The sequence below is a fragment of the Pseudonocardia sp. CA-142604 genome (assembly GCF_050948475.1).
Lineage (GTDB): Bacteria > Actinomycetota > Actinomycetes > Mycobacteriales > Pseudonocardiaceae > Pseudonocardia > Pseudonocardia alaniniphila.
This window is the reverse complement of record NZ_CP192045.1, coordinates 7,264,902-7,726,274: the sequence shown is the minus strand read 5'-3', so window position 1 is coordinate 7,726,274 and position 461,373 is coordinate 7,264,902. Positions and strand designations below refer to the sequence as shown.

Sequence of the window (461,373 nt, the reverse complement as noted above, 5' to 3'; positions counted from 1 at the left end):
TCTGGCTGTAGGGGCTGATCACCTCGGCCACCGTGCGGTGGGCGTCGACGTGGTCGGGTCCGTCCTGTGCGTCGTCCTCGGTCACGAAGATCGCGGTGGATCCCCAGTACTTGGAGTGCGAGACCGTGTCGACGACCTTGCCGACGGCCCAGTCGTTGTCGGCGACGTAGGCCCTCGGCGTCGGGGAGCCGGTCTTCGTCCCGGCGTTGTGGTCGTTACCCAGGCGGAGCAACTCGACGGTCGGCAGGCTGTTGTTCGCGACGTACCTGTCGAACTCCTTCTTCCACTCGGTGTAGCGGGGGCTGAGGCAATGCGCCGACGGCACCGCCCGGAAGGTCCCGGGCGAGTCGGGGCAGCTGAGGTCCCACCCCCGGTAGTTCGGGTCGGTGTGGGCGGCGAGAACGGGGTCGGTCGCCTTCGACCTCCCGTCCTTCAGCGTGTCGACGTAGTAGCCGTAGTTGCGGAACGACACGTGATTCTCGGCCAACCGGTCCCAGATATAGGCCTTCGCCGGGTCGCGGTTCGGTGCGATGGCCGGGTCGGAGCTCTCCGACGGGTAGGGCGCGTTGCGATCGGAGTAGTTGCCCGGCCAGACCTGCTCGGAGTACGGGTTGGAGTTCGCCGCCACCGTCCAGTTCCAGCCCTGGGCGCTGACCTCGGCGTCGGCGTAGAAGTTGTCGAAGTCGCCGAACGTCTTCTCCAGGTTGCGGGAGTTGGGGGCGGACTCGTCGCCGAACAGGTCGAGCGAGGGGTCGCCGTTGCCCTTGCCCAGGCTGCCGAACTCCTGATCGTAGGTCCGGTTCTCCCGCACGATGAAGATCACGTGCTTGATCGGGGTCTGCTCGCCCGGGTGCCGCGGGATGATGCTCATCCCCCGGTCACCACCGCGCACCGCGGCGCCGTCGGCGAACCCGTCGTTGTTCCGCACCTGCTGCGTCCAGGTCTGCAGCTGAGCCGGGTCCGGCGTGGTGATGGCGGAGAGCGTGCCCACCATCATCGAGCCGCTGTACTGGTTCGCCGGAAGAAAGGTGGAGTAGGGGTTGGGGTGCCCCGGCCCGTTGTTCGGTCCGGCACCCAGCCCTTTCGCGTTGGTGACGAGCATCTGGTTCCCGTGCATCACGATCGACGTGGGGTACCAGCCGGTCGGGATCAACCCGTTGACCGCGCCGGTACCGGTGTCGACCGCGGCCACGTCGTTGTTGCCCGCGTTGGCGACGTAGAGCGTGTGGCCGTCCTGCGAGAGCGCGAGCGCGTCCGGGTTGCTGCCGACGGGCGCGTCGGGGTAGGGCGCGAGGTCGATCGTGCGGGTCACCTTGTCCGACGCGGCGTCGATGACACTGACCTCGTCGGAGTCGCCGTTCGCCACGTAGAGGGTGGAGCCGTCGGCCGAGGCGATGATCTTGTTGGGGTGGGTGCCGACCTTGATGCTCCGCTGCGCCACCGGCATCGCGCCCGACACGTCCACCACAGCCACGTCGTTGCCGCCCTGGCTGGTGACGTAGGCGGTGCGGCCGTCCTTGGAGAGCGCCACGCCGTAGGGCCGGTGCCCGGCCGCGATCGTGTGCACGGCTCCCGTGCCCACGTCGATCACGCTGACGGCGTCGGCCTGCTGGTCGGCGACGACGAGCCGAGCTCCGTCGGGCGTGACGGCGATGCCGGCGGGGAACGGGTTGATCTTCGCGCCCTTCGGGGTGCTGGTGGGCAGCGCGAACGACCCGTTGGCGGCGAGGCCGTGGTCGCCGACGGCGTAGCTGCGCACGAGGTTGTTGCCACCGCCGCTCGCGTAGAGCGTGTGGCCGTCGGGGCTGAATGCGAGGCCCGTGTACAGGGCCGCGGGGTCGGGGTAGTCCAGGGTCTGGCTGACATCACGGGTGCTCGTGTCGATCAGTTGCAGCGACTGGACGCCCTGGCCGTCGTTGCTGACGACGAGATGGCTGCCGTCCGGGGACAGTGCCTCGCCCAGCGGTAGGTCACCGAGGTCCGTCTGCTGTCCCGCCGGCGTGACGGTGAAACCGATGGGCGTGAGCGTGGGCCCGCTCGGGTCGGGACCAGGCTGCGGCGGCGTGGCTGCAGCAGCCGTGCCGCCGATGGTCAGCGTGGCCGCCAGGACGGCCGCCGCAGTGATCGATCGATGTCTGCACCGCATAACCGTGTGCCTCCTTCTCGGCCTGAGGTCGGCCGTACTCCGAGGTGGACGCTAGGAGCGGGCGATGGCCTGCTCCGCGCGTTGCGGTGAACGAGACGTGGATGGGGCGACACCGCACGATCGGGCTCGGGCATCAGGGACGTGGTGCCCCTAGTGACCTTGCGCGAGATCTCCGGGTAAGCCGTTCTGTACCGACAAACTTTCTTGTCTTGACAGATGAACTTGTCGGTGCGAGAGTTTCCGCATGTTCGACATCGCAGTGATCGAGGACCCGGCCGCGGCCGAGGCGTCGCTGGACCCCATGCGGTCCCGGCTCCTCGCCGCGCTCGCCGAGCCGGCCTCGGCGACGATGCTCGCGGCCCGGGTCGGCATGGCCCGGCAGAAGGTCAACTACCACCTCCGGGCGCTCGAACAGCACGGCCTGATCGAGCTGGTCGAGGAACGCCGCAAGGGCAACGTCACCGAGCGGGTCATGCGGGCCACCGCGGCGTCGTACGTGATCTCGCCGGTCGCTCTCGCCGCCGTCAGTCCCGATCCGGCCGGGACGCCGGACCGGTTGTCGGCGCGGTGGCTACTGGCGGTCGCCGCCCGGCTCGTCCAGGACGTCGGTGAGCTGATCACCGGCGCGGAGCGGGCCAGGAAGCGGGTGGCGACGTTCGCCGTCGACGTCCACGTCCGCTTCGCCTCGGCGAGCGACCGGGCCGCCTTCGCCGAGGAGCTGGCGGCCACCGTCAACGGCCTGGTCGGCAAGTACCACGACGAACGCGCCCCCGGCGGTCGTGACCACCGGGTAGTGCTCGCCCTGCACCCCAGCGTCAACCCCCGTACCGGCACCACCGCATCCGAGGAGTCCTGACATGACCACCACGACCGTCCCCGCCCTCGACCAGGCACTCCCGATCACGGAGACCGGACCCACCACGGCCACGAGCGTCCGGCGCCGGCAGCGCGCCAAGGCGGTGGGCGTCGCGGTGGCGGCGAGTGGCGTGCTCTACCTCGGCGCTCGGGCAGCCGGCACGGATTTCGTGCTCACCGACCCCGGGGCGACCGTGTCGCACCCGCTGATCCTGCCGGAGATCATCGTCTTCGCTCTCGTCTTCGCGCTCCTCGGCTGGGGCACCCTCGCACTGCTCGAGCGCGTGACCCGCCACGCGAAGATCATCTGGAGCCTGCTCGCCGCAACGGTGCTCGCGGCATCCTTCATCCCGGTCTTCCTCGAGCAGGCCACAGTGGACACCCGGATCATGCTCTGCCTCATCCACGTCGCCGTCGCGGTCGCACTGCTGCCGATGCTCCGGCACCGCCGCGCCCGCTGACCCCGCTCGACACCCCGGCTCGACAACACAGCTCGGCCTGCTCGACCACTCCATCCGGATCACCACCCCGAGAGAGGTTCACCATGGGACACAAGTTTGAGCTCACCAAGGAAATCGAGATGTCGGCCCGCCCGGAGCAGATCTGGGACGCCATCGCCACCGGTCCGGGTATCGACTCCTGGTTCATGGGTCGCAGCGAGGTCGAGCCCGGCGAAGGCGGGCGCACCCGGTTCGCCATGGCCGGCCACGTCGCGGAGTCGACGGTGACGGCATGGGAGCCAGGCAAGCGGTTCGCGCACCGGAGCGAACCAGGGCCGGACGGCACCTTCATGGCACTGGAGTACCTCATCGAGGGGCGTGACCAGGGCGCCACCGTGCTGCGGATGGTGCAGAGCGGCGTCCTCGGGGACGACTGGGAGACCGAGTACGAGGCCATGGGCCTCGGATGGGACATGTACCTGGCCACGCTGGCGGCGTACGTGACGCACTTCCCCGGCCGTACCGGCACTCCCGTCTCGGCGTTCCGGCCGGGTGCCGGCGACCCGGACCAGGTCTGGGCGGCCGTTGCCGGCGCGTTCGGTCTCACCGGCCCCATCACCGAGGGCGAGCGGGCCCGGCTCGAGCTACCCGGGCTGCCGCCGATCGACGGCGTGGTGGACCTCGCCGGCCTGCCGACGTACTTCGGTGTGCGCACCGCGGACGCCCTCTACCGGTTCCTGCACTCCGGTACCGACCGCGGCAACGCGCTGGTGGTCGGGCACCACATCTTCGCGTCCGACTCGGATCCCGACCGGACGGACCAGGCCTGGCAGGAGTGGCTCACCCGCCTTCCGATCGCCTGACCAGGCGGCCTCGCGCCGAGGAGCGACCGGCCCACCCAGCCCCCTGTGGCGCGGGTGGGCCGTTCGCCGTTCCGCTCCTAGGGGTGGTTCATCTCCTGCATGTTCTGCGACGGCTTCACCGCGGTGTACGGCGTGAGGTCCGGCTTCGAGATGAAGGCGTTGACCATCGGCGTCGCCGCGGCGTCGTACTGGGTGAGCGGCGGCAGTCCGAGGATGAGCTCGATCGTCCGCAGCATCGAGACGGTGCTGTAGAAGGTGGAGTCGACCCTGCCCGTGTGGCTGTAGGGGCTGATCACCTGGGCTACCGTGCGATGGCCGTCGACGTGGTCGCCGCCGCTGTTGGAGTCCACCTCGGTCACGAAGATCGCGGTGGAGGACCAGTAGTCCGAGTGCGACACGGCGTCGACGATCTGGCCCAGCGCCCAGTCGTTGTCGGCGACGTAGGCCGCCGGCGTCGGCGAGCCCGGCTTCGGCCCGGCGTTGCGGTCGTTGGGCAGCCTGATCAGCTCCGCTGCCGGCAGGTTGTTGTCGGTGACGTAGCCGTCGAACTCCTTCTTCCACTCCGCGAAGCGCGCGTTGCCGCAGTGCACGCCCCCCGCCGGGGCGAAGCTCCCGGGGGAGTCGGGGCAGGCGAGGTCGAACCCGCGGTAGCTGTGGTCGGTGTTCGCGTCCAGCACCGGATCGGCGGCCTTCGACGACCCGTCCGGCTGGATGTTGGTGAACACGCCGTAGTTGCGGAACGGCACATGATGGTCGGCCATCTGGTCCCAGATGTAGGCGTGTGCGGGATCGCGGTTCGGCGCAGTGGCCGGGTCGGTGCCCTCCGCGGGAAGGGGCCCGGTGCGGCCGGAGCTCACGGCAGGCCAGGTCTGCTCGGAGTAGTCGTTGGAGTTCCCCGCGACGGCCCAGTTCCACCCCTGCGCCCCGACCTCACCGGGGGAGTAGAAGTTGTCGAAGTCGCCGAACGTCCGGGCCAGCCTGCGTGAGTTCGGTGTGGACTCGTTGCCGAACACGTTGAGCGCCGCGTCGCCGTTGCCCCTGCCCAGGCTGCCGAGCTCCTCGTCGTAGCTCTGGCCCTCACGCACCACGTAGATCACGTGCTTGATCGGGCTCTGCACGCCCGGCTTCAACGGGACGACACCCGAGTCCCGGACCTTCGCACCCTTGTTCGTGCCCTCGGACGGAGTGCTCATGCTCTCGGGCCGGGGATTCGGGTCGGGGAACCCGTCGTTGTCCCGCACCTGCTGGGTGAAGTCCTGCAGATGCCCGGTCGGCACGGGGACGCGCGTGAGCGTGCCCACCATCATCGAGGTGACGTCCTGGCTGAGCACCTCCATGTCGGGGCGGTTCGGGTTCGGGTGACCGGCCAGGTCGTTGGGTCCGGCGCCGAGGCCCTTCGCGTTCGTGATGAACAGCTGGGTCCCGGTCCACGCCAGCGAGGTGGGGTGCCACGAGGTGGGGATCATGCCGTTGAAGTGACCCGACCTGACGTCGATGAAGGCGACGGCGTTGTTGCCCGAGTTGGCGACGTAGAGCGTGCGACCGTCCTCGGAGAGCGCGACGGCGTCGGGGTTGCTGCCGATCGGGGCGTCCGGGTAGGGGGAGACACTGATCGTGCGGGTCGTCTTCTCCGTGGTGGTGTCCACCACGCTGAGCTCGTCGGAGTCGCCGTTGGCCACGTAGAGGGTGGAGCCGTCGGCCCGCGCGATGAGCCGGTTCGGGTGAGTGCCGACCGGAATCGACCCGCGTTGCACGGGCTCCGGCCGGCTCAGGTCCACCACCGACAGTTCGTTCCCGCCCTGGTCGGTGATGTAGGCGGTGTGGCCGTCGTGCGAGACCACCACGCCGAAGGGCCGGTGGCCGATCGGGGCCGAGTGCACCGCGCCGGAGGCGAGTTCGACCACGCTGACGGCGTCGGCCTGCTGGTCGGCGACCACGAGCCGGGAGCCGTCCGGGGTGACGGCCAGGCCCGCCGGGAACGGGTCGATCGGCTGGCCCGTCGGGCCGGTGGTCGGAAGGGGAATCGATCTCCTCTCCGTCAGCCCGGTCGCGCGAACGCTGTAGGCGCGGATCAGGTTGTTGCCGCCGCCGCTCGCGTAGAGCGTGAGGCCGTCCGGGCTGAACGCGAGTCCCGCGTAGAGGGACGCGGGAGCTGGGTACTGCAGTGTCTGTGTGACGTCCCCCGTGCTCGTGTCGATCAGCTGGAGCGACTGGACACCCGCACCGGCATTGCTGACGACCAGCCGGCTGCCATCAGGAGCCATCGCAGAGTCGATCGGCATTCCGGCCAGGTTCGTCTGCTTCCCCGCAGGACCGATCCCCTGGCCGATCGGCGAAAATGAGTTGGCGTCGTTGACCTGTCCACCTTGGCCGGGCCCGGCCTGTGGTGGAGGAGTCTGTTGTGGCTGCGCCGCGGCCGTGCTAGCGAAGCCCAACATGGCCACAAGGGCCACTCCGGTCACGATCCATCGTCTACCCCCCTGGTTCATATGCCTCTCCTTCTCGGCCGGATGGGCCGGCCGCGTCCACGTCGGACGCTAAGAGGGGGTGGTGGATCTGCTTGCTTATTCAGATGAACACAAGGTTGACAGCAGGGAACCAGGCGATCGGTCTCGGGCATCGAGGACGTAAACAGCTGGCACCTTGCGTGGCGCGAGCGGCTGGTGCACCATTAACCGAACGAACATTCGGTTGGAGGGAAGTCGGATGGACGCGCTCGAGGCCCGGTTCGAGGAGACGATCGCCGCCGACCAGCGGATCGAGCCACGTGACTGGATGCCGGAGGCGTACCGCCGCACGCTGATCCGGCAGATCGCGCAGCACGCGCACTCGGAGATCATCGGCATGCAGCCGGAGGGCAACTGGATCCTGCGTGCCCCTTCTCTCCGCCGCAAGGCGATCCTGCTGGCGAAGGTGCAGGACGAGGCCGGGCACGGCATGTACCTCTACGCGGCGGCGGAAACCCTCGGCGTCGACCGCGAGGAGCTCACCGAGAAGCTGATCGAGTCGAAGCAGAGGTACTCCTCGATCTTCAACTACCCCGCGCTGAGCTTCGCCGACATCGGTGTGATCGGCTGGCTCGTCGACGGCGCCGCGATCTGCAACCAGGTGCCGCTGTGCCGCTGCTCCTACGGCCCCTACGCGCGGGCGATGATCCGGATCTGCAAGGAGGAGTCGTTCCACCAGCGGCAGGGCTACGAGCTGCTGCTCGCGATGGTGCACGGCACCGACACCCAGCGCGAGATGGTGCAGGAATCGACCAACCGCTGGTGGTGGCCGTCCCTGATGATGTTCGGGCCTCCCGACGGCGACTCGCCGAACACGCAGCAGTCGATGGCGTGGGGGATCAAACGCCACACCAACGACGAGCTGCGCCAGCGGTTCGTCGACATGACGGTGCCGCAGGCCGCCGCCCTCGGCATCACGCTGCCCGACCCCGATCTCCGGTGGAACGAGGAGCGCCAGGCGCACGACTACACCCAGCCGGACTGGGACGAGTTCAAGGCCGTTCTGTCCGGCTCCGGGCCGTGCAACGCGCAGCGGCTGGCGCACCGGCGCCGGGCCCACGAGAACGGCGCCTGGGTGCGCGAGGCCGCCGGGGCCTATGCCGAGAAGCAGGCGGCACGGGCCGCGCGGACGGAGGCTGTGGCATGAGCGAGTCGTCGGTGCAGCGCGAGCGTGCGAGCGAATCAGGGACGCCGCGCGATTTCACGGCGGAGGGCGGCCACGGTGCCGTCCCGACGAGCGGCGTCGAGACCGGGTCGGGCGAGCGGAAGCGGCGCAGCTGGCCGCTCTACGAGGTGTTCGTCCGCGGCAAGCGCGGCCTCAACCACGTGCACGTCGGCTCCCTGCACGCGCCGGACAGCGAGATGGCCCTGCGCAACGCCCGCGACCTCTACACCCGTCGCAACGAGGGCGTGAGCATCTGGGTGGTGCGGGCCGAGGACATCGCCGCGTCCAGCCCCGATGAGAAGGACCCGTTCTTCGCCCCGGCGGGCGACAAGATCTACCGGCACCCCACCTTCTACGCGATTCCCGAGGAGGTGCCGCACCTGTGACCGCGCACTCGCACACCGAGGAACAGGACGCGACCAACGCTTACCAGTCACTCGCTGAGACCGTGGGCCATGACGACCCGCGCTGGGCGTTCGGGTCGGGCGTCGAGGACGTGCAAGGCGAGATCGACTCGCCCGTGCCCGACGGCGTCGACGCCGGTGACCTCGCCCAGTACTGCCTCATGCTCGGTGACGACGCCCTGATCTGCAGCCACCGCATCTCCGAGTGGGTCAGCAACGCGCCCGAACTGGAGGAGGAGGTGGCGCTCGCCAACATCGCGCTCGACCTGCTCGGCCAGGCCCGCGTCCTGCTCGCCAGGGCCGGGCACGTCGAACACGGCGGGCGCGACGAGGACGCACTCGCCTACCTGCGTACCGAGGCGGAGTTCCGCAACGTCGCTCTGGCGGAGCTGGGCGACGAGCTGGACTTCGCCCGGGCGATCGCGCGGCTCCTGCTGTTCTCCACCTGGCGGCTCGCCTTGCTGCAGCGACTGCTCGACTCGCGCGACCCCGTGCTCGCGGCCGTGGCGGGCAAGGGCGTCAAGGAGGTGGCCTACCACCGTGACCACGCCGCCCGCTGGACGGTGCGTCTCGGCGACGGCACCGCGGAGTCGCACCGGCGGATGCAGGACGCCCTGGAGATCGTGTGGCCGCACGTGGAGGAGCTCTTCCGCACGTCCGACGTCGAACGGCGGCTGGTCGAGGCCGGCGTCGCGGTCGACCCGGAGCAGCTGCGGCCCGAGGTCGACGCCGTGCTCGACGAGGTGCTCGCGGCTGCCACGCTGACGCGCCCCCAGCGCCCCGCGATCGGCACCATCGGTGGTCGTGGCGGGCGCCAGGGCCTGCACACCGAACAGCTCGGGCACGTGCTCGCGCAGATGCAGAGCCTCGCGCGTCAGCACCCGGGGGCGACGTGGTGACGGAGACGGTGCACGGGAGCGAGGGCGCCGACGTCCGGGCCCGGGCGGCCGCCGCCACCGTGACGGATCCGGAGATGCCGATGCTCACGCTGGACGACCTCGGCGTGATCCGGCGCATGGACGTCGAGGGCGACGCGGTCACGGTGACGATCACGCCGACCTACTCGGGCTGCCCGGCGCTGGAGATCATGAGCGACGACCTGCGCGCCGCTCTCGCCGAGGCGGGGTTCGCCCGTGTCGAGGTGCGCACCGCGCTCGCCCCGCCGTGGAGCACGGACTGGATCTCCGACGAGGGGCGGCGCAAGCTCGCCGAGCACGGCATCGCTCCGCCGGGCCGGGTCGGTCCGCGCAGGTCCGGGCCGGTGCCGCTCACGCTCACCGCGCCGGCGCCGCTGGTCCGTTGCCCGCGCTGCGGAGCACCGGCCACCGAGGAGATCTCCCGGTTCGGCCCCACGGCGTGCACGTCCCTTCGCCGGTGCCCCGCCTGCCGGGAGCCGTTCGAGCACATGAAGGAGCTCTGAGCCGTGTCGGCCACCGAGATCGCGATCCCGGATCGCGCCGACGACGTCGTGGCGCCCGCCGCGGGCGGTTTCCGGCGCCTGCGTGTGGCCGCCGTCGAGCGGCTGTGCTCCGACGCCGTGGCCGTGACGTTCGAGGTGCCGGAGGATCTGCGCGACACCTACGCGTTCCGCCCGGGCCAGTACCTGACGCTGCGCACATTCGTCGACCAGCCCGGGGGGCGGCGGGAGGAGCGCCGGTCCTACTCGATCTGCGCCCCGGCCGGTGGTCCGCCGCGGGTCGGGGTGCGGCGGGTGGCCAGTGGGCTCTTCTCCGAGTGGCTGGTCGACCGGGTGCAACTCGGCGACGAGATCGAGGTCGCCCCGCCGGCCGGCTCGTTCACGCCTGACCTGGAGCCGGACACCCACCACGGCCTGATCGCCGCAGGCTCGGGAATCACTCCCGTGCTGTCGATCGCGGCGTCGGTGCTGGGCGCCCACGCCGACACCCGCGTCACGCTGCTCTACGGGAACCGCCGCACCGACACGGTGATGTTCACCGAGGAGCTCGCCGACCTCAAGAACGCCTACGGCCCGCGGCTGCAACTCGTGCACGTGCTCTCCCGCGAGCCGATGGCGGCCGAGATCTTCTCCGGACGTCTCGACGCCGCGCGGCTGCGCCTGCTCCTGGGGGCGCTCGTCGACACCGAGGACGTCGACCAGTGGTGGCTCTGCGGCCCGATCGGGATGACGAGCGACGCGCAGCAGGTGCTCGTGGAGCTGGGGGTGGCGAAGCAGCGGGTGCACCGCGAGCTGTTCTACGTCGACGAGCCGCCACCGGAGCCGGTGCGGGACGGGCCGGTGGAGACCGGGGCGACCAGCGACGTCACCGTCGTCCTCGACGGACGCTCGACCACCCTGACCCTTCCGCGGCGCGAGTCCATCCTGGACGCGGCGCAGAGTGTGCGCGGCGACCTGCCGTTCGCGTGCAAGGGCGGGGTCTGCGGCACCTGCCGGGCGCGGGTCACCGAAGGCGAGGTGACCATGCGGCGCAACTTCGCCCTGGAGGACGACGAGGTGGCGGCGGGTTTCGTCCTCACCTGCCAGTCCCGCCCGGCCACCCCCACGGTGACGGTCGACTACGACAGCTGACCTTCGATGTCGCGGTCGGCACTACCTGCGGCGCGGACCGTTCACGAGGCCTTCCGTCCCTTCGCGGGGTTGGTTCCCGCCGCCTTCGCCACGGCCCGCTCCAGCTCGGCGCGGTTCATCGACGAGCGGCCCCGGACGTCGAGGTCGCGCGCCATCGCCGTCAGATCGGCCTTGCTGAGCTCGGAGAGGTCGCCGTCCGGCTCGGCCTTGCCTGCCTTCTTGCGGGCCGTGGTCGCCGCCTTCTTCCGGCGGCCGGCGTGCTCGTCCTTCCGGCCACCGCGGGCCTCGGCCACGCTGGCTTCCAGCGCGGCGATCAGGTCGGACATCGCCGTCGGCTCGGGCGGCTCCGACTCGGTGACGATCTCGCGGCCGCGGCGTTTGTCCTCGATCAGCTTCTCGACGCGCTCGGTGTAGGTGTCGCGGAAGTCCTCGGGGCGCCACGGCCCGCTCATCGACTCGATCAGCGACGTGGCCATCTCCAGCTCCTTGCCCTTCGCCTGCGACTTTCCCGGCAGGTCGTCCAGGTCGGCCGGGTCGCGGATCTCGTCGGCGAAGAACAGGGTCTCCAGCGCCAGCACACCCTCGTCGGCACGGACGGCCGTGAGGTACTCCTTGCCGCGCATGACGAACGTGGCGATCCCCGCCCGGTTGGTGCGGGCCATCGCGTCGCGCAGCAGGGCGTAGGGGCGGCCGTACTGCTCGTCGGCCGGGGCGAGCCAGTAGGTCTTCTGGAAGAAGATGGGGTCGATCTCGTCCAGGTCGACGAACGTGACGATCTCGAGCGTGCGGGAGCGGCCCGGAGCGATCTCCGCCAGCTCATCGGGCTCGACGATCACGTGGTCGCCGCCGCCGACCTCCTTGCCCTTGACGATGTCGGAGTACTCCACCTCCTTGCCGGTCCGCTCGTTGATCCGTTGATTGCGGACGCGGTCGGCGGTGCCGCGCTGGAACTGGTGGAAGTGGATCGTGTGGTCCTCGGTCGCGCTGAACAGACCGACCGGTATCGACACCAGCCCGAAGTTGATGGACCCCGTCCAGATCGCTCGTGCCATCCTCGCCTCCCGTCGTCCCCCGGCCGAGTACCCGATCAGCACCGCCTTAGTGCTGGTCGAGCCTGCGTTCCAGGTCCCGCACCCGCCGCTGTGCTTCGCGTGCCGCGCGGTCGGCCGCATCGACGTCCCGCTCGGCCGAGCGGGCTCGCGTGCGCGTGTCGCGCTCGGCCTTCTCCGCGGTCTCGATGCGGCTGCGCAGCTCGTGCAGCGTCCCGGCCGCGTCGTTCGCGGCGCGTTCGGCGTCGGTGCGCTCGCGCTCCGCCTTCTCACGGGCGGCGTCGGCGTCCGCGGCCGTGGAACGCGCCTGTTCGAGGTCGCGGCGCAGTCGCTCTTCCCGGTCCGGGCCGGTGTCACGGTCCTGCCGCGACGCCGGGGGCGTCGTCGTTCCCAGGAGGCCACCGGCCTCGGCGGGATCGAGCGCGGAGGTGAGCCTGCCGCCCGCGACGGCCTCCGCGGCGGCGCTGCTGTTCACCGCGGCGGTGAACGTGTCCTCCAGTTCGCGGGTGACTGCGTCACTCGCCGGGTTGCCTGCCGACCGGGCCAGCGCCCTCGCCTGCTCGACGAGCCCGTGCACCACCTCGTGGCGTTGCTGCGACAGCCTGCGCAGCGCCTCGCCCTCCAACTGGTCCTGCGCCGCGCGCAGCCCGTCCCCGAGGTCCACCAGCGCCCTGACCTCGTCGGGATGCTCGCGGGACAGCAGGTTGGCCAACCACGCCGCGGTCGACGGGCGGCGAAGGGCCTTGATCTGTTCGGCGAGCTTCTTGTCGCCGCTCTGCCGGGCGCGCTTCGCGGCGGTGTTTCGCGCAGCCGTGAACTCGTCGCGAGGCAGCGCGTAGAGCTCGTCGGCCACCGGGTCGAGGTCCGCAGCCATGCCCGGGAATGCCCCGCCTGCCCGCGGGCGAATCCGCGGAACGTCAGCTCGGTAGCCGGACCAGGCCCGCGGCGCCGTCCACCGTCACCTGCTGGCCGGTCCTGATCCTGGTGGTCGCGTCTGCGACCCCCACGACGGCGGGGATGCCGTACTCGCGTGCGACGACGGCTCCGTGCGAGTTCGGTCCGCCCATCTCCATGACCAGGCCGCCAGCGGTGAGGAAGAGCGGCGTCCAGCCCGGGTCGGTCGACGGCACGACGAGGATCTCGCCCGGCTCCAGGTGGGCGCCGACCGGGTCGAGCACCACCCGCGCAGGGGCGGTCACGGTGCCGGCCGAGGCAGGGGTGCCGGTCAGGGCGCCCTCGGCGTCGCCGGGCCGGGAGAGCGTCTCGGGCTCGGTCCCGTCGGACAGGAGCACCCGCGGTACGTGCCGACGGCGCAGCTCCCGGTCGTACTCCTCGCGGCGCTCGGCGACGGTGGCGCGGTGGTCGGCCCCCGCGAGCGCGGAGCGCGCCTCGGCGAGGTCGAGGAAGTACACGTCGGCCGGGTCGCTGAGCAGTCCACGTGCCGCGAGCAGTTCGCCCACGACCCGGAACTCCGCCCGCGCAAGCGCCAGCAGCCGGATCACGAAGTCCTTGTGCGTCTCGCGCATCCCGACGAGCTGGCGCACCCGCCGCAGCGCAACCCGGACCGCGAACGCCCGGACACGGGAGCGGCGGCGGACCCGGTCGACCGTCACGGCGACGGCGGCTTCGGCGGCCAGCGCACCGCGGGCGAACATGGCGTCCGGGGCGAGCTCGGGGTCGTCGAGACGCAGGTAGTTGGCCAGCACACCCAGAACGTGGGACGGATCGTCGGACCAGCGGGGCATGCCGAGGTCGATCTCGGCCACGGCGCGGTGCCCGTGTCGGGCCAGAAAGGCCTTGAGGCCCTGCTGCAGTGCGGGTGGCAGCGCGCCGTCGTGGTAACGGTCCGCCAGCTCGGCAGCCGGTGTGCCGCGCAGCGCCTCGGCGGCGCCTGCGTTGCCGCGCAGCCGCGTGGCCAGGGCCCAGAGTTCGAGGTCCATCTCCGTGGTGGTGTTGTGGGGCAGCGAGCGCAGCACCTCGTGCGAGGCCGCCGCGTCGAGATCGTCGCCTGCCAGCTTCCGCGCCACCGCGAGCATCGCCAGCCCTGAGACGAACACCGGCGCGACCCTCGGCATGATCGGGAAGAGCTGGGTCAGCACCCGCTGCACGTGGTTCAGCCGCTGTTCCGGGGCGGCGTCCGCCGGAAGCGCAGTGAGTGTGCGCAGCCGGCGGCCGATCCGGTCGACCCGCTGCCGCGCCGCGGCCGGGCGCAGCAGGGACAGGGCGAGGAGCGCCGGCACCCGGTGATGCACCAGCACCTTGGCCACCCGCCGGACGAACGGCCACCGTGACGTCGTGCGCACGGCGAGCGCGGGCTCGTCGAACAGCGCTCGGAGCACCACGGCCGAACGCGCCTCCATGACGTCGAACACCCGGGGGAGGATCGCCCGGCCGACCGCGCTGCGGACGCCCGGCGTGATGTCGGCGAACGCCCGCCCACCTGCCGTGACGAACGCGGGGGGCCCCGCGACCGGGTCGGCGATCGGCACGCCGAACGCGGCCGCGGGAACGGACGTGATCACCCGGAATGCCGACAGACCCATCGGGGTGATCGGCCGCGTCAGCCCCTGAGCGAGGCTGGCACAGAGGTACACGCGCAGGCCCTCGCCGGTCGGCTGGGGGATCGGGTGCAGCGTGGTGATCGGCCGCGACTGGGTGAGCCACAGGGCGCCGTCACCGTCGATGGCCCACTCGATGTCCTGCGGGGCGCGGTAGTAGGCCTCGACGCGCCGCCCGAGCGTGACGAGAGACGTGATCTGCGCATCCGTCAGGCTCGACCGGGCCGCTCCGTCGGCCCTGCTGACCTGCTCGGTGCCGCCCCCTGCCAGCGGCCGCACCTCGACGGCCTTGTCGCCCAGCCGGTGCTCGACGATCCGCCCCTCGCCCTCGACGACGATGTGGTCCGGGTTCACGGCACCCGACACCACCGCCTCGCCGAGACCAGGGCTCGCGTCGATCACGGTGTGGGTTCGCGTACCCGTCACGGGGTCGGCGGTGAAGAGCACGCCGGCGACCTGCGCGTCGACCATCCGCTGTACGACGACGGCGAGCCGCACCACACAGTGATCGATCCCCGCGTCGGCGCGGTAGCTCACCGCCCGATCGGTCCAGAGCGAGGCCCAGCAGCGGTGGACGGCGTCGAGCACGGCGTCGACCCCGACGACGTTGAGGAAGGTGTCCTGCTGCCCGGCGAAGCTCGCGGACGGCAGATCCTCCGCGGTGGCCGACGACCGGACCGCGACCGGGACCTTCTCACCGAGGGCCAGGTAGGCGCGGCACACGGCATCGGCGACACGTGCCGGCACGGGCGTCGCCAGCAGTGCGGCTCGGGCCCGCTCGCCGAGCCGCGCGTCTCCGTCGAGCTCGCTCTCCAGCCCGGCAGCGGCCGCCACCTGCGAATACGCCTCGGTGGTGACGACGAAGCCCGGCGGCACCGGGAACCCCGTGCGGATCAGCTCGCCCAGGTTCGCGGCCTTGCCCCCTGCTCTGGAGAGCTCCCGCGAGCCGAGATGGTGCAGGTCGACGACGAGCTCGTTCACGGCCATACCGGACGATAACGCCGAATTTCCGTGAACTCAACAGCTGTTGAATAATGTGCTACTGATCGTGATCATTGATCGATTCGCCATGAGCGGAGCGTGATCGGATCTGATGCACGAGTGGCCGCTGGCGCGCGCTGTGAGGTGGGTGTCAGATTGCGCGATGCCCGAACGAGTGCGTCACGAGCGCAGCCGATCCGAACGCGTCAACCACGACCCGTCATCCACCGATCCCGCCCCGGTCGTCGTCGGAACCGGGCCGGTCAGCCCGGACGAGATCCTCGCCGTGGCCCGGAAAGGGGCCGGTGTCGTTCTCTCCGCGGATGCGGAACGCACGATCGCCGAGAGCCGCGAGGTCATCGAGGCGCTCGCAAGCGATGTGCGGCCGCACTACGGGGTGTCGACGGGGTTCGGCGCCTTGGCCACCCGGCACATCCCGGCGGAACTCCGGGGGCAGTTGCAGCGCAGTCTCGTGCGGTCGCACGCCGCCGGCTCGGGGCCGGAGGTCGAGCGGGAGGTTGTGCGCGCGTTGATGTTGCTGCGCCTGTCCACGCTCGCGACCGGCCGGACCGGGGTGCGTCTCGAGACCGCGCGCGTGTACGCGGCGATGTTGTCGGCGGGGATCACGCCGGTGGTGCGGGAGTTCGGGTCGCTGGGATGTTCGGGCGACCTCGCGCCGCTGGCGCACTGCGCGTTGGCGGCGATGGGGGAGGGCGAGGTCCGAGACGCGGCGGGGGAGTTGCAGCCGGCCGAGCAGGCGCTGGCGGCGGCGGGGATCACGCCCGTGGTTCTGCACGAGAAGGAAGGGCTGGCGCTGATCAACGGCACCGACGGGATGCTGGGGATGCTGGTGCTGGCGTGTGCGGATCTGCGGCGGCTGTTGCGCACGGCGGACGTCGTGGCGGGGATGAGTGTCGAGGCGTTGCTCGGCACGGATGCGGTGTTCGCGCCGGACCTGCAGGCGTTGCGTCCCCATCCGGGGCAGGCGGAGTCGGCAGCCAACATGCGGGTGGTGCTCGCAGGGTCGGCGGTGATGGCGAGCCATCGGACCCCGGACTGCACGCGCGTACAGGACGCGTACTCCCTGCGCTGCGCACCCCAGGTGCACGGCGCCGCCCGCGACACCCTCGCTCACGCCGAGTCGGTGGCCGGTCGAGAGCTCTCGTCGGCCATCGACAACCCGGTGGTCACGGAGGACAAGCGCGTGGAGAGCAACGGCAACTTCCACGGTGCCCCGCTGGGCTACGTCCTGGACTTCCTGGCGATCGCGGTGGCGGATGTGGCGTCGATGAGTGAGCGACGCACGGACCGCTTTCTCGACGTCGCCCGCAACCAGGGTCTGCCCGCGTTCCTCGCGGACGACCCGGGCGTCGACTCCGGGCACATGATCGCCCAGTACGCCCAGGCGTCGATCGTGGCGGAGCTGAAGCGGCTCGCCGTCCCGGCCTCGGTCGACTCGATCCCGACCAGCGCGATGCAGGAGGACCACGTCTCGATGGGGTGGACGGCCGCCCGGAAGCTGCGCCGTGCACTCGACGGGCTGACGCGGGTGCTCGGGGTCGAACTGCTCACCGCCGCCCGTGCGCTGGACCTGCGGGCGCCGTTGGATCCCGCTCCGGCCACGGCCGCCGTGCGCGACCGGCTACGGGCCGAGGTGCCGGGTCCCGGCCCGGACCGGTGGCTGGCCCCCGAGATGGACGCGGCCGCGGATCTCGTGAGTACGGGAAGCGCCCTCGGCGCCGCGGAAGCGGTGACCGGCCCGTTGCGCTGATGCGCGGCCGGAATCGTCGCAGGCAGGGCAGACTCTCTGCGGTGGCGGACGAGGTGGACGGCGAGGGCGCGAACCCTCCGCATGTGACGCAACCGGCGTGGAAGCGACGGACGCGCGGGGAGCACCGATGGCCCGCAGCGGCAGCGGTGGTGGTGGCGATCGTGCTGCAACTGATGCTGCCCAACCCGGTGGTGCCGCAGGCCCGCTACGTCCTCCCGGTGCTCGAGGTCGTGCTGCTCGTCGGGCTGGTCGCGGTCAACCCCTTCCGCGTCGACGGCGAGTCAGCCGCGCTGCGAATCGGCGGCCTCGTCCTGACCGGGCTCGTCGTGCTCGCGAATGCGTGGTCGGTGGTGCTGCTGGTCGGGGAACTGGTGGCCGGCCGGCCCGAGACGCCGGCGCAGCTGCTCATCGGGGGCGGCGGGATCTGGCTGATCAACGTGCTGGCGTTCGCGCTCGTCTACTGGGAGCTCGACCGGGGTGGTCCGGCGGCGCGGGCGAACGCCGCACGTGATCTCCCCGACTTCCTGTTCGTGCAGATGCAGAACCCCGACTTCGCGCCGCGCGACTGGGAGCCTGCGTTCGTCGACTACCTGTATCTGTCCTTCACCAACGCGACGGCCTTCAGCCCCACCGACGTGATGCCGCTCTCGCGGTGGGCGAAGATGACGATGACGGTGCAGGCGGCCGTCGCTCTGCTCGTGGTGGTGCTCGTCGTCGCCCGGGCGATCAATGCCCTGTCCTGACCTCGCGGCGTAGCAGCATGTACTCGCGGACCACCATGATGATGATCAGGATGTCCACGGCTGCCAGCAGCGGCAGCACCACGGAGCCCGTGCGCACGGCCCGGTACAGCTCGTAGGCCACGAACACGCTGAGCACGACCGCCGCCACCGGGTAGGCGGGCATCCACCGTCGTAGCAGCGCCACCACCAGCCCGAGCTTCACCACGCCGTGCAGCCCGAGGTAGAGGATCACGAACGTGCGGTTGCCGGAAGCGAACTCCGCCGTGCCCGCCACCAGGTGGCGCGCGAGGAAGCCGTCGGGTGAGCCCACCAGATCGCGGCTGATCACGTCGGCCACCAGGTGGTTCACCAGTGTGGCGGGCACGAGCAGCAGCACGATCGCGCCGATCAGCTCGATTGCGCCGTCCAGGCCCTTGATGAACATCGCGAGGCGGAACAGCCGCTCGGTGCGGCGCGCCGCCGGGACGTCAGCCACGGCGGTGCACCGGCGTGCCCGTGATCACCTGCTCGAAGATCTGCATGGTTCGCCTCGCTCGCTCGGGGTCGACGCGGAGTAGCGCCGGTTCCAGCGTAGGTCGCACCCGTGCACGCGCTCGGTACCCGCTGGTCAGTACCTACACGGGCCGGCCTGCCGCTGTCGTTCAGAGCGACTTCGCGACCTCGACCAGCTGGTCCAGCGCCATTCCCCAGCCCTCGACGAACCCCATGTCCTCGTGGGACTTCTTCGCCGAGGCGTCGGCGTGGATCGCCGTGGCGATGTACTTCGTGCCACTGCCGGCGGGCTCCATGCTGATCACCGCGGTGAACGGGAAGCCGCCCTCGACGATCACCGGACGGAACCCGGGGCCCAGGCCCGAGGTGAAGACCAGCCTGGAACCCTCCTCGACCACGAGGATGCAGCCGCTGCTGGGGTACTCGTCGCCCTCCGGCGAGCGCATGGTGGTGTCGAACCTGCCACCTGGCTGTAGGTCGATCTCGCAGGCGGTGGTCGTCCAGGGCTTGGGGGCGAACCACTGCTTGAGCAGTTCGGGGGTGGTCCAGGCCTTCCAGACCAGCTCGGGCGCGACGTCAACGGTGCGCTCCAGCACGAGGTCGAGCTCCGGGTTCGGGGTGTAGGTCGTCATTTCTGCTGCTCCTTGAGGTGGTGGAGAAACGAGTCGAGCTGGTCGAGGCGCTGGGTCCACAGGGCGCGCTGGGCAGCGAGCCAGGTGCCGATGTCCTCGAGCGGCTGGGGCGCGAGCCGATAGGTCCGCACGCGTCCCTTCTTGTCCGACGTCACCAGGCCCGAGCGCTCGAGAACGTTCAGGTGCTGAGTGAACGACGGCAGTGCCATGTCGAAGGGACGAGCCAGATCGCTGGTCGTCGCGGGGCCCTGGCTGAGGCGCTCGACGACCCGGCGGCGGGTGGGGTCGGACAACGCGTGGAAGACGCCGTTCAGATCTGTGTCAGCCACGCCCTCCCCACCATCTCGTCGCTTAGGCATGTACCTAAGTATGTGGGCGCACGTCACTTAGGTCAACCCCTAAGTAACGGGAAGGTCCGACTACCGCCGGCCGACCGTTCCGATTTCGCGCAGCGGTCCCTGCAAGGTCTCGACGACGCTGGGGTCAGTGACCCGTAGCTCCGTCAGCAGGGCTTCCGTCGCTGCGCGGAGGGCCCGGGCGAGTTCGGCTGTGTCGAGGCTCCGAACGAATGCCTCGCCGATCGGACCGGTGACCTCCGGTGGTAACGCGTCCGCGCCCTTGGCGTACGAGGTGGGAAGCCCCAGGCGGTGACAGGCAAGGGTGATGGTGTGGTCGCGGACGGCACTGATCCAGTGCTCGGCCTGCCAGGGGGCGCCACGTTCGATGGCGATCCGGGCGTGCAGGACGTGATGCCAGGTCAGGCCGATGAGATGACCTGGATCGACGGATGGCACCGCTCGCCGCTCTGCCGGAGTGCCGAAAACAACCTGGAAACCGCCGTCGCCGACCGGACCGAAGTCACCGATCGGGGTGAACCCCAGATCGATCTCCAGCGGCCCGTCGAGGAGGAACGCGCGATAGATCTGCGTGCCCGGCCTGAGATCGAAGTGGTGGATCGCGCCGAGTTCGCGATAGAGGAACGAGCTCCAGTCGCCGAGCACCGCCTCCACCTCGACACCATCGGCAACCCCGACGAACAGGTCGATGTCCGACCAGCGGTCTTCTCGGCCGCTCGCCGCTGACCCGGTGATCGCGGCACCGACGATCCGCTCGTCGTCGCGGGCTCGCTCGAGTAGTTGCGTCCTTACCCGCTCGCGCCGATCCACCTCGAACATGAGCGAAGATCGTAGGGGGATCTCCCGGGGTGATCGGTTCTGACGCAGGCGCTCACTCCCGATGGGTGTCGAGCGTTCCGACGGCGGCAGTCCGTCGCGTCAGCGGCATAGACCCTGCTCGACCCGCAGCGTTCACACGCCCTGCTCGTCTACACCGCGGTGCCGGGCAGCGAGAGCTACGACAAGCTGCAACTGCTCTCCCGCAGCTACTTCCGCACGCGGAAGCGGAGCATCGTAACGGGACCCGACTGCGTGTTGCTGAACGGTTCCAGGTCGATCCTGCCGAGGCCCGAGGTCGAGAAACGCACGCCGTCGCCGAGCAGCACCGGCACGACATACACCAGAACCTCGTCGACGAGCCCTCGCTTCAGGCACTGACCGGCCATGTCGGCACCGAGGATCTCCAGGTTCTTCCCGCGTGCGGCGGCGCGCGCCGTGGCGACGGCCTCCCCGAGATCGCAGGTGAGGAATGTGACCCCGTGCTCCGGCTCGTCCGGCGGCCGGTGCGTCAGGACGAACACCGGTCCCCCGTCGTAGTCGGCGTCCTCGGCGGGCATCCGCTTGGCGACCTCGTGGGTGCCCCGGCCGACGAGCATGGCGCCGGTGGCCTGCATGACTTCGGGAAACAGATCCGCTTTCAGGTACTCGAAGATCCAGTCCATCTCGTTGTCGGGGCCGGCGATGAAGCCGTCCAACGACATCGCCCTGTTCACGACGACCTTGCCCATGCCGGCATCCGTATCGCTCATGCCGGTGGCGACCTGGCGCAGGTCACGAACTCATCGGTGCCGGCGGAAATCAGCGCGGCAGTCGGCCGGCGGTCCGAACGCGGACTTCCGCACCCGCCGACTGGTCCCCACCCGGGCGCCCTCACGCATCGACACCAGGCAAGTCACCCGGGCAGGGGCCCGTCATCCTCCGGCAGCAGGAGGTTGAGCGCGGCGCGGGTCGGCTGCGCCGTCCAGCCGTGGGGCCGATTGCCCCTGGATCTGGCTTCTCGCCCGCCGGGGTGTTGATCATCATTTCGGGGCCCGCGGCAGGGCATGACCCGGCTCCCGCCCCCCAACCGATGATCATGCAGAACCCGCTGCGCCCGACCTGTCGGAAATCGGCGGCGACCGGTCGCCCGCAGGGGATACCGAGCCGGTAGTCGCCGTTCAGCATGGGACGTGGTCGGGAACACGTGATCATCATTTCGGGCCCTGCTGCAGGGCGTGGCCCGGTTTCCGACCCCGAACCGGTGATCATGAGGACAAAGAGTCGGCCGTGGCGGCACAGCTCGCGGTCGTCGCTGGACAGTTGCCGAGCAGCCACTCGCAGGATCTCGGCCCCGTGGGCGCCGAGCGCGGGGGCGGATAGACGCGGTACTGGGAAGATGAGGGGCCGCGCTGCAGAGAGGCCCGCACGAGGAGGTCATGATGTCGGACGTTTCCAACGTGGTAGGCCGTGTGCCGCTCGTACTGGACGAGGACGAAGCACTCGAACTGCTGGCCTACCTCGTCACAGCCGCGCGGACCCAGGTCGACGAGGCCGCCGAATACGGCCCGATGCGCCTGCTGACGGCTGCCCGGCGCCTGGGAGCGGCGATCGCTCCGCGCGCGTCGGAGTCGACCGCGCAGTTCGTCACGGGGCCGCTGGTTGCAGCACCCGAGCTGGCCGTGCCGCGCGACGGACGGGACGAGTACGCCACCCGGCTCGACGAGCTGTGCCGCGCCCTCGGGGCGCACCTCACCGGCCACTTCGCCGGGCAGCCGGGAGCCGCGCCGTGACCGGGCAGGAGGACGCCGTGCTGGCCGCCATCCGCAGCCGCCGGGTGGTTCGGGCGATGAGCGGCGAACCGGTCGCCCGCAAGGACCTCGAGACGGTCCTGGACGCGGGCCGCTGGGCGCCGACCGCGGGCAACCGGCACCTGCAGCGTTTCGTGGCCACGGACGATCCCGCGACCCTGCGTGTGCTGCGCATGGTGTCGCCGGGCATGATCCAGCGGCCCGCGGCCGCGATCACGATCTGCACCGACCGCCGGCTGGCCGCGGAGTACGGCTTCCCGCCGGGCGCGGCGGGTCTGCACGTCGACGTCGGGACCGCCATGGCGACGCTCCTGCTCGCCGCACACGCGATCGGCCTCGGCGCAGGCCCGGTGAGCTCCTTCAGCCGAGCTGCGGTGGGCGAGGTGCTGGGGCTGCCGCAGGGTTGGGTGCCCGAGGTCGTCGTCTGCGTCGGCCATCCCGCCCCCGGTGGGCCGCCGCCGATGCGCCCGCAACCCCGCCTGACCTGGCGCGACCTGACCACCTGGGTGCCACCCGAGGATGGAGCGTGACCAGGTCCGCCGCCGGAGCCGGCAACACTGGAGCGTGCTGTGGGCTCACACATCGCCGGCCACTACCAGCGGTAATGCGCTCCGTTGGAGTTCTCCAGCAGCCCGATATGTGTTCTGTAGTTCAGAATGCTGAAGAGTAGGAAGAACGCTCCCGATAGCGTCCAGGACCACCGCATGACGAACCGGGCGGCAGTCATCTCGCTTCTCGGTGTGGCGAGACAGCCGGCGGCCACCAGGAGGTATGCCACGCCGAACGCGGGATTCTCCCAGCCGGGAAATCTGCTCGTGAGCGGCTCACCCGCCGGAGCATCGCCGACGAGATCGTAGGAGAATATCGCTGAGGCGATCGAAATCAGCATCAGGCCGATCGCGAAGACGATCCACATTACCGGCCGGAAGCGTTCGATCGTTGCGAGATCGAAGGCGGTGTCGCCTCGACGTAGCAACGAAGCCGCGCCGACAAGGGCCAGAAACCCGAGCATCACCGACGGCTCGAAGAATGCGATGTTGATCGGCGGCTTGATCGTGAGTGGCCACGTCAGGACACCTGCGACGCTGAACACGGTGAGCGGTGCACCGGTGACGAGAAGTGCAATCGAGTGTCCAGGGAAGACGACGCGCGGATACCGGCGAACAGCGTCCGCGACGATCAGGAGCACCAACCCGGCGCAGAAGCCCACGAGCGTGTTGTAGATTGTCATAAGCCTGTCCCTGAAGTCTGGAAGCGGTGGCAAGCGTTTGTCATGTCTCGCGGCAACTGCCGCGCGCCCGTCCACCTTCGGAGAGATGCCGCGCCTCGGTCTGCATGGCCAAGCGAGACCGTCGGATCCTTGTCGAGCTTTGCAACGCCACCTGCTGACGGGAGTCGGGACCTGTTCGAGAGATCGCCGGCATGAAGAATTCTCGTCGGAAATATCTCCCAATTCCTCGTCGGAGAACCCGAGGATCTGCACGGCTCGAGGCTAACCGTGCGGCAGTGCATGTCGCAAATTTCCCGCGCGCAGAATTGCTGCGAGATTGTCAATACCACTCGGGGGTCATCAGCGGCGAATCTCGTCGGCATCCCGGATCGTCATCTGGCCGACGGAGCGGCTCGACGCCGTCCGCCGGGCGCCGCATCGGAGAGGCCGATCTAGCCCTGGCCAGGGATCGGGCGATCACCAGGCGCTGGATCTGGTTGGTGCCTTCGAAGATCTGCATGATCTTGAGGTGGCTTGGCTCACGCCCTGATCGAAGACAGCCGGATGCACGCTGAGCTGCGCATCAAGAGTCGAGGTCGCCCGCCGCTCCACCGCCTTGGGTTCAGCTCGACCGGAGTGAGCCGTCGAGGCGCGCGCTGGTGGCAACGGAACAGATATAAGACTGGGCTAATGTAGGCGATGTCGCTACAGTGCCTCTTCCACGAGGAACCTGGAGCACTCCGCCATGAAGCTCACCGTCTCGATCGAGATCGCCCTGCCGCGGGAGAGGGTGGCCCAGCTGCTCGCCGACTCCGCACACCTGCCGAAGTGGCTGCGCGGCATGGTGCTGCATGAGCCGGTGAACGGCATGCACGGGCAGGTCGGTACCGAATCGCGCGTCGTGATGCAGATGGGGCAGCAGAAGATGGAGTGCACCGAGACCATCACGCGCCGGGAACCGGCGAACCTGCACGGGATCCCGAGCGACAGCGTCGTTCACTTCGACCGCGAAATCGTCGCCAAGGGCATGTGGAACGGCGTGCGAGACCGACTGACTGAAGCCGGTCCGGAGGCGACCCTCTGGGCGCAAGAGAACGAATACCGGTTCAGCAGCTTGCCGATGCGACTGGTAGGGCCTTTCATGCGCGGTGCCTTCCGTAAGCAGTTGCAACAGCACATGCAGGACTTCAAGGCGTTCGCCGAGCAGGGAACGGACGTCCGCGAAGCGAAGGGCTGACCGCCTTCTGGGAGCTGATTCGCACTCTTCCCCCGTCGCCGCCGTCCTGCTCTCGCAGGGCGTATCGATCAAGGAACTTGCCGACTACCTCGGGCACGCCGATCCCGGCTTCACGCTTCGCACCGACACGCACCTCGTGCCGTCCAGCTACCAGCGCGCCGGGTCGCCGTTGACGGTGTCTTCGTCCCGACCACCGGCGAGAGCCCAGACGGCCTGACGGTGGCCTGATCATGGAACCAGCGGGGGAGGGTCAGAGCGGCAGGATCAATGATCTAGCCCCTGACCAGGGAGCGGGCGATCACCAGGCGCTGGATCTGGTTGGTGCCCTCGAAGATCTGCATGATCTTCGCCTCGCGCATGTAGCGCTCGACGGGGAAGTCGCGGGTGTAGCCGTAGCCGCCCAGGACCTGCACCGCGTCGGTGGCGACCTTCATGGCGGCGTCGGTGGCGACGAGCTTGGCGACGCTCGCCTGCCGGCTGTAGTCACGGCCTGCGTCACGGCGGCGGGCGGCGTCGAGGTAGGTGGCGCGGGCGGAGTCGACGGCGGCTGCCATGTCGGCGAGCACGAAGCCGAGGCCCTGGTGGTCGATGATCTTCTTGCCGAACGTGGTGCGCTCGTTGGCGTACGCCACGGCGGTGTCGAGGGCGGCGCGGGCGAGTCCGGTGGCGACGGCGGCGATGCCGAGCCGTCCCGAGTCGAGGGCCGCGAAAGCGATCTGCAGGCCCTGGCCCTCCTTCCCGATAAGCCGCTCGGGTTCGAGCACCGCGCCGTCCCAGTGCGCGGTCGTGGTGGGGATGGCGTGCAGGCCCATCTTCTCCTCGGGCCTGCCGAAGGAGAGACCGTCGGCCGTGCCGGGTGCGAGGAAGCACGACACGCCGCGTGGGCCCTCCGACGTGCGGGCGAAGAGCGCGTAGAAGTCGGCCTTGCCGCCGTGGGTGATCCACGCCTTGGTGCCGGTGATCCGGTAGCCGTTCTCCACCTTCTGGGCGCGGCAGGTGAGGGCGGCGGCGTCGGAACCCGCCTGCGGCTCCGACAGGCTGTAGCCGCCGATCAGCTCACCGGCGAGCATCCGCGGCAACCAGCCTTCCTGCTGCTCGGGTGAGCCGAAGGTGGCCAGCGGGAAGCACGAGAGCCCGTGCACGCTCACCGCGACGGCGACCGCTGCCCACCGCGCGCCGAGCTCCTCGAGGACCTGGAGATAGACCTCGTAGGGCTGGCCGCCGCCGCCCATCTCCTCGGGATAGGGCAGTCCCAGGAGCCCGGCCTGGCCCAGCGTCGCGAAGAGGCCGTCCGGATAGGTCTCGGCACGCTCGTGCTGTTCGACGCGGGTGGCGAGCTCCTTGTCGGCGAGCTCGCAGGTCAGTGCGAGCAGGTCCTCGGCCTCCTGGGTGGGAAGCAGCCGGTCGACGGCCATCGGGACTCCTAACGGTACTGAGATAGATACGTCAGTACCGTTTAGGATAGCCGCCATGTCGACCCCCGTCAGGCGTGGTGCGGCCCGCCGTGAGCAGCTTTTCGACGCGCTCGAGGAGCTGTTGCTGGCCGAGGGCTTCGCGCACTTCACCCTCGACGACCTCGCCGCGCGGCTGCACTGCTCGAAGCGCACCCTGTACGCGCTCGCGGGCAGCAAGGAGCAGTTGGTGCGTGCGGCGGTCGTGCACTTCTTCCGGGGTGCCACCGAGCGCGTCGAGGCCGCCCTGGCCGCGCAGAGCGACCCGCGCCGTCGTGTGGGCACCTACCTCGGCGCCGTCGCCACGGAACTGGCGCCGGCGTCGCCCCGCTTCGTCGAGGACGTCGCCGCTTTCCCACCCGCCGCGGAGGTGTACGCGCGCAACACCCGAGCCGCCGCCCGGCGCGTGCAACAACTGGTCGACGAGGGGGTGGAGGCGGGGGTCTTCCGTGACGTGCACACCGGGTTCGTGGCGGACGTCGTGACGTCGGTGATGGTGCGTATCCAGCAGCGGCAGGTGGCCGCAGCGACCGGACTGGACGACGCGGAGGCTTACGCGCGCCTCGCCGAACTCCTGCTGCACGGGCTCGGCGTCCCCTGACGAGCGGCACATCCGCCCTGGCCTACCGAGCGACCGTGCCGCTCGTCAGGGGGCTCAGGAGCGGACGAGCCGGGCGATCGCGTCGGACGCCTCACGCACCTTCTGGTCGGCCTCCTCGCCGCCCGTGGCCGCGGCCTGGACGACGCAGGTGGCGAGGTGCTCGTCGAGCAGCTCGAGCGAGAACGCCTGAAGGGCCTTCGTGGCGGCGGCGACCTGGGTGAGGACGTCGATGCAGTACTTGTCCTCCTCGACCATCCTCTGCAGGCCGCGGATCTGCCCCTCGATGCGGCGGAGCCGCTTGAGGTAGGCGTCCTTGTCGCTGCTGTAGCTGGCCATGCCGCCGAGGCTACACCCCCAGGGGGTACTCGGACCAGGAGGCGCAGTGGCGAGCCCGCGGCCGCGGAGCCCCCCTCGGTTCCGCGGCCGTCGAGCCGGCCCGATACAGTTCGTACCGCAATTGACCCCGCCCGTCACGGTTGTCGGGGGTCGCAAGATGAGACAGTCCCTCGGCTGGGGGAGTCGCCGGCCAGGGGTCAGACGAGGAACCTGTAGGCCGTGGTGCCCGGCGCCACCAGCTGAATCTTCAGCGGGCTCGCCTCCATCCGCTTCCACAGCGGCTCGTACCCGTCGCGGTCGGACAGCTCGATCCCGCAGAGCGCTGCGCCGGTCTCGCGATTGTCGCGCTTGACGTACTCGAACAGCACGATGTCGTCGTCGGGACCGAGTACCTCGTCGAGGAAGCGGCGCAGCGCGCCCGGCTCCTGCGGGAACTCGACGAGGAAGTAGTGCTTGAGCCCGCGGTGCACCAGCGAGCGTTCCACCACCTCGGCGTAGCGGCTCACGTCGTTGTTCCCGCCCGACAGCAGACACACGACTGTGTCGTCGTGGCGGACGTCGAGCCCGTCGAGGGCGGCCGTGGCCAGCGCGCCCGCGGGTTCGGCGATGATGCCGTCGACCTGGTAGAGGTCGAGCATCTCGGTGCAGACGCGTCCTTCGGGGACGCTCCTCAGCTCGGCTCCGCAGTCGCGCACCAGCGGGAAGCTCACGTCGCCGACCCGGCGCACCGCGGCGCCGTCGACGAACGAGTCCAACTCGGGCAGCACGGTGGGGGCGCCGGCAGCCAGTGCGGCGGCCATGCTCGCGGCGCCTGCCGGCTCCACACCGACGATCCGGACCTCCGGGTGGTGCGCGGCGAACCAGCCGCCCACTCCGGCGAGCAGCCCGCCGCCGCCGACCGGCACCACGACGACGTCGGGTGCGCGCCCGAGCTGAGCGACGATCTCGATGCCGACCGTGCCCTGACCGGCGATGGTGCGCGGGTCGTCGAATGCGGGCACGACGGTGGCGCCGGTGCGGACGGCGTAGTCGGAGGCCGCCGCGGCCGCCTCGTCGTACGTGTCGCCGCCGACGACGAGCTCGACGGCGTCGCCGCCGAGCGCCGCGATCCGCTCGCGCTTCTGCCGCGGCGTGGTGCTCGGGACGTGCACCCGACCGTGGATCCCGAGCTGCCGGCAGGCATACGCCACGCCCTGGCCGTGGTTGCCCGCGCTGGCACAGACGGCGCCGGCAGCGCGCTCATCGGCATCGAGCTGGGCCAGGAGGTTGTACGCACCGCGCAGCTTGTACGAGCGTCCGACCTGGAGGTCTTCACGCTTCAACCACACCTGGGCGCCAATGGCGGTGGTCAGGCGTTCGTTGTGCAGCAGCGGGGTCTGACGGGCGACGCCGGTGAGCCTGGTGGCCGCGGCGTCGACGTCGGCGGCGGAGAACACCTGGTCAATCCTCCCCCTGTGGCGCGTCACACGTGTCAGGAGGGTCGGCTCGCCGCTCTCAGAGGTGAGTGCGGGGCCGCGGCGGGAGCCCTGCCGCGCCGTAGCAGGCGTCGATGAGCTCGGCCGTGGCCACGGCGTCGTCGGCGTCGGTGGACACCGGCTCGCCCCCGCGCAGGTGACCGGCGAAGGCCTCCAACTGGTAGGCGTAGGACGGGCGGCGGCCCAGCTCCTCGACGCGTTCGGCGCCGCCGGCCGTCACGGTCACGCGGTCGTCGCGGTGGGGCAGCACGAAGTTGGCGGCGCTCACCTCGCCGCGGCTGCCGATGATCCGGGCGGTCATGCGGAGGTCCGCCGCCGTCATCGAGCAACGGACGGTGCCCGTGGCTCCGCCGGGGAAGTCGAGATCCGCATCGAGCCACTCGTCCACGCCGGTGTTGCCGGCGCGCTCGCCCGCCCGGGCGGCCACCACCCGGGGTTCGCCGCCCGCCAACGGCGCCAAGGCCCGGTGCATGTGCAGCCCGTAGCAGCCGACGTCCATCGTCGCGCCGCCTGCCAGCGGGAACGACCACCGCAGGTCCCCCGCAGGGGGCGGCGGGATCATCATGTCGATCTCGACACGGCGCAGGTCGCCGATCTCCCCGGACGCGAGCACGTCGAGCAGTCGCCGTGCCACCGGGTGGTACAGGTAGTGGAAGCCCTCCATGACGACCACTCCCGCGCGGGCGGCGGCGTCGCGGACCTCGCGGGCCTCCGCGGCGTCACTGGCCGAGGGCTTCTCGGTGAGCACGTGCTTGCCCGCCGCGATCGCCGCGAGGTTCCACGGCCCGTGCAGCCCGTTGGCCAGCGGGTTGTAGATCGCCTCCACCTCGGGGTCGGCGACCACGTCGGCATACGAGTCGAGCACCCGCTCGACGTCGTGCTCGGTCGCGAAGGCCTTCGCCCTGGCCTGGTCGCGCGCGGCGACCGCCACCAGCCGGGCGCCGGTGAGACGGGCGGGTTCGACGATCGCGGCGGCGGCGATGCGTGCGGCGCCCAGGACGCCGATCCGGAGAGGTTCCACGTCCTTGATCCTGCCTCGACGTCGGGTTCACCTCGCCACGGACCCGCGGCTGATGTCGTCGCCGCGATATCCGGTATCTCTTCCGGATTTCGCACCGACGACCGATAACGGCCCTTTGCGTCGCTGTTCGGAAAATGTGGAGGACTGTTTTCTCTGCGCTTCGTCGCGTTATGGTTGCCGCCGCAATCCCGGCGGGGGGAAGAATGCGGGTTCTGCTGACGAGTCTTCCGGTCTACTCCCATCTGGTGCCGATGATGGTTCCGGTGGCACAGGCGCTTCGGGCGGCGGGGCACGAGGTGGCGGTCGCCACCGGTGCCGCGATGGCACCGCACCTCGAGCGGGCCGGGCTGCCGCACCTGGCGCTGCCGCGGATGCGCACGATGGAGGACCTGCGTCGCATCTCGTTGCAGCCCGATGGCACGCCGACGCGCGAGGCCGCCGCGCAGGGGCCTGGCGAGGCGGTCGGCCGGATGTTCGCCGGCGCCACCGCTGTGCGCGCGGCGAGCGACATGCTGGAGGTGGCGCCGGCATTCGGGCCGGATCTCGTGGTGCGGGAGTGCGGGGAGTTCGGCGGTCATCTGCTCGCCGAGACGCTCGGACTGCCCTGCGCAACCCTGGACATCGGGCCGCTGGGGCCGGTAGCCGATCCGGGCCTGCTCCCCGCGCTGAACGAGGCGCGGGCTGCGGTCGGCCTTCCTGCGCTCGACGACGTATCCGCACTGACCCGCGAGCCCTGGTTCAGCTGGATGCCCGGGTCGTGGTATCCGGACACGTCGCACGGCGCCCCCCGCTGCTATCGCGCGCCCGCCCCGCAAACGGACGAGGCGCTCGATCCGGCGATCGTGAGCCTCCCGTCGGACCGCCCGTTCGTGCTGGCCGCCCTGGGTTCCGTCAGCTCCGCGACGCTGACCCCCGAGGCGTCGCCGCTGCCCCGCATCGTCGACGCCCTCGCCACTCTGCCCTGCACGGCGGTGGTCGCTCTGGGATCGGGCGTGGATCCGTCCGCGTGGACCGGGTCGCGGCCCCCCAATGTGCATTTGACGTCGTTCGTGCAGCAGTCGCTGCTCCTGCCCGCCTGCGATCTCTTCCTGAGCCACGTCGGCGCCAACGGTGTTCGCGAGGCGTTGGCCGCCGGGGTTCCGATAGTGGCGATGCCGCTGTTCGCGGAGCAGCCGCTCAATGCGCAGCGGCTGGCTGACCTCGGCCTCGGTGTATCCGTCGACAAGAACTCCGATGCGACGACGGTGGCGGCGGCCTGCCGGAAGGTTCTGGAGGATCCCGCGTTCCGGCTGAGCGCCCATGGCTTTCAGCGCAAGATCCTCGGGCTCCCCGGCATCGACCGGATGGTGGCGGATCTGGCCGCCATGGTCGCCTGAGGGCCCCGTGCGCAACCGGAATCGGGTGCCCCCGGGCACTGAGACGGGGGCGGCACCCGGTTCTGCCGGTGACTCAGTGGATGTGCTCGCGCCAGTCCGCGGGCACGCGTTCGGCCGGGCCGGGCACGCTCTGGTCGAGCGGGCGGTGCTCCGGGTGGGCGAGCTCGGGACCGTCGAGCATCTCCTTGCTCCGGTAGTCCCAGTACCAGGACTCGCCGGGCTCGAAGGTGCGGACGTACGGGTGCCCGGTGGCGCGGAAGTGTGCGGTGGCGTGCTGGGCGGGCGAGGTGTCGCAACACCCGACGTGGCCGCACTGTGCGCATCGCCGCAGGTGTACCCACCAGCCCCCGACCTCGTCGCACTCGGCGCAGCCCGTGCCGCTCGGTGCGATGGCGGGATCGATTCCGTTCTGTGCGGACATGCGCATCTCCTTCTTATGGCTGACGTGCCCATCATGGCCGGGTGGAGGGTTCCGGTGGGGACCCGACCCGGGTACCGTCCCAATTGATCAAAGCTTTGATCGAAAGGGAGGCGTCAATGGCGACGAAACCATTCGCATCGTCCGCGGACCTGTCGGCGAAGGAGCAGACCCTCGAGGTGCTCGCCGACGGCGTATACGCGCTGACCGCTCAGGGCGACCCCAATATCGGCGCCATCGAGGGGGAGGACTTCCTCGTCTGCTTCGAGGCACTCGCCACCCCCGTCGCGGCGCGGAAATGGTTGGCCCGGCTACGCGAGCACACCGACAAGCCAGTGCGCTACCTCGTGCTGAGCCACTATCACGCCGTGCGCGTGCTCGGCGCCTCCGCGTTCGACGCCGAGATCATCGTGGCTCACGAGAAGACCAGGGCGCTGGTCGCGGAGCGGGGCAAGGAGGACTGGGAGAGCGAGTTCGCGCGGATGCCGCGCCTCGCCGACGGCGCCGACTCCGTGCCCGGGCTGACCTGGCCCACCCTCACGTTCTCCGACCGGATGACGATCGACCTCGGCGGCGAGCGGGGCGACCTGGTGCTGCAGTACTGCGGTCGTGGGCACACCGAGGGCGACATCGTGGCCTGGCTGCCGCGGCACCGGATCCTGTTCGCCGGCGACCTCGTGGAGGCCGAGGCGGCCCTCTACACCGGCGACGCGTTCCACCGCGAGTGGTCGACCACCACGCTCGACCGGGTCGCGGCCCTCGGGGCGGAGATGCTGGTCGGCGGGCGCGGGGGCGTGAGCCGCGGGACGTCCGCAGTCGGATCGGCCATCGACCAGACGCGGTACTTCCTGCAGGTGCTGATCCGCGAGGTCACCGGCGTGCAGCGGCGCGGCGGCACCCTCAAGGACGCGTTCGAGCGCAGCCACAACGCGCTCGTCGACCAGTACGGGCACTGGCCGATCTTCGAGCACTGCCTCCCGTTCGACGTCTCCCGTCTGTGGGACGAGCTGTCCGGCGTGGAACGCCCGATCATCTGGACGGCCGAGCGGGACCGAGAGGTCTGGGACCAGCTCCAGTCATGAACGGGCGGGCGGGCGGCGATGTGGTGGTCGTCGGGAACGGGCCGGTCGGTCAGACCGCCGCGTTGCTGCTCGCTCGCTGGGGCGTGCGCACGGTGGTGCTGGACCAGCGGCCCGCCCGCGACCACGTCGGCTCGAAGTCGATCTGCCAGCAGCGCGACGTCCTCGACATCTGGGACGCCGTCGGCGCCGGGGCGCGGATCGCGGCCGAGGGCGTCACGTGGACCACCGCGCGGACGTTCCACCGCGGCGCGGAGTTGTTCAGCCACACCTTCGTCGACGCGGGCCGCTCGCCGTTCCCGCCATTCGTGAACATCTCGCAGTCGCGCACCGAGGAGATCCTCGACGAGTGCGTCGCCGCGCAGCCGCTGATCGAGGTGCGGTGGGGGCAGCGGGTCGTCGCGCTCCGGCAGGATGCCGGCGGGGCCGAGCTGACCTGCGACGACGGCACGCGCGTGGACGCATCGTTCGTCGTGCTGGCGGCCGGGGCGCGCTGCGACGAGCTGCGCGATCTGCTCGGCGTCACATTCGACGGGCATTCCTTCGACGACCGCTTCCTCATCTGCGACATCCGCACCGACCTGCCCGAGCGGGCGAGCGAGCGGCACTTCCACTTCGACCCGGAGTGGAATCCCGGCCGTCAGGTGCTCGTGCATCCCTGCCCGGACTCGACGTTCCGCATCGACTGGCAGGTGCCCGCGGAGTTCGACCTCGACGCCGAGGTGAGCTCGGGCGCCCTGGATCGGCGGATCCGCGCGGTGATCGGGGACCGTCCCTACGAGGTGGTGTGGCAGTCGGTGTACCGCTTCCACTCCCGCTGCGTCGATCGGATGCGCGTCGGGCGCGTTCTGCTCGCCGGCGACGCCGCGCACCTGGTGTCCCCGTTCGGGGCCCGGGGCCTCAACTCGGGGGTGCCCGACGCCGAGAACGCGGCCTGGAAGATCGCGTTCGTCCTGCGGGGCTGGGCGCCGGAGGAACTGCTGGAGAGCTACCACCAGGAGCGCCACGCCGCCGCACGGGAGAACCTCGCCGTCACCACCGCGACGATGGACTTCCTCGTGCCGCGCACCCCCGAGCAGGCAGAGCACCGCCGCGACGTGCTCTCCCGCTCCGCTGCGGATCCGACCGCTCACGCGCTCGTCGACTCGGGACGGCTCGCGGAGGCGTTCTGGTACGCCGACTCACCGCTGACGACGCCCAGTTCCGCCCGTCCGTTCGCCGGGCGTCCGGCGCGCGGGACCGCACCGGCTCCGGGCCCTGGAATCCTGGTCCCCGACGGCGTATGGGACGGCTCGCACCGCTTCCGGACGCTCGCCCGCAACGGGTTCCTGCTGCTCACGATGCCCGGCGCCGACGTGGCGGCGGCGCGTGAGGCCGCACAGAGTGTGTCGGCGCCGGTGCGTGTGCTGGAACTCGCAGCCGGGGACCCGACGGGTGTACTGACCGGGGCACTGGACGCGCGGCCCGGAGAGGTCTGGGTGGTGCGGCCCGACGCGCACGTCGCCGCTGTGCTGGAGCGACCGTCGTCGGCCACCATCGTGGATGCACTGCACCGCGCGCTGGCGATTGTCATGGACCGGGAGGAGAACGAACATGGCGTACTACCGACGGTCCGGTGAGGTGCCGCCCAAGCGGCACACGCAGTTCCGGACGCCCGACGGCGGGCTCTACTACGAGGAGCTGATGGGGGAGGAGGGCTTCTCGTCGGACTCCTCGTTGCTCTACCACCGCAGCATTCCCTCGGCGATCGTCGACGCGAGCCCGTGGGAGCTCCTGGGCGTCGACACCACGCCGAACCACCCGCTGGTTCCACGGCACCTGAAGCTGCACGACCTGTTTCCGGGCGAGGACTGGAAGGCGGTGGACGCCGTGATCGGGCGGCGTCTCGTGCTCGGCAACGCCGACGTGCGGATCTCGTACGTCGTCGCGGGGGAGTCGTCGCCGCTGTACCGCAACGCGCTCGGCGACGAGTGCGTGTACGTCGAGTCCGGGGCGGCCACCATCGAGACGGTGTTCGGGGTCCTGGACGTGCGGCAGGGCGACTACGTGATCCTTCCGCGGTCCACCACGCACCGCTGGGTGCCCGTCGGCTCCGGGCCGCTGCGCCTCTACGTCATCGAGGCGAACTCGCACATCGCCCCGCCCAAGCGTTACCTGACGCGCTTCGGTCAGCTGCTGGAGACCGCGCCGTACTGCGAGCGCGACCTGCACGGCCCGGGCGAGCCGCTGATCGTCGAGGGCACGGACGTCGAGGTGCTGGTGAAGCACCGGGGCAGCCGGGGGATCACGGGCACGCGGTACGTCTACCCGACCCACCCCTTCGACGTGGTCGGCTGGGACGGGTGCCTGTACCCGTACACGTTCAACGTCTCCGACTTCGAGCCGATCACGGGCCGGGTGCACCAGCCGCCGCCCGTACACCAGGTGTTCGAGGGCGACGGGTTCGTGATCTGCAACTTCGTGCCGCGAAAGGTGGACTACCACCCGTTGTCGATACCCGTGCCGTACTACCACTCCAATGTGGACTCCGACGAGGTCATGTTCTACTGCGGCGGGAGCTACGAGGCCCGCAAGGGTTCGGGCATCGGGCAGGGCTCGATCTCGCTGCACCCCGGCGGCCACAGCCACGGCCCGCAGCCCGGGGCGTACGAGCGCAGCATCGGAGTGCAGGAGGTCGACGAGCTCGCCGTCATGGTCGACACGTTCCGGCCGTTCGAGCTCGGTGAGGGCGGATGGGCGTCCGAGGACCCGGGCTATCCCTGGACGTGGTCGGGACGGGGACCAGGCGCGTGATCGAACTACCCGGGAGCACGCTCTTCGGCGCGGCGAACCTCCCCTACGGCGTGTTCTCCGTGCCCAGAGACCCCCGCAGGCGCGTCGGCGTCGCGATCGGTGACCACGTGCTCGACGTCGTCCCCTTGGCGGAGTCGGGCGGGGCCACCGAGCTGGTGTCGCTGCTCGCGGCCCCCACGCTCAACCCGCTGCTGGCCGCTGGGCGTCGCACGTGGACGGAGCTGCGCGAGCGTCTCGTGGAGTGGGTCCACGGACCCGCGGACGCGGTACGGCCCCATCTGCTGGCGGCCGACGACGTGCAGCTGCACCTGCCCGTCGACGTCGGGGACTACGTCGACTTCTACTCCAGCGAGCACCACGCCAGGAACGTCGGACGGATCTTCCGGCCCGGCTCCGAACCGCTCTCGCCGAACTGGAAGCACCTCCCCATCGGCTACCACGGGCGCACCGGGACGATCGTGGTGTCCGGCACCGACATCGTCAGGCCGAAGGGGCAGCGCCGGGGCGACGACGGACCGGAGTTCGGGCCCTCGACGCGGCTCGACATCGAGGCCGAGGTCGGGTTCGTCGTGGGCACCGGCACGCGGGTCGGCGAGTCGGTCGCGGTGGGCGACTTCGCCGAGCACGTGTTCGGGATGTTCCTGCTCAACGACTGGTCAGCGCGTGACATCCAGTCGTGGGAGTCCACGCCGCTCGGGCCGTTCCTCGGCAAGTCGTTCGCCACGTCCGTCTCGCCGTGGGTGGTGCCGCTGGACGCACTGGAGGCCGCCCGTGTCGCGCCGCCGCCGCGTGACCCACCGTTGCTGCCCTACCTGCGCGACGTCGACGAGCGGGGGCTGGATCTGGAGCTGGAGGTGGCGCTCAACGGCCATGTGGTCTCCCGCCCGCCGTTCGCCACCATGTACTGGACTGCCGCGCAACAGCTCGCGCACCTGACTGTCAACGGGGCCTCGCTGCGTCCGGGGGACGTCTTCGCGAGCGGCACCGTGTCCGGGCCGGAGAAGGAGCAGCGGGGCTCGCTGCTGGAGCTGAGCTGGGGAGGGTCCGAGCCGATCACGCTGGCCGACGAGAGCACTCGCACGTTCCTCGAGGACGGGGACGAGGTCGCGATCACCGGCACCGCGCCCGGCACGGCAGGCACCCGCATCGGCCTGGGCGAGGTCCGCGGCCGCATCCTCCCCTCCCGCTGACGCGGCGAGCCGTCAGGTCAGGAGGGTTCGGGCCGTCTGTTTCCAGAGGGGGAGATGGGGGTCGGTGCTCGGGTCGCGGTGTTCCAGTGCGTAGGCGAGCCCGACCCCGCGCATGCTCGTGAACAGCAGGTCGCGAACCTCCGGATAGCGCGGGTGGGCGACGAGCTCCGGTCCGTAGAACCGGTCGAGCCCGCCCTTGATGGCCGCGCCGATCTCCCGCTCGTGGACGAGGAGCGCGGCGCGCAACTCCTTGTTGGTGCGCGCCGCCGTCCACAGCTCCACGGCCGCCCAGAAATGCGGTTCGGAGAAGGCCTCCCACATCAGTTCGATGGCGCGGTCCAGCCGTTCGGCGCCGGTCAGTCCGCCCGCGAGGCTCTTGATCCGTTCGCCGTTGCGCCGCAGCCGCTGAGTGGACAGGTGCTGGGACGCCGCGACGAGCAACTGCTCGCGTGACGGGAAGTGGTGCAGCAGCCGGCCGCGGGACACTCCGGCCCGGGCCTGGATCTGCAGGGTGGTCGCACCGGCATATCCGGATTCGACGAGGCAGGCGACCGCCGCGTCGAGGATCTGGGCGCGGCTGGCCGCCGTGCGCTCGTCGCGACGCCCGCGCGGCGCGGGCGACGAAGCATCGGCGGAGGCGCTCATGGTCCGCGAGGATATGTCTCGCGCCGGATGACGTGTGCGCGAGCACCGTATTCGGTATACGTCGGACGTTCCGGCGCACGGCGCCAGCGGGTGTCAGGTCGGGGGCGGGCCGCTCGTCGTGCCGATTCGCAGCGACACCGGCAGCGTCAGGTCCGGCGGCCGTCGCCCCTCGACGAGCTCCATCGCGGCCTCGGCGGCGGCGCGGCCCTTCTCGTCGGTCGGCTGCACCACCGTGGTGAGGCGGGTGACACCCAGCCAGGGCAGGTCGGCACCATCGAACCCCACGACGCTGACGTCCTCCGGCACCCGCAGACCCAGCTCCTTCGCGGCCTGCAGCACGCCGGCGGCGAGCACGTCGCTCTGCGCGATCACGGCGGTGGGGCGCCGGTGCGCCGGAACGTCCAGCAGCACGCGCCCCGCCGCGGCCCCCTCGTCGACGGCGTTGCTGGCCGTCTCGAACGCGGGCACCGGTCCGAAGACGTCCTCCACGCCCTCCAGCCGGTGCCGCACGTCGCGATAGTGGGCCCGGGCCCGGCGGGCGGCGTCGACGGGGCCGCAACGGCCGTCGAGGCGAAGGGGCATCGAAAGTATCTCGACCCGGCGGTGGCCGATCTCGTGCAGGTGCCGGGCGAGGTCACGGGTGCCGCGGCGGTCGTCGATGTCGATGAGAACGACGCCCTCCATCTCCGGGCCCTCGACGACGACGAGTGGCACGCCCCGGGCCCGCAGCCGATCGAGCGCGGGATCGTCCTCGAGCCCACAGGTGGCGAAGATCGCGGCGTCGAGCGGGATGCGGCCGATCTGCTCGATGGAGGGGCGCCCTGCGTCGCCTGCGAGCAGTAGCAGCCCGACGCCGTGCGAGCCGAGCACACCGGTGATCCCGTCCAGCAGTTGGACGGCCACGGGGTCGCGGAAGGCGTACAGCAGTCGCTCGCCGACGAACGCGCCGATGACCCCGCTGCGGCCGCGGCGCAGCGAGGCGGCCAGCGGGTCGGGCCCGGCGTAGCCGAGTTCGGCCGCGGCGCTCAGCACCCGCTCCCGGGTGCCGGACGTCACCCGTGGGCTGCCGGAGAACGCCAGCGACGCGGTGGAGGGCGAGACGCCGGCGCGCGCCGCGACGGATGCGAGCGTCGGGCGGGTGGACACCCTCGAACGGTAACGGGGCCACTCGATTACAGGTTGAACCCGCCCGGGTGACCCGCGTACGGTGTCGTCGATCGAATCGATTCGACAAGGAGTGCATGTGACGACGACCGGGGCCCCGCCCGCCGCCGCCGAGGTCCTTCGTGCCCGTACCGCCGTCGTCGTCGCGTTCGCCGCGAACGGGCTCGCGTTCGCGTCGTTCATCTCCCGCACGCCCGCGATCCGGGACGTGCTGGGGCTGACGGCGGGGCAGTTGGGCCTGCTCCTGCTGTGCCTGTCCGCCGGTGCCGTCGCGGGGTTGCCGCTTTCGGGACCGATCGTCCACCGGCTCGGTCCGGGTCGCGCGGTGCTCGCGGGAGCCCTGTCGGAATGTCTCGGACTGGCCCTGCTGGTCGTCGGGCTGTTCACCGGGTCGGTCGCTCCGGCGGCGATCGGGCTCGTGTTCGCCGGGTTGGGCACGGGGGTTTGGGACGTCGCGATGAACGTCGAGGGTGCCGACGTCGAGCGCAGGCTCGGTCGCTCGCTCATGCCCCGGCTGCACGCAGCGTTCAGCCTCGGCACCGTCACCGGTGCCGGCCTGGGAGCCGCATCGGCCGCGCTTGGCGTGCCCGTCGCGGTGCAGATCATGGTCATCGTCGCGCTGCTGCCGGCGGTGGTCACCGTCGCCACCCGGCGGTTCCTGCCCGGCCAGGTGGCCACCGCGGAGGAGAAGGCCGCGGGTGCGGGGGTCCTCGCCGCGTGGCGTGAGCCGCGCACGCTCCTCGTCGGGCTGCTGGTGCTCGGGTTCGCCTTCACGGAGGGCTCGGCCAACGACTGGATCGCCATCGCGTTCGTCGACGGCTACGGCTCCGGCGAAGCGGTCGGGGCCGTAGCCTTCGGGTTCTTCGTCAGCGCGATGACGATCGGGCGGCTGGTCGGCGGATCCGCGCTCGAACGGTTCGGGCGAGTCGCCGTGCTTCGCGCGACCGCCGCGATCGCACTCGCCGGCCTTCTTCTCGTGGCGCTCGGCGGCTCCACGCCCGTCGCCCTCTGCGGGGCCCTGCTCTGGGGGATCGGCGCCTCGCTCGGCTTCCCCGTCGGGATGAGCGCGGCTGCGGACGACCCGGCCCGCGCGGCCGCGCGTGTCTCCGTGGTGAGCTCGATCGGCTACACGGCGTTCCTGGCCGGGCCGCCGTTGATCGGCCTGCTGGCCGAGCACGCCGGCATCCTGCGCGCCCTGTTCGTGGTGCTGGGCGCTCTGGTTCTGGGCTTGCTGGCCTCGGGTGCCAGCCGCCCGCTGCCCCTAACAGAGTCCAGCAGCGCCCGCTGACCGGGAACCTGACCGAACCGCCAGGTTACGGTCATTTTTCACAGCCTTCCGGGCCTTGACGTTGCCGGTTTGGCAGCGAACTCTGTTGCGCGTCGTGCACCACGTTTCGCACAGCGCTTCGGGAGACTCCCCATGATCCACGTCTGCCCGCTCACCGATCTTCCGCGCGGAAGTGCCCGCCGCCTCCCGCTCGACCCGCCGGTCTCGGTGTTCCACACCAGCGACGGCGAGCTCTACGCGATCGATGACACCTGCACCCACCAGGATGCCTCGCTCGCCGACGGTTGGCTCGAGGGTTGCGAAGTCGAGTGCCCGTTACATGCGGCGATATTCGATCTGCGCACCGGAGAACCCGACGGTCTCCTCGCTCGCGAACCGGTCCGCACCCACCGAGTCGTCATCGAGAACGACGCCGTGTACGTCGTCCTCGCCGGGTCCGACGAGCTAGAAGCCGCGTCGTGAGCGCCTCCCCCCGAGTGGTCGTCATCGGGGCAGGCGTCGTCGGCGCCGCGGTCGCCGACGAGCTCACCGCGCGCGGCTGGACCGACGTCACCGTGCTCGACCAGGGCACACTCCCGCTGCCGGGCGGGTCGTCATCGCACGCTCCGGGCCTGGTGTTCCAGACCAACCCGTCGAAGACCATGGCCGGCTTCGCCCGCTACACGGTCGAGAAGCTCTCCGCGCTGGCCGGGCCGGACGGATCGTGGTGCTTCAACGCCGTCGGCGGCCTGGAGGTCGCCACCACGCCCGAGCGGCTGGCCGAGCTGCGCCGCCGGCACGGTTTCGCCACGAGCTGGGGCATCGAGTCGCGGCTCGTCGGCCCGGACGAGTGCGCAGCCATGCACCCGCTCGTCGACGCCGGCCGGGTGCTCGGCGGGTTCCACACCCCCACGGATGGTCTGGCCAAGGCGCCGCGGGCGGTGGCTGCTCAGCTCGCCCGCGCCACCGAACGCGGTGCCCGGGTGCTCGGCAACCACCGGGTGCTCGACGTGCTGTCGGAGAAGGGTCGCGTCACCGGCGTGCGCACCGATCGCGGCGACGTCCCCGCCGATCTCGTGGTCTCCGCCACCGGGTTCTGGGGGCCGAAGACCGGTGCGCTGGTGGACCTCACGATCCCGCTGCTGCCGATGGCCCACCAGTACGTGACGACCACACCCGTCGCCGCGCTGGCCGGACGGAACACGGAAGCCGCCGAGGCGAGCGCGCCGATCCTGCGTCACCAGGATCGCGATCTGTACTTCCGTGAGCACGTCGACCGCGTCGGCATCGGCTCCTACGCCCACCGCCCGATGCCGGTGGACCTCGACGCGCTGCCTGCGGAAGGCATGCCGAGCGTACTGAGCTTCACACCCGAGGACTTCACGCCGTCCTGGGCCGACGCACGCGAGCTGCTGCCCGCGCTGCGTGACGCCGAGATCGACACCGGCTTCAACGGCATCTTCTCCTTCACCCCCGACGGGATGCCGCTCATCGGCGAGCACCCGGGACTGGCCGGCTTCTGGGTGGCCGAGGCGGTCTGGGTCACCCACTCCTGCGGCGTCGGGCAGGCGCTCGCGCGCTGGCTCGTGGACGGAGAGCCGGGCGTCGACCTGCACGAATGTGACCTCAACCGGTTCGAGGAGGCACAGCTCGCGCCGTCCTACGTCAGCACCCGCAGCGCGCAGAACTTCGTGGAGGTCTACGACATCCTGCATCCACTGGAGCCGCCGGCACAGCCGCGGCCGTTGCGGGTGAGCCCGTTCCACGCCCGGCAGGTGGAGCTCGGGGCCGTGTTCCTGGAAGCCGCGGGCTGGGAGCGGCCCCATTGGTTCGAGGCCAACGCCGGCCTGCCGGAGGTTGCCCGCATCCCGGAGCGCGGCGCGTGGGCGTCGCGGTTCTGGTCGCCGATCGCGGGGGCCGAAGCGCTCGTCACGCGCGACCGCGTGGCGATGTACGACATGACCTCGCTCAAGCGGCTCGAGGTCAGCGGCGCTGGTGCGCTGGATCTGCTGCAGCGGCTGACCACCAACAACCTCGACAAGAAGCCGGGCGCCGTGACGTACACGCTCCTGCTGGAACCCTCCGGCGGCGTGCGCAGCGACCTCACCGTCGCGCGGCTGGGCGAGCAGCGGTTCCAGGTCGGCGCCAACGGCAACCTGGATCTCGACCGGCTCACCCGCGAGGCGGGCGACGACGTCGTCATCCGCGACATGACCGGCGCCACCTGCTGCATCGGGCTGTGGGGACCGCGAGCCCGGGACGTGCTGGCGTCGGTCACCTCCGATGACGTCTCGCACGCCGGGTTCGGCTACTTCCGGGCCCGCAGCATCCACGTGGACGCCGTGCCCGTCACCGCGATGCGGCTCTCGTACGTCGGCGAGCTTGGCTGGGAGCTCTACACGAGCGCCGAGCTCGGGTTGCGGCTGTGGGACGTGCTGTGGGAGGCCGGGCAACGCCACGGCGTGATCGCGGCGGGCCGCAGCGCGTTCAACTCGCTGCGGCTGGAGAAGGGCTACCGCAGCGCCGGCACCGACATGACCACCGAGCACGACCCGTACGAGGCCGGGCTGGGCTTCGCGGTGCGCCCTGGCGACTACGTCGGCAGCTCCGCGATCGCGGGGCGCGAGACTCCCGCCCGGCGGCTCGTACCGCTCCTGCTCGACGACCCTGCGCACGTCGTCATGGGCAAGGAGCCGGTGTGGCATGCCGGCACGCCCGCCGGGTACGTCACCAGTGCGGCCTACGGCTACACGATCGACGCGAGCATCGCCTACGCGTGGTTGCCGGCGGCCGCCGCCGAGCCCGGCACTCCGGTGCACGTGGAGTACTTCGGCGAGCGACTACCGGCGGTGGTGGCCGCCGAGCCCCTCTTCGACCCCGAGATGAAACGGATCCGTTCATGACCAGCTACGACGTGATCGTGGTCGGGCTCGGCGGGATGGGCTCGGCCGCGGTCCGGCACCTCGCCGCCCGGGGCAAGCGCGTGCTCGGGCTGGAGCGGTTCACTCCCGCCCACGACCGGGGCTCGAGCCACGGGGGCTCGCGGATCATCCGGCAGTCCTACTTCGAGGACCCCGCGTACGTCCCGCTGCTGCTGCGGGCCTACGAGCTGTGGGTCGAGGCCGAGAAGGAGGCCGACGCCGACCTGCTCACCCTCACCGGCGGCCTCTACCTGGGGCCGCCGGACAGCACGACGTTCGCCGGCAGTCTCCGGGCGGCGCAGGAGTGGGACCTGCCGCACGAGGTGCTGGAGCCCGACGCCGTGCGGGCCCGCTTCCCGACGTTCGCCCCGGCCGCCGACGAGCTGGCCGTGTTCGAGGAGCGTGCGGGCTTCGTCCGTCCCGAGGCGGCCGTGGCCGCACACCTGGAGCTCGCTGCCCGAGACGGCGCCGACCTACGGTTCGGCCGGCAGGTGCTCTCCTGGGACGCGACGAGCGACGGCGTGTGCGTCCGCACCGCCGAGGACGAGCACCGCGCGGAACGCCTTGTGATCTCACCAGGAGCCTGGGCGCCCACGGTGCTCGCCGACCTCGGCCTGCCGCTGCGCGTCGAACGCCAGGTGCAGTACTGGTTCGCCCCGCCCGGGGGCGTCGAGCCCTTCGCCGGCAACCCCGTCTACGTGGCAGAACAAGCCGGGGGTGCGCAGATCTACGGCTTCCCCGCGATGGACGGCCCGGACGGCGGCGTGAAGGTCGCGTTCTTCCGCCGCGGCCGCGACACCGACCCGGACGCACTCGACCGCGTGGTCACCGACGCCGAGGTGCAGGAGATGCGTGCCCGCGTCGGCGACACCCTGCCCGGGCTCGTCGGACCGGTGCTGCGGACCGTGCCGTGCATGTACACCACCACGCCCGACGAGCACTTCGTGATCGCCACCCACCCCGAGCACGCCAACGTCACCGTGGCCTGCGGGTTCTCGGGGCACGGTTTCAAGTTCGTGCCGGTCGTCGGGGAGATCCTCGCCGACCTCGCCACCACCGGGGCCACGGCCCACCCGATCGCCCTCTTCGACCCGCGGAGGTTCCCATGACCGTCTCCACGACTCACGGTCCGCCGCCCACCACGCAGCCGTCGCTCATCCCCACGCTTCCCGGCTCGGCCTATACCGACCCGTCGGTCTTCGCCGCCGAGCAGGAGCGGATCTTCGAACGCCGCTGGACGTGCGTCGCGTACGCGGCCGACCTCGCCACCCCCGGCGCGTTCCGCACCGTGACGGTGGGCCGGGAGAGCGTCGTGCTCGTCCGGGGCCGCGACGGTGCGGTGCGCGCGTTCCTCAACGTCTGCCGCCACCGCGGCGCCCGGCTGTGCACGGAGGAGTCCGGGCAGCTGCGCCGCAACCTGCAGTGCCCGTATCACGCGTGGACCTACGACCTCGCAGGCAAGCTCGTCGCGGCGCCGAACCTGACGTCCATGCCCGACGTCGACCGCGACGAGTACGGGCTGCTGGCCGTGCACCTGCGGGAGTGGCTGGGCTACGTGTGGATCTGCCTGGCCCCCGAGCCGCCGTCGTTCGAGGCCGACGTGCTGGGCGAGGTCGTCACCCGGCTCGGAGACATCACGGCGATCGACAGCTACGGCGTCGAGCACCTGGCGCTGGGCAGGCGGATCACCTACGACGTCGCGGCCAACTGGAAGCTGATCGTCGAGAACTTCATGGAGTGCTACCACTGCGCGACGATCCACCCGGAGCTCACGGAGGTGCTGCCGGAGTTCGCCGACGGGTACGCGGCGCAGTACTACGTGGGCCACGGCGCCGAGTTCGGCTCGGAGATCTCCGGGTTCACGGTCGACGGGAGCGCGGGCGCCGAGCGGCTCCCGGGCGTCACCCCCGACCAGGACCGCCGCTACTACGCGATCACGATCAAGCCGCAGGTCTTCGTCAACCTGGTGCCCGACCACGTGATCGTGCTCCGCATGACCCCGCTCGCCGCCGACCGCACGGTGGTGGAGTGCGACTGGCTGTTCGCCCCGGACGTGGTGGCGAGCGGGCGTGACCTCGGCCCGTCGGTGGAGCTGTTCCACCGCGTCAACGCCCAGGACTTCGCCGCCTGCGAGCGCACGCAGCCGGGGATGAGCAGCCGCGCCTACCGGAAGGGCGGCGTGCTCGTGCCCAGCGAGCACCACATCGGACAGTTCCATACATGGGTGACCGACCAGCTGGCGTGAGCCCGGCTGGTTCGAGGTGCTCGCGGCACGGAAGGGTAACCGCGTGCGACACGAGGAACGGCAACGTCACCGGTCGTCGTTCGGTGCAGCGGCCGTCGCCTACGCCGAGCACCGCCCGGACTACGCGCAGGACGCGGTGCGGTGGGCGCTGGGGCCTGCGCCGGGCCCGCGCGTGCTGGACCTCGGCGCCGGCACCGGCAAGCTCACCGCCACCCTGGTGGCGCTGGGCGTCGAGGTCATCGCGGTCGAGCCCGACCCCGCGATGCTCACCGAGCTGCGCCACGCGCTGCCTGATGTCCGTGCCCTGCAGGGGAGTGCGGAGGCGATACCGCTGCCGGACGCGTCCGTCGATGCCGTGCTGGCCGGGCACGCCCTGCACTGGTTCGACATGGCCGTCGCCGGGCCTGAGATCGCCAGGGTCCTCAGACCCGGCGGCATCCTGGCCGGCCTGTGGAACGTCGTCGACAACCGGGTCGACTGGGTTTCCGCACTCGAGCGGGTCAGCGGGAGCGCGGCCATCGGCCCGCGTGACACGCTCAGCACCTGGCGCGCCGAGACAGCGGACGCGCACCTTCCCGGCCCTGGCGTGAGCGCCCGGTTCGGCTCGCCGGAGCAGGCCGAGTTCCCGCACGGGCAGCGCCGCACCGTCGACTCCCTCGTCGCGGCCCTCGCGACGAGGGCGGGGGTGCTGGTCATGCCGGAGCAGGAACGAGAGGCCACGCTCGGGCGGATCCGCGCTTTCCTCGCGAGCCGACCGGAGACCGCCGGCGGCGAGTTCACCCTCCCGATGCTGACCGGCGTGCTGCGCGTCCGGCCGCTGTGAAGTCGATAGTCGTAAGGAGCTGACGACGCCGCTGCCCCGCGACCGACTCCACGAGGTGACCGGGCGGATGGCGGCAGATCGTCGCGATGAGGACGGTAGCGGTGTGCTGCTGTACCTGATCGTGCAGTTCGTCGCGTTCGGCGGCGGTCCTCCGCGCTGCTCGACCGGGCTCCCGCCGCCGTCGGCGCAGCGGGCTGGTCCGACGGCGCTCGGGTCGATCGGGCGGCCCTCGCCGCGACCCGGGCTACGCCGACCAGGCCCACCTCACCCGTGACTTCGCTGCCGTCTTCAGGGAGCCGTCCCCGCTAGCGCTTCGGGAGGGTCGCCGTCAGCGAGTACAGGCGGGTGATCTGGACGGGGTTCTCATTGTCGTCGCTGACCAGCAGCAACCGCAGGCGTCCGCCGCCCTCGTGCCGGGTGACGGCGATCCCCTCGATGTTGTCCAGCAGCGGGTTGGGCTGCGGCTGCTTGGCGGTGGCGCCGAGGGTCGGGCACTTCCCGATGTCCGCCAGCAGCGTCTTGCCGATCAGATGGATGTCCGTCTGCGGCGTGAGGTTCTCGACCTTGCCGACGTCGGTGGCTCCGCGCGGGTCGGCGAGGTAGAGACGGACCGTGTTGCCGACGCCCTCGGTGAAGCCCCGCTCCAGCACGAGCAGCCTGCCGTCGCCGGTCGCGGCGATGTCGGAGATGCCGAGGCCGGGGTCGCCGCGGTAGGCGTACTGGGCGCCGAGCGTGAAGTTCGCCTTCGGGTTCGGGCGGGTCCAGGTCTGGAAGCGGTGGAGGTCGGGCTCGTCACCGCTGAGCGGGCCCTCCATCGAGGCGATCAGGGTGCGGTCACCGGGCTGCATGGTCAGGCCCTCGAACGTCAGGTTCGTGGTGGCGCGCCCGGCGGGCGCCACGCGGAGGGCGTCCGGGACGGGGAGGCTGCCGGCGATGAGATGCCCGTCGCGGTCGTAGCGGCGGATGGACGGCTCGACCTCGGACGTGATGAGCCGGGTGCCGTCGGCATCCACGACGATGGCCTCGGAGTCGAGCGGCTTGCCGTTCTCGTCCGCCAGGGGCACCACCTTGGTGGGCTTCTTCGTGCGCCCGTCGAGGTTGAACAGCGACGAGCGGTCGCCGAGCGCGAGGATGCTGCCGTCCGTGTCGACCGTGAGCGCGGAGAAGTTCCCGACGAAGGTGTTGTCGAACGTGGTCTTGTTCAGCGCGTCGGAGAACGAGTTGATGGTCACCGACGGCGAGCACGCGTGGCTGCCGCCTGCCGCTTCGACGTCGGCCCGCGCCGGTGCGGCCGGTCCCGCGACGGTGACGAGGGCGACCACAGCGGGCACAGCGGCGAGGACGAATGCTGATCGCAAGCGCACGACGACACGCTAGGGGACGATCACCCCCCGTGACGTCCGGCTGTGATCCATGCCGCGCAGAGGCGTGTGCGTGAGATCGACTTCAGCGCTGGGATCTCGCTGGGAAACAGCACTGACGTCCAGTTCACAGCCGTTTTTCTGATACGGCCACGGGCGCCGCCTGTTGTTCGCGATGCTCTCTCCGTGTCGAGCGTTCCGTCGCCCGGTGCCCACACACCGTGGTGGCCCACCGTCTTCCGCGGGTCGGTCGCCGTGCGGGCCGGGCTCGTGACGAAGGCCGAGCTACGCGGCCGCACGTATGTCCGCGTCTTCCCCGACGTCTACGCGGCCGCCTCTGCACACCCGCTGGACCCATTGCTTCGTGCCCGCGCCGCCTTCCTGCTCGCCGGGGGCCGTGGAGTGGTGTCCGGGTACTCGGCGGCCGAGATGCTCGGTGCCTCGTGCGGCCCGCAAGGTGCACCGGTGGAGCTGACGGTGCCCGGAAGTGACGCGCGCTCGCACCCCGGCCTGCTGCTGCATCGTGACCACCTGGCCCGTGACGAGGTGCAGCGGTGCGCGGGGGTGCTCGTCACGACGTCGCTGCGGACCGCGTACGACCTGGCACGGTGGCAGGACCCCGTGGAGGCGGTGGTCGCCATCGACACATTGGCGAACCGCGGCCGGTTCGCACCAGAGGAGGTCCTGCGGCTCGCCGCCCGTTATCCGCGGGCCCGTGGCCGCACCGGCCTGCCACGTGCCGTCGGGCTGTCGGACGCGCGCGCCGGCTCGCCCATGGAGTCGCGACTGCGTCTCGTGCTGGTGCTGCGCGGACTGCCCGCACCCGAGGTGCAGTACCCGGTGCTCGACGATCGCCGCCGCAGGGCGGTGTGGCTCGACATGGCGTACCCGGAGCACCGAATCGGCATCGAGTACGAGGGCGCGGACCATGGCAGCCGGGACGGAGTTCTGCGCGACGTGAGCCGGTACACGGCGCTGGTGGACCGGGGTTGGCGGATGTACCGCTTCAGCAAGTACGAGGTGTACGGCGAACCCGACGAGATCGCCGCGAAGATCCGGCGGGCGCTCGACCGGGCATGAGATCGACATCAGCGCTGGTCTCGCGCCGAGAGACAGCCCTGGTGTTCAGCTCACGGCTTGAACCAGCCCATCCTCCTGCTCATCTCCGATGCCGCTGTTCGGAGGGGCGTGGCCAGCTCCTTCAGGCGGGTGGTGTCCATGCGGTAGGCGGGGCCGCTCACGGTCAGCGCTGCGATCACCTGGCCCGCGCGGTCGCACACCGGTGCCGCCGCGGCGTTGAGACCGATCTCGTACTCCTCGACGGCCACGGCGAGTCCGGTTTCGCGCACCTGCGCGAGCTCGGCGTCGAGCATGCTGAGGGAGGTGATCGTGTTCGGGGTGACCGCCTCCATCCCCGCCTCGGCGAGCAGTTCGGCCCTGCGCTCCGGGTCGAGGTGGGCGAGAAGCACCTTCCCGCTCGAGGTGCAGTGCAGCGGCGTGAGCCGGCCGATCCAGTTGTGGGTGGCCACAGTGGACGGGCCCATCGCCTGGTCGATGTTGACGACCCAGTGTGACTGGAGCACGGCGATGTTGATCGTCTCGCCCAGGTCGGCGGCCAGTTGCTCGTACACCGGGCGGCCCTGGCGGGTGACCTCGAGGCGGTCGGAGACGGCCCCTGCCAGCGGGATCAGTCCGAACCCGAGGCGGTATTTGCCACGGTCGGTGGCCTGCTCCACGAGGCCATGGCCTTCGAGGGCGCCGAGTAGCCGGAACGCCGTGGACTTGTGGACGTCGATCTCCGCTGCCACCTCGCTGACGCCCGCCTCGCCCAGCCGAGCCAGTATTTCCAGGACGCTTATCGCGCGGTCCACGGACTGGATCCCGCCGTCTCGACCCCCTGTGTTGCTCATAGCGAAACTATATGCACCAAAACGGGCACACCGCTTGACGTGAGGGCACTTCTGAGGACGATCTACGCGTGCTCAGCCATTTCGTTAACGGATCATGGATCCCCGGCTCCGGTGGGACCGCCGAGGTGATCAACCCGTTCGACGCAAGCGTGCTCGAGACGGTCGTCCAGGCCGGGCCTGACGACGTCGACCGGGCGGTGCTTGCGGCGCGGGTCGCGTTCGACACCGGGCCATGGCGACGCACCCCGGCGACGGAGCGCGCGGCGTTGCTGCGCCGGGTCGCCGACCTGCTCGTGCGGGACAAGGAGAAGATCGCCCGCACCGAGACCCTCGACACCGGTAAGACGCTGGTGGAGAGCCGGATCGACGTCGACGACGTGACCGCGGTGTTCCGCTACTACGCCGACCTCGCCGACAAGGACGTGGGGCGGATCGTCGACTCCGGGCAGGCTCACGTCGTCAGCCGGGTGGTCCACGAGCCGATCGGCGTGTGCGCGCTCATCACGCCCTGGAACTACCCGCTGCTGCAGCTGTCGTGGAAGGTCGCTCCCGCGATCGTCGCGGGGAACACGATGGTGATCAAGCCCAGCGAGGTGACGCCGCTGACGAGCGTGATGCTCGTGCGGCTGTTCGAAGAAGCGGGCGTTCCGCAGGGCGTGGTGAACATCGTGCTGGGGGACGGCCTCAGCGTCGGGGCCCCGCTCACGGAGCATCCGGCCGTCGACATGGTCAGCTTCACCGGGGGCCTCGCCACCGGCCAGGCGATCATCCGCGCGTCCGCTGCCACGGTGAAGCGCGTGGCCGTCGAGCTCGGTGGAAAGAATCCGAACATCGTCTTCGCCGACACCGACTTCGAGACGGCTGTCGACTACGCGATCACTGCGGTGTTCCTGCACTCGGGCCAGGTCTGCTCGGCGGGTGCCCGGCTCATCGTGCAGGACGAGATGCACGACGACCTCGTCGCCGAGATCGGGCGGCGGGCCGAGCGGATCCGGTTGGGCAACGGCCTCGACGAGGGGAGCGAGGTCGGTCCGCTGGTGTCGGCGGCACACCGCGCCAAGATCGAGGACTACGTCGCGTCGGCGCAGGCCGAAGGGGCGCGACTGGTCGCGGGCGGGTGTCGGCCGGAGGAGCCCGAGTTGCAGAAGGGGTTCTTCTACCGGCCCACGGTGTTCGCCGACGTGCATCGCGAGATGCGCGTGGTCCGCGAGGAGACGTTCGGTCCCATCCTCACCGTGGAGCGCTTCTCCTCCGAGGACGAGGCCGTCGCGCTGGGCAACGACACCGATTTCGGCCTCGCCGGTGCGGTGTGGACCGCCGACATGGGCCGGGCCGAGCGGGTGGCGGGGGCACTGCGGCACGGCACGGTGTGGATCAACGACTACCACCCGTACATCCCAGGGGCGGAGTGGGGTGGTTTCAAGCGGTCCGGCAACGGTCGCGAACTCGGTCCGACGGGGCTGGCCGAGTACCAGGAACACAAGCACATCTGGCACAACACCGCACCAAAGCCGATGCGGTGGTTCTCAGGATGAATACAGGAGGTCCGCGGTGAGCGCTCCCCAGGACGACGGGCTCGCCGATTTCGGCTACAGCCAGTCGCTCGACCGCAGCATCGGAAAGTTTGCCAGCTTCGCAGCCGGAATCAGCTACATCTCGATCCTGACGGGCACGTTCCAGCTGTTCTACTTCGGGTTCGCATTCGGCGGCCCCGCCTATTGGTGGTCGTGGCCGCTCGTGTTCTTCGGCCAGGTCATGGTGGCGCTCTGTTTCGCGGAGCTGGCCGCGCGCTATCCCGTTGCGGGGTCGGTCTACAACTGGTCGAAACGCCTCGCAGGCCCCGCGACATCCTGGCTGGCCGGCTGGATGATGTTCATGGCCTCGGTCGTCACGATCTCGGCGGTCGCTCTCGGCTACCAGACCACGCTTCCGCAGATCTGGAGCGGATTCCAACTCGTCGGCGACGGCAGCGGCACCACATTCGCGGTTTCCGCCGTGATCTGGGGCGTGGTCCTCGTCGCGTTCACGACCACGGTGAACGCCATCGGCGTCCGGCTGATGGCCCGGATCAACAGCGTCGGTGTGTTCATCGAGCTGATCGCCGCGGTGATCCTGGTGGTCCTGCTCGGCATCAACATCGTCAACCCGCCCACGGTGCTCTTCGACACCCAGGGCCTCGGCGAGGGTACGAATCTCGGTTACTTCGGGGCGTTCCTCATCGCCACGCTCGCCAGCGCCTACGTCATGTACGGCTTCGACACCGCCAGTTCGTTGGGTGAGGAGACCGTCGACCCCCGGCGTACGGCGCCCTCGGCGATCCTGCGTGCCGTGATCGCGTCGTTCATCATCGGCGGGCTGATCCTGCTGTTCGCCATCCTCGCCGCGCCCGACCTCGCCGACCCGGCGATCGGGGAGAACGGCCTGCAGTACATCGTGCTCTCCGTGCTCGGTGGCCCGGTCGGCAGCGTCCTGCTGGTGGCGGTGATCATCGCGATCACGGTCTGCGCGCTCGCGGTGCACACCGCGGCGATCCGGCTGATGTTCGCCATGGCCCGCGACAACGCGCTCCCCGGCGCCGCGCGGCTCGCCCACCTCGACCCGAAGCGGCGGACCCCGCTCGTGCCGGCGGTGCTGATCGGTGTGGCCGCGGTGCTGATCCTCGTGGTCAACATCGGCTCGCGGGAGATCTTCACGGCGGTCACCAGCGTCGCGATCATCATGATCTACATCGCGTACCTGCTGGTCACGGCGCCGATGCTCGGCAAGCGTCTCCGTGGCGAGTGGCCGGGGCCCGGCGCGGGCAAGGACGGCTACTTCTCGCTCGGGCGCTGGGGCCTGCCGGTCAACATCATCGCCGTGGTGTGGGGAGCGGTGATGGCCGTGAACCTCGCCTGGCCCCGCACGGAGGTCTACGGCGAGGGTCTGCTGGCCTGGAGCGCGTTCATCTTCATCGGCGCGGTCGTCGTGGTGGGGCTGGGCTGGTTCCTGCTGCGCGGCCGGCACCAGGTCGGCACCCTGCCCGAGCACCTCGCGAAGCAGCTCGACGTCGATCCGACGGTGGCGAAGGACTCCCAGTCGTTCCCGGAGGGGAGCCAGGCGTGACTGATGTGTTCGACTACGTTGTCGTCGGCGGCGGGTCGTCGGGCTGTGCCCTCGCCGCGCGGCTGTCGGAGGACCCGAGCGTCACGGTGTGCCTCCTCGAAGCCGGACCGTCCGATGTGGACGACCCGGCGATCCTGAAGCTCACCGACTGGATGGCGCTGCTGGACTCCGGCTACGACTGGGACTACCTGGTCGAACCCCAGGAGCGCGGCAACAGCTTCCTGCGGCACGCGCGCGCGAAGGTGCTCGGCGGCTGCTCGTCGCACAACTCGTGCATCGCGTTCTGGACGCCGCGCGAGGACCTCGACGAGTGGGCGTTCATGGGCTGCGACGGCTGGAGCGCCGACGAGTGCTGGCCGTTGATCGAGCGGCTGGAGACCAACGACGGGCCGTGGTCCGGGCACGGCCGGTCGGGCCCGGTCACGATCATGCAGGTGGAGCCGGACGACCCGTGCGGCGTGGCGGTGCTGGAGGCCGCCGAGGCCGTCGGGCTCCCGACCGTCCGGTTCAACGAGGGCACCACGGTCTGCGAGGGCGCGGGGTTCTTCCAGATCAACCAGGAGCCCGACGGCACGCGTGCCTCGTCGTCGCGGGCGTACCTGCACCCGATCATGGGTTCGCGTCGCAATCTCGAGATCCGCACGGGCGCCTGGGCGTCGCGAGTGCTGTTCGACTCACGGCGCGCGACCGGAGTGGAGTACCAGCAGGACATCGGTCCCGGCAGGCGCACGGTCGCCGCGCGCCGCGAGGTGGTGCTGTCGGCCGGGTCGATCGACACTCCGAAGCTGCTGATGCTCTCCGGGATCGGTCCGGCCGAGCACCTGCGCGAGTTCGGCATCGACGTGCTCGTGGACGCGCCGGGTGTGGGGTCCAACCTGGACGACCACGTCGAGGGCCTCGTGATGTGGGAGGCGTCGCGGCCGATGGTCACCCGCTCCACGCAGTGGTGGGAGATCGGGCTGTTCACGCGCACGGAGCCCGGACTGGACCGGCCGGACCTGATGATGCACTACGGCTCCGTGCCGTTCGACCTCAACACCGTGCGCTGGGGTTACCCGACCACGGACAACGGTTTCTGCTTGACCCCGAACGTGACCCGGGGACGGTCGCGGGGCACGGTGCGGCTGCGCACCCGTGACTTCCGTGACCGGCCCAAGGTCGATCCGCGCTACTTCACCGACCCCGAGGGCCACGACATGGCCGTGATGCTCGCCGGTCTGAAGCTCGCGCGGCGGATCGGGGAGCAGCAGCCGCTCAAGGAGTGGGTGGGCCGGGAGCTCGCGCCCGGCCCGGACGTGGTGACCGACGACGAGTTGGTGGACTACGTCACGAAGACCCACAACACCGTCTACCACCCGGCGTGCACCGCGAAGATGGGGCCGGCGTCCGACCCGATGGCCGTGGTCGACCCTCAACTACGGGTGCGCGGGGTGGAGGGGCTGCGGATCGCGGACGCGTCGATCCTGCCGTTCCTGCCGGCGATCAACCCCAACATCACCTGCATGATGATCGGGGAGAAGGCGAGTGACCTGCTGCTGCGGTGATTGACGTCGGAGTGTGGCGGTGATCGTGTGGACGGCATGGCAGAAAAGCCGAACTGGGCCGAAGTGAATCCGCCGGTCATCGCCACATTCCGGGCGAACCATGGGCAGGTGGGCGGCCCTTTCGTGGCTTCGCCCATCCTGCTGTTGCACACGGTCGGGGCACGGACCGGTCAATCTCGGATCAACCCCCTGACCTACCTCCCCGACGGCGACCGGTTCGTCGTGTTCGCGAGCGACCAGGGCGCTTCCCGCCATCCGGACTGGTTCCACAACGTCGTCGCCGGCCCGACGGTGCAGGTGGAGGTCGGCGACCGGATCCTCGCCGCCATCGCCACTGTGGCGGACGAGCCGGAACGCAGCGAGCTCTACGCGCGCCAGGTTGCGGCGTTGCCCCGGTTCGGGGAGTACCAGGAGAGGACCAGCCGCACGATCCCGGTCGTGATCCTCACCCCGTCCGAGCCGGGCGCAGGCGCGCGAGCTACTGGAAGCTGACGAACACCGGGGACTGCGGCCCGATCGCCATCGTCTGGGCGGCGGTGAACATGGGGCTGTCCTCGTCGTAGAAGTTCTTCCAGCCCCAGCGGATACCGGACGGCGCGGCCTGGTGCAGCGTGCGCCATGTCGCGAACTTGAGGTCCGGCGTGCCGAAGCCGTCGGCGTGCAGCACGAGCGACAGTTCGTCGCGCGATGTGTCGAGCCGCTCCCGCCCGTTGATCATCATGAGCCGGAACTGGTGCACCATCAGCAGCTTCTGCGGGAGCACCCGATCCCGGGTGAGGTCGGCGAGCCACGTCACCACGGAGTTGACCTCGTCGATGCCGACCGAGCCGATCTGCACGCGGTGGAGCTGTTGCGGGCCGAGCCGCCACTCGGGATCCAGAGCCAGCCCGACATGGGGCTGGGCGAGCAGTTCCTCGTAGCGCTTGGCCTGGGTGAGGAAGTCGGTGCGACCCGGTTGCAGGTCCAGCATCACGTAGACGCCCGCGTCACGCGCCGCGTCGACCCACGGACGTAGTTCGTCGACCGAGGACTCGGCCGAATAGTTGCCGTCCGCGCCCGGCACGGAGTCGGCGACCGTGGCGATGATCTCGAAGGCCGGGACGACCGGTTCTCCCACGAGCGGCTGGTACTCGGCCGCGAGTTCCCGGGCCCGCCGTATCGATCCCGCGATGTCCTGCTCCCCGAGCACGCCGAGAGCCGGTGCACCGGGATGACCGTAGAGGGCCACCATGCGCCGTCCCGGGAACGCCACCTGGCCGCCGCCGGGAAGCATCACGCCGGTAGCGGCCACGGCCAGCCGTTGCTCGAGCACCTGGGGTGTGCCGAACCCGGAGCCGAGGGCGACGACGTGGTCCGGACGCCGGAGATGTTCGGAGGCGAGCCGTGGGTCGCCCCCCGGCAGGACGGCCAGATCGGCCCCGGAGGCACGGGCCGTGGTGACCGCCGCTAGCTGGGCAGTGGGGTCGAGCGCCAGCACCAGCACGGACGGACGGCGCGGCGGTGCGACAACTGGGGACAGCGCGGCTTCGTCGGTGACGATCCTGGCCGCAACCTCCGCCGCGGTTGCCCAGCGCACGGCCTCCTCGCCCACGGCGAGCACGGTCGTGGTGCCGAGCCTGGTCAGCTCGGCGCGCACGTCGGGGGAGTCCTCGTCGGTGGGGGTCAGCAACAGAGGCGCGCCGATCCGCTCCGCCATGGGGCCTGCCGCAGCCGGCCCGGCCGGATCCGCGGCCGTGGTGAGCACCGCGACGGGCGCGCTGGCGAAGAGTGCGGCGCTGGTGGCGACGGCCAGCGCCGCCGGACCGTCGGTGCTGAGCACGGTGGTGGCCCCGGCGGGCACCGCGACGCGAGCGGTCAGTGGAGCCAGCGGGACGACAGGGGTGCAGGCGAGGGCCAACAGACAGGCCATGAGGACTCCAGCGGAACACGTCGCCCGCCGGGCGCGGCGGAACGACAAAGGCCCCGACTCGCGATGCTCTGCCCGTACCTCCACTCTCACGCACAGTAGTTCAGTGCGCGCCGAGCGCCAGGTCCGTGAGGACTCCCGTATGGGGGACATCGGGCAGGTACTCGCCGATTATCGGGCGACTCATGGGCGGTCAGCGGGCGACTCGCGTGGGTGTGGCGGGCGGCTGTGCGAGCTCGTCGGGCTCCATCCCGGCGCCGTGGTCGAACTCGTCGTCGAAACCCCGCTCACCGAGAGCCCCGCGGGCGGTGGCCGTGATCCGGTCGACGTCGCCGCGCTCGGCGTCGGGCAGGGGTGCCCCGACCGACTCCCGTGCCGCCGCGGCGGCGCCGAGCAGCCGGGCGGCCCGCACGTGCTCGCCGACCAGAGCGAGGGCTCCGGCCAGGCCTTCCATGGCCAGTGCGATGGCCCGCGGATCACCGACCCGGCGCGCCATGGCGAAGCCGTCGAGATGCAGCTTGGTGGCTGCGGCCGCATCGCCGCGCAGCTCCGCGACGAAGCCGAGCTCGGCGAGGATCAGGGCGTTGCCCGGATCGACGACCGCTCCGCCGTTCCAGGTGAGCAGGGTGTGGAGGTGCTCCTCGGCGGCGTCGAGATCGCCCACGCGGCGCGCGCAGAGCGCGAGCCCGGTGGCGGCGTACATGCGGCCCGGGACGAAGGCGTGCTCCATGGCCGTGCGCAGCGCCTGCTCGTGGAGCTGCGTCGCCTCCGCGAACCGCCCCTCGAGCAGGGCGACCCGGCCGAGCCACGACAGCTGGTAGGACACCTCGGCCCACAGGCCGAGTTCCTCCGCCATCCGCAACCCCTCGCGGTGCTGGCGGGTGGCCCGTTCGTAGTCGCCCGCGATCGAGGCGAGCGTGCCGACGGCGTAGGACGCCTGCACCTGACCCCAGCGGTCGCCGACCTCGTGGAACAACGCGGCCGCCCGCGCGGCGGCGCGGCCGGCGCCCGCGAGATCCCCCGCGGTCATCAGCTGGCTCATCTGGTCGACGAGAGCGGCGGCGACGCCCCAGCGATCGCCGAGAGCACGGAAGGTGCGCAGGGCGACCGCGGTGAAATGCTCGCCACGGGCGTGGCCCACGGTGGCGAGGGCGTATCCGAGGAACCACTGCATCCGCGCGCGCAGCGCCGCGGGCTCGATTGCCGCGATGTCGAGCGCCAGCCCGGTGTCGAGCTCCGGCGGGGCCTCGATCCGATCGCCGTCGAGCACGCCGAGGCCCGCATCCCAGGCTGACGCGACGGCCCGCACGGTGGCGGGCGCGGCACCCGGCACGGACAGCGCGCGGCCCAGCGACCGGCGGGCCTCACCGACCCGGCCGCGGAGGAACCAGTACCACGAGAGCGCTCCGGCCAGGCGCAACGCGGACTCGGCGCCCTCGGGCTGCTGGCACATGTGCTCGAACGCAGCCCGCATGTTGGCGGCCTCCGCGTCGAGCCGTTGGAGCCAGAGCCCCTGTTCGGGGCCGCGCAGGAGCGGTTCGGCGTGCTCGGCGACGCCGAGGTAGTGGCGGGCGTGCAGCCCACGCAGTTCCTCGGCCTCTCCCGCATCGGCCACCCGCTCGAGGCAGTAGGCGGCGACCGACTCGAGCAGCCGGAACCGCGGTTCGCCGGCAGCGCCGGTGTGGGCGACGACCAGCGAACGGTCGACCAGCCGACTGAGCAGGTGGACGACGTCCCCGGGCGCCACCCCGGGGCCTGCGCACACCGCCTCGGCGGCGCCCAAGCCGCAGCCCTCGGCGTGGACGGCGAGGCGGCGCAGCACGATCTGCTCCGGTGCGGTGAGCAGCTCCCAGCTCCAGTCGATCATCGCGCGCAGCGTCTGTTGCCGGGCCGGCGCACCGCGGGCTCCGGTGGACAACAGCCCGAACCGGTCGTCGAGTCGGGCGAGCAGCTCGTGGACCCCGAGGGCCCGCACCCGGGTGGCTGCCAGCTCCAGAGCCAGCGGGATGCCGTCGAGTCGCCGGCAGATCGCGGCGACGGCGGGCGCGGCGGCCGCGTCGAGGGTGAAGCCCGGCGCTGCCGCTGCCGCGCGGGCGACGAACAGCTGCACCGCGGACGCCTCCTGCACCGCGTGGAGGCTGTGTTCGGCGCCGCGCTCGGGCAGCGTGAGCGGCGGGACGGGCCGGAGCACCTCGCCGGTGAGGCCGAGGGGCTCCCGGCTGGTGGTGAGGATCCGCAGGCCGGGCGCGAGGCGGAGCAGCCGCTGGGCCAGCGCCGCGACCTGCTCGACCACCTGCTCGCAGTTGTCCAGCACGAGCAGGACCTCCCGCTCGCGCAACGCCTCGCCGAGCCGGTCGACGAGGCGGGTGGGCGCACCGGCCGAGACGGGGCCCTGGTCGTCGCGGACGCCGAGCGCGGCCGCCACCACTTCCACCAGCCGCTCTTCGGCCGGCTCTGACTGCTCGGGGTGCACCTGGCGGTCGATGCCGGCGAGCTCGACCAGCCACGTGCCGTCGGGTAGATCGGACACGAGCTGCCGGGCCGTCTCCACGGCGAGGCTCGTCTTCCCGACGCCGCCCGGCCCGGTGAGCGTGACCAACCGGGCGCTGCGGAGCAGCGTGCGGACCTCCTCCACCGCCGCCGCCCGGCCGACCAGCTCGGTGATCGGGGCAGGCAGGTTGGTGGTGGGGCGCATCGCGGCGGGGGAGCGGCGGGATCCCAGATCCTGCGCGAGGATCGCCTGCTGCAGCGCCATGAGCTCGGGGCCGGGTTCGAGCCCGAGCTCCTCGACCAACCGTGCGCGCAGCTCGGCGTAGCTCGCCAGCGCCTCACGCGGGAGCCCGGCCTGGTGGAGCGCGCGGATCTGCGCCGCGCGCAGCCGCTCCCGCAGTGGATGCCGGGCGACGAGCTCCTCGAGTTCGCCGATCAGCGCACCGTCGGGGGGACCGGGGGCCGCGAGCAGCGCCTCGGCCCGCTCCTCGGACGCGACCAGCCGTTCCTCCTCCAGGCCACGGACGGCCGGGGCGGCGAACGGTTCGCCTGCGACGTCGGCCAGGGCGGGACCCCGCCACAACGCCAGGGCGTCGGACAGCATCGCCGCCCGCGCGCCGGGGTGGTCGGTGGCGCGGGCCCGGGCGGTGAACGCACGGAACTCCTGGACGTCGACGGCGCACACCTCGGTGCGCAGCCGGTATCCCGCCGGCTCGTGGACGACGAGCTGCCGGCCGCCCGGCTCGGCGTTCTCCAACGCGCTGCGCAGCTGCGACACCTTCGTCTGCAGCGTGTTGCGGGGGTTGCCGGGCAGCTGCCCGCCCCACAGATCGTCAAGCAGCCGATCGACGGACACCGGCCGCCCGTCGTGGACGAGCAGATCGGCCAGCAGAGCACGGACCTTCAGCTCGGGGACCCGCACGGGGGTGCCCTGCGACGTCCACACGGCCAGTGGACCGAGCACCCCGAAACGCACGAGTCGACGGTAACCGCTCCGACCGACGGAATCGGACACGAGCCGTGCGCAGACCCCCAGCGAACCGTGCGCGGCCGCCCGCAGGCTGGCCCGTGACAGATGCAGATCCACGGACTTCCGGAAGGACTCGATGAAGAACACCGACAAGGCGGTGACGGTGCTCGGCCTCGGCGCCATGGGCAGCGCGCTGGCCAGGGCGTTCGTTGCCGCCGGCCACCCGACCACGGTGTGGAACCGCGCCCCGGAGAAGGCCGCGGCGCTCGTCGCTGCGGGTGCGGTGCGCGCCGATACGGCCACCGCGGCCGTCGCGGCGAGCCCGCTGGTGGTGGTCTGCCTGGGTGACCACCGCTCCGTGCACGAGGTGCTCGATCCGGTGGGCGACGCGCTTGCCGGACGGGTCCTGGTCAACCTCACGACCGGCACCCCCGAACAGGCCCGCGAGCTGGACGCCTGGGCCAGTGAGCGGGGCGCCGAGCACCTGGACGGCGGGATCATGGCCGTCCCGCCGATGATCGGAACGCCCGCGGCGTTCGTGCTCTACAGCGGACCGCTGAGCACGTTCGACGCCCACCGCGCGACGCTGGACGTGCTCGGCGACAGCCGGTTCGTCGGCGAGGACCCCGGGCTCGCCTCGCTGCACGACCTCGCCTTGCTCAGCGGCATGTACGGGATGTTCGAGGGCGCGCTGCAGGCCTTCGCGCTCGTCCGCTCGGCGGGTGGCTCGGCAAAGGACTTCGCACCGGCGCTCCGCGAATGGCTGCGCAACATGAGCGAGTTCGTGACCGGTTCGGCGGAGCAGATCGACACGCGCGACTACGCCACGGGCGTGGTCGCCACGCTCGCCATGCAGGCGGCCGGCTACGGCCACCTCGTCGACGTCGCGAAGGCGCAGGGAGTCAGCACCGAACTGATCACCCCACTGGCCGCGCTCATGGACCGCAGGGTCGCCGACGGGCACGGCCAGGACGGCATCGCAAGTGTGATCGAAGCGCTGGTCGAGCCGGGAGCGGCCACCGGCGTCACGGGAGGGAACCGATGAGTGAGAACAGCGCTACCCCACTGACGATGATCGGCCTGGGCCCGATGGGTCAGGCGATGGTGCGGCGGTTCCTGGCCGCCGGGCACCCGACGACGGTGTGGAACCGCACGGCGGCGAGAGCCGACGACGTCGTGGCCGAGGGTGCGATGCGGGCGGCCACGGTGGCGGATGCAGTGGCCGCCAACCGGCTGGTGCTGCTGAGCCTGACCGACTACGCCGCCATGTATGACGTGCTGAAGCCGGCAGAGGCCGAGCTCGCGGGCCGCCTCATCGTGAACCTGAGCTCCGACACCCCCGAACGGACGCGGGAAGCCGCCGCGTGGCTGGCCGAGCGCGGAGCCGAACTGCTCGTCGGCGGGATCATGGTGCCGGCGGAGATGGTCGGCACCGATGCGGCGTACGTCTTCTACAGCGGCCGGCAGTCCACATTCGACGCTCACGAGCCCACGCTGCGCGTGATCGGCCGGGCCGACTACCGCGGCGCGGACCCAGCGCTGGCGCAGCTCTACTACCAGGCCCAGCTGTCGCTCTTCCTGACGTCGCTGGCGGCGTACCTGCACGCCACAGCGCTGGTCGGCTCGGCCGGAGTGTCGGCGGCGGAGTTCCTTCCCTACGCGGTGGACAACGTCAGCGGTCTTGCGTACTTCCTCGACGAGGCCTCCCGCGAGATCGACAGCGGGCGGTACCCGGGCGACGCTGCCAACGTGACGATGATGGGCGCGACGGCCGACCACGTCGTGGGGTCGAGCCTGAGCGCCGGCATCGACTCGGGCCTTCCGGCCGCGGTCAAGTCGCTCTACGACCGCGCCGTCGCCGCGGGCCACGGCCGCGACTCATGGACGAGCCTGATCGAGGTGGTCAGGAAGGGGTAGCCGCGCCGGCGCCGGTGATCTCGGCGACGACGCTCCGGGTGACCGGAGCGCCGTCGGGCGCGGCCCGCAGCACCGGCCCGGCGATGGCGTCGAGCTCCAGCACCGCTCCGGCCATCGCGTCCTTGAGCATCGAGGACAGCATGGTCGCGGGAAGCGAGGAGAGCCGCTGCCGGACCGTGTCCGGGTCGATGTGGGCCCCGCCTCGAGCCGCCGCGGCCGCTGTCTCGGTGACCAGCGCGTCGAGCACGTCCGCGCGGGCCTCCCGGGCGGGCCCGATCGCCTCCCGCGTGCTCGTGGTGATCAGCGCGAGCGGACACAGGAAGGAGAGCTTGCGCCACAGCAGGGTGGCCTCGTCGGGCGCCGACACGTCGACATCGAGGCCCGCCTTCTGCAGCACCGCGGCTGCATCGGGCCCGGTATCGGGGCGGTCGGCGGCGACCGCGTAGTCGTTGAACGGCGACAGGTGCTCGATCACACCGGGGGCCACCCGGGTCGCCTCCACCGCCACGGTCATGGGGGTGACGGCGGCGCCGCCGAACACGGCGCGCAGCAGCGGAACGTGGTCGATCCCGTTGAGCAGCGGCACCACAGTGGCCCCGGACACCAGCGACGGGGGGACCCGGGCCAGCGCACCGAGCAGGTCGGGGGCCTTGACCGTGACGAAGAGGAGGTCGACCGGCTCGGTCAGCCAGGGCCGAGCCGGCACCGACGCATGACGGTCGCCATAGCGGCCGCTCCGCAGGCTGAGCCCGGAGGAGTTGATCGCGGTGCTGGTGCGGTCGGTGGCAAGCACCGTGACGGTGCGCCCCGCGTCGGCCAGGAGTACCCCGAGCATCCCGCCCACGGCGCCGGCTCCGAGGATCGCGATGCGCTGCGGGTGATCCGTCACGGAGTCCTCCTCTGCACCGCCGGCGCGGCCGTGTTGCGTCAGTCTGCGGGCTTGAGCGGGTCGTGCCCGATGGACATGAGCTTATGCCGCCAGGCGGCCTGACCGGCTGTGGGCTCGAGGTCGTCGCGGCGCTGCTCGTGCACCCGCTCGACGACCCGCCGCATGACGTGCGCGTCCTGATCGGTGATGTCGTGGCGACGTTTGCCGAGGATTGCCAGCACATCGTGCCCGGTAGGCGTGCCGGTCCGGTCCGGAAACTGCTCGGCGTCCTCGCCCGCGTCGCGGGTGCGCAGCCAGTCGCCCAGCTCACGTGAGGTCATGTTCACAACACGGTGGAACTCGTTCCACAGCTCGTCGTCGACATCTGCCATGCATCCGGCCTACCCGGATCGGCCGCGCGCAACGCGTGCCTGATCAACTCCGCCTGCGGCGGGGCCGGGCCGCGGCCCCATCCTCCAGCTTGTCCTGCACTTCCTGCGCGACCGAGCATGCGTCGGCGGCCTCGACGCCGGTGCGGGTGGCGACGCGTTCCAGCAGGTGGCGCAGCACGCCACGCTCCGCGGGATCGAGCGGCTCGAGAACCTCTTCCTCCACGGCCGCGAGCCGGCGTTCGAGCTCGCACAGGCGCTCTGTTCCCGTCTCGGTGAGCACGATGCGGCGGGCGCGACGGTCGGCAGGGTCGGGTTTGCGCTCGACCAGCCCCGCGCTCTCCAGGTCGTCGAGCAGGTAGGTCATCACGGTGCGGTCCAGACCGAGGTGCTGGGCCAGCGCGAGCTGGCTGCCCGGCTCACCACGCCCCGCCGCGGAGAGCACCTGGTAGCCCCGCGGCCCACCCGGCACGTCGTCGACCGCTTCGTGCGCCGCCTTCAGGTACGACCTCATCACGGCGCCCAGCGCCCAGCCGAGATCCGAGTCGACGGTCGGCGGTGTGCTCACGGTCTCATCCTACCTGGGGGAATACGAAGTCAGAGAAGTTCGGTTGACACGATCGTCTAGATAGCAGACGATCTGTGTCGCAGAGATGCTGCATGACAGAAGGAGTTCCGATGACGTTTTTCCGCCTCGACGCGAGCATTCGTCACGAGGGATCGGTGAGCCGCGAGGTGGCCGACACCGTGCAGCGCGCGTGGGTCGAGCGCCACCCGCACGACACGGTGGTCCGCCGCGATCTCACGGCACCGCTGCTGTCTCCCGAGGTGTGGCTGCAGGCGGCCACCGCCGGGTTCGTGCCCGAGGAGGACCGCACCCCCGAGCAGCGCGCCGCCCGAACCCTGGCCTCGCTTCTCGCCGACGAACTGCTCTCGGCCGACGCCGCGGTGATCTCGGCGCCGCTCTACAACTACGGCGTGCCGCAGCACCTCAAGAACTACATCGACCTGCTGCTCACCGACCAGCGCTTCATGGCGACGCCGCTGGCGGGGACGCCGGTGACACTCGTTGTCGCGCGCGGCGGCGGCTACGGCCCGGGCACCCCGCGTGAGGGCTGGGACCACGCCACCCCGTACCTGGTGCGGATCTTCGGTGAGTTCTTCGGCGCCGACCTCACGGTCGTCTCGGCCGAGCTGACCCATGCCGACGTCAACCCGGCGATGGCCGAGCTGCGTGGCGCCGCCGCCGCATCCAGGGCGGAGGCGCTGGAGCTCGCCCAGCTCACCGGACGGGCGCACGCCGACCAGGTGGCCGCCAAGCGGGCGGAGAAGCAGCTGGAGGGCGTGGCCTGAGGCCACGTGCGGTGCGGTCCGGTCGGCGTTGCCCGGGCCGCCGCCCGCCCCTCAGACGAAAGCCCCCATGCCCGTCAGTGCACGCCCGACGATCAAGGTGTTGATCTCCCGGGTGCCTTCGTAGGAGTAGAGGGCCTCGGCGTCGTTGAACACCTTGGCAATCCCGTAGTCGAGCACGATCCCGTTGCCGCCGAAGAGCTCCCTGGCGCGGGCGACGCTCTCCCGCAGCCGCGTGGTGCAGAACTGTTTCGCGAGCGCGGCCTGCTCGTCGCGGAAGATCCCCTGGTCCTGCAGCTGCGCCACCCGCACCGCCATGCCCAGCGACGCCGTCAGGTTGCCGATGATCGTGGCCAGGTGCTCCTGGACCAGCTGGAACTTCGCGATCGGGCGGCCGAACTGCTCGCGGGAGACGGCGTAGTCCCTGGCCAGCTCGTAGGTGTTCATCATCGCCCCGACCGCGCTCCAGGCCACACCACCACGGGTGGCCCGCAGCACGCGGGCGGTGTCGCGGAAGGAGTTCGCGCGGGCCAGCCGGTTCTCCTCCGGCACCCGGCAGTCGGTGAGTTCGATGTCCGCGTTCTGCACCGTGCGCAGGGCGAGCTTCCGCTCGATCTTGCGGGCGACGAAGCCCGGGGTTCCCTTCTCGACCACGAAGCCCTTGACCTCGCCGTCGCCCTCGTCGCGGGCCCAGACGATGTTCAGGTCGGCGAACGTGGCATTGCCTATCCAGCGTTTGGCGCCGTTGAGGACCCATGTGCCGCCATCGCGGCGAGCGGTGGTGTGCACGCCGCCTGCCACGTCGGAGCCGTGGTCCGGCTCGGTGAGGCCGAAGGACCCGATCGCCTCCATCCTGCGCATCGGCGGCAACCATCGGTCTCGCTGCTCCTCGGAGCCGCACTCGTCGATCGTGCCCATGGCGAGTCCGGTGTGGACACCGAGGAAGGTGGCCATCGACGCGTCGGCTCGAGCGAACTCCGCCGCGATGAACGACGTGCACAGCTTGCTGCGCGCCGGGCGGCCGGGGAAGTCGATGCCGAGCCCGGCGATGTCGAGCGCCGCGATCTCCGGCACCAGGTGGTGCGGGAACTCCGCCCGCTCCCACTGGTCGAGGGCGATCGGCGCGACGTGCTCGGCGAGGAAGCCGCGCACCTTGTCGAGCAGATCGCGGTCCGCAGGCTCCAGCAGGTCGGCGTAGCCGTAGAAGTCACCGGGCAGTGCGGCCGGCTCCTCGCCGTTGCGGGTCATGGGGACTCCTCTTTGGTCGTCACGATGTGACCTCGGCGATCCGCTGCGCGGAGCAGCCGAGCTCCTCCGGCGCCGAGCCGGGGCGTGCCCCGCTGCGGCGGTGAGACCGGGCAGGTGGCCGGGTAGATCATGGTTACCGGGGTACCCGCATTGCGACCACTCCACGACCGAGAGGACGTCATGGTCGCCTTCGGCTACTCCTTACTGTGCGAGCAGCGCGGGCCGCGTGAGCTCGTCGCCGATGCCGTCGCCGCCGAGGACGCCGGCTTCGACTTCGAAGTGATCAGCGACCACTACTTCCCGTGGCTCGACTCGCAGGCCCACGCGCCCAACGCCTGGCCGGTGCTCGGAGCGGTGGCGGCGGCCACCGAACGTGTGCCGTTGATGACCTATGTGACCTGCCCGATCATGCGCTACCACCCGGCCGTCGTGGCGCACAATGCGGCCACCGTGGCCCTGCTGGCAGGCGGGGAGCGCTTCGTCCTCGGCCTGGGCGCGGGCGAGAACCTCAACGAGCACGTCATCGGCCAGGGCTGGCCCCCGGTGAACGTGCGGCACGAGATGCTCGGGGAGGCCGTCGAGATCATCGGGGAGCTGTTCACGGGCGACTACGTCAACCGGAGCGGCACCTACTACCGGGTCGACTCGGCGAAGCTCTGGGACGTCCCGGACGAGGGCGTCCCGATCGCGGTCGCGGTCTCCGGACGGCAGTCGATCGAGTCGTTCGCTCCGGTGGCGGACGCGATGGTGGCGGTCGAACCGCGCCCGGACCTGGTGCAGCACTTCGACGAGGCCGCGGGCATGACACTGCCCAAGATCGGTCAGCAGCCGATCTGCTGGGGCACCGACCCCGACGAGGCGGTCGCGCGAGCCCACGACCAGTTCCGCTGGTTCGCCGGCGGCTGGAAGGTCAACGCCGAGCTGCCCGGCCCCGCGGCCTTCGCCTCCGCCACCCGGTTCGTACGGCAGGAAGACGTGGCCGAGGGGCTCACCTGCGGCCCGGACGTGGCGGCCCACGTCGAAGCGGTACGGCCGTTCGTCGCCGCAGGGTTCACACACGTCGCGCTCGTGCAGGTGGGCGGTGAAACGCAGCCGGACTTCCTCACCTTCGCCGAGCGCGAACTGCTTCCCGCACTCCACGAGGAGTACGGCAAGCCCGGCGACGCCCGGATCAAGGTGCGCTGAGCCCGCGACCGCACCCGGCACACCTGTCCGGACCTATCGCGCCGGAGCGGCGCCGGGTGAACAAGGGTGGCCCGAGCTGGGGCCCGGCCGCGACCCGCGGGCCGAGCTGCGGGCCGAGTGGGTTGCGGCCGTGGGGCCGGGCTGAGCCGCGGGCGGGCCACGCCGTCGGCGGGGCCGGGCTGGCGGGACCGAGCCGCGAGGGGCCAGGCAGTCGGGATGAGCCGCAGGCCGGGCCGGAGCCGCGGGGGCTGAGCCGGGCGGGCGGACGAACGAGCGGCCCGTTCGTTCATATCTATCGCGTGGTCGTGCCGTTCGTTGGAGCGTGGGCCGGGGCGGGCCGTTCATGATCAGCGTTTGGGGCCGGGGAGCCGTGCTATCGCCGGTTGCGGGGTCCGATCTGGTGATCTTGGGTTCCATGATCAGCGTTTCGGGCCCGGTAGCCGTCTAGGGCGTGTTCTGTAAGGGTCGTGAGCTGCGGTAGATGATCATGCTCGGGTGGTAGGCCGTGGGGAGCTGACTGACAAGGCGTGGGCGCGGATCGAGCCGTTGCTGCCACCGGTCACGGGCCGGGGTCGGCGATGGCGTGATCACCGGCAGGTGATCAACGCGATCCTGTGGAAGCTGCGGACCGGGGCGCCGTGGCGGGACCTGCCCGAACGCTACGGCCCCTGGAAGACCGCCCACGAACGGCTGCGGATCTGGACCGCGGACGGCACCTGGGAACGCATCCTCGACGAAGTGATCGTCAAAGACGACTCGGTCGGCAACGTGGAGTGGACCTTCAGCATCGACTCCAGCTCCGTACGGGCCCACCAGCATTCCGCTGGAGCCCGTAAAAAAGGGGATGCGCCACCGACTGGGTCGAGCACCTCGCCATCGACGGCGAAGCCCTCGGACGATCCCGAGGCGGACTGACCAGCAAAATCCACCTCGCCGTCGACGGTCGCGGCCTGCCGATGTCGGTGATCCTCACTCCGGGACAGGCCGGGGACAACCCACAACTGCTCCCGCTGCTCGACCACGTCACGGTCGGACGGGACGGACCCGGCCGACCACGGACCCGGCCTGATCGGGTGCTGGCCGACAAGGCTTACTCCCACCCCTCGACCCGCGCCGCGCTGCGCCAGCGTGGGATCGCATTCACCAGCCCTGAGCGCAGCGACCAAATCCGGCGCCGCCGCGCCAAGGGCTCCCACGGTGGTCGCCCACCCGCGTTCGACCAGGCCATCTACACAGGCCGCAACGTGGTCGAGCGCTGCTTCAACCGACTCAAGCAATTTCGCGCACTCGCCACCCGCTACGCCAAACGCGCCGCCTACTACCGCACCGAGATCATCATCGCCGCCATCGTGTTATGGCTGCGCACCGACTTGCAGGACACGCCCTAATCGGCGGTCGCGGGGCCCGATCTGATGATCATGAGTCCGCGGGGCGGGCATGCCGGTGCGTGAGCGGCCCGCTCGTCCGGATCTATCTCGCGGATGGGCCACTCGTCGGAGCCGGAGCGGGGTGGCTGCCCTCCTTGCCCGAGGTTCGCTTTCATGATCAGCGTTTGGGGTCGGGGAGTCGTGTCATCGGTTGTGGGGCCCGGTCTGGTGATCATGGCTTCGCGGGCCGGGCCGGGCCGGGCCGGGCCGGGGCGGGTCGGTGGGCGTGCGGCCCGCTCGTCCACACCTATCGAGCGCGCCGCTCGTTCAAGCCCCGATTCGCTGTTCGCCGGCGCCCGGCGGAGCTCCGACTGGGCGGGGGCAGCCCCAGGCTGGACGATCGGCGCGCTCGTCCAGACCTCGTGCGGATGCGCCGCTCGTTCAACTCGGATTCGGGTGCTCTCTCCTGGGTGGAGCTCCGGTTGAGCACTGGGGCAGCCCAGGGGCGGACGATCGGCGCGCTCGCCCAGGCCTACGCGAGAACGCGCCGATCTCTCGCCCCCGCGTGCCCCCTCCAGGTGTATGAGCGGCGCGTTCGTCCCGGACCTACCGGGGCCGAAGTGCCGCTCGTCCAGCTCACCGCCGTGCGTAGCTCTCCTTCGGGAGGTTGTAGGCCAGGTCCACCGCCGTCTCCAGCGCCTCGTCCAGGCCTAGACGGTGTTCGGCCACCAGACGGGCGAGGTGGCCGGCGTCCACCCGACGGGCCAGGTCGTGGCGGGCGGGGATGGAGAGGAACGCGCGCGTGTCGTCGACGAAGCCCGTGGTGTTGTAGAAGCCCGCGGTGTCCGTGACGGCCTCGCGGAATCGGCGCATGCCGTCCGGCGTGTCGAGGAACCACCACGGAGCGCCGAGCCGCATCGCCGGGTAGACGCCGGCGAGTGGGGCGAGTTCGCGTGAGTAGGTGGTCTCGTCCACTGTGAACACCACGAGTCGGAAGCGGGGGTCGCGCCCGAACGACTCCAGCAGCGGGCGCAGTGCGCGGGTGAACTCGGTGGCTACCGGGATGTCGAAGCCCTGGTCCGGACCGTGGAGGGCGTGCACGGCCGGGTCGTGGTCGCGCAGCACGCCGGGATGCACCTGCATCACCAGCCCGTCCTCGCAGCTCATCCGGGCCATCTCGTGCAGCATGTGGCCGGCGAACGCGGTGGCGTCGGCCGGCTCGACGTGGCCGGCCCGCGCCGCGGAGTACACCCGGGCGGCCTCGGTGGCGGACAGCGGGGTGGTGTCGGTGCCGAGGTGCCCGTGGTCGGTGGCCATCGCCCCCGCCTCGACGAACGCGCGGCGGCGCGCGCGGAGCGCGTCGGTGAATCCGGTGTAGGAGCCCGTGTCGATGCCGGTCAGCTCGGCCAGCTGGTCGACGTCGGCGGTCCACGTCGGGCGGTCGAGGTGCAGGAGGGCGTCGGGGCGGAAGGTCGGCACCACCTTGTCTCCCCATCCCTGCTCGCGCAGGACGGCGTGGTCCGGCAGCGTCGAGAGCGGGGAGTCGGTGGTGGCCAGCACCTCGATGCCGAACCGCTCGAACAGGGCCCGCGGCCGGAACTCGGGCTTGGCGAGGCGCTCGGCGATGTGCTCGTACAGCTCGTCGGCGGTGTCCTCGCCGGGCTGCACCGTCACCTCGAAGATCTCGTGCAGCTCGTGCTCCAGCCAGTACCGCGTCGGCGTACCCCGGAAGAGATGCCATCCCGCGCAGAAGCGCCGCCAGATCACACGTGGGTCGGTCTCGACGGGACCGTCGCCGGCGGCGACGCCGAGATCGCGCAGCTCGGCCCCCTGCGACACGAGCATGCGCAGCAGGTAGTGGTCGGGCACGACGAACAGGCCGGCCGGGTCGGGGAAGGACCGGTCCTGCGCCAGCACGCCGGCGTCGACGTGCCCGTGCATGCAGACCAGCGGGAGATCACGCGTGGCGTGGTAGACCTCCCGCGCCACGGATCGCGTCGCGGGGTCGGCGGGAAGGGCTCGGTCGTCATCGAGCAGCAGGGGACGCATCTAGCCTCCAATCGGTCTGAAAAGGATTGCAATACACAGCATCGATTGGCAAGCGCCGCCACGGGCAAAGTGGGCCTTGACGTGGGGCAACAAACGGTTTCACACTCTCACGGCGATTCACCCTGTGAGACGACCTGATGACGGAGGGACGCTGTTGGCCCCCACCATCCGTGATGTCGCCTCGGCCGCGGGCGTCTCGCAGTCCACGGTCTCGCGCGCCCTCTCGATGCCGGAGCTGGTGAATCCGGCGACCCGGGCACGGGTGCTGGAAGCGGCCGGCCGACTCGGCTACCAGCCGAACCGCGCGGCCCGCGGGCTGATCACCGGTCGCACCGGCAACCTCGGCCTCATCGTTCCCGATCTGTCCAACCCCTTCTTCTCGTCCGTGGTCAAGGGCGTGCAGGCGGCGGCCCGAGGGGCCGACTACTCGCTGTTCATCGCCGACACCGACGAGGAGGCGAGCGCCGAGGTCGAGCTGCTGCGGGCGCTCAACCGACAGGTCGACGGCATCGTCCTCTGCTCGCCCCGTTCCCCCGACGACGATCTTGCCCGCGCCGGCGTGGACAGCTCGGTCGTCCTCATGAACCGGCGCATCGAGGGGCGCCCGAGCGTCACCGTCGACAACGCGGACGGGATGCGGCAGGCGGTGGAGCACCTGTCCGCGCTCGGCCATCGGCGGATCGCCTACGTCGCCGGGCCGCGAACGTCCTGGTCGAACAGCCAGCGGGAGCGGGGACTGCACCAGAGCGCGGAGGACACCGGCAGCGATCTCGTGCACCTCGGCCATTTCCCGCCGCGGTTCGAGGGTGGTGTCGCCGCTGCCGATCTGGCACTGGCGTCCGGAGCGACAGCGGTGATCGCCTACAACGACGTGGTGGCGCTGGGGCTGCTGAGCCGGCTGGGCGCGCGTCAGGTGTCGGTGCCCGACGAGATCAGCGTGCTGGGCTGCGACGACATCAGCATGTCGGCGATGACCCACCCGGCCCTCACCACCGTCTCCATTCCCAAGTGGGAGGCGGGCCGGGCCGCCGTCGTCCTGCTGCTCTCGCTGCTCGCCGAGGGCACCGCCGAATCGCCGGCTCCTGATCGAGAGCTCTCCGCCCAGCTCATCGTGCGCGCCACCACCGGTGTCGCCCCCGCCACCAGCCGTCCTGTACCGGGCGGCCACTCCATGAAGGGACCGACCGGATGACGATGCAATGGCGCACCGCTCTGACTGCGGGCGGGGTCTGCGCACTCCTGCTCATGACGGCCTGCGGCGCGCCGGGAGGGCCACCTGCGGCCGAGGTGCCTGCGGGGGAGGTGCCGGCCCGTCCGAGCGCGCCGGTGACCCTGAACGTGCTGGACGTGGCCGGCAACCTCCAGCTGACCCAGGGGATGATCGACGAGTTCGTGGCGCAGAACCCGGACGTCGTCTCGCGCGTCACGTACGAGAAGGCGGCCGCGCCGGAGATGGCGGGCAAGATCAAGGCCCAGCAGGACGCCGGGCGCATCAACATCGACCTCGTGCTCACCGGCACCGACGGGCTTTCCGCGGGCGCCGAGCAGGGCCTGTTCACGCCCCTGCTGCCGCAGTTCGCGGATCGGCTGACGGGGATGAAGGACTACCTCGAGCCCGCCGCCGCGATGCAGGAGTTGGCCGCCGACCAGGGCGTGGTCATCACCTACTACCCGTCAGGCCCGCTGCTGGAGTACGCCCCCGACCGCGTGCCCGACCCGCCGAACACCGCCGACGAGTTGCTCGCCTACGCGGCGGCGCACCCGGGCAAGGTCGGCTACGCGCGCCCGTCCAACTCCGGGCCCGGACGCACCTTCCTGATGGGGCTGCCCTACATCCTCGGCGACTCCGACCCCAAGGACCCGGTGAACGGCTGGGCGAAGACGTGGGCCTACCTGGCCGAGCTGAACAAGCACATCGAGTCCTACCCGTCGGGCACGGCGGACACGATGAAGAACCTGGCCAACGGCACCTACGACATCATCGTCAGCACCACTGGATGGGACATCAACCCGCGCGCGCTGGGCACCGTGCCCGCCGACTACAAGGTCACCACGCTCGACGGCTTCACCTGGGTGACCGACGCCCACTACGCGGCGATCCCGAAGGGTGTCTCGGCCGACAAGCAGTCGGCGGTGCTCGCGCTGCTCGCGTTCATGCTCACCCCGCAGCAGCAGGCGAAGGCCTACGACACCGGCTACTTCTACCCCGGCCCGGCGATCAAGGGCGTCACGCTCGACATGGCACCGCAGCAGAGCCGCGACGTGATCGCCCAGTTCGGCCGTCCCGAGTACGAGGCTCTGATCCGCGATCACCCCACCGCCACCCCGCTGGCCACGAAGGACATGGTCGCCGCGTTCGACCGCTGGGACCGCGAGATCGGCGGTGGCAGCCGGTGAGCGAAGGTTCGTTCACCGAACTTCGGCTCGATGGTGTGGGACGCCGGTTCGCAGGCAAGGACGCCCTGGTCGACCTCGACCTGACGATCAGAGCGGGCGAGTTCATCGCGCTGCTCGGCCCGTCCGGCTGCGGGAAGTCGACGGCGCTGAACTGCCTGGCGGGCCTGCTCCCCCTCACCACCGGGAGCATCTGGCAACGGGGGCCGGAGGGGGAGCGGCGGATCGACACGCTGCCTCCGGAGAAGCGCGGGTTCGGCATGGTGTTCCAGAGCTACGCGCTCTTCCCGCACATGTCGGTGCGCCGCAACGTCGCCTTCGGGCTGCAGATGCGGCGGCTGCCCCGTGCCGAGGTCGTGCGCCGCACCGCCGAGGCGATCAGCCTCGTCCAGCTCGACGAGCACGCGGGCAAGCTGCCCGGCCAGCTCTCCGGCGGCCAGCAACAACGCGTGGCGATCGCCCGCGCGGTGGTGCTGGAGCCCTCGCTCGTGCTGATGGACGAACCGCTGTCCAACCTGGACGCCAAGCTACGGCTGGAGATGCGGTCGGAGATCCGCAGGCTGCACCAGTCGCTGGGGCTCACCACGGTCTACGTCACGCACGACCAGGAGGAGGCGCTCTCGCTCGCCGACCGGCTCGTGGTGCTCCGCGAGGGGCGGGTGCAGCAGATCGGTACGTCCGAGGAGCTGCACACCCGGCCGGCGAACTGGCACGTCGCCGACTTCATGGGCTTCCGCAACATCATGGAGGTCGACGTCACGCACGTGAGTGGCGCGGAGGTCGCGGTGCAGGCGGGCGAGCTGCGCCTGCGCGGCACGGCGACGGCCGACGTGGCGGTCGGGGACCGAGTGGCGGCAGCAGTCCGTCCCGAAGACGTGTTGGTGAGCGCGGCAGATGGACCGGACGGGACACCGGCCATCGTGGAGGTGGTGGGCTACCAGGGGCGCGAGCTCGCCGTGGAGGTCCGCACGTCCGACGGCCGGGCGCTGCACCTGCGCACCGAGCAGCGACTGGCGCCGGGCGACGCCGTCACCCTGACCATCGACCCCCAGCGGCTGCTCATCTACCCGCTCACAGCGGGTGAGCACGTCCCGGAGCCGCTCGTGGCCGCGGTGCCGTCGTGAAGGTGCCGTCGTGAGCCTCATCGCCGAACGCGCAGCCGGGCAGGAGCGCCGGGAGCAGGACCCCGGGCTGCGCCACCGCCTGGCCGAGCGAGGGATCGACCGGCACCTGCTCCTGCTCCTGCCGGCGGTGCTGTTCGTGGTGCTGCTGTTCCTCTACCCGTTCTTCTACGGCCTGCAGCTGTCCTTCGCGCCGGAGGAGGGCGGCCCGCTCGCCAGCTACCAGGCGTTCTTCTCCGACGCCTACCAGAGCGGCACGATCTGGAACACACTCCGGCTGGCGCTGCCCGCAGCGCTGCTCAACGTGCTGGCGTCCGTGCCGATCGCCTACCGGATGCGGGGCAGCTTCCGCGGGAAGCGGCTGCTGACGATCGTGCTCGTCGTCCCGATCACGCTCGGCACGGTGCTCACGGCACAGGGCCTGTTGAACTACCTCGGCCCGGCCGGCTGGTTCAACAAGATCCTGATGTCGCTGGGACTGATCGACGACCCCGTGCGGCTGGTGAACAACTACTGGGGCGTCTTCTTCTCCCTGGTGATCACCGGGTTCCCGTTCGCGTTCCTGCTGATCCTGTCCTACCTGTCCGGGATCGACCCGACGCTGGAGCGGGCGGCGGCCACGCTGGGGGCCGACTGGCGCCAGCGCTTCCGCTACATCACGCTGCCGCTGCTCGCCCCCGGCCTCGCCACCACGTTCTGCCTGGCCTTCGTGCTCGCGTTCAGCGTGTTCCCGTCGGCGGTGCTCGTGGGCAACCCGGCGGGGGAGACGCGCGTGCTCGCCCTCGCCGCGTACCAGGCCGCCTACGAGCAGTACGACTACTCGCTGGCCTCGGCCATCGCGATGGTGATGGGGGCGGTCGAGCTGATCGTCATCGGTGTCGTCCTGCTGTGGCGCTCGCGGCTCTACACCGGCTCGACGGGAGGCAAGGGCTGATGGCCGACACCACCTCGGCGCGCCCGCGGCGCCGGCTCGTCGCGAGTCCGGCGGGCTGGCTGATCTGGGGCGCCGTCGCGTTCTTCCTCGTGAACCTCGCCGGGGTGATCGGCGCCGTCCTCGTGAGCTCGTTCGGCACCCAGTGGTTCGGCACGTGGCTGCCGAGCGGTTTCACCACGGGCTGGTACAGCACGGCGTGGCGGGAGTTCGGGCTCCTCCAGGTCGTCGGCGTCACCCTGCAGGTGTCGCTGCTCGTGGTGGTGATCTCGGTGCTGATCGGGGTGCCCGCCGCATACGTGCTGGCCAGGCGCACGTTCCCGGGCAAAAGGATCGTCTACTTCGCGTTCCTGCTGCCGATCCTCATGCCGCCGATCACCTACGGCATCCCCCTCGCGACCGTGCTCTACAAGTTCGGCTTCGCGGGAAACGCCTCGGGTGTGGTGCTCGCCAACCTGGTGCCGTCGGTGCCGTTCGTGATCCTCACGATGACGCCGTTCATCGAGCAGATCAACCCGAGCATCGAGTCGGCGGCGCGGATGTGCGGCGCCGGCACGCGCGCGCTGTTCGTCCGCGTGCTCGGCCCGCTGCTCGTACCGGGCATGCTCGCGGCGGCCATCCTGGTGCTGGTGCGCACCGTGGGCATGTTCGAGCTGACGTTCCTCACCGCCGGCCCCGATTCGCAGACGCTGGTGGTCGCGCTCTACTACTCGATGTCGGCGGCCGGGATCCGGGCGCAGCAGTCCGTCGACGCGATGGCCGTGATCTACACGTCGACGATGCTCGTGCTGCTCGTCGTCGCGCTGCGGTTCGTCAACCCGACACAGCTGGTCGCCCGGGTCAAGGAGACACCGGAACCGTGACGACGGACGTGCCCCGCATCTCCGGGGCGACCCTGGGCCGGATCGCCCCCGGCGTGCACATCGGCACCCGGCGCCCCGACGCCGCGGTCGGCATCGTGCACCTCGGCATCGGCGCGTTCCACCGGGCACACCAGGCCGTCTACACCGAGGAGGCGATGGCGGCCGAGGGCGTCGGGCACTGGGGGATCTGTGGGGTGACGCAGCGCTCGCGCGCCGTCGTCGACCAGCTCGGCCCGCAGGACGGGTTCTACGGCGTGCTCGAGGGAAGCGACGACGGCGTCTCGGTCCGTGTGGTCGGCTCGGTGCTCGAGGTGGTGCCGGCGGGCGAGCAGCCGGAGCTGGTGCAGTCGCGGATCGCGGACGAGGCCGTCCGCGTCGTCACCCTGACCGTCACGGAGAAGGGCTATCGCCGCGACCCCAGCGGCAGCCTCGCCCTGCGGGACGCGGGGGTGCAGGCCGACCTGGCCGGCACCGGCGCACCGGTCACGGCGATCGGCCGGCTCGTGCGCGGCCTGCAGGAACGCAATCGGCGGCACGGTGCAGCGATCACCGTGCTGTCGTGCGACAACCTCGTGGGCAACGGAGAGGTCGTCCGCGGGCTCGTGGCGGACTTCTGTGCCGCGCTGCCCTCTGCAGAGGGCGAGCCGCTGCGGGAGTGGGTGGCCTCGTCGGTGTCGTTCCCGAGCAGCATGGTCGACCGGATCGTGCCCGCCACCACCGACGACGACCGCGCACAGGCCCGTCAACTGCTCGGCGTGCGCGACGACGGGCTGGTGGTGGCCGAGCCGTTCCGCCAGTGGGTGATCGAGGACGACTTCGCCGGGCCCGTGCCCGCGTGGCACCGGGCAGGCGCCATCCTGACCGCCGACGTGGCGCCGTACGAGGCGGTGAAGCTGCGCCTGCTCAACGCCACCCACTCGCTGCTGGCCTACACCGGCGCGCTCGCCGGGTACACGACGATCGCCGAGGCCATGCGCGACGACAGGCTCTCCGCGGCGGCCACGGCGCTGATGGCGCAGGACGCGTTGCCCACGCTCACCCGTCCCGACGACCTCGACCTGGCCGACTACCAGCAGTCGGTGCTCGCCCGCTTCGCCAACCCGGTGCTGCGCCACCGCACCACGCAGGTGGCGATGGACGGCTCCCAGAAGCTGCCCGTCCGGCTCCTGGGCACGGTCCGCGACCGCCTGCGCGCCGGCGCCGAACCGCGCTGGGCGGCGCTGGCCGTGGCGGCGTGGATGGTCTATGTCGCCAGGGAGCGCGACGCCCTCGGCAGGCCGCTGCCGCTGGACGACCCGCTGGCCGACCGGCTGCGGACCGCCGCCGCAGGGCCCGAGAGTGGGCTCGTCGAGCGGATGCTCGCCGTGCAGGAGGTCTTCGACCCGGAGCTGCGCGACTCCACGGTGTTCCGGGGCCTGATCGCCGAGGGTGTGAAGGAGCTGCTGGTCACCCGGTGAACAGCGGCGGCAGCTCGCGGGCCGCCGCCGCGAGACTCGGCCCGTACCACGTGAGCAACCGCCCGCTGACCAGCACCGCAGGCACATCCGGGAACGCCTCGGGGCCGTCGTCGGCCGTGAAGAGGTACGGCTCGTCGGGCAGCACCACGAGGTCGTGCTCCGGGAGGGCGGTGGGGTCGAAGCGCGGGTAGCGCTCCTCGTGCCCGGCCAGCACGTTGTCGACGCCGAGGCGGGCGAGCACGGCGCCCGTGAACGTGTCGCGCCCGACCGCCATCCACGGTTTCCGCCAGATGGGCACCACCGCCCGGCGCCGTCGCTCCGGCTCGGGGAGCGCGGCCCACGCGGCCTGCGCATCGTCGAGCCAGGCGGGCCGGTCGAGCCCGCACGCGGCCAGCATCCGCGCCAAGGACGTGAATGCGTCGTCGACCGTGCGGATGTCGGTGACGTACACGGCGACGCCCGCCGCGCGCAGGGCGTCGAGATCGGGGAGGCGGTTCTCCTCCTGGTTGGCGACCACGAGATCGGGCGCCAGGTCGACGATCGCGGCGACGTCCGGGTTCTTGGTGCCCTTGACGCGGGTGACGTCGAGATCGGCGGGGTGGGTGCACCAGTCGGTGGCGCCGACCAGCAGGCCGGGCGCCGTCTCCGCCACCGCCTCGGTGAGCGACGGCACGATCGACACGACCCGGCGGACGTGAGCAGGAACGGGCACGGTGCGGCCCTCGTCGTCGACCACCACGGATCGACCCTAACCGCGTGGCGGCCGGGGGAGGTGAACGAGCGGGATTCTCGTCTGATGGGTCGGGGTGGGCGGCCGTTCGCTCGTGAAGCCGCCCGGTCCGGGCTTGATGATCATCGGTTGGGGCCTGGTAACCGCTGGTGGCACGGCTGCGGGTCCCCAATCGCTGATCATGAGGTCGGCCGGGGTGCCCGCCAGGCCCGCGGGCTCGTGATCTGAACGAGCGTGACTGCTGTCCGGTGGGTCGGGGCGCGCGGGCGGCTCGTTCGACTGCCCGGCCGGTCCCGGGGTTTCGTGATCATTGGTTGGGGCCCTGTAGCCGCTGATAGCACCGTTCCCGGTCCCCAATTGCTGATCAGTCAGGGTGCTCGCCGGGCTGGCCGTCCAGCTGGCTCGGGAGTTGGACGGGCGGGACTTTCGCGCGATAGGTCCGGGTGGGCGGGCCGCTCGGTTCGCGGCCTGGCGGGTCCGGCGGTTTCATGATCACCAGCTGGGGATCTGGAACTGCTGCTGGCACGGCTGGGCGTCCCCAATCGTTGATCATGACTTCCGGCAGGGAATCACCTGGCTGGCCGTCCAGCCGGCTCGGGGGTTGGACGGGCGGGACTTTCGCGCGATAGGTCTGGGTGAGCGGGCCGCTCGTTCCGGTGGTCGGCGGGTCCGCGGTTTCATGATCACCGGTTGGGGGTCGGGAACTGCTGCTGGCACGGCTGCGGGTCCCCAATTGCTGATCATGCGGTCGGCCGGGGTGCCCGCCAGGCCCGCGGGCTCGGGAGTTGGACGAGCGGGATTCCCGTCCGATGAGTCGGGGTGGGCGGTCGTTCGTGGAGCCGCCCGGTCCGCGGCTTCATGATCATCGGTTGGGGCCCTGTAACCGGTGGTGGCACGGCTGCGGGTCCCCAATTGCTGATCATGCGGTCGGGTGGGGTGCCCGCCGGGCTGGCCAGCCTGGTGGCTCGTGAGTTGGACGAATGGCACTTTCACGCGGTAGGTCGGGGGAGACAGGCCGCTCGTTTCGTGGCCTGGCGGGTCCGGCGGTTTCATGATCACCGGTTGGGGGTCTGGAACTGCTGATGGCACGGCTGGGCGTTCCCAATCGCTGATCATGAGGTCCCGGGTGAGCCTGCGACGCCGACGCCGACGCCGACGCCGACGCCGTCCCGGTCGGGAGGTGGGCGAGCCGCGCTCTCGTTCGATGGGTGCGGATCAACGTGTCGCTCATCCACCCCGCTCGGGAAGTGCGTGCCCGGGAGGTCCGGATGTCCGTCCTGGGTTAGCTTGGCTGCCACTGCTCCCGCAGACCCCGGAGGTCCCCATGATCGGTGCCCGCCGCGCGCGAGGGCGTGCCGCATGACCCGCCCCGCTCCGGAGCCGGCCGCCGCCCGGGTGTTGGACGCGGCCACGGGCCACGTCGGGCCCATCGACGCTTCGCGCACCCCGCGCTTCGCCGGTCCGGCCACTTTCGCGCTGTTGCCGCGCCTCGGCGAGGTGACCCGCGCCGACGTCGCCGTGCTCGGGGTCCCGTTCGACTCCGGTGTGAGCTACCGGCCCGGGGCTCGGTTCGGGCCGGCGCACGTCCGGGAGAGCTCGCGGTTGCTGCGGCCCTACAACCCGGCCACCGGTCTGGCGCCGTTCGCCGTCCAGCAGGTGGCCGACGCCGGTGACCTCGCCGTCAACCCGTTCGACATCGCCGAGGCGATCACCGCGATCGAGCGCGGGGCGGACGCGCTTCTCGGCACGGGTACGCGGCTGCTGACGATCGGGGGCGACCACACCATCGCGCTGCCGCTGCTGCGCTCGGTCGCGCGCCGCCACGGCCCCGTCGCGCTGGTGCACTTCGATGCCCACCTCGACACGTGGGACACCTACTTCGGCGCCCCCTACACGCACGGCACCCCGTTCCGGCGGGCGGCGGAGGAGGGGCTGCTCGACGCGGAGGCCTGTCTGCACGTCGGGATCCGCGGTCCTGTCTACGGTGCCGTCGATCTCGACGCCGACGCGCGGCTGGGCTTCGCCACGGTGACGTGCCCCGACATCGAGGCCGAGGGCATTCGCGGCGTGCTGGAGCGGATCCGGGCGAGGGTCGGCGACCGGCCCGTGTACGTCTCGGTGGACATCGACGTGCTCGATCCCGCACACGCTCCCGGCACCGGCACGCCCGAGGCCGGTGGGATGACCAGTCGCGAACTGCTGGCGGCGCTGCGCGTGTTCGGCGGGCTGAACCTCGTGGGGGCCGACATCGTCGAGGTGGCGCCCGCCTACGACCACGCGCAGCTCACGGGGATCGCCGCGGCGCACGTCGGCTACGAACTGTTGTGCGCGATGGGCGAGCGCGCGGCGGTGGCGCCGTGACCTCCACGCTCCCCGAGCCTGGCCGAGCCGCCACGGGTGAACCCGGCGGGCGCACGGAGGTCGAGTTGCGTCGTGAGCTCGCCGCCGTCTACCGGCTCGTGGCCCATTTCGGGATGACCGACCTGATCTTCACCCACATCTCGCTGCGCATACCGGGGCCCGAGCACCACTTCCTGATCAACCCCTACGGGCTGTTCTTCGAGGAGATCACGGCGTCGTCGCTGGTGAAGGTCGACCTGGACGGCCGTCAGGTGTCGCCGACGCCCTACCAGGTCAACCCGGCGGGGTTCGTGATCCACAGTGCCGTGCACTCCGCGCGTCCGGATGCGATGTGCGTGCTGCACACCCACACCAAGGCGGGGGTCGGCGTGGCTGCCCAGGCCGGCGGCCTGCTCCCGATCAGCCAGCACGCCCTGGAGTTCTACGAGCGGGTCGGCTACCACGACTACGAGGGTGTCGCCCTCAACCGCGACGAGCAGCGCAGGCTCGTCGCCGACCTCGGCCCGCACCCTGCGCTGATCCTGCGCAACCACGGGCTGCTGACGGTGGGGAGCACCGCGGGTAAGGCCCTGCTGCGGATGCTCAACCTCGAGCGGGCGTGCCAGATCCAGATCGCGGCACAGGCCGGTGGGGAGCTCGTGGTGCCTCCGCCTGACGTGTGTGAGCACACCGCCCGCCAGCTCGAGGGCACCGCACAGGATGATCTGGCCGACGAGGACGCCGATGAGCTGGCGTGGGGGGCGCTGCTGCGCCTCGCTCACCGGATCGCACCGGACCACACCGACTGATCTCACACACCCGAAGGGAACTGATCAGGCCATCAATCGGTTGCTCCGGCTGTGGCGGAACATCCCCTGGACAACTCCGTATGGGCGGCGATCACCGGACCGCAGGCAGACCTCGCCGAACGTCGGGGACGGACGGCGCGGTACCGACCGGACGTGGCACGGTTCGCGGCGCTTCCCAGCGAGCCCGACGCCGACGACTGGGCCGACCTCGCCCTCCTCGTCGGTCCGGGGGAGAAGTTGGTGATCAGCGGGGCGCCGCGCACTCCTCCGGAGGGCTGGGAGTACCGAGGGGGCGAGGGCGTGCAGATGGTCGGCACCGCGGTCGAGGTGGGGCCGAATCCCGAGGCCGTGCAGCTGGGCGCCGCCGACGTGCCCGAGATGGTCGACCTCGTGGCCCGCACCCAGCCGGGCCCGTTCGAACCCAACACCCGCCTGATGGGCACCTACCTGGGCATTCGCATCGACGGTGCGCTCGTCGCGATGGCCGGGGAGCGGTTCCGGCCGCCGGGCTGGTCGGAGATCAGCGCGGTCTGCACGGACCCGGACTACCGGGGCCGGGGCCTCGCGTCGCGCCTGATCAGGGCGGTCGGGGCGGTGATCCGGGAGCGCGGTGACGTGCCGTATCTGCACGCGGCGGGCACCAACGCCACGGCGATCCGGCTCTACGAGCACATGGGCTTCACGCTGCGCAGGCACGTCGTGTTCGCCATGCTCCGCACGCCGGTGCACCTCGGGGCAGACGTCACATCGATGACGTGACGGGCCGACGTCAGGCCCACAGCTTCTGCGCGGCAGGCGCGACCACGTCGTCATAGCCCGCGCCGCCGCTGGTCAGCCCACTGGCACGGGTGAACTCGACGAGGTTGCTGACGGCCTCCCGCGAGATCGCCTGCTCGTAGAAGTCGACGTCACGCGCGACCACCTCGGCGATCAGCTCGGCCTCCATCGCCGGAAACAGGGCCCGGCCGACGCCGGTGGCCAGCCCGGGATCGGCGCGCAGCTCCGACTGCGCCCGAGCGATGCCGCGCATGGCAGCCGCGGTGGCCTCCGGCTCGTCACGGATCGTGCGCCTTGTCGCCATGAGCGCCGGGAAGGTGAACTGCGCTGCCTGGCTCGCGTCCCGGCGTGCGTCGACGACCACGCGGCCGACCCCACGCCGTACGGCCACCTCGGCGCCCATTCCGTTGGCCCAGAAAGCGTCGATCCGACCGTCGGCCAGCGCCTGGGCAGCGGTGACACCGAAGGAGACGTTGCCGGCGTCGGCCCCACGGACAGGTTCGATGGTGACGCCCGCGGCGGCGATGTCGAGCCCTTCGGCCGCCAGCAACCGGCGCAGGCCCAGGTCAGGCCCCGGTGCGGCGCCGATCCGGACGTTCGCGAGTCGGGTCAGCGTGGTCCGCTCGACATCGAGGTCGGGCCGCACGACCAGGAACCAGTACATGTTGCGGGCCAGCGCGCCCAGCAGCTGGACGTCCTGCCAGCCCGGGTCGGCGTAGACGGGCGCGTGCGCGGAGCCTGCCAGGAAGTCGATCGCCCCGTCACGTAGCGCGGCCACGGCGTCAGTGACCGGGAACAGCAGGTCGAGCTCGACGTCGAGCCCCTCCTCTCGCATGAATCCCAGCTCGACCGCGGCAATCGCGGGAAAGTAGGAATTGGACACGAGATCGGGTACGGCAAGGCGCATAAGGGTCTTCCTGGCTCGGTCCATGACGGATCTCCAGCATATGTGGCCGACGTTTCCGTCGATGCCGGTTCTGTAGGGATAACGGCGAAAAGCGGGAATGTTCGGAATCAGGTCCCGATCAGAGGGCGGTGTCGCAGGAAGGTCTCCAGCGCCTGCACCGGTGGGGTGAGTCGACGGTCACGCACCCGCACGAGGCCGATCGTCCGCGTGGTCCGCGGCGTGGTGACCGGCAGCTCGACCACCTCTGGCGTGGCCGGGTGCACGGACATCGGGAGAAGTCCCACCCCGAGCCCGGCCCCGACGAGCCCGCGCAGCGTCTCGGCGTCGCCGCTCTCGAAGGCCACGCGCGGGACGAACCCGGCCTCGCGGCACCACGCATCCACGGTGCCGCGCATGCCGAGGCCCCTCTGGAAGCCGATGAACGGCTCGCGGGCCGCCTCGGCGAGCGCGACGCCCTCGCGGCGCGTGGCGAGGGGATGGTCGGCCGGCACCGCGAGCCGCAGTTCCTCCTCGTCGAGCGGCTCGGCGAGGAGCCCCGGCTCGTCCGGCAGGGGGGAGGTGAGGGCGAGATCGGCGTCTCCGGAACGCAGCCGCTCCAGCAGCAGTGGGTGAGGGCCCTGCACCAGGGTGAAGCGCACGTCCGGGTGGGTGGCGCGGAAGTCGCGCAGCAGCCGTGGGACGGCCGCCACTCCGAGGGTGGTCAGGAACGCCAGGCCGATCCGGCCGTGCAGCTCGTCGGCGTCGCCGTGAATCTCGCGGCCGGCCGCCGTGAGCTCGCCCAGCGCTCGTTCGGCATGGCGCAGCAGCGTGCGTCCCTCTCGTGTGAGCCGCACCGTCCGGCCTGATCGCACGAACAGCCCGACCCCGAGATCGGCCTCCAGCCGCGCGATGCTGCGGCTGAGCGTCGACTGCGGGACGCCGATCTCCTCCGCGGCGTGCGTCATGTGTTCGGCCCGTGCGACGGCGACGAACTGGGCGAGACGGGGTGCGACTGCGAGTGCCCACGGTCCATCCATAACTGCATTATGGCTCTCCCGAACATGCATTGGACGCATGAGATCGGGCGGCCTAGCTTAGATAGCGATGGCAACGACTTCCTCTCCCCCTTCGTCCCCGGCCACCTCCGCGGTCCCACAGGTCCCCGGTCGCGGTAGCGGACACGAGCGCGGCACCCCGGGCTACCGCCGGCTGGGTGCGGCGATGTGGTGCGCGGGCCTCGCCACGTTCGTGCTGGTCTACTGCGTGCAGGGGCTGCTACCGACGCTCGCGTCCGAGTTCGGGTTGTCCTCGTCGACGTCCAGCCTGGCCCTCTCCGCCACGACGGGGGCCCTCGCCATCGCCGTCGTCCCGCTCTCCACACTGGCCGAGTCGTGGGGCCGGGTACGAGTGATGACGATCGCGCTGGCGACCACCGCCGTGTTGGGCGTGCTCGCACCTCTGGCTCCGAACTTCCCCGCCCTCGTCGGAATTCGCGCGCTGCAGGGCGTGGCGATCGCCGCGCTCCCGGCTCTCGCGATGTCCCACATGACGCGCGAAGTGGCCCCGCGATGGCTCGGCAGCGCCATCGGGCTCATGATCGCGGGCAACACCCTCGGCGGCCTGTCCGGACGGCTGATCGCCGGTGCCGTGGCCGACGTGGCGGGCTGGCGGATCGGCCTCGGTGTGATCGGCGTGGTGTCGATCATCTGCACCGTGGCGTTCCGGCTGGTGCTCCCGCCCGCCGTCGCCGAGGCGCCGCCCCGGGTGCGGTTCCGCGAGCTGACTCCGCTGACCTTCGTGCACCTGCGCGACCCCGGCCTGCTGTGCCTGTTCGGCGTCGGGTTCCTGGTCATGGGCGCGTTCGTGACCGTCTACAACTACCTGGGTTTCCGGCTGCTCGCCGCGCCGTTCGACCTGCCCGCCCAGCTCGTCGGCCTGATCTTCCTCGGCTACATCGCGGGCACATGGGCCTCGACGACGGCCGGCCGCCTCGGCGACCGGCTCGGGCGCCGCAAGGTGATGTGGGGTGCGACGCTCGTCGGCGTGCTCGGTGCCTGGGTGACCGTGCCGGACAACCTGTTCGCCGTGCTGGCCGGGCTCCTGCTCGTCACCGTCGGGTTCTTCGGCGCCCACTCGCTGGCGAGCAGTTGGGTCGGCAGGCGCGCGACGCTCCTGCCGGGGGGATCTCCCGGCATGGCGTCCTCGCTGTACCTGTGCGCCTACTACCTGGGCAGCAGCATCGGCGGAGCCGTCGGGGGCATCGCGTACGACGACGCGGGCTGGTTCGGGGTGGCGGTCTACGTCAGCGGGCTGCTGGTGGCGGCGCTGGGGCTGGCACTGTGGCTGCGCAGGCTCCCGTCCCCACAGGCCGTCGCCCCGGCCGCCGTCGCCCCGGATCCGGGTGTGATCCGGGGCGCGGCCGGTGACGTGGTTACCGGCTGATCGAGTCGAGGAACCCGAGCAGCGCGCGGTTGACCTGGTCGGGTTCCTCCTGCTGCACCCAGTGACCGGCACCGTCGATGATGACGCTGCCGCGGTGGTCGGCCAGCCATTCGTCCTGCTGGGCGGGCGGCCTCATCACCAGCACCGGGTCGAGCGCACCACTGATGAAGAAGCTGGGCATCGCGACGCGCGCGCCCGTGAGCTGCGGGGTGAGCTCCCAGTTGCGGTCGAAGTTGCGGTACCAGTTCAGGCCGCCGGTGAAGCCCGTGCGGCGGAACTCCTGCACGTAGTGCTCCAGCTCGGCAGGCTGCAGCCAGCTCGGCAGCTCCTGCGGTTCCGGGAGGCGGTCGAGGAAGCCGCGGCCGTCGTTGTCGTTGCGCAGGATCCCGTCGGCTTCGTTGTCGGTGCGCAGGCCGGCGAGCAGCCGCCGCATCGTGCGGGCGGGATCGGCGCCGAGCTCGGCGTCGGCGACGCCGGGCTCCTGGAAGTAGAGGATGTAGAAGAACGACTCGCCGAATGCGGCCCGCCAGAGCTCCGTGGGCGGCCGATGAGATCGCGGCACGAACGGCACGCTCATCCCGCACACCCCTGCAACGCGGTCGGGGTGCAGCAGCGCGGTCTGCCAGACGACCATCGAACCCCAGTCGTGGCCCACGAACACGGCCTTCTCCTCGCCGAGCTCGTCGAGCAGGGCGATGAGATCACCGCTGAGATGCAGGATGTCGTACTGATCGACGCCCTCCGGGGCCGACGTCCGGCCGTATCCCCGCTGGTCAGGGGCGATCGCCCGGTAGCCGGCCGAGGCGACCGCGGGGATCTGGTGGCGCCAGGAGTAGGCGAGCTCCGGGAACCCGTGGGAGAAGATCACCGGCATCCCGGTGCCTTCGTCCACGACGTGCATCTCGATGCCGTTGACGGCGACGGTGCGCTCGGGCATGGCGCGGACTCCTTGCTGAGCATCGTGGCAACGGGCGCTGCCGGATCAAGGGTTGATAAGCGTTGCCGCAACACGATCAGATCATGAGAGCAGCGCGACTCTTCGCCGCGCTCGGCAGATCACTGATGATCGCGACCACAGGAGGCCGGGTTGACCCCCGCAGCACGCGCACTAGCAGGAGCCCTCGAGCCTGTGACCGGACAGGTGTACTTCGCACCGGAGTGTCACGAGGCCTACGCCGCGCTCGGATTCAGCGGTAGCCCGGCAACGAACAAGGGCGTTGCCGCACCCGATGGGCCCGCGTACTTCTGCAGCCGTGGATCGCTGCTGGGCCAGGTGCCGGGTGAGGTGGTGGCCGCTGCGTTCGGGGTGTTCAACCCCGACGTCGTGGTCAAGGCCGTGGGGTACGGATGGACGCTCACCGACTCCGCCACGATCTCCGATGCGCGCACGCGCGGTGCCACGGCGCAGCTCGTCCGGATCCTGGGGGAGCGCCCCGACCGCATCGACGAGGCGCGGCCCCTGCTCGACCGGGCCGTCGAGCCGCTGCGTCCCGAGGGCAGGCCGCTGTTCAGCGGGCTCCGGTCCGTGGGCCTGCCCGGTGATCCGGTCGGCGACGTCTGGCGCCTCGGCGACATGCTGCGTGAGTACCGCGGCGACGCGCACATCGCGTCCTGGACGGCAGCGGGCTTCGACGCCACGGAGATCGGCCTGCTCAGCGAGGCGTACTGGGGGATGCCGATGCGCACCTACGTCCGTTCGCGGGCGTGGACCGACGAGCAGCTCGACGCAGCGTACGAGCGGCTGGCGAGCCGCGGTCTCGTGGCCGACGGGGCACTGACCGAGGAGGGCCGCGCCCAGCGCGAGGCGGTCGAGGAGGCCACCGACCGGCAGTGCCGCCCGATCGTCGACGCCCTCGGTGACGATCTCCCGACCCTCGTGGAGATCCTCCGGCCCTGGGGAAAGGCGGTGCGCGACGCCTACGGCTACCCGGGGAGGGGCATGCACGACATGGCGGATGCGGCCAAGCGCTGACGTCGTCCCCAGGGACATCGGACCGGGCTCCCCACCCCCCGGATGGGGAGCGCGGTCACTCCGCACGGCCTGCCCCGCGCTGCGCCAGGTAGTTCTCGCGCAGCACGAACTTCTGGATCTTGCCGGAGGTGGTCTGCGGGAAGCTCTCGACGAACTGCCACACCCGCGGCGCCTTGTACCGGGCGAGGTGGCGCCGGCTGAACTCGGCCAACTCCTCGACGCTCAGGCAGGTGCCCGGGACGGGCCGCACGAAAGCGGCCACCGTCTCGCCCATCTCCGGGTCGGGTAGCCCGACCACCGCGACGTCGGCGACCTGGGGATGGGTGAAGAGGAGATCCTCGATCTCGCGGGGATAGATGTTCTCCCCGCCGCGGATGATCATGTCTTTCAGCCGGCCCTCGATGCGGAGGTAGCCGAGGTCGTCCATGCTCCCGAGATCGCCGGTGTGCAGCCAGCCGTCGGGATCCACGGCGGCGGCGGTGGCCTCCGGGGCGTCGAAGTAGCCCTTCATCACGCCGTAGCCGCGGGCGCACACCTCACCCACCTCGCCGAGGGGCACCGTGGCCCCGCTCCCCGGCTCGCTGATGCGCACCTCCCAGTGCGGGAGCGCGCAGCCGACCGTAATAATCCAGTTCGGGTTCGGGTCGTCGGGCAGGGTGTGGGTGATGTAGGGCGAGGCCTCGGTCTGGCCGAACCCGATCGAGACCGCGAGGCCCAACTCGCGTTGCGCCCGCCGTACCAGCTCCGGAGGGACCGGTGCGCCCCCGAGCGAGGCGAGACGCCAGCTCGACACGTCCCGCGGCCGTGCCGACTGCTCGTCGAGCATGCGGATCAGCATGGTCGGCACGTTCACCGTGAGCGTGCCGCGCTCGGACTCGAAGGCGTCCAGCATCAGCGAGGCGTCGAACCCGGGTGGCAGCACGTGGGTGCCGCCGGTCTGCAACGCCCCGAGTGTGGCGAGCCCGCAGCCTGCGGTGTGGAACATCGGCATCGGGTTGACCCAGACGTCGTCCGGCCCTGCGCCTTTCGCCATCGCGGTGTACCGGGCGACGTTGAGCAGGCCGCGGTGGGTGAGCTCCGCGCCCTTCGGGACGCCCGTGGTGCCGGAGGTGTACTGGATCTGGGCGGTGTCGCCCGGCTCCACGGACGGCAGCTCGCGGGACGGGTCGCCCGAGGCCAGGAAGTCGTCCCAGCCGGAGAGCGCGACGACGTCGCGCAGCGCGGGAAGCTCGGGGCGCGCCTCGTCGACGACCGGCACGAGGTCCCGCCCGCGGTAGGTGTCCTGGACGATCGCTCCGCTGCAGCGGGACTGGCCGAGCACATGCGTCAGCTCGTCCACCTGGAACGCCGGGTTGACCGTCACGAGGGTGAGGCCCGCGTAGGCGGCCCCCATCTCCAGGAGCACCCACTCCGGGAGGTTCGCCGCCCAGACGGCGACGTGCTCGCCCGGCCGGAAGCGCTCCAGCAACGCCCGTGCCACGCGCAGCGCGTCGAGGCGGAGCTCGTCGAAGGTCCACCGGCGCTGCGCGCCGCCCGGCCCGAACTCCACCAGTGCCGTCCGGGGTCCCCAGGCCGCGGCAGCGAGATCCAGCGCGCCGCCGACGGTCACCTCCTGGAGTGGATCGTCAACGGCGCCCTGCGCGAAGGACAGCCCCGACGACAATCCGGTTCCGCTCATGTCGGTTGACTCCTCCACAGCGCCATTCATCGGGACGGCCCCCGGCCCGGCTATAACAAGCGTTATAGCACGCGGTCGGCGGAGTGTGGCCGCGAGAACGAGTGTGAAAAGTGGGCGATTCGCGCGAAGCAGGAAAATCGTCGAAGGGTACCCAAGGGAAGCGGTGCCTCGAGAGGTGGCGAATCGCGGCGATTTGCCATTTTCTCCCCCGCGGGTCGCCTCTGGGTGGCTCGCACGATATCGCGGGCAACTCACGCGAACGTGGCAGCATCTCGGATCAACACCAGTGCCTTCTGAGGTGCCACGGATGCCTCGCCGGCGCCCACGCTCCGCGATTGATCAGCTGAGCGTTTTCTCAGTCCGCTCCGATTTCAGCTTTCCTACCAGCGGTTTCTTCTCGATGTTGGGGGCGGGAGGTCCAGCAGCTCACCCGAATATGTGATGTCGGCCCCTGCCGGGTGCGGTGACCGTGGCGGGTGTGATTAAACCGACATGAGTTCGGAGATGCCCATGAACACGCAGAAGTCATCGCTGGTATCTGGAACGGATGTGGCGGAGCCCGGTCGCGAGTTGCTGCGCGATCCGCTGCGTAACCACGGCACGGCTTTCACAGCGCGGGAGCGGGATGAGCTCGGTCTCGTGGGGCTGTTGCCGCCGGCCGCGCTGACCTTGGATCAACAGGCGGCGCGCGCGTACGAGCAATATCGGCGCCAGCCCGACGGACTGGCCCGCAACTCGTTCATGGAAGCCCTGCGGGATCGCAACGAGACCTTGTACTACAAGCTCCTGGTGGATCACCTGGTCGAGATGCTTCCTGTGGTCTACGACCCGGTGATCGCTCAGGCGGTGGAGCAGTACAGCCACGAGTTCCAGCGGCCGCGTGGTGTGTATCTGTCGGTGGACGACCCGGGCGCGGTGGAGACGGCGTTCACCAACTACGGGTTGGCCGCCGACGACGTGGACCTGCTGGTGGCCACGGATGCCGGCGCGATCCTGGGGATCGGCGACTGGGGCACGAACGGGGTGGCGATCGCCCAGGGCAAGTTGGCGATCTACGCGGCGGCCGCGGGCATCGACCCGTCCCGCGTGATCCCGGTGATGATGGACGCCGGCACGGACAACGAGGCATTGCTGAACGACCCGCTGTACGTGGGCGTGCGGCACGCGCGGACCACCGGGGCCGCGTACGACGCGCTGGTGGATGCGTACGTGACCGCGGCGTCGCGGCGGTTCCCGAACGCCTTGCTGCATTTCGAGGACTTCGGGGCGAGCAACGCTCATCGGATCCTGAACCGGTACTCGCAGAAGGCGTGCGTGTTCAACGACGACATCCAGGGCACCGGGGCGATCACGCTGGCGGCGGTACTGGCCGGCATCCGGGTGGCGAGGACGTCGATGAGCGAGCAGCGCGTCGTGGTGTTCGGGGCGGGCACGGCGGGGGTGGGGATCGCCGACCAGATCCGTGACGCGATGGTCCGGGCCGGAGCCGACCAGGAGAAGGCCACCCGCCAGGTGTGGTTGGTGGACCAGCAGGGTCTGCTGCTGGATTGCATGTCGGACCTGCGGGACTTCCAGGTGCCCTACGCGCGGCCTGCCGCCGAGGCGTCGGGGTGGGAGCGCGACGGGGACGGGCGGATCGATCTGGCGACCACGGTCGCCCGGGTGCATCCGACGATCCTGGTGGGCACCTCGAAGCAGGGAGGTGCGTTCACCGAGCAGGTGGTGCGGGAGATGGCCGCGCACGTCGAGCGGCCGCTGGTCTTCCCGCTGTCCAACCCGACCGAGAAGATCGAGGCCCACCCCGCCGACGTGCTGCGCTGGACCGACGGGCGGGCGCTGGTGGGCACCGGCACCCCGTGGGATCCGGTCGAGGTGGAGGGGATCACCTATCGGATCGGGCAGGCCAACAACGCGTTGCTGTACCCGGGTCTCGGGCTGGGCACCGTCGCGGCGCGGGCTGCGCACGTCACCCCCGGGATGATCATCGCTGCCGCGGAGGCGGTGGCCGGGCTGGTGGACACCGGCACGCCCGGTGCTGCTCTGCTGCCGGATGTGGCCGACCTGCGGGCGACCTCCGCGACGGTGGCAGTGGCGGTGGCCCGTCGGGCGCAGGAGGAGGGCGAGGCTCGCGCCGAGCTCGGCAACCTGGTTCAAGACGTACAGGACGCGATGTGGCAGCCGGTCTATCCGCGGACGGTGGCGTGATGGGTGTGCCGATCGGGACCGGGCGGAGCAGCGGCACGCGGGTCGAGAGCGACTCGATGGGGGAGATCGAGGTGCCCGCCGAGCACTACTGGGGCGCGCAGACCCAGCGTTCGTTGATCCACTTCTCCATCGGCGACGACCGGATGCCGGTGCGCGTGTACCACGCCTACGGGTATGTGAAGAAGGCCGCCGCGCTGGTCAACCAGGCCTCCGGCCGGCTGGACCAGCACCGGGCCGAGGCGGTGGTGCAGGCGGCGGACGAGGTCCTGGCCGGGGACCTGGACAGCGAGTTCCCGCTGTATGTGTGGCAGACGGGGTCGGGCACCCAGTCGAACATGAACGTCAACGAGGTGCTGGCCAACCGGGCCAGCCAGTTGCTGGGCGGTGAGCTGGGAACGAAGTCCCCGGTGCATCCCAACGATCACGTGAACATGGGCCAGTCGTCGAACGACACGTTCCCGACCGCGATGCACATCGCCACCGTGCTGGAGGTGACCGGATACCTGTTCCCGCGGGTGGATGCGCTCGTGGAGGCGATCGAGGAGGGGGCGGTCCGCTGGGTGGACGTGGTGAAGATCGGCCGTACCCACCTGCAGGACGCCACGCCGCTGACAGTCGGGCAGGAGTGGTCGGGCTGGGCCACCCAGCTACGCGACGCGCGCGAGCGCCTGAGGCAGGCGCTGGCAGGGTGCTACCAGTTGGCGGCAGGGGGCACGGCCGTCGGCACGGGCCTGAACGCCCCACGCGGGTTCGGCGAGCAGATCGCCGCCGAGATCGCCGAGCTGACCGGGCAGCCGTTCGCCACCGCACCCAACAAGTTCGCCGCTCAGGGATCACTGGATGCCATGGTGGCGGTGAGCGCAGGGCTGCGCGGACTGGCCGTGGCCCTGATGAAGATCGCCAACGACATGCGCTGGCTGGCCTCGGGGCCGCGGGCGGGGTTGCACGAGCTGGTCCTGCCGGCCAACGAGCCCGGTTCCTCGATCATGCCCGGCAAGGTCAACCCGACCCAGCAGGAAGCCATGGTGATGGTCTGCCTGCAGGTGATGGGGGAGGACTCGATCGTGGCCGCGGCCGGGGCGCAGGGCAACTTCGAGCTCAACGCCATGCGCCCGATCATCGTCAACAACGTCCTGCACTCGGCCCGGATCCTCGCCGATGCGAGCGACAAGCTCCGTCGCTACAGCGTCGCCGGCACCGATCTCGACCGCGAACGCATCAGCGAGCTGGTCGGACGCTCGCTGATGCTGGTCACCTCGCTGAGCCCGACGATCGGCTACGACCAGGCGTCGAAGATCGCGCACAAGGCCGACCACGACGGTTCGAGCCTCCGCGACGCGGCCCTCGCCCTCGGCGTGGCCGCGGAGGACTACGACCGCATCGTCGATCCCGCGCGGATGGTCGGCGACCCGCACGCCGATCTCACGATGCCCGGTGAGCGGTAGCGGGGAACCCGTCCGGCACGGCCGAACATCGGCGCGCAGAACTCCCGCAGGTGGGGTTACTTCTGCAGGCCGCGCATCGTGGCGTCGATGGCCGTGGCGTAGCGGGCGGTGAGGTCGGATCGGGGGGCGTTGTCGGTCAGTTCGAGCATCACCAGGCCGTGGCCGCACGCCCAGAGCGCGTGGGCTGCGGACTCGGCGTCGGTGACGAGCGGGCTCTGCTCCCCCCACCGGCGCACGACCTCGATGAACCGGGCGTAGTTCTCGCGTCCGCGGGCGCGGGCCTCACCCGAGGGGCGCGGGAACCCGGGGTCGCGGCGGCCGAACATCACCTGGAAGTAGCCGGGGTGGGCAAGAGCGACTTCCCGGTAGGCCAGGCAGGTGTTGCGGACGTCCGCCTCCGGGTCGTCGGTGAACTGCCGGCGGCGCTGGGCGTCGCTCAACCGCTTGTGTCCCTCGTCGTACAGCGCTTCGAGCAGCCCCGGCTTGCCTTCGAAGTAGTGGTAGACGGCCATCGTCGAGCAGCCGGCAGCGGCGGCGATCCGCCGCACCACCAGCCCGGTGGGGCCCTCCGCGGCGAACAGGGCAGCCGCTGCGTCGAGGGTGGCCGCACGGAGGTCGGGCGCGTGGCGGGGCGCCCGTCCCTGGTCCTGCGGCGTAGTAGACATTATTCGAACCTATCCCGATCAGGCGCTGGTCACATGTTGCGCCGGTACTGTCCGCCGACCTCGAAGAAGGCGTCGGTGAGCTGGCCGAGGCTGCAGACGCGGGCGGCCTTCATCAGCTCGTCGAACACGTTGCCGTCGCCGGTGGCCACGTCCTGCAGCCGCCGGATCGCGTCGGGCGCCTCGCCGGTGTGGCGGGCCTTGAAGTCGGCGAGCCGGTCGAGCTGGCTCTTCTTCTCCGCCTCGGTAGCGCGGGCGAGCTCGATCTCGACGGGGGTGGTGGAGCCGTCGCGCAGGAACGTGTTGACCCCGACGATCGGCAGCGTGCCGTCGTGCTTGCGCTGCTCGTACAGCAACGACTCGTCCTGGATACGCCCCCGCTGGTAGCCGGTCTCCATTGCACCGAGCACGCCGCCGCGCTCGGAGATCCGGTCGAACTCCGCGAGAACGGCCTCCTCGACGAGGTCGGTGAGCTCGTCGATGATGAACGAACCCTGCAGTGGGTTCTCGTTCATCGACAGGCCCCACTCGCGGTTGATGATCAGCTGGATCGCCATCGCCCGCCGCACCGACGACTCGGTGGGCGTGGTGACCGCCTCGTCGAACGCGTTGGTGTGCAGCGAGTTCGCGTTGTCATAGAGCGCGCACAACGCCTGCAGCGTGGTGCGGATGTCGTTGAAGTCCATCTCCTGCGCGTGCAGCGACCGGCCCGATGTCTGCACGTGGTACTTGAGTTTCTGCGACCGCTCGTTCGCGCCGTAGCGGTCGCGCATCGCGACCGCCCAGATCCGCCGTGCCACCCGGCCGATCACCGAGTACTCGGCGTCCATTCCGTTGGAGAAGAAGAAGGACAGGTTCGGGGCGAAGTCGTCGACGTCCATCCCGCGGCCGAGGTAGCTCTCGACGAAGGTGAAGCCGTTGGCCAGCGTGAACGCGAGCTGGCTGATGGGGTTGGCCCCGGCCTCGGCGATGTGGTAGCCGGAGATGGACACCGAGTAGAAGTTCCGCACCTTCTGCTGGATGAACCATTCCTGGATGTCGGCCATCATCCGCAGCGAGAACTCGGTGGAGAAGATGCAGGTGTTCTGCCCCTGATCCTCCTTGAGGATGTCGGCCTGCACCGTTCCGCGCACGTTCTGCAGCGCGAATGCCGTGAGCTCCGTGTGCTCCTGTTCCGACGGCTCGCGACCGTGCTCCGCGCGGAACTTCTCGACCTGCTGATCGATCGCGGTGTTGAGATAGAAGGCGAGAATCGTGGGTGCCGGACCGTTGATCGTCATCGACACCGACGTGGTCGGCGACGTCAGGTCGAACCCGTCGTAGAGCGCCTTCATGTCGTCGAACGTCGCGATCGAGACGCCGGACGTGCCGACCTTGCCGTAGACGTCGGGGCGGGTGTCGGGCTCGCGTCCGTAGAGCGTGACGGAGTCGAACGCGGTGGACAGGCGCTTGGCAGGCGAGTCGGCGGACAGGAGCTTGAAGCGCCGGTTGGTGCGGAACGCGTCGCCCTCGCCGGCGAACATGCGTGCCGGGTCCTCGCCCTCGCGCTTGAACGCGAACACCCCGGCGGTGAAGGGGAACCTCCCCGGCAGGTTCTCCCGGCGCAGGAAGCGCAGCAGTTCCGCGTCCTCGGTGTAGTGGGGCAGCGCCACCCGGCGCACCCGGTTGCCCGAGAGCGTCTCGCGGGTGAGCTGCGTGCGCAGCGCCTTGTCGCGGACCCGGACCACCATCTCGTCGCCCGAGTAGGCTTCTACGACCTCGGGCCACGTGTCGATCAGGTGCGCCGCCTCCGGCGGGAGCGCCTTCTCCGCCTGCTCCAGCAGCTCGGGAAGTGCCCCTTGCTCGGCCCCAGCGGCCTGCAGGGCTGCGTGGGCGGTGCGCAGATGGTGGCGCTGCCGTGCCGCGTCCACGGCGGCCTCGGTGGCCGAGTGGTAGGCCCGGACGGTCTCGGCGATCTCGGACAGGTAGCGCGTGCGGTTCGACGGGATGATCGCTGCGTGCTCGGAGGAGGTACGCCGTGCGGTGCGCGGGAGCCTGCCCTCGCCGGTCACCAGCCCGTTCTCCCTGAGCAGGGCGACGACGTGCTGGTAGAGCGCGGTGACGCCCTCGTCGTTGAAGGTGGCGGCACTCGTGCCGAAGACGGGCATGTCCTCCCACGACGCGCCGAAGGCCTCGCGGTTGCGCACGAGCTGGCGACCCACGTCCCGGCGGGCGTCCTCGGCCCCGCGCCGCTCGAACTTGTTGATCGCGACGACGTCGGCGAAGTCCAGCATGTCGATCTTCTCGAGCTGTGACGCGGCTCCGAACTCCGGCGTCATCACGTACAGCGAGCGGTCCACGAACGGCACGATGCCCGCATCGCCCTGTCCGATGCCGGGCGTCTCGACGATCACCAGGTCGAACCCGGCCGCGCGCAGCACCGCGATCATGTCGCCGAGGTGTTCGGGAAGTGAGCTGTCGGCGCCGCGGGTGGCCATCGAGCGGAAGAAGACCCGGTCACCGCTGAGGGCGTTCATCCGGATCCGGTCGCCGAGCAGTGCACCCCCGCCCCGGCGGCGGGTCGGGTCGACGGCGAGCACGGCGATGCGGAGCTTGTCCTCCTGGTCGAGCCGGAACCGGCGCACCAGCTCGTCGGTGAGGCTCGACTTGCCCGACCCACCGGTGCCGGTGACACCCAGCACCGGGACCGCGCGGCGGGGCTCCAGGTCGAGCCCGGACGGCAGCCGTCCCGCCTCGGCGAGAGTGAGCGCGCGGGCGAGCGTGGCGTGCTCGCCTGCGAACAGGCCGTCGAACGACTGCGGAGGCCGGCTCGCGAGGTCGACGTCACACTCGCGGATCATCACGTTGATCATCCCGGGCAGGCCGAGCTGCTGGCCGTCGTCGGGGGAGAAGATGCGGGCCACGCCGCGCTCGTGGAGCAACTCGATCTCGGCCGGCACGATCACGCCGCCGCCCCCGCCGTAGACCTTCACGTGCCCGGCTCCGCGCTCGCGGAGCAGCTCGACCAGGTAGGAGAAGTACTCGACGTGCCCACCCTGGTACGAGCTGACCGCCACGCCCTGGGCGTCCTCCTGGATCACCGCGGTGACGACCTCGTCGACCGAGCGGTTGTGGCCCAGGTGGATCACCTCGGCGCCCTGGCGCTGCAGGATCCGCCGCATGATGTTGATCGCGGCGTCGTGCCCGTCGAACAGGCTGGCCGCGGTGACGAACCGAACCGGGTTGGCGGGCACGTGCAGCTCGGCCATGGCGCTCCTCCTTGCAGGACCAGATACTTGGGCATCCTACTATCGGAAGTGCAAGCTATGGCGTGTACGGCTGCGACGTCACCCGGAGAGGCGCTCGGCTCCGCCGAGGGGGTGGGGGCGAGATGAGCGGTCGTCCGCCCCGGAAAACACCGATGCCGGCACGACGGACGTGCCGGCATCGGAGGGGAGGAGAGTGTCAGGCCACCCGGCGAGCAGGCTTGATCTCGACGGTTGGCAGTTCGATCTCGACGGTCGGAGGGTCCTGCGCCGGGGGCTCGACGACCGCGCCGCTGACAGCGGCGGGACCACGTAGCCGACGGACCACCACAGGACCCACGGCGCCGAGCGCCACCAGCGCCACTCCGGACGCCGCGATGGAGGTTGCCGCAGCCTCCGGGGCGATCATGACCAGCACAAAGGCGGCCGCCGGCCACCACATCAGTGCCCGCAGCGGGGCGGGGACAGTCCATTCCCGTGCGTCGCGCGCCATAGTCGAGTTCCTACCCGATCCGGCTACCGGTCATGCGTCCGGCCCCCTTCGCGTACTCCACGTCACGGTCGTGCCCCCGATCGTGGGGACTACCGTCACCGATGTGCAGTACGCCGACTCCCTGATCGATCAGAACCGCCTGCTCGGCGAACTCGTGGCCGCTGCCGATCTGGCCCACGCCGTGCCCACCTGCCCGGGGTGGGACCTGCACAAACTTCTGGCCCACGTCGGCCGCGGCGACCGGTGGGGCGCCATGATCGTGCGGGAGCGGGCCGAAGATCGCCTCGACATGCGCGCGGTGCCCGACGGGAAGCCGCCTGCCGACGTGAGCGGCGCCGTCGCGTGGATCACCGAGAGTGCACGGCTGCTGGTCGACGCCGTGGCGGACACCGGTGCCGACGTCCCGGTCTGGACGTTCATCGGCCCGAAGCCTGCGGCGTGGTGGCTCCGGCGCAGGCTGCACGAGTCCGTCGTTCACCGCGCGGACGTCGCACTGGCCCTGGGCGTTCCGTTCGCCGTCGAGCCCGAGATGGCGGCGGACGGCGTATCGGAGTGGCTGGACATGCTGGTCGCGCGCCTGGCGGGCGACGGACGGGCGCTCCCCGCGGGCGCCACGTTGCACCTGCACGCCACGGACGACGGGCTGGGTGTGAACGGGGAGTGGATGGTCCGTGGCAGTGAGTCAGGGATCACATGGGAGCACGGTCACGGCAAGGGCGACGCCGCCGTCCGCGGTAGCGCCGCCGACCTCCTGCTGGCGATGACGCGCCGGATCGACGCGGACGCGTCGGGTCTTCAGGTGCTCGGCGACGAGTCGGTCTGGGCCACCTGGCTGGAGCACACCCCGTTTTGAGAGGCGTGAACCCTCGCGGGTGCCGGGCCGTGTGTGGAGCGGATCAGCTGGCTGATCATCCGTAGCGGGGCCGTCAGCGGCGGCCCCCGGCCCCCACCGGAGGAATCGTGCCCGTCATCACCGTGAGCCCTGCCGTCTTCTCGGCCGTCCAGATCATCGGCCCGATCTTCTTCGCAATCCTCATCGGGCTCATCGTCACTGCCATCGCTCGAAGCGTCGTGAAAAGCACCCGGCGGGTCCGGACCGGCCGGATGATCATCAGCGCCATCATCGGTGCCTACGTCGTCGGCTACCTCGGGGACCTCATCGGGATGCAGAACATCGGGCTGCTCTTCGACATCCTCGGGGCCGTGCTGGCGATCGCGGGGCTGACCGTCCGCCGTCGCGGGTTCGTCCGTTTCTGATCATGCGGACGTCCGTGACGTCACGCTCAGGGCAGGTCCTCCTGGAGCAGGTCCATCAACAGCCCGTCGTGCCACCCGCCGTCGGCGGACTTCTCGTAGGCCCGCATCACGCCCACCCGCCGGAAACCCGCGCGCTCGCAGCTTCGGATGGCCCGCGCGTTGTCCGCCGCGGGGTCGATCACCACGCGATGGTGGTCGCGGTGCCGGAAGAGGAACCGGGCCATGGCGCGCATGGCGTCGCAGCCCAGACCCTGGTTCTGGTGGTCGGGGTGCAGCGCGAGGTCGATCGCCGCGTACCGGTGGTCGGGGTCGAGCTCCTCGCGGTAGATGATCAGTCCGGTGGTCTCGCCCGCCAGTTCGATCGCGTAACTGTGGGGGCCGAGCAGCTCCCGTCGCACCCGCTCCAGGTCGTAGCCGCCCCACCACTTCTCGATCTCCGGGTGTCCGAGGATCTCCAGGAAGATCGGGACGTGGGCGGCCGTGGCCGGCCGTAGTACGACAGTCTGACCGGCGATCGCCGATAGCCGCCGCGCGCTCGCCGCACTTGTCTGCTCTGTCATGTGGTCAGCTCCAGTCGCGCCAGCTCGTTGAGTGTGGCCGCTGTGCGCGGCTGTTCGAAAAGCACCGAGGCTCTGTCGCCGTCGATGTCGAGGGTGGCGATCGTGTTGCCGAAGAACGGCCCCGTCACCCGCTCCCACGACACGCCTTTCGGCGGAGCTCCCGACCGCGCCGCCCAGCGGCCGGCCAGGACGCCGACCGCGCGCGACCAGCCGAGCCGGAACCCGGGCTTGATCATCCAGCTCATCCTGTTGTGCACCGGGGAGCACGTGAGCTGGTGGACCGAAGCCCGGCCGCCCGACGGGAGGTGGGCGCGGGCCGCGTAGCTGTGGTGCACGTCCCCGGACACCACGCTCACCGTGAGCGGCCCGCCCGCCGCTGCCCGGTCGATCATGGCGGTCAGCCGGTCGAACGACTTGCGGAAGGCGGCCCAGTGCTCCAGATCGCCGGCCTGCCGGATCCACTCGCCGAGGCGCCCCCGCCGGCCGGGCCGGGCGGCGGCGATCTCGTTGACGGTCTCGAGCTCCCCGATGGCGTGCGGAAGCAGCCAGGGGACCGAGGTGCCGATCACGAGGTGCTCCACCCGGCCGGGCGCCTCGACCTGCTCCTCGACCCAGGAGAACTCGTTCTCGCCCAGCATCAGGTGCTCCCCGCCCTCGAGGATGCGCCCGTTGCGTGAGTCGATCATCACCAGCCGGCTGCGGCCGAGGTCCCAGCGGAAGCTGAACCGCAGCCCCTTCGAGCCGTCGATCTCGGCGTCGGCGCGGTCGGCGAGCTCCACGAGCAGCGGCCAGGTGTCGCCGTCGTAGTTGCTGATCTTCTGGTAGTCGGGATCGGACGCGAGAGCGTCGGGCGAGAGGTTGCCGATGTGCTGGTAGATCCAGTACGAGGCGAGCGCGGAGCGGATGCGGTCGCGCCACCAGGAGGTGGCGCCCATCTCTGCGCGCCAGGCGGCCGAGGTGTTCCAGTCATCGCGCACGTCGTGGTCGTCAAAGATCATCGCGGTTGGCACGGTGGACATCAGCCACCGGGCCTCCGGGTCCGACCACGAGTCCTGGTAGAGCCCGACGTACTCGTCGAAGCCGACGATCTCGTCGTCGGGCCAGTCCGGGCGACGATCGCGCCGCCCGGCGATGCGGCGCCGGTTCCGCGGTGTCAGCTCGTCGGCGTACACCTGGTCGCCGAGCAGCAGCAGCGCGTCGGGCCACTCCTCCGGTGGACGCCGGATCATCCGGGCCGCATAGGCATCGAGCGCGTCGATGCCCAGGCTCGCGGCGAGCGCGGGGTCGGTCACCTTCGCGTACCGGCAGGACCCGAAGATGATCCGGTTGCCGCGTTCGGACCGTGGGCCCCGGGTGCGTATCACGCTCGGGGGGAACGGGCTGGTGGTCGGCGGCCACACCCGCTCACCGTCGATCTCCACCTCGTAGGGCGTGCGGCTGTCGGGGGTGAGTCCGGTGACGGGGACGAGCGCGTAGTGGTTGCCTGCCACCTCGAACGTGCGTGCCGCACAGCCCAGCACCGAGACAGTGGCGGCGGCCCGGGTCTGCACCCAGACCGACGCGGACGTCTCGTCGACGTGACGCAGGACCGGACCGAGGACGAGTGACACGCGGCTCACCCTAGGAGACGGATCAGGCGTGCTCCAGAGCGAGCAGCGCGGCCCCGATCTTCCCGGCGTCGGCGCCGAAGGTCGCCGGAAGCACGGGGGCGATGCCGCGCGCGGTGGGCGCATAGGCGTACTCACGTGCGGTCGTGCGCGCCGGGGCGAGGAGCAGTTCCCCGGTCTCGACGAGGCCACCCCCGACGACCACCGCATCGACCTCGAAGATGTTGGCCAGCGACGCGATGCCGACCCCGAGCCACCGGCCGAGCCGGGCGAAGACGGCCTTCGCGGTCTCGTCGCCCTGCTGGACGGCCTTCACGACGGTGTGCCCCGTGACCTCGCCGTCCTCGGCGCCGAGCCGGGCGATCAGCCCGTCCGGGTCGTCGGCCGCGGCGTCCCGCGCCATCCGTGTGAGCGCGGTGCCGGACGCGTAGGCCTCGAAGCAGCCGTGGTTGCCGCAGCCGCACCGCGGGCCGTCGGGGTTGAGGATGATGTGGCCGAGCTCGGCGCCGAGCCCGGTGGGGCCCCGGTAGATCTGCCCGTCGAGCACGAGTCCGCCGCCGATGCCGGTGCCGACTGTGATCAACACCATGTTGGGGTAGGGCTCGCCGAGGCGCGCCTCGGCGAGTGCGGCGACGTTGGCGTCGTTGTCGACGATGACGGGCAGGGTGGTGGCCTTCTCCAGCTGTTCGCGCACCGGCCAGTCCCGGTAGGCGTTGTTCGGTGCCCAGAGCATCACCCCGGCAGGCCACTCGACGATCCCGGCCGCGCCGACGCCGATGGTCAGGACGTCGTGGTCGCCACGGAAGCGGTCGATCATCGACAGCAGGACCTCGGTGACGGCCTCACCGCTGGATTCCGCGGGTGTCGGCTCGACGTGCTCGGCCACCACGGTGCCGTGTTCGTCGACCACCGCTCCTGCGATCTTCGTGCCGCCGATGTCGAGTCCGATGGCCAGCCTCGTGTCCTTCACCTGCGCATGATGGCATCCGAAGGTGACCGGCAGCGTTTGATCCGGCCCTCTCCGGGGAACGGTTGGGCATGCTCCTTCGACGTGTTGCCCGACCTATGCTCGCCTCGCTGTTCATCTACAGCGGCATCCAGGTCCTCCGGGCTCCCGAGGGCCCTGCTCAGGCGGCGAAGCCGGTGCTCGACGCGGTTGCCCCTGCCGTCGACAAGGCCGTCGAGATGGCGCCCATCCAGGAGCGCCCCGACGACGTACTGCTGGTGCAGATCGACGCCGCGGTCAAAGTCGTCGCCGGCACGATGCTGGCGATCGGCAAGTTCCCGCGCCTGTCCGCAGCGGCCCTCGCCGCGACGCTGATCCCCACGACAGCGGCGGGTCACCGCTTCTGGGAGGAGACCGACGAGGAGAAGAAGCAGGATCAGATCATCCACTTCCTGAAGAACGCGGGTCTCCTCGGTGGGCTGCTGATCGCCGCGGCCGACACTCACGGCAAGCCCTCGCTGGGCTGGCGTGGACGCAAGGCCGCGAAACTGGCCGCGGCGCAGGCTGCGGCGCTCTCCGGTAGCGCCGCGGGCGTCTCCGGCAAGGTCTCGGGTGCGGCCCACGAGGTGACCGGCAAGCTCTCGGGCACGGCCTCCGACGCCTCGGGCACGGTCGCCGGGCTCGCCGCCGGGCTGGCCGGGCTCGCGCCAGGTGCCGGAGCCGTCGTCTCGGCCCGGACCTCCCACGCCGGCTCCGGTTTGGGCTCACGCGCCACCGACCTGTCCGCCGACTGGGCCAAGCGCGCAGCAAAGGCCAGGAAGAGGGCCGAGAAGCGTGGGGCGAAGCTGCAGAAGACCGCCGAGAAGCGGAGCGCCGACCTGCAGAAGCGGGCCGCCAAGCGCACGGCGGAGCTGCAGAAGGCTGCTGAGAAGAAGGTGGCGGCTCTCGAGGTGACCGGCGCCGCCGTTCTCGACCAGGCGGCCAAGCTCGGCCACGACGTCGCCGCCCGGGCCACCGCGCTGGGCAGTGAGGCTGCGCACCAGGCCGGGGGCGTGGCGAAGGACGCAAAGAAGCGGGCCGCCGCGCTCACGCACTGACCGGCCCGGGTGCGCGCATCGGCCCGGCTCCCTCGGGAGCCGGGCCGATGTCATGTGCGGATCCGGCCGCTCCTAGGCGAGCTCCTCGAGGCGGAAGCCCACCTTGAGCGTCACCTGGAAGTGCTTGATCTCCCCGTCCTCGAGGTGCCCCCGGATCTCGACCGTCTCGAACCAGTCGAGGTTGCGCAGGGTGCGCGCCGAGCGCTTGATGGCCGTGCGGATGGCGTCGTCGACGCTCTCCGCGGACGTCCCGACGATCTCGGTGACGTGGTAGACGTTGTCACCCACTGTTGAACTCCTCCCGTCGCTCCGCCTCGTGCCAGCGGAAACCGTTCAATCGCAGGGGCCCGCGATCGTCGGGGGGTTGCCAGGGGTTCCCCCTCCACCCTCTTCCCGGAGGGAGCGGCCGACGAAACCTCTACCTCGTTCGGCCGAGTGCTCGGGCGGAGATCAGGGAGCTGCGCGGACGGTCAGCTGTCGAGGAAGGCGAGCAGATCCGCGTTGAACGCCTGCTCGTAGGCGCCGGTGAGGCCGTGCGGGGCGCCCGAGTAGACCTTGAGGGTGGCGTCCTTGATCAACTTCGAGGACTTCTCCGCGGAGGCGACGATGGGCACGATCTGGTCGTCGTCCCCGTGGGCGACGAGCGTCGGGACGTCGATGGCGCCGAGGTCGGCGGTGAAGTCGGTCTCCGAGAAGGCCTTGATGCAGTCCAGCGCAGCCTTGATCCCGACCTGCATGCTCAACAGCCAGAACGCGTCGCGGGCGCCCTGCGAGACCGTGGCACCGGGCCGGTTCGCGCCGTAGAACGGCTCGGACAGGTCCTTGTAGAACTGCGACCGATCGGCTGCGACGCCGGCGCGGATGGCGTCGAAGGCCTCGATCGGGAGCCCCTCGGGGTTCTCGTCCGTCTTGAGCATGAGCGGCGGCACCGCTCCGAGCAGCACGGCCTGCGCCACCCGGCTCGTGCCGTGCCGTCCGAGGTAGCGGGTGACCTCGCCGCCGCCCGTGGAGTGGCCCACGAGCGTGGCGTCGTGCAGATCGAGGGCCTCGATGAGCTCGCCGAGGTCGTCGGCGTAGTGGTCCATGTCGTGGCCGTCCCAGGTCTGCGTCGAACGCCCATGGCCGCGCCGGTCATGGGCGATGGCGCGGTAGCCGGCGGATGCCACCAGGTTCAGCTGGTTGTCCCAGGCGTCGGAGTTGAGCGGCCAGCCGTGGCTGAAGACGATCGGCCGGCCGGAACCCCAGTCCTTGTAGAAGATGTCGACTCCGGCCTTGGTGGTGAATACACCCATGATGTCTCCTTCGCTCATTGTCATGACGAGTTCGGGGGAATAGCCCTGTCCGGAAATGTCCGGATCCGTGGCTCGTCTCGTCGCCCGGGGGAGAACGTAATCACGTCCCCGGTCAATCGATGTGCTGCGCGTGCACAATTCTGGGACGACAGCGAAGCGCCCGGAGCGGGCCCGAGCAGCGTGTGGTGAGCGGATGGCACTTCTCCTGGACACCGCGTCGATGCCGGTCCAGGAGCGTGCCGATGCTGTACGGCACACGATGAGCTCGGCGCTGTTCCCGGCGCGGGTCGAGCTCGCCGGGCGGGTCGCAGACGTGAGCGTCCGCATCGAGGGCTGGCAGCTCGGGCCGGGCGCACGGCTCGTGCACGTGAAGGCGTCCGGGCACCGGCTGACGCGCGTGTCCCGGCACGTCCGGGTCAGTGCCCCGGAACAGATCTCGCTGTCGGTCCAGCTGGGTGGCTGCAGCGCCACCCGCACCCTGGCCGACCGGCACGTCACCAACGAACCCGGCGAGCTGCGGCTGGTGGACCTGACCTCCCCCTTCGACCACGTCGCCGAGGGAGAAGGGGTGGCCGCCGCCCTGTACATCGACAACGAGCGGATCGGTCTCTCCGTCGACGTCGTCCGGGACGCGGCGCCGCTCCTGGCGAGGAGCCCGCTCTACGACCTCGTCCGCCGGCACCTGCAGCAGGTCCGTGCCGTCGCCGGTCAGGTCGAGGGCTGCGAGGCGGGAGCGATGCTCGGCGCCGGGACGGTCGAGCTCGTCCGTGCACTGATCGTGTCCGCTGCGGCCGAGCCGACCCTGCGCCCGGCGTCGACCGAGTCGCTGTATGCCCGGATCACCAGCTACATGTCCTCGTACCTGGGCGATGCGGACCTCAGCCCGGCCCGCATCGCCGCCGAACACAACATCTCCGTGCGCTACCTGCACCTGCTGTTCGCCCAGCAGGGGCTGACGGTCCGCACGTGGCTGGTCCGGGAGCGCCTCGAAGGAGCCCGCCGGACCCTGGCCACCCGCTCCGGCCACCGGGCGTCGATCGCGGCCGTCGGGCGGATGTGGGGATTCTCCGACGCCGGCCATTTCGCCCGCAGGTTCCGGGCCGCCTACGGCATGAGCCCGACCGAGTGGCGGCAGCTGCATCGCGGCGCTGCGGTGCTGGGCGAGGCGACCTCGGCGTGACGGGTCAGCTCACGTCGAGCACGGCCTTGCCCGCGATCCGGCGGGCGAAGAGAGCCTCCGCTGCGCTCGCGACGTCCTTCCAGTCCCCGCGCCGCCCGATCTGCGGGTCGAGCCGGCCCTCGGCGAGCATCGCGACGAGGACGGCGAGGTCGCCGGCCAGCTGCCCGCCCATCATGAACGACTGCAGGCTGCGCAGCTCCCCGACGGTCGCATACGGCTCGAACACGGTGGGCTCGCCGGAGGTGGCACCGATGGACTGCACCGACCCGCCCACGGCGAGCAGGCCGAACGCGTGGGCGAGCTGAGGACCACCGACGTTGTCGAGCACGCCGTGCAGCCCCGGCTCGACCCCCTCCAGCCCGACGACGACCTCGGCCGCCCCCAACTCGGCCAGGCCCTCGCCGCGCGCCGCGCTGCCGACCGAGGCGGTTACGTGCGCCCCGGCCGCCGCTCCCAGCTGCACCGCGAACCGCCCCACCCCACCGGACGCCCCGGTGACGAGCACCCGCTGCCCCGCCACGAAACCCAGCCTGCGCAGCGCCCGCAACGCCGTGACCCCGGCGACCGGAAGCGCCGACGCCGCTGCGAGGTCCACCTCGTCGGGCACGACCGCCAACTCGGCGACCGGGACGGCCCGCAGCTGCGCCCACGCACCCGAGGGTCCGAACGTCACGACCCGACTGCCCGAGGGCGGCCCGGAACCGTCGGCCGCGGGGGTGCGCACCACGCCCGCGGCGTCCCACCCCGACACGTGACCCGCCGGTTGGTTCGTGACGCCGCGCAGCTCGCCGTGGTTCAGCGAGATCGCGCGCACCTCGACGAGCACCTCGTCGGCCGCCGGGACGGGGTCTGCGGTCTCGCCGAGCCGCAGCCCGGCCGGGGCGTCGTGGTCCACCAGCAGAGCGAGCACGGTCAACTCCTTCCGTGGCGGTCCTGCGACCGCCTCCTCGGCCGCCAACCGCAGCGCCGCGAGGGTTGTTCCCTATCGGAAGCGATGGACGCACTCGCGGACGCTCACATAGTGTGAATGCCGGTTCTAGAACCAATGGGGGGAATCGATGGTGGCGGAACTCGGCTTCGACCCCGAGGCCCTGCGCGCCAGGTACCGCGCCGAGCGCGACCGGCGCCTGCGGCCGGACGGCAACGACCAGTACCGCGAGCCGGAGGGCACGCTCGCCCATTACCTCGACGACCCGTACGTCGAGCCCGGTTTCTCCCGCGAGCCCCTGACCGACGAGGTCGAGGTCGTCGTCGTGGGAGGCGGCTTCGGTGGCCTGCTGGTGGCCGCCCGGCTCCGCGAGGCGGGCATCGACGACGTCCGGCTGATCGAGAAGGGCGGCGACGTCGGCGGCACCTGGTACTGGAACCGGTACCCGGGCGCGGCCTGCGACGTCGAGTCCTACATCTACCTCCCGCTGCTCGAGGAGACCGGCTACATGCCGGTCGAGAAGTACTCGAAGGGCCCGGAGATCCTCGCCTACAGCCGCAGGATCGCCGAGAAGTTCGACCTCTACTCGCGTGCGTGCCTGCAGACCGAGGTCACGGAGTTGCGCTGGGACGACGACACGGCGCGATGGATCGTCTCGACCGACCGGGGCGACCGCATGCGGGCCCGCTTCGTCATCACCGCCGGCGGTCCGCTGCACCGTCCGAAGCTGCCCGGCGTTCCCGGCATCGAGACGTTCGGCGGCCACAGCTTCCACACCAGCCGCTGGGACTACGCCTACACCGGCCGCGCCGAGGACGGCCTGCCCGGACTCGCTGGCAAGCGCGTCGGGATCATCGGCACCGGGGCCACCGCGGTGCAGTGCGTGCCGCACCTCGGCGCGGCGGCGGAGCACCTCTACGTCTTCCAGCGCACGCCCTCGTCCATCGACGTCCGCGCGAACCGGCCCACCGACGCCGAGTGGGCGCAGAGCCTGCAGCCCGGCTGGCAGCGCGAGCGGATGGAGAACTTCAACACGCTCGTGTCGGGCGGAGAGGCCGACGCCGACCTCGTCGGCGACGGCTGGACCGACATCATCCGCAACCTGTCCGTGGTCGCGCGGGCGCGGCAGGCGGCGTCCGACGACACCGCCAACCCCGCCGACATCGTGCAGCTCGCCGACTTCCGCAAGATGGAACAGATCCGGGCCCGGGTCGACGAGATCGTGCAGGACCCGGCCACGGCGGCCGCGCTCAAGCCGTACTACAACCAGCTCTGCAAGCGGCCCTGCTTCCACGACGAGTACCTCGACACGTTCAACCGACCCAACGTCATTCTCGTGGACACCGAGGGCCGTGGGGTCGAGCGGATCACCGAGCGCGGTGTGGTCGTCGACGGCCGCGAGTACGAGCTCGACTGCCTGATCTATGCCACCGGCTTCGAGGTCGGCACCGGCTACACCCGGCGAGCGGGGTTCGAGATCCACGGCCGGGACGGCACGACGCTCACCGACAAGTGGAAGGACGGCGCCGCCACCTTCCACGGGATGCACAGCCGTGGCTTCCCGAACTGCTTCATCGTCAGCAACACCCAGACCGGGTTCACCGTGAACTTCCCGCACATGCTTGCCGAGCAGGCGCAGCACATCGCCTACATCGTGCGGCACTGCGCCGACCAGGGCGTCGCCACCGTGGAGGCGTCGGCGGCGGCCGAGACGGAATGGGTGGACACGATCGTGGCCCTCAGCGAGCGGCGCCGGGCCTGGCTCGAGGAATGCACGCCCGGCTACTACAACAACGAGGGCATGCCGTCTCCGCAGGCCGCGCGCAACGCCCCGTACGGGGCCGGCTCACCCGCGTTCTTCGAGATGCTGTCGACGTGGCGCGCGGAGGGTGGGCTGGCCGGTCTCGAACTGCGCTGACAGGCGCGTTCAGGGATCGGGGATGAACGTCGTGGACAGGATGCGCCGCGTCCTGCCCGGCGCATCCCGGTGTTCCACGAACGGCTCGAACGCCTCGGTCAGGCGCGCCTGAAACTGTTCGAATTCCTCGTCGGACAGCCAGAGCGCGGCCTGCCGGAAGCCGACCCCGTCCCGGACCGGGTCCGGATCGTCCCGGTCGAGGTACCGGTCGAAGTCCGCGGCCAGCCCGGCGATGAAGACGGTGAACATCGTTCGTAGCCGGTCGCGGTCGAGGGTGGCGTTGTCGGAGTCTGCCGCGGCGGTGTTGAGCTCGTAGGTCCGTTCGACCGCGCCCCGGACCCGGCGTTCCTCCACGACGAGCAGCACGCCGGCCTTCACCAACACGCCGACGTGGCGATACAGCGTGGTCGTGGGGACCTCGGGCAACAGCTCGGCGAGCTGCCCGGTCGTCAGCGACCGCCCGATCAGGGCCTGGACCACGCGCCACCGCACCGGCTGGTGCAGCAGGTCCGCGAGGGACGTCTCCTGGGACAACCTCGACCACCGTTTCCATATCTGGTATCAATGCTGTTAGTGGGAACAGTCTAGAAGGGGGGACGGGATGGCAACGGTCCATGTCGGCGAGCACGCGGTCACGGTCACGCTCTCGACGGTCGAGAAGCTGTTCTGCGGGGGGCGGACCCGGCTCGTGGTGCCGCTGGGCGAGGTACGCAGAGCAGAGCGGGTGGAGCTGCCGACTCGCGCGGCAGTCACGGGAGTGGCACGGTCGGGCCTGGTGGTGAGCGGGATCCTCAAGCTGGGTCGCTGGGGTATCGGAACTCCGACCAGCCGGTTCGTGAGCGTCCGCCGTTGGGTGCCCGCGCTGCGCCTCGTCGTGGGTGACAGGTTCCGGGAGCAGCTGGGCTATCACGAGATTCTGATCAGCACGCCGGACGTCGACCAGCTCGTCGAGTCCCTTGCAGTGCTGCGATGACGGGTGCCCGGTACGCGAGACCGTCACGGCGGGTGGTGTATCGAGCCGGACTCGCCGCGATGGCGATCATCGCGTTGCTGCTCGGGTACGTGGTCGTCGTGGGAGTCCTGCGGTCGCGCCCACTGACCCTGCCGGCTCCGAGCGGGCCCTTCCCCGTGGGGCGGGCGATCGTCACGGTCGCTGCAGGCAGCGCCACCCCTGACGAGCCGCGCCGGGCGGCGTGGGTCTGGTATCCCGCCCGACCCGGCTCCGCCGACGAGGCACCTCGTGTCGACTACGTTCCCGACGGATGGTCGGGGCCGGGCACGTTGCCGCCGACGGTCGGGCTGGGGTGGCTGCTCCAGGACGTCGGCGCCGTCACCTCCTGGGCGCGCCGCGACGCCCCTCCCGCGCCCGGCCCGGCGCCCGTCGTCGTCCTCGCTCCCGGGTTCGAGACCGCACCATGGATGTACACCACTCTCGGCGAGGAACTCGCCAGCCATGGACGCGTCGTCGCGCTGCTGGTCCCGCCGACGACTCCCGCGCGCGTGGTTGACGGCATACCGCGCACCTCCCCGACGGCGCCCGCAACGCCCACGGGCGCCGAGGTCGACACGCTGATCGGCCGGCAGGCCGCGGACATGACCGCGCTGCTCAACGCGTTCACCTCGGCCGACCCACCCGTACCTGTCACCGTCGACGCCCGGCGCACCGTCTTCGCCGGGCACTCCCTCGGTGGTGGCGCCGCCGTGCGTGCCTGCGAACTCGAACCGCGCTGCGTCGGATCGATCAACATGGACGGCCCGCAACCGGACCGGGCACCGACCAAGCCGGAACTGCTGCTCGGCTCCGACCGCAGCTGCGCGGCCGTCACACCGTGCGCCGAGGACGGCGCGCCGCGCGCCTACACCGACTGGCTGGTCCAACGGCGCGTCGGCTCACCACCGACATCCACGGCCACCATCACCGGCGCCGGGCACAACGCGTTCGGCGACGCCGGCCACTACTTCGTCGCCCCACCCGTCGGCGCTGCGGCCGGCGTCGGCGACATCCCTGCTCACCGCATGCACGTCGTCCTGACCAGGACTCTCGATACGACCATCGACGAGCTGCTCCACAACGGACCAATCGGACACGCGGAACCGGGCTCCGCAACCGACCTGCCGGAACTCGTCCGCCTGCCGGATTGAGAACCGGTAACCCCGTACTGACACTCGCAGGGTTGCTGGTGACAGGGTGGGTGAATGACCGAGCGGACCGCTGCGGCTCGACCCCGGGTCGGGGAGTTGCTGCGGAGTCTGGACGAGGCGCCTCCCACGGAGCTGGTGGACGTCTGCTCGACATGGCTGACCAGGCACCTGGCGGCCCGGGCGTGCGTCCTGTTGCTGGCCGACTACGCCGAGGCCACCCTGGAGCCGGTCGCCAACGGGCCCGTCGCCGCGGCCGTCCGTCCGCAGGACCTGATCGACAGCGCCGCGGGGGAGGCCTACCGCGAACAGCGCCAGGTCACGGCAGTCGTGGATCATCCCGCCCAGGCAGCTGCGGCCGGGGCCGTGGCGGGCGGTGAGGGAAAGCCCGCGCTGGTCGTCTACCTCCCGGTGTCGGTGCGTGCCGAGCGGCTCGGGGTCCTCGCCGTCACGTTTCCCGGCGACAGCCTGGACCCGGACGTGGCACCGGTCCTCGAGGACGTGACGCGGGTGCTGGGGCACGTGCTCACCGGTGCGCGCCGCTACACCGACCGGTTCGAGATGCTGAGGCGCCGCCGGGAACTGGGGCTGGCAGCCGAGATCCAGTGGGAGCTGCTGCCCAGCCTCGCGTTCGAGCTTCCCGCCTTCTCGATCGCGGGCACGGTGGAGCCGGCGTACGAGATCGGCGGCGACAACTTCGACTACGCGATCAGCGCCCACCGATTGACGGTGGGCGTGAGCGACGCCGCCGGCCACGGACTGCGGGCCGCCCTGCTGGCCAGCCTGTCGTGCACCGCGATGCGCAACGCCCGCCGCGCGCGGTCCACGATCGCGGAGCAGGCCGAGTCGGCCAACCAGCACCTGGTGGACCAGTTCCCCGGCGCCGACTTCGTCACCGGGCTCCTCCTCGACCTCGACGTGGACGCCGGAGTCGGGACGATCATCAACGCGGGCCACCCACCGCCGTTGCTGCTGCGTGACGGGGCGGTCAGCGAGCTGGTTCTTCCCGCCGCGCTACCGCTGGGACTGGTCGTGCCGGCTCACTACCCGCTGCACCCGATCCGGCTGCAGCCCGGTGACCGGCTGCTGCTGTTCACCGACGGCATCACGGAGGCACATCAGCGTGGTGAGCCGGCGTTCGGGTACCGCCGTCTGGCCGCCCTGCTCGCCGAGCACCGGGACCTTCCGCCCGCCGAACTCGTCCGGCACATCACCCGGGCCGTCACCGAGTCCTGCCACGGCAAGCTGAACGACGACGCCACCGCGGTCTGCCTCGACTGGCACCCGCCCCGAAACGGACTTCTCTAGTTTCCGCGCCGCTTCTTGCGGGTGGAGTGGCTCCACATCGCCCAGACCACTGCCGTCGCAACGATCCACAGGACGGCACCACCCACCGACCCGGCCGCGAGCATGAGACCGACGAGCAGCAGCGCGATCACGATCGCGACGATCGTGCCGAACCGGATGGTGCGCCCACGGAGGTGCGACTGGCGAGCCTGGAACTCGCTGACGAACTCGGGGTCATCGGCGAGGAGCCGGCGCTCGACCTCCCGCAGCGTCTCCCGCTCGTGGTCTTCCAGCATGGCCCACCTCCTCGAGGCGGCTCCCTGACCGGCGCTTCCTGGCCGCCGACGACGACAGTATTATCGTAACACGATATAGTTGATCGATGGCTGACCATGAAAGCGGAGGAGCGTGGCGCCCTGACGCCGCGCCCGCGGCCGACGAGTCAGCCGGCCAGGCGGCGCCCCTGACGAAGCAGGACTTCGAGGCGCTGGCGCGGTTCCGTTTCGGGATCCGCCGCTACCTGCGCTTCAGCGAGGAAGTGGTGCGCGACCACGGCCTCACCCCGCAGCAGTACCAGCTGCTGCTGACGCTGAAGGGCTTCCCCGGGCGTGAGTGGGCCACGGTGCGCGAGCTCGCCGACCGGTTCCAGCTGCGCCACCACAGCGTGGTCGAGCTGGTCAACCGCGCCCAGGGCGACGGCCTCGTGGAGCGGGAGGCGCATCCTGCCGACGGGCGGGCGGTTCGCGTCGTGCTCACCCCCATCGGCCAGCAGATCCTCGCCCGGCTCAGCACCCTGCACCGCGACGAGCTCCGCCGGATGGAGGGCGCACTCGTTCTGCCGGCGTGGCACGACGGGCCGGACGGCAACGCGGGCCCACCGGCCCAGGGGTGACGCGGCCGGCCGTACACCCCCTGGCAGCCCCGGCGCGCCGCGCTGCCTGATCCCGGTTCTCCGTACGAACGGCTCTCGTCCGATAGGTCTGGGCGGCCCGCTCGTACTGGTGGGGCACCGTCCAAGATCGCCACGAGATCCGGTTCTGCGCCCTCGCAAGGTCTGAAACCCAGATCTCGGAACAATCAACGCGCCCGTTCGAGCGATCGGCACTCTCGTCCACTATGTCGGATCGATCGGGTCGCTCGTGCGGGTGCCCTACGCGTCGTCGAGCCAGCTGTAGGCGGTCTGGCGCGAGATCCCGAGGGCGCGGGCCATCGCGAGCACTTCGAGCCCCTGACGCTTGCCCGCCCCGAGCAACTCCCGTTGCCGGGCCCGCAGTTCCTCGATCTGCTCGGCGACCTCGCGCATCTCCGCCAGCACGGCCTCGGCGTCCGGCCCCGCTCCCGCCCGGGATCGCCCGGCGCCAGGGCGGGGGAACCGCCGGACCTCGTCGGGGTCCCAGCGCCGCCTGCCCCGCTCGTCGTTGCCCGGGAGCGGCTGTGGCGCCTGCCCGCGCGAGACGTAACCCGCCCAGGTCGTGGTCTTCACGCCCCAGGCCTGCGCGCACTCATCGCTCGTCCAGGTCTCGTTGCTGATGACGGTCCTATTCCTTGGGTCGGAGGAGCAAAGATCCTCGGTATCGCCGAGTCGCGCAGCGCCCCGATGCCGTGACTGTCCCGAGGAAGAAGCTTGCCCCGGGCAGCATGCCGAAGCAGGGGCGACCCGGGGCCTACGCCGGCACGCTAGCAGGACCCTGTTGTGTCGAGGGGCGACCGGACGCCCGGCCCCTCGCGCTGCCGCCTTCCACGGTCGACGTGACGGGCGGCTGGGGCTCCGCGTCGTCTCCGCGAGGGGATCTCAGGCCAGCTCGCCCGCCACGTAGGGGACCGTCTGCGGTCCTTCGGGCAGCACGCACAACCGGGCCGAGGACCCCGCCTCGCGCAGCGCCTTCTCGACCGTGCCGGGGATGTCGTCGGTCTGTTCGAGGTGGGCGGCGGCGAGGTCGGCGTCGGAGAGGTACGAGGTGTGCATGACCACGCGGGAGTCGGCCTGGATCCGCGCCTGGATCTGGATCTGCCACTGGTCGGGCACCGTGTGGTCGCGGCCGGCGATCTCGGCCAGCATCTCCTCCGGCGACGCCCCCGAGGTCAGCGACGTGCGATAGGAGCCGTGGTCGGGGAAGCCGTCGCGGCACTCCGCGGCGCAGACGATCATGCCGCCCTTCCTGACCACCTTGTAGGCGGCCGACATCCCCTTGACCGACTGGTACAGGTTCTGGTCGAGGGGATAGCCCGAGCCGGTGGTGATCACCACGTCGAACCGGTCGTCCACCGGCTGCATCGCCACGTCCTTCGCGAACGCGGTGGCGGCCTCGTGCATCGGGAGGATGTCGCCCCCGAACGCCTCGACGATCGCCTGGTCGGCGTTGAGCACCACGTCGAGCGCGAACGTCACGCCGGTGGCCTCCGCGATCGTGCGCACGTCGTCGTGCACGGGGTTGCCGTGGGTGATTCCCCAGGTGGCGCGCGGGTCGCCGATGCGGGCGGCGTCGTGCAGCACGAGCACCGTCTCCAGCGCCGCGAGCCCCGGCGCCACGAGCTTCGGACCGCCCGAGAACCCCGCGAAGAAGTGCGGCTCGACGAACCCCGTGGTGATCCGGACGTCCGCCTCGCACCACTCCCGGTTGAGCCACACCGGCACGTCGCGCCCGAAGGTGCCGCGCCACACCATGGTGTCCTTGGCGCGCGAGTCGTGGTTGACGATCCGCACGGAGTCGACGACCTCGTCACCGAACATCGCCCGCAACTCGGCCTCGGTGTTCGCACGGTGGGTGCCGGTGGCGACGAGGACGACCACGTCGTCGAGGTCGACGATCCCGTCCAGCTCGTCGAGGATCGCAGGGATCATCAGCTCTCGGGGCTGCGGGCGCGTGATGTCGCACGCGGAGATCGCCACGGTCTGGCCGCGGGAGACGCGCTCCCGCAGCGGCGGCCCGGCCACCGGCCGGCGCAGCGCGGCCCGAAGGGTCTCCCTCGGGTCGGCCGCCGCCTGCCGGTGGCTCGGGGTGACGACGGTCGCCCCGTCGGGCAGCTCCAGCCAGAGACCGCTCTCGCCGTACGCGACTCGGGTTTGCATGGATCCCATTCTCCATCGGATGGATGTGCAGTCACCCGTTGGTGAACTGTGTCGCGCGGCCGCGGGCTCCGGCTCGTCCGCTGCGCGGTGCTGTCACCAGATGCGTACCCGCAGGTCCGGGGGCGTGTACAGGGCGTCGGACTCCTGCACGTCGAACGCCTCGTGGAACGCGTCGAGGTTGGTGACCACGGCGTTGCAGCGCAGGTTCGGCGGCGAGTGGGGGTCGATGGCCAGCCGGCGCACCGCCTCGGCCTCCCGAGTGACCGCCCGCCATACCTGCGCCCAGCCGATCAGCACGCGCTGTAGGCCCGTGAGGCCGTCCAGCACCGGCGGCTCCGATCCGTCCGTCGCGATCTTGTAGGCCTTGATCGCGATGGTCAGTCCGCCGAGGTCGCCGATGTTCTCACCGACCGTGAGGGCGCCGTTGACCTTGTGGTCGGGCAGCCCGGCCGGAGACAGGTCGCCGTACTGCTTGATCAGGGCGTCGGCGCGGCGCTCGAACTCCGTGCGGTCGGAGGGCTCCCACCAGTCCGTCATGTTGCCGTCGCCGTCGTACTTCGAGCCCTGGTCGTCGAAGCCGTGGCCGATCTCGTGCCCGATCACCGCGCCGATCCCGCCGTAGTTCGCGGCGTCGTCGGCATCGGGGTCGAAGAACGGCGGCTGGAGGATCGCCGCGGGGAAGACGATCTCGTTCATCCGCGGGTTGTAGTAGGCGTTGACCGTCTGCGGCGTCATGAACCACTCGTTGCGGTCCACCGGCTTGCCGATCTTCGCGAGCTCGTCGTCGGTGCGCCACGCACCGGCGCGCCGGACGTTGCCGAGCAGGTCGTCGGCCGCGATCTCGAGGGCGGAGTAGTCCTTCCACTCGTCCGGGTAGCCGATCTTCGGCGTGAACCGCTCCAGCTTCTCCAGCGCCCGCTGACGGGTCTCCGGGCTCATCCAGTCGAGCTGGCTGATGCTCTGCCGGTAGGCCTCCACGAGGTTTGCGACGAGCGTGACCATCCGCTCCTTCGCCGATGCCGGGAAGTGCCGCTCGACGTAGAGCCGGCCCACGGCCTCCCCGAGCGCGCCCTCCACCAGCCCGACCCCGCGCTTCCACCGCTCCCGCAGCTCGGGCGTGCCCGAGAGGGTGCGGCCGTAGAAACCGAAGTCCTCCTCGACGACGGCCTCGTTGAGGTGGTCGGCACCGGCAGAGGCGGTGCGGATGGCGAGCCAGGCCTGCCACTGCGAAAGCGGGCGCTCCGACCACAGCTTCGCGGCGGCAGCGAGGAAGCTCGGCTGACGCACCACGACCTCGTCGAACGCGCCCGCAGGCGCACCGAGGGCTTCGAGCCACGGGTCCCAGTCGAACCCGGGTGCGTGCTCGCGCAGCGCTCCGAGCGTCATGAGCGTGTAGGTCTTCTCGGCGTCGCGGTTGGTGACGCGGTCCCACGAGACGGCCGCGAGCGCCGTCTCCAGCTCCATCACCGTGGCCGCGAGCCCTTCCGGCTCGGGCAACCCGACCAGCTCGGCGAGCCGCGCCAGGTGCTCGAGGTACTTGGCGCGGATCTCTGCGTAGGCGTCCTCGCGGTAGTACGCCTCGTCGGGGAGCCCGAGACCGGACTGCGAGAGGTGCACGAGGTAGCGCGTCGAGTCCTTGGCGTCGGTGCTGACGAACGCGCCGAACAGCGAGCTGAGCCCCTCCCGCTGGCGGCGGCCGAGCACAGCGGCGAGCGCCGCCTTGTCGGTGGCGGCGGCCACCTCGTCGAGCAGCGGGCGCACCGGCTCGGTGCCCGCTGCCTCGATGCGCTCGACGTCCATGAACGAGCTGTACAGATCGGCGATCTTCCGCGCGTCGTCGCCTCTCTGCGACCCCGCGTCCTCGACGATCGCCCGCACGTCCTCCTCGGCGCGGTCACGCAGCGCGTAGAACGCACCGTCCTGCGACCGGTCGGCCGGGATCTCGTGCGTGCGCAGCCACTGGCCGTTGACGTGCTGGAACAGGTCGTCCTGGGGGCGGATCGCTGTGTCGACCCACTGGAGGTCGAGCCCGGTGCGCGCCGGTTGCGTCGAAGTGCTCACACCACATCATTGCCTTTGATGGCGCCCGAGCGCCGCAATCTGCGCCGACGCGGGGCGACGAAGGTGCACTGATTCATCATCGGGGATGAATCAGTGCACGTTGATCATCGGCGATCAGATGCACTGCGTGAGGTTGACCGGATTGCCGTCCGGGTCCTGCACGTGCGCCACCCGCTGCCCCCACGACATGTCGTTCGGCGGCCCGAGCACCTTGCCCCCGAACGTCTCGACCCGATCCAGCAGCTTGTCGACGTTCTCGACGTCGATGCTCAGCAGCAGACGCTGCGGGGCCGACGTGTCGACCTTGGTGTCCGAGACGAACCCGAGATGGGAATCGCCGATCCGGAGACCGAGGAAGAAGACGGGCCCCTCCTCGGGGAAGCGCTCGGCCTCCTCGGCCCCGAACACCTCGGTGTAGAAGCGCACGAGGCGTTCGACGTCACGCGTGATGATCATGGGCGAGATCGTGCTCAAGAGTCCTCCTGAAGGTGGGGTTCGAGGATCCGACCACCCAGCCCCCCAAAACTCATCGCAGCGCCGGGATCAAGTGGTCCTCGCAGAGGCTGTGGACTCCTCGCACACGTTGGGGCCCCTGCGAGGACGACGCTCTCTCTGCGAAGACGTCGGCGGCCGCTGGGCGCGCGAGGAGCTTGCGCCGTTCAGCGCTCTCCCCTCGCATAGGTGTTCTTGTTCAGGGTCGATGCGCTAGAACGATCACATGGCGCTCGCGTACGTCATCGGCACCTTCGACACGAAGGGCGCGGAGCTGCACTATGCCGCGGAGCGGGTTCGGGCAGCCGGCGCCGAGGTCGTCACCGTCGACGTGTCGACGCAGCGGCGGGGCACCGCGGCAGACGTCTCCGCCGAGGATGTTGCGGCACATCACCTCGGCGGCGTCGACGCGGTCTTCACCGGCGACCGGGGCACCGCCGTCACCGCCATGGCCGAGGCACTGCAACGGTTCGTCGCCTCCCGCACCGACGTGGCCGGCGTTCTCGGCCTGGGCGGATCCGGCGGCACCGCACTGATCACGCCGGCGATGCAGGCGCTCCCGGTCGGCGTCGGGAAGATCATGGTGTCCACGGTCGCGTCGGGGAACGTCGCGCCCTATGTGGACGCATCCGACATCGCGATGTGGTACTCGGTCACCGACGTCGCCGGCCTCAACCGCATCTCGCGCCGGGTGATCGGCAACGCCGCGCACGCGCTCGCCGGCCTCGTCCTCAACGAGATCCCCGACGCGGAGGACCGGCCCGCCGTCGGGTTGACGATGTTCGGCGTCACCACCCCCTGCGTCACCGCCGTGATCGAGCGGCTCGGCGACGCCGTCGACCCGCTGGTCTTCCACGCCACCGGCACCGGCGGGCGGGCGATGGAGAAGCTCGTGGACGACGGGCTCGTCAGCTCCGTCCTCGACATCAGCACCACGGAGGTGTGCGATCTCCTCGTGGGCGGCGCGATGGCGGCGACGGACGATCGGCTCGGCGCGATCGCCCGCACCCACGTCCCGTACGTCGGATCGTGCGGGGCCCTCGACATGGTCAACTTCGGCGCCCCCTCGACCGTCCCCGAGCAGTTCGCCGACCGCTCTTTCTACGAGCACAACCCGCAGGTCACGCTCATGCGCACCACGCGCGAGGAGTGCGTCGAGATCGGCCGGTTCCTGGCCCGCAAGCTCAACGCGTGCGACGGCCCGGTGCGGTTCCTGCTGCCCACGGCCGGGGTCTCCGCGCTCGACGCCCCCGGGCAGGCGTTCTGGGACCCGGAAGCCGACGAGGCGCTCTTCGCCACGATCGAGGCAGAGGTGAAGCAGACGGACCAGCGGCGCGTGGTGCGCCTGCCACACCACGTCAACGACCCCGAGTTCGCCGCCGCGATCGTCAGCTCGTGGCAGGAGGTGCAGCGGTGAGGCGCTTCGTCCGCGCGGAGCTCGTCGAGAAGTTCCAGGAAATGGCCCGACGGGGCGAGCCGATCATCGGCGGCGGCGCGGGCACGGGCCTCTCGGCGAAGTGCGAGGAGGCCGGCGGCATCGACCTCATCGTCATCTACAACTCCGGCCGCTACCGCATGGCAGGCCGCGGCTCCCTCGCGGGCCTGCTCGCGTACGGCAATGCCAACGAGATCGTGGTCGAGATGGCGGCGGAGGTGCTGCCGGTCCTCGAGCACACCCCGGTGCTCGCGGGCGTCAACGGCACCGACCCGTTCATGATCACCGACCGTTTCCTGCGCGAGCTCACCGACCTGGGCTTCGCCGGGATCCAGAACTTTCCGACCGTCGGGCTGATCGACGGGGTGTTCCGCGCGAACCTCGAAGAGACGGGGATGGGCTACGGCCTGGAAGTGGACCTCGTCGCCGCCGCCCGCGCCGCCGACCTCCTGACCACGCCCTACGTCTTCTCCGCCGACGATGCGCGCGCGATGACCCGAGCGGGCGCGGACATCATCGTCTGCCACATGGGCCTGACCACGGGCGGCTCGATCGGCGCGGAGACGGCGAAGTCGCTGGACGACTGCGTGGCGCTGATCGACGAGTGGGCCGCCGCCGCGCGCGAGGTGCGCGACGACGTGCTCGTGCTCTGCCACGGCGGCCCGATCGCGATGCCCGACGACGCCGCCCACGTCCTCGAACGCACGAAGCACTGCCACGGCTTCTACGGGGCGTCATCGATGGAACGGCTACCGACCGAAAAGGCCCTCACCGAACAGACCCGCGCCTTCAAGACCCGTCTAACCAAATAGGAGACCCGCATGCCCCGCCCGTACGCCAGTGGTGTCGTAGCTGCCCCCGTCGAGGAGGTCTGGGCTCTGATCCGTGACTTCAACGGGATGACCAGCTGGCACTCCGGCATCGAGAAGAGCTCCCTGGACTCCGGCGCATCCGGCACCGAGGTGGGCGCCGTCCGTCGCCTCGTCCTGGGTGGCGGGGGAGTGGTCGTCGAGCGACTCGTGACCCTCGACGACACCGACCACACCTTCACCTACCAGATCGTCGAAAGCCCCTTCGCGGTGCGCCGCTACATCTCGACCGTGCGCCTTGCGCCCGTCACCGACACCGGACACACCTTCGCGGAGTGGTGGTCGGAGTTCGACGCCGAGGCGGCGGACGAGGAGGGGCTGACCAAGACCTTCGCCGGCGCCGTGTACGCGGGTGGGATCAAGGCGTTGCAGGAGCGGTTCACGGGCTGAGCAGCGGGTCCGGACGGCGCTGGGTTGGCGCCGTCCGGATGCCGTCTAGGTTCCCGCCGTGGATGTCGCCGACGTAGCGGTGCTGGCTGAGCTCGTGCGGGAGCACTACGCGGCCGACCGTCTCGATACGGGAGTCACCGAGCCGACGGTTGTCGAGCACGACGACGGGTCGCGGTCGGTGGTGCTCCCCAGGGATCACATGTTCGAGCCCTACCGCAGTTTTCGCCTGATCGACGCGGCCGCGGTCGGAAGCACGCTCGTCATCACGTTCACGTGGGACGACGGTGCAGACGACGGCACGGTCTTCCTCATGCCGCTCGACACCCGCGAAGTCGACCTGGACACGTCCGACAACATCGCCGTGACCACATTCCTGTCCCACCATCTCGAATTCACCCTCGGCGGGCCACGGGAGAGTTGGGAAAGAGCGCGCACCACACCATTCGGGCCGCGCTTCTCCGTCGTCAGGCCATACGGTCAGGGTTATTCGTGATCGCGCTGATCACCGGGTTCGAGGATTCGCACGTCCCCGTCAACGCCCAGCTCCGCGTCGAAGCCGGTTGAGCACCAGGCCGGATCGGCAGCGCCGGTCATCGCAGCGGAGAGCCCCGCGAACAGGGCCTGGGTGCGAGCGTTCTCCGCAGCCCGGTCCGTGATCAAGTGCGGGAGCATGCCGGCGTCCCACGCGGAGATCGTGAGCGGAGTGCTCGAGAGCCGCGCGAGCACGGTGCGGAGGCGGTCGAGATCGCGGGCGCGTTCCGCAAGGTCGGCTTCGACGGCCTGGCGTAGGTGGTGCAACGGCGAACCGGGGTTCCGGAACTGAGCTTCGGCAGCGACGAGTACGAGCCGGCGGCTGTCGAGGTGGTTTGCGAGATGGGCGGTGCGGACGGCATCGGTGAAACCGTCCCAGCCGATCTTGCCGACTTCGCCGAGCTCCTTACGCAGCACGGATCCGGGCACCTCCGTCCGCTTCTGTCTTTCCAGGACCCGCTCCCATCCGGCGATCAGGACGGATGACAAGTTGCGGATGTCCTGGACGTGGCTCATCGCAGCGCCGAGCCCGACGCTCTCGGGGATGGCGGCACGGTCGAGCAGCGCCGCGTGAGCCTGCCGGATCGTCTGCTCAGCGGTCTGGAGACGGGCATCCGACTCCAGGCGCAGCCGCGCGTCGACGCGCTCCACCGTGGTGAGGATGGCTGTCAGCTTGCGATCCTGCTCGGCCGCGGCTGCCATCTCGGTGAGGATCGTGACGGCCATCAGCCCGAGCATCGGGCCGAGCGCGGCGGTGCGCAGTCCCGCAGGCCCCGGGATGAGCCGGGCCTGACCATCGATGCGATGGGCGCCGTTCCCGGAGCGCACGACGCCGCGGAAGCCGCCGCCGACGGCGGGCATGAGGTCCCCTGCGTTGAAGCCGGGAGGGAACTCCACGCGGAAGAGCTGTGTCGCCCCTCGGCCGCCGCCGAGCATGGGGGCAACGGCTTGAAGGTGCCGGCTCAGGGCACTCGTCGGCCCGAGCGGCATACGCCAGGTCTTCCGTGTCGACTGTGGTTGGTCGGAGTAGCGGATCGTGATGCCCTCGCCCCGGGCCACCGTCTCCCACGGATTGTCGCCGTGCTGTGGCTCGCGACGGCTGTCGAGTGGGAGGACCACGCAGAGAGGAGCGATCACCTTCTGGTTATACCGCCCAAATCGGTGTGTAACGGGCGCCCGTCGGTGAGATGCGCTCGCGATCGCCCGCCGGTAGGGAGCTTGTTGATCGCTTGATCGGGTCTGGCATGGTCTTCCTCCCGCGACACGAGCGCGCGGTCGAGGAGGACCAGGTTGAACGAGACGATCGGTGCTGACCATGCCGTCACGGAGCGCATGCACTCTGATCTGCTGGCTCTCGCCAGATGGCGACTCATCCGAGGCCGCGGGGACGAGCCGGTGCTCCACGTGGAGATCGAGGACGGCAGCCCGGAGGAGACTCAGGAAGCGGCCGCCCGTCTGAACACGGTCACCGCTCGGGACCTGCTCCCCGAGATCGAGATCTCTGATCCCGTGGACGAGCTGGCGGCCGTCATCGCAGGCCTCGACGAGCGGCAGAGCAGCCTGCTCCGCGATCGGCACCTGGCTGACAAGCCGGTGACCCTCGACGAACTGGGCGCTCGGTACGGCGTCACCCGCGAGCGGATCCGACAGATCGAGAAGAAGCTCAAAGATCACCTGGCCACCGCCTTCGGCCCAGACACGAGCGTCAGCGCGTTCCTGGCCGCCATGCGCGTCGAGATCCAGCCGATTGCTCCATTGGAGCGACTCCGCGAGCGGATGCCCGAACTCGACCGCGCCGTGCCCGGTACGGACAAGCCGCTGTGGTTCGTGCTCGACAAGCTCGACGACGCCTTCGAGGTCGTCGACGGGTGGGCGGCAGCGCCCGACATCCGCTCGGCGAAGGCCCGCACGCTGACCACGCTCGACGACCTGGTCGACGACCACGGCGTGGTCGAGTTGACTGCCGTCGCCGCCGTGCTGACCCTGCCCGCCCCGGAGCTCGAGGCGTGGCTGAGCTGGTGCGGCGTGGCTCTCGCCGACGGTTGGGCCCTGACCCGGACTCGGTCCATGGACGACCACGCGGCCGCAGTCCTCGCGATCGCGGGTGAACCGCTCGGGCTCGAGGAGATCGCCTCCCGAACCGGGCGTGACCTCAACATCCGGAGCCTTGCCAACCGCCTCAACGAGGACGATCGGTTCGTCCGAACCGACAAGGCGGCCTGGGCGCTGGCCGGCTGGGGACACGAGCAGTACAGCGGGATCCGGGCCGAGATCGCGCGGGTTCTGCAGAAGGCTGGGGGAGAGATCGAGTTGCAGACGCTCGTCGATGACCTCTGCGCTCGCTTCGACGTCTCCCCGAACAGCGTGCAGACCTACGCGTCGAGTGGCGAGTACGAGCTGCGCGCAGGCGTAGTGCGACGCCGCGCGACTCGTGCCCTTCCGCGGAAGCGGCCCGAGGACACGAAGCGGCTGTACCGCATCGGGAAGACGTGGTGCTTCCGTGTGGTCGTCAACCACGACCATCTGCGGGGTGCCGGGCTGTCGGTGCCGAACGGCGTCGCGACCGTGGCCGGTTGCGTCCCGGGCGAGACGATCACCCTCGAGTCCCGCCTCGGGCCGCAGGCCGTGCGGTGGACCGGAACGCAGCCCGGCCTCGCGACCATCCGGCGGTTCCTGGAGGATCTCGGCTCGGCTGAAGGCGACACCGTGTTCCTCCGCTTCGGGCCGAACAGCGACTTCGACGTCCTCCCGACCCCGGCGCCCGGCAGCGATCCGATCAGTGGGGTGCTCCGGCTCGTCGGCGCCGGGGCAGTGGATGGAGATGCCACTCCGATCCTCGCCGAGGCGGCCGGCCTGGACGGCGGGGCCAAGCCGCGACGGATTCTCAGCGCGTTCCGGCGGCGTGGTGATGAGGAGATCGTCGCGCTTCTCGAGGAGGCCTGGGTGCGGGTGCCGGCCGGAGGTTGATCAGGCCGCCGCAGCGCTCGCCCGCCGCGTAAGGCCGGGGAGGAGTTGCGGCTGGGGGTCCACGTCGCATGCGGAGATAAGGCCCGGAGAGGCAGCGGTCACTGCCTGCACCGGGCCGGACCCGGCGGATCCGCGAGTCCGACCTGCCAACACGTGAGGCGAGTCGGTTCGCTTGTCAGCTCCCTATCACTCGGCCTTCTGCGGTACCTGATTGAGGAACCATGCGTGAGCTTCGATCGCCGCTTTCAAAGCCTCGTCACCGACGAGCTGCGCCAGCGAGAACGATGGGCGAAGTTCCAGGCGGGACGGCGGGATGTCAACGCCGGGAATGCGGTTGATCCGCTGTCGGAACTCATCTCGAACCGCGGTGTCGTCGAACGGCGGCCGGTTCAGGAGGTGCTTGAAGACAACTTCGACGGTCCCCGATGTGGGCTTGACGGACCATGGCCAGTACTCCTCGCCGCTGCTCGCGCGTACAAGCGGGAAGCCGCTGACCTGCGCACCGCCGCCCCAGGCGAAGTAGCCGCCTCGCGACCGCCAGTCGTCGAGGAGCTGACGCACGGCCTCCTGTGAGGCAGAGGGTTGGTTGGCGGCAAGCTGCACCCAGAAGCGATGCTCGTCGCCGGCGTCCGCTTCCTCGGGGATGTCCACGCCTATCAAGGTGGCCAGATCGCCGGGCGAAAGTCGTTGCGACGCGTCCGCGCGGCCCCTGCCGTCGAAGCGGACGCCCTCCGCAGCCAGCGCGTCTTGCGCCGTCTCGGTGCGCCCTGGCTCAGTCCACTTGAACTCGGAGGAGATCGAACCGTCAGCGCGAAGAACCCGCCAGGCGTTGAGGACAGGGTTAGTGGCCAGGTAGTTGCCGAGAGGCTTGGGGTGGATCCCGGCAACTGCAGAGAGATTGCCGTAGGAAGTCCAGGTGCCTGCGGGGAGCGCTGCGCAGATACGGCGCACCAACTGCCACTGGTCTTGCGGCGCAGCTACACGTGTGCTCCGTGGGCCCGGCCACACCTGTGCCGCCCTTGCCGCGAGTGCGGCACTTCGGGCCTCAATCTGCTGGAGCCCCCAGCTGGGTTGCTCTGCGACTTCGCATGACATGGAGAACTTGCTCTTCGCGAGAAGTTCACGCTTCTCCGGAAAGGGCTTGTTGCTCAGGTCGGGGTTGTAGCCGGTGAGCGTGAGGTTGCCCAGGCGATGGACGATCCGCTGATGTAGGTCGGCCGGCGTTTCGCCGGGTTCCACGTCCGGCTCGAGGAGATCCAGCCATTCGGGGGTTGGCGTCTGGGGAAGGACGTGCTCGATCTGGACCTTGGTCTCGTCCCAGTCCACGAGCTCCTTGTGGCCGTAGCTTTCTTCGAGCCGGCGCAGAACGAAGAGCCGCTGGCTGCCCTTGCCCGTCCAGTAGAAGTTGAGCTGCGCGATGCTCTCAGTCAGCTGATCGTCGTCGGGCCAGTAGCGACGTGGCTGGGACAGGAAGTCGCGAAGCGCGTCGGCAGCATCGACGGCGTCGGCTATGGCGAGCGCGGCCTGGGCAAGAGCCCGGTTGATACCGGCGGCCGTGCGGCCACAGAGCATCCTGCGCACCAAGTACGACTCGAGGTACAGCAACGCTGACGTCGTCTCGCCTGGTGCGGAGCGACCGCCCTCACGGCGATCGAGAAGCACCATGAGAATGGGATTGACTGCCTCGGTGCCCCAGGCGGCGAGTCTGCTCAAACCTTGAGCGATCTCGCGATTGGCGGGCTCGTCGAGCGACGCCGGTCGGAGAATGGCATGGAGGTGCCGAGCCCGACGGGCGAGCTCGACGATCTCGGCCTCGACAGCCGCCTCGTCGTGGGCGATCTCGCGAAACCGCTTCTGCTGCCCTTGATAGGTGTCGCCACGGCGGAGCTCGGGCTGGCCGCGAAGCACAAGGTCGAGGTACGCGAGGGTTTCGATGTTGTCCGCCCCGAGGAGCTCCTGCATAGGCGCCCAGACCTTCTGGTAGACCTTCGCAGCACGGGTGGGTAGCAGCATGAACAGGTGGTTGCGCAGAAGATCGCCGAGGCTGAGCGACATCCCCGTGTTGTTGAGCGATTCGAAGATCCGGTGGACGTTGTCATCGCGCTCGGCGGTGATGGACACCAGGTCGAGCCGGTTGGCGATGGCCTGCTCGATGCGCCGGATGTCGTGTGGGTCGTCGGGGTCGTCCACCGCGACGAGCTGCTCCCGGAAGAAGCGATAGGCCGCCGCGATGTTGCCTCCGCTGGGCTTGTGGGTGTTTTCGATGCAGGCGGCGAACGCGGGGCGGTCGGTCTGGGTGGGTAACAGCTTCAGGTGGTCGTCACCGGACTGGTACTCGTTGACCAGCCACTGCCGGTGGACGCGGTCGGCATCTCTCGGGCTCTCGTTCCGGATGTGGTCGCGCAGCGCGGCGAACGCGAGCAACAGGGTGGTCAGGCGCTGCTGCCCATCGACGACGAGCCAGCGATTCACGCCCCCGGCGATCGTCCCCGGCGCCGGGGCGAGCACGAGCGAGCCAATGAAGTGGCCAGGGCTCGCTGTTCCGTCTCGAAGTGCGTCTGCCTGGGCGACGATGTCGCTCCAGAGACGATCGAGCTGCTCGCGCTTCCACGCATACGTGCGCTGGTACAGCGGAATCAGGTACTGCTTCTCGCCCTCAAGAATTGGCTTGAGGGTCATCTCCTTGGCCTGCACGTACTCGATCTCCTGCTTCGGGGAGGGGAAACGGTAGGTCGGGGGCGGAGGGCAGCCGGTGTCCGGTGCAGTCCGCACCCCGCGTGCCTCCCCGGCCTCCTGATCCACTGCTAGATCTGGCTCCGGTGGCCTGGCGTTACGTCCGGCTGGTCCGCCTTGCTCAGCCGGTGAGCGAGACGCGCACGCTGTCGGAGAACATCGAGTCGTTCAGCTCGATAGCGGCCGGTGCCACGCCCTTCGGAAGGTCGAACACGACCACGCCGTTCACGCTGTTGCCAGGGTTGATGTTGTTCAGGAACGACTCGCTGTCCGGCACGGACATCACCGCCGCGCCGCTGTCGGCGTCGAACTCGCGGCCCTGCGCGTCGATCAGCTTCTGAGTCGATCCATTGAACAGCTGCGCCTCGTCGCCGATGTTGGTGACCGTCACCCGTACGAGCGTGTACGCGCCCTGCGGCTCCGAGGCCAGAATTCCCTTGCCGAGCTGCTCGACTCCGGTCTCGACCTTCGTCACCACGAAGGCGAAGGAGCCGTCCCGCACCTCGTCGCCGATGCCGGCGGTGACGGTCTGGGCCGGCACCGGTCGGGCGGGGCCGATCCCATTGGCGGGTGCGGAGGCGGCGGTGGGCTGGCGTGCGCCGTCCGAGACAGCGGCGCCGAATGCCGAGGCGTAGACGATGCAGATCAGCAAACCGACCGCGGAGCAGACGATGCCTGCGATCGCGAGGCCCTTATTGGTCGCGCGGCCCTGTCGAGCACGGGAGATACCGACACCGGCGAGCACCAGCCCGAGAAGGACCATCGGCCACGCGATGATGCCGATCACCGGGATGAAGGAGAAGAGCAGGCCGAGTAAACCGACCACGAAACCGGCCGTGCCAAGGCCGTTCTGCGGGGCGGGAGCGGGCGGCGGGTAGCCGGGGCCGGGCTGGGGGTAGTGGGAGGCGTACTCGTTCATGACAATGCCTTTCGTTCAGGAGTGCCGTGTCTTGCTTCGTGCTTGCGGCGTGCTCAGACGTGGTTCGCGAGGTGGGTGCACAGCCGGCGCGCTTCGCGGAGCCAGCCGCGTACCTCCGCGGCAGTGGGAGCGAGTTCGTAGTGGTGGTGGTGAGCCGCGCGGCTCAACGTGTTCCAGAGCTCGGTGACGCGGTGCTGGGTGTCGCTGTCGACAACGACGCCGAGCGCGAGCAACTGGGAGCGCCTGCTGCGGGTCATTCCCGTTGGGGAGCGCCGTGCCCAGAGGGCGTCGAGCTCGTGCTCGATGGCCAGCCGGATGAGCCAGACGCCCCATCGCGGCCACGTTCCGCCGGGCGAGCGGCCCTCGAGCAGGTTGTCGGTCTGGTCCAGGCGGACCTGGGCGGCGACGTTCACCGCAGCACCCACTCCGCTAGAGCTCGCGTGTTGCTCACCAGCGCTGCGAGGTCCCCGGTGTAGGTCCGATGCGCGCCTTCCTTGCAGGCCTGCAGCGTGTCGCCGGCCCAGCGCCCGACGCGGTTGAGGCGGGGAAGCAGGTCGCCGCCGCGGTCCGGGTCGTCGAACACCGCCAAGGTCACCTTGTCGTGTGTCTTGCGTGCCTTCTCCAACCCACGTTCGACATCGGCGTGCGCATCGCCGCGACCGAGCCGGACCCTCCGTACCTTGGCGTGCGCGGCGGCCTCCAGCGCTCCGCGGCAGCAGTTGGCGACGATCTCCCGGCGCAGCACGTCGGGCATGTCGTCGTCCTTGATCACAGCGTCGGCGTCCGACAGGTAGCGCTCGATCGGATCGGAGTTGCTGACGACCTGGACCTGGGATCGCTCGCGGCGTTGCACCTCGTAGACGCGCGCCGGGTCGGGCAGCCGGCGGACCGCGTCGGCCAGCCGGTCGTCGTGGCTGAACACGACGACCTGCCGCGTCTTCGCGATTCCAGACAGGACGCGGGCGAGGCCGTCCACCTTCGCCGGGTCCATCGCCTGGACCGGGTCGTCAATCAAGAGGAAGCGGAACGGGCTCTCGTCCCGGGTGGCCCGGGGCAGGAACAGCGAGAGGCCCATCGCGTGTAGCTCGCCCTGGCTCATCACGCTCAGCGCGGCCGTGTCGGTACCGTCGACGGTCACGTCCAGGAGGACCTTGCGTTGGTTGCCGCTCCCAGCCAGCGTGATCCCGCCGAGATCGACGTTGCTCTCCTGCCGCAGCTGCCGCCAGATCTGCTGTGACTTAGCGGCGAAGGGCTTCATCCGCTCGTTGCTCAGGTTGGACGCGGCGGCCTTCAGCCACGTCTCCGCCTTCCGGAGATCGGCGATCTTCGTGCCCTCACCGGCGACCGTCACAGCGTCGTCGTGCCAGGCCCACAGGCGGGACGACACGGGCCTCCAGGTCTCGTCGAGTCGTGCGAGTTCGTCCTTCGCGGCGGCCTGCGTGGTCGCGAGGGCGGTGACGAGGTCTGCGTGTGCGAGGAACAGGGCCTCCGGCAGGTCCTTTGGATCGGTGCGGCCGGAGTTGTCCCACTCGGACCATGCGGCCAGCGCTGGGCCGGTGTCCACCCCGGCCGGAGCCCTCCGCAGGGCCGCGGGCACGGCAGTGACGAGCCGGCGCGCCGACTCGACGGCCTCGTGCTGCTCGTCCAAGGCAGCCCGTAGATTCGCCGCCTCGCCTCGCAACCGCTCGACCTCGGCGGTGGTCCGCTCGCGCCAGGCTGCGTCGAGAGCGCCGGTCTGACAGACGGGGCAGCGCTCGTCACCGTGTGCGGTGTGGTGGTCGAGCGCGGCCTGGAGCAAGGTCAGGACCGCGTTGGCCGATCCCGCGTCCGTCGTGCTCGCGGTGGCGAGGTGCCGCGTAGCGTCCCGAATCCGGTCGCCGGCGGCCGTTGCCTCGTCCGCGCTCGGAACCGTGATCGCTGCGAGGGCGCGCAGGACGCCGATCGCTTCCTCATCGGCGTCGTTGCCGAGGATCAGATCGCTGAGGGCGTCGAGATCCGGCTTCGTCGCCTCGAGCAGCTCCTCGGCGCGGCGGGCTCGCTCGTCGTTGACGGAGGCGAGCTCTGTGAGGAGGGCCTGCTTCGACTCCTTCAGAGCCTTGGCGCGGGCGTCGAGCGGAGTCCGCGCCGCCTTCAAGCGATCCCGCGCGTCATCGAGCAGACCGAGGCCGAGCAGGCTGTGAAGCATTTCGTGCAGCTCGGTCGGGCGCTTGTCGACCAGCGCACCGAGCTCTCCGTAGGACATGAACGGGCGGTAGAGCGTGATTCCTGGGAGCCATCCGCGGGCCATGGGCTCGCGCTTTTCCGGATACCGCTGGATGGTCCACGTGTCCTCGCGGAGGTCTTGTCCGTCGTCCCAGCTCATCCGGACCTTCGTCGGGCCGGTCTGGTCTGCGGCGACGAGCTCGACCTCGATCTCGGTCGGACCCTCCGCGTGGAGGTTCCGCCAGCCCTGGACCCAGACCGCTTTGTTGGTCTGCTTTCGGCTCCACCGTGAGTTGTCGCCGGTGAGCACGAGCTCGGCAGCCTCGGCGAAGCTGGACTTGCCCGAACCGTTACGGCCCGTGACCACCGTGAGGCCGGGGCCGGGCTGGAGATCGAGTGTGGCGGCGGGCCCAACTCCCCGGAATCCCTGAGCCCGGATCGAGCGCAGGTAGATCCCCTGCGGCCCGTCCGGTCGAGTCGGGCGGGTGCCGCCGCAGGCGGTCAGGAGGGGTGCGCCGCCCAGCACGGCGTGCACTGCCTCGTCGCTCTCGACGGCTGCGACGACGAGGTCAGCAGCACGTCCATTGAGTGTCGGATCGGCCACGACCTGTTCGAACAGCACCTCGTGCAACCCGGTGCTGGTGTCATCCATGTCATGCCCCTCTCGCCGATCCGACCCGTCAATAGGACCAGTATCTGTTAGCTCTGTCAACAGAGCAAATCTTGATGACTACGTCAACGGGCAGGGTTGCTGGCGCGACCACCACGGCAGCAGGGTCAGCGGGTGCTGCTGCGGGCGCCGGAGGTTGGCGTTGCAGTAGCTGGAATATCCGCACCTGGAGAGGTGGCGCTGACGGGTCCCGGTGGTCGAGTTGGCGCGTGTGGCTGCCGCGGCCCGCTGGATCTGGCGTGCGGGGTGCGGCTCGCCGTTGCGCCGCGTCTGGTGTGTCCGTGCTCCGGCGGCGACTGGGGCCTCGGCGGACGAGTCGATGCAGGGGTGTCGACGGGGGCGCCCGGTGCGAGGTCACCCGTCTTGTTGACGAGGTCAACGCGTTTCTCCATGCGGGCTGACCACATGACGTGTACGTTGGGCCGATGAGTGCCGATAGCCGCGCCACGGCCGACACCCTCATGACGGCTGTGGAGATCGCCAGACTTGCCGAGGTGACCCGAGCCGCTGTCTCCAACTGGCGCCGGCGGTACCCGGACTTTCCCGCGCCTGCCGGCGGCACGGACCGAAACCCGTTGTTCGCCCTTTCCGAGGTCGATGCTTGGCTCACCCGACATGACAAGAGGAATGAGCTCTCGTCGGAGGTGATGGTCTGGCAGGCGTTACGCGCTGAGTATGGCGATGACGTCATCCGCGGTCTTGCTGATGTCTCCGACCTGCTCATCACGGGCTCTTCCGATGAGCTTGATCCCGGTCTCCGGTCGCAATTCCTGGATCTGGCCAAGCAGAGCACCCCGGCCGGGGTGGTCGAGGGGCTCGCCGAACGCCTCCTCGGCTCACCGGGCCGGGCGGGCTCGGAGCAGATATCGACATATCAACTCGTTCGAGCAGTGCGCAATTTCGCTGGTTCAGTAGCAGGAACCGTGTTCGACCCCGCATGCGGGATCGGGTCCCTGCTCCTCGCGTTCCGGGACGATCCCGAGGTCACGCTGGCAGGGCAAGAGATCAGTTCGTCCGCGGCGCGGCTTGCGTCGGCCCGCGCGAAGCTGGCGGATCTGCATGACGTCACGACCAAGGTGGGCGACTCGCTGCGGAACGATCAATGGCCGGAGCTTCGTGCGGCGCTCGTGGTGTGCAACCCCCCCGTCAATGTGACCGACTGGGGTCGCGACGACCTCCTCCTCGACGCCCGTTGGGAGTTTGGCGTCCCGACCCGCGCGGAAGGCGAGCTGGCGTGGCTGCAGCACTGCTATAGCCACGTGGCGCCGGGTGGTCGGGCGATCGTGGTGATGCCGGCATCCGTCGCCTACCGGAAAGCGGGCCGCAGGATCCGGGCCGAGCTGGTACGGCGGGGTGTTCTCACGCAGGTCGTCGCGCTGCCTGCCGGTATGGCTGCGTCTCACCCGCAGGCCGTGCATCTGTGGCTTCTGGCCCGCCCGGCGGCCCTGGAGCCCATCGGCGGTGCGGTCCGGATGGTGGATCTGACGGGCAACGACGTGGAGGGGCCGTTCGAACCGGTCCCGAATCAAGTGGTGGACGTGCCGCTGATCGACCTGCTCGACGACGAGGTCGACCTGACTCCAGCACGCCACGTGAGTGCGTCCTCCACTGATCATCTGGCCGAATACACGGCGGTCTGCGAGGCCACGCTGAGCAGGCTCAAGGAGGTGCGGTGCCTGCTACCGCACCTCACCGCAGGTCCGGGGGCGCTCGACGGTGCCACGGTCCGAGTCGGCGAGCTGGCCCGAGCCGGACTCGTCGAGATCACCGACGAGTCCGTGGCCTCCACGAGCGACCAGCTCGACACCGACTATCTGCGGGGATTCCTGCGTAGCTCGGCGAACGTCAGGCGTGCTACCAGCGCCAGCGGTAGCTTCCGCACGGATGTCCGAGGCTCGCGTATTCCTCAGATGGGCATCAACGACCAGCGACGGTACGGTGCCGCGTTCCGCGCACTGGACGATTTGGAGCGGCATCTGGTGGACCTGGCAAAGCTGGGTGAGCGTGCGGTGTCGCTGGCGCGGGACGGCCTCACCCAAGGCGCCCTTCGACCCGACCGGGAGCATTTCGAGTAGGGGCAGGGAGGAACGGACTGGGCGTTCCACTCCAGGAGACGGCGAGGGCCTCACGAGCTCGTGTGCACGCGACGAACAGCAGGCAGCGCTCCTTGAGCATGTCGCTCTCGTGCTGTTGGCGGTCGACTTCCGCGGGCGTGATCTCCTTCGCGAACGGCACGGCGCGTGCGGTGACGCCGGTGACCGCGACACAACGGAACTCCAGGCCCTTCATGAGGTGCATGCTCGCCAGACGCACCCCGTCGACGTTCGGGCCGGGACGGTCCTTCACGCGCACCGCCGGGATGCCCCCGGCCGCGAGCCGGTCGTGCACCTTGTCGAGCAGGATGTTGAACCGGCTGCACACGGCGATCTCGCTGGGGAGGATGCCTTGGCCGACCCAGCCCTGCACGCGTTCGACGATTGCCGTGATCTCTGCGTGTTCGTTTGCGTGGCCCGAGGCGTGCGGCCGCGTCCCGTGCAGCAGCGAGCGGTAGCCGCTCAGGGTGTCGGGTCCGTTGCCGCCCAGCTCCTCGACGAGCGACCCGTCGAGAACCCCGGTCGACCACCCGAGGATCTCGGCGGTACTGCGGTAGTTGATGCGCAACCGGCTGCTGCGGCCCGTGACGGAGATACCGAGTGAGCGCAGCGACACCCGGGAGTCGTAGATCCGCTGGTGGGGGTCGCCGGTGATGAACAGGTCGTCCGAGCCCTCTACGACGGCGGTGCGCACCACCCGCCACTGGGCCGGATGCAGGTCCTGGGCTTCGTCGACGACGACGTGGTTGACGCGGTGCTCAGCGGCCCCCGCGCCGAGCAGTTCCGCCGCTCGCGCGCAGACCTGCAGGTGCGTCGTCCGTCCCGCGGCGCGCAGCTCGGCCGAGAAGTCCTCGACGGCCAGCCAGAGCTGTTCGCGCTGCCGCCCGCGCAACGCCGACCCTCGGCCGCGCCGCTCGACTCCCAGGTAGTTCTCCTTGTTGGTTAGCTGCTGGGCGAGGATGACGTGCCGGTACTCCTGCATCATGAACTGCTCGGGCCAGGGCAGGTTGTGCCGGCGGCAGACCCGCCGCCATAGCTGCAGCTCGTCGGTGTCGGTGATCGGGGACAGTGGGCGGCCGATCGCTTCGCGCACGACCCGGTTCGCGAACGCGTCGATGGTGGTGACCTGCACGCGGGCCAGCTGGTCCTCGTCGTCGAGCAGCAGCGCCAGGTTCTCACGCAGCATCCCGGCGAGCGCGGTCGTGAACGTGGTGAGCAGCACCCGGCTGTCGCGGGAGCGGGACAGCAGGTGCTTGACCCGGTGCAGGGCAACGACGGTCTTGCCGGTGCCCGGACCACCGCTCACCTGGGCCGGCCCGTGGTATGAGACCCGGTAGGCGACGCGGCGCTGCGACGGGTGCAGGAACACCCGCCACGCTGCGAACGGCTTGTCGAGGATGTCGGCGAGCTCGTCGGGGCTCGTGACGAGCGTGATCCGGGTCGTCGTGTTGAGGATGGCCATCTCGAGGCTGTCGCTGCCAGCGGAGTCGGCGGCTGCGGGCCGGCGCTCGGTCACGACGTCGCGGTAGACCTCCTCGGGCGAGAAGCCCTCGGCGAGGTACTGCAGCACCTCGAACTGGTCCTCCGGCAGTAGGCTCGCGAATGCCTCCAGCTGGGCCTTGTCACTGATCGCCCGGGCGGCGCGCAACACCTGGTCGTCGACGCCGAGGTCGCGCAGCACGGTGTCGGAGAAGGAGGCGAACAGCAGCGACGACGCGTGCGCCGCGGCCTCCTCCAGCGGGGGCGTGAGCTGTTCGATCGCGACGACGTTGCGCACCTCCAGCCCGCGAGTGGCCGTGTTGACGGTGTAGAGCCGCTTGGCTGCGAAGTCGTAGGCGTCGTCGTGGGGCACGACCCGGATAAGCAGGAAGACGTCGCTTCCGTCGTCGGGGGCGAGGACGACCCCGCGCCAGAAGTCGGTGATGCGGATGGTCCGCATCCGTGCGTCACGCGCCTTGTCCACCGACTCCAGGTGCAGGCCCTTGTCCGCGTACAGCTCGGCGATCGAGAGCTGCTGAAACTTCGCCATCGCCTTCCGCACGCCGGCCTTGACCGGCTTCTCCAGCAGGTCGTAGTTCTCCCAGAAGCTGTGGGCGAAGGCGAGTTGGGGCATGGATCACATCATTCCTGCGAACGATGGGCCATGGCGATCCGGATCGATATGCGCAGCGGCCGTCACTGTGACCGGATGGTCCAGGTGCGCCGCTTACTGGTCGGCGCTGGGCCACGTGCGATGGGCGCATCGGTTGTCGAAGGAGCGGTGAGTGCACGCTGATCATGCTGTGGCCCCGCGGGCTACAGCGGCATGCGCTCGAACCTGGTATAGGGCGGCGTAGCCGCGGAAGCGGTGCGGGTAGATCTCCGCGCCGTCGGCCGGCCGGTTGGCGATCAAGTCTCCTTGGGAGTATCGACTATGCGATCGGGATTCGGTGGGCGGATGTCGGTGTGTTCAGGCAGGTCCTTACCTGAACCTCCCATCCAAGTTGTGCCGCACACCGGGCACTCTACCCACCAATCCTCCCATCCATCCTTGAAGATCAAGTCGCCGTCTTTTCCGGCTCCCGGGCACACCGACATCGGCCGTCACCTCTCTGCAGTCGCTGTGCGGACCGCTGCGACCAGCTCTGGTCCGAGTAGGAGAACTGCCGTCGCAGTGCGGCCGCCCCCAAAGCGGATCCAAAATACATCTATCGTCCCAGGCGATCTCGCTCACTCTGTGGCGCTGGTCCGCTGCGCAGGTGGCGGGTCTGCTCGGCACGGCGCCGGGCGGCGGCGAGGTAGCCAGAGTGCTTCGCATCCGTGTAGGTGGCCTACGTTATGGACGGGGCGGAGCTCTCGAACCCCGGACACGGGCGCCGCGGGTGAGGTTGCCGTTGAGAGGTTCACGGTCCCCACGCGGCGGTCAGCACCGCGTGAGCGTGCTCCCAGGAGATCCGCTCCTGCTCGAGCAACAGGCCGGTGTCGTGGCGGGCGGCGTGCATGAGAAGACGCTCATAGAGCTCACGTTCGCCCGGAGTCAGGTGCGGGAGGTCCTGGCGTACGGACACGGCACCTTTCTCCGCGAGATGCCGGAACCGGTCGAGAGTATCGATGTCCATGAGGATCGTGGTGGCGTTGACGCCGAGACCGCGAAGATCGTTGACGAACGAGAGACCGGGGAGGTCGATGTCACCCCAGTAGATCACCTTTGACGCGGCGCGCACCCAGTCGATCCGGGCGTAGTGGGCGACGCTGAACCCCAACCCGTGCAGGACGACCGTGCCGGTGTGGTCGTCGGTGATGGCGTACCCGGTTTCCTTGTTCTCCAGGATGACGACGATGTCCGGTGTCCGGGGCCAGGCATTGAGATCATCGACGCCCGCGGCGAAGTGACGCATGCCCGCGACCTGGGCGCGCAGCACGGGGTCGAGAACTGCGACCTGAATGAGGTCGGGCGGGACCCGAAGCCCGAGACGTCGATGCAGTTGGATCCGCTGGGACCCCGTCCTGTCCGCGCCCGTGTCGTCGTCGACGACGGTGGTGGTGTCCCCCAGCAGCGCCAGCAGCAGAGCGGCGTGTCTGCCCAGCCATTTCGTTCCGATGCCCTCGATGGGCAGTTGACGCAGCAGCATCCCTGATGTCGGGTTGTCGATGACCCACTGCGTGGTGGAGACCAGGCGCCGGTAGTCCTGCTCGAGCAGGTCGGTGACCTTGCGGATGATGCGGTCAAACCGTGCCCGGGGGAAGGTGCGCTGCAGTTCGGTCAACCGCGCGCCGCACCGCTGCCATGTCGCCTGCGTTTCCGGGTCGGCGGCGGCGACCTGACCTGGGGTGACAAGGATCAGCCGCCGTGGCAGGCGGTGCACACCAGTGGGGAACCGGACGTTGGCGGACTCCAGCGTTCCTGGACTGTTGGCGGTACGCCAACGATTCGTCCACACGTGACAGGCAACCGGGTCCTCAGACCGTTCCTGGGTCGTCGGCGGGCACAGATTGATACGCAGGGGCCAGCTGCCGCGGCCGCGTGCCCAGTCCGGGTAGTCCTCCTCGAACCGCCGACGAAGGTACTCGGCGATTTCGTCAGGGGTGCGCATCCTTGAAGCCCTTCCGTCTCGCCGGTCATGCGCTCGCGGGCGTGTTCTCGGTGTCGTAGTCGCCGCGCCGGCGTGCGGTCAGTTCGCCGAACGTGGCGGTGTGCACGGTGGAGCGGGCCTCGGTCGCGTTGACGTGCTTGTCCACCAGGACGGCCTGCCCGATGTACGGCTCGACGATCCCGGACATGCGGATCGGCGCCGCCATGATCAGCTGGAACCCGAACTCCTCGAACGCGGCGAGCGCCTGTTGTGCGTACTTCTCGTCGGATTTGCTGAACGCCTCGTCCAGCATCAGCGGCGCGAACGTGGGGCGGCCGTCGGAGTCGGGGGCGGCGAGGTTGTAGCTCAGCGCCGCCGCCAGGCAGAACGCCACCAGCTTCTCCTGCTCCCCGCCGGAGTTCACCGCGGTGTTGCGGTAGGTCTTCGTGGTCTCCCCGTCGGTGTTCTCCTCACGGCCATAGAAGGTGTAGGTGTTGCGGACGTCGAGGACCTGGGTGCGCCACCGGACGGCGTCGGCGGCGGTGTCGGTGAAGCGCCTCATCAACTCCTGAACCCGCCGGAACTGCGCCAGCAGAACAGCGGGGTCCCGGCTCTCCTTCGTCCCGGTTCCTGGAGCGTGGCGCAGCACCGCGTCGACCGCGGCGCGGAACTCCTTCACCTCGACCGATTCGTGGGCGGTGATGACGATCTGCAGGTGGGCTCCCTCGTCGAACTCCACCCGCCGCAACCCGGCGTTCACCATTTTGATGCGCGCCCGGATCTCCTCGGCGGCGTTCACGATCGACCGGTGCAGAAAGCTGATCGACGGGACCATGTCTCCGCTGATCATCCGTTCGAGCTTGTCCATCGCCGCCGGCAGGTTCCGCTCGACGATCTCGGCATACAGCCGCGCGAAGTCCCCACCGCTGCGCTCGACGTCACCGCTGGTGTCCGGCGCGGCATCGGGCCATTGCTCGATGAATCCCGCGATCGCGGTCTGCAGGTTCGACCGAGCGTGGTGGCGAGTGCCCTCGGCGCTGTCGCGGCAGTGCTGGAGCTCCTTACGGAAGTTGTGGCGGAGATGGAGCATCGTGTCGACCGTCACCGGTGCTGTGTCGGGACCCGTGACCGCTGCCAGGACCTCGTCGAGGTAGGCGCGGTCGTCGGCGTCGTCGATGGTGTGCGGCTTGGGTTCCTCCTGGTCGAAGTCCTCGATCAGCTTCGTCTGCCGGTTGTTGCGGCGCGTCAGGTCGCGGTCCAGGTCGGCCTTCTTCCCGACCAGTTCCGTCCAGTAGGCTTCGGCGGCGTCGCGGCGGGTTTCGAGGTCGGCCAGGTTCACGTCGTTGGCCTTGAGGTCGGCGATCCGGCGGATGATGTCCTCTGCCGCCGATGCAGTGGACCAGTGATCGAGGTCACGCCAGCGGGTGTAGCCCGCGAGCTTCTGCGCGGCGTCGCGGCGGCCGGTCGCGTCGGTGATCGCGGACTCGAGCCGCTTCGCCGCGGCGTCGGCCTCGTGGGCGGCGCGTTCGAGTTCGGCGACCTCTACCGTCAGCGCGTCGCATTTGACCGCGATGTTCCCGCCGAGGATGTAAGCCGAGGGCAGCGACACTTCCGGTCGGTCGTCCTTGCGGTAGTGACGTCCGGGCATCTTGACGGTGCCGCGGACGGTCACCGCCAACGGATGGTCGGCCAGGTCCGCCGCGGACTCGACGCAGTGGTGGTTGAAGCGTGCCGCGAGCTGGGTCGCCAGCCATGGCCCGGCGGGGTGGTCGGTGTTGACGATCAGCTTCGCGGCCAGCGTCCCGGGCGCGGGAGGGGCCGGGACCGCCGCCGCGGCTGGCACGACGCTGTACTCGACGACGCTTTTCATGTCGTTCTCGTCGATGAACCGCTTGACCGCGTCCTGGTGGTGCTCGGGGACCAGCAGCCGCAACCCGAAGTTGCGCAGCACCTTCTCCGCCGCCGGGCGCCACCGCTGCTCATTCTTGGCGACGTCGATCAACTCTGCCGCGTACACGATGTCCTCGGCGGGGACGTTCGCGCCCGCCGCGATCAGATCGCGCCGCTCTACCCGATGCTGGGGAATCAGGTTCCGAGCGGTACGCAACGCCTCCAGTTCGTGGGACTTCTCCCGAAAGACGCGGTGCGCCGCGCTCGACGCGGAGAATACGTCGTGGCGGCGCGGCATTGCCTTGTCCAGCACCGCCTGTGCCTGCCCGGCGATGTCGGCGGCCTGCTCGGCGAGCCCGGTGAACGACTCCTTGTTCTGCGGCACCGGTTGTCCGATAGCGCGGACCAGTTCGCCGTACATACCATGGGCCTGAAGGCGAGCTCGGGCTTCGGCCTGCTGGACCCCCAGATCACCCTCCAGGGCGCTCAGCGCTGCACCTTCCCGGTTGAACTGGTCCCGGAGCGACAGAAACGTCGCCCGAGCGTCCGAGCACTCTTCGTCAAGGCGGCCGGACTCGGCGTCGAGCCGGGCGATCTCGCGGTCGATGTCGTCGAGCTCGGTCTCGATCGCGCGCAGCTCGACACCGCGCAGGTAACGCTCCATCGACGCGCCCAGCATGTCCTGGGCCCGGGAGTGTGCCTCGGTCGACGAGCAGAAAGTGTGCCAGTTCCCAGGGACCTCCCGCAGCGCCTTGGCCTGGGTGTGGGCGCGCTGGGCGGCCTTATAGGCGTCGTTGAGCGGGGTGAACGCGTCCAGCATCTTCTGGGCGTCCTCGAACGTGGCCGGGCGATCGAGCATGTTGTCGCGGATGAACAGGTTCAAATCGCCGACGTTCTTCATCGCCTTGGCCTTGCCCAACAGCGGCAACGCCGACTTCGCCGTACCAATCCCCACCCGTTTGCTCAGCTCCCGCAGGTAGGCGCCTTGGCCGTCGTAGTGGGTGTTCGGGTAGGTCTTTTTGAACCACGACAGGTCGAACCCGCGGGCCGCCCATTCCTCCATGACAGAGAGGTCGAACTCGCCGCGGTGCAGCTGGTGCATCGTCTTCAGCGACGCGCTGTCGGTTTCGGTGCCGGGGAACCACTTGACCACGACCGCGGTGGTCGTGGAGCCGAGCCCGTCGCTGTAGGTCGCCGCGACCGCCGACCACGTCGGTTTCCCTGCCCGCAGATGCCGCACCCGTGACTGTTCGCGCTCGTCGTTGGTTTCCGACCACGCTCCGCGCACGTAGTCCGCGACAGTCCGGGAGGCTTGTTTTGATCCTCGGGCTGTGAGATCGGCCGAGGCGTTGAACCGCTGGTCGTACGCCGACAGCAGCACGATCGAGTGTGCGTCGAGCAGGGAGGATTTCCCCGACCCCGACGGGCCGGTGAACAACACCCCCCGCTCGTCGAGCTTCAGATCGCGGTAGCCGGTGAAGGTGCCCCAGTTGATGATCTGCAGGCGGGTGATCCGGAACTGGCCTCGATGAACCGACCGCCCGACCGGCTGAGGTGGGTCGGCGGCCGTATCGGGCACCGGGTGAATCTCAGGCATTCTCGTCCGTGTCCTCCCCGTCGGCCGGGTCGCGGTCGTCCTCGGACACCGCCGCCAGCGTGTTGCCCCCGCGGGCGATCGCCCGGTACTGCCGTTGCAGCGCTTCTACCCGGTCCGCGGTGAGGATCGAGGTGATCACGCCGTAGATGAGGTAACGGTCGGTACCCGGGATGGGCTTCACGATCGCCGCCTTCTCCAGCGCGGCAATCGCGGCAGCGATCTTGTCCCGGAACGCCTTCTCGTCGGTGTCCTCGGCGCGCTTGTAGGCCATCATGTGATCGCCCATGTCCCCGGTCGCGACGACCGGCTCCTCCGGCGTGGTCAGGTACTGCTGGTACAGAAACAGCGCCAACGCGCTCGCCGCGAGGCTGAGCTTCTTGGCCCGTAGGATGATCCGGGCATGTGGGCTGGGATCCTCGGCCTGGCGGGTGAACGCGTACCGATGCTCGTGGTTGACCTCCAGGATCAGCCCCAGCTCGGACAACCGACTACGCAGAACATCGCCGTGCTGTAGAAGCACCGGCCAGTACGTGCGGTCCCTCTCGCTGATGTGCGGGGCGGCCAGCAACGCCTGCAGCGTCCAGCACACCTCCGCGGGAAGCCTGCTCGTGTCACCGTCGAATCGCGGTTCTCGGCTGTCCGCGCCGACGCGGGTGCCGACGGCTGTGGCGTCGTCCTGGTCGAACACGTTGGCGGGGTCGAGGGTGACCGCGGGAGGGTCGGCGTTGGGAAACAACGCGTCGTCGAAGACCTCGGCAAACGTCGAGCCGTCACCCATCAGAAACCTCCATGAGAGTGTTTTGCGACCCCAGCGCCCGCGAGTCGTCGGGGTCGGTGCGGACCAGCGCGAGCGGGTTGGCGATCGGCTCGCCGAACAGCAGATACGGCAGCGTGATCTCCCGGACGCCGCGAGCGGTGTGAGCCACCACCGTGGTCTGCGCGGTCGTGTCAAGCTGCCCGTGCTGGGATGCCAACGACCACACCCCAACCACGTCGCCGACGCGCGGACGGTCAAGTTCGCCCAGAACGTTGTGCAGATCGGCGTGACCGCCATGGCGTTCCATCGCTGTATTGATCGCAGCCCGCAACACAGCCCAGTCGATTGACTCCCGCCCCACCAACGCGGCCAGGTCCAGCGGCGGATCTGGTGTGGTGACCAGCGGGTCGGGCGTGCCCGCCCGTCCCTCGTCCAGCCGCAGCCGCCCGACCGAGTTGGTGTCCACCCCGCTCATCGGCACGGTGAACCCGATGTCACGCCCGCCATGGGTGTGACGAAACGCCTCCACCGCTGCGGCCTGCGCTTCGTTGATCCGGCTGCGCATGCTGCGGTAATGCCGCACGTCCCCACCTCGGACGAAAGTGTGAATGCGGCGGAACGCAACCCGGCGAATCCCCTCGACCTCCTGGACACGGTTCCACATGGCCCCGACGAACCCGGTGAGCGTCTCGGCCAGCTCCCTCGGGAGGCGATCCACCAACTCCACGATCTCGGCGACGTCGGACTCCAGCTGATTGCACTGCGACGGCGTCGAGACAAACGTCGCGAACGCGCGGAACGCCAACCCCTCCGGGGACTCACTGATCACGTCGTGACCGTCGAACATCCGCTGCAACGAGTCGGCGAACTCGGCCGGGTCATCGGCGAAACTCCGCCGGACCAGCTCCACGGTGTTGGCTTGCATCCGCTCGCCGTACCGGGCGATATCCCCAGGCATCCGGTCGATCAACTGCACCAACGCCGACACCTTGTCGACCAGCACCCCTTGATCGACCTGCGGCGGTTCCTCACCGTCGAGGGCGTCCCGCAGCGCCTCCAGCGCGGCGATCTGCTCGGTCAGCGCCGCCCGGCGGGTCTCGATATCGGGGTTGGCCTCCATCGCGATCTGGCGGATCTCGGCCATCACCATCGCCAGCGCCGACTCCGTCGCCGTGCTCGACCGCCGCCGCAGATGCCGAACCTGCCGGATCGCCTGCTCCGCACCCGAGGTCAACTGATACCGCTCGATCCGGCTGTCCGGATCGACCGTGCGATACACCCAGCCCCGTTTCGTCCACCGCGTCACCAGCGTGTCGCCGTCGTGAACGGCCAGCAGCGCCTCGTCCTCGCCCGAGGTGAAACTACGGCGCAGCCGGGGGAGGTCCTCGTCGATCCGGGCTGTGAGGGTCTCTCCATCGACGACCCGGCCGTCGCCCAGATGCGCGGCCATCAGCGCCAGATGCGGCAACGCGTCCGGCGACCGCAGCAACGACATCGTCACATCGGCGCCAGCGCTGCCGCGGAACTCATGTAGCAGCCGTTCAGCATCCGGATCTGCCAACCGAGGCCTCCTACGGTCTTGCATGGCTTCGCTGGCCCGTCAGAGTACGTGCGACCTCTGACACAATCCGGCTGTTGCGTCACCCTGCTCTGCAGGCCAGCCGCCACCGAGAAACCGGAACCGTCGGCGTCGCCCATCGGCAGACCACAGGCAAGGCACCGCATGGTCACGCTCGCCCATGCACCGCTGCGCATGGGGGTCCGCCGCGTTGGCGCTGAAGGCAGCAGGCGCGCGAGCGGTCACGGTGCTCTGCCTGGCCCGCTGGCTGAGCACGTCGTTCAGCGCCGAGCACGAGCAACTGATCAAGACGGCGACAGATCCCTATGACGCCTTGTCGTGCCCTCTCGCCGGCAGCGTCTGCCCGAAGGCAGACCGCACGTGTTAAGACGGCATAAAAACGAAGACGGCGCGTACGGCCTCAAGTGGGTTTCCTGGGATCCAGAAGGCGTAGGATGCCTCGTAGTCTGTGGCAATGCGAGGGTCGTCTGCAGGTAACCGTGACAGCCATAACGATTCGCCATTCGAATATGGTACGGCAGTCGGGTAGACCTTGCCAATTTCAGCGAGTTCGACCGGCGGAGTATCGGCCGGAATCATCTGCCAACTGGGCTTGACCTTTCGCGAGTCGAGCGCCAGCACAACCTTCGGGAAGTCGCCGTATTCCCACGCCTTGTCGAAGTCGTCGGACGCATAGATCACGGAGTTTGTCGGCACGACGTCGACGCCGGTTTGCAAGACTGTCTGCAGCCGATCGGACGAAACTCCACGGAACATGGCGCCGGCCAGTTCCGGCCAGGTACGCCACAAGTCGGTCCGACTGAACGGCGGGCGGCGGCGATGCGCATCGACGTCGATCGTTGTTGCCCATACGGACACGGCTGCCCCGGGGATCTGGAGGAACTCCACGAGCGCACCTTACGGTACGCCCGGATTGGAGTTGCCTCGCCATGGGCATCCGTCGCCTGAAACGGAAGCCAGTCGGAAAGGTGTCTGTAGGTACGGGTAATGCTGGAGATGGCGGGTCAGGCGCGCTGCGTTCCAGCCCGTCAGATGACGTGGACTGACCGTTCGTGCTCGGGCCCGTACGAGACGGGGTCAAGCACGGCGAGTTCGACGCCTGACGTTTCCGCATCGGGCCCTACTGAGTCGAAGTATCGGTGTCACCGTCGGTTTTGAGCCACGAGAATGCCCTTTTAATCGCAATCTCATCGGTGCTCAAGTGCTGTAGGCTTATCCTGATAAGGGTGTAGAGCTGATCCACCCATGAGCTTGCAAGTCTGACATTTCCGCCCGAACTTAGGGATAGGCTTGGGATTCGGTGTCCTCCGTGGAGTATATTCATGCACTGCTCCATAGCATGGGTCTCAACGGACCACCACTCGGAATGCGCCACGCCACTCGCCATATAGTACGCCTGTCGATAAAGATCGATGAGGCCGCACTCTTCGGCCATCGCTCGGATGGACTTTCCTTCGGCAAAGGAGTCGCGGGTATCGACAATTCGGTGGTCTAGTACCTGGTCGTTGTGGCTCAACCTTTCAAGCTCCTTGACTGCCTCAACAAAGTCGGGCCTTCTCGCCTCCTCGGGAAGCTCGTCCATGATTCGGGCATACAGCTTTGCCTTTCCGGCACCGTACTCCTGGAAGATGTGGTAGATCGACCGGTCCTGGCGAGCCATCCACTCTAGATATATTCGGATCTCCACCAATATCCGTGTGATGTGGGAGCCGTGCTCCATGCACCAAAGGTCTGGAGAACCTAGCGCTGTGATTACGTCGCGACCAGCTCGAGCGACTAGCCCTGAGTGAACCTCCTGCACTTCACGGTCGTAGAGCCGGGCGGGTGCCGTCTCGAGTGCCTCCACATAGCTTGACAGAAGGTCCATCGCCAGTCGTCGGAGATGTGCGCCCTCCTCCGGAGCAACAGCGGGTGCGGGCGCGTTGTCACGCTCGGCGTCCGTTGGGGTCTTGGCGTTGGGGTCGTCGTGCTCGAGATCGTCTGCTTCGGCCGCGCGGCGCCTTATGCAGCGTGATGTCATCGAGTTTGCCCCCCAGAAAATCTTGGCCCACTTGACCGCGTCCACGAAGTGGTCTTCGTCCTCATTGAGCAGTAATGTTTTGCGGGCTCCCCACATCGCGCGCACCACGGAGTCGGCCTGATTGCGTGTCTTCGGATCGTTCGGATACTGCCTCAGCAGGTTAACCGTCTCGGCACTTGAAGTGAACGTTCCTGCTTGCACATTGCTCCAAATGTGGAGGCACTTGATCACAGCCTCGCGGTGCCCATCCTTGAGAAGGCCCAGCAACGCGCGGGTGAGCAAGTCGATCTCATCCTGGCCTGGCGGTGTAATCTCGCGATCCGCCAGCCACTCGGCTGGTCGAGATGGGTAAGACGCAAGAGCTCTTGCGATCGGTTCCGGCAGAAGTCCGCCTTCAGTGGCGTGGGTCGTGACGACAGCCCTCGCCTGTGGAACCTCTGCGCTGAGCCGATCCAGGCCAGTGAGCCTACCGTCTAGGCACTCTGCAATGAAGCGAGGCTCGGCCTCGCCAGAAAGGGAATCTTGAACGGCCTTCTGCCAGTGAATGAACCGCACGGCACCTGCAGTTCCGAACTCCGACAGTGCGAGTATCGGCCAGATCAGGTCCGGCAAGTCGTCCCGAAACCAGTCGCCGACGATGAGCGCGCCCGTCGCGGCGAGCGGCGACCGATAGACTCGTCCTTTTCGAACGTGATCGAAGAGCGGCCCGGAGTTCTGATTCGGCTTCGGAAGCGACACGCGGGGAACCTATCACAGGGCCAAGGGCCAATGACCACGAAGGAGGGTTTGACCTGACCGGGCTCTTTGAGGGTGGCTCTGCTTACGGGCGCCACGCGTATGGCGCCCCGGTGTCGACAGCAAGTACTTCCCGACTCTGCGGCCGTAGGACCCTGGCGCTGGAATACGGGGGGGATTCGAGCTTTGATCAGCTGGCTGACGCCTTCGTCTGCGGCGGTGAAGAAGCAATCGTATCGAGTTCGGCAATTATGCAGGTTGAGATTGCGTGTAGAAGGCGGTACCTGCGCGCAGGTTCATCCTTGATGAATCCGCTGTGCAGGTAGCTTCCGCGCTGGCTCTGCCACCACCGCAGGTCGCCTGGCTCAACTGCTGCCTCGTGGCGCGCGAGGTACGCGCGAATTGCCTGTGTACTGCCCTGCGTGCGGGTGTCGAGCAGTCGCTGCACGAGTCGACTGCGCTGGCCGGGGTCGAGGTCATACTGGGCGAGGAGCTCGTCGAGTTCCCGTTGGAGTTGGGAGCGATGTCCACTGCTCAGTTGCTCGAGTATTGTGCTTTCGTCGATGTTCGCGAGTACCTCCATTGCTGCCGTCGTCAGCACGAACCGAACGATCTCATCGCGTGCCCGCTGCCCGGCGTCGAATAACGTCATCCCATCCCGCAGCCGCGTCGGCCATTCCTTGCGTCCGTGGAACCGGCGAATATCGTCGATGGGTGATGTGGTGGCGTATCCCGAGCCCCAAGCTCGAATTTTCAATGTGTTGGTGTGGCCGGGTCCGACGGGAACGACGCGAAACTCGCGGTCCGGCGCGAGTTGAAACGGGGTGAAGGATGATGAGAGCACGAGCAGCAGGTCGGTGGCCTCCCGGCGGGCCAATTCGATAGCGTCGTCGTAGGCTGGCGCCAGGACGGGTACCGTGAGCACAATCTCGGTTCCGTCGTCGACGATCGTTCCGGTGATCCCGTCAGGCAGATCGAGGGGAACCGGCATCAAGCGACGCCCGTGGACGGTACGTGCCGGGATCGTGACCTCCCACTGCAGCGAATTGCTCATGACCTAGCGCCGTGCCGCGGACCGAGGCCAGCTGCCGTCGGAGCGAGGGACGCCCAGGGGGTGGTGCCCTCGATGGCGGCGGACATGCGGTCGTAGGCGTCGAGGACGAGGCGCTTGGTGCGGTACTCGCCGAAGTCGCGCTCCTCGTACTTGCGGACGACGAAGAACGAGTCCACGACGTGTTCGGCCTCGGGGCGAGCGAGGCCATAGACGTGGAGGAAGGCGGCGTCGAGATCGGCGCGGAGGAGGGCGCGGCGCTCGGGGTTCCAGCGGAACGGGGGGCCGTCGTCGCCCATCTCATTCGCGTAGGGCCGGAGGCGCCAGGAGGTGTACGACAGTTCCAGCACGTACGGGATCACCCACTCGGCGAGCGACACCGACGGTTGCCACGGCGCCGGCTCGGTGAAGGTGGCCGGGGTGGGGCAGGCGAGCTGCTTGACGATGAAGTACTTCATGTTTGCGCCGCTGATCTTCTGACGCGAAACGAAGTCGAACACCAGCGACGACCAGGCCGCATGCAGGAGCGGTCCGTGCTCCGGCTTGGCTGGGATCGCGAGCAGGAACTTGTCGCCGACGGCGCTGGCGGGGAACACCGACGGGACGAACGTGCGCATGTCGCTGGCGCGGGCGGTGTCGCGCCAGCCCAACAGCCAGTCGCAGTCCCAGCGGGCGGCGAGCTGCTTGCGGACCTCGGAGCGGGCGATCCAGTAGCGCGCGAGGGACTCCATGCCCGGGTCGTCGTGCTGGGCGTCGGTGGGGCGAGGGAGCGTGCCCTTGTTGAGCTGGGCCTCGGTGGCATCGCGGTAGGTGGAGAAACGGTGGTCGAAGTGGCCCAGCAGCTTCGCCTCGTACAGTGGCAGGAACTCGGCGTCGTCGCGGTGGTAGGACCAGCCGTCGAACCGGGCGTCGTCGAGGTGCTCGGGCTGCTGGAACAGCCCCGAGTCGTTTGCCATGTGGAACATCGTCATGAACGACAGACCCCACGGGTTTCGGTCACCGCCAGCGTCGCGTACCAGGACCGGATGGCGGTGGTAGGCGCTGAGGGTGATCTCGGCATCGGCGCGTGCGCGGAACATCGGGAGTCCCCCGGTGTTCGGGTTGATCGCAAGCACCTCGTCTGGTGCAAGGTCGAACCTGCGCTCGGCAACGTCTTCGACAAAGCGTGTGTAGAAGGCGAAGCGGCTCCGGTTTGCCACCCAGCCATTGCCGCTCAGCGCGGTGATGGCAAACCGCAACTGGTTGTGGACGCCAGGGAAGATCTTGGCCTCGTTCTCGAAGTCGTAGAACGCGAGAAGTCGCTTCGCCTTCAGCGTCTCGGCAAAGAATGGGGCAGTCGTCTTGTCGGTGGCGAGGCCGGTAGGTGTGATGATCCCGGCCGCGCCTTCGGGGCCGACGATCGTGCGGGCCGTCTCGGCAAAAACGCTGTAGGTGTTGATGTCACCCTGGCCGGTGAGCGGGTAGCGGCCGCTGTTGCGCAGCAGGTGGCTGACGCCGTCGGACTCCCGCAGCGCGTCGAGGTATGCGTCGTACAGCGGATCACCGTCGTCTGCCAGCGCACTGATCATCTTGCCGCGGATGGCCGCTGTCTTCGCGTTGACGATGTCCTCGCGGCCGTGGGCGCCGAAGAACTCCTTATCCTGGATCTTCACGCGCTCCCAGGGCGGGTTGCCGACGACGCAGGAGAAGCCGCCGGCCCATCCGGTGTCCAGGTCAACCGAGGCACCACCTCCGGGGACCTGAAAGACGTCAGGGAATGCCAGGTGCCAGTGCAGGAACCGGTACTGCTCACGCAGGCGGACGATCTCGTCGTGGGTCGCCTGCGGCGCAGCCGCGCCGGTGGGATCTTGGAGCGCGCGGAACGCCTCCTGGGTGACCGCGGGCGGGGCGTCGGAGCGCTTGTGCCACAGGAACGCCGCGCACCACGCGTCGGCGAGGTGCAGGGCGCGGTCGTACTCGGGTGAGGCGATGAAGTCGCGGTAGGCGGCCTCCTGCCGGCGGACCTCGGCCAGCGTGTCCGCCGGGGCGCTCGTGAGGCGCCGCAGGCCCGTGGCGAACGTCGTGTTGGACACCTTGATCTCGCTGTCGAAGTCGAGCAGCGAGAGCTGGTTGTTGCGCTCCTCGGCGTTCTTGCGCGCCAGGATCCTGGCGAAGGCGCGGTCGTCGCCCTCGATCGACGTGAACGCCGCATCGGGGATGCCGTCGCGCAGCAGCTTCGGGGTGGCGCCGATGAGGGCGTTGCCGCACTTGATGTGGGCGTCGAGGAAGCTCAGCGGCTTGCCGGGTTCGAGGGCTTCCAGCCACAGCGAGACCTTGGCCAGCTCGACGGCCATCGGGTTGAGGTCGACGCCGTAGATGCAGCGGGCGATCACCTCGTGCAGGGCGGTGCGGACGGCGGGGAGGGTCGGCTCGGGGTTGCCCTCCCGGACAGCGGCGACGCGCTTGGCGATGCGGCGGGCGGCGGCGACGAGGAAGTGGCCGGAGCCGCAGGCGGGGTCGCAGACGGTCAGCGACAGCAGCTCTCCGGCGATCGACTCGGCCGGGTCGAGGAGTCCGGCAGCGGTTGCTCTCTGCTCGCCGCGCTTGAAAGCGTCGTCGATCACGGGGTCGAGCGCCGAGTCGAGCAGGAGCTCGATCAGGGAGGACGGCGTGTAGTAGGAGCCGGTGGTCTTGCGGGCGTTGCCCACGGCCGTGACCAGCTCGAACTCCAGGTCCACCGCGCTGTGCCGGGGGATCAGCTCCAGCAGCGACTCGTAGATCGAGCCCAGCTCCTCGGCGTCGAGATGCTGGTAGTCGACGGCGCGCCAGCGCTTGGCGCCGGAGTCGTACACCTGAGAGAGGTGACGGACCGTCGCCAGCAGATGATCATTCGACAGGCGCAGCTCGCGCAGTGGCTCGTCGGCCGGGTTCGGGTCGAAGATGCCGCCGAGGCCGGGAAGACCCAGCTCGGGGCGCCCGTTCACGTCGCCGAGTGCGTTGAGAACGATCTGCAGGGACTCGTAGAGGTCGTGGTGGGCGGTGCCGCGACGGCGGCGGGCGTGGGTGCGCAGCTTGGTCGTCGAGAAGTAGGTGGCGTAGCGGGCGCGAGCCTGCGCGTCGGCGTCGGGGTGGTGCAGGGCGTCGCGGTCCTCGGCGACGAAGACGAACAGCATGCGGTACACCAGCCGCAGCAGTGCCTGGTGCAGCGCGGCGACGTCGATGTTCGCACGCAGCGCCGTGTTGTCCGGGTGACGCAGGAACCCTGTACCGAGGATGGTGATGGCCTTCTGGACGCCGTCGCGCAGCTGTTCGAGGGCCCGGGTGCCGGAGGCGATCGCTTCGACGCGCCACTTCTCCAGCCAGCACGTCGACGGGGCGGCGCCCTCATCGATCGCGAAGCGGGAGACGTGCAGCAGCCGGTAGAGCAGCACGAACTCGCTGAACAGCTCGCCGTCGAAGATCGCCTCAAGGTCGAACTCGACGTAGGAAGCGGTGGCGAGCGCGCTGGAGTCGCGCAGCAGCCTCAGCTGGCGGCCATTGGTGAGCACGCCCCACAGGTGGGCCTCGGTGCGGTTCAAGCATTCCTGCACGAGCGACTGCGGCGCCACGGTACCCGCGCCCCCCGGTCGCTTGTCCAGTTCGGCGTTCCACGCGATCAGATGCACAGGCACGTGGTTCCAGCGGTGGCTGATCGCGAACGTCTTGCTTTCGTCGTCGGACGTGATGCCCGAGGCACCGGTCGCGCTCAGTACGCCGAAGCCGAGTGTGTCGAACAGCGGCGCGAGCCAGTGCGCGAACGCCGACCGCGTCGGGTCCGCCGGCAGGTCGGCCTCGGGCGCGGCGGGCAGCGTCTGGCGCAGCTCTGTCCACAGCGATCGGAGGTAGTCCCAGTGGCGTTCCGCCTCGTCGCGGAGGGAGCGGGAGCCGGCGATGCGGTAGTCGGCGGGCTTGCAGCCGCTGACGTCCTTGCCTTCGGAGATGCGCACGAGGAGGTCGGCGGGCAGCAAGCCGCCGACCGTGTGGACCGCGGAAAAGACCTGATTGCGGGCGATGGCGGACATCAGGCGGCCCCTCCGGACACCGGCAGGTAAACGTAGGCGCCGAGGATGTCGGCGGGCTTCTGGGCGGTCACGGTCACGCCGCGGACGATCTCGCCGGAGGCGCTGCGAACCCGGCGGTGGGAGGCGAGCAGCTCGGCGGCCAGCTCGTCCCCATAGGACTCCAGGTGCGAGTCCGTCGCGGGCAGCGCGTCCAGCACCCGATGCATGGTGCGTTCACCGAACGCTGGGTCGGTGTTCTCGTCCGCGGTCAGATCCAGCAGCCGCAAAGCGTCCTCGACGGGAAGCCAGGCGGCATTCGCCGGCGCGCCCTGGAAGGCGAGCAGGCGGGCGTCCTCGGCGACCAACTGCCGCTGGCCCGTTCTGGACGGCAACGTGAGATGAAAGCGGTAGCGGACCAGCAGAAGCGTCGTGCGGGTGTCGACACTCCTGGTCCGGATGACCCCGCAGCGGCGGGCCGGACGGGGCCCGCTCGCCTTACCGTCGAGCGCGGCGTTGAGGACGTACCCGGCGAGCGCGCCGACCACCGGGTCGGTGCGGACCAAGGCGACCTCGCCGCGCGCCACGGCCGCCGTCGCGCGGAACGACACTTGGCGTCCTGTCTCGACGACGTCGCCGCCGAGCATCGGCGCGAGAGCGTCGCGAAGTCCGACGGGCGTACCGCTCAAGTCCGCGGTGAAACCGTCCGCCCCGTCGCCACGCAGGACTGCCTCGAGCGATGCCAGCGATTGCCTAACGAAGTCAGCGCTCTCGCCTGCGCGGCCCAGGGCGTCCCGCACCGCGGTGATCTCGCGAGCGACCTCCTCGGGATGGATCGCACGCTGGGCGAAACGCGAGCGGGAAGTCCTCTCACGCTCGGCAGCCGACTTCCATTCCAGCTCCAGCGCTTCGACCGTGTCGGTGACCTGGTCGAGCTCGAACAGCCCTTCTTGCTCGGGGCGCCCTCCACGCAGCAGCAGCCATTCGACGATCGCGTCTGTCACGGCGGAGGAGGCGGAATCGGGGACCGAGACCGAGATGCCCAGGTCCTTCTGGATCTGGCGATGCTTCCTGATGAGGACCTCGAGCACCTTGCCGTCGATGCCGTTGTCGCTGCCGTACAGGGTGATGACCTTGACGATGTCTCGCTTCTGGCCGTAGCGGTCGACGCGGCCCTCGCGCTGGTCGTGCCGCGTGGGATTCCACGCCAAGTCGTAGTGAATCACGGCGTCGAAGTGGTGCTGGAGGTTCACGCCCTCCGAGAGACAGTCGGTGGCGATCAGCACTCGGTGAGCGCTCTCGCCCGCCTCCTCGGCCAGTTCCTCGATCCGCTGCAGGCGCTGCTGCGGGGACAGCGTGCCGGTCACCGAACGCACCACCGTCTTCCGGCCGAGCTTGCCGTCCAGATGCTCCGCGACGTATTCGGCGGTGGGGATGTAGCGGCAGAAGACGATCGGGTGGTAGCCGTCGGCGAGGAGATCCTTGAGGTGCTTGACCAGCGTCGCCAGCTTCTTGTCCTCGGCCGATCCCTCCAGCCCGGCCGCTCGGTCGGCCAGTTCGGCGAGCCGGGCTCCGGCGTCCTCGGTCTCCGCGCCGGGGGCCACGTCGAGGCCTTCCAGCGCGTCGCTGTCGGAGGAGTCGCGGGTGAGCGGGGCGCCGAGCCGGTCGGCTTCCTCCGCGGTGGCGGCGATCGCCGTCGCGGAGCGGGTGCGCAAGGTCTGGGCAGCCGCCCGTGGCGAGGAGACCAGCGAACGCAGCAGCGCGATTGCGGACCACCAGGCGATGCGGGTCTCGCGCTTGCCCCGGTCACTGGCAGCGGTGACGCGCTCGCTGGCGTAGGCGATGGCGTCGTCGAGGAGCGCGCGATAGGCAGTCGACAGCCGGTAGGTCACGTCAGTGAAGAACCGGTCCGATGGAAACGAGGTGTCCTCGCGGAGGCTGTCGTCGGCCAGCCCGTCGCGCACCGTGAGGAACTGGCGTACGTCGGCGCGCTTGCGCTGCACGAAGTGGGCGGCGAGGAGCCGGCGGCCTGCGTCGGTATCAACGTCGACGGTTTCGAGTTCTGGCCGGACGAGACCGAGTAGCGCGCGGAACGCGCTCTCCTTGCCGCTGTGCGGGGTGGCGGTCACCAGCAGCAAGTGGCGGTCGGCGTCGGCCGCGATGCGCCGCAGCAGCTCGTAGCGCAACTGGCTCTGGACGGAGGCGGTGTCGTCGGAGGCGACGCAGGTGTGGGCCTCGTCCACGATCACCAGGTCGGGACAGTGCTTGACGAAGTCGTCCCGGTGCCGGGTGGATTTGATGAAGTCGGTGGACACCACCACGTTCGGGTGCTTGTCGAACAACGACTGCCCGAGGTCGAGCCCGCGTTCCAGCCTGCGCACCGTAGAAGCAAGGACCAGCTCGGCGTCGATGCCGAACTTGGTGCGCAGCTCGTCCTGCCACTGCTCGGCCAGCGCCGGAGAGCAGAGTACGGCCAGCCCTCGTGCGCTTCCCTGCGCGAGGAGTTCGCTTGCGATCAGACTCGCCTCGACCGTCTTGCCGATGCCGACGTCGTCAGAGATCAGCATGCGTACGACAGGCTGTCGTAGAGCCATCATCAGCGGCACGAGCTGATAGGCGCGAGGTTCGACGGCGATCCCGGCGAGCGAGCGGAACGGCCCGGCACCGGAGCGGAAGCCGATGCGCAGCGCGGAGCGCAGCAGACCGGCAGCGAGCGCGTCGCCGAGGTCGCCCGGCGACGGCGGCTCGAATTCGGCGTGGCGAACCTCCTCGAATCCCGGGAAGACGGCCGCGACGTCGTCGTCGGCGCCACCGAGCGGGCGCAGCACGAGCATGTCGTCGGCGCTTTCCGGCAGCACGACCCAGTCGCGTCCGCGCGTGGACACCAGGGAACCCACGGTGAAGGTGGTCATCTCTTCTCTTTCGCTCGTCAGCCGCGGGTTCCGAAGTAGCGCGGGTTCTGCTTGATGATCTCCGACCAGTCGGCGTCGTGCGGGAACCGCACCACCTCCCAGCCCCTGTCGAGCAAGCGGTCCTCCGCTTCGAGGTCACGGTCGGCGATCACGTCGTACTCATGCACGGGACCGTCGACGAAGACCGCAACGTTGACGCCGGGCAGGCGGTAGACGAAATCGGGCCGGGCGAGCACCTCCGGGATGAAGGGCTGGGCCTCGTCGGGCAGACGCAGCCCGCGCTCCTTGAGCAAGGCGATGAGCTTGCCTTCGAGCTTCGTGTCTGACTGCGCGGCGAGCCGCTTCAGTTGCTCCGTGCGGGACTCGCCCTGTCCGGTGGCGAGTGACCTGGCGCTCGCCAGATGCAGCAGGAGGTCGCGGACCGAGTGCCGGTCGATCACGCCGTGGTCGAGCTGGTTGCCGTAGGTCAGCAGGCACTCATAACAGCCCTGCGCACAGGGGCGGTCGGGGTGCGGACCGCCGCGGTCGGTGCCGTCGGGCGCGAAGTGGCAGATCCCCAGTGCTGCGGCGGCGGCCTCCCTGAGCGCGTCCGGGTCGGACTGCATCAGCCGCAACACGCCCGCGCCGCCCTCGGCGGCTTCGGTGAACAGCATCCGATCGCGGTCACCCCCATCGGGCGGCAGGAGCTCACTGGTGAGCTCGGAGTCCTCCAGCTCGAACGCGGCTTCGATGCCGCGCTCCAGCGCGTACATGAGCGACAGCGCGACGGCCTCCGGCAGCGCTTCCACGAGCTTCAGAACCAGGAGGTTGCGCCGGTCCTCGACGTAGGGGAGCACCCGCTTCTTACGGCGCTTCTCGTTGCCGTCGGCGTCGACGACCGGCATCTCGCTGGAGTCGCCGGAAGCCTCGGCGGCGTCGCGTTCGTTCATCCAACGGCCGTCTGCCGGGTCGAGCCAGAAGCCGGGCGGCTCGTCCTCGGCGGCGCGAACCCGACCGACGTTGGTGATGCGCACGGTCGCCGAGTCGCCATAGGCCACCGTCGCGATGGGGCCGTGCGAGTCGGAGACCGTGGCGTCGCGGCGTCCCGGCCGGGCGCCGTGATCGTGGAACCGGTAGGAGGTCACCAGCCTGAACCCTGCCCGCCTGCGCTCCTCCTCGTCCGAGGAGATCCGCTCCCGCCGCGTCGTGTAGACGGTGTGCAGCTGGAGCAGGCCGGTCGTCTTCTCCTGCAGCGGTGCGTTGCACATCTGACAGTTGTCGGCGTTCTCCTGCATGTCGTGGTGGTAGCCGCAGGCTGTGCACCGTTTGGCCTCGGTGGTGACCACGTCCCCGGTGGCGTCAGGCGGCAGCTGAATTCGGGTGACCTGGTAGCGGGATCCCTCGTGATAAATGAGCGCGCCGGGACCGAACTCGCGGATTGCCAGGAACCGTGGGCGCTGGAGGTAATCGCCGTCGCTGAACCTACGGGCCGAGGTGGGGATGTAGGCGGCGAGAGGCAGGCGCGGGAAGGAGTACCCGGGCAGGAAACCTTCGCTGGCTAGATAGCGGTAGGGATTGAAATCGGACAGCACCGACTTGCTGTCCACGCTCTCGTTCTTCAGGAGGTTGAGCTGCGTCTCCGCCTCCCTACGACGCCGGACAGCGGATTGGCGGTCGCGTTCGGACAGGGTGTGGTCGAGAACCCGGCGGTTCTGCTCGGCCTGGTCCACCAGCGCGGCCTTGAACAGGTCGCGCCAGCGATCGAAGCTGCGGTCGAATTGCTCGCTTGCGGCCCGGACGGTGTCCTCGATCCACTGGTCGTGCCACCACGTGGTGTCCTCGAACTCCTCCAGCAGCCCACCGAACACCTTCCGGGCAGCCGACGCGGCACGCTTTACCGTGCTGCCATCGTGCAGGGCGGCGGCGACGTGGTCGTGCAACGGCAGCGCGGGGTCAGGCCGCCGGGCGTCCTCGGCGTAACTGATGTCGATGATGTCAGGGATGGCGCGGCCCAGCTTGAGCCCGGACTCGGCCAGCCAGATGGCCTGGACGTGGGAGCGCACGAGATCCTCGTTGGCGAGGTCGAGGCGCGGCGGGGCGACCGCTCCGGCAACCATGCGGTCCGAGCGGCGGAAGTAGTACTGATCGTGACTGTTGCCGGTGGCGCAGTAGGTGGTGACCAGCGCGGGTTGCCCCGACCTGCCTGCGCGGCCGCTGCGCTGCGCGTAGTTGGCGGGCGTGGGTGGCACGTTGCGCATCATCACGGCGTTGAGCTCGGAGATATCGACGCCCAGCTCCATGGTCGGCGAGCAGTAGAGCAGCTTGAGTGTGCCCTTACGGAAGTCCTCCTCGCGCTTCTCCCGCAGCTCGGGGCTGACCTGGGCGGTGTGTTCCTTCGCCGTGAGGCCACCGAGGGCGCCGGCTGCATCCTTGTAGAGGTCGCGAAAGAATGGGTTGACGCGGGGACCGTCGCCGCTGGCGTAGGTGCGGGTGAGCGGGTCATGAGCACCCGTCTCACCGCTCCCGGCCCGCCAGATCAGCGCCCGGGCGGCGATGCGGTACCCAGTGATGGTCTGGCCGGCGGATCGCCGGTACCGCCCCGCCCGCTGCGGTGCCGTGTCGACCTTGGTCAGCATCTCGGCGTCGGCCAGCACCTTCAGCAGGTCCGCGATGACCTGCTGCGTGTCCTCGGTCGAGAGCCCCCCGAAGTGCACGCGGCGCAGGTACTTGCCGAGCTTCCCGCGGCCGGACAGGAACAGGCCCGAGCGGTCCATGCCCGGCTTCGAGCCCTGCGGGTAGGCGGTCCCCACCTGAGGGCGATCGCTCGTCGAGAGCACCCACGGGTCGGCGAGGCGCTCCTCGCTCGCACGCTGCAGAGCGTCGAAATCGTCGCGGAAGTACTGCACATCGACGGCGAGGCCGCGGCGCATCTCGTTTAGCAACACCCGCATGATCTCGACGCGGCGGGCCGGCGCGGCGTCGCGTAGCTCGGGCTGTACCTTGGCCCAGCGGTTCTCCTGCTCGGCTAGCCAGTCAAGGTCCTCGTAGTCGATCTCCAGCAGGCCGGTCTGTTCCAAGTTCGGCATGGTGACCCGCCAGCCGCGTTGCAGGTCGAGGTAGAGCCGGAAGGCGATGACGTCCCGCAGGGTCTTGGCGGCGTTGCGGGCGAGTGCGGGGGGCAAGTCCGCACCACCGGTGTAGTCGGCCACGTCCAGGCCGAGTGCGTCTGTGACCCGGGACGCGAGCTCCTCGTGCCGGATGCCGTCGTCGCCCGCCTCGCGCATTGCCTGGTAGAGGGCGGCGCGCAGCTGAGTGATCTGCACGAAATCATTGAAATGGCCTGCCTGCAGCGAGGCGTCCTGGCGGTTGTCGACGAACGTGAGCAGCTTGCGCGCCCTCTTGTCCAGCGCCTCAACGGGCGTTTCCTTGAGCGAGCGCACGATGGAGGCGGAGACGAGCGAGGTGGCCGAGGAACGACCTTCTTGGTCGAGGCTGGCCAGCTTGGCGAAGTCCTTGCCTCGGATCTGTTCGTAGCTCACCCCGCAGTGCAGGCAGAACAGGAACGGTGCGGGGATGAACGCCGCCGCCAGCTCGCCCTCGCCCTCGTTTCCGTAGGGGTCGACGGTGACGGCCACGGGCAGCCGCTTCCGGTAGGAGTCCCGCACCGCCTCGTGCTCGTGGTCGTCGACCTCCAGCCAGGACTCCGGGAGACGCCGATCGCGAATGGCGTCGTCCGTGGTGCGTGGCCAGGGACGGTTGGGATCGACGTACAGGTAGCCGTCTCCGGCCCGGCCGCCGGTCGCGGCGGTGTCCTGCCGGGGCTCGTAGACGGTGCTGCCGTCCTTCACCGTCCGCCAGACGGTGAGGTACTCCTGACCGCATTCGCGGCAGAACGCGAGCGGTAGCAGGATCTTGCCGCCGGAGCCCGGCTGGACACGCTGGTAGTCGCGCGTCAGGTGGCGGGTCGCCTTGTCCTCGAGGGTGACGTAGACCGTGTTGCCCTTCGACAGGAACTGATGCAGCCGGAAGGCAAACAGGGGGCGGTCGGTAACCGGATGCCGGGCCTCCGATCCCGCCTGCAGTGTCTTCCTGATCGCCCCCGCGCAGGTGTCCACAGGCAGACCGCTGGCCTTGGCGAGATCATTGGCAGCGGCCTCGATCTTGGCGGGCTTCTGCCGGACCAGGCGGCCCGTGCCGTCCTCGGTCGTGAGGCCGAATCGCGTCTCGATCCAGCGCGCGAGCGGGTCCTCGACCAGGTCGGCGTAGGCACGCGGGGCCTCGGGCGCGATGAGCCGCTCGACCGGCACGGTCTCGGGGGCATCGCCGGTGGCCCGCACGAGGGTCTCGCCGATGACGTTGGCCGGGCTGACGTGGGTGCCGAACAGCGTGGACGCGACGCGAGCGACCACCTCTTGCTGGTCGGCGAACGTCCCCTCGCTCGACATGGTGGCGGAGGTGCCCACGCACTGCAGGCGATCGGCCTTGCAGGCCTCGCGGACCCGGCGGATGAGCAGGGCCACGTCCGCGCCTTGGCGGCCGCGGTAGGTGTGCAACTCGTCGAAGACGAGGAACTCCAGACCACTGGCCATCTTGATCAGCGAGCGCCGGTCGTCGGGCCGGGTGAGCATCAGCTCCAGCATCACGTAGTTGGTAAGCAGGATGTCCGGCGGGTTGTCGCGGATCTTCTTGCGATCCTCGTCGTTCTCCTGTCCTGTGTAGCGGGCGTAGGTGACCGGCTCGCGCCCCGTGCCGTAGCCGTTGCGCAGGTACTTGTCGAGCTCGTTGCGCTGGCTGTTGGCCAGCGCGTTCATCGGGTAGACGATGATCGCTCGGACACGCTTGCGAGCCTGCGGACCCTCGCGCTCACGGTCTCTGAGCACCTTGTCGACGATTGGCACGATGTAGGACAGCGACTTGCCGGAGCCCGTGCCCGTCGTGAGCACGTAGGACTCGCCGGACCGCGCGATGTCGATCGCCTCGCGCTGGTGACGGTGCAGTGTGAGCGGGCGACCGTCACATATCCGGGAGTCCTCGGTCTTGCCAGCTTGGAAGATGCGCGTGCACTCCTCGTGCAGCACGCCTGCGTTCGCGAGCTCCAGAACCGTGCCGCCGGAGGCGAAGAACGGGTTCAGTGACAGCCAGGGATCTGGCCACTGCGACTTCGCGTCCAGATCCTTTTCGACAAACGCGGCGATGTCCTCATCGCGGATGATCGTGCCGCCCTCGGTGAACGCCCGGTAGTCCGCGATGAGCTTGCGGTGCACGCCGAAGACGTCCATACCGGCTGCGGCCTGTCGAGCCTCGATGACGTTCCTGCTCGCGACCGGAGTAGTCGTGCGGGGCTTCGCGAGCCGTGGCACAGGGTTCAGGTCCTCCCAGCCGGGGACGCTCTCGTCGCCCGCTGCGAGCGGAAGCAGGACCTCCCGAACTGCCAGCGCGTCGACCGGCCGGTCGGCTGGATCTTTTGCCAGCAGGCTCTCGATGAGGCGGGTCAATTCCTTGGGAGCATCCCGTCGGAGCGGACCAAACGGGGGCGGCGGCTCGTAGAGGTGTTTCTGTCCGAGCTCGTGCGCCGATGCACTGTGGAACGGCGGGACACCGATGAGTAGTTCGAACAGGACGCACCCGAGGGCGTACAAGTCGGCTGCCGGGCCCACCGACGATGCGCGAAACTGTTCGGGAGCCATGTAGCGGGCTGTGCCGACGGTGACTCCGGTGCTCGTGAGCTGGGTGTGCTCGATGTCGTCGACGATCCGTCCCATGCCGAAGTCGAGCACCTTGACTTCGCCGCCGCGGAGCACCATCACGTTGGACGGTTTGAGATCGCGGTGGATCACCCCGACTGTATGGGCAGCAGACAAGCCGGCTGCGATCTCCGCTCCCAGCGCGGCAACCCAGGAGATCGGTGACTGCGGGCACTCGGAGATCAGGTCGCCGAGCGGTCGTCCGTCGAGAAACTCCATCGCCAGGTAAGCCAGGCCAGCGGGGTCCACGCCCCCGTCGATGATTTGGGGCAGGTTGGGATGGTGGAGCTTGCGCATGATGCGCACCTCGCGACCAAACCGCTCGACCGTCTTCGAGTCTGACGAGGAGTCGACGAGCCCGCCGGTCCGACTCCGCAGAATCAGCTTTACCGCGACGATGCGGTCATCCGCGTCCACGTCGGCCTGCAGGTCCTCGGCGCGGTGAACCTCGCCCATGTTGCCCTTGCCGATGGGGCCTAGCAGTCGAAACCGGTCTGCCACGAGGTCCAGGTTCGGGGGCACTCTTCCTCCCAGCGCGATGTCCGACCGGTTCCGCATGTCGTACATCGACGCCGCGGGCTCCAGCAGTGTACACAATTGCGGCCAAGCATCAAGGATCGGTCTGTTAGCGACGTCAACGCACGCAGTGGCGGCGCAGCGAGTGGTCAAGTGACGTGTTGGGGCTGGTCCGCACGCGGCGTCCCGGTCCGACCGTCTCCCGTCTAAGCCAGGGGCTTGGACGGGCACGTGTCCTTGTGCTCAGCGCACCAGGTCGTTCCTGCAGTGATCGTCGTCTGGCGAACATGTCGCTGCGAGGGGGCTGGGTGCTACAGCGATGGCACAAGAACTTTTGTGGCGACAGTGTCTCAGCTGTTCATTGAGCGTCAGTGATCGAACCCGGGTGGCCGCGTCTTACGGTCGTCGTCACCGCCTCAGTCGGGTTCGCGCCACCGGCCTGGTGGGTCGACCGGGGTCCCTCGTGACCACGCATCGCCGGGGCTGCTCCCGGTGGCTGCTTGGAGGCGCTGCGTCACACGGTCAACGCAGGGCGTGCCACTGTCGACATTAGAATGAAGGACCTTCGCTCCTACCGATGGGTGGCGATCCGGAGTCACTCTCCATGGATGGAGATCGAGCCCACGCAACACAAACGGCGAGTGGCGCGTCCTAATCGTGGTGCTAGGGCGGTCACAGGTGAGGAAAGGTCAGGCGTATCCGATGGCGGCCAAGCAATCGAAGGAAGGAGGCGGGCTTCGGCTCAGAACCTTCGACATCAAGGTCGAGAGTTCGTCCTCCGCAGGCCGATGAAGGTCGAGAACGTCCTCGATCATTGGTATGCAGGCAGTGACGAGGAGCGTCATCAGGGAATGATGTGGTACCCACGGAGCCGGGCGGCGTTCAGTGTGATCGCTGACGATACCGATCTGGACCTATATCAAGTAGTGGGTCTGGTGGCCGTCTACTCGCCGCAGGCACCCTGGGCGGCCAGCATCATGACAGCAGCCATGGTGGCGAGATCAAGGGTCCCTGTGGGTGCAGGCAGTGGCGTGATGGCTAACGGGTGGACGAGAGTCCGCGCGCAAAGAATCTTGAACGGAGATCTGTACGACGACGTGCTCGCGGGATATAAGTCGAACGCTTTTGCGCACCTCCTCTACTATGGTGGAGACAGCCCAGAGGATGAGACTGCAGGATGTAGTCGTGTCTGTATCGATCGGCATGCCTACTCCGTGCTGTGCGGCGCCCGGGCGAATGATGCCGCGTACGGAGCGTCGGGGTTGCAGGGGAGGAGTCGTTACGAGGAGGCTGCCGACTTCTATCGCTCGGCCGCAGCAACACTCAGTAAGCGGGAAGGGCGCCGTATTGCGCCGCATCAAGTGCAGGCGACGACTTGGATCGTGCGTCAGCGGCTCAACGAGGAGGAGGGCCGGGCGCGCGGTGGACGCGGGCAGGGCACGTCCAGCGCTCAGCGTGCACTGGCGCGCATGCAACGGTACGTGCGTGAGTACCACCCTCGGGCTGCACTCCTGATCCCTGGAAGCGGTTACTCGCAGGGAGAAATCGGTCCCTGAAACTATGCGGCGAAGACCCCTCCCACGCACTGCCCGCTCCGAGCCGCGATGAAGCCGAGGCGCCGCTGATCTGGTTCTTCGGTGTTGCGCCGGGTGTCTACAAGCCGATCTATCCGGTGTACCTGCTCTGGGAGGAACCCGAGCTGCAGCAGTTTGTCATCGACCCGGATGTGGCGAGAGGGCTCGTGTCCAAGGGGAGCCAGATCACTGAGCAGGTGCGACGCTACATCGTCAGGCAGACGAAGCAGCGGCTGCACCAGCCGGTTTTCCGCGCCACCGTATTGCGGGCTTACGAGACGAGGTGCGCGGTGTGCGCACTGGGCCACGCTGAGTTGCTCGACGCAGCGCATATCGTCCCGGACGGTGAGGAAGCCGGGATTGCCTCCGTCCGCAACGGCCTGGCGCTCTGCAAGATCCATCACGCCGCTTACGACAGCTCGGTGCTGGGCATCAGGCCCGACCTCGTCGTCGAGATCCGTGCTGACCTGCTCGAGGAGGTCGACGGCCCGATGCTGGAGCACGGTCTGAAAGGACGGCACGGTCAGCGACTGATGGCGCTGCCGAAAGTCCGAGCCGAGCGACCGGACACAGACCGTCTTGAGGAGCGCTACACGCGGTTCCGCGCCGACGGCTAGCGCCGGTCTGTCGCTGCCCAACCGACGTTCGGCCGCCTACTCAGCAGCTCCCGCCTCGTCCGATTGCAGGGTGCGCATCTCTGAAACCGCTGTTAGCTTCCGAAGCTCGGAACGGCGACGTCAGCGGGGGGATGCAGAGGCGAGCTTGGCAACACCGCGGACCGGCTCCGCGGAAGGGCGGTGGGAATGACCGCGACCGGAAGCACGCTGCGTCAGACCGCGCCATTCCTGCCCGTCGGGGCGGCGCTGTTCTGCGTCCAACTCGACTTCTTCTCGCTCACGCTGGCCCTGCCCACCATCGCCGACGACCTGCGCACGACGGTCACCGACCTGCAGTGGCTCCTGAGCGGCTACATGATCGCATTGGGTTCCCTCCTCATCCCCGGCGGCCGGGCCGGTGACGTGCTGGGGCGCCGCACCGTGCTGCTGGTCGGGGTCGCGCTGTTCGGGCTGACCTCCCTGACCTGCGGGCTCGCGTCGTCGGTGCCGGTGCTGATCGCGGCTCGGATCGTGCAGGGGGCGGGTGCCGCGATGATCATGCCGACGGCATTGGCGCTCGTCACCAACGCCACGAGCGAGAAGGTTCGGCCGCGCGTCACGGGGGCGTTGTTGGGGATCGCCGGGCTCGGGACCGCGCTCGGGCCCGTGATCGGTGGGGTGCTGGCCTCCACCGCCGGGTGGCGCTGGGTGTTCCTCATCAACGTCCCCATCGCGGTTCTGGCCATCTGGGGCGGCCTGCGGCTCTCCAACTCCCGCGACGAGGCCGGCCCACGGAATCTCGCCGGGCTGGACTGGTGGGGTGTCATCACCGTCGTCGGCGGCCTCGCCCTGGTCAGCATCGCGATCGACGACGTCGGCACCCAAGGGTGGACGAACCCGGCGACGCTCGTCCCTCTGGTCGTCGGGGTGACGCTTCTGGTGGCGTTCGGGGTGGTGGGGTCGCGGAGTGCGGCGCCGCTGGTCCGGCCGTCGCTCATGCACAACCGGCTGTTCGTGGTGCTCACCGTGGCCGGCACGCTCGCGAACGTCGGGGCGGTCGTCTACGTCGTCAGCGCCACCCTGGAGTTGCAGAACGTGCGCGGTCTGACGGCCGCGGCCGCGGGCCTGCTGTTCATGGTGTCGTCCATCGGGTTGGCCTTGTGCGGGCCACTGGCCGGTCGGCTGAGCAGCCGCTACCCGGCCGGGATCGTGATGGGCATCGTGCTGCTGCTTTCCGCGCCTGCACTCGTGCTGCTGGCGGTTGTCAAGCCGCTGCCGCTCTACGTCATCGTGCTCGGGCTCTGCGGCATCACCACGGGCATGGGCTACTCGCTCGGCCAGATCGCCGTGCAGAACGTGCTTCCCGCCCGGCGCTCCGCCGAGGGCACCTCGGTTCTGCTGACGGTGATGATCTGCATCGGTGCAATCGGCATCGTCGCGGCGACCGCGCTGATCGAGGCGGTCGGCGACGGTCAAGCGACGGAGGGTGGGATCGCGCTCGTGCTCGTCGTGGTCGCCGGGATACTGCTGCTGGCCGGGCTTGTGACGCTCGTCCTCGAAGCTGCACGGCTGGGTGCCGCCCGTTCTGAGGCGCGCTGACCTCGATCGCCGAGAGCTCTGGCCGAAGCCCAGACGGTCACTGGCGTGAAAAGTCCGTCACCGACGAATCGTCACTCTCTTAGCTCTGTGTAACTAACTAGTCATTGTTGGTTAGATCACACAGAGCGTGTGTGTGAGCGGGGGTCGGGATGACCGCGGACTGGTCGGCAGAGGTCATCGAGGCAGTCGAGCGGTGGATCGAGACCAAACCCGATCTCGGACGCAACGCCGGATGCTGGCGCAACATCGGGCCGGCGATGCCACAGCGTGACGGTTGGCTGGTACTCGACCTCCGCGCGAGCCGCACCAACCTTGACGCGCTGGGGGAGCCGTGCTTCGCCGGCGAGCGCGGCCCCGAGCACGAGCCCGCCTATCCGGTCGAGGAGCTCCGCAACGTCGACGGCGTGCTGATGCTGCGCGAACCGCAGGGCCTGCCGGCGTACTGCCGCTACCTGTGGGCCCGTTCGATGTCGCCACGGTTCCTGCTGGAGAAGCTGCGCGACGGCCTGCGGCACGCGGGGCCCGCACCTCTGGCTCAGGCGCTGGTGGAGAAGCGGCTCGGCGGGCACGCGACGTCGTCGGCGGAGCCCGTCGGGCTTCTCGACGCCCAGGCCGAGGCGTTCCGGGCCTGTCTCAGCCCCGGGGTCCGGCTCGTCTGGGGGCCGCCCGGCACGGGCAAGACGCTGGTGCTCGCCCGCGCGATCGAGGAGTTGGTCAGTCGCGGGAAGCGCGTGTTGCTGGTCTCCACGGCCAACGTCGCGGTCGACAACGCCCTGCATGCGGCGCTCTCCGGGCTGCCGCACCGGCCCGGGGTCGCGGTCCGCGTCGGGCCGGCGCATCTGACGGAGATCGCGGCCGATCCGGACGTGCAGCTGGAACGTCTCGCCGCGAGAGCGTCCCGCGAGGCCGACGAGACGCGCGAACGCGTGGCCGCGCAGCTGCGGCAGATGGACGACCTCGATGCGGAGATCGAGGGTCTGCGCGCCGAACTGGCCGACTACGACGACCTGACCTACCGCGCCGCCGTCGCGCGAGTGGCTGCCGAGCGGGAGGCCGCCGAGCGGCGTTCCGGAGTGCGCGCTGCCGAGGCTGCGGTCGAGAGCGCGGAGGCGGCGGATGCGGCGGCCCGTGCCGCGCTGCACGAAGCAAAGGCCGCGTACGTCGTGCTCGACCCGGCACGCCGGGCTCTCGTCCAGCACACGAAGGCCGCGGACGAGCTCGCTCGCCTCGACCAGCAGCAGCGGATCATCCAGCTCGAACGCGACGCCTTCGATCTCGGGCCGCCGCCGTCCGCGGGCTACATCGCGCGCCGACGCCATCAGCGTCACCACGCTCGTGCTGTCGCCGACTACGACCGCTTCATCGCAGAGGCGGTCGGTCGGCGCAGGGGACTGTTGGCGTTGCAGTTCACGGCCCGCCGGATCATGGGCAGGGTCACGGCGGCCGACCTCGATGCGGCCGACGACCGCGTCGCGCGTGCTGAAGCTGCGGCGACCGCGGCCGTCGAGAAGCTCCACTGCGCCCGTCACGAGCTCGACGGTCTGCGGAGCACGGCGCAGGTCGTGCAGCTCCACTCCGCCCTCAGCGACGACGATCGGCGTCTCGTCGAGCGGTGCGCGCAGCTCGATCTTCCGGCCCGCTACCAGCGGTTTCAGGATCTGATCGCGCAACAGCACCGGACGGCCGCGCAGCGGGGCGCGCTCGAGGCCAAGCTCCGCACGTTGGTCGGCAGGGTCCGGAGGCTGCGCGCGGACGCGGAAGCGGAGATCGTCCGTGAGGCCCGGGTCGTCGCGACGACGCTCGCACGGTCCCGCATGCACCCCGCGATCGCGACGGCGACCTTCGACGTCGTCCTCGTCGACGAGGCCGGTGCTGCGGCACTGGCCGAGGTGCTGCTCGCGTTGTGCCGTGCGAGGACCACAGCCGTGCTCTTCGGCGACTTCCTGCAGCTCGGGCCCGTTCTCGACGGGATCAGGCACGACCCCAGCCCCGTCGTCGAGAAGTGGATCCTGGCCACCTGCTTCAAGCACGTCGGCATCCACACCCCGGGTGACACGGACGGCCGGTGCGTGGCGCTCACCCACCAGTTCCGGTTCGGCCCCGAGCTGCGCCGGCTCGCCAACAGCGTGATCTACGACGTCCTGCGCGACGCCCACGAGCTCCCCGGGATCACCGCCCGTCCGCAGACGGAGATCGTGCTGGTCGACGTCTCGACGGTGCCCGATCTCGCTTCCATCCGCGCCGGGAGCGTGCGCGGCAGATGGTGGACGGCTGGGGTCGTGCTGTCGCGGGCGCTGGCGGAGCTGCACGCTCCGGACGGACCGGTCGGCGTCGTGACCCCGTACAACGTGCAGTCCGAGGCCACGCTCGCCGCCCTGCGCGACCGCGACCTGGTCGCCGGCACGGCCGTCGGGACGGTGCACTCGTTCCAAGGGCGCGAGTACCCGACGCTCGTGTTCGACCTCGTCGACGACGGGCGTGGCTGGGTGGCGCGCGGCAAACGCGGCGACGACCCGTGGGAGTACGACGGCCTGAAGGTCTTCGGCGTCGGGATCACGCGAGCCCGCCGCCGCCTCTACCTGATTGGCGACGGGCGGGGCCTTCCAGGCGCGAGCACCGGGCCGTTCCGTGAACTGCGGGTCGGCATCGACAACGGGGAGATCCGGCGGTGGAGCGCCGCGGCGATGCTGGGGCTGGACGAACCGGAGCCCGATCTCGTCGACGAGACGTTCGTCCAGGTGTCCCGGCTGCTGCGGCAACTGGTGACGGTGACCGACATCCACGACGAGCACGCGTTCGGCCGGGAGCTCGAACAGCACCTCAAGGCGGCGCGGCAGTCGGTGTGGATGTGGTCGCCGTGGATCGCCAACCGGGCTCGCGAGGTCGTCCCGTTGATCCGTGCCGCCGTCGAGCGTGGGGTGGACGTCCGGGTGTTCATCCGCCCTGACGGGGACCGCCTCATGGCGAAGGATTGGGCCCAGCGTCAGCTCCCCGCGCTCCTCGATTCCGGCGCGACGGTGATCCGCTCGGATCTGGAGCACCGCAAGATCGTCGTCATCGACGGGCAGGTCGTGCTCCTGGGCAGCCTCAACGTCCTGTCGAACACCCCGGGCAGCTCGCGCGAATCGATGATCACGATGGAGGGCCGCGCGTTCGCGTCCCGCCTGCTCACCGAGCTGCGCGTCGACGAGATCGGGACTCCTCAGCACTGTTCAGGGTGCCGCCGGCCCATGGAGGTGCGACGGCGCTGGAGTAAAGCCGCCCCGCTGCTGTATTGGCAGTGCCGGCAGTGCAACGTGAAGGTCCCGTTGCACGGTGCTTGGCGCCAACGTCGCTGATCTCACATCTGTCGTCGGTGTGCTCCTGTTTACGGTGATCGGGTGAGCAAAGGTGCAGGTCTGAACCGGGGCCTGGCCCTTCTCATTGCCGGCGCGTTCTTCATGGAGATCCTCGACGGCACGATCATCGCCCCGGCCGCGCCCCACATCGCCGCGGACTTCGGGGTCGGTCCCGTCGACATCAACGTCGCGATCACCGCGTACGTGCTGACGCTGGCCGTGCTCATCCCGATCAGCGGCTGGCTGGCCGACCGCTTCGGCGCTCGCCGCGTGTTCATGGCGGCGCTGGTGATGTTCACTGTCGCCTCGGCCGGGTGCGCTCTGGCCACGAACCTGTCGATGCTGACCGCGACACGGGTTCTGCAAGGGGCCGGCGGCGCGATGATGGTGCCGGTCGGGCGCCTGGTCGTGTTGCGGACGACCGCAAAGCCCGACCTCGTCCGCGCCATCGCCTACCTCACCTGGCCCGCCCTCGCGGCGCCCGTGATCTCCCCGGTGCTGGGTGGCGTGCTGAGCGAGTACGCCTCATGGCGGTGGATCTTCGTGATCAACATTCCGCTCGGTCTGGCCGCGCTACTGCTCGCCCGGCGCCTGGTGCCCGACCTGCGCGCGGAGGACGCCGGACGGTTGGACCGACGCGGCTTCGTCCTGACTGCCCTTGGCGTCGCCGCGCTGGTGGTGGGGATGGAGAGTCTGGGGGCGGGGGAGCCGCGATGGGCCGTTGCGGGGACCGGCCTCGTCCTCGCAGCCGTCCTGCTCGGTGCGGCGGTGCTTCACCTCCTCCGGAGTCCGCGGCCGCTAGTGGACCTGCGAACCCTCCGCATCCGCACCTTCCGCGCGACGGCGTTCGGCGGGTCGATCTTCCGCGCGGTGATCACCGCCATCCCCTTCCTGCTCCCGCTGTTCTTCCAGCTCGGGTTCGGTTGGACGGCCGCCGAGGCCGGTGCCGTCGTGATCGCGCTGTTCCTGGGGAACGTGGGGATCAAGCCGGTGACCACGCCCCTCATGCGCGCCCTCGGGATCCGCACGGTGCTGCTCGGCTCGATCGCCGCCTCTGCCGCATGCCTGGTTGGGATTGCCTCCCTGGAAGCGACGACGCCGTTGCCGCTGTTGCTGGGCCTGCTGGCGTTGAGCGGGATCTTCCGGTCGATCGGCTTCACCGCCTACAACAGCGTGGCCTACGCCGACGTGGAGCCCGCTCAGATGACGCACGCCAACACGTTGATGTCGACGTTGCAGGAACTTGGCGCGGGCCTCGGGGTCGCGGTTGGGGCTTTGCTCGTGCGCGTGGGGCAGGCCGTCGGGCCGTTCCAGGGGGCGGCCGGGCCATACCGGGTGGCGTTCGTCCTGCTCGCGGTGGTGCTTGTGTGGCCTGCGATCGAAGGTGTCCTCCTGTCCCGGACCGCGGGGGATGCGGTGACGGGGCGGGCCTAACCCTCGCAGGACACTACTTGCGTCCTCATCTGTGACGAGCCGCGCCCTCGCGCCGGTCAGGCGGATGCGATCTTCAGCATGCTCCAGATCGGCAGCGCGGGCTCGATGAAGTCAGCGGCCGGCGGGCGCCATCGCGGCCGCCTGCCCGAGATCCACGGGCCCGCCTCGTTCATCGCTGCGTGGCCTGCTTGGACCGTGCCACGAGGCTTTCACGGCCGCGTCGAGCACTTTGCTGTCGAGAGGCAGGTCAAGGGCCTCGGCGAGGACGTGAGCCGCGAGACGTGGTGGGATCGCATTGCCGATCTGTTGGGCGATGTCGTTCCCCGACCACGGGTAGTCAATGGGGAAGGTCTGTAGCCGACCGGCTTCGTGCAAGCTGAAGCGCTCCGATTCCTCGTATGCGCCAACCAGACGATTTCGTCGGATCTTCCCGGTCACGGTGGCTGCGGGTTCGTCGGATCGGCGTCGACCGCGAGCCTTCGGGTCCCCTCCGGTGCCATAGTTGGAGATGACGGTGAAAGAACCCGGTCGGCTCAATGCTTCCTCCATCGTCTCCCAGGGAAGCAGCTTTTCGCCTCCCTCCCCGCGCGGCACGCCCTTACGGAACCGGTGATGGGTGGGACGGGGGAGTCGTGGTTTCCTGTCGAGGCTTGCGATGAGGATGGCGCGTCGTCGCGTCTGCGGCACCCCGAACTCCTCCGTGTGGAGAATGCCGTGATCAGCCTGATAGCCGATGGTTTCCAATGCTTCCCTCACGGCGCTCCACACCGGAAGGACGGCGGGTACCTGCTCGAGGACGATGGCCTTGTAGGGGCGACCCAGATTTGCCGCAGACAGAGCCCAGCGCAGCGGCTCGAGCACCAAGCCTGTTCGCTCATCGTCGAGTTCAGCCAGGGTCGCGCTGATGTTCTCGCCCGCCGCCATTCGCTTGACCAGGGCGAGCACCTGGTCAAGCGCCCGACGGCCCGCACCCGTCCCGGCGACGGTGAAGGTCTGACAGGGCGGCCCGCCTGCGAGGACGGTCGCCTCCGGGAAGTGAGCCGGCCCGAAGTTCCTCACGTCGCCCTGAGTGGTGCCGAGTCCGGCCGCACGACGGGTTGCGCAGGCGTTGGCATCCCACTCGACGCCGTGTGCGGACACACCGAGCCAGTGCGCGGCGACGTCGAGGCCTCCCGGGCCCGCGAAGAGGTCAACCATGCTCGTCCGAGCAGACGAACAAATGTGCGACTGCTCGGACGTCATGAGGCTGCATGCTATCGATCCACTCTCGGCCATCGAACTCACCCGGCCGACAGCGCCGCGGCGACGGCCCGGCCCAGCGCCAATGCCATCGGTGGCGGGGCAGCCTCCGCCACCTGTCGGTATCGAGCGGTCTTGCCCCCTGCGAGGGTCCAGCCGTCCGGGAAACCCTGCAGCCTGACTACCTGCTCAACCGTGAGCGGAACCAATCCCGGACGTCCGAGCTCAGGATCCCAGTGGAAGTCGGGGCCTGGAGGGACGTCGGCGACGGTTCCACCGTCGACTCCCAGCCGCGCCCATGCCTGTTTCGATCCGGTCGGGCCGAGGTCGGGCCCGCCTCGCTTCCAAGATCCGCCCACGAGGGTCGGTGCGATCCGGTTCGCGTGCGCGGCCCACTGTCCTGCTTGCAGCCATCCTCGGGCTGCCATGGACTCGCCCAGTGCCTCGCCGACCGTGATCGGAGGCTCCGCGGCGCTCGCCGGTGGCTCGAAAGCCCTCATCGCCTCGCTCCGGAGGGCGACGAGGACCCCGTGCTGTCGGTCCTGAGGCACTCCGTGCTCCGCGGCGTTGATCACGAACCATATGCACTCGTAACCGAGATCGGTGAGCTGCTCGCCGACAAATGCCCGGACAGGTGCGAATTCATCCCTGGTGGCCAAGCCCGGGACGTTGTCGACGAGAAGTCCACGCGGCTGCATGTCCTGCATCAGACTGATCGTGGCTCTTAGCAGTTCGATCTCCTGATCACTGCCGCGAACACGGTTGGCAGTGGCGGCAGCCTGTACACGGGGCAGCCCTGCCGACAGCAGATCTACATCGCGCGCCGGTGGATGGTCTGCCGCATCGAAATCGAGCAGATCCATCTCCCTGATGTCCCATTCCGGGCGATTGGCGCGCAGGGTGTCACAGGCGACCGGACGGTTGTCGAGCAGGAGCATGGGCCTGAACCCGGCCTGCTCCAGACCCAGAGCCAGACCACCGGCTCCTGCGCACACGTCGACCAGGGTCAGACCGATGGATGGCTCAGTCGATCGTCCTCGTGCACCGGATCCGTTCGATGTCGGATCTTCCCGCTCCGGACGGACTTCGACACGGTAAGCCGGGGCACTCGCCGTCGCGGCAGCCGTGCGCGGGTGCGTTCTTTCTGTGGTCGGACCACTCGGCCCATCCAATCGCGGCTGCTGCTCCTGCCGTGGAGTCGGAGGCATCTCTGCTCGGAGCGCACGCAGCTGGTCGTCGATCTGTTCGTCCGTGAGCGCCGAGAAGTCGATGAACATGACCCGCCGCCGCAGAAGCGGGGTGATCCGTCGCAGCAGCTCCGAGCCGCCGGCGTCGTGCGCGCCGTCCGTGAGGGCCAGGCGGGCCACTGCGCGGGCCAGACGGGGCACGCCGCCGATCGAGCGGCGTTCCGTGATCTGGTTCAGGTCCCGCTCGGTCAGCGCGCGGAGCAGGGAGAAGTCCGCACGGCCATCCAGTGTGGTCTCGACGAAGGTGAGTGCTTGCCACCAGAGTCTGGCGTACATGTGACGTGTTCTGTCGGATGAGACCCACCGCTCGGGGTTCCCACTGTCGAACCAGCGCCATCGCACAATATCGGGGGCGGCGACGAGGGCCAGGAAGTTCCACACCTCGTTGTGCGCACCCTCGACAGTGTTGATCTGCATGTGCAGGTGCAGCACCTCGGCAGCTGCACGATCGAAGCCGATCCGGCTGCGGTCGTCCGACGGGAGTTCCGGGTAACCGAACTCCGCTGCCGTGCGTCGCAGATCCGCCACGAGGTCGAGTACTTGGCGGTCGCCGGCGCGGATCCCGCCCGTGGCGGCGTAGGTGCGCCGGGGATGCTCCGGGGATGAGAGTTCGACGAGTCGTTCGATATCGAGCTTGCGCCGCTCGTCGTACAGGACGCGTGCGGGGACGGCGGCCAGCCGAGGCCACAGCTGGGTCATGAGAGCCGCCGTCCGAATCCGATGCTGCGTGCTCCAGCGATCACAGCGGCCTTCAGAGCCATCGAGTCGACGTCGGGAGCGGTCCAGCGTGCGGCGTCGGGCAGGATGCGGCCGGTCAGGATCCGTGCGCTCGCGCCTGCGGAGTCGGCTTCACAGTCCGACAACTCTGACCACCGTGCGATTGCCCAGCGCACGATCTCCTCGACCACGCCCTCGAACATCGTGTCGTTGAGCACCCGATGCGCCTCCGACGTGCGCCGCCCTGCGGAGACGGCGGCGACGAGCACTGTGTCGGCCGAATTGATCAGCAGAAGGAAGGAACCCATCGCCGCGACGTCGGGGGAGGAGGGCAGCTCGAGGTACCAGCTCGCCCGGGGATCGCGTCCGATCGTCCGGAAATCGACGATCTCGGTGGGAAATGCGGACCCGTGACCCGTCAGGCGAACCATGGTCTCGTCGCTCCACAGCACGCTGCCCGCCCACCGTGGCTCTCCCGAACGGGCATGCACACGGTTGCGCCCGAGGACCAGCCTGCGGGTCAGAAGGATCGTCGCTCCGGCTCGATCAGGGGGAACCTCCAGCTGGAGGGCGTTGTCGCCGTCTAGAACCTCGGACAGGACGGGATCGCTCACGAGCCTGCTTTCGGTGGCGCGCCAGCCCAGCGCCCAGAAAAGGGGAGTGCCGTCCATCAGTCCGGTCGTGGATCGCAGCGCGGTGAGGCGGACGCCGACGCTCGACCGGAGACGAAGATGCGTGCGGTAGTCCCATTCCTCGACCCACGCCTCGAGTGGCTCCCACTCGACGTCGACGAGTCGCTGCCAGTCAGAGGCGTCGATGCTGTCGAGGGGCGGGACGAAGTAGGGGCGGACGTCTCTCATGAGCGCGTTGCTCGTACGTCGAGGTCGATGCGGACTACGGCATCCGGCGGAGGCGCGACGAGCAGCTCCCAGGTTCGTTCGTCGTCGCGGTCCACCTCGATGGCGGCACCCGACCACCGGCTTCCCGCTTCGACGGAACGCCAGCCGACGACCTCCGGCGAGGACAGCCGACCATCCGGATCCTCGACCCCGCCGTCGACGACGACACGCGGTCGCGCAACGACGGTGCGACTCTCGGTCCAGTCGGGGAACCGCACCAGGCCGCGGATCAGAGCCCTGCCGTCGGCCGCCACGAGCTCCGGGCCTTCCACGAACCGCGGGACATCACGCCGCACTCCTCCTCGTGTGGTGAGCCCAGGGCGTGTCGACCCTGTCGACGCCTCTGCTGCGTCGCTGTCGGCCGCGAGCAGCCCGGAGAGCTTCGACGCCAGCGCCGCCAGAGGGATGTTGCCCACCGGCGTGGCTGGTCGTCCCTTCGCAACGCGGTCGCGCAGCTCTTCGCGCACGAACGCGTTGGCGAGCCGCACCACGCCCAACGCAGTGCCGCCGAGGCCGTTGGTCACCCAGGTGTCGTGGGTCGGGGGCTCGGCCTCGGCGAAGAAGGCGTCGGCCTCGGTCGATGCGCGGAACACCGCGCCGTACTGAATGGACTCGTCGGTGGTCGACTCGCCCTCGAAGTAGTCGACGACGAGGTCGGCCTGCCGCATCCGAGCACAGTGGTGGGCGGCACCGGTGAACGGAGCCGCCGCGGCGATGACCGAGCCGGTGCGGATGGGAGCCATGGCGTCGACAACGGCGAAGCGGCCTATCTCTGTCGGTGGTGATTTCCGGACAGGGACGCGGTAGGAACCGGGTTCCGACAGCCGCCGGTAGGCCTGGACGAACGGTGCGAGCTCGATCGATGTCTCGGGGTCGGGCACCTCCGTGGGGAATCCATCACTTCGCACCGAACAGACCAGGCGCCCCGGACGGTCGCGCAGCATGCGCGGCCAGAGGTTCCACAGCATCGTGGACGCGAGGAACTCGGCGGCGTCGTTCCCGTCGCGCGGCTCATCGCCCTCACGTCGGCGGCCGAGATCGGCATCGACGATGGCGATCGTGGTTCCTGTCACTCCGTCGGCGAACCGGGGGAGGCCCAAGCGTTGCGCCATTTCCTCGGCCTCGTCGTCGAGCAGTGGCCGGGTATGCCCGTCGTCCTCGCGCACGCCGAGCCAGTGCCTGCCCGTGTAGCGGCGCCCGTCGTGCGTGTATCCGTCTCCGAGCGCGGCAGCGATCAGGCGACGCTGTCGGGTGCCTCGGAAGATACAGACGCTGTCAGCGACGATCATGTGGCATCTGCTGACGTTGTAGAGGATGCCCTTTCCGAAGCCGTACGAGCCGCCGCCCAGGTCGAGATTCTTCCGCTCACCGACATTGCGGATGAAGTTCACGAAGTCCGGTCGTTCACCCTCGTGGGGTGTCTCGTCCGCACGCAGCGGCCCTCCGAGACCCGTCGTGCCGCGGTCCGCGATCGTCATGATCAAGGGGCCGCGCTCCATCGCGTCCGCCAGACCCAACCGGGAGGACGTCGGTTCCGGAAGCAGGAAGTCCCGCCATGCGTTGAACTGGTTACCCGACAGAGTGCGCAAACGGACGGCGTACTCGATCTCGCGGTCGGGCAGTCCGGCGTCACACGTGTTCTGAGCCGTCTCGCGCACGAGGACCTCGAGCGGATCCAAGCGCGGTTTACCGAGTTGCCTACGGATGCCCTCGGAGGCGGTCGAACCTTCCGCTGCCACGGGCTGTGACCACCACGACGCGCGGCTCACGAGCCGACCGCCCAGACACGAAGCGCCTTCTCACCACGGGTGAGAAGCGGCTCCAACACATCCATAGCCAGGCGGTACTCGACCTTTGTGACGCCCACCGGCACGCCACCCGGTCCGAAAGACGATGAGACGATGCGCGGCAGCGCTTCCGACACCTCTACATGAGCAATCCCGGTGACGACGAACCGCTCCTGGTAGCGCTCGGACTCACCCCGCTCGTAGCCGGCAGCGGTCAGCAGCCAGAGCGCCTCGCCACGGTCGTTGACCCGGGAGAGGATGGCGTCGACCAGCTCCGGCAGGGTGCGCCCGCCGGGCTCCTCACTCACCTCTGCGACGACCAGCGCCAACGGCCGGTCGGGTGGGTCAAGCTGATCGACTCCGTGAATAGTCACTGTGGACGACGTCGCCCCGACGGCTTTGACCTCGATGGCACGGTCGGGCGTGACGATGTCGTGCGGCTCCCGGCGCGGCCCTCGCCACCACCGGGCAGGTAATTCGGCGCCCGCGGTCACGAGGTCGAGGACGGTCAGCTCCGCGAACAACGACATCTGCGCGGTGAGCGTGAGCTTTTCACTCCGCCGTGTCGCGAGCAGCGCCCTCCAACGGGACACCGCCTCCACGGTCGTGCCCGCCGGGGTGGGTGTGTGTTCGATCTGACCCAGGATGTCGACGAGGACGTTGTCGAAGGCATGGACGAGATCCGGGCGCGTGCAGACGACGTCGACGTACCGCAGCGGAGTGCCTTGGAACGTGTACGTCCTGAGCAGTACCGTCAACGCCCCCTCCACGCCGTCGGTTCGAACGTCCTCGTCCCCGACCGGGACGAGCAGATGACGTCCGTCGCCCCCGTCGACGCCGATCCGCACGTTGCCGCGCCCTGCAGGGATCGGCAGCGGTGCCGAGGAGATGCGCGTGGGTCCGTCGGTCTCGAGCAGCGGCCAGGTGTGAGCGAGTTCCACGGCCCAGTCGACGCTTGACGTCACGGCGATTCCTGCCCGGTCAGCTCGACGTACTCGGCCTCGTCCGGCGTCTCGACCTCGGCCGACGAGAGGTCGACGGTGACGTGTGTGGTCCGGACCTTGGACTCGGCGTTGCCGGGGAACACGACAGCCATGCCGATGACGTCCGTGGCCGCCTCCAGCGGAAGACGCGTCGCATGGTTCTGTGCATCCGGCTTCGAGTTCGGGTCGATCGGATAGAGCAGCAGCAGGGCCCGATTGCGTGCCACCGGGTCGTTATTCCTCGCGTCCATGAGTGCGGACTCGTTCATGGCTCGTGCCGCGGCCGGAGCGATGTCCAGGTCGACGACGCGGTGGTCCTTCGACATCAGGGTCTTGATGTCGGCGCGTTCGGGCGCGCTGACCCGAAGTTTCGCGCGGGCGATCCGGTTGAAGTCGAGCCCACCCAGACGGACGGAGCCGTGGCTGTTCTCGCCCGCCGCCATCACCGCGACGCTCCAGCGGTGAAGACTCCCCGCCTCGCGCTCTTTGCCCACATAGTTGAGCATCAGGGTGCTGTCGAGGTCGGGCGAGTCGCGATGGCTGGAGTACCGGCCAAGGAAGCGCTCGACTACGTTGGCCGCCACATCGCGGAACAGCAGTCCACCACGCGGCAAGGGCTCACCGATCCCGCCTGCGGCACGGGTGTCGCGGATGAGCTCGTCAGCGGCGTCGATGTTGTGCTGCAGCCATTCGGTGTCATTCTCGATGAAGTACCGGGTCTGGATACGACGGCCGCCGTACGAGGTGAAGGCCGGGATCGCTGCACCCATCTTCGCGGTCACGCGGAGCACGGGGTGGGTCCGGATCCGGACACCGAACTCGCCAGGCGTCAGTCCCTGCTGCTCGTAGCGCTCGATGTCGAGCCTGATCTCGTGCTCGACGGTCGCCAGATGACGGAACCAGGCCTCGAGTTGTCCGGTCATCCAGATGCGCGGGAGATCCTCGTAGCCGGGACGGAATCCGAACCACCGGGCCATCTGCAGCAGGGTGTCGTAGGCCTGAGCTGCGCGGACGAAGTAGCTGACGACGAGACCCTCGAGCGTCAGGCCCCGGCTGAGGGTGTTGCCGCCTACGGCGATGGCCACCTGCGGTGGACCGCCGTACTCGAGCCGGTCGTCACTGCGGCAGTTGTCCAGCACCACCCTGGTCGACGCCACCACTTCGGGCAGGCGTTCGAGCGCCTCGGCGAACGACAGCGCTCGGACTCCGGGGAACGAGGCGGCAGGGACCTTGCGGGTCTCCTTCGTCCACGTCTCCTCCAGAGTCGCCAGGAACTCGGGATCCCCGCTGCGGAGCTTTCGCACAGCATCGTCCCGCAGATCGACGAGCGGTTCCTTGAACGCTTCGTGGACCGCGATCTTCATCGAGGTGTGCACGAGCATCGTCGAATGCCCGTCGTCGCCCCTGGCTCGGCGTGCGGCAGTTGCCAACCAGAACCAGTGCGTCGCGTCCAGCAGCGACTCCGTGATGTCGGGCTGGAATCCCGCAGCGGCAGCTCGCCCTGCGGGGCGCAGGCTCGGCAGCTCGGCGTCGTCGATGAAGCGGACCATGTCGTAGCCGTCGAGGTCGGCACCCGATGCTTCCTCACCCTCGACCGCATCCCGTCCGAAGATCCGCTCCGAGCCGAAGTAGCCGTCCGGCTTGGGCAGGTTGAGAATGAAGTTGTCCGGGTAGAGATCATCCTTGCCCGGTGCGATCAGGACGTTGGCGAACGGTGTCGCGGTGTAGCCGATGTAGGTGCACCGCGGCAGCTTTCCCAGGATCTGCCGGATGAGCGGGTTGATCGCGTTCGTGGCGACGGTCGCCTGGTCGGCCTCGTCGTCGATCACCAGGACAGGCACGTCGTCCAGCACATGCTTGCGGGCGGCGTCCTCGAGCCACTCGTCGAGTTTGGTCAGAACAGTCTTGTTCTTCTTGACCACACACAGCGCGACCTTCGACTCCTGGTTGTGCAGCAGGGCGGTCGAAGGAGTGGCGTGCGGCCGGAAGTCGTTGGCCTGGTCGGTGAGTGTCAGCCACGCAGTGGGCACGAGGTCGCGAAGTTGCTCGTCGAGCCGCTCCTGGGTCTGCCGGCGCAGGCCGTTGTGGATGCCGGACAGCACGATCACGAACTTGTACCCGGCGTCCGCTGCCTTCGCGATGACCGACGTGAAGTTCGTCGTCTTACCGCTCTGCACGTAGCCGACGACGAGCCCTTTCGACGCCCAGCGCGGGAGCTGCGGTCGGGGGGTGTAGGCGACGACCTTGCTGGATGCGCGATCGACAGGCCGGATGCGGTCCTGGCTCCAGCCGAGCGTCTCGCGGAAGTGCTTGTACAGCTCTGGCCAGTACTGGTCATTCGCGTCGTTCGGCCCCGGATACCAAGGGTCCCGCGGGCCGTGCAGAACGGGCGGGTCGTCGCTCTCGATGTTCTCGATGCGACGTCGATACTCGGCGACGAAGCTGGTCAACACCTGTTCGCTGAGGACCAAGCGAAATCTGCTGCATGCCTCTTCGAGGCCGTGCTTACGGGCCCAACCCGCGAACACGACGAAGAAGTCCTCGCTCACGCCTCGTCCTCCACGTGCCGCCCCTCGGTGACCCCGCGTGGTCAACTGGTGACCTCACGAGGCGATCACCCTATGGGGTGACGACGCGAGCCGTGTGGCCGGCCCGAACGAGGCGCGTGTCGAGGACAGACTCCACGCGGTCTGCAGCAGACCCTGTCGCCTCGTGCTCCCAGACCCTGACCACCGACCATCCTGCAAGGCCCAGCTTGTCGTCCGTATCGCGGTCCCTCTCGACGTTGCCGGCCAGCTTGGCCGCCCACCAGTCCTGGTTCGCCTTCGGGTAGGTCGCGTGCTCCGGACAGCGGTGCCAGAAGCATCCGTCCACGAACACGGCCACCTTCAGGCGGGTGAAGACGATGTCGGCCCGGCGGCGCCGCAGCCCCGCCGCATCGAACCTGAACTCGACGCGGAACCGTCGACCACGGCGGTGGAGTTCGGCCCGCAGTGCCCGCTCCGGCGACGTTCCGGTGCGCGCCTGCAGGGACATGCGTCTACTGACGCCAGGGCTGCTCGGCGTCATGCCCGTCATAGGACCAGTATCTGACAGTGTTCGGCCGCCGACGTGTCTCCCCGTCGTCGCGTCCCCGCGGCGGGCATGGTCGGCTCTGTAAGACTCTCTGCAGTTCGATGCGTTCCGTGCGGCGAGTGTCGTAGCGTCCCTGCAGGAGAAGAAGGCGCAGGCTGTGCGCCGACGGCAGAACGCCAGGCTTCCCGGCGTTGCGGGCCCAGCTGCCACCAACCCGGCCGGGAGCCGCTAGCCTCGGCTTCACGGGGCGGTAGCTCAGCTGGTCAGAGCAGCGGACTCATAATCCGTCAGGTCGTGGGTTCGAGCCCCACCCGCCCCACTAACCATGCTGGTCAGAGCCGTGGAACGTTCGATGCTCAAGATCACCGCCACCCTTTAGCCGCCCGAAACTCTGCGGACGCATCGAACCCATGGCCGCGTCGAGGGCGTCGGCGGCCTGCCGCCCGTCTGCCCGCCTGTCCATGTAGACGTCCTGTGTGATCGAGGGTCGGGAATGACCGCTGTGGCCGGCGATGGCACGAGCCGTCAGCCCTGCATGGTCCAGAACAGTGATTGCGGTCTTGCGGAACACGTGTGTCGTCACCCAGCCGTAGCCGGCTCTGCGGACGGCATCGCGAAGGCGTGCCCCGGTGTTGTGGGGGTCGCGCCAGCCTTCCTGGGTGTTGGGGAACAACAGGTCTTCTGGGCTCGCGTCTCGCGCACCCCGCTTCTCCATCAGCTCCATCAGGAAGTCCGGTAGCGGCAACACCCGTCGTGCCGAGAACGTCTTGCCGCTGTGCCGGACAAGTCCGACGCCGCGGACACGAACCACGTTGCCGGTGATCGAGATCGTGCGCGCTTCCCAATCGATGGCGTCAACCTGCAGAGCGATGACCTCGCCGATGCGACAACCCGTACCGAGAAGGAACGCGACGAGGTCGGGGATGTCGTGGCTCTCCGCAACCTCGTCGGCGTCCAGCTTGACCATGAGGTCAGCGCGCTCGGCTGCTGTGAGCGCGCGGATCTCCTTCTTCTGACCCTCGATGCGGCTCGCGTCGCGAGTTGGGCTCGTCCGGATGGCGCCCAGCCGCGCTGCGTGACCGAGGACGCCGGACACGACGGTGCGGATGCTCCGCACGGTGTTGGCCTGCATGATCAACTCGGAGGCCCGCAAGAAGCGCTCGATGCGCACGACGGTGATCTCTCGTACGCGAAGCTCGCCGAACGCCGGGAGCACGTGGTTTGCGCATGTGCAGGGCGTAGGTGTCGTACGTGGTCGGTTTCCTCCGACGCTTGGTCTCTGTCAGGAACAGATCAGCAATGACCTTGAACCGCGTGTCCCCGCTGATCTCGCCGACGTCGGGTCCTGAGCGGTCCCGCAATGCCTTATTCAGCTCGCGAATAGCAGCGGCTTCCGACCGGCCGTAGCGTTCAACGCGGCGAGTCCGTCCGTCCTCATCGCGGTATTTGGCGATGGCTCGCCAGGTGCGGCCACCGGTCGGGGCGACGGTACGGATCTTGCCGTGCGTTCCGACAGGTAGAGGTGGTCGTCCCATCGCTCAGTCCTGTAGCGCCTCGAACCAGCGCCGGACGTCTTCGGGCCGGTAGCGCACGTAGCGACCAACCCGCTTCCCGGTCGGCCCGTAACCCTGGGACCGCCACTATAAAGCGTCTGGACCGGTACCCCCAGGTACTCCGACACGTCGCGCACGCTCCAGAGCCGTTCCTTCGTCAGCATTTCAGTTCCTCTCGTTAGTGGTGGGAAAAGTGGTCATGCGGTGGTGCGTTCCTGCTTGGTGAGGGCGTGGTGTTCGCGGGCGCGTGCGGCGGCGTCGGCGGCGAGTTGGGCGTCGCCTGTGGTGTTCCAGCCGATCCCGGCCAAGGTGAGGTCGCAGACGATCAGGGTGGTGTCGTCGTCCTCGAGGTGGCCGGCCTGGTCGTGGCGGTAACGCCAGTCGGACCGCTGAGTCCGGTGCCAGACTCGTCGCGCTGCGCGCAGGGTCTTGTGGGTGGTGGAGTAGCGCTGGCTTTTTGTGGCGAAGTGGCCGCCGAAGCCGAGCATGTGTGTCCAGCGACGGAGCCGGCCGTAGGTGTCGTGCCAATCCTGCTTCTGTTCGTCGCTGGTCCAGTCCTCGGGGCGGGTGCCGAGTTGCCAGGCGTAGGCGACGAGGCGGCCGAGGTGGGTGTTGGGGTCGCTGTAGTGGTCGGCGGCTTCGCCGGTCATCCGCCCGGTGGCGGGCAGCCCGGTGGCTTCGGTGGCCTTGGTGGCGTACTTGGCGAGGTAGGCGGCGACGGCCTCGGAGGTGAGTTCGCCGGTGCCCACGTCGTTGACGGGGCGGACGTCGAGTTGGGAACCCCAGTGGATCGACCAGGTGTGGCCGGTGTCGACGTACTCGGGTGTCTGAAACCCGGTGGTGGTGATCGCGGCGACGAGCTCGGCCAGATCAGCGGCCGTGATGGCCTCGGGTGGGGCAAGTATCGCATCGCGGTCGTCGACGTCGAGGCGGTCGAGCCGGATGAGGGCGTGGAAGTGCACGACCCCGCGACGCTGGTATTCGGCGACCTTCCCGTAGCTCACGCGCAGCTTCACCCCGTGGGTGCGTTCGAGAGGCCGGAGTGCCCGGCTCAGGGTGATGGTGGTGCGGCGCCAGAGTTCGCCGGCCCAGCCGTTCCAGACGACGTGGTGGGCGTGGTCGTAGCAGTCCAGGCAGATCGGGCGGCCCAGGCAGGGGGCGTTCTCGGTGTGGCGTTGGGTGCAGACCAGCAGCTTGCCGTGTGGGCAGGGTTTCAGGTCGCGGCGCATGCGGCAGGGGCGGATCTTCCCGGTGCGTGGGTTGACCACGCGGGTGTGGACCGGGCCGAAGGAGGGCGCGGTGAGGGTGGCGAACACCGCGGGATGCCCGCCGACGGATTCCGGGATGCCATTGCCGCCGACTAGGCCGGCTTTGATGAGTTGGTAGGTGTCGGCGCGGTCGGTCTCGGCGCAGGGTGGGCAAACCGACTCGCGGCGGTCGCAGCAGGGCACGTAGAGCACGCCGTCGGGCATCTCGGTGGTGTGGAGGGTCTGCTGGATGGCGCCAGTGGTCTGTTCGACGGTGTGGATCAAGCCGTCTCCTGCCGCGGACGGGGCCGGACCGCGTCCGGACGGCATGCGCGCCCGCTACCTCCCGCTCCGCTCCCGGGCGGCCGCGCGCCTATGGGCCGCGGGCCATGCGCCGGCAAGGGAGCTGTGGTGACGACGAGGTCATCCCCGCTGGCCGCCGATCGTGTCGGCGGGCCCGAACAGCGTCAACCCCGCTGCGCGCCCCGATCCCGCCAGTGGTGACGACGAGCAGGAAAGCGCGAGCGGGGTCGTGGTCGGGTAGCGGGATCGGGGGTTCCGGGTTGACACTGCCCAACCCCGCCAAGAGTCGGCCAGGATCGCGGGGATGGGGCAGGGTGGTCTGCCCGGCCGCTGTCCGATATCTTCCGCCTATGCCAGAGGTGGATATGTCAACGGCCCCGCCATTCATCGACCCGCGGCCGGCGCCCGAGCGCATCGTGCAGCTCGCCTCTCGTGTCCTCGCAGGAGACATCCTGCTTCCGCGATTCCAGCGCAAGTTTGTTTGGAAGAGGCCGCAGATTATCGACTTGCTTGATTCTGTGCGGCGGAACTACCCCATCGGTAGCTTCTTACTCTGGCAGTCGAAGCAAGAGCTGGCGAGCGAGAGGTCAATCGGCGATCTCAAGGTTTCGGACCGGTCGCCAGGCTATCCGGTCAACTATCTTCTGGACGGGCAGCAACGACTCTCGACGATATGTGGAGCTCTCTACTGGGTAGGTGACAATCCTACAAGTATCTGGAATCTTGCGTATGACCTCAGAAATGATAAGTTTTTCCATCTGAACACGTTGGATGAGCAGGCGCCACACATCATCCGCACGCGCCATCTTACAAAAGGGTCGGACTTCTTTAGTCGGATTGCAAATCTTTCTCCTGAGCTTCAAGAAAAGGCGAAAGCCTTCTTCGATCGCTTCACGGACTACCAAACCGCGACTGTGACGCTCGGCGACATGCCAATCAATGATATCGGCCCAGTATTCGAACGCATTAATAGCACGGGCACCAAGCTGACGGTAGTTGACCTCATGCGTGCTGCTACCTGGACCCCTGAATTCGATCTTGTTGAGAGAATCGATTCTCTGCTGGAGTCGCTTAAGCCGAAACTATTTGGTACGGTTGATCGGAAGACGGCCCTTCGCTGCGTTGCCGCAGCGGCTGGCTTCGGATTTTCGTCGCAAAACATGGACTCCCTACGTGATCTTCCCAAGCCGCAGCTGGCTTCGGCGGTCGATTCGGCGACAGAGGCGGCGAAGCGCGCAGCCGACTTCCTGGCTACCGAAATCGGCGTGCCTAGCGAGGTGGCCCTACCATACACGAACCAGTTCGCGGTTCTTACGGCCATCTTTGAGAAGCTGCCACATCCCACTCCGGCCCAGTATCAAGCAATTAAGAACTGGTTCTGGCGCACGACCTTCTCTGGATATTTCGGTGGCTGGAACACTGGAAATATGGCCACCGACTATAAAACCTCTCCCAGTTTGCGACGGGCAAGGTCGACGTTATCTCATCGCCGGCCATCGTGCCCCAGGAAGGGATCTGGAAGGTTCGACCATTCCGGTCGAACAATGCGACCTCCAAGATGTTGGCATTGATGCTCGCGCATCGAGGACCAGTCGACCTGCTCAATGGTCAAAAGATTGACATTGGAAAGAGTCTTGCCTGGAATAACGAGAAGGAATTCCATCACGTTTTCCCGCGGGCATACATGAAATCTAGGGATCGAAGCGACTTCAATTCGCTCGCCAACATCGTTATGCTCACGTCAAAGAGCAACATCGAAATTAGCGCCAAGCCTCCATCTGTATATTTGAGCGAAATTCGAAGGGATGTTGGCGATCAAGGTTTCTTCAATCGCCTTTCAACGTGCTTGATACCTCCAGGGGCGGCTGATGCGGCGCTGCGGGATGACTATGACGAATTCCTTCGGCTGCGGTCTGAGTTGCTACAGCAGGTCGCAATGGAGCTCATTGGGCCGCTAGAGGGAACGATTGAAGAAGTTTCGCCAGAGTTGGTCGAGGACGAAGAGCCGACAGCCAATGAAGAGGTTGATTGATCCTCGATTGGCCGGCTTGAGCGGGACCCATCTTCTTGGTCACAGCGCTGCGGCTATTTCTTCCCAGGATCAAGCCATGGTCCGGCTTACCGTTGGGTACAAGCCGGCAGCGAGGTCCTCCAGCGCTGGTGCCCGCTGACGCCACCCTCTACTCACCTCAAACGTCGGCAGACTGCCGTCAGCCACGAGTGAGGACGACAGGGAGCTCGGTCGCAGACCTGCAGGTCGGGGGGTGTCTGCGATTGATCGCAGACTACCGAAGCAACCCGGATGAATCCGTCAGGTCGTGGGTTCGAGCCCCACCCGCCCCACGAACCATGCTGCTCAGAGCCATGGAGCGTTCCACGCTCAAGATCACCCCTTTAGCCGGCCGAAACTCTGCGGACGCATCGAACCCATGGCCGTGTCGAGGGCGTCGGCGGCCTGCCGCCCGTCTGCCCGCCTGTCCATGTAGACGTCCTGCGTGATCGAAGGTCGTGAATGACCGCTGTGGTTGGCGATGGCCCGTGCTGTCAGCCCCGCGTGATCCAGAACGGTGATTGCGGTCTTACGTGGACAGCGCTGGGCTCTTGTTCATGCAGGTAAGGGGCGCGGCATGACGTTGACCCAGGGGTGGCGGGTTACGCACCTGGGCTTCGGTGGGTCTGCAACATCGATGCCGGTCACCGCAGGATGAGCAGCAAGGAGTAACAGGGCTGGCCCGATCGGGCGAGAAGGTGGTCGGGTCACCACGCGTCGCTATGATCGGCACCACGTACGCCGAGTGGTCACCCGATCGCGGTGTGGATGTTTCGGGCTGTGGGGAGTTGTACACATCGGTGGACGTTGATGTCGCGTTGAGCCCGTGGTCCAGAGCGCAGTCCACGGAGGGTCGGCAGCGGTGAGCGAGCTAGACCTGACACCGCCTACAACCGTTCCGAGCGTCATGGATGTCGTCCGCGAGCAGACGCGGCGGGCCCTCGAGGCCTATCGGGCCGATCCTGGGCTCATCGAGGAGCACGCCCACAGTGAGCGTCGGATCAGCCAGGGCGGCTACGGCGACCGCCAGATCTTCGAGCTCGTCCAGAACGCGGCTGACGAGATCCGGAGCGATCCTGGCGGTGAGATCGCCGTCGTCCTGACTTCGAACCACCTGTACTGCGCGAACCAGGGATCGCCGGTGACCCCGGAGGGGGCCGACACCATCCTGCGGATGAGCGTGTCGCGGAAGCGTGGCGGGCAGATCGGCCGCTTCGGCGTCGGGGTGAAGTCGGTGCTCGCGATCTCCGACACCCCGGAGTTCTTCAGTACGGCGGACGGAGCTCCGTTCGCCTTCGGGTTCGACCGCGAATGGGCTGCCGAGGAGATCCGCCGGGTGCGTCCCGACGCCACGGAGACGCCTGTCCTTCGGATGTCAAGGCCGATCGACCCGGTCCGTGCCCGCGATCTGGACCCGACACTCGACGAGCTGCTGACGTGGGCGACGACGGTGGTTCGGCTGCCGCTGCGTCATGGAAGTGTTGACCGGCTCGCCGTCGACCTGAAGGCCTTTCCGGTCGAGTTCGGGATCTTCTCCCCGCACGTCGGCACGGTGACCCTGGAGGACCGCCGCGGCGTGCTGGTCCGGCGACAGATCTTCCAGCGGTCGCGTGGCAATCGCCGCATCATGCAGGAGGTCAAGCCTGACGGGACGACCCTCGATCATGAGTGGCGCGTCTTCACACGGATGCACCGGCCGTCCGTCGACGCACTGCGCGCCGCGGGTGAGCTGCACGACCGACCGGAGCTGGACATCTCGTGGGCGGTCCCGGAGCGGAGCACTGCGCGGGGGATGTTCTGGGCTTACTTCCCCACCAAGTTCGCCACGACGCTGCGCGGGATCCTCAACGCTCCGTGGAAGACGTCCGAGGATCGGCAGGCGATCTTCGACGGCAACGCGTTCAATGACGAGCTGATCAAGGTCGCGGCTGATCTCGTCGTGGAGTCGCTGCCGGGCCTGTCCTCCTCCGACGACCCGGCCTCTTACATCGACTACCTGCCGGGTCGGGGCCGCGAGGCTCCGCAGTTCGCCGACGAGAGACTTACGGCGGCGATCTGGGCGTTGGCAGCGCGGTGTCCTTCGCTGGTGGATCAGGGAGGGGCGTTCCGGGCGCCCAGCGACATAGAGCTCCACCCGGAGAATCTGCCTGACGACTGGTTACGGATTTGGGCTAGCCATCCGGGCCGTCCGGCTGGCTGGGTTCATCACTCAGCCGAGAGGCGCGAGCGCCGTGCACGCGTCTCACTCATCCTGGGTCGGGCCGGCCGTACTGAAGCGTCGGTCGTTCAGTGGCTCGAAGCGCTCGTGACGGATCGCAGCCCCGAGGCATCGGCGGCTGCCGTTCGGATCGTGGCCGCGATGACGGAGGCCCGATACTCGCTGGCCGAGCATGCGAGCCGAGCGCGCGTCGTACTCACCGAGTCCGGGGAACTCGTCGCGCCCGCGCGAGGTGAGGTCTACCGACGCGCTGCGGTCGACAGCCTCGATGACGACCTGATCTATGTCGACGAACGCGTGGTAGCCGTCTTCGGGGCTTCGTCGGCGTTGGAGTCGCTGGGCATCCGCGAGGCGGATGCAACCGGTCGGTTCGCGGCCGTCGTGGACAAGGGATTCGCGGATTACAGCGATCAGCAGTGGAATGCGTTTTGGAGCCTGTCGCGGGAAGCGGGTTCAGTCGCCGCGATCGATGCGCTCGGATCGATCGACCCAGGGGCTCGGGAGCAGATTCATGTCCGGACGGTGGCAGGTGGCCTGAAGCCTGCTCATGACTGTCTCCTGCCCGGTCCGGTCGTGCCTGCCGACGGCAGCCGCGACGCTGGCGTGACGGTGGACCTCGACTTTCACGCTGAGGACGGAGCAATCCTGCGCAGCATCGGCCTGTCGAACGGCCCTGTTCGCGACCGGAATCCGCGGACCGATGCCTGGTTCGAGGACTACCTGACCTACGCATGGGAGGTGCATCTCGGTTCCCTCGATGACAAGGACCATCGCCCGCAGCGAACGACGATGCGGGTCGAGGGGCCGAACCCGCCAGGACCCCTTCGATTCCTGCAGACGCTGACGCCCGAGGGACGGGCTGCGTTCCTCGGCGCTCTCCCGGATCAGGCTGATCTGGGCGGCGTGTGGAAGGTCCAGGTCGGCCGACAGCAGGGCACGCGGAGGGCGATCGCATCGCCATTGAGGTGGATCGCGACGCGGTTCGGCCATCTCCGAACATCAAGGGGACTGCGACCCGTATCGATGTGCGTCGGGTCCGAGCTCGAGGTGCATCAAGACCTCCTGCCGGTCGCAGATGTCCGGAGCGAGGTCGCGGCGGCTCTGCGGCTCCCCCGAACACTCGAGAAGGTGCCCGAGAGGATGTGGGTGAGCCTGCTCCGTGAGGCTGCCGCGTCCTGCGACGACGAGTTCCCGGGCAGGGTCTACGCATTGGTGATGGACGCCGTCTCCGAATGGCCCGAGGGCATGTCGGCCACCCGATGCCGCGTCGGTGACGCCTGGTCGACCGAACACGCGGACAGCGAGATCGCGGTCACGGCTGTCCGCGCGGAGTACGAGGTGCTCGTCCGGGAGCGCGTGCCGGCACTTCTCGTACCGACGTCCGACGTCGCGGAGCGGATGATCGACAGTTGGGGGATGCTGAATCCGTCGACCGTGATCAAGAAGGAGGTCCGGTTCGTCGCGCTCGCCGAACCCGTTCCCGTCCTGGATCTCTTCCCTCATCTCCGCACCGGGTTCCGTCGGCAGGTGGAGGGCTGGAGCCTCGCTCGCTGCAGTGAGCTGGAGGAGGTCACGCGAACCCCGAACGGGATGAGGACAGTCCAGATTCAGCAGGTCGAGCACGAGCAGTCGGTCTTGGTACTGCGACCCGAAGACGATCTCGCGCTGCTGACGGCCGTCGATGTCGTCCTCCGGCTGGGCCTGGGCCCGTCGGGATGCCGTTCGATCATCGAGCGCCGCGACAAGCAGCGGGAGAACGAACGGATCCAGCAGGTGCGTGAGGCGCGGTCCGCCGAGGAGAAGGTCCTCGGACTCATCGGCGCGAAGCAGCTGCGTGCGGGCCTTCCCGCAGGGTTGGAGGAGAACGAGCGAGCCCGGACCGGCGCGCCTGTATCCGACACACGGGTGGCGGAACTCGCTCTGAAGACCCACGGCGCCGCCATCCTGCGGCATCACAGCCGAGACATCGCTACAGGCAACGAGGAAGCGCCGCGCACCTTTGCAGGCGGGTCTGTCGCACGTCGCTTCGTGGCCGAGCTCGGTCTTGGCGAGGAGTTCGCCGGCTACGCGGCGGTCACCCCGCCGGAAATGGAGGAGGTGGACGGGCCGGCCGAGCTACCGCCGCTGCACGACTACCAGGAGCGGGTGGTGAGTCGGGTCGTCGACCTCCTGCTCCAGCCGCAGCCCGGGCGTGCGATGCTGCGGCTGCCGACAGGCGCCGGCAAGACACGCGTCGCGGTCGACGCGGTGATCCGGATTGCGTCTCGGGGCGGCCTGAAAGGTCCGATCCTGTGGATCGCGCAATCGGACGAGCTGTGTGAGCAGGCGGTTGGTACGTGGAAGTTCGTGTGGTCCAAGGCCGGCCCCCGTGCCCAACTGACGATCAACCGGTTCTGGGGTGGAAACGATGCCGCGCCGGTTCAGGGGACGACACAGCTCGTTGTCGCGACGGACGCGCAGCTCGGCAACAGGCTCGGCAACGAGGAGTACGCGTGGCTGCGGAGTCCGGCGCTGGTCGTCGTCGACGAGGCGCACCGGGCGATCGCGCCGACGTACACGTCGATCCTCGAGAAGCTCGGGCTGACCAGCCGCCGGACGGACCGGCCGCTGATCGGCCTGACGGCCACTCCGTACCGTGGCATGAACGAGATCGAGACCAAGCATCTAGTCGAACGGTTCGGTGGGCGCCGGCTCGACGAAGGTCTCTTCGCAGGGGAGGATCCCTACGCCGAACTGCAGGCGATCGGCGTCCTCGCGAAGGTCGACCATCGGGAACTCCCGGGTGCGACGATCCATCTCGACACCGCGCAACTGACTGAGACGACGCGATTCGGGGTGCTGCCGTCGTCCGCGGAGGCAGCGCTGGCCGCCGACGACGACCGCAACGAGCGCATCCTCGAATCGATCGTCGCTCTCCCGGAGGACTGGCCAATCCTCGTGTTCGCGACGTCGGTCAACCACGCGAAACTGCTGACGGCGCTGCTCAACGACCGCGGCATCGGCGCTGCTTCCATCGACGGCTCCACTCCCATGCCTGAACGCCGCAGCAAGATCGAGGCATACCGGTCACAGGAACGGCGCGTGCTCACGAACTACGGTGTGCTTGCGCAGGGCTTCGACGCCCCGACGACCAGAGCCGTCGTGATCGCTCGTCCCACATACAGCCCGAACACCTACCAGCAGATGATCGGTCGAGGTCTGCGCGGCCCCCGTAACGGTGGTAGCGATACGTGCCTGATCCTGGATGTCCACGACAACGTCGCCAACTACGGCCGGGAGCTCGCCTTCACCGAGTTCGAGCACCTCTGGCGCCGCCCGTGAGTGCTGAACGGACGATGAAGTCCTATACCGACGAACAGCAACGGATCATCGACTACCCGGCCGAGACGATGCTGGTCGTGACGGCAGGCGCGGGCACGGGCAAGACTCACACGATGGTCGGGCGGATCGAGCACCTCCTGCGTACACAGGCTCTGCGCCCGTACGAGGTCCTCGTCCTCAGCTTCGCACGGAGTGCCGTGAGGGAGCTGAAGACTCGATTGGCCGCATCCGGCGAGGCCGGACGGCTCGTCTCGGCCCGCACCTTTGACTCGTGGGCCCTCGATCTGCTGACGGAGTTCGAAGCGGACCGCGATTGGCACCGCATGGGGTTCGACGCCCGGATCGAGAACGCGGCTCGTCTGGTCCGGAGTGGAGTCGCGGACGAGCGACTCGAGGATGTCGGCCACCTGGTCATCGACGAGGCCCAGGACGTCGTCGGAGTCCGCCTAGAACTCGTGAAGGCACTCATCTCGAACACCGATTGCGGTCTGACCGTCGTCGGGGACGCCGCCCAGTCGATCTACGGGTTCCAGATCGAGTCGCCCGAGGAGCGTCGTCGCGGTGCCGACCTCTTCCTGGGCTGGCTGCGTTCGCATTTCGGCGACGAGCTGACCGAGGTCGGTCTCGAACAGAACTTCCGCGCGGACACGGCCGAGGCGAGAACGGCGCTCGGGTTCGGGCCTGCGCTGCGTCGATCCGCCGAGACGAAGATGTGTGTGGGTGGTGCCTATGACCGCCTGCGGACGGCGCTGCTCGGCGTGTTCTACATCGGCGACCTGACCGACCCGTTCGTGTGCCGAGATCTGGGCGGTGGAGAGGGAACCACCGCGGTGCTGTGCCGCACGAACGGCGAGGTTCTACTGGCGTCAGAACATCTCGCCGCCGCCGCTGTGCCCCACGCCCTGCAGCGGACCGCTCACGACCGGGTCTCCCCGGCGTGGGTGGCAACGCTCTTCCGGGACGCTCGGGCCGCCACGATCGATCGAGACGCATTCGACCACCTGGTAGCACCGTTACTCTCGGCCCACCACGATCCCGACCTCACTTGGAGCCTCCTGCGTCGCCATCACGGCGACCGTGGACGCAGGGTCGATCTCGGGCAGCTGCGCCGTGCGCTCGCCGAGCGTCGGCTTCCGGACGAGCTCACCGCTCAACCCCCGGCGGATCTGATCGTGTCGACGTTCCATCGGGCGAAGGGTCTCGAGTTCGACCGGGTCGTTGTGATGGATCCCGGATCGTCTTCGCCCGAGAACTCCGACACCCCGGAGGAGGAAGAAGCGCGCCTGCTCTACGTCGCGATGACCCGGCCGCGCAGCGAGTTGATGCGAACCGACTCCGTGAGATTGCGGACGGTTCGGCATGATCCGCGGATCGGTCGCTACATCCGATTCGGGTTCAAGAAGTGGCAGCGCTTCGGTGTGGAGGTTATGGGGGACGATGTCGACTTCACCGACCCGCCGGGCGGGTCCGAACAGGCGGTTGATGTCCAGGCCCGCCTCGCGACGGCGGTGTCGGTCGGTGATCCGGTCGTCCTCGAACAGGGCGCTCCAGCCGGAGCCGAGGCGGGCACAAGCCCCAGCTATCTGATTACCCATGACGGAGTGGTCATCGGGACGGCCTCGGAGGCGTTTCGGCGCGTCATGTTCCGGGTGTTCGGCGGCCGTCCGGGGTACGAGCCGCAGACCTATCCCCGTCGGATCACCGGCTTGCGCCTTGACGCCGTGGAGAGCGCGGCCGGCGGCAAGGCTTCCGGACAGATCGCGGGCCTCGGCGATCACGGTGTCTGGCTCGTACCCCGCCTCGTCGGATTGAGCAGGTTCGAGTTCGACCGAAAGGACCCCGATGCCTGACCTGGCGGCGCACTACGTCTTCCGCGACGAGCTGGTCGACCGGTTCCGCGCAGATGTGCTCGGCCCGGTCGAAGGAGAGGACGAGATCCTCACTGAGGAACCCGCGACCGCCTACATCACGGGCGTCCTCTACCCACGGGACCGTGGGCGGGGACCTACCCGCGAGCGGAAGGACGCCGAGGACATCGACCTGACGCCCGTCTCCACCTCTTCCGACGAGGTTCCTGAGACCGGGGTCGCGATGGCGAATCGGCAGATGCCCTCCGCCGCAGGCATCACCTTCGCCGTCGACCCGTCGGTGACCTCGATCGTCTCGGTATCGGTGAGCGCTGCGGTCTACGAGCCCCACGACGCCATGGGACGAGTCGTGTCGCCGCAGCGCGCCGAGCGGCGCGGCACCGACGACGACTCGATCCGGTGGCACCGGCGGGCGTTCACCGCCACCCCCGTGACCGTCTCGGTCATCGAGCCGAACGCGTCGGCGTCGGTCGACATCGGAGAGGGGCTCGTAGTGCGGCTGCGGGTTCGCCCGGCCGACGACGACGGCGTCATCGCGGTCACCGTGACCCTCGTCAACGACCGGACCGCCGACCCGTCGGTCCTGATCGACCGCGACTGCGTGTTCCAGCCCGAGATCCGGGTGGAGGTCCCCGGAGGCGGTCCGGGCCTCGTCGAGCGTCCGGCGCCCACGACGGTCGACGAAGAGGATCTGGAGCTCAGCGCAATGCTGCACCGCCACGCACCTCTGTTCGCCGTCGGTCACGGATGTACTGCGATGTGGGACCTGACCCCACCTGCTTTCCGCGGCCCGCGGTCCCCGACGCGAGCGCGGACGAACGCGGTGTGGACGTCCTTCGTCCCCGACCGTGACGTTCTGCTCACCGAGTCGAACCCCGAGGTGACCGAACCCGGGATGCTCGAACTCGCGGAGGCATCGACCGCCGATCTCGTCGACACCCTGCGGAGGATGCTCGACGGCTACCGGGGGTGGATCGAGGAGCGGACGGCAGACGCCGTGCCGCTTCGCGGCAGCCGTTTCGAGACTGCGGCTGATCGTCAGATGCAGGCCTGTGCGGAGGCCTGCGACAGGATGCGCGACGGGGTCGGCTTGCTCGAGCAGAACGAGCAGGTGCTGGCTGCGTTCCGATTGGCCTGTTCCGCCATGGCCGACCAAAGGGCCCGAACGATCTGGATCCGATCGAAGAGGGCGGCGGCGCTCGACCCGGCGGCCGGGCGGTGGCGGCCGTTCCAGATCGGCTTCATCCTGCTGTGTCTGTCCGGGGTCGTCGACGCCGAGCATCCCGACCGAAACCTCGCCGATCTGCTGTGGTTCCCCACGGGCGGAGGCAAGACCGAGGCCTATCTGGGTTTGATCGCCTTCACGACGTTCCTCCGGCGGCTGCGCCGTCGGGCGGCCGGTGCGGGTGTCACGGTTCTCATGCGTTACACCTTGCGGCTGCTGACGCTGCAGCAGTTCGAACGGGCAGCGACGCTGATCTGCGCGATGGAGACGATCCGCCGTACGCACCCGGAGGACCTGGGGACGGAGCCGATCTCGATCGGTATGTGGGTCGGGGCCGCCGCGACGCCGAACCGGCTCGACGACGCCCACCACAGCATCGAGGAGCTGCGTGCGGGGCGGACGGTCCGGGAGAAGAACCCGGTCCAGCTCACCGCCTGCCCGTGGTGCGGCACCCCGATGGATCACGCGAATTACCACGTCGACCGGGCTGCCGGACGTATGATGATCCGCTGCCGCGACTCCGGCTGCGAGTTCCACACCGGGCTACCCGTTCATGTCGTCGACGAGGACATCTACGCTGTGCGCCCGACACTCGTCATCGCCACTGCCGACAAGTTCGCTCAGATCGCCTGGCGCTCCGACGTCGCGAAGCTGTTCAATCGCGATGGCGCACCGGCAGGTACACCACCGCCGGAGCTGGTCATCCAGGACGAGCTGCACCTGATCTCGGGGCCGCTCGGTACGTTGGCCGGCCTGTACGAGACCGCCATCGACATCGCTGCCGACCGGCCAAAGGTGGTGGCTTCCACGGCGACGATCCGGCGGGCGCAGCAGCAGGGCGCACGGTTGTTCGACCGGGAGGTCCGGCAGTTCCCTCCCGCCGGAATCGACTCGCGTGACTCCTGGTTCGCCGTGGAGGCGCCCCGTACCGCCAAAGCCAGCCGCTGCTACGCAGGTGTCCTGGCCCCCGCGACCAGCCAGGCGACGCTCCTGATCCGCGTCTACTCCGCTCTCCTGCACCACGCGGCCCGCATCGCAGGGGATGACGCGGTCCGCGACACGTACTGGACACTCGTCGGCTACTTCAACAGCCTCCGGCTGCTCTCGGCCGCCGAGCTACAGGCGCATGCCGACGTCCAGGAGAGACTCGCACGATTGAGCAAACGTGACGGGGTCGATGGCCGCAGGATCGACAATCTCACCGAGCTCACGAGCCGCATCGATTCCAGCGACATTCCGTCGCGGCTAGCGTGGCTGTTCGTCGCCCATCCGAGGCCGGAGGCGTTCGACGTCGTCCTGGCCACAAACATGATCTCGGTCGGGGTCGACGTCGACCGCCTGGGCCTGATGGCGATCATGGGACAACCTCAGACCACCGCCGAGTACATCCAGGCCACGAGTCGCGTCGGGCGCCGTGACCCCGGCCTGGTCGTGACCATGCTGAACGCTTCGCGATCCCGGGACCGTTCGCACTACGAGAGCTTCCTCGCCTACCACTCCGCCCTCTACAGACAGGTCGAATCGACGAGCGTCACCCCGTTCGCGGCTCGGGCCCGCGATCGAGCTCTCCACGCAGTATTCGTCGGGCTGCTCCGGATCCTGCATCCGATCGCCCGGCCGAACGACGCCGCCGGCCGCGTCGAGACCTTCCTCGGCGAACTCGACATGGTCCGGGCAGCCGTGCTGGACCGGGTCGAGGCCGTGTCACCAACGGAGCGCAAGAACGTCGACGTGGAGCTCGACGACTTCATCGAGCACTGGCGAGACATGGCGGCGAGCAATCCGCAGCTCGTGTACGAGTCCCGTCGTCACATCGGAAGCAGACAACGAGGACCGGACACCGCCCTCCTGCGCTCGTTCGGCCAGGACGACGACCTCGAACAGGCCTACGACACGATGTGGAGCCTGCGCGACGTCGATGTCGAATCCGACCTCTACCCGGAGCGCTGATATGCCATCGCGAGTCCGACGCCGCGCCTCCGGCGAGGAACGCCCCTTCCGAGATCCGCTCGGATCCGTCCGCCGATCGCAGCTCATCACCACCTATGGTGTCGGCGCTGTGGTCGCCCTCGACGAGCAGTCCTACATCGTCAGCGGGCTCGACGACTGGAAGATAGGCAGCACACCCGACCTGCACGAGTTCCGCCTTCAGACCAGACTCGGGGTCGACGGCTTCCGACTCCCACCCGCCGCGGATCCCCCCGCCGGTGACGGCGTCCGTGCGCGCCGCTTCCCGACCCTCTACTCCTGCCCCGGCCGGCCGGCGGGCTCGGACGAGGGATGCCAGCACAACCTCAAGCCATACCGCGAGTTCAACTCACCCCGGAAGAAGAACGTCTGCGCAGCTTGCGGCGAGCCCCTGACCCCGTCCCGTTTCGTCGTCGCCTGCGTTCGCGGGCACCTCGACGAGTTCCCGTACTGGCGCTGGGTACATGCCGGGTCTGAGGCCCGCGACCACGACGGCCGCCACGAGCTGTCGGTGCGAACCACCGGCCGAACGGCGTCCTTGCGGTCCATCGTCGTTGGGTGCAGCTGCGGGAAGGAGGCGTCCATGGAGGGTGCCTTCGGGCCGGGCGCCATGGCCTCGATAGGTCACACCTGCAGCGGAGCACGTCCCTGGCTAGGCCCAGCCGGCCAGGTCCAGGGCTGTGATGCGGAATGCCGGACCATGCAGCGTGGCTCCTCAGCCGCCTGGTTCCCGATCGTCCGTTCCGCCCTGTCGATTCCGCCTTTCTCCGATCGGCTCTATCGCGACATCCGTGGGGACCTCGCCATCTGGATCGGGGAGACGGACGACGTGATCGCTAAGCAAGCCAGGCTGCGCGGCTTCGTCGGGGAGCGCTATACGGAGAAGGACGTCATCGAGGCCGTCCGCCAGTACGAGCGCTACCAAGCAGGGGAGCGACCAGACCCATCGGCCCTTACCGGATTCGAGGGGGCCGACGTGCTCCGCGTCGAGGAGTTCCGGCAGCTGTGCGAAGAAGGCTCGACCGATGAGTTCGAGTGCTCGGCGCCTCCTGATGCCGATGAGGCCGAGCCCCCAGATGGAATCGATCGATCCATGCAAGTCCATCGGCTCCGTGAGGTCCGTGTCCTTCAGACCTTCACGCGGGTGGAGCCACCTGTAGAAGGCGACTCCCCCGAGCGACTCGCCGCCGTGAGCCGGGAGCGTGCGAACTGGTTGCCGGGCATCGAGGTCGTCGGTGAAGGCGTCTTTCTCAGCCTTGACACCGACAAGCTCACGGCCTGGGAGGCGATCGCGGACCGCGGGTCACCCGAGCGCCGAGCGGCGATCATCAGGGCGCAGCACGAGGAGGTCATGAATCGGCGTGCGAAGAACAAGGCGCGACGTCTCGCCGACTCACCAGTCCGCGCTCGCCTCCTCCTGGTCCACACGCTCGCGCACGCGCTCATCAACGAATGGAGTCTCGACGCGGGCTATCCTGCGTCCGCCCTCCGTGAACGCCTCTACGTCTCAGGCGACATGGCCGGATTGCTGATCTACACGGCGAGCAGTGACTCCGCTGGCAGTCTTGGGGGCCTCGTCAGCCAGGGCGAGATCAGGCAGCTCCAACGGTCGCTGGCTGGCGCGCTGGAACGCACCCGCTGGTGCTCTTCCGACCCGCTGTGCATGGAGGCCGAGGCCTCCGGCACGGACAGCCTGAACCTAGCGGCCTGTCACGCCTGCGTACTGCTGCCGGAGACCAGCTGCGAGCTGAACAACACCTTCCTCGACCGCGCAATGCTGATCGGCACTCCCGACCGTTCCTGCACCGGCTATTTCGACAACGTGATCTGACGTGCCCACCGCCTGCCGGGCGGCCCGACTGATAGCGTAGCTAGTGTCCTTAGGGCAACTCGATCTCGCAGTTGCCCCGCCTCTTAATGCGTTCTACCGGCAGGGCTCCTGCCACGTACTTTCAGGTTCCGTACGTGTTCGTTGAGTTCTCGACGGAATAGGACGATATCGTCAAGTCTCGACCGGCTTCTGAATCTTCGCTCCATAGCTCGGCTGGCGCTGCCCGGCCCCGGGCCGACGTTGAGTCCGTGGAAGGACAGTTGATGGCCATTTAGATGCTGTTAAACGTGCGCGGGGACGTCCATCGGTACGGCGCCGTCCCAGACACGCTCGAAGCTGTCGGTGTAGGTGGCGAACATGCCTCCAGGCTCGATGCGGCGCAGGTGTAGGACCGGTGCGTAAGCAGCGGCGATCCCGTGTACTTGCGGGTTGATAAGCATGTCGTCATCGGCGCGAAAGATCGAGTTGTACAGCACGGTCTCGTGCTGTCGAGCCTCTACGCCGGCCGTCTTCAGGAGGGGGCGGAACAGGGCTATCGCGTTGTGCACGCGTGCAGCAACTGCATGCCCGATGCCCTCCTCAGCTCCGCGTTCGGCCATGCGGGGTGAGTTCGCGTCAGCCAGCAGCAACCGCACTGCAACACCGACTCGTGCCCGGTCGGCCAGTAATCGGACCAACTCGACGTCCTCGGCGAGAAACAACGCCGCGTAGACGAGGATGCCGATTTCCCGCTGGGCGCCGGCGAACAAACGTCGCCACTCGTCCCGTGGCACGGCGCTCCGGTGCGGGTAGCACACCTTGATCTCGTGCGACACCTGGACGTCGAGCCCATCTGGATCAGGCCACAGCGCCCGTTCCTCTAGCTTCAAGAGATCCGCGACGGCCCAGCGGTGGCGGGGGTGGGGGAGGCGGCCGGCCATCCAGCGCTGCACGGTCTTGGGGTCGACGCCGAGTGCTGCCGCGACGTCGAGCTCGCGGAGCCTTGCGTTTGCGAGCGCGCGGCGCAGGGCGTCGTTCACGGTTCCTCCCCTGATCAGCGGAACATCGGGGACGGTAGCACAAGAAGTCCCAAGACGTCCCTATATGTGGTTCACGTGTTCTGGGGCTTCCGGGAGGCTTGGGCTGCCATGAGTGACGAGAACAGGGCTGGTCTCAGACGTGACTTCTTCGAGGCGCTCGCTCGGCCGCTCCGCGTTCAGATCTGTACTGGGGAGCTGGGGCCAGGCTGCCTCCTCCCGTCTGAGTCTGAGCTTGCGCGGCTTGCCGGTACCAGGCGCTACTCGATCCGCAAGGCTCTTTCGTTGCTTCGGCAGGAAGGCCTGATCGAGCCAGTGCCCGGCCGAGGATGGGCTGTCGTCGGCGGCGATTTCGGACCATCAGGTGAGATGGCCCTGCTCCCGCGCTACCGGCAGATCGCGGCCGAACTCCGCTCAGCCATCAATGCGGGCGATCTCGCGGCCGGTTCAATTTTGCCCAGTGAGGCAGATCTAGTCGCTCGGCATGGAGTCTCGCGTGCCACTGTCCGCCAATCGCTCACCTTGCTGGAGGCGGAGGGGCTGATCAGCGCCCGCGCGGGTGCTGGTCGGTATGTCCGTGTGCACTGACGTGCGACAGGTCGTGCGGGTGTGGGTAGCCTTCATTACGTGCGGCAAGTCGGAGGGGCGCGTGAGTTGGCCGAGGCGCTCCTCGCGGAGGCGTTGCCGCGCCGCTGGATGCACACTCAGGGCGTGGCCGCCGCCGCGCGGCGTCTGGCTCCTATCCTCGGCGAGGATGCCGAGCTCCTAGAATCCGCGGCTTGGCTGCACGACATCGGGTACGCACCCGCCATCGCTGATCTCGGCTTCCATCCCCTGGACGGCGCCCGCTACCTGCGCAACTCCGAGAACGCGGACCCGGTTCTCTGTGGCCTCGTCGCCTTCCACACCGGCGCGATCCACGAAGCCCGAGAGCGAGGCCTCGACTCCGAGCTGACGGGCGAGTTCACTCCAGCGCCGCAGCTACTCGCAGACGCCCTCACCTACTGTGACATCACCACTGGGCCTGATGGCAACACAGTCGAGCTCACGGAACGACTGACCGACATTCAGGAGCGGTACGGGTCCGATCACCCTGTCGGTCGGGCGGTTCGTAGGGCGAGCTCGTCCTACGTAGAGAGTGTGCGAGAGATCGAGGCCCGTCTCGCGATGTAACGTCTCCCGGACGTTCTCCGGACGTTTCTGACGTTTTCGGTGCTGCGAAAAGACCTTGAAGCGCGGTACAAATGCCCCCCGGCTGCTGGTCTCGTTGAGCCATGGCAGCAGAAGGTCAACGTCCGGCGGCGAAGGTTGTTTTCCTGCGGCCCGTCTCTGGCGCACGTCTCCCAGCGGTCGTGGCTGCGATTGAGTTCGTGGCCACGCAGTATGGCGGGGCTGAGCGGATGCTGGGGCAGCACTATCCGATGCCCAGTGGGTTGTGTGCCGGGTGCACTGCCTGTCCCACCCGCCACCCGTGTCAAGCTGCGCGTATTGCTGAGCTGGCGAAACGGCACCCGAAGTACCGAGACCCACGGGTTCAGCAGTAAGAGAGAGGGTCGCCCTCTGGACTATGCCTGTGGCGTCTGGCGCCCATAGGCGGTGCAGTTCCCGACCGCCACACTGTAACTGTAAGGAGATGGATCTTGACTAGCTCGACACATGAATCGTCGTACGTGGGCATATTGAACGAAGAGGCAGTCATTGCGGTGATGATAAGTGAGTGCGGCATGGTGTGGCGCGTCCATACGCAGCACGGCGATGACGGAGCGGGTCGCTGCCTGATCTGTAGAACGACTTTCCCGTGCGAGGTCCGCGGGTACGCGCATCTCGCGGCTGTCCGCCTCTCCGGCCGAACCCACGAGCCGCAGTCACTCTCCTAGCGCTGAGTTCCGCCTCCAGCAAGATTCCGGATCACTCCAAGTAGGGTGTCCCGTTGAAGTGCAGCATATAGCCGACTCGGCGCTTCTGGGCGGGCGTCATGGGGAGCTCGCGGACGTCCCGGCGATCCACCCAGGCGACTTGGAGTGACTCCGGACTGGTCGTGGTCTCGCCGCAGAGCGGGAAGCCGGCGAAGAGGATCGAGAACTCCTGGCGAACCTCGCCGTTGCTCGTGAATTCGACGACGTTTCGAGGGCTGCTGAAAATTCCGATCAGGCCGGTGATCTTGCAGTCGATGCCAGTTTCTTCGTGTACTTCTCGACGTGCCGCTTCCAGCGGAGTCTCTCCAACTTCCTGCTTGCCCCCAGGGATTGCCCACTGGTCATTGTCGGATCGCCGGATCATCAGCAGCTGGTCGTTCTCGTTAACGACCGCGACGGACACACCTGGGACTATGCGGGTGGCCCGGGGTGCATCGGGGTCGTCGAAGTAGTCGATCCGTCGTCCGCTCATGCGCTCGACCCTAGTGACTTGGCATTGGTCCAGATCGTCTCGAAGCTGTCGCGGTAGAGCGTCACCATGTCACCTCCAGGGACCTTTCGTAGGTGTAAGACGGGGGCGTTCGAGCCAGCGACGCCATACACGTGTGCGTTGATGATCAGGTCGTCGTCGGAACGGAAGATGGACGTGTAGAGGCACGCGTCGTGAAGACGGAACTCGATGCCGTCCACCCTCCGCAGCGGGCGCAGGAGCGCGAGCACGTTCCGGATTCGTGAGGCAACTACGCCGGGGCCGGTGTCCTCTTCCTTCTCCCGCAGCGCCACCGCGGGCGCGTCCGGGTCGCTGATCAGGAGCCGGACGCGTACTCCAGCCTCGGCCTTCTGCCGGAACAACCGCACTGTTCCGGAGTCCTCCGCGATGAAGAGGCCGGCCATGGTGAGCATGTCGATCGATTCTTCGGCGTCGGCGAAATGCTGGGCCCATACCTCTCGGGGTACGGCCCAGCGGTGCGGGTACACGCTGACGATCTCGCCTCTGGAGGCGGCCGATACCTGGTCGCGGGGGAGTGCGTCCGGCCAGAGGTAGGACTCGTCGACGCCGAGGAGTGTGGCGATGGCGAAGCGGTGTTTGCGGTAGGGCGCTCGCCCACCGATCCAGCGTTCGGCGGTCTTGACGTCCACCTGGAGCCGCTCTGCGAGCTGGGCCGGGGTGAGGCCCTTCTTGAGCAACGCCGCACGTAGACGCTCGTTTGACAAGCCGCCACCCCTCCGGGACGTCCTGGGACGGTCGCGACCTTATGGGGACGTCGTCGACACGTCCAGCCAAGTGGTGATCTTGTTCCGGCGTCTGCGGCGAATCTCGGTGTCATGAACACATCACGCAGCCACGAACAGATGAGCGCCGAGCTGGACGGGTTGGCCGAGGTGCCGTCCGATGTGCTCGCATCCTGGGTGAGCGACCGGGGCCGGTGCCAGTGGGAAGCAACGTTCGACGAGCGCCCGGAGTGGACCGGCGAAGGTGACGCCGACCGCGGGCTGGCCGCACAGATCTGTGCCGGGTGTCTGGCCCGGGCCGAGTGTCTGGAGCTGGAGCTACGCATCGGCGGCGCGCAGACCGTCGGAGTCTGGGGTGCACTCAACGAGGAGGACCGGCGGGCCCTGCACGAGGTTTGGTCGTGCCGCCGTCGTACCGGCCGCGATCTGATGCCATCAGGCGAGTGGTCATGAGCGGCGTCGAGTTGTTCCTCGGCGGAGCCGTCGCGCTCGCCGTCGTATCTGTGATCGTGAAGGCCCGGGCCGGTGTGAAGTCGGCGCGGGCCGCCGCCGAGATCGCCCGGGTCGGCACGAGCCCGGTGTCGCTTGTCGGCCGAGTGGTAGTCACTGCGCTCGTGATCGTCGGCGTGCAGTGGTTGGTGATCAGTCACTCTGGCAACGCGTTGCTGTGGTGGGTAGTGCTCGGATTTCCGGCGTTGATCACTGCGTACGCGCTGATGAAAGCGTTGACCGTGATGCAGAGCAGCACATCACAGCGGCGTGGAGGTGGTTGGTGATGTCCTCCTCCGACGCGGGGCGCCCGGTTGATGGGTGTGGCGCATCCGCCGCACTCGCTGAGCCGGAACAGCAGGAGCCGGTGTATGAGGGCCAGCTTCTCTCAGAGATCGAGAGCGAGTACGTCACTCGACACTTCGCGGAGGTGAGAAAGGCTGCGGAGCTCGGCCCGACGGGCCACGTCGCCCGGCGGCGAGCAGATGTGATCCCTCTCCCGCATCTCGCGGTTGGAGCCGCGGTTCGAGCGGTCTGGCGTTCCGCAGAGTTGACGCATGCCCGAGCGGTTCTTGGCTACCGCGCGCGGAAGGCCCCGCGTGACCTGATGCGACTGACGTGGTTCGCGCTCCGGGGCCATGCGCGCTGGGTTCAGATGGCCTGGACTTTCTTCACCTATAGCGACCTGCGCCGTGACGTTCGCGCCGCCCGTCTGGCCGGCGACACCAAAGCGCGGCGGGAAGCCCAAGAGCGGATTCGGGACGACTCGCGTGCCCGGTGGGCTCGATTTGGAATGTTGGTCGAGTACGTGGGACGGAGCGTCACCGTGGTCGGGGTGGCCGCGCTGCTGCTGTGGCTCGTCGATTCGATGATGCCCCGCGGGGAAATGTGGCCCTGGCTAGCCGGCCTGTACGAACTGCTGGCGGTGTTGCAAAGCATGGCCATCGCGGTCATCCCGATCATTGTCGGGCTTGCTCCGTTTGGTTGGTTGGTCGCCGCTGTACATATGGGGCGGGACATGACACCCGGCACCGGGTTCCTGGTCCAGCCGCACCGGGAGGACGTCGGCGGATGGGTGGATGAGCGGATGATCTCCCAGGCCCTCGCCCACCTGGGAATCGCGCCCTTGGACAAGTTCCTCAAGAGTGGCGGGCAACTGGTCTACACGCTGCCTGCCCGGATCGATGGCAATGGCACGTACGCCCAGATTCGCCTGCCCCTCGGCGTGACAGCCGACATGGTGGCCGACCGGCGCGACCGACTCGCGGCCAACCTCGGCCGTGCAAAGCTCGAGACGTGGCCCACGGAGGGAGCCGAGGCAGGCCAACTCGACCTTTGGGTGGCCGACAAGGGAAATCTCGGCCGCGGGGCGGGGGCCTGGCCACTCCTCACCGGCGGCGAGGTGGACGTCTTCGGCGGTGTGCCGTTCGGGCGTTCCCAGCGCGGCGAGGTCCTGACCGCACCGATACTCGAGCGGAACTACCTGATCGGTGGCCAGCCCGGACAGGGGAAGTCCTCGGCCGGCCGCACTCTCTGCCTCGGCTGTGCGCTCGACCCGACCGTCGAGCTGCGCGTCTATATCTTCGCCTTCAACCCCGACTTCGACCCGTTCAGGCCTCGGCTGTCCGCCTATGTCAAAGGCGACGACGATGAGGCGATCGAGGCTGGGCTCGGCGAGCTCCTGTGGCTGCGTGACGAGGTCACGCGTCGGGGAAAGCTCCTCGAACGCCATGGCGCGGCAAGGGTGACCCGTAAGTTGGCCAACACAGTCGCAGGCCTGCACCCGGTGATCGTCGTCTTCGACGAGTGTCACGAGATGTTCGAGCATCCCGAATTCGGCGGAGAAGCCGGATCGTTGGCGATCAAAGTGATCAAGAAGGCCCGCAAGTGCGGGATTACCCTCATATTTCTCACCCAGTCGCCGACCGCCGCGTCGATCCCCAAGGACCTGGCCCGCAACTGCTCCAACGGCGTTGCGTTCGCGGTAGCAGACCATGTGGCCAACGACGGGCTCCTCGGGACCGGGAAGTACCGCCAGGGCATCCGCGCGACAGAGCTACGGCCCGGCGAGGACCGCGGTACTGCCGTGGCTGTGGGACTGACGGCGAACCGGTTTGAGCTGGTCAACACCTTCTATGTTGCATTCGACGAAGATCGCGACGATGTGACCCCAGTCATCGAGCGGGCTATTGCGCTGCCGAACGAAAACGGGCGAACGGTGTGAAGATCCGACCTGAAGAGAGCGCGCAAGCTGCTGAGTGATCGTGAGCGTCCTATGCGGGATCACCGACGACGGTGGCAGCTTGTTCAGATGCGCTGCGGCGAATGGTTGAGACGGGTGCTCCGTCAAGGCTTGGAGCTGGATCCCCACGGGATGTTCTCGATATGCGTCATATGTTGTTCGCCCCACTCGCCGAGCGGCCCGAGCGCGGTGTTGAGCGAGCGCCCGAAATCTGTGAGGGAGTACTCCACCCGCGGCGGGACCTCAGGATGGACCTCTCGGTGTAGGAGCCCGGCGGTCTCCATCTCGCGCAGCTGTAGTGCCAGCACGCGCTCGCTGATCCCCGGCAGCGCACGTCGGAGCTCGCCGAAGCGCAGCGCCCCGTCCTGGAGCATGAACAGGACCAGCCCCTTCCATTTTCCGCCCATGACGACGATGGCGGCGTCGAGTCCGCAGGTGAAGGTCCGTTTCGTCATCGGTTCTCACTTACACAGTTGTTAGTATCTGACGTAATTGTGCGTACTTGTGGGATTGTGTGCGAAGAAGCAGCATGAGTGGGAAATCTTTTCCCGAGAGGAGAACTGTCATGCTGGCGGACGTTCGCACACCTGTGACCATTATCGGGTTGGGGTCGATGGGCCGGGCATTGGCCGAGGCATTCATCGACGCCGGCCATTCGACGACGGTCTGGAACAGAACCGCCGCCAAGGCAAGCCCTCTGGTCGCTCGAGGCGCACGACATGTCGAGGCGGTGGAGGATGCAGTTGCGGCGAGCCCTCTGATCGTCACCTGTCTGACGACCTACGACGCCACGACCGATGTTCTGCTGCCTGCCGCCGGGGCGCTGCGCGGGCGCACCCTGGTCACGCTGAACAGCGGTACCCCGGCGGGCGCCCGCGCGATGTCTGCTTGGGCGGGCGGGCACGGTGCGCGCTTCCTCGACGGAGCGATCAAGAACGTGCCTTCGGCGATCGGTGGGGACGATACCCAGCTGTATTACAGCGGGAGCGGAAGCGCGTTCGCCGAGTACGAGAACACCCTGAAGGTTCTGGGCGGTGACACGTCCCACCTCGGGGAGGAGCCCGACTTGGCCGCGCTCTACGAGTCCGCGGTGGGTGCCACATTGCTGCCGGCGCTGGTTGGGTTCTTCCAGGGCGCTGCGGCCGTCCAGTCCCGCGGGCTGCGAGCGGAAACGCTGATCCCGTACACCGTCAAATGGCTGGAGATGATCGCCTCCGTGCTGCCCGTCTTCGCGCGCGAGATCGACAGCGGTGACTACACCGAACCCATGTCCTCGGTGCGTCTCTTCCTCGAGGCGGCTGCGTGGGACGAGGAGTTCGGCAGAGAGACGGGCGTCGACGTCTCCTGGAACGCGCCCCTGTATGACCTCGTGAGGCGCGCCGCCGAGGCCGGTCACGCGGATCACAGCATTTCCGCGCTGGTCGAGATCCTCAGGAAGCCCGAGACCGCCACATGAACGCTGCTCGCGCTTCGAGGAGCAGACACCACAGGAAGGATGCATCGGAACTGGACGTTAGCGGACAAATCCTCACTGTGATCGGGCTCGGTCCGCTGAGCCGGGCGCCCGCTGCGGCGTTTCTGGTGTCAGGAACACCCCGTCGACGATGTCGACGGTTTCGCCGGCTACGCAGGCTGATGGATGGGATGACGACGACTGGGAGGTCGTCGGGCCTGACCTGATCCCCTGCGGCGCTCAGGAGTCCCGCCTCAGGAGCCGCTAGATGTACCCGTCCATCAGGTTGGTGTCGGGCGGCTGGCTGGTGGGTGTCCTTGGTGTGCACCGGGGCGGCGTCGGGTGTTGTGGCCCTCGATCCATGGGGTGATTGCTACTCGGCGTTCGTCGTTCCTGGCGAAGACCTGCCCGACATCGGAAGACCGCGACCGTCGCCGGGGAGATGGCTCCCCGCCCTACCATCTCGACCCGACCCTTGATGCCGCGGTTTCAGCTGACCACGTTCACGGGAGCCTGGATGGCCGCGAATACGCGGTCGACGGTCGCCTGCTTCTCACCGACGGGCGCGACGTAGTCGACGGCGGCGCGTGCAATGTCCTCTCCGACCGTGCGGCTGATGGCCCACGCACCCAGGTAGAGCGATGCCAGGCAGCCACCCGCGGTGGCGATGGTGCCCTCGGTGTGGAACGGCTCGTCGAGCACTGTGACGCCGCAGTCCTCGACGAACGGGCGGCTTGTCGTGTCGGTGGACACCGGCATCGAGCCGAGCAGGCCCAGTCGTGCCAGCACCAGCGCGCCGGAGCATTGGGAGCCGATGAACTGGCGGTTCGGGTCGAGCTGTAGCGCTGTGAGCAGGGCGTTGTCGGCGACGACGTCACGCGTCCGGATACCGCTCCCGATCAGCACGACATCGGCCTCGGCAACGAAGCTGAGGGGACGTTGCCCGACCACCTCGACGCCGTTCATCGACGTGACTACCGACGTGGGCGTGGTGATGTACGCGGTGAGCCCGGCCGGCCGAGCCCGGTTGATCACCGCGGATGCGATGAAGCTGTCGAGCTCGTTGAACCCGTCGAAGGTGACCACGGCGACCTGCATTGAAGCTCCCTCTGCACCAGCGGAACAGCCTGTCCTGATCACACGGTGACGAGGCCGTGACCTGGGGGCAACAGCCAACTGGCGACAAGTGGCCGGATGGCGGCGGCCGACCGGGGGCACATCCTCAACCCAGGCTCCCCATCCGAGCCGGCGTTCTGACCGGCGTTCGGCGTTCGGCGCTACCTGCGAACGCTCCGAACGCGGCGGGAACGGGCCGTTCCTAGCGTCGTGGGCACCGCGCCGGATCGGCCGGCGCTGCGTCGGAGGGAACAGCATGAATTGCGGGACGAGTCCCGTGCCGGAGGCCGTCGATGCCGTTCGGCGCGGCCGAATGGTCGACTCCGTCGACGACTCCGACCGTCAGGACGAGGGCTACGTCGGCACGGCAACCGAGCGGGCTGCGGTGTCGCAGTCTGACGACACACGACGCCCACCCCGGGCTGATGGACCGGGTCCGCGAGCGGAGGCCGACGGAGATGTTCGACGAGGCCGCTTCCCGCGCGCGGGACTGGGGCGCCTGGCCGGCGGTATGAGCACTCGAGATGCCGCGGGGCGAGCCCCCGCACCATCCCCGGTGCGCCGCGGTGCGACCGACTCGGTCGCGGTGATCGTCGCCTACATCCCCTTCGGCCTGACGTTGGGCGCCTCGATGGCGGCGACCGGTGTCTCGCCGCTGGTCGCGTGGTCGTCGTCACCGCTGTTGTTCGGGGGTGCCGGGCAGCTGCTCGCGGTCCAGATGCTCGGCGCCGGTGCGAACGCGGCTGTCGTCGTACTCGCGGCGCTGGTGGTGAATGCGCGGTTCTTGCTCTACAGCGCTTCGCTGGCCGAGCACGCCGCGGCGTGGCCGCGCCGCCGGCGGTGGGCCGGCGCCTATCTCCTCGCGGATCCGGTGTACGCCCTGGCCACAGCCCGGTTCGCCGGTCCGGGCGGGGGCGGGTCGCCGCGGGAGCGGATGGCGTATTTCTTCGCCGTCGGAGCGACGCTCTGGGCTGCGTGGCAGGTCCTGACCGGCCTCGGAGTGCTGCTTGCAGGCGTGCTGCCGGTGGGCTTGCGACTCGATCTCGCCGCGCCGCTGACGTTCCTGCTCCTGCTTTTGCCGATGCTCACGAGTCGGCCGGCATGGGGCGCTGCGGCAGTGGGTGGGGTGGTCGCAGTCGCCGCCGCCGACCTGCCGCTGGGCCTGGGACTGCTGGTCGGCGCCGGTGCGGGGATCGCGACCGGCGCGTTCTTGGGAGGTCGTCGTGCGTGACCTGTTGATTCTGGTGGCCATCGGACTGGGGACCTACGGCCTGCGCGCCGCATTCCTCGTCCGGGCCCGCCCCGCTCCGCCCGCCGCCCTGGCAAGACTGCTGCCACACGTCGGGCCCGCGGTGCTGGCCGCGATCACCGTGCCGGCCCTGCTGGCCCCGCGCGGGGCGATGTCGGTTGGCGACACCCTGCCTGCGTTGCTGGCCGCCGCCACCGCATGGCTGCTGTGGCGACGGACGCGAAGTCTGCCCGTGGCCCTGCTCGGCGCGCTCGGCCTGTCCTCGCTCATGGCGTGGGTGCTCCCGTGACCGGCCCGGTTCGGGTGCGTGAACTGAGACCCGGCGAGTTCGACGTCCTCGACGCCGTCTTCGCCGGCCTGTCGCCCACCAGCCGCTACCAACGCTTCCACGCACCACTCCTGCAGCTGACCCCGCAGTCGCGCGAGCGCCTTGCGGCCGTGGACGGGCGGACCCACCTCGCCGTCGCCGCGTTCGCCGGCACGACGCCCGTCGGCATCGCCCGGCTGATCCGCGTCGGCGACTACTGCGCGGAGCTGGCCGTCGAGGTGGTCGATGCCTGGCAGCGGCGTGGGATAGGCACGCGTTTGCTCCGGGCCGTGGCCGCGCTCGGCGCTGAAGCCGGAATCCGCACCGTCGAGGCCGGCGTCCTCGCTGAGAACATTGGCGCACAGGTGGTGTTCGCCTCGGTGTTCCCGATTACGGATTTCGCCCAGGACGGGCCGGTAATCCGGTTCACCGCAGCCGTGGCCGATACCACCCGGATCGAGCCGCGGGCGGCCTGACGCTGCTCCGAGCGTTCGACGGCCACCCTGCCGCCTGGCACTGGGCGGGCGAGCGATCGGCCATGACGATGGCAGCGCTGATCCGCAGGACCATGGCGGAGGTCATGGGCGAATGTTGCATGTCACCCTGCTGGGCGAGTCAGATGGCCGGCGCGCACGATGCTGTCCGCATGCGTCCTTCGCCGTCGCGCGCTGATCGCATTCCTCGTCGTCGACAGCGGCTCGCCCCGGACAGGCCAGCAGCATGAGCCCAATGCGCCGCGCAGGGTGATGTAGCTCCAGCGGCAGGTTCGTACGTTCCTACCCCAGCACGCCCGGCATCCGCCTCGCTGCGACCGCCGGCCGGGCGTTGCGGCACGCCGCGATGCCAGAACGCCGGTGCTGGCGGTAGTCGGCTTGCGTGGGAGCTGGGCACCCCGGCGCCTTCGCGGAAGGCCGCACATCCGCATGGCTGTTGCGCAAAAACCCGCGCTCACGTGCGATCTCGGAGAGCTGGGCCCGCAGCTGACCGCGACCACGGTGCAACCGCGACATGACCGTGCCGACGGGTGTGCCCATGATCTGCGCGATCTCCTTGTACGCGAAGCCCTCGACGTCTGCGAGATAGACCGCGATGCGGAACTCCTCGGGCAGTCGCTGGAGTGCCGACTTCACGTCGTCGTCCGGCAATCGGTCCATCGCCTCGACCTCCGCGGAGCGCAGTCCGCTCGACGTGTGGCTCTCGGCGTGGGCGAGCTGCCAGTCGGTGATCTCATCGGTGAGCGCCTGGACCGGACGGCGCTTGTCCTTGCGATGCCCGTTGATGTGGGTGTTGGTCAGGATCCGGTAGAGCCACGCCTTGAGATTCGTGCCTCGGGAGAAGGATGTGAAAGCGGAGTAGGCCTTGAGGAACGTCTCCTGGACCAGGTCTTCGGCGTCCGCGTGGTTGCGGGCCATCCGGAGCGCCGCGGAATACAACTGGTCGAGCAGCGGCATCGCATCGCGCTCGAAGCGTGCATCACGCTCGGCAGGCGTCTCCTCGATGGAGCCGGCCTGCGCTGCGGAACCGGTGTGCTCGACCATCGCCTCGGTGACGTTCGCGGCCGACGCTTGATCCTCGGTGACGCCGCCCTCGACGAGCCCGATGTCGACAACCGGCATGGCGTCCTCCTGCTCTGCCGGCGCGGAGAGCCCCGACGCCCGGCTTCCCCGGATCCCCGGCGGTTGGTCCCGCTGTTGTGCCAGGCAGATCCCGCAGATCCGCCTCCGGCACCGGGACAAGGTGCGTTCACGCTCGCGAACAGAGCCTCCCGTCCGGCACTCCGCGGCACATCACCGCCAGACCCCATCCCGAGCCTGGTGCTGCCTGGATTCCCCTGATGCCAGCTACCCGGGTAGCGCGGTCGCCGCGTGACCGCGGCGCGTGCCACGACCACTCCGCCGACCGCGCCGCTGAAAGGCCGAACGCCCCGCCACGTTCGACGCCGACAACCGCTCGGGCGTCCCGGCAATCTGTAGATCCACTCCATCCTCGGCGGAGCGTTGAAGCGAGCCGGCGCCCGGGTCGTTCATGCGAGCCTGCGAGCCCTCGACGTGCCGGAACGACCGCGCGTAGCGTTGGTCGGCGCCGGACCGGGATCGCGCGAAAACGCGCGTGACGCGTCGAGCCGCGAGGACCCCGGAGGGCACGGGGCGCCGTTGGTACTCGACGGAACGGAGGCGTCGGGGATGAGGACCGTTCGCGAGCATTTCCAGCACCCGGTGGGACGCGGCGCCGTCTTCGTCAAGCATCGGAACGCCCGCCCGCGGGTCGACGAGTCTGCCTACATTGCGCCGACCGCGGTGGTCTGTGGCGACGTCACCGTGGGCGCCCACAGTCGTGTGCTCTTCGGAGCAGTCCTCACGGCTGAGGGTGGCCCGGTGGAGATCGGTGCGAACTGCATCGTCATGGAGAACGCCGTGGTGCGCGGCGTTCCGCACAACCCGGTCCGCCTCGGCGACAACGTGCTGGTCGGGCCGCACGCCCACCTCACGGGGTGTGTGATCGAGGGCGAGGCGCGGATCGCCACCGGCGCGATGCTGTTCAACGGCGTGCGGATCGGGGCGGGCGCTGAGGTCGAGTTCGGCGCGGTGGTGCACGTGAATACCGTCGTGCCCCCTGGGATGGCAGTGCCGATGGGCTGGTTCGCGGGCGGTGACCCCGTGGAGCTGGTGCCGCCCGACGACTGGCACCGCATCCGGGCAGTGCTGGGTCGGCTGGACTATCCGGGCACGGTCTTCGGCGTCAGCCAGGCCCCGGGGCAGTCGGCGATGCCGGACATCGCCCGCCGCTACGCGCGGTCGCTCGCCCTTCATCGCTACGACGAAACCTACGTCCCGGTGCGGGACCGGCCGCCGACAGACGCGCCCTGACTCCCCGGCTGGCTCCGACTTGCGGCCGTGAGCCGGTTCGCCGAGCAGCCGGTGTGGGCACCGTCGTGCGCCCCCGGGAATGCGCGGGACTACGCGCGGCCCGAATGTTCACCCTGAAACGTGCAGAACCGTGAGGGTGCCGTCGTCCGAGTTGGTGACGAATCCGGTGGTGCCGTCGGGCTGCACGCCGACCGAGGTCGGTGAGGTGCCGGTGGGGATGGTGGCGGTGACCGTCAGCGAGTCGACGCTGATCACCGAGACGCGTGGTCGTTGACGTTGGCGCCGCGGTTCACCGAACCGGACAGGGGGGTGGCCCGCCAACGGCTGCTCCCGCTGGGCGAGCCCGGCAGATGCTGCACGCTCATGTCGGCGACGCTGGCGGCGGTGGTGCCTGCCGTTGTCATATCGCCGATCGCCGTCCGGGCCGCGGCGGGCGCCACGCGGTCTGACGCCGAGATCGCCGCCGACACGTCTGCGTCCCTTGAGGTTGGCAAGGAGATCTACGGCCGATTGCCTCCTCTGTGCGGACCGCATGCCGTCGATACAATTTGTTCGAACCGTTCTTCGTGGTCTTCGGTCAAGGCATCCCCTTTCAGTGGTGCCCGTCACGGCCCGCCGAGAAGTGGTCCCTTAAAATCGCGCCGAACTGGTTCACGGATCGGTGGCTCGGCAGGGTTAGCGTCAGGTGTATGCCTGTTGTTGCATCGAACATGACGCAGAAGGATCTACTGCACGTTACGGGCGCGTCCATACCCGAAGGATCCACCGTGATGACCAGGCTTCTCGAGTTGCCGCCGGGCGACCCCGGAATCGGCCCACATCGTCATTCCGGGCCGGTCTTCGGGTACATACTCGAGGGCGAGATCCTGTTCGAGCTCGAAGGCCAGGCCCCGTATCGCATCACAGCCGGCGAGGCGTTCTGGGAGCCTGGTGGCGACGTCATCCACTACACGGCCGCCAACCTCCTCCCGACCAGGACGAGCCGGTTCGTCGTGGTCATGCTGTGTGCGCCCGACGTCGAGATGATCACGATGGTGGACGATCAGGAACTTGCTGCGAAGGCGGGCAGTCGCATTCCCATGGCCGAGTAGAGGGCCTGTCCGAAGACGCCGTGAGATGCCCGCAGGCGAGGGGTCTGCGTGGCGGCGTGCGGCAGTCGCACGGCGACACACAAGTCGAGGAGAGCGATATGCCAATTGTGACTGCAGACCGGGGACGTTGTCAGGGCTGGGCGAACTGCGTCGCGGGAGCCGACGACGTGTTCGACATCGACGACGACGGTCTCGTCGTGCTTCTGCAGGCCGAAATCCCGGAAGTCGACCGAGCAAGAATTGATGAAGTTGCCCACCGCTGCCCGATGAGCGCTCTGATAGTCACAGACAGTTGAAACCGACGGTTGTCGTCGTCGGCACGTCCGTCGCCGGGGTTCGCACGGCGCAGGCACTGCGTTCTGCCGGCTATGACGGGAACGTCGTGCTGGTGGGCGAGGAGAACGCCCTGCCCTACGACAAGCCGCCTCTGTCGAAGGGGTTGTTGACCGACGCGCTCACCACGGATGATGTCCGACTCCTCACCGACCAGAGGGCCGCCGAGGCCGACATCCAGCTCATGCTCGGCCGATCCGCCGTGCGGCTCGACGTCACTGCGCGCAAGATCGAGCTCTCGGACGGAACCCGGCTGCCCTTCGACGACGTCGTCATCGCGACGGGAGCGCGGGCCCGGCCTTCGCCGTGGGGTTGTCCGGCCGGTGTCCACACCCTCCGCGCTCTCGACGACGCTGCGGCGCTGCGCGCTGAGCTGCGCCGCGGCGGCCCGGTCGCCATTGTCGGCGCGGGGTTCATCGGATGCGAGGTTGCCGCCACTGCACGCGCCGCCGGCGTCGACGAGGTGACGATGCTCGACTCCGCGGCCGGCCCGCTGGGTCGGTCACTACCACCTGCCATCGGGGAGCGGTTCGCCTGGCTTCATGAGGAGCATGGCGTTCGCACCCACTTCGGGGTGGAGGTGTCGGCCGTCGATCGGGTTGGCGACGAGCTTGTGCTCCGCCTCGGCAATGGGTCGACGTTGCAGGCGGCCACTGTTGTCGTGGGCATCGGAGCGGTGCCGAACGACGACTGGCTCCGCGACTCCGGGCTGAACGTCGACGACGGCGTTCTGTGCGACCAGCACGGCCGAGCTGCACCACACGTCTACGCCGTCGGGGATGTTGCCCGGTGGTATCGCCCGCGCTGGGGCACGTCGGCGCGAATCGAGCACTGGACCAATGCGGTCGAGCAGGCGGCCTGCGTCGCCCACAACATTGCGCAGCCGGAAAGCCCGCGGGAACACGACCCGTTGGAGTACGTCTGGAGCGATCAGTACGACTGGAAGATTCAGATTCTGGGTCGCACGGGTGCAGACCTCGGCTACACGACGTTCGAGCACGCACGGAAGCCTGCTGCATTCGCAGTGCTCTTCAGGGATTCGGGTGGCGCGTGTGTGGGCGTACTCACGGTCAACTGGCCCCGCGCGCTCGTCACCTGCCGGCGAGCTCTGAGCAGAGGTGCGACCTGGCAGGAGGTCCGCGACTCGCTGGCGTCGGCTCACGTCGTTCCGTCACATGGACGGTGACACACCACGATTGGAGATATCACGGTGAAATATGTACTCTCCCCTCAGGAAATGGAATGGCACAAGCTCGAGAAGCCGGAGTTCCCGGGCATCGGGTTTCAGTTCACTGACAGTGTGGTCGACAAGGACTACACCTCCGCCTACAGTGTTCAGTTGTCAAGAATGGGACCTGGCGGGAGGTCGAAGCTCCACCGTGAGTCCTACAACCACGCCTTCTACATCGTCGCGGGCACCGGAACCGTGCGAGTCGAAAAGGAGACGTTCGACCTCGATCCCGGCACTCTGGTCAAGATTCCCCGAGGGATTCCGCACGCCATGGACAACACCGGTTCCACAGACCTCGAGTTCCTGGTGATCTACGACCCGCCCTACGTCACCGGCACCAACGCGGTGCCCAACCTCGAGGACTGATCGTCATCCGGGCGGCGAGACGTGTCGCTCGTCGCTCTGCCGGGGGCCACCCGTCGCGTGATCGCGGCAGATGGCCCCCTCGGGCTGTGGAGACACTCTTCCCTGCGACGCCCGACCGTTGCTTACTGTTCAGCGGCGATGCGGGCGGTCTCGGCCCGGATGATCTCCACCGCGTCGGTGATGAGTCCCAGGTGGGTGCGGTGGGACACGATGCAGACGCGCAGCGTGTAGCGGCCGTCGATCTCCGTGGTGGAGAGCACGAACCGGCGGTGGGCGTTGATCCGGTCCAGCAGGCGCCGGCTCGCCTCGTCGGCCCGCTCGACTGCGGCCCGGCTGCCGCCCGAGGGACGGATACGGAAGATCACGGTGGACAGGTCCGGGCTCAGCGGGACCTCCAGGTCCGGGATGCCGGACAGGGCGGTGTGGACGTGTTCGGTCAGGTCGAGCTTCTCGTCCAGGGCGTCGCGGAAGGCGTCCGTGCCATGCAGGTGCAGGGGGAGCCAGGCGCGCAGGCCGCGGATCTCGTGGGTCAACTCGGGTCCGAGGTGTCCGGAGTCGGGCACGTTGCCTCCGGCGATGTCCTGGAGGTAGCTGCCGGTGCCCTCGTGCGCAGCGTGCAGCGCGGCGACGTCGCGGACGACCAGGGCGCCGGTGCCGAAGGGCAGGAACAGGGTCTTGTGCGGGTCCAGGGTGATGGAGTCGGCCTGCTCGACACCGGTAAGTCGTTCCCTGCCGCGTGCGGTGAGGCGGAAGAAGCCTCCGTAGGCGGCGTCGACGTGGAACCACAGGTTCTCGCGGTCGGCCACGTTGGCGAGCTGTGGCAGAGGGTCGATCGTGCCGGCATGGGTGGTGCCTGCGGTGGCCACCAGCAGGAACGGCCGTAGCCCGGCTTCCCGGTCGGCGCGGATCATCGCGGCGGCGGCGTCGGGGTCCATCCGCAGATCCGGCGTGTGCGGCACGAGGCGTATGTGTGCCGCGCGGATGCCGGCGAGGCGAGCGGCCTTGGCGACGGAGTGGTGGGCGAAGGCGCTGGTGTAGACGGCGCCTGGGGCGATGTCCTCACCGAGTCGGTCGTGGCGCGCGGCGACCGTGGCGGAGAAGGTGGCGATGGACCCGCCGCTGGTCAACAGGCCACCGCTGCCCGCGGGCAGCCCGCACACGTCTGTGGCGATCCAGCGGATCACGCTCTCTTCCAGCGCGGCGAGTGCCGGAGCCACCGCGGCGACGCCGCCGTAGCGGTTGGTGGCGCGGTTGTAGAACTCGGCGAGCGCGGCGGTGAACAGGCCGCCGCCCGGGATGTACGCGAGGTGGCCGGGCCCGGCCGACTCCACGGCGCAGTCGACGGCCTCGTCCAGGCGCTCGAGCAGTACCTTCAGGTCGCCGCCCACGGCGGGCGGGGGTGCCAGGAAGGACTCCGCCAGTTCGGCCGTGGCCTGCGGGGACAGGGGGTTGGTTGCGGGTCGAGACGGGAGCTGCTCGGTGCGGGCGATGACCCGATTGAGGACAAGATCTCCCATTTCGGCCATAGCGGCGCGATCTGGCTCCAAAGAGAATTGGCTCATGAGGCGGTCCTGGAGTGAGAAGGGTACAAAGGCTGCAGCCTTGGTGACGAGTGCATGATCAACTGCAGTCTACGTAAACCACCGGCTGATGGTGTACCTCCTCGGCGCCGATGCCGGCCTAGTAGCGACGGAACGACGTCGCGCTCCTGGAATCGGAACGGTAATCCCGCTGGCACCGACGGATCGGCTCCCGGCTGAAGGCGGGCCCGACCTGTGCCGGTCGTCCTCAGGGGGTGTCGACTTACGAAGCGAGTTTTGCGGCGATCAAGCTCGTGGCGCTCTTGGGGTCGTCACGCATGTTCAGGCCGTCCCAGTCGAGCCCGAGAGCTGCAATGGTGTCCTTCGCCTCTTTCGCGCGCGTCTGATCGGCCCCATCGCCCCTGGCCATCCGGTAGAGCGCGGACGCGTACTCCTCCCGCTTACTCGGCCCGGCCTTCTTCCAGAACGCGAGGGTCTCGACAATCCGGGTACCGAAGGAGCGGGCGGGCTTCTCCTCGTCGAACTCGTCTGTCAGGTTCCAGCGCTTGGCGAAGTACCTCCACGACTTGTATCCGACGAGGCTGATCGCCACGGCGGCGGCCAGTCCGGTGAGCGCCCACCCGACGGGCGTCCCGGCGAGCACGCTTGCGCCGGCCGTCGCCAGACCAGCAGCGACAGCGATCGCGACGACGAGGTTGGCAACGGCTGCCGCAGTCTGGAGCGCCCCAACCCCCGCGTTGACGATCTTCTTGATCAAACCGCGCTTGTTCTTCTTCACCGCATATGCCTGGATCATGCGGAGCGAGATCTTCTTGGGCGCACCCCGACGATGCTGTTTGACCTCCTCGGAGGCCTCCTTCAGCGCAGTTTCCATGGCGGCCTTGAGATCGCTGCGTTCCTGTCGCCTCGCCAATGCCCCGCGCAGCGCGACGCCTGCCTCGTCCCGCGCTTGATTCAACCGTTGAAGCTCGAGCTGCATCGGCCTCAGTCTCGCGAGTACGTTGTCCCAGGGCTGGTCCAGGGGCACGCCGGCTTCTTCCGGGTGGTGGAGAAGCATAGTGACCTGGTGATCGTACTCTTTGCTTTTGTCGGCGTGATATTCATCGAGGGTTTTGACCACCTGCCGCGAAGCAGTGACCTCCTGTTCTGCCGCATCCAGTGCTCGCTGCGGCTGCTCGTTCTCGTCCGCCATGAGCTTCTGCAGCTCCTTGGCCCGGGCGTGTGCCTTGGCTGCCTTGCGGCCGTACCGCCCCACCTGTATCGCCGTTGCCGGCGCTCCGGCGGCGAACCCGGCCGCGAGCGCAGTGTTGAACGCCTCGACGGGCAGGTGTGCAAGGTTGATCGCCCCGCCGGCCGTGAGGGCGGCGTTACCGGCGACACCGGAAACGTCCTGAATGATGTCGCCTTGGGCCTGGCCGTGCCGACGACGTGCGTCCCGCCGTGCAGCGCTGCCTTCTGGAGATGTTTTCAGGTCGTGCCGTGCTTCCCTCAGTTCTTTGACGGCCAGTCCGAGCCCAACTGTGTTGGCAACCGTCGAACCAGCGGGGCCTGCAATACCTCCGGCGAAGGAAGCGCTCGTGCTGACCTCGGGGTCTCTGAAATCCGCACCGATGGTGAAAGGGGCGTACGTGGCTACCTGGTTGGACGACACGTCGAGGGGGCCGACGTTGGTGTCGGCAAACCGAGTTGTGGCGTCCCGGAGGCCATCGGAGCTGGACTGGGGCTGATGAGGCCGTGGCGGAACCGGAGGAAGGTCCTTCCATTGTCCGGCAAAAGACTCGGCAGGTGCCCGCTGAACGCTGGCGGTCGAAGACCGGAGCATGGCCACCACGGCCGCATTCCCGGCCAGCCGCTGCAAAGTGAGGATTTCGGCATGTGTTCGGTTGATCGCTGCCGCACGCGAAACCCGGCAGGCCCCTGAGTTCATCTCTCGCTCTGGGCCACCGGCAAGGCGTTCGTGCACGCTTCCCTCCGCGACGCTCCGCACGCTCGCAAGCCTGACGACTTGATCGTTCCGCGACGGTTCGTTGGGAGGCAATATGGTGTGGCTGCGGATACCGTCAATGATTCGTCAATGCTGTGACCAGAACGCTGTCGGAGGGAGCGCCAGGGCTGGGCGTGTTCGAACACGAGCGTGAGCGGCCCGGCGAGCCCGTTCGTGCCCGGCACCATGGCGAGAACGTCCTCGGCCGCGCGTTGCTGGGTAGTACGACACCCACGTCGTAGACGTCAGCCACCCGCTGGTTCGTGTCAAGGTGGCGTTGGGGGACCGCCCTCGCGGTGGGGTGCCGCAGACTCGGCGAACAGGTCGATCGCGATCATCCGAGCGCCGGGTATCGCCTTCATGGGGTCCTCGGCATGGGCGTCACCGCTGGCGGGTGTTGGCGGGCAGCGATCTCGAGCGTCAGCCCGGCCGGCGCAGCCAGGGCGCTGCTGCACGGCCGAGTTTGCCTTCGTCGAACGGTAAGAGGTCGAATCGCCAGGTCTCGGCTCCTTCAGTCGGCTACCTCTCCAGCTGTTCGTGACCGCCGTTGCCTGCGACGGTGCGGCCCAGCCGACGACCTTGCGACAGGCTGATGCGCTGGCGGATCCGCATCATGCACCGGGTGATCATTCGGCGATCGTCGGAAGCTTTTCGCCCTGGTATTGATCATCAGCTGTCGGCGCCTGTCCGACCCGATCGAGTGAAAGGCGTGGTGCTGTTGGTGCGCCGGCCGGGATCGATGGTCCGATCGGGAAGCGTGGGTCAACGATGTCCTGTGACCGACTTTGGGGGGACCATGAGCCGATTTCCCTTCGGCCGACCGGCGACGCGGCGCCCGCCCCGGGCGCCGGTGGACCGATCCGCCGTCCTGGTCGTGCTGGGTGTCTATCCGAGCGCCCTGCACGTCCGCTGGACGTTGCCAGATCGCAGCGTCTCCGTGAGCGCTCTCGCCGTCGACGACGAGCCGACCGTCTTCTGGGACGGGAACGACGCCGCCGAGCGCATCGCGCAGTGGCAGGTTGCGGTCGGATGGCGCGACGCCTGGGGAACGGTCGGCGCGGCCGCGGGCAACGGCAGTTCGGGACGGCACGTTGTCAAGCACGTGCTGGAGCCACTCCGGGTGGCGCCTGAGGGGGTGCACTTCACTGACTGCCTGCCGACCTATTTCGTGAAGGCCGGTCCACGATCGCAGGGTGACCGGATTCGTTCCGTCTACGGGCCGTTCGCAGCCGCCAGCGGTCTCCCATCTGCCGAGCTGCCATCCAGGCCGCAAGAAACGGACCTGGTGCGCCGGGCTGTCGCCGAAGAGGGCGACGAGTTGCGACGTCAGATCGTGGATAGCGGAGCGCCACGGATCGTAACGCTGGGCCAGGAAGCCGCGGACGTGCTGGCGGCACTTTCCGGAGCACAGCGGCTGCGGCTGACACGCGGGGGAAGCTACGGCGAGCCGCAGGGCGTGCGTCTCGGCGGGCGCCGCATCGAGTGGATCCCGTTGACGCATCCGGGCAACCGGACGCCGGCCTGGGTCGTCCGGCACGAGGAGTGGGCGAAGGCCGTAGAGCCATAAGTCCATGAATCTCCGCCTGTGATGATCTCTGGCTACCGGGAAGCGAGCACGAGATCCGCCATGTCGTCGGGTCGAATCCCTGCGGCCCCACTGGTTGCCTGACGTTGAGCTGGTCCCGTCCGATTTCTGGCTCATTTTCGATCGGCTTGCGACAACGGTCGAGGCCGGGGTTGGCGGCGCGCGGAAGCGTTCCCATCCAACCCCGCCCACCGAGATCGTCACCGAAGTTCGTCCGGCGATGACCATGGCAGGAGGGCTCATTTCGCGAGCAGATCAGCGGATAAAAAGTCTCCTCCCCGGAGATCGTCCGAACAACACGGGCACTGGCGATCACACCGGGACGTGGGCGATTGTGGGCACCTCAGGAATGGGGTGGTCGAGGTGAACTGGCCCTCCTGGCGGCCTCCGCGCCGACGAGTGGGGCTGCCCGCTCGGTTCCATGCGTCGGGCAACCGAGACCGGCTTGACAACGCAGGACATCAGGGTCACCCAACTGGAGGTACTTGCGATGCTGAACAACGAGCCGAGGTCCACCGCCTGGCAGACGGCGCTCACCGTCCTGCAGGAGGCGAAGCCGCCGTTCATCCCCGACGGTGCCGAGGTGATGACTGTTGTCATCGAGTTCCCACCCGGCGACCCGGGCACCCCGCCGCACCGGCACCCCGGACCGGCCTTCGGCTACGTGCTGGAGGGGGAGATGGTGTTCGAGCTGGAGGGTGAGCCCGAGCGTGTCGTCCGGGCGGGGGAGGCGTTCTGGGAGCCGGGAGGCGACGTGATCCACTACCAGGACGGCAACAACCGGACGGACATCCCGAGCCGATTCCTCGTCACGATGGTGTGCACGCCCGGCAAGCCCATGCTCACCCTCGTCGACGAGGAGGAGTTGGCCCAGCGTAAGGACCGGCGCGCACCGCGTCCGTCGTCCTGAACTCCGGTTCTCTTCGAGGAGTTCCGTGCGCTTCAGACCGGTTGTGCCCGGCGGCGGAAGAGTCGCGCCGGTTTGCCGACGGTCCCGCGGCTGAGGTCGCCGGTCTCGTCGAGGTACTGCACCATGTGTCGCCGGAACGTGTCCTTCTGCCACGGTCGTCCGAGCACTGCCTCGTGTACGCGCTGCAGTTCGAGCAGCGTGAACTCCTCGCCGATCAAATGCCTCGGGTCGGGCCGTTCCTGGTAAGTCTCGCGTGCCCACTCGACGGCGGCTTCGACGATCTGGTCGTGGTCGAAGCTGAGTCCGCCTTGCCGGTCCGGAAGGACTGGCTGCCCGGTCTCCGGGTCGATGGGCAGGAGCGATCCTGTCGCGCCTTCCAGCCTGCCGGGCGGGACGAGGTCGACGTGGGCCACGCTCATCACCCGCCCGCGATCGTCCCGGTCCACGGCGTCGAACACGCGCAGCTGCCGCGGCTCCTGCCCCGTCTCGCCGACCTTCTCCCGCAACGCCCGCAGCGCGGCGTCCCGCAGGGTCTCGTCGATCCGCACGAACGTCCCCGGCAACGCCCAGCGTCCGGTCTCGTAGTGGTCGTTGCGCTCGTGCAGCAGCACCGCCAGCCGGCCGTCCTGAGTGACCGTCAGTAGGGCCACGTCCACGGCGATCGAGGGGTGGGGATAGTCGGCCAGGGTCCGCCCGGAGGGGTCGCGCCACGTCACGCTCGACAAGTTAGCGCATCTGTGCTCTTATTAGTTAGCGCGTTGACGCGCTAAGTAGGGAGTGTGTGATGGAACTGGCGGACGTGCACGTGGGGAATCCGGTGGTGCGCGGGGCGTTGACGGTGTTCCCGGTGTTCAACGGGGCGGCGGTGGAAAAGCGTGGTTACGACCTCCACGCTCCGTGGGTCGAGGTGGCGGAGCGGGCCGGGGCGCCGGTCGTGGGGGAGCTCGTCGTGACGAACGAGGGCGCCCGGCCTGCGCTCGTGCTGGAGGGAGAGCTGCTCGAGGGCGGCTGGCAGCACCGGGTCGCGGCACGGTCGGTGGTGGTGGAACCGGGCGCGTCGGTCGTGCTCGAGGTGCGGTGCGTGGAGCACGGGCGCTGGAACGGCGGCGGCGAGCACGTCCGAACCGGACGCCGCGCGCCGGTCCAGGTACGCGCCGCGGTCGGGCAGCACGAGGTGTGGGAGCGGGTGCGCCGGTACGGGCAGAGCGCCACCGAGTCGCTCTTGGAGACCACGCGCAGCGTCGACGACGCGGCGGCGGCGCTCGTGGGGGATCTGCGGCCGCTGCCGTTCCAGAGTGGGGTGCTGATCGGGATCAGCGGATGGCCGGTGCTGCTCGAGGTCTTCGACTCGCCGCGGACGCTCGCCCAGGTGTGGGACGGGATGCTGCACGCCGCGGCGGTCGACGCCGTCAGGAGGCCGGCGATCCCGACTCCCGGCCCACGGGCGCGACAGTTCGCTCAGCAGATCAGGAGCGTCCCGCTGGACGCGGACGGTCGCGGTGCGACGGCGGACGCCCGGGTCTCGGTGCTCGGCTGGCGCGGTCGGGCCGTGCAGACCGTCGCGATCAACCCTCGGCACGAGCTGGTGACGGCATGACTCACGTGAACCTGGACCGTGCGGTCGGTGTCCTGGTCGGTGCCGCCGCGGGCGACGCCCTCGGCGTGCCCTACGAGTACGGCAGCCGCCCGCTTCCGCCTCCGGGGGAGGAAGCACGAATGCTGGGCGGCGGGCTCGGCGATTACGCGCCGGGGCAGTGGAGCGACGACACCGAGATGGCGTGCGTGATCGCCGAGGTCGCTGCGACGGGCGCCGACCTGCGTGACGAAGCCGCGCTCGACCGCGTCGCCGCAGGCTTTCTGCGCTGGTACGCCGACGGCCCGGCCGACGTCGGCAACCAGACCCGCGCCGTCCTCGGAGCGCTGCACGGCACGGTCGAGGCGGGCGCGGCGGCGCGGATGCGGGCGCGGGCGGCCGAGTTGCATGCCCGCAGCGGGCGTACCGCGGGGAACGGATCGTTGATGCGGACCGGACCCGTCGTGCTCGCACATCTCGGCGACCCGGACGCGATTGCGCAGGCGGCCCGAGCGGTGAGCGGCCTGACCCACCACGACCCGCAGGCGGGGGATGCGTGCGTGTTGTGGTGCCTGGCGATCGACCACGCGGTGCGCACGGGTGAGCTCGACGTGCGGGTCGGGCTCGGGTACGTCGGGCCGCAGTGGCCGGCCCTGCTCGACGGGGCAGAGCGCTCCACGCCGGATCGGTACGCGGCGAACAACGGCTGGGTGGTCGCGGCGCTGCAAGCGGCGTGGTCGGCGGTCGCGCAGGCGGACGGGCTGGAAGAGGGGCTGCAGGCCGCAGTGCGCGGCGGCGGCGACACCGACACGGTCGCCGCGATCGCCGGGGCGCTGCTCGGGGCCCGATACGGCGGAAGCATGGTGCCCGGCCGGTGGCGGCGGCAGCTCCAGGGCTGGCCGGGACTGCGGGCGCGCGACCTGACCCGTCTCGCCGTGCTCGCCGCTCGCCGCGGTCGGCCCGACGGCGACGGCTGGCCGAGCGCTCCGACCGTCCCGACCTATGCGGGCTCTCCGCGAGCGACCGTCCCGCACCCGGACGATCCGGGAGTGCTGCTCGGCGCGGTCGGTGCGTTGCGGCCCGGCGTCGCTGACGCGGTCGTCAGCCTCTGCAAGCTGGGCTCGACGCAGGTGCCGTTGGCCGGTGTGCCGGCGGCCGACCACGTCGAGGTCTGGATCACCGACCGGGACGACGCCAACCTCGACCTGCCCGGTCTGCTCGCCGATACCGCCTCCGTCATCCGCGACCTGCGGGACGAGGGCAAGACGGTGCTGCTGCACTGCGTGTTCGCCGAGGTGCGCACGCCGATCGTCGCCGCGGCCTATGGCGCCCTTATCACGGGGTCGACACCCGAGGCCGCGCTGCGGAGGGTCCGCGCGGTGTTGCCCTCGGCCCGGCCGCGCCCGTCGATCGTGGCCGGTCTACTCGCGATGGCCGAGCGACCGCAGCAGGGCCGCGACCTCTGCCCACGCGGGCGTCGCCCGCTCGTCCGGGGTCGCCTCGGCGGTGAGAGCGAGCAAACGCCCGCGGAGCCGCTGCTCGGGCGCGGTGAGACGGTGGCGGTAGCGCTCGTCGAGGAAGAAGTGCAGTCCCCGGTCGGCGTGGGCGAGCAGGCAGTCGAGGAAGATCTCCAGCCGTCGTCCCTGCTCGGGGATATCGGCGCCGCCCATCGGGACAAGATCGAGATCGGCGCCCCACAGCCGGGTACGCAACGCGTCGGGCTCCATCAGCAGTGCGGTGCCGAGCTTCCCCTCCCCGCGGACGGACGTGGGTAGCACCTCACGGACATCGTGCATGAGCTCGTGGAAGTGGTCGTCAGCCAGGCCGAACCCGACGAACAGCAGGTGCCGGGTGAGCAACATGGCCTTCGCGAGCGCGGAGAGGGCTTCCCGGCCACGGCCGTAGCCGAGGTAGTCCTCGCGGGTCAGCACGATCGTGTCCGGGCGCGTGACCGTGCCGTGCAACTTGAGGAGCCACCGCCCGTCCGGTTGCACCGCCTCCTCGGGGAGGACGGCGAGATGCTGCCCCATGTCCTGAGAGGCTTTCTCGTAGAGCGTGTCGTAGTTGAGCGTGACGGCCTCGCGGGTCGGCAACGCTGCCAACTGTGCGGGGGCGAGGCCGTAGCGCGGAGCCTGGACGTGCCGAGCGACAGCCTCGTTGAACGAGGCGCCCTGCTCGGTGAGGAGCCGGCGCAGGACATGTGCCTGGTCGAGCGCGTCGAGCTTCGAGAACCCGTCGTGCTCCGCGAGCGGCAGGCCGCTGTCGTCGAGCAACCTCGCCAGGAGATCAGTCCAGGTCGGAAGGCCTGCCGACACCGAGACGCCCGCGCCGATGAACGGCACGAGCTGCCCGGCGCTCGCCTTGTCGGCGAGGTCCTGCGCCTGCCGCACCAAGGCCTCACCGAGCACCGCCCAGGTCTGCGGGTCCGCACGGCGGATGTCGTGGGCCCGCGCGAGGTCGGGCGCGTCGCGGAGCACGAGTACGACGTCGAGGCCCTGCTCGCGGCCGACCGCGCTCGCGACCTCGAGAATGCGCCGCAGCAGCTCCCCGCGGAGCCAATCCCCGCCGCCGCCCGCCGAGCCGAACATCGGCATCGCGACGAGCGGGAGGTGCCGCTGCTGACTGCGCGGACGGCTCTTGGCCCGCGTCCGGGCGGGGTCGGCCGCGGCGCGCAGTGCTGCGGTCAGCGGCTCGACGACCTGCTCGGCGTCGCGGATCCCCACGAAGGGAACCGGGACGAGGACGGGCTGAGGCTCCCGCTCCGGCCAACCGGGGAGCACGAGCGCTTTGACCCGCTCGGCCCGGAACTCCGAGGCGGCCTCACCGAGGCCCGCGACAGACTCGCGCAGGTGAGGGACCGCTCCGTACCAGCCCTCCGTGATGTGCAGCGTCCGGTCGGTGGGGAGCAGCCAGGCGTCTGCGGCGAGGTGAGTGATGTCGCCGGGGACGACGAAGACGTGTGACCCATCCGCGAGCACCCGATCACGCTATCCGCAAGGGCCGCCCGCATTCCGGACGGCGCTGCTCACCGATCTTCCGAGCGCGCACGGGCTCGCAGCCGGGCCAGCGCCCGGTGCTGTGCGACGCGGACTGCGCCCGGTGTGCTGCCCAGCCGGCGAGCCGTCTCCTCGGCGGACAGGCCGAGAAAGATCCGCATCACGATGACGTCCTGCTGCGCAGCCGGCAGAGCTCGTAGATCGGCCAAGAGCGCTTCCGTATCGATCGTGTCGGGAGGCGTTTGACCCTTGGAGCGCGGCGTCTGGACGGAGAGGGTCACCCTCGACCTCGCGGCGAACCGCTCGACGATCGCGTGCGAGGCGACTCCGTACACGAACGCCGTGAACGGCGCGGTCCCCGGCCGGTGGGTGGGCAGCTTGGTGAGTACGGCCAGGCAGACCTTCTGGACGAGTTCCTCCACGGCTATCGCGTTGCTGCGATCCGGTCCGAGGCGTGCTCGGCAGTACCGGCTCACGAGAGGGCGGATCTGCCGAAGCACCTCCTGCACTGCTGCTCGGTCGCCTCTACTCGCCGCTGCGGCCGCGAGTTCCAGATCAGCCCGGTACCAGCGAGCAGAGCTGTCGCTGTCCGCCAGCACCCTCCGGCCGGTCGCGTCGGGAAGGCCGTGGCGCTCCGCGTCGGCGAAAAGCGCGGCGGCCCGCTCGTGGTCGCCGGTCCGGTCGGCCTCCTCCGCGCGGAACCAGGATGTGATCGCTCGCCACACCGCGTCCATCGCGACCGCGTCCTTGTCCGAGGACAGGCGCTGCGCGTAGGCGCGTTCCAGCTCCCGGTAGTGCTCGTAGGCCGCTTGCAGGTCGGCCGGCTCGTCGAGCTGCCGCATTGCTGTGCGCACGGAATCGTCGAAGTTCTCGCTCATCGGTCGCCCCTCTCGTTCGCAGCCCATCGAGTCGCGATCGTGCTGCGGCCGTGGGCCAAGTGGCTCTTCACGGTTCCCGGGCGCATGTCCAGCACCTCCGCGATCTGGGCCACGGACAGATCGAGCCGGTAGTGCAGGTTGACGACGTCGCGTTGGCGCGGTGGCAACGCGGCGATCACGGCAGCCAGGTCCGTGGTTCGTTCGACGCGATCGAAGGCGAGGCGTGCCGTGTCGTCGGCGGGCTCGTCGAGCTCCCCTGCATCGCAGTACCGGCTCTCGACGCGCTGCCAGCGGCGCATCAGCCTCAGCGCGACCTTGATGACCCACGCGTCCGGTCGTTCGTAGAGAGCGACGTCCTCCCACCGATGCCGCGCGATCATCAGTGCTTCCTGGACGACGTCCTCGACGTACTGGTCTCCGCCTCCGCTCATCGATCGCAGGACCGCGCAGATCCGGGGCCGTGTCAGCACGCAGAACTGGGGAAAGTCCATCGGCTCGACGGGCCAGGGCTGGCTGGCCGCACCGCCGTCAGCGTTCATCGCCCACCATCTCGCATCCGGTCATATCGGTAAGAGGCATCAGGGGCCCTCCGAGGTTGATAGACGTCCAGCCGCGATGCGAGTGCTGCCCCGACCCCCGAGTGCCTGTTGAAAAACCCGACCCAGCGGGGTCACAGTGCTGGTGCTCGCGACCTGCCGCCGGCTTCCGTGAGGTGGAGCTGATGCCGAAGTACGTGTACGAGTTCAGCGAGGGCAGCAAGGAAGAGAAGGATCTTCTCGGCGGCAAGGGGGCCAACCTCGCCGAGATGACCCGGCTCGGCTTGCCCGTGCCACCGGGGTTCACGGTGACGACCGAGGCGTGCCGGCGGTACCTGGCCGACGGCGTGGTGCCGCCGGAGCTCAGGGTGCAGGTGACACGCGCGCTGCGGGCGTTGGAGGACAGGGTCGGCCGCCAGCTCGGGGACCCGCAGGATCCGCTGCTGGTGTCGGTGCGGTCCGGGGCGAAGTTCTCGATGCCGGGGATGATGGAGACGGTCCTCAACATCGGGCTGAACGACGTGTCGGTCCGCGGTCTGGCCGGCGTGTCCGGGGACGAGCGGTTCGCCTGGGATTCCTACCGGCGGCTCATCGCGATGTTCGGCAAGACCGTGCTCGGTATCGACGATGCGTTGTTCGTCGAGGCGATGGACTCCATGAAGCGGGCCCGGGGCGTCACCCAGGACGTCGACCTCGGCGCGAACGACCTCGAAGAGCTCGTCGAGGCCTACAAGAAGGTGGTGCACCAGGAGACGGGACGGTCGTTCCCGCAGCAGCCGCGCGAGCAGCTCGACCTGGCGATGAACGCCGTGTTCGACTCCTGGAACACCGAGCGGGCCCGGCTCTACCGCCGCCGCGAGCGGATCCCGGACGATCTCGGCACCGCCGTGAACGTGTGCACGATGGTGTTCGGCAACCTCGGCCCGGACTCGGGCACCGGGGTGTGCTTCACCCGCGACCCGGCCACCGGACGGCAGGGCGTCTACGGCGACTACCTGCCCAACGCCCAGGGCGAGGATGTCGTCGCGGGCATCCGCAACACCCTCACCCTCGCCGACCTGGCCGAACGTGACCCGAAGTCGGCGCGCCAGCTGTACGCGGTGATGCGCCGGTTGGAGACCCACTACCGGGACCTGTGCGACATCGAGTTCACGATCGAACGCGGCAAGCTGTGGATGCTGCAGACGCGGGTCGGCAAGCGCACCGCCGCCGCCGCGTTCCGGATCGCCGCCCAGCTCGTCGACGAGCAGCTGATCACGATGGACGAGGCGTTGCAGCGGGTCACGGGTGACCAGCTCGCACGGCTGATGTTCCCCCAGTTCGACCGCTCCGCCGCGCGGACCCGACTCGCCACCGGCCTGGCCGCCTCGCCGGGCGCTGCCGTGGGGGAGGCCGTGTTCGACTCCGCCACGGCCGTCGCCCGGCACGCTGCCGGCGACTCGGTCATCCTCGTGCGCCGGGAGACCAACCCCGACGACCTCGAAGGCATGATCGCCGCGGCCGGGGTGCTGACCAGCCGTGGCGGCAAGACGTCGCACGCCGCCGTGGTGGCCCGCGGCATGGGGCGCACGTGCGTCTGCGGCGCGGAGGCCATCGATGTCGACGCCGCAACCCGGACGGCCCGCGTCGGCGACATCGTCGTGAACGAGGGCGACGTCATCGCCATCGACGGGTCCACCGGCGAGGTGTTCCTCGGCGACGTGCCGGTGATGACCTCACCCGTGGCGACATACCTGGAAGAGGGCCTGGACACCGCGCTGACCGGGGCGGACGAGGAGACCGCCGAGCTGGTGCAGGCCGTGCACCGCGTCCTCACCCACGCCGACTCCACCCGGCGCCTCGGGGTGCGGGCCAACGCCGACACCGGCGAGGACGCGGCGCGCGCCCGTCGGCTCGGCGCCGAGGGCATCGGCCTGTGCCGGACCGAGCACATGTTCCTCGGGGACCGCCGCGCGCTCGTCGAGCGCCTGATCCTCGCCGACTCCGCCGCGGCACGGGCCTCGGCGCTGGAGGCGTTGACGCCGAAACAGCGCGGCGACTTCATCGAACTCCTGGAGGCGATGGACGGGCTGCCCGTGACGATCCGCCTGTTGGATCCGCCGCTGCACGAGTTCCTGCCCGACCGCACCGAGCTGTCCGTGCGGGTCGCCGTCGCCCGGGAACGTGGTGAGGACACCGCTGCCGACGAGACGCTGCTCGCCGCGGTGGAGCGGTTACACGAGTCGAACCCGATGCTGGGACTGCGGGGCGTGCGGTTGGGACTGGTCGTGCCCGGGCTGTTCGCGATGCAGGTCCGCGCGATCGCGGAGGCCGCCGCGGAACGCATCAAGGCAGGCGGCGACCCTCAGGTGGAGATCATGGTTCCGCTCGTCGGGTCGGTGATGGAGCTGCACCTGATCCGGGACGAGACCGACGGCGTTCTCGCTGAGGTGGCCGAGCAGGAGAACGTCACCCTCGACATTCCCGTCGGAACGATGATCGAGCTGCCCAGGGCGGCCCTCACCGCGGGCCGTATCGCCGAGGCCGCCGACTTCTTCTCGTTCGGCACCAACGACCTCACCCAAACCGCCTGGGGGTTCTCCCGCGACGACGTCGAGGCGGCCTTCTTCGCCGCGTATCTGGACAAGGGCGTGTTCACGGTGTCGCCGTTCGAGACGCTCGATGCCATCGGCGTCGGCCGTCTCGTCCGGATCGCCGTCGAGGAAGGCCGACGCGCGCGGCCCGGGCTCAAGATGGGGGTGTGCGGCGAGCACGGGGGCGACCCGGAGTCCGTGCACTTCTTCCACGACGCCGGGCTCGACTACGTCTCGTGCAGCCCGTTCCGCATTCCCGTCGCCCGCCTGGAGGCTGGGCGCGCCGCCGGCGCCTACGACGACACCGCCGCCGGTCTGGCAGGAGCCCGCTGACGAACGTCTGTGTGCAGACCGGACGACTGCGCGCACACTTGCCCTGACACCGCGAGAGACGACCGGAAGGGGTGCGTCATGGGTGGGATCGTCGTCGGCGTCGACCGGTCGGTGCACGCGGTGGACGCGCTGCGGTTCGCGATCGAGGAGGCGAGCCTGCGAGGTGTCGAGCTGACCGTCGTCGAGGTGTGGCAGGAGCCCTATCTCAGCGCGGACGTCGGGCCGGAGGCCGCATCGTCGCTGGACGCGCCAGCGCACAGGCGGGCGGAGCAGCTGCTTCGGGACCAGGTGGGCAAGGCCCTCGACGGGGAGCCTGCACCGGAAGTCATGCACCTGGAGGTCCGCGCCGGCAACCCGTCCGAGGAGCTCATCCGGCTCGGCCGATCCGCGGACCTGTTGGTGGTGGGTTCCCGGGGCCATGGCGGGTTCCGCCATCTGCTCACGGGATCGGTCGCCACACAGATCGTCAACCACGCTCCGTGCCCGGTCGTCGTCGTGCCCGCCCGGCCTGCCGCGGTCTGACCGCGGTTACCGGGGCTGATGGAGGTCGTGTCCGGCGGTGCTGTCGACGTGCTCGGGGATCGCGCCCTCGTGCCGATCGCCGGTTGTGGAGGTACCGCTCGGCTCGAACATGAGGATCGAGCCCCCGGGAGAGGACGGTTTGTGCTCGATGCCCTTCGGGACGACGAATGTGTCGCCTCGGCGCAGCACCACGGTTCTCTCGCAGCCGTCCGCATCGCGCAGCGCGATGTCGAACCGGCCGTCGAGCACCAGGAAAAACTCGTCGGTGGACTCGTGCACGTGCCATACGTGCTCGCCCTTGGTGTGGGCGATCCGCACGTCGTAGTCGTTCATCCTGGCCACGATCCGAGGGCTGTACACGTCGTCAAAGGACGCGAGGGCAGTGGGGACGTTCACCGGATCCGACATCGTCATGGTTGTGAGTATCCGCCGCCGTGAGCGTCCGGTCTTGTACGTCCTTGCCCGACGCTGCTCGACGCAACCGGCCCTCACCAAGCATGTCCCCGCGGATAGGGTGGCGTCTCCTCGGGGCGCTCCCAGGGCGGACTCACGGTCGAGGCCACGCGGCAAGGAAGTTCACTTGTCCTCGCCAGGCGTGGATCACACGCTGTCCTGATGGACGGCGCTCGTGCTGGTGTGAACCGCTGTGCGACCACGTGAGGGCGAGGTTCTCCACTTCTCGGAGGACCCGACGATCGCGGAATTCATACCCCACGTCGCCGCCACGGCCCGGGTCTCGGACGCCTACGTGTGGGCGGTCGATGCGCTGAGGGCGCCGTCCTACTGGTTTCCACGCCAGTGCCCGCGAGTGATGGCGTGGCCGCGCGCCGGATCCACCAGCGCGGACGTAGCGCGGATCATCGGCCCGTACGGGGGTTCGCGGGTTCATGCCGTGGAGTACGGATGGCTGGAGCGGATGCGGACGGTGCGCCTCTACGCCTACCGGTTCCCGGCGGCGCCGTTCCGCCCGTACGCGGAACCCGAGCCGGCGCGGCGGTTCGGCGAGCCTGAGCCGTCTGCCCACGTGGCCGAGGTGCCCGTGCGCCCGCTCGGTCCGCCGGAGCCGGTGGGCGACCTTTTCGCGCTGCATGAGGAGGCCGGCATCGAACTGCGCGTGCTGCCGAGACTGTGGACGTTCTGGGAAGCGGTGACGGCGAGCACGCTGGGATTCAGTGGGATCAGGCTGCGCAACGCCCGATAGGGAACTCCGCGTCCGCATCCTACGAAGAACATTCCGATGATGACAGCCGTCACCGGGCGCCCTGCGCTCTGTCAGCCCGACCGATGATCCACCGCCCTACTGCCGACCGTGGTCGGGCCGTCACGGTGGAGTCATGACACAGACGACTCATCGAGCAATCCGGGCGCTTGCTGCGGCAGCAGTCCTGGCTCTGACCACGATCGTCATCCCCGTTGCCATCGCCACTCCGGCCTCGGCGACCGAGGCCCAGTGCGTCGACTATCTGCGACGGGAAGGGGTCATGATCGGTCCGAAGGTCAGGAACGCCTGCGACCAGGGGGCGAGCAGCTCATTCGTCGAGCGTCAGGCGTGCTTCCCGCTGCTGGTGCGGGCCGGCGTCAGCGACGGCAAGGCCAGCGACGCGTGCAGCTACGCCTACCCGTAGATCGAAACGCGAGACGCGGCCTGGAAGGACCAGGCCGCGTTTCGTTAGCGTGTGATCGCGTGGACTTCGACGTCGAGCGGGCACGCAACGACACCCCTGGTGCGCACGACGTGGCACATCTGGACAACGCAGGAGCCGCGCTTCCGCCGCGACAGGTGACCGACGCGGTGATCGGGCACCTTCGCACGGAGGCGGAGGTCGGCGGATACGAGGCCGCCGCCATGGCAGCCGACCGGCTCGACGGCACCTACCAGGCCGTGGCCCGGCTGCTCGGCTGCGAGCAGGACGAGATCGCCCTGGTCGAGAACGCCACGCGCGCCTGGGACATGGCCTTCTACGCCATGCCCCTCAAACCCGGCGACCGCATCCTGACCGCCCACGCCGAGTACGCCAGCAACGTCATCGCCTTCCTGCAGGTGGCAGCGCGCGCGGGTGCTGTCGTGGAGGTCGTCGACGACGACGAGCACGGCCGGCTGTCCGTGACCGACCTGTGCAGGCGCCTGCAGGACGGCGCGGGGAGGGTCGGGCTCATCGCGATGACGCACGTACCCACGCACGGCGGGCTGGTCAACCCTGCCGAGGAGGTCGGTGCCGTCGCCCGCGAGGCCGGAGTGCCGTTCCTGCTCGATGCGTGCCAGTCGGTGGGCCAGCTGCAGGTGGACGTCGAGCGCATCGGCTGCGACATGCTGTCGGCCACCGGCCGCAAGTTCCTGCGCGGACCGCGCGGCACAGGGTTCCTGTACGTGCGTCGCGCGCTGCTCGAACGGCTGGAGCCACCGTTTCTGGACCTGCACGCCGCGACGTTGACGGCTCCTGACCGCTACGAGATGCGGCCCGACGCGCGCCGCTTCGAGAACTGGGAGAGCGATGTCGCCGCGCGGATCGGGTTGGGCGTCGCCGTCGACTACGCGCTCGAGTGGGGGCTTGCGGCCATCGAGGCGCGGGTCACGGTCCTGGCCGAGACGCTGCGCGAACGGCTGCGGGCGATGAGCGGGGTACGGGTCCACGACCAGGGCCTTCGCCGCTGCGGCATCGTCACCTTCACCGTCGACGGCGTCTCCTGCGAGGACGTGCAGAGGACGCTGCGTGCGTGCGGGGTGCGGACCACCATCTCCCGGGCCCGATCTGCCCAGCTCGACATGCCCCGCCGGGGCCTGGCGGAGGTGGTGCGCGCCTCGGTCCACTACTACAACACGGAGGACGAGCTCGACCGGCTCGTGGACGCGCTGCCGCCGCGCCGCTCGATCCAGATGTGAAGCATCAGAGCCACCGGGATCGGGTAACCGACACCTGGGTGCGTACATCGGCGTGCGCACCGCTTCGGACAGTGAGCCAGGAGGACGTCATGGGGCTGCTCAGTCACGTGATTGCTGCCGGAATCGGCTACTACGCCGGTCAGCCCGACGGTCGCCGGCAACTGGACAAGCTGCGGAGGCAGGCGGTCGAGTACGCCCACGGGCCGCAGGCCAAGCGGCTGCGGGAACGCGGGTGGGACGTGGCCGGTGAAGGTGCGCACGCAGCGAAGAACTTCGCGTCGCGAGTGGTCTCCCACAAGGGCGCGGACGGCGCCGTCGCCGACACCCGGAGCGGACGGGGTCGACTTGTCTGGCGCCGCGGCCGGCGGACGGCAGGCGAGCAGGCCGCCACGCCGGGCACGGACGGCGCGGCGGGCACCGGCTCCCCGGCCGCTACCCCGGCCCCGCCGTCCGGCACCGAGAACCGACCCTGATCCACCTCGTGATGCGACGGGGAAGCGCCCGACTGGTTCCGAGCGCTTCCCGCGTCGCGCAGCCGGCCGTGCCGTTCAGGCCATCTCGGGGACCCGCAGATGGGCGAGCGCCAGCTCGAACTCACTCACCTCGATGATCTGGCCATTCGCTTCTCTGGTGCCCCACTCCCGCAGAGTGGTCGCCGCGTCGCGGGTCCGCACCATGGCGTCGCGGCTGTCGAAGGTCACCGACGAGACGGCATAGCCGGATGTGCGATCGACCATCAGGCTCGCGCTGCAGAACCCGTCGTAGGTCTCGATCTCCGGCAGCAGCCCCAACCTGTGGATGTCGATGAGGCGGTCGGTGTCCTCGGGATTCGTCCGCACCCAAGTGGCGCGAACGCACGCGCCCGGCTTCGAGGTGTGATCGCGGTGCAGGACGGCGATCTCCCACTCATCGACCTGCGGCCTGCCGCCGAGCACCTCGCCGGCACGCTCGCGGACGGGTCGTAGCCAGCCTTCACTCGCGTGCATGGCTTCCTCATCCCGCCATGCGGTCGTGATGATGCAGCAGCCCGATGTGCGATCGACCAGCATGGACAGGCCGACGCACCCGTCTACCCGCAGCACCGTCGGCATGACCTCGTCGCGGACGTGCTCGACTCCCGCGTCGATCGCCTCCGAATGTGCGAGGACTGTGGTGGAGCGTGCGTACACGATCCACCCCCTTCCGATCGGGGTGGCGCCCCGGCGGCGCCGCCGGTCGTCCGACACCCTTCTCTCACGGCTCTGCTGTGGCAATGCCCCTACATTGACCTGCGAAGATCGACCTCGCGGGTCAGCCGCTGATGATCTTGGTCTCGACGAGGAACTCCTTGGCGGCGTCCTCGGGTGTCTCGCCGTCGATGTCGACCTTGGCGTTGAGCTGCGTGGCGCGCTCGGTGGTGAGCTGCTTCGCGATCGCGCCGAACAGGGTGTCGTAGGCGGCCGCGTTGGCCTGGTACACGTCCGTCCGCATGCTGACGGCCACGTTGTAGGTGGCCAGGGCCTGCTTGTCGTCGTGGAGCACGACGAGCTTGTTCTGGAGCACCTGGGCGTCGGTGCCGAAGACGACGGCGAAGTTGCACGGCTCACGCGCGGCGACGCTCGTGTAGACCAGTCCGAAGTCGAGTACGGCGACGTTGGCGGCGGGGAGGTCGAAGCCGTAGGTCTTCTCGACCGCGGGCAGGCCGTCGTTCCGGGTGGGGAACTCCGCGGAGGTGCACAGGGCGGCCGCCTGCGGGTTCTCCTGCGCCAACCGGGCCCAGTCGCTGATGGTGGAGACGCCGAACTCCTTCGCGGCGTCGGGGTTCGCGGCGATCGCGTAGGCGTTGTTGGCGCCCGCCATGGCGAACCAGGTGATCCCGTTCGCGGCGTCGGCTTGCTTCACGGCGTCGAACTGGGCCTGCTCGCCGGAGATCGGATCGGTGTTGCCGAGCGGCCCGAGCCATGCGGTGCCCGTGTACTCCCAGTACATGTCGATCTCGCCCGACTGCAGCGCGCCGCGCACGACGGGCGTGCCGACGAGGTTCGTGTGATCGTCCACCGTCGCGCCGGCGGCCTCCAGGGCCTGCACGGCCACCTGGCCGAGGATCTGCTGCTCGGTGAACTCCTTGGAGCCCACGGCGATCTGGGTGCCTGCCAGGTGGACGCTCGCCGCGACCGAGTCGCCCGTGTCGGCGCCGCCCGAGCCACCCGCGCCGCTACTGCATCCCGATAGTGCGAGCAGACCGGCCACGGCCAATGCGCTCAGCACTCGGAGCTTTCGGGTCGTCGTGGCACAAAACGGCACAGCGCCTCCTTTGGCGAGTGAATCTCGATGGACCTACAGGCCGCGAGGCCGGAGAACGTCCTCCGCCACGCCGAGCACGTGGTCAACCAGGAGGGCAAGCACCGCGGTGAGAATGCTCGCGACCACGATGACGGGCGTGCGGCTCTGCACGATTCCGCCGTACACGACGCTGCCGAGCCCTCCGGCATTGGTGAGCGCGCCGATGGTGGCCGTCCCGACGTTGATGACGGCCGCGGTGCGCACGCCGGCGAGGATCACCGGCACAGCGAGCGGCAACTCGATCTCACGCAGGACCCGGTTGCTCGACATGCCCATGCCCCGGGCCGATTCCACGACGAACGGATCGATCTGCTGCAGCCCGACGATCGTGTTGCGCAGGATGGGAAGGAACGCGTAGACGACCAGTGCGACGACAGCACCCCGGAACCCGGGGGCGAACAGGATCGCGAACAGGACGATCACGCCGAGCGAGGGCACCGACTGCGCGATGTTGCCCAGCCCGACGACGAGCGGGGTCAGCCGGCGTGCCGCAGGCCTGGTGACCAGGATCCCCAGAGGCACGGCGATGACGATGACGAGCAGCGTGGAGAGACCGACGAGCTGCAGGTGCACGAGCGTGGCGTTGAGGAGTCCGCCGAGGGTGAGCAAACGCTGCTCGACGTCGTCGAGGTCGGCAACGGCGACGAAGACGGCAACGCCGATGCAGACGAGTGCCAGCACCGCCGGAACGCCGAGGTAGCGCCGCCACCACGCCGCCCGTGACCTGCGCGGACCGGGCTGGTCGAGCACCTCATCGCTGCGGGCGTACGGATCCTCGATGGCGAGGCTCACCGAGCCGATACCTCCTCGGGCACCTGTTCACGGGCGTCGGTGCGCACGGTCTCGACCGCGGCCATGATCACCCGCATGTCGACGGTGCCCAGCAGCGCCCCGGAGCCGTCGACGACGACCACGACACCCACGCGGCTGCCGACCATCGAGTCCAGAGCGCCTGCCAGCGTCGCGGTGGGCTCGACCGTCGCGCGAACCTCCAGTCCCACGTCCTCGAGCGATCCGCCGGACTGCCCCAGCTCACGGGCGTGTGCCCACCGCCGCGGCCTGCGCCGCTCGTCGAGCAGCAGCAGCGACCCGTGTTCGGACGACTCGAGTGCGTGCAGCGCCGCTTCCCGGCCTGCGCTGATCGGGGACGTCGGCCACTGTTCGAGCTCGACGTCGCGCACCCGTACGAGACCGAGCCGCTTGAGCGACGCGCCGGAGCCGATGAACTCCCGCACGAAGTCGTCGGCAGGTGCCGCGAGCACCGTCTCCGGGGTGTCGTACTGCGCGATCACCGATCCCTCGCGGAGGATGGCGATCCGGTCTCCCATCTTGATCGCTTCGTCGATGTCGTGCGTGACGAAGACGATGGTCTTGCGGATCTCCTCCTGCAGACGGAGGAACTCGTTCTGCAGGCGTTCGCGGCTGATCGGGTCGAGCGCGCCGAACGGCTCGTCCATCAGCATCACCGGCGGGTCCGCCGCCAGGGCGCGAGCGACCCCGACCCGCTGGCGCTGACCTCCGGAGAGCTCCTTGGGGAACCTGTCGCGGTAGGTGGCGGGGTCCAAGCCCACGAGGTGCATCAGTTCGTCGAGCCGGTCGTCGATCCGCTTCTGCGGCCAACCGAGCAGCCGGGGGACCGTGGTGATGTTGCGTCCGATGGTCTGGTGCGGGAACAGGCCGACCTGCTGGATGACATAGCCGATGCGGCGGCGGAGGCGGTCGGGGTTCTCCCTGGTCACGTCCTCGCCCTGCAGCCGGATGATTCCCGACGACGGTTCGATGATCCGGTTGATCATCTTGAGGGTCGTGGTCTTCCCGCAGCCCGACGGACCGACCAGGATCACGATCTCGCCCTCGGCGATCCTCAGATCGAGGGCGTCGACCGCCGGGGTCGATTGGCCGTCGTACCGCTTGGTCAGCTGTTCCAGCTCGATCATGTCGGGCATCAGCGAATTCCCCTGGACGTCGTCACGCGGGTCAGGACGAGAAACGCACCGTCGAGGAGCATCCCCACGAGCACGACACCGAGCGTGCCCATGAGGGCGAGGTTGACGGCATTGGGACTCGAGATCACCCGCAGGCCCGAGAAGATCAGCTCGCCGAGTCCGGGGCCACCGATGATCGGGCCCAGCGCTGCAACACCGACCAGCAGCACGGCGGACACCCGAACCCCGGTGACCACGACCGGCCACGCCAGCGGCAGTTCGATGCTCACCAGCCTGCGCCAGCGCCCCATCCCGACGCCTTGGGCGGCCTCGACGACCGCCGCGTCGACCCCGATCAGGCCGGTGATCGTGTTACGCACGATCGGCAGCAGCGAGTACAGCGCCAGCGCGACGACCACCGGCACGGTCCCGATGGTGCCCAGCAGCGCGAGTAGCAGTGCGTACATCGCCAGCGACGGCACGGTGAGGATCAGCCCGCAGGCGTTGATGGTGAAGGTTCGCGCGCGCGGCCTGCGGTGGACGGTCATGCCCAGGGCCAACCCGACCACGCTGCCGATGAGCAGACCGGCGAGCACGACGGCGAGGTGCTCGAGCGACAGTTCGAGCAGCCGGTCATAGTGGTCGAGTAGGTACTCCGGGAACGTGATCGCGGCTCCTTGCGACGGAGGTGGCGTGCGGGTCGGCGCCTCGGCGACGATCACCTGAACCTACCGACTGTCGCAACTCGGGACACAGACCGTGCGAACGGTGACCTTCGTTGCACTGCGCGCCACCGGCTGACGAGGGCGCAGAAGTCGGCAGGAGCTCGCCGTTTCCCGCCCAGGTCACGGAGGTTTTCAGGCGAGAAGCTCGCGGACCTGCGGCGCCACCTTCGTCCCGAACAGTTCGATGTTGGTCATGAGCTTGTCGTGCGAGAGGCCGCCGATGCCGTACTTGAGGTCGAACCGCGTGGCCCCGACGGCGGTCATGTTCGCCGCGATCTTCTGGGCGACGGTCTCGGGTGAGCCGACGTAGAGCGCGCCGTCGGGCCCGATGTCGTGCATGAACGACTCCTTGGTCGGGATCCGGAAGCCGCGGGTCCTGCTGACCTGCGTGATCACCTCGAGGTAGTGCGGCCAGAACTCCTCGGCGGCCTGCTCGTCGGTGTGGGCGACGTGTCCGGGTGAGTGCACTCCGACCGGGCGTGCCGGCTGTCCGAGCTGCTTCAGGGCGTGGGCGAAGAGCTCGGAGAAGGGCGCGAAGCGTCGGGGTGAGCCGCCGATGATCGCGAGCATCAGCGAGAAGCCGTAGCGGGCGGCGCGGACGACGGACTGAGGGCTGCCGCCGACTCCGACCCACGCCGGGAACCGGCCCGACTCGACGTGGGGCACCACGTCCTGATCGACGAGCGCGGCGCGGGTCTTGCCGTGCCACGTGACCGGTCCACCCTTGAGCAGTTCGGCGAACAGGTTCGTCTTCTCCTCGAACAGCTCCTCGTAGTCCGCGAGGTCGTAGCCGAAGAGCGGGAAGGAGTCGACGCTGGAACCGCGGCCGAGGATCACCTCGGCGCGCCCGTTCGATACGGCGTCGAGCGTCGAGTAGCGCTGGAAGACGCGGACGGGGTCGTCGGAGCTCAGCACGGTCACGGCGGATCCGAGCCGAATGCGCTCGGTGCGCGCTGCGATCGCGCCCAGCACGACGTCGGCCGCGGACAGCGGCATGTCCGGGGTGTGGTGCTCGCCGATGCCGAAGAAGTCGAGTCCCACGGCCTCGGCCTGCACGCCTTCTTCGACGAGGTTGCGGATCGCCTGGGCGTGCGACACGAGCCGACCGTGATCGTCCCGGGCGACGTCGCCGAAGGTGTCGAGGCCGAGGACGATCGGGAACTGGGGGTCGGGGGCGTTCATGATGATTCCCTTTTCGTGCTGGAGCGAGGTGGATGGTCTTCAGGCGGTCGGCCGGACGGCCGGCGCGAACTCAGGCCGGCGCCACCACATCGGCGTCGAGACCGGCTTCGGTCGCCGCCCTTGCAAGGGTCGAGCCGATGTGGCCCGCGGCGAGTCGCGGGGACGGGTGCGTCATGACCGTTCGGTCTCGCGGTCGAGGTGTCGGCGGATGGCGTCGAGGATCTCGGCCAGCGCGTCGAACTGCGCGGGGGTCAGCGCGTCGGCGAAGTGCCGCTTGATCGCTCGCAGGTGTGGGGACGATGCGCGGCGGAAGACGTCTGCCCCGTCTGCGGTCAGCGACACCAGTGCGCCACGGTTGTCGGTGGGGCACTCGTCGCGCCGGATGAGGCCGCGCCGTTCCATCCGTCCGAGGTGGTGCGAGAGGCGGCTCCGCTCCCACTCCATCATCGCCGCGAGCTGCGTTGACCGTACTTCGCGTCCCGCGGCCTCACTGAGCGCGAGCAACACCGCGTAGTCGGCAGGCGAGAGGTTCGATTCCTGCAGCTGGGCGCCGAGGATCCGCCGCAGGTCCGCGGTCGTGTCGAGCAGCGCCCGCCAGATCCGTAGCTCTCTCGATGTCATGCGCCGTCGCACGACCGGGACGTCAGTGGTCATCGCCCCTCCTTTTGAGGATGCGTCAACAATAAGGTCAGATGGTGACGCATCAACTAGGAGAAGCCGTGCGGTACCTCACTTTTGTCCAGCTCGAGCCGAGACCACGACGGTGGTGCGGCGATCTGCGCACGCGTTCTCGCAGCGAAGGCCGGTGACTGCCCGTCTGGGCCCAGCCCCTACTCGTCACAACAACAGCCGTTCAGGTAGCACCAAGAGCACTCGCAGTGCTTCTACGTGGGCGGATGGCCCGGAGCTAGCCTCGGGGCCGTGCAGATTTGGGAGTTCTCCGGTGAGGAGTACGAAGACGTCACCAGGGAGATCTACACACCGATGATCGCTCGGACGGCTCCCGACTTCCGCGGGTGGTCGGCCGTCCAGGAGCTGGGCGAGGCCCTCACGCTCTCTCGATCGCAGTTCCGAGGGCAGATATCCGCGGTCCGGACCGACCGGATGGCGGCGAGAGCGTCAGCCGATGACCTGATGCTCTTCTCCGTACGGCAGCTGGCCGGCCGGGGCTACGTCCGCCAGCACGACCGCCTCGCCGAGCTGGCGGCCGGTTCGGGCATTCTGATCGAGGCACGTAGCCGCTACGAGCGCGTCTCGTCGGCCGAGGTGCTCAGCGTGAATCTGCGATTTCCCCGCGAGCTGCTCCCGCTCCGCACCGCCGAGATCACCGACTGCTGTGCACGCAACATCGACCCGGCAGCCCCGGCCATGCGGATGGTGTCCGCCTACCTCGACCGGCTGTTCGAGATAGCCGACGACCTCACCGCGCTGCAGCGACTCGACGCCGGCCACGCCGCGGTCAATCTGCTCGCCATGGCGCTGCGGGACGTCACCCCCTCGGTACCGGGCGGAACCGGCTCCGAGGAGGTGTTGCTCGAGATGATGCGGGTGCACGTCAGCGAACACCTGGCCGATCCGCAGTTGCGGGTCGAGGAGCTGGCGCGCCGGCACCACGTGTCGGTCCGCCACACGTACAGCCTGTTCGCACAGATCGGGACAACGCCCGGTGCGTACCTCCGTGAGCAGCGGCTGCTCGCTGCACGGACGATGCTGTCCGACCCGAGGTACGCCCGGCTCGCGATGCCGGGCATCGCAGCTGCCGTCGGGTTCCTCGACCCCAATACGTTCGGACGGGCGTTCCGGCGTCAGTACGGCACGACGCCTGCCGGCTGGCGGCGCGAGCGCCTCGGCTCCGGACCGCCGCCGTGACCGTGCCGCAGGAAACGCATGGGTGCCGAGCAGGAATCGCATGCACGTCGAGGCCCTGAGCTGGTCGACTGTCTGCGCAGGCCAACGAGGGGTCAGGCAGACGCGAATCGGGTTGGGGGCTCGACCGAGTCGACGCTTGATCCCTTGCCCGAGGGGGTGGGGCCGGGCTGTGCACGCGGCCCGGCCCCCGCTCGTGGCCACTCGGGGCTGTCGGCGTGGCCGCACTGCTGCTCAACGCGAGGAGCTCGAAGTACGTTCGGCATGCGTAGTCGATCGCTTCTCGATCAGGACAGTCGCCCCCTCCCGGCGTAACCTCACGAACAGGGCGAACTCGCGTCGCTCTCGAGGGAATCCATTCCCGGACGGCCATGTCGTCCGGGAGATCGGAGGACCCGACATGAGGTGGATACCGCGCATACGGAACCCGGTTTCACCGGCCACTTCCGCGTCGCAGCGACGCCCTGGTCCGGCCCGTTGGTTCTGGTACGCGCTCGGCGGCGGGCTTCCGATGGCGTACCGGGAGTGGGTGCTCCACGACGTCACCTGCCGCACGTGGCCGCTGCGCCACCTGCTGCGGTTGCTCGTCCAGGTGGTGCCGGTCGCGGTCGTGCTCGTGGTCCTGATACCCGGACCGATGTCGGTGCGGCTGATGGCCGCGATCGGCGGGTCGCTGGTCGGGTTGCTGTACTCCTTCGTGTTCCTCTACGAAGCCACGGAAAGCCGAGCGTGGAAGGCGGGCTACGACCACGGCACCGCAAAGCGGGTGCGCGAGGAGCGCAACGCAGGCCGGGCACTCGCCGCGGCCGCGTCGGACTTCGAACGCCGGTGGCGCAGGCAGCATCGATGAGTCGCGAGACCGTCGGTGGCCGTGCAGAAGCGCGGATCGGCGGGAACACTCATCGAGATGACCGCGGAACTGCTGGTACAGGTTGTGCGACATGGCTGACGACTCCCACCGGCTGGTGATCGTCCGGCACGCGAAGTCGGCGTGGCCCGACGGCGTGCCCGACGAGAAGAGGCCACTGAACAAACGGGGCCGCCGGGACGCGCCCGCGGTGGGTCGCTGGCTACGGAAGCGGATCGGCCGACCCCGGGCGGTCGTGTGCTCGCCCGCGGCCCGGACCCGCGAGACCTGGGCGCTGGTGGCCGACGAGCTCGGCAAGGCGCCCGACCCGGTCTTCGACAAACGGGTCTACGAGGCGTCGGCCAGGAAGCTGCTCGCCGTTGTCAGAGACCTTCCCGACGGTGTCGGACCGGCGGTCCTCATCGGGCACAACCCGGGCCTCGCCGACCTCGTCGAGCTACTCACCGGCAAGTCGCCGGAGATGAAGACGTCGGCGATCGCAGTGCTGGACGTGGCAGGCTCCTGGGCAGACGCGAGGCCGGGTGGGGCCGAGCTCGTCGAGTACGCCACGCCCCGCGGATGACGGGCTCGTCATCGGTCAGAGCTGGCGATGATGCGTTTGGCGATCTCGTTCGCCGGCTGGGCGCCGTTGGGTGCGGCCTGCAGGTTGGTGAGCACGATCAGCGTGTTGTCGCCGTCGGGGTCGTAGCCCATGAACGACTGGTATCCGGGCAATGAGCCGTCGTGGCCGATCATCGGTCCGAACCTGGCCAGGGCGAGTCCGTACGAGGCGCTGATCCCGTTCGCCGGTGGGGGCGGCGGAAGGCTGTCGATGCGTTGTTTCTGCGTTGCGGCATCGAGCAGGCCACCCGTGACGAGCGGCTTCACGTAGGTGGCGAGGTCCTCCGCTGAGGAGATCGCCGCGCCTGCCGCCCAGGCCCACGACGGGTTGATGTCCGTGACGTCGTTGGGCACGAGGGTGCCCTCGCGGGCGGCGGCCTGCTGGTCGGGAGGAAGCGCGGGATCGGCCAGCGTGGCCACGTTCGTGCCGAACAGGTAGCCCTGCGGATGCGGGTCGAGGATGGAATTCGATGTGAGCGGCGGGAACACCGTGTTCTTCAGCCCGAGCGGGGTGAAGATCCGTTCCTGGAAAACGTCCTCGAGCCTCTGCCCGGTGATCTGTTCGATGATCATCCCGAGCAACACGGTGTTGGTGTTCGAGTAGTGAAAGCCCTGGCCGGGTGCGAAGTAAGGCGGCTGGGTCAGGGCGAGAGCGACGAGCTCCTGGGGCTGCCAGACCTTGTCGGGGTCCTCGTCCATCGTGCGGTTGAACGATTCGAGTTCGCTGTAGTTGTACAGCCCGCTGCGCATGTCGAGCATCTGCGCGATGGTGATGTCGGCGCCGTTCGGCACCCTCGGCTGGTACTTCGCCACCGGGTCCGACAGCCCGATCCGGCCTTCCTGCACCAGCTGCAGCACCACCGTGCCGGTCATCGTCTTCGTGTTCGAACCGATCCTGAAGTGGTCGCCGACCTCCACCGGGTCGTCGGTTCCGAGTCTGCGCGTGCCGAACGCCTCCAGGTACTGGCCGGCCGGAGTACGGACCAGGACGACCGCGCCCGGTACGGACATGTCCCTCATCGCTTCGGTGATGATCGGGCGCAGTCTCGTGTCGAGGTCGGACGCCGGCGCGGTGGGGCTCGGTCCGGTCGTTGTGCGCCCGTCGCTTCCGCAGGCCGAGGTGATCAGCGTGAGCACCGCGGCGAGTGCGATCACGGCCCAGAGCAGCGATCGCCCGGTCATGGCAACGCCTCGACCGTCGGGGTGGAACCGTCGAAGAATGAGCCTTCGACGATCAATTGGTTGCGCAGCTCCACGGCGTCATCATGCTGCACGGAACCGATGCCGATGCGGCTGTCACCCATTCCGGCATGATTTCCCGGTTGTCGGGTGGTCGGAATTCAGGTCCGCTCGCCGAGGCGATCAGACCGTGTCGAACTGCTCGGTGTGGATCCGCTGGCGAGGGATGCCGATATCGTCGAGCGTGGTGATCATTCCGTTGACGAACGAGCCGGAACCGCAGAGGAAGTAGTCGAGCTGGTTGCGGCGGAACGAGCCCGGCAGCACCGTCGCGAGCATCTCCGCGTCGATCCGGCCGGTGGCACCTGTCCAGCCCGGGTAGGGCTGGGTGAGGGTCGGCACGACCGTGAGGTGGAGCCGAGCCTTGAGATCCTCCAACTCCTCGGCGAACAACAGGTCGTCGGGGGAGCGGCCGCTGACCAGAAGGCGATGGGGGCGCAGGTCGCCGCGGTCGGCGAGGGTGCGCAGCATGCTCATCATCGGGGTGATGCCGACCCCGCCTGCGAGCAGGACGAGCCCGGTGGAACGCATGTGGTCGACGCTGAACGAGCCGTGCGGCCCGTCCAGGAAGACCCGGGTGCCGGGCCGCAGACGGCCCAGCGTCCGGGTGTAGTCACCGATGTGGCGGACGGTGAATTCGAGTGTGCCGTCGGCACGGGCGCCCGATGCGATGGTGAACGGGTGATCGCTGAGCAGGCCCCAGCGCCGCAGGCGCAGCCAGGCGAACTGACCAGGGGCGAACGCCAGCGCGTCGCGGCGGGAACTGCGGCGCCAGCCCGTGGGTGCGAGCACGAGCGTGCTCACGTCGTCCGACTCCGGGCGGATGCCCCGCACACGGAATCCGCCGCGCTCGGCCAGCAACGGACGCAAACACCATCGCACAAGGAGGATGACAACCAGCGCTCCGATGAGAGCGGCGAACCAGGAGCGCGCCCCGTCCTCGTGGAAGAGGTTGTTCAGGAGGACCACGTGCAGTGCGGCGCCACCGACTGCCGTCGCGGTGAGAATCAGGTGCATGATCCGCCACGCCTGGTAGGGCAGCCGCAGTTGCCGGCGCAGCACGGCGGTGAGGGCGAGCAGGATCAGTGCGAGGGTCGAGATGGTGGCGGCACGCATGCCCGGCGAGGCGTGCACCAGGTCGAGGTACTTGATGCTGCGGGCAGGGTTGGCGAGCACCACCACGAGGACGTGGGCCAGCACGAGACCGAGCAGCACCAGGCCGATGTAGCGGTGCACCACCAGGAGCTGCTCCATCCCGAGCCCTCTGGTGAGCGATCGCAACCGGGACGCCACCACGATCACGCCGAACAGGGCCGAGAGCGCTACCAGCCCCAGCACCACCGAGACCTCCAGCTCGAGCTCGGCGCGGACGCCGACCAGGAGTATCAGCGGGACCAGGGGCAGCGCCACGAAAGCCGTCACCCACGCGGCACGGACCACCACTCGCTTCACGGCGCCGGACGCTAACTTCGCGGTGCTTCCAGCACACGGAACCTGAGAATCCAGGTTGCGCTCGGTGTGCCGCGCGGTAAATCCCCGTCGACGAATGGGAGGGCAATGATCCATCTGGTCGGCAGGCACTGCGTCGAATGGCCGCACGGCACCTTAAGGTCGGTCGCCTGGCGCTGCGTTCCGCCGTCGACAGACCGGATGGCGTCGGATGGCCGCGTGCCGCTCCGTACGTCCGAGCGCCGGGGGCCGCTCGTGCCGCCGGAGGCGCCCGTCAGCTGATCGACTGCCCGATACCGAGCATGTTGCCTTCGCTGTCGCGGAACCAGACACCCCGCTCGCCGGTGCCCTTGCTCGGATAGTTGCCCGAGACCGTCGTGATCCCGTCGGCGGTGGTGCCGGGCAGGTCGACGACCTCGAACACGACGCCGCGAGACCGCAGCGCGGCGACCGTCGTCTCGATGTCGTCGACGCTCCACGCCATCTGCGTGTGCGAGCCCGACGGAGCTCCCGAGGAGGCGAACAGCGCAAAACTGCCCTCCGCACAGTGGTACAGCAGCCCGCCCGGCCGCTCCTCCGCCGGCTCGAGGCCCAGCTTCTCCGCATAGAACGCCCGCGCCCGGCCGAGATCCTGCGCCGGGAGCCTCGTGGCGACGTGGCCCTTGGCCAGCGGAGTTGTGGATTCTCCCGTTCTCGTCTCCATGACAGGTAGACCACGTGGGCGGCGCGGACTCATCGGTTTCGAGGTGCTCGCGTGCTCAGGGCGAACCCGGGGAAGGCACCCGGGTTCGGCGCTCGTGATCGGCAAGTGGGGAGCGGCAACCGCGCGAGGCGCGGGTGTGCGGCCCCGAACGGTGATCAACGCGCGGGGGTGAGTCCATGATCGACGTTTGGGGACTGGGAACCGGGCGGGATCCGGTTGTGTGGTCCCGAACGGTGATCGCGGTCGGGAGGTGGGTGGGATGGCCCCATCGCGCTGGGTGGGCGGCCCGGTGCCTGCCCATGATCGGCGTTTGGGGGCCGGGAACCGGGCGGTACGCGGTTGTGGAGTCCCGAACGGTGATCACGGTCGGGAGGCGTGCGGGATGGCCCATCGCGCTGGGCGGCCGTCCCGGTGCCCGCTCATGATCGGCGTTTGGGGACTGGGAACCGGGCGGTACGCGGTTGTGGAGTCCCGAACGGTGATCACGGTCGGGAGGCGTGCGGGATGGCCCATCGCGCTGGGCGGCCGTCCCGGTGCCCGCTCATGATCGGCGTTTGGGGACTGGGAACCGGGCAGTACCCGGTTTCGCGGTCCCAACTGGTGATCATCGTGTGGCGAGCCGGCGCCCCCGCTGGGAGACGGCCCCGCTGCTGTCCATGATCGGCAGGCCGAGCGAGAACCTTGTGTGGAAGTCGATCATCGTCGGGGCGGGCAGGTCGGCTCGGCTTTGCGGGGCCGGTCGGCCCGGGGCCGTGATCGGCGTTTGGGGACCGGCAATCGGGCGGGACCCGGCTGTGCGGCCCCAAGCGATGATCACGGTCGGGAGGCGGGCGGGATGGCCCTTGCCTCGCTGGGCGGCGGGCCACACACTCGACCATGATCGACATTTGGGGGTCGAGAACCGGGTCATACGCGGCTGTGTGGTCCCAAATGACGATCATCGGCGGCGGTGCGCCGGTGACCTGTCGGAGATGGTCCCCTTGCTGTCCATGATCAGCAGATCGGGGCCGGGAGCCGTATCGGGCGCGGTTGTGCGGCCCCAAACGTTGATCTTCGCCAGAGGGCGAGCTGGTCGGCTCGTGCCTTGCTGGGCGGTCGGCCCCGGTGGCCGTCCATGATCGACTGGTTGGACCGAGGACCATGCTGTGCACTGGAGCGCGGGGCCCAAAACCGTGATCATCGTTGGGCAGGCGGGTCGGCTGGTGCCTTGCGGGGCAGTCGGGCCTGGTGCTCGACCATGATCGGCGTTTGGGGGTCGGGAACCGGGTCATACGCGGCTGTGTGGTCCCAAATGATGATCACCGGTGGCGGTGAGCCGGCGGCTCGCCGGAGACGGCCCTCCGGTGTCCATGATCGCCGGGTCGGGACCGGCGACCGTGCCCGGCGCGGGCGTCGGGCTCATGTCGATCATCTTCCGGGCGGCCGGGTTGGCTCCACCTTCCTGGACTCCCGGCCTGGTGGCCGTCCATGATCGGCGTTTGGGGGTCGGGAACCGGGTGATACGCGGCTGGGTGGTCCCAAATGACGATCACCGCTGGTGGTAAGCCGGTTGGCTGGGGATGGCCCCTCGGCGTCCATGATCGGCTGGTTTGGACTGAGGATCGTGCTGTGCACCGGAGCGCAGGCCCCAATCGTGATCATCGTTCGGCAGGCGGGTCGGCTGGTGGTTTGCGGGGCAGTCGGGCCTGGTGCTCGACCATGATCGGCGTTTGGGGGCCGAGAACCGGGCGGTACGCGGCTGTGTGGTCCCAAAGGATGATCATCGATGCCGGTGAGCCGGTGGCTCGCCGGGGACGGCCCTCCGGTGTCCATGATCGCCGAGTTAGGACCGGGGACCGTTCCCGATGCGGGCGGCTGGCTCAATGTCGATCGTCTTCCGGGCGGCCGGTCGGTCCCGCCTTCCTGGGCTCCCTGCCTGGTGCCCGTCCATGATTGGCGTTTGGGCACCGGGAGCCGGGCCATACGCGGCTGTGTGGTCCCAAATGACGATCACCGGTGGCGGTGAGCCGGTGGCCTGTCGGAGATGGTCCCCTTGCGGTTCATGATCAGCAGATCGGGACCGGGAGCCGTGCTGGGCCCGGTTGTGCGGCCCCAAACGTTGATCTTCCTCGGGCGGCGGGCTCTCCCCGACCTTCCGGGAGACGGCCCATGGGACCCTAAGCTCGCCGACCTGTTGACCAGCATGGAACCGCGAGGGGTCAGTTGACCCGCTCGATCGCCGTGGACCGGTTTCCGTCGATCGTCACCACGACCGCGCCGAGCGTCATGGGTCCGTCGGCGAGTTCGTAGGGCGGGAGGTCGGTGATGTCTTCGCCCCGCAAGGTGGCCACCCAGTGCGCCGGGGCGATCCCGGTGACGCCGCCGAGCCGTCCGGTCATCCCCACGTCGGTGACCAGCGCCGTGCCGTGGGGGAGGAGGTGTAGATGGTGGGTGGCCTCGTGGGTGTGGGTGCCCAGCACGGCGGCCGCCTGGCCGTCCACCGCGTAGGCGAACGCCTGCTTCTCGCTGATCACCAGGCCATGGAAGTCGACGATGGTGGCGCCCTGCCGATCGACGGCCTCCCAGGCCGGCCAGAGCGGGTCGACGCGCCCCGGGTAGTCGAGCCAGCGCTGGAACATCGGCTGGGCCTCGACCACCGCGGATTTACTCATCATGTTGACCACCGTGATCGTGTGGCCGCGGACGCACAGCGCGATCGTCCCCTTGCCGGGAACCCCGGCGGGCATGTTGACCGGGCGAAGCACGCGGGGATGTGCCAGGACCTGTTCCACCTCGGCGACGTCGCCGTCCCAGGCGTGGTTCCCGCTGGTGATGACGTCCACACCGGACTCGACGAGCCGTCGCACGACGTCCTGGCTCATGCCGAAGCCCGTGCGGATCTGCGGGCCGCTGCGCAGTGCATTCTCGGCGTTGACCACGACGAGATCCACCCGCCGCTCCCGGCGGAGCGTCGGAATCCGCTCGCAGACGTAATCAACTGCATCAGGTCCGACGACGTCCCCCAGAAAAAGAACGCGCGGCATGACCGACTCCTTCCTCGTTGTCGAGCTGGTTCACGACGATTCTGCTGATCGGGACGAATCGTGGGCAACGGACTGATGAGACGTTCTGATAATCAGATCTACCGTAGGCTCAACCGGCGGCTTCTGTCATATATAGTCATTCACACAGTATGGCTTCGGCCACTCTGGGGAACCGGGTAGAGTTGTCCGTGCGTGGGTCGGCAGCGTTTCCTCGGAATTCACCGGCGTGCCATGCTCGGGCGGCATTTCCGTCGAAGGGCGTCTTGGATTGTTGACTCCGGCCGAGTTGTGTCTGGCGTATGGAGTTGCAGATGATGCGATCAGCCCGCCGTGACAGGGCGGTGCCGGTGATATCCGATCCGATCGAGGAAGCCCTCGACGATGCGCCACTGAGCCTGTTCCATTTCAGGGCAGCGATCACGGCGGGCGCGGGCTTCTTCACCGATGCTTACGACCTCAACGTCATCGGCACGGTGATGTTGCTGGTCAGACCACAGTTCGGGCTTGACGCGGGTCAGGTGGCGCTGGCGAGTAGCTCCGCGTTGCTGGCCACCGCGATCGGCGCGTTCCTCTTCGGACGGTTGGGCGACCTGCTCGGCAGGCGCCGCATCTACGGGCTCGAAGCCGCGATCATGGTGGTCGGCGCGCTGCTCTCCGCCGTCTCACCCAACTTCACGTGGTTGCTGATTGCCCGGTTCATCCTCGGCCTGGGCATCGGGGGCGACTATCCCGCGTCCGGCGTGATCATGACGGAGTACGCGAACCGCTTCAATCGAGGCAGGTTGGTGGGGCTGTCGTTCGCGTTCTACGTACTCGGGCAGATGACGGCGTATCTCGTGTCGTTGCTCATCCTGGCTGCGGGTGCGCCATCTGACCTGGCGTGGCGCCTCATCCTCGGTTTCGGCGCGATTCCGTCAATCATCGTGCTCTGGAACCGCAGGCACATGCCCGAATCGCCGCGCTGGACGTTGCGCGTGGCCGGCGACAGGACGCAGGCAGCCAATGATCTTTCAGCGTTCTCGGATCGAAGCGGCATCGACATGGTCTCCCGCCAGGCTCGCGTAAAGCTCGCATTGAGCGGCATGCTCCGGAACAAGATATTTCTCATCACGCTGGTGGGTACCGGTGTGAGCTGGTTCTTCTACGACGTGGCGTCCTACGGCAACTCGGTGAGCCAGCCGCTGCTGATCAAGAGCATCTCGCCGGCAACCGACAATGTGACGAACGTGGCGATCAACGCCCTACTGGTGATCTGCTTCGGAGTGACCGGTGCGCTGGTCGGGCTCGCCGTGATCGACCGTATACGACGAACCACGCTGCAGATCTTGGGGCTCTGTCTGTGTGCCGCATCGATGCTGCTGATCACATCGATCCCGGGCCTGACGGATACGGTGGCGCCATTCGCGGTGGTGTTCGGGCTGTCCCTCTTCGGTTCCGCATTCGGCCCGAATCCGGGCCTGATTCTGCTGAGCGCGGAGTGTTACCCGACCGCGGCGCGGAGCACCGGCCACGGGATCTCGTCCAGCCTCGGCAAGGTGGGTGCGTTCATCGGTGCTCTCCTCGCGCCGCTGGTGCTGAGCGCCTACGGCCTGCGGGTCACCACGTTGCTCGCGGGTGCGTGCTTCGTGCTGGCGATACTCGCGACCCTGGTGCTGCGGGACCCGTCCGGCGTGCCGCTGGACGCCGCTAGCGCGGAAATGGATGGCGACCTGCGCGCAGCGCCGGAGCTGGAGCCGGCCTGAGGCACCCCGTCACAGGGCGGGTTACGCCGGCGAGGGGGAGTCGAACTCGCCGTGCTTCACCCCGAGGACAAAGGCCGTCCACTCGGACTGCGAGAACACCAGGGTGCCCTGCTCCCGATGTCGACTGTGGCGCACCACGACATGGTCGTCGCGACTCCCGACCTCGACGCAGTTCCCCTGGGTGGAAAAGGAGCTGCGGATGTACAGGTCGTCCTCGGGTGTCTCCGAATGCGGCACGCAAGGCCTCCTCACATGGGTGAGGAGAGTCTACTTGGCACAGACGTTCCCACATCCGGTCCGCGGGAAGCGCTTGCCGGATGTCGACGTGGGCGTTGCCGAGATGTGACCTATTCCAGGGTCTTGACCACCTCCTCGAGCATCGCCAGGGATGCCTCGCGATCGAGAGCGGAGGACGCGAGGTCGCGGAAGAGGGCTCGGTATTCCGTGAGGTCGTCCGCGCCTTGCAGGTACTCGGCGCCCGAGCGGCCCTCCAGGTAGACCAGGTCGTTGTCCTGGCTGTCCGCTAGGGACATGACGACGAACGGACCACCGATCGCACCGCGTGTCAGCAGGGACGCCGGGGCGACCTGGATCGTCACGTTGGGGAGGCCGTTCCGGAGTTGATCAGCGATGGCAGACAGCTGCTCACGCATGACCTCGGGGCCGCCGATCGGGCGCCGGAGCACCAACTCGCCCAGCACGACATGTAGCTGCAGCGGCTCCTCGCGCCGTCTCAGGACGTTCTGACGGGCGAGGCGGAACTGGACGAACCGTTGGTGCTGCTCCGGTGAGTTCTCTCTGTAGTAGCTCTCCGCGATGGCCCGGATGTAGCTCTCCGTCTGAAGTAGTCCTGGGACCACGTCCGGCTCGTACGACTCGATGCGCGAAGCGTCCGTCTCGAACTCGACGTAGCGACGCATGTGGTCGGAGATCATCGACCCGGCCAGCACATCGCGGAACGGGCTGAACCACGCCTCGCGGCGACTCTCGGTCGCGAGTTCGAGTACTCGCTTCCGCTGGTCTTCCGTGACGATGTCAGGGCGGCGGTCGGCATAGAGATCCAGCAGCACCCCTACGTCGATGAGTCGGGGCTTCACCTTGCCGTTCTCGAGGCGGCTGATCGTCGCTGCCGACCGCTGTAGAGGCTTGCCCGCGTCGTCGAGCGTGAGCTGCGTGGTCTCCCGCAGTTCACGTAGCGCCGTGCCCAAACGCCTGCGCGCGGCAGTCGGACTCAGGCCCGGGACAGCATCGGTCTGCTCGCGGCTGTCCCTGCCGTCAGCGCCCACCCGCAGGATCCTTTCCACCTACGCGCGGCCGCCGCGGCCACACCGACCGCCGGCTGAACCGCACTTTGCAATATCGACCCGCAAGAGGTCGACGGACGACCTCACTATCGCCGTTAGATCGAACGTGTTACCCGAGGGCTTGCGGGGTGGAGTGCGGCCGGCCAGGTCGAGGTCGACTTGGCCGCGGTAGCCCGCCACTCCGACCGCGTGCCCTGTGGGCGTCAGGCGCCCGATCACCTGGACAGCCTAGTCAACATGCATGAGGCCCCGCTATCCCGGGGGTCTCCTGTCACTCGGCCGCTATCGTCCTTCACACGGTCGCTACGTATCTCGCACGGCGAGTGGCGATCACGAGGTCCGTCATCTGCTGCCGACACGACCTTGCGATCTGAAATTGCATATCGGATAGTCGGAACGTAACATGATGTTGTAGGGCAGGTCTGGTCCTCCTCTCACAGGGTCGGGTGGTCGGAATGCTCGTGATGGTGGCGGTCGTCGGCGGGCTCATCTTGGTGGGACTCGCGATCGTGATCGGCGTACTCGAGTCACGCACGCTCCAGGCGGCGTGGGGCCGGGTCGCAGTTGTGCGTCGCGAGGTCGAAGACCGCGCCCGCGAGCTCGACCAGCGTGAACTCGCGATGGAGATGCGCGAGGAGCAGCTCGACCGCCGGGAGCGGCGCCTCGACTACCGGGAAGAGCTTCAACTGGGGCGCGAAGAAGCGCTGGTCCGGCTGGAGGCGCTGGATCCGGAACAGCCGGTCTGACGGTGTTCGCGCTTCGCCCGTTTATCCGGTCGCGCAGCCTGCTCGGCTGATCTAGTTTCCCGCCCGATGAGCTTCTTCTTCCGACGTCACTGACCCGCCTGCGGTCGACGGGGAGCACCCCGCCGTGGGCGATGCGGGACGGCTTGTTGCCGCCCCGGGTCGCGGCGTGGGAGATGGGCAGTGCGTGCTGGGGCGTGCCTTGTGGCGCGAAGCGTGCGTGGAATCGAAGACCTGGTGGCCGCCGAGATCGGCAGGCGGAGGCTGGGGGAGGTGGTGGCCACCGGGCATCGGGAGGTCCGGTTCGTCACGTCCGAGACGGCCGCCCCCGGTGTCACGGCGTTGGCCACGGCCGATGACGTGTTCGTCGTCGGCGCAGAGGTCGACGGCATCGGGCGAGCTCGGGGTGACCTCGCGCGGCTGGCGCGGGCGGTCGCGGCTGCGGATCTGAGCGCCGCGTTGGCGCTGCGGGCTCGGTGTGGTGGGCCGCCGGGCGGTTCGGTGAACGTCTCGGCGTCGTTCCTGGGGCGCAGGTCGTTCAGCCGGTTCGACGTGGAGGACGCCGTCGGCGCGGTGCTGGCCCGCCGGCTGCGGCTGCGCTATCACTCGCGACGCTCTGGGGCCCGCCCACCGGAGGGCGGTCTGACCTGGCGGGTGACGGTCGTCGGTGATCGCGCGACGGTGGCCGTTCGGGTCGGGGCGCGGCCGCTGCACCGTCGCACCTGGAAGGTCGCCGGCGTGCCCGGAACGCTGCATCCGCCACTGGCTGCGGCGATGGTGGCCCTTGCCGGGGTCGCGGCGGGCGAGCGCGTGCTCGACCCGTGCTGCGGAGCAGGAACCCTCGCGATCGAGGCGGCCCACGCGGGAGCGGTGGCGATGGGCGTGGACCTCCATGCCGGGGCGCTCGCCGCCGCTGCCCGGAACGGGGAGCGCACGCCCGTGCGGTGGGCTCGCGCGGATGCGGCTGCGCTGCCCGTCGCGACCGGCTCCGTCCAGCGGGTACTGCTGAACCCGCCGTGGGGCCGGGTGGTCGAACCGTCGGGACGGCTGGCCCGGAGCCCCGATCTGCTCGGTCGAGAGATCCGCCGAGTGCTGGAGCCGGACGGAACGGCAGTGGTCCTGATCCCGGAGGGCTACGCCGCCCCAACGGGCTTCCGGGTGAACCGGAGAATCCCGGTGGCCCTGGCGGGAACCCGCCTGGTCGTCCTCATCCTGACGTGACGGCACATACCGGATGGCCGCCGCACATACGTCCTGCGATGTGTGCGGCGGTCACCGGATGTGTGCGGTGAGCGATCAAGGTCGGCGGGCCAATTCTTAACAATTGGACAAGTTCGATCCGTGGCCGGCCGTTCCGGGGTAGGCCTGTACGTACAGTAGTGGTGGGTGTGGGAAACGCGCGAAAAGCGATTTCGGTCGCGATTCGAGAATTGGTGGGGAAGGCAGGAAAGGAGAGCGGATGGGCGGCGGAACGGAGCCACCGGCTCCACCGGGCGAGCCATCGGGCGAGGGACCTCCGACCGGCCGCACGCCGCTGAGCCGGCGCACCATGCTGCTCGGGCTGGCTGCCGTCGGCGGGATCAGTGCGGTGAACGTCGGCGCCTTCCTCGGCGCCGGTGGCTGGTTCACGCCCGACACCCTCACGACGTCCAGGTTCGTCGACCGTTTCGAGCAGGTGTTCGGCAAGCACGATGGGTTTCGCCGCAACCATGCCAAGGGCGTCAGCGCCACCGGGCTGTTCACCAGCAACGGCGCGGGCACCGACCTGTCGAAGGCGACCGTCTTCCAGACCGGTACCACTCCCGTGACAGCGCGCTTCTCGATCTCCGGCGGGATGCCCGCCGCCGCCGACAGCAACGCCGCGGTCCGGGGTCTCGGCGTGCTGTTCCACATGACGGGGGGTGAGCAGTGGCGCACCGCGATGGTGAACGTGCCGGTGTTCACCGACCGCGTTCCGCATGGCTTCTACGAGCGGCTGCTGGCCACCGAACCGGTGCCGGGCACGGGGCAGCCCGACCCGGCGAAGGTCGCAGCGTTCCTGTCGAAGTACCCCGAGACCGCGCGCGCCATGGCGGTGATCAGCAAGACGCCCCCGTCGACCGGCCTCTACAACAGCCCGTACCACGGCCTGAACGCATTCCGCTTCACCAACTCCGCGGGCGTCACCGTGCCGGTGCGCTGGACGATGATGCCGGAGGGGCCGATCCAGACGGTGTCGGGCACTGCGCATGCGCCCGGCAAGGACTACCTGTTCGATGCGCTGATCGACAAGTTGGAGCAGGGCCCGATGCGCTGGCGGTTCCTGATCACGGTCGGTCAACCCGGCGACCCGACGAACGACGCCACCACGGCGTGGCCTGCCGACCGACGCCAGGTCGACGTCGGCACGCTCACGATCCACTCGCTGCAGACCGAGGCGCCCGGCAACGCGCGGGACGTCAACTTCGACCCGACGGTGCTGCCCGACGGGATCGCGCTGTCCGACGACCCGCTGCTCGCCGCGCGGTCCGCCGTGTACGCGCAGTCCTACCAGCGCAGGACGGGCGAACCCCATTCCCCGAGCGAGGTCACCGTCACGCCGCCGCAGCCGAGCCGGGTCGACGTCCACAAGGTGGATCATGAGAATTGAGCAGCCGCCGGTTCCGGCGCGGTTCACCGTCGTAGCGCGAGCGTTCCACTGGACGATGGCGGTGATGGTGATCGCCATTCTGTTCATCGGCGTCTTCATGGTGACCTCGATCGCCGACTTCCGATTTCTGGTCACCATTCACGAGCCGCTGGGTATCGCGATCCTCGTTTTCGCCCTGGCGCGGATCTGCTGGCGGCTGACGCACGTGCCGCCGCCGTTCCCGCCCGGGATGAGCCGAGTCGACCGGCTTGCCGCGAAGTACTCGGAGTGGCTGCTCTACGCGTTGCTGGTGGTTCAGCCGCTGATCGGCTGGGCGATGGTGTCCGCGTCCGGCGAGCCGATCGTGCACTTCGGATCGCTGTACCTGCCGGACATCGCGCCACAGAACATCACCGTGTTCGCCGATCTGCTGCGCGCCCACATCGTTGCGGCCTACCTGCTGTACCTGGTGTTCGCGGCGCACCTGGCCGGCGTGCTGCTGCACACCATCGTGTTCAGGGACCGCGTGCTCGACAGGATGGCGTTCTGGCGTGCGCCGAGGTCCGCGAGCGCGGTGGTCGAGGAAGAGCAGCCCGTGTCGTGACCGCGAGATCCGTGTTTCGGCCCCTGCGAGGGCGCAGAACCCGATCTCGCGACGATCGTGGGCTGCGGCTCAGCCGAGCTTCGTGAGGAACTCCCGCAGCGCGTTCGTGACCTCGGTGGGGGCCTCCTCGGGCAGGTAGTGGTCCGACGGGACGGCGGTGCCGCGCACGTCGTCGGCGTACTCGCGCCAGATCTGCACGACGTCGTAGGTGCGCCCGACGAAGCTGTGCTCGCCCCAGAGCGCCAGCAGCGGGCAACTCACGCGGCGCCCCGCCTCGGCGTCGGCGTCGTCGTGGAGCAGGTCCACGCCTGCGGCGGCGCGGTAGTCGGCGCAGGTCGCCGCGATCACGGCGGGATCGGAGAAGCACCGCACGTACTCACGGACGGCGTTCTCGTCGAAGCCCCGTCCGTTCGCCTGCCGCGCGGTCATCCGGGTGCGGATCCAGAACTCGGGGTCCTGGCCGAGCAGGTGCTCCGGGATCCCGTTGCCCGTGGCGAGGAAGAACCAGTGGTAGTAGCCCAGGCCGAAGGTCGCGTCGGCGTGGGCGAACGAGTACCGGGTCGGGACGATGTCGAGCACGGCGAGCCCGCGCACGGCTTCCGGCGCGTCGAGCGCGAGCCGGTGCCCGACCCGTGCGCCGCGGTCGTGCCCGACGACGGCGAATTGGTCGAACCCGAGCGCCTGCATGACGAGCAGTTGGTCGCGGGCCATGGCCCGTTTGGCGTAGACGTCGTCGGTGACGGGTTCCGGGTGGGCGCTGTCGCCGTAGCCCCGCAGGTCCGTGAGCACGACGGTGTGCGTCTCCGCGAGGGCGGGTGCCACCTCGTGCCAGATCAGGTGGGTCTGCGGGTAGCCGTGCAGGAGCAGGACCGGCGGGCCGTCGCCGGCGACCGTGGTGTGTATGCCGACGCCGTCGGCGTCGACGGTTCGGGTGGTGAAGGTGGACGGCAGAGGCACGCTCATAGGACTCCTCAGCAACTGGGGACTGCGGGATGAGTCCCTGCTTCGAGGATGCGCCAGGACGGGATCCGAATGGTCCGAGTGCGCCCCAACCGTCCATTAGGCCTGTAACTGTGTAGGTTCCTTCGACGATCTTGACCGAGGGCGCGGTGATGATCATGAGGCGCGACAGGACGGACTCGCTGCAGCTCGAGTCGGCACGGTAACGATCTGCGAGAGGACCACATGGACCAGCAGCAGGAGTCTCCGCGATTCGAGGAGTTCGAAGGATTCGACGCGCTCATCACGATGCTGGACGAGATCTACTGCCGTCCTCGCCGCACGGAATCGCGGAGTCGCACCCGGCCGATCATCGCGTGCGTACAGCCGCGGCTCCACGAGGATCCCGGCCTGCTGCGGTCGATCGCGGACCGGCTGACGTCCAGGGACGGACGACGCCACGTCCCGTACGCCCTGGTCTCCTGCGGACCCGACCCCACACCCACGCATCCGGCCGACCCGGACCTCGTGCCGCTCACCCCGGCCGATGTCGTCGCTGTGCGCGGCATTCTGGTCGACGCCGCCAACCAGCTGGCGCGCGATCAGGGCGGCGCGTACCGCTTCCCGCGCTTCCGGCTCGTCACCTGGTCGATGGCGCAGACCTTCGAGGGAGATCCGGAGACGGAGCAGCGGCTGCGCGAGCTGCGGGTGAGACTGCGCGAACGGGCGCTGTGGTCGATCGCGGTCCCCGAGGGGGTCGTCTCCGAGGCGTTGCCGATCTGGCTGCGGCTGCTCGGAGTGCTCCTCACGCCGTTCTACTTCCGGGCCCGTCAGAGCGGCCGAATACCCGGATTCGGCAGGCGGTACCGCTGGTTCCTGCGCCAGCCCAACATGGCGCCCGGACAGTTCCGCAGCTTCGTCGGGATGGCCGAGCGACTGACGGAGGGGGAGTGGTCGCAGACGGAGAATCCCGAGCAGGTACTGCGGCTGATGGTCAACGCGTTCCTCGAGGATCTGCGGGAGTCCTTTCGCGGCGGCGGGTGGACGCGCCGCTACCGCACGACGTGCCCGGTCGTGCTCCTGGACGGCATCACCCGCACGAACGGCGGCTACGCGCTCCTGCGCACCGTGAGCGCGGTCCGCAACGAGACGGGGTCGTTCGACCCGCTCCTGCTGGTCACCACCAGCACGCGCGTGCCTCCCCTCGCGGACAACCCGCAGCCGGCGCCCGACGCGCAGGGCCACCCCGCGGTCGCAGCCCCGACGGCTCTGGCCGTCTGGAGGCAGGGCATGCCCCAGCGCCGACGCAAGCGTGACGTCCGGGCGTGGATCGTCATCGTCCACATCCCCGAGCGCGCCGCGAAGCCGGGGAGTCCGGCCCAGCGGATCACCCTGAGACGTCCGTCCCGGCCTGCGCTGCGCACGAGGCGCGCCTCGGTACTGGTCGTCTCCACGATCCTGATCCTCGCGTCGGGCAGCTACTGGCAAGCGGGGACGGCCCACAGTGCGAGTACCTGCGGAGATGGGTTCACATGGCTGGGGGTCGAGTCGACGGCCTCGGACGTCAGGCGGGTGGACGGCGACGTCTGTATCGGCGTCACCGACGGGAGCAACCCGCACGTACTGCCCGACGTAGAGGTCTTCGACGAGGTCCGCACCACGATCCTGCAGCAGAACAACACGGCTCTCCAGCTCCATGCCGACCAGCCCGAGCGCCCGTTCGTCACGCTGGTGTTCCTCGGTTCTCTCACCGCGCCGTCCACATCGGGCAATGACGTGCTGACGGCCGAGCGTGAGCAGCTGGCCGGCATGGCGGTGGCGCAGGCCGTGCAGCTGACGAAGCCGCAGCAGCAGTACGAGCCGATCGTTCGTGTACTGATCGCCAACGCCGGTCCGGGAATGCGCCACGGCACACAGGTCGCGCAGCAGCTCGGCGCGATGGCGCGCACGGACCCGAGCATCGTGGCCGTGGTCGGCCTCAGCGAGAGCAGGCAGACCACCGCCGACACGATCGCGGCGCTCGGCGCCGCGGGACTTCCCACCGTCTCCGCAACGCTCAGCGCCGACTCCCTGGTCGAGGAGAGCAAGCTCTACTTCCAGATCGCTCCCCAGAACCGGCGAGAGGCCGAGGTGGCGGCCGCCTACGCCGACCAGCTGGTCACAGCCGGCCGGGTCGAGCGTCCGCTGACGCGCCAGGCCCGCATCTACCTGTCCGACGACGCGGAGGACCTCTACAGCCAGAACCTCGCAGCGGACTTCGCGGCGAGCTTCGGCTCGCGTGGCTTCGACGTCGAGACGGTGACCTTCACGCCCGGTGGTACCAGCCAGGGCGCGGCGACCGGCGACCGCCACGTCAGCGACGCGGTGGTCGCCGGCCGCGACGCATGCGACTTCGACGGCGTGGTCCTCTACGCGGCACGGGGACTTCCGGACTACCCGGCGTTCGTCAACGGGGTCAGCAACCGGTGCCGTGACCGGCCGCCGTACATCCTCGCGAACGACGACGTGACCCGCTACGTGGCCGATCGCAACATCAGCAGCACGAACACCGCCGTGCCGTTCGAGTACCTGTCCTTCGCGACGGCTCCGGAGCTGCTCAGCACGCCGCCGTCGGAGTCGAGCGACTTCTACGCCCGGTTGAACTCGATGTTCCCCTACGAACAGACGTCCGACCGCGGCCGCTCGCTCGACGGGCACGCTGCGCTCAATCACGACGCGGCCTACACGGCGATCCTCGCCGTGAGCTATCTGGCGCGAGACGGCGTGGCCATCGACGGCGGGACGGTGTGGTCGGCCCTGATGTCGGTGACCGACGCGGCGGGCGCCCAACGCAGGTACCTGGGCGTGACCGGGCCGATCGACTTCGGGGGCACAGTGGGACGACGGGTGCCGATCGACAAGCCGATCACGGTGATCCGCTTCACGGGCGGCGGTCCGACTGCGCAGGACAACATCGTCTGCGCGGGCCGGGGCGATCCCCTCACCCAGCCGTGGTGTCCGTTCGACTCGTGAGGGCGCGGTCCCTGCGGCAACGAGCGGTGTGGGCACCTCGTGGGTGCGGAGTCCCCTGGATCTCCCCGACGGTGCGGACCCGATGGCATCGGCCCAGGGCGGCGAGCCGGGGCCGAGCCGCGATCGCGGCCCGGCCCCACCCCCCTCGGGCCTGGGATCACGCGGCGGCGTGCTCGGTACTCTGCCCGCGAATCCCCGATTCACGCCCGCCTGACCCCTTGTTGGCTGTGTAAACATTCGACCAGACGAGGGTCCTCAACCTGTACAGCGATTCCTCTTGAGCGGAAACGCAATTCCTCCAGCACGGTCACGGGAGCGGGCCGGCGCGGTGGAGGTGCGCACGCCGCCAACCGGCCGGTGTCGTCCCGTATTGCCGTCGGAATGCCCGTTCGAACGTACTGAGGTCGAGGATCCCGACGGCAGCAGAAATGTCGGATATCTTGAACCGGGCGCACCTCGGGTCGGACAACATCGCCCGGGCAGCCAACAGCCGCTCCTCGCGAAGGTACGCACCAGGCGTGGTCCCGATCCGTGCGAACAGGGTGTAGACGTGCGCGACCGACACATGGTGGCGCCGCGCCAGTTCCTCGACCCGCAGGTGTGGATCGGCCAGGTGCTCGCGGACGTGCATCCGCATCATGTCGAGCAACACTGCGGCGGGGCCGTCCCCGCCCGGCACGGAGGGGGCGACATCCCGCAGCGCCATCCCGAGCAACTCGATCGCGGCCCGCCCGGCGTCGAGTCGCTGCGGCGCGGTGAGCTCGTCCGCGACCTCGAACAGACGATCCAGGTAGCTGGACAGCATCTGCATGGCCGGAGCGGCCGGGTCCATGCCGCGTGCACAGGCTTCGGTGATCTCGGCGGTGTGGAGCGGGAGCAACTCGCGGGAGAACCGCAGGTTCATGCACCGGATCCCGGTCTGCGACACCTGGTGGTGGGGCTTACCCGGCTCGATCAGAACACCGGTACCGGCCGCCAACTCGGCCCAGCGGTCGTGCTGGCGGACGCGGCCCCGGCCGGCCCTGTATACGCAGAAGATCATCGCATTGTCTGTTGACGGCCGCGCCGCCATCCGGCCGGTCCGGACCAAAGACACCGGCGTTCGGAAATGTGACCAGAAAAGAGTCAGGGATTCGCTTAGTTCGTGAACCGCCGCCCGCGCCCGGAAGTGAGGTCCGGTCCGGGCGATCACCGGTAGACAGATCTCCTTGGCGACCTGCTCCAACTCCTCACCGGAGTACTCGAGGATCCGCACGGGCCCAAAGTTAGTTCCGGCCATCCCCGTGGGCGAGGGCCGTCCCGATCTGACCGCTCCCCTCCTTTCCACTCGCGGCGGCACCGCGCTCCTCGTTGTGACGAGGTTCGGTCGCGGCGCAGCGGGCCCGCGAGGGCTGTGACGCGTGCTCGCTCCAGTGCGTGGCCCGGCTCATCCTGGCGTGTTGCAAAAATCTGCTTGTGATGCAAACCTGCTGCCATGACAGACCGATCGGCTGCCTCCGTGGATGCCGCCCGACAGATGCTCTCGACCACCCGGCAGCTCACCCGACGTGTACGCCACGCGCAGCGCAGTACCTGGTTCCCGCTCGTGCTGCTCGGCCTGGTGGTCGTCGCTGCGGCGCCCTTCTACCGCCTGGGGCGATACGTCGTCACATGTGATCCGGCCGTGGGCGCCCGCGGCGGTGTGGAGATCATCAGCGGGGGTGCCTGCGTCCAGGTCGTCGCCTGGCCCGTCGGGGTCTACTGGATCGTCGCCTTCGTGCTGGCGTACGTGGCGATCGCCGCCTTTTCTGTGTACCGGGCCCGCCGACGTGGGGTCGGCGCCCGCGTCCTGCCCTACGTGGCCTCGGGAATCGCCGCCCGGCTGGTTTTCGGTGTCGCCTCGGCCTGGGCCCAGCAACTCAACCTGATCGGCTACTTCCCGGCCGGTCCGGTCGCTGCCGGCCTGGTCCCGCTGATCTCCATCAGCCTGGCGTTGTTCGTGCTGGCGCGGGTGGAACGCAACTGGCCCCTACTGGCGTTCGCCGCCGGCTATCTGGTGGTCGCGCTCCTGGCCTGTGGGATCGGTACGCGGAGTCTGGGTCTGAACGCCGGTTGGCACCTCGGCCCGATGTGGAGCTTCCTGCCGAGCCTGGTCGTCGCGGGCGGTGTGCTGCTCCTCGGTGGCGTGGGCTTCGCACTGGCCGAGCGGCGCCGGGTATGACCCATCCGGCGAACGGACTCGACGACGTCGTTCACCAGCGCGTCCGGCTGGGCATCCTCGCCGTCGTCCACGAAGCTCGGCGAGTGGAGTTCGGCTTTCTGCGGACCACCTTGGATCTGACCACCGGCAACCTCTCCCAACACCTGACCGTATTGGAGAAGGCGGGGCTGGTGGAGATCGAGAAGGGCTACGAGGGCAAACGCGGACGTACGTGGATCCACCTGACGGCGGCCGGCAAGACGGCTCTGTACGAGGAGATCTCCCAGCTGAAACGACTCATCCGTCAGGTGGAGGAGACCCCAGCGGAGGACCTCGCGTCCGAGCTCCCCTAGAGCGAGGTCGCCGTCGAGGTGTGCAGCGGCACTCCTGGGCCGAGCCCGATCAGTCGACGCGATTGCCCCGATGGGAGGGTCTGTTGACGACACTTCTGTCCGGTCCGCGAGGATTGATCGAGCATCGGATCGCCGAGGAGGGCGTGTGGGTCGAGCAGCGCAGTCGGGTCGGCGACCGGGGGCCGGCACGTGAGCCCGACGCTGAACGTCGGTGTGCGGATCCCGTCCGGAGAGGCGCCCGACCCGGCCGACCTCCGCCAGTTCGTGCAGCGCGCCGAGGAACTCGGCTTCGAGTCGATCTGGGTCGGCGACCACGTCTTCCACCACACCGACGTCCTGCACCCGCTGGAACTGCTGAGCTGGGTCGCCGGGCAGACACACCGGGTTCGGCTGGGCACGGCGGTCGTGCTCGCCGCGTACCTCAACCCGGTGCTGCTGGCGAAGAGCGCCGCCACCATCGACCACCTCTCGGACGGGCGCCTGGTGCTGGGCGTGTCTCTCGGCGGCACCGCCGAGGAGTTCACGAGCCTGGGTGTGCCCATGCAGCAGCGGTTGGGGCTGCTGATGGAGAACGTCGACATCGCCCGCCGCCTCTGGCGCGAGGACGGCGTCGACCACGTCGGGCGCTACCACCACCTCACCGCCGCGAGCGTCCGGCCCAAGCCGCGTCAGGATCCGTTGCCGGTGTACTTCGGCGGCCGGAGTACACCGATGCTGCACCGCCTCGCCCGCGTGGCCGACGGCTGGATCGCCAGCGGTCACTGGACCATCGAGGAGTTCGTCGCAGGCACCGCGATGGTCCGCGAACGGGCCGCGGAGAGCGGCCGTGATCCGGACCGGCTCGGCATCGCCAAGGTGCAGGGTGTGAGTGTCCACCGCGACGGTAAGCAGGCCAGGGAACGCGCCCGCTCTCACTGGCAGCGCTACTACGGGCCGACGTTCGACGTCGACCGGTCGGTCATCCACGGCACCCCGGACGAGTGCACCGAACTGCTGGCCGGTTTCCGGACGGTGGACGCGCCCGAGGTCACCCTCATCCTCGAGCCGACGAGTCTCGAACCGGCGGAACTGGACCTGCTCTGGGAGTCGGCCAAGAGCCTCTGCTGAGAAGCTGAACGCTCGGGTCAGAGCAGGGGCTCGAGCGGGGCCGGTCGGCGGGCTTCCCCTAGCGCCGGGTCCCCGGACCAGGCTGCGCGGTTCGGATCGAGCCCGACGCCGCCTGCGGCGAACTTGTCGTGTTCCTGGCAAGCGTCGATCAGCGGCTGGACGAACTCCTCGGTCAGCTCCGCGTCGGTGGTCGTGACGGCCGTGCTCCCGTTGATCTTCCTGTTCAGGAACTCGTACGCCTTCTCGAGATGCTCCGAGCGCGGCGTGATGGACCCGTCGTCCGCGTAGTTGTAGTCCGGTTGTGCACCCGGGTCGTCCGATCGGTTGGCCGGGTCGGGACCGAGGACGAAGTTGGCCGGGAGGTTCTGCAGGGCCTTGGTGACGGCAGCGAGGCTGTCGTTGGTGGTCGTGAAGGCTTTGTTGGCGTGCGGTCCCACGAGCTGTACAACGAGCGTCCTCTGGTCCGGAGTGAGGTGGCCGGCGAAGGTGGCGAGCATCGATTTCGGGACGATGTGGTGCAGCGTGTGGACGAACGGGTCGTTCGGCGCGAGCGCCTTCTCTTTCACCAACGCCTTCTTCGTCGCGGTGCCTTTCCAGTCCAGCGGTGCCCGCTGGACGGCTGCAGGAGGAGGGGCCGCAGTCGCTCTCCTCTCGCAGAGCCATCTGGTCACTGCGGCGTTGCCTGCCATGCGCTGCATTGCCCGTAGCCCTGTCGCAGCCGAGGTGGGGGCGCAGCGGGCGGCCGGATCGGGCGGCCCCGTTCTGGATCTCTCCTCGTGATGGTGCGCGCGCACGAAGACCCCCGGAGATCGTCCGTCGCCGTCCTGTATACGGGTTGCGGTGAGCAGGGGAAAGAGACGATCGGGCAGTGTCAGGCGGCCCGTTCGGGCAGGTGGCCGCCGTCGCGACGCCGGTCACGACCCGCTGAGTGAGCGAGATCCGGGAGGGCGGCTCGGAGAGTGTGATCGTCTCATGTGGCGAGGCGATCGGCGCGCTCGTGGAGATAGCGCTGCTGGGGCACGCTGGTGGTCCGCCCGGCGGCGGTGCGGTAGGAGTCGCGTGCGGCTGTGTGATCGCCCAGCCTCTCCAGCAGGTGCCCGCGCACCGCGTGGATGCGATGGTCGTCGGCGATGCGCTCGTCGGCGCGGAGCTCGTCGAGCAGGACGATCCCCGCGGCCGGGCCGTGCACCATGGCCACCGCCACGGCGTGGTTCAGTCGCACCACCGGGTTGTCGGAGATCTGCATCAACAGCTCGTAGAGCGCCGTGATCTGTGGCCAGTCGGTGGCCTCGGCGCTCGGTGCCTCGTCGTGAACGGCGGCGATCGCCGCCTGGAGTTGGTAGGGGCCGGTTGCTCCCCTGGGGAGCGCCGTGGTGAGCAGATCCACGCCCTCGGCGATCCGGTCGGCGTTCCAGAGACGCCGGTCCTGCTCCGCCATGGGCACCAGCGCGCCGTCCGCGGCGGTTCGCGCGGGCCGGCGTGCGTCGGTGAGCAGCATCAACGCGAGTAGCCCGGCCACCTCGCCGTCGTCGGGCAGCAGGCCGTGGACCGTGCGGGCCAGGCGGATCGCCTCGGCCGACAGCTCGGTGCGCTGCAGGTTCGGCCCCGACGTGCTGGCGTACCCCTCGTTGAAGATCAGGTAGAGCACGTGCAGGACGACCTCGAGCCGGTCGGCGCGCTCGGCCTCGGACGGCATGCCGAACGGGATGCCGCTCTCCCTGATGCGCTGCTTGGCCCGGCCGATGCGCCGGGCCATCGTCGCCTCCGGCACGAGGAACGCGCGGGCGATCTCCGCCGTCGTCAGCCCACCGACGCCCCGCAGGGTGAGCGCGATCTGCGAGGCCGGCGCCAGCGCGGGATGACAGCACAGGAACAGCAGCACGAGCGTGTCGTCGAACTCCGCCGCCGGCTGATCGGTGGCGGGGGTCAGCCATCCCTCGGGCAGCGTCCAGCGCGCCACCGTGTCCTCCCGGCGCCTGCGGGCCTGCTCGCTGCGCAGCAGGTCGGTCAGCCTGCGCGAGGCAACCGTGATCAGCCACCCGCGCGGGTTCTGCGGCACGCCCTCTTCCGGCCACTGCACGGCCGCCGCGAGGAGCGCCTCCTGCGTGGCGTCCTCCGCGGTGTCGAAGTGCCCGTACCGCCGCACCAGCGCGCCGAGGACCTGCGGCGCCAGCCGGCGCAGCAGGCCCTCGGCGTCGTCACCGGTCACGGGATGCTCAGACCTCGAGCTCCTCGACGCTTCCGACGATCGGGCGCACGTCGACGTACTCGCCCGGCGCATCGGGGTTGACGAGGCCGGCTGCGATCTCGGTGGCACGGTCGAAGCTCGCGCACTCGACGACCGTGTAGCCGGCGAGCACCTCCTGCGTCTCGGGGTACGGCCCGTCCGTCACCACCGGAGCGCCCTGCTGCAGCTGGACGCGCCGGGCGTGCACGGGAGCGGTGAGGCCCTGGGCGTCGACGAGCTCGCCGGACTCGGCCAGCTTCTGGTGGAAGGACTCCATGTACGCGTGCATCGCCGAGACCTGCTCGGCGGACATGGCGGGCTTGTCGGTTGGCTTGCCCGCGAGCATGTCGTAGTCCTGCTGGCTGCCGTAGAGCAAGATCATGTACTTCACGGTCGTCTCCTCTCGGCGGCGCTCAGGCGGCGCCGTCTGCCAGAGACGTCGGAACCGCTTCCCGGATCCGGCCACCATGTCCCCGACGCATTCGGACCGATGTCGTCCTCGGTCGGGGGTGGCGATCAGACCACAGGCCCCACGGCCTCGGCCAGTGGCGGGGCCGCTCGGGCGGAGGAGCTCAGCCGGATGAACCGGGGGTCTGACGGTCGGCCCTGACGCGCAGAGTCATCGGGTTGACGAAGTCACCCTGCCCGCTGTTGTACTGCTGCTCGTGGAACCGCTGGCCGGCCTTTGACCCGTACATCCGGAAGAACCACTTGCGCTGCCACGCCAACTTGTCCGTTCCCAGGGCGGCGTACTCGGCCTGGGCTTTCACGTATGTGGTGCCGCCGAGCTCCTTGATCATCTCCGCCACTCGTTGGCTCTCGAACGCGCCTGTCGGCGTCTTGCCCTCGCGGTTGAAGATCCACCCCCTGGTCTTCTCCCGGTACTCGGTGAGCAGTTTGCCCTCGAGTTGCTGCAGTGCCTTCTGGGCCTGCTGGTCACGTGTGTAGTTCTCGAGGGTCACCTGGTCGGCACCGTCGAGGCTGCGGGCGACGACTCCGGCGAAGTGGTAGTTCCAGACGTCCACGGCTGTCCGGTCCGTGGATGTCCGGCCGGGTTCGGCGGTCGCATAGTCGATCCGGGCGTCGCGACCGATCGACACGGTGGTGAACGCCTCACCCACATCGGGCTGTGCGTGGTTGTTGATACCCATCGCCCGCGCGGCCTCATCGGCTTCGTCGGGACGCTCCCGCAACGCGCTTCCGTACTGTTCCGGCACTGTGGTGGCGGGCTGGTCCGACTCCGCGCCCGCCGAACCGGGCCTCTCGCCGGCTCGGACCCTTTCCGTCACACGCGGGGCGAGATCGTCACCCACGTTCCCCGACCACGGCTCGGGCTTCGAGTCCGCCAGCACGACTTCCATTCGGTGACTACCGATCACGCTTTTGGCCACATCGATGCACTGGGCCTTGATCAAGTCGGCGAATCCCGAGGCCTTGGCCTCCTGCGCCTCCTTCCTGACCGTCGGCGTGATCCTGGACAGCTCCCCGTGCTCGGTCTTGATCCGAGCCCCCTGCGGCACGAGGGTGTAGTCGCTGTTCACCTGCTCCAGCGACTTGATCGACTCCGCGAGCACCCTGGGGGACGCATAGAACTCCTTGGGTTCACGTTCGGTGTCGTGGACGGCGAGCGTGTGGTCGTCGGAGATCTGGAGCGAGACGTCATCGGGCGCATGCGTCCGGGCGTCCATGTGGTCGATCTCGTAGTTGATCAATTCGTTCGGCGATTTACCCTCCCGCAGGACGGCATCGGGCGACTGCGTCTCGAAATGTGTGCTGTCGATGCCGTCGCCCGCCACAACGGGCCGCTTGCCGGTCACGAACCGTTGCACGGTGAGCATGCGCAGTGGCTGCGTACCGGGTTGTTCGGTCGGCCGATCACTGCGGTCCGCGCCGTGCTCGTGCCGCTCCTGGGCCCACGAGTGTCCTGAGCGGCGGAGCATCTGAACGACCACCGCGTTGCCGGTGGCACGTTGGAGGGCGAAAAGTGTCTGCGCCGGAGATTCGTCTCGTCTCCGCCGCGCGGCTGTCGCCTCCTCCGTGGCACGGGCACGGGTGGGATTTCCGGTTGTCTTGTGCTTACTCCGCGTGCACACAGAGGCCCTTCCGAGGCGGCGATCCGAGACGGTTCCCTCCTTCATATGTGAACCGTGCGGCGCGGGGAAGACATCATCTGCAACGCGGAATCGATCACCGCTTTGCCATCGAGGAATGGAATAACACGAGTTGTAGTCGGTGAAGTACTGGGCGCATTCACCGGCTGCCGCGGCGTGTAGAGGTCGCGGTCGGTCGGGAACGTCAGCGCTTGAGGAGGTCTGTCCACGCCGCGAGGAAGGCGTAGATGGCGATCGAGTGTCCGGACGGGTAACGGACCGGTCATGTACTCATAAAAACAGAGACCGCAGGTTCGACGTCTCTAGCCTCGGTGGCCGTGAAAATCAACGAGTTCTCCAGCGAGGAGTACGAACAAACCGTCCGTGAGTGTCTTTTCCCGGTAATCGCGCGAACAGGTCCCGACTTTCGTGGTCGGCTGGCGTTGCAGGAGCTGAGTGAGACCGTCGCCCTCACCAGGGCGCATTGGGGAGGGCCGATGCGCGCAGCCCGGACCGATCGGATGACTACGAGGACGTCGACGGACCATCTGATCCTTTTCTGCCTCTACCTGGGCGGCAACGGGCATGTTCACCAGCACGACCGCCTCGCCTCGCTCGCACCTTCTTCGGGAGTGATGAGTGAGACGCGGAGCCCGTGGGAGGTGGTCACGCCCAGCCGTACCCAGGTTCTGTCCATGCTCTTCTTCCGCGAGATGCTCCCGCTTCGCGCCTCTGAGATCACCGAAGCGTGTGCGCGCCGCGTGGATCCGGAGTTGCCAGGCATGCACCTGCTGTCCGGCTATCTCGGCCGGCTGTGGGAGGTTGCTGACGACCTCACGGCGTCGCAGCGGCTGGACGCCGGGCGGGCCGCGATCGATCTGCTCGCTATGACAATGCGGGACGTCGCACCCTCCGTGCCGGGTGGGGAGGGTTCCGCGGGGGTGTTGCTGGACATGATGCAGGCCCATGTTCGCGATCATCTGGCAGACCCGCACCTGCGCGTCGAGGAGTTGGCGCGGCGGCACCATGTGTCGGTGAGCCGTGCGTACGCCTTGTTCGAGCGGATCGGAACCACGCCTGGCGCCTACCTTCGCGAACAGCGACTGCTCGCGGCACGGGGGATGCTGTCCGACCCGAGGCGCGCTCGGCTCCCGATATCCAGAATCGCGGTTGCCGTCGGGTTCCTCGATCTCAGTACGTTCGAACGGGCGTTTCGGCGACAATATGGAATGACGCCGGCTGCCTGGCGACGTGAGCATCTCCGCCCTGGACCGCTCCAGTGAGAGAGCCACAGGAAATGCATGGTGTCTCGGAGAAATCTCCCTACACCTGAAAGCCCTGTGCTGGTCGACTGTCTGCACAGCCGACGAGGGGGTCAGGCAGCCGCGAACCGGCTTCGAGGGCGATCAACGAGCGCGTTGACGGTCGCCCCGGACCTCAGGGGAGCGTCGGACCGTGCGCGGCCCGGCGGCCGGTCGTGAACACGATGCCAGAACCTCGAGCTACGACCGCTGCGAGTCGGGCTGTCTCTCGCCGCAGCGCGTCCGCCGAACCGGAGAACAGGAGCGACCGATGACGACGGCACCCACTGTGGTCGGCCGAGCCGACGGCACCGACCGTCCCGGAGACCTGGTGGCTGCCGCCCGTGAGCCGCAGCCGTTGTCGGCGGTCTCGCGGCGGCTGGTGGACGAGATGTCCGGGCCGGCCCGGTCGAAGGCGCGGCGGCCGGGCAGGATGGCCGAAAGGCGGCACTTCGACAGCGCCCACGGCTGAGGCGGAGCCGCGCCGGCATTCTGCGCGAGCGTTCGTCCGCGCCTGCTGCGGTGCGAGGTAGACGACCAGTGCGGCCGGGCGACTGAGCGTGATGTGATCCAGCGTTTCTTCTGCGACACGCGCGCCGGCACCCAGCACTTTCACTTCCGCCCACGACGGTCGGATCTTCGATCGTGATCGGCGCGCTTGTCCTTGTCGGCGTCACGGGCGGAGCTGTCACCGATCGTCGCGGGACAAGGTCGGCCGGGCCTCGGTTGCCAGCGGTGGGGCAGCAGTGGGATGGCGACGGTCGCGCAGCGGGCCGGAAAGCCGTCGGATCATGTCCAGTGTACTTGCGTCCTTTCGAGGAGCTATGTCGAAAACAGCAAGAGAAATCCATCAAGTGTCATGCCCGCTGCCTGCCGGGACAGTCAACGTCGGCGATAGCTCGACTGCTCCGGAGATGTCACTTCTGGCAATCCTGGTGGACGTCGTCGGTGTTGAGCGAGCGACGATCGACAGTCACTTTTTCGACGAGCTCGGCGCCGACTCGATGGTGATGGCCCGCTTTTGTGCTCGAGTCCGGAAACGGCCGGACCTCCCGTCGGCGACGATCAAGGATGTCTACGCGAATCCGACGATCAGGTGCCTGGCTGCAGCAATTTCGGGAACGTCGCCAGCGCTCCGTGAAACGCCGGAATTCCAGAAGCAGCTCGCGCCGGAAGCCCCGAGGTGGCGGCGTTCTGGCACAACGAAGTACGTGCTCTGCGGCGTGACCCAGTTCGCGATGATCGCTGCGTACATCAGTTCGGCCGAGGCCGTCGGGTATCTGGGGTGGAACTGGATCTCGGCCGCCACTGACTTGGGCGCGCTCTTTCTTCGAGCATCTGTGCTCGGCGACAGCGTCGTTGTTGTGATGTGCATCCTGCCCATCGTGGTGAAGTGGGCGTTGATCGGCCGCTGGACGACTCGGGAGTTCCCGGTCTGGAGCCTGGCCTATGTTCGTTTCTGGTTCGTCAAGACCCTGGTCCGGGCCAATCCGCTGCTGCTCCTGGTCGGTGGTCGGTCTCGCTCCAACACGACATCGCCGATCATCAATATCTACCTGCGGGCACTGGGGGCCAGGATCGGCCCCGGTGTCGCGATCTTCGCCCGAACTCTGCCCGTCTGTACTGATCTACTCACGATCGGAGCCGACACGGTGATCCGGAACGAGGCCTTGATCGCCTGCTACCGGGCGCACGACGGACGGATCCAGACGGGCCCGGTTCATCTCGGGAAGCACGCGTTCGTCGGTGAGGCCGCGGTGATCGACATCGGGGCGTCGATGGGCGACGGCGCCCAGCTCGGACACGTCTCCTCGCTCCACACGGGGCAGGTCGTCCCCGACGGCGAGACATGGCACGGATGTCCGGCGCAACGCACGGACGTCGACTATCGGGTGGTCGGGCACATCCCGGGCGCGAGGCGCAGGGCCATCTTTTTCGGAGCGGGTCAACTGGTGGGTATATTTGTCATTTCCGTGCCGCTGATGTCCAGCCTCCTGGCTCTGGCGTTCGAGAAGATCCCGCAACTCGACAGGCTCCTGGACCCCGAGCCCGGGGTGCTCACCACCTGGGTCTTTTATCGCGACGCGTCTCTCATCTCCGTGGTGGCCGTAGGGGCTGCTCTCGTTCTCGGGTTGTCGGCTGCCGGCACGATTCCTCGGCTGCTCAACCGCATGATCGAGCCGGACACCGAGTATCCCTTGTACGGCTTTCATTACAACATCCACAGGGCTATCACGCGCCTGAGCAACAACCGATTCATGGGAAACCTTTTCGGCGACACCTCCTACATCGTCCATTACCTGCGGTTGGTCGGGTACGACCTCTCCACCGTGACGCAGACCGGATCCAACTTCGGGCAGAAGACCAAGCACGAGAACCCGTTTCTGATCACGATCGGGAGTGGGACGATGGTGGCGGACGGCCTGGCGATCCTCAACGCCGATTTCTCCCACACGTCCTTCCGGCTCTCCCGGGCGAGGATCGGGGCGCACAGCTTTCTGGGGAACAGCATCTACTACCCCACTCAGAGCAGGGTGGGCGACGACTGCCTGCTCGCGTCGAAGGCCATGGTTCCCGTCGACGGTCCGGTCCGGGAAGGGACCGGGCTCCTGGGATCCCCGGCCTTCCCGATTCCGCGGACCGTCGAGCGGGACAAGGCGAAGCGCCTGGGACGGGGCGTCCAGCGCCGACGGCTCCGTGCGAAGAACAGGCACAACATCGTCACGATGGCGCTCTTCCTGCTGCTGCGCTGGTTCTTCCTCCTCTCGATGCTGGTGTTCACCGAGGCCGTCTCGGACGGCTACGCGGAGTGGAACCCATTGGCGGCACTTGTGTTGTCCGGGTTGTTCTATCCGCTGTGGACGATCGTCGTATGGGCGGTCACCGAACGCCTCGTCACTCCTCGACTCCGAAAACTGCGACCGCAGTACTGCTCGATCTACGACCGGTACTTCTGGCGGCACGAACGGTACTGGAAGGTCAATTGGCAGGACTACTACGTGCTGCTCAACGGAACCCCGCTCAAGAATGTGTTGTGGCGTCTGCTCGGTGTGCGCATCGGCCGGCGCTTGTTCGACGACGGCCTCGAAATGACGGAACGCTCGCTCGTGACCATCGGTGATGACTGCACGGCCAACCAGTTGACCGGGCTCCAAGGCCACTCCCAGGAGGATGGCGCCTTCAAATCCGAGTACATCACCATCGGATCCCGCGTCACCCTCGGCCCCGGCGCGTGGGTCAACTACGGCGTGACCGTCGGCGATGACGTCTGCGTCGAGCCGCATTCCTATGTCATGAAAGGAGAGGAGATCCCCTCGGGCGCCTGCTGGAGCGGCAATCCCGCTGTCGAGGTTCGGGAGGGCCGGCATGTCACCAGCCCTGTTCGACAGGTGACCGAGGGAGCGGTCAGTGCCTGAGCCCACGTCCGGGGCGGCGCGTGTCGCATCGGCGCACGGTCCGCGTACGGCAGGTCTGGAAGTGGCCAGAGCGCTCGCGCTGCTGGGTCTGATGGCGGCAGACGCGTTCCATGTCGTCCCCGGCACGGATTCGTCGGCACTGGGGCCGATGAGTGCAGGCGACTGCTTCGCGGTGACGTTCGCCGTGGTCGCGGGCACGAGTCTCGCGCTCGCCACCGGAGGACGCCGGCTCCTCGAATGCCGGCACTGTGCTTCCGTGCGCGCAGACCTGGCCGTGCAGGCCGTGCTGATCGCGATGATCGGCTTCGCACTCGGCTTCGCCCACAACGTGCCCGTCGTCCTCTCCTACTACGGCGTGCTCTGCCTGCTCACCATGGTTCTTCTCGGCCGGCCGCCATGGCTCCTTGCGTCCTTTGCGGGCTGGGTGCTGCTCGTTGCACCGATCTTCGTGACCTGGACCTCGGGTCACACCGACGCCCGCCTCGACGGGAGCCCCAGCTTCCCGATGCTGGTCACCGATCCGTCCAGGTTGCTCGGCAACCTGTTCCTGACCGGGTACTACCCGGTGCTGCTCTATCTCGCCTATGCGTGCGCGGGACTGGCCATCGGGCGCATGGACCTCTCTTCGGTGCGGCTCACCTGCAAGTTGCTGGCCGGCGGAGCCGCGACCATCGCCGTCTCGTGGATGATGTGGTGGCTCGCCGGGCAGGCATCTCGTTCGCGTGCCTGGGTCGAGACCGTCCGCGGCATCACCGGCCTCGGCTTCGCAGTTGTGGTGGTCATGGCCGCATTGCTTCTGGTCCGCACCCCGCTGCTGGAACGCCCGCTACGGTCGTTCAGGGATGCCGGGACGATGGCGCTCACGCTCTACAGTGCGCACGTCCTGATTCTCGGCACCGGCGTGCTCGGGATCAGCCCTGACGAACAATGCGCGGTGCTGCTCATCGGGGCGCTGCTGTTCGCCGTGCTGTGGCGCCGAATCCTCGCTGACGGTCCGCTGGAATGGCTCATCGCGCAGTGCTCGTGCAGGGCGCGGCATGCTCTGATGGCAAGCCGGGGAGAACCGCAGTGACCGATATTGTCGAAGTAGTCGCTGCAGTACTGACTGCGAGAGGAAGTCGTCGAGGCTCAGCCCTTGACCGCTCCCGAGGCGAGCCCGGCGACGTAGAAGCGCTGCAGCGCGACGTAGAGCACCACGCACGGGATCATCGCGATCACCGAGCCCGCGGCGATGTAACCGAAGTTGATCTGTCCGTACGCGCCCTGTTGCAGGTTCACCAACGCCACGGGGAGCGTGTAGAGGTCGCGGTCGGTCAGGAACGTCAGCGCCCCGAGAAACTCCGTCCACGCCGCGAGGAAGGCGTAGAGGGCGACGGTCGCCGCGCCCGGCGTGATCAGCGGGCGCAGTACCGACGTGATGATCCGCAGGGTGCTCGCGCCGTCGATGTGCGCGGAGTCCTCGAGCTCACCCGGCACCGAGGAGAACGAGTTGCGCATCACCAGCACGCCGAACGGCAGGTTCACCGTGGTGCAGAAGAGCACCAGGCCGACCAGGCTGTCGGTGAGCCGCATGAGGTTCATCTGCAGGTAGAGCGGGGTGAGGATCGCCTGGAACGGCACCATCATCGACGCGACGACGAGCGCGAAGAGCACAGGACCGGAGCGGAATCGAAAGCGCGCGAAGCCGTAGCCCGCAGCGGTGGCGAGCACTGTGGTGAGGGCCGCCGTGCCCAGCGCCACGACCAGGCTGTTGGCCACGGCCCCTACGAGGCTGTCCGGCCCGCTGAGCAGCGCGTGGAAGTTCTCGAAAGTCAGTCCGAGGAACGTGGCGGGGTCCGGCGCCGCCACGATCACCTCGTTCGGTTGCACCGAGCGCAGCAACGCCCAGACGAGGGGCACGGTGAAGACGAGGAACGCCCCGCCGCCCCCGACGGCGTAGAGCACGCGCTTCGTCCACGTCTCCTGGCGGCCGGTCGACGTGCGGGACCTGCGGGCGGATCGCGGCGCTGCGATGGTCACGTCGATCACTCCTCGCCCCGGAGCAGCCACACCTGAAGCGCGGTGACCAGCGCCACCACGACCACCAGCACGACCGACAGCGCCGCGGCGGCCCCGAGTTGCAGTTGTACGAAGGCCCGGTTGTAGATGTAGAGCACGACGGTGGTGGTGGCCGAGCCCGGACCGCCGTCGGTGAGCACGTAGAACTGCGTGAACGCCAGCAGGGAGCCGACCACCGAGATCACCAGGCTCATCGCGATCGTGCGCCGCAGCATCGGGATCGTGATCCGCCACTCCTGCTGCCACCAGGTCGCGCCGTCCAGATCGGCCGACTCGTAGACCTCCGCCGGGATCGCTTGCATCCCCGCCATCAGCAGCAACATCGTCAACCCGGCCACGCCCCAGATGACCAGCGTCGACACCAGCCCGGTCGCCAGGGGCCCGTCCACGAGCCAGCCCGTGTCGCCGTCGGTGATCCCGAGTGCGCGCAGGACGATGTTGATCGCCCCGCTGCCCGGCTGCGCCTCCAGCACGGTCATGAGGCTCAGGGTCGTGAGCCCGACCACGAACGGCAGGAAGAACACGGTGCGCAGCAGCGTGGCTCCTCTTCTCCTGCTGCGGACGAGCACGGCCAGCGCGTAGCCGACCACGAGGAGCGGGATCGTCACGATCGCGGTGTAGAGCAGCGTGTAGAGCACGGCCCGCAGGAAGCCGGCGTCCGAGCCGATGCTCACGTAGTTGGCGAACCCGGCGGGGGAGACGTCGCCGATCAGCGGCCAGTCGGTGAACGAGATGCCGAGCGCGAACACCAGCGGCGCCAGCACGAACACCACGACCATCAGTACCGCGGGTGCGACGAGCAGCAGCCCGGTACGCGGTGGGTGTGTCAAGGACTGCCGTCGTGCCGGTGCGGAGCGGGCGGCGGCGGGGGACTGGGCGACCGGCGCCGAGATCACGGCGCTCATGTCCGGGCCTGCCCGAGTATGCGGTCGAAGGACTCCTGCGCCTGCGTCATGGCCCCCTCGATCTCGCCGTCGAAGACCGCGCGGCGGAACATCGTCAGCCACGGCCCGTCGGGCTGGTTGTAGAGCTCGTTGTAGGACAGGGTCTTGGGCGCGTATCCCTCCTCCTGCGCCTGCAGCGGCGGGAGCGTCAGTGGGTTCCGTGCGGCGAACTCCGCGGTCGCGACGTCGGCCCGGGCCGGCGTGTAGCCGCCTTCGGGAAGGGCGGACTGCTGGGGCAGGTCGAGTGCGTACCGCACGAACTCCCACGCACCCGAGGCGTTGACGGCCCCGCGCGGGATGCACATGTTGTCGCCGCCGTCGAAGAAGGCGCGCCCTCCGTCGGGGCCGGGGAGCAGGCGGACGGTGGTGGCTGCGAGCAGTTCGGGGCTCGCGTTGGTGGTGACGGTGTCGAGGCTGGAGGGGAACATGCCGATCCGCCCGGCGTGGAAGTCGGCCGCCCACCGCGCGGCCTCGTCGGTGTAGCAGCCGGGTGGCACGAGCCGGTCCTGCCAGAGCGCACGGTGGAACTCCAGCGTGCGGGCCAGTGCGTCGTTGCCGGTGACATTCCCTTCCTGTGCACCGGGCTCGCCGCGGATCAGATCGGTGTCGGCGGCCCAGATGTGCGGCTGCACGATGAACCCGAGCGCGCCGGACGAGTTGCCGGGAAAGGTCCAGCCGTGGACGTCGTCGCCGAGCGCGGTGATCCGGCGGGCCGCGGCCAGCAGTGCGTCGAGGTCGGTTGTGGACTCGTCGACGTCGATCCCGGCCCGGTCGAACAGCTCCGTGTTGCAGAACAGCACAGAGTTGTCGGCCAGGTACGGGACGCCGTACTGCCGTCCGTCCACTGTGGCCAGCGCGAGGTGGCCGGGGCTGAGCTGGTCGGCGAAGCCGAGATCGGCGATGAGCGGGGTGAGGTCGGTGAACGCGTCGCGGTGGACGAACAACAGGGAGTTGATGTCGTCGATGTCCACGAGGTCGGGCACGTTCCGGCCGCGGATGGCGGTGGCGAGCTTGGTGACGTACTGCGCGTCGGGCACCGGGACCAGATCGACGGTGAGCCGGTCCTGGGAGGCGTTGAACGTGTCGACGAGTGTGGTGAGCCCGTTCTGGGTGGCCGCCCGGCACCACACCTCGACCCGGCCCGTGGCCGATGTGCCGAAGCCTGCCGCCCCGGTGTCGGGCTCGGGCAGCACCGAGCTGCAGGCCGGGAGCGCGGCGGCGAGGGCGCCGAGCCCGGCGAGGGTGAGGAAACTGCGGCGTGAGGTCGTCGGCGAGGTCGTCATTGTCCTCTCCTGGCGGGTTGGGTCAGATCGTGGGAATCCAGACCCGCATGGCTCCGGCGCCGCGGTTGGCCCACGCGTAGTACGGGACGAGGGTGAGGTCCAGCTCGCCTGCCGCCTCGGTGCGGCCCCGGGTGGTGACCACCGTGACGCCGCCCAGCAGGTCGGGGCGATGCTCGGTGGCCGTGGCAGCGGACGTGTCGATCTGCAGGTCGTCGACGGGGGCGGCGTGGTCGGCCTGCTCGGCGGCGTGGACCAGCGGCCCGCGCTCGACGGCCACGCACCCGCGCACGGCGTCGACGCGGGGGTGGGCCGCGGTGGTGCGGACGTCCATCGGCAGGTGCAGCTCGACGACCTCGCCCGCGCCCCAGTCCCGTTCCAGCCGTGCGTATCCCGGATCGACGTGCTGCGTCTCGCCGCCCGCGGTGACGCTGGCGCCCGTCGCCCACGCGGGCACTCGCAGGGAGAGGGTGAACCGGCCGGGTGAGGCGAGCACGCGCACCCGCACCAGTCCGTCCCACGGGTACTCGGTCTCGACGGCCAGCTCGACGTCCCCGCTGGTCACCGTGCCGGGCGCGTACTGGTGCAGCTGCACGCCGTTCGCGTCGCCCGTGGCCAGGTAGCCGTCGAGGCTCGCCAGGGTGCGCATGACGTTCGGCGGGCAGCAGGCGCAGTCGAACCAGCCGCGACGGCCGTGGGCGGGCGAGCGATCCCCGTCCGTGTGCGCATCGGCGCGCAGCTGCAACGGGTTGACGTAGAAGTAGTCGGCGCCGCTGAGCGAGATGCCGGCGATGAAGCCGTTGAACAGCATGCGTTCGATCGCGTCGGCGTAGCGCGCGTCGCCGGTGGCGAGCAGCATGCGCCACGCCCACTGGACGCCGCCGATCGCCGCGCACGTCTCCGCGTAGGCGCGGTCGGTTGGCAGCTCGTACGGATCGCCGAACGACTCACGGTCCCAGCGCGAGCCGAGGCCACCCGTGACGTAGGACTTCGTGGCGAGCATGTGGTCGAACTGGATGCGCAGCGCGTCCAGCAGTTCGGCGTCGCCCAGCTCGGCGGCGACGTCGGCCGCGCCCGCGGCGAGGTAGACCGCGCGTACTGCGTGGCCCTCGACCGTGGTGGCCGAGCGGACGGGGACGCGGTCGGAGAAGTAGGTGGGTTCCTGGCCGTAGCCGGCCATCAGGCCGTGGCCCCGCGCTTCGACGAAGTAGCGGGCCAGTTCGAGGTAGCTGGCCTCTCCGGTCTCGCGGTAGAGCTCGACGAGCGCGGTCTCGATCACCGGGTGGCCGTCGACGTCGTGGCGGCGGTCCTCGCCGAACGTGGCGGCGAGGTGATCGGCGAGCTTCACGGCGACGTCCAGCAGCGCGGTGTCGCCGGTGCAGCGCACCTGTGCGACGGCGGCCTGGATGAGGTGGCCTGCGCAGTAGTGCTCGTGGCTCCAGGGCAGGTCGAAGTAGCGTCCCCGGTCGCGGTGGCGGACCTGGACGACGGAGTTGAGGTAGCCGTCGTCGGCCTGGGCGGCGGCCACGACGGCGGTGACCTCCCGCTGCATCGCGAGCAGCTCGTCCGCGGGGTTGCGGCCGTACTCCCACGCCACCGCCTCGAGCCACTTGTAGACGTCGGAGTCGGCGAAGATCGGGCCGACGACCTCTCCGGTCGAGACACCGGCGGCGATCCGCAGGTTCTCCAGGTTGCCGGCCTCGTCCAGGCGTCGGCGGCCGACTCGGATGGCCGCGTCACCGTTGGCGCGCTGCCGGTCGGCCCAGAAGCCACCGGTGATCCTGGCCTCGCCGAGGCCGAGCGGGCGCAGCCGTACGGCGGCTGTACTGGTGGGTGCGGCGGGTGCCCGTGTGGTGCCGGTGGTGGGGGACGAGGTCGCCGTCATGCCGCTCCAGTGCGCGTCGTCGGGCCGGTCACGGAAAATAAGGAATTCGATTTCCGGCAGTGACGCTAAGGCGACCACCCGGTCGGGTCAAGGCCTGTGCTCATCAATCCTGTTGATACGCGGGATAGGATCGACCCTTCACGGAACGAGCGGAAAAGGAGCCGTCCGCTGACCACCAGCTCTCCCGGCCGAACCGGCGCCGTCGTGCGCATCACCGACGTCGCGGCGCTGGCCGGTGTCTCGCCGGGCACGGCGTCGAAGGCCCTCAACGACACCGGCCAGCTGCGGCGCGAGACGCGCGAGCGGGTGCGGCGGGCCGCCGAGCAGCTCGGGTTCACGCCCGACGGGCGGGCCCGGGCGTTGTCGTCCGGACGCAGCTACACCGTAGGGCTGGTCACCACCGACAGCTCCGGGCGGTTCAGCATCCCGATCATGCTGGGCGCCGAGGACGCCCTCAGTGCAGGCGAGATGGCGCTACTGCTGTGCGACACCCGCGACGACCCGCTGCGCGAACAGCACTACCTGCGCACGCTGCTCGCCCGCCGCGTCGACGGCATCATCGTGACCGGCCGTCGCACCGAACCGCGTCCACCGATCGCCGTGCCGATCCCCGTGGTGTACGCGTTCAACGGCTCCACCGATCCGGCCGATGCCGCGGTCCTCGTGGACGACCGGGGCGGTGCCGCGTCGGCCGTCATGCATCTCGGCGACATCGGTCGTGCGGCGATCGCGCACGTCACCGGCCCGGAACGGCATCGCAGCGCCGTCGAGCGGGCGCGGGCCGCCGCCGAGACGGCCGGGCCTGCGTTCCGTGGGCCACCGATGTACGGGGCGTGGAGCGAGCGGTGGGGGCGGCAGGCCGTCGACCTGCTGCTGCGCGCCCACCCCGATCTCGACGCGATCTCGTGCGGGAGCGACCAGATCGCCCGTGGCGTGTGCGACCGGCTCCGCGAGCTGGGCAGGCGCATCCCCGACGACGTCGCCGTCACCGGCTTCGACAACTGGGACGTGATGGCGCTGGCCTGCCGCCCGCCGTTGACCACGGTGGACCTGGAGCTGGAGGAGCTGGGCCGGAGCGCGGCCCGCATGCTGCTCGACGCCGTGGACGGGCGGCCGCACCGCGGTGCCGTGGAGCTGCCCACCCGTCTCGTCGTGCGGGGCTCGACGCTGGCCGACTGACCATGATCGCCGCGAGATCGGCGTGTTCGCCCTGTCGAGGGCCGAAACGGGGATCTCGCAGCGATCACGTCGGCGGCGGGCCGGAGCTGCGGCGGACCATCAGCTCCGTGGGCACCAGGGGAGGGGGCACCGCACCGGCGGCCGCGTCCTCGGGACGGATCAGGCCCAACAGCAGGTGCACCGCGAGCTGCCCGGACTCCGCGAAGTGCTGGCGGACCGTGGTGAGGGGCGGGCGGAAGAACTCGGCCTCCGGGATGTCGTCGAAGCCGACGATGCTGACGTCATCGGGGACGCGGCGGCCCACCTCGTCGAGCGCGCGCAGGGCGCCGAGTGCCATCTGGTCGTTGGCGGCGAAGACCGCGGTGAGGGCGGGGTCGGCGGCCAGCATCTCCCGCATCCCCACGTAGCCGGAACGGGCGCTCCAGTCGCCCTCGACGAGCTCGGGCTCCTCGGCGCAGGCGGTTCGCAGCGCATCCCGCCAGCCCTCCACGCGCCACCGGCCGTCGAGCCAGTCCTGTGGACCGGCCAGGTGGTGCACCGTGCGGTGCCCGAGCTCGAGCAGGTGCCGGGTGGCGTCGCGGGCTCCGGTGAGCTGGTCGGTGCCGACGGCGGGCGCATCGGCCTCGGACGTTCCGGCCAGGCCGCCGACGAAGACGGTCGGCAGCGCCCGCAGCCCGGCGGTGAGGGCCCGCACCGCGTCCTCCTGTGTGGCCAGCGCGACCACGCCCTCGACGGACTGTTCCTCCAGCCGGCCCAGCGCGCGTACGACGGCGTCGGAGCTGACCCTGTCGACCACGGCGATGCTCACACCGAGCCCGAGCGCCCCGGCGGCCTGCTCGACGCCGTAGAGCGTGGTGACGGGGCCGTGCAGCACCGTGTCGAAGGTGATCACGCCGAGCGTGCCGGACCGGCGGGTGGCCAGCGCCCGGGCCACGGCGTTGCGCCGGTAGCCGAGCTGCTCCATCGCGGCCAGCACGCGGGTCCTGGTCTGCGCGCTGACGTGGGGCGAGTCGTTGACCACGCGGGACACGGTCTGGTGGGAGACGCCGGCCAGCCGCGCAACGTCGGTCATGACGGGGGCCGGTGGCGAGTCGTGCATGTGTCTCATGCTGCCGCATGCCTGATCCGTCGGGTTTCCCCAAGGGGTTGACATTCCGTGTTAGCGCTCACATTGTTAGCGCTCACAACGTTGTGGGGGGAGTTGCTCCGTGAGTGGTCGCGCAGTGCGCACCGTCGACCCGCGCCGCGCCGTGGCTGTGGGGATCGACTTCGGCACGCTGTCCGGGCGGGCCGTGGTCGTCCGAGTGGCGGACGGCGAGGAACTAGCCGACGCCGTGCACCCGTACCCGCACGGGTCGGTGGAGCGTGCGCTGCCCGCCACCGGCGCCGTGCTGCCACCCGACTGGGCGCTACAGGTGCCCGCCGACTGGGTGGAGGTGCTCAAGATCGCCGTGCCCAAGGCGCTGGCGGCGTCCGGGGTGGATCCGCGTGACGTCGTCGGTATCGGCACGGACTTCACGGCCTGCACCGTGCTGCCGACGCTCGCCGACGGCACACCGCTCTGCGAGCTGCCCGAGCTGGCCGACCGCCCGCACGCTTATCCGAAGCTGTGGAAGCACCACGCCGCGCAGGCCCAGGCCGACCGGATCACCGCCGTCGCCGAGGAACGCGGCGAGCCGTGGCTCGCGCGCTACGGCGGGCGGATCTCCTCGGAGTGGGAGTTCGCCAAGGCGCTGCAGCTGCTGGAGGAGGACCCGGAGGTCTACGACCGCACGCAGCGCTGGGTCGAGGCCGCCGACTGGATCGTGTGGCAGCTGTGCGGGACCTACCTGCGCAACGCCTGCACCGCGGGCTACAAGGGCATCCACCAGGACGGGCGTTACCCGGGCCGGGACTACCTAGCCGCACTGAACCCCGCATTCGCCGACTTCGTCGAGGCGAAGCTGGAGCACCCCATCGGCAGGCTCGGTGACCGCGCGGGCGGGCTCACGGCCCAGGCGGCCGCCTGGACGGGCCTGCCCGAGGGGATCCCCGTCGCCGTCGGCAACGTCGACGCGCACGTCACCGTGCCCGCGGCACAGGCAGTCGAGCCCGGTCAGATGGTGGCGATCATGGGCACCTCGACGTGTCACGTGATGGTGTCCGATCGCCTCGGCGAGGTGCCGGGGATGTGCGGGGTGGTCGACGGCGGGATCCTGCCGGGGCTCTGGGGCTACGAGGCCGGGCAGAGCGGCGTGGGTGACATCTTCGGCTGGTTCGTCGACATGAGCGTCCCCCCGCACTATCACGCCCGTGCCGCCGACCGCGGGCTCGACGTGCACGGGCTGCTCACCGAACTGGCGGCCGACCAGGCCGTCGGCGAGCACGGGCTCGTCGCGCTGGACTGGCACTCCGGCAACCGCTCCGTGCTCGTCGACCACGAGCTGTCCGGGCTGGTGGTGGGCCAGACGCTCGCCACCCGGCCCGAGGACACCTACCGCGCACTGCTCGAGGCCACCGCCTTCGGCACCCGCACGATCATCGAGGCGTTCGAACGCTCGGGCGTGCCGGTCGCCGAGCTCGTGGTGGCGGGCGGGCTGCTGAAGAACGCGCTGCTCATGCAGATCTACGCCGACGTGTGCGACCGCCCGCTCTCGACGATCGGGTCCGACCAGGGTCCCGCGCTCGGCTCGGCCATCCACGCCGCCGTCGCCGCGGGCGCGCACCCGGACGTCCGCGCGGCCGCCGCAGCGATGGGCAAGGTCAACCGGGCCGTCTACCGCCCCGACCCCGCCCGGGCGCGCGCCTACGACGAGCTCTACGCGGAGTACGTCCGCCTGCACGACCACTTCGGCCGCCGTGGCGCCGGTGGCGGCAACGACGTGATGCACCGCCTGCACGCACTGCGCACGCAGGCCCTGGAAAAGAAGAACGCAGAGCGGAAGAACACGAACGGGAAGGACGGCCGGTGATCCCCGAGTCCGCCAAAGACATCGTCGACGAGCTGCGTGAACAGGTCTCGGCCCTGCATGCCGAGCTGGTGCGCTACGGACTCGTCGTCTGGACGGCGGGCAACGTCTCGGCCCGGGTGCCCGGGCACGAGCTGTTCCTGATCAAGCCCAGCGGGGTGTCCTACGACGATCTCACCCCGGACGCCATCGTCGCCTGCGACCTCGACGGCGAGCTCGTCGACGGCGAGCTCTCCCCGTCGAGTGACACCGCGGCACACGCCTACGTGTACCGGCACATGCCCGAGGTCGGCGGCGTCGTGCACACCCACTCGACCTACGCGTGCGCGTGGTCGGCCCGTGCCGAGCCGATCCCCTGCGCGCTCACGGCGATGGCCGACGAGTTCGGGGGCCCGATCCCGCTCGGACCGTTCGCCCGCATCGGGGACGACTCGATCGGCCGCGGCATCGTCGAGACGCTGGCAGGCCACCGCTCCCGCGCGGTGATCATGCAGAACCACGGGGTGTTCTCGATCGGCCCCGACGCGAAGGCCGCGGTCAAGGCTGCCGTGATGTGCGAGGACGTGGCCCGCTCCACCCACATCGCCCGCCAGCTCGGACCGCTCACGCCGATCCCGCAGGACGACGTGGACGCGCTCTTCGATCGCTACCAGAACGTGTACGGCCAGACGGGAGCCAAGCAGTGACGGGATCGACCACGGCGGACCGCGAGATCTGGTTCCTCACCGGGAGCCAGGGCCTCTACGGGGAGGAGACGCTGGCCCAGGTGGCCGGCCAGTCGCAGGCGATCGCCGCGGCACTCGACGCGTCGGGTGCCGCGCCCGTGCGGATCGTCTGGAAGCCGGTTCTCACCACCTCCGACGGCATCCACCGGATGGCGCTCGAGGCCAACGCCGACCCGCGCTGCATCGGCGTGACCGCCTGGATGCACACGTTCTCCCCGGCGCGGATGTGGATCGCGGGCCTGGACGCCCTGCGCAAGCCGCTGCTGCACCTGCACACCCAGGCGAACCGGTCGTTGCCGTGGGCGACGATCGACATGGACTTCATGAACCTCAACCAGGCCGCCCACGGCGACCGGGAGTTCGGCTACATCCAGGCGCGGCTGGGGGTGGTCCGCAAGATCGTCGCCGGCCACGTCGAGGACCCCGAGGTGCAGCGCCGGGTGGGCGCGTGGGCGCGTGCGGCGCTGGGCTGGTCCGAGGTGCGCTCGCTGCGGCTGGCGCGATTCGGCGACACCATGCGGGACGTCGCCGTCACCGAGGGGGACCGCACCGAGGCCCAGTGGCGCTGGGGCGTCACGGTCAACGGCTACGCCGTCACCGACCTCGCCGAAGCCGTGCACGCGAGCCTCGACGCCGACGTCGACAAGCTGGTGGCGGAGTACGAGGACCGCTACGAGGTGGTGTCGGAGCTGCGCGCGGGCGGCGACCGGCACGACTCGCTGCGGTACTCCGCGCGGATCGAGCTGGGCCTTCGCGAGTTGCTCACGGCGTCCGGTGCGATGGCGTTCACCACGAACTTCGAGGACCTCGGCGCACTGCGCCAGCTTCCCGGGCTCGCCGTGCAGCGGCTGATGGCCGACGGCTACGGCTTCGCGGGGGAGGGCGACTGGAAGACCGCGATGCTGCTGCGCACGCTCAAGGTCGCGGCAGGCGGGCTGCCCGGCGGCACCTCGTTCATGGAGGACTACACCTACCACCTGGGCCCGGGACGGCCGAAGGTGCTCGGCGCGCACATGCTGGAGGTCTGCCCGTCCATCGCCGCCGAGCGGCCGCGGGTGGAGATCCACCCGCTCGGGATCGGCGGCCGGGAGGACCCGGTGCGCATGGTGTTCGACGCCGCACCCGGCGCCGGGGTGGTCATCGGCATGTCGGACATGGGCGACCGGTTCCGCCTGGTGGCCAACGCGATCGAGGTCGTGCCGGCCGACGAGCCGCTGCCCAACCTGCCCGTCGCCCGAGCGGTGTGGGAGCCCGAGCCGGACCTCCGGACGTCGGCGGAGACGTGGATCATGGCGGGCGGGCCGCACCACACCGTGCTCTCCACCGCGCTCGGTGTCGAGGAGCTGGACGACCTCGCCGAGCTGGCGCGCACCGAGCTCGTCGTGATCGACGCCGAGACCACACCCCGCCGTTTCGCCCGTGAGCTGCGCTGGAACCAGGCCTACTACCGCCTGGCCGGAGCCCTCTGACCTGTTTCACCTGTCGTGACCGGCCTCACCGTCGAGGAGATCACTGCGATGGATCAGTTCGTCCGACCGGCTCTGTCGCGCCGTCGGTTCCTGGCGGCCGCAGGCGCCGCGCTCGCCGGTACCGCCCTGCTCTCGGGCTGTAGCAGCGGTGCGCGATCGGGCGCCACGCTCGTGCGCGAGTGGAACCTGTTCTCCGGAGGGGACGGCCAGCGCCACATCTCCATGCAGGACACGTTCCGGGAGCGCACACCCGGCACGGCGTTGCAGGCGACGGTCCTTCCGTGGGGTGCGCCCTTCTACACGAAGCTCGCGATGGCCGCGGCCGGCGGGCGCGGCCCCGACCTCGCCACGATGCACCTGAGTCGGCTGCCCGGGTTCAGCCCCGCCACGCTGCTCGACCCGTACCCGTCCGACCTGCTGGCCGAGTACGGCATCACGCAGGACAAGTTCCTGCCCGACGTGTGGAACCGCTGCGTGGTCGACGGGCAGGTCTACGCCGTGCCGCTCGACACGCACATGATCGTCCACTACTACAACACCGAGATCTGCGGGCAGGCCGGACTGATCGGCGCGGACGGCAAGCTCGTCTCCCCCCGCGGGCCGGACGAGCTCGTCGAACAACTCCGCGCCGTCAAGGAGGTCACCGGCAACTTCGGGGCCTCGCTCGAGGCGGAGCAACCGTGGCGTTTCTTCGCGAGCCTCTACGCCCAGATGGGCGCGGAGATGATCGATGCGAACGGCACCCGCGTCCTGCTCGACGTCGACCGCGCCACCGAGGCGCTCGAACTCCTGCGTCGGCTCGCGATCGACGAACAGCTCGTCCCGGGCAGCTCGGACTACCCGGCGACCGTCGCGCTGTTCGGCGGCGGGCAGGCGGGCATGTCGTTCAACGGCGAATGGGAGGTGACCACCTATGTGGACGCCGGGCTCCCGTTCGGCATGGCACAGATGCCCGACGTGTACGGCAGCCGGCTCGCCCTCGGCGACAGCCACACCTACGTGCTGCCGAAGCAGGCCGTCCGGGATCCGGAGGTTCTGCGGGCCACTGTGGAGTACATCGCCGTGATGCTCGAGGACAGCCTCGAGTGGGCCAAGGGCGGGCACGTCCCGGCGTACCAACCGGTGGCACGCAGCGCCGAGTACGCCGCGCTGCGGCCGCAGTCGGAGTACGCGGCGTCCGCCGGCGCCGTGGCGTTCGACCCGCCGGGATGGTTCAGCGGTTCCGGCTCCACGCTGGAGACCGTGGCCAACGACGCGCTGGGCAGCGTCATGACCGGGGCCCTGCAGCCCCAGGCGGCTGCCGCGCAGCTGAAAACCGCGCTGCAGCGGCTCGTGTCGATCCCCTCGCCGGTCTGATCCCCGCCTCCCGTCCCGCTTCCCGCCGAGCACTCGGAGCCGACATGGTCACAGCCACCCCGGCAGCCCCTGCCCCGCCCACCCGACAAGTCACGTCCGACCGCGTCCGCCGCCATCGTCCCGGGGAGACCTCAGGGCTGCTCTTCGTGTTGCCGTTCATGATCGTGTTCGCGGTGTTCATGGTCTGGCCGGTCATCGCGGGCCTGGTCAACAGCTTCTTCAACAAGAGCCTGGCCGGCATGCCCTCGCAGTTCCTCGGCCTCGCCAACTGGCGCGAGCTCTTCGGCGACCCCGCCGTGTGGCGGTCGCTCGGCAACACCGCACTGTTCACGCTGCTCAGTACGCCGCTGCTGGTGGTGACGGGGCTCGCGATGGCGCTGCTCGCCCACCGCGCGCGGCGGCTGGGCTGGCTCCTGCGCTTCTCGTACTTCGCGCCGTTCGTGCTGCCTGCCACAGTGGTCTCGCTGATCTGGGTGTGGCTCTACCAGCCCGAGTTCGGCCTGTTCAACAGCTGGATCGAGGCGCTCGGGGGCTCGGCGGTGCCGTGGCTGACCACCGAGGGCGTGGCGATGGTGGCGATCGTGGTGGCCACCACGTGGTGGACGGTCGGCTTCAACTTCCTGCTCTACCTCGCCGCGCTGCAGCAGATCCCGCGCGACCTGTACGAGGCCGCTTCCCTGGACGGCGCGAGCGCCCGCCAGCAGCTCTGGCACATCACGCTGCCGCAGCTGCGGCGCACCACCGGGCTGATCGTCGTGCTCCAGGTGCTGGCGTCACTGCGGGTGTTCGACCAGGTCTACCTGATGACCGAGGGCGGCCCGAACAGCACGACGCGGCCCGTGTTGCAGTACATCTACGAGACCGGCTTCACCTCGTTCCGGCTGGGCTACGCCTCGGCGATCTCCTACCTGCTGTTCGTCATCATCCTGCTGCTGGCGGTGTTCCAGCTGCGGCTCACCGTCCGGAACAGGCGCGAGTCATGACCGCCGACGTATGTGGTCCCGCGGAGGCGGCGTCATGAGGGCAACCTCCGACCTGGTCTCCGAGCGGTCCGCCGACGCACCCGTCGCCCGGCGGCGCGGCCCGCGTCCCACCGTCGGTGGTGTGATCCTGACCGTGCTCGCGCTGCTGATGGCGGTGCTGTGGCTGGTGCCGCTGCTGTGGGCGCTGTCGACATCGGTCAAGCCGGAGGAGGAGACCAGGGCGATCCCGCCGGAGTGGTTCGCCAGCCGTATCACCGGCGATGCGTACGCGGCTGCGTTCGGCAACAGCGGTCTCGTGCGCTGGTTCCTGAACAGCACTCTCGTGTCGGTGTCGGTGACGGCCGGCGTGCTGGTGCTGTGCTCCCTGGCCGCCTACGGGTTCTCGCGCACCGAGTTCCGCGGCAGGCGCTGGCTCTTCGCACCGGTCGTGGCCGCCATCGTGGTGCCGTCGCAGGTGCTGATCATCCCGCTGTTCGACGAGCTCGACACGCTCGGACTCGTCGACACCTACTTCGCGATGATCCTCCCGCAGCTCGTGGCGCCCGCGATGGTGTTCATCCTGAAGAAGTTCTTCGACGGCATCCCGCGCGAGTACGAGGAGGCCGCGCAGATCGACGGGGCGAGCCGGCTGCGGATCTTCCTCACGATCATCGTCCCGATGTCGATGCCGGTGCTCACCGCCGTCGCGATCTTCACCTTCATCACCACGTGGAACAACTTCCTGCTGCCGTTCGTGACGACGACCGACCCGGATCTCATGACCCTGCCGCTGGGCCTGCTGGCCGGGCAGACCACCTTCCAGCTCCAGTACGCGCAAGTCATGGCGCTGGCGCTGCTGGGAGGGCTCCCGCTGCTGATCATCTACGTGCTCTTCCAGCGCCAGGTGATCCGCGGCGTGGGCAGCGCAGGCCTCAAGGAATGACCGCTCCGCCGACCCTGGGAGAGAACAGCGTGCTCCACGCCTCCGCGACCCTTGACCCCGCCTTCCGCGTCGCGCCGGTCAGCCGGCGCACCTTCGGCTCGTTCGTCGAGCACCTCGGACGCTGCGTCTACACCGGCATCCACGAGCCCGGCCATCCCACCGCCGACGCCGACGGCTTCCGCGGCGACGTACTGGCGCTGACCCGCGAGCTCGGCGTCTCGACCGTCCGTTATCCGGGCGGCAACTTCGTCTCCGGCTACCGCTGGGAGGACGGCGTCGGCCCGCTGGAGCAGCGACCGCGACGGCGTGACCTGGCTTGGCACACCACCGAGCCCAACACCGTGGGGCTCGACGAGTTCGTGCGCTGGACCCGCAAGGCCGACGTCGAGCCGATGCTCGCGATCAACCTCGGCACCCGTGGAGTCGCCGAGGCGCTCGACATCCTCGAGTACGCGAACCTCCCCGCGGGAACCGCGCTGGCCGACCAGCGGGTGGAGAACGGATCCAAGGAACCGCACGGGATCCGGATGTGGTGCCTGGGCAACGAGATGGACGGCCCGTGGCAGGTCGGGCACAAGACGGCCGCCGAGTACGGCCGCCTCGCCGCCGAGACGGCCCGCGCGATGCGGATGATGGACCGCAACCTCGAACTCGTCGCGTGCGGCAGCTCCAACTCGCGGATGCCGACGTTCGCCGCGTGGGAGGCCGAGGTTCTCGCCGAGACCTACGACCAGGTCGACTTCGTCTCGCTGCACGCCTACTACGAGCCGCTCGACGGCGACATCGGCAGCTTCCTCGCGTCCAACGTGGACATGGACCGCATGATCGAGGCGGTGGTGGTCACGGCCGACCACATCGGAGCGAAGCTGCGGTCGCCGAAGAAGATCATGCTGTCGTTCGACGAGTGGAACGTCTGGTACCAGAGCAGGTTCAAGGGCACGCCCGTGCCCGAGGACTGGCCCGTGGCCCCGCGGCAGCTGGAGGACCAGTACGACGTGACCGACGCCGTGGTCGTCGGGAGCCTCCTGATCTCGCTGCTGCGCCACAGCGACCGCGTGACGTCGGCGGCGCAGGCGCAGCTGGTGAACGTCATCGCGCCGATCATGACCGAGCCGGGCGGCCCCGCCTGGCGGCAGACGATCTTCCACCCGTTCGCCCTGACGTCCCGGCACGCGCGCGGTGAGGTGCTGCGGGTCGAGCCGTCGTCCCCGCGGTACGAGACGGCCAGGTTCGGGGACGTCCCGGTACTCGACGCCGTCGCGACGTGGGACGAAGATTCCCACGAGGCGACCGTGTTCGCGGTCAACCGGCGCCAGGACGAGCCGCTTGTACTGGAGGTGGACGTGCGAGGGCTGCCGGTGTCGGCGGTGCGGGAGGCGCTCACGCTCTCGGACGACGACCGGACCGCGACCAACACGGCCGCGCAGCCGGACCGGGTGGTGCCCCGGCCGAACGGGACCGCCGAGCTGACCGACGGGCGGCTGCGGGTGCAGCTTCCCCCGGTGTCGTGGAGCGTGCTGCGGCTCGGCCAGGGCGAGTGAGGGGAGCGGGAGTGGAGCGGAGCATCCGCGAGGCAATGGTCGAACGGGGGTACGCCCGGTCCGACCACGGCGTGCCCGAGAGCACCAAGCGGTTCCCGGACGGGGCGCAGTGCCGGGTGGAGATCCCGAGCACCGAAGGCCCGGACGTGCTCGACGCGGTGCTGGAGGAGGCCGACGCGCGCGGTGTCCCGGTGCACCGGGTGTCCCAGGGCAGCGGCGCACTGCTGCTCACCGACGCCGAGCTGGAACGGATGGCGACCACCGCGGCCCGCCGCCCGGTGGAGCTGAGCCTGTTCGCCCGGCCGCTCGCCGGCTGGGGCGCGGCGTCCTCGGCCTCGCACGCACCGGGTGGCGCGGCGCTGGGTGCGCAGGCCCGGGGGACCGAGCAGCTCGTGCACGTGCTCGAGGACATCGCGCGGGCGGTCGACGCGGGCGTGCGGAGCGTGCTGGTCACCGACCTCGGGGTGCTGGAGACCGCGGCGGCGCTCCGCACGGCCGGGGAGTTCCCCGCCGATCTGCAGTTCAAGATCAGCGTGCAGATGGGACTGTCGAACCCGGCCGCGATCCGGCTGGCCGAGCGGCTGGGCGCCGACACGTACAACGTGCCCACCGACATGACGCTCGGCGAGCTCGCCGCGGTCCGCGCGGCCGTCGACATCCCGCTGGACGTCTACATCGAGTCGCCGAACGACCTCGGCGGGTTCGTCCGGCACGCCGAGATCGCCGACATCGTGCGGGTCGCCGCGCCGGTGTACCTCAAGTTCGGGCTCGCGAACACGCCGGTGATCTACCCCAGCGGCACGCACCTCGACGCGGTCACTATCGCGCTGGGCCGCGAACGGGTGCGGCGGGCGCAGATCGGGCTCGAACGACTCCACCGCGACATGCCCGACGCGGTGATGTCGGCGATCCCGGCAGCCGGGCTCGCCCTGCCGAGCCTCTGAGACCAGGGGCGACTCGGGGCCGTCAAGCCGAAGTGCCCGGGGTCATGTCCGGGCGGCCACATCTCCTACGAACAGGCCAGGTACCCCGACCGGGCGCTGCCCGGCGCCCGGCCCGAGAGTTCCAGATCTCCTGTCTTCATGTCATGCCTCGCGTATGTCGGTCCGGGTTTCCTATTCCTGCATCACCACTGGACCCTGGAGCAGTAATGAAGATCAGGAACATTGCCGTGGCGCTGGCGGCGACCGCCGCCGTCGGTCTGTTCACGGCGTCGACCGCGGCTGCGGCCGCGCCGGCCCGCGACACGCCGAAGCCGACCATCGTCCTGCTGCACGGCGCCTTCGAGGACGCTTCGGCCTGGAGTGGGGTCACCCAGCGGCTGCAGCACGACGGCTACCCCGTGATCGCCCCCGCCGTCGGTCTGAGGGGCGTCGCGGCGGACACCGACCAGCTCAAGGGGGTCGTCGACGCCATCAAGGGCCCGAAGGTGCTCGTGTCGCACTCCTACGGCGGGATGCTCGTCAACGGGCTCGCCTCCACCCCCGACGTGAAGGCACTCGTGTACGTCAACGCTTTCATCCCGCAGCCGGGGGAGACCGCGGGGCAGCTGAGCTCGCAGTTCCCGGGCAGCCTGCTCGGCCCGACCACGTGGCACGCGGTGGACAGCCCGGCGGGCCCGGAGCTGTACGTCAACGCCGACAGCTTCCGCGAGGTCTTCGCGGGCGACGTCCCCGCCGCCACCGCGGCCGTGGCCGCGGCAGAGCAGCGGCCGATCCTGGCCACCGCATTCGCCGACAAGGTCACCGCCGCCCTCCCCGGCGGGCTCCCCAAGTACGCGCTGATCTCCACCGACGACAAGGCCATCCCCACCGCCGCGAAGGTCTTCATGGCCAAGCGGGTGGGCGCCAAGATCACCGAGGTCGCCGGGTCGCACGCCGTGGCCGCCTCGCACCCGACGGTCGTCGCCGATGAGGTCGAGAAGGCCGCACGGTCGTAGGACCACCTCGCTCCCCGGTCCGGCACGGGGGGTGACGGGCGGGCGGGCGTGTCTCGCCCCGCTGGCCCGTCACCCCTCGTGGTGGAGGGCCGGTCCCGTTCCGGGCTCGTCTGCCCGGGACAGGACGAGCTTCGCCAGCTGCACCCGTGAGTGCACGCCCAGCTTGGTGAACACCGCGCGCAGGTGCGTGTTGATCGTGCTGGGGGACAGGTGGAGCTCGGCCGCGGCGGACCGGTTCGTGTGACCGTCCGCGATCAGCCCGGCGACGCGGCGCTCCATCGTCGTCAACGACTCCCAGCCGGTCGCGGCCCGCGGCCGAGACTCGGCAGAGCCACGGGGACGGCGCGCTCCCACCGGCTGCAGCAGCCGCTGGACCCGCAGCACTGCGGCCGTGGCACCGCACGCGGCGAAACCGTCCCGGGCGCGCTGCAGCGACTCGGCACTGGACGGGTCGCCCCTGTCCAGTGCCGCCCGCCCGACCTCCTCCTCGGAGCGGGCCAGCAGCAGCGGACGCGGAGCCTGCCGCAGCAGGTCGACTGCGCCGTCCGGCTTCCCGATGAGCAACCCGTGCGTCAGGGCCGCGGCGCCCGCCATACTCGCGACGCCGGGGTTGCGCGCCGCGAGCGCGCCCAGCACGTCGTCGGCGGCATGCAGGGTGTCGCTGTCACCGCAGCGGTGGGCCGCGCACGCCGCCTCGACGAGAAGCTCCTCCGGCCACGGCACCGCCCCCGCAGCGAGCTCCCGCACGAGCCCGGCGGCGGCGCGGGGCTCGTCCTCGTCGAGCGCGAGCAGCGCCCGCCCGACCGGCACCGGCACTCCTCGCCGTTCGGCGTCGGCGATCCGGGACCGCGCCTCGGACGGCTCGCCGCGGTGGAACGCGACCAGGACGAGGACGTGCCATAGCCGAGCATCGACGGTGTCGCCGATGTCGCCCGACCATTGCAGAGCGGCGGTCGCGGCAGCCTGCGCGGCGCCGAGGCGGCCGGCGCCCAGCTCCAGAACGGCGCGGACCACCGCCACCCGGGGAGCCTGCCAGGGATCGGAGTCGATGCCGTGGGCGTCGAGATCGGCCAGCCGCGCCAGCGCGCCGTTGATGTCGTCGAGACGACCGCGGACCAGCAGCTCGCGCAGTTCCAGCCGGCTTGCGTGCAGGCTCCCCGCCTCGCCTGGGCCGTCCTCACCCAGGCCCTCCTCGGCCGCGGCCCTGGCCTGCTCGTAGTACCCGCGTGCCGCCCCGCACTCGTCGGCGCGTTCGGCCTGCTCGGCGCGGGCTACCAGCTGCAGTGACCGGGCGACCGGATCCGGGGCGAGCTCGCCGGCATCCGAGCCGGTGGCGAGGGCGGCGTAGGCGGCGAGTCGTGCGCGGAGCGCGGGAGCGGCGCCGGTGAACCGAGGGTCGCGGGTGCGCCCGGCGAGCTCGCCGAGCCGCCCGGTCGACCACAGGTGCGGAGCGAGGCTCAGCTGGGTCACCGCGGCGGTCCCGGGCGACACCGCGCCCTGCAGCAGCCGGTCCACGAATACCGCCGCCTCGTCGTGGTGGCGGGCGGTGACCAGGATCGTGACCACGTCCCTGGCCACCTCCTCCCGCTCGGGATCGTCGTCGGCCACGAGCTCGAACGCCCGCTGGATGAGCGTCACCGCCGTGACCGCCATGGTCCTGAGCAGCTCCTTCGCCGCGCGTTGCAGGACCCGTACCGCAGTGGCGTCGCCGGGCACCGCCGACGCGAGGACGTGCGGGGCGGCGGCAGCGTGTCCGCGCCCGGAGGCGATGAGGTGCGCCACCACGGACCGGTGCATCGCGGCCCGCGCGGACGGCGGCATGTCCTGGTAGACGGCCCGGCGCAACAGCTCGTTTCGGAAGGTGATGGTGACACCGTCGTCGGTCAGCAGCCCGAGCCCGATGGCCTCTTCGAGGGGGCCGGTCAGCTGCGTGGCCGGCTCGCCCAGCAGCTGCGCGAGGTCGTCGAGCCGGGACTGCACCCCCAGGACGCCGGCCGCCCGGAGCAGGGCCCGGCATCGCTCGGACGCGCTGGCCGTGCGCCTGCGGACCCCGTCGAGCAGCCCGGTGGGCAGGTCGTCGCCGTGGTCACCGGCGTCGTCGGGCCCGATCAGGCCGCGGAGCAGGGCAACCGCCAGGAACGGGTTGCCGCGCGTGCCGAGAAGGCGCTGGGCCAGCTCCGGGTCTGCCGCGTGTCCCAGGTGGTCGACGGCCACGGCGAGGACGGCCTCGTCGCGCAGCGGTGCCAGGTCGATCCACCGCACCCACCTGTTCCGCTCCATGCCGCCTACGACCTGGTCGGCCGGACCCCCGGCGGCCGGACGGGTGCCGAGCAGAAACGCGATCGGTGCGGACCGCAGCCTCCCGAGGAGGATGCGCAGCACGAACGTCGTCAACGGGTCGGCCCACTGCGCGTCGTCGAGCGCGATCAGCAGGGGCGTCGACCCGGCCCGGCGCTGCAGCAGCACGGCCAGGTGCTCGGCGAGCCAGAGCGGCTGCACCGTGAGCGGTGCCAGGTCGAGGAACTGCTGCGAGTTGAGCAGCGGCACCGGCCCGCAGCGCAGAGCCGGACCGAGCGACGCCAGCGGGCTCAGCTCGTCGGTCTCGTGCGCGGCCGCCGCTGTGGCGGTGAACCCGAGTGCCGAGGCCTGGTCAACCGAGGCGCCGAGTAGCGCGCTCTTGCCGATCCCGGGCTCGCCGCGCACCACCACCAGCGCCGACCGACCGCTCTGCGCGTGGCGCAGCGCGGCCAGCACCGTGCCCAGCTCGGCGTCCCGCCCGCGCAGCGGGCGGGCGGCCTGGGGCACGGCGGGCATCATCACTTTCTACCAGCGCGGTCCGGACCCGGAAGGTGACGGATACGACTGTTCACTTAACAACGGCGCACGGTTCTGAACCGACGTCATCCGCGCTTCTGGTGGAAGATAGGCGGTTATGGCCGATAACGATCGTTTCGACCTGGTTGTCGACGATGTCTGGGATGCGTTACCCGAGGAGCTCCGCCGAGAGCTCATCGAGCGCCGGACGACATCGCCGGAATGGGGGCCCTACGCGCGCGAGGGATGGCCCGGCAGGCGCTGGGAACCACTTCGACCGATGGTCATCCGGGAACGGGCCTACCGGGGCCTCGAGGCCATGGCATCCCGGCTGTTGTGCCTGGCCGTGGAGGCGTGCTGTCGCCGCGCTTCGACGCTGGGCGAGCTGCATCGAGTACTTCGCTTCCCTCATCGGATCCCTGTGATGGATCCTGATCGCCCGCTGATACCGGCAGAACTCAACCGATATGCCCGGCCGGACGTCCTGATCGAAAAGGGAAGGCTGCGCTTTCTCGAGCTCAACATCAGCACCCGGCTCGGTGGTGACGCGGTGGCACGTTGGCTCGCGGACGCCTATATCGGGTTGTGCCCGGAGAGCGGTCTGCGAAGGCCGCCCTCCACGGTGGCGGCGCGGTGCGAGGCTCTGAACCGCATGCGGCACGCCGGGAATGGGCACGGCGGAACGGGACGGTTGCTCATTCCGATTCATTCGGTGATCGACGTCTCGGGCGCACGTCAGCGCCGCGACAGGATCCAGCCGGTCATCGTGGCCGGTGCGCAACGGCTGGGCTTCGAGGTCTTCCAGGCCGACCTCGCCGACCTGAGCCTCGATGCCGCCGGCCGCCTGCTCGTCTCCGACGTGCCGCTCGACGTCGTGCTGCTGCGGTGGTACGGCAGCGATCGCATCATCGACGACGGTGGTGGGCTCGCCGCGCTGTGCGCCGCGGACCGTGCCGGGACCGTCGGGCTGTTCCCTCGCCCGGAGTCAGCGCTCGTCTCGTCGAAGGCGGTGCTGTCCTGGCTGCGCGAGGACTGCGATGCGGGCGTGCTCGGCCCAGCCGATCGCGCATTGGTGCGTGACCACATCCCGTGGACCGTGTGCCTGGGCCTGGACGGTGACCCGGAGGTGGAGAGGAATCTGCTGCGCATGGCGGCAGCGGAGCGCGACCAACTGGTCGCGAAGCCGGCCGTCGGCCAGTCCAGTAACGAGGTGATCTTCGGAAACCAGATGTCGGCGCAGTACTGGCAGTCGGCTGTTGCCGATGCGGCGCGCGAGTCGCCTCTGGTCCTGCAGCGCCGCGTCGAGTCCGGCCGCATCACGATGCCCTTCCGCGATCGGGAGTCCGGACAGCGGGTGACGACGCGTGTGCCGTTCGTGCTCAGCCTGTTCATGGTCGACCGTGCGGCGGCAGGCGTCCTGGCTCGCCACATGACTCCGGACCTCCCTGACGGGGACGTGGTGATCGGTATGCGCCACGGCGCACGCCCGAACGCGGTGCTGCTCGCGCCGGCTTCATGACCCACGAGGTGCGGCGTGGGAGACGTAACCTGCGATGGACCGTCGTCGTAGGCCCGGCCTGCATGAGCCCGGGAGGAGCCGCCGTGACAATGGAACTGCGTATCGCACCGCCCCTGCAGGAACGCCCTGCCGGAGTGCGGCAGCGGTGGCGGGAGCGTCGCCGGGAGCGGCAGCGTCTCGCCCGCCAGGACCGGCTCGCCGCGCACCTCGCCGAGCTCCACCGGATCCGGGCCCTGATCGGTGACGCCCGTGCGGTGATCGCGTCGGGCTGGGTGCAGCAAGGCTGGTTCACCTACCGCGACCCGCAGGGCCACCAGCGGACGATCAACGCCGGCAACCTGCGGAGCGTCGGTGACCGGCCGATCACCGGGGCCTGCCTGGTCGGGGCGATCGTTCACGCGGGTGGTGGGCTCGCGGCTGTGCGTTCCCAGCCTGTGCAGCGGGCGCTCGACCTGACCTGGCACACGCTCTACGGTGACGACCGCGAGCCGATCCGCTGGTGTCCGGCCCCGCCCATCCGCTCAGCGCAGGTCCGGGACCTCACGCGCTGGAACGACGAGCCGGGGCGCACGTCCGGCGATGTGGTCTCGCTGCTGGACGCCACCGAGCGGGCGGCAGGCGCGGAACTCGAACGCGCGCGCGTCTGACCCCCTGCCGCCGGGAGCACCACGGCCGAGAACGATGCGGGTCGTGGACATTCCCGACGGTCTGCTCGACCTGTTGCAGCGCCCGAGCCCCTGCTACCTCGCCACCACGATGCCCGACGGGTCGCCGCAGCTGACCCAGACCTGGGTCGACACGGACGGCAAGCACGTGCTGATCAACAGTGTGCAGGGGTTCCAGAAGATCAGGAACATCGAACGCGACCCGCGCGTGGCCCTCACCGTGTCGGACCCCGACCACGCGGCCCGGTACTACGCGGTGCGGGGCCGCGTCCTCGACGTCACCACCGACGGTGCCGCCGAGCACATCGAGAAGCTGGCGCAGCGCTACCTCGGAGGGCCCTACCCCTGGTACGGGGGCCGTGACCAGGTCCGGCTGCTCCTCTCGATCGAGGTTCTCCGGGTCAGCGGCATGGGGTGACGCGGCGGGCCCGCGACCGATGAGTCCCGGCCGCGGGCCTGGTCATATCGGTATGACATCCGCATCGTTCGTCGATCTCGCCCCGGCCGCCGACCGCCTCACGCGCCTGCTGGACGGGGTGACCGACGACCGGCTGGAGGCCCCTACCCCTTGCGCCGACACCACGGTCGGCGCCCTGCTCAGCCACCTTCTCGGGCTCGCGGAGGCGTTCCGGGCAGCCGCGGCCAAGGAACCGGACCTCGGCGCACCACCGGCCGTGCAGCCCCCGCTCGACCCGCAGTGGCGCACGCTCCTGCCGAGTCGGCTCGACGCGCTCGTCGCCGCGTGGGGTGACCCCGCGGCCCGGGACGGCATGACGTCTGCCGGCGGGGTGCAGATGCCGGCAGCCGCCATGGCGGCCGTGGCGCTCGACGAGCTCGTGCTGCACGGCTGGGACCTCGCCCGCGCCACCGGCCAGGCCTACGCCGTCGACCAGGAGAGCGTGCAGGCCTGCCTGGGATTCGTGGAAGCGGCGGCGCAGCCGGAGGGCGTGCCCGGGCTGTTCGGCCCGCCGGTCCCGGTGCCGGCGGACGCACCGGTGCTCGACCGGCTCGTCGGGCTCAGCGGGCGTGACCCGGCGTGGACGCCCGCCGCGTCGGTGAGCCGCTGACGGGCTCGCTGCCGCGCTCGTCCGGGAGGCCGGCCGAGCGCGGCAGGTGCGCTCAGGCCGGTGCGCCGTCGCGCAGGGGCTCGTCACCCGCACCGCCGGTGACCGCGGCTCCGGGGTCAATCTCCGTGCCCGCTTCGCGAGGAAGGAACCACACCGCGATTCCCGAGAGCAGGGCGAGCCCCGCGATGTAGGCGGCCACCCACATCGACGAGCCCGTTGCTCCGAGGATCGCGGCCGCGAGCAACGGCGTGAGACCGCCGCCGAGAACGGCGCCGAACTGGTAGGACATCGACGCACCCGTGTACCGCACGTCGGTGGTGAAGGCGCGCGACACGATGATCGCCTGCACCGCCACCAGCAGGCCGAGCACCAGTCCCATCGCGAGCATAGCCAGCAGCACCGCAGGAACCGCCCCGGTGTCCATCAGGCCGAACACGGCGAAGGGCACGAGCACCGAGAGCACCGATGCCACCGTGAAGATCTGCACGGCGCCGACGCGGTCGGACACGCGGCCCGTCAGATAGGCCACCACCAGGTACACCACCGACCCCGCCGTGATCGTCAGCAGCATCGTCACCTGCGGCACGTGCACGGTCCCGGTGCCGTAGGAGAGCAGGTACACCGAGAGCAGGTAGCCCAGCCCGGACGGGGCGAGCGTGATGCCCATCCCGAGGATCACCGTGCCGGGGTTGTTGCGCAGCACGTCGAGCGCGGGAAGGCGACGCACCCTGCCACGTTGCCGGGTGCGCGCGAACTCGGGGCTCTCGGCGAGCCGGAGCCGGACCACCAGGGCCACCACGACGAGCACGGCGCTGAGCACGAACGGGATGCGCCAGCCCCACGCCGCGAACTGCTCCTGGCCCAGCGACAGCGAGACACCCAGGAAGACGAGGTTCGACAGCAGCGTCCCGGCCGGCAGGCCCATCTGCGGGAACGACGAGTAGTACCCGCGTTGGCCCTCGGGGGCGTGCTCCATCGCCATGAGCACGGCGCCGCCCCACTCCCCGCCGACGCCCAGGCCCTGCACGAACCGGAGCACGACGAGCAGGATCGGCGCTGCGATGCCGATCTGGGCGTAGGTGGGCAGCAGCGCGATGAGGAACGTCCCGACGCCCATGAGCATCAGCGAGACGACGAGGGTCTGCTTGCGTCCGAGCCGGTCACCGAAGTGGCCGAAGACGATGCCGCCGATGGGGCGGGCGAGGAACCCGACGGCGAACGTGCCGAACGCGGCGAGTGTGGCCGCGACCGGGTTGATGTTCGGGAAGAACTGGGGGGCGAAGATCAGTGCGGCGGCGGCGCCGTAGATGTTGAAGTCGTACCACTCGATCGCGGTGCCGACGAAGGTCGCGGCGGCGACCCGCCGGGTGTGCTCTTGCGGACTCGCGGCACTGCGAGACGCGGAAGTCCTCACGGTCGCTCCTGGGGGCTGAGGTTCGGGGGGCCGGGGGATGGGGAGTCGGGGGACGGGGTCGGGTAGTCGGGCGATCGTGGATCAGTCGATGTGGAACTCCGCCGGGACGGGTTCTCGCACCATGCGCCAGTAGTCCAGCACGGTGAACGGCCACACCTGCGAGGCCCGGCCGGTCGCGTTGCGGTACCAGCTGTTCACGGTCGCAACGCCCCAGGCCATGCGCCGGTTGCCGGCGTCGACGTGCTCGTTGAAGGCGTCGTGGACCTCACGCCGCACCTCCACGGTGGACGCCTCGGACTCCAGCAGCAGCCGCACGCATCCCAGGATGTGCTCCACCGCGATCTCTGAAAAGAGCAGGATGCTCCCGTTGATCACGAGGCCGGTGTTGGGCCCGAAGACGCAGAAGAGGTTGGGGAAGCCCGGGATGTGCACGCCGAGGTGGGCGCGGGCGTCGCCGCCCCACTGCTCGTGCAGGTCGACACCGTCGCGGCCGCGCACGGTGATCGGCGCGAGGAAGTCCGACGCGCGGAAGCCCGTGGCGTAGATGAGGACGTCGACCTCGTGGAGCACGCCGTCGGCCGTGCGCACCCCGTCGGGCGTGATCTCCGTGATCTTCTCGGCCACCAGGTCGACGTGGTCCTTCTTGAGCGCCGCGGGCCACACGCCGTTGTCGCGCATCATCCGCTTCGAGCCCGGGGCGTAGTTCGGCATCACCTTCGCGAGCAGGTCGGGGCGGTCGCCGAACTGGCGCCGGAGGTGCGTCACGAGGGCCTGCCGCAGCGCCTCGTTGGCCGGCGACACGGAGATCGGGTGCTCCCAGCGGGGGTCGACCTCCATGAACGGCCGCCGTCCCTCCACGGAGGTCCAGAACTGCAGGAACCGCAACCAGCGGTGGTAGTAGGGCAGCTCGCGCAGCAGGCGCAGCTGCTCCTCGGGGGTCGGGTCGTGGTAGGTCGGCGTCGGGAGCATCCACGGTGGGGTCCGCTGGAAGACGGTGAGCGCGCCGACGCGGTCGACGATCGAGGGCACCACCTGATAGGCGCTCGCCCCGGTCCCGATCACGGCCACCCGCTTGCCGGTGAGGTCGACGTCGTCGCGCCAGCGGGCGGTGTGCCAGCTCGGGCCCGCGAACCGGTCGCGGCCGGGAACGTCGGGGTAACTGGGCTTGTTGAGCTGGCCCGTCGCGCTGACGACGACGTCCGCCTCGAACACCGCCTCGGATCCGTCGGCGCGGCGCGCCCGCACCGTCCAGCGCCTGGTGTCCTCGTCGAACACCGCCTCGACGGCCTCGTGTCCGAACCGGACGCGTTCGCGCAGGTCGAACTTCTCCGCGACGTCACGGAAGTAACCCCAGATGTCGTCGCGGGCGGAGAACAGGTGCAGCCAGTCCGGCCGCTGGGAGAAGGAGAAGCTGTAGGCGAAGTTCGGGGTGTCCAACCGGGCGCCGGGGTAGCCGTTCTCCAGCCACACGCCGCCGACGTCGTCGTTGCGCTCCAGAACCGTCACCGGGACCCCGGCCTGACGCAACCGGTGTGCGGTCACCAGCCCCGACATCCCGGCGCCGATCACCACGACCTCGACGGTGCGGCCGGGTGCCACCTCGGCGGCGGTCCAGTCCGGCGCGCCCGCGTCGACGGGCAGGCCGAGCTCGTGGGACATCAGGGGCAGGTAGTCGTCGGCGACGTCGCCCGCCACGAACCGCATCAACCGGCGCAGGGTCGCATCGTCGGGATCGGGTGCGGGCACCGCACCGCGGTCGCGGAATGCCTGCAGGGCGGCGAGCGCAAGGCGGCGGCCCAGCTCCTGTGCCTCCTCGGACATCCCGCCCTGCGGCTCCACCAGGTCAGGGCGCAGGCGCAACGGCGGACGGAGCTCGTCGGCGACCAGTGACATGTTGCCGGTCAGGTGGGCGAGAGCGGGGAGCAGGGCCGGTAGCTCGGCCCCGGCGATGGCCGAAGCGAGAGCGATGTCGTCGTCGAGTAGCGCGACGAGCCCGGTGCCGGCGTCCACGGTGGTCACGATCGCAACTGTGAACGTAGGTGGGCCCCGATCGGAAATACCGGTTACGAGCGCCCTCATGCCGTATAGGAATCACCCACACCGGCGTGGCGCCATCTGCACGTTCCGTGCTGTGATCGCCGCACGGGACAGAGGGGCGGGTGGCCATGGAGCTGAGGCATCTGCGCTCCTTCGTCGCTCTTGCCGAGGAACTGCACTTCGGACGGGCCGCGCAGCGGGTGTTCCTGGCGCAGCCCGCGTTGAGCAAGCAGATCTCCGCACTGGAGAAGGAGCTGGCGGTCAGCCTGTTCGAGCGCGACAAGCGCCAGGTCGTGCTGACCACGGCAGGCGCCGCACTGCTCGAGGACGCCCGGCGGCTCCTCACGCAGGCCGACGGCGCCGTGGAGCGCGCGCGCTCGGCCGGTCGGGGTGCCACGGGGATCCTGCGCATCGGCTTCATCGCCCCTGCCCTCTACGACCTGCTCCCACCGGTGCTGCGCATGTTCCGGACGCGCCATCCGGGTGTGCGTCTCGCGCTGGAGGAGATGCACAACACCGAGGCGGTCAACGCGGTGCGCAGCCGGTACGTGCAGCTCGCCTTCGTGCGGCTGCCGATCGAGCCGGTCAGCGAGCTCTCGCTCGTCACGGTGCGGTCGGAGCCGGTGATGCTCGCGGTGCCGGAAGGCAGCGCGCTGGCCGCGCGCGAGGCGGTGGACCTCGCCGAGCTCGCGGACGAGGACATGATCCTCATCGCCCGCTCACAGGAGCAGGAGCTGCACGACTACTACGTCACCCAGTGCGCCGCTGCGGGGTTCAGCGCGCGGATCTCCCACGAGGTCGACCGCACGCACGTCGCGCTCGGGCTGGTCGCGAGCGGCCTGGGTGTGTGCTTCGTGCCGAGGTCGGGCCGGCGCGTCGCTCAGCCGGGCGTCGTGTGCATCCCGTTGGTGGGCACGGCGATGCGGCTGACGATGGCTGCCGCGTGGCTCGGCGAGACGGACCCGCTCGTGCGCAACTTCCTCGCGCTGTGCCCCGTGGAGCGCCAGCAGGTGCCCGTGCTGCGCAGCACACCCCTCCCGAGCTCGTGAGGCCGCTCGTCAGGCGGCGGTGAGCCGGACCGGGATGCTCGCCCACCCCTTCAGCGTGTTGTTGAGCTTGGGGACCGGATCCCCGTCGAGCTCGAGCCGTACGGCGCGACGGGCGAGTGCACCGAGCATGAGCTCGGACTCGAGCCGGGCGATGGGCTGGCCGACGCACTGATGGATGCCCATGCCGAACCCGACGTGGCCGGCGGCGGAGCGGCGGATGTCGAACGACTCGGCGTCCTCACCCCAGTGGCGTGGGTCCCGGTTGGCCGAGCCGAGGAAGAGCATGACCTTGGAGTCCTTCGGGATGGTGGTGCCGGCGACCACCGCGTCGACGCTGGTGGTGCGGAAGAAGGTCTGCACCGGCGACTCCCACCGCAGCGTCTCGTCGAAGGCGAACTTCGCGAGCTTGGGGTCGGCGTGCAGTGCTGCCCACTGGTCGGGGTGGCGCGCCAGCGCGCACACGCTGTTGCCGAGGCCGTAGACCGTGGTGTCGAGACCGGCCGTCAGCAGCGAGCGCACGAGCAGCGGCGCCTGCTCGTGGGTGATCTCACCGCGGTCCGCGGCCGCCCAGATCTCGGCCCCGAGACCTCCGGGCGCCAGCTCGTCGCGCTCGCAGTGGGCGAGGATCCATTCCTGCACCGGCGCTGCCGCAGCCAGCGCGTCGGTGAGCAGCTGGTTGCGCGGGCCGAAAGCGTTGAAGGCGAGCGCGCCGTAGGGGAGCAGATTCTCCCGTCCCTCGGCCGGAAGCCCGACCGCGTCGGGGAAGACCTGCAGCGGGTAGACCTCGGCGAGGTCGGTCACGGCGTCGAAGCGGCCCCGCGCGACGAGAGCGTCTGCCAGCTCCTCGGCGACGGTCGCGAACCTCGCCCGCATCGCACGCACCGCGCGCGGTGCGATCACCCCGTTCATCGCGGTGCGGACGACGGTGTGGTCCGGCGGGTCGGCCTCCAGGAGCAGGCTCGGCGGGCGCCACGGCTTCTCCTTCGCGAAGTCGGGGAGACCCGCCCCGCGGCTCGACACGAATGTCGCCCAGTCCGTGAGACTCGCTCTGACCTCCGCGTACCGCCCCATCGCCATCAGGTCGTACCGCGGCAGGTGCACGACCGGCCCGGCCTCGCGCAGCCGCGCGTGGAACGGGTAGGGGTCGGTGAGGACCTCGGTGCCGAAGGGGTCGTCGTCCAGGGCGGGCACGGTCTGCGCAGCGGTCATCGTGGCCTGCCGTTCTGTGGTCGGAGGGCGTCAGAGATCGAGCACGAGCCTCGGGCATGCCGCGCGGGAGACACAGATGAACATCGTGTCGTTGGCGGCCATCTCCTCGTCGGTGAGCAGGGAGTCGCGGTGGTCCACCTCTCCGGCGAGCACGACGGTCTCGCAGGTGCCGCAGGTGCCCTCCTGGCATGAGGAGAGCACCTGGATGCCCGCGTCCTCCAGCACCTCGAGAATGGACCGGTCGGGGGGCACGGTGAGGGTCGTGCCGCTCTGGGCCAGCTCCACCTCGAACGAGCCGGACAGCACCGGCTCGCCCTGCTCCTTGGGCGTGAACCGCTCGGTGTGCAGTGAGCCGGACGGCCAGCTGGCGCAGCGCTGCTCAACCGCGTCGAGCAGGGGGCCAGGGCCACAGCAGTAGACGAGCGTGCCGTCGGCCGGCTCTCCGAGCAGCGAGTCGAGGTCGAGCAGGCCGTGCTCGTCCTGCGGGCGCAGCACCACCCGCTCCTCGCCGTGTGTGGCGCGCAGCTGCTCCACGAACGCCATGGAGGCCGCGGTGCGGCCGCCGTACACGAGCTGCCAGTCGGCGCCCGCGGCCGTGGCGGCCCCGAGCATCGGCACGATCGGCGTGATCCCGATCCCGCCGGCGATGAACAGGTAGCGGGTGGCGGGTTCCAGCGGGAAGTGGTTGCGCGGACCCCGCACCCGCACGGTCGTGCCGGTGCTCAGCTTGTCGTGGACGAATGCGGAGCCGCCCCGGCCGTCGGGCTCCTGCAGCACGGCTACCTGCCACGCGTTGCGCTCGGCCGGGTCGCCGCACAACGAGTACTGCCTGGTCAGGTCGTCGCTGAGGATGAGGTCGACGTGCGCGCCCGGCGTCCACTCGGGGAGTTCGCCGCCATCGGGGTGGCGCAGGGTCAGGGCGACGACCCCGTCAGCCGCGACCTGACGGTCGGCGACCAGGACGTCGAACTCGGACTCGGCGTGCGTGCTCTTCACGAGAAGCTCCAGGGGTGGCGGGGGCGGGTCGGCGGCCTGCCCGGATACGGGCGGGGATAGCCCGGACCCGGGCGGATCGCCCCACCGCGTATGCCGGCGCTCCACGGAGCCGTCAACATGGCGAGCTCCCTCCGGTTCAATTGGCTCGTTCTGCTCGGGGGAACGCCGCCCCCGGCTCCGGAGGCGACGCGGCGTACACGAACGTCCACAAGATGTTGGCCCGGAACACGGGGGTCAGCGAAACGCGATTTCCGTTTGATGGAAGGAGAACCGGAAAGTCGCGCTGTCGAATTGGTCACTCGCGGGCACGCACAGGCGGTAAATCGTGACGAGCAGGCACGAAGAGGCCCGGGCAGCGAAGCCGAAGCTGACGGTGCCATCACTCCCACTGATACCCTCGGTTGGTCGCGCCGGTCCTGATGACCGAGCCCGTCCGAGCGGTAGGAGCGGCACCGCACGGTCAGCTGCGCTTCGCGACCTCCGCCGCCACCGTGGTGACGATCAGCTCGAAGGACCGGGTGCGGTCGGCGAGGTCGTACACGGGCGTCATGATCATCAGCTCGTCGGCGCGGCACTCGGCGACGAGCTTCGCCAGCCGCCGCACGACCGTGTGGGGTTCGCCCCGCACCTGATGCATCCGCGCTCGGGCGATGACGTCCAGATCCGCTCCGCTCGGCTCGTAGAACGAGGCCGCCTCGGGCGACAGCAACGTCGGCGTCCGGCCGGCCACGAGGTCCGCACGGAGCAGGTCGGCGGGGCGGGAAAGCACCTCCGCCCGCTCGTCGGTGTCCGCACACACGGCCTGCACCGACAACATCACGTAGGGTCGGCCGGACCATCGCGAAGGCTGAAAGGCCTCGCGGTAGCGGGCGACGGTTGCTGCGGTGTTCTCCGGGCGGATGTGGTGGCCGACCACGAGCGGCAGTCCCAGGTCCGCGGCCAGCGAAGCGCCGTGCTGGCTCGTCGCCAGCAGCCAGAGCGGCGTCGAGCTCTCGTACCACGGGAGCAGCACGAGGTCGTCGGTCGAGATTCCGCCGGCGAGGAACTCGATCAGGGCGCGCACATCTCGCGCGTAGTCGGTCGCTCCGCGGCCCATCGAGGAGCGCCGCAGCGCCTGGACGGCGCGTTCGTTCGTGGTGCCGGCACCGCTGCCGACCCCCAGGTCGATCCGTCCGGGATGGAGGGCGTCGAGGGTGGCGAACTGCTCGGCCACGGCGAACGGTGCGTGGTTGCTCAGCATCACGCCGGAACCCACCATGATCGACGAGGTCGATGCGGCCACTTGCGCAATGATCACTGCCGGCGCGACACCGGCGGAAATGTATGTGCTGTGATGTTCGCCGACCCAGAACCTCCGATAACCGAGCCGCTCGATCCGCCGGGCGATCTCGACCGTGTCGGCCAGTGCTTCCTGTGCCGAATGTCCTTCTTGTACCCACGTGAGTTCCAGGACGGACAGCGGAACGGAGATCATGGAGTCACGTTAACGCCAGCACTCATATCGAAGTGATCGCCCGTGCCGTTCGGCCGACCGGTCGAACGGGATGGTAAATGTGATTGTCGAGGAAGTCCGCGGCGATCGTCCGATCTGCGCGCGGGCTCGGGGCGTTCATCCGGTACGGGTCCGACGGGGGAAAAGAAAACAATGTCGGTGTACGACTACATCGTGGTCGGTGCGGGCTCTGCCGGCTGTGTGGTGGCGGCGAGGCTGTCGGAGGATCCGACCGTCCGGGTTCTGTTGCTCGAAGCGGGCCGGGCCGAGGGGGCGGACCCACAGGCGTTGGTGGATCCCCACCTCTGGCCCAAGCTGCTCGGCAGCGACGTCGACTGGGGCCACATGACCGTGCCGCAGGAGGGCTTGGGTGGAGCGACGATGCAGGTGTCGCACGGCAGGATCCTGGGCGGTTCGGGAAGTATCAACGCATCGATTTTCGTGCGCGCCCACCGTGCCAATCTCGACGCATGGGTGGCGGCCGGGGCAACGGGCTGGGACCACGACACGCTGCTGCCCTATTTCAAGCGCAGCGAGCAGGCGAACGGCCGCGACCCGCGTTATCGGGGAATGGACGGGCCCTTGGTGGTGACGTCCCTGCCCCGGCCCAGTGCCCTGATCGCCGACGCCTTCGACGCGGCGCTCGCCGCCGGATTCCCGAAAAGTCACGACATCAACGGAAGCACCCCGGACGGCGCGAGTTGGCACGACACGGCCGTTGTGGACGGAAAGCGGCGAGGCGTGGTCGACGCCTACCTGCTCCCCGCTCTCTTCCGGCCGAATCTCACCGTGCTGACCGAGGCGCTGGCCCGCCGCCTCGTCGTCGAGGACGGACGTTGCTGCGGAGTCCAGTACACGCTGCACGGGCGTGCCGTCGAGGACGTCGCGAGCGGGGAGGTGGTGCTCACCGCGGGGGCCATCGGATCTCCGCACCTCCTGCTCGCGTCCGGGATCGGGCCGCCGGATCATCTCGCCGAAGTCGGCCTCGACGTCGTCGCGCAGGCGCCGGGGGTGGGACAGAACCTGCACGACCACGTCATGAGCAGCGTGGTCTACCGGGGCTCGGAGGCCGCGCTCCCGTTCGTCCGGTCGGGCAGGCTCGACCAGTTCAGCGTGCGGTGGCGCAGCGATGCCGAGGCTGCCGAGCCCGACCTGCAGTTGGTCGCCGTCGACTCGTCGTTCCACTCCGCGGCCGTCGCGGCGCCGGTTGACGCCTATTCGATCGTCTTCGCGTTGCTCACCCCGGTGAGCCGCGGCACCGTCCGGCTGGCCGGTACCGACATCACCACGCCGCCGCTGATCGACCCGAACTACCTCGCCCACCCTTGCGACCGCAGGCGCATGATCACCGGGCTGCGCCTGGCCCGCGCGATCGGCGGCCGCTCGCTCCTGCGGGCCTGGCACGACGGGGAAGCGCTGCCAGGCCCGGACGTCCAGGACGACGATGCCTGCATGGACTACCTGCGGCGCAGCACCATGTCCTACTTCCACCCTGCAGGCACCTGCCGGATGGGCACCGACCCGGAGGCCGTGGTCGATCCCACGCTGCGGGTGGTCGGGGTGGACGGACTGCGCGTCGCCGACGCCTCGGTCATGCCCTCGCCGATCTCCGCCAACAACAACGCGACCGTCGTCGCGATCGCCGAGCGTGCCGTCGACCTCATCCGGAGGTGAGCGCGGCCCGTCCTCCGGGTGGACGGCCGTCGGCCGACATCGCGAAATGGGCCACCGTGCCGGCGAGGGCGCGGGTGAAGCGGTCCATCGCGACGAGATCGAGTTTGTCGATCCGGTCGCGGGGCGTGTGGTACTGCGGGTCGAACCGCTCGCCCGCCTTGCCGCCCCAGCGCAGGGCCTGCTTCTCGGTCTTCTTCTGCCGGTCGCCGGTCATGACCCCACCGGACGGGATGCCGGCGTTGATGAAGGGCGCGAAATCGGACTCGCCGTCGAAGGGCACGGTCCTGGCGACGACGCCTGCGGCCGCGAGCTGCTCGACCAGGACGACCGCCACCTGCGCCGAGCCGGGCGGCCCGAACTTCTTGCGGCTCTTCCCCTCGCCGCCCTGCACGAAGTAGCCCGCGTTCGACGAGGCGATCATGTCGACGTTGACGTAGAGCATGAGGTCGTCGAGATCGCTGCGCGAGAGGGTCCGCACGTAGTGGGTCGATCCCCCCATGTCGTCCTCTTCGGAGCCCCAGAAGGCGAACCGCACCGCGTTGCGGATCGGGGGTGAGGCGCCGAGCCGGGTCGCGATCTCGAGCAACGCGCTGACCCCCGAGCCGTTGTCGTTGATCCCCGGCCCCCTGCGCACGGAGTCCAGGTGCGCACCGATCACGACGACCCGCGCCGGATCTCCGGTGCGCGTCTGGGCGAGGACGTTGCAGCACGAGGTCTCGCCCGGGCGCCTGCGGCGTTTGGGCAGCGGATACCGGGGCGTGCTGACGTCGTAGCCCGCGGCGCCGAGGACGTCGGCCACGTACCGGACGCTCGCCTCGTAGCCCGGGCTGGGGCAGGCCCGGTTGCCGCCGTTCTCGTCGGCGATCCGCTGGAGGGCGGCGAGATGTGGACCGGTACCCGCCTCGGTGGCGGGGACCACGAGCGGCCGCGCTCCGTCCACTGTGACCGTCGGAGGTAAGGAAGCCTCGGTCGCGGACCGCTGCACCAGCTCGACGACGACACGGGCCGGGGGATCCCCGGGGGCAGTGGGATCGACAGCAAGCACGACGTGCGGGTTCTCCCGCTCGTCCGATCGGTCGTTGTTGCCGGCCACGTGTCCTCCTCGCCGCCTGCTTTCAGGAGCCCGCGGTCCGGAGGCCCGGATCCAGTCTGTACCCGGCCCGCCGGAACCACCACGGCCCGAACGCGTCGCGTTTCCCTCACGGAGCGGATTCGCCCGGCGGTGCAGGGTCTGCTCGGAAGATCCGATATGTGCACGTCGAGCGGGTGGTTCGGATTGCCGGACGGGCGTTCTCCTTCAAACGAGTGTTACTGACAGTAACTACTTAGCGTAGCTAATATAGCGGGGTAGCACGGATGAGGAGGTCGTCATGACACCCACCACGATCACGGCCGGAAACGACGCAAATGCATCGGCGGAGCCGACCTACCCGATGGCGCGCACCTGCCCGTTCGACCCACCGGCCGAGCTCGCGCAGCTCCGGGCCGAGAAGCCGATCACCCGGATCCGGTTGTGGGACGGCAGCTCGCCGTGGCTCGTCACTCGTTACGAGGACGTCCGCAACCTGCTCGCCGACCCGCGGGTCAGTTCCGACACGCGCCTGCCGAACTTCCCGTTCCAGTCACCCGGACTGCGCGCGCGGCGTCTCACCTCGCGGAGCTTCATCGGGATGGACGACCCGGACCATGCGCGGTACCGGAAGATGATCATCAGCGACTTCACGGTGCGGGGCACCGAGTCGCTGCGCCCGCTGGTCGAGAAGATCGTGAACGACCTGCTCGACGCGATGGAGCGCGGTCCGCGGCCGGTCGACCTCGTGGAGGAGTTCGCGCTCCCGCTGCCGTCGATGGTCATCTGCCACATGCTCGGCGTGCCCTACGCCGACCACGACTTCTTCCAGGACCACTCCCGGGCGATCCTCGACGTCTCGGCCGACCCGCAGGAGACCGTGCGGGCCAACGACGAGCTCCGCGCCTACCTGACCACGCTGATCGCGGAGAAAGAGACCTCGCCGACCGACGACATCCTGGGCCGGCTCGCGCAGCGCTACGTGTCGACCGGACAGCTGAGCCGCTCCGAGGCGGCGACGATGGCCCTGCTGCTGCTCGTCGCCGGCCACGAGACGACGGCGAACATGATCGCCTTCGGCACGCTCACGCTGCTGGAGCACCCCGAGCAGGCCGCCGAGGTGCGCGACGGCGACACCGCCGTGGTGAAGAGCGCCGTGGAGGAACTGCTGCGCCTGCTCACCGTCGTCCACACCGGACGGCGCCGGGTCGCGCTCGAGGACATCGAGATCGGCGGGGTGACCATCCGCGCGGGCGAGGGGCTCATCACCGCGACCGAGTCGGCCAACCGGGACCCGTCGGCGTTCGCGTCCCCGGACGAGCTCGACATCCACCGCGGCTCGAACCACCACGTGGCCTTCGGCTTCGGTGTGCACCAGTGCCTCGGGCAACCGCTGGCCCGGCTGGAACTGCAGATCGCCTACCCGGCGTTGCTGCGCCGGTTCCCCGGTCTGCATCTCGCGGTGCCGCTGGAGGAGATCCGCTACCGCGACAAGATGGTCGTCTACGGGGTGCACGAACTCCCGGTGAGCTGGTGATGGCATGAGTGGCGTGAAGATCACGGTCGAGCGGGATCGCTGCATCGGGGCGGGCCAGTGCGTGCTCAACGCCCCGGAGCTGTTCGACCAGGACGACGAGGGCACGGTGGTCGTGCTGGAGCAGCCGTCGCCGGAGCAGGAGCCTGCGGCCCGTGCGGCGGAGCACGCCTGCCCAGCCCGCGTGATCACACTGACCTGACAACACGATCCCGGCCCGGCCGCGACATGGTTCACATGACGCTGTTCGAACGCGATCAGAACAGCGATACGTGACCATGTCGCGTCCGCTTAGCCCTACTAGCCGGCGTGTTCTTGCAGGAATGATCGGGCTGCTGCCTGTGCCGTGGGTGCGGCCGGGCTCAGCCAGAAGCCCAGATGGTCGTCGTCCTGCATCCAGAAGTGCTGCGCCCCCGGAATCTGCTGCTCGGCGTTCACGCCGTCGTCGAACGGGACGTCGCCGTCCTGCGTCGCGTGCACGATCAGGGTCGGTGCCGTGATCTGTGCGAGCGGGAGCGGCGCCATCGTCCGGACCTGCGTCGCGTCGTTGCGGGTGCCGTCGTTGCGGAGGTCGTAGGGGAAGGTCGTGTCGAGCATGGCCGCGAAGAGCTCCCGGACCTCGGGTGCGTTCATGATGCGATCGGTGCGCTGTGCCTTCTGCTCGTCGGTGAAGGTGCTGGTCTCGTCGAGCGTGCTGGTCACGACCGAGCGGAGGGAGAAGGTGGCGGTCAGCCTCACCAGCTTGTCGCCGATCGTGTCCATGAACACCGTCCGCGCGGACGAGCCCGGCTCAGGGCCGGGCTTCGGCCTGCTCTGCGCGCCGACGGAGACCAGGCCCCACACGCGATCGGGGTGGCGGGCGGCGAACGTGTAGGCCACGGGACCGCCGGCCGACGCTGCGAGGACGCCCACCTTCTCGATGCCCAGCTCGTCCAGCAGAGCTGCGAAGAGGTCTGCCTGCTCCTGCGGGGTCCGGCCCGAGGAGAGCGGGGTGCCGAGGTACCCGGGCCGCGACGGGGAGAGGATCCGGAATCCGTCGTCCTGCAGCCAGCCGGCGAACAACCGGCCCTGGTCGGCGCCGCCGAGGCCGGCGTGCACGGACAGCACGACCGGCCCGCTCGTGCCGTAGATGTCGTACTGAACGGCCCCGAGCGGGGTGTCCACGGTTTTCAGGTCGATCGCGACGCCGGGCAGGAGTGCCCGCTGGTCGGCGGGCGTGTCGTTCCAGGCCAGCAGGCCGAGGACGACGAGCGCCGGAACACCGATCAGGACGACGACCGCGACGACGACGATCCGCCTGGCCAGTGGGGCTCGGGTTCGGCTCACACCGGCACCGCGGCGCGGGCCGGGCGCAGGAGCCCGGCAGCGGCGATGACCAGCGCGAACGCACCCACCGCGGTGGCGACGCGGATGTCGTTGAAGACGCCCCAGATCGCCAGCCGTTCCTGGTAGTCGGGCACGAGCCCGCCGGCGGCCCATGCCCTGATCTCGGCATTGAACGGGACGTTGCCGAACCTCGTGACGAGGAACGTGGCGATCGTGAGCAAGGTGGCGCCCACGGCGCAGACGCGAGCCCGGCCGCGTGCCCCGATGGCGAGCGCGGCGGAGGTCACGAAGGACGCCGCCATGAGCGCCTGCATGACGATGGCGTTGAGGTTCATCAGCTCCGTGCGGAACGTGAGGTGCACGTCCAGCGGGACGGCCGCGAAGGTCGGGTTGACGTTGGCGAAGCCGTAGAACAGGGCCCCGGCGAGCAGACCGGTCGCCAGCTGTGCCGCCGCTGCGGCGGCCCTCGGGGAGATCACGCGTTGCATGGGTACCACGCTGCCGCCGCCCGCTCACAAACCGCACACAAGGCGCACACAAGGCGCACACAGGAATCGATCGGATGCTGGCACAGTGATCGGATGCAGGTGGGCATCCTCGGGCCGCTGGAGGTTCGGGTCGGCGGCGCCGACGTCGCCCTGGGAGGCGCCCGGCTGCGCACCCTGCTCATCCGGCTCGCGATCGACGCCGGGCGAACCGTGCCGGTGGCCGCGCTCGTCGAGGCCCTCTGGCCGGAGGAGCCCGGGGCCGGGCCACGCCAGATACACGCCCTGCACTCGCTGATGTCGCGGCTGCGCCGGGCGCTCCCCGGCGACGGGCCGGTGTGCTCGGTCGCTGGTGGCTACCGACTCGAGCTGTCGCCCGACGCGGTGGACGCCGTGCGCTTCGAGCGACTCGCCCGCGCCGGGCGCGTCGCCCTGCAGGAGTCGGATGCCCACACGGCACGAAGCGCCCTGGGGGAGGCCCTCGCGCTGTGGCGGGGCGCGGCGCTGGCGGACGTCGCGGACGAGCCGTTCGCCGCGGCCGACATCGCCCGGCTCGACGAGCTGCGGCTCGCCGCGACGGAGGACCGGGCGCAGGCCGAGTTGCTCGGCGGCGCCGAGCCCGCCGTCCTCGTCGCGGAGCTCACCGCGCTGACCACCGCATACCCGAGACGGGAGCGGGCCCAGGCGCTGCTCCTGCGCGCCCTGCATGCGGACGGCCGATCGGCCGAGGCGCTCGAACGCTATGCGCACCTGCGCTCCGCGCTCGCGGACGGGCTGGGAACCGATCCGTCACCCCAGCTGCGCGCCGCCCATCTCGCGGTGCTGCGCGCGGAGGAACCCATCAGTGCACGGCACCGGCGTGGCAACCTCCGCGCCGCACTGACGACGTTCGTCGGACGCCAGGAGGAACGCGCACTCGTCGCGCGCCGGCTGGGCGCGAGCAGGCTCGTCACCCTGACCGGGCCGGGTGGTGCCGGCAAGACGCGCCTCGCGACGACCGTCGCGGCGGACATGGCCGGCGGGCTGCGCGGGGGAGCATGGCTGGTCGAGCTCGCCGCCGTGACGGATCCCGCCGGCGTCGCGCAGGCCACGCTCGACGCCTTCGGCAGCCAGGGCACCGGCTCCGCCGCGGGCCACCCGATCGACCGCCTCGTCGACGCCGTCTCGCCCGTGCCCACGCTGCTGGTGCTGGACAACTGCGAGCACCTTCTCGACGCCGCGGCCGCGGTCTGCGAGGAGCTGCTCGTCAGGTGCCCCGCGCTCTCCGTGCTCGCCACCAGCCGCGAACCGCTCGGCATCACGGCGGAGGCGCTCGTCCCGGTTCCCCCGCTGCCGCTCGCGGCCCCCACCGCGAGCGTCGAGGAGACCCGCGAGAGCCCCGCGGTCCGGCTCTTCGCGGAGCGGGCGGCGGCCGCGGATCTCGCCTTCACGCTCACTCCGGAGAACACGACCGCCGTCGCCGACGTCTGCCGGCACCTGGACGGACTGCCGCTCGCGATCGAGCTCGCGGCGGCACGAGCGCGCTCGGTCCCGGTCGAGCACCTCGCCACGATGCTCGACGACCGATTCCAGTTCCTCACCGGCGGCAGCCGCACCGCCCTGCCGCGGCACCGCACTCTGGCCGCCGTGATCGGCTGGAGCTGGGAGCTGCTGACCGAGGACGAGCGCCGCCTCGCCGAAGCGTTGTCCGTCTTCCCCGGCACGATCACGCCGGCCGCCGCGGACTGTGTCGGCCCGTCCGGGATTCCGGTGGCGCCGACCCTCGGGGCGCTCGTGGACAAGTCGCTCCTGCACCGGGTGGCCGGGCCGGGCGTGCGCTACCGGATGCTGGAGACGATCCGGGAGTACGGCTTGCGGCGCCTGAGCGCGAGCGGTGACGTCGACCGGGCCAGGGCGGCGCACGCACGTCACTTCCTCGAACTCGCCGAGGCCGCCATGCCCGATCTGCGCGGGCCCGAGCAGCTGCGCTGGATCCCCGCACTGACCGCCGAGCGGGAGAACCTCCTGGGTGCCCTGCGGCAGGCCTGCACCGCAGGCGACGACGACACCGCGGTGCGGCTGGCGGCCGCGCTGTCGTTCTTCCTCACCCTCCAGGGCGACCACGCCCAGGCGGCGCGGCTGCTGCGCGAGGCACTCGCGGTGCCCACCACGACACCGGTCACGATCCGCGCTCCCGCCGTGGCCGCCTACCTCATCAACACCGTGCTCTCGGGTGACGTGATCGAGGACGCGGCCCAGCTGGACAGGTTCCGGGCAGCGGCTGAGAGCGGTCACCCGTCGGCACTGGTGATCGGGCCACTGCTGGCGACGTTGTCGGGCGACGCCGCAGGCGGTCTCCTGGAGACCGAGCCACCGCCGAGGGCCGCCCGGTTCGGGAAGGGCATGTTCTGGCTGGTGCGGGCGCTGCTGCGGGGTGGCCACGGCGATCTGTCCGGGGCCCGCCGGGACCTGACGGCGGCCGCAGGCGAGTTCCGCGCCCTCGGCGAGCGCTGGGGCAGTGCCGTGTCGCTGACCTACCTCGGAGCCGCACAGCTCCTCCTCGGCGATCGGGACGGGGCGCTCGCCGCCCTGCTCGACGCCCGGATGCCGGCCGCCGAGCTCGGCAATGACGACCACCAGCGCGTGTGGCTGGCCACCGCGTACATCTACGCCGGCGACACAGCCCGCGCCCGGGCCGAGCTGCGCACCGTGATCGCGGGCCACCCCGCCGCCCACCACCTCGCGCTGGCGCGGATGCGGCTCGGCGACATGGACCGGCAGGACGGCGACCTCGTCGCGGCCGCCCGTGAGTACGACCATGCGCTGCACGCCGCGGGCGGTGAGAGCGACCGGCTCTTCCGGGTGAAGTACCGATCGGGTCTCGCCCAGCTCTCCCTGGCCCGCGGTGACGTCGCGGGCGCCCGCAGCGACCTGCACGCCGCCCTCGCCGGGGCCGTGGCCACCGCAGACGCCACGCTGCTCGGGATCGTCGCCGCCGCGATCGCCTCGCTGCGGGCCTGCCAGGGCGCTTCCGACGCCGCTGCGGTGGTGCTCGGCGCAGGCCACGCGATGCGGGGTGCGGCCGATGCCCACCATCCGGATGTGGTCCGGCTGACGGACGAGCTGCGCCGCGCCCTCGGCGATCGGTTCACCGGCCGCTACGAGCAGGGTCGCGCTCTCGAGCGCCCAGCCACGACCGCGCTTCTGGCCTCCGAGCTCGCGGCGGCCGACCGGCTCGGGTGGTCATAGACCCGAACCGGTCGGCCGCGCGTGGTCGTGCTCAGCCGGCGTGGCTGCGGAACCGGCGCAGCCGCAGGCTGTTCCCCACGACGGACACCGAACTGAACGCCATCGCGGCCCCGGCGAGCATCGGGTTGAGCAGCCCGGTGGCGGCGAGGGGCAGGGCGGCCAGGTTGTAGGCGAACGCCCAGAACAGGTTCCCCTTGATCGTGCCGAACGTGCGGCGGGAGAGCCTGATGGCATCGGCGGCGGCACGGAGGTCACCGCGCACGAGGGTGATGTCCGCCGCCTCGATGGCGACGTCCGTTCCCGTGCCCATGGCGAGGCCCAGGTCGGCCCGGGTGAGGGCGGCCGCGTCGTTCACGCCGTCGCCGACCATGGCGACGACCCGGCCCCGCCGCTGCAGCTCCTCGATGACCCCGAGCTTGTCGGCGGGCAACACCCCGGCGATCACCGTCTCCGGACCGACGTCGATCCCGACCTCCCGGGCGACGGACTCCGCGACCGCGCGGTTGTCGCCCGTGAGGAGCACCGGCGTCAGTCCGAGCGCCCGCAGCTGCGCGATCGCCTCGGCCGAGGTGGGCTTCACGGCGTCGGCGACGACGAGCACGGCACGGGCCTCGCCGTCCCACGCCACCGCCACCGCGGTGCGGCCCTGCGCGGCCGCGGCCTCCTCGGCGGCGGCGAGCTCTCCGGTCAGGGGCACGCTCCACTGTTCGAGCAGCGCGGGCCGGCCGACGAGCACGGCATGTCCGTCGACGATCCCCTGAACTCCGAGACCTTCGTGGTTGGAGAACTCCGTCACCTCGGGCAGGTCGCCGACCTGCTCACGGGCGGCGTTCGTGATCGCTGCGGCGATGGGGTGCTCCGAGGCGTTCTCCAGGGCTCCGGCGAGCCGGAGCACCGTCTGCTCGTCGGCGCCGGTGGCGGGGTGCACGGCGAGGCCCATCCGGCCGGTGGTGACGGTGCCGGTCTTGTCGAGCACCACGGTGTCGACGCGGCGCGTGGACTCGAGCACCTCAGGGCCCTTGATGAGGATGCCGAGCTGCGCGCCGCGGCCGGTCCCCACGAGCAGCGCGGTCGGCGTGGCGAGGCCCAGCGCGCACGGGCAGGCGATGATCAGCACCGCGACGGCGGCGGTGAGCGCGGTGGCGGCCCCCGCCCCGGTGCCGAGCCAGAACCCGAGTGTGATCACGGCCAGCGCGATGACGATCGGCACGAAGATCCCGGAGATCGCGTCGGCGAGCCGCTGGACCTTTGCCTTGCCGGTCTGCGCGTCCTCGACCAGCTTCGCCATCTGCGACAGCTGGGTGTCGGCCCCGACGCGGGTGGCACGGACCACGAGCCGCCCACCGGCGTTCACGGTGGCGCCGACGACCGGGTCGCCGGGGCGCACCTCGACCGGGACCGACTCACCGGTGAGCATCGAGGCGTCGACGGCGGAGGCGCCGTCGAGGACGACACCGTCGGTGGCGAACTTCTCCCCGGGCCGCACGACGAACCGGTCGCCGACGACGAGCTGCGTGATCGGGATCCGCTCCTCCGCATCGACGCCGCCACGACGGCGCAGGACGGCGGCGTCCTTCGCGCCGAGCTCGAGGAGCGCCCGCAGTGCGGCCCCGGCCAGGCGCTTCGAGCGGGCCTCGAAGTAGCGGCCGGCGAGGATGAACGTGGTGACACCGGCGGCGACCTCGAAGTAGATGTTGCCGGCGCCGTCGCTGCGCCCGACCGTCAGCTCGAACGGGTGGGTCATGCCGGGCAGCCCCGCGGTGCCCCAGAGCAGCGCGTACAGCGACCAGACGAACGCCGCGAGGGTGCCCAGCGAGATGAGGGTGTCCATCGTGGCCGCGCCGTGGCGCAGGTTCGCCCAGGCCGCCCGGTGGAACGGCCATGCCGCCCACACCACCACCGGCCCGGCGAGCGCGAGTGAGATCCACTGCCAGTAGGTGAACTGCAGAGCGGGGATCATCGCGAGCGCGATCACCGGCACCGAGAGCACCGCGGACCCGATGAGGCGCTGCCGCAGAGCCCGGGTGTCGTCCGGCTCGTCGTCGGCGCTCCCGGCAGCGGGCTCGTCCGACACCGGGCGGGGCACCTGTGCGGTGTAACCGGCGGCCTCGACCGCGGCCACGAGCTCCGCCGGGTCGACCCCCTCGGGCGCGACGACCTTCGCCTTCTCGGTGGCGTAGTTCACCGTGGCGGTCACGCCGTCGAGCTTGTTGAGCTTGCGCTCGATGCGGTTGGCGCAGGAAGCACAGGTCATCCCACCGATGACGAGCTCGACCTCCTGCCCGGCCGGCGCGCTCGTCGCCCCGGTGGCCTGTGCGGCTGTGGTCGTCATCACCGGTGTCCGTTCTGTGTGTCGTGCCCGTGTCCCGGCTGCTCGGTGATCCCGGCGGGTTGCGCGGATGCACCAGTCGCGGCGGTGGCAGTGGGCAGGGTGAACTCGGCGGTGCGCACGACTCCGGCGTGCTGGAAGTCGAGGAACAGCCGGTAGGTCGCCGCCGACGGAACCTCGGCGATGAACCGGATCTGCGGCCCCGGTGTGGAGCTGCCGTCGGGGTGAACGTGCAGGTAGGCGAGGTCGCCCGCGCGGAGCGCGACGAGGTGCCCGTAGGCGCCGAGGTAGGAGTCCAGGTCGGTGACGGGGACGCCGCCGCGGGTGACCGTGAGGGTGAGAGGGGAGGCCTGGCCCGCTGTGAGGTCGCCGTCGAGGCGGACCTCGTAGCCGTCGACCTGAGCAGTGCTGCTCGTCGGGTGCGTGGCGGGTGCGTAGTCGCCCGCCGCCGAGAGGTCGACACCGAGGGTGGTGGGTGCACCTCCGGTGGGGACGAAGTCGGCGAAGACCCGGTAGCTGCCGCCCGCGGGCACGGTCAGCGACGTCCGCCACGTCCCGTCGGCGTCCATCGTGGGGTGCAGGTGCTGGTAGGCGGTGGTGTCGCGGCGCACGACGATCAGGTGCAGCCGCTTGGTGTGCTCCTCGTCGAACGCCGTGACCGGGGAGCCGTCGGGTCCGGTGATGTGGAACGCGAAGTCGGTGGGGGTTCCCGCGGTGAGCGTCGGTGTGGTGGGCGTGAGGGTGTAGCCGCCCCTGCTCGACGCCAGCCCCGCAGGCTGGTCGACGACCTCCGTGACAGCGCCGCTGTTGTCGTCCCCGTGCCCGGCGTCCTCGGCGCCGGACATCTCCGCGGGCTCCGCACCTGTGGTGACGGTGGGAGCGGCGGAGGAGAAGGGACCGACAGCGGATCCGGTGACATACGCGCCTGCGGTGAGCAGGGCGAGCACCGCGCCGTAGACGGAGAGTCTCGCTGCAGTGTTCATCTGCCGTCCTTGCTCGGGCCCGGCCGCGTCGTCGGAGGCCGGGCGGTGGATGGCGGCCTACGAGGCCGCGAGCTGGTAGCCGGCCTCCTCGACCGCGGCGCGCACGTCCGCGTCGTCGACGGGGTCGTCGCTCGTGACGGTGACGGCGCCGGTGGGCAGGTCGACCGCGACGTCGCGGACGCCGCTGATCTCACCGATCTCCTCGCTCACCGATGCCACACAGTGCGCGCAGGTCATCCCGACGACCGTGTAAGTGCTCGTGCTCATCGTGCTGCTGCCTCTCCGGTAGTTCTGGATACCCTAGGGGGGTGCCGTATCCGCACCTGATGTTTACACCCCTGGGGGGTATCGACGCAACAGGTCGCGAGAGGGCCCGCCGTTAACACGGCGTACTGTGGTCCGCTGCTCGTCAGGAACGGGCGGTGTTCGGCGGCAGGCGCAGCTGTCCTGCCGCTGCTCTCCCCGGCATCGCCGTCGGCGGAACAACAACCCTTCACGACACCGCGTCGGCGCGGGGGGGGGTACCGCTGCTCGACACGGCGACGGATGGGAGGAGTGGGCGTGAGCCTCGCACTACAACTCGGGGAGCCGACCGGTCAGGGCTGGACGCAGATCCTGGAGCTCGCGATCGCGCTCGTGCTGTCGGCAGCGATCGGGCTGGAACGGGAGTTGCGCAACAAGAGCGCCGGCCTACGGACGCACACCCTGATCGGGTTCGCCTCAGCTCTGATGATGCTCGTCTCCAAGTACGGCTTCACCGACGTCCTGGGCGACCACGTCGTCCTCGACCCGTCCCGTGTCGCAGCGCAGATCGTGTCCGGTATCGGGTTCATCGGCGCCGGGCTGATCTTCGTGCGCCGTGACGCCGTGCGCGGCCTGACGACCGCCGCGGCCGTCTGGGTGACCACCGCTGTCGGCATGGCAGCGGGCGCCGGTCTGCCGGTGCTGGCGGGGGCGGCAACCATCGGCTACTTCATCGTCGTCTTCGCCTTCCCGTGGCTGACCTCTTGGCTCCCGGACGGGCGGCAGCTGAGCCGCTTCGTCCAAGTGACCTACGAGGACGGCCGCGGCCTGCTCCGGGAGATCGTGAGCACCTGTACCAAGCGCGGATGGACCGTCGTGGAGCTGACGACACGCCGCGTCGAACAGTCGCCGGTCGACGCTCTCGTCGACAGCGGGGCCGGTCCGCGTCACGTGCCCGGCGTCCGGCCGGTGTCGGTCATGCTCGAGCTCAGGGGATCGATCGACCACGAGGAGCTCATCTCGGACCTCAACAACCTCTACGGCGTGCTCAGTGTCGCTGCGAGCGACCTCGTGCCGGATCCGGATTCGTGACGGGGATCAGCCGGGCGGATATCAGGAGAACCAGCGCGACCGCTGTCAGCGTGAGCAGCGCCGTGCGCGGACCGTCGAACGTGCCGTCGGCGGGCCGCGCGTGCAGAGCGAGCGTCACGCACGCGACGCCGAGCGCCGTGCCGAGGCTGCGGGCCATGTTGACGAGCCCGCCGCCCGTTCCGGCCGTCCGGGTCGGGACGAAGCCCATGACGACGCTGTTGTTCGCCGGGGTGAAGATGCCGAGCGCGACGCCGAGCACGCCCAGCAGCGGCGCGAGCCACTCAGCGGTGAAGGGCGCGGCGGCGAGCAGGCCGGTCGCCACGACGATGAGCAGGGCGCCGAGAAGGCACCGTTGACGGTCGGTCCAGGTGGCCGGGAGTAGTCGTTCGCCGGTGGTGGCGGCCAGCGCGAACCCGGCCGGAAGTGCGGTCAGTACGAGCCCGGCCTGCAGTTCCGGGACCTCGGCCGAGGTGAGCGCCACGGGGATGAGGACGAGCGGGCCGAACAGGATCAGGTAGCCGCCCAGCGCTCCGACCAGTCCTGCCCTGACCGTGCGCGACCGCAGGAGCAGGGGGTCGACCAGCGGCGCTGTCGAGCGTCCCCGCCGGGCGCGGATGCCGATCACCGCACCTGCCGCAAGGGCGAACAGGCACGCCGGCGCCCAGTCCGGGAGCGCGAGGCCGGACAGCGTCGACAGGCCGAGCAGGCCGGCGGTGGTGGCGGTGACCATCAGCGCGAGGCCGGTCATGTCCCAGCGGGTGGCGCTGCTCCGCTCGCGCGTGCGGGGGAGCAGGAACACTCCGGCGGCCACACCCAGCACGCCGATCGGCACGTTGATGCCGAACACCCACCGCCAGCCGAGGCCGGCGACGAGCAGTGCGCCGATCGTCGGGCCGAGGGCGAGGCCGAGGGCCTGAGCGGCTGCCTGGATGCCCAGCCCCGCCCGCCGCCGGTGCGGGGGAGCACTCGTGGTGATCAGTGCGACGCTGTTGGCCTGCAGGAGGGCCGCCCCGATGCCCTGCACGATGCGGAACACGATCAGCCAGCCGAGGTCCGGCGCCAGCGCGCAGGCCAGGGAGGCGACCGTGAAGACCACGAAGCCGTAGAGGTAGAGCAGCTTGCGGCCGTAGGCGTCGGCCAGCCGGCCGACCGGGATCAGCAGCGCGGCCAGCGTCAGCAGGTAGGCGAGGGAGACCCATTGAACCCCGGCGAGTGAGGCGTCGAACTCGGCGCCGAGGGATCCGTAGGTGAGGGTGACGATGCTCGCGTCGAGCTGGCCCATGAACGCGCCGAAGCAGACGGTGCCCACGGCGAGCAGCCAGGCGTTCGGCCGGTCACGCAAACCGGCCGGGCGGGCCGGCTCCCTGGTGAGGACCGACATCCACACGATGGCTCCCTTGCGCCGCACCTACGATCAGCAGTAATGACCGTACATTGCGCCCGCGGTTCCACCATATGGATCGCATCACGCCGTGAGCCTGCGCACCCCGGGCGGACCGGGGCGCGCAGGCTCCGGTGTGGCTATCGGAAGGCCCGGACCTCCGCGCTCCCGTCGGGGTGACCCACCACCATCGCGTCCGCGATACCCACGAAGAGCCCGTGCTCGACCACCCCCGGGATGTGGTTGAGCACGGCGGCGAGCCCGGGGACGTCGGGAATCGCCTCGAGGTGGGCGTCGAGGATGTAGTGGCCGCTGTCGGTCACCAGCAGCTCGCCGTCCCGCATCCGGTTCGTGATCCGCACCTGGCCGAGGCCGGCATCGGCGAAGAGCCGGGCCAGGTGCCTGCGCGTCGAGACCCAGCCGAACGGCACCACCTCGACCGGCAGCGGGAACCGTCCCAGCGTGGTGACGATCTTGGTGTCGTCGAGCACGGTGACCATCCGGTGCGAGGCCCGCGCCACCACCTTCTCCCAGAGCAGGCAGGCCCCACCGCCCTTGATCATGTTGCCGGCACCGTCGATCTCGTCGGGGCCGTCGATCGTGAGGTCGAGCTCGGGGACGTCGTTCAGGTCAGCGAGGCGGATGCCGAGCTCCAGTGCGAGGTCCCGGGTCGCGGTCGAGGTGGGCACCCCCACCACGTCCAGGCCCTCCCGCACGCGCTCCGCGAGCGAGCGCACGAACCAGTGGGACGTCGTCCCGGAGCCGAGCCCGAGGAGCATCCCGTTGCGGACCTGGGTGTCCAGGGCGTGCACACCGGCAGCGACCTTGGCCCGGTCCTGCTCGGTGCGCGGCCGCACTGCCGTCATCGCCGGCCGTCCGCGAGCTGGGCGAAGGTGGGTTCCAAGGTGCCGTAGAGGCCGCGGTGGACGGTGAACAGCCGCTCGTAGACCTCGGCGTTGCCGGTGTCGGGGGTGAAGCGGGAGGTCTCCCGGACGAGGCCCGCCGCGTCGGCGAGTGTTCCGAGGTCACCCGTGCCGACCCCGGCGACCAGCGCGGCTCCGTACGCGCCACCCTCGGCCGCACCCGTGACCGTGACGACCTCCCGGTTCAGCACGTCGGACAGCATCTGCATCCACAACGGCTCGACGGTGACCCCACCCGACACCCGCACCTGCGTGCAGTCCAGGCCCGTGGACTCGCACACATCCACGATCTGGCGCAGGTTGAGCAGCACGCCCTCCAGCACGCTGCGGGACAGGTGGGCGGCCGAGTGCATCGGGGTGAGGCCTACCCAGCTGCCGCGTGCGTCGGGCGCCACGTGCGGGCAGCGCTCGCCGAGCAGGTAGGGGAGGAAGAGCAGGTCCTCGGACCCCGGTGGCGCCTGCCGGGCCAGCTCCACCAGGCTGCCGTACTGCAGCTGCGGTCCGACCAGCGTTCGCAGCATGTCCCGCAGCCACTGGAAGGCACCGCCGGCCACCAGGGACACGCCCATCACGTGCCAGCGGTCCGGCGCGTTCCCGCAGGAGATCTGCAAGGTGCCGTCGATGTCGTCGGGGCAGGAGCCGCTCGCGCCCGCCACGATGCCCGCCGTGCCGAGCGTGATGCCGATGGCGCCGTCGTCGATGATGCCCATCGAGGTGGTCTGGATGACCGCGTCACCGCCACCGCCGAACACCGGCGTCGACGCGGGCAGGCCCCAGCGCTGCGCCACCTCGGGCAACAGCGTGCCGGTCGCCTCGGGCGACTCGACGACCGGCGGCATGAGGTCCTCCGGGATGTCCAGCAGCCGCAACAGGTCGCTGCTCCAGCGGCGCTCGCGGACGTCGAACAGGCCGGTGCCGGACGCGTCGGAGACCTCCGTGGCGAGCTCACCGGTCATCTGGAGGCGGATGAAGTCCTTGGGATTGAGCAGGTGGCGCATGCCCTTGAACGACGTGGGCTCGTGCTGGCGGAGCCAGAGGATCTTGCCGGCGGTGAACCCCGGCAGCATGCGGTTCTGCACCAGGTCCAGCAGTCCGGGCAACCCGCCGGCCCGCTCGGTGATCTCCGCGCACTGCGGCGCCGCCCGCTGGTCGTTCCACAGGATGGCCGAGCGGATCACCTTGCGCTCCTCGTCGAGCGCGGTGAGGCCGTGCATCTGCCCGCTCAGGCCGAACCCGCGCACGGACGCGCCGGCCGGCAGCCGGCCCACCAGATCCTGGACCGCGTCGTCGGTGGCCTGCCACCACAGCGCGGGGTCCTGCTCCGCCCATCCGGGCCGGGTCGTCACGACCGGGTAGTCGCGAACGCTGGTGGCGAGGACCTGCCCGCTCGTGTCGAGGGCGAGCACCTTGCAGGCGGACGTTCCGAGATCGATCCCGATGAAACACGTCCTCATGCGTCTCTCCCTGGTCCGGCGGCTCGCCGTCGAGCCGCTCCCGGTGTCCGGTGGGTGTCAGCTGCGGTGACGAACCCGCACGTGCTTCATCTGGAGGTATCCCTCCATGCCCTCCCGGCCGTGCTCGTAGCCGAAGCCACTGCCCTTGCGCCCGCCGTAGGGGGCGTTGATCGTGCCTGCGTCGACGTTGTTCACCGCGACGCTGCCGAAGTCCAGGCGGCGGCCGAGGGCGAACACCTCGCTCAGGTCCTCGGAGTACACGTAGGCCGCGAGACCGGCGGGGGTGCTGTTGGCCAGCTCGATCGCGGATTCGAGGTCGTCGTACGGGCTCACCCCGATGACCGGGCCGAAGGTCTCCTCGTGCATCACCAGCATGTCCTGGGTGCAGTCGGCCAGCACGGTCGGCAGGTAGTAGGTGCCGACGGACCGGTCGGCCGGACGGGCGCCGCCCACCAGCACCCGTGCCCCCTTCGACCGGGCGTCGGCGACGTGCCGCTCGCACTTCTCGAGGATCTCGACGTTGGTGACGGGGCCGACGTCGACGTTGTCCTCGCGCAGGCCGTCCCCCACCACCAGGCCAGCTGCCGCCTTGGCGAGCCGCTGTACGAACTCCTCGTAGAGGTCGGCGTGCACATACGCGCGGTTGATGGCGATGCAGATCTGCCCGGCGTTGCGGAACGAACGCCGCAGCGCCCCGGTGACCGCCTGGTCGATGTCGGCCCGCGCCGTGACGATGAGCGGGCAGTTGCCACCCAGCTCCATGGACAGCGGCTTCACCCCGGAGACGGTCTTGAAGATCGCTTCTCCGGTTGCCCCGGAACCGGTGAAGGCCACCTTGTTGATCGCCGGGTGGGCAACGAGCGCGCGGCCGGTCGCGCCTGCGCCGGTGACGAGGTTGGCCACACCGGCGGGCAGCTTCGCCGCCTCCAGGCTCCGGAACACCTCGATCGCCGCCGACGGCGTGTACTCCGAGGGCTTCACCACGATCGTGCAGCCCGCGGCGAGCGCGGCGCACAGCTTCCAGCCGATGAGCTCCACCGGGTAGTTCCACGGCGTGATGGCCGCGACGACCCCGATCGGCTCCTTCTCGACCAGGCTCGTGAAGCCCTCCTCCTCGTTGGGCACGGTGGCGCCGGTGATCCGCGTGGCCTCCTCGGCGTAGAAGTGGAAGGTCTTCGCGAGCTTCTCCACCTCGCCGGTGGCCTCGGGGATCGGCTTGCCCATCTCCCGGGTGATGGCCGCCGCCACCTGGACCTTCGCGGCAGCGAGAGCGTCGCCCGCGGCGTGCAGGTAGCCGGCCCGTACCGTCGGGTTGACCCAGCGCCAGCTGTTCCACGCGCGCTTCGCGGCGGTGACGGCTCGGTCGACGTCCTGCTCCGTGGAGTCGGGCACGCGGGCGACGACGTCTCCCGTGGCGGGGTCGCGCACCTCGAGAGTCGTCCCGTCGCCCTCCTCCCAGCGGCCGTTGATGTAGTTCCGGCCACGGGCGACGTGCTCCACGCCAGATCAGCTCCTCACTCGGCGATCAGTACCCACGTGCTTTGTTACCCACGTACTCAGTACACGGTCGGGTACCGGGCCTGCACGTCGTCGCTGTCCACGATGACCCGCCCGAGCGGAACGAGCGAGACCGGAATCAGCTTCAGGTTCGCCCACGCCAGCGGGATCCCGATGATCGTGATGGCCAGCGCGATGGCCGTGGTGAGGTGTGCCAGCGCGAGCCACCATCCGGCGAAGATGATCCAGATGACGTTGCCGATGGTGGACGGCGCGCCTGCGTCCGCGCGCTTGACGAGACTTCTGCCGAAGGGCCACAGCGCGAAGTCGGCCATGCGGAACGCGGCCAGCCCGAACGGAATCGTCACGATCAGCAGGCAGCAGATGATTCCGGCGAGCACGTAGCCGATGGCCAGCCAGACGCCGCAGAGGATGAGCCAGATCACATTGAGTACGGTCCGCATTGCGGTTCTCCTGTCGACGCTGTCCCGTCCAGAGTGCACCCGTAGGGGCGCTCTGTCGCTGTTCCGAAGTTGTGAAAGCCCTGCTCGGACGCGGCCACCCGGGTACATCTCGCCGAACTGCCGCGTCCGGTCGTCACTCCGCAGCGCCTACGTCGAGGCTGCCGACCGGGCCGGGCGCAGCGGCAGCGCGCTCGCGATGAGCAGCGCGCCGAGGCCCGCGGACGGGACGAGCACCGCGAGGTCCGCGACGTGGGCGATCGCCTCGATGCGAGGAATCCGGCTCACGGGCCACAGGAGGCCGCCGACGCCGAGCGCGGCCCACATCCACATGGGCGCGCTCCGCGTCCGGGCGAGAGCGACAGCCAGGAGCACGATCATCAGCGGGAACGTCAGCCCGGGCAGCCAGAGCACCAGTTGCGACGTCAGCGGGTACGCGGCGAGGGCGTCGAGGCTCTGCTGCTTGTCCAGCCCGAACGCGCCTTCGTAGAACCCCTGCAGCCCGAACGCGATCCCGCCGAACGAGCCGATCACCGCCAGCGCGGCACCGACCGACCCGAGCACGGGCCTGCTCGACCGGACGATCTCCCACAAACCGAGGAGACCCGGGAGCCACAGCACGGACGACCACGCCACCAGCGCGCCACCCACGACGCCGTGCCGGCCGTCGTCCGTCCAGAAGAACGTCGCCGCGGCGTTCAGGAGGGGACCGAGGATGAGGCAGACGCCCTGTACGGTGCGAGCCTGCGTGGGAATTACGACGTTGGGCGTTGTCAGCATGGCCCTGAACGCTAAGCATCCCGAGGGTCCGAGACCTCCGGGACGGCCCCGATCACAACCCGGAGATCCCACCGTCGTCACCGCAGCGTCCGCCGGGGTCAGCGGCCGGTGGTGGTGATCGCCGCGAGATCCGGCTGAGCGCCCTTGCGCGGGCGGAAACCCTGATCTCGGAACGATCATGGGGTATCGGGGAGGGTGAGTTCGGTGAGGCTCTGTGGCGGTGCCTGCAGGTCGCCTGCCCCGGACGCGCGTACCCACCCGGGAGTTCGCCGGACTCATCCCGGGCCTTCGCGCAACAGGCACATTCGCTCAATCGATTCCCGAGGGAGGCCGGCCGAATGCCCGAACCTGACGACGTGCCGAGCGCGGCATGGCCGGTCTGGGCCACCGAGCGCGTCGAGGTCGTCGACCACGACCCGGCTTGGGTCGACCGAGGCCTCCAGGAGCGTGACCTGCTGCAGGGGCTGCTCGCGCCCTGGCTCACCGGGGCGGTCGAGCACGTCGGTTCGACCGCGGTGCCCGGGCTGGCCGCGAAGCCGATCATCGATCTGCAGGCACAGGTCGCCACCCTCGACGTCGCCGACGAGATCGTTCCGGTCGTTGCTCCGCACGGCTGGCACTACGTTCCCCCCGAACTCGACGGAAGTCCGTACCGGCGGTTCTTCGTCAAGGTGCGCGACGATCGCCGCGTCGCGCACCTGCACGTCATGACGGCCGACAGCAGGTGGCATCAGCAGCTCGCCTTCCGTGACGCGCTACGAGCCGACCCCGCAATGGTGCGCGCCTACGCCCGGCTCAAGGTGGAGCTCGCCGACCGGCACCGCGACGACCGGGAGGCCTACACCGCGGGCAAGGGACGTTTCGTCCGGGAAGTCCTCACCCGCAACCAGCCGTGAGGAGCCGGTGGTGGTGATCGCCGCGAGATCCGTCGATCAGCCCTCGCCAGGGCGGAACGCCGGATCTCGGAACGATCATCGAATTCAAGATCACCGTGAGATCCGGCTGCGCGCCCTTGCGCGGGCGAAAACCCGGATCTGGGAACGATCATGGATGGAGCCGCGGGCGCCTTTGACTACCCACAGTGAGAATCTGGTGTCAGACGGCGCGTCGGGGATCGATGGCTGCCGAGTGTGATCCCAGTCACTCCGATATGCGTTTCCGCAGATCAGGGAGTAGTGGAAATCGGCCACGGATGCAACGCGCGCAGCTGTGAACCGCTTGCACCTGTGCATCGTGTGGCAGGGCGTGACGAGCAACCCGATCGACGTGCACCGCGGTCTCGACGAGCTGCGTGCGGCCTGCGCCACGGTCCACCTGCCCGAGGACCCCGGTTACGAGGGCGCCCGGCACCCGTGGCAACTCACGGTGCAGCAGTGGCCGGCTGCGGTCGCGCAGCCGCGTACAGCGGATGAGGTGGCTGCTGTGGTTCGGGCGGCCGCGCGGGCCGGTCTGAGCGTCGCGCCCCAGTCCACCGGCCACAATGCCGGACCGCTGGAGGGACTCGAGGACGCGGTACTGCTGCGCACGTCGTCGCTCCGTGAGGTCACGATCGATCCGGAACGGCGGCGGGCGCGGGTCGGCAGCGGCGTGCTGTGGGGCGACGTCGGCGTCGCGGTGGCCCCGGCCGGGCTCGTGGCGCTGCACGGGTCGTCCCCGGACGTCGGGGTGGCCGGGTTCTCCCTGGGCGGAGGCATCGGGTGGCTCGCCCGCCGGTTCGGGATGCAGTGCAACAGCCTCCTGGCTGTGGAGCTCGTACTTCCCGACGGTGAGCTCGCGCGGGTCGACGCCGACTCCGACCCGGAGCTGTTCTGGGCGCTGCGCGGCGGGGGCGGCAACTTCGGGGTCGTCACAGCTCTGGAGTTCGCCCTCTACCCGGTGACGTCGGTCTACGGCGGGGCGCTCGTGTGGGACTGGCGGGAGGCGAGCCGCGTGTTCGCCCGGTGGACGCAGTGGACGTCCGAGGCGCCCGACGAGGCGTCGACGTCCTGCAGGATCTTGCAGCTCCCTTCTATCGAGGCGGTGCCGCCGCCGCTGCGAGGGCGGCAGGTCGCAATGATCGACGGGGCCGTACTGGCCGCTGACGAGGCCGCGGAGAAGATCCTCGCCCCGTTGCGTGAGCTCGGACCCGAGATCGACACCTTCGGCCGGATGACGGCCGCGGGCCTGGGCCGCCTGCACGGCGACCCCGAGGGCCCGACGCCTGCGGTGGCCTCCGCGGCCATGCTCGGTTCGTTGCCGGAAGCGGGCGTGGACGCGTTCGTCGAGGCCGCCGGAGCGGACTCCGGTTCGAGCCTGGCCGTCGCGGAGTTGCGCCAGCTCGGTGGGGCCTGTGGCCGGCCCCACCCCGGCGCCGGAGCGCTGCCGATGCTTCACGGGGAGTTCGCCATGTACGCCTGCGCACTGGCCGCCGAGCCGGAAGCACTGAGGATCGGCCAACAGCACGCGGACCGCCTCGAGGCCGCGATGTCGCCCTGGGCCTGCGGGCACTACCTCAACTTCGCCGAGAGACCGGTGGACGCGGCTCTCGGATTCGGTGCCGAGGCTTACCAGCGGCTGCAGCAGATCCGGCGGCGGGTGGATCCGGACGGGCGCATGCTCGCCAACCACCGCGTTCCGGCCGCGGCCTGAGACCGGCCGCCACGGCGGCCATCGATACGACCACGGGCGACTGGGGAGTCGCTCTGTGGCGGACGGAGCGGGCTGGGGAGCGGGCTCCGTCCGATGTTCCGGCGAAGCCGGAAAAGGGTGGCTTTCCGTGGCGGTCAGAGGGGTCGCCACGGAAAGCCACCCGTCGTCGTCCTGATCAGCGGACCGACGCGCGGTCGGCGACCACCAGCCCGATCGACACAGCGAGCAGGACGAGGGGAAGCAGCGGTACGGCCCAGCGCACCGGGTGCAGCAGCGCGGCGGCCGCGCACGCTCCCACCACCAGCGCCGCGAGCTGGCGCAACGCCGACCGGCGACGTCCGGCACGGCCCGTCACGACGTCGTGCAGCACGCTGACCAGGGTGCCCGTCATGTAGGTGGTGGAGGCCTTCAGCCGCAGTGCCGCCACGCTCTGCCCACCCATGGCGGCGGAGGCCACGCCCAGCAGGACGAACGACACGACCGGCCCGGGGTGTGCGCCGGTGAGGATCCAGCCCGCGGCCACGCCTGCCAGCAGCACCAGCTCGGCGAGCAGGAGCCCGATGACGGCCTCCGGGCGATGTCGCCACACCCGCGTCGAGGCGACGACGCCGACGGCGAAACAGACCACGGCGATGCCCGACGGCGCCGCAAGTGCCATGTTCACCGTGCCGAGTCCGTAGCCCGTGGTCACCAGGTTGCCGGTGACGATGCTGGCGAACGCGCCACCGAGCCCGGCGAGTGCGAGCAGGTCGACCCCGCCGGCGCACGCGGCGAGCGCGGCCGGGATGATCCCGGCCCACCTCCACGCCGCCCGCTCCGGGGCAGTGCTCCTCTCGGGGCTCATCTCGGACACGTACCACAGACCGGCCTGCCCGGTGAGGTGAACGCCTCTGATGCCGCAACGCATGAGCGCGGCCATGGCAGCGTCGACGATCTCGCGCGGGCAGCAGGGATGGACCCCGACGGCGATCAAGCGGCTGGCGTCGGCCCACCACGTCGAGTACCCCGCGGCTGGCCCGGTCTATCCGGACGAAGGACAGCCTCCGGGATCGAGTGGTCCTGCACGAGCGGCTGCGAAGGCTGCGGGCGAGTCGTTGCAGCACGTGGCATCTAACGGGTCTGACAAGTGGTCTTGTGGTTCCTGCCTGGGCCGATGATCCGGAGTTAGCGTCGGGCCGTGCAGATCCACGAGTTCTACGGTGAGGAGTTGGAGGGCGTCGCCAGTGAGTCCTTCATGCCGGTGATCGCCCGGACGCGTCCCGAGTATCACGGGGGTGTGGCGTTCCAGGAGCTGGGCGACGCCCTGACCCTCTCTCGGTCGCATTGGGGAGGACCGATGTCGTCGGTCCGGACCGACCGGATGGCAGCGAGGGCGACGGGAGACAACCTGATGCTCTTTTGCGTACACATGGCCGGCCGGGCCTACATACGCCAGCACGACCGCTTCGCCGAGCTGGCGGCCGGTTCGGGAGTGCTATCGGAGGCGCGCAGCCCGTGGAAGCGGGTCGCGCCGACAGCGGCACGGAGCCTGGCCTTGCGTTTCTCCCGTGAGCTACTGCCGCTCCGTACCGGTGAGGTCACCGAGGCCTGTGCACGCAGCGTGGACGCCGCAAACCCGGCGATGCAGATGCTGTCCACCTACCTCCGCCGGCTGTTTCAGGTCGCGGACGACCTCACCGGCGACCAGCGGCTCGACGCCGGACGAGCTGCGATCGATCTGCTCGCGATGGCGTTGCGGGACGTCAGCCCCTCGATGCCGGGCGGGGACGGCGCCGCACAAGTGTTGCTCGACGTGATGCGGATGCACGTCCGCGAACACCTGGGCGACCCAGAACTGCGGGTCGAGGAGCTGGCGCGGCGGCATCACGTGTCGGTTGCCCACCTGTACACGCTGTTCGAGCGAATCGGGACCACGCCGGGTGCCTACCTTCGCGAGCAGCGGCTGCTCGCGGCACAGGCGATGCTGTCCGATCCGAGGTACGACCGCGCCATTGCGGGCATCGCCGCTGCCGTCGGGTTCCGCGACCTCAGTACGTTCGTACGGGCGTTCCGGCGGCGGTTCGGGACGACGCCGACCGGCTGGCGGCGTGAGTACCTCGCCGGGATGCTCCCGCGACCGTGCTAGAGGAAACGCATGGCGTCGGATAGGAATCGTTATTCACGTTGAATCCTCGGGCTGGTCGACTGTATTCACAGCCGACGAGGGGGTCGATCAGACGCGAACCGGGCAGGGGAGCCCCGAGTCCGCGAGACACTTGATCCCTGGCCCGAGGGGGGTGGGGCCGGGCCGCGCACGCGGCCCGGCCCCCGCTCGCCACGGCGATGGCTCCCGGGTAGAGCACGGATTGGCTGCCGCCACCTCGCGCTGGAAAATCGGCTTCCAGCTTTGAGCGTCCCTGGGTCGAACATGGTGCTCTAACGATGAACGAGACGCCCATACCTCAAGCTATGCCGTCAGGCTGCATCTCCCGCCGCAGCGCGTCCGCCGACCCCTCGGCACCGCCCGCCGCACATCGGGCGGCACCCGGCCGGCCGTTGCCGAGCTCGACGGCGGTTGCACTGAGGATGCCAGCCATCTGGAGCGCGGCCGAGCGGGAATGAGGCGCATGGGGAGCACTTGTGCTACGCCATGCGGCGTGACTGTCGTGGGACTGCGGGAGCTCCGAGAACAGGCCGCCGAACTGGTACGCCGCGTCGAGCAGGGGGAGGAAGTGACCATCACCGTGGGCGGTAGGCCGAGCGCGCGGCTGGTGCCTGTCGAGCCCCACGGCTGGCGCACGTACGCAGAGGTGTCCGATCTGTTCAGCGGCCCGGCAGACCTGGGGTGGAACGCCGATCGGGACCGCGTCGACGACGTCTTCCGCGATCCGCGGTCCCAGGCGCGACGGACGTAAGGGAGTCATCGCCATGGCGGCACCATCCGGTGCGAGTCGGGGGTCGCCACAGCCGTCAGGCGCACGGCACCGACCGCGGTGCGGACGGACCGGCTCTTCACATGCCCTGCACAGCACGCGCACAGAAAGCTCGTCCAGCGTGGACTCTCGTGCCCATCCGCTTGCGCGGTCTGTTGCGCTCCCGCTCTGCCGGCCACCCGCACAAGACGTTCTTGGAGGACGCCCGCACCCACCGGGTCATCGACAACGCCGGCATCGACGCGGCTGCGCGCGCATGGTCGCGTGAGCTGGACGCGCTCCACGTGCCGCACGGTGCGCGGGTACTGGTCGACATCGACGACCCCCTCTCGTTCGCCGTCGTGCACCTGTCGGTGATCGCCGCCGGACGTTGCTCGGCGCCGGTCAACCCGGAGGCCACCCCGGCCGAGACGCACCGGGCCCGCATGGCCCTGCGTCCCGTTCTCGTCATCACCGACCGCGCGCTGCGTCCGGGGCTGCGTGTCCAGGTCGGCACCGGGTTGCCAGTGGACCCGGTCGCGGACCCGGACGCCCCGGTGCCCGACGACGGCCCGCCCGGCTCCGCCGCCCTGCTGACCTCCGGGTCGACCGGGGCCCCGAAGACGGTCGTGCTGGAGGAGGAGCAACTGCTCCACGTCGCCGGGGCCGTGGCGCGCCACAACCGGCTCACCGCCGCCGACCGCGGCTTCAACCCGCTACCGCTGTTCCACATCAACGGCCAGGTGGTGGGCCTGCTCGCGACCCTGGTGTCGGGGGCGACCCTCGTGCTGGACCGCCGCTTCCACCGCACGGGGTTCTGGCCGCTGCTCGCCGCGCACGACATCACGTGGCTGAACGCGGTGCCCGCGGTCCTGACGATCCTGTCCCGGGAGGAGATCCCGGTGCTCCCGCAGCGGCTGCGGTTCGTGCGGTCCGCTTCGGCGCCGCTCTCCGAGAACGTGGGACGGCTGATCGCGGCGGCCACCGGGGTTCCGGTCGTCGAGAGCTACGGGATGACCGAGGCCGCGAGCCAGATCACGGCGACCCCGCTCGACGCCCCGGCGCGGCCCGGGTCGGTCGGGTTGCCGGTCGACGTGGAGCTCGAGGTGATCGGACCCGACGGCAGAGTGTGCCCGCCGGGTGCGGTCGGCCGGGTGCGGATCCGCGGAGCCGGGGTGATCCGCGGCTACGCCGACGGGCGGGGCGCCGACCGGATCGACGACGCGCACTGGCTCGACACCGCCGACCTCGGCCGGCTCGACGACGACGGGTACCTGTACCTGGTCGGGCGCGCCGACGACGTGGTGAACCGCGGCGGCGAGCTGGTCTACCCGCGCGAGATCGAGGAGGTCCTGCTCGACGAGCCCGATGTGGCCGACGCGGTGGTCATCGGCCGGCCCGACGACGTGCTGGGCGCCGTGCCCATCGCCCTGATCCGCCCGGCCGACGAGCTGGACGCCGCTGCGGGCGCCCAGCTCGTCCGGCGGCTGGTGAAGCGCTGCACCGTCCACCTGGCCCGCTACAAGCGACCTGCCGAGATCCGGCTGGTCGGAGGCTTCCCGCTGGCACCGACGGGGAAGGTGCGCCGCACCGAGCTGCGCCGCCAGCTCGCCGACGAGCTCGCGGCGAGCGGCCGATGACGGCGGGCGCCTTCGAGCTCCGGCGCCCCATGGGCCGCACCGTCCACATCTATCCGGCCGACATGGTCAGGGTGCTGACCTTCGCCTGCGTGATCGGCGTGCACACGGTCTCGACGGTGAACCCGCTCGACAGCGTGCCCGGCGGTGCCGTGGTGATGCTGCTGCACTTCACCCGCGAGGCCTTCTTCGTCCTCACCGCGTTCGTGCTCACCCATCGCTACCGGGACGCCGGTGTGCACCCGGTGCCGTTCTGGCGCCGCCGGCTCCTGCTGGTCGGCGTGCCGTACCTGGTGTGGTCGGTGGTCTACACCGGACTCGGCCTGGTCACTGCACCGCTTCCGATCGGCCCGGCGCTGCTCGTGCTGCTGCGCAACGTGGCGACCGGCACGGCGTGGTTCCACCTGTACTTCCTGCTGGTGTCGCTGCAGTTCTACCTGGTGTTCCCGCTGTTCCGGCGGCTGCTGCTGGTCACCCGCGGCCGGCACGGGCTGCTGCTGGCCGCGAGCGCGTTCCTGCAGGTGGTGATCGACCTGTGGCTGCACGACCCGGTGCCCACCGGTGCGAAGGCGGAGCTGCTGCCCTACCTCGGGTCGGTCCTGCTGAGCTACCAGTTCTTCCTCGTGCTCGGCGGGGTCGCCGCCGTGCACGCCTCGCGCGTCGACTCCTGGATCCGGGGCCACACCGGCCTCATCGTCGCCGCGGTGCTGCTGGGCGGCGCCCTCGCCGAAGGCAGCTATCAGTGGTCGATCGCGCACGGTGTCGGCGCCGAGTTCGCCACCGACGTCTTCCAGCCGGTGATGGTGCCGTGGTCGGTGGCGGTGACCGCCGCCTTCTATGCGATCGGGGCCGCATGGGCCGACAGACGCGCGGGTGGCCGCGCGTCGCGTTTCGTCGAGCGCGCCTCGGACCGGTCCTTCGGGGTGTTCCTGCTGCACCCGACGATCCTGTGGGCGCTCACCGTGGCAGGCGCCGCATCGCCTGCCGCGCAGCTGCCGGCCCCCTGGTCCAGCTTCGCCGTGTACGGGGTGGCGGTGGTCGGGGCTCTGCTGATCGTCGAGGTGCTGCAGCGGACGGCGATCAGCCTGCCCCTGACCGGGAAGTCCCGCACTGCGGGCCGCGGGTGGAGCCTGCCCCGTCGGACTCGGGCTGCTGCGGGTGCTGACACCCCAGGAAGCGACGCGATCGAGGCAGGGCGGCCGGCCCTGCGGAGCATGGACGCCTGATGCGCGATCACGAGGACGTGTTCCACCTGGCCATCCCGGCGGCGGACCTGGACGCGGCTCAGGACTTCTACGTCGCGGGGCTCGGGTGCAAGCTCGCCCGCCGCTACGCCGACCGGATCACCCTGGACTTCTTCGGCGACCAGGTCGTCTGTCACCTCTCGGACTGCGTCGACGAGGCGCCCGAGCTCTATCCCCGCCACTTCGGCGTGACGTTCCGCCGTCGCGAGGACTGGGAACGGCTCCTGCGCCTCGCACGCGCCAGGGGTCTGTCGTTCTTCGCCGAGCCGTTCCACCGCTTCGCAGGCCGGGCCGAGGAACACGAGTCGTTCGTGCTCGCCGACCCGTCGAACAACCTGCTCGAATTCAAGTACTACGACGACCCGCGGATGATGTACTGACGGCCGGCAGCACCGTGCTGGGGCCGGGGCTCGGAGTCCGTCGAGTGGGGGAGTCATGGGTGAGGAGATCCGCGACCCGCTGACCTTGGAGGACGTCGCGCGCGCCGCCGGGGTGTCGCGGGCAACGGCGTCCCGGGCGCTGACCGGATCCGACACCACGTCCACCCCGGCCCGGCAACGCGTGCGAGCCGTGGCCGAGCGGATGGGCTACGCCCCCAACCCGCTGGCCAGGGCGCTTGCCGGCGGTTCCGGCACCCGTGTCGTCGTCGCCGTTGCGGGGCCCCGGCCGGACGTGCTGGAGGACCCGTACATGTGGCGCGTGCTCGGGGCCACGGCGGCAGTGTGCGACGGCTCAGGCGTCGGCGTCTCCTTGCAGTGGTTGCCGCTCGACGCGCCCGGGTCGCTCGGCAGGCTGGGCACCGACCGCAGCGTCCGCGGAGTGGTGCTGTGCAACACCACGGAGCCGCTGCTCGCCGCGGTCCCGCACGTTCTGCGCGGGCGCGTGGCCTCCATCGGGATCGGCTCGGTCGCCGTCCCGTCCTTCGACGTCGACAACGCCTCCGGCGCCGCTGCGGTCGTCCGTCATCTGCATTCCTCGGGCAGGCGGCACATCGCGATGCTCACGGGACCGAGCTGGCTGCCGTGCTCGTGGCGGTCGGTCGAGGCGTACCGCCGTACGGTGGAGGCCGCGGGGCTCCCCGCGCGCATCCTGCCCGGTGACTTCGGCTTCGAGGACGGCCGGTCGGGTGCACTGGAGGCGCTGCGCCGCTGGCCCGACACCGACGCGATCTACGCGATCTGCGACTCCGTTGCCTTCGGGGCGATGGTCGCGCTGCGCGGGCTCGGCGTGGACGTGCCGGACGACGTGGCCGTCGCCGGGTTCGACGACGTCCCGGCGGCCGCGTGGGCCGGCCCCGCGCTCACCACCGCGACCCATCCGGTGAGCCGCATCGCAGCCGGAGCTGCCACGGCCGTGCTCGACGAGGCTCTCGTTCCCCCCGCCACGTTGTACCCCTCCGAGCTCGTCCTGCGGGAGAGCGCGTGATGCGCAAGCGTGTAGCCGTCGTGATCCCTACGGACGGCCGGTGGAGCGCACGTGACACAGAGCAGGGTCGAGATCGTGCCCGTCGACGACGCCTTCTGGGAGGACCAGGACGCGCTGCTCGCCGGGCTGCAGGAGTCTCCGCCCCGCATCCCCCCGTGGTTCGGCTACGACGAGCTCGGATCTGAGCTGTTCGAGGAGATCACGGAGCTTCCCAGCTACTACCTGACCCGCGTCGAGCACGACCTCCTGCGTCAGCACGCCGGGGAGATCGCCGAACGGCTGGGCTGCGGGTCGGTCGCCGAGCTCGGCAGCGGGAGCGCGAAGAAGACCAGGCTGCTGCTCGCGGCGTGCACCGACCGTCGCCCCACCACGTACCTCCCGATCGACGTCAGCCGGGAGATGCTCGTCGCCAGTGCCGAAACGCTCACCGCCGAATTCGCGCAGCTCAGGGTGCGTGCGCTCTGGGGCCGGTACGAGGCAGGGCTCGCGAGCCTGCGTGAGCGTGACGAGGCTCCGGTCGCGGTGGCCTTCCTCGGCAGCAACATCGGCAACACGACGCCGGCGGAGCGGACGGCCCTGCTGGAGGAGATCGCGGCGACGCTGCGGCCCGGCGACCGGTTCCTCGTGTCGGCCGACCTCGACAAACCACGTGAGGTGCTGGAGGCCTGCTACAACGACCCGGCCGGCCGCTCGGCGTTCGTGCGGTTCCGCCAGAACCACCTCGCCCACCTGAACCACCGCTTCAACGGCGACTTCGTGCTCCACCGCTTCTACCCCCGTGCGCACTACGACGACGCCACGTCAACGGTGGAGGGACACCTGTACGCGACCGAGGAGCACACGGTCTCGCTGAAGAGCCTCGGCGTCACCCTGCACATGGGGCGGGGCGACTCGATCAACGTCGGCTACTCGGCGAAGTTCCACCGCCCCGGGTTCGTCGCCGACGTCTCCAGCCTCGGCTTCGTGCTCGACGAGCAGTGGGTCGACGCCGTATGGCAGTACGGAATCTTTCTGTTCGCCCGCACGTGACACCCTGGGGGTAACCTCCGCGTTGATCCGCCGGGCACTACCGCTCGAACACGGCTTCGGGCGGCTGTTCGACGATTCGGATGAACGTCGTGAATTGTATTTCCGCGAAATGTTCCGGTCGTCGGGTTTGCTTGTCCTGTTCGACAATTGTGATTCCGGGACGTCCTCGTGTCACCCGTTCTGCTGGTTCGCGGAATCTGTAGCGTAGAGGCCCCGTACCTGCATGAGGGAGATCAGCGTGCCCATGCACCGCCCGTCGGCACTCGACCCGGGTCGCATTCCGAAACTGCTCAGGCACACGATCGACGCCTCCGTCGAGAAGGCCGACGCTCAGCGCCGGCTGCCGGACGAGCTGTATGACGAGCTCCGTGAATGCGGCGCGTTCCGGCTCCTGACCCCCCGCGTGGTGGGCGGTCAGCAGGCGTCGCTGGTCACCGTGCTTGCGGCGTACGAGAACCTCGCCCGTATCGACGCATCCACGGCCTGGGTCGTCTGGAACGCCAACTTCGGGTTCATCGCGGCACTGCTGGACGAGGCGGGGGTCTCCCGGATCTGGGGCTGCGGCCAGGAGCCCCTGCTGGCAAACGCGGGCAGACCCGGCACGGCCGTGCCCGTGGACGGGGGATACCGGGTCTCCGGTCATTGGAAGCTCGTCAGCGGGATCGCCGCCGCCGACTGGTTGGTCGTGCTCGCCGCGGTGACCCGAGCGGGGAACTCGCCCGGCGATGCCGGGGCACCGGACATGCGGCTGTTCGCACTGACCCGCGCGCAGTTCGTCATCCACGACACCTGGGACAGCAGCGGTCTGCGGGGGACCGGCAGCAACGACGTCACCGTGGAGGACGCGTTCGTGCCGTCCGAACTCGCGGCGCGGCTGGACGCGAGGCCCCGGATCGACGAGTTCCCCTACAGCGGCTTCATCCCGGCGCTGGTGTTCCCGGGATGCAGCGCCATCGTGCTCGGGGTCGCGCAGGCCGCGATCGACGAGTTCGTCCGCCTCGCACCGGGTAAGCGCACTCCGTTCGGTCCGCTCCTTGCCGAACAGGCTCGGACGCAGTCGACGCTCGCCGGCTCCGAGGCGGCCGTCGCTGCCGCGCGTCAGTTGCTCCTGTCCGTGGCGCGCGATCTCGATGCCGCCGCCGAGAAGCGCACGCCGGTGACGGTCGAGAAGCGGGCGGAGTTCCGAGCGGCCATGAGTCACGCCGCGCGCGTCGGCAGGGAGGTCATCGAGGCCGTGTACGAGCTGGCGAGCTCGTCCGCGATCTACCGCGGCACCGTGCTGGAAAGGCTGTTCCGCGACGGGATGGTGGCTGTTCAACACGCCAACCATTCGGCGGTGTTCTTCGAGGTCGCCGGACGGGTCCGGCTCGGCCTCGACCCCGGGTTGCCGCTGTTCTGAGTAAATCCGTGCGGGCACGTGATCACTGCAGGAATCCGGCACGATCGGGCCGACGCGCGAGTGGTCCAAGGCCTTTCACGATGGACCGGTGGACATCGGCTACCGAGCCGGGCGATGGAGGTGGCAGAGTCGGGTCGGATGGCGGAGGTGCGGCACACGTCGGGCCGTCGGTAGCTGGGGATCTGCTGAGAAATGAAAGGACCCGTACGGCGCCTTTCCGGCGGCCGGCCTCGCCGAATGGCGGGGATCACGATCGGCTCTGATTCTCGCGGGTAGGCCCGGCGCTAGCATGCGAGAGTGACTGATTCGCGTCCGGTGTGGTGCGCACCCACCCCGACGGGGAAGTCGGTCGAATCCAAAGAAACCCTCAAGATTGGGTAAGGGAACTGGCATGTCTGTCGACTCCCCCGTCGAACTCGATGACTTCGGTTCGTTGGTCGATCTCGCTGTCCAGCGCATTCTCGTGAGTGACGACGTGGCCGCGACGAAGTACCGGTCGGGAGCCCCCGTGGAGGATCTGCTCCGGGAGCGGCAGGTGCTCGCCGAGGCCGGCCGCCGGGCGGCCCAGATGGGGCTGGACCGGGAGTTCGCGATCCGCTTCTTCCGCAGTCAGATCGACGCGAGCAAGGTCGTGCAGCGCGGGATGCTCGCACGATGGCAGGCTCATCCTGAGGAAGCTCCCTCCACCCCGCCCGACCTGCAGTCGATCCGTGAACGGCTCGACGAACTCACCGACCAACTCCTCGAGCAGCTGCGTTCCACGCAGGTGACTCGCCGGCACACGTCGTTGTGCCGCACCCGTCTGCACGAGGCCCGGGTTCCCGTGGCCGCCGTGCACCATCTCGACGCGTTGCACCGCCGCGCACTCGACCTGGCGACCGAGTGGATCTGCTCGGCCGACTGAGCCGCCGATGATCCTGCCCGCGTCCGGGCGGTTCGTCAGGCGGGAGCCTGTTCCAGCAGCTGCTCGAACAGGGCTTCCAGTCGCCGCGCCAGCGCAGCAGGGTCCGCCCTGGTGGTCGCCGTACTGCCCAGGACGTTGTGCATCAGCTGGAAGCCCGCGATGAGGGACAGGAACAGCGCGACACGCTCGTGGGTGTCCGTCCCGGGCAGCAGGGCCGCCAGATGCTGCTCGAAATGCCGTTCGATGCTGTCGCGCAGGATGTCGGCGGCACGCGGGTTCGAGACCGAGCGCAACATCAGCAGGAACCCGTCGACATGATCGTTTTCGTGTGATTCGTCCCCGACCAGCGCTGCCGCCGCGAACCGGCTGAGCGTGGCGGCGTCGTCCGTGAGCAGGGTCGGCTCGGCGAAGACCGCCTCCACGGTCTCCGCGAAGAGCAGCTCCTTGGAGCCGAAGTAGCGGTTGACCAGCATGGCCGTCACGCCGGCGCCCTGCGCGATCTCGCGTACGCCGATCCCGTCGTAGCCGTACCGGGTGAAGGCGATCTTCGCTGACCGCAGGATCGCCTCCCTGGTCGATGCGGCGTTGCGCCGCCTGGGCGCCGCCTCACCGGTCGCGTTGCCCGTGTTCACGTTCACGACGGTAGAGGCTGATGTCGACAACCGAGCGCAACGCCTCGCGGGCTACGGCTCGTACGGATGGAAGGGCACTTCGAGGTCATCGCCCTCCTGCACCACCAGCGCGGTGCCCGGCGGCACTTCCCGCCACAGCCCCGGCAGGTCGACCAGCGGCTCGGAGACGATCACCCGGGACTCGTCGGAGAAGTGCTGAAGGCGCTCGTCGGCGGGGTAGAGCAGGCGGAGGTCGCGGACGGACGAGCTGACGTAGAGCGTGTTCGCCTCCATTCCGCTTGCGTACCGGGCGGCGTAGAGGCGCACCCCGTCGCTGATCCCGACGGTCATCTGCAGCGGGTGCTCGGAGCCGGCGCGTCGTCCCTCCGCCTCGATGAACCCGGCCATCCGTTCGAGGCCGCCGACCGGGTCGTCGGCCAGGCCGAAGGTCAGCGCGAGGTAGAACATCAGCTCGGAGTCGGTGGTGCCCTCGATCCCGGGGAAGAGTTTCGGATCGACGCGGAGGAGCAGGTCGCGGCGCAGACGGTCGTAGGCGTCGATGAACCCGTTGTGGACGAACATCCACTGGCCGTGCCGGAACGGGTGGCAGTTGGTCTGCTGCACGGGAGTCCCGGTCGATGCGCGGACGTGGGCGAGGAACAGCGGCGAGCTGATCTGTGCGCTGACCTCCCGGAGGTTGCGGTCGCCCCATGCCGGTGACGCGCTGCGGAACAGGCCCGGGGTGTCCGCCGTGCCGTACCAGCCGAGGCCGTGGCCGTCGGCGTTGGCGGCGGAGAGGCCCGGTCCGTGGCGCTTGCTCTGCTCGATCAGTGATCGCGCAGGCTGGTAGAGCAGCTCCTCGGGGCGAATCGGGTCGCCGAAGTAGCCCAGCCAGCGGCACATGCCCGCGACTCTCCCAGCTGATGTGCCCACCCGCTACGACCCGCCGGGGGACGTGCCCCGGGCGCTGGTGTGGCCCCTCCGTCCGGCGTGGCCGGTGGGGCCTGAGATGCTCTCAGTTAAGTCACCACCGTTCACTTGTTAGCGATACGCCGTAGTGTTAACTTTCGCGGCACTGACGAGACGGAGGAGCCACGTGGTCGAGGTTCAGATGCGGATCAACGGGACCGTCCGGTCCATCGAGGTGGAACCGCGGGTCAGCCTGCTCGACCTGCTGCGTGAGCAACTCGGGCTCACCGGCACCAAGAAAGGCTGCAACCAGGGAGCATGCGGTGCGTGCACCGTGCTCGTCGACGGTGAGCGGATCAACTCCTGCCTCACCCTCGCCGTGCAGTACGCGGGCCGCGAGATCACCACGATCGAGGGTGTCGCCGCCGACGGCAGGCCGCATCCCCTGCAGGCGGCCTTCATCCGCAACGACGGGTTCCAGTGCGGCTACTGCACGTCCGGGCAGATCTGCTCGGCGATCGGGATGCTCGCCGAGCATCGTGCCGGTGTTCCGAGCGCCGTCACCGAACATCTCGCTGCGGGGCCTGCCGAGCTCTCGGGCCAGGAGATCCGGGAGCGCATGAGCGGCAACCTGTGCCGGTGTGGCGCCTACAACGGGATCGTCGAGTCGATCCAGGAGGTCGCCTCTGGCGACCTCGATCTGCTGGAGGGCGCGCGATGAGGCCGTTCGCCTACGTCAGCGCGCCGGACGTCGCCACCGCGGTCCGCGCCATCGCGTCGGAGCCTGGGGCGAAGTTCATCGGGGGCGGCACCAACCTCGTCGACCTCATGCGCGAGGACATCGAGCAGCCCGACACGGTCGTCGACATCACGGGGCTCCCCCTCACGGAGGTCACGGAGCTACCGGGGGGCGGGGTGCGGATCGGTGCCCTCGTCCGCAACAGCCGTCTGGCCGCCCACCAGGTCATCCGCGGGCGCTACCCGGTGCTGTCCCAGGCTGTCCTGACCGGTGCGTCGGGTCAGCTGCGGAACATGGCGACGGTCGGCGGCAACCTGCTGCAGCGCACCCGCTGCCCGTACTTCTACGACCGCTCCGCCGCCTGCAACAAGCGGGAGCCGGCCAGCGGATGCGACGCGGTGGGTGGCTTCACCCGGGGGCACGCCGTGCTCGGTACCAGCGAGAGCTGCATCGCCACGCATCCCTCCGACATGTGCGTGGCGCTGGCCGCGCTCGACGCGGTCGTCGAGGTGGAGAGCATCCGGGGCAGCAGGCGCATCCCGCTCGTCGAGTTCCACCGGCTGCCGGACGCCACCCCGCACGTGGAGACCGAGATCGCCCCCGACGAGCTGATCACGGCCGTCGAGCTGCCGCCCCTGCCGCTGGCCGCCACGTCCCGCTACCGCAAGGTGCGGGACCGGGCGTCCTACGCCTTCGCGCTCGTGTCCGTCGCTGCCGCGATGGAGGTCCGCGACGGCACCGTGAGCGCGGCTCGCCTGGCGCTCGGAGGCGTCGCACCCAAGCCCTGGCGGGCCCGCCTGGCCGAGGACGCGCTGGTCGGCGCCCCGGCCACCGAGGAGTCGTTCCGGCGGGCCGCGGCGGCCGAGCTCGCTCCTGCCGTCGCACAGAGCGAGAACGCGTTCAAGATCGAGCTGGCCGAGCGGACGATCGTCGCCACGCTGCGGCAGCTGCTCACCGAGGGGAGTGCGGCATGACCCAGGTGGAGAACCGGCCACTGACGACGACGTTCGGGCCGGTCGTGGGCCGGCCCGTCGACCGCGTCGACGGCACGGCCAAGACCACCGGCGCGGCCCACTTCGCTGCGGAGTACCCCCACGCCGACCTCGCGCACGCCGCGCTCGTGTTCGCGACCGTCAGCCGCGCCCGGATCACCGGCATCGACACCGCGGCCGCATCCGCGGTCGAGGGGGTGCTCTCGGTGATCACGCACCTCAACGCGCCGCCGATGAAGCCGCCCCGCCCGGTGAACTACATGAACCTGAGCACGCTCGCCTCGGGGACGTCGGTGAACTACCTCAACACCGACGAGGTGCACTGGAACGGGCAGCCGGTGGCCGTCGTCGTCGCCGAGACGCTCGACGCGGCACAGGAGGCCGCCCGGCTGGTCTCCGTGTCCTACGAGGAGCTGCCCGCTGCGGTGGACTTCGCCGCGGAGGAGGGCAACGCCACCCCCGAGAAGAGCACCCCCATGAGCTCGGGCAGCGCGAAGAAGGGCGACGCCGAGGCCGCGCTCGCCGCGGCGCCGGTGTCGGTGGACCTGCGCTTCACCACCCCGGGACACAATCACAACGCCCTCGAACCGCACGCCACCACGGCGGCATGGGACGGCGACCGGCTCGTCGTCCACGAGGGGACGCAGAACGTCGCGTGGGTGCGTGACCAGCTCGCATGGAGGTTCGACGTGCCCGCGGCCGCGGTGCGCGTGATCTCCCCGTACGTCGGCGGCGCCTTCGGTGGCAAGACCACGATCTGGGCCGGCACCGTCCTCACGGTGCTGGCAGCGCGGGTCACCGGCCGGCCGGTCCGCATGATGCTCACCCGCGAGGGCGTCTACCGCACCGTCGGCGGACGCACCCCGTCGACGCAGCGGGTGGCGATCGGCGCGGATACCGACGGCAGCATGACCGCCCTGATCCACACCAGCGTGACGCAGGTGGGCCGGGCGGGCGGGGGGCCGGAGCAGGTGACGTCCCAGTCGCGCCACCTCTACGACGCGAAGAACATCCTGGTGCAGCAGCGTCAGGTCACGCTCGACACGTTGCCCAACACGTTCATGCGTGCCCCGGGCGAGTCCATCGGCACCTTCGCGCTGGAGGCCGCCGTCGACGAGCTCGCCTACGAGCTGGGGATCGACCCGATCGAGCTGCGGATGCGGAACGAGCCGGAGCGGAACCCGATCGACGGCAAGCGGTTCGCCCATCGAGCGTTGCGCGAGGCCTACGCTCGCGGGGCGGAGCTGTTCGGCTGGTCCGCCCGCACGCCCCGGCCCGGCTCGATGCGCGACGGGAGGTGGCTGGTCGGCATGGGCGTGGCGTCGGCGTACCACCCTGCGTGGCAGCTCGCGGCCAACGTCACGGTCCGGCTCTCGGCCGACGGCAGCGTCCTCGTGCGGTGCGGGTTCCACGAGATGGGCATGGGCGGGGCCACGGCTCAGGGGCAGATCGCCGCGGACGCACTCGGCGTGCCGTTCGAGGCCGTCACCGTGGAGTACGGGGACAGCGCGCTCCCCACCGGGCCGGGCGCGGGCGGCTCGGGCCAGACCGCGAGCGTGGCCGCGAGCCTCCTGGAGGCGTGCGACAAGCTGAAGCGGTCGGTGCTGGCCCTGGCGGCGCGCTCGGCGGAGTCCCCGCTGCGAGGGCAGCGCCTGTCCGACGTCCGGGCACGGGACGCCGGGCTCTACCGCGCCGACGACGCCCGCGGCGAGTCCTACGCGGCGATCCTCGGGCGAGCCGCCCAGGTGTCCGTCGACGCCGCCGTGGGTTCCGACACCCGGCTGGGCAGCATCGCCGGCCAGGCAAAGTTCCTGACCAAGTTCCTGCTGGAGAACCGCCGCTGGACGAAGGCTGCCGCGGGGGCGCAGTTCTGCGAGGTGCGCGTCGATCCGGACACCGGTGAGGTGCGGGTGTCGCGCTGGCTCGGCGTGTTCGACGTCGGCACGGTGATCAACGCGAAGACCGCGAGCAGCCAGCTGCGCGGAGGAATCGTGATGGGCATCGGGATGGCGTTGCAGGAGGCGAGCCTCGTCGACCGGCGCACCGGCCGCATCATGAACGCCAACCTCGCGGAGTACCACGTCCCGGTGCACGCCGACATCCCGCCGATCGACGTGTTCTACCTGGGCGATCCCGACCCCACGATGCCGCTGGGCCTGATCGGGATCGGCGAGGTCAGCATCACCGGGGTCGCGGCGGCGATCGCCAACGCCGTGTACCACGCCACCGGCAAGCGGGTCCGGGACCTGCCGATCACCCTGGACAAGCTGTTGTGATGGCTCATGGCAAGTGACCGGGTGACGTTCCGGCGTGCCCGTCGCCCCGAGCACAAGCAGCAGCGTTACGACGCCATCCTCGCCGCCGCCCGCTCGCAGGGCCTGCGGAAAGGGGTGCGCAACGTCAGCCTGGCGGACATCGCGTCCGAGGTCGGCGTGCACAAGTCGGCGCTGCTGCGCTACTTCGAGACCCGGGAGGAGATCTACCTCCACCTCATGGCCGAGGGCTGGCAGGAGTGGGTCGAGGGCATGCGCGGCGAGCTCGAGCGGCTGCCGGTCGGCTCGGTGGACGGGGTGGCGGGCGTGATCGCCCGTACGCTCGCCGACCGGCCGCTGCTGTGCGACCTGATGATGCACACCCCGCTCACGCTGGAGCGGAACGTGTCGATCGAGTCCGTGCGCGCGTACAAGCTCGCCGCCTTCGCGTCGCTCGCGGAGGGCACGGCGCTGCTGCGCAGGGTCCTGCCGGGCCTCACCGAGGCCGACGTCATGGATCTCATGGTCGTCGTCACGGGGGTGGCCGCGGCCCTGTGGCAGGCCGCTCACCCGCCGCCGGCGCTGGTCGCCCTCTACGCCGAGGATCCGCAGCTCGCGCACGGCCAGGTGGAGTTCACCCCGTCGCTGGAGCGGGTCGTCGAGGTGACGTTGAGAGGTCTCCTGTCACGCCTGTCCGGCTCGTCAGGCCCACCGGCGCAGGGGGAAGAGCCAGGCGTCGTCGATGCGCCGCCCGGGTGATCCGGTGACGGTCCGTGTCCACTCGATCAGCGGAGCGGAGTCGATCCCCGGCCGGTCGACGACGAGCACGACCGTGACCCCCGCCGCGCGGAGCTGGCGCGCAGCGGCGCCGGCGCCCGCCATGGAGGTGGGCCGCCCGGCGGTGATCTGCTCGGCGACGTCCTGGTAGAGGTTCGACGGCGCCTCGAGCAGCAGGTCGTGACGGGGGTCGGAGCCGATGAAGTAACCGCCGGTCGTGCGGTACGCCATTCCGGACGCGGCCTGCCAGAGCAGCGGATCCGCTCCGCCCACCCATTCACCGGTGATCCTCGGGACGGTCTCGACGACGTCGTGATCGTCGAGGTACTGCTGCGCGGAGCGGGTGAAGAACGCCGGGACCGTGGCCGGCACGGATTCCTGGGAGTTCGACGGGAGCCAGGTGGCGACCGCGAGCAGCGTCGCGGCCACGGCGGCGGTGCGACCCGGGCCGGGGGGCCGGTCGGCCAGGTGGTCGAGCCAGGCCGCGACCATCACGGCCGCGCAGAGCGCGACGAAGACCTGGAACCGGACGGGTTCGATCTCGGCCAGCAGAGGCACCCGCTCGACGAGATGCCAGGGCAGCGGGATCCCGGTGTCGTGGTTGAGCACAACGGCGTCGATCCCGAAGGACAGCACGAGCAGCACCAGGCCGACGGCCGCGGTGACCCGCACCAGGGCGCTCCGGAGCGCAACCACCGCCACGACCAGGACGATCAGCAGTGCCACGCCGAGGTAGCCGCCCTGCTCGCCCGGATGCGAGTGCAGTTGCTCGCCGAGCCGCCCGGTGCCGAACCGGAACGAGGACAGCGGGCTCGGCACGACGACGTTGGCGACGTCGGCTCCGCTGGTGGCCGGGTCCCGGATCTGCCCGCGAGGCCGCGCCGGCCCGGCGAGCAGCAGATAGAGGGGGTAGGGGACCAGGGCCACGTACGTGGCGACGCACGCCGCTGCCGCCCTGGCGACGCTCGGGATCCGCTCGGCGGCGAGCTGCGGCCTGCGGATGGCCAGGCACGCCGCAGCGACCACGAGTGCGACGCCGCCGAGCGCCGCGGTCTGCGAGTAGATACCGGTCTGTACGGCGAATCCGCCGCCGAGCAGCATGCCCGCGCGGGCCGGACGGGCACCCGGCGTGACGAAGATGGCGTGCACCGCCCACAAGAGGATGGGCGGCAGGATGGCCCAGACGAGGTTGATGTGGCCGACCGAACTGTGCGCCACGACAAATGGCGAGAATGCATACAGTAGCCCGGCGATTGAGCGCGGCAGCCATCGATTGATGTACGGCCGCAGTGCCAGTACGAGAGCCAGCCCGGAAACCACCGGACCGAGAATCATTCCGATGTTGAAGGCAGCGACCGCCCCAGCGGTCAGGGTGATCGGGGCCAGCAGGAACGCGAGGAGCGGGACCGAGGTGTTCCACATCGCGTTCACGCCGGTCGGGTAGTGCTGGTACGTGGTGAACAGCGGGTCCTGGCCGTGGCCCGCCGCCCAGGGGAACCAGTTCAACCACCAGACGAACAGGTGGGCGTCGGAGGTCCAGCCGGTGGTCGAGCCGGCCAGGTCGCCCAGCACGCGATGGTGCAGCGCGAGCGATACGGCGAGATAGGCGGTGGCCGTCAGCGCGAGCGCGACGACCGGGTGCGTCGGAAGTCGGGTGATCTCGCGGTGGGGGGCCTCCGTGCGGAGGCGGGTGGGCGCGAGCACCGCCCAGTTCTAGCTCACGCCATCGTGCTGCGCATGGCCGCGTGCCGGGCCTTGAGCGCGGTGTCCTTGTTGATGGGGTCGTGGGCCTCGTCCGGCTCGATCTTGCCGGCGATCGCGACGGCGTCGAGAACGCTGAACATGCGGACGAGATGGGCGATGCGCGCCTCGTCCTGGTCGACCGCTTCCTGCTCGCCGGTGGCGAGGGCGAGCGTGCGGTCGATCCAGATGACCTCGACGTGCAGGTCGGCGTGCTGCAGCATGTCGCACAGCCGGTCGCGCAGCTCGTTGGGATGCAGGTCGACCCACTCGGACAGAGCCTTCGGGTCGATCGGAAGCAGCCGTCCACGCTTGCGGAAATAGATGAGCTCGGCCGCGTACGCGTGGCCGTAGGCGTTGTACCGGCATCCGTTGTGCAGCGAGATGCTCATGCAGATCAGTTGGGTGCGCAGCGGCCCCAGAGCGCGCAGGGTGCGGTCGTAACGGTGAATGCTTCCCAGGCTCCAGCCCACCGCCCGGGTGGCTCCCAGCTGCTCGACGGTGGCGCCCGCCAGCCGTGGAACGAACCCCCAGTACTCCTTGCCCAGCCCTTCGAGGAGGCCTGTTGCGAGCCGATCGAGCTCGCCAGCAGCCATTCCCCTACCCCCTACCGTGTGAGTGTTACGAATAGTACTCGCACGTGCAGGCGCATGTGCGCTCATCAGCGAACGAGTTGTCACCGGGCGCGGAGTCCTGTCAATCGCAAGTGACGTATCCAACGCAATAAGACTAGTAGTGGTTGACGTATTCGGCTGAAGGGGCGGTCACGACACCCCGCAGTTCGTCCAAACGTGCAGTTCGCAACGATAATGACTACTTACCGTGATCAACTCGTGCCACGATTGCGCAACGCGCCGAAGACGGGACGCCCATGCCTCCGCCGCCCGTCCGGCACACTCCAGCCGTGCCTCCACGCCAGAATTGTGGCCTCCCTGACCTCTCCGGCACCGTCGGGCTCGTCACCGGAGCGAGTGGTGGCATCGGTTCGGGCATCGCCGCGCGCCTGGCGGCCGCGGGAGCGGCCGTGATCGTGCACCACCACCGGGGAGCGGACCGAGCACGAGTGGTGGCGGCCGGGATCGCGGACCGGGGCGGCCAGGCCGTGACCGCCACGGCCGACCTCACCCGGCCCGAGGAGTGCGCGGCGCTGATGGCGGTGGCCGTGGAGCGGTACGGACGGCTCGACGCCGTGGTCGCCGCCGCAGGCGTGCAGCCAGTGACGGCGCTTCCCGGCATGAGCGTCGGGGCGTGGCGCGAGGTGCTCGACGCCAACGCCACCGGTGCCTTCGCCACCGTGCAGGCGGCGGCCGCGGTGATGACGGGACACGGCGGGTCGATCACGCTCATCGCCTCGGTCGAGGGCACCCGCCCGGCGGGCGGGCACGCGCACTACTCCGCGTCCAAGGCGGCGACGATCATGCTCGCCCGCAGCGCGGCGCTCGAGTACGGCGGCGCCGGGATCAGGGTCAACACGGTGTCGCCGGGGTTGATCGACCGCCCCGGCCTGGCGCAGGACTGGCCCTCCGGGGTGCAGAGCTGGGAGCGGGCCGCGCCGCTGGGCACGCTCGGCGAGAGCCGCGACGTGGGCGACGCGTGCGTCTTCCTGGCCTCGCCCATGGCCCGCTGGATCACCGGGCAGGACCTCGTGGTGGACGGCGGGATGTCGGCGGTGCCGGCATGGTGACCCGCGCCGAGGGCGAGCGGGTGGCCGCGCTGCTCGGCCTGGAGCCGCTGCCCGACGAGGGCGGCCTGTTCCGGCGCACCCACCTCGACGCCCACTCCTCGGCGATCTACTACCTGCTGCTGGCCCCCGACTTCTCCGCGCTGCACCGGCTCGACTCCACCGAGACCTACCACTGGTACGCCGGGGCACCGCTGCGGCTGCTCCTGCTGCATCCCGAGGGCGAGATCGACGAACCGGTGCTCGGGCCCGACCTCGCGGCCGGGCAACGCCCACAGGTGGTGGTGCCGGCAGGTACCTGGCAGGGCTCCGGCCCGCAGGGGGAGTGGTCACTGGTGGGTACGACGACCGCGCCTCCGTTCGACTGGACGGGCTTTCGGCTCGGCGAGCGTGCCGACCTCCTCGCCCGGTACCCGGACGCCCACGCGCGCATCACGGAGCTGACCAGGCAGGCACGCTCCGACGGGTGAGCGCGCCCCGCCCAGGATCAGGTGCCCCGCTGCTCTTGCGAGGGCTCGCCGTGCACGGCGAACGCGGCCCCGAACGGATCGATGAGCACCGCCATGCGACCGAACAGCGTGTCCTGTGGCCCGGTGACCACCGCGCCGCCGCCGTGCTCGGTGGTGCTCACTGCGGCGTCGACGTCGGCGACGGAGAAGTAGGGCAGCCAATGGGCGGGCATCCCGGCCGGACCGACCTTCCCACCCATGCCGCCGGCCGTCCGACCGCCCACCTGGAACGTCTCGTAGTCGCCCGGCATGGCGGGGCTCGGCTGGAACGTGTGCCCGAAGACCGCTGCATAGAAGCGCCTGCCTGCCGCGAGGTCGGTGAGTCGGGCTTCGGCCCAGACCAGCGAGCCCGGCTCGTCGTAGATCTCGATGCCGATCTGCCCCGCGGCCTGCCAGACGCCGAACGAGGCGCCGCACGGGTCGAGCCCGACGAGCATGCGGCCGTTGCCCGGGACGTCGAACGGGTCGATGAGCACGCTGCCGCCGGCCGCGCCCACGAGCTTCGCGGTGGCGTCGACGTCGTCGCTGGCCAGATAGACCGTCCAGGACGACGGCTGGCCCTCCTGCTGGAGCGACCCGATCGCGGCCGCGGCCCGGTCGCGCGTGCGGGCGATGTGGTAGTGGCCGAACTGCGCTCCCGAGTCGACGAAGGACCACCCGAAGACCGGGCCGTAGAACTCCGTGGCCGCCCGGACGTCGGGGACCGCGAGGTCGGCCCAGCACGGGGTGCCGGGGGGCCACGGATCATCACGCGTCGGCATGGCGCGCCTCCAGTGGAGTGGAACGCGAGGACAGTTGGGACGGCGCACAGCCAACCACCGGTCCCCGACACAATGCGTCATCCGATCGGCTGCTCACGGTCACGGCCCCCCGGTCGTGGAGCCGTGGTGGCCGGTTAGGGTCCCACCAGCAGTGATGAGGAGGCACCGTGTCCGAGGAAGCGCCTGTCGGCCGCGTCGTCGGCACCGAGGACTCCACCCCGCTCCAGTTCAGCGTGGCGCTCGCGCCCGAGCAGTACCTGCAGCTCGACGACGTCGTGGTCACCGTCCGTCCCGTGCCGGGGATCGGTCCGGTGCTGACGTCCGGGGTGGTCACCGAGGTCCGCGCCCGGCACGAGGGAGCCACCTTCGGCTCCGACGTCTTCCTCATCGCCGACGGCGTGCTGCCCGCTCACGTGCAGGAGGTCGCGGAGGTCACCACCACGCGGGTGGAGCCGGAGTGCTACGTCCCGCCCACCCCCGGATCGCTCGCCCAGCGCGCCACCGGTGAGGAGCGCGCGCGGGCGCTGTACTTCGACCAGATGAGCCTCAAGGTGCCCGTCGGGCTCGGACGTGACGGCGAGCCGATCTACGTCAACCTGGAGTTCCTCGACGGCACCCGCGGCGGCCACGTCTCGATCAGCGGCATCTCCGGCGTCGCGACGAAGACGAGCTTCGCGCTCTTCCTGCTGTACTCGATCTTCCGCAGCGGTGTGCTGGGGCGGCGCTCGGTCAACGCGAAGGCGCTGGTGTTCAGCGTGAAGGGCGAGGACCTGCTGTTCCTCGACCAGGCCAACAGGCGTCTCGACGACGACCTGCGCGAGGCCTACGCCAAGCTGGGCCTGCTCGCGGCGCCGTTCGCGTCCGCGGGCTTCTTCGCCCCGCCCACCCCCGACGACCTCTCCGGACGCCCGCACGTCACCGGCCGCACCAGCGGCGTCACCGCGTTCTGGTGGACGCTCGCCGAGTTCTGCGCCGAGGAGTTGCTGCCCTACGTCTTCGCCGACGCGGAGGACGAGCGCAACCAGTACACGATGGTCATCCACCAGGTCGCCGCGCGGCTGCGGCGCGAGGCGGAAGCCGTCGGAGACGGCGCCGTCGCGGTGGGCGGCAAGGTGCTGCGCACGTACGACGACCTCGTGGAGTTCGTCTCCGACCGGCTCACCGACGAGGACGACCGCCGTGACTGGGCAGGTCCCGTCACCGGCACCGGCACGGTCAACGCGTTCCTGCGCCGGCTGCGCTCGAGCCTCAAGCCGCTGCGCACGATCGTCCGCGGCGACCTCACCGACACACCCGGCCGTCGTGTGAGCACCGACGCGCACCAGGTCACGGTGGTCGACCTGCACAACCTCCCCGAGCGCGCGCAGCGGTTCGTCGTCGGCGTGGTGCTCGCGTCCGAGACCGCCCGCAAGGAGGCCGCCGGACCGGGCGGGCTGCTGTTCACGATGATCGACGAGCTGAACAAGTACGCGCCGCGTGAGGGATCGAGCCCGATCAAGGAGGTGCTGCTCGACATCGCCGAGCGCGGCCGGTCGCTGGGGATCATCCTGATCGGTGCCCAGCAGACGGCGAGCGAGGTGGAGCGGCGGATCGTCTCGAACTCCTCGGTGAAGGTCGTCGGCAGGCTCGACCCCGCCGAGGCCGGGCGGCCCGAGTACGGCTTCCTGCCGGCGTCGCAGCGCCAGCGCGCCACAATCGCGAAGCCCGGCACGATGTTCGTCTCGCAGCCGGAGATCCCGGTGCCGCTGGCCGTCGAGTTTCCGTTCCCGGCATGGGCCACCCGGCTCTCGGAGTCGGCGGGCGACCCGGAACGCGCCGGCGCCACCACTAACGGCGCGGTGCGGCGCGACCCTTTCGCACGGCTCCCGGTGGCGCCGGACGACGAAGACGACGCCCCGTTCTGAGAGATGATTCGATCAGCGCATGACCGCTGACGCTCCCACGATCCTCGCGACCTCGATGGGCTTCGCCTTCCGCGACCGGAACGAGATCGACTACGAACCCGGTCCGATCTTCCCCTTCGCCTTCGAGTTGGCGCGGGCGCCCGAGCGTCCGAAGCTGTGCTTCATCGGCACCGCCACCGGCGACGCCGTCACCTATCTCGCCACCTTCTACGCCGCCTTCGCCGATCACGACGTGCAGACGTCCCACCTGGCCCTGTTCGCGATGCCGAACGTCGAGGACGTGCGGGCGCACCTGCTCTCCCAGGACGTCATCTGGGTCGGCGGCGGAAGCACCGCCAACCTGCTCGCGGTCTGGCGGGTGCACGGGCTGGACCGGATCCTGCGGGAATGCTGGGAGTCCGGAGTGGTGCTGGGCGGGGTCTCGGCCGGTTCGATCTGCTGGCACGAGGGCGGCCCCACCGATTCGTACGGGCCGCAGCTCGAGCCCCTTACCGATGCCCTGGGCTTTCTCCCGTATTCGAACGGGGTGCACTACGACGCCGAGAAACGGCGCCGGCCACTCTTTCACGATCTGATCGGGAACGGCACTCTCGGCGCCGGGTACGCCACGGACAACGGTGTCGGCATCCACTATCGAGGCACCGAGTTCGTCGAGGCGGTGGCGGATCGACCCGGCGTGTACGCCTACCGCGTGGAGCGGGCGCCCGACGGAACGGTGAGCGAGACCCGGATTCCTCCGCGGCTCCTCTGATCCCGATGGATTTCGGAATTTCTGCCGTGGACCGCTCGATCAGGGCGCATGGTTCGTTCTGATGGAATGTCGAAAAGCAGGCAAACTGGTGCCGCGGTCCCGCGGCCGGGTCGGTGGCGGCTAGGCTGCGCGTCGGGGGAACTGCAGTGGCGCGGCTCCTGGAGCGAGCCTCGCGGCCGGCTGTGGTGTTGGGGGCCTGCCGAATAACGCGGACCGGTGGAATTGCCGGTCTTCCGGACGACGACGCAGTGGCGCGGGCTCGGCATCCGATCATCAACCGGTTCGGCATCGGGGTTTGCGCATGAGAACTGTCTATCGAGTCCTGGCCTACGTGATCGCGCTCGAGGTCCTGGTCCAGGGCGCGATGATCACCTTCGCCGTGTTCGGGTTGAGGCACTGGATCGACGAGGGCGGCGTCCTGGACGAGACCATCGTCCAGAACCATGCGGAGGGGTTCGGTGAGGTGATCGGATTCCGGCTCCACACCACGAACGAGCAGGTGATCGTCCCGGCCATCGCTGTCCTGCTGCTGATCTCCGCGTTCTTCGCGAAGGTGTCGAAGGCCGTCGTGTGGGCCGTGATCGTCCTGCTCTCGGTCGTCGTCCAGGTGCTGCTGGGCCTGTTCGCGCTCGATGCACCCGCACTGGGGATCCTGCACGGGATCAACGGGATCCTGCTGTTCGCCTTCGCGCTGGTCGCGGCACGCAGTGCGGATGTATCCGGTGCCGGGTCGTTGCGGGCTTCTCGGGACGCTGCCGACCTGGGCCGATCCGGGGTGATCAGGTCAACGCGCTAGGCCGGCCGGGCGTTCAGTTCGTGGCACCGCGCCGGTACTGCTCGCGGAGCTCTCGCTTGAGGATCTTCCCGGCCCCGTTGCGGGGCAGGGTGGACGCGAAGTCCAGAGATTTCGGGCATTTGTATCCGGCGAGCTGCCCGCGACAGAACCGGAGCAGTTCGGTGGCGTCCGGATGGCGTGGTCCGACGGGCACGACCACGGCCTTCGGGACCTCGCCCCACTTCTCGTCGGGCACGCCGATCACCGCCACCTCGTCCACTGCGGGATGTTCTCCCAGCACGCGTTCCACCTCCGCGGCGTAGATGTTCTCCCCACCGCTGATGATCATGTCCTTGATCCGGTCGACGATGAACAGAAAGCCGTCTTTGTCGAGATAGCCGACGTCGCCGGTGCGGAGCCAGCCGCCGGGCAGCCGGGCGGCCTTCGTGGCGTCCGGTTGATTCCAGTAGCCGGCCATCACCTGCTCGCCGCGCAGGAGGATCTCGCCGACCTCGCCGTCCGGGACGGCCTCACCGGTGTCCGCCGCCGTGATCGCCACCTCTATGCCCGCCAGGGGCCGGCCTGCAGAGCTCAGGTGCCGGTCGTCTATCGGTGCGCGATGGTCCGCGGAGTCCAGCACCGTGGCGACGCCGGAGACCTCGGTGGCCCCGTAGACCTGGTAGAGGCCGGCATCGGTCATGGCCAGCAGGCGACGGAGCAGCGGGACCGGTATCGGTGAGCCGCCGTAGGCGAGACCCCGCAGCGAGGAGAGGTCCCGCTCGGCGAGGTCGGGGAGCTCCACCAGACCGGCGAGAACGGTCGGCACCACGAAGGCGTGCGTGACACGGAAGGTCTCGATCATGTCGACCAAGCGGGCGGGCACGACATCGGGAACGAGGATCAGCGTTGCCCCACGGTGCAGGGCCAGAAGTGCCCAGGCCAGCCCACCGATGTGGTACATCGGCATCGGAACGAGGTTCACGCTCGTGCGTGTGAGGCCGATGTGCGTGGAGACGGCCTCGCTGTGGGTCGCGAGGTTGCGGTGGGTCAGCATGGCGCCCTTGGGGACGCCGGTCGTGCCTGACGTGTAGAGCTGGAGGAACGGCTCGTCGGCGTCGGCGTCCCGCGGCTCACCGGGTGGCGGCGCCGACTCGAGCCACTCCTCGTACTCCGGGCCGACCACCACGACTCGGCGGTCGTACCCGAGATCCGCGAGCACGGGGGTGAACTCCGGGCGGACCAGGACGATCGCCGCTTCGGCGTCCCGCACGACGTAGTCGATCTCGGCTGGTGCGAGCCGGTAGTTGACGACCACCGTCGCCGCCCCGATCCAGGCCCCGGCCAGCACGAGCTCCAGGGCGGCCGGATGGTTCCTTCCCAGGAAGGCGATCCTGTCGCCGGGGCCGATCCCCGCCTCCCTGAGCGCTCCGGCCAGTCGACGGACCCGGTCGAGCAGCTCGGCCCAGGTCCAGCTCCGGTCCTCGAAGCGCAGCGCGACCGTGACGGGCTGCGTGACCGCCCAGTGCTGCAGCAATCGGGTCACGCTCGTGGGGCTGTCGGCACAGGGCACGGTGGTCCTCCATCGCGGTCGAAAGCCGGCCGCCGCCGCTCCCGGCGCGCTGCCGATCGACTCTTTTGCTTTCGGATTCATCCGCACCGGTGCGGAACAGTTTCGAGATCGCCCGACGGCGGTTTCACAGTCAGTTGTGACGGTCAAAAATGTAGCAGCGGATCGGCCGGTGCTACAGGCGGAAGTGTCGGCGATCACTTCACCCTCGGAAATGATCGACGCATCGGGCTGGGTGGGCAGATCGCCCGAATTCGAAGATCGCTGCTGAGATGGCTCCGACCTCGGGAGATGGGCCGAGTTCGTCCGGATGAGGCGCTGGCGCAAGGCCGGCGAACTAACCACGTCGATGGCGGTAGTGTGGCGCCGCGAAGGCCGCGCTGGTGCGGTTCCGCGCCTGAACCGCGCGGGCAGTGCAGATTCCGGTGCGCCGCCGAGAATTGTGCACATTGGGGGGATGCGCCCGTTCCGGGCAATGCCGCCGGCGCCGCCGTCGATCACAATCCGCTCAGCGGCAAGGAGTTGTGCATGAGGTCCGTTTATCGCGTTCTCGCCTACCTGGTGGCGCTCGAGGTCGTCATCCAGACCGCGTTGATCGCGTTCGCCTTCTTCGGCTTGAGGAAGTGGATCGCCGACGGTGGCGTGCTGGATGCGGCCGCCATCCGGAACCACACGGCGACGTACACCGGGGCCGAGGGAATCACGGTGCACGGGGTCAACGGGCAGATGATCGTGCCGGTGATCGCGGTGCTGTTGCTGGTCGCGTCCTTCTTCGCAAAGGTGCCCGGCGGGGTGCTGTGGGCCGCGATCACTCTGGTCACGGTCGTCGTCCAGGTGCTGCTGGGCATCTTCGGCGGCGCGGCCGCCGGGCTGGGGGTTCTGCACGGCGTGGTGGCGATCGGGCTGTTCGTCATCGCGGTGATCGCCGCACGCCGGGCCGACGTCCCCGTGCCCGCCGAGCCGGAGACCCCGACGTCGCATCACGCGGCCGGCATCGCCTAGTCACCGACGGAACGAGCGGCCCCTTCGTCCGCTGGGTCCCGGCGAGGGGCCGGTCGTCCGGCCTCGGCAGCGCTGGTGCCTCCGCACCCCGGCGTAGCGTCGGGGCGTGGCTTCCGGAGTGGTCGCGGCGCTGGCGTATGCCGGTCCGCCACCGTTGACGCTGGTACGGACGTTCACGTCCTGGCGCTTCACGCCCGGCGTCGCGGCAGCGGTGGCCGCTCTCGGCGGCGGCTACGGGCTGGGGTTGCGCCGTCGACCGGCGTCGGCGGGACCGTGGCCGCGCGGTCGGACCGTGAGCTTCGCCGCCGGAGTCGTGATCATCGCGATCGTCGGGATGTCCTTCCTCGGTGTGTACGACGACACGCTGTTCTGGGTGCGTGCCGTGCAGAACATCGTGCTGCTGATGGTGGTGCCGATGCTGCTGGCGATGGGGGCGCCGTTCACGTTGCTGCGCGACCAGCTGCCCGCTCCGGCGCGCGCCCGGTTGTCGCGGCTGCTGCACAGCAAAGCCGCCCGGCTGCTGACGTTTCCGCTGGTCGTGACGGTCGTGCTCACCCTGCCCCTGCTCGTGCTGTACCTCAGCCCGCTCTACGAGTTGACCCTGCGCAGCGCGGTGGCGAGCGCGGTGGCCGGGCTGGTGCTGGCCACCACCGGGTTCATCTACTTCTGGACGCGCTTCCGCATCGACCCGGCCCCCCGCACGGACCCCTACGGCGTGACGCTCGCGATCACCGTGGTGGAGATGATCGGCGACGCCGTGCTCGGGGTGGTGCTCTGGCTGGGCCCGCTGGTCGCGGCCGGGTACTACACCGCGCTCGCACGCGACTGGGGGCCGAGCATTCAGGTCGACCAGTGGCTCGGGGCAGGGGCGCTGTGGATCGGCGGCGACGTGGTGGGGCTGCCCTTCATCGGCGTGGTGTTCGCGCGGATGACCCGCGAGGACCATCAGAAAGCCGTCGTGATCGACGCCGAGCTCGACGCACGCGACGCCGAGAGAGCCGCCGCGACGGCCGAGCCGGACGGCCCGCGGGAATCGGACCGACCGCGCCTGTGGTGGGAGGACGACCCGGAGCTGTCCCACCGTTTCCGGCGCCGCTGACACTGGTGCTGGTGGGCGAACGGCGCGTTCGTCCCGATCGGTGGTGGGAGGTCAGACGGGGGACAGGGCTACCGCTTGTCCCGTCGGGAGCTCCACCTGGACGTCTTCGCCGGGACGGACGTGACCACCGGCGATGACGACGCCCATGACCCCCGCCTTGCGGACCAGCCGGCCCGCCGCGTCCCGGTCCAGCACGGCCTTCATCAGCCCGTCCTGCAGGCCGTTGATCTGGGCGCAGGGGTTGCGCAGGCCGGTGACCTCGACGATCGCCTCCGCGCCGATGTGCAGCCGGGTGCCGCGGGGGAGCCCGAGGAGATCGAGACCGCGAACGGTGATGTTCTCGCCCAACTGGCCAGGGGCTACGTCGAAACCCCTGCTCCGCAGCTCGTCGTGCAGCTCGGCGTGGATGAGGTGGACCTGCCGCAGGTTCGGCTGGGTCGGGTCCACCGCAACACGCGAGCGGTGCTGCACGGTGACGCCTGCGTGCGCGTCGTCACGGACGCCGAGGCCGGCGAGCAGCTCAATGCTGTCCTCGACCGGCTTGCTGAACTCGTGCACCGAGCTGCGGCTGACCGTGACGACCGTGCCGACGTCCTTCACGCGCCCATGCTCGCATCGGGGGCGTCGGCCCGTCGGACGAGCGGCTCCGGGATCGCTTGCGGCGTGCGTCCCCGATCCTGACGGAGCCCGCGCCTACGATGACCACCTCATGCGGCTGTTGCACACGTCCGACTGGCACGTCGGCAAGACGCTCAAGGGGCATTCGCGTCTCGACGAGCAGGAGCAGGTGCTCCGCGAGATCGTCGGGATCGCGCGTGAGCACGAGGTCGACGCGGTGCTCGTCGCGGGCGACCTCTACGACACCGCGGCGCCGTCGGCGCAGGCCCAGCAGCTCGTGATCCGCACGCTCATGGGCCTCGCCCGCAACGCGGAGGTCATCGCGATCGCGGGCAACCACGACCACGCCCCCACCATCGACGCCTACCGCCCGCTCGCGGGCGTCGCGGGAATCACGCTGGTCGGGTCGGTGCGCACGGCGGAGCGGGGCGGGGTCGTCGAGTTCACGGCCCGGTCCACGGGGGAGCGGGCCACCGTCGCGGTGCTGCCGTTCCTGTCCCAGCGCTACGCGGTGCGCGCTGCAGAGCTGGTCACGAACACGCCCGCCGAGAACACCGGCGCCTACGACCAGCAGCTGCGCGACATCCTCGCGAGTCTCACCGCCGGCTTCCGCGACGACGCGGTGAACCTGGTGATGGCCCACCTCACGATCCTCAACGCCACCTTCGGCGGCGGCGAGCGAGCGGCACAGTCGATCTTCGAGTACGCCGTGCCCGCCACGATCTTCCCCGTCGAGGCGCACTATGTGGCGCTGGGGCACCTGCACCGCCGCCAGCGCGTCGACGCGCCCTGCCCCGTGCACTACTGCGGCGCGCCCCTCGCCATCGACTTCGGCGAGCAGGACAACACCCCGGTCGTCTGCCTGGTCGAGGCGGCACCGGGCACGCCCGCGAAGGTCACCGACATCCCGATCACGGCCGGGCGGCGGCTGCGGACGCTGCGCGGCACGGTCGCCGAACTGTCGGTGCTCGCGGGCACCGTGGGCGAGGACTTCCTGCGGGTCTGGGTGCGCGAGCCCGCCCGCGCCGGACTGCGAGAAGAGGTGATGGCGATTCTGCCGGGGGCACTGGAGGTGCGGATCGACCCCGAGTTCGCCGCGCCCGTGGCATCGTCGCGGCCCGCGTCCGGGGCGGAACGCGCTCCGTCCGAGCTGTTCCGCGAGTACCTCGGCACGAGGAACGTGGCCGACCCCCGCGTCGAGCAGTTGTTCGCACGGCTGCACGACCGTGTCACCGATGGGTCGCTCGCGGGCCCGAGCATCGATACGGGAGCCCACTGATGCGACCGGTCCTGCTGGAGATCGCCGGGTTCGGGTCCTTCCGCGAGCCCACCGCCCTCGACTTCACCGGCGCGGAGTACTTCGCGCTGGTCGGCCCCACGGGCGCTGGCAAGTCCACCGTGATCGACGCGATGACGTTCGCGCTCTACGGCTCGGTGCCGCGCTGGGACAACAGCCGCACGGTCGCGCTCGCGCTGGCCCCCACCGTCAACCGCGGCACGGTCCGGCTCGTGTTCGACGTGGGCGGCGCGCGGTACGTCGCAGCGCGCGAGCTGCGGCGGGCGGCCACCGGGAGCGTGTCGGTGCGTAGCGCCCGGCTGGAGCGGCTGCGCGACGCCGCGGGCATCGGCGGCCCCGACGAGGAGATCGAGCCGCTCGCCGACGGCGCCGGTGCGGTCACCAAGGCCGTCGAGGATCTTCTGGGGCTACCTTTCGGCGACTTCTGCACCTGCGTGGTGCTGCCGCAGGGCGACTTCGCCGAGTTCCTGCACACCGAGCCGCGCAAACGCCAGGAGAAGCTGGTGCGGATCCTCGGACTCGGCGTCTATGACGTGATCGCGCGGGAGGCCAACAGCGAGGCGGCGGCGGCGCGGCAGCGGGCGGAGGTGCTGGCCGAGCAGCTCGCCGCCTACGCCGACGCCACCCCGGAGGCCGAGGAGGAGGCCTCCGCGCGGGTGAGTGAGCTGGAGGCGCTCGCGGAGCGCGTCGGCGTCGCGGTTCCCGAACTCGCCGGCGCGGCGGCCGCGCTCGACACCGCGCAGGAGCAGGTCACCAGGCTGCGCCGCGAGCGAGAGCAGCTCGGCGCGCTCACCGTGCCCGGCGGCCTCGCCGAGCTCGACGCGCGGCAGCGCGCCGTCGCCCAGGAAAGAGCCGCTGCAGCCGAGCGCGCCGCCGTCGCCGAGTCCGCCGACACCGCCGCCCGGGAGCGACTCGCCGCAGCCCCGGCCAGGGGGCCGCTCGAACAGGCGCGGCGCCACCATGCCGAGCTCGCGAGCCTGTCCGGCGAGCTGCCGGGCGCGCGGGAGCGCCACGAGAAGACGAGCGCGGCCTACGCCACCGCGGTGAGCGACGCCGCCGACGCGCGGGCCGGCGTCGACGAGGCGCGGTCGCGCCGCGACGCTTCCGTCGCCGCGCTCACCGAAGCCCAGGAGGCCCTGCGCCGGCTCACGGCCGAACGCGACACCCTGCGGTCGGTGACCGTGCCCGCAGGGCTCGACGCGCTCGACCGCCGCCGGTCCGCGGCCGCCACCGCTCTCGACCGGGCCGTCGCCGTGCTCGTGGAGGCCGAGGGCGCCGACGCCCAGGCGCGCACGGCCCTCGCCGCCGCGCCGGCACGGGGCCCGCTGGAGCAGGCCCGGCGCGACCGCCACGATCTCGACGGCGCCGAGGCGGAGCAGCGCGCCGTCGCGGAACGTGCCGGCGCTGCCGAGCAGGAGATCGCGGCGGCCGCAGCGCTGGTCGCCGAGACCCGCCACCGCCTCGACCACGCCCACGAGCAGCAGGCGCTCGCCCAGCGGGCCGACCTCGCCGCCTCGCTGCGCCCCACGCTCGTCGCGGGCGATGCGTGTCCCGTGTGCACACAGGTGGTGGCGACGCTGCCCGTGCCGCTGCCGAGCAGCTCCGATGCCGACCCCGACGCTCCGCGGCGGGCCGTGGCCGCAGCCGAGCGGGCCCTCGACGAGGCCCGGCGCCGGGAGGCGGCCGCAGCCGCGGCACGCGAGCGGATCGCCGCCGAGTCGGAGCGGCTCGATGCCACGGTCGTGCGTCTCACGTCCGCGCTGCAGGGCACGCTGCCGGGCCAGGCCGGCGCGGTGCCGGAGGCGGCGGAGATCGACGCGGCCCTCGCTCAGCTCGACCGGCTCGCCGCTGCCGCGGACGAGGCAGCCGCCGCGGTGCGTGGCGCCCGGCGCAGCCGCGACGAGGCCGCAGCCGGGGTGGAGGAGCTGCGCGCCGAGGTCGCCGCGGCCACCGCAGGCCTGCGCGCCGCGCGCGACCCGCTGGTGCCGCTGGGGGTCCCCGCCGTCGCCGACGGCGATGTCCTCGGCGGCTGGACGGCACTGGTCACGTGGGCGCGAGAGGCCGCCGAGGAGCGTGCGGCCGGCCTCCCGTCCGCGCAGGAAGCCGCAGTCTCGGCCGAACGCCACCGGCACACCGCCGAGGAGTCACTGGCCGCGGCCGACCGGGCCGCGGCCGAGCGCCGTCGTGACGAGACCTCCGCCGCCCGCGCGGAACAGGACGCCCGGGGTGCGGTCGAGACGATCGAGCGGCGCACCGCGCAGCTCGAGGCCGCCCTCGCGGACGCGCCGTCGGACGCCGAGGCCGCCGAAGAGCTCACACGGCTCGACGCCCTGGACGTCGCCTGCCGGGAAGCCGACGCGCAGCTGCGTGGCGCCCGGGTGGCGCTGCGTTCCGCGGAACGCACCGCCGACGACGTCGGGCGGGAGGTCCGGGCGGCCTGGGAGGCGTTGCGGCAGGCCCGCGACCCGCTCGTCCCGCTCGGTGCGCCCGCCGTGAGCGGCGACGAACTGCTGGCGGGATGGCAGGCGCTCACCGGCTGGGCCCAGCGCGAGGCGGCGGTTCGAACCGCGCGGCTCGCCGAGGCTGAACGGGCCGCGGAGTCGGTCCGGGAGGCCCGCGATGCCGTCGAACGACGGATCGGGGAGGACCTGCTCGCACACCAGGTCACCGCCGCCCCGCCGCTCGGCACCACCGCGCCAGCCGCCGTCGCCGCGGTGCTCGCACGCTCGCGGTCGGCGCAGGAGCGCATCGCGGAGCGGCGGGCGTCGGCCGAGAAGATCCGCGCCGATCGCGACGAGGCGGAGTCCGCCCAGCAGGTCGCGAAACTGCTCGGCAACCTGCTCCGCTCCGACGGGTTCCCACGCTGGCTGGTGGCCTCCGCCCTCGACACGCTCGTGGCCGATGCCTCCCGGAGCCTCGCCGAGCTCTCCGCCGGCCAGTTCGAGCTCACCCATGAGGGCGGCGAGTTCCTGGTGATCGACCACGCCGACGCCGACGCGCGGCGGCCGGTGAAGACGTTGTCGGGCGGCGAGACGTTCCAGGCGAGCCTCGCGCTGGCCCTGGCGCTCTCGGCACAGATGTCCGGCCTCGCCGCGAAGGGAGCGGCCCGCCTGGAGTCGATCTTCCTCGACGAGGGCTTCGGCACGCTCGACGAGACCAACCTCGAGGTCGTCGCGGGCACGCTGGAGAACCTCTCCACGCGGGGCGATCGCATGGTCGGCGTCATCACGCACGTGGCGGCGCTCGCCGAACGGGTGCCGGTACGGTTCGCCGTGCGCCGAGACCAGCGCACCTCGTCCGTCACACGGGAGGGCTTGTGAGGTTCGCCGTCGAGGCCTGGGACCCGTCCTACGGCGCGAGCGTCGAGTCCGAGCTCAACGAGTCGGCCGCCGAGGTCGTCCTCGACGTCGAGCGGCCGGTGCAGAGCTGGCACCCGATCGATCCCGACCCATCGGTCCGGCCACCCGCCGCGGTGCTGTTCGTCGACGGCGTGCGGCGGGTCGACGCGCAGGTGTGGGTGGAGGAGCAGGAAGGGCAGGCATCCCCCGCGCTGTGCGCCTCCTACGCGGCCGGGGCGGTGTGCTGCTGCCGCGACGGCGCCCACCTGCTGCCGCCCGAGGTCCGCCGTGGCCTGTTCAGCACGGCCCCGGAAGCCGACGACATCGCCACCGGCGCCGGCACGTACCAGGCGCAGCGCACCGACGAGCGCAGCGGCGTGGCTCCCGGCCAGGTGCTCAGCTCTGCGCTGCAGAGGGCTCTCGCCGACACGGAGTTCGCCGCCGCCACCGCTGCCCGTGGCGGCCACCTGGCCCCGGAGCATCCCGGCGCCGACGGCGATCTCGACGACCTGCTCGTGCTCGACGGTTCCCTGCGTGGCCGCCAGCACCTTCCCCGCACGATCGGCTACGTCAAGACCCACCACAGCAACTACCTCCCGCCGCAGCTCGCCGCCGTGATCGCCACGCTCGGCGCGGGCCAGCGCACCCCGGTGTTCCGGATCGAGGCCCCGTGGCGGCGCCACACCTGGTACCTGCGGCTGCCCTGCCGTCCGGGCGCCCCCTGGGCCGGGGTGGTGCGGGTGGAGTGCAGCGCGGAACTTCCCGCCGCCGACGTCGTCACGCTCGCGTCGCGGAGCCAGGTGACGTTGGGCCGGTTCGCCTCCGCGGAGTACAAGGACTCGCGCGCGCCGCAGAACCTCTATCCCATCGCAGGCCTCGAGCGGGAGCTACGCAGGCGGCTGGGGGATCCCAACCTGCTGTACCGGGCGCTGCGCCGGGCCGCGGTCCGCGAGCGCGAGGCACAACCGGTGGCGGTGGCGTAGCGGCCGGCGCCGCACCAGGAGGTCAGGTCCGGGGCGGTCGCGGCTCCACGGGCAGATCGAGGATGCCCGCTGCTCGGGCCGACCGCCCCGTGCCGGGCGGGAAGTCCGTGGAGCGGATGCGGCTCTGGAGGTACAGCCGCTCGTCGCGGCTCCACCTCGACCACAGCTGCTCGATCACGGCGAGGGCCTGGAACTGCTCGTTGGCCGACGCCGGGGCGGCCACCGCCGACGCCAGGAGCGTCACGTCCGCGGTCGACGGGTCGCCTTTCATGAACCCGATACCGAGGATGCGCAGCACCGGTGAGCCTTCGAGGAACATGGCGCGCACCTCGGCGGCAGGAATCTTGGAACCGAAGGCCATGGCCCGGGCCCGCTCCACCAGGACGTCCTGGAGGTGCACCCGCGCGTGATCGAGCTCGGGGTCGCCCCGGAGCTCGGCGTGGACGATCTCGTAGGCGATCGCGAAGCGGGACAGCCCGGAGCTCTCCATCACGGCCGCTGCGACGGGCGCCCCCGAGGCGGCGGCCTCCTGCGTGAGCTTCAGGCTCACGCCGTCCGTCCGCACGTCGAGCTCGGTGAGCCGGGGCAGCACCACGGCGACGATCAGCAGCGCCGTCCCCGCGGCGAGCACGGCCACAGCGGCCGCGTCACTGCCCAGCACGAACGAGCCCACGCCACCGGCGATCAGAGCGACAACACCCACCGCGGCGATCCCGAACCGCACGAGGACCTGGGAGGACACCCTCGGCCGCCGAGACGCAGCGCCGTCTCCCCGGACGGGAGCGTTGCGGACATCAGCGGTGGCAGCGGCACGCGTCCGATCACCGGGAGCGTCCGGCCGCCGCGGCGTCGCCACGGTGTCCGCCCGGGTCGGCGTCTCGTGCTTGTCCGTCGCCTGAGCGTGATCAGGGACTGGACTGCGTGGCCGATCACCGTGGGTGTCCGGGTGCTGCTGCGCACCGAGGTCCGCTCGGGTCGGCGTCTCGTGCTTGTCCGTCACCGGAACATGATCGGGGCCGGGGAGCGCTGCCGATCTCCGCCGCGCCGTCCCGCCGGGCGAACGTGATCGAATCGGCCGGAGTTTCAGACCAGCGGGCTGACCTGATCCTGGGAGCCCACGAGTGCCCGGCCGTACATCTCCCGGCTGAGGCCACCGTTGAGGGCGGGGTGGCGAGCCGCGGTCTCCAGATCCCGCCAGTAACGCTGGATGACCTTCGCCCGCGAGAGCGAGCTCGCACCGCTCACCGTCAGGAGAAGCTGCACCGCGTCACTCAGGCATCGGCACGCGTAGGCGGCATCCATCCGTACGCGTGTGCGTTCGACCATGTCCGGCTGCTGACCTGCCGCAGCAGCGGCGCCGACGAAAGCCGCGGAACGGCTCATGTGCAACCAGGCCGAGTCGATCAGGTTCATGGCGTCGGCAAGCGTGGCCTGCACGCTCGGTGAGTCGGCAAGCCGCGTGTAGATCGACATGGCGAGGGGCTTGCCGCCATCGACCAGTTCCATCGTCTGCGCGAAGACCGCTCGGGCGATTCCGTGCAGGGGCGCAGCGAGCGCGAGGCTCAAGGCTCCCGTGGGGATCCGGTACAGCGGCTCGCCGGCCCGGGAGGCTCCGTCCGCGACGTCGGCGAATCGGCGGATCCGATGGTCCGGTACGAAGACACGCTCGCCCACGAGTGTGTGGCTGCCGGTTCCGCGCATCCCGACCATGTCCCAGGTGTCCTCGATGGAGAGGGAGTCGCGAGGCACGATGGCAAGGGCCTGGTCGATCGGCACATCGTTCTCGTCCAGGATCGGCATGCCGATCGCGGACCAGCCCGCCTGATAGCAGCCGGAGCTGGAGGCCCAACGACCGGAAACGATCTGGCCGCCCTCGGTGCGAGTGGCGGTGAGGCCGAGCCCGGTGAACGAACCGCACATGGCCACGTCGGGGCCATCACCCCACACCTCGCGGCGGACGGTGTCACCGAACGACGCCGCGATGTGCTGAATGCCGTAGGAGAGGGCCACGACCCAAGCGCTCGACGGGCACGCGACGGCCACCTCGGACACGACGGCGATGCAGGTTGCAAGGTCGGCCTCTGCTCCGCCGACGGCGCGAGGCACACCGAGGCGGAAGAGGCCCGCCGCGCGGAGCGCCTCCGCGGCTTCGGCGGTCAGCCGGCTCTCGCACTCGGCCCGATCCGCGTTGTCCCGCAGCACCGGTGCGATCGCCCGCACGGCATCGAGAAGCGCGGCGCGAGTGCTGTCTGTCGAGTCGTTCAGGGTCGGCGCAAGGCGTGGTGCGTGCATGAGCGGCGCTCCAAGGCGTGCAGGCAGATACGGCGTCCGGACGGTCGTTCGGAGGGCTACGAATCCGTGCCTCTCAAGCCGAGTGCACCGGCGGCGCCGGGGCCACCGAGTGTGGACGAGATCACCTCGCCCGGTCACCGCAGGCTTGTTCAGCTCTCCAGGCCGAGCCGCCGTCGCAGCCCGCTCGCGCGCCCGACCGGGCGCTGCACCGCTGCGCGGACGGCTTCCTCCGTGCCGACGACCCGCACGAACTCCCGTGCCCTGGTGACGGCGGTGTAGAGCAGCTCCCGGGTGAGCAGGGGTGACTCGGCCGGGGGCAGCACCACGGTGACCCGGCGGAACTGGCTGCCCTGCCCGCGGTGAACCGTCATGGCGTGCACCGTGGCCACCTCCGACAGCCGCGCCGGCGCGTGCAGCGTGGGCGGCCCGCCCCGCGCGAACGCGACCCGCAGCCCTTCGGGCCGTTGCACGACCACGCCGGTGTCGCCGTTGAAGAGGCCAGTGTCGTAGTCGTTGGCGGTGACCAGCACCGGCCGGCCGGGGTACCAGGGGCCGGCCGGGGCGTTCCCGCGCGGGGCGTGGGGGCTGCCCAGCCACCGCTCGATCTCCATGGTCCACCGCGCCACCCCGTAGGGGCCCTGCCGGTGGGCACACAGCACCCGGTGCTGTTCGAGCGCGGCCAACGCGGTCTCGACCTCACCCGCGGCTGCCGCCCTGGCCAGCTCACGCCCCGCCTGAACGACGTCGTCGCGCACCGCCTCGGGTGCCGCCGCGAAGGCGAGGTCCGGGCGCCCACTGCGCAGCAGGGCGACCGCGGCATCGGCGTCGCCTGCCTGCACCGCCCTGGCGAACTCGGCGATCGCGCCGCCGAAGCGCCAGACGTGGTCGAGCGTGACGACACCGTTCACCACCCCGCCGGGCAGGCCGAGTTCGGCCAGCGCCGCATCGAGGGCGCTCTCGGGACGGCCGGGAGCGCGGGCGAGATCGCCCAGCACCGCCCCGGCCTCGACGGACGCGAGCTGATCGGGGTCGCCGACCAGCACCAGCCGCGCCTGCGGCCGGACGGCCTCGAGCAGCCGGGCCATCATCGTGAGCGACACCATGGACGTCTCGTCCACGACCACCACGTCGAACGGCAACCGCTGGGTGCGGTCATAGCGGAACCGTCGGGTGCCGGGCCGCCACCCGAGCAGCCGGTGCAGGGTGGCCGCCTCGGGCACACGCCCTCGCAGCTGCGCCGGAAGCTCCGCCGCCACCGCCTCCTGCAGGCGTGCCGCGGCTTTGCCGGTGGGAGCGGCCAGTGCGACGCGGGGTGGGGGCCCGGGCTGGTCGTGCAGCAGCGCCAGCAGCCGCGCGACGGTGGTGGTCTTGCCGGTGCCCGGACCACCGGCCAGCACGGTGACCCTGCGCAGCGCACTCACCGCCGACGCGAGCCGCTGTTTCTCCGATCCGGCGGCCGGGAAGAGCCGGTGGAGCCCGGCGGCGAGCCTCGGCAGGTCGACCTGCGGCGGGGCGGCCGCCGCCCGCTCGGCAAGCGAGCAGCGCACCTGCTCCTCCTCGCGCCAGTAGCGGTCGAGGTAGAGCAGCCCGTCGACCGCTCGCAGCGGGCGGCCGGGTGGCGCGCCCGCCCCGTCGGCGACGAGCGGACCGGCCGTGCACATCGCGAGCCAGCCCGCGGGCTCCGGCCAGGGCAGGGCGGACACGTCGACGAGCTCGTCGCCCTCGCCGAGCACCGTGCGGCTGACGTCGGCGAGGTCGACGCACACCGAACCCTGCCGCACCGCCCGCACGGCCAGCGCCACCGCGAGCAGCACCTCCTCGCGCGCCTCACCGCCGAGCCGGCCCACCCTCGTGGCGACGTGGACGTCGGAGGGCTCCAGCACCCCCGCGGCGTTGAACGCGGCGAGCAGGCCGGTGGCCGAGTGGGCGAGCCGCATGTCCCCCGGATCGACCGGCGTGGCGGTCGCGGCGGCACCATCGCGGGTGGGCCCGGCCGCGGTGGGTGTCGACCCGGCGAGGGTCTCGGCCACTCCGGTCATCGCGAGACCTCGCCGTCGAGCAGCGCGGAGAGCTCCACCACCAGCGCAGCGGGCGGCTTCCAGCTGAACACCCCGCACGGAACACCGTCGACCACGGGGGTGTCGGCGCCGCACATGCCGCGGACGAACAGGTAGAGCACGCCGCCCAGGTGACGCTCCGGTTCGTAACCGGGCTGTCGCCAGCGCAGGAACCGGTGCAGCGCGACCGAGTACAGCAGCGCCTGCAGCGGGTACTGCGCCGCGATCATCGCGTCGGCAAGACGCGCGGGCGTGTAGTGGGCGGAGGTGAGCGGCGCGCGGCCGTCAGGCCCGAGTGGGCCCAGCCAGTTGGTCTTGTAGTCGACCACCGCGAATCGCTCGTCCGGTAGCCGGAGCACGGCGTCGATGCTGCCGGTGAGGTAGCCACGCAGCTGCTGCTCGGGAAGCCCGGCGAGGACATCCGGGTACCCCACCAGCGGGTCGTCGGCCGACAGGTGGCGGCGCAGCAACGGCGCGATCGCGCCGAGCGGTACGGCGGCGCCGGGCCCGTCGCCGCCTGCGAGGGGGAGCTCGAAGTCGAGCTCGGCGAGCCGGTGGCGCGGGGCGATGTCGGCGAGCCGGAGCCCACCGGCGAGCGGCCCCATCGGCGTGAGCGCCGCAGGCAGCAACGCGGCGGCGAGCGCGGCGGCGTCGACGCCGGGCGTGGGGTGCAACGCGAGCTGCTCGTGGGCGTGGGCACTGAGCTCGGCCGGCAGGTCGGCCGCCGTGAGATCGGCCGCCTCGAAGATCGCGTGCACGAGGGTGCCGAACCCGGCGCCGACCGGAAGCTCGCCCATCGGCGACGCCAGCCCATCGCCGTCGGCGGGCCGGTCCGTCTCCCCGATCGCGCCGATCGTTCCGCTGCCGTCCGCCTCCTCGCTCTCCGGGCTCCCCTCGTCGTCAGTACCCGGCTCTTCGGGCTCGCTGCCGACCCCGGGACCGTGGCCAGCGGTGGCCGTGAGCGCGCTGTAGGAAGTGCGGCGCCAGTCGCCGTCGAGCCGGCGCGCGAACTCGGCCGCCCGCAGGTCACCCGCCTCGGACCCGGCCGCGGTGAAACCAGCGGCGGGCCGCAGCCCGACCTCCTCGACCGCGATCTCGGCGCGGGCCAGCTCACGCAGCGCCGCCAGGGCCGCAGCGTCGGGCGGCACCCGGTAGGCCTCCGCAGGGTCGGTGCCTTCGGCCGGTCGCCCGATGAGCAACCGGTGCACCGGCGACGTCGCCGTGGTGGTGGCCGGCACCCACCACGTCACCACCTGGGAGCGCGCACGCGTGAGCGCAACGTAGAAGAGGCGCAGATCCTCCCCGGCCTCCTCCAGCCGATGCCGCGCGCACCGCTCCTTCCAGCCCTCGCCGGTCTCGCCGCCGACGTCGAGCACGCGGGCGCCCGACTCGTCGTGCAGCAGCGGCACCTCGGGGTCGCGGACGTTGCGGTCCCACCCGAACGGCACGTAGACGATCGGGAACTCCAGGCCCTTGCTGCGGTGGATGGTGATGATCTGCACCGCGGCAGCGTCGGACTCCAGGCGCCTGCTGCGCTCCGCGCCGACGTCCTCGGCGGCGTCGGAGATGCGGTGGCGCAGCCAGTCGGTGAGCGCCGCCGGGCCGAGGTGCTCGGCCACGGCCGCCGCGTGCAGAGCCTGCGCGACGTGGCGCAGGTCGGTGAGCCGGCGCTCGCCGTCGGATGTGGCGAGCAGGCGACGGGGCAGCGCCGTGGCGGTGGTGACCGCCTCCAGCAGCGCCGCGACACCGCGGTCGTGGAGCACGGCAGCCCACGCGCGCAGCGTGCCGCCGAGGGCGTCGAGCAGATCGTCGGCCCCGGGACCGCACAGCTCCTCGACCGTGTGCCCCAGGAAGCACGTGAGAGCTGCCGCACGGGCACGGAACGCCCGCGGCTGCTCCAGCGCCTCGAGCAGGGTGAGCCACTCACGGGCGATCGGGGTGCCGAAGACGCTCGCCGTGCCCGACAGCACGGCCGGGACGCCGGCCGCGGCCAGGGCGTCGCGAATCCGCGAACCCTGCTCGTTGGTGCGCACCAGCACGGCCACGTCGCCCGGCACCACCGCTTCGCCCGCGACACGGGCCGGGCTCGCCAGCAGCGCGGCGATGTCGGCCGCTGCGTCGCGCGCGACGAGATCGCGCGCCGGGCCGACGACGGCGAGGTCGCGCTTGGGCGCCCGGGGCAGCCCGGCGCGGGAAACCACCCGGATCCGCAACGGCGCGTCGACCGGCGCTCCGGCCAGCCGCCGACCATGATGCGCGGCCTCGACGGGATGCACGGTGATGCGCCGGTCGCCCAGCGCCGCGCCCGCGAACACGACGTCGAGCGCGGTGAGCAGCGAGGCGTCGCTGCGCCAGTTGCGGGCGAGCGTGGCGTGCTGACGCGCGCTCTCGGTGGCGTCGAGGTAGCTGACGACGTCGGCGCCACGGAAGGCGTAGATCGCCTGCTTCGGGTCGCCGATCAACACCAGCGTGGTGTGCTCGTGGAAGGCGCGGCGCAGGATGTCCCACTGCACCGGGTCGGTGTCCTGGAACTCGTCGACGAGCACGACGCGGTACCGGTCGCGCAGCCGCTGCGGCGCTCCCCGCGCGGGGTCGGCCAGCGCGTCGGCGAGCCGGGTGAGCATGTCGTCGTAGGTGTAGATCCGCTGCGCCCGCTTGCGGCGGGCCACCTCACTCCGCACCGCGACGGCGAAGCGGTGGCGGACGTGCGCTGTGCTCCCCGGGGTGGCGTCGAGGGGCTCGAGCCGCGCCTGCCCGTCGTACACGGCGTGGCGGGCCAGCACGAGCGCCTCGGACCGGCTGAAGGCGGGCGTGCCTGCGGCGTGTGCGCCGTACTTGCGCACGTAGAAGTCGTCGACCACCTCGGTGAGCAGGTCGTCGATCGAGTCGACGAACACGGCGTCCGGATCGCCGTCGCCCGCGACCCCCAGCCCGGCGAGCATCTGCTGGCAGAACTGGTGGGTGGTGGCGATCGTGGCGGCGTCGAACTGGGCCAGCGCGCGGGCGAGCCGGGCCCTGCGGGCCGCGACCTCGTGGTCGGCGCCGTCGGCCAGCAGCCGGACCACCTCGTCGTCACCGCTGCGCGCCGCGGACGGGTCGGCCAAGGCCCGCTCGGCCGACACGAGCCGCTCACGAACCCGTTCGCGCAGCTCCTGGCTGGCCTCCCGGCCGAACGTGACCAGCATCAGCTCGGGCAGCGTGGCGTGGCCCTCCGCGACGTAGCGGGCGGCGAGCGCGGCGATCGTGAACGTCTTGCCGGTGCCGGCGCTCGCCTCGAGGACCGTGGTGCCGGTGGGCAGGGGACCGCAGACATCGAACGAGGCCGGGGCGAGTACGGGGGTGCGACCGATTGTTGCCGTCACAGCCGTACCACGTCCTCCGCCGTCAGCAAGGGTGCCCACAGGCGCATGGCGAGCGCCCCGAACCGGGTGGGCTCGCTCCCGGGATCGCCCGGCCCGATGAGCACGTCCGGGCCCGGCGCCCGCCCCCAGACCCGTGCGTGCGCGTCGTCGGCCTGCTCGGCGCCTGCTCCGTTGGTCCACTTCCGCAGCGCCTCGTCGAGGGCCGCCTCGGCGTCGGCACCGCCGCGCCGGACCGAGGCGTAGGTGTGGCCCGCGACGGTGGGCAGCGGGAGCGGCTCCCGCAGGCCCGCCCGGTGGAGCTCCACCAGCTCGGCGAGCAGCTCGGTGGCCTGATCGGGATCGAGCGGGCCCGCGCTCGCCCTGCTCAGCCCGAACCGCGTGCCCCGGCCGATCGTGATCGCGCACCACGGCTCCCGGCTGGACGCGGTGAGGGCCAGGAGCCGGACCCACGCCCGCATGCGCTGCTTCGGCGCCAGCCGGGAGAACTCGACGCGCACCAGCGCCGTGCCGTGGAGTCCACCGAGCGTGCCCACCACGCGGACGCCGCCGGGCAGCGCGACGTCCACGTCGCGGTCCGCTGCCTCACCCACGAGGAGCGGTGCCGCGGCAGCCACGAGCGGTTCGACGTCGTCGAGGACCCGTCGGAGCACGGCGTCGCCCAGCGCACCCGGGGGCAGCTCCCCGCGCCGCCACTCCGCCTGCCGGCAGTGGTCGAGATCGTGGCCGGCGAGCCGGTCACGCAGCAGCCGGTCGCCGATCGCCCACGTGGCCAGCCCGTCGAGATCCACCGGTAGCGCGTCGGACGGGTCGTCCTCGCCGGCGAAGAGCGACAGCCCGACCCGCTGCCGGAGGAACTCCTTGACCGGATGCTCGAGGAACGCGACGAGATCGTCCAACGCCACGACCTCGCGCTCGACGGGCGGAAGCGGCCCTCTGACGAAGGGCGCGGGTGGCGTCTTCGTGCCGGCTGCCGCCCGCGCCCCGGCGAGCTCGGTGCGGTCGAAGCTGAACGGGCCGGGCGTGGCCAGCGCTCCCGCGGTGAAGTTGCGGGCGTCGAACGGCTGCAGCGGATGGCGCACCATGACGTGCTGAGGACCGGCGGGACCGGCGGTGGCCTCGATCGTGTCGAGCAGCTCCCCGAGCGGCACGGCGGGTGGGCGCCGGGCTCCCGTGCGCTCGTCGGCGCCTGAGTGCACGACGACGAGATGCTCGGTGGCCGCGCAGATCGCGTCGAGCATCAGCTGGCGGTCCTCGCTGCGGGGATCGCGCTCGCCCACCAGGGGATCGCGTGCGAGGACGTCGTCGCCGTCGGGGACGCCGACGCGGGGGAACACCCCGTCGTCGAGCCCGAGCAGGCAGACCACCCGGTGCGGGACCGACCGCATCGGCACGAGCGTGGCGACCGTGAGCGTGCCGGTGCGGAAGTTGGCGCGCGTCGGCCGGCCGCGCAGCCGCTCCGTGAGAAGCCCCCGGACGTCGGCGAGCCCGAGTGGGACGGTGCCGGCGTGGGGTCCGGCCGCACGGGCGGCGTCGGCCAGCTCGCCGCGGGCTTGAGCCGCCTGCCAGGCGTCGGCGGTGGTGGTGTCGGTGAGTGCGTCGAGCCCGGCGACCAGCGCCGTGACCCACTCGTCGAGCGTGTGCTCGCCCGCCAGCCGGGCCAGGGTGGCGGCCAGCCGGTCGACGAACTCGGCCAGCCGCCCGATGCGCTCGACGTCGCCGGAGTCGACCTCCTCCAGCGGCAGCGCGGTGCCGAGCCACCCCTGCTCCCCGGAGCCGCCCGCCATCGTGACGCCCAGGAGCAGCCGGTCGAGCCCGGCGGACCAGGTGTTCTGCGCGAACCCGTCGAGATGGAACGGAGCGCGGTGGGGCCCGTCGAGCCCCCAGCGCACCCCGGACCGGACGACGAGCTCGCGCAGCCGGTCGAGGTCGGTGTCGTCGAGGCGGAAGCGGCGGCGCACCGGGATGGAGCCCAGCAGGTCGAGCACCTGGGACGCGGTGAGCCGGGCGTCGGCGAGCTCGAGCAGCTGGGCAACCGTGTCGAGCAGGGGGTTGACCTGCCGCAACGCGCGGTCGGCCAGCCGGACCTGCAACTGGTGGCCGGGATGGGTGTGTGCACCCGCGACGTCCGGTTCGGCGAGCCCGAAGGCAGCGGAGATCAACGGCGCGAACGTCTCGATGTCGGGGCACATGACGAGCACATCGCGCGGCTCGAGCGTGGGGTCGTCGTGGAGCAGCCCGAGAACGATCTCGCGTAGCACCTCCACCTGCCGATCCGGGCCGTGGCAGGAGTGGACCTGGACGCTGCGGTCCTCCGGGTGCAGCGGGGCGTCGCAGCCGGGGGTCAGGTCGTCCCTCAGGTCGCGCTGCAGCCTGCCGAGCAGGGTGGGCGGAGGATCGGGCAGCGGGTGGTGGTGGTCGACGAGATCGGGGGCCGACCCGGAAAGCCGGACCTGGAGCTCACGGACGTCGCGCCCGAGCGACGACAGCAGCGGATGCCGCGGCAGACCGGCGGTGGGGTCAGCGCGCCGGAGCGGAACGTGGCCCACGGGGGCAACGGCCGTCCAGAGCGCGGGGGACGGGTGGGCGAGCCAGAGGTGCACCTCACGGTGCTCGGCGAGAGCGGCGATCACGGCGAGGTGCTCGGCCGGCAGCCGGGTGGGGCCGAACAGCGACAGCCGCGGCGGCAGCGGCGCCGCCGCGGGATTGGCACGCAGGACCGCGCACGCGGCGCCGACCCGCTCGGCGGGGCCGGGGACACCGATCCGCTCCCGCAGCCGCCGCCACAGCTCCGGCTGCCACGCGAGATCGGCGGCCCGCTCGCCCGGGACGCCCTCGCCCGCCTGCCAGCCGGCCAGCATGTCGGGCCGGGCCGCCGCGTATGACGCGAACAGATCGGCGAGGTGGCGAGCCGTGGCGTGCCTACGGCTGCGCTGGGATCCGCCGTCGCGGAGGTGGACCCCCAGCGGCGCGCACCACGGCTCGCCCGCGCTCTCGTCGATGACCTCCAGCAGTGGCCACACCGCCCGCTCCGGACGCCACGGGTCCTCCCGTGGGTCGATGCCGACGGCGCCCCCGATGGCCACCGCGACCACTGCTGCCGGCGACGGGAACGCGACCCCCGCACACACACCGTCGCCCCGCCCCGATGCCGCGCCCAGCCGGTGCGACAACCGCTGCGCCAGCCAGCGCTCGATGCCCTTCGCCGGGACCGCGACGACCTCGTCGGTGAACGGATCGTCGAGCGGATGGGCGAGGAGTTCACCAAGCGCATCGGCCAGTGCGTCGGCCCGCTCGGACCTGTGCACGTGCAGCCCCACTCGGATCACCCCCCTGCCTCGTGAGGGACAAGGTAGGTGGCGGGTCGGACAGTTCCGTACGCGGGCGGCCTTGTCACTGACGGTGAGATCTTCGGAGAAAAGGACACGATGGTGGTATCCCGCTACCGCCGCGTAAACGGGAAGCTGTGCCTCGCGATCTTCTGATGGTGCGAAGTGCAGGAGGAGCCCGGACATGAGCGACGCGATCCCCGGACCGGGAGTGCCGGAGCAGCGCGGCGTCCGTGATCACGCCCGTGGTGAGGTTCTGCACCGCCACGCCCGGCTGACCAAGAGTGGCCGGCCGATCTTCTGCACACCCAGCCGCGCCGAGATCGAAGGGCACATGCTGCCCCGCCAGAGTCGTGGCACCGACGGCAAGGTCATCTACCCCACCCGGGAGGCCGCGGAGGCCGCGGCTCGTGAGCTCGAATCGCTCGGCTCACGGCTGCTCCGCTCATACCGATGCGGCCGGTCGCGAGGTGGGCACTACCACCTCACCACCGACACCGGGTTCCGCGCCGGCCAGACCCCGCTGCACCTGCGCATTCCTCAGCAGCGTCCGCCCCTGTCCGCCTGAGCCGCCTCCGCCCGGAGCCCTCCCCGATGGTGCTCCGGCCGGAGCGGGCTCAGCGGCTACCGGACTGATCCGGCCTGAGGACGCCCTGCCGTGGCCGCCGGGCTTTGTCCCGGCGGCCGGCGTTTGCGAATCAGTTCGACTTGCGCGCGTTACGGCGGAGCGCAACGGCGCCCGCGCCCGCACCCAGCGTGGTCAGGCCACCGAGCGCGAGCAGGCCGGGGAGCATCTCGTTGGAACCGGACCCGTCGCCCGTCTCCACGCCGCCCACCGGGGGAGTGGGGACCTGCGGAGCGCCGCCGCCACCGCCACCCCCGCCGCCACCGCCGTCGTTGTTGTTGTCGTCGCCGTTGTCGTCGCCGTTGTCGTCCCCGTTGCCGTTGTCGTCCCCGGTGAACGCGGCGTCGCCAGTGTTCTCGGCATCCGTGTTGTCGGCGTTGTCGGAGCTGTCGTCGGCGCTGTTGTCGTCTGCGCTGTTGTCGTCGGCGTTGTCCCCACCGTTGTCGCCCGACTGCGCGGGGGCGTAGCTGTAGTCCTGGGCGTAAGCCAGGCTGGCCATGGGGATCGAGGTGGCCGCGGCGAGGATGACTGCGGCGGCCGTCGTGCGCATGCGCATTAGTGCCTTCCCTGGTGAGTCGGGCGGGAAGCCGTCAGCACTGAACGTGACGGTCGCTGTACCCGCTGTCACGCCCAACGCCGGCCGTCAGGGCCGGTTACGGGCGTTCGGGGCAGGACGCCCGGATCGGATGACCGGTTGCAGTCTGTGATCGCTCTCGCCTGACCTGCATCGGCTCGATCGCGATGGCAAGGTGATTCCGACCCCCGCCACAGCAGCTTACGGAGCCTTCATGTCGATCGATCCCCGCGCCGGAACCCCCGCCCAGGCAGGCGATCTCGTCGACGTCGACGCATTGCTGGCCGCGTACCACGACCGTCATCCCGACCCTTCCGACCCGGGTGAGCGGGTGTCGTTCGGGACGTCCGGGCACCGCGGTTCCTCGCTGCGCACCACGTTCAACGACGATCACATCGCCGCCACCAGCCAGGCGATCTGCGAGTACCGGGCGGCCCACGGCACGACGGGCCCGCTGTTCATCGGCCGGGACACACACGCGCTCTCGGAGCCGGCGTGGATCACCGCCATCGAGGTGTTCCAGGCCAACGACGTGCACGTGCTCGCAGACGGAGACAACGCCTTCACGCCGACGCCCGCCGTCTCCCACGCGATCCTCACGCACAACCGGGCGCGGGTGAGCGGGGTGGCCGACGGGGTCGTCGTCACCCCGTCGCACAACCCGCCCGCCGACGGTGGCTTCAAGTACAACCCGCCCGACGGCGGCCCGGCCGACACCGACGCCACGAGCTGGATCGCCACGCGGGCCAACGAGCTCCTCGCCGGGAAGCTGTCCGGGGTGCGGCGCAACCGGATCGATCGCCAGGAGCTGGGGCGATACGACTTCCTCGGCGAATACGTCTCCGACCTGCCCTCCGTGCTGAACCTCGACGCCATCCGTGAAGCGGGCGTGCGGATCGGCGCCGACCCGCTCGGCGGCGCGAGCGTGGCCTACTGGGGCGCGATCGCGGAGCGGTACCGGCTGGATCTCACCGTCGTCAACGCGGCCGTGGACCCGCAGTTCGGCTTCATGACGCTCGACTGGGACGGCAAGATCCGGATGGACTGCTCGTCGCCCTACGCGATGGCCTCCCTCGTGGAGCGCCGCGGTGACTTCCGGATCGCCACCGGCAACGACGCCGACGCCGACCGCCACGGCATCGTCACCGCCGACGGGCTCATGAACCCCAACCACTTCCTCGCCGTCGCCATCGGCTACCTCTACGGCCACCGTCCGGGCTGGTCGCCGGCCGCAGGCGTCGGCAAGACCGCCGTGAGCTCGTCCATGATCGACCGGGTGGCAGCCGACCTCGGCCGCAAGCTCGTGGAGACGCCCGTCGGGTTCAAGTGGTTCGTGCCCGGGCTGATCGACGGCACCATCGGCTTCGGGGGCGAGGAGAGCGCCGGTGCGTCGTTCCTGCGCACCGACGGGTCCGTCTGGACCACCGACAAGGACGGAATCATCCTCGCGCTGCTCGCGTCGGAGATCGCCGCCGTCACCGGGGAGACGCCGAGCGAGCGCTACCGCGCGCTGACGGAGAAGTTCGGCGAGCCCGCCTACGCCCGTATCGACGTCGCGACCGATCCGGAGTCGAAGGCCAAGCTGGGCAAGCTGTCGGCGCAGGACGTGACCGCCACGGAGCTGGCGGGCGACCCGATCACCGAGCGGCTCACCTCCGCGCCCGGCAACGGCGCCCCGCTGGGCGGGCTCAAGGTCGTCACCGAGGGCGGATGGTTCGCGGCGCGCCCGTCGGGCACGGAGGACGTCTACAAGGTCTACGCCGAGAGCTTCCGCGGGCCCGAGCACCTCGCCCGGATCCAGGACGAGGCGCGGCAGGTGGTGGAAACCGCGCTGAAGGCGTGATCGCAGGCCCGAGGGCGGGGTCAGGGGGCCGGTGCCGGCGTGGGCGGCGCGTCGACGTCGGTGGCCGAGCTGTCCGCGGCGCCGAGGGCGAGCAGGATGGCGGCCATCGCGAATGTCGCGAGCTCTCCCCGCCGACCGGAATGCCGCGGCGCTTCAGGGTGGGCGTCCGACGCGAGCTCCGGCGACTCCTGCCGCTGTTCCGGGATGACGATCCAGTGCTTGGGTGCTCCGGACCAGCTCGAGTAGGGGTCGCACATCGCCGCTGTTCTCCTCCGTGCGGACGGGCGGCGACAGCCGCCCGATTCCTACTCGCACAGCGCGATACCGATGTGACAGGGCGGTTTCGCGGCCACCCGAACGGATGACCGGTCAGGGGCGACGTGCTCGCGCGTCGCACTCGACACGCGGCTGGGCCCCGGTGGCGGGCGCTCGCAGCGCGGCCGCCGGACGCCCGCGCCACCGCACCGCCTCGCGGCCGGGCACACCGGCGCGGGAGAGCGCGAACAGGGCGAGCTCCCGGTGCGCCGGCTCCTCCACCCGCTGGAGGTAGCGCATGATCTCCTGCGCTGCGGCCCGTCCGCTGCGGGCGCGCACCCAGGCCGTCAGCTCGGCGTCGACGACCTCGGGGCGCAGGCCCGTGCAACGCACGCAGACGTACTCGATGTCCTCGTCGGCCATCTCGCCCGCGAGCGGCGCGTGCACTCCCTGGTCGGTGAGCATCTCCTGCACGGCCCAGAGTCCGATCGGCGTCAGCGAGACCAGCGTGGGGTCCGGGTCGTCACGCCCGGCGAGCTCGATCAGCTCGTCCTGGTTCTCACCGTCGAGGCTCTCGGACAGGTGCACGGCGCCGAGCAGCTCCAGCGCGTCGAGCAGGGCCGTGACGTCGCGGCGCCACAGCCGGTGCTCGACGTCGCCGGCGAGGTCGTCGACGACGCATCCCATCCGCTCGTTGACGGTGTCGCGCACGACGCGGTGGAACAGCTCCACCGGGATCGGGTCCCCGCCTGCGGAGTAGAGCTGGAACAGCAGGATCGGGAAGGCCTCCCCGAGGCTCATCCCGAACAGCGACGGCGCGCCGAACACGTTGCTGCCGCCGAAGTGCTCGCCGATGCCGCCCACGGCCTCGAACGCCCGCCGCCACAGCTCGATCGGCCGGCTGAGGAGCGGAGCCGCGCTCTTGACCTGCAGCAGCCGTCCGCGCACCACACGCACGAGCCGCGCCTGCCTGGCCCAGTGCAGCAGGAGGCTGATCTCCGGGAGGTCGTCGCTTGTACGGGCGTGATCGCGGCTGAAATGGTCGAGGTCGAGGGCGTCGGCCACGGCGCGGGCGTCGGAGAGCAGGAGCCTGCCCTCCCGCGTGACCGCGCGCCCGGCGCGCACCCACCGCGTGAAGGCCCGCAGCCGGGAGACCGCGACGCTGGAGTCGGCGGCCGCCAGCATCTGCGCGGCGCTGGGCAGGAGCACGGGCGCCAGCTCGGGCCGCGCGGGTTCGGTGGTCTCGTTCTCCTGGCGGCGCCGGATCTCGTCGAGCGCGTCCCGGTTGATCTCCAGCTCCCCGGCGTGCACCTGCGACAGGAACCGGGCGACGGCAGCGGGGTCGGCCGTCGCGACGCCGTGGCGCAGCATCTGCACCGCCCAGAACGTGCCGAGGTCGTGGTTGCGCTCGTCGTCGAGGGCGTCGTGCAGGGCCGGCGTCGAGTCGGAGACCTGCGCGTGCAGCTCGGCGGGCGCGGCGGAGCGGGAGTCGAGCCAGTCGTGGTCGGCGAGGAAGCCGATCAGGGCGTGCAGCGCGGTGGGGACGGCGTCGCGATCGTCCTCGAGCAGCGCGACCGTGCGCGGGAACCACACGGCCAGCGCGTCGGCGACGTGCTCGCGTGTCCAGTGGCCGAGTCGGCCGTCGACGCTGTGCTTGTGGTCGAGCGCCGCGGCGACGAGTGACGGTTCCACCTCGATGCCACGTCGGCGGGCCCAGGCGACGATGTGCAGGCGCAGGCGGTCGCGGACGGCCGAGTACTCCTCATGATCGTCGGAGCGGAAGACGAGACGCACTCCGCCCACCCTGTCAGTTGCCACCGAACGGACTACACCCGGGGCGCCGCCAACGTTGTCTCGCGGGGTGCTAGCCGCGCCGGTCTTGCCGCTCCGTCGCCGTGCACCCTATCCTCGGAAAGCGCTTACATGCGCGTCATCCGACGCCGGGCCATTCACCGCCGAAGCCCGGAGAGAGCAGGTAGAGCCCATGTCAGGACCCACCGTCCGCATCGTCATGAACGGCGTGACCGGGCGGATGGGCTACCGCCAGCACCTCGTCCGCTCCGTGCTCGCGATCCGTGACGACGGCGGGGTGCTGCGTCCCGACGGCACCCGCCTCCAGATCGAGCCGGTGCTCGTGGGTCGCAGCCGCGACAAGCTGGCCGACATCGCCCGCCGCCACGACATCGACCTCTTTCACACCGATCTCGACGCCGCCCTCGCCGAGGAGGGGGCGTCGATCTACTTCGACTCCCAGGTCACGAGCGAGCACAAGAAGGCGATCCTGCGGGCGATCGCCGCGGGCAAACACGTTTTCACGGAGAAGCCGCTCGCCGAGTCGGTGGACGAGGGCATGGAGCTCGTCGAGGCGGCCCGCGCCGCCGGGATCGTCGACGGGGTCGTGCACGACAAGATCTATCTGCCCGGCCTGATCAAACTGAAGCGGCTGATCGACTCCGGGTTCTTCGGCCGGATCCTGTCGGTGCGCGGGGAGTTCGGCTACTGGGTGTTCGAGGGCGACATGCTGCCCGCGCAGCGGCCGAGCTGGAACTACCGCGCCGAGGACGGCGGCGGCATCACGCTCGACATGTACTGCCACTGGAGCTACGTGCTCGAGCACCTGTTCGGCGGCGTCGAGGCCGTGATGACCAGGTCCGTCACGCACATCCCGCACCGCTTCGACGAGCAGGGCAACCGCTACGAGGCCACCGCCGACGACGCTGCCTACGGGATCTTCGAGCTGGCAGGCGGCGTCATCGCCCAGATCAACTCGTCGTGGGCGGTGCGGGTGGACCGCAAGGAGCTCGTCGAGTTCCAGGTGGACGGCACGCACGGCTCCGCGGTGGCAGGCCTCTTCGGGTGCCGCATCCAGCCCCGGGTGCGCACGCCCAAGCCGGTGTGGAACCCCGACGTGCCGACCGACCAGGACTTCCGCGCTCAGTGGGAGGAGGTGCCCGACAACCAGGAGTTCACCAACGGCTTCCGCGCCCAATGGGAGCGCTTCCTCCTCGACGCCGACGCGGGACGGCCCCATCCCTACGACTTCATGAGTGGAGTGCGCGGTCTGCGGCTGGTGGCCGCGGCGCTGAAGTCCTCGGCCGAGGGCGTACGCGTGGAGCTGCCGGGAGCGTCGGCATGACGCAGGTCGTCTCGCGCACCGGCCGGCGGATCGACCTACCGGTCGCCGGGGGCGGCTGGCGCACCGTCGAGCTCGCCGAACCCCGGCAGTGGGCCCAGCACCCCGGGCCCTACCGCAGCCGGGTGGCCTTCGCCGCCGCTCACGTCGCCGCCGACCCGTGGGGCGAGAACGTCCCCGGTGCTCCCGCCGCGGTCGACTGGGACGCCACGCTCGCGTTCCGCCGCCACCTCTTCTCCTACGGCCTCGGCGTCGCCGAGGCGATGGACACCGCGCAGCGCAACATGGGCCTCGACTGGGTGGCCGTCCAGGAGTTGGTGCGCCGCAGCGCCGAGCAGGCGAGGGCCGACGGCGCCCGGATCGCGGCCGGAGCAGGCACCGACCACCGCACCGACCTCACCTCGATCGACGACGTCATCGCCGCGTACGGCGAGCAGGTCGAGTTCGTCGAGGGAACCGGCGCCCAGGTGATCCTGATGGCCTCGCGTCAGTTGGCCGCGCTCGCGTCCGGTCCGGACGACTACCTGCGCGTCTACGACGAGCTGCTGCGCCAGGTCAGGGAGCCGGTGATCCTGCACTGGCTCGGCGAGGCCTTCGACCCGCAGCTGCGCGGCTATTGGGGCTCCACCGACATCCCGACGGCGACGGCGACGTTCCTGCAGCTCGTCGAATCGCACGCGGCGAAGGTCGACGGCGTGAAGGTGTCGCTGCTCTCGGCAGAGCACGAGATCGGGTTGCGCGCCGCGCTCCCGGCGGGCGTGCGCCTCTACACCGGCGACGACTTCAACTACCCGGAGCTGATCCGCGGCGACGGCACCCACCATTCGGACGCGCTGCTGGGCGCGTTCTCCGCCATCGCCCCGGCGGCGTCGGCCGCACTGGCGGCACTCGACGACGGCGACGTCCACCGTTACGACGCAGAGCTGGCCCCCACTCTCGCGCTGTCGCGGCACGTGTTCGCGGCGCCGACCTTCTACTACAAGACCGGCATCGCCTTCCTGGCCTGGCTCTGCGGCCACCAGCCCGGGTTCACGATGGTGGGTGGCCTGCAGTCGGCGCGGTCGATCGTGCACCTCGCGGAGGCGTTTGCGCTGGCCAACGACGCGCGGCTGGTCCCAGACCCCGAACGCGCCGCCGAGAAGTTCCGCGGGCTGCTCGCGGTGGCCGGGGCGACGCGGTGACGGCCGTGCTCGACGTCCCCAGCGGCGCGCCCGCCCGTATCGGCACGCCCGAGCCGGGGGACCCACGCCTCGCACGGCTGTCGCTCAACCAGCGCACCACCGCGCACTGGAGCTTGCGCGAGGCGATCGACGGCGCAGTGGCAGCAGGCCTGCCTGCGATCGGGCTTTGGCGGGAGCCGGTGGCCGAGGTCGGTGTCGACACGGCCCGCCGCTGGGTGGACGACGCGGGCCTGCGCGTCTCGTCGCTGTGCCGCGGCGGGTTCTTCACCGCGTCCGACCCTGCCGCGCGCGCCACGGCCCACGAGGACAACCTGCGTGCCATCGACGAGGCCGCGGCGCTCGGCACCCGGGTGCTGGTGCTCGTCCCCGGTGGCCTGCCGGCGGGCGACAAGGACCTCACCGGCGCCAGAGCGCGCGCGGCCGAGTCGATCGCGGCGCTGGTGCCGCACGCCGTGCAACGGGGAGTCACCCTCGGCATCGAGCCGATGAACCCGATCTACGCCGCCGACCGCGGGGTCGTCTCCACCTTGGCGCAGGCACTGGAGATCGCCGAGGCGTTCGCCCCGCACGAGGTCGGCGTGGTCGCCGACACCTTCCACCTCTGGTGGGAGCCGGGTGTGCACGCCCGGATCGCCGCGGCGGGCGAACGGATCCTGAGCTACCAGATCTGCGACTGGATCACCCCGCTCCCGGCCGACACGCTGCTCGCTCGCGGGATGATGGGCGACGGCCACGTCGACTTCCCCGCCTTCACGAAGGCGGTCGCGGCATCGGGCTACACGGGCGACGTCGAGGTGGAGATCTTCCACGCCGACGTCTGGGCCGCGCCGGGGGACCAGGTGCTCGCCACCCTCGCGCGCCGCTACGTCGAGCTGGTGGAGCCCTACCTCTGAGCCGGTGTGTCTGCCGGAGATTCAGTCGCCGTGGCGGCGCAGCGGTTTCCGTGCCACGTAGACCACGGCGGGTGGCAGGTTCCTCCACACCGCCGGAGTGATCGTCACCTCGCCGAAGTGCGCTCGCAGGTCGGCGAGCTGCTGCCGGGCGGGAGGTGCCCAGCGCGTCCAGGTGTAGGCGAACTGGGTGAAGACGCCGCCCGGCGCGAGCGCATCGGTGATCACGGCGTGCAGGCCGCGCCCGTCCGGGCCGGGGGAGTAGGCCACCCACGGCAGCCCGCTCACCACGCCGTCGACGGCCGTGATCCCCCGGTCGGCGAGCAGCGCGGGCAGCTCACGGGCGTCGCCGAGCACCACGTCGACCTCGGGATGGCGCTGCCTGAGCAGCTGTGCCCAACCCGGGTTGAGCTCCACGGCGATGTGCCGGACCCGCCCGCCGGTGCGTTCCTGGATGGCGCGGGTGAACGCGCCGGTGCCCGGGCCGAGCTCCACCACCACGGGGTCGCCGGTGGTGGCCAGTGGCGCCGTCATCGCGGCGGCGAGCGCCGCGGAGCTGGGGGCGACAGCCGCGGTGTTGAGGGGGTGACGGACGAACTCGCGCAGGAACAGGCCGGTGTCTGCCCACGGCGACCGCGACATGATCAGCACCGTAGCGGGGTACCGCCTCGGAGCCGCGCGCCGGTACCGTCGAGGTGATGGCTGTCACCTGAGGGGGTACTCGTGCATCCGCACCGACTGCAGCAGCTCGTCGCGTCCGTTCCGGACAACATCACTTCGGAGCAGCGGGCCCGTCTGCTCGCCCACGTGCAGACCTCGGACGGCTGCCGGGCCCGCGCGGCCCGGGTGCGCCACGAGCTGAGCCAGGCCCTCGACGGCGGCGATTGCGGCGTGGACCGTGCGCTCGACCTGGCCTGCGAGCTCGACACCCTCGATCGTGTCCAGGAGCGGGTTGACGGGTGGCTCGGCGTGCTCGTGGACGAGCTGACCCATGTGCCGCGGGTCGTGCGCTACGACGACGGCGTGCCGGCCTGACGGTTACTCCCTGAGCTGATCCTCCGAGGGCGAAACCGGACGAGGCGACGCCGTCAGCGGTCCTACGGTCGCCCCATGGACCTCCTGGAGCTGGCGCCCCGACTACACCTGCTGCGCTTCTCGGTGGGCCAGGCCTACCTGTGGCAGGACGGCGACGACCTGACGTTGATCGACACGGGACCCGCCGGTTCCGCACCGGCCATCGCCGCCGCGGTCCACGGTCTCGGCACGCTGCGACGAGTGGTGCTCACCCACTTCCACGACGACCACACCGGCTCCGCTGCCGAGATCGGATCATGGCCCGGCGTCACCGTGCTCGCCCACGGTGCTGACGCGCCGATCATCCGCGGGGAGCGACCAGGGCCACCCCCCGACTTCAGCGAGGCCGAGCGCGAGCTGCACGCCCGTGTCGCGCACGGCCTGCCACCCGCCCCGCCTGCCCGCGTCGACGTCGAGCTGCACGGCGGCGAGGACCTCGACATCGGTGCGGGCGCCCGGGTGCTGCACGTGCCCGGCCACACCGACGGCAGCATCGCCCTGCAGCTGGCCGATCGGGTCCTGTTCACCGGCGACGTGATCGCGGAGCACGGCGGAGAGCTGATGCTCGGCCCGTTCAACCTCGACCGCGACCGCGCCGCAGCGTCGATGCGCCGGCTGGCCGCCCTGGACGTCGACATCGCGTGCTTCGGGCACGGCGACGCACTGGTCGGCAGGGCAGGTGAGCGGCTGCGTCACCTGCATGGGTGAGGATGGGGGCAGGTGACCCCTACGGAGAGGTAGCAACGTGCGTTCGGTGCAGGTGGTGCGGTTGGACGGCCCGGCGGCGGTCGAGGTGCGGGACGTCCCGGAGCCTCAGCGACGAGCCGACGAGGTGCTGATCGAGGTACGTGCCGCCGGCGTGAACTTTCCCGACGTGCTGCGGAGCAAGGGCCTCTACCAGTACAAGTCCGACCTCCCGTTCGTCCTGGGGTCGGAGGTGGCCGGCGTCGTGCGGGAGGCCCCCGACGGGTCGCCGCTGACGCCGGGGCAGCGGGTCGTCGCGTTCAGCGACACCGGCGCCTTCGCCGAGGTGGTGGCGGTGGGCGCCGACCACGTCCTGCCCCTGCCCGACGAGGTGTCCTTCGCCGCGGGCGCGTGCCTGCCGATGAACTACCTGACCGCACACTTCGCGCTGCTCGTGCGCGGCCACCTGCAAGCCGGCCAGACAGTGCTCGTGCACGGGGCGGCCGGTGGGGTCGGCACGGCGTGCATCCAGCTCGCGGCGGCACTGGGCGCCCGGGTGGTGGCGGTGGTCTCCACCGCGGAGAAGGCCGAGGTGGCCCGCGCCGCCGGTGCCCACGAGACGGTGCTCGCCGACGGGTTCCGCGACGCCGTGAAGAGCCTCACCGCGGGTGCGGGCGTCGACCTCGTGGTCGACCCGGTCGGTGGCGACCGCTTCACCGACTCGCTGCGCTGCCTCGCGCCGGCGGGCAGGCTGCTCGTCATCGGCTTCACCGCGGGCGAGATCCCGACGGTGCGCGTGAACCGGCTGCTGCTCAACAACATCGACGTCGTCGGCGTCGGCTGGGGTGCCTACGCGCTCGCCCGGCCCGGTTACCTCGCCGAGCAGTGGGCCGCGCTGGAGCCGCACCTGCGATCGGGCGCCCTCGATCCCGTGATCTCCGAGACCTTCCCGTTGGTGCAGGCGGCGGACGCCTTGGCCCGGCTCGACGAGCGCAAGGTCACCGGCAAGGTCGTGCTCGAGACATCCTGAGCGCGCGGCCGCGGGACCACCTCCGGCCCGCGGCCGCTCCACTGGTCAGGTGCGCTCGGGTGGGGTGGCGTCGCCGGCCGCCCCGTTGCTGCCGCCCGCGTCCTCGACCGACCCGTGCATCCCCGGGTGCGGCTTCACCGAGACCACGAACCCGTCACGGTAGTGCTTCGTGCCGTAGTCGACCGCCTGCTCGACGACGGCCACGGAGCGCCGGTCGCGCAGCATGAGCGGGTCGTGGCGCAGGTCCTTCGCCAGCGCGACGCACAGCACCACCATCACCACCGCGAACGGCGCGGCCATGATGATCGTGATGTTCTGGATGCCGGTGAGCGCCTCGCCCTCGTCGCCCACGAGCAGCATGATGATCGCGATCGCACCCATCACGACGCCCCAGAACACCACCACCCAGCGGGCCGGGGCGATCGAGCCGCGCTGCGAGAGGGTGCCCATCACCACTGCTGCGGCGTCGGCACCGGACACGAAGAAGATCGCGATCAGCACCATCGCGATGATGCTGAGCACGTTGCCGAGCGGCAGCGTGTCGAGCAGCCCGAACAGCTGGGCCTCGGTGGGCTGGGAGGCGAGGTCGGTGCCGCTGCGCTGCAGGTTGATCGCCGCGCCGCCGAAGATCGCGAACCAGAGCAGGCTCACGAGGCTCGGGATGAGGATGACGCCCGTGATGAACTGCTTGATCGTGCGACCGCGGCTGATCCGGGCGATGAACATGCCGACGAAGGGGGTCCAGGAGATCCACCAGGCCCAGTAGAAGACCGTCCAGCCCGCCAGCCATTCGGCAGTGGCGTCGCCACCCGTGGCGGCGGTGCGGGCGGCCATCTGCGAGAGGTTGCCGAGGTAGTCGCCGATGGCCGTCGGGATCAGGTTGAGGATCAGGATGGTCGGCCCGGCGACGAACACGACGATCGCCAGCACCGCGGCGAGCACCATGTTGATGTTCGAGAGCCACTGGATGCCCTTGGCGACCCCGGTGACGGCCGAGCAGATGAACGCGATGGTCAGCACCGCGATGATCGCCACCAGCAGCAAGTCGCCCAGCGGCGGCAGCCCGTAGGCCTGCAGCCCACCACCGAGTTGCAGCGTGCCGAGCCCGAGGGACGCCGCGGAGCCGAAGAGCGTGGCGAAGATCGCGAGGATGTCGATCGCCCTGCCGAACGTGCCCTCGCTGCGCCGCTCGCCCAGGAGAGGCGCGAAGGCCGAGCTGATCAGCTGGCGGCGACCCTTGCGGAACGTGCTGTACGCAATCGCGAGACCGACCACCGCGTAGATCGCCCACGGGTGCAGCGTCCAGTGGAAGAGCGTGGTGGCCATCGCCACGTCCAGCGCCTCGGCCGAGTCCGCAGGCACGGTGCCCGGCGGCGGGCTCGTGAAGTGGGCGAGCGGCTCGCTGACGCCGTAGAACATCAGGCCGATGCCCATTCCGGCGCTGAACATCATCGCGACCCACGAGACGGTGCGGAACTCGGGTTTCTCGCCGTCGCGGCCCAGCGGGATCTTGCCGTACCGGCTGACCGCCAGCCACAGCGCGAACACCACGAAGCCGCTCGCGGCCAGTACGAACGCCCATCCGCCCGCGTTCATGACGCCGGCGAGCACCGCGGCGGCGACCGCGCTCAGCGTGTGGGTGGACAGCGTGCCCCAGACGATGAATGCGACGACGAGCGCCGCGGCCACACCGAAGACCCACCAGTCCACCGGCTGGCGTTGCTCTGCCGAACCTCCGGGGGAGGCCGCAGCCGGCGGGGTGGGATCGCTGCCCCCGGGCGTCTCGCTACTCCTGGGTGTCTCCGAAACGGTCATGGTCTGCGGCCCCGCTGGGCGGAGCCTCCCCCTCACGTGCGGATGAAGCGGATGAACGGGCGACGTTCGCGGATGGGTCACATTGCGTCCCCGAGGTGGCGCCGTCAACTTGAGTGCGGGCTACCGCAACCTTCTCGTTGTGTGAAAGGCGGGAACGTGAAACCTGTGGGTCAGGCGAAGCGGCCCCAGCCGTGCCAGGTCTCGATCTCGAGCACGCCGGTGACGCGGGGCCGGTCCCGCTGCGGGTACGGCTTGCCGATGTAGTGCTGGGCGATCTCGTCGATGTCGCGCAGATCGGGATCGTCGTGCAGGGTCAGCCTGCCCTGCAGGCTGACGTGGCTGCCCCAGTTGTCGCCGTCGAGCACCGTGATCGACACGCGGGGGTCGCGGCGGATGTGGTCGAGGCGACGGCGCTGCGCGTCCATGTTCACCAGGAGCTCTCCGTCGCGGTAGAGGTACCAGGTGGCCACGGTGACCGGTGCCCCGTCGCTGCGCACGGTGCCGATCACCGCGGGGTTGGCACGGTGCAGCATCTCGACGATCTCGGGTGCCAGGTCGCGTTTGGATCTGCTCATGGCGTGATCGTCACCCATCACCGCCGCGTGCGCAGTGCCAGGTCGAGCAGGTTGAGGCTCGCCGCGGAATTACCTCACTGCGGCCCCGATTGCCCGGAGCGCTGCTGCTCGGCGACACGCTGCAGCAGGGGGGAGAGGCGGTGTTCCACGAGCGTGCGCATCACGAGGGAGGTGTTGGTGCGCTCGACCCCCTCCGTGGCGAGTAACTGACCGGCGATGCGGTACAGGTCGTCGGCGTCGCGGGCGACGACCTGCACCAGCAGGTCGGTCGGTCCGGAGAGTCCGAGCACCTCCACCACTTCCGGCACCTCGGAGAGCGCTGCGGCCACCTCGTCGAGCCGGCGCTGCACGACCTGGACCGTGACGAAGGCGGTGAGCGGGTAGCCGAGCGCGGCTGGGTCGATCCGGCGCTCGAACGACCTGACCGCGCCCCGCGCCTCGAGCCCCGACAGCCGGGCCTGCACCGTGTTGCGGGATAGCCCGAGCCGCTCCGCCAGCGCGAGCACCGACGCCCGTGGGCTCTCGGTGAGCGCGAGCAGCAGCCGGGCGTCGGTGGCGTCGACGCCCTCCGCGTTGCGCATTCTGCCCGCTCCTTTCCCTCGCTGATCGTTCGTGCTTGAGCATTCTGCTCAACCAAACCGCCATCAGTTGTGCAGTCATCGTGGTGATGGTGCAGTTGAGCGGCAACTTTGGTCAGGAGGGCGTGATGACGAGCATTGAGGACCGGACGGGCGTCGCCGGGGGTGCGTCCGGGGCCGATCCGTCGGAGGTGCTGCGCGAGATCGAGCAGCGCGTGCTCTGGCTCGCCACCGCGATCGTGCACCACGCCAACCGCGTGCGCCCGAATCCGAGTGGGCTGAAGGTGGGCGGACACCAGGCGTCGAGTGCGTCGATGGTGACGATCATGACGGCGCTCTGGTTCGAGCACCTGCGCAGCGGCGACCGGGTGTCGGTGAAGCCGCACGCATCTCCGGTGCTGCACGCGATCAACTACCTGCTCGGGGAGCTCGACGAGCGCTACCTGACCACCCTGCGCGAGTACGGCGGACTGCAGAGCTACCCGAGCCGCTCCAAGGACCCCGACCCCGTGGACTACTCCACCGGTTCGGTCGGCATCGGTGCGACCGCCCCGATCTGGGGAGCGCTCGCCCGCCGGTACGTCACCTCCCTCGGGGCCGACCCGGGGACGGGCCGCCAGTACTCCCTGGTGGGGGACGCCGAGCTCGACGAGGGCGCCTGCTGGGAGGCGATCCTCGACCCGATGGTGGCCGAGCTGGGTGAGGTGGTGTGGATCGTCGACCTCAACCGGCAGTCGCTCGACCGCGTGGTGCCCAACATCGGCACCCCCCGGCTGCAGGGCATGTTCGACGCCGCCGGCTGGCAGGTGCTCACCGTGAAGTACGGGCGGCTGCTCGAGAAGCTCTTCACCCGGCCCGGCGGCCCTGCCCTGCGGCGCCGGATCGACGAGATGCCGAACCCGGAGTACCAGCGCCTGCTGCGCTGCACCCCCGCCCAGCTGCGCGAGCGACTGCCCGGCGACGATGCGGAGCTGGCCGGGCTCGTGGCCGAGCTCGACGACGCGACGCTGCACGCCGCCATCCGCAACCTCGGCGGCCACGACCTCGCCGCGCTCGGGGACGCCTTCGCGGAGATCGACGACTCGCGCCCCACGGTGATCTTCGCCTACACCGTGAAGGGCTACGGGCTCGCGAGCGAGGGGCACCCCCAGAACCATTCCTCGCTGCTCACGACCGAGCAGATGGAGCAGCTGGGCGGGGCCGTCGGAGCCTCCGTGGACGATCCGTGGGCGCGGTTCCCGGCCGGGAGTGCCGCTGCCCGGCTCTGCTCCTCGGTGGGCGCGCGGCTGCGCAGGGAACCGGTGGTGCGGGGCGCCGTGACCCGGATCCCGGCCGACATCGGCCGCACGCCGTCGGGCACCGCCACGACGCAGGCGGCGCTGGGCCGCGCGCTGCTCGACCTCACCCGCTCGGCTCCGGACGCCGCCCGGCGGGTGGTGACCCTCTGCCCGGACGTCAGCTCGTCGACGAACCTCGGCGGCTGGGTGAACAAGGTGGGGGTGTGGTCGGCCCGCGAGCGGGTGGACTGGTTCGCCGACGATCCCGAGACGATCCTGCACTGGCGCGAGCGGCCGACCGGTCAGCACCTGGAGCTGGGTATCGCCGAGACGAACCTCGTGGGGTTGCTGGGGGAGCTGGGCGCCACCTGGAGCCGCTGGGGTGAGCCGCTGCTGCCGATCGGCGTGCTCTACGACCCGTTCGTGGAGCGTGCACTCGAACCGTGGTCGTTCGGGATCTACGCGGGCGGCCAGTCGATCCTCGTCGGTACGCCGTCGGGGGTGTCGCTCGCGCCGGAGGGCGGGGCACACCAGTCGATCAGCACGCCGTCGGTGGGGCTGGAGCAGCCCGGCTGCATCAGCTACGACCCCGCCTTCGCCATCGACGTGGAGTGGACGCTGCTGGCCTCGCTGGCCCGGCTCGGCCGCCCCGACGGGACGTCCGCCTACCTGCGCCTCTCCACCCGTCCGGTGGACCAGACGCTCGCCGCGGTGCCCACCGACCCCGCCGCCAGGGAGCGCCGCCGTCGCCAGGTGGTGGCCGGTGCGTACCCGCTGCGCCGGGCGACGCAGGACGGCCGGGCCGTGGCTCCCGCGTTGACCATCGCCGCGATGGGCGCCGTGGTGCCGGAGGCACTGGCCGCGGCCGAGCGGCTGGAAGGGCTGGGGACGCCGACCGACGTGGTCTGCGTGACGAGCGCCGGGCTGCTGTTCGACGCGCAGCAGGCACGCGGCGGACGCGGGGACGCGGAGGCCTGGATTCTCGACGCCGCGTTCCCGGCCCGCCGCGCGACGCCGCTGGTGACCGTGCTGGACGGGCATCCCCACACGCTGGCCTTCCTGGCGGGGATCAACCAGGTGCGGGCCGCCCACCTGGGGGTGTCGCGGTTCGGGCAGTCCGGCGACCTCGACGACGTCTACCGCCACCACGGCCTGGACGCGGGCACCATCGTGAGTGCGGGGCTCGACCTGACCGCCTGAGCCGCCCCGGTGCACGACCCTCATCTCGCCCGCCTGCCCAGCACGGGCTGGCCGCCCTGGCGTGAACGGAAGCCCTCGTCCCACGGCCAGTGGTCGCGGTCGTCGGCCCACACCACCTGCAGCGCGCGCACCGCGGGGCCGTAGAGGGCCTGGGCCATGGCCAGGTGGATCTCGGGGTGGTCGACCTCGACGAACTCGACGAGCGGCCCGCTGACGAGCCGCACCTGCTCACCGGGCGGAGGCGCGGTGGCGTGCACCAGGTGCGCCGCGACGCCGTCGAGCAGCGCCGCGGCCCGGGCCGCAGGCAGTCCGGTGGTGACGAGCTCCGGGCGCTGGTGGGACGTGAGACCCACGGTGTACGACCACGGAGGCCTGCCGCGCTCGCCGCGCACCCCCTGCACCACCCAGCAGTGCTTCCGGACCAGCCGGGCCATGCGTGCCAGGTACTCCTCGGGCGTGAGGGCAGGGTCGTCGCACTTCCAGCACATCGGTTCCTCCTCGGTCGGTCGACTCCGACCGGGCAACCGTGACCGTCGCCACCGACGGCGACGGGCCTGCGCGGCGCGCTGCCGAGGAGTTGTCCACAGGGCGGTTCAGCTGGGCTGGGCGCCTCCGCGTCCCTCGCCGCCCTCCCCGCTGTCGCCGCCCCCGTCGCTGTCCTTGTCGTCGTGGCCTGCCAGGAACCGCTCCACCTCGGCGGCGAGCTCGTCGGCGCTGGGCAGCTCGCCCGAGAGGCCGAGGCTCGAGCGGTCGCCGCGGCCGGTGGACACCGTGTCGTACTGCCGCTCGAGCGCCTGGACGACCTGGCGCACCTCGTCGGAGCCCGCCACCTGCTCGGCGATCTCGGCCTCGGCGAGCTCAGCGGCCTTGGACAGCCCTTCGGTGGGCAGATAGAGCCCCGCGGCGATCCCGACGTGGTCGAGCAGCACCCGGGCAGCCTGCGGGTACTCCGCGCGCGCCAGGTAGTGCGGAACGTGGACGGCGAAACCCATCGCGTCGAGCCCGGCCTCACCGAGGCGGAACTCCATCAGCCCCACCGCGCTGCCCGGGACCTGCGCCGTGGCGAACCACGCCTCGTGTCCCTCGGTGAGCTCGGGCCGCGTGCCGTGGACGGTGACGCCGATCGGACGGGTGTGCGGCACGGCCATCGGGATCGCCGTGAGGTTGATCACCAGGCGGACGCCGAACCGGCGCACGATCTGCTCGACGGCGGCGCAGAACCGCTCCCACTGCACATCCGGCTCGGGCCCCGTGAGCAGCAGGTAGTCGGTGTCGCCCGTGTCCTTCAGGGCGACGACGTCGAGCTGCGGCCGTTCGTAGGCGGCCCAGTGGTCGGACTCGAAGCGCAGCGGAGGCCGCCTCGATCGGTAGTCCACGAGCTGGTCGATGTCGAAACGCGCCACCGTCCGTGCCTCACGGTCCGCCAGGATCGCGTCGACGGCCAGCTGCGCCGCGTTCCCCGCGTCGACGAATCCCTCGAGCGCCACGAGTAGCACGGGCTCGTCGACCTCGGGCGCGTCAGCCGCCACCTCGTAGAGCTCAGCCGGGTCCAGCACCGCACACCTCCGGTTCCTCGACGGGGTCCCACCCCGCCCGTTGCAACGTCGCACGGTCCGGGGTTCCCCGGCGAGCAAGTCTCCCCCGTGCAACGTGAACTTCCCCGCACAGCATCCCGTTCGGGCATCCCTGCCCGCACCATGAGGAGGAAATGAAACTGCATCATCGCGTCTGGGTGGTCTGGGCTGTCGGTCTGGCCGCGTATCTCGTCGGCGTCATGCATCGCACCTCCTTCGGCGTGGCCGGACTCGACGCGGCTGCCCGCTTCACCGCAGGTCCGGAGGCGCTGTCCGGGTTCGTGGTGCTGCAGTTGCTCGTCTACGCCAGCCTGCAGATACCCGTCGGTGTGCTGCTCGACCGGTTCGGCGCCCGGCGGCTCGTCGTGGCCGGGGCGTTCACGATGGCCGCCGGTCAACTGATGCTCGCGCTCGCCACCGACCTGCCGCTGGCGATCCTCGCGCGCGTGCTTGTCGGCGCGGGCGACGCGCTGACGTTCATCAGCGTGCTCTCCGTGGTCACAGCCTGGTTCCCCGCGCGGCGAGTGCCGCTGATGACCCAGCTCACCGGCTTGATCGGCCAGCTCGGGCAGGTGCTGAGCGCCGTACCGCTCGCCCTGCTGCTGCACGGCTCGGGCTGGACCGCAGCGTTCGCGTCGGCTGCCGGGCTCGGAGTGGCCGTCGCGCTCGCGGCGCTGGCGGTGGTGCGCAACCGGCCACCGGGTGCTCCCGCGCCGCCACCGGCGGCCTCTCCCCGTGAGGTGGTCGACGGGCTCGTCTCGTCGTGGCGGGAGCCGGGCACCCGGCTCGGGCTGTGGACCCACATGGGCACGCAGTTCTCGGGCACGGTGTTCGCGCTGCTCTGGGGCGTGCCGTACCTGGTGGTGGGCCAGGGGCTCTCGTCCGCCGCGGCGAGCGCCATGCTCGCGCTGCTCGTCGGCGTCGGCATCGTCGCGGGGCCGTTGTTCGGCGAGTTCACCGCTCGGCACCCGCTGCGGCGGTCGTGGCTCGTGCTCGCGGTGATCGGGACGACCGCGGTGATGTGGACGGTCGTGCTGGCGGTGCCGCCGCCGGCTCCGCGATGGCTGCTGGTGCTGCTCGTGTGCGTGCTGGCGCTGGGCGGCCCGGCGTCGATGGTGGGCTTCGACTACGCCCGCACCTTCAATCCCGGACACCGCCAGGGCGCGGCGGTCGGCATCGTCAACGTCGGCGGGTTCTTCGCGTCGCTGGTCGTGTCGCTCGCGGTGGGTGTGGTGCTCGGGCAGATCGGTCCGGACGGTGGGTACAGCCCCGACGCGTTCCGGGGCGCCTGGATGGTGCAGTACGTGATCTGGAGCCTCGCGCTCGTCGGTGTGCTGGGGGCCCGCCGTCGCGCTCGCCGCAAGCTGGCGGTCGAGGGCGTCGTGGTGCCTCCGCTGCGTGAGCTGCTGGCCGCGCGCCGCCGCGCCCGCTGACCACCGCTCCGACCCCCGCCGCACACGCCGGACCCGGGCCCGTCACCCGTTAGTGATAATGCTTATCATTCCCGAGTATCGTAAAGTCGATCTTGGGAGGCAGGGTGCGGATCGCGTTCGTCGGCAAGGGCGGTAGTGGGAAGACGACGTCGGCGGCGGTGTTCAGCCGGTACCTGGCCGAGCTCGGCCGTCCGGTCGTCGCGATCGACGCCGACATCAACCAGCATCTGGGCGCGGCTCTCGGCGACGACGGGCCGCCGCCCCGCGCGCTCGGCGCCGACCTGGTGTGGCTCAAGGACCACCTGCGCGGCACCAACCCGCGCATCCCCTCCGCCGACGTGATGATCAAGACGACCCCGCCAGGCCCGGGGTCGCGGCTGCTCGACCTCGCGACGGACGGTGAGCTGCTCCAGCGGTACTCGGCCGTCGCGGGCGGCGTGCGCTACCTCGTCACCGGCGAGTTCGACGAGGCCGACGTGGGCGTCTCCTGCTACCACTCGAAGACGGGCGCGGTGGAGCTCTACCTCAACCACCTCGTCGACGGCCCGGGTGAGTACGTGGTGGTCGACATGACGGCGGGCGCCGACGCCTTCGCGTCCGGCCTCTTCACCCGCTTCGACCTGACGGTGCTGGTGAGCGAGCCGACCAAGCGCGGTATCGGGGTCTACCGGCAGTACGCCGAGCACGCCGCCGGTCACGGCGTGGCGCTGCGGGTGGTCGGCAACAAGGTGGCCGACGCGGATGACGTCGCCTACCTGCGTGAGCACGCGGGCGAGGCCCTGCTCGGATGGTTCGGCCAGTCGGCGTGGGTGCGGGCGGCCGAGCGCGGTGAGCCCGCCCCGATCGCCGCCCTCGAGCCGGCCAACCTCGCGGTGCTCGACACCATGCTCTCCACGCTGGACGACCAGCGTCGCGACTGGGCGGCCTACCACCGGGGCACCGTCGAGTTCCATCTGCGCAACGCAGCGGCCTGGGCCAACCGTGCGGTCGGTGCCGACCTCGCCGCACAGGTCGACCCGGAGTTCGTCCCCGGACCGGCCGCGGTCCGGGCCGCAAGTGTGTGACCGACCGATCCGTCTGCATCCAGGAGGTTCCGTGTCCCTCGACGTCCCCACCCACGTCCTGACCGCAGCAGAACGCGGCGAGCTCGACGACGCGCAGTTCGTCGCCGTCGTCCGGGACTCGCTGCCCTATGCCTGGGAGGTGGTCACCGCGGCCGCCGAGGACCGGGCCGCGCGACCCGACGCCCGGTTCGGCGAGCACGAGGTGCCCCCGCCTTCGGAGGGGGAGCGCGGTCAGCTCCTGCGAGCGCTGGCCAGCAATGCGATCCGGGGTGCGCTCGAGCGGCACTTCGGCGTGGTGTTCGCGTTCCAGAACTGCCACCGCGTAGCGGCGTTCGCCCCCGCGGACGTCGACGGCGCGGCGTACCGGGAGTTCATCAGCCCGCGCGGCCAGGTCCTCAACCAGAGTCCGGAGCTGCGGGACTGCTGATCCTGCGGTGAACATGACCGTGCGCGGCTACGAGCCCTCGGGCTCGTAGCCGCGCACGTCCCCCTGATTATTCGGCGAGCAGCCGGTAGATCGTCCTGCGTGCCTCGGTCAGTGCCGTGGTGGCTGCTGCGATCTGCTCCGGGTTGCCGGCGGCCATCACCTGCTGGGCTGCGGCATGGAGCTGGCCGAGCTGCTCCCACAGCTCAGCCGCCCCGTTGTCGTCGCCGTCGTCGCCGCCGACCGACGCCCAGACCGCGTCCAGTTCGTCGCGGTGCTCCTCGACGTACCGGGTGCCCTCCTCGGTGAGGTGGACGACCCGGCGACCCTCGGCCTGCTCCACGCGGACCAGGCGCTCGTCCTCCAGCTGGGACAGGGTGGGGTAGACCGATCCCGGGCTCGGGCGCCAGGCTCCGCCCGTGCGCTCGCTGATCTCCTGGATGATCTCGTAGCCGTGTCGTGGCTGCTCCGCGACCAGGGCCAGCACGGCGGCACGGATGTCGCCGCGGGCCGTCCGCCTGCCGCGCCTTCCGTGGTGGCCCGGAAAGCCGCCGCGGAGAGGCATGCCCGGGCCGAAACCCGGACCGAAGGGGGGTCGGCCACGGCGTTCACGCCGCCCGTGGCCGCGCCTTCCGTGGTGCCCGTGGTCGCCGTCGTCGTCCGGGCCGTCGAACGGCCGCGGGGCGCCCATCGCTGCGACCATCGGCCCGGCCGGCGGCATCGGGTGCCCGTGCCCGTGTCCGCGGCCGAAGGGGTTGCCTCGCAGGCCTGCGCCTCCGAAGCCGGGCAAGGGAAGGTTCCACGCGGGGTTCATCGCGTTCATCTCGTCGTCTCCTCGAACGGTGCGAGCCTCCTGCCCTGATAGCAGCGAGTAGCTCGTGTGCCATCACGATATATCGCGATACGGCGAAGAGCTATCGCGTGTGATGTGGGTCACATGCTAATGGGCCGCCGCGAAGGCGAGCAGCTCCTTGTTCAGCCGGTCCTTCTCCGTGACGTACAGCCCGTGCGGCGCACCGGGGTAGACCTCCAGCCTGCTGTACGGGAGCAACGCGGCGGTCGGCCGCCCGGTGACGTCGATCGCCGCCGACGCGTCGGCGTCGCCGTGCACCACCAGCGTGGGGATGTCGATCGAGCGCAGCTCCGCCTGCAGGTCTTCGGCCATCGGCTGCAGACTGGCTGTCTGCACCTCGAGCGGGGTGACCAGGATCGACCGGACCGCGTCGTCCACCAGCGCGGGCGAGAGCCACGCGCCGGTGCCGCTCGTGGCGAAGTACGCCGGTGCCCCGTCGTGGAACCACTTCGGGCGGTCGGCGCGCAGCGCCGCCACGATCGCCTCCAGACGCTCCGGGGGCACGCGGCCGGGCGCCATCCCGCCGACGTACGCCGCGCGGTCCACCCGGCCGGTGCCGTACCGGGTGAGGTAGCGCGTCAGCTCCAGAGTCCCGAGGCTGTGCGCGATGAGCACGACCCGGCGCAGGTCCAGCCGATCGAGCAGCCCGGCCAGGTCGCCTGCGAGGGTGTCGAGGTCGAATCCCGTGCCCGGGACGTCCGAGCGGCCGTGGCCGCGCCGGTCGAGCGTGATGCAGCGGTATCCCGCCTCGCGGAAGGCCGCGACCTGGTACTCCCACATGGTCGAGCTCAGCGACCAGGCGTGGACGAACACAGCCACCGGGCCCGTGCCACCGCCGTCGTAGTAGTAGAGCCTGGTGCCGTCCGCGGCCTCGATGTGCGGCATGTCGTTTCCCTTCACGGCTGCCCGATGTATCGATGTCGACGATCGGGCATGACGCGTGGCCGGTCGATTACGCCGGGGGTAACGAGGTGCGTCACCCGCTCGGGGGGCCCGGCCCGGGATCGGGGCTGATAGGAACACGGAGCCGGCCGTTCGAGCAGTCGCGCGACCGGGTGGGGACCGAGGAGGTCGGATCACATGCTGCTGAAGATTCTGGGCATCGTGGTGGTCATCTGGCTGGCCCTCGCGGTGCTGGGAGCGGTGTTCGAGTTCCTCGGCACCGCGCTCGTGATCGGCGCTGTGGTGGTGGTCGGCATGGTCACGTACTCGGCCGTGAAGGCCGGGCGTTCCCGCCGCTCCATCGGCCGTTAGCGACCGGTGCCCGGAAGCGCGCCGCAGTTCTCGTTCACGTAGGCCTGAACGCGTTCGCGCGCGGCGGCGATCTCCGGCGCCGAGAGCCGGGCGTTGAGCTGCGGGTCGCGGGCCACGGCCGCCCCGTTGCCGCCGTTGGCCAGTAGCGCATCGAGCTGCAGACCCATCGAGTCCACGGTGAGCTGGACGTCGTCGTGGATCTCGTCGGGCGCGGAGTTCAGCATCGCGGCACCGGCGCGCCGCACCCCGTCGATGGTGTTCGTCAGCTCCTCGGGACTGCCGCCGCCGCGGGTGATCAGGGCCGACAGCGGCCGCACCGCGGCAACGTTCTGCTGGGCGGCGACGCAGAACGGGCTCGAGGCCGGCGGCGCCGCACGGGTCGGCTCGCGGCCGTCGGCATCGGCGACGGACCCGCCGCACCCCGCCGCGAAGGCGCAGGCGACCAGCGTGGCGGCCAACATCGTGGCACGCGGAACGAGACCCATCGTCACTTCCCCGAAAGCGATCTGTGGAGGTGCAGACGATAGACCTCGCCCGGATCGGTCCTTGTGAGGCGGCTGCCCCGAATGGGGCACTCCACCCGCCCGGAACGTTCTCGGTGTCCTGATCGTTGATACGGACGTGCCCACCATCGGACCTCGCCGGATCGCGGCGTTCACAGCCCTCGGGCGTGTACTGGTCAGCGGACTCAGGCCGGGCGCCCCCGGGTTCGGCGATCGGCTGCGCTCGGTGCCCCGGATGCTGCGTGGTGCCGTCTCGGGGCGTTACCCCGACCTGACCCGCGGCCGGCTCGGGCTCCTGCTGCTCGCGCTGGCCTACCTGGTCTCGCCGATCGACCTCGTCCCCGAGGCGTTCCTGGCCCTGCTGGGCATCGGCGACGACGTCATCGTCGCGGCGTGGCTCGGCGGCGCCGTTCTCGTCGAGACCGAGCGGTTCCTCGCGTGGGAGCGCAGCCAGCCGGCCGTCGTGGACCAGCAGCCCGCCTGACCGGGGTCGATCTTGTACCGCATCGGCGGCCCCCTACGGTGAGCGCCATGCCGATCCTCGAAGTCCATCTCGTCGAGGGGATGCACACCCCCGCACAGCACGCCGAGGTGCTCACGGCGATGAGCCTCCGCTGTGCGGAGCTGCTGGATACGCCCCTGGACCAGGTGCGTGCCTACGTCACGCTGCACCGGCCCGAGCACTGGGCCACCGCGGGTAGTCCCGCCTCGGGACGTTCTGCCCCGTACTTCACGGCCACGCTCCTGGAGGGCCGGTCCACCGAGCGGCGCCACCGGCTGCTCGGTGCCGTCACCGACATCATCGTCGACGTGCTCGGTGCCGACCGGCGGATGGTGCAGGGCCGGATCATCTCGGTGCGCCCCGAGGACTGGGCGATCGGTGGCGTGCCGGCCACTGCCCGCCGCGGCGAGCCGCGCGCCCGTGCCGTCACCTGAACGAGCTCTGGAGCTGGTTGCTCGTCCTGCTCAGCGCTGGGTCCAGGGGCCCACGCCACTCACCCGCTCCACGGCGATCCGCACCACGAAGCCGGGTGGCGGGTCGGGTGGCAGCGGGAACTCGGCGTCCGGCCCGGCGTAGACCTTGACGAGCCGTTGCAGCAGCTCAGGCGCCCCACCCTCCGTGACGGTGGCCGTGCCGTGAATCACCAGGTTGTGTTGCATCCCCATCGCGTTGCGCTCCTCGGAGTCCAGCGACAGGACGACGCGGGGGTCGCGTCGTAGGTTGCGAACCTTGCGGTGCTCGGGAAGGTGTGCCATCACGATCTCGTCGCCGTCGAGCCCGATCCACACTGCGCTCAGGTGAGGGCTGCCATCGGCGTTGACGGTGGCGCAGTGGGCGAGCCGCCCGGACTCGATCAGGGCGCGAGCGCTGTCGGGAAGGGTGGCCACTGGCGAACCGTAGCGGGTATACCTACCGGTCGCCGCAGATTTCGTGCCCCGCCAGGTGCCGTCGCGGTCCTGATGGTAGGCATCGACCGTGGGAACGATGCGCGTGATCACGCAGCTCTCGACCGGCGGACCCGAGGTGCTCGAGGTCGGTGAGGCGGAGGTACCGACGCCGCTGCCCACCGAGATCCGCGTTCGCGTCGCAGCGGCGGGGGTCAACCCGGTGGACTGGAAGACGCGCGCAGGTGCCGGCATGGCCCCGGTGATCGGTCCGCCCCCCTTCACCGTCGGTTGGGACGTCGCGGGCACGGTCGACGCGGTCGGCCTCGGGGTCACCCGGTTCTCGGTGGGCGACTCGGTGTTCGGGATGCCGTGGTTCCCACGCCAAGCCGGTGCGTACGCCGAGTTCGTCACCGCTCCCTCACGGCACTTCGCGCACCGGCCCGCCGGTCTGTCGGAGGTGGAGGCGGCCGGGCTCCCGCTCGCGGGGCTGACCGCGTGGCAGGCGCTGGTGGACATCGCGGGCGTGCAGCCGGGCCAGCGGGTCCTCGTGCACGGTGCCGCGGGCGGGGTCGGACACCTGGCCGTCCAGATCGCGAAGGCACGGGGCGCCTACGTGGTCGGCACCGCCTCCGTCGGCAAGCACAACCTGCTCAACGACCTGGGGATCGACGAGGCCGTGGACTACCGGACCGAGGCGTTCGAGAAGGTGATCGAACCCGTCGACCTCGTCCTGGACATGTTCGGCGGCGACGTGGCCGTGCGCTCGCTCGACGTGCTGCACCCCGACGGCCGGCTCATCTGCCTGCCCTCAGCGGCGGCGGCGGATGCCGTGGCCGCGGCGGGGGATCGGGGCCTGCGTGCCACCGGAATGCTCGTGGAACCCGACGGCGACGGTCTCGACGAACTCGCCGAACTGGTCGACGACCGGCGGCTACGTGTGCTCGTGGCCGAGACCTTCCCACTGGAACGGGCTTCGCACGCCCATCGGGCAGGCGAGCTCGGGCACACCACCGGGAAGTTGGTGCTGACGACCTGAGCGGGCCCGGGGTCAGCTCGTCACGTCGGTCAGAGCGGCGTCGAGGATCTCCAGACCACGGCCGATCTCGCCGTCGGTCGCGGTGAGCGGCGGCGCGATCCGGAACGTCCCGCCCATGCCGGGCAGCTGCACGATGTTCATGTGCAGGCCGAGCTCGGCGCACCGCTGGGTCACCGCCGCTCCGAGCGCGTCGGTGTCGTCGATGCCCGGCCCGGCCACCAGCTCCAGCCCGACCAGCAGACCCCGCCCGCGCACGTCCCCGATCACCGGGTGCTTCCCGGCCAGCTCGCGCAACCCGTCCTGAAGGATCTTCCCGAGATCGTGGGCCCGTTCGTCGAGCCGGTCGCGGACCAGCACGTCGAGCACGGTGTTCCCGACAGCGGCCGGCAGCGGGTCGTTGACGTGCGTGGTGAAGAACAGGTAGCCGCGGTCGTGGGCCTCCTGCTCGATCTCCGCGCTGGTCAGGACGGCGGCGAGCGGCAGCCCGGCACCGAGGGTCTTGGACAGCGTCAGGATGTCGGGGACCACGCCGTCCCGCTCGAACGCGTACCAGTCGCCGGTCCGGCACAGCCCGGTCTGGGCCTCGTCGAGGATCAGCAACATCCCGCGCTCGTGGCACTTGTCCCGCAGCGCCGCCAGGTAGCCGGGCGGAAGATCGACGACACCGCCGGAGCTCAGAATCGGCTCGACCAGGCAGGCGGCGAGACTGCCGACCGACTGGGCGTCGATCAGGTCGAACCCGAGGTCGAGCTGACGGCGCCAGTCGAGGTTCCCGTCGGCGTCGACGAGGTCGGGCCGGAACCGGTCCGGTACCGGCAAGGCGAAGTTGCCCGGCGCTGCCGGCCCGTAACCGGAGCGGCCTGCGACATAGGTGGCGTTCGCTGCGGCCTGGGTCATCCCGTGCCAGGACCGGGCGAACGACACGATCTCGTGCTTCCCGGTGACCAGTTTCGCCATCCGGATCGCGGCCTCGTTCGACTCGGCGCCGGTGGTCAGCAGCAGCACCTTGTCCAGCGGCGCGGGCACGCTGTCCGCCAGCCGCCGGGCCAGGTCGACAACCGGACGGGACAGCATCCCGCTGTAGAGGTGGTCGAGCCGGCCGACCTGCTCGCGGACCGTTGCGACGATCGCCGGATGGGAGTGACCGAGAATCGCGCTCATCTGACCCGACGTGAAGTCGAGCAGCTCACGCCCGTCCTCGGTGAACACCCAGCTGCCGGCCGCGCGGTCGATGATCCCGGGGCTGAAGGCGGCGCGGCCCGCGTAGCGGATCAGGTGACGGTCGGGTGCGGTGTCGTCCGGCATGGCGTCGACGTTAGGAAGAACGGATCTCGGCGTCCACACGACATCCGCCGCCCCTCCAACGCAGGCGAGTGAGTGCGTCAGGGCACCGGCACACCTCTCCGCAGGGGGATGCGGGCGCGCAGGGATGCTCCCGCCGGGCCGTCGACGACGGCGATGGTGCCGCCGTGGCGGACGGCGATGTCGCGGGCGATGGCGAGCCCGAGCCCGGACCCTCCCGCGTCCCGGGCCCTGGCCTCGTCGAGCCGGGTGAAGCGGTCGAACACCGCCTCACGGTGCTCGGGAGGGATGCCTGGTCCGTCGTCGTCGACCTCGAGCACCGCGTCGCCGCCGCAGCGCACCAGGCGGACGACCACGGCGGTCCGGGCGTGCCGCACGGCGTTGTCCACGAGGTTGGCGACCACGCGGCGCAGTTGCTCACAGGACCCGTTGACCACGATCTCGCTGCTGATGTCCAGCGAGACCCCGACCTCGGTCCGCGAGCGGGCGCGGGAGGCCTCTTCGGCGGCGACCTGGCCGAGGTCCACCTCCTCGTGCTCCGCAGGCTCGTCGGCGTCGAGGCGGGCAAGCAAGAGCAGATCGGTGGTGAGGCGCTGGATCCGGTCGACGTCCGTGAGCGCTTCGGCGGTGAGCGCCTGGGGTGGCGCGATCTCCAGACGGGCGCGGAGCACGGCGAGCGGACTCCGCAACTCGTGGGCGGCGTCGGCCACGAACTGCCGATGGCGGCCCACGGCGTGCTCGAGCCGATCCAGCGTCCGGTTCGTCGTCGCGGCGAGGCGGGCGATCTCGTCACGGGCCGGGGGCACCGGGACCCGTCGGTGCAGATCGCTCGCGGTGATGTCCGCGAGCTCCTGACGGATCGCCGAGACGGGCGCGAGGGCCCGTCCGACCGCGAGCCAGGTGAGACCCGCGACCAGCAGGAGCAGGGCGGGGATGCCGGGCAGCAGCACGCTCCAGAGGGTGGACAGCGCGGTGGCGACGGGCTGCAGGGACGCTCTCGCCTGTACGAGAACCTTCCCCTGCGCAGTGTCCACCGGCTTGCTCACCACGGTGTAGGTCGCCGACGGGGTCCATTGCTTGGGCACCACCAGCACGTTGCGCGTCGGAGGCTCGCCGATGATCACGACATCGGGGTCGGCGGCAGTGCCGGGCGAGCCTGCTCTGGCCGCCCCGCTGCCGTCGGCCAACCGCTCGGCCGTGATCGCGGCGCGCCGGGCGGCCTCCGCGGCCGCGCTGTCCTGCAAGCTTCCGCGGAGCACGCTCACCAGCGCCACCGACGCGACGCCGAGGGCGACGGCGACGATGGCGGTGGCCGCGAGCGTCGCCCGCAGGCGCACGGACAGCCGTGACGTGAACCGGCCGCTCACTCGGACGCCTCGAGCCGGTATCCGGCGCCTCGGACCGTGACGAGCGAGGTGCGCTCGAACGGCCTGTCGATCTTGCGACGGAGGGCGCTGATGTACACCTCGACGATGTTCGGGTCGCCGTCGAACGCGAAGTCCCAGGCCTGCGCGAGCAACTCTCGCTTGGAGACCACCTCGCCCGCTCTCCGGGCGAGGGTGTGCAGCACGGCGAACTCCTTCGGGGTCAGCGCGATCTCGACGCGTCCCCGCCGGCAGCGCAGCCCTGCCGGATCGAGCGTCAGATCACCCACCGTGATCGACACCGGCCGGACGGGGCCGCCGCGGCGCACCAGCGCGCGCAGCCGGGCCAGCAGCACGACGTAGGAGAACGGCTTCGACAGATAGTCGTCCGCGCCGGTGTCGAGCGCCTCGGCCTCGTCGTGCACGCCGTCCTTCGCGGTGAGCATGAGGATCGGCGTCCAGACGTCGGCGGCGCGGAGCTTGCCGCACACGGTGTAGCCGTTCATCCGGGGCAGCATGACGTCGAGCACGATCACGTCGTACTCGTTCTCGCCCGCCATCCAGAGCCCGTCGGGGCCGTCGTGGGCGACGTCGACGGCGAAGCCTTCTTCGGCGAGACCGCCCGCGAGCACGTCGGTCAGTCGCTTCTCGTCCTCAACCAGCAGCAGGCGCACGCCGGTCAGTCTGGCCAGGGCGCCTGAGGTCAACCTGAAGACGTGTTCAGCGATGTTCAGTCCGGTTTCAGCAGACCGGCGCGAGCCTGTGCGCGTTCGATCGACCGAGAGGAGAGCACCCATGCGCATCCGTACGATCGCCGGTTCCGTGCTGGCGGCTGCGGGCCTGATGACCGTCCTGACCGGGGCTGCCAGTGCGAGCACACCCGACCCGGGTGAGCCGTCGGGGGAAGCAGTCGTCGTCACGTGCGAGGACGGCAAGGCCACGGTCCGCCCGCTCACGGACGAGGAGCGGGCGAAGCTGAAGGAGGTGCGGGCGGGGGAGCGGACCGACAAGGTCCGCTTCCACCGTGGTTCGCCCCCCGATGGAGACCATGTCGCCCCACCCGGGAAGAAGATCAAGATGATCTACACCGGTTCCGGGCCGGTGCCCGCGGAGAAGGCGCGACTCGCGTGCGGCGCGTCGGCTGAGCATCGGGACGAGTAGCAGGTGCCGGCGGGCCGTGCCGGTCTCGGGGGTCGGCACGGGCCCGTCAGCGCCGTGGCGGAGTGCTCCGCGCCCGGGCGACCACCTCCTTGACCCGATCACGGACGCCGCGCAGCTCCGTCAGGTAGAGCCAGTAGTCGGGGTGCGCGCCGGTGAGCCGCTCCTGGGCGTTCGCGAGCCGTACCGACTGCGCGTCGAGGACGGGGCCGAACTCGGCGACGAGCCCGCGGTCCACCACGAGCCGCTGGGCGTCGCGAACGACGAACCGGGCGTCGGCGGCCTGCTGCCCGGGATCGGCCCGGACGTCGCGCAGCAGGGAGAGCCGGTCTGTGACGAGGTCGTGGTGCTCCTCGGCACGTCCCAGCGCCGAACGGGCCGCCGCGATCTGGTCCGCGGCCTCGTCCCAGTCACCATCCCCGGCCAGTCGCCGGGTCTGCGTGATCGCCCGGTCGGCTTCGGCGATGGCCTCGTGGGCGAGCTCCTCGGCTCCGGTGAGGTCGCGGGAGCAGGGATCGGAGAACTCCCGGCGCAGGGCCGACAGCGCGGGCTGGATGCGGTCGGTCTTGGTGGCCGCGGCCGACCGGCGGGTGGCGATGCTGCGGAGCGCGGTGCGGACGGCCTCGGCGGTGCCAGGGGCCTCGGCTGCGAGCGTCACCGCCGACCGCGCCAGCTCGAGGGTGTGCTCGGCGGCCTGCAGGCGTTCGCGCAGGCGGGCGCCGGGGGCCTCGAGCCGTCCGGCGGCCCGCTCGGCCTCGGTGAGCCGCTCCGCCGCACGGCGGGATCGGGCGCCGGCCGCCTCTGCCCCCGCCACGGCGGTGCGTGCCTCGATCAGCGCCGTGCGTGCCTGCTGGATCGTGCGGGGCACGCTGCTGCGCGCGTACTCCGCCTCGTCGAGCGGACGCGAGTGCGAGTCGCGAAACCGGCGGATCGTCTCGCGGGCCCGTTCGATCTCCCGCAGCGCCCGCTCGTCGGCTGCGCGGGCGACCGTGGCCGCATGAGTACCGGTCGTCGGCCGGTCGGCGGTCGCCGACAGGTAGGCCTCCGTGGCTGCGTCCCCCATCGCCGCCACCTCGCGCCAGGCCTCCGCGAGTCCCGGCGCGATCTCGAGCTCCTCGGCGGCCCGCACCGCCTCGGCGACGGTGCGCTGCTCGTCGTCGAGCGCGAGGAAGGCTTGTGTCGCGGCGTTGCGCGCGGCCACCGCGCGTTCGTCGGCGGGCTCGTCCCTGGGGTCGGACCTGCGGAACAACGTGCTCCCCTCGCGCGCACCGGGCTGGTCGAACCGTACCCGGACAGGCGCTTTGCGTGGCCTGTCCTGATACGCATCGTGAAGCGCTCTTTATTCGAAGATGACCAACACTCTGAAAGCTTTGCCGACCCTTGACGCTCGGAGACTCCCGTGCTCTCGATCACGACGCGGACCGTGTGCGGTGTTGATCCTGCGGCGACCGGCAACCCCGACTGCTCCGTTCGCTGGTACCGCTCACGCCGTGGCCGCTCTGTGGTTACGACGGAGCGCCGATCGGCGGAGGACTGGGGTCGATTCTGCGCCGAACGGAGCCCTTCGAACGGCGTGTCGCGGCCGACATGCCTATTCCGCCACTCGTCGCCCGGTGCTGCTCAGCGACCTCAGTTCCGGTGCCGCGTGGGTCAAAGGCGGGTCATCGGCGTTTAACGTTTCCCCCGGATCGATCACGACCTGGTCACAGACCGGACACGGACCGCAACCCCGAGCGGTTCGCCCCGCACCCCCGAGCGGGACGTCCGGCCGGGTCGCTCAGATCCGGAAGGAATGGTTGTGGCACGGCACCGCTCCCCCTCGGGCCGGCGCGCACACCTTGGGCCCCCGCTGTCGCTCGGCATGGCGACAGCGGGGGTCGGTGGCGCACACCGGTCGACCCCAGCCCGGCAACTCACCCCCTCACTCTCGATTCGTCTCGCTGCAACAGTCGTGGCAGGCGGCGCAGTCGCCGCAACAGGCCAGCACGTGCTCGCCACCGCGCTCCCCGCGGTCGCCGACGGCGCGAGCGCACTGAGCCTCGGCATCAACGGCCTCGTCGGCCCCGACATGGATTTCCGTGTGGCAGCGGACGCCGCTCCACTGGTGGCTGATCCTCCTCCCGCGGCCGCTGTCGCGGGGGTCGATCCCGCACCCGTCATCGCCGATGCGGCCTCGCTCGTCAAGGTGGCCGACTTACAGCGCTCCGTCACCGACGCAGCCGCTCGCACCGCCGATCAGGCCGCGGCCAAGGCCGAGCAGGCCAAGGCGGAGGCCGCCCGCGCCGAGCAGGCCAAGAAGGCGGCTTCCGTGGCGGACGTCGGCCGCGCGATCCAGATGGTCACCGGACGGGTCACGTCCGGCTTCGGGCTCCGCGCCGGCACGACACACCAGGGCCTGGACATCGCCGCCCCCATCGGCACTCCCATCCGCGTCCCGATCGCAGGCACCGTGATCAGTTCAGGGCCCGCCACCGGCTTCGGGCTCTGGGTGCGGGTCCGGCACGCCGACGGCACGATCACCGTCTACGGGCACATCAACCGCTCGCTCGTGAAGGTGGGTCAGAAGGTCGCGGCCGGCCAACAGATCGCCGAGGTCGGCAACCGCGGCGAGTCGACCGGGCCGCACCTGCACATCGAGGTCATCACCCCGGCCGGCAAGAAGATCAACCCGCGCCCGTGGCTCGACCAGCACGGCATCCGCTACTAGCGGTCCGTCACACGCTCGGTCACAGCTCCGACAGCCGGCGGACGAGGAACCGACGCTCCAGGTCGGTGGCGGCCATCCGCAGGGCGCGTTCGAAAGCCTCCCGGGCTTCCTCGTCGCGGCCCAGACGGCGCAGCAGCTCGGCTCGGGTCGAATGGTGGTAGCGGTACTCGCCGAGGTCGAGTGCGTCGACGAGCTCGAGCGCTCGTTCCGGCGCGCCCGCCTCGGCGAGAGCCACCGCCCGGTTGAGGGCAACGACCGGCGAGCCGGTGAGACGTTCGAGGCGTTCGTAGAGCAGCGTGACCTCGTCCCAGTCGATGTCCTCCTCGGCCTGCAGCGACGCGATCGCCGCCTGGAGCACGTACGGCCCGGCCGCCGATCGCAACGCCAGCGCCCGATCGAGCGCCGATCGGCCGGCCTCGACCTTCGCCTGGTCGTGCAGCGAACGGTCCTGCTCGGCCAACGGGATCAGCTCACCCCCCACCACACGCGCCTCACGGCGTGAGTCGTGGAGCAGCATCAGAGCCAGCAGCCCGTACACATCCGCTTCGTCGGCCATCAGCTCAGCCAGCAGTCGCCCCAGCCGGATCGCCTCGGCAGCAAGATCGCCGCGATCGGTGTAGCCCTCATTGAAGATCAGGTAGATCACCGCCAGCACAGCTGACAAGCGGTCCGGCAGCACATTGTCAGCCGGCACCGAAAACGGGATCCCCGTTGCCTTGATCTTGACCTTGGCCCGTGAGAGCCGACGCTTCATCGTCTCCTCCGACACGAGGAAGGCGCGCGCGATCTCCTCGGTGGTGAGGCCTCCCAGGGCCCGCAGCGTCAGCGCCACCTGCGCCTCGACCGCCAGCGCCGGATGGCAACAGGTGAAGATCAGCTCCAGGCGCTCATCCTGGATCGTGCTGTCGTCGAAGTCGATCTCGTCCATGCTCGCGGTCAACCGATCGTTGTGGAGCAGCCGGCGCTTGTTCTCGAGCGTCCGCTCGCGTCGCACGCGGTCTATGGCGCGGTTGCGCCCGGTGGCCACCAACCAGGCCACGGGGTGCTGTGGCATACCGTCACGGGGCCACCGCTCGGCCGCGATCGCAAAGGCCTCCTGCGCGGCTTCCTCGGCGAGATCGATGTCACCGAGGAAGCCGACAAGGGACGCCAGGACGCGGCCCCACTCGCGCCGGAAAACCTCCTCGATCAGAAGTCATCCTCCATCGGGATCTCCACCAACGGCCGGATCTCGACCGCACCGCCCAGCCGTACCGCCGGAATCCGCTGGACGAACTCCAACGCCTCGTCGAGGTTGGAGGCGTCGAGCACGAAGTAGCCGCCGAGCACCTCCTTGGTGTCGGCGAAGGGGCCGTCGGTGATCAAGGCCTCGCCAGGGCTGTAACGAACCGTGGTCGCCGTCTCGGCTGATTGCAGATGGGCACCTCCGAGGCAGCGCGGGTCCTCGCGCAGCGCCAAGTACTCCGCGTTCACGGGTCCGTACTCGTCGGGTCCGAGCGCTTCGTGGCTACCAGGCTTCGGGAAGATGAGCAGTGCGTACTTCATCCATGCCTCCTTGGGATCATCTCGACATCGAGACGAACAGGCGGCGCCACAGGGGACAACGACCATCGAAATTCTTCCAGATGCCGACAGTGCCCTGACCGAGAGCGGCTGCCCCGACCGCTGGAAACCGGCCCGGATCGGGTTCCTCCCGCGCATCCCACCCTCGACGGTGCACCGAGTGTTGACCCGCTACTGCATCGCGCTCGCGGACCACCCACAACCAGCGGCTACTGGTCCTCGATCCCGAACACGCTGAGCGCACGCATCTTGTTCGTGACGTCCAGCGCCGCCACCTTGTACGCCTCGGACAGCGTCGGGTAGTTCAGCACCGTGTCGACGAGGTAGTCGACGGTGCCGCCGCAACCCATGATGGCCTGGCCGATGTGTACGAGGTCGGTGGCGTTGGTGCCGAACACGTGCACGCCGAGCAGCTTGTGGTCCTCGGTGGACACCAGGAGCTTGAGCATCCCGTAGGAGTCACCGACGATCGCCCCGCGTGCGAGCTCGCGGTAGCGCGACATCCCCACCTCGTACGGCACTGCCGACGCCGTCAGCTCCGCCTCGGTCTTCCCGCAGTAGGAGATCTCGGGAACCGTGTAGATGCCGATGGGCTGCAGCTGCTGCAGCTCCCGCACCGGCTCTCCGAAGGCGTGGTTGGCGGCGAGGCGTCCCTGGTCCATGCTCGTGGCCGCGAGCGCGGGGAAACCGATGACGTCGCCCACGGCGAAGATGTGGGGCACCGCGGTGCGGTACTGCCCGTCCACCGTGATCCGCCCGCGCTTGTCGGCGGCCAGGCCCGCCTTCTCCAGGGCGAGCTCGTCGGTGACGCCCTGGCGGCCTGCCGAGTACATCACCATGTCCGCGGCGATCCGCTTGCCGCTCGCGAGGCTCGTGACCGTGCCCTTCGGGGTGATCTCGACCTTCTCTACCTCCTCACCGAACCGGAACGTGACGGCCTGGTCGCGCAGGTGGAACTTGAGCGACTCGACGACCTCGGGATCGCAGAAGTCGAGCATCGAGGGACGCTTCTCCACGACGGTGACGCGCGTGCCGAGCGCAGCGAACATCGATGCGTACTCGATGCCGATCACCCCGGCACCGACGACCACCAGAGAGCCGGGCACGCGCTGCAGCGTCAGGATGGCGTCGGAGTCGATCACGTGCTCCTCGTCGAACTCCACCGCAGGCGGCCGGGCCGGCTTCGTGCCGGTGGCGATGATGATGTTCTCCGCGGTGACGGTGTTGTGGTCGCCGCGCCCCTCGCCCTCGACGACGACGGTGTGCGGGTCCTCGAAGCGGGCGGTGCCGCCCAGGATGTCGATGTGGTTGCGCAGCAACTGGTTGCGCACCACCTCGACCTCGCGCCCGACGACGTGGGTGGTGCGGGCAAGCAGGTCGCCGATCGTGATCTCGGCCTTGACCCGGTAGCTGGCGCCGTACATGTCCCGCTGGGCGAACCCGGTGAGGTAGAGCACGGCCTCCCGCAGAGTCTTCGACGGGATCGTGCCCGTGTTCACACAGACACCGCCCATCATGTTGCGCCGTTCCGCGACGCACACCCGCTTGCCGAGCTTCGCGGCCGCGATCGCCGCCTTCTGACCGCCGGGTCCTGAGCCGATCACCAGCAGGTCGTAGTCGTACACGGGAACGTCCTCCCCCTCACTTCGCTCGGCAGGCGCCCACCTGATCAGCGCCGGTGGCGGCCCAGCCACGCTGGCCAGCGTCGCGGGCGGAGGCACCCCGCGGCAAGCGCGGGAGGTTAACAGTCGACGACGACAATCCGGCGTCGTCGTCCACAAGGCGGCTTCGGGAGCCGATCTCGGGCGCTCGCGGACGCGGTGGTCCACAGGTGCGCGGTCAACGGCGCCCGGACGGCTGCGGCGTCCCCGATGCTCGACGCATGGCAACTTCCGACATCCCCCGCTCCGCCTCGCCCTGGCGATCGCCGTCCGGTCCGGCGGTCCGGGTCCGCGAGCCAGGTGAGCTGGTGGCGGCCGTACCGGTGCTGCTCGGCTTCCATCCCCGCGAGTCCCTCGTGCTCGTGGCCACCGGCGGCGGGTCCGGCCGCAGGCTGGGGCTCACGTTGCGGGTCGACCTCCCCCCGCCCGAACATGTGCGCGACCATGCCACCTGCGCCGCCGAGCACCTGCTCCTCGACACCCCCACCGGAGCCGCGGTCGTCGTGGTCGCCGCCGCCGCTTCTCCGCACATGGAGCTGGTCGGGCATGTGATCCAGGCATTGGAACGGCACCAGGTGCGTGCCCACACCGTGCTGTGGGCGGAGAGCACGAGCGAAGGTGCCCGCTGGTCCTACTACGGCACCTGCGAGTGCACCGGCGTCGTGCCCGACTTCTCCACCACCACGTTCGCAGCGGCTGCAGTTACCGCGGGCCAGGTCGTGTGGGCCGATCGGCGCGAGCTCGAGGCACTGGTCGCGCCGGCCGACCCGGAGCGGATCCGGAGGCGGGAGGCGTTGCTGATCCAGGCCACGGACGAAGCGCTGGCCCGGGCCGATCCCGGTGCCGTCGTCGACGCCGCGGTCGTCGATGCCGCCGTCGCCGACGCTGCAGCCGATCGGCTGGTGCTCGACGACGCCAGGGTCGTCGCGCTCGCCGGGGCGCTCGCTGTCCCGGCCATCCGTGATGCAGCCCTGCTGCAGTGCATCGGGCCGGCAGCGGTGGCAGCAGAACAACTCTGGACGGCGCTGGTCCGCGAGACCCCTGATCCCGAGGCCGCCGAACCCGCCGTGCTGCTGGCCGTGTCGGCCCTGATGCGCGGCGACGGGGCGCTCGCCAACATCGCGCTCGACCGGGCCGAACACGCATGGCCCGGTCATCGGCTGGCCGCGATCGTGCGCTCGGGTCTGCTCGGAATGCGTCCCGAGCAGATCAGGGAGTTGCTGCGCGACTGCGAGGGGCACGTCGGTGGCGCCGCCCGTCGCGAGCGGCTGCTGCGAAGGGGCCGCTCGTGATCACGCCACCGCGCGGCTCAGACGGGCTGCCTGCTCTGGGTGAAGCGCCAGGCGTCGCCCACGATCCTGGTGATGTCCGTGAACTGCGGGCGCCAGCCGAGATCGGTCATCGCGGCCTCGCTGGAGGCGATGAGCACCGCAGGGTCGCCGTCCCGTCGCGGTGCCACGGTGGTGGGGATCGGATGGCCGGTCACGGTCCGGCAGGCATCGATCACCTCGCGCACGGAGAAGCCCGTTCCACTACCCAGGTTGTAGATGGAGTGCACGCCCGGCCGGGCGTACTCCAACGCCAGCAGATGAGCCGCGGCCAGGTCGTCGACGTGGATGTAGTCGCGCACGCACGTGCCGTCGGGCGTGGGCCAGTCGTCCCCGAACACCTGCACCATGTCGCGCGTACCGGACGCCACCTGCAGCACGAGCGGGATGAGGTGCGTCTCCACCGTGTGCCGCTCGCCGAAGCGGCCGTGCGCGCCGGCCACATTGAAGTAGCGCAGGCTCACCGCAGCCAGGCCGTGCGCGACCGCGTACGACCTGATCGCGTGGTCGATGGCGAGCTTGCTGGAGCCGTAGGGGTTGGTGGGCCGGGTGGGGGCGTCCTCGCGGATCGGCACCTGCTCGGGCTCGCCGTAGGTGGCCGCGGTGGAGGAGAACACCAGCCGGGGCGTTCCGTGATGGCGGATGGCCTCGAGCAGCCGGAACGTGGTCACGACGTTGCCCGACCAGTACAGCTCCGGCTGCTTCACCGACTCGCCCACGAGCGACTTGGCGGCGAAGTGCAGCACTCCGTCGAAGCCTTCGGCCAGCACGTCGTCCGCCGCTTCGGCCAGGTCGGCCCGCACGAAATGCGCGCCATCGGGCACCGCGTCCTGGTGGCCGGTGGAGAGGTCGTCGAGCACCGTCACGTCGTGGCCTGCGTCCACCAGGTGCGCGGCACAGACACTGCCGACGTAGCCGGCTCCACCGGTGACGAGCAGCTTCACGAGGTTCCTCCTGGGACGGGCCGGCTGCCGGGGCGTCACGCCGACCGCCACCGCGATGCGGATCGGGTCGGCGGCGCACACCGTCTCATGCCGCTTCCGCCCACCGGACGAGGGGGAGGAGCGGGGTCAGCGCGCTCGCACGAGCACGGCGTGCGCGATGAGCGGTGCCACCGTGGCCTCCGCGCCTTCGGCCGCCACGGGCACCGCATCGCCGAAGCGGGAGATGGAACGCACCTGCACGTCGCCGCCTGGCACGATGCCCGCGCATTTGAGCTCGGCCATCAGGTCGGCGTCCACCTGCACGTGCTCGGCGATCCGCCGCACCTCCACCATGCCGCCACCGCGCCTGGCGAACTCGTCGAGCCGCTGCAGCCCCACCTCGAGCGTGGGCGGTGCGGAGACGGCCACCGTCGCGGCGTCGTGGCGCTGCGAGAGCTCGTCCAGCCCCGGGATCGGGTTGCCGTAGGGGGAGATGGTGGGGTTGTCGAGCAACTGCACGAGCTTGCGCTCCACGGCGTCGCTCATCACGTGCTCCCACCGGCATGCCTCGGCGTGCACCAGCTCCCACTCGAGCCCGATCACGTCGGAGAGGAGCCGCTCGGCCAGCCGGTGCTTGCGCATCACCGACACGGCCCGGGCCCGACCGCTGTCGGTCAGCTCCAGATGCCGGTCGCCTGCCACCACCACGAGGCCGTCGCGCTCCATCCGGGCGACGGTTTGGCTTACCGTCGGGCCGCTCTGGCCGAGGCGCTCCGCGATCCGCGCGCGCAGGGGTACGACGCCCTCCTCCTCGAGTTCGTAGATCGTCCGGAGGTACATCTCGGTCGTGTCGATGAGCTCATTCACGCGCCCAGCCCCTTCGTCAATACCCCATCTTATCTGGGCAGTGGCTCGTCGAGGTCCGCCAACCCCGGCAGAATCGGCCAGGTGGCCACCCTATTGCCACCATTGGTCGCTTCGTCAGGCCTGCCACCCACTTCTCACGCTCCCATTCGGCACGCCCGGCGGCCACCAGGGCGGCGCCCTGGGGCGCGCTGGGCCTGCTGATCCCTTACGGTCGCGCCATGACTCCGCGAGCCGCGGTTGTGTGGACGCCCGAGTTCCTGCGCTATGACCTCGGCGGCGAGCATCCGCTCGACCCTGTCCGTCTCGACCTGACAATGCGTCTCGCCACCGGGCTCGGAATTCTGGAAGGCGTCGAACCACTGGTTCCCGAGCAGGCGCCGGACGAGGAGATCAGACGGATCCACGTGCCCTCGTACCTCGCGGCGGTGAAGTCGGCTCCCGACAACCCGTTCGGAGTGGGCCACGGGCTCGGCACGGAGGACAACCCGGTCTTCTTCGACATGCACGAGGCCAGCGCGCTGGTGTGCGGCGGCTCCCTGCTGGCCGCCAGGGAGATCGCCGAGGGCCGGGCCGACCGCGCCGTCAACATCGCAGGCGGGCTCCACCACGCGATGGCCGACCACGCGTCCGGGTTCTGTGTCTACAACGACTGCGCCGTCGCGATCTCCTGGCTGCTCGACCACGGATTCGACCGGATCGCCTACATCGACGTCGACGTCCACCACGGCGACGGCGTGCAGGCCGCGTTCTACAGCGACCCGAGGGTCCTCACCATCTCCCTGCACCAGCACCCGATGACGCTGTGGCCGGGCACGGGGTGGCCGGGTGAGTACGGCGAGGGCAAGGGCGCCGGATACGCGGTCAACCTGCCGTTGCCGCCCGGCACGGCCGACGGCGCGTGGCTGCGTGCGTTCCACGCGGTCGTGCCGTCGCTGATCACCGAGTTCCGCCCGCAGATCCTCGTCACCCAGTGCGGGGTGGACACCCACGTCGAGGATCCCTTGGCCAACCTCGGGCTGTCCGTCGACGGCCACCGGGCCATCTACCGGGAGCTGCGTCAGCTGGCCGAGCACGCGGCGGGCGGGAAGTGGCTGGCTCTCGGGGGTGGCGGGTATGGGCTGTTCCGTGTGGTGCCGCGGTCGTGGACACACCTCGTCTCCACGGTGCTCGATCGCGACGTCGAGCCCCACCGGCCGCTGCCGGCCGGGTGGGTGGCCCACGCCGCGGGGCTCACCGGGCAGCGGCTGCCCACCGAGATGACCGACGGCCGCGAGATCGGTTACGAGCCCTGGACCGAAGGTTCCGACCGCGTCGACGCCGCCGTGCTCGAAACCAGGCGAGCGGTCTTCCCCCTCCACGGCCTCGACCCCGACGACCCGCGTGACTGAGGTCGACCCCGCGCCGGGCGCCGAGGCGCAGCCGAGCTATCCCCGTCACTGGGAGGCCGACGTCGTGGCCTCCGACGGCGGCATCGTGCACCTGCGCCCGATCCTGCCCAGCGACGCCGATGCGCTCGTGCGGTTCCACGCGAGCCTGTCGGAACGCACCCGCTACCTGCGGTTCTTCGGGCACTATCCGCGGATCCCGCCGCGCGATCTCGAGCGGTTCACCCGCGTCGACCACCACACGCGGGTGGCGTTCATCTGCCTGCTGGGCGACGAGATCATCGCTGTCGGGCGATACGAGGGGCTTCCCGGCGAGGGCGGGCCGGGTGATACCGCGGGCACGGAGGGCTCGGACTCGGCGGAGGTCGCGTTCGTCGTCCGCGACTCGCACCAGGGCCGCGGTCTCGGTTCGATCCTGCTGGAGCACCTGGCTGCTGCCGCCCGGGAGAACGGGCTTCGCCGGTTCGTCGCCGAGGTGCTGATCGAGAACCACCAGATGGTGCGGGTCTTCCGGGATGCCGGCTACCAGGTGAGCCGGACGTTCGACGAGGGCACGCTCCACCTCGAGTTCGACATCGATCCCACCGAGCGCTCACTCGCCGTCCGCGACTCGCGCGAGCAGCGGGCCGAGGCGCGCAGCGTGCACAACCTCCTGCACCCCACCTCCGTGGCGGTGATCGGCGCGTCCACCGACCCCGCCAAGATCGGCCATGCCGCCCTGTCCAACCTGCTGCGGGCCAACTTCAGCGGGCCGGTCTACCCGGTCAACCCCGAGGCCCGCTCGGTCCGTGGCGTGCGTGCCTACGGCTCGGTCACCGACATCCCGGACGCCGTCGACCTCGCCGTGGTCGCCGTGCCCGCCGCGGGGATCGACACGGTGATGGACTCCTGCCTGGCCAAAGGCGTCAAGGCGCTGGTTCTGATGAGCGCGGGGTTCGCCGATGCGGGGGAGGGAGGCCTCGTCGCGGAGCGGCGGCTGGTCGCGGAGGCGCGCGCCCACGGGATGCGGGTGGTCGGTCCGAATGCGCTCGGGGTGGCCAACACCGACTCCGAGATCCGCCTCAACGCCACCCTCGCCCCTGACCTGCCCGGTCGTGGCCGAGTGGGGTTCTTCTCCCAGTCCGGCGCCCTCGGCATCGCGATCCTCGCCGCCGCCAAGGAGCGGGGGCTCGGCCTGTCCACGTTCGTCTCCGCGGGGAACCGCGCGGACCTCTCGGGCAACGACCTGCTGCAGTACTGGCAGACCGACCCCGCCACCGATGTGGTGCTGCTGTACCTGGAGACGTTCGGCAACCCGCGCAAGTTCGCCCGGCTCGCGCGCCGCCTGGCGCGCACCAAGCCGATCGTGGCGGTGAAGAGCGGCCGCCACTCCGCCGCCGTGCCGGCGTTCGCGGCGAGCGGGGTGCCGATCGACGAGGCGAGCGTCCAGGCCCTGTTCGAGCAGGCAGGCGTGATCCGCGTCGAGACGCTGTCGCAGCTGTTCGACACCGCGCTCCTGCTGGCCTACCAGCCGTTGCCCGCCGGGCCGCGGGTGGCCGTGGTGGGCAACTCCACCGCGTTGGGGCTCCTCGTCGGCGACGCGCTGCTCGACGAGGGAATGGAGCTCGCCGGGCCACCGGTCGACGTCGGTGCGAGCGCCCCGCCCGAGGAGCTCGCCGCCGCCGTCGCCTGGGCCATCGGCGACGCCGGGGCGTCGGGCGAGGCCGCTGGAGCCGATGCACTCGTCGTGGTGTTCGTGCCCCCCATCGCCGTCCCGGGCGCGGCCTACGCACGGGCACTGCGTGAGGCCGTCGCGAGAGCGGACAAGCCCGTGGTCGCGGTCTTCCTCGCGGCGGAGGGGGTGCCGGCCGAGCTGGCCGTGCCCCGCGAGGACGGCGGGCCGGGGCCGGGATCCGTGCCCAGCTACCCGAGCCCGGAGCGGGCGGCGGCCGCGCTCGCCCGGGTCAGCCGGTACGCCCGGTGGCGCTCGCGGCCCGTCGGGCAGTTCGTCTGCCCGCCGGGGCTCTACACGGAGCAGGCCCGGGAGCTGGTGGAGCGGTTCGGTGGGGGAGCACGCACTGAGCTCAGCGACGAGCAGGCGGTCGACCTGCTCGCCTGCTTCGGCATCGCGGTCGTCGACTTCCGCCGCGTCTCCGGAGCCGATGCCGCCGTCGCCGCCGCCGAGGAGCTCGGCTACCCGGTGGTGCTGAAGGCGGTCGGCGACCGCTGGCGGCACCGCACCGATCTCGTCGGGGTGCACCTCGACGTCGGCACGAGCGGCGGGGTGCGCCGCGCTCACGCGGACATCGCCCGGCTGACCGGCAGCGGCGAGGCCTACGTGCAGCGGATGGCGCCGAAGGGGGTCTCGTGCGTCCTGGAGGTCGTCGACGACCCGTCGTTCGGTTCGCTGCTGTCGTTCGGGCTCTCGGGGATGGCCACCGAGCTGCTCGGGGACCGCGCGTTCCGGGTGGTGCCGGTGTCGGACCAGGACGCGGCCGCGCTGGTCCGCGCACCGCGGGCGGCCCCGCTGCTGGCCGGCTACCGCGGCACCGAGCCGGTCCGGCTGGACGCACTGGAGGAGCTGGTGCTGCGTGTCGGCCGGATCGCCGAGGACCTGCCGCAGGTGCGCTCGCTCGCCCTCGACCCGGTGCTCGCCTCGGCCGAGGGCGTGTTCGTCGCCGGGGCGCGGATCGTGCTGGGGCCGCCGCCCACACGGCGGGAGAGCGGCCCCCGCCGCATCTGAGAGGTAGCCCCCGACCGCTACACGGTGCGGGCGGTCACCGCCGGAAAGACACCTGCAGCGTCGGCTGGCTGACCCCGGCGAAGAAGTCGTTGCCCTTGTCGTCCACCACGACGAACGCCGGGAAGTCCTCCACCTCGATCTTCCACACCGCTTCCATGCCGAGCTCGGGATACTCCAGGACGTCGACCTTGCGGATGCAGTCCTGGGCGAGCCGGGCGGCCGGGCCACCGATCGAGCCGAGGTAGAACCCTCCGTAGGTGGCGCAGGAGGTGGTGACCTGCTTCGACCGGTTGCCCTTCGCGAGCATCACCAGCGAGCCGCCTGCGGCCTGGAACTGCTCGACGTAAGAGTCCATGCGGCCCGCCGTGGTGGGCCCGAACGAACCGGAGGCGTAGCCCTCGGGCGTCTTGGCGGGCCCGGCGTAGTAGACGGGGTGGTTGCGCAGGTACTCGGGCATGGGCTCGCCGGCCTCCAGCCGTTCCGCGATCTTCGCGTGCGCGATGTCGCGCGCCACGACGAGCGGGCCGGTGAGCGAGACACGTGTCTTCACCGGCAGCGACGAGAGCTGTGCGCGGATCTCGTCCATCGGCCGGTTCAGGTCGACGTGCACGACCTCTTCGGAGAGGTCCTCGGACGTGGTCTCGGGGAGGTAGCTCGCGGGGTCGCGCTCGAGCTGCTCCAGGAAGACACCCTCCGGCGTGATCTTGGCCTTGGCCTGCCGGTCGGCCGAGCACGACACCGCGATGCCCACCGGGAGCGACGCGCCGTGGCGGGGCAACCGGATGACGCGCACGTCGTGGCAGAAGTACTTGCCGCCGAACTGGGCGCCGATGCCGAACTCGCGGGTGAGCTCGAGGACCTGCTGCTCGAGGTCGCGGTCGCGGAACGCGTGGCCGATGTCGGAACCGGCGTCGGGGAGCGTGTCGAGGTAGCGCGCGGAGGCGAGCTTGGCGACCTTGAGCGTGTACTCGGCGGACATCCCGCCGACCACGATCGCGAGGTGGTAGGGCGGGCAGGCCGAGGTGCCGAGCGAGCGCAGCTTCTCGTCGAGGAAGCCGGCGAGCTTCTTCGGGTTCAGCAGCGCCTTGGTCTCCTGGTAGAGGAACGTCTTGTTGGCCGAGCCGCCCCCCTTGGCCATCACCAGGAACTCGTACTTCGGCGCCTGGCCCGGAGCGCTGTAGAGCTCGACCTGGGCCGGGAGGTTGGTGCCGGTGTTCTTCTCGTCCCAGAACGACGTGGGTGCCATCTGCGAGTAGCGCAGGTTGAGCTCGTCGTAGGCCTCGAAGATGCCGCGCGAGACGGCCTCCTCGTCGTTGCCGCCGGTCAGCACCGTCTCGGTGCGCTTGCCGATGACGATCGCGGTGCCCGTGTCCTGGCACATCGGGAGCACGCCGCCCGCCGAGACGCACGCGTTGCGCAACAGGTCGGTGGCCACGAACCGGTCGTTGGGCGACGCCTCGGGGTCGTCGACGATGGCGCGCAGCTGGGCAAGGTGCGACGGGCGCAGCATGTGCTGGATGTCGTGCACGGCCTCGCGCACGAGCGCGGTGATCGTGGTGGGGTCGATGTCCAGGAAGGTGCGACCCGCGGCCTCGATGACCCGGCCCGGTGGAAGGTCGAGACGGCGGTATTCCGTGTCGTCGGGGCCGAGGGGAAGCACGTCGGTGTGGCGGAACTCGGGCACGCACCGAAAGTAACAGCGCGGCGGTGACCGGGTGAGGTTGGCGTAGGTCGGGAGGCCGGACCGGCCCCCGACCAGTCCGACCCCCCGGGGACGCGCGAACGGACGGGCCGACCGCGCAAGCACGCCCTGAGACCTTCTCCCGTGCAGCCCGGAACGTCAACTTGTGGCCATGGCTAATCAGATATCCGTAGGGTCAGCGCCATGGCTGGATCGATTCTCGGCACCTCCGTCCGCCGAGTGGAAGACCTTCAACTGATCACCGGTGCGAGCACCTATGTCGGGAATCTCGCCCTCGATGGCGTCCTGCACGCCGCTTTCGTCCGTTCGCCGCTGGCCCATGCCCGGATCGTCGGGATCGACACCACCGAGGCGAAGGCCGCTCCCGGGGTCGTCGCGGTCTTCACCGCTGCCGATCTCGGCCTCCCCGCCCACCACGGGCTCATGGTCGTCAACCCCGACCTCCCCCGCCCGCCGCTCGCCACCGACCGTGTGCGCTTCGTCGGAGAGGCGGTGGCGGTCGTGATCGGCGAGACGAAGGCCGCCGCCGTCGACGCGGCCGAGCTCGTCGAGGTCGACTACGACCCGCTCCCTGCCGTGGTCGACCTGGAGGCCGCGCTGGATCCCGCCTCCGAGCCGCAGTTCCCGGATCTGGGAAGCAACATCGCGGCGGGCGCCCGCTCCGACAACGACCCGCTCGCCGACGCCGAGGTGGTCGTCCGCGCGCGGATGGTCAACCAGCGACTCGCGGTGATGCCCATGGAGGGCAACGCGATCGCCGTACTCCCCGGCCCGTGGGGCGAGGAGGGCGCGAACGACGAGCTGACGATCTGGGTGTCCACCCAGATGCCGCACGGCTTCCGCAACCAGACGTCCGCTGTTCTCGGACTCGAGGCCGACCGCGTGCGGGTGATCACCCCGCACGTGGGCGGTGGTTTCGGCGGCAAGGCGGGTCTCCTCGCCGAGCACACCGTCGTGATCGGGGCGGCGCGCGCCCTCGGCCGGCCGGTCACGTGGGTGGAGACCCGCTCGGAGAACCTCGTCTCGATGCCGCACGGCCGCGCGCAGGTGGGGTACTACGAGCTCGGGCTCACCCGTGAGGGCGCCATCACCGGCATGCGGGCCCGGGTGGTGGCCGACGCCGGCGCCTACGCCGGGTTCAACGGCGGCCTGGTGATGGGCCCGACATACCTGATGAGCCAAGGCGTCTACCGGACGCCGAAGATCGGGTTCGACGCAGCCGCGGCGCTCACCAACACCACGCCGGTCGGTGCCTTCCGGGGAGCCGGGCGCCCGGAGGCCACGGCTTACCTCGAGCGGATGATGGATCTCGCGGCCGACGAGCTCGGCCTCGACCCGGTGGAGATCCGCCGGCGCAACTTCATCCAGCCGACCGAGTTCCCCTACAAGACGATCCCCGGTGCCCACTACGACATCGGCGACTACGACCTCCCGCTTCGGGAGGCGCTGCGGCTCGTCGACTACGAGAAGGTCCGCGAGGAGCAGGCCACCCGCCGGGAGGCGGGCGACCCGGTGATGCTCGGCATCGGCGTGAGCGTGTACGTCGAGATCACCGCGGGTGGCGGCGGCACCGAGTTCGGCTCGGTCACCGTGCACGCCGACGGCTCGGCCACGATCTCGGCGGGCACGTCCGGCCACGGCCAGGGCCACCCGACGGCGTTCGCCATGCTCGCCAGCGACCGCCTCGGCATCCCGATGGAGAAGATCCGCTTCGTGCAGTCCGACACCGCGGCCGTTCCGCGCGGTGGTGGGACGGGTGGTTCGAGGTCGCTGCAGATGGGCGGCAACGCCGTGCGTGCCGCGGCCGAGGACGTGCTGGAGCAGGCGAGGCGGCGCGCCGCGGCGATGCTCGAGGCGTCGGTCGACGACGTGCAGCTCACCGAGGACGGCGAGTTCGGCGTGGCCGGTGTGCCGTCGGTGACGCTCACCTGGGCGCAGGTGGCGGGCGCGGCGGAGAACGACGGCGCGCAGCTCGCGGCCGCGCTCGACTTCCGCCAGGAAGGTGCCACGTTCCCGTTCGGGGCGCACGTGTCGGTGGTCGAGGTCGACACCGAGACCGGCCGGGTGACGCCGCGGCGGCACGTCGCGGTGGACGACTGCGGGCGCATCCTCAACCCGCTGCTCGTCAACGGGCAGCAGCACGGCGGCCTCGCGCAGGGCATCGCGCAGGCGTTGTACGAGGAGATCGTCTACGACTCCGAGGGGCAGCCGCTCACCGGCACGCTGGCCGACTACCGGATGCCGAGCGCGGCCGACCTCTTCACGTTCGAGACCGCCAACACCGAGACGCCCACACCGATGAACCCGTTGGGCGCCAAGGGGATCGGCGAGTCCGCCACGGTCGGCGCCACACCTGCCGTGCAGAACGCGGTGGTGGACGCGCTGCGCCCGCTCGGCGTGCGGCACGTCGACCTCCCGTGCACCCCGGAGCGGGTGTGGCGGGCGGTCCAGGACGCCCGTAGCGGGCACCCTGCCGATCTCTGGCGCGAGCCGCCGGCAGCCTTCGCCTCGCTGCCCGTTCGCCCGGGTGGCGAGGTCGTGGAGGGCGGCGAGATCTGAGTTCTGCCCGGCTCCTCCCCGTCCGGATAGGGCGCGGTGCGTTTGTGCGTGACCGCGTCGGCTGATCGCTCCACAGTGTGACCGGAGTGACACACATCCGGACGGGGAGGAGCTGCCGGTGAGCTCGACCATCGATGCCTCGGCGATCGACGCGGTGCTGCGTGACGGGGTCGAGTCCGGGGCGATGCCCAACGCGGTGGCGATCGCGGCCGACCGTGACGGGGTGATCTACGAAGGGGCGGCAGGCCCCCGGGTGGCAGGCGGCACCGATCAGGTGTCGCCCGACACCCATTTCCGGATCATGTCGATGACCAAGATGGTGGCCACGGTGGCCGCGCTGCAGTTGGTGGAGCAGGGCGCCCTGGACCTTGACGCGCCGGTGGAGGCGTATCGCCCGGAGTTCGCCGAGGTACAGGTGCTGGAGGGCTTCGAAGGGGACACGCCCCGGCTGCGGGCCCCGGCGAGCCGGGCCACGGTGCGGCACCTCGTCACGCACACCAGCGGCCTGAGCTACTGGTTCTGGAACGCCGACGTCGCCCGCTGGCAGGAGCTGACCGGCACTCCGACCGTCACGTCCGGCAAGGACATCGCGTTCACCGCGCCGCTGGTGGCCGACCCGGGCACCCGCTACGAGTACGGGATCAACACGGACTGGCTGGGCCGGGTCATCGAGGCGGCGTCCGGGACGACCCTGGATGTGGCGATCGCGCAGGGCATCACCGGCCCGCTCGGGATGCGGGAGACCTCGTTCGCGCCCACCGACGCGCAGCGGGCGAACACCGCCGCGGTCCATGTCAAGGGCGAGGACGGCCGTTGGACCGACATCGGAGAGATCCTCCCGGCCACACCGGACTTCTGGGCGGGCGGGCACGGGCTCTACTCGACCCCGCGCGACTACCTGAAGTTCCAGCGGGCCCTGCTGGGCGGGGGCACGTTCGAGGACGCCACGATCCTGAAGCCGGCCACGGTGGAGGCGGCGTTCACCAACCAGATCGGGGACCTGGACTTCCCGGCCTCGATCGACACCGCGGACCCTCGTTCGTCTCACGGGTTCAATCCGGGCCCGGGCTGCAAGTGGGGCTACGGGCTGCTGCTCAACACCGCTGACGTGCCGGGGATGCGCCGGGCCGGCAGCGGCGCCTGGGCCGGGCTGATGAACACCCACTTCTGGGTCGACCGCACCACGGGGGTCACGGGTGCGATCTACAGTCAGTCACTGCCGTTCGTCCCCGAGGAGGCTCTCGCGGTGTACAACGCCTTCGAAAGTGCCCTCTACGTGAACCTCTGAAGCCCTATGTGGGTACTCCACGGCGATGCACGCCCCCCGAAAGTGTGGTCGCCACGGCGCTCGGCGAGACTCGCACCGTGACGACAGGTGAGGAGACGCGATGAGGCTGGCGACGATCCGCACGGCGACCGGGAACCGCGCGGTCCGGGTGGATGCCAATGCAGCCGTCGAGACGGGCGAGGCCGATGTGCGGGCGCTGCTGGAGCGCCCCGACTGGGCTGCGCATGCGGCCAACGCGGCCGGTCCGTCGCACCCTCTGGAGGGCCTGGACTACGCGCCGCTGGTGCCGTCCCCCGAGAAGATCATCTGCGTCGGGCTGAACTACCGCGACCACGTGCGGGAGATGGGCCACGAGATGCCCGACTACCCCACCCTGTTCGCGAAGTACGCCCCGTCGCTGGTCGGCGCCTACGACGACATCATCCTGCCGAGGGTGTCGGAGAAGATCGACTGGGAGGTCGAGTTCACCGTCGTGATCGGCCGTCCGGTCCGGCACGCGACGCCTGAGCAGGCCGAGGCGGCGATCGCGGGCTACACGGTGCTCAACGACGTGAGCGTGCGCGACTACCAGAGCCGCACCTCGCAGTTCCTGCAGGGCAAGACCTTCGAGAAGACCACGCCGCTGGGCCCCTGGCTGGTCACGCCCGACGAGGTGCCGGACGGCGGCCTGGAGGTCACCACCGTCGTCGACGGGGAGACGCTGCAGAGCTCCAGCACCGCCGAGCTCGTGTTCAACCCGGTGGACCTCGTGGTCTACCTGTCCACGATCATGACGCTGAACCCCGGCGACGTGATCGCCACCGGCACGCCCGGCGGCGTCGGCCACGCCCGCAAGCCTCCGCGCTACCTGACCGACGGCGCGAAGGTCGTCACCACGGTGGCCGGGGTCGGCGAGTGCCGCAACACGTGCCGCCTCGAGCCGATGCCATGACCAGTCCGGCCAACATCGGCACGAGCCCGCGGTCGCTGACCAACAGCCTCGCGTGGGCGGCCGACGGCGCAGCGCACCTACGTGGGCTGATGACGCGGATGGGCGACGACGCCTTCGCGGCGCCGTCGGCCCTGCCGGGTTGGAGCCGGGCGCATGTGCTGACGCACCTCGCCCGCAGCGCCGACGGCATGGTCAACCTGCTCACCTGGGCCCGCACCGGCGTGCGCACCCCTGCCTACACCAGCCTGGAGCAGCGCAGCGCCGACATCGAGGCCGGCGCAGCCCGCAAGCCCGCCGAGATCCGTGACGACGTCGTCACGTCATCGGACCGGCTGGCCCAGGTCGTGCGGAAGATGCCGCGCGAGGCGTGGTCGGCGAGGGTCACGAACGTGCAGGGCCGGGAGATCCCGGCGTCCGAGATCCCCTGGATGCGGGCGCGCGAGATGTGGATCCACGCCGTCGACCTCGACGTCGGGGCGTCGTTCGCCGACCTGCCGGCGCCGATGCTCGCGGAGCTGCTCACCGAGGTGGCGTCGATGATGGGGGAGAAGACCGACTGCCCCGGCCTTCGTCTGGTCGCCCCTGAGCGTTCCTGGAACACCCGCGACGTGCCCGACCCGGTGACCGTCACCGGGCCTGCTCCCGAGCTGGTGGCGTGGCTGCTCGGCCGCAGCACGGGCAGGCCGCTGCGCTGCATCGACGGCGGGAAGCTCCCGGCGCTGCCGCGCTGGCTCTGACCGGCGAGGCCGTGACGGTCGCGGGGAGGATCCGTTCTCCCCGCGACCGGTCGTCGGTATCGGCCGATGCGGGAGCTCAGCCGAGCCAGGTGACGGGCGGCTCGGCTGCCGGACGCGGCGCGGGCTCGGCGCCCGCCGGTGTGCCGAGGTAGACCCAGCCCATCACTTCTTCGCCGTCGTCGAGCCCGAGGTGGGCACGCACCTTCGGCGCGTCGCCGTACCACCCGGTGCGCCACATCGCCCCGACACCGCGGACGTGGGCGGCGAGCACGACGCCGTACGCCACGCAGGCCGCTGAGGCGCGCTGCTCCCACAAGGGGACCTTCGGGTGCTCCCGCGGCGCCGACACGACCACGACGATCAACGGGGCGCGCAGCGCCTTCACGCGGGTGCGGCGCAGATCATCGGGACCGGCGTTCGGATCGCGCTCGGCGTGGGCCGCCGCGAAGGCGTCGCCGAGAGCCTCCCGTGCCGTCTCCTCGACCACGATGAACCGCCACGGACGAAGGCGCGCGTGGTCGGGCGCGGAGCATGCGGCGACCAGAATCTCTTGTAGCGTCTCGCGGGGTGGGGCGGGCAAGGCCAGCGCAGCCCTCGATCGCCGATCACGCAGTACTGACAGCGGATCCGCACCGCTCACCGACACCTCCGACCGTGAGAGTTGCTGTAAGGCTAGCCTTATTTCTTCCGCATGTGGACCACCCAGATCCTGGAGGCCGACCGGTGCAGTTCCGCTACGGAATCGAGCACGAGTGTGCGCTGCTCCACCTCGATGGCAGCTTCGCCGACTACACCGACACCTCGTTCGACGAGCTGCAGGCCGTCGTCGACGCACTCCCGGAGGACCCCTCCGACTACCCCGACCTGCGCATCGGGGACCAGGGGATCAAGCGCAAGCGGTGGTACGTCGAGGGCTACGAGCGGTTCGACACCGACGGGCAGCTGGTGCGGTGCGACCCCAAGGGCATCGAGATCCGCACCCGGATCCACCCCTCCGTCGACGCGGCGGTCAGCGCTGTCCAGAAGGACGTGGCCCGGCTCGACGACGCGCTCGCCACCTCGCAGCTGCGCAGCACGGTGATCGCGTTCAACCCCGTGCGCTCGGAGTACGTCATCGAGCCGCCGCTCAACGAGTGGGAGCGCCGCCACCGGCTCGGCTCGCCGGAGGAGCGCACCGCGCACCTGCACATGTCGACCTACGGGCCGGACCTGAACCTCTCCTGCACCTCGCTCGACACCGCCGCCCTGGTCGACGTCGGCCGCAAGCTGACGTACTACAGCCCGTGGCTCGTGCCGCTGTCGTTCTCGTCACCGTTCCGCGACGGGGGGCCCTGGGGTGGCCTCTCGGCACGCACGGCGATCCGCACCGGGGTGCGTCCGGCGGTGCTCGTGTTCCTCGGCGACGGCGACGAGCAGGTGGAGGCCGACCCGTCGCTCACACAGCCGGCGCGGCTCCCGGCCGAGGTGGGGCGCATCGAGTTCAAGGCCTTCGACGCCTGTCCCGACCTCGAGCTGTACGGGGAGCTGCTCAGCTGGCTCACGGGGCTCGTGCTGGACGAGACGCTGCCCGGGCGCCGCACCACCCCGGACGCCGAGCTCCACCAGCACGTCGCGGTGGCCGGGCTGGGCGACGACGACGTGCACGCCGGCACGGGAGCGCTCCTCGACGCGGCAGCAGCGGCGCTCGCCGGCCGCGATGACGACCTGGCCCGGCTCGATCGGCTGCGGGAGCGCTGGGCGGGCAGGGAATGCCCCGCCGCCGAGATGCTCGCCCGGTACGAGGCCGGCGAGCGTGTCGCCGGCCTGCGCCGTCCCGGCGCGTGAACCACCCGCTCTGACCTGGCCTGATCTGACCTGCGAGGAAGCTCCGCGAGTCGCCCGAGATTCCTGCCTGAGTCGCCGGATCATCCGAGCGACTCGTGCAACTCCTCCGGGCGACTCGCGCAGCGGGTACGGATGCCCGCGGATCACCCCGCCGAGACTCGCGAACCATCCTGGGTACGTGGGTTCAGACCCACGACGCCCCCGGAACTCATCGGTCGCGCGTTCGTGTTCTCGTCGCCGCGGAATGGCTCACCGCACGGGCGCGGCCGCGGGGCCCCGCGCCCGTGCGGGAGGTCTCAGCTGTACGAGTGCGCAGCGTCGGGGTACTCCCCGCCGCGCACGTCGTCACCGAACCGCCTCGCGGCGTCCAGCAGGACTCCGCCGAGGTCGGCGTACTGCTTGACGAACCGCGGCTTGCGCCCGCGGTTCATCCCGGCCATGTCCGACCACACGAGCACCTGGGCGTCGGTGTCCGGGCCGGCGCCGATCCCGATCGTCGGGATCACGAGCTCGGCCGTCACCCGCTTGGCGACGTCCGCGGGCACCATCTCCAGCACCACCGAGAACGCCCCTGCGGCCTGTAGTGCCAACGCGTCGTCCACCAGCCGCTCACCCGAGTCGCCGCGCCCCTGGATCCGGTACCCGCCGAGCGCGTGCTCGCTCTGCGGCGTGAACCCCAGGTGGGCCATCACCGGGATGCCGGCTCCGACGAGCGCCTCGACCTGCGGGGCGAACCGGGCGCCGCCCTCGAGCTTGACGGCGTGCGCGCCGCCCTCCTTCAGGAAACGGAAGCCGGTGGAGAGCGCCTGCTCCGGGCCGATCTGGTAGCTGCCGAACGGCAGGTCGGCCACCACGAGCGCGGACCTGGCGCCGCGCACGACGGCCCGGACGAGCGGGATCAGCTCGTCGACGGTGACCGGCAGCGTGGTGTCGTAGCCGTAGACGTTGTTGGCGGCCGAGTCACCGACGAGAAGAACGGGGATGCCGGCCTCGTCGAAGATCTCGGCGGAGTACATGTCGTAGGCGGTGAGCATGGGCCAGCGCTCGCCGCGCTCCTTCATCTCACGCAGGTGGTGGACGCGGGTCCGCTTCGGCTTGCCCGTCGTGGGGGCCGGTCCCGAGCGGTAAGGCGGCTGTACCTCGCCAGAGGTGGCGGCGGTCGGAATCTGCGTGGTGGGCTGCTGCGACATCATCGTCCGTCCTCCCTCGAGGCCCGCTGGGGGTCCCCGGGTCGTCACGTGCTGGTGAACAAAGCGTGACATTGCGAAGCCCCGCCGCAGCGGCTCTGGGATGGAGTTCACACGCGGGTGGCGTGAGGCCGGGTGAGGCTCGGACGGGGGGAGATACAGGACGATCCGGCGCTGGCATGCTGGCGCGGTGTCAGACCGCATCAGATCGACCACATTCGTCGCAGCATTGTGTTGCGCCGCCCTGCTGTTGGTGGCGTGCACCCAGTCGACGACCGGCACGGCTGGTCCGGGCGGCCCCGACCAGCAGGCACAGCTGGCCCGCTTCTACGAGCAGCAGCTCTCCTGGGGACCGTGCGCGGACTTCGCTGTGTCGGCGAGTGACCGGGAGGCCTTCGCCGACCCGAAGTTCGAGTGCGCCCGTCTGGAGGTGCCGCTCGACTACGCCGATCCGGGCGGCCGGACGGCGCAGATCGCGGTTCTGCGGCAACGGGCGACCGGGGAGCGGATCGGGTCGCTCGTCATCAACCCCGGCGGCCCCGGCGCGTCGGGGACGAGCGCAGCCGCGTCGCTGTCCAGCCGGGTCGCCCAGAGCCCGCTGAACCAGCGCTTCGACCTCGTCGGGTTCGACCCGCGTGGCGTGGGCGCGAGCCGGCCCGCCCTCGACTGCCTGAACGACGCGGAGTGGGAGGCGGAACGGGCCGACCTGGACGTCGACCCGTCGCCCGCGGGGGTCGACCAGACCGAGGCCGAGAACCGGCAGTACGCGGAGCGGTGCAGCGAGCGGTCCGGCGGACCCGAGGTGCTGTCGAACGTCGGCACGCGTGACGTCGTCAAGGACCTCGACATCCTGCGTGCGGCGCTCGGCGACGAGAAGCTCACCTACCTCGGCTTCTCCTACGGCACGCGCATCGGCTCCGCCTACGCGGAGGCGTTCCCGCAGAACGTGCGGGCGCTCGTGCTCGACGGCGCGCTGGACCCGACCGAGACCACGGTGGACCGCACCGTGAAGCAGAACGCGGGGTTCCAGCAGGCGTTCGACGCCTTCGCCGCCGACTGCGCGCGTCAGCCGAACTGCCCGCTCGGCACTGATCCCGCCCAGGCGACCACGGCGTTCCAGGCGCTGACCCGTCCGCTGATCGACAAGCCCGTGCAGGCCGAGAACGGCACCCGCACGCTGTCCTACCCGGACGCGGTGACGGGCACGATCCAGGCGCTCTACCTCTCCCAGCTGTGGCCGGCGCTCTCGCGCGGCCTGTCCATGCTGGCGTCGGGCGACGGCACGATCCTGCTGCGGCTGGCCGACATCTACAACGGCCGCGACCCCGACGGCCGCTACGCCAACGACATCGAGGCGTTCATCTCCATCAGCTGCGTGGACGAGGAGCGGATCACCGACCGGGCTCAGCAGGCCGAGCTGATCCGGCGGGCGAACGAGGCCGCTCCGTTCCGTAACGACGGGCGCGGCATCGTGCCGGCACTCGACCCGTGTGCGTTCTGGCCGAGCCCGCCCACGAGCCAGCCGCACGTGCCGCAGGTGCAGGGCCTCCCCGCCACGCTCGTGATCTCGACGACGGGGGATCCGGCCACGCCGTACCAGGCCGGGGTGGACCTCGCGAAGGCGTTGCACGGGAACCTGCTCACCTACGAGGGCACGCAGCACACGGTGGCCCTGCAGGGCGTGGCGTGCGTGGACGACGCCGTCTCGAAGTACCTGATCGACGGTGCGTTGCCGCCGGTGGACACGGTGTGCCGCGCCGGCTGACCGGGGCCGTACCTGCGTGCGGAACGGTGATTGACAACCCCCCACGACTGGCAATCACCGATCCGCCGCACCCGTGCGCCGTTCGTGGCGGACGCGGCTGACCGACCGTGACAGTTGCCGTCATCATCGCGTCCCTCCGCCGTCCTTCTAGCGGAATTCGGCGCAAACGGTGGTCGATCGGCTACTACCGGTAGCATCCACTGCGCTGGACGTGCGGGGGGAAGCATGGCGTTGCAGTTCCGCGTGCTCGGGACACTCGAGGTCACCAACGACGGGGACAGAGTGGCGTTGCCGAGTACCAGACATCAGCGGGTGATCGCGGCCTTGCTGCTGACGCCCAACTCGGTGGTGCCGCTGTCGAAACTGGTCGAGGCGGTCTGGGACGACGAGCCGCCGGCAACCGCGGTCAAGCAGGTGCAGAACTGCGTGTCGGTGTTGCGGGAGCGCCTGGGCGGCAGCGGAAAAGGTGGCGGGCACGTCATCGTCACCGAGGGGCCCGGATACCGGATCGCGGTCACCGAGGAGCAGCTGGACCTGCTGCGGTTCACCCGCGGTCTCTCCGACGCCCGGCAGCTCGCCGCGGAGTGCCGGCTCCCGGAGGCCGTTCGGGAGGCCCGCGCGGCTCTGGGGCTCTGGGGCGGCTCCGTGCTCGACGGCCTGTGCGTCTCCGTCCTGGCGAACCGCGTCACGCTGCTGAACGAGCAGCGGCTCGGCGCCATCGAGCAGTGCGTCGAGTGGCAGCTCGCGCTCGGGCAGCACCAGGACGTCGCCGCCGAGCTGATGGAGCTGGTCGCGGAGCATCCGCTGCGCGAGAAGCTGCACGCGCAGCTCATGCTCGCGTTGCATCGGGGCGGGCGCCAGGCGGACGCGCTGAACGTCTTCCATCAGCTGCGCACGCGCCTCGTCGACGAGCTCGGCATCGATCCCGGCAGCGAGGTTCTCCAGCTGCACGAACGCATCCTCGCCGGTGAGCCCCAACCGCCCCGGGAGCTCGAGCCGCCCCGGAGCGAGGCGGGCCCACCGGCGGCCGAGACGGTTGGTGCCGCGAAGGAACCCTTCGCGGGCCCGCGCGACGAGCGTCTCGACAGGGCGGTCGGCGAGCTGGCGTCGGCGATCTCCCGGCAGTGGACGGTCGAGGTCGAGATGCGGTCGCTCAACCGGCCCGAGCCGGTTCCGGTGAGATGGTCGGGCACGGGACGGCAGGTGGCAGCGGTCGCGTCCGCCGTGCTGGGTGACGGGCCGGACGGCGCCCGGCCCGATCGCCTGACCTTGTGCGGCGGCCTCGGCGACGTGGTCGCACAGTTCCGGCAGATCCCCGCGCGCCAGCTGGTGGTGCTGGGGGAGCCTGGCGCCGGCAAGTCGGTGATGGCCATCCTGTTCACCCTGGGGCTGCTCTCCGACCCACTTCCCGGCGAGCCGATCCCGGTGCTGCTGCCTCTGGCGTCGTGGAACCCCCACCGCGAGCATCTGCACCGGTGGCTGGCCCGCAGGCTCGTCGAGGAGTACCCGGCTCTGGCGAACCGGTCCGCCTACGGCCCGGACGCCGCCACCCGGCTCGTGCTCGAGGGCAGGATCATCCCGGTGCTCGACGGCCTCGACGAGACACCTCCCGCGTTGCACGCCGCGGCGATCGACGCACTCGACCGGGCGGTGGCGGGCGGGCGTCCACTGGTGGTGACGTGCCGCAGCACCGACTACGAGTTCGCCGTGAACCAGGCGGGATCGATGCTGGCCAGCGCGGCCGTCGTCGAGATCGAACCGGTGGTCGTCGAGGACGCCATAGCGTTCCTCACCGCCCGCAGGAGGCTCGGTGAGACCCGCTGGCAGCCCCTCGTGGACCACCTGCGCCAGAACCCGGACGGTCCGCCGGCACAGGCACTCCGCACCCCGCTGATGGTCGACCTGGCACGAACCGCCTATGCACATCCCGGTTCGAACCCGGCTGATCTGTGCGACCCTGCCCGGTTCCCCGACAGAGCCGCGATCGAAGGCCACCTCCTGGACGCCTACCTGCCGGCCGTCTACCGGCAAGCGCCTGCCCCGCCTGCACACCACGGAAGCCCGGCGTCCGGGCACAGCTACGACCCGCGGCAGGCCGAGCGGTGGCTCACGTTCCTCGCCCAGCACGTGCACCGGCTGCCGGCCCGCAACCTCGCATGGTGGCGGCTCGACCGATCGGTTCCGCGCCTGGTCAGCAGCCTGTACCTCGGTCTGCCGCCCGCCGTGCTGTTCGCTCTCAGCGGCTGGCTCGCCGGCGGCCCACTGGTCGGGACGATCTACGGCCTGTCGTTCGTAGTGGCCGGCTGCCTGGCGCACGCCGTCGGACGACGGCCCGGGCCGATGCACGTCGAGTTCCGGATGCGGGGCACCGGCGGCAGATTCCTGCGCAGGTTCGTGATCGGCGTCGTGATCGCGGTGTGCCTGGGGCTCGGCTGGTCGTTGTCGGCCGGGGTGATCGGCCTGCTCGCTGTGGTCTTCGGGCTGTCCATCGGGGTGCACGTCTGGCTGGGTACCCCGGTCGACGTGCGGGGGGTGTCGAGCCCGGCCAGCGTGTTGCGGAACGACCGGGCGGCCGCCGCGTGGTTCGCGTTGTCCTTGACGGTGTCGCTCGGCCTCTTCTACGCGATGGCCTTCGCCTTCTCCCGTGAGACCCGGTTTCTCGGGGTACTGGACGGCCGCTTCGACCTCGCACTCGTGCTCGCCGGTGGGGTGGCGGCCGCGCTGCTCGGCCACTTCCTCATGAGGATGGTCGGGAGCGTGATCTACGGACTCGCGGGTGCCGCGATCGGCGGTCTGGTCTTCCGGTCCGCGCCGGACCCGGTCACGGCCTTCGCGGTCGGCCTCGTGTTCGGTCTCGCGGTCGGTCTCACGGTGTGCCTCGCCCGGGCCTGGGGTGCGTCCGTCGTCACCCGCGCCTGGCTGGCTGCCCGGGGCAGCACCCCGTTGCGACTCATGCGCTTCCTCGACGACGCCCACCGCCGCGGTGTGTTGCGGCAGGTGGGCGCCGTGTATCAGTTCCGCCACGCCCGTCTGGAGGAACGCCTTGCTGCACGCGCGTCGCAGGGTTCTGTGAAACGCGCCTCGCCCTCAAGGCGACGCCGAATGAAACGGCGGGTGCCTGCTTGATCGAGTGCTGGACTTAGCAGGCCCTGAGCAGCGAGGAAACATGCCTGTAACGCGACGTTCCTAGGCTCGTCGCCCATGGACCGCCAGCAGGAGTTCGTGCTCCGCACACTCGAGGAACGCGACATCCGCTTCGTGCGCCTCTGGTTCACCGACGTGCTCGGCTATCTCAAGTCGGTGGCCGTGGCCCCGGCGGAGCTCGAGGGGGCGTTCGCGGAGGGCATCGGCTTCGACGGGTCCGCGATCGAGGGCTTCGCACGCGTGTACGAGTCGGACATGGTCGCGCGACCCGACCCCTCCACCTTCCAGGTGCTGCCGTGGGAGAGCCAGTCCGGCGAGCACTACTCGGCCCGGATGTTCTGCGACATCGCGATGCCCGACGGCTCCCCGTCGTGGGCCGACCCGCGGCACGTGCTGCGGCGGGCCCTGAGCAAGGCGGGCGAGGCCGGCTTCACCTGCTACGTCCACCCCGAGATCGAGTTCTACCTGTTGCGTGACCTGCCCGACGACGGGTCGCCGCCCCAGCCCGCCGACTCCGGCGGCTACTTCGACCAGGCCAGCCACGACATCGCCCCGCACTTCCGGCGCAACGCCATCGAGACGCTGGAGTCGATGGGCATCTCCGTGGAGTTCAGCCACCACGAGGGTGGCCCCGGGCAGCAGGAGATCGACCTCCGCTACGCCGACGCGCTCACGATGGCCGACAACATCATGACGTTCCGGTACGTCGTGAAGGAGGTCGCGATCATGCAGGGCGTGCGGGCGTCCTTCATGCCCAAGCCCTTCTCCGCGCACGCAGGCTCGGCCATGCACACGCACTTCTCGCTCTTCGAGGGCGACCGCAACGCCTTCCACGACCCGAACAACCCGTTCGAGCTCTCCGAGACGGGCAAAGCGTTCGTGGCGGGGGTGCTTCGGCACGCCCGGGAGATGAGCGCTGTCACCAACCAGTGGGTCAACTCCTACAAGCGCCTGATCACCGGAGGCGAGGCGCCCACTGCGGTGTCATGGGGCCACGCCAACCGCTCCGCGCTGGTGCGGGTGCCGATGTACTCCCCGGGCAAGGCGTCCACACGCCGCGTGGAGATCCGCACGCTCGACAGCGCCTGCAACCCCTACCTGTCGTTCGCGGTGATCCTCGGCGCCGGGCTCACCGGCGTGCAGAAGGGTTACGAGCTCCCGCCGCCCACCGAGGACGACGTCTGGTCGCTCACCGAGACCGAGCGCCGAGCGATGGGCTACGAGTCACTGCCGCAGAACCTCACCGAGGCGCTCGTGGCGATGGAGCACTCGGAGTTGGTCGCGGAGATCCTCGGCGAGCACGTGTTCGACTTCTTCCTGCGCAACAAGCGGGCGGAGTGGGACGGGTACCGGCGCCAGGTCACCCCGTACGAGCTGCGTACCTACCTGCCCGTCCTCTGACCGCAAACCAGTCGCCGGACGGGCCGGAGGCGAGGCAGGGTCTGCGCGCATGGATCTTGTTGTCCACAACGACGTGCAGGCGTTCGCCCGCCCTGCCCTTCCGCTGCTCTGGTCCGACCCGATGCGGCACACGATCGAGATCAGCGTGCTCGACGCAATGTGCCGCGGTCAGGAGCGTGCGGCCGCGCTGCTGACGGTGCACGACGCCGGCGAGGTCGTGGGGGCGGCGCTGCGCACCCCGGGCAGGCCCGTCCTCGTCTCGGCGCTGCAGCCGGGGCACGCGGCGGCCGTCGACGATGCGCTGGCCGGCGCCGACCAGGATCTGCCCGGAGTGAGCGGGCCCACCGGCGTGGCCGAGGCGTTCGCCGTTGCGCACGTCGCTCGCACGGGGGCGAGGGTGCTGGTGGAGCAGCGCACCCGGCTGTTCACCCTCGACGAGCTCGTGCCACCGGCAGGGGTGCCCGGCGACGCCCGGTTCGCGAACGAGGGTGACCTCGACCTGCTCGCCGAGTGGCGTTTCGCCTTCGCCGAGGCCGACCGGGGCGCGTGGACGAGCGCGCTCTCGCCCCGGGAACTCGCGGCCCGCTCGCTGCGGCTGGGCACGGGCGAACTGCTCTGGGAGGTCGAGGGCGTCCCCGTAGCGCAGGCGTCGGCGCGCGCGGTCACGGCGGGGATGTCGCGGATCGGGCCCGTGTACACCCCGCCCGAGCACCGCGGCCGCGGATATGCCGCGGCGGTGACGGCCGCAGCGTCGCGGTGGGCGCTTCACGAGGGCGCCGAGCACGTGCTGCTGTTCACCGACCTCGCCAACCCGACGACGAACCGGCTCTATCCGCGCATCGGCTATCGCCCGCTGCACGACGCACTGGAGCTTCGCTTCGAGCGATGATCGGGACGTGGCGGCACCGCCACCGAACCGATGGCGAACTCGTCCTCCACTGCGGCCTCCGGCTACGGCAGGATCGTGCTCCGTGACGCGTACCGGTACCTCCCTCGCCCGGCTCGGGCTGACGGAGTCGTGGGCGGAGGCCACGCTCGACGAGCTCGGCTGGTGGGTCGGCGACAGGCCGGCCGACGGTGCCGAGGAGGTCATGTGGGCGCTCGCCCGCAGTCCCGACCCCGATCTGGCCCTGCGCGCCGTGGAGCGGCTCACGCACGCCGCGTCCGACCGCACCGAGTTCGACGCGGCGCTGCGTTCCGACGCGGGTCTGCGCGGCAGGCTGTTCGCGCTCCTCGGCAGCTCCTCCGCCCTCGGCGACCACCTCGTCACCCACCCCGACCGTTGGCACCGGCTGGTCACCGACGCGCCGGACCGCGACGACGACACGCGTGGTGCGATGCTCCGCGCCGTCGGGGCCGACCCGGCCGCCCCGCCTGCGGGCTCACCGGGCGGGTCGGCGGCAACGCTCACCGGGTCGGAGGCGATCGCCGCCCTGCGCGTCGCCTACCGCGACGAGCTGCTCCTCCTGGCCGCTGCCGATCTCGCCGCCGTCGGGGAGCCCGATCTCCCGGTGCTCGCCCTGGAGGACGTCGCGGCCCGGCTCGCCGACCTCGCCGCCGCCGCCCTGCAGGCCGCGCTGGCCGTCGCCGTTGCGGAGGCGGGGGACGAGCCGGGCAGGCTGGCCATCATCGCGATGGGCAAGACCGGCGGCCACGAGCTGAACTACGTGAGCGACGTCGACGTCGTGTTCGTGGCGGAGCCCGCCGACCAGACGCAGACCAGGCTCGCGAGCCGCGTGATGCGGATCGCGGGGGAGGCCTGCTTCCAGGTCGACGCGAACCTGCGTCCCGAGGGCCGCCAGGGTGCGCTCGTCCGGACCCTCGACGGGCACGTGTCGTACTACAAGCGATGGGCCAAGACCTGGGAGTTCCAGGCTCTGCTGAAGGCGCGGCCTGTCGCGGGCGACCCCGAGCTGGGAGCGGCGTACGCCGAGGCGGTGGCGCCGATGGTGTGGAACGCCGCGGGCCGCGACGACTTCGTCGCCGACGTGCAGGCCATGCGCCGCCGTGTGGAGGAGCACATCCGTCCTGATCACGCGGAGCGTGAGATCAAGCTGGGTCCCGGCGGCCTGCGCGACGTCGAGTTCGCCGTGCAGCTGCTGCAGCTCGTGCACGGCCGCACCGATGAGGCGCTGCGTTCCCCGTCCACGCTGGAGGCCCTGGCCGCCCTCGCCGACGGCGGATACGTCGGGCGCGACGACGGCGCGAACCTGGCGGCGTCCTACCGATTCCTCCGCCTGCTCGAACACCGGCTGCAGCTGCAGCGGATGCGCCGCACCCACCTGCTCCCGTCCCAGAACGACACCCATGGACTGCGCTGGCTGGCCCGCGCGGCGCGGCTGCGTCCGGACGGGCGCCATGACGTCGTCGGCGTGCTCGTGGCGGAGTGGACGCGCAACTCGCGGCGCGTCCGCAGGCTCCACGAGAAGCTGTTCTACCGGCCGCTGCTCACCGCGGTCTCCCGGTTGTCGCCCGACTCCGCGCGGCTGTCGGAGGCGGCGGCGGCGGCCCGGCTCGGCGCGCTGGGCTGGGCGTCGCCGGAGGGCGCGCTGGGCCACCTGCGGGCGCTGACCTCGGGTGTGTCGCGTGCTGCGTCCATCCAGCACACACTGCTGCCGGTGCTGCTCGACGAGCTCGCGCGCAGCCCCGACCCGGACCGCGGCCTCCTGGCCTACCGCCGGGTGTCCGAGGCGCTCGCCACCACGCCGTGGTACCTGCGGCTCCTGCGCGACGAGGGGCTCGTGGCGGAACGGCTGATGCGGCTGCTCGGCACGTCCGCGCTGGTCCCGGACCTGCTGGTGCGCGCTCCGGAGGTGCTGCGCCTCCTCGCCGCGCCAACCGCAGGACATGCCGACGAACTGGCCCGCGACCCGGCCGAGGTAGCCGGATCACTGCGCGCCACCGTCGCCCGGCAGCACGATCCGGACAGCGCCGCGGCCACGGCGCGCTCGATGCGGCGGCACGAGATATTGCGCGTAGCATGCGGCGACCTGCTCGGCGTGCTCGATCTCGAGCAGGTGTGCACGGCGCTCACCTCGGTGTGGGTGGCCGTGCTGCAGGCCACGCTGGAGTCCGTGGAGCGGGCGATCGGCCACGAGCCGCCGCCCGCCCGCCTCGCGGTGATCGGGATGGGCCGGCTCGGCGGCGCGGAGCTGGGCTACGCGAGCGACGCCGACGTGATGTTCGTGTGCGAGCCCGTCGGCGGGGCGTCGGACCACGACGCGGTGCGCTACTCCACCACCGTGGCCGAGACGGTCCGCAGGCGCCTCGCCGCACCGAGCCCCGACCCCGCACTCGTGGTGGACGCCGACCTGCGCCCGGAGGGCCGCTCCGGACCGCTCGTGCGGACCATCGGGTCCTACCGTGAGTATTACTCCCGCTGGTCGCAGGCCTGGGAGGCGCAGGCCTTGCTCCGGGCCACCGTCGTGGCAGGCGATGCCGACCTGGGCAGGCGGTTCCTCCACATGGTCGACCCGATCCGCTACCCCGCCGTCGGGATCGACGCGGCCACCGTCACCGAGATCCGCCGGATCAAGGCACGCGTCGACGACGAGCGGCTCCCCCGTGGGGCCGACCGCAGCACGCACACGAAGCTCGGCCACGGCGGTCTCGCAGACGTCGAGTGGACCGTGCAGCTGCTGCAGATGCAGCACGCGGGCGACATCCCGGAGCTGCGGACGACCTCCACTCTGGAGGGCCTGCGGGAGGCGCGCGAGGCAGGGTTGCTCACGGCCGAGGACGCAGCGGAGCTCACCGCCGGCTGGACGATGGCGACCCGGGCGCGCAACGCCGTGATGCTGGTGAAGGGCAAGCCGGGCGACCAACTGCCCCGGTCGGGGCGGGAGCTGGCGGCCGTGGCCGCTGCCATGGGCTATCCGCCGGACGGCGACCCCGGTGTCTTCCTCGACGACTACCGCCGCACCACCCGGCGCGCCCGTGCCGTCGTGGAGCGCGTGTTCTACGGCTGGTAGATCGTCCGGTCGGACCGAAACACGGTGATCTAGGGGGTGCATCCGGGTTAGCGTGCGGCCGTGCCTTCCGTGGAGACCCTCATCACCTTCGCGCTCGCCGGAATCGTGCTGGTGGTGATCCCCGGCCCGAGCGTGCTCTTCATCGTCGGCCGCGCGCTCGCCCACGGTCGGCGGGCCGCCTTCACCAGCGTCGCGGGCAACACCGTCGGAGCCTCGCTCGTGGTCGTCGCGGTGGCTCTCGGGTTCGGTGCCCTCGCCACGGAGTCGGCCGAGGTGTTCACCGTGCTCAAGCTGATGGGCGCGGTCTATCTCGTGTACCTCGGCGTCCAGACGATCCGTTCCCGCGGCTCCCTCGCGGCTGCCCTCGAGGGCGCTGCCGGTCCGGCCGACCGGCGGCTGTTCTGGCAGGGCGTCGTGGTCGGCGTGACGAACCCGAAGGTGCTGATCTTCTTCGCCGCCGTCCTGCCGCAGTTCGTCGACTCCGGCGCCGGCAGCCCGACCTCGCAGATGCTGGTGCTCGGTCTGCTGTTCGCATGCATCGCCGCCACGCTCGACAGCATGTGGGGGCTGGCCGCCGGCACCGCCCGTGCCTGGTTCGCCACCTCACCCGCCCGCTTGCGCCGCGTCGGCGGCGTCGGCGGCCTCATGATGATCGTGATGGGCGCCGGGCTGGCCCTGACGGGCCGCAAGGACTGACCCCCTGCGAGTCACCATCCCTCCCCGCGAGTAGCCGGCGACTCGCGGGGAGAGGTGGGCATCAGGGGTGGGCGCGGAGAGCGTCGATCAGCCACTCGAACGCGGGCACCGCCGGTGGCCTGGGCTCCCAGCCGTTGAGCGTTCCGAGCAGCCCCCAGTAGCGCTCCACCCGCCGGTCGGTGAAGGTGGCGGTCTTGTCGGCGAGATCGTCCCGGCCCGCCGCGTCGAGCTCCGGCGAGATGAGCCGGTGCAGGACGGCCTGGCCTTCAGCCGATCCGGGTGCGATGCCGGCCGCGACCGCCGCGCCTGCGTGCTCGATGACCGCCGCCGGATCAACCAGCGGATCGGCGGCGCCCGGCTCGGTTCCCACGGTGGCCATCTCCCGTACCCGCGCACGGAACGACGGGTCCGTGACGAGCTCGGCGAGCTCCACCCATGCCTCCACCTGCTCGGTGGTCGGCTCGTCGGGTAGCTGTGCAGGCATGATGCGCATCGCGTTGGCGATGCCCGCGCCCGGGGCTTCGGGGTCGGTGCCGGCGAACGCGCTGTCGACGAACTCGTCGATCAGCTGCTGGCGTTCGGCGGCGGACAGTCGGGCGAGGTCGTTCATCAGTGTCACCTTTCTTTCGGAGGAGTCCCCGCGGGCGAGCAGCGTGCAGACGGCGCGTTGCGTCCGCAGGGTTCGGATCTGGCTGTCGATGGCCTGGACGTGCGCCTCGGCCACCTCCTCGACGCTGCGTCGGCGCTCGAGCACGAGCCGGACGTCGTCGAGGCCGAGGCCGAGCTCGCGCAGCGTGCGCACGAGGTCGAGCCGCGCGACGGCACGGGCGTCGTAGCGGCGGTAGTTGCCGGTCGAGCGGTCCGTCTCGGGCAACACGCCCTCGTCCGACCAGAACCGGATGGTGCGGACCGGTACGCCCGAACGGCGGGCGAGCTGTCCGATCGTCAGCAGCGTCGTCTCGGTCATACGGATCATCGTCGGGTCTCCACCGGCTGGAAGGTCAAACGTCTTTAACGGGCCGTCTCGGCGCCCGGTCCGTCACCGCTGCCAGACTCGAGGTGTGGGGGACAACGCGACCTCGGCGGTGCAGACCGTCATCGACACCGTCAGCACGCTCGTCACCGACCGGCCCGGGGTGCTGCTGGCGGCCGTACTGGCGATCATCGCCGTCTCGTGGTCTGTGCTGTGGCGGTTGACGCGCACCGTGGTCACCATCGCCCACGAGGGTGGCCACGCACTCACGGCCGTCGTCGCCGGACGCGGCCTGACCGGCATCCGGCTGCATCCCGACACCTCCGGCCTGACCGTCTCCACGGGGGCCCGGCGGGGCCCCGGCCTGGTGTTCACGTTCCTCGGCGGCTACCCCGCGCCGTCGCTGCTGGGCGTCGGTGGCGCCGTGCTGGTGGCCGCCGACCAGGCCGCGCTGATGCTGTGGATCGCGCTCGGCCTGCTCGTCGCCACTCTGATCCATGTCCGGAACCTCTACGGGGCGGTCGCCGTGCTCGCCACCGGCGCCCTCGTGGCCGTGGTTGCCGGGTGGGGTGAACCCCGCCTGCAGGACGGGTTCGCGGCCGCGCTGTGCTGGTTCCTGGTGTTCGGCGGGCTCCGCGCGGTGCGGGAGTTGCAGCGGGGCAGGCGCCGTGGTTTGCACGGAAGCTCCGATGCCGACATGCTCGCCCGGCTTACACCCTTTCCGGGCGGAATGTGGGCCGGATTGTTCTGGTTGCTCGCAGGTGGGGCCGTGGTCGTCGCGGCCTGGGTACTGCTCTTCTGAGCTCGCTGCGAGGAGACACGTTGAGGGACTGGAACAGCTGGAATCAGGGCATCATCGACGAGTTCCGGGCGAACGAGGGCCGTGTGGGCGGCCCGTTCGACGGCGCACCGATGATCCTCATCCATCACATCGGCGCGAAGTCGGGCACGGAGCGGGTGGCGCCGCTGGTCTACTTCCCGCAGGACGACGGAACGCTGGTGATCATCGCGTCCAAGGGCGGGTCGCCGACCAACCCGGACTGGTACCACAACGTGAAGGCCAACCCGAAGTTCACCGTGGAGGTGGGCACCGAGACGTTCCCGGTGCGCGCCGAGGAGGTCTCCGGGCCCGAGCGCGACGAGATCTGGTCGCGGGTGGTCGCCGAGCGCGCCGGCTTCGGGGAGTACCAGGCGAAGACGACGCGGCTGATCCCTGTCCTGCGGCTGACCAGGGTGTCCTGAGGCAAGATCGGCCCTGACCGTCGTCGACCCGGAGGAAGCAGTGACCATCTCGCTCGAGCAGGCCCAGACCATCGTGCGCGCCGCGCTGGAGCACGGCACGGAACAGGGTTTCCAGCCGCTCACAGTGGCCGTTCTCGACAACGGGGGCGCGCTCGTCGCCCTCGGTCGCCAGGACGGTTCCGGATACCTTCGGCCGGACCTCGCCACCGCGAAGGCCTGGGGGATCCTCGGCATGGGGATCAACAACCGTGCGCTCGCCGCGCGCGCCGCGGATTCCCCGGACATCTACACCTCGCTCGTCGGGCTGGCAGGCGGCAAGATCGTCTCGGTGCCCGGTGGCGTCTTCATCCGTGACGCGCAGGGCACGCTGCTCGGCGCCGTGGGTGTCAGCGGCGACGCGTCGCTCAACGACGAGGCCGCTGCCCTCGCGGGTATCGCGGCGGCCGGCCTCGTGTCCGAGACCGGAGCGGAGGGCTGAGCACCGGTCTTGCCGTCGGCCGAAGTCACGCGAGGGCGGGTCTCGCCCTCGCGCTGGTATCGGCGGTCACATTCGGTCTGTCGGGCCCGTTCGCCAAGGCGTTGACGGACGCGGGCTGGTCAGCCACGGGGGCGGCCTTCGTCCGGCTCGGCGGGGCGGCCGTCATCCTGCTCGTGATCCTCGCGGTGGTGCGGCCCGGTGTGATGGCTGCGGTGCGGGCCGACGGCGGCGCGCTCGTGCTGTACGGGTTGCTGGCGATGGCCGGTGTGCAGGTCGCCTTCTTCAACGCGTTGCTGTACCTGCCCGTAACGGTCGCGCTGCTGCTGGAGTACACCGGCCCCGTCTTCGTGATCCTCTGGGTGTGGCTGGTCCGCGGGCAGCCGCCGGGCCCGCGCACGGTGCTGGGCGCGGCCGTCGCCCTGCTCGGACTGACCCTGGTGGTGCAGGTCTGGAGCGGGACCGGACTTCGCTGGGAGGGGCTCGCCTGGGGTTTCGCTGCGGCGTTGTGCCAGGCGGCGTACTTCCTGTTGGCCGATCGCGCAGGCAACGAGACCCCACCGCTGGTGCTCGCCGGGGTGGGGATGACCGTGGGTGCGGTCGTGGTGGGACCCCTCGGGCTCGTCGGGGTGCTGCCCGTGGTGGTCGACGTCGGCGCCACCGGCGTGCTGCTGGCCGGCGTTGACGTCGGGTGGCCGGTCGCCGCCGGGCTCCTCGTCGTCGTCTCCTCCGTGATCGCCTACCTCACCGGGGTGGCGGCGATCGCCCGGATCGGTGCGTCCCGCGGTGCGTTGGTGGCGTTGCTGGAAGTGGTGGCGTCGGCTGTCGCGTCCTGGCTGCTGCTCGGTCAGGTGCCGACCGCTTTGCAGGCGTTGGGCGGCGTGCTGATCCTCACGGGGGTGGCGATCACGAACACGGCCCGGCCCGTCGCGCTGGTCGAGCCGCATCCCGGCCCGGCGTAGGGATCAGCGCCGGCGGAGCAGCCGCCGCCACCACGGCTCCGGCCGTGACGGAGGAGCAGGAGCCACAGGATCGTCGGGACGAGCGCGGACGGGGCGTCCGGCGTGCCACTGGCGCACAGCGTCGTCCGCGTTCACCCGGCCGATCCGCACCCGGGGCCCTGACGGGGCGCGGAGGAACTCGACGATGCGCAGGTTGAGCTCCGCGACCGCGTCCCGCACCTCCTTCTCGGACGGCAGAGCGCGAAGCGTCTCCGGCAGCCGGTCGAGCTCCTTGCGCAGCTGGATCGACGGCGGCAGCAGCATCTCGCTCGTCAACCCCTCCCGCCTCAGGTAGTCCTTCACCCACCACAGCTCGTCGTGCGGATCACCGATACCGGCCAGCGGCTTGCCCTTCCCCGGCAGGTTGTCGAAGTCGCCTCGCTCCTGAGCTAGCCGGATCTGCTTGTCCACCACCGACTCGTGACGGTGCGCTCCGGGATCCACCACAGCGCCACCTCCCTTGGACAGCTCGTCGCCGCCCGACCGTACCGCGGGAGATCTGCCGGTGGCGCGCGTGAACCGCGCTGTCCGGACCGGTCCGTGGCCCGCGTCTTGCACCGCCGGAATTTCGTTTCTATAGGACGTGCGCGAGGTGCCACGACGGCGATTAGTGGGAGTAACCAAGTGCTCGGAGTGGCCATTATTCGGCGAGGCTCTCGTGTGAGCTGTTGGAATCCGGCTCCAGGAGCAGCGAATACTGTGCGGCCATTCGGATTTTCCGATCCGTACACCCTTGTTTTCCTGGGTCGCCGCCGACCACAACGAAGATCGTCTCATTGCGCAGTCGCTGCGTCACCGTGAGCAAGGGGATCTCAGTGCGGACAGGCCGCAACGGACATGAAAGCACCACAGCGGCGAATCGGGATCAATCGGTGCGGCGAGCGGAAGCTTCGCGGAAGGTCGGCGCGGCTGCGGAGTCGGTTCTGAGGCTGCAGCAGCTGGCGGGAAATGCCGCCGTCACCCGGGTAGTGGCTGGTGAGCAGCGACCGGTGAGCTCCGATCAGGGGGCCACCACGAGCGAGCACGACGTATCTGCTCCTGTGCAACGTTCCGCTGTGCACGATGTGCTGGCCTCGCCGGGCCGGCCGCTCGATGCCGAGCAGCGCCGGGAGTTCGAGGGCCCGTTGGGTGCCGATCTCTCGAGCGTCCGGGTGCACAGTGGAGATACCGCGAGCAGTTCGGCGGCGGCCGCGGTCGATGCGCAGGCCTTCACCTCGGGCGATCACGTGGTGTTCGGCGGCCCGGTCGACCGACACACCCTGGCGCATGAGCTCGCCCATGTCGTTCAGCAGCGGCGAGGGCCGGTTGCCGGCACCGACAACGGTGACGGGTTACGGGTGAGTGATCCGGGCGATCGGTTCGAGCGGGAGGCGGATGCCACCGCGGACGCCCTGGTGTCGAAGGCATCGCCGATCCAGCGGGTCGCCGGTGGTGGTCCTCCGGAGGAGACGGGCTCGGCGGGCGGTGTCGCGGTGCAGCGCGCAGCGTCGTCCGTCGAGTCCGTGCGCGGGTCGGTCGAGGAGGCCGATATCACCGAGGCCGGGGGGCAGACCGAAACGGAGCGGCAGGCGAGGTTCTCCGCGTGGCGCAACGCGGTTGAGCCGCGTGACCCGCTCGGTCGGACGCTCGAGGGGGTCGATGAGCGGCGTCAGCGACTCGGCTGGCGGCAGCAGCCTCTCCCTCCCGTCGGAGCGCCGGTCCCGCCCGGGGAGGCGACGGAAACGCAGGCCGTCACGCCGGAGCCTCCGTCGCCCGGGGTGGCATCGGAGTCGGGGCGCTCGTCGATCGACACCGTGCGCGGGTCGATCGAGGAGGCCGATGCCGAGGCGGAAGCGGACCTGCTGGCGAGCATCTCGGTGTGGCGCAACGAGGTCGAGCCGCGTGATCCGCTCGGGCGGACGCCGGAGGAGGTCGAGGAGCAGCGTCGGCGACTGGGCTGGCGGCGGCAGCTTCTCCCTCCCGTCGAGACGTCGGCCTCGGGTGGTGCGGGGACCGCGGAGCCGCCCTCGCCCGGGGCGACGTCGGAGTCGGGGCGCTCCTCGATCGAGGACGTACGGGGGTCGGTCGACGAGGCCGATATCACCGAGGCAGCGGCGGGGTACTCCTCGATCGAGGACGATGCCGCGCGACAGGCGAGGATCTCGTCCTGGCGCGACCAGGTCGAGCCGCGTGATCCGCTCGGTCGAACGTCGCAGGAGGTCGAGGAGCAGCGTCGGCGACTCGGCCGGCGTCGGTACCTTTTCCCGCCCGGCGCGGCGCCGGCCTCGGGCGGTGCGGGCGGGGGCATGGCCGCGGGCGACACTGCGCGCGTCGAGAGTGCAGCGCCGAGCGTCGAGAGTGCAGCGCCGAGCGTCGAGAGTGCAGGGCCGAACGAGGCCGACGGGGGTGGCCGGCCCCGGCCGCTCCCGCCTACTCCCGAGGTTTTGTCGTCGGATGCCGAGAGCTTCCGGTCGAGCGAACCCGAGGGAGAGGGCTCGGCCGGAGGTGTCGCGCCGGAGCCCGCGAGCCCCGAGATCCGCGAGGTGCCGCGTTCGCGGCCGGGATCCATGGCGCCGGAGCCCGCGAGCCCCGAGATCCGTGAGGTGCCGCGTTCGCGGCCGGGATCCGTGGCGCCGAAGGTGGCGACAGAGCCGAAAGCGGCGGTGAAGGATCAGGAGGTCCCTTCCCAGGAGGGCCCGGCTCAGGCAGGTAGCACCCCGGCCCGGCCTCCGGCCCCGAGCCTGCCGGGACGCATCGCTGAGGGCTGGTTGAGTGGTGGCGACCGGGTCATCACCATTCAAGGTGGTGACAACGTGGTCATCGATCGCCTCGTCAGCGCTCTGCCTTTCACGTTGAGCGCAGGCGACAGGGAGGAAGCCAGGGCGCAATGGGCTGACACCCTGGGCCTCGGTGCGCTGCAGCCGAGGCTTTCCGCGATGACGCGAGGCGACTCGGTGACCGTACCGATGGACGTCGGCGGCTGGTCCGGTCCGATCACGGTGTCCGCCCGCATCATGTCCGTCGCGCCGCTTGCGCCGAAGACGGTCGAGTTCGAGGCGGGTGGTGACCGGTTCAGCTCGACCAGCGAGCTCTCGGAGTCGCGGGAGCGGCTCCAGGGCCAATTCGGCGGCACCATCCCGATTATCGAGGGCGGGCCGACCCTGGGTGTGACCCCCACCGGGCGAGTGTTGCAGGACAAGTTCTCGAGTGGCACGACGGCGCGTACCGGTCGGGCTTTCGCCCGCACGAAGACCAAGGAAAAGGCTGCAATTCTGGACAGCCGGATCCAGTTGAAGTTCGACTTCTCCGAGCTTCAGGGTCCGCGTTCGTTTTATGTGGTGGGCTCTCGGCAGCGGGTGGCGAGCGGCAAAGAACGGTATGAGTCGAAAACGATCGACGCAATTTCCGCGGACCTCGCCACGCCGATTTCCGCCGGGGCCGGACCTGCAGGGCGCTTGCTCCCGCCGCAGCGGGTGCAGCAGACCCTCGCGCTGGGGGGCACGGACGTCGTCAACGACGTGCACGCGCTCACCGATAGGGGGACGTTCAGCAGCGCCGGGGTACCGGGGTTGTTGCGCTCCATCGAGGACAACGGCCAGGCATTGTTCGGAACGGACTGGCCGGCGGTTAACAAGGGCATCCTGTCGTTCGTCAGCATCACGTCGCTGCAGCGGGACCTGAAAGCGATGATGGTGGGAGACGGTATCGCGTTCCCGCTGCCGAACGAGCTCGGCAGCATCCGGATCGGCGCCCAGATCGTCTCGATGTCACACCATCACACCACGAAGGAGACGGAGTTCAACGTCGGGACGGACACCAGTAGCTCCACGGCCTCGAGCGGGGGCAGCAATGAGCGTGAGGAGTTCACTGCCCCCATCGGACTGTCCGGTCTGGGTGGCGGCGTGGCGACCGGATCCTTGACATTCACTCCCTTCGCTGAGTACGGGCGGGACGGCAGGGAGAGCGCACAGGCGTCCGCGCGTTCCGGCGCCGGAATGAAGATGAAGGTTCCCGGCGCGGTTTTCGACGGTGTGGCGAAGCTGTCGTTCAAGGTCCGCCGACCCGGGAAGCCCGGACAGCCGACCCTGGGAGAGGCAAGGATCGGTTTCCAAGCGATCGTCGATGCCGCGGAGGCGATCGATCCGGGAAGCAAAGACCCGCAAGAGTTCGTGGCGAAGGGGCTCCGGCAACGCTTGACCGCGCCGGCGTTCACACCGGGAGAGAAGATCCGGCGGGCGAGCACGGAGATCCTGGGCGGTGGCGGGTCGAGGAGCGGAGGAGGGCTGCCCTCCACCGCGGTCATCCTGGACGTCCTTGCCGGAGAGGGCGGCGAACACAATCCCGTGGCCGACAGAGCCGGCCAGTTCGGGGAGGAGCAACTCGGTCGTTCGTGGGCGGGGGTCGAGGCGACCGTTCTCGGCACGTTCAGCCGCGAGCGTCTGGCGTCGTCGATCGCGGCGATGTCGCGGGGGGTGCCGCTGCAGAGCCCTCCGCTGATTCTGCCGATTCCTCAGGTGCCCACCCCCCGGCAGCTGAACCCCCTGAAGCCCCCTTACGGGGAGGCATGGGTGTCGGCCACCGCGGCGCTGCAGGATCTGGAGTACGTACGGGAGCTCAGCCCGAAGGCCGAGCTCAACGTGCTCAATGACGTCAGTACGAGCTCAGGCAGCCGGCACAACTCCTACAAGGGTGCGGGGTTCGAGGTCGGAGGCGCCGCCACGATTCGAACGCCGACGCCGAACGTCGCGGTGGACGCTCCCGCACCCACCGTCGGCTACCGGAGGCGATGGCAACGAGGAACCCGCGCGACGCAGGCCTTCGGCAGCATCGCCAGCGGCAAGTTCGCGAGGCCCAACGCCCCGATGCACGTGTTCCTCGGCACGGCATCGGTGACGCTCACCCTCATCCACAGTGAAGCCGCGCCGGTCGCCGGTCCGCAGACCCAGGTCCAGTTTCTGGTGGCCCTGCCCCACGCGCACACCGAGGAGCACGTGGTAGGCAGCACCGCCGGGCGGTCCGGGGAGATCGTGGGCGGGCCGGGCGAGGTCGTCGCGGACTCCCCGGAGATCGTGGTCCCGGAGGCCGAGGTCGCCGCGGCGCCGCCGGCCCCCGTCCCGGCCGCCGGAGGTGGCTTGGGACCGGTGAGGGTGCGGTCCAGCCACCAGATCGGGTTCTCGGACGTGGTGGTCCAGCTCGGCAACGACATGGCCGTGATCAACGCGGTCCGCGCAGCGATCGGCGACAGGTTCGGTGACCGTTGGGAGGTCGCCCAGGCGAAACTGCTCCCGGTGTTCGACCGGGCCGCCATCCAGCCGCTCGTCCCGGCGCTCACCCACGGGCGGCGGTGGGGCACGTCGGTGCGCGTACCTGCCGCGGCGGCCGGGGCGCGCGACGTCACGGCGGATGTCGCCATCGTCGGCGCGCAGGCCACGATGACCAAGCACACGGATTCCGTGTCGAAGTTCGAGTTCGAGGTCGGCTCGGACTCGACGACCGGCGGAGGAACCCAGACGGTGCGCCGAAACCGGTACATCGGTCAGAACCAGACGCTGAGCGTGGCCGCTCAACCCCAGGGCACCGCCCTGACGGCCAACCCCCTCAACCTCGCCGTGAACATCGACGACACCTCCGGCAGCACCCAGGATGTCACCGGTGGCACGGTGAACAGGGCGAAGATCGTCGAACCGGCCCAGCTGTTCGAGGGCAGCGTCACCTTCACGATCGAGATAGAGATGGGCGGGTCTGCGGAGCCCATCGTGGCGCACGCCGTGATGTCGGGCGAGTTCGCCTTTCCGGCACGCGACATGCCCCAGGAGGCCGGGCAGGGAGGGGCGTCGAAGCTCTTCAGCGTGCCCGGCCGGATCAAGGACTCGCTCCGCCTCGGCGGGACCGACGTCGTCCTGGATCTTCTGCCGCCGCACCAGCGGCAACCCGTCGGGGCGTCAGCGACGCAGGCCGAGGCAGGAGCCGCGACGCAGAACGAAGCAGCGGCGGTTGCGCGGGCAGAACCGCCGGCGCAGCTCTCGGCGGCGGGCATTCTGAACCAGTTGGACGCGCGCGCCGCACGGATATTCGGGTCCACCGAGAAGTGGAACGCCGCACGGCCGGCCCTGGCGGCGGAGCTCAACATCGACGAGCTCAAACAGAGGTTCCGGTCGATGATGGCGGGCCGGGGCTGGGAGATCCAGCTTGGCGAACACGGCGACGTGACCATCACGGCCAGCGTGGAAGAGATGGCGCACGCCACCCACATCGGGGAGCCCGTGGAGTTCAACACCGGGATCGCCGGCGGTCTTGTCCTCAGCGGTGGTGCGGACGGGCCTCTGGACGAGGACAAGCGTGTCTTCTACCGCGAGGCTTCCCAGCTGACCCGCACCGTGACCCAGCCGGACGCCAGAACCGCCGTCACGCCTGGCCAGACGTACACGTACGAGCGCGGGACCGACAGCGGGAGCGGGCAAACCCGCATTCGTCAGACGGGTGTCGGTACCAAGTCGAAGGACCCGGGCAGCGTCTACGACGGCGTGGCGCTACTCCACTTCGAGTTCGACCTGCCGAGTGGGAGCGGTGCGGCCGCTGCGGCCCCGAGCGGGCCCTCTTCTGAGTACCTCAAGAGCCGGCAGGAACGGTGGGACGAAATCGGTAAGGAAGTGCGTACGCTGGACGACAAAATTGCCACGCCTGGAATCTCTGACGACGAGAAGAGGCGAGCTGGAGCGGACCGTGCCGAGAAAGTCGAGGAGTTGACAGATCTGGTGGCGCAGCAGAACTGGTCCGATCGGCGCAGGGCCGATGCCCAGCAGATTGCCGCGAGCGCGTCCCGTACGCCAGAGGCGAGGGTGCGCTTCACCGCAATGGTCGAGACAGCGGATGCTCACGAGGTCGAGAACGCCGAGGACGCCCGCTTCTCTCGGTACGACGACAAGCGTGCCGGGACGGCCGGTGCGGAGAATGACGGCCGGCGGCCCGCCCAGGGGACGCTCGCGCACGATCACATCACCACGATGCCCGACTTCGGTTCCGTGGAGAAGATGCTCGACGTCTACGGCGACATGATCTACGGGCGCGCGTGGAGCAAGTATCGGTCCACGATCCTGAGCGAGCTGAGTGCGGAACAGATCATGGTGAACCTGCCGGCGATGACCCAAGGTATCCCGCTGGAGACCACGGAGATCAACGGTCTCAGGCCCGGGCGGATCACGCTCACCGCTCAGGTGAAGGACGACAACCGCTGGCTTCTCGACTTCCTCCGCGAGTCCAAGGCCGACGTCGCGCTCGTGGCCGAGAGTACAGATCGACTCCGAAGCCGGGAGCGCAGCTCGAACCTGCACGAGTCGAACAGCCAGCTCGGTATCGGCCCCGTGACGTTTTCCGGCGGCGGCTCGTGGCGCAACCGAAAAGGCGTGGAGGTGCAGATCGGTGGTCGGCTCGTCTCCAACTCCAAGGTGACACAGCAGCAGGCCCGCTTCGCGGGCCACGCCATATTCGCCATGACCTTCTATCCCGGGCTTCGGGACGGGTTTTGGGGGCGGGAGTCGTCCTCGACGATGAGTTTCGCCCTCCCGGTCACGGTCTCCATGTCCGCCGAGGACACGTACGTCCCCAGGTGAAGCCGCCACCGTTCCGGGGTCCACGCTCGCCCGGCCGGACTCCGGCGCACGGGTCAGACGTATCCGGATTTGTCGTCGTAAGCGGAGCGTACGAGGCGGTGTATCGAGGGTAGCGAGAGTTTTCTTTTCCATGGGGCTTGCCCAAGGGTGCGACGACTACGAGTAGTCGCGGCACTCGCGCACGCCGCTTTCAGCAGCCGCGATGTCCAGATCATCCCCATTTATCGGGGAGAGCTGGTGAAAGGCTGTTCAAATCCTTCTCCAGCATGCGCGATCGGCATGCGGCCATGCGGATTTTTCAACCCGTACATCTTTGCGTTCCTGCCTCGCTGCCGGCTCCAACAAAGATCATGCCATTACGCAGTCGCTGCGCCACCGTGAGCGAGGGGAACATCAGTGCGAACAGGCCGCACCGGGCGCAATAGCACCACCGCGGCACGTCATGGTGAATCGCCGGTGCAGCGGGTGGAAGGCCCCCGGGACGTCGGAGGGGCTCCGGGGTCGGTTCTGACGCTGCAGAGTCTGGCCGGGAATGCCGCCGTCACCCGTGCACTCGCCGGTATGGGCTCCGACCCGTCGGCCGTCGCGGGTGGGCAGGACGTACCTGCTCCTGTGCAACGTTCCGCTGTGCACGATGTGCTGGCCTCGCCGGGTCGGCCGCTCGATGCCGAGGAGCGCCGGGAGTTCGAGGGGCCGCTCGGTGCGGATCTCTCGGAGGTCCGGGTGCACACCGGCGGTGCCGCGAGTAGTTCGGCCGCTGCGATCGGTGCGCGTGCGTACACCTCCGGGAACGACGTGGTCTTCGGTGGCCCGCTCGACCGCCACACCCTGGCGCACGAGCTCACCCACGTCGTTCAGCAGCGGCAGGGGCCGGTGGCCGGCACCGACAACGGTGACGGGTTGCGGGTGAGTGATCCGGGTGACCGGCTCGAGCGGGAGGCCGAGGCCACCGCTGTGGCCCTGACGGCTGTGACGTCCTCGACGTCCTCGACGTCCTCGATTCAGCGCGCTCCCGGCGGTGAGCCCCCGGCCGAGGCGGGCCCGGCAGGCGCCGACGTGGTGGTGCAGCGCGCGCCGACGCCGGCCGACGTCGCGGAGCGGCGTAGGCGACTGGGCTGGCGTCCGCGTCCTGAGGCAGACATCAGCGACCAGATCCTCGGGAGGCGCGGGGGTCGCTCCGCCGTACCGGCCGGTTCCCGGCCGAGTGGGACCGATGTGGTCCCGGAGGAGGCGGATATTGCCGACCAGCCGATCGGATGGGGGCCGCCCGCCACGTTCTTCCCGGTCGGTTCCGGCTCGGGTGCCGCGGACGAGCGGGAGGACGAACCCGTCGCAGGCGCGCCGACTCGGCCGCAGTCCGAGGTTCCCGAGAGAGCCGAGGTCTCGCCGCTGGAGTGGCTGCGGCCGGTTCGTACGCGCCCGGGCGTGCCGGTCGGGCCCCGACCGCGTCCGGGTCGTGTCGGTGGGGTCTCGCCACTGGAGTGGTTGCGGCCTGTCCGTGCGCGGCCGGGTCTGCCGGCCGGCCCGCGGCCGGATCGTGCCGGTGGGGGGCCGGGGGAAGTAGAGGTACCGCCGGGACCGGCGGAGCCGCGTCCTGTTCGCACGCGGCCTGGTCTGCCGGTCGGGCCACGGCCGCGTCCTGGTCGCCCCGGTCCTGCGAGCCTGGCTACCCCCGAGATCGAGGAAGTCCTCAGCGAAGATCCTCAGCCCCCCGCCGTGCCGGAGAAGGACTTTCTCCAGCCCCCCGCCGTGCCGGAGAAGGACTTTCTCCAGCCTCCCGCCGTGCCGGAGAAGGACGTTCCACAACCTCCCCCCGTGCCGGAGAAAGACGCGAGGACCGTCGCGGATCGGCTCATGCTGGGCGGCGACGATCAGATTCTCAAGATCGGCAAGCCCCGCGACCCGAGTAAGAGCGACGCGGGCGTGGCCTTCGACGACAACGTCGTCATCGACTTTCTGTCGAACGCCCTGAAGAACGTTGTGAGCCCGCGTGATCTGCAGATCGCCAAGCAGAGGTGGGCCGCCACCCTGAGCGCTGCTGCCCTGCAGCCGATGCTGTCATCGATGACCCGTGGCGACGTCCTGTCGGTGCCGCTGGACGTCGGCGGCTGGACGGGGCAGATCAAGGTGTCGGCCCGGGTCGTGCAACAAGCGAAGACGCCGGGCACCGCCACGGTCGAGTTCGAGGCCGGTGGCGACAGGTTCGCCTCGAGTGTCGGCCTGTCGGAGAATCGGGACCGGCGTGAGGGGCAGGTCGTCGGCACCGTTTCACCGAAGGGCGTGAGTGTCGGCCTCGGTGTGAGAGTGCTGCGGGACAACGTCACCGGTGAGACCGTCTCGAGTAGTGGCCGGAGCTTTGCCCGCACCAAGACCAAAGAAGACAAGGCGCAGCTCTTCTATACCGAGATTCAGATGCAGTTCGACTTCTCCGACGTCAAGGGGCCGCGTCGGCTGGGGGTGGGACCACGACGTCAGGTTCCGGAGACCGGGTCGGCACCCATCGGTGCGACGGTGGCTCGGCCACCGGCAGGGGAAGCGGCTGCGGCCGGCTTCTGGCCGCCCGCTCGGGTGCAGGAAACGCGTGCCCTGGGCGGCATGGATGTCGTCACGGATGTGCGCGCGCTCGACAAGACCCTGAAGCCGAGCGCCTCCGGCGTGTCGGCGCTGCTCGGCACGAAAGACGATCGGACGTCGCTGGAAGCCTGGGGCTCCGGACTCCCCGACTGGCCCACCGTCCGAAAGGACATCCTGGCGCACCTCACCATGTCGTCCCTGCAACGGGATCTGAAGGCGATGATGGTGGGGAAGGGCATCGAGGTTCCTCTCTCGAAGAACCTCGGAAGCGTCTGGATCGGCGCCGAGGCCAACTGGATGTCATATCGGCGCCCCACCAAGGAGACGGAGTTCAACGTCGGATCCGACAGCAGCCGGGGTCGAGCCGCCTTCGAGGGCCACAACACGCGGGGGGAGATGACCGTTCCCATCGGAATTTCTCCGCTGGGACAAACCGCGGTCACCGGGAGTCTCACCGTCACTCCCATCGGCGAGTACGGCCGCGAGAATCGGGAAGGCGACCAGGCATCCGCCCGTACCGGCACCGCGCTCAAGATGAAGGTCCCCGGTGCGGTCTTCGACGGCAGGGCGATGCTGACGTTCCGCCACTCCGGCGTCGGCTCCCAGGCAACCGCCATGATCAGTTTTCGGGCCATCATCGATGCCGCGGAGCTGGAATCCAAGGGTGCCGAGGCTCCGCGAGCGTGGAGCGCGGGCGGGGGACCGCGAAAGTACAGCATGGCTGCGCCGGTGTTCGCGCCGAACACGAAGATCAGAGCAGCGGAAGACGGCTTGGTGGGCGGCGCCGAGCAGGGTGGTGGCGGGACAGGACTGCCGGCCGACGTCGTCATTCTCGACGTCCTCGCCGGAGAGAAGGGCGAACACAACCTTGTCGCCGACGAGGTCGCCGACTGGGGGAAGGGGTACTTCGGCGCTTCCTGGGCGGACCTCGAGCCGGTCGTCCTCGGAACCTTCAGCCGCGAGCGGCTGGCGGCGTCGATCCCGGCGATGACCCGGAAGGTGCCTCTGCAGAGCCCCCCGCTGATCCGCGCCGCGCACGACCCCGCATGGGTGTGGGGTACGGCGAAACTCGAAGATCTGTCGTTCGTGCGGGTGCTGAGTTCCAAGGCCGAGCTCAACGTGCTCAACGACGTCTCCACGAGTTCGAGCGCCCAAAAGGGCTCCTACTACGGAGGCGGGGGACAGATTCAGGGCGGCCCTCGGGTACCGCTCCCAGCGGAGACGACCTTTTCGCCCTCTTTCCTCGTCGGCGCGCGGCAGCGGCAGCGCAACGGAATGCGCCAGGCGGTGGCCGTTGCGAACACCGCGAACGGCAAGTTCGAGAAGCCGATGGTCGTGTTCATCGGTGAGGCCACTGTGGACGTTCGGGTCACCGAGAGCGGGCAGACGCCTGGCCGCATCATGAAGGCCCCGGTCCGGTTCGTCGTCGCCCTGCCGAAGTCCTACACCAAGGAGTCGCTCGCCCCGGGGTCAGCGGATGACGACCGCACGGCAGAGCAGAAGCAGGCCGACGGAGATGCCGCCCAGAACAACGGCGCCGCAGCCCCCGCCCCGGCGCGCGCATCCCTCGCTGTCGGTCCTCCCGCGCGGGTCACGAAGAACGGCCAGATCGGGGCGTCGGACGTGATCGTCCGGCTCGACAACGACCTGGCCGTGGTCAACGCGCTGAAGGCGGAACTCCAGAAAGACCTCGGTGTCAACTGGCACACGTTCGAGGCGAAGGTGCTCCCGGTGTTCGACCGGGCCGCAATCCAGCCGCTCGTCCCGGCGCTCACCCATGGACAGCGGGTGGGCACTTCGGTGTCCACGAAGACCGCCGACGGCACCGATGTTGCGGCGGTTGTCAGCATCGTCGAGGCACGGGCGAACATGACCGAGCACGTGCAGACCGTCAAGAAGTTCGAGTTCGAGGTCGGATCGGATTCGACGGCCAGCGCCGGAACGTCGAGCGGGAGCCGAACGCGCCTCACCGGCCGAACTCAGCTTGCGGCGTCTGCGGGGGCCGGGCACGTGACGTCCACCGGTGCCGGCGGCGCAACCGTCGACATCTTCTCCGAAGGTAGCGTCGACTCTGCCGGCGGCCTCGTGACACGAACCAAGCTGGTCGAGGAGGCCGAGCTCTTCAAAGGTGAAATCCGGTTTCTGATCGAAATGAACCTGGGCGGTCGGGTCACGACCATCCCAGCCTCGATGCCGGGCCAGTTCGCATTCCCGGCGCGTGATACGTCGAAGCCTGTGGTGCCCGAGAAGAAGAAGGACGCGCCTGCAAAGAACGATACGGAGGCGCCGGCAAAGAAGGATCCGGAGCCTGCGAAGAAGCCGGCGGGCAGGGATGAGTCGGTCTACCGCGAGCCTGCCCGGATCACCAGTTCACGCAGGCTCGGCTCGACCGATGTCGTGCTCGAACTCTTCCCCCAGAAGGCAGGGGCGGTGGCGTCGAGGCTGTCGCCCGTTCGGCGAGCGGAGCCGTCAGCGGCCCTGATCGTGGAGCAGTTGGCGCACGAGGGGAGCGAGATCTTCGGCTCGCCCGAGAACTGGGCCACCGTACGGCCCCTTCTGGTCGACGGGCTCAACCCCATCACGCTCAAGCCGAGGCTGAAATCGATGATGGCAGGGCAGGGCTTGCGCATCGAACTGGGGAAGCACGGCCGCGTGACCGTCACGGCCAGCGTCGAGGGCGAGATGTCGCACGTCGAGAACACGCGCGACCCCGCCGAGTTCAACAGCGGAGCCACCAGCGGCCTCGTACTCGGCGGCACCGCCGACGGACGCCCCAGTGCCGAGACACGCATCGCCTACCAGGCGATCGGCGGGATGACCGGTAACTCGTCCCCGTCAGCGCTGGAGGCGTCCATCACGCCGGGCTTCACCACCACGTACGAGCGTGGCAAGGATCTGACGGCCGACTATTTCACCTCGCGTCAGAGAGGCGTCGGGACGAAGTCGAAGGCGCCGGGCAGCATCTTCAAAGGCGTTGCCCTCCTTCATTTCCGGTTCGATCGGCCGCGCAGCCTGACGAGCACGATAAATCCGGAGTTCTCCGCCCAGTCCAAGCGGCGGGATCAGCGGATCGCCGACCTGACGAAGGAGCAGTCGCGCGGCAGACTCTCGAGCGATGGACAGGAGGAGCTGCGCGGACTGTTGATGGAGCAGAGCGAGAACATCCGTCGTCGCATCGGGATGAGGCAGGACCCCGGGGCCTACACCGGAGAACAGTTCGCGCCGAAGAACATCGACAAGTCGATTCAGAGCGCGGAGAAGGCGCACGAACGCCTCCGTCGCACTCCCGGAGCCAACCGAGCTGACGTCGGGCAGGCCCGGACGCAACTGGCGGAGCTCGCGGCGGCGAAGGACATGATGCTGCAGGATCGCGTGCGCATCACCGGATCTCGGATGGGCCTCGCGCGGGTGCCGTTCACCGTGCTGATCGAGACGAAGGACGCGCTCAAGGTCGAGAACGGCCAGGAGGGCGAGGCAGTCGAACCTCCTGCTCTTCGGCTGCCTGACGTGGAGAAGGGGCTCAGGCCGGATCACATCGTTCGCGATCTGCCCGACGTCCACTCTCTCTACGATCTGCTCGACGCCGTGGGGCCGCAGATCTACGGGTCGGCGTGGAAGACCCATGGCCCGATGGTCCACAAGGATTTCGGTCTGGAGAAGCTGAGGGCCGGCCTGGCCGGCATGACCATCGGCAGGCCGCTGACGAGCCACCAGTTCTCGGTTCGCCTGCGGCCCGCACGGATCGAGGCCACTGCCGAGGTGGTTGCGCAGGGCTTCGAGCGCGTGGAGCCGAAAGCCGACGTCGCGTGGGTGGGGGAGAACACCAGCCGGTTCCGTGAGCGGGAGCGGGTGTCCAAGCTCAGCCAGTTCATCGGCCAGATCGGTGCGAGCCTGGGCCTCGGTGGCGTGCGGTTCGCAGGCGGCAGTTCCCACCGCACGCGCGTCGGCACGGAGGCGCAGACGGGCGGCCGGCTCATCACCAACGCGAAGGTGACGCAGTCGCAGACCCATCTGAGCGGGCACGTCAAGTTCAACTTCACCTTCTATCCGGGCCCGCTCGGAAAGACATCGATCACGCACTCCGGCGTCGTGCCGTTCACGATTTCCGTGCCGACCACGGACACCAAGGAAGTTGCGAAGACCCAGCTTCCGGAGGAGGCCGAACTGGAGTGGGACGGCCCGACTCCGAGGTATCCCAAGGCGGCGGACGCGCTCGTCGGGATCCAGAACGACCTGGCCCGGGGCCCCGAGGGCGCCGCGTGCATCGTGCAGGTCAGACGCCCGGGGCAGGCCGAGGCCCGCCAGTACCGGGTCGTGAACGAGGTCGTGAACGAGCGAAGCCGGATCGTGTGGTACGAGACCCGATCGAACGCTCCGACCTCGGCGCCGTGGAACGCGCGAACGATCAAGGCGTACTTCCTGCCGCCGCCGCTCCCGCCGAAGGACCGTGTCTGACCCGCCGGCACGGCGACGACGCCGGTCGTTCCACCCCTGTTTGTCCGAATGGCGGGTGACCTGTTGTGCGCGCAGTGCCCGGCTGCGGGCACAGTGGGGTGTCGCCACATTCGGGAGGTCGCATGAGCCCGTCCACCGCCACGGTCAAATGCCCGCACTGCGGGAAGACCAACCGTGTGCCGTCCGCCGCAAGTGGCCTGCCCCACTGCGGCAACTGCCACAATTCGCTGCCGTGGATCACCGCTGCCGGTGACGACGACTTCAGTGAGGTCGTCGAGCGCGCCGCAGTACCCGTGTTGGTCGACATGTGGGCCACCTGGTGCGGACCCTGCCGGATGGTGAGTCCGGCGCTGGAGCAGTTGGCCACCGAGCGCGCCGGGAGCGTCAAGCTGGTCAAGGTCGATGTCGACGCGGCGCCTGCGCTGGCGCAGCGGTTCCGGGTGCAGGCGGTGCCGACGCTGATGGTCGTGCGTGACGGCGAGGTGGTGGCCCGCCAGGCGGGGGCCCTCCCGTTGCCGGCCCTGCGCCAGTGGCTGGACGCCAGTGTCGGCAGCGGCGAGAAGGGCTGACCCGCCCGGCGGTCAGCCGTTGCTCTGCGTTCCGAGGAACTCGATCTCGGCGATGGCCACCTGTTTGTTGTCAGGGCCCGGCGACCGGTAGGCGCTGCGCAGGGTGAGGGTGATCTGGCGGACGTTGTCCACCGGTGTCGAGATCTGCTGGACGACGTCGTCCTGCAGGTGCAGGCGGAACAGCGTGCTCTTCCCCTGGGCGTCCCGGACCGTCATGTCGATCTGTTCGGGTCGGTACTCGTTGTAGCGGTCCTGGGGGCGCGGGGAGACGCCCGGAGTGATGCGAACCGCCCGCAGGTTGATGCTCCGGTTGTAGTTCGCCTGCAGGTACTGGCCCGCGGAGTCGCCGTTCTGGCCGGTTCCCCACCAGCTGTTCTGGTTTCCGTCGAAGGCCGAGGTCGGGGGATGGCTCGTGTCCGCGGCCGATGCAGCCACCGTCGCGGGCGGGAGCAGGGTTTCGGAGTTGAGCAGGCGCTGGGCCAGCAGGAAAGCCGGGTAGGCGAGGATCGCGAGCGCGAGGAGCGCAGCGAGCCCGATCAGCTGTGCCCGGCTGAGCCTGGCGAACCACAGCCGGATGCGCTGCCAGAAGGAGCGTTTCCTGGGGGCCGCGGGAGGCGGGCCCGCGCTGAGGTCGACGCCGCAGTTGCGGCAGAACTTGCGGTCGGCGCGGTTGCCGACACCGCAGTTCCAGCAGACGATGCCGCTTTCCTCGTTGGCCACGACGGGCCGCACTTCGGGCCGAGGCGGTTCAGGGCGCCCCGGCAGCACCGGCACCACCTCGTCCTCCTCCCGGCCCGAGAGCGGGACGAGGAGCCGGCGCGCACGTCGCCGCAGGTCCGACTTCTTCGACTCCGAGTCGGCGGGCGTGTCGTCGAACGATGCCGTGGTCGGCACCGGCGGCGGCGCTGATGCCGCGGCCGGTGCGGGTGCCGGAGCCGGTGCCGGAGCCGGTGCCGGTGAAGGCGCAGGCGGCTCGGGCGCGGGCTTGGGCTTGGGCTGGCGGGCCGCGCGCTCGGCACGGCTGACCTCGTCCCAGTCGACGAAGTCGCCGCACACCTCACAGAACGATTTCCCGCTCCTGGGCCCCTCGTTCCCACAGTTCGGGCAGCGGGGCGCGGGGTTGTTCTCGTCGCTCATACAGGCAACACGTCATTTCCGCCGGTGCCGATCACGTCGATGGCATACGGCATGTGTGCGGGGCTGGCCGCCGCGACCACGGCATCCAGCCGGACGCGGTTGATGGTGCTCGGGTCCGGTACCCGGACGATGACCCGTAGGTCGGGTTCTCGGCTGCCGGGGAACGGGCCGAGTGGGCGGGCCGACCATGCCGATCCGCCGCTCTCGATGATCTCCGGGGTCACCCCGATCGCCAGCCGCACCGCCGTGGCGAGACCGAACGCGGTGCCGCGCCTGCGGTGCATGGTCACGGCACTGGCGATGGCCTCCCGGCGGATCTCCAACGGCTCGTCTCCGTCGAGCTCCGCGCCGATCCACTGGCCCAGCCAGTCGAGGAAGTCCTCCGGCGCCAGCCAGGGGGAGAAGTAGGCATCGAGGCAGTCCAGCACGATCATCAGCGGCCCGAGCACCACGTCGAAGCCGCTCGCGAAGCGCAGCCCGAACGAGTCCTCCTGGTAGACCGCGGGGAGCTGGTCCGCCAGCGGGTTCGGGCTGCGAGGGTCGTTGACGTTCGCTCTCATCGGTCCCCGATCACCCGCACCCGGAGGTCGTACGGGAAGAGCAGCGCCACGGGCGCGAGATCGATCCTGTCGGTCTGGTCGGCCCGCCGTCCCGTCAGGGGGTCGGACGGGAACAGCAGCACCTCGTCCACGAGCTCCACTCCCGGCACCCGTTGCAGTGCCGCGAAGAGCTCACCGGCCGCGAGCGGACGCCCGAAGGGCCAGCCGTTCCCCTGGGGGCCACCGGTCAGCGGATCCAGGTACTCGTACAAGGCGTCCAGCGCGCCGGACCGCACCATCTGCGAGGAGACACCGCGGTAGGAGTGCATCGTCGCCTGCACGGATACGCCCTGGTAGAAGGGCGGTCCCACGGACAGCCGCACACCGAGCGGACGCCGATCCTCGAGATAGCGGGTGATGCGTGCCAGCAGCTCGTCGCCGGGGACGAGCTGCTCGAAGCGGAGCCGCCCGCCCACGTCCGGCACGGCCTGGGGGACCACCAGCACCCGCACCGCGTTCTCGTTGCCCGGCTCGCGCACGGTGGGACAGGCGATCCGGGCGACTTCCGGTGCGGCCCGTTGCGTGAGCTCCTCGTAGTCCCGGGGCGTCACCGCCCGGTCCTGCGCACGCAGGGTGATCGGTGCGCGGACCTTGGCCTCGTCGATCGTCTCGCCGTCGAGCCCGCCGCGGGCGCCCTCGCGGTTCTCCACGCGGGCGATCGAGGGGATGGAGCTGCTGAGGACCCGGACGGTGCCGCGCGAGACGTTGCCGTCCCGCCCACCACCGGACCGGTAACGGGTGGCGCGCACGACCGCGCCCTTCGGCGGCACCGCCCCGTACTGGCGCATGCTGCCGTCGGGCTCACGGACCGCCGGGCCGAACATGATCTCGCCGGTGGTCGCGTCGAGGCGCACGTGGGGCGAGCGTGAGTTCGAGGAGGCGAAGTTGTCGACCACCTCCCAGCGCTGCCACCCCTCGTCGGCGGACACGTCCAGCACCAAGGACGGTTCGCCGATCACCACAGGCGGGTTCGCCAGCTGCATGCGCTGGCCCGGTACACCCTCGGACTCGCCGAGGATCTCGTTGTTGACGTCCTCGGCATGCACCGCGGGTGTCGTGCCGCCGATGGTGAACGCCATGGCGGAGCGCACGGTGGGCGACACCGAGTAGAACGGCTGTCCGACTTTCGGTTCGGTGACCTGACAGCGCAGCCACCCGGCCTCGTCCTGCCCCAGCCGGGAGCGGGTGTGGCCGTCCGGGACGTGCAGGATGACCCGGCCGTAACGGTTCAGACCGCCGGTCTCGTCCTCGGCCACCTCACACGGCCGCCAGCCGCGCGAGGTGAGCGCCTCCCAGCGCAGCGGAGGCTGGCGCGGGTCGACGCCGACGCCGTCGACCCGGCTGTCCAGTTCGAGCACCACCGCGCAGTTCGGGACCGCGACGGACAGCCCGAACAGCAGCATGTCGCCGGGGCGGGGCTCGGCGGAGAACGCGCTCACGTCACGCTCGCCCAGCACCTCCTGCGTACGGTCTTCGGGAGCGCCGCCGGAGACCTGGCGCACCACCCGCTGCAGCTCGCACGGAGGGATGGGCAGCGCCTCCTCGGTGACGAAACCGATCGCAGCGTCGTTGTCGGAGCGGTCCGTGCTGACCTCGGTGCCCGAGGGGATCACCACGGTGTCCGGCTGCGGGGCCGACAGCCAGAACGTCACGCCGACACGCGCCGCTGCGGGCGCGAAGAGGGTGATTCCCAGCAGGTCGAGGAAGGCCAGGTAGTTCTTGTCCGGTACGCGGTTGAGGCGGTACACGAGCTGGTCTGCCATGTAGGCGACGGCCTCGATCAGGGTCACCCCGGGGTCGGACACGTTGTGGTCGGACCATTCGGGGCAGCGCTGCTGAATGTAGCGCTTGGCGTCGTCCACGAACTGCTGGAAACGGCGGTCGTCGAGGTTCGGCGCGGGCAGGGGCATTAAAGGTCGCTCTCGTTGGGAGGTATGACGTAGTACGGGAAGACCAGGTTGCGAGGGTTGTTCGTGCCGCGGATCTCGTACTGGATCTCGATGAGCAGCGTCGCCGTGTCCTCCGCGTCGGCGGTGACGACGACGTCGAGCACCTCGATGCGCGGCTCCCAGCGGTCGAGTGCGGTCATGACCTCGAACCGCACGCGACCGGCGGTGGTCGGATTCATCGGGTCGAAGGCCAGGTCGTGCACACCACAGCCGAACTCGGGCCGCATGGGTCGCTCTCCCGGCGCGGTGGAGAGGATCAGCCTGATCGCTTCCTCGATCTCGCGCTCGCCGGTGGCGAGGGAGATCCCACCGGAGGCCTTGGTGTGCATCGGAAACGCCCAGCCCGCACCGATGAATGCCTGGCTGGTCATGCCGGCCCCGCCGCTGTCGCGTGTTCACCGCTCATATGACCGGCACCCCGTTCGCCAGGACGACGCCCTCCAGGGTGATCGTGGTGGCGATCTCGTTGATGTTGGCCGTCGTTTCCATGGTGATCTCCGCCCCCGCTGTCAGGGCGATCAGACCGCCGGCCGTGACAGTGGCGGCGCCGCCGACCTGCAGCCCGAGCTCCCCGCCCGCCTTGATGTTCAGCGCCCCGCCGGCTTCGAGGTTCATGGCGCCGGCGGCGGACAGACTGAGTTCCGCGCCGGCCTTGATGTCCACGTTTCTCGCGCCGGTGATCTCCACCGCGCCCTTGCTGTCCACGGTGATCGTGGTCTTCGTCTGGTCGAGGTACATCGTGAGGAGGCCGTCGCCGGTGCGCATCCGGATCCCCATCTTGCCTCTGGTGCGAGCGTCGAGAAGCTCGATCATGTGTTTTTCGCGGGAGGCAATGCTGCGCCAGTTCACCTTGCCGACCGTGTCCACCGGATCCATCCGATCGGGATCCTTGGTAGGCTCGTCCTTGCCGTTGTAGAGGCCGGCGATCACGTAGGGGTGCTCCAGTGAGCCGCGGTCGAACCCGACCAGCACTTCGTCGTCGGCCGCGGGCGTCATCAAACCTCCGCCACCCACACCACCGAGCTGGGCCACCCGGCACCAATCGCTCTCGTACTTGTCCGACAGCCAGGGGAACTTCAGCTTGACCCGTCCTTTCTTGTCCGGGTCCTGCGTGTTGGTCACAGTCGCGTTGGCCAGCCCGGGGATCACCGGCGTGGTCGACGCCGCTCCCGAGGCGAGCCCGTAGAGGCTGCGGATCTGGCGGCCGCTCACTTCCACCCATGTCAGGTACTGCTGCCCGGTCTCGAAGACGTGCCGGGCCGCGGTCACGGTGTACTGGCCCTCGAAGGGTTCACCCGCGCCTTTGAGCGCCACGGGGACGCCGGGGCCGAGGTCCGGAGTGCCGGTGACCGCCACCTCCATCTCGGCGAAGGAACTGGAGACGTCGTCGGCGAGGCCCTTGGACGCGGTCGTGACCTCGGGCTGGGTGGTGTAGGGGATGTCGGTTCCGGTGAGCGTGGCCTGCCCGAACTTCTTGATGACCTCCCCCGGTGTCACCCCGATCTTCGCGCCGTCGGTCGTCGTTGCGGGCGACACCTTGGTGAGCGCGGTCTTGTTCTTCTCGTCCCAGCCGCGGACCTCCGCCGTATTCACCTGGCCGGCCGACGTGACCCCGACGCGGCAGCGCAACGCGTTGGCCCCGAACTCCAGCACGTAGGGGCTTTTCTCCGACGAGGTGGTGTCCGGTGGCGCGCCGGACGCCGCCAGCCGCTTGGTGAACTGGAGCTTGCCCTCGCGGTCGACGTACACGTAGACGTCGTTCTCCATGGCCAACCGGGTCATGAAGTCCCAGTCGGTGATGTTGGGCTGGGTCGCCTGCTCGTACTGGGTCTTGGTCGGGTCGATCTTGCCGGTCTTCACGTTGTTGGTCTTCGCGATCTTCTGGACGATCGCCGACGCCGTCATCTTCTTGTAGCTCTCGACCCGGCGGTTCCTCTGCAGCCGGTGGGCCGCGTCGTAGCCGCGGACCCGAAGCGTCCGGCCGGCTCGGTCCGCGTCCACCTCCATCGCGGTGATGTCACCGGTGATCAGCGGCTTCTTCGAGGGCGTGCCGTCCGCGATGACCGACATCTCGACGGTCGACCCGATGGCCAGTTGCGGGAAGTTCTTGGTCACGTCGCTGTACGGGTCGGAGAAGGTGAGCTCGAACGCCGAGGGAAGGTTCATGCTGCTGTCCGTCCAGCCGGACGTCATCAGCTGCGCCAGCTGATCCGGCATCTTCGCGCCGTTCAGCTTCACCTGAAGAATGTTGGTGTAGATCTTCTGGCTCATTCGCCCACCTCCTCGGCGGCGGGCAGCAGGAGTTCCCGTCCCGGTTTCAGCCGCATGGGATCGTCGATGTTGTTCGCCCGCGCGATCGCCCGCCACACCGTGGGGTCGCCGTACTCGTTCCAGGCCAGCGACGCCAGTGAATCCCCGACCACCACCGAATGAACCCGGGTTGCGTTGAGCGCCCCGGATGTCGGGTTCTGGCCTTTGGTCGGCTGAGGAACCTCCTGGAGCGACAGCTGACACCGCGCACGGTTGGGCGTGCCGTCGGGGCTGAACCTCGTGAAGGACACGTTGACGCTCGTCATGATCGCCGTGAACTGGGCTGCCTTGAGCGATCCCCAGGACAGCTTGACCCACGGCGGTGACGGACGCTTGCTGTTCACACTCTGCGGGTCCACCTCGCAGCAGGACATCAGCAGGTCGACGTTCTTCGCGACGTCACCGCCGGTGATCGCGCCGAAGGTGCCTCCGTCGAGGATGACCTCGATGTTCATCGTGGCCGGCTGGGCGCCGTGGAACTCAGGTGTGGGGCCGCGGTCGAAGGTCACCGCCGTCTGTGCGCTCCACGAGGCGGACCGGGACATCTGGACCTGGCCCGGGTTGTACTCGAAGTCGACATCGGCGATCTTCGAGCCCAGCGCACCACCGGCCGATGCGGGCGGGCGGAAGATCGACAGTGAGGCGTGTGAGACCGCGAAGCTGCCGAGGCCCGGCACCGATCCCGCGATGTTCTGCCCGGCGCTCTTGAGCTTGCTTCCAATGCCGCTGGTCATGGGTCAGAACGGCCCCGTGAAGCCGTGGTAGGCGAGTTCCAGGGTCTCTGTCGCCACTCCTGGACTGGACGAGTCGAAGTGCGGCCCCTCCCAGCTCACGGGCGTGACCTGGTTGAGGCCCCACGAGCAGACCTCGGATCCGTCGGGGCGTAGCGCGGTGATCTCCGCGGTCGGTCGCAGGAACCCGACGGCCACCGAGGCCTCCATCCACTGGTTGGCCTTGTTCGAGTCCTCGTTGATCGGCCGGGACAACCGGATGTTGCTGTAGTTGAGGCGCGTCGCCAAATGCCAGGTGAAGGAGTTGTTGCCGCCCTCTTCGTGCTGCTCTGCCGGCGCCTGCACGGAAAATCCCTCGCAGGTGTTGAACAGCCCGAGGTCCAGCCCGTCGATCGACAGTCGGTAGAAGACTGTCGAGCCGGGGTCCTTAGGTGAAGCCATCCGTTCCTTCTCCTGGTGCTAGTGGTCACGCAACCGGCCGTTGCGTTCACGGTCCATCCGCAGCTCTGCCTTCAGCAGACGAGAGAGCGGGCCGATGAGCTGGCGAGCCAGTTCGTCCAGCTCCTGGCGACTCGGGGCGGCGGACGGCAGGGCACGGCCCGTCGGGGCCGCGCCCGGTTGCTTCTGCTCGGTCTGGGGCGGTGGCGCTGTGCCCGGCAGAGCCCGGCGCTGAACGGCCGCGTTCGAACTGCTCGTCGACGGGGTGGAGGGCCGTGCGGTGGCGCTCCGCTGCACCGTGGCGGGCTCATCTCGTCTCCGGCTCGGGACCGGAACAGGCAGTGGGGCCGGGTAGCTCCGCGGTGTCAGGGCCACCGCTGCGGATTCCGCGGTCGAGGCTCCCGACGCCGGGGACCGCTGCACCGTGGCGGCCGGCGCCACACCGCCGGGCTCGGCAACACCGGGCCCGGCGGCGCTCCCCTGGGGAGCGGTGGAACCGGGCAGCACCCCGGGCGGGTTGCGCAGGCCCGACAGTGGGAGTCCGCCTGTCGCCGGCCCCGTGAACGGCGTGTCCGCGCCGGTGCCCGACGGCGTGGCTGCTGTCCCTACGGCGGGAGTGGAACCGGTACTGCTGGACCCGGTGGGGGT

374 protein-coding genes, 1 tRNA gene and 2 pseudogenes (2 of these 377 running past the window's edge) are annotated in these 461,373 nt (G+C 70.1%); 200 read left to right on the top strand and 177 right to left on the bottom strand.

Going from position 1 to position 461,373, the window contains the following annotated elements:
* Positions 1-2,146, bottom strand: the 5' portion of a protein-coding gene (locus ACQPZQ_RS34870; protein WP_433288008.1) for a bifunctional YncE family protein/alkaline phosphatase family protein. The gene continues 383 nt to the left of window position 1, outside the view; the window shows 2,146 of its 2,529 coding nt (coding positions 1-2,146); the start codon lies at positions 2,144-2,146; the stop codon falls past the left edge of the window.
* A 244-nt stretch (positions 2,147-2,390) separates the two neighbouring features.
* On the opposite strand from ACQPZQ_RS34870, the gene ACQPZQ_RS34865 reads away from it, so the two are divergent.
* The 3 genes from ACQPZQ_RS34865 to ACQPZQ_RS34855 all read left to right on the top strand — a co-directional run bounded on the left by ACQPZQ_RS34865 (position 2,391) and on the right by ACQPZQ_RS34855 (position 4,304).
* Entirely contained in the window at positions 2,391-3,002 is a 612-nt protein-coding gene (locus ACQPZQ_RS34865) for an ArsR/SmtB family transcription factor (RefSeq protein WP_433288006.1), read from the top strand.
* A 1-nt stretch (position 3,003) separates the two neighbouring features.
* Positions 3,004-3,462 (top strand): DUF6069 family protein, encoded by a 459-nt coding sequence (locus ACQPZQ_RS34860; protein WP_433288004.1) that lies wholly within the window; start codon positions 3,004-3,006, stop codon positions 3,460-3,462.
* Positions 3,463-3,545: 83 nt separating this feature from the next.
* Positions 3,546-4,304: an SRPBCC family protein gene (locus ACQPZQ_RS34855; RefSeq protein ID WP_433288002.1), complete on the top strand. Its 759-nt coding sequence runs from the start codon at positions 3,546-3,548 to the stop codon at positions 4,302-4,304.
* A gap of 77 nt (positions 4,305-4,381) precedes the next feature.
* Here the strand turns inward: ACQPZQ_RS34855 and ACQPZQ_RS34850 are convergent, their stop codons facing one another.
* Positions 4,382-6,586, bottom strand: a complete 2,205-nt coding sequence (locus ACQPZQ_RS34850) for a bifunctional YncE family protein/alkaline phosphatase family protein (RefSeq protein WP_433288000.1) — start codon at positions 6,584-6,586, stop codon at positions 4,382-4,384.
* 424 nt (positions 6,587-7,010) lie between these two features.
* On the opposite strand from ACQPZQ_RS34850, the gene paaA reads away from it, so the two are divergent.
* The 5 genes from paaA to paaE are packed head-to-tail and all read left to right on the top strand — an operon-like array spanning position 7,011 to position 10,928.
* Positions 7,011-7,958: a 1,2-phenylacetyl-CoA epoxidase subunit PaaA gene (gene paaA, locus ACQPZQ_RS34845; RefSeq protein ID WP_433287998.1), complete on the top strand. Its 948-nt coding sequence runs from the start codon at positions 7,011-7,013 to the stop codon at positions 7,956-7,958.
* Positions 7,955-8,362, top strand: coding sequence for a 1,2-phenylacetyl-CoA epoxidase subunit PaaB (paaB, locus tag ACQPZQ_RS34840; RefSeq protein ID WP_433287996.1), 408 nt, complete (start codon positions 7,955-7,957; stop codon positions 8,360-8,362). Before paaA ends, paaB begins: the two co-directional genes overlap by 4 nt.
* A complete protein-coding gene (gene paaC, locus ACQPZQ_RS34835; RefSeq protein ID WP_433287994.1) occupies positions 8,359-9,279 on the top strand; it encodes a 1,2-phenylacetyl-CoA epoxidase subunit PaaC in 921 nt (306 codons plus the stop codon). The genes paaB and paaC overlap by 4 nt, the downstream gene beginning before the upstream one ends.
* Entirely contained in the window at positions 9,276-9,800 is a 525-nt protein-coding gene (gene paaD / locus ACQPZQ_RS34830) for a 1,2-phenylacetyl-CoA epoxidase subunit PaaD (protein WP_433287992.1), read from the top strand. The genes paaC and paaD overlap by 4 nt, the downstream gene beginning before the upstream one ends.
* 48 nt (positions 9,801-9,848) lie before the next feature.
* Positions 9,849-10,928 (top strand): 1,2-phenylacetyl-CoA epoxidase subunit PaaE, encoded by a 1,080-nt coding sequence (paaE, locus tag ACQPZQ_RS34825; protein ID WP_433299499.1) that lies wholly within the window; start codon positions 9,849-9,851, stop codon positions 10,926-10,928.
* 41 nt (positions 10,929-10,969) lie between these two features.
* Here the strand turns inward: paaE and ACQPZQ_RS34820 are convergent, their stop codons facing one another.
* The 3 genes from ACQPZQ_RS34820 to ACQPZQ_RS34810 are packed head-to-tail and all read right to left on the bottom strand — an operon-like array spanning position 10,970 to position 15,522.
* Positions 10,970-11,980, bottom strand: a complete 1,011-nt coding sequence (locus ACQPZQ_RS34820) for a Ku protein (RefSeq protein WP_433287990.1) — start codon at positions 11,978-11,980, stop codon at positions 10,970-10,972.
* A 46-nt stretch (positions 11,981-12,026) separates the two neighbouring features.
* Entirely contained in the window at positions 12,027-12,851 is an 825-nt protein-coding gene (locus ACQPZQ_RS34815; RefSeq protein WP_433287988.1) for a hypothetical protein, read from the bottom strand.
* 43 nt (positions 12,852-12,894) lie between these two features.
* Positions 12,895-15,522: a PEP/pyruvate-binding domain-containing protein gene (locus ACQPZQ_RS34810; RefSeq protein WP_433287986.1), complete on the bottom strand. Its 2,628-nt coding sequence runs from the start codon at positions 15,520-15,522 to the stop codon at positions 12,895-12,897.
* Between the two features lie 157 nt (positions 15,523-15,679).
* Here ACQPZQ_RS34810 and hutH point away from each other — a divergent pair, with 157 nt between their 5' ends.
* Positions 15,680-17,287, top strand: coding sequence for a histidine ammonia-lyase (gene hutH / locus ACQPZQ_RS34805; protein WP_433287984.1), 1,608 nt, complete (start codon positions 15,680-15,682; stop codon positions 17,285-17,287).
* Between the two features lie 41 nt (positions 17,288-17,328).
* Positions 17,329-18,030 carry a hypothetical protein gene (locus ACQPZQ_RS34800; RefSeq protein ID WP_433287982.1) on the top strand — a complete coding sequence of 234 codons (702 nt, stop codon included), beginning with the start codon at positions 17,329-17,331 and terminating at the stop codon, positions 18,028-18,030.
* Here the strand turns inward: ACQPZQ_RS34800 and ACQPZQ_RS34795 are convergent.
* The 5 genes from ACQPZQ_RS34795 to ACQPZQ_RS34775 form a co-directional block, all read right to left on the bottom strand.
* Positions 18,014-18,505, bottom strand: coding sequence for a DUF2127 domain-containing protein (locus ACQPZQ_RS34795; protein WP_433287981.1), 492 nt, complete (start codon positions 18,503-18,505; stop codon positions 18,014-18,016). The genes ACQPZQ_RS34800 and ACQPZQ_RS34795 overlap by 17 nt on opposite strands.
* Before the next feature lie 166 nt (positions 18,506-18,671).
* Positions 18,672-19,154 carry an SRPBCC family protein gene (locus tag ACQPZQ_RS34790; RefSeq protein WP_433287979.1) on the bottom strand — a complete coding sequence of 161 codons (483 nt, stop codon included), beginning with the start codon at positions 19,152-19,154 and terminating at the stop codon, positions 18,672-18,674.
* Positions 19,151-19,483, bottom strand: a complete 333-nt coding sequence (locus ACQPZQ_RS34785; RefSeq protein ID WP_433287977.1) for an ArsR/SmtB family transcription factor — start codon at positions 19,481-19,483, stop codon at positions 19,151-19,153. The genes ACQPZQ_RS34790 and ACQPZQ_RS34785 overlap by 4 nt, the downstream gene beginning before the upstream one ends.
* 90 nt (positions 19,484-19,573) lie before the next feature.
* Positions 19,574-20,329 carry a nucleotidyltransferase domain-containing protein gene (locus tag ACQPZQ_RS34780; protein WP_433287975.1) on the bottom strand — a complete coding sequence of 252 codons (756 nt, stop codon included), beginning with the start codon at positions 20,327-20,329 and terminating at the stop codon, positions 19,574-19,576.
* A 206-nt stretch (positions 20,330-20,535) separates the two neighbouring features.
* Positions 20,536-21,078: a dihydrofolate reductase family protein gene (locus ACQPZQ_RS34775; RefSeq protein WP_433287973.1), complete on the bottom strand. Its 543-nt coding sequence runs from the start codon at positions 21,076-21,078 to the stop codon at positions 20,536-20,538.
* A gap of 666 nt (positions 21,079-21,744) precedes the next feature.
* Between ACQPZQ_RS34775 and ACQPZQ_RS34770 the strand changes: the two genes are divergently transcribed.
* Both ACQPZQ_RS34770 and ACQPZQ_RS34765 read left to right on the top strand, forming a co-directional pair.
* The gene (locus ACQPZQ_RS34770; protein ID WP_433287971.1) at positions 21,745-22,098 is read left to right on the top strand and encodes a DUF6092 family protein; all 354 of its coding nucleotides are present in this window, start codon (positions 21,745-21,747) and stop codon (positions 22,096-22,098) included.
* Entirely contained in the window at positions 22,095-22,646 is a 552-nt protein-coding gene (locus ACQPZQ_RS34765; RefSeq protein ID WP_433287969.1) for a nitroreductase family protein, read from the top strand. Before ACQPZQ_RS34770 ends, ACQPZQ_RS34765 begins: the two co-directional genes overlap by 4 nt.
* Before the next feature lie 62 nt (positions 22,647-22,708).
* Here the strand turns inward: ACQPZQ_RS34765 and ACQPZQ_RS34760 are convergent, their stop codons facing one another.
* Positions 22,709-23,326, bottom strand: a complete 618-nt coding sequence (locus ACQPZQ_RS34760; RefSeq protein WP_433287967.1) for a DUF981 family protein — start codon at positions 23,324-23,326, stop codon at positions 22,709-22,711.
* 745 nt (positions 23,327-24,071) lie between these two features.
* Here ACQPZQ_RS34760 and ACQPZQ_RS34755 point away from each other — a divergent pair.
* Complete coding sequence (locus ACQPZQ_RS34755) at positions 24,072-24,563, top strand: SRPBCC family protein (protein ID WP_433287965.1); 492 nt, start codon at positions 24,072-24,074, stop codon at positions 24,561-24,563.
* A 272-nt stretch (positions 24,564-24,835) separates the two neighbouring features.
* On the opposite strand, the gene ACQPZQ_RS34750 is transcribed toward ACQPZQ_RS34755, so the two are convergent.
* A complete protein-coding gene (locus ACQPZQ_RS34750; RefSeq protein WP_433287963.1) occupies positions 24,836-25,978 on the bottom strand; it encodes an acyl-CoA dehydrogenase family protein in 1,143 nt (380 codons plus the stop codon).
* Between the two features lie 55 nt (positions 25,979-26,033).
* Between ACQPZQ_RS34750 and ACQPZQ_RS34745 the strand changes: the two genes are divergently transcribed.
* Entirely contained in the window at positions 26,034-26,615 is a 582-nt protein-coding gene (locus tag ACQPZQ_RS34745) for a TetR/AcrR family transcriptional regulator (RefSeq protein WP_433287961.1), read from the top strand.
* A gap of 54 nt (positions 26,616-26,669) precedes the next feature.
* On the opposite strand, the gene ACQPZQ_RS34740 is transcribed toward ACQPZQ_RS34745, so the two are convergent.
* The 3 genes from ACQPZQ_RS34740 to ACQPZQ_RS34730 all read right to left on the bottom strand — a co-directional run bounded on the left by ACQPZQ_RS34740 (position 26,670) and on the right by ACQPZQ_RS34730 (position 29,447).
* Positions 26,670-26,951: a metal-sensitive transcriptional regulator gene (locus ACQPZQ_RS34740; protein WP_241039903.1), complete on the bottom strand. Its 282-nt coding sequence runs from the start codon at positions 26,949-26,951 to the stop codon at positions 26,670-26,672.
* A gap of 197 nt (positions 26,952-27,148) precedes the next feature.
* Positions 27,149-28,396: a threonine ammonia-lyase IlvA gene (gene ilvA, locus ACQPZQ_RS34735; RefSeq protein WP_433299497.1), complete on the bottom strand. Its 1,248-nt coding sequence runs from the start codon at positions 28,394-28,396 to the stop codon at positions 27,149-27,151.
* Positions 28,397-28,445: 49 nt separating this feature from the next.
* A complete protein-coding gene (locus tag ACQPZQ_RS34730) occupies positions 28,446-29,447 on the bottom strand; it encodes a Gfo/Idh/MocA family protein (RefSeq protein WP_433287958.1) in 1,002 nt (333 codons plus the stop codon).
* A 203-nt stretch (positions 29,448-29,650) separates the two neighbouring features.
* Between ACQPZQ_RS34730 and ACQPZQ_RS34725 the strand changes: the two genes are divergently transcribed.
* On the top strand, positions 29,651-30,823 hold the full coding sequence (locus tag ACQPZQ_RS34725; protein ID WP_433287956.1) for a glycosyltransferase: 1,173 nt from the start codon (positions 29,651-29,653) through the stop codon (positions 30,821-30,823).
* A gap of 73 nt (positions 30,824-30,896) precedes the next feature.
* Here ACQPZQ_RS34725 and ACQPZQ_RS34720 read toward each other — a convergent pair whose 3' ends face one another.
* Positions 30,897-31,244, bottom strand: a complete 348-nt coding sequence (locus ACQPZQ_RS34720) for a UBP-type zinc finger domain-containing protein (RefSeq protein ID WP_433287954.1) — start codon at positions 31,242-31,244, stop codon at positions 30,897-30,899.
* Positions 31,245-31,360: 116 nt separating this feature from the next.
* Here ACQPZQ_RS34720 and ACQPZQ_RS34715 point away from each other — a divergent pair, with 116 nt between their 5' ends.
* From ACQPZQ_RS34715 to fahA, 4 genes are read left to right on the top strand one after another with little or no spacing between them, the layout of a single operon-like run.
* On the top strand, positions 31,361-32,323 hold the full coding sequence (locus ACQPZQ_RS34715; protein ID WP_241039907.1) for an MBL fold metallo-hydrolase: 963 nt from the start codon (positions 31,361-31,363) through the stop codon (positions 32,321-32,323).
* Positions 32,320-33,939, top strand: a complete 1,620-nt coding sequence (locus ACQPZQ_RS34710; protein ID WP_433287951.1) for an FAD-dependent monooxygenase — start codon at positions 32,320-32,322, stop codon at positions 33,937-33,939. The genes ACQPZQ_RS34715 and ACQPZQ_RS34710 overlap by 4 nt, the downstream gene beginning before the upstream one ends.
* Entirely contained in the window at positions 33,914-35,113 is a 1,200-nt protein-coding gene (locus ACQPZQ_RS34705; RefSeq protein WP_433287949.1) for a homogentisate 1,2-dioxygenase, read from the top strand. Before ACQPZQ_RS34710 ends, ACQPZQ_RS34705 begins: the two co-directional genes overlap by 26 nt.
* The gene (gene fahA, locus ACQPZQ_RS34700; protein WP_433287947.1) at positions 35,053-36,303 is read left to right on the top strand and encodes a fumarylacetoacetase; all 1,251 of its coding nucleotides are present in this window, start codon (positions 35,053-35,055) and stop codon (positions 36,301-36,303) included. Before ACQPZQ_RS34705 ends, fahA begins: the two co-directional genes overlap by 61 nt.
* A gap of 12 nt (positions 36,304-36,315) precedes the next feature.
* Here the strand turns inward: fahA and ACQPZQ_RS34695 are convergent, their stop codons facing one another.
* Positions 36,316-36,948: a TetR/AcrR family transcriptional regulator gene (locus tag ACQPZQ_RS34695; protein ID WP_433287945.1), complete on the bottom strand. Its 633-nt coding sequence runs from the start codon at positions 36,946-36,948 to the stop codon at positions 36,316-36,318.
* A 93-nt stretch (positions 36,949-37,041) separates the two neighbouring features.
* Positions 37,042-38,094: a LacI family DNA-binding transcriptional regulator gene (locus ACQPZQ_RS34690; protein ID WP_433287943.1), complete on the bottom strand. Its 1,053-nt coding sequence runs from the start codon at positions 38,092-38,094 to the stop codon at positions 37,042-37,044.
* 97 nt (positions 38,095-38,191) lie between these two features.
* Between ACQPZQ_RS34690 and ACQPZQ_RS34685 the strand changes: the two genes are divergently transcribed.
* The 6 genes from ACQPZQ_RS34685 to ACQPZQ_RS34660 all read left to right on the top strand — a co-directional run bounded on the left by ACQPZQ_RS34685 (position 38,192) and on the right by ACQPZQ_RS34660 (position 45,368).
* On the top strand, positions 38,192-39,400 hold the full coding sequence (locus tag ACQPZQ_RS34685; protein ID WP_433287941.1) for an MFS transporter: 1,209 nt from the start codon (positions 38,192-38,194) through the stop codon (positions 39,398-39,400).
* A gap of 132 nt (positions 39,401-39,532) precedes the next feature.
* Positions 39,533-39,862, top strand: a complete 330-nt coding sequence (locus ACQPZQ_RS34680; protein ID WP_241039914.1) for a bifunctional 3-phenylpropionate/cinnamic acid dioxygenase ferredoxin subunit — start codon at positions 39,533-39,535, stop codon at positions 39,860-39,862.
* The gene (locus ACQPZQ_RS34675; RefSeq protein WP_433287939.1) at positions 39,859-42,282 is read left to right on the top strand and encodes a GcvT family protein; all 2,424 of its coding nucleotides are present in this window, start codon (positions 39,859-39,861) and stop codon (positions 42,280-42,282) included. The genes ACQPZQ_RS34680 and ACQPZQ_RS34675 overlap by 4 nt, the downstream gene beginning before the upstream one ends.
* Complete coding sequence (gene solA / locus ACQPZQ_RS34670) at positions 42,279-43,409, top strand: N-methyl-L-tryptophan oxidase (protein WP_433287937.1); 1,131 nt, start codon at positions 42,279-42,281, stop codon at positions 43,407-43,409. Before ACQPZQ_RS34675 ends, solA begins: the two co-directional genes overlap by 4 nt.
* Complete coding sequence (locus ACQPZQ_RS34665; RefSeq protein ID WP_433287935.1) at positions 43,406-44,545, top strand: aromatic ring-hydroxylating oxygenase subunit alpha; 1,140 nt, start codon at positions 43,406-43,408, stop codon at positions 44,543-44,545. Before solA ends, ACQPZQ_RS34665 begins: the two co-directional genes overlap by 4 nt.
* Positions 44,546-44,588: 43 nt before the next feature.
* On the top strand, positions 44,589-45,368 hold the full coding sequence (locus tag ACQPZQ_RS34660) for a class I SAM-dependent methyltransferase (protein WP_433287933.1): 780 nt from the start codon (positions 44,589-44,591) through the stop codon (positions 45,366-45,368).
* Positions 45,369-45,673: 305 nt separating this feature from the next.
* On the opposite strand, the gene ACQPZQ_RS34655 is transcribed toward ACQPZQ_RS34660, so the two are convergent.
* Complete coding sequence (locus ACQPZQ_RS34655) at positions 45,674-46,732, bottom strand: esterase-like activity of phytase family protein (protein WP_433287931.1); 1,059 nt, start codon at positions 46,730-46,732, stop codon at positions 45,674-45,676.
* A 183-nt stretch (positions 46,733-46,915) separates the two neighbouring features.
* On the opposite strand from ACQPZQ_RS34655, the gene ACQPZQ_RS34650 reads away from it, so the two are divergent.
* Positions 46,916-47,809 (top strand): endonuclease domain-containing protein, encoded by an 894-nt coding sequence (locus ACQPZQ_RS34650; RefSeq protein WP_433287929.1) that lies wholly within the window; start codon positions 46,916-46,918, stop codon positions 47,807-47,809.
* 50 nt (positions 47,810-47,859) lie between these two features.
* On the opposite strand, the gene ACQPZQ_RS34645 is transcribed toward ACQPZQ_RS34650, so the two are convergent.
* Positions 47,860-48,639 (bottom strand): IclR family transcriptional regulator, encoded by a 780-nt coding sequence (locus tag ACQPZQ_RS34645; RefSeq protein WP_433287927.1) that lies wholly within the window; start codon positions 48,637-48,639, stop codon positions 47,860-47,862.
* Between the two features lie 68 nt (positions 48,640-48,707).
* On the opposite strand from ACQPZQ_RS34645, the gene ACQPZQ_RS34640 reads away from it, so the two are divergent.
* The 4 genes from ACQPZQ_RS34640 to ACQPZQ_RS34625 are packed head-to-tail and all read left to right on the top strand — an operon-like array spanning position 48,708 to position 53,777.
* Complete coding sequence (locus tag ACQPZQ_RS34640; protein WP_433287925.1) at positions 48,708-50,174, top strand: aldehyde dehydrogenase family protein; 1,467 nt, start codon at positions 48,708-48,710, stop codon at positions 50,172-50,174.
* A 16-nt stretch (positions 50,175-50,190) separates the two neighbouring features.
* Entirely contained in the window at positions 50,191-51,741 is a 1,551-nt protein-coding gene (locus tag ACQPZQ_RS34635; RefSeq protein ID WP_433287923.1) for an APC family permease, read from the top strand.
* Positions 51,738-53,285 (top strand): GMC family oxidoreductase, encoded by a 1,548-nt coding sequence (locus ACQPZQ_RS34630; protein WP_433287921.1) that lies wholly within the window; start codon positions 51,738-51,740, stop codon positions 53,283-53,285. Before ACQPZQ_RS34635 ends, ACQPZQ_RS34630 begins: the two co-directional genes overlap by 4 nt.
* Before the next feature lie 36 nt (positions 53,286-53,321).
* Positions 53,322-53,777 (top strand): nitroreductase family deazaflavin-dependent oxidoreductase, encoded by a 456-nt coding sequence (locus ACQPZQ_RS34625; protein WP_433287920.1) that lies wholly within the window; start codon positions 53,322-53,324, stop codon positions 53,775-53,777.
* Here the strand turns inward: ACQPZQ_RS34625 and ACQPZQ_RS34620 are convergent.
* Together ACQPZQ_RS34620 and ACQPZQ_RS34615 are read right to left on the bottom strand one after the other, a co-directional pair.
* Complete coding sequence (locus tag ACQPZQ_RS34620; RefSeq protein WP_433287918.1) at positions 53,764-55,194, bottom strand: hypothetical protein; 1,431 nt, start codon at positions 55,192-55,194, stop codon at positions 53,764-53,766. The two genes, ACQPZQ_RS34625 and ACQPZQ_RS34620, sit on opposite strands and share 14 nt — an antisense overlap.
* A 190-nt stretch (positions 55,195-55,384) precedes the next feature.
* The gene (locus ACQPZQ_RS34615; protein WP_433287916.1) at positions 55,385-58,657 is read right to left on the bottom strand and encodes a BTAD domain-containing putative transcriptional regulator; all 3,273 of its coding nucleotides are present in this window, start codon (positions 58,655-58,657) and stop codon (positions 55,385-55,387) included.
* A 130-nt stretch (positions 58,658-58,787) separates the two neighbouring features.
* On the opposite strand from ACQPZQ_RS34615, the gene ACQPZQ_RS34610 reads away from it, so the two are divergent.
* Complete coding sequence (locus tag ACQPZQ_RS34610) at positions 58,788-59,696, top strand: NAD(P)-dependent oxidoreductase (protein WP_433287914.1); 909 nt, start codon at positions 58,788-58,790, stop codon at positions 59,694-59,696.
* Positions 59,693-60,568, top strand: a complete 876-nt coding sequence (locus ACQPZQ_RS34605) for an NAD(P)-dependent oxidoreductase (protein ID WP_433287912.1) — start codon at positions 59,693-59,695, stop codon at positions 60,566-60,568. The genes ACQPZQ_RS34610 and ACQPZQ_RS34605 overlap by 4 nt, the downstream gene beginning before the upstream one ends.
* Here the strand turns inward: ACQPZQ_RS34605 and ACQPZQ_RS34600 are convergent.
* The 3 genes from ACQPZQ_RS34600 to ACQPZQ_RS34590 are packed head-to-tail and all read right to left on the bottom strand — an operon-like array spanning position 60,555 to position 62,393.
* Positions 60,555-61,457 (bottom strand): ketopantoate reductase family protein, encoded by a 903-nt coding sequence (locus ACQPZQ_RS34600; RefSeq protein ID WP_433287910.1) that lies wholly within the window; start codon positions 61,455-61,457, stop codon positions 60,555-60,557. The genes ACQPZQ_RS34605 and ACQPZQ_RS34600 overlap by 14 nt on opposite strands.
* A gap of 38 nt (positions 61,458-61,495) precedes the next feature.
* Entirely contained in the window at positions 61,496-61,828 is a 333-nt protein-coding gene (locus ACQPZQ_RS34595) for a DUF3140 domain-containing protein (protein WP_433287908.1), read from the bottom strand.
* Between the two features lie 43 nt (positions 61,829-61,871).
* Entirely contained in the window at positions 61,872-62,393 is a 522-nt protein-coding gene (locus ACQPZQ_RS34590) for a MarR family winged helix-turn-helix transcriptional regulator (RefSeq protein WP_433287906.1), read from the bottom strand.
* Positions 62,394-62,503: 110 nt separating this feature from the next.
* Between ACQPZQ_RS34590 and ACQPZQ_RS34585 the strand changes: the two genes are divergently transcribed.
* Positions 62,504-63,178, top strand: coding sequence for an FMN-dependent NADH-azoreductase (locus ACQPZQ_RS34585; RefSeq protein WP_433287904.1), 675 nt, complete (start codon positions 62,504-62,506; stop codon positions 63,176-63,178).
* Positions 63,179-63,229: 51 nt separating this feature from the next.
* Here ACQPZQ_RS34585 and ACQPZQ_RS34580 read toward each other — a convergent pair whose 3' ends face one another.
* Positions 63,230-64,423 (bottom strand): acyl-CoA dehydrogenase family protein, encoded by a 1,194-nt coding sequence (locus ACQPZQ_RS34580; RefSeq protein ID WP_433287902.1) that lies wholly within the window; start codon positions 64,421-64,423, stop codon positions 63,230-63,232.
* 180 nt (positions 64,424-64,603) lie between these two features.
* On the opposite strand from ACQPZQ_RS34580, the gene ACQPZQ_RS34575 reads away from it, so the two are divergent.
* Together ACQPZQ_RS34575 and ACQPZQ_RS34570 are read left to right on the top strand one after the other, a co-directional pair.
* The gene (locus ACQPZQ_RS34575) at positions 64,604-65,608 is read left to right on the top strand and encodes a TIGR03557 family F420-dependent LLM class oxidoreductase (protein WP_433299495.1); all 1,005 of its coding nucleotides are present in this window, start codon (positions 64,604-64,606) and stop codon (positions 65,606-65,608) included.
* A gap of 495 nt (positions 65,609-66,103) precedes the next feature.
* Positions 66,104-66,996 (top strand): IS5 family transposase gene (locus ACQPZQ_RS34570; protein ID WP_433287900.1). Its coding sequence is split into 2 segments (ribosomal slippage): positions 66,104-66,479 and positions 66,479-66,996, totalling 894 coding nucleotides; the frame shifts between segments, so codons are not numbered across the junction.
* 615 nt (positions 66,997-67,611) lie between these two features.
* On the opposite strand, the gene uxaC is transcribed toward ACQPZQ_RS34570, so the two are convergent.
* Positions 67,612-69,024, bottom strand: coding sequence for a glucuronate isomerase (gene uxaC, locus ACQPZQ_RS34565; RefSeq protein WP_433287898.1), 1,413 nt, complete (start codon positions 69,022-69,024; stop codon positions 67,612-67,614).
* 154 nt (positions 69,025-69,178) lie between these two features.
* On the opposite strand from uxaC, the gene ACQPZQ_RS34560 reads away from it, so the two are divergent.
* From ACQPZQ_RS34560 to ACQPZQ_RS34535, 6 genes are read left to right on the top strand one after another with little or no spacing between them, the layout of a single operon-like run.
* Complete coding sequence (locus tag ACQPZQ_RS34560) at positions 69,179-70,216, top strand: LacI family DNA-binding transcriptional regulator (RefSeq protein WP_433287896.1); 1,038 nt, start codon at positions 69,179-69,181, stop codon at positions 70,214-70,216.
* On the top strand, positions 70,213-71,421 hold the full coding sequence (locus ACQPZQ_RS34555; RefSeq protein ID WP_433287895.1) for an extracellular solute-binding protein: 1,209 nt from the start codon (positions 70,213-70,215) through the stop codon (positions 71,419-71,421). The genes ACQPZQ_RS34560 and ACQPZQ_RS34555 overlap by 4 nt, the downstream gene beginning before the upstream one ends.
* Positions 71,418-72,542 carry an ABC transporter ATP-binding protein gene (locus tag ACQPZQ_RS34550; protein ID WP_433287893.1) on the top strand — a complete coding sequence of 375 codons (1,125 nt, stop codon included), beginning with the start codon at positions 71,418-71,420 and terminating at the stop codon, positions 72,540-72,542. Before ACQPZQ_RS34555 ends, ACQPZQ_RS34550 begins: the two co-directional genes overlap by 4 nt.
* A gap of 10 nt (positions 72,543-72,552) precedes the next feature.
* The gene (locus ACQPZQ_RS34545; RefSeq protein ID WP_433287891.1) at positions 72,553-73,473 is read left to right on the top strand and encodes an ABC transporter permease; all 921 of its coding nucleotides are present in this window, start codon (positions 72,553-72,555) and stop codon (positions 73,471-73,473) included.
* Positions 73,473-74,333, top strand: coding sequence for an ABC transporter permease (locus ACQPZQ_RS34540; protein ID WP_433287889.1), 861 nt, complete (start codon positions 73,473-73,475; stop codon positions 74,331-74,333). The genes ACQPZQ_RS34545 and ACQPZQ_RS34540 overlap by 1 nt, the downstream gene beginning before the upstream one ends.
* Positions 74,330-75,790 (top strand): mannitol dehydrogenase family protein, encoded by a 1,461-nt coding sequence (locus tag ACQPZQ_RS34535; RefSeq protein ID WP_433287887.1) that lies wholly within the window; start codon positions 74,330-74,332, stop codon positions 75,788-75,790. Before ACQPZQ_RS34540 ends, ACQPZQ_RS34535 begins: the two co-directional genes overlap by 4 nt.
* Here the strand turns inward: ACQPZQ_RS34535 and ACQPZQ_RS34530 are convergent.
* Complete coding sequence (locus tag ACQPZQ_RS34530; protein WP_433299493.1) at positions 75,780-76,526, bottom strand: helical backbone metal receptor; 747 nt, start codon at positions 76,524-76,526, stop codon at positions 75,780-75,782. The genes ACQPZQ_RS34535 and ACQPZQ_RS34530 overlap by 11 nt on opposite strands.
* Positions 76,527-77,879: 1,353 nt before the next feature.
* On the opposite strand from ACQPZQ_RS34530, the gene speB reads away from it, so the two are divergent.
* From speB to ACQPZQ_RS34515, 3 genes are all read left to right on the top strand, one after another.
* The gene (gene speB, locus ACQPZQ_RS34525) at positions 77,880-78,881 is read left to right on the top strand and encodes an agmatinase (RefSeq protein WP_433287885.1); all 1,002 of its coding nucleotides are present in this window, start codon (positions 77,880-77,882) and stop codon (positions 78,879-78,881) included.
* The gene (locus ACQPZQ_RS34520; protein WP_433287883.1) at positions 78,878-79,669 is read left to right on the top strand and encodes a class II aldolase/adducin family protein; all 792 of its coding nucleotides are present in this window, start codon (positions 78,878-78,880) and stop codon (positions 79,667-79,669) included. Before speB ends, ACQPZQ_RS34520 begins: the two co-directional genes overlap by 4 nt.
* Before the next feature lie 153 nt (positions 79,670-79,822).
* Positions 79,823-80,428: a GNAT family N-acetyltransferase gene (locus ACQPZQ_RS34515; RefSeq protein ID WP_433287881.1), complete on the top strand. Its 606-nt coding sequence runs from the start codon at positions 79,823-79,825 to the stop codon at positions 80,426-80,428.
* A gap of 10 nt (positions 80,429-80,438) precedes the next feature.
* Here the strand turns inward: ACQPZQ_RS34515 and ACQPZQ_RS34510 are convergent, their stop codons facing one another.
* Both ACQPZQ_RS34510 and ACQPZQ_RS34505 read right to left on the bottom strand, forming a co-directional pair.
* Entirely contained in the window at positions 80,439-81,377 is a 939-nt protein-coding gene (locus tag ACQPZQ_RS34510) for an ABC transporter substrate-binding protein (protein WP_433287879.1), read from the bottom strand.
* 83 nt (positions 81,378-81,460) lie between these two features.
* Positions 81,461-82,369 carry a LysR substrate-binding domain-containing protein gene (locus ACQPZQ_RS34505; RefSeq protein WP_433287877.1) on the bottom strand — a complete coding sequence of 303 codons (909 nt, stop codon included), beginning with the start codon at positions 82,367-82,369 and terminating at the stop codon, positions 81,461-81,463.
* Between the two features lie 67 nt (positions 82,370-82,436).
* On the opposite strand from ACQPZQ_RS34505, the gene ACQPZQ_RS34500 reads away from it, so the two are divergent.
* On the top strand, positions 82,437-83,774 hold the full coding sequence (locus ACQPZQ_RS34500) for an MFS transporter (RefSeq protein WP_433287875.1): 1,338 nt from the start codon (positions 82,437-82,439) through the stop codon (positions 83,772-83,774).
* Here the strand turns inward: ACQPZQ_RS34500 and ACQPZQ_RS34495 are convergent.
* Positions 83,764-84,711: an alpha/beta fold hydrolase gene (locus ACQPZQ_RS34495; RefSeq protein ID WP_433287874.1), complete on the bottom strand. Its 948-nt coding sequence runs from the start codon at positions 84,709-84,711 to the stop codon at positions 83,764-83,766. The two genes, ACQPZQ_RS34500 and ACQPZQ_RS34495, sit on opposite strands and share 11 nt — an antisense overlap.
* Before the next feature lie 150 nt (positions 84,712-84,861).
* On the opposite strand from ACQPZQ_RS34495, the gene ACQPZQ_RS34490 reads away from it, so the two are divergent.
* Positions 84,862-85,746: an SCO6745 family protein gene (locus ACQPZQ_RS34490; protein ID WP_433287872.1), complete on the top strand. Its 885-nt coding sequence runs from the start codon at positions 84,862-84,864 to the stop codon at positions 85,744-85,746.
* 55 nt (positions 85,747-85,801) lie between these two features.
* Here the strand turns inward: ACQPZQ_RS34490 and ACQPZQ_RS34485 are convergent, their stop codons facing one another.
* Entirely contained in the window at positions 85,802-87,424 is a 1,623-nt protein-coding gene (locus ACQPZQ_RS34485; protein WP_433287870.1) for an AMP-binding protein, read from the bottom strand.
* Between the two features lie 510 nt (positions 87,425-87,934).
* On the opposite strand from ACQPZQ_RS34485, the gene ACQPZQ_RS34480 reads away from it, so the two are divergent.
* Positions 87,935-89,629 carry an NAD-dependent malic enzyme gene (locus ACQPZQ_RS34480; RefSeq protein ID WP_433287868.1) on the top strand — a complete coding sequence of 565 codons (1,695 nt, stop codon included), beginning with the start codon at positions 87,935-87,937 and terminating at the stop codon, positions 89,627-89,629.
* Positions 89,629-91,074 (top strand): class II fumarate hydratase, encoded by a 1,446-nt coding sequence (fumC, locus tag ACQPZQ_RS34475; protein WP_433287866.1) that lies wholly within the window; start codon positions 89,629-89,631, stop codon positions 91,072-91,074. The genes ACQPZQ_RS34480 and fumC overlap by 1 nt, the downstream gene beginning before the upstream one ends.
* A gap of 56 nt (positions 91,075-91,130) precedes the next feature.
* On the opposite strand, the gene ACQPZQ_RS34470 is transcribed toward fumC, so the two are convergent.
* The 3 genes from ACQPZQ_RS34470 to ACQPZQ_RS34460 form a co-directional block, all read right to left on the bottom strand.
* Positions 91,131-91,739 (bottom strand): TetR/AcrR family transcriptional regulator, encoded by a 609-nt coding sequence (locus ACQPZQ_RS34470; protein ID WP_433287864.1) that lies wholly within the window; start codon positions 91,737-91,739, stop codon positions 91,131-91,133.
* 29 nt (positions 91,740-91,768) lie between these two features.
* Positions 91,769-94,984 carry a fused isobutyryl-CoA mutase/GTPase IcmF gene (gene icmF / locus ACQPZQ_RS34465; protein WP_433287862.1) on the bottom strand — a complete coding sequence of 1,072 codons (3,216 nt, stop codon included), beginning with the start codon at positions 94,982-94,984 and terminating at the stop codon, positions 91,769-91,771.
* A 196-nt stretch (positions 94,985-95,180) separates the two neighbouring features.
* Entirely contained in the window at positions 95,181-95,474 is a 294-nt protein-coding gene (locus ACQPZQ_RS34460) for a hypothetical protein (RefSeq protein ID WP_433287860.1), read from the bottom strand.
* Between the two features lie 103 nt (positions 95,475-95,577).
* On the opposite strand from ACQPZQ_RS34460, the gene ACQPZQ_RS34455 reads away from it, so the two are divergent.
* Both ACQPZQ_RS34455 and ACQPZQ_RS34450 read left to right on the top strand, forming a co-directional pair.
* Positions 95,578-96,327 carry a maleylpyruvate isomerase family mycothiol-dependent enzyme gene (locus ACQPZQ_RS34455; protein ID WP_433287858.1) on the top strand — a complete coding sequence of 250 codons (750 nt, stop codon included), beginning with the start codon at positions 95,578-95,580 and terminating at the stop codon, positions 96,325-96,327.
* 107 nt (positions 96,328-96,434) lie between these two features.
* Positions 96,435-96,731, top strand: a complete 297-nt coding sequence (locus tag ACQPZQ_RS34450; RefSeq protein WP_433287856.1) for a hypothetical protein — start codon at positions 96,435-96,437, stop codon at positions 96,729-96,731.
* 26 nt (positions 96,732-96,757) lie between these two features.
* Here the strand turns inward: ACQPZQ_RS34450 and ACQPZQ_RS34445 are convergent, their stop codons facing one another.
* From ACQPZQ_RS34445 to ACQPZQ_RS34435, 3 genes are read right to left on the bottom strand one after another with little or no spacing between them, the layout of a single operon-like run.
* Positions 96,758-97,291 carry a GNAT family N-acetyltransferase gene (locus tag ACQPZQ_RS34445; protein WP_433287854.1) on the bottom strand — a complete coding sequence of 178 codons (534 nt, stop codon included), beginning with the start codon at positions 97,289-97,291 and terminating at the stop codon, positions 96,758-96,760.
* Entirely contained in the window at positions 97,288-98,901 is a 1,614-nt protein-coding gene (locus tag ACQPZQ_RS34440; RefSeq protein WP_433287852.1) for an alkaline phosphatase D family protein, read from the bottom strand. Before ACQPZQ_RS34440 ends, ACQPZQ_RS34445 begins: the two co-directional genes overlap by 4 nt.
* Positions 98,902-98,923: 22 nt before the next feature.
* Positions 98,924-99,868, bottom strand: coding sequence for an ROK family protein (locus ACQPZQ_RS34435; RefSeq protein ID WP_433287850.1), 945 nt, complete (start codon positions 99,866-99,868; stop codon positions 98,924-98,926).
* A gap of 95 nt (positions 99,869-99,963) precedes the next feature.
* Here ACQPZQ_RS34435 and ACQPZQ_RS34430 point away from each other — a divergent pair, with 95 nt between their 5' ends.
* On the top strand, positions 99,964-100,941 hold the full coding sequence (locus ACQPZQ_RS34430; RefSeq protein ID WP_433287848.1) for a DoxX family protein: 978 nt from the start codon (positions 99,964-99,966) through the stop codon (positions 100,939-100,941).
* Between the two features lie 72 nt (positions 100,942-101,013).
* Here the strand turns inward: ACQPZQ_RS34430 and ACQPZQ_RS34425 are convergent, their stop codons facing one another.
* Positions 101,014-101,229, bottom strand: coding sequence for a dodecin (locus tag ACQPZQ_RS34425; RefSeq protein WP_433287846.1), 216 nt, complete (start codon positions 101,227-101,229; stop codon positions 101,014-101,016).
* Positions 101,230-101,411: 182 nt separating this feature from the next.
* Positions 101,412-102,233, bottom strand: a complete 822-nt coding sequence (locus ACQPZQ_RS34420; protein WP_433287844.1) for an alpha/beta fold hydrolase — start codon at positions 102,231-102,233, stop codon at positions 101,412-101,414.
* 193 nt (positions 102,234-102,426) lie between these two features.
* Here ACQPZQ_RS34420 and ACQPZQ_RS34415 point away from each other — a divergent pair, with 193 nt between their 5' ends.
* The gene (locus ACQPZQ_RS34415) at positions 102,427-103,413 is read left to right on the top strand and encodes a helix-turn-helix domain-containing protein (protein WP_433287842.1); all 987 of its coding nucleotides are present in this window, start codon (positions 102,427-102,429) and stop codon (positions 103,411-103,413) included.
* 4 nt (positions 103,414-103,417) lie between these two features.
* Here the strand turns inward: ACQPZQ_RS34415 and ACQPZQ_RS34410 are convergent, their stop codons facing one another.
* Positions 103,418-104,323 carry a zinc-binding dehydrogenase gene (locus ACQPZQ_RS34410; protein WP_433287840.1) on the bottom strand — a complete coding sequence of 302 codons (906 nt, stop codon included), beginning with the start codon at positions 104,321-104,323 and terminating at the stop codon, positions 103,418-103,420.
* Positions 104,324-104,471: 148 nt separating this feature from the next.
* On the opposite strand from ACQPZQ_RS34410, the gene ACQPZQ_RS34405 reads away from it, so the two are divergent.
* Complete coding sequence (locus ACQPZQ_RS34405; protein ID WP_433287838.1) at positions 104,472-106,259, top strand: flavin-containing monooxygenase; 1,788 nt, start codon at positions 104,472-104,474, stop codon at positions 106,257-106,259.
* A 9-nt stretch (positions 106,260-106,268) separates the two neighbouring features.
* On the opposite strand, the gene ACQPZQ_RS34400 is transcribed toward ACQPZQ_RS34405, so the two are convergent.
* Entirely contained in the window at positions 106,269-106,793 is a 525-nt protein-coding gene (locus ACQPZQ_RS34400) for a helix-turn-helix domain-containing protein (RefSeq protein ID WP_433287836.1), read from the bottom strand.
* Positions 106,794-106,860: 67 nt separating this feature from the next.
* On the opposite strand from ACQPZQ_RS34400, the gene ACQPZQ_RS34395 reads away from it, so the two are divergent.
* From ACQPZQ_RS34395 to ACQPZQ_RS34385, 3 genes are read left to right on the top strand one after another with little or no spacing between them, the layout of a single operon-like run.
* Positions 106,861-107,232 carry a hypothetical protein gene (locus tag ACQPZQ_RS34395; RefSeq protein ID WP_433287834.1) on the top strand — a complete coding sequence of 124 codons (372 nt, stop codon included), beginning with the start codon at positions 106,861-106,863 and terminating at the stop codon, positions 107,230-107,232.
* 32 nt (positions 107,233-107,264) lie between these two features.
* Complete coding sequence (locus tag ACQPZQ_RS34390) at positions 107,265-108,401, top strand: hypothetical protein (protein ID WP_433287832.1); 1,137 nt, start codon at positions 107,265-107,267, stop codon at positions 108,399-108,401.
* Between the two features lie 54 nt (positions 108,402-108,455).
* A complete protein-coding gene (locus tag ACQPZQ_RS34385) occupies positions 108,456-109,706 on the top strand; it encodes a PP2C family protein-serine/threonine phosphatase (RefSeq protein WP_433287830.1) in 1,251 nt (416 codons plus the stop codon).
* Here ACQPZQ_RS34385 and ACQPZQ_RS34380 read toward each other — a convergent pair.
* Entirely contained in the window at positions 109,703-109,981 is a 279-nt protein-coding gene (locus tag ACQPZQ_RS34380; RefSeq protein ID WP_241039968.1) for a DUF3040 domain-containing protein, read from the bottom strand. The two genes, ACQPZQ_RS34385 and ACQPZQ_RS34380, sit on opposite strands and share 4 nt — an antisense overlap.
* Positions 109,982-110,067: 86 nt before the next feature.
* Between ACQPZQ_RS34380 and ACQPZQ_RS34375 the strand changes: the two genes are divergently transcribed.
* Positions 110,068-110,577, top strand: a complete 510-nt coding sequence (locus ACQPZQ_RS34375) for a MarR family winged helix-turn-helix transcriptional regulator (protein ID WP_433287827.1) — start codon at positions 110,068-110,070, stop codon at positions 110,575-110,577.
* A 258-nt stretch (positions 110,578-110,835) separates the two neighbouring features.
* Here ACQPZQ_RS34375 and ACQPZQ_RS34370 read toward each other — a convergent pair whose 3' ends face one another.
* The 4 genes from ACQPZQ_RS34370 to ACQPZQ_RS34355 all read right to left on the bottom strand — a co-directional run bounded on the left by ACQPZQ_RS34370 (position 110,836) and on the right by ACQPZQ_RS34355 (position 115,290).
* Complete coding sequence (locus ACQPZQ_RS34370) at positions 110,836-111,168, bottom strand: hypothetical protein (protein WP_433287825.1); 333 nt, start codon at positions 111,166-111,168, stop codon at positions 110,836-110,838.
* Positions 111,169-111,477: 309 nt separating this feature from the next.
* Positions 111,478-112,755 (bottom strand): nickel-dependent lactate racemase, encoded by a 1,278-nt coding sequence (larA, locus tag ACQPZQ_RS34365; protein ID WP_433287823.1) that lies wholly within the window; start codon positions 112,753-112,755, stop codon positions 111,478-111,480.
* A 93-nt stretch (positions 112,756-112,848) separates the two neighbouring features.
* Positions 112,849-114,816 carry a M13 family metallopeptidase gene (locus tag ACQPZQ_RS34360; RefSeq protein WP_433287821.1) on the bottom strand — a complete coding sequence of 656 codons (1,968 nt, stop codon included), beginning with the start codon at positions 114,814-114,816 and terminating at the stop codon, positions 112,849-112,851.
* 114 nt (positions 114,817-114,930) lie between these two features.
* Complete coding sequence (locus ACQPZQ_RS34355; RefSeq protein WP_433287819.1) at positions 114,931-115,290, bottom strand: VOC family protein; 360 nt, start codon at positions 115,288-115,290, stop codon at positions 114,931-114,933.
* Positions 115,291-115,534: 244 nt separating this feature from the next.
* Here ACQPZQ_RS34355 and ACQPZQ_RS34350 point away from each other — a divergent pair, with 244 nt between their 5' ends.
* From ACQPZQ_RS34350 to ACQPZQ_RS34335, 4 genes are read left to right on the top strand one after another with little or no spacing between them, the layout of a single operon-like run.
* Positions 115,535-116,725, top strand: a complete 1,191-nt coding sequence (locus ACQPZQ_RS34350) for a Tm-1-like ATP-binding domain-containing protein (protein WP_433287817.1) — start codon at positions 115,535-115,537, stop codon at positions 116,723-116,725.
* Entirely contained in the window at positions 116,722-117,555 is an 834-nt protein-coding gene (locus ACQPZQ_RS34345) for a phosphoenolpyruvate hydrolase family protein (protein WP_433287815.1), read from the top strand. The genes ACQPZQ_RS34350 and ACQPZQ_RS34345 overlap by 4 nt, the downstream gene beginning before the upstream one ends.
* A 9-nt stretch (positions 117,556-117,564) precedes the next feature.
* A complete protein-coding gene (locus ACQPZQ_RS34340; protein WP_241039976.1) occupies positions 117,565-118,002 on the top strand; it encodes an SRPBCC family protein in 438 nt (145 codons plus the stop codon).
* 58 nt (positions 118,003-118,060) lie between these two features.
* A complete protein-coding gene (locus ACQPZQ_RS34335) occupies positions 118,061-118,495 on the top strand; it encodes a hypothetical protein (RefSeq protein WP_433287813.1) in 435 nt (144 codons plus the stop codon).
* On the opposite strand, the gene ACQPZQ_RS34330 is transcribed toward ACQPZQ_RS34335, so the two are convergent.
* Entirely contained in the window at positions 118,486-119,670 is a 1,185-nt protein-coding gene (locus ACQPZQ_RS34330) for a hypothetical protein (RefSeq protein ID WP_433287812.1), read from the bottom strand. The genes ACQPZQ_RS34335 and ACQPZQ_RS34330 overlap by 10 nt on opposite strands.
* A 153-nt stretch (positions 119,671-119,823) precedes the next feature.
* On the opposite strand from ACQPZQ_RS34330, the gene ACQPZQ_RS34325 reads away from it, so the two are divergent.
* Entirely contained in the window at positions 119,824-121,500 is a 1,677-nt protein-coding gene (locus ACQPZQ_RS34325; protein ID WP_433287810.1) for a sigma factor-like helix-turn-helix DNA-binding protein, read from the top strand.
* A 186-nt stretch (positions 121,501-121,686) separates the two neighbouring features.
* Here ACQPZQ_RS34325 and ACQPZQ_RS34320 read toward each other — a convergent pair whose 3' ends face one another.
* The 4 genes from ACQPZQ_RS34320 to ACQPZQ_RS34305 form a co-directional block, all read right to left on the bottom strand.
* Positions 121,687-124,194 carry a GmrSD restriction endonuclease domain-containing protein gene (locus ACQPZQ_RS34320; RefSeq protein ID WP_433287808.1) on the bottom strand — a complete coding sequence of 836 codons (2,508 nt, stop codon included), beginning with the start codon at positions 124,192-124,194 and terminating at the stop codon, positions 121,687-121,689.
* Between the two features lie 160 nt (positions 124,195-124,354).
* Positions 124,355-125,152, bottom strand: a complete 798-nt coding sequence (locus ACQPZQ_RS34315; RefSeq protein WP_433287806.1) for a DUF4352 domain-containing protein — start codon at positions 125,150-125,152, stop codon at positions 124,355-124,357.
* Positions 125,153-125,205: 53 nt separating this feature from the next.
* A complete protein-coding gene (locus tag ACQPZQ_RS34310; RefSeq protein ID WP_433287804.1) occupies positions 125,206-125,565 on the bottom strand; it encodes a hypothetical protein in 360 nt (119 codons plus the stop codon).
* Positions 125,562-128,006: an AAA family ATPase gene (locus ACQPZQ_RS34305; protein WP_433287802.1), complete on the bottom strand. Its 2,445-nt coding sequence runs from the start codon at positions 128,004-128,006 to the stop codon at positions 125,562-125,564. Before ACQPZQ_RS34305 ends, ACQPZQ_RS34310 begins: the two co-directional genes overlap by 4 nt.
* A gap of 443 nt (positions 128,007-128,449) precedes the next feature.
* On the opposite strand from ACQPZQ_RS34305, the gene ACQPZQ_RS34300 reads away from it, so the two are divergent.
* Positions 128,450-130,099, top strand: a complete 1,650-nt coding sequence (locus tag ACQPZQ_RS34300; protein WP_433287800.1) for an N-6 DNA methylase — start codon at positions 128,450-128,452, stop codon at positions 130,097-130,099.
* Here the strand turns inward: ACQPZQ_RS34300 and ACQPZQ_RS34295 are convergent.
* From ACQPZQ_RS34295 to ACQPZQ_RS34245, 11 genes are all read right to left on the bottom strand, one after another.
* Entirely contained in the window at positions 130,056-132,230 is a 2,175-nt protein-coding gene (locus ACQPZQ_RS34295; RefSeq protein ID WP_433287799.1) for a UvrD-helicase domain-containing protein, read from the bottom strand. The two genes, ACQPZQ_RS34300 and ACQPZQ_RS34295, sit on opposite strands and share 44 nt — an antisense overlap.
* Before the next feature lie 769 nt (positions 132,231-132,999).
* Complete coding sequence (locus ACQPZQ_RS34290) at positions 133,000-134,190, bottom strand: DUF3322 domain-containing protein (RefSeq protein WP_433287797.1); 1,191 nt, start codon at positions 134,188-134,190, stop codon at positions 133,000-133,002.
* Between the two features lie 25 nt (positions 134,191-134,215).
* A complete protein-coding gene (locus tag ACQPZQ_RS34285) occupies positions 134,216-137,656 on the bottom strand; it encodes an ATP-binding protein (protein ID WP_433287795.1) in 3,441 nt (1,146 codons plus the stop codon).
* Positions 137,649-138,434 carry a DUF4194 domain-containing protein gene (locus tag ACQPZQ_RS34280; RefSeq protein ID WP_433287793.1) on the bottom strand — a complete coding sequence of 262 codons (786 nt, stop codon included), beginning with the start codon at positions 138,432-138,434 and terminating at the stop codon, positions 137,649-137,651. The genes ACQPZQ_RS34285 and ACQPZQ_RS34280 overlap by 8 nt, the downstream gene beginning before the upstream one ends.
* The gene (locus ACQPZQ_RS34275) at positions 138,427-139,908 is read right to left on the bottom strand and encodes a DUF3375 family protein (protein WP_433287792.1); all 1,482 of its coding nucleotides are present in this window, start codon (positions 139,906-139,908) and stop codon (positions 138,427-138,429) included. The genes ACQPZQ_RS34280 and ACQPZQ_RS34275 overlap by 8 nt, the downstream gene beginning before the upstream one ends.
* A 447-nt stretch (positions 139,909-140,355) precedes the next feature.
* Entirely contained in the window at positions 140,356-140,880 is a 525-nt protein-coding gene (locus tag ACQPZQ_RS34270) for a hypothetical protein (RefSeq protein ID WP_433287790.1), read from the bottom strand.
* A gap of 232 nt (positions 140,881-141,112) precedes the next feature.
* Complete coding sequence (locus tag ACQPZQ_RS34265; protein ID WP_433287789.1) at positions 141,113-142,750, bottom strand: DUF5677 domain-containing protein; 1,638 nt, start codon at positions 142,748-142,750, stop codon at positions 141,113-141,115.
* Between the two features lie 187 nt (positions 142,751-142,937).
* On the bottom strand, positions 142,938-143,801 hold the full coding sequence (locus tag ACQPZQ_RS34260; protein ID WP_433287787.1) for a hypothetical protein: 864 nt from the start codon (positions 143,799-143,801) through the stop codon (positions 142,938-142,940).
* The gene (locus ACQPZQ_RS34255) at positions 143,798-147,838 is read right to left on the bottom strand and encodes an Eco57I restriction-modification methylase domain-containing protein (protein ID WP_433287785.1); all 4,041 of its coding nucleotides are present in this window, start codon (positions 147,836-147,838) and stop codon (positions 143,798-143,800) included. The genes ACQPZQ_RS34260 and ACQPZQ_RS34255 overlap by 4 nt, the downstream gene beginning before the upstream one ends.
* The gene (locus ACQPZQ_RS34250; RefSeq protein ID WP_433287783.1) at positions 147,838-150,726 is read right to left on the bottom strand and encodes a DEAD/DEAH box helicase; all 2,889 of its coding nucleotides are present in this window, start codon (positions 150,724-150,726) and stop codon (positions 147,838-147,840) included. Before ACQPZQ_RS34250 ends, ACQPZQ_RS34255 begins: the two co-directional genes overlap by 1 nt.
* 17 nt (positions 150,727-150,743) lie before the next feature.
* The gene (locus tag ACQPZQ_RS34245; protein ID WP_433287781.1) at positions 150,744-156,971 is read right to left on the bottom strand and encodes a protein kinase domain-containing protein; all 6,228 of its coding nucleotides are present in this window, start codon (positions 156,969-156,971) and stop codon (positions 150,744-150,746) included.
* Positions 156,972-157,753: 782 nt separating this feature from the next.
* On the opposite strand from ACQPZQ_RS34245, the gene ACQPZQ_RS34240 reads away from it, so the two are divergent.
* The 5 genes from ACQPZQ_RS34240 (at position 157,754) to ACQPZQ_RS34220 (ending at position 165,506) form a co-directional block, all read left to right on the top strand.
* Positions 157,754-158,521 carry a DUF7178 family protein gene (locus tag ACQPZQ_RS34240; protein WP_433287779.1) on the top strand — a complete coding sequence of 256 codons (768 nt, stop codon included), beginning with the start codon at positions 157,754-157,756 and terminating at the stop codon, positions 158,519-158,521.
* Between the two features lie 116 nt (positions 158,522-158,637).
* Positions 158,638-159,156: an HNH endonuclease gene (locus ACQPZQ_RS34235; protein ID WP_433287778.1), complete on the top strand. Its 519-nt coding sequence runs from the start codon at positions 158,638-158,640 to the stop codon at positions 159,154-159,156.
* Positions 159,157-159,342: 186 nt separating this feature from the next.
* Positions 159,343-160,734 (top strand): MFS transporter, encoded by a 1,392-nt coding sequence (locus tag ACQPZQ_RS34230; RefSeq protein ID WP_433287776.1) that lies wholly within the window; start codon positions 159,343-159,345, stop codon positions 160,732-160,734.
* Between the two features lie 149 nt (positions 160,735-160,883).
* Positions 160,884-164,072 (top strand): AAA domain-containing protein, encoded by a 3,189-nt coding sequence (locus ACQPZQ_RS34225; RefSeq protein WP_433287774.1) that lies wholly within the window; start codon positions 160,884-160,886, stop codon positions 164,070-164,072.
* A 42-nt stretch (positions 164,073-164,114) separates the two neighbouring features.
* Positions 164,115-165,506, top strand: coding sequence for an MFS transporter (locus ACQPZQ_RS34220; protein WP_433287772.1), 1,392 nt, complete (start codon positions 164,115-164,117; stop codon positions 165,504-165,506).
* A 111-nt stretch (positions 165,507-165,617) separates the two neighbouring features.
* Here the strand turns inward: ACQPZQ_RS34220 and ACQPZQ_RS34215 are convergent, their stop codons facing one another.
* The 7 genes from ACQPZQ_RS34215 to ACQPZQ_RS34185 form a co-directional block, all read right to left on the bottom strand.
* Complete coding sequence (locus ACQPZQ_RS34215; protein WP_433287770.1) at positions 165,618-166,748, bottom strand: DNA cytosine methyltransferase; 1,131 nt, start codon at positions 166,746-166,748, stop codon at positions 165,618-165,620.
* A gap of 38 nt (positions 166,749-166,786) precedes the next feature.
* A complete protein-coding gene (locus ACQPZQ_RS34210; RefSeq protein WP_433287768.1) occupies positions 166,787-168,691 on the bottom strand; it encodes a DNA cytosine methyltransferase in 1,905 nt (634 codons plus the stop codon).
* A complete protein-coding gene (locus ACQPZQ_RS34205) occupies positions 168,688-169,569 on the bottom strand; it encodes a hypothetical protein (RefSeq protein ID WP_433287766.1) in 882 nt (293 codons plus the stop codon). The genes ACQPZQ_RS34210 and ACQPZQ_RS34205 overlap by 4 nt, the downstream gene beginning before the upstream one ends.
* On the bottom strand, positions 169,566-171,287 hold the full coding sequence (locus tag ACQPZQ_RS34200) for a hypothetical protein (protein WP_433287764.1): 1,722 nt from the start codon (positions 171,285-171,287) through the stop codon (positions 169,566-169,568). The genes ACQPZQ_RS34205 and ACQPZQ_RS34200 overlap by 4 nt, the downstream gene beginning before the upstream one ends.
* Before the next feature lie 86 nt (positions 171,288-171,373).
* On the bottom strand, positions 171,374-172,360 hold the full coding sequence (locus tag ACQPZQ_RS34195; protein WP_433287762.1) for a PD-(D/E)XK motif protein: 987 nt from the start codon (positions 172,358-172,360) through the stop codon (positions 171,374-171,376).
* Positions 172,357-174,927, bottom strand: coding sequence for a Z1 domain-containing protein (locus tag ACQPZQ_RS34190; protein ID WP_433287760.1), 2,571 nt, complete (start codon positions 174,925-174,927; stop codon positions 172,357-172,359). The genes ACQPZQ_RS34195 and ACQPZQ_RS34190 overlap by 4 nt, the downstream gene beginning before the upstream one ends.
* Before the next feature lie 70 nt (positions 174,928-174,997).
* Positions 174,998-175,414: a very short patch repair endonuclease gene (locus ACQPZQ_RS34185; protein ID WP_433287758.1), complete on the bottom strand. Its 417-nt coding sequence runs from the start codon at positions 175,412-175,414 to the stop codon at positions 174,998-175,000.
* A 283-nt stretch (positions 175,415-175,697) separates the two neighbouring features.
* On the opposite strand from ACQPZQ_RS34185, the gene ACQPZQ_RS34180 reads away from it, so the two are divergent.
* A tRNA-Ile gene (locus ACQPZQ_RS34180) sits at positions 175,698-175,772 on the top strand.
* Here ACQPZQ_RS34180 and ACQPZQ_RS34175 read toward each other — a convergent pair.
* Both ACQPZQ_RS34175 and ACQPZQ_RS34170 read right to left on the bottom strand, forming a co-directional pair.
* Positions 175,773-176,624 carry a site-specific integrase gene (locus ACQPZQ_RS34175; protein WP_433287756.1) on the bottom strand — a complete coding sequence of 284 codons (852 nt, stop codon included), beginning with the start codon at positions 176,622-176,624 and terminating at the stop codon, positions 175,773-175,775.
* A 579-nt stretch (positions 176,625-177,203) separates the two neighbouring features.
* Positions 177,204-178,538 (bottom strand): replication initiator, encoded by a 1,335-nt coding sequence (locus ACQPZQ_RS34170; RefSeq protein WP_433287754.1) that lies wholly within the window; start codon positions 178,536-178,538, stop codon positions 177,204-177,206.
* A 368-nt stretch (positions 178,539-178,906) separates the two neighbouring features.
* Here ACQPZQ_RS34170 and ACQPZQ_RS34165 point away from each other — a divergent pair, with 368 nt between their 5' ends.
* The 6 genes from ACQPZQ_RS34165 to drmB all read left to right on the top strand — a co-directional run bounded on the left by ACQPZQ_RS34165 (position 178,907) and on the right by drmB (position 193,037).
* Positions 178,907-180,127 (top strand): GmrSD restriction endonuclease domain-containing protein, encoded by a 1,221-nt coding sequence (locus ACQPZQ_RS34165; RefSeq protein WP_433287752.1) that lies wholly within the window; start codon positions 178,907-178,909, stop codon positions 180,125-180,127.
* Positions 180,124-180,588 (top strand): hypothetical protein, encoded by a 465-nt coding sequence (locus tag ACQPZQ_RS34160; protein ID WP_433287751.1) that lies wholly within the window; start codon positions 180,124-180,126, stop codon positions 180,586-180,588. The genes ACQPZQ_RS34165 and ACQPZQ_RS34160 overlap by 4 nt, the downstream gene beginning before the upstream one ends.
* An 880-nt stretch (positions 180,589-181,468) precedes the next feature.
* Positions 181,469-186,145, top strand: coding sequence for a DEAD/DEAH box helicase family protein (locus ACQPZQ_RS34155; RefSeq protein ID WP_433287749.1), 4,677 nt, complete (start codon positions 181,469-181,471; stop codon positions 186,143-186,145).
* Entirely contained in the window at positions 186,142-187,995 is a 1,854-nt protein-coding gene (locus tag ACQPZQ_RS34150) for a UvrD-helicase domain-containing protein (protein ID WP_433287747.1), read from the top strand. The genes ACQPZQ_RS34155 and ACQPZQ_RS34150 overlap by 4 nt, the downstream gene beginning before the upstream one ends.
* Positions 187,988-191,188: a helicase-related protein gene (locus ACQPZQ_RS34145; RefSeq protein ID WP_433287745.1), complete on the top strand. Its 3,201-nt coding sequence runs from the start codon at positions 187,988-187,990 to the stop codon at positions 191,186-191,188. The genes ACQPZQ_RS34150 and ACQPZQ_RS34145 overlap by 8 nt, the downstream gene beginning before the upstream one ends.
* Positions 191,157-193,037: a DrmB family protein gene (gene drmB, locus ACQPZQ_RS34140; RefSeq protein ID WP_433287743.1), complete on the top strand. Its 1,881-nt coding sequence runs from the start codon at positions 191,157-191,159 to the stop codon at positions 193,035-193,037. The genes ACQPZQ_RS34145 and drmB overlap by 32 nt, the downstream gene beginning before the upstream one ends.
* A gap of 281 nt (positions 193,038-193,318) precedes the next feature.
* On the opposite strand, the gene ACQPZQ_RS34135 is transcribed toward drmB, so the two are convergent.
* A complete protein-coding gene (locus ACQPZQ_RS34135) occupies positions 193,319-194,056 on the bottom strand; it encodes an XRE family transcriptional regulator (RefSeq protein WP_433287741.1) in 738 nt (245 codons plus the stop codon).
* A 108-nt stretch (positions 194,057-194,164) separates the two neighbouring features.
* Between ACQPZQ_RS34135 and ACQPZQ_RS34130 the strand changes: the two genes are divergently transcribed.
* Both ACQPZQ_RS34130 and ACQPZQ_RS34125 read left to right on the top strand, forming a co-directional pair.
* Positions 194,165-194,641 (top strand): GntR family transcriptional regulator, encoded by a 477-nt coding sequence (locus ACQPZQ_RS34130; RefSeq protein ID WP_433287739.1) that lies wholly within the window; start codon positions 194,165-194,167, stop codon positions 194,639-194,641.
* 39 nt (positions 194,642-194,680) lie between these two features.
* Entirely contained in the window at positions 194,681-195,226 is a 546-nt protein-coding gene (locus tag ACQPZQ_RS34125; protein WP_433287737.1) for an HD domain-containing protein, read from the top strand.
* A 735-nt stretch (positions 195,227-195,961) separates the two neighbouring features.
* Here ACQPZQ_RS34125 and ACQPZQ_RS34120 read toward each other — a convergent pair.
* Together ACQPZQ_RS34120 and ACQPZQ_RS34115 are read right to left on the bottom strand one after the other, a co-directional pair.
* A complete protein-coding gene (locus tag ACQPZQ_RS34120) occupies positions 195,962-196,441 on the bottom strand; it encodes an NUDIX hydrolase (RefSeq protein ID WP_433287736.1) in 480 nt (159 codons plus the stop codon).
* A complete protein-coding gene (locus ACQPZQ_RS34115) occupies positions 196,438-197,184 on the bottom strand; it encodes a DUF5919 domain-containing protein (RefSeq protein WP_433287735.1) in 747 nt (248 codons plus the stop codon). Before ACQPZQ_RS34115 ends, ACQPZQ_RS34120 begins: the two co-directional genes overlap by 4 nt.
* Positions 197,185-197,295: 111 nt before the next feature.
* Between ACQPZQ_RS34115 and ACQPZQ_RS34110 the strand changes: the two genes are divergently transcribed.
* Genes ACQPZQ_RS34110 through ACQPZQ_RS34100 form a run of 3 tightly spaced genes read left to right on the top strand, consistent with a single transcriptional unit; the run spans position 197,296 to position 199,915 of the window.
* Positions 197,296-197,655, top strand: a complete 360-nt coding sequence (locus ACQPZQ_RS34110; RefSeq protein WP_433287733.1) for a WhiB family transcriptional regulator — start codon at positions 197,296-197,298, stop codon at positions 197,653-197,655.
* Positions 197,652-197,978 carry a hypothetical protein gene (locus ACQPZQ_RS34105; RefSeq protein ID WP_433287732.1) on the top strand — a complete coding sequence of 109 codons (327 nt, stop codon included), beginning with the start codon at positions 197,652-197,654 and terminating at the stop codon, positions 197,976-197,978. Before ACQPZQ_RS34110 ends, ACQPZQ_RS34105 begins: the two co-directional genes overlap by 4 nt.
* Positions 197,978-199,915, top strand: a complete 1,938-nt coding sequence (locus ACQPZQ_RS34100) for a hypothetical protein (protein WP_433287730.1) — start codon at positions 197,978-197,980, stop codon at positions 199,913-199,915. The genes ACQPZQ_RS34105 and ACQPZQ_RS34100 overlap by 1 nt, the downstream gene beginning before the upstream one ends.
* Positions 199,916-200,037: 122 nt before the next feature.
* Here ACQPZQ_RS34100 and ACQPZQ_RS34095 read toward each other — a convergent pair whose 3' ends face one another.
* The gene (locus ACQPZQ_RS34095) at positions 200,038-200,388 is read right to left on the bottom strand and encodes a winged helix-turn-helix transcriptional regulator (protein ID WP_433287728.1); all 351 of its coding nucleotides are present in this window, start codon (positions 200,386-200,388) and stop codon (positions 200,038-200,040) included.
* A gap of 110 nt (positions 200,389-200,498) precedes the next feature.
* Between ACQPZQ_RS34095 and ACQPZQ_RS34090 the strand changes: the two genes are divergently transcribed.
* Positions 200,499-201,389: an NAD(P)-dependent oxidoreductase gene (locus ACQPZQ_RS34090; RefSeq protein WP_433287726.1), complete on the top strand. Its 891-nt coding sequence runs from the start codon at positions 200,499-200,501 to the stop codon at positions 201,387-201,389.
* A 486-nt stretch (positions 201,390-201,875) separates the two neighbouring features.
* Here ACQPZQ_RS34090 and ACQPZQ_RS34085 read toward each other — a convergent pair whose 3' ends face one another.
* Positions 201,876-202,484, bottom strand: coding sequence for a DJ-1/PfpI family protein (locus ACQPZQ_RS34085; RefSeq protein WP_433287724.1), 609 nt, complete (start codon positions 202,482-202,484; stop codon positions 201,876-201,878).
* A 574-nt stretch (positions 202,485-203,058) separates the two neighbouring features.
* Between ACQPZQ_RS34085 and ACQPZQ_RS34080 the strand changes: the two genes are divergently transcribed.
* From ACQPZQ_RS34080 to ACQPZQ_RS34070, 3 genes are read left to right on the top strand one after another with little or no spacing between them, the layout of a single operon-like run.
* Positions 203,059-203,733, top strand: coding sequence for an AzlC family ABC transporter permease (locus ACQPZQ_RS34080; RefSeq protein ID WP_433287723.1), 675 nt, complete (start codon positions 203,059-203,061; stop codon positions 203,731-203,733).
* Positions 203,726-204,040: an AzlD domain-containing protein gene (locus ACQPZQ_RS34075; RefSeq protein WP_433287721.1), complete on the top strand. Its 315-nt coding sequence runs from the start codon at positions 203,726-203,728 to the stop codon at positions 204,038-204,040. Before ACQPZQ_RS34080 ends, ACQPZQ_RS34075 begins: the two co-directional genes overlap by 8 nt.
* Positions 204,037-204,534, top strand: coding sequence for an N-acetyltransferase family protein (locus ACQPZQ_RS34070; protein ID WP_433287719.1), 498 nt, complete (start codon positions 204,037-204,039; stop codon positions 204,532-204,534). Before ACQPZQ_RS34075 ends, ACQPZQ_RS34070 begins: the two co-directional genes overlap by 4 nt.
* A gap of 438 nt (positions 204,535-204,972) precedes the next feature.
* On the opposite strand, the pseudogene ACQPZQ_RS34065 reads toward ACQPZQ_RS34070, so the two are convergent.
* A pseudogene (locus tag ACQPZQ_RS34065) lies at positions 204,973-205,596 on the bottom strand (sigma-70 family RNA polymerase sigma factor); the annotation flags it as partial.
* A 645-nt stretch (positions 205,597-206,241) separates the two neighbouring features.
* On the opposite strand from ACQPZQ_RS34065, the gene ACQPZQ_RS34060 reads away from it, so the two are divergent.
* On the top strand, positions 206,242-206,925 hold the full coding sequence (locus tag ACQPZQ_RS34060; protein ID WP_433287717.1) for a gamma carbonic anhydrase family protein: 684 nt from the start codon (positions 206,242-206,244) through the stop codon (positions 206,923-206,925).
* Between the two features lie 108 nt (positions 206,926-207,033).
* Here the strand turns inward: ACQPZQ_RS34060 and ACQPZQ_RS34055 are convergent, their stop codons facing one another.
* Positions 207,034-207,180 carry a hypothetical protein gene (locus ACQPZQ_RS34055; protein ID WP_433287716.1) on the bottom strand — a complete coding sequence of 49 codons (147 nt, stop codon included), beginning with the start codon at positions 207,178-207,180 and terminating at the stop codon, positions 207,034-207,036.
* Between the two features lie 515 nt (positions 207,181-207,695).
* On the opposite strand from ACQPZQ_RS34055, the gene ACQPZQ_RS34050 reads away from it, so the two are divergent.
* The 4 genes from ACQPZQ_RS34050 (at position 207,696) to ACQPZQ_RS34035 (ending at position 209,946) form a co-directional block, all read left to right on the top strand.
* Complete coding sequence (locus tag ACQPZQ_RS34050) at positions 207,696-208,016, top strand: cupin domain-containing protein (protein ID WP_433287714.1); 321 nt, start codon at positions 207,696-207,698, stop codon at positions 208,014-208,016.
* A gap of 98 nt (positions 208,017-208,114) precedes the next feature.
* Positions 208,115-208,312: a ferredoxin gene (locus ACQPZQ_RS34045; protein WP_433299491.1), complete on the top strand. Its 198-nt coding sequence runs from the start codon at positions 208,115-208,117 to the stop codon at positions 208,310-208,312.
* Entirely contained in the window at positions 208,309-209,535 is a 1,227-nt protein-coding gene (locus ACQPZQ_RS34040; protein ID WP_433287712.1) for an NAD(P)/FAD-dependent oxidoreductase, read from the top strand. The genes ACQPZQ_RS34045 and ACQPZQ_RS34040 overlap by 4 nt, the downstream gene beginning before the upstream one ends.
* 51 nt (positions 209,536-209,586) lie before the next feature.
* Positions 209,587-209,946, top strand: coding sequence for a cupin domain-containing protein (locus tag ACQPZQ_RS34035; protein WP_433287710.1), 360 nt, complete (start codon positions 209,587-209,589; stop codon positions 209,944-209,946).
* A gap of 122 nt (positions 209,947-210,068) precedes the next feature.
* Here ACQPZQ_RS34035 and ACQPZQ_RS34030 read toward each other — a convergent pair whose 3' ends face one another.
* Together ACQPZQ_RS34030 and ACQPZQ_RS34025 are read right to left on the bottom strand one after the other, a co-directional pair.
* Positions 210,069-211,463 (bottom strand): pyridoxal phosphate-dependent decarboxylase family protein, encoded by a 1,395-nt coding sequence (locus ACQPZQ_RS34030; RefSeq protein ID WP_433287708.1) that lies wholly within the window; start codon positions 211,461-211,463, stop codon positions 210,069-210,071.
* A 286-nt stretch (positions 211,464-211,749) separates the two neighbouring features.
* Complete coding sequence (locus ACQPZQ_RS34025) at positions 211,750-213,450, bottom strand: hypothetical protein (RefSeq protein ID WP_433287706.1); 1,701 nt, start codon at positions 213,448-213,450, stop codon at positions 211,750-211,752.
* Between the two features lie 958 nt (positions 213,451-214,408).
* Between ACQPZQ_RS34025 and ACQPZQ_RS34020 the strand changes: the two genes are divergently transcribed.
* Together ACQPZQ_RS34020 and ACQPZQ_RS34015 are read left to right on the top strand one after the other, a co-directional pair.
* Positions 214,409-215,038, top strand: coding sequence for a hypothetical protein (locus ACQPZQ_RS34020; protein WP_433287704.1), 630 nt, complete (start codon positions 214,409-214,411; stop codon positions 215,036-215,038).
* A 463-nt stretch (positions 215,039-215,501) separates the two neighbouring features.
* On the top strand, positions 215,502-215,966 hold the full coding sequence (locus tag ACQPZQ_RS34015) for a cupin domain-containing protein (RefSeq protein ID WP_433287702.1): 465 nt from the start codon (positions 215,502-215,504) through the stop codon (positions 215,964-215,966).
* 32 nt (positions 215,967-215,998) lie between these two features.
* On the opposite strand, the gene ACQPZQ_RS34010 is transcribed toward ACQPZQ_RS34015, so the two are convergent.
* The gene (locus ACQPZQ_RS34010) at positions 215,999-216,682 is read right to left on the bottom strand and encodes an NUDIX hydrolase (protein WP_433287700.1); all 684 of its coding nucleotides are present in this window, start codon (positions 216,680-216,682) and stop codon (positions 215,999-216,001) included.
* Positions 216,683-216,750: 68 nt separating this feature from the next.
* Here ACQPZQ_RS34010 and ACQPZQ_RS34005 point away from each other — a divergent pair, with 68 nt between their 5' ends.
* Both ACQPZQ_RS34005 and ACQPZQ_RS34000 read left to right on the top strand, forming a co-directional pair.
* Entirely contained in the window at positions 216,751-217,563 is an 813-nt protein-coding gene (locus ACQPZQ_RS34005) for an ARPP-1 family domain-containing protein (protein ID WP_433287698.1), read from the top strand.
* Positions 217,560-219,314: an ADP-ribosylglycohydrolase family protein gene (locus ACQPZQ_RS34000; RefSeq protein WP_433287696.1), complete on the top strand. Its 1,755-nt coding sequence runs from the start codon at positions 217,560-217,562 to the stop codon at positions 219,312-219,314. Before ACQPZQ_RS34005 ends, ACQPZQ_RS34000 begins: the two co-directional genes overlap by 4 nt.
* Positions 219,315-219,362: 48 nt before the next feature.
* Here the strand turns inward: ACQPZQ_RS34000 and ACQPZQ_RS33995 are convergent.
* The 3 genes and pseudogenes from ACQPZQ_RS33995 to ACQPZQ_RS33985 form a co-directional block, all read right to left on the bottom strand.
* Positions 219,363-219,569, bottom strand: a pseudogene (locus tag ACQPZQ_RS33995) (SIR2 family protein); the annotation flags it as partial.
* Positions 219,570-220,564: 995 nt separating this feature from the next.
* On the bottom strand, positions 220,565-221,413 hold the full coding sequence (locus ACQPZQ_RS33990) for a sigma-70 family RNA polymerase sigma factor (RefSeq protein WP_433287694.1): 849 nt from the start codon (positions 221,411-221,413) through the stop codon (positions 220,565-220,567).
* Positions 221,410-221,952, bottom strand: coding sequence for an RNA polymerase sigma factor (locus ACQPZQ_RS33985; protein WP_433287693.1), 543 nt, complete (start codon positions 221,950-221,952; stop codon positions 221,410-221,412). Before ACQPZQ_RS33985 ends, ACQPZQ_RS33990 begins: the two co-directional genes overlap by 4 nt.
* A gap of 182 nt (positions 221,953-222,134) precedes the next feature.
* Here ACQPZQ_RS33985 and ppdK point away from each other — a divergent pair, with 182 nt between their 5' ends.
* A complete protein-coding gene (gene ppdK / locus ACQPZQ_RS33980) occupies positions 222,135-224,855 on the top strand; it encodes a pyruvate, phosphate dikinase (RefSeq protein ID WP_433287691.1) in 2,721 nt (906 codons plus the stop codon).
* Positions 224,856-224,933: 78 nt separating this feature from the next.
* Positions 224,934-225,377: a universal stress protein gene (locus ACQPZQ_RS33975; RefSeq protein WP_433287689.1), complete on the top strand. Its 444-nt coding sequence runs from the start codon at positions 224,934-224,936 to the stop codon at positions 225,375-225,377.
* 6 nt (positions 225,378-225,383) lie between these two features.
* On the opposite strand, the gene ACQPZQ_RS33970 is transcribed toward ACQPZQ_RS33975, so the two are convergent.
* Positions 225,384-225,785, bottom strand: coding sequence for a cupin domain-containing protein (locus ACQPZQ_RS33970; protein WP_433299489.1), 402 nt, complete (start codon positions 225,783-225,785; stop codon positions 225,384-225,386).
* A 238-nt stretch (positions 225,786-226,023) separates the two neighbouring features.
* Between ACQPZQ_RS33970 and ACQPZQ_RS33965 the strand changes: the two genes are divergently transcribed.
* From ACQPZQ_RS33965 to ACQPZQ_RS33950, 4 genes are all read left to right on the top strand, one after another.
* Positions 226,024-226,578, top strand: coding sequence for a DUF6886 family protein (locus tag ACQPZQ_RS33965; RefSeq protein ID WP_433287687.1), 555 nt, complete (start codon positions 226,024-226,026; stop codon positions 226,576-226,578).
* Positions 226,579-226,711: 133 nt separating this feature from the next.
* The gene (locus ACQPZQ_RS33960) at positions 226,712-227,002 is read left to right on the top strand and encodes a hypothetical protein (RefSeq protein WP_433287685.1); all 291 of its coding nucleotides are present in this window, start codon (positions 226,712-226,714) and stop codon (positions 227,000-227,002) included.
* A 59-nt stretch (positions 227,003-227,061) separates the two neighbouring features.
* A complete protein-coding gene (locus ACQPZQ_RS33955) occupies positions 227,062-228,258 on the top strand; it encodes an aminotransferase class V-fold PLP-dependent enzyme (RefSeq protein ID WP_433287683.1) in 1,197 nt (398 codons plus the stop codon).
* Between the two features lie 89 nt (positions 228,259-228,347).
* Positions 228,348-228,731, top strand: a complete 384-nt coding sequence (locus ACQPZQ_RS33950; RefSeq protein WP_433287681.1) for a hypothetical protein — start codon at positions 228,348-228,350, stop codon at positions 228,729-228,731.
* A gap of 75 nt (positions 228,732-228,806) precedes the next feature.
* Here the strand turns inward: ACQPZQ_RS33950 and ACQPZQ_RS33945 are convergent, their stop codons facing one another.
* The 7 genes from ACQPZQ_RS33945 to ACQPZQ_RS33915 form a co-directional block, all read right to left on the bottom strand.
* Positions 228,807-229,349, bottom strand: a complete 543-nt coding sequence (locus tag ACQPZQ_RS33945; RefSeq protein WP_433287680.1) for a hypothetical protein — start codon at positions 229,347-229,349, stop codon at positions 228,807-228,809.
* A 199-nt stretch (positions 229,350-229,548) separates the two neighbouring features.
* The gene (locus ACQPZQ_RS33940; RefSeq protein ID WP_433287678.1) at positions 229,549-230,541 is read right to left on the bottom strand and encodes a glycine betaine ABC transporter substrate-binding protein; all 993 of its coding nucleotides are present in this window, start codon (positions 230,539-230,541) and stop codon (positions 229,549-229,551) included.
* Positions 230,542-230,574: 33 nt separating this feature from the next.
* Positions 230,575-231,372 carry an ABC transporter permease gene (locus ACQPZQ_RS33935; protein ID WP_433287676.1) on the bottom strand — a complete coding sequence of 266 codons (798 nt, stop codon included), beginning with the start codon at positions 231,370-231,372 and terminating at the stop codon, positions 230,575-230,577.
* Positions 231,369-232,526, bottom strand: coding sequence for an ABC transporter ATP-binding protein (locus tag ACQPZQ_RS33930; protein WP_433287674.1), 1,158 nt, complete (start codon positions 232,524-232,526; stop codon positions 231,369-231,371). Before ACQPZQ_RS33930 ends, ACQPZQ_RS33935 begins: the two co-directional genes overlap by 4 nt.
* Positions 232,526-233,227 (bottom strand): ABC transporter permease, encoded by a 702-nt coding sequence (locus ACQPZQ_RS33925; RefSeq protein WP_433287672.1) that lies wholly within the window; start codon positions 233,225-233,227, stop codon positions 232,526-232,528. Before ACQPZQ_RS33925 ends, ACQPZQ_RS33930 begins: the two co-directional genes overlap by 1 nt.
* Positions 233,228-233,362: 135 nt before the next feature.
* Entirely contained in the window at positions 233,363-234,412 is a 1,050-nt protein-coding gene (locus ACQPZQ_RS33920; RefSeq protein ID WP_433287670.1) for an LLM class flavin-dependent oxidoreductase, read from the bottom strand.
* A gap of 171 nt (positions 234,413-234,583) precedes the next feature.
* On the bottom strand, positions 234,584-235,066 hold the full coding sequence (locus ACQPZQ_RS33915; protein ID WP_433287669.1) for a MarR family winged helix-turn-helix transcriptional regulator: 483 nt from the start codon (positions 235,064-235,066) through the stop codon (positions 234,584-234,586).
* A 267-nt stretch (positions 235,067-235,333) separates the two neighbouring features.
* On the opposite strand from ACQPZQ_RS33915, the gene ACQPZQ_RS33910 reads away from it, so the two are divergent.
* From ACQPZQ_RS33910 to ACQPZQ_RS33900, 3 genes are all read left to right on the top strand, one after another.
* Complete coding sequence (locus ACQPZQ_RS33910) at positions 235,334-236,281, top strand: helix-turn-helix domain-containing protein (protein WP_433287667.1); 948 nt, start codon at positions 235,334-235,336, stop codon at positions 236,279-236,281.
* 397 nt (positions 236,282-236,678) lie between these two features.
* Positions 236,679-237,128, top strand: coding sequence for a DUF5313 family protein (locus ACQPZQ_RS33905; protein WP_433287665.1), 450 nt, complete (start codon positions 236,679-236,681; stop codon positions 237,126-237,128).
* A gap of 91 nt (positions 237,129-237,219) precedes the next feature.
* Positions 237,220-237,708: a SixA phosphatase family protein gene (locus ACQPZQ_RS33900; protein WP_433287663.1), complete on the top strand. Its 489-nt coding sequence runs from the start codon at positions 237,220-237,222 to the stop codon at positions 237,706-237,708.
* 8 nt (positions 237,709-237,716) lie between these two features.
* On the opposite strand, the gene ACQPZQ_RS33895 is transcribed toward ACQPZQ_RS33900, so the two are convergent.
* From ACQPZQ_RS33895 to ACQPZQ_RS33875, 5 genes are all read right to left on the bottom strand, one after another.
* Complete coding sequence (locus ACQPZQ_RS33895; protein ID WP_433287661.1) at positions 237,717-238,928, bottom strand: serine hydrolase domain-containing protein; 1,212 nt, start codon at positions 238,926-238,928, stop codon at positions 237,717-237,719.
* Entirely contained in the window at positions 238,925-239,050 is a 126-nt protein-coding gene (locus ACQPZQ_RS33890; RefSeq protein ID WP_433287659.1) for a hypothetical protein, read from the bottom strand. Before ACQPZQ_RS33890 ends, ACQPZQ_RS33895 begins: the two co-directional genes overlap by 4 nt.
* Positions 239,051-239,108: 58 nt before the next feature.
* Positions 239,109-240,437: a ferredoxin reductase family protein gene (locus ACQPZQ_RS33885; RefSeq protein ID WP_433287657.1), complete on the bottom strand. Its 1,329-nt coding sequence runs from the start codon at positions 240,435-240,437 to the stop codon at positions 239,109-239,111.
* 271 nt (positions 240,438-240,708) lie between these two features.
* On the bottom strand, positions 240,709-241,137 hold the full coding sequence (locus tag ACQPZQ_RS33880; protein ID WP_433287655.1) for a VOC family protein: 429 nt from the start codon (positions 241,135-241,137) through the stop codon (positions 240,709-240,711).
* Between the two features lie 2,198 nt (positions 241,138-243,335).
* Positions 243,336-244,160, bottom strand: a complete 825-nt coding sequence (locus ACQPZQ_RS33875; protein ID WP_433287653.1) for a YmdB family metallophosphoesterase — start codon at positions 244,158-244,160, stop codon at positions 243,336-243,338.
* A gap of 299 nt (positions 244,161-244,459) precedes the next feature.
* Here ACQPZQ_RS33875 and ACQPZQ_RS33870 point away from each other — a divergent pair, with 299 nt between their 5' ends.
* On the top strand, positions 244,460-245,902 hold the full coding sequence (locus ACQPZQ_RS33870) for an MFS transporter (RefSeq protein ID WP_433287652.1): 1,443 nt from the start codon (positions 244,460-244,462) through the stop codon (positions 245,900-245,902).
* A 21-nt stretch (positions 245,903-245,923) separates the two neighbouring features.
* On the opposite strand, the gene ACQPZQ_RS33865 is transcribed toward ACQPZQ_RS33870, so the two are convergent.
* Both ACQPZQ_RS33865 and ACQPZQ_RS33860 read right to left on the bottom strand, forming a co-directional pair.
* Positions 245,924-246,139, bottom strand: a complete 216-nt coding sequence (locus ACQPZQ_RS33865; protein ID WP_433287650.1) for a DUF397 domain-containing protein — start codon at positions 246,137-246,139, stop codon at positions 245,924-245,926.
* 110 nt (positions 246,140-246,249) lie between these two features.
* Entirely contained in the window at positions 246,250-247,188 is a 939-nt protein-coding gene (locus tag ACQPZQ_RS33860) for a helix-turn-helix domain-containing protein (protein WP_433287648.1), read from the bottom strand.
* A 473-nt stretch (positions 247,189-247,661) separates the two neighbouring features.
* On the opposite strand from ACQPZQ_RS33860, the gene ACQPZQ_RS33855 reads away from it, so the two are divergent.
* The 4 genes from ACQPZQ_RS33855 (at position 247,662) to ACQPZQ_RS33840 (ending at position 251,161) form a co-directional block, all read left to right on the top strand.
* Entirely contained in the window at positions 247,662-247,952 is a 291-nt protein-coding gene (locus tag ACQPZQ_RS33855; protein ID WP_433287646.1) for a hypothetical protein, read from the top strand.
* Between the two features lie 213 nt (positions 247,953-248,165).
* Complete coding sequence (locus ACQPZQ_RS33850) at positions 248,166-249,170, top strand: methyltransferase domain-containing protein (RefSeq protein WP_433287644.1); 1,005 nt, start codon at positions 248,166-248,168, stop codon at positions 249,168-249,170.
* Between the two features lie 238 nt (positions 249,171-249,408).
* A complete protein-coding gene (locus tag ACQPZQ_RS33845) occupies positions 249,409-250,578 on the top strand; it encodes a catalase family peroxidase (protein ID WP_433287642.1) in 1,170 nt (389 codons plus the stop codon).
* Positions 250,568-251,161 carry a cytochrome b gene (locus ACQPZQ_RS33840; protein WP_433287640.1) on the top strand — a complete coding sequence of 198 codons (594 nt, stop codon included), beginning with the start codon at positions 250,568-250,570 and terminating at the stop codon, positions 251,159-251,161. Before ACQPZQ_RS33845 ends, ACQPZQ_RS33840 begins: the two co-directional genes overlap by 11 nt.
* A 69-nt stretch (positions 251,162-251,230) precedes the next feature.
* On the opposite strand, the gene ACQPZQ_RS33835 is transcribed toward ACQPZQ_RS33840, so the two are convergent.
* On the bottom strand, positions 251,231-252,124 hold the full coding sequence (locus ACQPZQ_RS33835) for an alpha/beta fold hydrolase (protein WP_433287639.1): 894 nt from the start codon (positions 252,122-252,124) through the stop codon (positions 251,231-251,233).
* Between the two features lie 222 nt (positions 252,125-252,346).
* Between ACQPZQ_RS33835 and ACQPZQ_RS33830 the strand changes: the two genes are divergently transcribed.
* Positions 252,347-255,112 (top strand): hypothetical protein, encoded by a 2,766-nt coding sequence (locus ACQPZQ_RS33830; protein WP_433287637.1) that lies wholly within the window; start codon positions 252,347-252,349, stop codon positions 255,110-255,112.
* Between the two features lie 307 nt (positions 255,113-255,419).
* On the opposite strand, the gene ACQPZQ_RS33825 is transcribed toward ACQPZQ_RS33830, so the two are convergent.
* On the bottom strand, positions 255,420-256,367 hold the full coding sequence (locus tag ACQPZQ_RS33825; RefSeq protein ID WP_433287635.1) for a helix-turn-helix domain-containing protein: 948 nt from the start codon (positions 256,365-256,367) through the stop codon (positions 255,420-255,422).
* Between the two features lie 219 nt (positions 256,368-256,586).
* Here ACQPZQ_RS33825 and ACQPZQ_RS33820 point away from each other — a divergent pair, with 219 nt between their 5' ends.
* From ACQPZQ_RS33820 to ACQPZQ_RS33810, 3 genes are all read left to right on the top strand, one after another.
* Positions 256,587-257,312, top strand: coding sequence for a hypothetical protein (locus ACQPZQ_RS33820; protein ID WP_433287633.1), 726 nt, complete (start codon positions 256,587-256,589; stop codon positions 257,310-257,312).
* Positions 257,309-257,644, top strand: coding sequence for a transcriptional regulator (locus tag ACQPZQ_RS33815; protein ID WP_433287631.1), 336 nt, complete (start codon positions 257,309-257,311; stop codon positions 257,642-257,644). Before ACQPZQ_RS33820 ends, ACQPZQ_RS33815 begins: the two co-directional genes overlap by 4 nt.
* Positions 257,645-257,833: 189 nt before the next feature.
* Entirely contained in the window at positions 257,834-258,751 is a 918-nt protein-coding gene (locus tag ACQPZQ_RS33810; protein ID WP_433287629.1) for an LLM class flavin-dependent oxidoreductase, read from the top strand.
* Positions 258,752-258,768: 17 nt separating this feature from the next.
* Here the strand turns inward: ACQPZQ_RS33810 and ACQPZQ_RS33805 are convergent, their stop codons facing one another.
* The 4 genes from ACQPZQ_RS33805 to ACQPZQ_RS33790 all read right to left on the bottom strand — a co-directional run bounded on the left by ACQPZQ_RS33805 (position 258,769) and on the right by ACQPZQ_RS33790 (position 262,816).
* A complete protein-coding gene (locus ACQPZQ_RS33805; RefSeq protein WP_433287627.1) occupies positions 258,769-259,317 on the bottom strand; it encodes a hypothetical protein in 549 nt (182 codons plus the stop codon).
* A 404-nt stretch (positions 259,318-259,721) separates the two neighbouring features.
* Positions 259,722-260,960 (bottom strand): RNA polymerase sigma factor, encoded by a 1,239-nt coding sequence (locus tag ACQPZQ_RS33800; RefSeq protein ID WP_433287625.1) that lies wholly within the window; start codon positions 260,958-260,960, stop codon positions 259,722-259,724.
* A 7-nt stretch (positions 260,961-260,967) separates the two neighbouring features.
* Positions 260,968-261,360, bottom strand: coding sequence for a YciI family protein (locus ACQPZQ_RS33795; protein WP_241036297.1), 393 nt, complete (start codon positions 261,358-261,360; stop codon positions 260,968-260,970).
* 190 nt (positions 261,361-261,550) lie between these two features.
* A complete protein-coding gene (locus ACQPZQ_RS33790) occupies positions 261,551-262,816 on the bottom strand; it encodes a hypothetical protein (RefSeq protein WP_433287623.1) in 1,266 nt (421 codons plus the stop codon).
* 584 nt (positions 262,817-263,400) lie between these two features.
* Here ACQPZQ_RS33790 and ACQPZQ_RS33785 point away from each other — a divergent pair.
* The 4 genes from ACQPZQ_RS33785 to ACQPZQ_RS33770 all read left to right on the top strand — a co-directional run bounded on the left by ACQPZQ_RS33785 (position 263,401) and on the right by ACQPZQ_RS33770 (position 268,857).
* Positions 263,401-264,351 carry a helix-turn-helix domain-containing protein gene (locus ACQPZQ_RS33785; RefSeq protein WP_433287621.1) on the top strand — a complete coding sequence of 317 codons (951 nt, stop codon included), beginning with the start codon at positions 263,401-263,403 and terminating at the stop codon, positions 264,349-264,351.
* A 289-nt stretch (positions 264,352-264,640) separates the two neighbouring features.
* Entirely contained in the window at positions 264,641-264,841 is a 201-nt protein-coding gene (locus tag ACQPZQ_RS33780) for a hypothetical protein (RefSeq protein ID WP_433287619.1), read from the top strand.
* A gap of 319 nt (positions 264,842-265,160) precedes the next feature.
* Positions 265,161-267,785 (top strand): Pls/PosA family non-ribosomal peptide synthetase, encoded by a 2,625-nt coding sequence (locus tag ACQPZQ_RS33775; protein WP_433287617.1) that lies wholly within the window; start codon positions 265,161-265,163, stop codon positions 267,783-267,785.
* Positions 267,778-268,857 carry a DUF418 domain-containing protein gene (locus ACQPZQ_RS33770; RefSeq protein ID WP_433287615.1) on the top strand — a complete coding sequence of 360 codons (1,080 nt, stop codon included), beginning with the start codon at positions 267,778-267,780 and terminating at the stop codon, positions 268,855-268,857. Before ACQPZQ_RS33775 ends, ACQPZQ_RS33770 begins: the two co-directional genes overlap by 8 nt.
* A gap of 56 nt (positions 268,858-268,913) precedes the next feature.
* Here the strand turns inward: ACQPZQ_RS33770 and ACQPZQ_RS33765 are convergent, their stop codons facing one another.
* The 4 genes from ACQPZQ_RS33765 to ACQPZQ_RS33750 are packed head-to-tail and all read right to left on the bottom strand — an operon-like array spanning position 268,914 to position 273,952.
* Positions 268,914-269,804 (bottom strand): carbohydrate ABC transporter permease, encoded by an 891-nt coding sequence (locus tag ACQPZQ_RS33765; protein WP_433287613.1) that lies wholly within the window; start codon positions 269,802-269,804, stop codon positions 268,914-268,916.
* Positions 269,805-269,809: 5 nt separating this feature from the next.
* A complete protein-coding gene (locus ACQPZQ_RS33760; RefSeq protein WP_433287611.1) occupies positions 269,810-270,748 on the bottom strand; it encodes a carbohydrate ABC transporter permease in 939 nt (312 codons plus the stop codon).
* Positions 270,745-272,070: an ABC transporter substrate-binding protein gene (locus tag ACQPZQ_RS33755; protein ID WP_433287609.1), complete on the bottom strand. Its 1,326-nt coding sequence runs from the start codon at positions 272,068-272,070 to the stop codon at positions 270,745-270,747. Before ACQPZQ_RS33755 ends, ACQPZQ_RS33760 begins: the two co-directional genes overlap by 4 nt.
* 22 nt (positions 272,071-272,092) lie before the next feature.
* A complete protein-coding gene (locus ACQPZQ_RS33750; protein ID WP_433287607.1) occupies positions 272,093-273,952 on the bottom strand; it encodes a glycoside hydrolase family 127 protein in 1,860 nt (619 codons plus the stop codon).
* Between the two features lie 204 nt (positions 273,953-274,156).
* On the opposite strand from ACQPZQ_RS33750, the gene ACQPZQ_RS33745 reads away from it, so the two are divergent.
* A complete protein-coding gene (locus tag ACQPZQ_RS33745; RefSeq protein ID WP_241036237.1) occupies positions 274,157-275,131 on the top strand; it encodes a LacI family DNA-binding transcriptional regulator in 975 nt (324 codons plus the stop codon).
* Between the two features lie 64 nt (positions 275,132-275,195).
* Here ACQPZQ_RS33745 and ACQPZQ_RS33740 read toward each other — a convergent pair whose 3' ends face one another.
* On the bottom strand, positions 275,196-276,230 hold the full coding sequence (locus ACQPZQ_RS33740; RefSeq protein ID WP_433287605.1) for a LacI family DNA-binding transcriptional regulator: 1,035 nt from the start codon (positions 276,228-276,230) through the stop codon (positions 275,196-275,198).
* 109 nt (positions 276,231-276,339) lie between these two features.
* Between ACQPZQ_RS33740 and araB the strand changes: the two genes are divergently transcribed.
* From araB to ACQPZQ_RS33695, 9 genes are all read left to right on the top strand, one after another.
* Positions 276,340-278,082, top strand: coding sequence for a ribulokinase (gene araB / locus ACQPZQ_RS33735; protein WP_433287603.1), 1,743 nt, complete (start codon positions 276,340-276,342; stop codon positions 278,080-278,082).
* Positions 278,079-278,765 (top strand): L-ribulose-5-phosphate 4-epimerase, encoded by a 687-nt coding sequence (locus ACQPZQ_RS33730; RefSeq protein ID WP_433287601.1) that lies wholly within the window; start codon positions 278,079-278,081, stop codon positions 278,763-278,765. Before araB ends, ACQPZQ_RS33730 begins: the two co-directional genes overlap by 4 nt.
* Positions 278,762-280,273 carry an L-arabinose isomerase gene (gene araA / locus ACQPZQ_RS33725; protein WP_433287599.1) on the top strand — a complete coding sequence of 504 codons (1,512 nt, stop codon included), beginning with the start codon at positions 278,762-278,764 and terminating at the stop codon, positions 280,271-280,273. The genes ACQPZQ_RS33730 and araA overlap by 4 nt, the downstream gene beginning before the upstream one ends.
* A 48-nt stretch (positions 280,274-280,321) precedes the next feature.
* On the top strand, positions 280,322-281,629 hold the full coding sequence (locus ACQPZQ_RS33720; protein ID WP_433287597.1) for an extracellular solute-binding protein: 1,308 nt from the start codon (positions 280,322-280,324) through the stop codon (positions 281,627-281,629).
* A gap of 44 nt (positions 281,630-281,673) precedes the next feature.
* Entirely contained in the window at positions 281,674-282,612 is a 939-nt protein-coding gene (locus ACQPZQ_RS33715; RefSeq protein WP_433287595.1) for a carbohydrate ABC transporter permease, read from the top strand.
* A 34-nt stretch (positions 282,613-282,646) separates the two neighbouring features.
* Complete coding sequence (locus ACQPZQ_RS33710) at positions 282,647-283,534, top strand: carbohydrate ABC transporter permease (protein ID WP_433287593.1); 888 nt, start codon at positions 282,647-282,649, stop codon at positions 283,532-283,534.
* Positions 283,531-285,075, top strand: coding sequence for an alpha-N-arabinofuranosidase (locus ACQPZQ_RS33705; RefSeq protein WP_433287591.1), 1,545 nt, complete (start codon positions 283,531-283,533; stop codon positions 285,073-285,075). The genes ACQPZQ_RS33710 and ACQPZQ_RS33705 overlap by 4 nt, the downstream gene beginning before the upstream one ends.
* 35 nt (positions 285,076-285,110) lie before the next feature.
* Complete coding sequence (locus ACQPZQ_RS33700; protein ID WP_433299487.1) at positions 285,111-286,019, top strand: U32 family peptidase; 909 nt, start codon at positions 285,111-285,113, stop codon at positions 286,017-286,019.
* Between the two features lie 206 nt (positions 286,020-286,225).
* Positions 286,226-287,014 carry an alpha/beta hydrolase gene (locus ACQPZQ_RS33695; protein ID WP_433287589.1) on the top strand — a complete coding sequence of 263 codons (789 nt, stop codon included), beginning with the start codon at positions 286,226-286,228 and terminating at the stop codon, positions 287,012-287,014.
* Between the two features lie 69 nt (positions 287,015-287,083).
* Here the strand turns inward: ACQPZQ_RS33695 and ACQPZQ_RS33690 are convergent, their stop codons facing one another.
* Complete coding sequence (locus tag ACQPZQ_RS33690) at positions 287,084-289,828, bottom strand: ATP-binding protein (protein WP_433287587.1); 2,745 nt, start codon at positions 289,826-289,828, stop codon at positions 287,084-287,086.
* A gap of 424 nt (positions 289,829-290,252) precedes the next feature.
* On the opposite strand from ACQPZQ_RS33690, the gene ACQPZQ_RS33685 reads away from it, so the two are divergent.
* The 4 genes from ACQPZQ_RS33685 to ACQPZQ_RS33670 all read left to right on the top strand — a co-directional run bounded on the left by ACQPZQ_RS33685 (position 290,253) and on the right by ACQPZQ_RS33670 (position 293,079).
* Positions 290,253-291,347: a hypothetical protein gene (locus ACQPZQ_RS33685; RefSeq protein ID WP_433287585.1), complete on the top strand. Its 1,095-nt coding sequence runs from the start codon at positions 290,253-290,255 to the stop codon at positions 291,345-291,347.
* A gap of 89 nt (positions 291,348-291,436) precedes the next feature.
* On the top strand, positions 291,437-291,994 hold the full coding sequence (locus tag ACQPZQ_RS33680) for a DUF6197 family protein (RefSeq protein ID WP_433299485.1): 558 nt from the start codon (positions 291,437-291,439) through the stop codon (positions 291,992-291,994).
* A gap of 43 nt (positions 291,995-292,037) precedes the next feature.
* Positions 292,038-292,430, top strand: coding sequence for a PPOX class F420-dependent oxidoreductase (locus ACQPZQ_RS33675; RefSeq protein WP_241036223.1), 393 nt, complete (start codon positions 292,038-292,040; stop codon positions 292,428-292,430).
* Positions 292,431-292,482: 52 nt separating this feature from the next.
* Positions 292,483-293,079: a TIGR03086 family metal-binding protein gene (locus ACQPZQ_RS33670; protein ID WP_433287583.1), complete on the top strand. Its 597-nt coding sequence runs from the start codon at positions 292,483-292,485 to the stop codon at positions 293,077-293,079.
* A gap of 52 nt (positions 293,080-293,131) precedes the next feature.
* Here ACQPZQ_RS33670 and ACQPZQ_RS33665 read toward each other — a convergent pair whose 3' ends face one another.
* Both ACQPZQ_RS33665 and ACQPZQ_RS33660 read right to left on the bottom strand, forming a co-directional pair.
* Positions 293,132-294,493: an MFS transporter gene (locus ACQPZQ_RS33665; protein WP_433287581.1), complete on the bottom strand. Its 1,362-nt coding sequence runs from the start codon at positions 294,491-294,493 to the stop codon at positions 293,132-293,134.
* Positions 294,494-294,574: 81 nt separating this feature from the next.
* Positions 294,575-296,512 (bottom strand): flavin-containing monooxygenase, encoded by a 1,938-nt coding sequence (locus tag ACQPZQ_RS33660; protein ID WP_433287579.1) that lies wholly within the window; start codon positions 296,510-296,512, stop codon positions 294,575-294,577.
* A 146-nt stretch (positions 296,513-296,658) separates the two neighbouring features.
* On the opposite strand from ACQPZQ_RS33660, the gene ACQPZQ_RS33655 reads away from it, so the two are divergent.
* Positions 296,659-297,579: a LysR family transcriptional regulator gene (locus tag ACQPZQ_RS33655; protein ID WP_433287577.1), complete on the top strand. Its 921-nt coding sequence runs from the start codon at positions 296,659-296,661 to the stop codon at positions 297,577-297,579.
* Between the two features lie 9 nt (positions 297,580-297,588).
* On the opposite strand, the gene ACQPZQ_RS33650 is transcribed toward ACQPZQ_RS33655, so the two are convergent.
* The 3 genes from ACQPZQ_RS33650 to ACQPZQ_RS33640 all read right to left on the bottom strand — a co-directional run bounded on the left by ACQPZQ_RS33650 (position 297,589) and on the right by ACQPZQ_RS33640 (position 301,258).
* Positions 297,589-298,788, bottom strand: coding sequence for a cytochrome P450 (locus ACQPZQ_RS33650; protein WP_433287575.1), 1,200 nt, complete (start codon positions 298,786-298,788; stop codon positions 297,589-297,591).
* A gap of 30 nt (positions 298,789-298,818) precedes the next feature.
* Positions 298,819-299,784: a PDR/VanB family oxidoreductase gene (locus ACQPZQ_RS33645; RefSeq protein ID WP_433287573.1), complete on the bottom strand. Its 966-nt coding sequence runs from the start codon at positions 299,782-299,784 to the stop codon at positions 298,819-298,821.
* A 460-nt stretch (positions 299,785-300,244) separates the two neighbouring features.
* On the bottom strand, positions 300,245-301,258 hold the full coding sequence (locus ACQPZQ_RS33640) for an LLM class flavin-dependent oxidoreductase (RefSeq protein WP_433287572.1): 1,014 nt from the start codon (positions 301,256-301,258) through the stop codon (positions 300,245-300,247).
* Between the two features lie 171 nt (positions 301,259-301,429).
* On the opposite strand from ACQPZQ_RS33640, the gene ACQPZQ_RS33635 reads away from it, so the two are divergent.
* The gene (locus ACQPZQ_RS33635) at positions 301,430-302,950 is read left to right on the top strand and encodes a GMC family oxidoreductase (protein ID WP_433287570.1); all 1,521 of its coding nucleotides are present in this window, start codon (positions 301,430-301,432) and stop codon (positions 302,948-302,950) included.
* Here the strand turns inward: ACQPZQ_RS33635 and ACQPZQ_RS33630 are convergent.
* Entirely contained in the window at positions 302,937-304,043 is a 1,107-nt protein-coding gene (locus tag ACQPZQ_RS33630; RefSeq protein ID WP_433287568.1) for a M28 family peptidase, read from the bottom strand. The two genes, ACQPZQ_RS33635 and ACQPZQ_RS33630, sit on opposite strands and share 14 nt — an antisense overlap.
* A 277-nt stretch (positions 304,044-304,320) precedes the next feature.
* Here ACQPZQ_RS33630 and ACQPZQ_RS33625 point away from each other — a divergent pair, with 277 nt between their 5' ends.
* Positions 304,321-305,556, top strand: coding sequence for a cytochrome P450 (locus ACQPZQ_RS33625; protein ID WP_433287566.1), 1,236 nt, complete (start codon positions 304,321-304,323; stop codon positions 305,554-305,556).
* Positions 305,557-305,560: 4 nt separating this feature from the next.
* Positions 305,561-305,755, top strand: coding sequence for a ferredoxin (locus tag ACQPZQ_RS33620; protein WP_433287564.1), 195 nt, complete (start codon positions 305,561-305,563; stop codon positions 305,753-305,755).
* A gap of 98 nt (positions 305,756-305,853) precedes the next feature.
* On the opposite strand, the gene ACQPZQ_RS33615 is transcribed toward ACQPZQ_RS33620, so the two are convergent.
* Positions 305,854-306,879, bottom strand: a complete 1,026-nt coding sequence (locus ACQPZQ_RS33615) for an alpha/beta fold hydrolase (RefSeq protein WP_433287562.1) — start codon at positions 306,877-306,879, stop codon at positions 305,854-305,856.
* Positions 306,876-307,367: a DUF1772 domain-containing protein gene (locus ACQPZQ_RS33610; protein ID WP_433287560.1), complete on the bottom strand. Its 492-nt coding sequence runs from the start codon at positions 307,365-307,367 to the stop codon at positions 306,876-306,878. Before ACQPZQ_RS33610 ends, ACQPZQ_RS33615 begins: the two co-directional genes overlap by 4 nt.
* 93 nt (positions 307,368-307,460) lie before the next feature.
* On the opposite strand from ACQPZQ_RS33610, the gene ACQPZQ_RS33605 reads away from it, so the two are divergent.
* Positions 307,461-310,592 (top strand): BTAD domain-containing putative transcriptional regulator, encoded by a 3,132-nt coding sequence (locus tag ACQPZQ_RS33605; RefSeq protein WP_433287558.1) that lies wholly within the window; start codon positions 307,461-307,463, stop codon positions 310,590-310,592.
* Between the two features lie 31 nt (positions 310,593-310,623).
* On the opposite strand, the gene ACQPZQ_RS33600 is transcribed toward ACQPZQ_RS33605, so the two are convergent.
* Genes ACQPZQ_RS33600 through ACQPZQ_RS33590 form a run of 3 tightly spaced genes read right to left on the bottom strand, consistent with a single transcriptional unit; the run spans position 310,624 to position 314,171 of the window.
* Entirely contained in the window at positions 310,624-312,924 is a 2,301-nt protein-coding gene (locus ACQPZQ_RS33600; RefSeq protein ID WP_433287556.1) for a heavy metal translocating P-type ATPase, read from the bottom strand.
* On the bottom strand, positions 312,924-313,904 hold the full coding sequence (locus ACQPZQ_RS33595; protein WP_433287554.1) for a hypothetical protein: 981 nt from the start codon (positions 313,902-313,904) through the stop codon (positions 312,924-312,926). The genes ACQPZQ_RS33600 and ACQPZQ_RS33595 overlap by 1 nt, the downstream gene beginning before the upstream one ends.
* A gap of 57 nt (positions 313,905-313,961) precedes the next feature.
* On the bottom strand, positions 313,962-314,171 hold the full coding sequence (locus ACQPZQ_RS33590; protein ID WP_241036207.1) for a heavy-metal-associated domain-containing protein: 210 nt from the start codon (positions 314,169-314,171) through the stop codon (positions 313,962-313,964).
* A gap of 294 nt (positions 314,172-314,465) precedes the next feature.
* Here ACQPZQ_RS33590 and ACQPZQ_RS33585 point away from each other — a divergent pair, with 294 nt between their 5' ends.
* Complete coding sequence (locus ACQPZQ_RS33585; protein ID WP_433287552.1) at positions 314,466-315,239, top strand: MgtC/SapB family protein; 774 nt, start codon at positions 314,466-314,468, stop codon at positions 315,237-315,239.
* On the opposite strand, the gene ACQPZQ_RS33580 is transcribed toward ACQPZQ_RS33585, so the two are convergent.
* The 6 genes from ACQPZQ_RS33580 to ACQPZQ_RS33555 all read right to left on the bottom strand — a co-directional run bounded on the left by ACQPZQ_RS33580 (position 315,196) and on the right by ACQPZQ_RS33555 (position 321,735).
* Positions 315,196-316,620, bottom strand: coding sequence for an MFS transporter (locus tag ACQPZQ_RS33580; protein ID WP_433299483.1), 1,425 nt, complete (start codon positions 316,618-316,620; stop codon positions 315,196-315,198). The two genes, ACQPZQ_RS33585 and ACQPZQ_RS33580, sit on opposite strands and share 44 nt — an antisense overlap.
* 140 nt (positions 316,621-316,760) lie before the next feature.
* Positions 316,761-317,486 carry a ribose-5-phosphate isomerase RpiA gene (gene rpiA, locus ACQPZQ_RS33575; protein WP_433287550.1) on the bottom strand — a complete coding sequence of 242 codons (726 nt, stop codon included), beginning with the start codon at positions 317,484-317,486 and terminating at the stop codon, positions 316,761-316,763.
* On the bottom strand, positions 317,483-318,997 hold the full coding sequence (gene xylB / locus ACQPZQ_RS33570) for a xylulokinase (protein ID WP_433287548.1): 1,515 nt from the start codon (positions 318,995-318,997) through the stop codon (positions 317,483-317,485). Before xylB ends, rpiA begins: the two co-directional genes overlap by 4 nt.
* Before the next feature lie 57 nt (positions 318,998-319,054).
* A complete protein-coding gene (locus ACQPZQ_RS33565) occupies positions 319,055-320,497 on the bottom strand; it encodes an aldehyde dehydrogenase family protein (RefSeq protein ID WP_433287546.1) in 1,443 nt (480 codons plus the stop codon).
* Between the two features lie 56 nt (positions 320,498-320,553).
* Complete coding sequence (locus ACQPZQ_RS33560) at positions 320,554-320,958, bottom strand: YccF domain-containing protein (protein WP_433287544.1); 405 nt, start codon at positions 320,956-320,958, stop codon at positions 320,554-320,556.
* A 147-nt stretch (positions 320,959-321,105) separates the two neighbouring features.
* Positions 321,106-321,735, bottom strand: coding sequence for a hypothetical protein (locus tag ACQPZQ_RS33555; RefSeq protein WP_433287542.1), 630 nt, complete (start codon positions 321,733-321,735; stop codon positions 321,106-321,108).
* 338 nt (positions 321,736-322,073) lie between these two features.
* On the opposite strand from ACQPZQ_RS33555, the gene ACQPZQ_RS33550 reads away from it, so the two are divergent.
* Positions 322,074-322,631, top strand: coding sequence for a GrpB family protein (locus ACQPZQ_RS33550; protein WP_433287540.1), 558 nt, complete (start codon positions 322,074-322,076; stop codon positions 322,629-322,631).
* Between the two features lie 349 nt (positions 322,632-322,980).
* The gene (locus ACQPZQ_RS33545) at positions 322,981-324,363 is read left to right on the top strand and encodes an FAD-binding oxidoreductase (protein WP_433287538.1); all 1,383 of its coding nucleotides are present in this window, start codon (positions 322,981-322,983) and stop codon (positions 324,361-324,363) included.
* 175 nt (positions 324,364-324,538) lie between these two features.
* Here the strand turns inward: ACQPZQ_RS33545 and ACQPZQ_RS33540 are convergent, their stop codons facing one another.
* Positions 324,539-325,207 (bottom strand): YoaK family protein, encoded by a 669-nt coding sequence (locus ACQPZQ_RS33540; protein WP_433287536.1) that lies wholly within the window; start codon positions 325,205-325,207, stop codon positions 324,539-324,541.
* 333 nt (positions 325,208-325,540) lie between these two features.
* Here ACQPZQ_RS33540 and ACQPZQ_RS33535 point away from each other — a divergent pair, with 333 nt between their 5' ends.
* From ACQPZQ_RS33535 to ACQPZQ_RS33495, 9 genes are all read left to right on the top strand, one after another.
* Positions 325,541-326,488 carry a helix-turn-helix domain-containing protein gene (locus ACQPZQ_RS33535; RefSeq protein WP_433287534.1) on the top strand — a complete coding sequence of 316 codons (948 nt, stop codon included), beginning with the start codon at positions 325,541-325,543 and terminating at the stop codon, positions 326,486-326,488.
* A gap of 511 nt (positions 326,489-326,999) precedes the next feature.
* Positions 327,000-327,257, top strand: a complete 258-nt coding sequence (locus tag ACQPZQ_RS33530; RefSeq protein ID WP_433287532.1) for a type II toxin-antitoxin system Phd/YefM family antitoxin — start codon at positions 327,000-327,002, stop codon at positions 327,255-327,257.
* 149 nt (positions 327,258-327,406) lie between these two features.
* The gene (locus tag ACQPZQ_RS33525) at positions 327,407-328,894 is read left to right on the top strand and encodes a class I adenylate-forming enzyme family protein (RefSeq protein WP_433287530.1); all 1,488 of its coding nucleotides are present in this window, start codon (positions 327,407-327,409) and stop codon (positions 328,892-328,894) included.
* Positions 328,891-330,117: an acyltransferase gene (locus ACQPZQ_RS33520; RefSeq protein WP_433287528.1), complete on the top strand. Its 1,227-nt coding sequence runs from the start codon at positions 328,891-328,893 to the stop codon at positions 330,115-330,117. The genes ACQPZQ_RS33525 and ACQPZQ_RS33520 overlap by 4 nt, the downstream gene beginning before the upstream one ends.
* Positions 330,117-330,515: a VOC family protein gene (locus ACQPZQ_RS33515; protein ID WP_433287526.1), complete on the top strand. Its 399-nt coding sequence runs from the start codon at positions 330,117-330,119 to the stop codon at positions 330,513-330,515. The genes ACQPZQ_RS33520 and ACQPZQ_RS33515 overlap by 1 nt, the downstream gene beginning before the upstream one ends.
* A 55-nt stretch (positions 330,516-330,570) precedes the next feature.
* Positions 330,571-331,560, top strand: a complete 990-nt coding sequence (locus ACQPZQ_RS33510) for a LacI family DNA-binding transcriptional regulator (RefSeq protein ID WP_433287524.1) — start codon at positions 330,571-330,573, stop codon at positions 331,558-331,560.
* Positions 331,561-331,611: 51 nt separating this feature from the next.
* The gene (locus ACQPZQ_RS33505; protein ID WP_433287522.1) at positions 331,612-332,589 is read left to right on the top strand and encodes an L-histidine N(alpha)-methyltransferase; all 978 of its coding nucleotides are present in this window, start codon (positions 331,612-331,614) and stop codon (positions 332,587-332,589) included.
* A 223-nt stretch (positions 332,590-332,812) separates the two neighbouring features.
* Positions 332,813-333,988, top strand: coding sequence for an acyl-CoA dehydrogenase family protein (locus ACQPZQ_RS33500; protein ID WP_433287520.1), 1,176 nt, complete (start codon positions 332,813-332,815; stop codon positions 333,986-333,988).
* 391 nt (positions 333,989-334,379) lie between these two features.
* The gene (locus tag ACQPZQ_RS33495; RefSeq protein ID WP_433287518.1) at positions 334,380-334,892 is read left to right on the top strand and encodes a chorismate mutase; all 513 of its coding nucleotides are present in this window, start codon (positions 334,380-334,382) and stop codon (positions 334,890-334,892) included.
* 35 nt (positions 334,893-334,927) lie between these two features.
* Here the strand turns inward: ACQPZQ_RS33495 and ACQPZQ_RS33490 are convergent, their stop codons facing one another.
* Both ACQPZQ_RS33490 and ACQPZQ_RS33485 read right to left on the bottom strand, forming a co-directional pair.
* Positions 334,928-335,524, bottom strand: coding sequence for a TetR/AcrR family transcriptional regulator (locus tag ACQPZQ_RS33490; protein WP_433287516.1), 597 nt, complete (start codon positions 335,522-335,524; stop codon positions 334,928-334,930).
* Between the two features lie 51 nt (positions 335,525-335,575).
* Positions 335,576-336,406 carry a class II glutamine amidotransferase gene (locus ACQPZQ_RS33485; RefSeq protein ID WP_433287514.1) on the bottom strand — a complete coding sequence of 277 codons (831 nt, stop codon included), beginning with the start codon at positions 336,404-336,406 and terminating at the stop codon, positions 335,576-335,578.
* A 193-nt stretch (positions 336,407-336,599) separates the two neighbouring features.
* Between ACQPZQ_RS33485 and ACQPZQ_RS33480 the strand changes: the two genes are divergently transcribed.
* Genes ACQPZQ_RS33480 through ACQPZQ_RS33465 form a run of 4 tightly spaced genes read left to right on the top strand, consistent with a single transcriptional unit; the run spans position 336,600 to position 341,154 of the window.
* Positions 336,600-337,133: a 2Fe-2S iron-sulfur cluster-binding protein gene (locus tag ACQPZQ_RS33480; protein WP_344717932.1), complete on the top strand. Its 534-nt coding sequence runs from the start codon at positions 336,600-336,602 to the stop codon at positions 337,131-337,133.
* On the top strand, positions 337,130-338,125 hold the full coding sequence (locus tag ACQPZQ_RS33475) for an FAD binding domain-containing protein (RefSeq protein ID WP_433287512.1): 996 nt from the start codon (positions 337,130-337,132) through the stop codon (positions 338,123-338,125). Before ACQPZQ_RS33480 ends, ACQPZQ_RS33475 begins: the two co-directional genes overlap by 4 nt.
* Positions 338,122-340,419 (top strand): xanthine dehydrogenase family protein molybdopterin-binding subunit, encoded by a 2,298-nt coding sequence (locus tag ACQPZQ_RS33470; protein WP_433287510.1) that lies wholly within the window; start codon positions 338,122-338,124, stop codon positions 340,417-340,419. Before ACQPZQ_RS33475 ends, ACQPZQ_RS33470 begins: the two co-directional genes overlap by 4 nt.
* A 6-nt stretch (positions 340,420-340,425) precedes the next feature.
* Positions 340,426-341,154 (top strand): TetR family transcriptional regulator, encoded by a 729-nt coding sequence (locus tag ACQPZQ_RS33465; protein ID WP_433287508.1) that lies wholly within the window; start codon positions 340,426-340,428, stop codon positions 341,152-341,154.
* On the opposite strand, the gene ACQPZQ_RS33460 is transcribed toward ACQPZQ_RS33465, so the two are convergent.
* Both ACQPZQ_RS33460 and ACQPZQ_RS33455 read right to left on the bottom strand, forming a co-directional pair.
* Positions 341,098-342,876 (bottom strand): hypothetical protein, encoded by a 1,779-nt coding sequence (locus ACQPZQ_RS33460; protein ID WP_433287506.1) that lies wholly within the window; start codon positions 342,874-342,876, stop codon positions 341,098-341,100. The two genes, ACQPZQ_RS33465 and ACQPZQ_RS33460, sit on opposite strands and share 57 nt — an antisense overlap.
* Before the next feature lie 14 nt (positions 342,877-342,890).
* Entirely contained in the window at positions 342,891-343,508 is a 618-nt protein-coding gene (locus tag ACQPZQ_RS33455; RefSeq protein WP_433287504.1) for a hypothetical protein, read from the bottom strand.
* 308 nt (positions 343,509-343,816) lie between these two features.
* Between ACQPZQ_RS33455 and ACQPZQ_RS33450 the strand changes: the two genes are divergently transcribed.
* Entirely contained in the window at positions 343,817-344,596 is a 780-nt protein-coding gene (locus ACQPZQ_RS33450; protein ID WP_433287502.1) for an SDR family NAD(P)-dependent oxidoreductase, read from the top strand.
* On the top strand, positions 344,590-345,063 hold the full coding sequence (locus tag ACQPZQ_RS33445) for a cupin domain-containing protein (protein ID WP_433287500.1): 474 nt from the start codon (positions 344,590-344,592) through the stop codon (positions 345,061-345,063). Before ACQPZQ_RS33450 ends, ACQPZQ_RS33445 begins: the two co-directional genes overlap by 7 nt.
* Before the next feature lie 17 nt (positions 345,064-345,080).
* Here ACQPZQ_RS33445 and ACQPZQ_RS33440 read toward each other — a convergent pair whose 3' ends face one another.
* The gene (locus tag ACQPZQ_RS33440; RefSeq protein ID WP_433287498.1) at positions 345,081-345,863 is read right to left on the bottom strand and encodes a VOC family protein; all 783 of its coding nucleotides are present in this window, start codon (positions 345,861-345,863) and stop codon (positions 345,081-345,083) included.
* A 167-nt stretch (positions 345,864-346,030) separates the two neighbouring features.
* Here ACQPZQ_RS33440 and ACQPZQ_RS33435 point away from each other — a divergent pair, with 167 nt between their 5' ends.
* The 3 genes from ACQPZQ_RS33435 to ACQPZQ_RS33425 all read left to right on the top strand — a co-directional run bounded on the left by ACQPZQ_RS33435 (position 346,031) and on the right by ACQPZQ_RS33425 (position 349,314).
* The gene (locus tag ACQPZQ_RS33435) at positions 346,031-347,767 is read left to right on the top strand and encodes an ATP-binding protein (RefSeq protein WP_433287496.1); all 1,737 of its coding nucleotides are present in this window, start codon (positions 346,031-346,033) and stop codon (positions 347,765-347,767) included.
* Between the two features lie 19 nt (positions 347,768-347,786).
* Positions 347,787-348,518, top strand: a complete 732-nt coding sequence (locus ACQPZQ_RS33430; protein WP_433287494.1) for a Type 1 glutamine amidotransferase-like domain-containing protein — start codon at positions 347,787-347,789, stop codon at positions 348,516-348,518.
* Between the two features lie 301 nt (positions 348,519-348,819).
* Positions 348,820-349,314: a hypothetical protein gene (locus ACQPZQ_RS33425; protein ID WP_433287492.1), complete on the top strand. Its 495-nt coding sequence runs from the start codon at positions 348,820-348,822 to the stop codon at positions 349,312-349,314.
* Between the two features lie 13 nt (positions 349,315-349,327).
* On the opposite strand, the gene ACQPZQ_RS33420 is transcribed toward ACQPZQ_RS33425, so the two are convergent.
* Entirely contained in the window at positions 349,328-350,836 is a 1,509-nt protein-coding gene (locus tag ACQPZQ_RS33420) for a long-chain-fatty-acid--CoA ligase (RefSeq protein WP_433287490.1), read from the bottom strand.
* Between the two features lie 4 nt (positions 350,837-350,840).
* Here ACQPZQ_RS33420 and ACQPZQ_RS33415 point away from each other — a divergent pair, with 4 nt between their 5' ends.
* From ACQPZQ_RS33415 to ACQPZQ_RS33405, 3 genes are all read left to right on the top strand, one after another.
* Positions 350,841-351,131, top strand: a complete 291-nt coding sequence (locus ACQPZQ_RS33415; protein WP_433287488.1) for a hypothetical protein — start codon at positions 350,841-350,843, stop codon at positions 351,129-351,131.
* A 257-nt stretch (positions 351,132-351,388) separates the two neighbouring features.
* Positions 351,389-351,862, top strand: a complete 474-nt coding sequence (locus ACQPZQ_RS33410; protein WP_433287486.1) for a hypothetical protein — start codon at positions 351,389-351,391, stop codon at positions 351,860-351,862.
* A 106-nt stretch (positions 351,863-351,968) separates the two neighbouring features.
* Positions 351,969-352,961 carry a cytochrome c oxidase assembly protein gene (locus ACQPZQ_RS33405; protein WP_433287484.1) on the top strand — a complete coding sequence of 331 codons (993 nt, stop codon included), beginning with the start codon at positions 351,969-351,971 and terminating at the stop codon, positions 352,959-352,961.
* A gap of 51 nt (positions 352,962-353,012) precedes the next feature.
* Here ACQPZQ_RS33405 and ACQPZQ_RS33400 read toward each other — a convergent pair whose 3' ends face one another.
* A complete protein-coding gene (locus tag ACQPZQ_RS33400; protein WP_433287482.1) occupies positions 353,013-353,561 on the bottom strand; it encodes an MOSC domain-containing protein in 549 nt (182 codons plus the stop codon).
* A gap of 109 nt (positions 353,562-353,670) precedes the next feature.
* Here ACQPZQ_RS33400 and ACQPZQ_RS33395 point away from each other — a divergent pair, with 109 nt between their 5' ends.
* From ACQPZQ_RS33395 to ACQPZQ_RS33385, 3 genes are read left to right on the top strand one after another with little or no spacing between them, the layout of a single operon-like run.
* Positions 353,671-354,858 carry an exonuclease SbcCD subunit D gene (locus ACQPZQ_RS33395; RefSeq protein WP_433287480.1) on the top strand — a complete coding sequence of 396 codons (1,188 nt, stop codon included), beginning with the start codon at positions 353,671-353,673 and terminating at the stop codon, positions 354,856-354,858.
* A complete protein-coding gene (locus ACQPZQ_RS33390) occupies positions 354,858-358,196 on the top strand; it encodes an AAA family ATPase (RefSeq protein ID WP_433287478.1) in 3,339 nt (1,112 codons plus the stop codon). The genes ACQPZQ_RS33395 and ACQPZQ_RS33390 overlap by 1 nt, the downstream gene beginning before the upstream one ends.
* Entirely contained in the window at positions 358,193-359,197 is a 1,005-nt protein-coding gene (locus ACQPZQ_RS33385) for a hypothetical protein (RefSeq protein ID WP_433287476.1), read from the top strand. Before ACQPZQ_RS33390 ends, ACQPZQ_RS33385 begins: the two co-directional genes overlap by 4 nt.
* 22 nt (positions 359,198-359,219) lie before the next feature.
* Here the strand turns inward: ACQPZQ_RS33385 and ACQPZQ_RS33380 are convergent, their stop codons facing one another.
* The 5 genes from ACQPZQ_RS33380 to recC all read right to left on the bottom strand — a co-directional run bounded on the left by ACQPZQ_RS33380 (position 359,220) and on the right by recC (position 370,225).
* Positions 359,220-359,939, bottom strand: coding sequence for a hypothetical protein (locus ACQPZQ_RS33380; RefSeq protein WP_433287474.1), 720 nt, complete (start codon positions 359,937-359,939; stop codon positions 359,220-359,222).
* Between the two features lie 341 nt (positions 359,940-360,280).
* On the bottom strand, positions 360,281-361,489 hold the full coding sequence (locus ACQPZQ_RS33375; protein WP_433287472.1) for an acyl-CoA dehydrogenase family protein: 1,209 nt from the start codon (positions 361,487-361,489) through the stop codon (positions 360,281-360,283).
* A gap of 149 nt (positions 361,490-361,638) precedes the next feature.
* Positions 361,639-363,528: an exodeoxyribonuclease V subunit alpha gene (gene recD / locus ACQPZQ_RS33370; RefSeq protein WP_433287470.1), complete on the bottom strand. Its 1,890-nt coding sequence runs from the start codon at positions 363,526-363,528 to the stop codon at positions 361,639-361,641.
* The gene (locus ACQPZQ_RS33365) at positions 363,525-366,908 is read right to left on the bottom strand and encodes a UvrD-helicase domain-containing protein (protein WP_433287468.1); all 3,384 of its coding nucleotides are present in this window, start codon (positions 366,906-366,908) and stop codon (positions 363,525-363,527) included. Before ACQPZQ_RS33365 ends, recD begins: the two co-directional genes overlap by 4 nt.
* Positions 366,905-370,225: an exodeoxyribonuclease V subunit gamma gene (gene recC, locus ACQPZQ_RS33360; protein ID WP_433287466.1), complete on the bottom strand. Its 3,321-nt coding sequence runs from the start codon at positions 370,223-370,225 to the stop codon at positions 366,905-366,907. The genes ACQPZQ_RS33365 and recC overlap by 4 nt, the downstream gene beginning before the upstream one ends.
* Positions 370,226-370,418: 193 nt before the next feature.
* Between recC and ACQPZQ_RS33355 the strand changes: the two genes are divergently transcribed.
* On the top strand, positions 370,419-370,802 hold the full coding sequence (locus tag ACQPZQ_RS33355) for a hypothetical protein (RefSeq protein WP_241036164.1): 384 nt from the start codon (positions 370,419-370,421) through the stop codon (positions 370,800-370,802).
* A 130-nt stretch (positions 370,803-370,932) separates the two neighbouring features.
* On the opposite strand, the gene ACQPZQ_RS33350 is transcribed toward ACQPZQ_RS33355, so the two are convergent.
* Positions 370,933-371,409, bottom strand: coding sequence for a hypothetical protein (locus tag ACQPZQ_RS33350; protein ID WP_433287463.1), 477 nt, complete (start codon positions 371,407-371,409; stop codon positions 370,933-370,935).
* Positions 371,410-371,647: 238 nt separating this feature from the next.
* Between ACQPZQ_RS33350 and pgm the strand changes: the two genes are divergently transcribed.
* Positions 371,648-373,276 (top strand): phosphoglucomutase (alpha-D-glucose-1,6-bisphosphate-dependent), encoded by a 1,629-nt coding sequence (gene pgm, locus ACQPZQ_RS33345; protein WP_433287461.1) that lies wholly within the window; start codon positions 371,648-371,650, stop codon positions 373,274-373,276.
* Positions 373,277-373,296: 20 nt separating this feature from the next.
* Here the strand turns inward: pgm and ACQPZQ_RS33340 are convergent, their stop codons facing one another.
* Both ACQPZQ_RS33340 and ACQPZQ_RS33335 read right to left on the bottom strand, forming a co-directional pair.
* Positions 373,297-373,533, bottom strand: coding sequence for a hypothetical protein (locus ACQPZQ_RS33340; protein ID WP_433287459.1), 237 nt, complete (start codon positions 373,531-373,533; stop codon positions 373,297-373,299).
* A gap of 112 nt (positions 373,534-373,645) precedes the next feature.
* On the bottom strand, positions 373,646-375,349 hold the full coding sequence (locus ACQPZQ_RS33335) for a hypothetical protein (protein ID WP_433287457.1): 1,704 nt from the start codon (positions 375,347-375,349) through the stop codon (positions 373,646-373,648).
* Positions 375,350-375,515: 166 nt separating this feature from the next.
* Here ACQPZQ_RS33335 and ACQPZQ_RS33330 point away from each other — a divergent pair, with 166 nt between their 5' ends.
* Genes ACQPZQ_RS33330 through ACQPZQ_RS33320 form a run of 3 tightly spaced genes read left to right on the top strand, consistent with a single transcriptional unit; the run spans position 375,516 to position 378,738 of the window.
* On the top strand, positions 375,516-376,667 hold the full coding sequence (locus tag ACQPZQ_RS33330; RefSeq protein ID WP_433287455.1) for a Gfo/Idh/MocA family protein: 1,152 nt from the start codon (positions 375,516-375,518) through the stop codon (positions 376,665-376,667).
* A complete protein-coding gene (locus ACQPZQ_RS33325) occupies positions 376,664-377,845 on the top strand; it encodes a dihydrodipicolinate synthase family protein (protein WP_433287453.1) in 1,182 nt (393 codons plus the stop codon). The genes ACQPZQ_RS33330 and ACQPZQ_RS33325 overlap by 4 nt, the downstream gene beginning before the upstream one ends.
* Entirely contained in the window at positions 377,842-378,738 is an 897-nt protein-coding gene (locus tag ACQPZQ_RS33320) for a sugar phosphate isomerase/epimerase family protein (protein ID WP_433287451.1), read from the top strand. The genes ACQPZQ_RS33325 and ACQPZQ_RS33320 overlap by 4 nt, the downstream gene beginning before the upstream one ends.
* A 21-nt stretch (positions 378,739-378,759) precedes the next feature.
* Here the strand turns inward: ACQPZQ_RS33320 and ACQPZQ_RS33315 are convergent, their stop codons facing one another.
* A complete protein-coding gene (locus ACQPZQ_RS33315) occupies positions 378,760-379,377 on the bottom strand; it encodes a class I SAM-dependent methyltransferase (protein WP_433287449.1) in 618 nt (205 codons plus the stop codon).
* A gap of 81 nt (positions 379,378-379,458) precedes the next feature.
* Between ACQPZQ_RS33315 and ACQPZQ_RS33310 the strand changes: the two genes are divergently transcribed.
* From ACQPZQ_RS33310 to ACQPZQ_RS33300, 3 genes are all read left to right on the top strand, one after another.
* Entirely contained in the window at positions 379,459-379,770 is a 312-nt protein-coding gene (locus tag ACQPZQ_RS33310) for a hypothetical protein (protein WP_433287447.1), read from the top strand.
* Between the two features lie 75 nt (positions 379,771-379,845).
* A complete protein-coding gene (locus tag ACQPZQ_RS33305; RefSeq protein ID WP_433287445.1) occupies positions 379,846-380,517 on the top strand; it encodes an MBL fold metallo-hydrolase in 672 nt (223 codons plus the stop codon).
* A 37-nt stretch (positions 380,518-380,554) separates the two neighbouring features.
* Positions 380,555-381,523: an NADPH:quinone oxidoreductase family protein gene (locus tag ACQPZQ_RS33300; protein WP_433287443.1), complete on the top strand. Its 969-nt coding sequence runs from the start codon at positions 380,555-380,557 to the stop codon at positions 381,521-381,523.
* 45 nt (positions 381,524-381,568) lie between these two features.
* On the opposite strand, the gene ACQPZQ_RS33295 is transcribed toward ACQPZQ_RS33300, so the two are convergent.
* The 3 genes from ACQPZQ_RS33295 to ACQPZQ_RS33285 form a co-directional block, all read right to left on the bottom strand.
* Positions 381,569-383,338 (bottom strand): BCCT family transporter, encoded by a 1,770-nt coding sequence (locus tag ACQPZQ_RS33295; RefSeq protein WP_433287441.1) that lies wholly within the window; start codon positions 383,336-383,338, stop codon positions 381,569-381,571.
* 170 nt (positions 383,339-383,508) lie between these two features.
* Positions 383,509-383,913 (bottom strand): PPOX class F420-dependent oxidoreductase, encoded by a 405-nt coding sequence (locus tag ACQPZQ_RS33290; protein WP_433287439.1) that lies wholly within the window; start codon positions 383,911-383,913, stop codon positions 383,509-383,511.
* 74 nt (positions 383,914-383,987) lie between these two features.
* Positions 383,988-384,494 (bottom strand): Lrp/AsnC family transcriptional regulator, encoded by a 507-nt coding sequence (locus tag ACQPZQ_RS33285; RefSeq protein WP_433287437.1) that lies wholly within the window; start codon positions 384,492-384,494, stop codon positions 383,988-383,990.
* 125 nt (positions 384,495-384,619) lie between these two features.
* Here ACQPZQ_RS33285 and ACQPZQ_RS33280 point away from each other — a divergent pair, with 125 nt between their 5' ends.
* Positions 384,620-386,968 carry a transketolase-like TK C-terminal-containing protein gene (locus tag ACQPZQ_RS33280; RefSeq protein ID WP_433287435.1) on the top strand — a complete coding sequence of 783 codons (2,349 nt, stop codon included), beginning with the start codon at positions 384,620-384,622 and terminating at the stop codon, positions 386,966-386,968.
* Positions 386,969-386,988: 20 nt separating this feature from the next.
* On the opposite strand, the gene ACQPZQ_RS33275 is transcribed toward ACQPZQ_RS33280, so the two are convergent.
* Together ACQPZQ_RS33275 and ACQPZQ_RS33270 are read right to left on the bottom strand one after the other, a co-directional pair.
* A complete protein-coding gene (locus ACQPZQ_RS33275; RefSeq protein ID WP_433287433.1) occupies positions 386,989-387,456 on the bottom strand; it encodes a DUF4262 domain-containing protein in 468 nt (155 codons plus the stop codon).
* Between the two features lie 105 nt (positions 387,457-387,561).
* Positions 387,562-388,524 carry a PAC2 family protein gene (locus tag ACQPZQ_RS33270; protein ID WP_433287431.1) on the bottom strand — a complete coding sequence of 321 codons (963 nt, stop codon included), beginning with the start codon at positions 388,522-388,524 and terminating at the stop codon, positions 387,562-387,564.
* Positions 388,525-388,676: 152 nt separating this feature from the next.
* Here ACQPZQ_RS33270 and ACQPZQ_RS33265 point away from each other — a divergent pair, with 152 nt between their 5' ends.
* The 3 genes from ACQPZQ_RS33265 to ACQPZQ_RS33255 all read left to right on the top strand — a co-directional run bounded on the left by ACQPZQ_RS33265 (position 388,677) and on the right by ACQPZQ_RS33255 (position 391,466).
* Complete coding sequence (locus tag ACQPZQ_RS33265; RefSeq protein ID WP_433287429.1) at positions 388,677-389,975, top strand: MFS transporter; 1,299 nt, start codon at positions 388,677-388,679, stop codon at positions 389,973-389,975.
* 104 nt (positions 389,976-390,079) lie between these two features.
* Entirely contained in the window at positions 390,080-391,039 is a 960-nt protein-coding gene (locus ACQPZQ_RS33260) for an ATP-binding protein (protein ID WP_433287427.1), read from the top strand.
* A 31-nt stretch (positions 391,040-391,070) separates the two neighbouring features.
* Entirely contained in the window at positions 391,071-391,466 is a 396-nt protein-coding gene (locus ACQPZQ_RS33255) for an SCO5389 family protein (protein ID WP_433287425.1), read from the top strand.
* A 67-nt stretch (positions 391,467-391,533) separates the two neighbouring features.
* Here ACQPZQ_RS33255 and ACQPZQ_RS33250 read toward each other — a convergent pair whose 3' ends face one another.
* Positions 391,534-392,286: a PadR family transcriptional regulator gene (locus tag ACQPZQ_RS33250; protein ID WP_433287423.1), complete on the bottom strand. Its 753-nt coding sequence runs from the start codon at positions 392,284-392,286 to the stop codon at positions 391,534-391,536.
* Between the two features lie 117 nt (positions 392,287-392,403).
* On the bottom strand, positions 392,404-393,201 hold the full coding sequence (locus ACQPZQ_RS33245; protein ID WP_433287422.1) for an alpha/beta fold hydrolase: 798 nt from the start codon (positions 393,199-393,201) through the stop codon (positions 392,404-392,406).
* A gap of 195 nt (positions 393,202-393,396) precedes the next feature.
* Between ACQPZQ_RS33245 and ACQPZQ_RS33240 the strand changes: the two genes are divergently transcribed.
* Positions 393,397-393,570 carry a hypothetical protein gene (locus tag ACQPZQ_RS33240; protein ID WP_433287420.1) on the top strand — a complete coding sequence of 58 codons (174 nt, stop codon included), beginning with the start codon at positions 393,397-393,399 and terminating at the stop codon, positions 393,568-393,570.
* Here the strand turns inward: ACQPZQ_RS33240 and ACQPZQ_RS33235 are convergent.
* Positions 393,567-394,055, bottom strand: coding sequence for a hypothetical protein (locus ACQPZQ_RS33235; protein ID WP_433287418.1), 489 nt, complete (start codon positions 394,053-394,055; stop codon positions 393,567-393,569). The genes ACQPZQ_RS33240 and ACQPZQ_RS33235 overlap by 4 nt on opposite strands.
* A gap of 136 nt (positions 394,056-394,191) precedes the next feature.
* Between ACQPZQ_RS33235 and ACQPZQ_RS33230 the strand changes: the two genes are divergently transcribed.
* Complete coding sequence (locus ACQPZQ_RS33230) at positions 394,192-394,557, top strand: YkvA family protein (RefSeq protein ID WP_433287417.1); 366 nt, start codon at positions 394,192-394,194, stop codon at positions 394,555-394,557.
* Positions 394,558-394,604: 47 nt separating this feature from the next.
* Complete coding sequence (locus ACQPZQ_RS33225) at positions 394,605-395,009, top strand: tautomerase family protein (protein ID WP_433287416.1); 405 nt, start codon at positions 394,605-394,607, stop codon at positions 395,007-395,009.
* Positions 395,010-395,039: 30 nt separating this feature from the next.
* On the opposite strand, the gene ACQPZQ_RS33220 is transcribed toward ACQPZQ_RS33225, so the two are convergent.
* A complete protein-coding gene (locus tag ACQPZQ_RS33220; protein ID WP_433287414.1) occupies positions 395,040-395,462 on the bottom strand; it encodes a PPOX class F420-dependent oxidoreductase in 423 nt (140 codons plus the stop codon).
* A 97-nt stretch (positions 395,463-395,559) separates the two neighbouring features.
* On the opposite strand from ACQPZQ_RS33220, the gene ACQPZQ_RS33215 reads away from it, so the two are divergent.
* Positions 395,560-396,498 carry an NADP-dependent oxidoreductase gene (locus tag ACQPZQ_RS33215; RefSeq protein ID WP_433287412.1) on the top strand — a complete coding sequence of 313 codons (939 nt, stop codon included), beginning with the start codon at positions 395,560-395,562 and terminating at the stop codon, positions 396,496-396,498.
* 12 nt (positions 396,499-396,510) lie between these two features.
* Here ACQPZQ_RS33215 and ACQPZQ_RS33210 read toward each other — a convergent pair whose 3' ends face one another.
* The 3 genes from ACQPZQ_RS33210 to ACQPZQ_RS33200 form a co-directional block, all read right to left on the bottom strand.
* On the bottom strand, positions 396,511-397,803 hold the full coding sequence (locus tag ACQPZQ_RS33210) for an aspartate aminotransferase family protein (protein WP_433287410.1): 1,293 nt from the start codon (positions 397,801-397,803) through the stop codon (positions 396,511-396,513).
* Between the two features lie 77 nt (positions 397,804-397,880).
* Positions 397,881-399,167, bottom strand: coding sequence for a sensor histidine kinase (locus tag ACQPZQ_RS33205; RefSeq protein WP_433287408.1), 1,287 nt, complete (start codon positions 399,165-399,167; stop codon positions 397,881-397,883).
* On the bottom strand, positions 399,164-399,838 hold the full coding sequence (locus tag ACQPZQ_RS33200; protein WP_433287406.1) for a response regulator transcription factor: 675 nt from the start codon (positions 399,836-399,838) through the stop codon (positions 399,164-399,166). The genes ACQPZQ_RS33205 and ACQPZQ_RS33200 overlap by 4 nt, the downstream gene beginning before the upstream one ends.
* Positions 399,839-399,959: 121 nt before the next feature.
* Between ACQPZQ_RS33200 and ACQPZQ_RS33195 the strand changes: the two genes are divergently transcribed.
* Positions 399,960-400,325: a hypothetical protein gene (locus ACQPZQ_RS33195; RefSeq protein ID WP_433287404.1), complete on the top strand. Its 366-nt coding sequence runs from the start codon at positions 399,960-399,962 to the stop codon at positions 400,323-400,325.
* Between the two features lie 46 nt (positions 400,326-400,371).
* Here ACQPZQ_RS33195 and ACQPZQ_RS33190 read toward each other — a convergent pair whose 3' ends face one another.
* Positions 400,372-401,571 (bottom strand): hypothetical protein, encoded by a 1,200-nt coding sequence (locus ACQPZQ_RS33190; RefSeq protein WP_433287402.1) that lies wholly within the window; start codon positions 401,569-401,571, stop codon positions 400,372-400,374.
* Between the two features lie 702 nt (positions 401,572-402,273).
* Here ACQPZQ_RS33190 and ACQPZQ_RS33185 point away from each other — a divergent pair.
* Positions 402,274-403,029, top strand: coding sequence for a M23 family metallopeptidase (locus tag ACQPZQ_RS33185; RefSeq protein WP_433287400.1), 756 nt, complete (start codon positions 402,274-402,276; stop codon positions 403,027-403,029).
* Between the two features lie 19 nt (positions 403,030-403,048).
* Here the strand turns inward: ACQPZQ_RS33185 and ACQPZQ_RS33180 are convergent, their stop codons facing one another.
* The 3 genes from ACQPZQ_RS33180 to sthA form a co-directional block, all read right to left on the bottom strand.
* Positions 403,049-404,182: an RNA polymerase sigma factor gene (locus tag ACQPZQ_RS33180; RefSeq protein ID WP_433299481.1), complete on the bottom strand. Its 1,134-nt coding sequence runs from the start codon at positions 404,180-404,182 to the stop codon at positions 403,049-403,051.
* 35 nt (positions 404,183-404,217) lie between these two features.
* On the bottom strand, positions 404,218-404,574 hold the full coding sequence (locus ACQPZQ_RS33175; protein ID WP_433287398.1) for a YciI family protein: 357 nt from the start codon (positions 404,572-404,574) through the stop codon (positions 404,218-404,220).
* Between the two features lie 227 nt (positions 404,575-404,801).
* The gene (sthA, locus tag ACQPZQ_RS33170; RefSeq protein ID WP_433287396.1) at positions 404,802-406,217 is read right to left on the bottom strand and encodes a Si-specific NAD(P)(+) transhydrogenase; all 1,416 of its coding nucleotides are present in this window, start codon (positions 406,215-406,217) and stop codon (positions 404,802-404,804) included.
* A 257-nt stretch (positions 406,218-406,474) separates the two neighbouring features.
* Here sthA and ACQPZQ_RS33165 point away from each other — a divergent pair, with 257 nt between their 5' ends.
* Positions 406,475-407,545, top strand: a complete 1,071-nt coding sequence (locus ACQPZQ_RS33165) for a DUF4192 domain-containing protein (RefSeq protein WP_433287394.1) — start codon at positions 406,475-406,477, stop codon at positions 407,543-407,545.
* Positions 407,546-407,562: 17 nt separating this feature from the next.
* Here the strand turns inward: ACQPZQ_RS33165 and galE are convergent, their stop codons facing one another.
* Both galE and ACQPZQ_RS33155 read right to left on the bottom strand, forming a co-directional pair.
* Positions 407,563-408,525, bottom strand: coding sequence for a UDP-glucose 4-epimerase GalE (gene galE, locus ACQPZQ_RS33160; RefSeq protein WP_433287392.1), 963 nt, complete (start codon positions 408,523-408,525; stop codon positions 407,563-407,565).
* A 126-nt stretch (positions 408,526-408,651) separates the two neighbouring features.
* On the bottom strand, positions 408,652-409,371 hold the full coding sequence (locus ACQPZQ_RS33155; RefSeq protein ID WP_433287390.1) for an iron dependent repressor, metal binding and dimerization domain protein: 720 nt from the start codon (positions 409,369-409,371) through the stop codon (positions 408,652-408,654).
* A gap of 218 nt (positions 409,372-409,589) precedes the next feature.
* On the opposite strand from ACQPZQ_RS33155, the gene ACQPZQ_RS33150 reads away from it, so the two are divergent.
* Together ACQPZQ_RS33150 and ACQPZQ_RS33145 are read left to right on the top strand one after the other, a co-directional pair.
* Entirely contained in the window at positions 409,590-410,759 is a 1,170-nt protein-coding gene (locus ACQPZQ_RS33150; protein ID WP_433287388.1) for an acetoin utilization protein AcuC, read from the top strand.
* Complete coding sequence (locus ACQPZQ_RS33145; RefSeq protein WP_433287386.1) at positions 410,752-413,478, top strand: GNAT family N-acetyltransferase; 2,727 nt, start codon at positions 410,752-410,754, stop codon at positions 413,476-413,478. Before ACQPZQ_RS33150 ends, ACQPZQ_RS33145 begins: the two co-directional genes overlap by 8 nt.
* A 34-nt stretch (positions 413,479-413,512) precedes the next feature.
* On the opposite strand, the gene ACQPZQ_RS33140 is transcribed toward ACQPZQ_RS33145, so the two are convergent.
* Positions 413,513-415,162 (bottom strand): fumarate hydratase, encoded by a 1,650-nt coding sequence (locus tag ACQPZQ_RS33140; RefSeq protein ID WP_433287384.1) that lies wholly within the window; start codon positions 415,160-415,162, stop codon positions 413,513-413,515.
* Between the two features lie 201 nt (positions 415,163-415,363).
* Between ACQPZQ_RS33140 and ACQPZQ_RS33135 the strand changes: the two genes are divergently transcribed.
* The 4 genes from ACQPZQ_RS33135 to ACQPZQ_RS33120 all read left to right on the top strand — a co-directional run bounded on the left by ACQPZQ_RS33135 (position 415,364) and on the right by ACQPZQ_RS33120 (position 420,695).
* Entirely contained in the window at positions 415,364-417,739 is a 2,376-nt protein-coding gene (locus ACQPZQ_RS33135) for a xanthine dehydrogenase family protein molybdopterin-binding subunit (RefSeq protein WP_433287382.1), read from the top strand.
* Between the two features lie 118 nt (positions 417,740-417,857).
* A complete protein-coding gene (locus ACQPZQ_RS33130) occupies positions 417,858-419,027 on the top strand; it encodes a serine hydrolase domain-containing protein (protein ID WP_433287380.1) in 1,170 nt (389 codons plus the stop codon).
* Positions 419,028-419,127: 100 nt separating this feature from the next.
* On the top strand, positions 419,128-419,958 hold the full coding sequence (locus ACQPZQ_RS33125) for a fumarylacetoacetate hydrolase family protein (RefSeq protein WP_433287378.1): 831 nt from the start codon (positions 419,128-419,130) through the stop codon (positions 419,956-419,958).
* The gene (locus ACQPZQ_RS33120) at positions 419,955-420,695 is read left to right on the top strand and encodes a maleylpyruvate isomerase family mycothiol-dependent enzyme (protein WP_433287377.1); all 741 of its coding nucleotides are present in this window, start codon (positions 419,955-419,957) and stop codon (positions 420,693-420,695) included. Before ACQPZQ_RS33125 ends, ACQPZQ_RS33120 begins: the two co-directional genes overlap by 4 nt.
* 76 nt (positions 420,696-420,771) lie before the next feature.
* Here ACQPZQ_RS33120 and ACQPZQ_RS33115 read toward each other — a convergent pair whose 3' ends face one another.
* Positions 420,772-421,335, bottom strand: coding sequence for a nitroreductase family protein (locus ACQPZQ_RS33115; RefSeq protein ID WP_433287375.1), 564 nt, complete (start codon positions 421,333-421,335; stop codon positions 420,772-420,774).
* 83 nt (positions 421,336-421,418) lie between these two features.
* Between ACQPZQ_RS33115 and ACQPZQ_RS33110 the strand changes: the two genes are divergently transcribed.
* A complete protein-coding gene (locus tag ACQPZQ_RS33110) occupies positions 421,419-422,519 on the top strand; it encodes a glutamate-cysteine ligase family protein (protein ID WP_433287373.1) in 1,101 nt (366 codons plus the stop codon).
* A gap of 296 nt (positions 422,520-422,815) precedes the next feature.
* Here ACQPZQ_RS33110 and panB read toward each other — a convergent pair whose 3' ends face one another.
* Positions 422,816-423,712 carry a 3-methyl-2-oxobutanoate hydroxymethyltransferase gene (panB, locus tag ACQPZQ_RS33105; RefSeq protein WP_433287371.1) on the bottom strand — a complete coding sequence of 299 codons (897 nt, stop codon included), beginning with the start codon at positions 423,710-423,712 and terminating at the stop codon, positions 422,816-422,818.
* A 184-nt stretch (positions 423,713-423,896) separates the two neighbouring features.
* Here panB and ACQPZQ_RS33100 point away from each other — a divergent pair, with 184 nt between their 5' ends.
* From ACQPZQ_RS33100 to ACQPZQ_RS33075, 6 genes are all read left to right on the top strand, one after another.
* Positions 423,897-425,471: an alpha/beta hydrolase gene (locus ACQPZQ_RS33100; protein ID WP_433287369.1), complete on the top strand. Its 1,575-nt coding sequence runs from the start codon at positions 423,897-423,899 to the stop codon at positions 425,469-425,471.
* Between the two features lie 225 nt (positions 425,472-425,696).
* A complete protein-coding gene (locus tag ACQPZQ_RS33095; RefSeq protein ID WP_433287367.1) occupies positions 425,697-428,597 on the top strand; it encodes a BTAD domain-containing putative transcriptional regulator in 2,901 nt (966 codons plus the stop codon).
* 75 nt (positions 428,598-428,672) lie between these two features.
* On the top strand, positions 428,673-430,016 hold the full coding sequence (gene glnA, locus ACQPZQ_RS33090; protein ID WP_344717788.1) for a type I glutamate--ammonia ligase: 1,344 nt from the start codon (positions 428,673-428,675) through the stop codon (positions 430,014-430,016).
* A 49-nt stretch (positions 430,017-430,065) separates the two neighbouring features.
* Complete coding sequence (locus ACQPZQ_RS33085) at positions 430,066-430,905, top strand: GNAT family N-acetyltransferase (RefSeq protein ID WP_433287364.1); 840 nt, start codon at positions 430,066-430,068, stop codon at positions 430,903-430,905.
* Between the two features lie 82 nt (positions 430,906-430,987).
* The gene (locus ACQPZQ_RS33080) at positions 430,988-433,987 is read left to right on the top strand and encodes a bifunctional [glutamine synthetase] adenylyltransferase/[glutamine synthetase]-adenylyl-L-tyrosine phosphorylase (protein WP_433287362.1); all 3,000 of its coding nucleotides are present in this window, start codon (positions 430,988-430,990) and stop codon (positions 433,985-433,987) included.
* 60 nt (positions 433,988-434,047) lie between these two features.
* Positions 434,048-434,683 (top strand): LysE family translocator, encoded by a 636-nt coding sequence (locus tag ACQPZQ_RS33075; protein WP_433287360.1) that lies wholly within the window; start codon positions 434,048-434,050, stop codon positions 434,681-434,683.
* Positions 434,684-434,744: 61 nt separating this feature from the next.
* Here the strand turns inward: ACQPZQ_RS33075 and ACQPZQ_RS33070 are convergent, their stop codons facing one another.
* Positions 434,745-435,650, bottom strand: a complete 906-nt coding sequence (locus ACQPZQ_RS33070; RefSeq protein WP_433287358.1) for a MerR family transcriptional regulator — start codon at positions 435,648-435,650, stop codon at positions 434,745-434,747.
* A 94-nt stretch (positions 435,651-435,744) separates the two neighbouring features.
* Here ACQPZQ_RS33070 and ACQPZQ_RS33065 point away from each other — a divergent pair, with 94 nt between their 5' ends.
* The 4 genes from ACQPZQ_RS33065 to ACQPZQ_RS33050 are packed head-to-tail and all read left to right on the top strand — an operon-like array spanning position 435,745 to position 438,335.
* Positions 435,745-436,458 carry a M50 family metallopeptidase gene (locus tag ACQPZQ_RS33065; protein WP_433287357.1) on the top strand — a complete coding sequence of 238 codons (714 nt, stop codon included), beginning with the start codon at positions 435,745-435,747 and terminating at the stop codon, positions 436,456-436,458.
* Between the two features lie 20 nt (positions 436,459-436,478).
* Complete coding sequence (locus tag ACQPZQ_RS33060) at positions 436,479-436,898, top strand: nitroreductase family deazaflavin-dependent oxidoreductase (RefSeq protein WP_433287355.1); 420 nt, start codon at positions 436,479-436,481, stop codon at positions 436,896-436,898.
* A gap of 40 nt (positions 436,899-436,938) precedes the next feature.
* Positions 436,939-437,376, top strand: a complete 438-nt coding sequence (locus ACQPZQ_RS33055) for a GlcG/HbpS family heme-binding protein (RefSeq protein WP_433287353.1) — start codon at positions 436,939-436,941, stop codon at positions 437,374-437,376.
* The gene (locus ACQPZQ_RS33050) at positions 437,373-438,335 is read left to right on the top strand and encodes an EamA family transporter (RefSeq protein ID WP_433299479.1); all 963 of its coding nucleotides are present in this window, start codon (positions 437,373-437,375) and stop codon (positions 438,333-438,335) included. The genes ACQPZQ_RS33055 and ACQPZQ_RS33050 overlap by 4 nt, the downstream gene beginning before the upstream one ends.
* Positions 438,336-438,338: 3 nt before the next feature.
* Here the strand turns inward: ACQPZQ_RS33050 and ACQPZQ_RS33045 are convergent, their stop codons facing one another.
* On the bottom strand, positions 438,339-438,821 hold the full coding sequence (locus ACQPZQ_RS33045; protein ID WP_433287351.1) for a DnaJ family domain-containing protein: 483 nt from the start codon (positions 438,819-438,821) through the stop codon (positions 438,339-438,341).
* 608 nt (positions 438,822-439,429) lie between these two features.
* On the opposite strand from ACQPZQ_RS33045, the gene ACQPZQ_RS33040 reads away from it, so the two are divergent.
* The 3 genes from ACQPZQ_RS33040 (at position 439,430) to trxA (ending at position 453,561) form a co-directional block, all read left to right on the top strand.
* Positions 439,430-445,963, top strand: coding sequence for an eCIS core domain-containing protein (locus ACQPZQ_RS33040; protein ID WP_433287349.1), 6,534 nt, complete (start codon positions 439,430-439,432; stop codon positions 445,961-445,963).
* Between the two features lie 465 nt (positions 445,964-446,428).
* A complete protein-coding gene (locus tag ACQPZQ_RS33035) occupies positions 446,429-452,992 on the top strand; it encodes an eCIS core domain-containing protein (protein WP_433287348.1) in 6,564 nt (2,187 codons plus the stop codon).
* 122 nt (positions 452,993-453,114) lie between these two features.
* Positions 453,115-453,561, top strand: a complete 447-nt coding sequence (gene trxA, locus ACQPZQ_RS33030; RefSeq protein WP_433287346.1) for a thioredoxin — start codon at positions 453,115-453,117, stop codon at positions 453,559-453,561.
* 12 nt (positions 453,562-453,573) lie between these two features.
* On the opposite strand, the gene ACQPZQ_RS33025 is transcribed toward trxA, so the two are convergent.
* The 8 genes in view from ACQPZQ_RS33025 to ACQPZQ_RS32990 are tightly spaced (at most 31 nt apart) and all read right to left on the bottom strand, a layout consistent with a single transcriptional unit that may run on beyond the window.
* The gene (locus tag ACQPZQ_RS33025) at positions 453,574-454,698 is read right to left on the bottom strand and encodes an NADase-type glycan-binding domain-containing protein (RefSeq protein ID WP_433287344.1); all 1,125 of its coding nucleotides are present in this window, start codon (positions 454,696-454,698) and stop codon (positions 453,574-453,576) included.
* Positions 454,695-455,258, bottom strand: coding sequence for a phage tail protein (locus ACQPZQ_RS33020; protein WP_241036099.1), 564 nt, complete (start codon positions 455,256-455,258; stop codon positions 454,695-454,697). Before ACQPZQ_RS33020 ends, ACQPZQ_RS33025 begins: the two co-directional genes overlap by 4 nt.
* Positions 455,255-457,207, bottom strand: a complete 1,953-nt coding sequence (locus ACQPZQ_RS33015; protein ID WP_433287342.1) for a putative baseplate assembly protein — start codon at positions 457,205-457,207, stop codon at positions 455,255-455,257. The genes ACQPZQ_RS33020 and ACQPZQ_RS33015 overlap by 4 nt, the downstream gene beginning before the upstream one ends.
* Positions 457,207-457,617: a GPW/gp25 family protein gene (locus ACQPZQ_RS33010; protein WP_433287340.1), complete on the bottom strand. Its 411-nt coding sequence runs from the start codon at positions 457,615-457,617 to the stop codon at positions 457,207-457,209. The genes ACQPZQ_RS33015 and ACQPZQ_RS33010 overlap by 1 nt, the downstream gene beginning before the upstream one ends.
* A 31-nt stretch (positions 457,618-457,648) precedes the next feature.
* The gene (locus ACQPZQ_RS33005) at positions 457,649-459,517 is read right to left on the bottom strand and encodes a VgrG-related protein (RefSeq protein WP_433287338.1); all 1,869 of its coding nucleotides are present in this window, start codon (positions 459,515-459,517) and stop codon (positions 457,649-457,651) included.
* Positions 459,514-460,290 (bottom strand): LysM peptidoglycan-binding domain-containing protein, encoded by a 777-nt coding sequence (locus tag ACQPZQ_RS33000; RefSeq protein WP_433287336.1) that lies wholly within the window; start codon positions 460,288-460,290, stop codon positions 459,514-459,516. Before ACQPZQ_RS33000 ends, ACQPZQ_RS33005 begins: the two co-directional genes overlap by 4 nt.
* A gap of 3 nt (positions 460,291-460,293) precedes the next feature.
* Positions 460,294-460,728: a phage tail protein gene (locus ACQPZQ_RS32995; RefSeq protein WP_433287334.1), complete on the bottom strand. Its 435-nt coding sequence runs from the start codon at positions 460,726-460,728 to the stop codon at positions 460,294-460,296.
* Between the two features lie 18 nt (positions 460,729-460,746).
* Positions 460,747-461,373: the 3' portion of a hypothetical protein gene (locus ACQPZQ_RS32990; protein WP_433287332.1), read on the bottom strand. 228 nt of this gene lie beyond the right edge of the window; only the last 627 of its 855 coding nucleotides appear in the window; its start codon lies beyond the right edge, outside the window — the gene reads right to left on this strand; its stop codon occupies positions 460,747-460,749.

What these genes read in the sequence shown, in the direction of transcription:
- ACQPZQ_RS34005 (WP_433287698.1), top strand. Translation starts at nt 216,751, where the DNA reads ATGGAACTGGCGGACGTGCACGTGGGGAATCCGGTGGTGCGCGGGGCG.
- ACQPZQ_RS34430 (WP_433287848.1), top strand. Translation starts at nt 99,964, where the DNA reads ATGCTCGCCTCGCTGTTCATCTACAGCGGCATCCAGGTCCTCCGGGCT.
- larA (WP_433287823.1), bottom strand. Translation starts at nt 112,755, where the DNA reads ATGCAAACCCGAGTCGCGTACGGCGAGAGCGGTCTCTGGCTGGAGCTG.
- icmF (WP_433287862.1), bottom strand. Translation starts at nt 94,984, where the DNA reads ATGGCCGAGCTGCACGTGCCCGCCAACCCGGTTCGGTTCGTCACCGCG.
- speB (WP_433287885.1), top strand. Translation starts at nt 77,880, where the DNA reads ATGACCCGCCCCGCTCCGGAGCCGGCCGCCGCCCGGGTGTTGGACGCG.
- ACQPZQ_RS34860 (WP_433288004.1), top strand. Translation starts at nt 3,004, where the DNA reads ATGACCACCACGACCGTCCCCGCCCTCGACCAGGCACTCCCGATCACG.
- ACQPZQ_RS33920 (WP_433287670.1), bottom strand. Translation starts at nt 234,412, where the DNA reads ATGAACGCCCCCGACCCCCAGTTCCCGATCGTCCTCGGCCTCGACACC.
- ACQPZQ_RS34445 (WP_433287854.1), bottom strand. Translation starts at nt 97,291, where the DNA reads ATGACAGAGCAGACAAGTGCGGCGAGCGCGCGGCGGCTATCGGCGATC.
- ACQPZQ_RS34275 (WP_433287792.1), bottom strand. Translation starts at nt 139,908, where the DNA reads ATGTCGTTGCTGCGGTCGCCGGACGCGTTGCCGCATCTGGCGCTGATG.
- ACQPZQ_RS33950 (WP_433287681.1), top strand. Translation starts at nt 228,348, where the DNA reads ATGGGGCTGCTCAGTCACGTGATTGCTGCCGGAATCGGCTACTACGCC.
- ACQPZQ_RS33245 (WP_433287422.1), bottom strand. Translation starts at nt 393,201, where the DNA reads ATGCCGCACATCGAGGCCGCGGACGGCACCAGGCTCTACTACTACGAC.
- ACQPZQ_RS33975 (WP_433287689.1), top strand. Translation starts at nt 224,934, where the DNA reads ATGGGTGGGATCGTCGTCGGCGTCGACCGGTCGGTGCACGCGGTGGAC.
- ACQPZQ_RS33465 (WP_433287508.1), top strand. Translation starts at nt 340,426, where the DNA reads ATGGCAAGTGACCGGGTGACGTTCCGGCGTGCCCGTCGCCCCGAGCAC.
- ACQPZQ_RS34620 (WP_433287918.1), bottom strand. Translation starts at nt 55,194, where the DNA reads ATGGCCTGTCTGTTGGCCCTCGCCTGCACCCCTGTCGTCCCGCTGGCT.
- ACQPZQ_RS34230 (WP_433287776.1), top strand. Translation starts at nt 159,343, where the DNA reads ATGACCGCGACCGGAAGCACGCTGCGTCAGACCGCGCCATTCCTGCCC.
- ACQPZQ_RS33755 (WP_433287609.1), bottom strand. Translation starts at nt 272,070, where the DNA reads ATGACGACCTCGCCGACGACCTCACGCCGCAGTTTCCTCACCCTCGCC.
- ACQPZQ_RS33835 (WP_433287639.1), bottom strand. Translation starts at nt 252,124, where the DNA reads ATGAGCGTGCCTCTGCCGTCCACCTTCACCACCCGAACCGTCGACGCC.
- ACQPZQ_RS33830 (WP_433287637.1), top strand. Translation starts at nt 252,347, where the DNA reads ATGGACCAGCAGCAGGAGTCTCCGCGATTCGAGGAGTTCGAAGGATTC.
- ACQPZQ_RS34505 (WP_433287877.1), bottom strand. Translation starts at nt 82,369, where the DNA reads ATGGATGGACCGTGGGCACTCGCAGTCGCACCCCGTCTCGCCCAGTTC.
- ACQPZQ_RS34145 (WP_433287745.1), top strand. Translation starts at nt 187,988, where the DNA reads ATGCCTGACCTGGCGGCGCACTACGTCTTCCGCGACGAGCTGGTCGAC.
- ACQPZQ_RS33715 (WP_433287595.1), top strand. Translation starts at nt 281,674, where the DNA reads ATGGTCACAGCCACCCCGGCAGCCCCTGCCCCGCCCACCCGACAAGTC.
- ACQPZQ_RS34585 (WP_433287904.1), top strand. Translation starts at nt 62,504, where the DNA reads ATGACGTTTTTCCGCCTCGACGCGAGCATTCGTCACGAGGGATCGGTG.
- ACQPZQ_RS33175 (WP_433287398.1), bottom strand. Translation starts at nt 404,574, where the DNA reads ATGAAGTACGCACTGCTCATCTTCCCGAAGCCTGGTAGCCACGAAGCG.
- ACQPZQ_RS33720 (WP_433287597.1), top strand. Translation starts at nt 280,322, where the DNA reads ATGGATCAGTTCGTCCGACCGGCTCTGTCGCGCCGTCGGTTCCTGGCG.
- ACQPZQ_RS34850 (WP_433288000.1), bottom strand. Translation starts at nt 6,586, where the DNA reads ATGCCGATCGACTCTGCGATGGCTCCTGATGGCAGCCGGCTGGTCGTC.
- ACQPZQ_RS33495 (WP_433287518.1), top strand. Translation starts at nt 334,380, where the DNA reads ATGTCTGTCGACTCCCCCGTCGAACTCGATGACTTCGGTTCGTTGGTC.
- ACQPZQ_RS33285 (WP_433287437.1), bottom strand. Translation starts at nt 384,494, where the DNA reads ATGCGCAACGCGGAGGGCGTCGACGCCACCGACGCCCGGCTGCTGCTC.
- ACQPZQ_RS34720 (WP_433287954.1), bottom strand. Translation starts at nt 31,244, where the DNA reads ATGTCCGCACAGAACGGAATCGATCCCGCCATCGCACCGAGCGGCACG.
- ACQPZQ_RS33700 (WP_433299487.1), top strand. Translation starts at nt 285,111, where the DNA reads ATGGTCGAACGGGGGTACGCCCGGTCCGACCACGGCGTGCCCGAGAGC.
- ACQPZQ_RS34250 (WP_433287783.1), bottom strand. Translation starts at nt 150,726, where the DNA reads ATGACCACCTTCACCGTGGGTTCCCTGGTGTCCACGCGCGGACGCGAC.
- ACQPZQ_RS33235 (WP_433287418.1), bottom strand. Translation starts at nt 394,055, where the DNA reads ATGGGTCTCGTTCCGCGTGCCACGATGTTGGCCGCCACGCTGGTCGCC.
- hutH (WP_433287984.1), top strand. Translation starts at nt 15,680, where the DNA reads ATGCCCGAACGAGTGCGTCACGAGCGCAGCCGATCCGAACGCGTCAAC.
- ACQPZQ_RS33990 (WP_433287694.1), bottom strand. Translation starts at nt 221,413, where the DNA reads ATGAGCGAGAACTTCGACGATTCCGTGCGCACAGCAATGCGGCAGCTC.
- ACQPZQ_RS34610 (WP_433287914.1), top strand. Translation starts at nt 58,788, where the DNA reads ATGAAGAACACCGACAAGGCGGTGACGGTGCTCGGCCTCGGCGCCATG.
- ACQPZQ_RS34540 (WP_433287889.1), top strand. Translation starts at nt 73,473, where the DNA reads ATGGCCGACACCACCTCGGCGCGCCCGCGGCGCCGGCTCGTCGCGAGT.
- ACQPZQ_RS33655 (WP_433287577.1), top strand. Translation starts at nt 296,659, where the DNA reads ATGGAGCTGAGGCATCTGCGCTCCTTCGTCGCTCTTGCCGAGGAACTG.
- ACQPZQ_RS33430 (WP_433287494.1), top strand. Translation starts at nt 347,787, where the DNA reads ATGACCGCTGACGCTCCCACGATCCTCGCGACCTCGATGGGCTTCGCC.
- ACQPZQ_RS33005 (WP_433287338.1), bottom strand. Translation starts at nt 459,517, where the DNA reads ATGAGCCAGAAGATCTACACCAACATTCTTCAGGTGAAGCTGAACGGC.
- ACQPZQ_RS34030 (WP_433287708.1), bottom strand. Translation starts at nt 211,463, where the DNA reads ATGGGAGATCTTGTCCTCAATCGGGTCATCGCCCGCACCGAGCAGCTC.
- ACQPZQ_RS34100 (WP_433287730.1), top strand. Translation starts at nt 197,978, where the DNA reads ATGTCCTCCTCCGACGCGGGGCGCCCGGTTGATGGGTGTGGCGCATCC.
- ACQPZQ_RS33540 (WP_433287536.1), bottom strand. Translation starts at nt 325,207, where the DNA reads ATGAGCCCCGAGAGGAGCACTGCCCCGGAGCGGGCGGCGTGGAGGTGG.
- trxA (WP_433287346.1), top strand. Translation starts at nt 453,115, where the DNA reads ATGAGCCCGTCCACCGCCACGGTCAAATGCCCGCACTGCGGGAAGACC.
- ACQPZQ_RS34460 (WP_433287860.1), bottom strand. Translation starts at nt 95,474, where the DNA reads ATGGCGCGCGACGCACGGGAATGGACTGTCCCCGCCCCGCTGCGGGCA.
- ACQPZQ_RS34750 (WP_433287963.1), bottom strand. Translation starts at nt 25,978, where the DNA reads ATGGCCGTCGACCGGCTGCTTCCCACCCAGGAGGCCGAGGACCTGCTC.
- ACQPZQ_RS34095 (WP_433287728.1), bottom strand. Translation starts at nt 200,388, where the DNA reads ATGACGAAACGGACCTTCACCTGCGGACTCGACGCCGCCATCGTCGTC.
- ACQPZQ_RS33780 (WP_433287619.1), top strand. Translation starts at nt 264,641, where the DNA reads ATGACGACGGCACCCACTGTGGTCGGCCGAGCCGACGGCACCGACCGT.
- ACQPZQ_RS33625 (WP_433287566.1), top strand. Translation starts at nt 304,321, where the DNA reads ATGACACCCACCACGATCACGGCCGGAAACGACGCAAATGCATCGGCG.
- ACQPZQ_RS34495 (WP_433287874.1), bottom strand. Translation starts at nt 84,711, where the DNA reads ATGCCCGAGCGCACCGTCGCCGTCAACGGCATCGAGATGCACGTCGTG.
- ACQPZQ_RS33895 (WP_433287661.1), bottom strand. Translation starts at nt 238,928, where the DNA reads ATGACCGGGCGATCGCTGCTCTGGGCCGTGATCGCACTCGCCGCGGTG.
- ACQPZQ_RS34085 (WP_433287724.1), bottom strand. Translation starts at nt 202,484, where the DNA reads ATGCAGGTCGCCGTGGTCACCTTCGACGGGTTCAACGAGCTCGACAGC.
- ACQPZQ_RS33550 (WP_433287540.1), top strand. Translation starts at nt 322,074, where the DNA reads ATGCCCGAACCTGACGACGTGCCGAGCGCGGCATGGCCGGTCTGGGCC.
- ACQPZQ_RS34415 (WP_433287842.1), top strand. Translation starts at nt 102,427, where the DNA reads ATGGCACTTCTCCTGGACACCGCGTCGATGCCGGTCCAGGAGCGTGCC.
- paaA (WP_433287998.1), top strand. Translation starts at nt 7,011, where the DNA reads ATGGACGCGCTCGAGGCCCGGTTCGAGGAGACGATCGCCGCCGACCAG.
- ACQPZQ_RS33295 (WP_433287441.1), bottom strand. Translation starts at nt 383,338, where the DNA reads ATGACCGTTTCGGAGACACCCAGGAGTAGCGAGACGCCCGGGGGCAGC.
- ACQPZQ_RS34420 (WP_433287844.1), bottom strand. Translation starts at nt 102,233, where the DNA reads ATGGGTGTATTCACCACCAAGGCCGGAGTCGACATCTTCTACAAGGAC.
- ACQPZQ_RS34105 (WP_433287732.1), top strand. Translation starts at nt 197,652, where the DNA reads ATGAGCGGCGTCGAGTTGTTCCTCGGCGGAGCCGTCGCGCTCGCCGTC.
- ACQPZQ_RS33970 (WP_433299489.1), bottom strand. Translation starts at nt 225,785, where the DNA reads ATGTCGGATCCGGTGAACGTCCCCACTGCCCTCGCGTCCTTTGACGAC.
- ACQPZQ_RS33620 (WP_433287564.1), top strand. Translation starts at nt 305,561, where the DNA reads ATGAGTGGCGTGAAGATCACGGTCGAGCGGGATCGCTGCATCGGGGCG.
- ACQPZQ_RS33485 (WP_433287514.1), bottom strand. Translation starts at nt 336,406, where the DNA reads ATGTGCCGCTGGCTGGGCTACTTCGGCGACCCGATTCGCCCCGAGGAG.
- solA (WP_433287937.1), top strand. Translation starts at nt 42,279, where the DNA reads ATGACCAGCTACGACGTGATCGTGGTCGGGCTCGGCGGGATGGGCTCG.
- ACQPZQ_RS34580 (WP_433287902.1), bottom strand. Translation starts at nt 64,423, where the DNA reads ATGACCCGCAACGGCGAGGAGCCGGCCGCACTGCCCGGTGACTTCTAC.
- ACQPZQ_RS34810 (WP_433287986.1), bottom strand. Translation starts at nt 15,522, where the DNA reads ATGGCCGTGAACGAGCTCGTCGTCGACCTGCACCATCTCGGCTCGCGG.
- ACQPZQ_RS33455 (WP_433287504.1), bottom strand. Translation starts at nt 343,508, where the DNA reads ATGGCTGCTGGCGAGCTCGATCGGCTCGCAACAGGCCTCCTCGAAGGG.
- ACQPZQ_RS33880 (WP_433287655.1), bottom strand. Translation starts at nt 241,137, where the DNA reads ATGGAGACGAGAACGGGAGAATCCACAACTCCGCTGGCCAAGGGCCAC.
- ACQPZQ_RS34380 (WP_241039968.1), bottom strand. Translation starts at nt 109,981, where the DNA reads ATGCTGGAAGACCACGAGCGGGAGACGCTGCGGGAGGTCGAGCGCCGG.
- panB (WP_433287371.1), bottom strand. Translation starts at nt 423,712, where the DNA reads ATGATGTCGCAGCAGCCCACCACGCAGATTCCGACCGCCGCCACCTCT.
- ACQPZQ_RS33930 (WP_433287674.1), bottom strand. Translation starts at nt 232,526, where the DNA reads ATGCCCGACATGATCGAGCTGGAACAGCTGACCAAGCGGTACGACGGC.
- ACQPZQ_RS33150 (WP_433287388.1), top strand. Translation starts at nt 409,590, where the DNA reads ATGACTCCGCGAGCCGCGGTTGTGTGGACGCCCGAGTTCCTGCGCTAT.
- ACQPZQ_RS34255 (WP_433287785.1), bottom strand. Translation starts at nt 147,838, where the DNA reads ATGTCCGCCATCGCCCGCAATCAGGTCTTTTCCGCGGTCCACACGGTC.
- glnA (WP_344717788.1), top strand. Translation starts at nt 428,673, where the DNA reads ATGGACCGCCAGCAGGAGTTCGTGCTCCGCACACTCGAGGAACGCGAC.
- ACQPZQ_RS33915 (WP_433287669.1), bottom strand. Translation starts at nt 235,066, where the DNA reads ATGACCACTGACGTCCCGGTCGTGCGACGGCGCATGACATCGAGAGAG.
- ACQPZQ_RS33425 (WP_433287492.1), top strand. Translation starts at nt 348,820, where the DNA reads ATGAGAACTGTCTATCGAGTCCTGGCCTACGTGATCGCGCTCGAGGTC.
- ACQPZQ_RS34060 (WP_433287717.1), top strand. Translation starts at nt 206,242, where the DNA reads ATGAGGACCGTTCGCGAGCATTTCCAGCACCCGGTGGGACGCGGCGCC.
- ACQPZQ_RS34470 (WP_433287864.1), bottom strand. Translation starts at nt 91,739, where the DNA reads ATGTCTACTACGCCGCAGGACCAGGGACGGGCGCCCCGCCACGCGCCC.
- ACQPZQ_RS33855 (WP_433287646.1), top strand. Translation starts at nt 247,662, where the DNA reads ATGCTCGTGATGGTGGCGGTCGTCGGCGGGCTCATCTTGGTGGGACTC.
- ACQPZQ_RS33795 (WP_241036297.1), bottom strand. Translation starts at nt 261,360, where the DNA reads ATGATCTTGCTCTACGGCAGCCAGCAGGACTACGACATGCTCGCGGGC.
- ACQPZQ_RS33845 (WP_433287642.1), top strand. Translation starts at nt 249,409, where the DNA reads ATGGGCGGCGGAACGGAGCCACCGGCTCCACCGGGCGAGCCATCGGGC.
- ACQPZQ_RS34395 (WP_433287834.1), top strand. Translation starts at nt 106,861, where the DNA reads ATGGCAACGGTCCATGTCGGCGAGCACGCGGTCACGGTCACGCTCTCG.
- ACQPZQ_RS33580 (WP_433299483.1), bottom strand. Translation starts at nt 316,620, where the DNA reads ATGTCGGTCCTCACCAGGGAGCCGGCCCGCCCGGCCGGTTTGCGTGAC.
- xylB (WP_433287548.1), bottom strand. Translation starts at nt 318,997, where the DNA reads ATGAGGACGTGTTTCATCGGGATCGATCTCGGAACGTCCGCCTGCAAG.
- ACQPZQ_RS34715 (WP_241039907.1), top strand. Translation starts at nt 31,361, where the DNA reads ATGGCGACGAAACCATTCGCATCGTCCGCGGACCTGTCGGCGAAGGAG.
- ACQPZQ_RS34260 (WP_433287787.1), bottom strand. Translation starts at nt 143,801, where the DNA reads ATGAGCAATTCGCTGCAGTGGGAGGTCACGATCCCGGCACGTACCGTC.
- ACQPZQ_RS33710 (WP_433287593.1), top strand. Translation starts at nt 282,647, where the DNA reads ATGAGGGCAACCTCCGACCTGGTCTCCGAGCGGTCCGCCGACGCACCC.
- ACQPZQ_RS34705 (WP_433287949.1), top strand. Translation starts at nt 33,914, where the DNA reads ATGGCGTACTACCGACGGTCCGGTGAGGTGCCGCCCAAGCGGCACACG.
- ACQPZQ_RS33325 (WP_433287453.1), top strand. Translation starts at nt 376,664, where the DNA reads ATGACGCAGGTCGTCTCGCGCACCGGCCGGCGGATCGACCTACCGGTC.
- ACQPZQ_RS34625 (WP_433287920.1), top strand. Translation starts at nt 53,322, where the DNA reads ATGGCAGAAAAGCCGAACTGGGCCGAAGTGAATCCGCCGGTCATCGCC.
- ACQPZQ_RS34110 (WP_433287733.1), top strand. Translation starts at nt 197,296, where the DNA reads ATGAACACATCACGCAGCCACGAACAGATGAGCGCCGAGCTGGACGGG.
- ACQPZQ_RS34130 (WP_433287739.1), top strand. Translation starts at nt 194,165, where the DNA reads ATGAGTGACGAGAACAGGGCTGGTCTCAGACGTGACTTCTTCGAGGCG.
- ACQPZQ_RS34405 (WP_433287838.1), top strand. Translation starts at nt 104,472, where the DNA reads ATGGTGGCGGAACTCGGCTTCGACCCCGAGGCCCTGCGCGCCAGGTAC.
- ACQPZQ_RS34285 (WP_433287795.1), bottom strand. Translation starts at nt 137,656, where the DNA reads ATGCCTGAGATTCACCCGGTGCCCGATACGGCCGCCGACCCACCTCAG.
- ACQPZQ_RS33650 (WP_433287575.1), bottom strand. Translation starts at nt 298,788, where the DNA reads ATGACCGCTGCGCAGACCGTGCCCGCCCTGGACGACGACCCCTTCGGC.
- fumC (WP_433287866.1), top strand. Translation starts at nt 89,629, where the DNA reads ATGGGTGTGCCGATCGGGACCGGGCGGAGCAGCGGCACGCGGGTCGAG.
- ACQPZQ_RS34555 (WP_433287895.1), top strand. Translation starts at nt 70,213, where the DNA reads ATGACGATGCAATGGCGCACCGCTCTGACTGCGGGCGGGGTCTGCGCA.
- ACQPZQ_RS33820 (WP_433287633.1), top strand. Translation starts at nt 256,587, where the DNA reads ATGACAGACCGATCGGCTGCCTCCGTGGATGCCGCCCGACAGATGCTC.
- ACQPZQ_RS33395 (WP_433287480.1), top strand. Translation starts at nt 353,671, where the DNA reads ATGCGGCTGTTGCACACGTCCGACTGGCACGTCGGCAAGACGCTCAAG.
- ACQPZQ_RS33875 (WP_433287653.1), bottom strand. Translation starts at nt 244,160, where the DNA reads ATGCCGCGCGTTCTTTTTCTGGGGGACGTCGTCGGACCTGATGCAGTT.
- ACQPZQ_RS34510 (WP_433287879.1), bottom strand. Translation starts at nt 81,377, where the DNA reads ATGGACCGAGCCAGGAAGACCCTTATGCGCCTTGCCGTACCCGATCTC.
- ACQPZQ_RS33355 (WP_241036164.1), top strand. Translation starts at nt 370,419, where the DNA reads ATGAGCGACGCGATCCCCGGACCGGGAGTGCCGGAGCAGCGCGGCGTC.
- ACQPZQ_RS34240 (WP_433287779.1), top strand. Translation starts at nt 157,754, where the DNA reads ATGAAGGTCGAGAACGTCCTCGATCATTGGTATGCAGGCAGTGACGAG.
- ACQPZQ_RS34790 (WP_433287979.1), bottom strand. Translation starts at nt 19,154, where the DNA reads ATGACGACCTACACCCCGAACCCGGAGCTCGACCTCGTGCTGGAGCGC.
- ACQPZQ_RS33960 (WP_433287685.1), top strand. Translation starts at nt 226,712, where the DNA reads ATGACACAGACGACTCATCGAGCAATCCGGGCGCTTGCTGCGGCAGCA.
- ACQPZQ_RS33340 (WP_433287459.1), bottom strand. Translation starts at nt 373,533, where the DNA reads ATGTGCGACCCCTACTCGAGCTGGTCCGGAGCACCCAAGCACTGGATC.
- ACQPZQ_RS33945 (WP_433287680.1), bottom strand. Translation starts at nt 229,349, where the DNA reads ATGCCGACGGTGCTGCGGGTAGACGGGTGCGTCGGCCTGTCCATGCTG.
- ACQPZQ_RS34385 (WP_433287830.1), top strand. Translation starts at nt 108,456, where the DNA reads ATGACCGAGCGGACCGCTGCGGCTCGACCCCGGGTCGGGGAGTTGCTG.
- rpiA (WP_433287550.1), bottom strand. Translation starts at nt 317,486, where the DNA reads ATGACGGCAGTGCGGCCGCGCACCGAGCAGGACCGGGCCAAGGTCGCT.
- ACQPZQ_RS33095 (WP_433287367.1), top strand. Translation starts at nt 425,697, where the DNA reads ATGGCGTTGCAGTTCCGCGTGCTCGGGACACTCGAGGTCACCAACGAC.
- ACQPZQ_RS33305 (WP_433287445.1), top strand. Translation starts at nt 379,846, where the DNA reads ATGGACCTCCTGGAGCTGGCGCCCCGACTACACCTGCTGCGCTTCTCG.
- ACQPZQ_RS34225 (WP_433287774.1), top strand. Translation starts at nt 160,884, where the DNA reads ATGACCGCGGACTGGTCGGCAGAGGTCATCGAGGCAGTCGAGCGGTGG.
- ACQPZQ_RS34035 (WP_433287710.1), top strand. Translation starts at nt 209,587, where the DNA reads ATGGAATGGCACAAGCTCGAGAAGCCGGAGTTCCCGGGCATCGGGTTT.
- ACQPZQ_RS33510 (WP_433287524.1), top strand. Translation starts at nt 330,571, where the DNA reads ATGGGTGAGGAGATCCGCGACCCGCTGACCTTGGAGGACGTCGCGCGC.
- ACQPZQ_RS33085 (WP_433287364.1), top strand. Translation starts at nt 430,066, where the DNA reads ATGGATCTTGTTGTCCACAACGACGTGCAGGCGTTCGCCCGCCCTGCC.
- ACQPZQ_RS33195 (WP_433287404.1), top strand. Translation starts at nt 399,960, where the DNA reads ATGCGCATCCGTACGATCGCCGGTTCCGTGCTGGCGGCTGCGGGCCTG.
- ACQPZQ_RS33610 (WP_433287560.1), bottom strand. Translation starts at nt 307,367, where the DNA reads ATGCAACGCGTGATCTCCCCGAGGGCCGCCGCAGCGGCGGCACAGCTG.
- ACQPZQ_RS33760 (WP_433287611.1), bottom strand. Translation starts at nt 270,748, where the DNA reads ATGAGCGCCGTGATCTCGGCGCCGGTCGCCCAGTCCCCCGCCGCCGCC.
- ACQPZQ_RS33240 (WP_433287420.1), top strand. Translation starts at nt 393,397, where the DNA reads ATGCTGCTGAAGATTCTGGGCATCGTGGTGGTCATCTGGCTGGCCCTC.
- ppdK (WP_433287691.1), top strand. Translation starts at nt 222,135, where the DNA reads ATGCCGAAGTACGTGTACGAGTTCAGCGAGGGCAGCAAGGAAGAGAAG.
- drmB (WP_433287743.1), top strand. Translation starts at nt 191,157, where the DNA reads ATGTCGAATCCGACCTCTACCCGGAGCGCTGATATGCCATCGCGAGTC.
- ACQPZQ_RS34165 (WP_433287752.1), top strand. Translation starts at nt 178,907, where the DNA reads ATGCCAGAGGTGGATATGTCAACGGCCCCGCCATTCATCGACCCGCGG.
- ACQPZQ_RS33410 (WP_433287486.1), top strand. Translation starts at nt 351,389, where the DNA reads ATGAGGTCCGTTTATCGCGTTCTCGCCTACCTGGTGGCGCTCGAGGTC.
- ACQPZQ_RS34605 (WP_433287912.1), top strand. Translation starts at nt 59,693, where the DNA reads ATGAGTGAGAACAGCGCTACCCCACTGACGATGATCGGCCTGGGCCCG.
- ACQPZQ_RS34500 (WP_433287875.1), top strand. Translation starts at nt 82,437, where the DNA reads ATGGCAACGACTTCCTCTCCCCCTTCGTCCCCGGCCACCTCCGCGGTC.
- ACQPZQ_RS33515 (WP_433287526.1), top strand. Translation starts at nt 330,117, where the DNA reads ATGCGCGATCACGAGGACGTGTTCCACCTGGCCATCCCGGCGGCGGAC.
- ACQPZQ_RS34375 (WP_433287827.1), top strand. Translation starts at nt 110,068, where the DNA reads ATGGCTGACCATGAAAGCGGAGGAGCGTGGCGCCCTGACGCCGCGCCC.
- fahA (WP_433287947.1), top strand. Translation starts at nt 35,053, where the DNA reads ATGGGCGTCCGAGGACCCGGGCTATCCCTGGACGTGGTCGGGACGGGG.
- ACQPZQ_RS34755 (WP_433287965.1), top strand. Translation starts at nt 24,072, where the DNA reads ATGAAGCTCACCGTCTCGATCGAGATCGCCCTGCCGCGGGAGAGGGTG.
- ACQPZQ_RS33605 (WP_433287558.1), top strand. Translation starts at nt 307,461, where the DNA reads ATGCAGGTGGGCATCCTCGGGCCGCTGGAGGTTCGGGTCGGCGGCGCC.
- ACQPZQ_RS34300 (WP_433287800.1), top strand. Translation starts at nt 128,450, where the DNA reads ATGAGTGCCGATAGCCGCGCCACGGCCGACACCCTCATGACGGCTGTG.
- ACQPZQ_RS33290 (WP_433287439.1), bottom strand. Translation starts at nt 383,913, where the DNA reads ATGAGCAGATCCAAACGCGACCTGGCACCCGAGATCGTCGAGATGCTG.
- ACQPZQ_RS33500 (WP_433287520.1), top strand. Translation starts at nt 332,813, where the DNA reads ATGAGGGAGATCAGCGTGCCCATGCACCGCCCGTCGGCACTCGACCCG.
- ACQPZQ_RS33440 (WP_433287498.1), bottom strand. Translation starts at nt 345,863, where the DNA reads ATGCCGACGCGTGATGATCCGTGGCCCCCCGGCACCCCGTGCTGGGCC.
- ACQPZQ_RS33635 (WP_433287570.1), top strand. Translation starts at nt 301,430, where the DNA reads ATGTCGGTGTACGACTACATCGTGGTCGGTGCGGGCTCTGCCGGCTGT.
- ACQPZQ_RS33120 (WP_433287377.1), top strand. Translation starts at nt 419,955, where the DNA reads ATGACCAGTCCGGCCAACATCGGCACGAGCCCGCGGTCGCTGACCAAC.
- ACQPZQ_RS34315 (WP_433287806.1), bottom strand. Translation starts at nt 125,152, where the DNA reads ATGAACGAGTACGCCTCCCACTACCCCCAGCCCGGCCCCGGCTACCCG.
- ACQPZQ_RS33265 (WP_433287429.1), top strand. Translation starts at nt 388,677, where the DNA reads ATGAAACTGCATCATCGCGTCTGGGTGGTCTGGGCTGTCGGTCTGGCC.
- ACQPZQ_RS33740 (WP_433287605.1), bottom strand. Translation starts at nt 276,230, where the DNA reads ATGCACGACTCGCCACCGGCCCCCGTCATGACCGACGTTGCGCGGCTG.
- ACQPZQ_RS33520 (WP_433287528.1), top strand. Translation starts at nt 328,891, where the DNA reads ATGACGGCGGGCGCCTTCGAGCTCCGGCGCCCCATGGGCCGCACCGTC.
- ACQPZQ_RS33815 (WP_433287631.1), top strand. Translation starts at nt 257,309, where the DNA reads ATGACCCATCCGGCGAACGGACTCGACGACGTCGTTCACCAGCGCGTC.
- ACQPZQ_RS33015 (WP_433287342.1), bottom strand. Translation starts at nt 457,207, where the DNA reads ATGCCCCTGCCCGCGCCGAACCTCGACGACCGCCGTTTCCAGCAGTTC.
- ACQPZQ_RS33470 (WP_433287510.1), top strand. Translation starts at nt 338,122, where the DNA reads ATGACCCAGGTGGAGAACCGGCCACTGACGACGACGTTCGGGCCGGTC.
- ACQPZQ_RS33600 (WP_433287556.1), bottom strand. Translation starts at nt 312,924, where the DNA reads ATGACGACCACAGCCGCACAGGCCACCGGGGCGACGAGCGCGCCGGCC.
- ACQPZQ_RS33870 (WP_433287652.1), top strand. Translation starts at nt 244,460, where the DNA reads ATGGAGTTGCAGATGATGCGATCAGCCCGCCGTGACAGGGCGGTGCCG.
- ACQPZQ_RS33000 (WP_433287336.1), bottom strand. Translation starts at nt 460,290, where the DNA reads ATGACCAGCGGCATTGGAAGCAAGCTCAAGAGCGCCGGGCAGAACATC.
- ACQPZQ_RS33350 (WP_433287463.1), bottom strand. Translation starts at nt 371,409, where the DNA reads ATGCGCACGACGGCCGCCGCAGTCATCCTCGCCGCGGCCACCTCGATC.
- ACQPZQ_RS33315 (WP_433287449.1), bottom strand. Translation starts at nt 379,377, where the DNA reads ATGTCGCGGTCGCCGTGGGCAGACACCGGCCTGTTCCTGCGCGAGTTC.
- ACQPZQ_RS34815 (WP_433287988.1), bottom strand. Translation starts at nt 12,851, where the DNA reads ATGGCTGCGGACCTCGACCCGGTGGCCGACGAGCTCTACGCGCTGCCT.
- ACQPZQ_RS34710 (WP_433287951.1), top strand. Translation starts at nt 32,320, where the DNA reads ATGAACGGGCGGGCGGGCGGCGATGTGGTGGTCGTCGGGAACGGGCCG.
- ACQPZQ_RS33695 (WP_433287589.1), top strand. Translation starts at nt 286,226, where the DNA reads ATGAAGATCAGGAACATTGCCGTGGCGCTGGCGGCGACCGCCGCCGTC.
- ACQPZQ_RS34485 (WP_433287870.1), bottom strand. Translation starts at nt 87,424, where the DNA reads ATGAGCGGAACCGGATTGTCGTCGGGGCTGTCCTTCGCGCAGGGCGCC.
- ACQPZQ_RS33685 (WP_433287585.1), top strand. Translation starts at nt 290,253, where the DNA reads ATGGATCCTGATCGCCCGCTGATACCGGCAGAACTCAACCGATATGCC.
- ACQPZQ_RS34340 (WP_241039976.1), top strand. Translation starts at nt 117,565, where the DNA reads ATGCCCCGCCCGTACGCCAGTGGTGTCGTAGCTGCCCCCGTCGAGGAG.
- ACQPZQ_RS34725 (WP_433287956.1), top strand. Translation starts at nt 29,651, where the DNA reads ATGCGGGTTCTGCTGACGAGTCTTCCGGTCTACTCCCATCTGGTGCCG.
- ACQPZQ_RS34680 (WP_241039914.1), top strand. Translation starts at nt 39,533, where the DNA reads ATGATCCACGTCTGCCCGCTCACCGATCTTCCGCGCGGAAGTGCCCGC.
- ACQPZQ_RS33595 (WP_433287554.1), bottom strand. Translation starts at nt 313,904, where the DNA reads ATGAACACTGCAGCGAGACTCTCCGTCTACGGCGCGGTGCTCGCCCTG.
- ACQPZQ_RS33775 (WP_433287617.1), top strand. Translation starts at nt 265,161, where the DNA reads ATGTCCAGTGTACTTGCGTCCTTTCGAGGAGCTATGTCGAAAACAGCA.
- ACQPZQ_RS33250 (WP_433287423.1), bottom strand. Translation starts at nt 392,286, where the DNA reads ATGAACGCGATGAACCCCGCGTGGAACCTTCCCTTGCCCGGCTTCGGA.
- ACQPZQ_RS34695 (WP_433287945.1), bottom strand. Translation starts at nt 36,948, where the DNA reads ATGAGCGCCTCCGCCGATGCTTCGTCGCCCGCGCCGCGCGGGCGTCGC.
- ACQPZQ_RS34215 (WP_433287770.1), bottom strand. Translation starts at nt 166,748, where the DNA reads ATGACGTCCGAGCAGTCGCACATTTGTTCGTCTGCTCGGACGAGCATG.
- ACQPZQ_RS33020 (WP_241036099.1), bottom strand. Translation starts at nt 455,258, where the DNA reads ATGAGAGCGAACGTCAACGACCCTCGCAGCCCGAACCCGCTGGCGGAC.
- ACQPZQ_RS34820 (WP_433287990.1), bottom strand. Translation starts at nt 11,980, where the DNA reads ATGGCACGAGCGATCTGGACGGGGTCCATCAACTTCGGGCTGGTGTCG.
- ACQPZQ_RS34295 (WP_433287799.1), bottom strand. Translation starts at nt 132,230, where the DNA reads ATGCCCCAACTCGCCTTCGCCCACAGCTTCTGGGAGAACTACGACCTG.
- ACQPZQ_RS34090 (WP_433287726.1), top strand. Translation starts at nt 200,499, where the DNA reads ATGCTGGCGGACGTTCGCACACCTGTGACCATTATCGGGTTGGGGTCG.
- ACQPZQ_RS33165 (WP_433287394.1), top strand. Translation starts at nt 406,475, where the DNA reads ATGGCAACTTCCGACATCCCCCGCTCCGCCTCGCCCTGGCGATCGCCG.
- ACQPZQ_RS33560 (WP_433287544.1), bottom strand. Translation starts at nt 320,958, where the DNA reads ATGCGGACCGTACTCAATGTGATCTGGCTCATCCTCTGCGGCGTCTGG.
- ACQPZQ_RS34210 (WP_433287768.1), bottom strand. Translation starts at nt 168,691, where the DNA reads ATGACCCAGCTGTGGCCTCGGCTGGCCGCCGTCCCCGCACGCGTCCTG.
- ACQPZQ_RS34740 (WP_241039903.1), bottom strand. Translation starts at nt 26,951, where the DNA reads ATGGCCAGCTACAGCAGCGACAAGGACGCCTACCTCAAGCGGCTCCGC.
- ACQPZQ_RS33555 (WP_433287542.1), bottom strand. Translation starts at nt 321,735, where the DNA reads ATGCTGACAACGCCCAACGTCGTAATTCCCACGCAGGCTCGCACCGTA.
- ACQPZQ_RS33070 (WP_433287358.1), bottom strand. Translation starts at nt 435,650, where the DNA reads ATGACCGAGACGACGCTGCTGACGATCGGACAGCTCGCCCGCCGTTCG.
- recD (WP_433287470.1), bottom strand. Translation starts at nt 363,528, where the DNA reads ATGACCGGAGTGGCCGAGACCCTCGCCGGGTCGACACCCACCGCGGCC.
- ACQPZQ_RS33890 (WP_433287659.1), bottom strand. Translation starts at nt 239,050, where the DNA reads ATGGGTGACAGCCGCATCGGCATCGGTTCCGTGCAGCATGATGACGCC.
- ACQPZQ_RS33900 (WP_433287663.1), top strand. Translation starts at nt 237,220, where the DNA reads ATGGCTGACGACTCCCACCGGCTGGTGATCGTCCGGCACGCGAAGTCG.
- ACQPZQ_RS34745 (WP_433287961.1), top strand. Translation starts at nt 26,034, where the DNA reads ATGTCGACCCCCGTCAGGCGTGGTGCGGCCCGCCGTGAGCAGCTTTTC.
- ACQPZQ_RS33135 (WP_433287382.1), top strand. Translation starts at nt 415,364, where the DNA reads ATGGCTGGATCGATTCTCGGCACCTCCGTCCGCCGAGTGGAAGACCTT.
- ACQPZQ_RS33670 (WP_433287583.1), top strand. Translation starts at nt 292,483, where the DNA reads ATGACATCCGCATCGTTCGTCGATCTCGCCCCGGCCGCCGACCGCCTC.
- ACQPZQ_RS34350 (WP_433287817.1), top strand. Translation starts at nt 115,535, where the DNA reads ATGGCGCTCGCGTACGTCATCGGCACCTTCGACACGAAGGGCGCGGAG.
- ACQPZQ_RS33330 (WP_433287455.1), top strand. Translation starts at nt 375,516, where the DNA reads ATGTCAGGACCCACCGTCCGCATCGTCATGAACGGCGTGACCGGGCGG.
- ACQPZQ_RS34575 (WP_433299495.1), top strand. Translation starts at nt 64,604, where the DNA reads ATGGTCGCCTTCGGCTACTCCTTACTGTGCGAGCAGCGCGGGCCGCGT.
- ACQPZQ_RS33210 (WP_433287410.1), bottom strand. Translation starts at nt 397,803, where the DNA reads ATGCCGGACGACACCGCACCCGACCGTCACCTGATCCGCTACGCGGGC.
- paaB (WP_433287996.1), top strand. Translation starts at nt 7,955, where the DNA reads ATGAGCGAGTCGTCGGTGCAGCGCGAGCGTGCGAGCGAATCAGGGACG.
- ACQPZQ_RS33390 (WP_433287478.1), top strand. Translation starts at nt 354,858, where the DNA reads ATGCGACCGGTCCTGCTGGAGATCGCCGGGTTCGGGTCCTTCCGCGAG.
- ACQPZQ_RS34205 (WP_433287766.1), bottom strand. Translation starts at nt 169,569, where the DNA reads ATGAGAGACGTCCGCCCCTACTTCGTCCCGCCCCTCGACAGCATCGAC.
- ACQPZQ_RS33025 (WP_433287344.1), bottom strand. Translation starts at nt 454,698, where the DNA reads ATGAGCGACGAGAACAACCCCGCGCCCCGCTGCCCGAACTGTGGGAAC.
- ACQPZQ_RS34280 (WP_433287793.1), bottom strand. Translation starts at nt 138,434, where the DNA reads ATGGGTGACGGCTCGACGTTTGCCGAGGTCTTCGACGACGCGTTGTTT.
- ACQPZQ_RS34045 (WP_433299491.1), top strand. Translation starts at nt 208,115, where the DNA reads ATGCCAATTGTGACTGCAGACCGGGGACGTTGTCAGGGCTGGGCGAAC.
- ACQPZQ_RS33590 (WP_241036207.1), bottom strand. Translation starts at nt 314,171, where the DNA reads ATGAGCACGAGCACTTACACGGTCGTCGGGATGACCTGCGCGCACTGT.
- ACQPZQ_RS33750 (WP_433287607.1), bottom strand. Translation starts at nt 273,952, where the DNA reads ATGACGGCGACCTCGTCCCCCACCACCGGCACCACACGGGCACCCGCC.
- ACQPZQ_RS34000 (WP_433287696.1), top strand. Translation starts at nt 217,560, where the DNA reads ATGACTCACGTGAACCTGGACCGTGCGGTCGGTGTCCTGGTCGGTGCC.
- ACQPZQ_RS32995 (WP_433287334.1), bottom strand. Translation starts at nt 460,728, where the DNA reads ATGGCTTCACCTAAGGACCCCGGCTCGACAGTCTTCTACCGACTGTCG.
- ACQPZQ_RS33445 (WP_433287500.1), top strand. Translation starts at nt 344,590, where the DNA reads ATGGTGACCCGCGCCGAGGGCGAGCGGGTGGCCGCGCTGCTCGGCCTG.
- ACQPZQ_RS33280 (WP_433287435.1), top strand. Translation starts at nt 384,620, where the DNA reads ATGACGAGCATTGAGGACCGGACGGGCGTCGCCGGGGGTGCGTCCGGG.
- uxaC (WP_433287898.1), bottom strand. Translation starts at nt 69,024, where the DNA reads ATGCGTCCCCTGCTGCTCGATGACGACCGAGCCCTTCCCGCCGACCCC.
- ACQPZQ_RS34665 (WP_433287935.1), top strand. Translation starts at nt 43,406, where the DNA reads ATGACCGTCTCCACGACTCACGGTCCGCCGCCCACCACGCAGCCGTCG.
- ACQPZQ_RS33475 (WP_433287512.1), top strand. Translation starts at nt 337,130, where the DNA reads ATGAGGCCGTTCGCCTACGTCAGCGCGCCGGACGTCGCCACCGCGGTC.
- ACQPZQ_RS34855 (WP_433288002.1), top strand. Translation starts at nt 3,546, where the DNA reads ATGGGACACAAGTTTGAGCTCACCAAGGAAATCGAGATGTCGGCCCGC.
- ACQPZQ_RS33275 (WP_433287433.1), bottom strand. Translation starts at nt 387,456, where the DNA reads ATGTGCTGGAAGTGCGACGACCCTGCCCTCACGCCCGAGGAGTACCTG.
- ACQPZQ_RS33375 (WP_433287472.1), bottom strand. Translation starts at nt 361,489, where the DNA reads ATGCACGCACCACGCCTTGCGCCGACCCTGAACGACTCGACAGACAGC.
- ACQPZQ_RS33790 (WP_433287623.1), bottom strand. Translation starts at nt 262,816, where the DNA reads ATGCTCACCGTGCAACGGTTCGTGACCGGCAAGCGGCCCGTTGTGGCG.
- ACQPZQ_RS33225 (WP_433287416.1), top strand. Translation starts at nt 394,605, where the DNA reads ATGCCGATCCTCGAAGTCCATCTCGTCGAGGGGATGCACACCCCCGCA.
- ACQPZQ_RS34050 (WP_433287714.1), top strand. Translation starts at nt 207,696, where the DNA reads ATGACCAGGCTTCTCGAGTTGCCGCCGGGCGACCCCGGAATCGGCCCA.
- ACQPZQ_RS34480 (WP_433287868.1), top strand. Translation starts at nt 87,935, where the DNA reads ATGAACACGCAGAAGTCATCGCTGGTATCTGGAACGGATGTGGCGGAG.
- ACQPZQ_RS34595 (WP_433287908.1), bottom strand. Translation starts at nt 61,828, where the DNA reads ATGGCAGATGTCGACGACGAGCTGTGGAACGAGTTCCACCGTGTTGTG.
- ACQPZQ_RS34305 (WP_433287802.1), bottom strand. Translation starts at nt 128,006, where the DNA reads ATGGATGACACCAGCACCGGGTTGCACGAGGTGCTGTTCGAACAGGTC.
- ACQPZQ_RS34770 (WP_433287971.1), top strand. Translation starts at nt 21,745, where the DNA reads ATGATGTCGGACGTTTCCAACGTGGTAGGCCGTGTGCCGCTCGTACTG.
- ACQPZQ_RS34645 (WP_433287927.1), bottom strand. Translation starts at nt 48,639, where the DNA reads ATGAGCAACACAGGGGGTCGAGACGGCGGGATCCAGTCCGTGGACCGC.
- ACQPZQ_RS33690 (WP_433287587.1), bottom strand. Translation starts at nt 289,828, where the DNA reads ATGCCCGCCGTGCCCCAGGCCGCCCGCCCGCTGCGCGGGCGGGACGCC.
- ACQPZQ_RS33705 (WP_433287591.1), top strand. Translation starts at nt 283,531, where the DNA reads ATGACCGCTCCGCCGACCCTGGGAGAGAACAGCGTGCTCCACGCCTCC.
- ACQPZQ_RS33905 (WP_433287665.1), top strand. Translation starts at nt 236,679, where the DNA reads ATGAGGTGGATACCGCGCATACGGAACCCGGTTTCACCGGCCACTTCC.
- ACQPZQ_RS33840 (WP_433287640.1), top strand. Translation starts at nt 250,568, where the DNA reads ATGAGAATTGAGCAGCCGCCGGTTCCGGCGCGGTTCACCGTCGTAGCG.
- ACQPZQ_RS34775 (WP_433287973.1), bottom strand. Translation starts at nt 21,078, where the DNA reads ATGAGCGATACGGATGCCGGCATGGGCAAGGTCGTCGTGAACAGGGCG.
- ACQPZQ_RS34865 (WP_433288006.1), top strand. Translation starts at nt 2,391, where the DNA reads ATGTTCGACATCGCAGTGATCGAGGACCCGGCCGCGGCCGAGGCGTCG.
- ACQPZQ_RS33010 (WP_433287340.1), bottom strand. Translation starts at nt 457,617, where the DNA reads ATGACCAGCCAGGCATTCATCGGTGCGGGCTGGGCGTTTCCGATGCAC.
- ACQPZQ_RS33985 (WP_433287693.1), bottom strand. Translation starts at nt 221,952, where the DNA reads ATGAACGCTGACGGCGGTGCGGCCAGCCAGCCCTGGCCCGTCGAGCCG.
- ACQPZQ_RS33640 (WP_433287572.1), bottom strand. Translation starts at nt 301,258, where the DNA reads ATGATCTCCGTTCCGCTGTCCGTCCTGGAACTCACGTGGGTACAAGAA.
- ACQPZQ_RS34290 (WP_433287797.1), bottom strand. Translation starts at nt 134,190, where the DNA reads ATGCGCACCCCTGACGAAATCGCCGAGTACCTTCGTCGGCGGTTCGAG.
- pgm (WP_433287461.1), top strand. Translation starts at nt 371,648, where the DNA reads ATGTCGATCGATCCCCGCGCCGGAACCCCCGCCCAGGCAGGCGATCTC.
- ACQPZQ_RS33215 (WP_433287412.1), top strand. Translation starts at nt 395,560, where the DNA reads ATGCGCGTGATCACGCAGCTCTCGACCGGCGGACCCGAGGTGCTCGAG.
- ACQPZQ_RS34185 (WP_433287758.1), bottom strand. Translation starts at nt 175,414, where the DNA reads ATGTCCCTGCAGGCGCGCACCGGAACGTCGCCGGAGCGGGCACTGCGG.
- ACQPZQ_RS34120 (WP_433287736.1), bottom strand. Translation starts at nt 196,441, where the DNA reads ATGAGCGGACGACGGATCGACTACTTCGACGACCCCGATGCACCCCGG.
- ACQPZQ_RS33125 (WP_433287378.1), top strand. Translation starts at nt 419,128, where the DNA reads ATGAGGCTGGCGACGATCCGCACGGCGACCGGGAACCGCGCGGTCCGG.
- ACQPZQ_RS34780 (WP_433287975.1), bottom strand. Translation starts at nt 20,329, where the DNA reads ATGTTCGAGGTGGATCGGCGCGAGCGGGTAAGGACGCAACTACTCGAG.
- ACQPZQ_RS33680 (WP_433299485.1), top strand. Translation starts at nt 291,437, where the DNA reads ATGGAACTGCGTATCGCACCGCCCCTGCAGGAACGCCCTGCCGGAGTG.